The 324,893-nt window shown below is 65.9% G+C and carries 317 protein-coding genes, 2 tRNA genes and 4 pseudogenes (1 of these 323 running past the window's edge); 166 read left to right on the top strand and 157 right to left on the bottom strand.

Translation table 11 applies throughout. The features are described 5' to 3' along the window. The 12 genes from rpmC to OLX23_RS12830 all read left to right on the top strand — a co-directional run. On the top strand, window positions 1-40 hold the final stretch of the coding sequence (gene rpmC, locus OLX23_RS12775; RefSeq protein ID WP_413629842.1) for a 50S ribosomal protein L29. It extends 185 nt beyond the left edge of the window; the window shows 40 of its 225 coding nt (coding positions 186-225); the start codon falls outside the window, past its left edge; it ends in the stop codon at window positions 38-40. A gap of 10 nt (window positions 41-50) precedes the next feature. After that, window positions 51-320 carry a 30S ribosomal protein S17 gene (gene rpsQ / locus OLX23_RS12780; protein WP_264445380.1) on the top strand — a complete coding sequence of 90 codons (270 nt, stop codon included), beginning with the start codon at window positions 51-53 and terminating at the stop codon, window positions 318-320. A gap of 61 nt (window positions 321-381) precedes the next feature. Further along, window positions 382-750, top strand: a complete 369-nt coding sequence (gene rplN, locus OLX23_RS12785; protein WP_217406959.1) for a 50S ribosomal protein L14 — start codon at window positions 382-384, stop codon at window positions 748-750. After that, window positions 750-1,070: a 50S ribosomal protein L24 gene (rplX, locus tag OLX23_RS12790; protein ID WP_264445381.1), complete on the top strand. Its 321-nt coding sequence runs from the start codon at window positions 750-752 to the stop codon at window positions 1,068-1,070. The genes rplN and rplX overlap by 1 nt, the downstream gene beginning before the upstream one ends. Further along, entirely contained in the window at window positions 1,063-1,644 is a 582-nt protein-coding gene (gene rplE / locus OLX23_RS12795) for a 50S ribosomal protein L5 (protein ID WP_264445382.1), read from the top strand. Before rplX ends, rplE begins: the two co-directional genes overlap by 8 nt. Before the next feature lie 29 nt (window positions 1,645-1,673). Then, window positions 1,674-1,979, top strand: coding sequence for a 30S ribosomal protein S14 (rpsN, locus tag OLX23_RS12800; protein WP_264445383.1), 306 nt, complete (start codon window positions 1,674-1,676; stop codon window positions 1,977-1,979). 9 nt (window positions 1,980-1,988) lie between these two features. Continuing rightward, window positions 1,989-2,384, top strand: coding sequence for a 30S ribosomal protein S8 (rpsH, locus tag OLX23_RS12805; protein WP_264445384.1), 396 nt, complete (start codon window positions 1,989-1,991; stop codon window positions 2,382-2,384). Then, window positions 2,384-2,917: a 50S ribosomal protein L6 gene (rplF, locus tag OLX23_RS12810; protein ID WP_264445385.1), complete on the top strand. Its 534-nt coding sequence runs from the start codon at window positions 2,384-2,386 to the stop codon at window positions 2,915-2,917. The genes rpsH and rplF overlap by 1 nt, the downstream gene beginning before the upstream one ends. After that, entirely contained in the window at window positions 2,917-3,267 is a 351-nt protein-coding gene (gene rplR, locus OLX23_RS12815) for a 50S ribosomal protein L18 (protein WP_264445386.1), read from the top strand. Before rplF ends, rplR begins: the two co-directional genes overlap by 1 nt. Window positions 3,268-3,269: 2 nt before the next feature. Further along, window positions 3,270-4,007, top strand: a complete 738-nt coding sequence (rpsE, locus tag OLX23_RS12820; RefSeq protein WP_264445689.1) for a 30S ribosomal protein S5 — start codon at window positions 3,270-3,272, stop codon at window positions 4,005-4,007. Window positions 4,008-4,012: 5 nt separating this feature from the next. Then, window positions 4,013-4,189: a 50S ribosomal protein L30 gene (gene rpmD / locus OLX23_RS12825; protein ID WP_264445387.1), complete on the top strand. Its 177-nt coding sequence runs from the start codon at window positions 4,013-4,015 to the stop codon at window positions 4,187-4,189. A gap of 139 nt (window positions 4,190-4,328) precedes the next feature. Further along, the gene (locus OLX23_RS12830) at window positions 4,329-6,500 is read left to right on the top strand and encodes a putative bifunctional diguanylate cyclase/phosphodiesterase (RefSeq protein ID WP_264445388.1); all 2,172 of its coding nucleotides are present in this window, start codon (window positions 4,329-4,331) and stop codon (window positions 6,498-6,500) included. 6 nt (window positions 6,501-6,506) lie between these two features. On the opposite strand, the gene OLX23_RS12835 is transcribed toward OLX23_RS12830, so the two are convergent. Continuing rightward, on the bottom strand, window positions 6,507-7,973 hold the full coding sequence (locus OLX23_RS12835; protein WP_264445389.1) for a hypothetical protein: 1,467 nt from the start codon (window positions 7,971-7,973) through the stop codon (window positions 6,507-6,509). Window positions 7,974-8,164: 191 nt separating this feature from the next. Here OLX23_RS12835 and OLX23_RS12840 point away from each other — a divergent pair, with 191 nt between their 5' ends. The 11 genes from OLX23_RS12840 (at window position 8,165) to OLX23_RS12890 (ending at window position 19,232) form a co-directional block, all read left to right on the top strand. Further along, on the top strand, window positions 8,165-10,036 hold the full coding sequence (locus OLX23_RS12840) for an FG-GAP-like repeat-containing protein (protein WP_264445390.1): 1,872 nt from the start codon (window positions 8,165-8,167) through the stop codon (window positions 10,034-10,036). 107 nt (window positions 10,037-10,143) lie between these two features. Beyond that, window positions 10,144-10,671: a 50S ribosomal protein L15 gene (gene rplO / locus OLX23_RS12845; protein WP_264445391.1), complete on the top strand. Its 528-nt coding sequence runs from the start codon at window positions 10,144-10,146 to the stop codon at window positions 10,669-10,671. A 144-nt stretch (window positions 10,672-10,815) separates the two neighbouring features. Beyond that, entirely contained in the window at window positions 10,816-12,165 is a 1,350-nt protein-coding gene (gene secY, locus OLX23_RS12850) for a preprotein translocase subunit SecY (protein ID WP_264445392.1), read from the top strand. A 42-nt stretch (window positions 12,166-12,207) separates the two neighbouring features. Further along, window positions 12,208-12,852 (top strand): adenylate kinase, encoded by a 645-nt coding sequence (locus OLX23_RS12855; RefSeq protein ID WP_264445393.1) that lies wholly within the window; start codon window positions 12,208-12,210, stop codon window positions 12,850-12,852. A 25-nt stretch (window positions 12,853-12,877) separates the two neighbouring features. Further along, window positions 12,878-13,486 (top strand): SRPBCC family protein, encoded by a 609-nt coding sequence (locus OLX23_RS12860; protein ID WP_264445394.1) that lies wholly within the window; start codon window positions 12,878-12,880, stop codon window positions 13,484-13,486. Between the two features lie 325 nt (window positions 13,487-13,811). Beyond that, on the top strand, window positions 13,812-14,180 hold the full coding sequence (rpsM, locus tag OLX23_RS12865; protein WP_264445395.1) for a 30S ribosomal protein S13: 369 nt from the start codon (window positions 13,812-13,814) through the stop codon (window positions 14,178-14,180). 77 nt (window positions 14,181-14,257) lie between these two features. Next, window positions 14,258-14,647 carry a 30S ribosomal protein S11 gene (rpsK, locus tag OLX23_RS12870; RefSeq protein WP_007011846.1) on the top strand — a complete coding sequence of 130 codons (390 nt, stop codon included), beginning with the start codon at window positions 14,258-14,260 and terminating at the stop codon, window positions 14,645-14,647. 137 nt (window positions 14,648-14,784) lie between these two features. Then, window positions 14,785-15,855, top strand: a complete 1,071-nt coding sequence (locus tag OLX23_RS12875; protein WP_264445396.1) for a DNA-directed RNA polymerase subunit alpha — start codon at window positions 14,785-14,787, stop codon at window positions 15,853-15,855. Between the two features lie 122 nt (window positions 15,856-15,977). After that, window positions 15,978-16,400, top strand: a complete 423-nt coding sequence (gene rplQ / locus OLX23_RS12880; protein WP_264445397.1) for a 50S ribosomal protein L17 — start codon at window positions 15,978-15,980, stop codon at window positions 16,398-16,400. Between the two features lie 87 nt (window positions 16,401-16,487). Continuing rightward, window positions 16,488-18,632, top strand: coding sequence for a prolyl oligopeptidase family serine peptidase (locus OLX23_RS12885; RefSeq protein WP_413629845.1), 2,145 nt, complete (start codon window positions 16,488-16,490; stop codon window positions 18,630-18,632). Between the two features lie 72 nt (window positions 18,633-18,704). Continuing rightward, a complete protein-coding gene (locus OLX23_RS12890) occupies window positions 18,705-19,232 on the top strand; it encodes a hypothetical protein (protein ID WP_264445398.1) in 528 nt (175 codons plus the stop codon). Here the strand turns inward: OLX23_RS12890 and OLX23_RS12895 are convergent. The 12 genes from OLX23_RS12895 to OLX23_RS12950 form a co-directional block, all read right to left on the bottom strand. Further along, window positions 19,229-19,864, bottom strand: a complete 636-nt coding sequence (locus OLX23_RS12895; protein WP_264445399.1) for a trimeric intracellular cation channel family protein — start codon at window positions 19,862-19,864, stop codon at window positions 19,229-19,231. The genes OLX23_RS12890 and OLX23_RS12895 overlap by 4 nt on opposite strands. A gap of 246 nt (window positions 19,865-20,110) precedes the next feature. Continuing rightward, window positions 20,111-21,517: a dihydrolipoyl dehydrogenase gene (gene lpdA, locus OLX23_RS12900; protein WP_264445400.1), complete on the bottom strand. Its 1,407-nt coding sequence runs from the start codon at window positions 21,515-21,517 to the stop codon at window positions 20,111-20,113. 170 nt (window positions 21,518-21,687) lie between these two features. Further along, entirely contained in the window at window positions 21,688-22,926 is a 1,239-nt protein-coding gene (gene odhB / locus OLX23_RS12905) for a 2-oxoglutarate dehydrogenase complex dihydrolipoyllysine-residue succinyltransferase (RefSeq protein ID WP_264445401.1), read from the bottom strand. A gap of 32 nt (window positions 22,927-22,958) precedes the next feature. Further along, a complete protein-coding gene (locus OLX23_RS12910; RefSeq protein ID WP_264445402.1) occupies window positions 22,959-25,793 on the bottom strand; it encodes a 2-oxoglutarate dehydrogenase E1 component in 2,835 nt (944 codons plus the stop codon). 118 nt (window positions 25,794-25,911) lie between these two features. Then, window positions 25,912-26,802, bottom strand: a complete 891-nt coding sequence (gene sucD / locus OLX23_RS12915) for a succinate--CoA ligase subunit alpha (protein ID WP_264445403.1) — start codon at window positions 26,800-26,802, stop codon at window positions 25,912-25,914. 60 nt (window positions 26,803-26,862) lie between these two features. Further along, window positions 26,863-27,822, bottom strand: coding sequence for a malate dehydrogenase (gene mdh, locus OLX23_RS12920; RefSeq protein ID WP_264445404.1), 960 nt, complete (start codon window positions 27,820-27,822; stop codon window positions 26,863-26,865). A gap of 350 nt (window positions 27,823-28,172) precedes the next feature. Further along, window positions 28,173-30,125 (bottom strand): putative bifunctional diguanylate cyclase/phosphodiesterase, encoded by a 1,953-nt coding sequence (locus OLX23_RS12925; RefSeq protein WP_264445405.1) that lies wholly within the window; start codon window positions 30,123-30,125, stop codon window positions 28,173-28,175. Between the two features lie 123 nt (window positions 30,126-30,248). Further along, window positions 30,249-31,190, bottom strand: a complete 942-nt coding sequence (locus tag OLX23_RS12930; protein ID WP_264445406.1) for a Coq4 family protein — start codon at window positions 31,188-31,190, stop codon at window positions 30,249-30,251. Between the two features lie 86 nt (window positions 31,191-31,276). Continuing rightward, complete coding sequence (locus OLX23_RS12935; protein WP_264445407.1) at window positions 31,277-31,540, bottom strand: hypothetical protein; 264 nt, start codon at window positions 31,538-31,540, stop codon at window positions 31,277-31,279. A gap of 198 nt (window positions 31,541-31,738) precedes the next feature. Next, entirely contained in the window at window positions 31,739-32,902 is a 1,164-nt protein-coding gene (locus tag OLX23_RS12940; RefSeq protein WP_264445408.1) for a cell wall hydrolase, read from the bottom strand. Window positions 32,903-33,119: 217 nt separating this feature from the next. Next, window positions 33,120-33,281, bottom strand: coding sequence for a hypothetical protein (locus OLX23_RS12945; protein ID WP_264445409.1), 162 nt, complete (start codon window positions 33,279-33,281; stop codon window positions 33,120-33,122). A gap of 177 nt (window positions 33,282-33,458) precedes the next feature. Further along, entirely contained in the window at window positions 33,459-34,202 is a 744-nt protein-coding gene (locus OLX23_RS12950; RefSeq protein WP_264445410.1) for a hypothetical protein, read from the bottom strand. Window positions 34,203-34,562: 360 nt separating this feature from the next. Here OLX23_RS12950 and uvrA point away from each other — a divergent pair, with 360 nt between their 5' ends. The 5 genes from uvrA to OLX23_RS12975 all read left to right on the top strand — a co-directional run bounded on the left by uvrA (window position 34,563) and on the right by OLX23_RS12975 (window position 41,349). Next, window positions 34,563-37,487: an excinuclease ABC subunit UvrA gene (uvrA, locus tag OLX23_RS12955; RefSeq protein WP_264445411.1), complete on the top strand. Its 2,925-nt coding sequence runs from the start codon at window positions 34,563-34,565 to the stop codon at window positions 37,485-37,487. A gap of 248 nt (window positions 37,488-37,735) precedes the next feature. Beyond that, window positions 37,736-39,130: a hypothetical protein gene (locus OLX23_RS12960; RefSeq protein ID WP_264445412.1), complete on the top strand. Its 1,395-nt coding sequence runs from the start codon at window positions 37,736-37,738 to the stop codon at window positions 39,128-39,130. Window positions 39,131-39,417: 287 nt separating this feature from the next. Then, window positions 39,418-39,861, top strand: coding sequence for a CHRD domain-containing protein (locus OLX23_RS12965; RefSeq protein WP_264445413.1), 444 nt, complete (start codon window positions 39,418-39,420; stop codon window positions 39,859-39,861). A gap of 290 nt (window positions 39,862-40,151) precedes the next feature. Then, on the top strand, window positions 40,152-40,310 hold the full coding sequence (locus tag OLX23_RS12970) for a hypothetical protein (RefSeq protein ID WP_264445414.1): 159 nt from the start codon (window positions 40,152-40,154) through the stop codon (window positions 40,308-40,310). A gap of 88 nt (window positions 40,311-40,398) precedes the next feature. Next, entirely contained in the window at window positions 40,399-41,349 is a 951-nt protein-coding gene (locus OLX23_RS12975) for a hypothetical protein (RefSeq protein WP_264445415.1), read from the top strand. A gap of 134 nt (window positions 41,350-41,483) precedes the next feature. Here the strand turns inward: OLX23_RS12975 and OLX23_RS12980 are convergent, their stop codons facing one another. Further along, a complete protein-coding gene (locus OLX23_RS12980; protein WP_264445416.1) occupies window positions 41,484-41,903 on the bottom strand; it encodes a nuclear transport factor 2 family protein in 420 nt (139 codons plus the stop codon). 272 nt (window positions 41,904-42,175) lie between these two features. On the opposite strand from OLX23_RS12980, the gene OLX23_RS12985 reads away from it, so the two are divergent. From OLX23_RS12985 to OLX23_RS12995, 3 genes are read left to right on the top strand one after another with little or no spacing between them, the layout of a single operon-like run. Next, window positions 42,176-42,598 carry a limonene-1,2-epoxide hydrolase family protein gene (locus OLX23_RS12985; RefSeq protein WP_264445417.1) on the top strand — a complete coding sequence of 141 codons (423 nt, stop codon included), beginning with the start codon at window positions 42,176-42,178 and terminating at the stop codon, window positions 42,596-42,598. Beyond that, the gene (locus OLX23_RS12990; RefSeq protein WP_264445418.1) at window positions 42,598-42,981 is read left to right on the top strand and encodes a limonene-1,2-epoxide hydrolase family protein; all 384 of its coding nucleotides are present in this window, start codon (window positions 42,598-42,600) and stop codon (window positions 42,979-42,981) included. Before OLX23_RS12985 ends, OLX23_RS12990 begins: the two co-directional genes overlap by 1 nt. A gap of 40 nt (window positions 42,982-43,021) precedes the next feature. Next, entirely contained in the window at window positions 43,022-43,438 is a 417-nt protein-coding gene (locus OLX23_RS12995; protein ID WP_264445419.1) for a CHRD domain-containing protein, read from the top strand. A gap of 935 nt (window positions 43,439-44,373) precedes the next feature. Here the strand turns inward: OLX23_RS12995 and OLX23_RS13000 are convergent. The 11 genes from OLX23_RS13000 to OLX23_RS13050 all read right to left on the bottom strand — a co-directional run bounded on the left by OLX23_RS13000 (window position 44,374) and on the right by OLX23_RS13050 (window position 56,015). After that, a complete protein-coding gene (locus OLX23_RS13000) occupies window positions 44,374-45,588 on the bottom strand; it encodes an argininosuccinate synthase (RefSeq protein WP_264445420.1) in 1,215 nt (404 codons plus the stop codon). A 225-nt stretch (window positions 45,589-45,813) separates the two neighbouring features. Continuing rightward, on the bottom strand, window positions 45,814-47,100 hold the full coding sequence (locus OLX23_RS13005) for a cyclopropane-fatty-acyl-phospholipid synthase family protein (RefSeq protein ID WP_319641315.1): 1,287 nt from the start codon (window positions 47,098-47,100) through the stop codon (window positions 45,814-45,816). Window positions 47,101-47,156: 56 nt separating this feature from the next. Further along, window positions 47,157-48,446, bottom strand: a complete 1,290-nt coding sequence (locus OLX23_RS13010) for an SAM-dependent methyltransferase (protein WP_264445422.1) — start codon at window positions 48,444-48,446, stop codon at window positions 47,157-47,159. Window positions 48,447-48,489: 43 nt separating this feature from the next. Beyond that, on the bottom strand, window positions 48,490-49,239 hold the full coding sequence (locus OLX23_RS13015) for an SDR family oxidoreductase (RefSeq protein ID WP_264445423.1): 750 nt from the start codon (window positions 49,237-49,239) through the stop codon (window positions 48,490-48,492). Between the two features lie 83 nt (window positions 49,240-49,322). After that, a complete protein-coding gene (locus OLX23_RS13020) occupies window positions 49,323-49,691 on the bottom strand; it encodes a glycine zipper 2TM domain-containing protein (RefSeq protein WP_264445424.1) in 369 nt (122 codons plus the stop codon). Window positions 49,692-49,817: 126 nt separating this feature from the next. Next, window positions 49,818-51,119, bottom strand: a complete 1,302-nt coding sequence (gene rlmN, locus OLX23_RS13025; RefSeq protein ID WP_264445425.1) for a 23S rRNA (adenine(2503)-C(2))-methyltransferase RlmN — start codon at window positions 51,117-51,119, stop codon at window positions 49,818-49,820. A gap of 36 nt (window positions 51,120-51,155) precedes the next feature. Then, window positions 51,156-51,572: a hypothetical protein gene (locus OLX23_RS13030; protein ID WP_264445691.1), complete on the bottom strand. Its 417-nt coding sequence runs from the start codon at window positions 51,570-51,572 to the stop codon at window positions 51,156-51,158. A 384-nt stretch (window positions 51,573-51,956) separates the two neighbouring features. Next, window positions 51,957-52,940: a TauD/TfdA dioxygenase family protein gene (locus OLX23_RS13035; RefSeq protein WP_264445426.1), complete on the bottom strand. Its 984-nt coding sequence runs from the start codon at window positions 52,938-52,940 to the stop codon at window positions 51,957-51,959. A 120-nt stretch (window positions 52,941-53,060) separates the two neighbouring features. Beyond that, a complete protein-coding gene (locus OLX23_RS13040) occupies window positions 53,061-53,483 on the bottom strand; it encodes a VOC family protein (RefSeq protein ID WP_264445427.1) in 423 nt (140 codons plus the stop codon). 38 nt (window positions 53,484-53,521) lie between these two features. Further along, window positions 53,522-54,001: a GreA/GreB family elongation factor gene (locus tag OLX23_RS13045; protein ID WP_264445428.1), complete on the bottom strand. Its 480-nt coding sequence runs from the start codon at window positions 53,999-54,001 to the stop codon at window positions 53,522-53,524. A 4-nt stretch (window positions 54,002-54,005) separates the two neighbouring features. Beyond that, window positions 54,006-56,015: a lytic transglycosylase domain-containing protein gene (locus tag OLX23_RS13050; protein ID WP_264445429.1), complete on the bottom strand. Its 2,010-nt coding sequence runs from the start codon at window positions 56,013-56,015 to the stop codon at window positions 54,006-54,008. 113 nt (window positions 56,016-56,128) lie between these two features. On the opposite strand from OLX23_RS13050, the gene dapA reads away from it, so the two are divergent. From dapA to OLX23_RS13080, 6 genes are all read left to right on the top strand, one after another. Beyond that, window positions 56,129-57,010: a 4-hydroxy-tetrahydrodipicolinate synthase gene (gene dapA / locus OLX23_RS13055; protein ID WP_264445430.1), complete on the top strand. Its 882-nt coding sequence runs from the start codon at window positions 56,129-56,131 to the stop codon at window positions 57,008-57,010. A 10-nt stretch (window positions 57,011-57,020) separates the two neighbouring features. Further along, window positions 57,021-57,293 carry a hypothetical protein gene (locus tag OLX23_RS13060; RefSeq protein ID WP_264445431.1) on the top strand — a complete coding sequence of 91 codons (273 nt, stop codon included), beginning with the start codon at window positions 57,021-57,023 and terminating at the stop codon, window positions 57,291-57,293. A 106-nt stretch (window positions 57,294-57,399) separates the two neighbouring features. After that, window positions 57,400-57,816 (top strand): hypothetical protein, encoded by a 417-nt coding sequence (locus OLX23_RS13065; RefSeq protein ID WP_264445432.1) that lies wholly within the window; start codon window positions 57,400-57,402, stop codon window positions 57,814-57,816. Window positions 57,817-57,896: 80 nt separating this feature from the next. Beyond that, window positions 57,897-58,379: an SsrA-binding protein SmpB gene (gene smpB / locus OLX23_RS13070; protein WP_264445433.1), complete on the top strand. Its 483-nt coding sequence runs from the start codon at window positions 57,897-57,899 to the stop codon at window positions 58,377-58,379. 52 nt (window positions 58,380-58,431) lie between these two features. Next, window positions 58,432-59,007 carry a DUF2062 domain-containing protein gene (locus OLX23_RS13075; protein ID WP_264445692.1) on the top strand — a complete coding sequence of 192 codons (576 nt, stop codon included), beginning with the start codon at window positions 58,432-58,434 and terminating at the stop codon, window positions 59,005-59,007. Beyond that, window positions 59,004-61,409, top strand: a complete 2,406-nt coding sequence (locus tag OLX23_RS13080; protein ID WP_264445434.1) for an ATP-binding protein — start codon at window positions 59,004-59,006, stop codon at window positions 61,407-61,409. The genes OLX23_RS13075 and OLX23_RS13080 overlap by 4 nt, the downstream gene beginning before the upstream one ends. 9 nt (window positions 61,410-61,418) lie before the next feature. Here the strand turns inward: OLX23_RS13080 and OLX23_RS13085 are convergent, their stop codons facing one another. Further along, entirely contained in the window at window positions 61,419-61,625 is a 207-nt protein-coding gene (locus OLX23_RS13085) for a hypothetical protein (RefSeq protein ID WP_264445435.1), read from the bottom strand. A gap of 380 nt (window positions 61,626-62,005) precedes the next feature. Here OLX23_RS13085 and recA point away from each other — a divergent pair, with 380 nt between their 5' ends. The 3 genes from recA (at window position 62,006) to OLX23_RS13100 (ending at window position 64,788) form a co-directional block, all read left to right on the top strand. Next, entirely contained in the window at window positions 62,006-63,079 is a 1,074-nt protein-coding gene (gene recA, locus OLX23_RS13090; protein ID WP_264445436.1) for a recombinase RecA, read from the top strand. Between the two features lie 305 nt (window positions 63,080-63,384). Continuing rightward, entirely contained in the window at window positions 63,385-64,380 is a 996-nt protein-coding gene (locus tag OLX23_RS13095; protein WP_264445437.1) for a sensor domain-containing diguanylate cyclase, read from the top strand. 102 nt (window positions 64,381-64,482) lie between these two features. Then, window positions 64,483-64,788: a hypothetical protein gene (locus tag OLX23_RS13100; RefSeq protein WP_264445438.1), complete on the top strand. Its 306-nt coding sequence runs from the start codon at window positions 64,483-64,485 to the stop codon at window positions 64,786-64,788. Between the two features lie 78 nt (window positions 64,789-64,866). Here OLX23_RS13100 and OLX23_RS13105 read toward each other — a convergent pair whose 3' ends face one another. Further along, window positions 64,867-66,948, bottom strand: coding sequence for an elongation factor G (locus tag OLX23_RS13105; protein WP_264445439.1), 2,082 nt, complete (start codon window positions 66,946-66,948; stop codon window positions 64,867-64,869). Window positions 66,949-67,150: 202 nt separating this feature from the next. On the opposite strand from OLX23_RS13105, the gene OLX23_RS13110 reads away from it, so the two are divergent. The 3 genes from OLX23_RS13110 (at window position 67,151) to OLX23_RS13120 (ending at window position 71,370) form a co-directional block, all read left to right on the top strand. Beyond that, window positions 67,151-68,083, top strand: coding sequence for a diacylglycerol/lipid kinase family protein (locus OLX23_RS13110; RefSeq protein WP_264445440.1), 933 nt, complete (start codon window positions 67,151-67,153; stop codon window positions 68,081-68,083). Window positions 68,084-68,263: 180 nt separating this feature from the next. Next, window positions 68,264-70,918, top strand: a complete 2,655-nt coding sequence (gene alaS, locus OLX23_RS13115) for an alanine--tRNA ligase (protein WP_264445441.1) — start codon at window positions 68,264-68,266, stop codon at window positions 70,916-70,918. Beyond that, a complete protein-coding gene (locus OLX23_RS13120; RefSeq protein ID WP_264445442.1) occupies window positions 70,915-71,370 on the top strand; it encodes a hypothetical protein in 456 nt (151 codons plus the stop codon). The genes alaS and OLX23_RS13120 overlap by 4 nt, the downstream gene beginning before the upstream one ends. Window positions 71,371-71,572: 202 nt before the next feature. Here the strand turns inward: OLX23_RS13120 and OLX23_RS13125 are convergent, their stop codons facing one another. Beyond that, on the bottom strand, window positions 71,573-71,737 hold the full coding sequence (locus tag OLX23_RS13125) for a hypothetical protein (protein WP_264445443.1): 165 nt from the start codon (window positions 71,735-71,737) through the stop codon (window positions 71,573-71,575). Between the two features lie 56 nt (window positions 71,738-71,793). Continuing rightward, the gene (locus tag OLX23_RS13130; RefSeq protein ID WP_264445444.1) at window positions 71,794-73,563 is read right to left on the bottom strand and encodes a cation:proton antiporter; all 1,770 of its coding nucleotides are present in this window, start codon (window positions 73,561-73,563) and stop codon (window positions 71,794-71,796) included. Window positions 73,564-73,608: 45 nt separating this feature from the next. Here OLX23_RS13130 and OLX23_RS13135 point away from each other — a divergent pair, with 45 nt between their 5' ends. Next, the gene (locus OLX23_RS13135; RefSeq protein ID WP_264445445.1) at window positions 73,609-74,814 is read left to right on the top strand and encodes an FAD-dependent oxidoreductase; all 1,206 of its coding nucleotides are present in this window, start codon (window positions 73,609-73,611) and stop codon (window positions 74,812-74,814) included. Between the two features lie 154 nt (window positions 74,815-74,968). On the opposite strand, the gene OLX23_RS13140 is transcribed toward OLX23_RS13135, so the two are convergent. Then, window positions 74,969-76,189 (bottom strand): NADP-dependent isocitrate dehydrogenase, encoded by a 1,221-nt coding sequence (locus OLX23_RS13140; protein ID WP_264445693.1) that lies wholly within the window; start codon window positions 76,187-76,189, stop codon window positions 74,969-74,971. A gap of 308 nt (window positions 76,190-76,497) precedes the next feature. On the opposite strand from OLX23_RS13140, the gene OLX23_RS13145 reads away from it, so the two are divergent. After that, window positions 76,498-77,259, top strand: a complete 762-nt coding sequence (locus OLX23_RS13145; RefSeq protein ID WP_264445446.1) for a crotonase/enoyl-CoA hydratase family protein — start codon at window positions 76,498-76,500, stop codon at window positions 77,257-77,259. A 63-nt stretch (window positions 77,260-77,322) separates the two neighbouring features. Here the strand turns inward: OLX23_RS13145 and OLX23_RS13150 are convergent. Together OLX23_RS13150 and cpdR are read right to left on the bottom strand one after the other, a co-directional pair. Then, window positions 77,323-77,397, bottom strand: a tRNA-Val gene (locus OLX23_RS13150). Between the two features lie 131 nt (window positions 77,398-77,528). After that, a complete protein-coding gene (gene cpdR / locus OLX23_RS13155; protein ID WP_264445447.1) occupies window positions 77,529-77,903 on the bottom strand; it encodes a cell cycle two-component system response regulator CpdR in 375 nt (124 codons plus the stop codon). Window positions 77,904-78,111: 208 nt separating this feature from the next. Here cpdR and OLX23_RS13160 point away from each other — a divergent pair, with 208 nt between their 5' ends. Next, window positions 78,112-78,996 carry an N-formylglutamate amidohydrolase gene (locus OLX23_RS13160; RefSeq protein WP_319641316.1) on the top strand — a complete coding sequence of 295 codons (885 nt, stop codon included), beginning with the start codon at window positions 78,112-78,114 and terminating at the stop codon, window positions 78,994-78,996. Between the two features lie 272 nt (window positions 78,997-79,268). Here OLX23_RS13160 and OLX23_RS13165 read toward each other — a convergent pair whose 3' ends face one another. Then, window positions 79,269-80,057 carry a SapC family protein gene (locus OLX23_RS13165; protein ID WP_264445449.1) on the bottom strand — a complete coding sequence of 263 codons (789 nt, stop codon included), beginning with the start codon at window positions 80,055-80,057 and terminating at the stop codon, window positions 79,269-79,271. A 38-nt stretch (window positions 80,058-80,095) separates the two neighbouring features. Beyond that, entirely contained in the window at window positions 80,096-81,541 is a 1,446-nt protein-coding gene (locus OLX23_RS13170) for an FAD-binding oxidoreductase (RefSeq protein ID WP_264445694.1), read from the bottom strand. Between the two features lie 160 nt (window positions 81,542-81,701). On the opposite strand from OLX23_RS13170, the gene OLX23_RS13175 reads away from it, so the two are divergent. The 3 genes from OLX23_RS13175 to OLX23_RS13185 all read left to right on the top strand — a co-directional run bounded on the left by OLX23_RS13175 (window position 81,702) and on the right by OLX23_RS13185 (window position 85,013). Beyond that, on the top strand, window positions 81,702-82,301 hold the full coding sequence (locus tag OLX23_RS13175; protein ID WP_264445450.1) for a hypothetical protein: 600 nt from the start codon (window positions 81,702-81,704) through the stop codon (window positions 82,299-82,301). A 166-nt stretch (window positions 82,302-82,467) separates the two neighbouring features. Further along, complete coding sequence (locus OLX23_RS13180) at window positions 82,468-83,919, top strand: DEAD/DEAH box helicase (RefSeq protein ID WP_264445451.1); 1,452 nt, start codon at window positions 82,468-82,470, stop codon at window positions 83,917-83,919. Between the two features lie 206 nt (window positions 83,920-84,125). After that, entirely contained in the window at window positions 84,126-85,013 is an 888-nt protein-coding gene (locus OLX23_RS13185; protein WP_264445452.1) for a VacJ family lipoprotein, read from the top strand. A gap of 1 nt (window position 85,014) precedes the next feature. On the opposite strand, the gene OLX23_RS13190 is transcribed toward OLX23_RS13185, so the two are convergent. Continuing rightward, entirely contained in the window at window positions 85,015-87,345 is a 2,331-nt protein-coding gene (locus tag OLX23_RS13190) for an ATP-dependent helicase (RefSeq protein ID WP_264445453.1), read from the bottom strand. Between the two features lie 104 nt (window positions 87,346-87,449). Between OLX23_RS13190 and OLX23_RS13195 the strand changes: the two genes are divergently transcribed. Then, window positions 87,450-88,112 (top strand): hypothetical protein, encoded by a 663-nt coding sequence (locus tag OLX23_RS13195; RefSeq protein WP_264445454.1) that lies wholly within the window; start codon window positions 87,450-87,452, stop codon window positions 88,110-88,112. A gap of 88 nt (window positions 88,113-88,200) precedes the next feature. Continuing rightward, on the top strand, window positions 88,201-89,466 hold the full coding sequence (locus OLX23_RS13200) for an MFS transporter (RefSeq protein WP_264445695.1): 1,266 nt from the start codon (window positions 88,201-88,203) through the stop codon (window positions 89,464-89,466). On the opposite strand, the gene rsmD is transcribed toward OLX23_RS13200, so the two are convergent. Continuing rightward, the gene (rsmD, locus tag OLX23_RS13205; RefSeq protein ID WP_264445696.1) at window positions 89,432-89,986 is read right to left on the bottom strand and encodes a 16S rRNA (guanine(966)-N(2))-methyltransferase RsmD; all 555 of its coding nucleotides are present in this window, start codon (window positions 89,984-89,986) and stop codon (window positions 89,432-89,434) included. The two genes, OLX23_RS13200 and rsmD, sit on opposite strands and share 35 nt — an antisense overlap. A gap of 11 nt (window positions 89,987-89,997) precedes the next feature. Then, window positions 89,998-91,167: a pseudouridine synthase gene (locus tag OLX23_RS13210; RefSeq protein WP_264445455.1), complete on the bottom strand. Its 1,170-nt coding sequence runs from the start codon at window positions 91,165-91,167 to the stop codon at window positions 89,998-90,000. 118 nt (window positions 91,168-91,285) lie between these two features. On the opposite strand from OLX23_RS13210, the gene OLX23_RS13215 reads away from it, so the two are divergent. Further along, entirely contained in the window at window positions 91,286-92,215 is a 930-nt protein-coding gene (locus OLX23_RS13215) for a cupin-like domain-containing protein (RefSeq protein WP_264445456.1), read from the top strand. Between the two features lie 77 nt (window positions 92,216-92,292). Then, window positions 92,293-93,618 (top strand): AmpG family muropeptide MFS transporter, encoded by a 1,326-nt coding sequence (locus OLX23_RS13220; protein WP_264445457.1) that lies wholly within the window; start codon window positions 92,293-92,295, stop codon window positions 93,616-93,618. Here the strand turns inward: OLX23_RS13220 and OLX23_RS13225 are convergent. The 3 genes from OLX23_RS13225 to trpB form a co-directional block, all read right to left on the bottom strand. Then, entirely contained in the window at window positions 93,596-94,900 is a 1,305-nt protein-coding gene (locus tag OLX23_RS13225; RefSeq protein WP_264445458.1) for a bifunctional folylpolyglutamate synthase/dihydrofolate synthase, read from the bottom strand. The genes OLX23_RS13220 and OLX23_RS13225 overlap by 23 nt on opposite strands. 157 nt (window positions 94,901-95,057) lie before the next feature. Further along, window positions 95,058-95,852: a tryptophan synthase subunit alpha gene (gene trpA, locus OLX23_RS13230; protein ID WP_264445459.1), complete on the bottom strand. Its 795-nt coding sequence runs from the start codon at window positions 95,850-95,852 to the stop codon at window positions 95,058-95,060. Next, the gene (trpB, locus tag OLX23_RS13235; protein WP_264445460.1) at window positions 95,849-97,093 is read right to left on the bottom strand and encodes a tryptophan synthase subunit beta; all 1,245 of its coding nucleotides are present in this window, start codon (window positions 97,091-97,093) and stop codon (window positions 95,849-95,851) included. Before trpB ends, trpA begins: the two co-directional genes overlap by 4 nt. Before the next feature lie 253 nt (window positions 97,094-97,346). Between trpB and OLX23_RS13240 the strand changes: the two genes are divergently transcribed. Beyond that, on the top strand, window positions 97,347-97,922 hold the full coding sequence (locus tag OLX23_RS13240; RefSeq protein WP_264445461.1) for an outer membrane protein: 576 nt from the start codon (window positions 97,347-97,349) through the stop codon (window positions 97,920-97,922). A gap of 58 nt (window positions 97,923-97,980) precedes the next feature. Here the strand turns inward: OLX23_RS13240 and OLX23_RS13245 are convergent, their stop codons facing one another. The 5 genes from OLX23_RS13245 to purB all read right to left on the bottom strand — a co-directional run bounded on the left by OLX23_RS13245 (window position 97,981) and on the right by purB (window position 102,003). Next, the gene (locus tag OLX23_RS13245) at window positions 97,981-98,622 is read right to left on the bottom strand and encodes a phosphoribosylanthranilate isomerase (RefSeq protein WP_264445462.1); all 642 of its coding nucleotides are present in this window, start codon (window positions 98,620-98,622) and stop codon (window positions 97,981-97,983) included. A gap of 63 nt (window positions 98,623-98,685) precedes the next feature. Then, a complete protein-coding gene (locus OLX23_RS13250) occupies window positions 98,686-99,441 on the bottom strand; it encodes an SIMPL domain-containing protein (protein WP_264445463.1) in 756 nt (251 codons plus the stop codon). A gap of 123 nt (window positions 99,442-99,564) precedes the next feature. After that, on the bottom strand, window positions 99,565-100,242 hold the full coding sequence (gene pyrF / locus OLX23_RS13255; RefSeq protein WP_264445464.1) for an orotidine-5'-phosphate decarboxylase: 678 nt from the start codon (window positions 100,240-100,242) through the stop codon (window positions 99,565-99,567). Window position 100,243: 1 nt separating this feature from the next. After that, window positions 100,244-100,573, bottom strand: a complete 330-nt coding sequence (locus OLX23_RS13260; RefSeq protein WP_264445465.1) for a LapA family protein — start codon at window positions 100,571-100,573, stop codon at window positions 100,244-100,246. 116 nt (window positions 100,574-100,689) lie between these two features. Next, the gene (gene purB, locus OLX23_RS13265) at window positions 100,690-102,003 is read right to left on the bottom strand and encodes an adenylosuccinate lyase (RefSeq protein WP_264445466.1); all 1,314 of its coding nucleotides are present in this window, start codon (window positions 102,001-102,003) and stop codon (window positions 100,690-100,692) included. A 141-nt stretch (window positions 102,004-102,144) separates the two neighbouring features. Between purB and OLX23_RS13270 the strand changes: the two genes are divergently transcribed. Next, on the top strand, window positions 102,145-102,465 hold the full coding sequence (locus OLX23_RS13270; protein WP_264445467.1) for an antibiotic biosynthesis monooxygenase family protein: 321 nt from the start codon (window positions 102,145-102,147) through the stop codon (window positions 102,463-102,465). A gap of 44 nt (window positions 102,466-102,509) precedes the next feature. Here the strand turns inward: OLX23_RS13270 and OLX23_RS13275 are convergent, their stop codons facing one another. Genes OLX23_RS13275 through radC form a run of 3 tightly spaced genes read right to left on the bottom strand, consistent with a single transcriptional unit; the run spans window position 102,510 to window position 105,003 of the window. Continuing rightward, window positions 102,510-103,487: an LLM class flavin-dependent oxidoreductase gene (locus OLX23_RS13275; RefSeq protein ID WP_264445468.1), complete on the bottom strand. Its 978-nt coding sequence runs from the start codon at window positions 103,485-103,487 to the stop codon at window positions 102,510-102,512. Between the two features lie 33 nt (window positions 103,488-103,520). Next, window positions 103,521-104,270, bottom strand: coding sequence for an NRDE family protein (locus OLX23_RS13280; protein ID WP_264445469.1), 750 nt, complete (start codon window positions 104,268-104,270; stop codon window positions 103,521-103,523). 1 nt (window position 104,271) lies between these two features. Continuing rightward, the gene (gene radC, locus OLX23_RS13285; RefSeq protein WP_264445470.1) at window positions 104,272-105,003 is read right to left on the bottom strand and encodes a RadC family protein; all 732 of its coding nucleotides are present in this window, start codon (window positions 105,001-105,003) and stop codon (window positions 104,272-104,274) included. Window positions 105,004-105,053: 50 nt separating this feature from the next. Here radC and OLX23_RS13290 point away from each other — a divergent pair, with 50 nt between their 5' ends. From OLX23_RS13290 to OLX23_RS13300, 3 genes are all read left to right on the top strand, one after another. Beyond that, the gene (locus OLX23_RS13290) at window positions 105,054-108,215 is read left to right on the top strand and encodes a YdbH domain-containing protein (protein WP_264445471.1); all 3,162 of its coding nucleotides are present in this window, start codon (window positions 105,054-105,056) and stop codon (window positions 108,213-108,215) included. A 122-nt stretch (window positions 108,216-108,337) separates the two neighbouring features. After that, window positions 108,338-108,490, top strand: a complete 153-nt coding sequence (locus OLX23_RS13295; RefSeq protein ID WP_264445472.1) for a YnbE family lipoprotein — start codon at window positions 108,338-108,340, stop codon at window positions 108,488-108,490. Further along, on the top strand, window positions 108,490-108,876 hold the full coding sequence (locus OLX23_RS13300) for a YdbL family protein (RefSeq protein WP_264445473.1): 387 nt from the start codon (window positions 108,490-108,492) through the stop codon (window positions 108,874-108,876). The genes OLX23_RS13295 and OLX23_RS13300 overlap by 1 nt, the downstream gene beginning before the upstream one ends. A 183-nt stretch (window positions 108,877-109,059) precedes the next feature. On the opposite strand, the gene OLX23_RS13305 is transcribed toward OLX23_RS13300, so the two are convergent. Beyond that, entirely contained in the window at window positions 109,060-109,593 is a 534-nt protein-coding gene (locus OLX23_RS13305) for a PilZ domain-containing protein (RefSeq protein WP_264445474.1), read from the bottom strand. A 395-nt stretch (window positions 109,594-109,988) separates the two neighbouring features. Between OLX23_RS13305 and OLX23_RS13310 the strand changes: the two genes are divergently transcribed. The 5 genes from OLX23_RS13310 to OLX23_RS13330 all read left to right on the top strand — a co-directional run bounded on the left by OLX23_RS13310 (window position 109,989) and on the right by OLX23_RS13330 (window position 112,627). After that, complete coding sequence (locus tag OLX23_RS13310) at window positions 109,989-110,309, top strand: AtpZ/AtpI family protein (RefSeq protein ID WP_264445475.1); 321 nt, start codon at window positions 109,989-109,991, stop codon at window positions 110,307-110,309. A gap of 54 nt (window positions 110,310-110,363) precedes the next feature. Further along, window positions 110,364-111,149 (top strand): F0F1 ATP synthase subunit A, encoded by a 786-nt coding sequence (locus OLX23_RS13315; RefSeq protein ID WP_264445476.1) that lies wholly within the window; start codon window positions 110,364-110,366, stop codon window positions 111,147-111,149. A 57-nt stretch (window positions 111,150-111,206) separates the two neighbouring features. Beyond that, on the top strand, window positions 111,207-111,434 hold the full coding sequence (locus OLX23_RS13320) for a F0F1 ATP synthase subunit C (protein WP_054122335.1): 228 nt from the start codon (window positions 111,207-111,209) through the stop codon (window positions 111,432-111,434). A 145-nt stretch (window positions 111,435-111,579) separates the two neighbouring features. Then, a complete protein-coding gene (locus OLX23_RS13325; RefSeq protein ID WP_264445477.1) occupies window positions 111,580-112,071 on the top strand; it encodes an ATPase in 492 nt (163 codons plus the stop codon). Then, window positions 112,064-112,627, top strand: coding sequence for a hypothetical protein (locus OLX23_RS13330; protein ID WP_264445478.1), 564 nt, complete (start codon window positions 112,064-112,066; stop codon window positions 112,625-112,627). The genes OLX23_RS13325 and OLX23_RS13330 overlap by 8 nt, the downstream gene beginning before the upstream one ends. A gap of 253 nt (window positions 112,628-112,880) precedes the next feature. Here the strand turns inward: OLX23_RS13330 and OLX23_RS13335 are convergent, their stop codons facing one another. The 4 genes from OLX23_RS13335 to rpsA all read right to left on the bottom strand — a co-directional run bounded on the left by OLX23_RS13335 (window position 112,881) and on the right by rpsA (window position 116,912). Continuing rightward, window positions 112,881-113,846: a hypothetical protein gene (locus OLX23_RS13335; protein ID WP_264445479.1), complete on the bottom strand. Its 966-nt coding sequence runs from the start codon at window positions 113,844-113,846 to the stop codon at window positions 112,881-112,883. 90 nt (window positions 113,847-113,936) lie between these two features. After that, the gene (gene gloB, locus OLX23_RS13340; protein WP_264445480.1) at window positions 113,937-114,710 is read right to left on the bottom strand and encodes a hydroxyacylglutathione hydrolase; all 774 of its coding nucleotides are present in this window, start codon (window positions 114,708-114,710) and stop codon (window positions 113,937-113,939) included. A gap of 11 nt (window positions 114,711-114,721) precedes the next feature. After that, complete coding sequence (locus OLX23_RS13345) at window positions 114,722-115,105, bottom strand: VOC family protein (protein WP_264445481.1); 384 nt, start codon at window positions 115,103-115,105, stop codon at window positions 114,722-114,724. A gap of 100 nt (window positions 115,106-115,205) precedes the next feature. Then, a complete protein-coding gene (rpsA, locus tag OLX23_RS13350; RefSeq protein ID WP_264445482.1) occupies window positions 115,206-116,912 on the bottom strand; it encodes a 30S ribosomal protein S1 in 1,707 nt (568 codons plus the stop codon). 359 nt (window positions 116,913-117,271) lie between these two features. Between rpsA and OLX23_RS13355 the strand changes: the two genes are divergently transcribed. Continuing rightward, the gene (locus tag OLX23_RS13355) at window positions 117,272-118,552 is read left to right on the top strand and encodes an adenylate/guanylate cyclase domain-containing protein (RefSeq protein ID WP_264445483.1); all 1,281 of its coding nucleotides are present in this window, start codon (window positions 117,272-117,274) and stop codon (window positions 118,550-118,552) included. Here the strand turns inward: OLX23_RS13355 and OLX23_RS13360 are convergent. The 4 genes from OLX23_RS13360 to aroA form a co-directional block, all read right to left on the bottom strand. Continuing rightward, window positions 118,549-119,766 carry a GAF domain-containing sensor histidine kinase gene (locus tag OLX23_RS13360; RefSeq protein WP_264445484.1) on the bottom strand — a complete coding sequence of 406 codons (1,218 nt, stop codon included), beginning with the start codon at window positions 119,764-119,766 and terminating at the stop codon, window positions 118,549-118,551. The two genes, OLX23_RS13355 and OLX23_RS13360, sit on opposite strands and share 4 nt — an antisense overlap. A gap of 83 nt (window positions 119,767-119,849) precedes the next feature. Then, window positions 119,850-120,470: a (d)CMP kinase gene (locus OLX23_RS13365; RefSeq protein ID WP_264445485.1), complete on the bottom strand. Its 621-nt coding sequence runs from the start codon at window positions 120,468-120,470 to the stop codon at window positions 119,850-119,852. Continuing rightward, window positions 120,467-120,730 (bottom strand): CBU_0592 family membrane protein, encoded by a 264-nt coding sequence (locus OLX23_RS13370; protein ID WP_413629848.1) that lies wholly within the window; start codon window positions 120,728-120,730, stop codon window positions 120,467-120,469. The genes OLX23_RS13365 and OLX23_RS13370 overlap by 4 nt, the downstream gene beginning before the upstream one ends. Beyond that, the gene (aroA, locus tag OLX23_RS13375) at window positions 120,727-122,061 is read right to left on the bottom strand and encodes a 3-phosphoshikimate 1-carboxyvinyltransferase (protein ID WP_264445698.1); all 1,335 of its coding nucleotides are present in this window, start codon (window positions 122,059-122,061) and stop codon (window positions 120,727-120,729) included. The genes OLX23_RS13370 and aroA overlap by 4 nt, the downstream gene beginning before the upstream one ends. Window positions 122,062-122,261: 200 nt before the next feature. Here aroA and OLX23_RS13380 point away from each other — a divergent pair, with 200 nt between their 5' ends. The 5 genes from OLX23_RS13380 (at window position 122,262) to rimM (ending at window position 125,386) form a co-directional block, all read left to right on the top strand. Beyond that, a complete protein-coding gene (locus tag OLX23_RS13380; RefSeq protein WP_264445486.1) occupies window positions 122,262-122,582 on the top strand; it encodes a TIGR02300 family protein in 321 nt (106 codons plus the stop codon). Between the two features lie 112 nt (window positions 122,583-122,694). Beyond that, window positions 122,695-122,770 (top strand) — tRNA-Ala (locus OLX23_RS13385). Between the two features lie 165 nt (window positions 122,771-122,935). Next, window positions 122,936-124,375 (top strand): signal recognition particle protein, encoded by a 1,440-nt coding sequence (gene ffh / locus OLX23_RS13390; RefSeq protein ID WP_264445487.1) that lies wholly within the window; start codon window positions 122,936-122,938, stop codon window positions 124,373-124,375. 31 nt (window positions 124,376-124,406) lie between these two features. Next, complete coding sequence (gene rpsP / locus OLX23_RS13395) at window positions 124,407-124,871, top strand: 30S ribosomal protein S16 (RefSeq protein ID WP_264445488.1); 465 nt, start codon at window positions 124,407-124,409, stop codon at window positions 124,869-124,871. A gap of 5 nt (window positions 124,872-124,876) precedes the next feature. Beyond that, window positions 124,877-125,386 carry a ribosome maturation factor RimM gene (gene rimM / locus OLX23_RS13400; RefSeq protein WP_264445489.1) on the top strand — a complete coding sequence of 170 codons (510 nt, stop codon included), beginning with the start codon at window positions 124,877-124,879 and terminating at the stop codon, window positions 125,384-125,386. Here rimM and OLX23_RS13405 read toward each other — a convergent pair. Beyond that, the gene (locus tag OLX23_RS13405; protein ID WP_264445490.1) at window positions 125,380-125,547 is read right to left on the bottom strand and encodes a hypothetical protein; all 168 of its coding nucleotides are present in this window, start codon (window positions 125,545-125,547) and stop codon (window positions 125,380-125,382) included. The genes rimM and OLX23_RS13405 overlap by 7 nt on opposite strands. 180 nt (window positions 125,548-125,727) lie before the next feature. Here OLX23_RS13405 and trmD point away from each other — a divergent pair, with 180 nt between their 5' ends. From trmD to OLX23_RS13420, 3 genes are all read left to right on the top strand, one after another. Further along, window positions 125,728-126,474 (top strand): tRNA (guanosine(37)-N1)-methyltransferase TrmD, encoded by a 747-nt coding sequence (trmD, locus tag OLX23_RS13410; protein WP_264445491.1) that lies wholly within the window; start codon window positions 125,728-125,730, stop codon window positions 126,472-126,474. Beyond that, the gene (rplS, locus tag OLX23_RS13415) at window positions 126,471-126,839 is read left to right on the top strand and encodes a 50S ribosomal protein L19 (protein ID WP_264445492.1); all 369 of its coding nucleotides are present in this window, start codon (window positions 126,471-126,473) and stop codon (window positions 126,837-126,839) included. The genes trmD and rplS overlap by 4 nt, the downstream gene beginning before the upstream one ends. A 127-nt stretch (window positions 126,840-126,966) precedes the next feature. Continuing rightward, window positions 126,967-127,992, top strand: a complete 1,026-nt coding sequence (locus tag OLX23_RS13420) for an aspartate-semialdehyde dehydrogenase (RefSeq protein ID WP_264445493.1) — start codon at window positions 126,967-126,969, stop codon at window positions 127,990-127,992. 196 nt (window positions 127,993-128,188) lie between these two features. On the opposite strand, the gene OLX23_RS13425 is transcribed toward OLX23_RS13420, so the two are convergent. Continuing rightward, the gene (locus tag OLX23_RS13425) at window positions 128,189-128,839 is read right to left on the bottom strand and encodes a hypothetical protein (RefSeq protein WP_264445494.1); all 651 of its coding nucleotides are present in this window, start codon (window positions 128,837-128,839) and stop codon (window positions 128,189-128,191) included. Between the two features lie 188 nt (window positions 128,840-129,027). Here OLX23_RS13425 and OLX23_RS13430 point away from each other — a divergent pair, with 188 nt between their 5' ends. From OLX23_RS13430 to OLX23_RS13440, 3 genes are read left to right on the top strand one after another with little or no spacing between them, the layout of a single operon-like run. Beyond that, the gene (locus tag OLX23_RS13430) at window positions 129,028-129,474 is read left to right on the top strand and encodes a GFA family protein (RefSeq protein WP_264445495.1); all 447 of its coding nucleotides are present in this window, start codon (window positions 129,028-129,030) and stop codon (window positions 129,472-129,474) included. Window positions 129,475-129,485: 11 nt separating this feature from the next. Then, window positions 129,486-130,241 carry an alpha/beta fold hydrolase gene (locus OLX23_RS13435; protein ID WP_264445699.1) on the top strand — a complete coding sequence of 252 codons (756 nt, stop codon included), beginning with the start codon at window positions 129,486-129,488 and terminating at the stop codon, window positions 130,239-130,241. 37 nt (window positions 130,242-130,278) lie between these two features. After that, entirely contained in the window at window positions 130,279-132,126 is a 1,848-nt protein-coding gene (locus OLX23_RS13440) for a M2 family metallopeptidase (RefSeq protein ID WP_413629850.1), read from the top strand. Window positions 132,127-132,149: 23 nt separating this feature from the next. Here the strand turns inward: OLX23_RS13440 and OLX23_RS13445 are convergent, their stop codons facing one another. The 6 genes from OLX23_RS13445 to OLX23_RS13470 all read right to left on the bottom strand — a co-directional run bounded on the left by OLX23_RS13445 (window position 132,150) and on the right by OLX23_RS13470 (window position 137,471). After that, window positions 132,150-132,503, bottom strand: a complete 354-nt coding sequence (locus tag OLX23_RS13445) for a DUF3060 domain-containing protein (RefSeq protein WP_264445496.1) — start codon at window positions 132,501-132,503, stop codon at window positions 132,150-132,152. 67 nt (window positions 132,504-132,570) lie between these two features. Next, complete coding sequence (locus tag OLX23_RS13450) at window positions 132,571-132,762, bottom strand: hypothetical protein (RefSeq protein ID WP_264445497.1); 192 nt, start codon at window positions 132,760-132,762, stop codon at window positions 132,571-132,573. Window positions 132,763-132,856: 94 nt separating this feature from the next. Beyond that, window positions 132,857-133,597: an SDR family oxidoreductase gene (locus OLX23_RS13455; RefSeq protein ID WP_264445498.1), complete on the bottom strand. Its 741-nt coding sequence runs from the start codon at window positions 133,595-133,597 to the stop codon at window positions 132,857-132,859. Window positions 133,598-133,616: 19 nt separating this feature from the next. After that, the gene (locus tag OLX23_RS13460; protein ID WP_264445499.1) at window positions 133,617-134,561 is read right to left on the bottom strand and encodes a LysR family transcriptional regulator; all 945 of its coding nucleotides are present in this window, start codon (window positions 134,559-134,561) and stop codon (window positions 133,617-133,619) included. 43 nt (window positions 134,562-134,604) lie between these two features. Beyond that, a complete protein-coding gene (locus OLX23_RS13465) occupies window positions 134,605-136,083 on the bottom strand; it encodes an acyl-CoA reductase (protein ID WP_264445500.1) in 1,479 nt (492 codons plus the stop codon). Continuing rightward, the gene (locus OLX23_RS13470; protein ID WP_264445501.1) at window positions 136,083-137,471 is read right to left on the bottom strand and encodes a hypothetical protein; all 1,389 of its coding nucleotides are present in this window, start codon (window positions 137,469-137,471) and stop codon (window positions 136,083-136,085) included. Before OLX23_RS13470 ends, OLX23_RS13465 begins: the two co-directional genes overlap by 1 nt. A gap of 185 nt (window positions 137,472-137,656) precedes the next feature. Here OLX23_RS13470 and OLX23_RS13475 point away from each other — a divergent pair, with 185 nt between their 5' ends. After that, entirely contained in the window at window positions 137,657-139,825 is a 2,169-nt protein-coding gene (locus tag OLX23_RS13475) for a TonB-dependent siderophore receptor (RefSeq protein ID WP_264445502.1), read from the top strand. A gap of 12 nt (window positions 139,826-139,837) precedes the next feature. Here the strand turns inward: OLX23_RS13475 and OLX23_RS13480 are convergent, their stop codons facing one another. After that, entirely contained in the window at window positions 139,838-141,388 is a 1,551-nt protein-coding gene (locus tag OLX23_RS13480) for an acetolactate synthase large subunit (RefSeq protein ID WP_264445503.1), read from the bottom strand. Window positions 141,389-141,558: 170 nt separating this feature from the next. Here OLX23_RS13480 and OLX23_RS13485 point away from each other — a divergent pair, with 170 nt between their 5' ends. Next, window positions 141,559-141,894, top strand: coding sequence for a hypothetical protein (locus OLX23_RS13485; RefSeq protein ID WP_264445504.1), 336 nt, complete (start codon window positions 141,559-141,561; stop codon window positions 141,892-141,894). A gap of 5 nt (window positions 141,895-141,899) precedes the next feature. On the opposite strand, the gene OLX23_RS13490 is transcribed toward OLX23_RS13485, so the two are convergent. The 6 genes from OLX23_RS13490 to OLX23_RS13515 all read right to left on the bottom strand — a co-directional run bounded on the left by OLX23_RS13490 (window position 141,900) and on the right by OLX23_RS13515 (window position 147,191). Beyond that, the gene (locus OLX23_RS13490; RefSeq protein WP_264445505.1) at window positions 141,900-142,475 is read right to left on the bottom strand and encodes a DUF308 domain-containing protein; all 576 of its coding nucleotides are present in this window, start codon (window positions 142,473-142,475) and stop codon (window positions 141,900-141,902) included. 116 nt (window positions 142,476-142,591) lie between these two features. Then, on the bottom strand, window positions 142,592-143,236 hold the full coding sequence (locus tag OLX23_RS13495) for a DUF1109 domain-containing protein (RefSeq protein WP_264445506.1): 645 nt from the start codon (window positions 143,234-143,236) through the stop codon (window positions 142,592-142,594). Beyond that, window positions 143,226-143,837, bottom strand: coding sequence for a sigma-70 family RNA polymerase sigma factor (locus tag OLX23_RS13500; RefSeq protein WP_319641317.1), 612 nt, complete (start codon window positions 143,835-143,837; stop codon window positions 143,226-143,228). The genes OLX23_RS13495 and OLX23_RS13500 overlap by 11 nt, the downstream gene beginning before the upstream one ends. Before the next feature lie 90 nt (window positions 143,838-143,927). Further along, on the bottom strand, window positions 143,928-144,566 hold the full coding sequence (locus OLX23_RS13505; protein ID WP_264445507.1) for an Isoquinoline 1-oxidoreductase subunit: 639 nt from the start codon (window positions 144,564-144,566) through the stop codon (window positions 143,928-143,930). Beyond that, the gene (locus OLX23_RS13510) at window positions 144,563-146,719 is read right to left on the bottom strand and encodes a xanthine dehydrogenase family protein molybdopterin-binding subunit (RefSeq protein WP_264445508.1); all 2,157 of its coding nucleotides are present in this window, start codon (window positions 146,717-146,719) and stop codon (window positions 144,563-144,565) included. The genes OLX23_RS13505 and OLX23_RS13510 overlap by 4 nt, the downstream gene beginning before the upstream one ends. A 1-nt stretch (window position 146,720) precedes the next feature. Further along, entirely contained in the window at window positions 146,721-147,191 is a 471-nt protein-coding gene (locus OLX23_RS13515) for a (2Fe-2S)-binding protein (RefSeq protein ID WP_264445509.1), read from the bottom strand. 261 nt (window positions 147,192-147,452) lie between these two features. Between OLX23_RS13515 and OLX23_RS13520 the strand changes: the two genes are divergently transcribed. Then, on the top strand, window positions 147,453-148,358 hold the full coding sequence (locus tag OLX23_RS13520; RefSeq protein ID WP_264445510.1) for a LysR family transcriptional regulator: 906 nt from the start codon (window positions 147,453-147,455) through the stop codon (window positions 148,356-148,358). Between the two features lie 45 nt (window positions 148,359-148,403). Here OLX23_RS13520 and OLX23_RS13525 read toward each other — a convergent pair whose 3' ends face one another. The 11 genes from OLX23_RS13525 to OLX23_RS13575 all read right to left on the bottom strand — a co-directional run bounded on the left by OLX23_RS13525 (window position 148,404) and on the right by OLX23_RS13575 (window position 157,662). Further along, window positions 148,404-148,817 carry a putative quinol monooxygenase gene (locus OLX23_RS13525; protein WP_264445511.1) on the bottom strand — a complete coding sequence of 138 codons (414 nt, stop codon included), beginning with the start codon at window positions 148,815-148,817 and terminating at the stop codon, window positions 148,404-148,406. 26 nt (window positions 148,818-148,843) lie between these two features. Then, the gene (locus tag OLX23_RS13530) at window positions 148,844-149,701 is read right to left on the bottom strand and encodes a VOC family protein (RefSeq protein ID WP_264445512.1); all 858 of its coding nucleotides are present in this window, start codon (window positions 149,699-149,701) and stop codon (window positions 148,844-148,846) included. 109 nt (window positions 149,702-149,810) lie between these two features. Further along, entirely contained in the window at window positions 149,811-150,821 is a 1,011-nt protein-coding gene (locus OLX23_RS13535; RefSeq protein WP_264445513.1) for an aldo/keto reductase, read from the bottom strand. A gap of 171 nt (window positions 150,822-150,992) precedes the next feature. Further along, window positions 150,993-152,240 (bottom strand): hypothetical protein, encoded by a 1,248-nt coding sequence (locus tag OLX23_RS13540; protein WP_264445514.1) that lies wholly within the window; start codon window positions 152,238-152,240, stop codon window positions 150,993-150,995. A gap of 13 nt (window positions 152,241-152,253) precedes the next feature. Next, complete coding sequence (locus tag OLX23_RS13545) at window positions 152,254-153,432, bottom strand: sulfotransferase family protein (protein ID WP_264445515.1); 1,179 nt, start codon at window positions 153,430-153,432, stop codon at window positions 152,254-152,256. 13 nt (window positions 153,433-153,445) lie between these two features. After that, a complete protein-coding gene (locus OLX23_RS13550) occupies window positions 153,446-153,922 on the bottom strand; it encodes a nuclear transport factor 2 family protein (protein ID WP_264445516.1) in 477 nt (158 codons plus the stop codon). Between the two features lie 72 nt (window positions 153,923-153,994). Further along, window positions 153,995-155,428, bottom strand: a complete 1,434-nt coding sequence (locus OLX23_RS13555; protein ID WP_264445517.1) for an AMP nucleosidase — start codon at window positions 155,426-155,428, stop codon at window positions 153,995-153,997. A gap of 142 nt (window positions 155,429-155,570) precedes the next feature. Next, window positions 155,571-156,164: a 50S ribosomal protein L9 gene (rplI, locus tag OLX23_RS13560; protein WP_264445518.1), complete on the bottom strand. Its 594-nt coding sequence runs from the start codon at window positions 156,162-156,164 to the stop codon at window positions 155,571-155,573. A 13-nt stretch (window positions 156,165-156,177) separates the two neighbouring features. Next, window positions 156,178-156,402: a 30S ribosomal protein S18 gene (gene rpsR, locus OLX23_RS13565; protein WP_264445519.1), complete on the bottom strand. Its 225-nt coding sequence runs from the start codon at window positions 156,400-156,402 to the stop codon at window positions 156,178-156,180. Between the two features lie 3 nt (window positions 156,403-156,405). Beyond that, window positions 156,406-156,768, bottom strand: a complete 363-nt coding sequence (gene rpsF / locus OLX23_RS13570) for a 30S ribosomal protein S6 (protein WP_264445520.1) — start codon at window positions 156,766-156,768, stop codon at window positions 156,406-156,408. 168 nt (window positions 156,769-156,936) lie between these two features. Further along, a complete protein-coding gene (locus OLX23_RS13575; protein ID WP_264445521.1) occupies window positions 156,937-157,662 on the bottom strand; it encodes a Crp/Fnr family transcriptional regulator in 726 nt (241 codons plus the stop codon). A gap of 176 nt (window positions 157,663-157,838) precedes the next feature. On the opposite strand from OLX23_RS13575, the gene OLX23_RS13580 reads away from it, so the two are divergent. Together OLX23_RS13580 and OLX23_RS13585 are read left to right on the top strand one after the other, a co-directional pair. After that, entirely contained in the window at window positions 157,839-158,792 is a 954-nt protein-coding gene (locus OLX23_RS13580; protein WP_264445522.1) for a DUF808 domain-containing protein, read from the top strand. Between the two features lie 58 nt (window positions 158,793-158,850). After that, window positions 158,851-159,189, top strand: a complete 339-nt coding sequence (locus OLX23_RS13585) for a hypothetical protein (RefSeq protein WP_264445523.1) — start codon at window positions 158,851-158,853, stop codon at window positions 159,187-159,189. A gap of 3 nt (window positions 159,190-159,192) precedes the next feature. Here OLX23_RS13585 and OLX23_RS13590 read toward each other — a convergent pair whose 3' ends face one another. Together OLX23_RS13590 and OLX23_RS13595 are read right to left on the bottom strand one after the other, a co-directional pair. Beyond that, window positions 159,193-160,203: an alpha/beta hydrolase gene (locus OLX23_RS13590; RefSeq protein ID WP_264445524.1), complete on the bottom strand. Its 1,011-nt coding sequence runs from the start codon at window positions 160,201-160,203 to the stop codon at window positions 159,193-159,195. Next, window positions 160,200-161,291 carry an alpha/beta hydrolase gene (locus OLX23_RS13595; RefSeq protein WP_264445525.1) on the bottom strand — a complete coding sequence of 364 codons (1,092 nt, stop codon included), beginning with the start codon at window positions 161,289-161,291 and terminating at the stop codon, window positions 160,200-160,202. The genes OLX23_RS13590 and OLX23_RS13595 overlap by 4 nt, the downstream gene beginning before the upstream one ends. Before the next feature lie 83 nt (window positions 161,292-161,374). On the opposite strand from OLX23_RS13595, the gene OLX23_RS13600 reads away from it, so the two are divergent. Next, window positions 161,375-162,019 (top strand): hypothetical protein, encoded by a 645-nt coding sequence (locus OLX23_RS13600; RefSeq protein WP_264445526.1) that lies wholly within the window; start codon window positions 161,375-161,377, stop codon window positions 162,017-162,019. On the opposite strand, the gene OLX23_RS13605 is transcribed toward OLX23_RS13600, so the two are convergent. Next, window positions 162,011-163,444, bottom strand: coding sequence for a glutamate ligase domain-containing protein (locus OLX23_RS13605; protein WP_264445527.1), 1,434 nt, complete (start codon window positions 163,442-163,444; stop codon window positions 162,011-162,013). The two genes, OLX23_RS13600 and OLX23_RS13605, sit on opposite strands and share 9 nt — an antisense overlap. 86 nt (window positions 163,445-163,530) lie before the next feature. Between OLX23_RS13605 and OLX23_RS13610 the strand changes: the two genes are divergently transcribed. The 4 genes from OLX23_RS13610 to dnaN all read left to right on the top strand — a co-directional run bounded on the left by OLX23_RS13610 (window position 163,531) and on the right by dnaN (window position 167,420). Next, a complete protein-coding gene (locus OLX23_RS13610) occupies window positions 163,531-164,358 on the top strand; it encodes an LD-carboxypeptidase (protein ID WP_264445528.1) in 828 nt (275 codons plus the stop codon). Between the two features lie 60 nt (window positions 164,359-164,418). After that, entirely contained in the window at window positions 164,419-165,354 is a 936-nt protein-coding gene (gene fabD / locus OLX23_RS13615) for an ACP S-malonyltransferase (RefSeq protein ID WP_264445529.1), read from the top strand. A gap of 13 nt (window positions 165,355-165,367) precedes the next feature. Next, window positions 165,368-166,135 (top strand): 3-oxoacyl-[acyl-carrier-protein] reductase, encoded by a 768-nt coding sequence (fabG, locus tag OLX23_RS13620; RefSeq protein ID WP_264445530.1) that lies wholly within the window; start codon window positions 165,368-165,370, stop codon window positions 166,133-166,135. 166 nt (window positions 166,136-166,301) lie between these two features. Next, a complete protein-coding gene (dnaN, locus tag OLX23_RS13625) occupies window positions 166,302-167,420 on the top strand; it encodes a DNA polymerase III subunit beta (protein ID WP_264445531.1) in 1,119 nt (372 codons plus the stop codon). Between the two features lie 238 nt (window positions 167,421-167,658). Here the strand turns inward: dnaN and OLX23_RS13630 are convergent, their stop codons facing one another. Both OLX23_RS13630 and OLX23_RS13635 read right to left on the bottom strand, forming a co-directional pair. Beyond that, the gene (locus OLX23_RS13630) at window positions 167,659-167,955 is read right to left on the bottom strand and encodes a hypothetical protein (RefSeq protein ID WP_264445532.1); all 297 of its coding nucleotides are present in this window, start codon (window positions 167,953-167,955) and stop codon (window positions 167,659-167,661) included. Window positions 167,956-168,123: 168 nt separating this feature from the next. Further along, on the bottom strand, window positions 168,124-169,434 hold the full coding sequence (locus OLX23_RS13635; protein ID WP_264445533.1) for an FAD-dependent oxidoreductase: 1,311 nt from the start codon (window positions 169,432-169,434) through the stop codon (window positions 168,124-168,126). Between the two features lie 194 nt (window positions 169,435-169,628). On the opposite strand from OLX23_RS13635, the gene OLX23_RS13640 reads away from it, so the two are divergent. After that, window positions 169,629-171,839 carry a putative bifunctional diguanylate cyclase/phosphodiesterase gene (locus OLX23_RS13640; RefSeq protein ID WP_264445534.1) on the top strand — a complete coding sequence of 737 codons (2,211 nt, stop codon included), beginning with the start codon at window positions 169,629-169,631 and terminating at the stop codon, window positions 171,837-171,839. 31 nt (window positions 171,840-171,870) lie between these two features. Here OLX23_RS13640 and OLX23_RS13645 read toward each other — a convergent pair whose 3' ends face one another. The 3 genes from OLX23_RS13645 to OLX23_RS13655 all read right to left on the bottom strand — a co-directional run bounded on the left by OLX23_RS13645 (window position 171,871) and on the right by OLX23_RS13655 (window position 173,530). After that, the gene (locus OLX23_RS13645) at window positions 171,871-172,161 is read right to left on the bottom strand and encodes a putative quinol monooxygenase (RefSeq protein ID WP_264445535.1); all 291 of its coding nucleotides are present in this window, start codon (window positions 172,159-172,161) and stop codon (window positions 171,871-171,873) included. Between the two features lie 62 nt (window positions 172,162-172,223). Beyond that, window positions 172,224-172,775 (bottom strand): group III truncated hemoglobin, encoded by a 552-nt coding sequence (locus tag OLX23_RS13650; RefSeq protein WP_264445536.1) that lies wholly within the window; start codon window positions 172,773-172,775, stop codon window positions 172,224-172,226. After that, window positions 172,754-173,530, bottom strand: a complete 777-nt coding sequence (locus OLX23_RS13655; RefSeq protein ID WP_264445537.1) for a class II aldolase/adducin family protein — start codon at window positions 173,528-173,530, stop codon at window positions 172,754-172,756. The genes OLX23_RS13650 and OLX23_RS13655 overlap by 22 nt, the downstream gene beginning before the upstream one ends. A gap of 134 nt (window positions 173,531-173,664) precedes the next feature. Here OLX23_RS13655 and OLX23_RS13660 point away from each other — a divergent pair, with 134 nt between their 5' ends. From OLX23_RS13660 to OLX23_RS13670, 3 genes are read left to right on the top strand one after another with little or no spacing between them, the layout of a single operon-like run. Next, window positions 173,665-174,843 carry a MaoC family dehydratase N-terminal domain-containing protein gene (locus OLX23_RS13660; RefSeq protein WP_264445538.1) on the top strand — a complete coding sequence of 393 codons (1,179 nt, stop codon included), beginning with the start codon at window positions 173,665-173,667 and terminating at the stop codon, window positions 174,841-174,843. Between the two features lie 52 nt (window positions 174,844-174,895). Further along, complete coding sequence (locus OLX23_RS13665; RefSeq protein ID WP_264445539.1) at window positions 174,896-175,402, top strand: nuclear transport factor 2 family protein; 507 nt, start codon at window positions 174,896-174,898, stop codon at window positions 175,400-175,402. Window positions 175,403-175,413: 11 nt separating this feature from the next. Further along, window positions 175,414-175,875 carry a pyridoxamine 5'-phosphate oxidase family protein gene (locus tag OLX23_RS13670; protein ID WP_264445540.1) on the top strand — a complete coding sequence of 154 codons (462 nt, stop codon included), beginning with the start codon at window positions 175,414-175,416 and terminating at the stop codon, window positions 175,873-175,875. A gap of 131 nt (window positions 175,876-176,006) precedes the next feature. On the opposite strand, the gene OLX23_RS13675 is transcribed toward OLX23_RS13670, so the two are convergent. Then, complete coding sequence (locus OLX23_RS13675; protein WP_264445541.1) at window positions 176,007-176,789, bottom strand: enoyl-CoA hydratase-related protein; 783 nt, start codon at window positions 176,787-176,789, stop codon at window positions 176,007-176,009. Between the two features lie 138 nt (window positions 176,790-176,927). On the opposite strand from OLX23_RS13675, the gene OLX23_RS13680 reads away from it, so the two are divergent. The 4 genes from OLX23_RS13680 (at window position 176,928) to OLX23_RS13695 (ending at window position 180,772) form a co-directional block, all read left to right on the top strand. Beyond that, entirely contained in the window at window positions 176,928-178,154 is a 1,227-nt protein-coding gene (locus OLX23_RS13680) for an MFS transporter (protein WP_264445542.1), read from the top strand. An 83-nt stretch (window positions 178,155-178,237) separates the two neighbouring features. Then, window positions 178,238-179,470 (top strand): MFS transporter, encoded by a 1,233-nt coding sequence (locus tag OLX23_RS13685; protein WP_264445543.1) that lies wholly within the window; start codon window positions 178,238-178,240, stop codon window positions 179,468-179,470. Window positions 179,471-179,488: 18 nt separating this feature from the next. After that, complete coding sequence (locus OLX23_RS13690) at window positions 179,489-180,367, top strand: tyrosine-protein phosphatase (RefSeq protein ID WP_264445544.1); 879 nt, start codon at window positions 179,489-179,491, stop codon at window positions 180,365-180,367. A gap of 12 nt (window positions 180,368-180,379) precedes the next feature. After that, complete coding sequence (locus OLX23_RS13695) at window positions 180,380-180,772, top strand: EthD domain-containing protein (RefSeq protein WP_264445545.1); 393 nt, start codon at window positions 180,380-180,382, stop codon at window positions 180,770-180,772. 52 nt (window positions 180,773-180,824) lie between these two features. Here OLX23_RS13695 and OLX23_RS13700 read toward each other — a convergent pair whose 3' ends face one another. After that, window positions 180,825-182,138, bottom strand: coding sequence for a cytochrome P450 (locus OLX23_RS13700; protein ID WP_264445546.1), 1,314 nt, complete (start codon window positions 182,136-182,138; stop codon window positions 180,825-180,827). Between the two features lie 259 nt (window positions 182,139-182,397). Between OLX23_RS13700 and OLX23_RS13705 the strand changes: the two genes are divergently transcribed. Beyond that, window positions 182,398-183,264, top strand: coding sequence for a fumarylacetoacetate hydrolase family protein (locus OLX23_RS13705; protein ID WP_264445547.1), 867 nt, complete (start codon window positions 182,398-182,400; stop codon window positions 183,262-183,264). Between the two features lie 38 nt (window positions 183,265-183,302). Further along, a complete protein-coding gene (locus OLX23_RS13710; RefSeq protein WP_264445548.1) occupies window positions 183,303-184,007 on the top strand; it encodes a methyltransferase domain-containing protein in 705 nt (234 codons plus the stop codon). Here the strand turns inward: OLX23_RS13710 and OLX23_RS13715 are convergent. Then, on the bottom strand, window positions 183,995-184,207 hold the full coding sequence (locus OLX23_RS13715; protein ID WP_264445549.1) for a hypothetical protein: 213 nt from the start codon (window positions 184,205-184,207) through the stop codon (window positions 183,995-183,997). The two genes, OLX23_RS13710 and OLX23_RS13715, sit on opposite strands and share 13 nt — an antisense overlap. A gap of 114 nt (window positions 184,208-184,321) precedes the next feature. Beyond that, the gene (locus OLX23_RS13720; protein WP_264445550.1) at window positions 184,322-185,362 is read right to left on the bottom strand and encodes an acyltransferase family protein; all 1,041 of its coding nucleotides are present in this window, start codon (window positions 185,360-185,362) and stop codon (window positions 184,322-184,324) included. A gap of 454 nt (window positions 185,363-185,816) precedes the next feature. Between OLX23_RS13720 and OLX23_RS13725 the strand changes: the two genes are divergently transcribed. Next, the gene (locus OLX23_RS13725) at window positions 185,817-186,881 is read left to right on the top strand and encodes a helix-turn-helix transcriptional regulator (RefSeq protein ID WP_264445551.1); all 1,065 of its coding nucleotides are present in this window, start codon (window positions 185,817-185,819) and stop codon (window positions 186,879-186,881) included. Window positions 186,882-187,176: 295 nt separating this feature from the next. After that, a complete protein-coding gene (locus OLX23_RS13730; RefSeq protein ID WP_264445552.1) occupies window positions 187,177-196,965 on the top strand; it encodes a beta strand repeat-containing protein in 9,789 nt (3,262 codons plus the stop codon). Window positions 196,966-196,984: 19 nt separating this feature from the next. Here the strand turns inward: OLX23_RS13730 and OLX23_RS13735 are convergent, their stop codons facing one another. From OLX23_RS13735 to OLX23_RS13760, 6 genes are all read right to left on the bottom strand, one after another. Then, window positions 196,985-198,385 carry an efflux transporter outer membrane subunit gene (locus tag OLX23_RS13735; RefSeq protein ID WP_264445553.1) on the bottom strand — a complete coding sequence of 467 codons (1,401 nt, stop codon included), beginning with the start codon at window positions 198,383-198,385 and terminating at the stop codon, window positions 196,985-196,987. Next, a complete protein-coding gene (locus OLX23_RS13740; protein ID WP_264445554.1) occupies window positions 198,378-199,283 on the bottom strand; it encodes an efflux RND transporter periplasmic adaptor subunit in 906 nt (301 codons plus the stop codon). Before OLX23_RS13740 ends, OLX23_RS13735 begins: the two co-directional genes overlap by 8 nt. Next, window positions 199,280-199,495, bottom strand: coding sequence for a DUF1656 domain-containing protein (locus tag OLX23_RS13745; RefSeq protein WP_264445555.1), 216 nt, complete (start codon window positions 199,493-199,495; stop codon window positions 199,280-199,282). The genes OLX23_RS13740 and OLX23_RS13745 overlap by 4 nt, the downstream gene beginning before the upstream one ends. Beyond that, window positions 199,492-201,480: an FUSC family protein gene (locus OLX23_RS13750; protein ID WP_413629860.1), complete on the bottom strand. Its 1,989-nt coding sequence runs from the start codon at window positions 201,478-201,480 to the stop codon at window positions 199,492-199,494. The genes OLX23_RS13745 and OLX23_RS13750 overlap by 4 nt, the downstream gene beginning before the upstream one ends. Window positions 201,481-201,543: 63 nt before the next feature. Beyond that, entirely contained in the window at window positions 201,544-201,972 is a 429-nt protein-coding gene (locus tag OLX23_RS13755; RefSeq protein WP_264445557.1) for a MarR family winged helix-turn-helix transcriptional regulator, read from the bottom strand. Between the two features lie 161 nt (window positions 201,973-202,133). Then, a complete protein-coding gene (locus tag OLX23_RS13760) occupies window positions 202,134-202,337 on the bottom strand; it encodes a hypothetical protein (RefSeq protein WP_264445558.1) in 204 nt (67 codons plus the stop codon). 300 nt (window positions 202,338-202,637) lie between these two features. On the opposite strand from OLX23_RS13760, the gene OLX23_RS13765 reads away from it, so the two are divergent. Continuing rightward, window positions 202,638-205,733 (top strand): EAL domain-containing protein, encoded by a 3,096-nt coding sequence (locus OLX23_RS13765; protein WP_264445559.1) that lies wholly within the window; start codon window positions 202,638-202,640, stop codon window positions 205,731-205,733. A 12-nt stretch (window positions 205,734-205,745) separates the two neighbouring features. Here the strand turns inward: OLX23_RS13765 and OLX23_RS13770 are convergent, their stop codons facing one another. After that, window positions 205,746-206,723, bottom strand: coding sequence for a LysR family transcriptional regulator (locus OLX23_RS13770; RefSeq protein ID WP_264445560.1), 978 nt, complete (start codon window positions 206,721-206,723; stop codon window positions 205,746-205,748). Window positions 206,724-207,010: 287 nt separating this feature from the next. On the opposite strand from OLX23_RS13770, the gene OLX23_RS13775 reads away from it, so the two are divergent. Both OLX23_RS13775 and OLX23_RS13780 read left to right on the top strand, forming a co-directional pair. Further along, on the top strand, window positions 207,011-207,157 hold the full coding sequence (locus OLX23_RS13775; RefSeq protein ID WP_264445561.1) for a hypothetical protein: 147 nt from the start codon (window positions 207,011-207,013) through the stop codon (window positions 207,155-207,157). Between the two features lie 47 nt (window positions 207,158-207,204). Next, complete coding sequence (locus OLX23_RS13780) at window positions 207,205-207,390, top strand: hypothetical protein (RefSeq protein ID WP_264445562.1); 186 nt, start codon at window positions 207,205-207,207, stop codon at window positions 207,388-207,390. Between the two features lie 12 nt (window positions 207,391-207,402). On the opposite strand, the gene OLX23_RS13785 is transcribed toward OLX23_RS13780, so the two are convergent. The 3 genes from OLX23_RS13785 to OLX23_RS13795 form a co-directional block, all read right to left on the bottom strand. Then, on the bottom strand, window positions 207,403-208,755 hold the full coding sequence (locus tag OLX23_RS13785) for a surface lipoprotein assembly modifier (protein ID WP_264445563.1): 1,353 nt from the start codon (window positions 208,753-208,755) through the stop codon (window positions 207,403-207,405). A gap of 61 nt (window positions 208,756-208,816) precedes the next feature. After that, complete coding sequence (locus tag OLX23_RS13790; RefSeq protein WP_264445564.1) at window positions 208,817-209,953, bottom strand: transferrin-binding protein-like solute binding protein; 1,137 nt, start codon at window positions 209,951-209,953, stop codon at window positions 208,817-208,819. 332 nt (window positions 209,954-210,285) lie between these two features. Further along, complete coding sequence (locus OLX23_RS13795) at window positions 210,286-212,418, bottom strand: ATP-binding protein (RefSeq protein WP_264445565.1); 2,133 nt, start codon at window positions 212,416-212,418, stop codon at window positions 210,286-210,288. Between the two features lie 122 nt (window positions 212,419-212,540). Here OLX23_RS13795 and OLX23_RS13800 point away from each other — a divergent pair, with 122 nt between their 5' ends. Then, a complete protein-coding gene (locus tag OLX23_RS13800; RefSeq protein ID WP_264445566.1) occupies window positions 212,541-213,206 on the top strand; it encodes a response regulator in 666 nt (221 codons plus the stop codon). Here the strand turns inward: OLX23_RS13800 and mprF are convergent. The 3 genes from mprF to OLX23_RS13815 all read right to left on the bottom strand — a co-directional run bounded on the left by mprF (window position 213,140) and on the right by OLX23_RS13815 (window position 217,036). Beyond that, window positions 213,140-215,758, bottom strand: a complete 2,619-nt coding sequence (gene mprF, locus OLX23_RS13805; RefSeq protein ID WP_264445567.1) for a bifunctional lysylphosphatidylglycerol flippase/synthetase MprF — start codon at window positions 215,756-215,758, stop codon at window positions 213,140-213,142. The two genes, OLX23_RS13800 and mprF, sit on opposite strands and share 67 nt — an antisense overlap. A gap of 22 nt (window positions 215,759-215,780) precedes the next feature. Then, on the bottom strand, window positions 215,781-216,146 hold the full coding sequence (locus OLX23_RS13810) for a DUF2147 domain-containing protein (RefSeq protein WP_264445568.1): 366 nt from the start codon (window positions 216,144-216,146) through the stop codon (window positions 215,781-215,783). Window positions 216,147-216,217: 71 nt separating this feature from the next. Further along, complete coding sequence (locus OLX23_RS13815) at window positions 216,218-217,036, bottom strand: virulence factor (protein ID WP_264445569.1); 819 nt, start codon at window positions 217,034-217,036, stop codon at window positions 216,218-216,220. A 244-nt stretch (window positions 217,037-217,280) separates the two neighbouring features. Here OLX23_RS13815 and OLX23_RS13820 point away from each other — a divergent pair, with 244 nt between their 5' ends. The 4 genes from OLX23_RS13820 to OLX23_RS13835 all read left to right on the top strand — a co-directional run bounded on the left by OLX23_RS13820 (window position 217,281) and on the right by OLX23_RS13835 (window position 220,064). Then, complete coding sequence (locus tag OLX23_RS13820) at window positions 217,281-217,460, top strand: hypothetical protein (RefSeq protein WP_264445570.1); 180 nt, start codon at window positions 217,281-217,283, stop codon at window positions 217,458-217,460. Window positions 217,461-217,582: 122 nt separating this feature from the next. Continuing rightward, a complete protein-coding gene (locus OLX23_RS13825) occupies window positions 217,583-217,963 on the top strand; it encodes a PDZ domain-containing protein (protein ID WP_264445571.1) in 381 nt (126 codons plus the stop codon). A gap of 23 nt (window positions 217,964-217,986) precedes the next feature. Then, window positions 217,987-218,673, top strand: coding sequence for a response regulator transcription factor (locus OLX23_RS13830; protein ID WP_264445572.1), 687 nt, complete (start codon window positions 217,987-217,989; stop codon window positions 218,671-218,673). Between the two features lie 5 nt (window positions 218,674-218,678). Continuing rightward, on the top strand, window positions 218,679-220,064 hold the full coding sequence (locus OLX23_RS13835; protein WP_264445573.1) for a sensor histidine kinase: 1,386 nt from the start codon (window positions 218,679-218,681) through the stop codon (window positions 220,062-220,064). Window positions 220,065-220,720: 656 nt separating this feature from the next. On the opposite strand, the pseudogene OLX23_RS13840 reads toward OLX23_RS13835, so the two are convergent. Both OLX23_RS13840 and OLX23_RS13845 read right to left on the bottom strand, forming a co-directional pair. Then, window positions 220,721-221,464 (bottom strand): annotated as a pseudogene (locus tag OLX23_RS13840) (nucleotidyl transferase AbiEii/AbiGii toxin family protein); the annotation flags it as partial. Window positions 221,465-221,603: 139 nt separating this feature from the next. Continuing rightward, on the bottom strand, window positions 221,604-222,224 hold the full coding sequence (locus tag OLX23_RS13845) for a type IV toxin-antitoxin system AbiEi family antitoxin domain-containing protein (protein ID WP_264445574.1): 621 nt from the start codon (window positions 222,222-222,224) through the stop codon (window positions 221,604-221,606). Window positions 222,225-222,400: 176 nt separating this feature from the next. Here OLX23_RS13845 and OLX23_RS13850 point away from each other — a divergent pair, with 176 nt between their 5' ends. The 7 genes from OLX23_RS13850 (at window position 222,401) to OLX23_RS13880 (ending at window position 229,578) form a co-directional block, all read left to right on the top strand. Then, window positions 222,401-223,012, top strand: coding sequence for an SOS response-associated peptidase family protein (locus OLX23_RS13850; RefSeq protein WP_264445575.1), 612 nt, complete (start codon window positions 222,401-222,403; stop codon window positions 223,010-223,012). Window positions 223,013-223,329: 317 nt separating this feature from the next. Continuing rightward, window positions 223,330-224,811, top strand: coding sequence for a putative bifunctional diguanylate cyclase/phosphodiesterase (locus tag OLX23_RS13855; protein WP_264445576.1), 1,482 nt, complete (start codon window positions 223,330-223,332; stop codon window positions 224,809-224,811). Beyond that, a complete protein-coding gene (locus OLX23_RS13860; protein ID WP_264445577.1) occupies window positions 224,808-225,545 on the top strand; it encodes a LysM peptidoglycan-binding domain-containing protein in 738 nt (245 codons plus the stop codon). The genes OLX23_RS13855 and OLX23_RS13860 overlap by 4 nt, the downstream gene beginning before the upstream one ends. A 55-nt stretch (window positions 225,546-225,600) precedes the next feature. Next, window positions 225,601-227,298: a serine/threonine-protein kinase gene (locus tag OLX23_RS13865; RefSeq protein WP_264445578.1), complete on the top strand. Its 1,698-nt coding sequence runs from the start codon at window positions 225,601-225,603 to the stop codon at window positions 227,296-227,298. 12 nt (window positions 227,299-227,310) lie between these two features. Continuing rightward, window positions 227,311-228,321, top strand: coding sequence for a type VI secretion system-associated FHA domain protein TagH (gene tagH, locus OLX23_RS13870; RefSeq protein ID WP_264445579.1), 1,011 nt, complete (start codon window positions 227,311-227,313; stop codon window positions 228,319-228,321). Then, complete coding sequence (locus OLX23_RS13875; protein WP_264445580.1) at window positions 228,318-229,145, top strand: PP2C family protein-serine/threonine phosphatase; 828 nt, start codon at window positions 228,318-228,320, stop codon at window positions 229,143-229,145. Before tagH ends, OLX23_RS13875 begins: the two co-directional genes overlap by 4 nt. Further along, window positions 229,138-229,578, top strand: coding sequence for a PilZ domain-containing protein (locus OLX23_RS13880; protein ID WP_264445581.1), 441 nt, complete (start codon window positions 229,138-229,140; stop codon window positions 229,576-229,578). The genes OLX23_RS13875 and OLX23_RS13880 overlap by 8 nt, the downstream gene beginning before the upstream one ends. Before the next feature lie 133 nt (window positions 229,579-229,711). Here OLX23_RS13880 and OLX23_RS13885 read toward each other — a convergent pair whose 3' ends face one another. Then, complete coding sequence (locus OLX23_RS13885) at window positions 229,712-230,014, bottom strand: hypothetical protein (protein WP_264445582.1); 303 nt, start codon at window positions 230,012-230,014, stop codon at window positions 229,712-229,714. 262 nt (window positions 230,015-230,276) lie between these two features. Here OLX23_RS13885 and OLX23_RS13890 point away from each other — a divergent pair, with 262 nt between their 5' ends. The 3 genes from OLX23_RS13890 to OLX23_RS13900 all read left to right on the top strand — a co-directional run bounded on the left by OLX23_RS13890 (window position 230,277) and on the right by OLX23_RS13900 (window position 232,550). Beyond that, window positions 230,277-231,716 (top strand): sensor histidine kinase, encoded by a 1,440-nt coding sequence (locus OLX23_RS13890; RefSeq protein ID WP_264445583.1) that lies wholly within the window; start codon window positions 230,277-230,279, stop codon window positions 231,714-231,716. Between the two features lie 23 nt (window positions 231,717-231,739). After that, window positions 231,740-232,072, top strand: a complete 333-nt coding sequence (locus tag OLX23_RS13895) for a response regulator (protein WP_264445584.1) — start codon at window positions 231,740-231,742, stop codon at window positions 232,070-232,072. A gap of 151 nt (window positions 232,073-232,223) precedes the next feature. Next, entirely contained in the window at window positions 232,224-232,550 is a 327-nt protein-coding gene (locus OLX23_RS13900; protein ID WP_264445585.1) for a hypothetical protein, read from the top strand. 42 nt (window positions 232,551-232,592) lie between these two features. Here the strand turns inward: OLX23_RS13900 and OLX23_RS25810 are convergent, their stop codons facing one another. Continuing rightward, the gene (locus OLX23_RS25810) at window positions 232,593-232,988 is read right to left on the bottom strand and encodes a GFA family protein (RefSeq protein ID WP_413629853.1); all 396 of its coding nucleotides are present in this window, start codon (window positions 232,986-232,988) and stop codon (window positions 232,593-232,595) included. A 532-nt stretch (window positions 232,989-233,520) separates the two neighbouring features. Between OLX23_RS25810 and OLX23_RS13905 the strand changes: the two genes are divergently transcribed. Further along, entirely contained in the window at window positions 233,521-233,802 is a 282-nt protein-coding gene (locus OLX23_RS13905) for a response regulator (RefSeq protein ID WP_264445586.1), read from the top strand. A 24-nt stretch (window positions 233,803-233,826) separates the two neighbouring features. Here the strand turns inward: OLX23_RS13905 and folE are convergent, their stop codons facing one another. Next, window positions 233,827-234,438, bottom strand: coding sequence for a GTP cyclohydrolase I FolE (folE, locus tag OLX23_RS13910; protein ID WP_264445587.1), 612 nt, complete (start codon window positions 234,436-234,438; stop codon window positions 233,827-233,829). A gap of 229 nt (window positions 234,439-234,667) precedes the next feature. Between folE and OLX23_RS13915 the strand changes: the two genes are divergently transcribed. The 8 genes from OLX23_RS13915 to OLX23_RS13955 all read left to right on the top strand — a co-directional run bounded on the left by OLX23_RS13915 (window position 234,668) and on the right by OLX23_RS13955 (window position 240,698). Next, window positions 234,668-235,330, top strand: coding sequence for a murein L,D-transpeptidase catalytic domain family protein (locus tag OLX23_RS13915; protein ID WP_264445588.1), 663 nt, complete (start codon window positions 234,668-234,670; stop codon window positions 235,328-235,330). A gap of 57 nt (window positions 235,331-235,387) precedes the next feature. Then, the gene (locus tag OLX23_RS13920) at window positions 235,388-236,458 is read left to right on the top strand and encodes a L,D-transpeptidase family protein (protein WP_264445589.1); all 1,071 of its coding nucleotides are present in this window, start codon (window positions 235,388-235,390) and stop codon (window positions 236,456-236,458) included. Between the two features lie 54 nt (window positions 236,459-236,512). Continuing rightward, window positions 236,513-236,977 carry a DUF4126 domain-containing protein gene (locus tag OLX23_RS13925; protein WP_264445590.1) on the top strand — a complete coding sequence of 155 codons (465 nt, stop codon included), beginning with the start codon at window positions 236,513-236,515 and terminating at the stop codon, window positions 236,975-236,977. A gap of 372 nt (window positions 236,978-237,349) precedes the next feature. After that, window positions 237,350-237,787, top strand: a complete 438-nt coding sequence (locus OLX23_RS13930) for a pyridoxamine 5'-phosphate oxidase family protein (protein ID WP_264445591.1) — start codon at window positions 237,350-237,352, stop codon at window positions 237,785-237,787. 58 nt (window positions 237,788-237,845) lie between these two features. Continuing rightward, entirely contained in the window at window positions 237,846-238,604 is a 759-nt protein-coding gene (locus tag OLX23_RS13935) for an SDR family oxidoreductase (RefSeq protein WP_264445592.1), read from the top strand. Window positions 238,605-238,709: 105 nt separating this feature from the next. Then, window positions 238,710-239,231, top strand: coding sequence for a CsbD family protein (locus tag OLX23_RS13940; protein WP_264445593.1), 522 nt, complete (start codon window positions 238,710-238,712; stop codon window positions 239,229-239,231). A 64-nt stretch (window positions 239,232-239,295) separates the two neighbouring features. Next, window positions 239,296-239,844 carry a transcriptional regulator gene (locus OLX23_RS13945; protein ID WP_264445594.1) on the top strand — a complete coding sequence of 183 codons (549 nt, stop codon included), beginning with the start codon at window positions 239,296-239,298 and terminating at the stop codon, window positions 239,842-239,844. A gap of 635 nt (window positions 239,845-240,479) precedes the next feature. Then, window positions 240,480-240,698, top strand: a complete 219-nt coding sequence (locus OLX23_RS13955; protein WP_264445595.1) for a hypothetical protein — start codon at window positions 240,480-240,482, stop codon at window positions 240,696-240,698. 97 nt (window positions 240,699-240,795) lie between these two features. On the opposite strand, the gene OLX23_RS13960 is transcribed toward OLX23_RS13955, so the two are convergent. Beyond that, window positions 240,796-241,284, bottom strand: a complete 489-nt coding sequence (locus OLX23_RS13960; RefSeq protein WP_264445596.1) for a GFA family protein — start codon at window positions 241,282-241,284, stop codon at window positions 240,796-240,798. 192 nt (window positions 241,285-241,476) lie between these two features. Then, window positions 241,477-242,130, bottom strand: a complete 654-nt coding sequence (locus tag OLX23_RS13965) for a response regulator transcription factor (protein ID WP_264445597.1) — start codon at window positions 242,128-242,130, stop codon at window positions 241,477-241,479. Between the two features lie 657 nt (window positions 242,131-242,787). On the opposite strand from OLX23_RS13965, the gene OLX23_RS13970 reads away from it, so the two are divergent. Beyond that, the gene (locus tag OLX23_RS13970; RefSeq protein ID WP_264445598.1) at window positions 242,788-243,123 is read left to right on the top strand and encodes a hypothetical protein; all 336 of its coding nucleotides are present in this window, start codon (window positions 242,788-242,790) and stop codon (window positions 243,121-243,123) included. Between the two features lie 188 nt (window positions 243,124-243,311). Continuing rightward, the gene (locus OLX23_RS13975) at window positions 243,312-243,800 is read left to right on the top strand and encodes a response regulator (protein WP_264445599.1); all 489 of its coding nucleotides are present in this window, start codon (window positions 243,312-243,314) and stop codon (window positions 243,798-243,800) included. A 294-nt stretch (window positions 243,801-244,094) separates the two neighbouring features. On the opposite strand, the gene OLX23_RS13980 is transcribed toward OLX23_RS13975, so the two are convergent. The 6 genes from OLX23_RS13980 to OLX23_RS14005 all read right to left on the bottom strand — a co-directional run bounded on the left by OLX23_RS13980 (window position 244,095) and on the right by OLX23_RS14005 (window position 251,147). Next, window positions 244,095-247,358, bottom strand: coding sequence for an error-prone DNA polymerase (locus OLX23_RS13980; protein WP_264445600.1), 3,264 nt, complete (start codon window positions 247,356-247,358; stop codon window positions 244,095-244,097). Continuing rightward, on the bottom strand, window positions 247,358-249,196 hold the full coding sequence (locus tag OLX23_RS13985) for a DUF6504 family protein (RefSeq protein ID WP_319641318.1): 1,839 nt from the start codon (window positions 249,194-249,196) through the stop codon (window positions 247,358-247,360). Before OLX23_RS13985 ends, OLX23_RS13980 begins: the two co-directional genes overlap by 1 nt. Continuing rightward, entirely contained in the window at window positions 249,114-249,908 is a 795-nt protein-coding gene (locus tag OLX23_RS13990) for an ImuA family protein (RefSeq protein ID WP_264445601.1), read from the bottom strand. Before OLX23_RS13990 ends, OLX23_RS13985 begins: the two co-directional genes overlap by 83 nt. Before the next feature lie 202 nt (window positions 249,909-250,110). Then, window positions 250,111-250,305 (bottom strand): DUF6961 family protein, encoded by a 195-nt coding sequence (locus OLX23_RS13995; RefSeq protein WP_264445602.1) that lies wholly within the window; start codon window positions 250,303-250,305, stop codon window positions 250,111-250,113. Further along, entirely contained in the window at window positions 250,302-250,433 is a 132-nt protein-coding gene (locus OLX23_RS14000) for a hypothetical protein (protein ID WP_264445603.1), read from the bottom strand. The genes OLX23_RS13995 and OLX23_RS14000 overlap by 4 nt, the downstream gene beginning before the upstream one ends. Before the next feature lie 84 nt (window positions 250,434-250,517). Then, window positions 250,518-251,147 carry an SOS response-associated peptidase family protein gene (locus OLX23_RS14005; RefSeq protein WP_264445604.1) on the bottom strand — a complete coding sequence of 210 codons (630 nt, stop codon included), beginning with the start codon at window positions 251,145-251,147 and terminating at the stop codon, window positions 250,518-250,520. Between the two features lie 153 nt (window positions 251,148-251,300). On the opposite strand from OLX23_RS14005, the gene OLX23_RS14010 reads away from it, so the two are divergent. From OLX23_RS14010 to OLX23_RS14020, 3 genes are all read left to right on the top strand, one after another. After that, on the top strand, window positions 251,301-251,744 hold the full coding sequence (locus OLX23_RS14010; protein ID WP_264445605.1) for an SOS response-associated peptidase family protein: 444 nt from the start codon (window positions 251,301-251,303) through the stop codon (window positions 251,742-251,744). 61 nt (window positions 251,745-251,805) lie between these two features. After that, window positions 251,806-252,717 (top strand): endonuclease/exonuclease/phosphatase family protein, encoded by a 912-nt coding sequence (locus OLX23_RS14015; protein ID WP_264445606.1) that lies wholly within the window; start codon window positions 251,806-251,808, stop codon window positions 252,715-252,717. A 41-nt stretch (window positions 252,718-252,758) separates the two neighbouring features. Then, entirely contained in the window at window positions 252,759-253,964 is a 1,206-nt protein-coding gene (locus OLX23_RS14020; protein ID WP_264445607.1) for a winged helix-turn-helix domain-containing protein, read from the top strand. A gap of 162 nt (window positions 253,965-254,126) precedes the next feature. Here the strand turns inward: OLX23_RS14020 and OLX23_RS14025 are convergent, their stop codons facing one another. After that, on the bottom strand, window positions 254,127-254,633 hold the full coding sequence (locus tag OLX23_RS14025; protein ID WP_264445608.1) for a TetR/AcrR family transcriptional regulator: 507 nt from the start codon (window positions 254,631-254,633) through the stop codon (window positions 254,127-254,129). A gap of 107 nt (window positions 254,634-254,740) precedes the next feature. Here OLX23_RS14025 and OLX23_RS14030 point away from each other — a divergent pair, with 107 nt between their 5' ends. From OLX23_RS14030 to OLX23_RS14050, 5 genes are all read left to right on the top strand, one after another. Then, a complete protein-coding gene (locus OLX23_RS14030; RefSeq protein ID WP_264445609.1) occupies window positions 254,741-255,895 on the top strand; it encodes a cytochrome P450 in 1,155 nt (384 codons plus the stop codon). Beyond that, a complete protein-coding gene (locus OLX23_RS14035; protein ID WP_264445610.1) occupies window positions 255,895-256,743 on the top strand; it encodes an oxygenase MpaB family protein in 849 nt (282 codons plus the stop codon). Before OLX23_RS14030 ends, OLX23_RS14035 begins: the two co-directional genes overlap by 1 nt. 260 nt (window positions 256,744-257,003) lie before the next feature. Further along, window positions 257,004-257,771, top strand: coding sequence for an SDR family NAD(P)-dependent oxidoreductase (locus OLX23_RS14040; protein WP_264445704.1), 768 nt, complete (start codon window positions 257,004-257,006; stop codon window positions 257,769-257,771). Between the two features lie 3 nt (window positions 257,772-257,774). Further along, window positions 257,775-258,698: a glycosidase gene (locus OLX23_RS14045; RefSeq protein WP_264445611.1), complete on the top strand. Its 924-nt coding sequence runs from the start codon at window positions 257,775-257,777 to the stop codon at window positions 258,696-258,698. Between the two features lie 201 nt (window positions 258,699-258,899). Further along, entirely contained in the window at window positions 258,900-259,994 is a 1,095-nt protein-coding gene (locus OLX23_RS14050) for a GGDEF domain-containing protein (protein ID WP_264445612.1), read from the top strand. A 357-nt stretch (window positions 259,995-260,351) separates the two neighbouring features. On the opposite strand, the gene OLX23_RS14055 is transcribed toward OLX23_RS14050, so the two are convergent. The 3 genes from OLX23_RS14055 to OLX23_RS14065 form a co-directional block, all read right to left on the bottom strand. Then, the gene (locus OLX23_RS14055; RefSeq protein ID WP_264445613.1) at window positions 260,352-260,753 is read right to left on the bottom strand and encodes a hypothetical protein; all 402 of its coding nucleotides are present in this window, start codon (window positions 260,751-260,753) and stop codon (window positions 260,352-260,354) included. Between the two features lie 11 nt (window positions 260,754-260,764). Next, window positions 260,765-261,637: a TIGR02587 family membrane protein gene (locus OLX23_RS14060; protein ID WP_264445614.1), complete on the bottom strand. Its 873-nt coding sequence runs from the start codon at window positions 261,635-261,637 to the stop codon at window positions 260,765-260,767. 104 nt (window positions 261,638-261,741) lie between these two features. After that, window positions 261,742-262,110: a low affinity iron permease family protein gene (locus OLX23_RS14065; RefSeq protein WP_264445615.1), complete on the bottom strand. Its 369-nt coding sequence runs from the start codon at window positions 262,108-262,110 to the stop codon at window positions 261,742-261,744. 161 nt (window positions 262,111-262,271) lie between these two features. Between OLX23_RS14065 and OLX23_RS14070 the strand changes: the two genes are divergently transcribed. Both OLX23_RS14070 and OLX23_RS14075 read left to right on the top strand, forming a co-directional pair. Then, window positions 262,272-262,697 (top strand): DUF2231 domain-containing protein, encoded by a 426-nt coding sequence (locus OLX23_RS14070; protein ID WP_264445616.1) that lies wholly within the window; start codon window positions 262,272-262,274, stop codon window positions 262,695-262,697. Further along, window positions 262,694-264,037, top strand: a complete 1,344-nt coding sequence (locus tag OLX23_RS14075; protein ID WP_264445617.1) for a PQQ-dependent sugar dehydrogenase — start codon at window positions 262,694-262,696, stop codon at window positions 264,035-264,037. The genes OLX23_RS14070 and OLX23_RS14075 overlap by 4 nt, the downstream gene beginning before the upstream one ends. Here OLX23_RS14075 and OLX23_RS14080 read toward each other — a convergent pair. From OLX23_RS14080 to OLX23_RS14095, 4 genes are read right to left on the bottom strand one after another with little or no spacing between them, the layout of a single operon-like run. Next, on the bottom strand, window positions 263,985-264,260 hold the full coding sequence (locus tag OLX23_RS14080; protein WP_264445618.1) for a hypothetical protein: 276 nt from the start codon (window positions 264,258-264,260) through the stop codon (window positions 263,985-263,987). The genes OLX23_RS14075 and OLX23_RS14080 overlap by 53 nt on opposite strands. After that, window positions 264,257-266,779, bottom strand: a complete 2,523-nt coding sequence (locus tag OLX23_RS14085) for a cbb3-type cytochrome c oxidase subunit I (RefSeq protein WP_264445619.1) — start codon at window positions 266,777-266,779, stop codon at window positions 264,257-264,259. The genes OLX23_RS14080 and OLX23_RS14085 overlap by 4 nt, the downstream gene beginning before the upstream one ends. Then, window positions 266,776-267,735, bottom strand: a complete 960-nt coding sequence (gene coxB, locus OLX23_RS14090; RefSeq protein ID WP_264445620.1) for a cytochrome c oxidase subunit II — start codon at window positions 267,733-267,735, stop codon at window positions 266,776-266,778. Before coxB ends, OLX23_RS14085 begins: the two co-directional genes overlap by 4 nt. Further along, window positions 267,725-268,090, bottom strand: coding sequence for a c-type cytochrome (locus OLX23_RS14095; protein WP_264445621.1), 366 nt, complete (start codon window positions 268,088-268,090; stop codon window positions 267,725-267,727). The genes coxB and OLX23_RS14095 overlap by 11 nt, the downstream gene beginning before the upstream one ends. Window positions 268,091-268,146: 56 nt before the next feature. On the opposite strand from OLX23_RS14095, the gene OLX23_RS14100 reads away from it, so the two are divergent. Then, window positions 268,147-268,749, top strand: coding sequence for a c-type cytochrome (locus OLX23_RS14100; protein WP_264445622.1), 603 nt, complete (start codon window positions 268,147-268,149; stop codon window positions 268,747-268,749). On the opposite strand, the gene OLX23_RS14105 is transcribed toward OLX23_RS14100, so the two are convergent. The 4 genes from OLX23_RS14105 to fdhD are packed head-to-tail and all read right to left on the bottom strand — an operon-like array spanning window position 268,694 to window position 273,229. Then, window positions 268,694-269,407 carry a cytochrome b gene (locus OLX23_RS14105; protein ID WP_264445623.1) on the bottom strand — a complete coding sequence of 238 codons (714 nt, stop codon included), beginning with the start codon at window positions 269,405-269,407 and terminating at the stop codon, window positions 268,694-268,696. The genes OLX23_RS14100 and OLX23_RS14105 overlap by 56 nt on opposite strands. Next, window positions 269,404-270,114, bottom strand: coding sequence for a cytochrome c oxidase assembly protein (locus tag OLX23_RS14110; RefSeq protein ID WP_264445624.1), 711 nt, complete (start codon window positions 270,112-270,114; stop codon window positions 269,404-269,406). The genes OLX23_RS14105 and OLX23_RS14110 overlap by 4 nt, the downstream gene beginning before the upstream one ends. After that, a complete protein-coding gene (locus OLX23_RS14115) occupies window positions 270,111-272,396 on the bottom strand; it encodes an FdhF/YdeP family oxidoreductase (protein ID WP_264445625.1) in 2,286 nt (761 codons plus the stop codon). The genes OLX23_RS14110 and OLX23_RS14115 overlap by 4 nt, the downstream gene beginning before the upstream one ends. Further along, window positions 272,393-273,229, bottom strand: a complete 837-nt coding sequence (gene fdhD / locus OLX23_RS14120) for a formate dehydrogenase accessory sulfurtransferase FdhD (RefSeq protein WP_264445626.1) — start codon at window positions 273,227-273,229, stop codon at window positions 272,393-272,395. Before fdhD ends, OLX23_RS14115 begins: the two co-directional genes overlap by 4 nt. A 110-nt stretch (window positions 273,230-273,339) precedes the next feature. Between fdhD and OLX23_RS14125 the strand changes: the two genes are divergently transcribed. Next, window positions 273,340-274,419 (top strand): catalase family protein, encoded by a 1,080-nt coding sequence (locus tag OLX23_RS14125; protein ID WP_264445627.1) that lies wholly within the window; start codon window positions 273,340-273,342, stop codon window positions 274,417-274,419. 63 nt (window positions 274,420-274,482) lie between these two features. Here OLX23_RS14125 and OLX23_RS14130 read toward each other — a convergent pair whose 3' ends face one another. Further along, on the bottom strand, window positions 274,483-274,821 hold the full coding sequence (locus OLX23_RS14130; protein WP_264445628.1) for a hypothetical protein: 339 nt from the start codon (window positions 274,819-274,821) through the stop codon (window positions 274,483-274,485). 169 nt (window positions 274,822-274,990) lie between these two features. Between OLX23_RS14130 and OLX23_RS14135 the strand changes: the two are divergent. After that, a pseudogene (locus OLX23_RS14135) lies at window positions 274,991-275,662 on the top strand (Crp/Fnr family transcriptional regulator); the annotation flags it as partial. A gap of 237 nt (window positions 275,663-275,899) precedes the next feature. On the opposite strand, the gene OLX23_RS14140 reads toward OLX23_RS14135, so the two are convergent. Beyond that, complete coding sequence (locus tag OLX23_RS14140) at window positions 275,900-276,169, bottom strand: DUF2171 domain-containing protein (protein WP_264445705.1); 270 nt, start codon at window positions 276,167-276,169, stop codon at window positions 275,900-275,902. A 95-nt stretch (window positions 276,170-276,264) separates the two neighbouring features. Here OLX23_RS14140 and OLX23_RS14145 point away from each other — a divergent pair, with 95 nt between their 5' ends. The 3 genes from OLX23_RS14145 to OLX23_RS14155 all read left to right on the top strand — a co-directional run bounded on the left by OLX23_RS14145 (window position 276,265) and on the right by OLX23_RS14155 (window position 279,714). Beyond that, window positions 276,265-277,200, top strand: coding sequence for an exonuclease domain-containing protein (locus tag OLX23_RS14145; protein ID WP_413629855.1), 936 nt, complete (start codon window positions 276,265-276,267; stop codon window positions 277,198-277,200). A gap of 395 nt (window positions 277,201-277,595) precedes the next feature. Beyond that, window positions 277,596-278,417: an aspartyl/asparaginyl beta-hydroxylase domain-containing protein gene (locus tag OLX23_RS14150; protein WP_264445629.1), complete on the top strand. Its 822-nt coding sequence runs from the start codon at window positions 277,596-277,598 to the stop codon at window positions 278,415-278,417. A gap of 151 nt (window positions 278,418-278,568) precedes the next feature. Then, window positions 278,569-279,714, top strand: coding sequence for a vWA domain-containing protein (locus OLX23_RS14155; RefSeq protein WP_264445630.1), 1,146 nt, complete (start codon window positions 278,569-278,571; stop codon window positions 279,712-279,714). 198 nt (window positions 279,715-279,912) lie between these two features. Here OLX23_RS14155 and OLX23_RS14160 read toward each other — a convergent pair whose 3' ends face one another. After that, window positions 279,913-281,124: a type II toxin-antitoxin system HipA family toxin gene (locus OLX23_RS14160; protein ID WP_264445631.1), complete on the bottom strand. Its 1,212-nt coding sequence runs from the start codon at window positions 281,122-281,124 to the stop codon at window positions 279,913-279,915. Continuing rightward, a complete protein-coding gene (locus tag OLX23_RS14165; protein WP_264445632.1) occupies window positions 281,121-281,744 on the bottom strand; it encodes a helix-turn-helix domain-containing protein in 624 nt (207 codons plus the stop codon). The genes OLX23_RS14160 and OLX23_RS14165 overlap by 4 nt, the downstream gene beginning before the upstream one ends. A 549-nt stretch (window positions 281,745-282,293) precedes the next feature. On the opposite strand from OLX23_RS14165, the gene OLX23_RS14170 reads away from it, so the two are divergent. Further along, window positions 282,294-282,887 carry a PRC-barrel domain containing protein gene (locus tag OLX23_RS14170; RefSeq protein ID WP_413629856.1) on the top strand — a complete coding sequence of 198 codons (594 nt, stop codon included), beginning with the start codon at window positions 282,294-282,296 and terminating at the stop codon, window positions 282,885-282,887. After that, on the top strand, window positions 282,884-286,003 hold the full coding sequence (locus tag OLX23_RS14175; protein ID WP_264445633.1) for a DEAD/DEAH box helicase: 3,120 nt from the start codon (window positions 282,884-282,886) through the stop codon (window positions 286,001-286,003). Before OLX23_RS14170 ends, OLX23_RS14175 begins: the two co-directional genes overlap by 4 nt. Window positions 286,004-286,074: 71 nt before the next feature. On the opposite strand, the gene OLX23_RS14180 is transcribed toward OLX23_RS14175, so the two are convergent. Beyond that, the gene (locus tag OLX23_RS14180; protein WP_264445634.1) at window positions 286,075-286,725 is read right to left on the bottom strand and encodes an alpha/beta hydrolase; all 651 of its coding nucleotides are present in this window, start codon (window positions 286,723-286,725) and stop codon (window positions 286,075-286,077) included. Window positions 286,726-286,735: 10 nt separating this feature from the next. After that, window positions 286,736-288,208, bottom strand: coding sequence for a protein adenylyltransferase SelO (locus OLX23_RS14185; protein ID WP_264445635.1), 1,473 nt, complete (start codon window positions 288,206-288,208; stop codon window positions 286,736-286,738). 297 nt (window positions 288,209-288,505) lie between these two features. Here OLX23_RS14185 and OLX23_RS14190 point away from each other — a divergent pair, with 297 nt between their 5' ends. The 3 genes from OLX23_RS14190 to OLX23_RS14200 all read left to right on the top strand — a co-directional run bounded on the left by OLX23_RS14190 (window position 288,506) and on the right by OLX23_RS14200 (window position 289,892). Next, the gene (locus tag OLX23_RS14190) at window positions 288,506-288,700 is read left to right on the top strand and encodes a helix-hairpin-helix domain-containing protein (RefSeq protein ID WP_264445636.1); all 195 of its coding nucleotides are present in this window, start codon (window positions 288,506-288,508) and stop codon (window positions 288,698-288,700) included. 130 nt (window positions 288,701-288,830) lie between these two features. Continuing rightward, window positions 288,831-289,055: a DUF3072 domain-containing protein gene (locus OLX23_RS14195; RefSeq protein WP_264445637.1), complete on the top strand. Its 225-nt coding sequence runs from the start codon at window positions 288,831-288,833 to the stop codon at window positions 289,053-289,055. A 6-nt stretch (window positions 289,056-289,061) separates the two neighbouring features. Then, a complete protein-coding gene (locus OLX23_RS14200; RefSeq protein WP_264445638.1) occupies window positions 289,062-289,892 on the top strand; it encodes an oxygenase MpaB family protein in 831 nt (276 codons plus the stop codon). Between the two features lie 77 nt (window positions 289,893-289,969). Here the strand turns inward: OLX23_RS14200 and OLX23_RS14205 are convergent, their stop codons facing one another. The 8 genes and pseudogenes from OLX23_RS14205 to OLX23_RS14235 all read right to left on the bottom strand — a co-directional run bounded on the left by OLX23_RS14205 (window position 289,970) and on the right by OLX23_RS14235 (window position 296,142). Then, entirely contained in the window at window positions 289,970-290,380 is a 411-nt protein-coding gene (locus OLX23_RS14205; protein WP_264445639.1) for a hypothetical protein, read from the bottom strand. Window positions 290,381-290,730: 350 nt separating this feature from the next. Next, window positions 290,731-290,907, bottom strand: coding sequence for an inorganic diphosphatase (locus OLX23_RS25815; RefSeq protein ID WP_413629861.1), 177 nt, complete (start codon window positions 290,905-290,907; stop codon window positions 290,731-290,733). A 93-nt stretch (window positions 290,908-291,000) separates the two neighbouring features. Continuing rightward, window positions 291,001-292,197: a DUF2252 domain-containing protein gene (locus OLX23_RS14210; RefSeq protein ID WP_264445640.1), complete on the bottom strand. Its 1,197-nt coding sequence runs from the start codon at window positions 292,195-292,197 to the stop codon at window positions 291,001-291,003. 486 nt (window positions 292,198-292,683) lie between these two features. Continuing rightward, complete coding sequence (locus tag OLX23_RS14215; protein WP_264445641.1) at window positions 292,684-293,118, bottom strand: MgtC/SapB family protein; 435 nt, start codon at window positions 293,116-293,118, stop codon at window positions 292,684-292,686. 154 nt (window positions 293,119-293,272) lie between these two features. Next, the gene (locus tag OLX23_RS14220; protein ID WP_264445642.1) at window positions 293,273-294,514 is read right to left on the bottom strand and encodes an FAD-dependent monooxygenase; all 1,242 of its coding nucleotides are present in this window, start codon (window positions 294,512-294,514) and stop codon (window positions 293,273-293,275) included. 105 nt (window positions 294,515-294,619) lie between these two features. Beyond that, a pseudogene (locus tag OLX23_RS25755) lies at window positions 294,620-295,036 on the bottom strand (DUF3253 domain-containing protein). Then, a complete protein-coding gene (locus tag OLX23_RS14230) occupies window positions 295,033-295,326 on the bottom strand; it encodes a hypothetical protein (RefSeq protein ID WP_264445643.1) in 294 nt (97 codons plus the stop codon). The pseudogene OLX23_RS25755 and the gene OLX23_RS14230 overlap by 4 nt, the downstream one beginning before the upstream one ends. Window positions 295,327-295,503: 177 nt before the next feature. Then, window positions 295,504-296,142 carry a YbhB/YbcL family Raf kinase inhibitor-like protein gene (locus OLX23_RS14235; RefSeq protein ID WP_264445644.1) on the bottom strand — a complete coding sequence of 213 codons (639 nt, stop codon included), beginning with the start codon at window positions 296,140-296,142 and terminating at the stop codon, window positions 295,504-295,506. Between the two features lie 275 nt (window positions 296,143-296,417). On the opposite strand from OLX23_RS14235, the gene OLX23_RS14240 reads away from it, so the two are divergent. From OLX23_RS14240 to OLX23_RS14250, 3 genes are all read left to right on the top strand, one after another. After that, entirely contained in the window at window positions 296,418-296,708 is a 291-nt protein-coding gene (locus OLX23_RS14240) for a DUF1488 domain-containing protein (protein WP_264445645.1), read from the top strand. A 116-nt stretch (window positions 296,709-296,824) separates the two neighbouring features. Then, window positions 296,825-296,977 (top strand): hypothetical protein, encoded by a 153-nt coding sequence (locus tag OLX23_RS14245; protein WP_264445646.1) that lies wholly within the window; start codon window positions 296,825-296,827, stop codon window positions 296,975-296,977. Between the two features lie 123 nt (window positions 296,978-297,100). After that, complete coding sequence (locus OLX23_RS14250; protein ID WP_264445647.1) at window positions 297,101-297,694, top strand: glutathione binding-like protein; 594 nt, start codon at window positions 297,101-297,103, stop codon at window positions 297,692-297,694. A gap of 199 nt (window positions 297,695-297,893) precedes the next feature. On the opposite strand, the gene OLX23_RS14255 is transcribed toward OLX23_RS14250, so the two are convergent. The 4 genes from OLX23_RS14255 to OLX23_RS14270 all read right to left on the bottom strand — a co-directional run bounded on the left by OLX23_RS14255 (window position 297,894) and on the right by OLX23_RS14270 (window position 299,672). Further along, on the bottom strand, window positions 297,894-298,100 hold the full coding sequence (locus tag OLX23_RS14255; protein WP_264445648.1) for a DUF2945 domain-containing protein: 207 nt from the start codon (window positions 298,098-298,100) through the stop codon (window positions 297,894-297,896). A 15-nt stretch (window positions 298,101-298,115) separates the two neighbouring features. Next, complete coding sequence (locus OLX23_RS14260; RefSeq protein WP_264445649.1) at window positions 298,116-298,967, bottom strand: SDR family oxidoreductase; 852 nt, start codon at window positions 298,965-298,967, stop codon at window positions 298,116-298,118. Window positions 298,968-299,236: 269 nt separating this feature from the next. After that, window positions 299,237-299,500 carry a DksA/TraR family C4-type zinc finger protein gene (locus OLX23_RS14265; RefSeq protein WP_264445650.1) on the bottom strand — a complete coding sequence of 88 codons (264 nt, stop codon included), beginning with the start codon at window positions 299,498-299,500 and terminating at the stop codon, window positions 299,237-299,239. A 1-nt stretch (window position 299,501) separates the two neighbouring features. Then, a complete protein-coding gene (locus tag OLX23_RS14270; RefSeq protein ID WP_264445651.1) occupies window positions 299,502-299,672 on the bottom strand; it encodes a hypothetical protein in 171 nt (56 codons plus the stop codon). 243 nt (window positions 299,673-299,915) lie between these two features. Between OLX23_RS14270 and OLX23_RS14275 the strand changes: the two genes are divergently transcribed. The 6 genes from OLX23_RS14275 to OLX23_RS14300 all read left to right on the top strand — a co-directional run bounded on the left by OLX23_RS14275 (window position 299,916) and on the right by OLX23_RS14300 (window position 304,562). Next, entirely contained in the window at window positions 299,916-300,473 is a 558-nt protein-coding gene (locus OLX23_RS14275) for a hypothetical protein (protein ID WP_264445652.1), read from the top strand. Between the two features lie 268 nt (window positions 300,474-300,741). Continuing rightward, window positions 300,742-301,242, top strand: a complete 501-nt coding sequence (locus OLX23_RS14280; RefSeq protein ID WP_264445653.1) for a hemerythrin domain-containing protein — start codon at window positions 300,742-300,744, stop codon at window positions 301,240-301,242. A gap of 276 nt (window positions 301,243-301,518) precedes the next feature. Next, complete coding sequence (locus OLX23_RS14285; RefSeq protein WP_264445654.1) at window positions 301,519-302,457, top strand: cation diffusion facilitator family transporter; 939 nt, start codon at window positions 301,519-301,521, stop codon at window positions 302,455-302,457. A gap of 383 nt (window positions 302,458-302,840) precedes the next feature. Next, a complete protein-coding gene (locus tag OLX23_RS14290; RefSeq protein ID WP_264445655.1) occupies window positions 302,841-303,143 on the top strand; it encodes a polyhydroxyalkanoic acid system family protein in 303 nt (100 codons plus the stop codon). A 75-nt stretch (window positions 303,144-303,218) separates the two neighbouring features. Next, window positions 303,219-304,094 carry an archaetidylserine decarboxylase gene (gene asd, locus OLX23_RS14295; RefSeq protein WP_264445656.1) on the top strand — a complete coding sequence of 292 codons (876 nt, stop codon included), beginning with the start codon at window positions 303,219-303,221 and terminating at the stop codon, window positions 304,092-304,094. A gap of 147 nt (window positions 304,095-304,241) precedes the next feature. Further along, window positions 304,242-304,562 carry a hypothetical protein gene (locus OLX23_RS14300; RefSeq protein ID WP_264445657.1) on the top strand — a complete coding sequence of 107 codons (321 nt, stop codon included), beginning with the start codon at window positions 304,242-304,244 and terminating at the stop codon, window positions 304,560-304,562. A 273-nt stretch (window positions 304,563-304,835) separates the two neighbouring features. On the opposite strand, the gene OLX23_RS14305 is transcribed toward OLX23_RS14300, so the two are convergent. The 6 genes from OLX23_RS14305 to OLX23_RS14330 form a co-directional block, all read right to left on the bottom strand. Further along, on the bottom strand, window positions 304,836-305,615 hold the full coding sequence (locus tag OLX23_RS14305) for a transglutaminase-like domain-containing protein (protein WP_264445658.1): 780 nt from the start codon (window positions 305,613-305,615) through the stop codon (window positions 304,836-304,838). 148 nt (window positions 305,616-305,763) lie between these two features. Continuing rightward, window positions 305,764-306,510: an HAD-IIB family hydrolase gene (locus tag OLX23_RS14310; protein WP_264445708.1), complete on the bottom strand. Its 747-nt coding sequence runs from the start codon at window positions 306,508-306,510 to the stop codon at window positions 305,764-305,766. A gap of 131 nt (window positions 306,511-306,641) precedes the next feature. Next, window positions 306,642-306,908, bottom strand: coding sequence for a DUF6894 family protein (locus tag OLX23_RS14315; protein WP_264445659.1), 267 nt, complete (start codon window positions 306,906-306,908; stop codon window positions 306,642-306,644). Between the two features lie 101 nt (window positions 306,909-307,009). Further along, complete coding sequence (locus tag OLX23_RS14320; protein WP_264445660.1) at window positions 307,010-307,570, bottom strand: ankyrin repeat domain-containing protein; 561 nt, start codon at window positions 307,568-307,570, stop codon at window positions 307,010-307,012. Beyond that, window positions 307,560-309,776: a catalase gene (locus tag OLX23_RS14325; protein WP_413629857.1), complete on the bottom strand. Its 2,217-nt coding sequence runs from the start codon at window positions 309,774-309,776 to the stop codon at window positions 307,560-307,562. Before OLX23_RS14325 ends, OLX23_RS14320 begins: the two co-directional genes overlap by 11 nt. 1,653 nt (window positions 309,777-311,429) lie before the next feature. Continuing rightward, window positions 311,430-311,603 (bottom strand): hypothetical protein, encoded by a 174-nt coding sequence (locus tag OLX23_RS14330; RefSeq protein ID WP_264445661.1) that lies wholly within the window; start codon window positions 311,601-311,603, stop codon window positions 311,430-311,432. A 442-nt stretch (window positions 311,604-312,045) separates the two neighbouring features. Between OLX23_RS14330 and OLX23_RS14335 the strand changes: the two genes are divergently transcribed. The 10 genes and pseudogenes from OLX23_RS14335 (at window position 312,046) to OLX23_RS14380 (ending at window position 324,512) form a co-directional block, all read left to right on the top strand. Then, a complete protein-coding gene (locus OLX23_RS14335) occupies window positions 312,046-313,689 on the top strand; it encodes an EAL domain-containing protein (protein ID WP_264445662.1) in 1,644 nt (547 codons plus the stop codon). Beyond that, window positions 313,679-314,113: a BLUF domain-containing protein gene (locus OLX23_RS14340; protein ID WP_264445663.1), complete on the top strand. Its 435-nt coding sequence runs from the start codon at window positions 313,679-313,681 to the stop codon at window positions 314,111-314,113. The genes OLX23_RS14335 and OLX23_RS14340 overlap by 11 nt, the downstream gene beginning before the upstream one ends. A gap of 488 nt (window positions 314,114-314,601) precedes the next feature. Continuing rightward, window positions 314,602-315,162: an SRPBCC family protein gene (locus tag OLX23_RS14345; RefSeq protein ID WP_264445664.1), complete on the top strand. Its 561-nt coding sequence runs from the start codon at window positions 314,602-314,604 to the stop codon at window positions 315,160-315,162. Continuing rightward, entirely contained in the window at window positions 315,162-316,352 is a 1,191-nt protein-coding gene (locus OLX23_RS14350) for a zinc-dependent alcohol dehydrogenase (protein WP_264445665.1), read from the top strand. Before OLX23_RS14345 ends, OLX23_RS14350 begins: the two co-directional genes overlap by 1 nt. A 9-nt stretch (window positions 316,353-316,361) precedes the next feature. Beyond that, complete coding sequence (locus OLX23_RS14355; protein WP_264445666.1) at window positions 316,362-317,144, top strand: SDR family NAD(P)-dependent oxidoreductase; 783 nt, start codon at window positions 316,362-316,364, stop codon at window positions 317,142-317,144. Between the two features lie 460 nt (window positions 317,145-317,604). Beyond that, window positions 317,605-318,375 carry an SDR family oxidoreductase gene (locus OLX23_RS14360; RefSeq protein WP_264445667.1) on the top strand — a complete coding sequence of 257 codons (771 nt, stop codon included), beginning with the start codon at window positions 317,605-317,607 and terminating at the stop codon, window positions 318,373-318,375. A 15-nt stretch (window positions 318,376-318,390) separates the two neighbouring features. Beyond that, entirely contained in the window at window positions 318,391-319,092 is a 702-nt protein-coding gene (locus OLX23_RS14365; protein ID WP_264445668.1) for a DUF6766 family protein, read from the top strand. A gap of 698 nt (window positions 319,093-319,790) precedes the next feature. After that, window positions 319,791-321,277: pseudogene (locus OLX23_RS14370) on the top strand (ATPase domain-containing protein). 68 nt (window positions 321,278-321,345) lie between these two features. Then, on the top strand, window positions 321,346-323,787 hold the full coding sequence (locus OLX23_RS14375) for an ATP-binding protein (protein ID WP_264445710.1): 2,442 nt from the start codon (window positions 321,346-321,348) through the stop codon (window positions 323,785-323,787). Between the two features lie 230 nt (window positions 323,788-324,017). Then, a complete protein-coding gene (locus OLX23_RS14380) occupies window positions 324,018-324,512 on the top strand; it encodes a DUF4142 domain-containing protein (RefSeq protein WP_264445669.1) in 495 nt (164 codons plus the stop codon). The last annotated feature ends 381 nt before the right edge of the window (window positions 324,513-324,893 follow it).

Below are 324,893 nucleotides of genomic sequence, written 5' to 3' on the forward strand. Positions count from 1 at the left end.
GACGCTGCAGACTGAGCGTTCTCAGTCGGCCAAGGCGTAAGGAGTTCACGATGCCCAAGCGTATTCTCATCGGGACCGTGGTCTCCGACAAGACCGACAAGACCGTGGTCGTGAAGGTCGAGCGCAAGGTGAAGCACCCGCTCTACGGGAAGATCATCCGTCGCTCGAAGAAGTATCACGCCCACGACGAAGACAATGCCTACAAGGCCGGCGAGACCGTGCGCATCGAGGAAACTCGGCCGCTGTCGAAGCTCAAGACGTGGAAGGTCATCGACCGCGTCCAGGCCGGCAAGGGCACGGCAATCGAAGCCGACGTCTAAGTCAAAATTTTTGGAACTGCCGGACTGGTTCCGGCAAGCCAGTTGAGAAGGAACCGGATCAATGATCCAGATGCAGTCCAATCTCGACGTCGCAGACAACAGCGGCGCAAAGCGCGTCCAGTGCATCAAGGTACTGGGCGGGTCCAAGCGTCGTTTTGCCGGCGTCGGCGACATCATCGTGGTGTCGATCAAGGAAGCCCAGCCGCGCGCTCGCGTGAAGAAGGGCGACGTTCACCGTGCAGTGATCGTGCGCACCCGCAAGGACGTGCGCCGTGCCGACGGTTCGGTGATCCGCTTCGACAGCAATGCTGCCGTGCTGATCAACAAGAACGAAGAGCCCATCGGCACCCGTATCTTCGGCCCCGTGGTCCGCGAACTGCGTGGCCGTGGCTTCATGAAGATCATCTCGCTCGCGCCGGAGGTGCTGTAATGGCCGCCGCTAAGATCAAGAAGGGCGACTCTGTCGTCGTCCGTTCGGGCAAGGACAAGGGCCGTACCGGCACCGTCCTTCAGGTGCTGCCGAAGGACGAAAAGGTGCTCGTTTCGGGCATCAACGTCGCCACGCGCCACCGCAAGCCGACGCAGGGCAACCCGCAGGGCGGCATCGACCGTCGCGAGGCGCCGATACACATCTCGAAGGTGAGCCTGGCCGATCCCAAGGACGGCAAGGCGACCCGCGTCCGTTTCGAAACCAAGGACGGCAAGAAGGTCCGTGTGGCCGTGAAGTCCGGGGAGACGATCGATGGCTGATAAGTACACGCCGCGTCTTCGTACCAAGTACGACGAGCAGATCGCCAAGGCTATGACCGAGAAGTTCGGTTACAAGAACGTCATGGAGATCCCGAAGATCGAGAAGATCACGCTCAACATGGGCGTGGGCGAGGGCACGCAGGACCGCAAGAAGGTCACGACTGCCGTCGAGGAAATGGAAAAGATCGCGGGTCAGAAGCCCGTCGTCACCAAGGCCAAGAAGTCGATTGCCCAGTTCAAGCTGCGCGAAGGCATGGCCATCGGCTGCAAGGTCACGCTGCGTCGTGAGCGCATGTACGAGTTCCTCGATCGTCTGATCACGATCGCGATGCCCCGCATCCGCGACTTCCGTGGCCTGAACCCGAAGAGCTTCGACGGTCGCGGTAACTACGCGATGGGTCTCAAGGAGCAGATCATCTTCCCGGAGATCAGCTACGACCAGATCGAGAAGGTGCGTGGCATGGACATCATCGTCACCACCACCGCGAAGACCGACGAGGAAGCGCGCGAGCTGCTTCGCCTGTTCGGTTTCCCGTTCCCGCTGGATGCTGCTGAACAGCAGCAGGCCGCGTGACCCAGATTTGAAGAAGAGAGCTTAAGTCCATGGCGAAACTGAGTTCCGTGAACAAGAACGAGCGTCGCAAGAAGCTGGTTCAGAAGTATGCTGCGAAGTACGCGGCCCTGAAGGCTACGGCCAACGACGAGTCGCTCGACGATACCGAGCGCCTCATCGCCCGCCTGAAGCTGGCCGAGATTCCGCGTAATGGGAATCCCACCCGCGTGCGCAACCGCTGCGCCACCACCGGCCGCCCGCGCGGCTATTATCGCAAGTTCGGCCTCTGCCGCGTCGAGCTCCGTGATCTTGCCAACAAGGGCATGATCCCGGGCGTGACCAAGTCGAGCTGGTAAGGAATAGCGATGGCACTGACCGATCCCCTGGGTGATATGCTCACCCGCATCCGCAACGGCCAGCGGGCGAAGAAGGACGCAGTCCTTTCGCCGGCGTCGAAGCTGCGTGCGAACGTGCTCGAAGTCCTCCAGCGCGAGGGCTACATCCGCGGCTACAGCGAGGACGCCACCGGCGCCCACCCGCAGCTCCGCATCGAGCTCAAGTATTTCGAAGGCGAGCCGGCGATCAAGCACGTCGCTCGCGTCTCCAAGCCTGGCCGCCGCGTCTACTCGGGTTCCAAGGAACTTCCGGTGATCCGCAACGGTCTGGGCATCACCATCGTCTCGACGCCCCGGGGCGTGCTTTCGGATGCCGAAGCACGCGCTCAGAACGTCGGCGGCGAAGTGCTTGCGGAGGTGTTCTGATGAGCCGCATCGGTAAAGTGCCGGTCACGGTGCCCGCGGGTGTAACCGCGGACATCGCCAACGGCGTCCTCACCGTGAAGGGCCCCAAGGGCACCCTCACGCTCGCCCTGCGCGACGAGATCACCTACGCGGTCGAAGAGGGCAAGATCCTCGTTCGTCCCGCCAACGACACCAAGCAGGCTCGCGCCTTCTGGGGTATGCAGCGCACGCTCGTCAGCAACCTGGTCACCGGTGTGACCGAGGGTTACTCGAAGACGCTGCTGATCACCGGCGTCGGCTACCGTGCCAATGCTCAGGGCAAGAACCTGAAGCTGCAGCTCGGCTACAGCCACGACGTGGATTTCGCGATCCCCGAAGGCATCGAGATCAAGACCCCGGATAACACCACGGTCGAGATCATCGGTATCGACAAGCAGAAGGTCGGCCAGGTTGCGGCCGAGATCCGTCGCTGGCGCAAGCCCGAGCCTTACAAGGGCAAGGGTATCAAGTACCGCGGCGAGTTCATCTTCCGCAAGGAAGGGAAGAAGAAGTAATGGCCAAGCTTTCGCTTTTCGATCGCCGCAAGCGGCGTGTCCGCACCGCCCTCAAGGCTCGCGCCGGTGGGCGTCCCCGTCTGTCCGTGCATCGCTCGGGGCGTCACATGTACGCCCAGATCATCGACGACGTCGAAGGCCGCACCGTGGCTTACGCGTCGACGCTGACCAAGGGCAGCAAGGGCCCCGGCGCCACGACCGAGGCAGCCGCCAAGGTGGGCAAGGAGCTCGCCGAGGCCGCCAAGAAGGCTGGCGTGACCACCGTCGTGTTCGATCGCGGCGGCTTCCTGTTCCATGGCCGCGTCAAGGCGCTGGCTGACGCCGCGCGTGAAGGCGGGCTGGAGTTCTGATGATGGCAGACGAAACCAACACCCCGGAGCAGGATGCTCCGATCGCAGCGGAAGCCACCCAGGGTGGTGAACCGCGCGAAGCTCGCGGTCCCGGTGGCGGCCGTGGCCGTGGCCGTGGCGGCAACGACCGTGGCGGTGAGCGCGGTGGCCGTGGCGGCCGTCGTGACGATCGCCGTGGCGGTCGCGGCGGCGACGAGGAAGGTGGCGAGGAGCTGATCGAAAAGCTCGTCCACATCAACCGCGTCTCCAAGACGGTTAAGGGCGGTAAGCGCTTCGGCTTCGCGGCGCTGGTCGTCGTGGGCGACGGCAAGGGCCGCGTCGGCTTCGGTCATGGCAAGGCGCGCGAAGTGCCGGAAGCCATCACCAAGGCGACTGCCTCGGCCAAGAAGAAGATGGTCCGGGTTCCGCTCAAGGAAGGCCGCACCCTGCACCACGACGGCAAGGGCCGTTTCGGTGCCGGCAAGGTCAACGTCCGCTCGGCTCCGGCCGGTACGGGCATCATCGCGGGCGGCCCGATGCGCGCCGTCTTCGAGAGCCTGGGCGTGGCCGACGTGGTGACCAAGTCGGTCGGTACGTCGAACCCCTACAACATGATCCGCGCCACCTTCGACGCTCTGGTCAACCAGACCTCGCCGAAGTCGGTCGCGCAGCGTCGCGGCAAGAAGGTCGCCGACCTGCTCGGTCGTGGTGGCGCCACCGCGGTGGAGGCTGAAGCCGCCGCCGAAGCGATTACGGAGTAAGCGCGATGGCCAAGATCAAGATCAAGCAGATCGGTTCGCCGATCCGCCGTCCGGCCAATCAGGAGAAGATCCTGATCGGTCTCGGCCTCGGCAAGATGAACAAGGTCGTCGAGATCGAGGACACGCCCGAAGTGCGTGGCGCGATCCGCAAGCTGCCGCACATGGTGGCCGTGGTCGACTGATCGCATCGCCGATTGCGAGAACAACAGGAAGCTCCGACGAAAGTCGGGGCTTTTTGTTTGCCTAACGTTCTGCCCGAAAGGGTGAAATCAGGATTTTGTTAGGCAAGTTTTGTCAGAACCACCGACATGCGAGGCGATCGTGCGGTGTCCTGATAGAGCGGAGAACGAGGCCGATAGGCTTCGTGCGCTGGCCGAGTACGGGCTCAATCCGCAAGCGGGTCTGCCCAGCCTCGATCCCATCGTCGACCTTGCCGCGCGGCTGTTCGATTGCCCGGTGGCGGCGGTGAACATGATCGGCGACGAGCATGTCTTCCTCGCTGCGAACCACGGCATCGGCGAATGCGACCTGCGCCGCGACGTCTCGTTCTGCGCGCATGCGATCAACCAGGACGAGGTCATGGTGGTCGAGGACGCGACGCTCGATCCGCGCTTCCACGACAATCCGATCGTCCTCGCCGGCCTCATTCGCTTCTACGCCGGCGTCGCGCTGCGCTCGCCCTCGGGCCATGCGCTCGGCGCGCTCTGCGTCATTGATGGCAAGCCGCGCGCCGGTTTCACCCAGCGCGACCGGGCCCAGTTGCGCGAGCTCGCAGGTATGGTCTCGGACAAGCTCGAGTTGCGCCGTATCGGCGCTGTGGCCGAACTGAGCCCGAACCGCTTCGAGGCCAGCGCCGCGACCTCGCCCAAGGCGATCCTCTGTTTCGATGAAACCGGTCTGATCAGCACCTGCAACACCGCGGCCTGCCTGATGTTCGATCGCAGCCTGGATCAGATGGTCGGCCAGTCGATCGACGTGCTGATCGAGGCCGGCGACCGCGCGCTCGCCCATTCGGCCATCGCCCGCGTCCGCGGCGGCGGCCTGCCGCTCAACGTCGGCACGCCGATGATCGGCCTGCGCCGCGACGGCACCCAGTTCCCCGGCGAGTTGCACTGGTCGCGCTGGTACGAGGGCGAGGACATGCACTTCGGCGTGATCGTCGAGGACATGACCGAAAAGCGGCGCGAGCACGATGCGCTCTACCACCTGGCCAACTACGACGCGCTGACCGACCTGCCGAACCGGAACCTGCTTCATCGCCGCATGGAAGAGGCCTTGGTCGACGGGCAGGGCGGCTCGGTGATCTTCACCGATCTCGACGGTCTGACCGACATCAACAACACCTTGGGTCACGGCGCCGGCGATCGCGTACTGGCCCTGGCGGCCGAGCAGATACGCGCGGCGCTGCCCGAGACCGCCTTCCTCGCCCGCGTCGGCGATGCCGAGTTCGCGACCTTGCTGACCGATACCGATCCCGCCGCGATCGGCGCGACCGCGCGCGCGATCAATGCCGCTGTCGCGCGGCCGATCCTGGTCGATGGCCACGAGGTTCGCCTGGTCGGCAGCTCGGGCATGGCGATTGCGCCCGAGCACGGCCAGACCGCCGAGGCCTTGATGGGCAGCGCCGAGTTGGCGCTGTTCCATGCCTATAGCACCGGGCGCGGCGCCACCGTGCTCTACATGCCAAGCCTGCGCGCCGAAGCGGTGGCGCGGCGCATGTACGATGCCGAACTCCACCGCGCCTGGGAGCGCAAGGAATTCGTCCTGTTCTATCAGCCGCAGGTGCGGCTCGACGACGGCTCGGTCACCGGGGCCGAGGCGCTGATCCGCTGGCGCCATCCGGTGCGCGGCCTGTTGCCGCCGGCGGCGTTCCTGCCCGCGCTCGAGGCCAGCGTGCTTGCTGCGTCCGTCGGACAGTGGGTGATCGAGACCGCCTGTGCCCAGGCGGCGCTCTGGCGCAGGTCGCACCCGCAGTTCCGCATGAGCGTGAACCTGTCCGCCGCGCAGCTTCGCGAAGGTGATCTGCCGACCAAGGTGGCCGCCGCGCTGTCGGCGCACGGCTTGCCGCCCGAGGCGCTCGAACTCGAAATCACCGAGAACATCATCCTCGATCACCAGGAAACGATGATCGGCCAGCTCGAGCAGCTGCGCGCGCTCGGCGTCGTGCTCTCGTTCGACGATTTCGGCACGGGCTTCGCGTCGCTCAACCTGCTGCGCAATTTTCCGGTGAGTCAGATCAAGATCGACAAGGGCTTCACCCAGCTCATGCAGACCTCGGCCAAGGACCGGGTCATCGTCGTCGGCCTGATCAACATGGCGCACCAGCTCGGCCTCACGGTCGTCGCCGAGGGCATCGAGAACCGCGCCGATGCCGAGTTCCTCGGCGCGCACGGCTGCGAGAAGGGGCAGGGCTATGCCTTCGGCAAGCCGGTCCCGGCGGCGCTATTCGCCGAGTGCTTCTGCCCGCGGGGTGAGGACCTGCGTCGCGCCTGACGCGCGTCAGCGCGTGCAATCCCCCCAGACGATGATCGTGTCGGTGCCCAGGCGCTCGGGCACGCGAATGGCTTTGATCAGCCGGCAGTGCTGGCCGACGTAGGCCAGCACCAGGCGGTGGGTTTCCGCGTTGATCGGCGCATTGCGGATCGGCTCGGCCATGACCACGGCCCCAGGCCGCAGTGCGAGCAGGCGCCGCGTTTCGCCCAGGGTCGAGCGCGGGCTGGTGTCCTTCTCGATGAGATGGCTGAGGTGGGTGGGGAACACCAGCGGCGTGATCAGCGGCTGACCCGTCAGCCGGTAGATCTGCGGTGGACCGTCATAGCTGAGCAGCGGGCCGCGACCGACATGCGCGCGGGTCGTTGCGACGAGATCGGCGATCGCGGCGCGCGACTGGCGCGTATGCGCGAAGTCGAAAGGCTGCGCGAGAATGAACGACAGCACGGCGATCACCACGATCCACAGCCTGCCGCGCAAGGTCAGGTAGGGCGCAGCGGCGACGCAGAGCGGTACCAGCAGCGGCATGCCATAGTGCAGGTAGAAATTGGGCACCGCGCAGAGCCCGACGAAAGCCGCGGCGAGCCAGAGCAGCACGAAGCGCCGCGGCTCGGGCGCGGTCAGTCGCAGCCCGAACCCGGCGATGGCCAGGAACGGCAGCAGCATCGCGGCCATGATGCCGAAGCGGATCAGCGAGGTCAGCGCGTGCGGTGGCTTGGCGAGGTTCGAGGTGACCATCGCGTGCCAGAATTCGGGCCAGTGGCCGCTCGTCGCATAGCCGGTCGCGATCAGCAGCGTGGGCGCCGCGCCGAGCATCGCCCACAGCAGTGCGGTGCGGATCGCCTGGCCCCGCTCCACCGGCGAGCGCCACAGTACCCAGGCGCTGAACAGGCCGAGGAACGCCCCTTCGAACAGCGCGGTCGTCTTGATCGTGATGCCCAGACCGGCGAGCAGCATCGCCGCGGCGACTTCGCCCGACGCGCGACCTTCGCGCAGCGCGGGGAGCGCGCGCAGCACCAGCAACGCGGCAAGGGCGACGAACAGGTTGTAGAACACCGGGCTCTGTCCGCCGAAGCCCTGCAGCGGTGCGAGCCAGAGCAGGTAGCAGGCGCCGGCGAGGAGGCCGCCAAGATTGCGCTCGTCGTCCGGACGCAGCCGCGCGGCGATGGCGCCGATGGTCGCGGCCGTGGCCACGGCGAACAGGGTGGCGACGAGTTGATAGGCCAGCGGCGCGGTCGAGATCGCGGTGATCAGATAGTAGAGCGCGAAAAGGCCGAACGGCTTGCGGTCCCACAGATCGACATAGGGCAGGGCGCCGTGATGCATGGCAATACCGACGGTGTGATAGAACACCTCGTCGCCGTGCAGGTTGGGATCGCCGAAGGTGTCGCAGCGCAGCATCAGCGCAACGAGCAGGAGGATCGCGAAGCGCGCGAGCGGGGAGATCCGATCCGGCCAGATCGATGGGCTTGGCATTGTTGGCGGTTCCCCCTGATGGTCCGTCTTGCCCCAGTCGCTCCGGCCTGAAAAGAGGGCCTGCGACCGCTCGCCCGTTTGAAAATCCCTAGGCGGCGAGTAACTCGGGATTAACCAGAACTTTGCGATAAGTCCTCCCAATCGCCGGGCCTGCGTGCCGGCCGAGTCCCCTCCAAGACCGACAGGATCGCATGGCCACGACGCCCACTGCCGAAGAGCAGCTGCTTCTCGAACAGATCAACCGTTTTCGCGCCAATCCGGCGGCCGAAGCCGACATCCTGATCGGCACTGGTGCGCTGCCGTCGGTGCTGTCGGCGATCAACTATTTCGGCGTGTCGACGACGGCGTTTCGCGCCAGCCTGGCCGCGCTTTCGCCGGCGGCGCCGGTGGCCTGGAACGCCAATCTCGCCAATGCCGCGGCCGGCCACAACCAGGTGATGATCACGGCCGACGAGCAGACCCACCAGGCCGCGGGCGAACTGGGGCTCGGCGCGCGCATCACCGCCGCCGGCTACAACTGGACCTCGCTCGGCGAGAACGTCTACGCTTTCGCCAACGACGTGGTCCACGGTCATGCCGGCTTCATCATCGACTGGGGCTATGACAAAGAGGACTACGACGGCACCACGCTGCTGTCTGACTGGCGCACGCGCGGCGATGGCATTCAGGATCCCGCCGGCCACCTCAATACCCTGATCAACGCCAATTACACCGAAGTCGGCATCTCGGTCGTCGCGGAAACCAATCCGCAGACCTCGGTCGGCCCCAAGCTGATCACCGAGGATTTCGGGCGAGCCTCGGGCTACAAGGCGCAGTTCGTCGGCGTCGTCATCGACGACAAGGACAAGGACGCCTTCTACGATATCGGTGAGGGCCAGGCGAACGTCACGCTGACCTTCGTGCGTCAGGGCGATGGCGCGACCTATACCACGACGACCTGGTCCTCGGGCGGCTTCCAGATCGTCGCGCCCTCGGGCACTTACAACGTCACCGCTTCGGGTGGCGACCTCGTCGCGCCGGTGAGCCTCACCGCGACGATCGGCAGTGCCAACGTTCATCTGACCGTGATCGAGGGCGCTGCCGCTGCGGCGCCCGCAGCCACGTTGCCGATCATCCAGACGCAGCGCGCCGGCGACTACAACGGCGACGGCCGCGACGATATCATCTGGCGCAACGACGCAGGTTTGGTCTCGAACTGGCTCGGCCAGGCTTCGGGTGGCTTCGTCAGCAACGACGCCAAGTCCTTGAGCGCGGTTCCCGTCAGCTGGAAGATCGTCGGCACCGGCGATTTCAACGGCGACGGGCGCGCAGACCTGATCTGGCGTAACGACAGCGGTACGTTCAGCGACTGGCTGGGTCAGGCCAATGGCGGCTTCGTCAGCAACGACGCCGTGGCCATGCGCAATGTCCCGACCAACTGGAAGGTCGTCGGTACCGGTGATTTCAACGGCGACGGCCGCGACGACGTGCTCTGGCGCAACGATTCGGGTCAGTTCAGCGACTGGCTCGGCCAGGCGAACGGCGGCTTCGTCAGCAACGACGCCAATGCGCTGACTACGGTCGCCACCAACTGGCACGTCGTGGGGACGGGCGATTTCAACGGCGATGGCCGCGACGACGTGCTCTGGCGCAACGATTCTGGCCAGTTCAGCGAGTGGCTTGGCCAGGCGAACGGCGGTTTCGTCAACAATGACGCCAAAGCATCGCGCAATGTTCCCACCAGCTGGAAGGTCGCCGGCACCGGTGACTTCAACGGTGACAGTCGCGACGACGTGCTCTGGCGGAACGATAACGGCACGCTGACCAATTGGTTGGGGCAGGCCGACGGGAGTTTCCTGGTGAACGATGCCAAGGCTTCGACCGTGGTGCCCACCAGCTGGCAGGTCGCCGGTACGGGTGATTTTAACGGCGATGGCCGTGACGACGTCCTCTGGCGCAATTCGGCCGGTGCGGTTAGCGACTGGCTCGGTCGTGCCGACGGTAGCTTCGCCAGCAACGATGCCAATGCCATGGCCAGCGTGATGACCAACTGGCAGATCTCGCTGGCGACGCAGTATCTCTGACGCAGCCCGTCGCATGCTCGCGGAAAAGGGGTGACAGGGCGCCCCGCTTCGCCTAAGGGGCCGCCTTTCCAACCAAGCGCGACCAAAGCGAAAGCGAGTGCAGACCTATGACTTTCAAACTCAACGATCTCCGTGACAATGCCGGTGCCCGCAAGGCCCGCATGCGTGTCGGCCGTGGTATCGGCTCGGGCAAGGGCAAGACCGCCGGCCGCGGCCAGAAGGGTGCCAAGGCGCGCTCGGGCGTCAGCGTCAACGGGTTCGAGGGTGGCCAGATGCCGCTCCACATGCGCATCCCGAAGCGCGGCTTCAACAACATCTTCGCGAAGGACTTCGCCGAAGTGAACCTGGGTCTGATCCAGAAGTTCATCGACGCCGGCAAGCTCGACGTGAAGGCCGACATCGACCACGCCGCGCTCAAGGCGGCCGGTCTTGCCCGTGGCGGCAAGGACGGCGTCCGTCTGCTGGGCAAGGGTGAGTTCTCGGCCAAGGCCAACTTCAAGGTCGACGGCGTGTCGAAGGGCGCGCGCGAGGCGGTCGAGAAGGCCGGCGGTTCGGTGACCGTGCCCGAGGCCGGCCCGAGCGAGCACGAGAAGAAGACCGCACGCCGCGAGGCGAACAAGGCCAAGAAGGCCTAAATTATCAGGACAAAGCCGGGCGGGGTTCTTGCATCCCCGCCCGCGCCCTATATGGGCCTTTCCCATATGGACTGAGGATGACCGGCCCCTCGAACTCGCTCGTCGAGATTCGGCCCCGGCGCCCAAAGCAAGGCTAATCCTTAAATGGCATCACGCGCCGACAATATCGCGAGCAACCTGAACCTCGCCAACTTCTCGAAAGCTACCGAGCTCAAGAAGCGCATCTGGTTCACGGTCGGCGCGCTGATCGTCTTCCGTTTCCTGACTTTCGTGCCGCTGCCGGGTATCAACCCCGTGGCGCTGAAGCAGTTCCTGGATCGCAGCGCTGGCGGCATCCTCGACTTCTTCAACATGTTCTCGGGCGGCGCGCTGTCGAACTACAGCCTGATCAGCCTCGGCGTGATGCCCTACATCACCGCCTCGATCGTGGTGCAGCTGGCAGCCTCGCTGCATCCCTCGCTCGCCGCGCTCAAGAAGGAAGGCGATTCGGGGCGCAAGAAGCTCAACCAGTATTCGCGCTACGGCGCCGTGCTGCTCGCGGTCATCCAGGGCTTCGCAATTCTCAAGAACGCCGAAGTCCAGGGCTTCGCGGTCAATCCCGGCACCTTGTTCTACATCGCCGGCCTGATCTCGCTGGTCGGCGGCACGATGTTCCTGCTGTGGATCGGTGAGCAGATCACCTCGCGCGGCATCGGCAACGGCACTTCGCTGATCATCATGGCCGGTATCGTCGCGCAGATGCCGACGGCGATCGCCAACCTGTTCGAAGGCGGTCGCACCGGTTCGGTCAACGGCTTCCTGATCGCCGGCATGCTGCTGCTGCTGGTCTTCATGGTGCTGATGATCTGCTTCATGGAGCGCGCCCAGCGCCGCCTGCTGATCCAGTATCCCAAGCGCGCGACGCAGCGCGGCATGATGCAGGCCGATCGCAGCCACCTGCCGCTCAAGCTCAACACCGCCGGCGTCATTCCGCCGATCTTCGCCAGCTCGCTGCTGCTGCTGCCGCTGACGATCAGCCAGTTCGCCGGTTCGTCGCTGTCGCCCGACACCACCTTCGGTGCGATCGTCCAGCGCGTGAACCAGTACCTGCAGCACGGCCAGCCCATCTACATGGTGCTCTATGCCGCGGGCATCATCTTCTTCAGCTTCTTCTACACCGCCGTGGTCTTCAACCCGGAAGAGACGTCGGAGAACCTCAAGAAGAACGGTGGCTTCATCCCCGGCATCCGTCCGGGCAAGAACACCGAGAAGTATCTCGACTACGTGCTGACCCGCATCACCGTGATCGGCGCTGCCTATCTCACCGTGGTTTGCGTTCTGCCCGAATGGGTGATCGCTCAGACGGGCATGCACTTCCTGGTCGCGGGCGGCACCAGCCTGCTGATCGTGGTCAACGTCACGGTCGACACCATTACCCAGATCCAGTCGCACCTGCTGGCGCACCAGTACGGCGACCTGATCAAGAAGGCCAAACTCAAGGGACGCATGCGCTGATCGGGGCGCCTGCGGGATCGAAAATATAAAAGGGGCGATGACGTGAATATCATCCTGCTGGGACCGCCGGGGGCGGGCAAGGGGACGCAGGCGCAGCGCCTGGTCGAAAGCCGCGGCATGGTTCAGCTCTCGACCGGCGACATGCTGCGCGAGACGCGCAAGGCCGATACGCCGCTGGGCCGCCAGGTCGCCGAAGTCATGGACTCGGGTGCGCTCGTCTCGGACGAGATCGTCTCGGCCATGATCGACGAGAAGCTTGCGAACCTGCCGGCCGAGACCGGCGTGATCTTCGACGGCTATCCGCGCACCGCCGCGCAGGCCCATTCGCTCGACGACATCCTCGCCGGCCGCGGTCGCAAGCTCGACAGCGTGATCGAACTCGACGTCAACGAGGACGCACTGGTCGAGCGCATCACCGGTCGCTACACCTGCGCCACCTGCGGCAAGGGCTATCACGACACGTTCGAGCTGCCGAAGGTCGAGAACACCTGCGACAAGTGCGGTGGCCACGAGTTCAAGCGCCGGCCCGACGACAACGAGGAAACCGTGCGCACGCGCATGGCCGAGTATCGCGCCAAGACCGCGCCGATTCTGCCGATCTACGAAGCGCGCGGCATCGTCACGCGCGTGGACGGCATGGCGCCGATGGACGATGTTACCGGAGCGATCGAGAAGATCCTCGGCTAGCGGCCGGGCAGGGGGAGACGGGACGATGCGTGGTCTGATTGTTGCGCTGCTCTCGGTGACCCCGCTCTCGCTGGCCCTCGCGGTTCCGGCCCAGGCCGAGGTCGTCGCCAAGACCGACGCGGGCTTCGTCTCGCGTCACGTCGCGGAAGTCACGGCCAGTCCCGAAGAGGCCTGGAAGGTGCTTGTCGAGCCCGCCGAGTGGTGGAACGGCGAGCACAGCTTCTCGGGCGATGCCAAGAACCTCTCGCTCGATGCTCGCGCCGGCGGCTGCTTCTGCGAAGTGCTGCCGGGCGAGGGCGAGAAGGGCTGGCTCAATCCGCGCGGCGGCGTCGAGCACATGCGCGTGGTCTTCGTCGACAAGGACAAGGCGCTGCGCATGACCGGTGGGCTCGGCCCGCTCCAGTCGGAGGCGCTGAGCGGTGCGCTCACGATCACGCTCAAGCCCGTCGAGGGCGGGACGCGCCTGACCTGGGAATATGTCGTCGGCGGCTACATGCGCTACAAGCCCGAGCAGATCGTGCCCGCGGTCGACAAGGTGCTCGGCGAGCAGCTCTCGCGCCTGGCCGACAAGCTCGGCCGCAAGGTGTCGAGCGAGGCGCCCAAGCCGCAGCCGGGGATGGAAGCCGGGCGCTGATCCACGCCAATGCAGTGGACAAGTGATGGCTTCGAAGCGGTGTGAAGCCTTCTCGCTTTGACCTCTTCGGGTCGATCCTGTATGGCGGATTCACCAAAAGGCGATCTCGCCGAAAACCCGGCTTTGAGCAGGGGTTTTTGCTCGCGCGGCGTTGACACTCTCGGCGAATCGCCGTAAGCGCGCCCTTCATTCGACAGAAATGGTTGAGTCCGGCAGGCGACTGCATGATGCACGCCGACCGGGCTTTTTGCCTGTGTTTTCCGTGGAATGACGCGTTGAGATAGGGATCGGCGGACCTGCCATCCCTGTGGAGCAGGAGAATTAAGTGGCTCGTATTGCCGGGGTGAACATCCCCACCAACAAGCGCGTGATCATCGCGCTGACCTACATTCACGGTATCGGCTCGTTCAAGGCCCGCCAGATCGTCGACAAGCTGGGCATCGACCATGCGCGTCGCGTCCAGGACCTGAGCGATCAGGAAGTGCTGCACATCCGCGAGGCGATCGACGCCGAACACACCGTGGAAGGCGATCTTCGTCGCGAGACCGCGATGAACATCAAGCGTCTGATGGACCTGGCCTGCTACCGCGGCCTGCGTCACCGCAAGGGCCTGCCGGTCCGCGGCCAGCGCACGCATACCAACGCCCGCACCCGCAAGGGCAAGGCCAAGCCCATCGCCGGCAAGAAGAAGTAAGCTCACTTCGACCAGCTCAGTACGAGCGGATCGAAGCGAACCTCTTTTCCTTCCGAGACACGACAGGATAACCGATCATGGCACGCGAACCCCAGCGCATTAAGCGCCGCGAGCGTAAGAACATCACGAGCGGCATCGCGCACGTGAATGCGAGCTTCAACAACACGATGGTCACCATCACCGACGCCCAGGGCAATGCGATCAGCTGGTCCTCGGCCGGCATGATGGGCTTCAAGGGCAGCCGCAAGTCGACGCCGTACGCCGCTCAGGTGGCTGCGGACGACGCCGGCAAGAAGGCCGCCGAGCACGGCGTCCGCACCCTCGAAGTCGAAGTCAAGGGCCCGGGTTCGGGCCGCGAGAGCGCGCTGCGCGCTCTGCAGGCGGTGGGCTTCACCATTACCTCGATCCGCGACGTGACGCCGATCCCGCACAACGGTGTTCGGCCTTCCAAGCGTCGCCGCGTCTAACCGAATTGTTTGGCGGAGCGCGTCTCCGCCACTTTTCGGATCGGTCGCGGCCCACCACATGGGCCCGCGGCCCTCGTCCGCAAGACAAAACGGGCGCAAGAACAAGCCCTAGGGCTAAAATTCATTAGGGGACACCCATGACTGTCAACATCAAGAACTGGCAGGAACTGAAGAAGCCCAACAACCTCGAAGTGAAGGCGGGCAACGACCCCAAGCGCCGCGCTACCTTCGTCGCCGAGCCTCTCGAGCGCGGCTTCGGTCTGACGTTGGGCAATGCGCTGCGCCGCGTTCTGCTCTCGTCGCTTCAGGGTGCCGCGATCACCTCGATCAAGATCGAGAACGTGCTGCACGAGTTCTCGTCGCTCGCCGGCGTGCGCGAGGACGTGACCGACATCGTCCTCAACGTGAAGCAGATCGCGCTCAAGATGCAGGGCGAAGGCCCGAAGCGTCTGCAGCTCTCGGCCACCGGCCCGGCCGAAGTCACCGCCGGTGACATCGCCGTGACCGGCGACATCGAGGTCATGAACAAGGACCTGGTGATCTGCCACCTCGACGAAGGCGCGACGCTCAACATGGAGCTGACCGCCGACACGGGTAAGGGCTATGTCCCCGCCGTGGGCAACCGCCCGGTCGACGCGCCGATCGGTCTGATCCCGGTCGACTCGCTCTACTCGCCGGTTCGCCAGGTGTCGTACAAGGTCGACAACGCCCGTATCGGTCAGGAGCTGGACTTCGATAAGCTGAACCTCACCGTTGAGACCGACGGCACGGTGACGCCCGAGGACGCCGTGGCCTATGCCGCGCGCATCCTGCAGGACCAGCTCGCGCTGTTCGTCCACTTCGAGGACGTGGCCCCGATCGGCGCTTCGCCGATGATCGGCCTGGCCGCTGGCGGTGGTGCCGCTGCCGCGGACGAGGGCGACACCAACCAGCTCAACCGTTACCTGCTCAAGAAGGTCGACGAGCTCGAGCTGTCGGTGCGTTCGGCCAACTGCCTCAAGAACGACAACATCATCTACATCGGCGACCTGGTCCAGAAGACCGAGGCCGAGATGCTCCGCACGCCGAACTTCGGCCGCAAGTCGCTCAACGAGATCAAGGAAGTCCTGAGCTCGATGGGTCTGCGCCTCGGCATGGACATCCCGGGCTGGCCGCCCGAGAACATCGAGGAAATGGCCAAGAAGCTCGAGCAGGAACTGCTCGGCTGAGGCTGAAAGGTTTCACCCCGGTTTCGGCCGGGGTGGTAAACCGAAGGGTGACGGCAGCGGCCCCAAGCGCTGCCTGGTCTGGGCTACCTCACACGGGCCCCTAACGAACGAAGGAAAGACACATGCGTCACAAGTACGGTCATCGTAAGCTTCAGCGTACCTCGTCGCACCGCGCTGCCCTGCTGCGCAACATGGCGGCGGCGCTGATCAAGCACGAGCAGATCACCACCACCACCGCCAAGGCCCGCGAACTGCGTCCCTACGCCGAGAAGCTGATCACGCTGGCAAAGCGTGGCGGTCTGTCGAACCGCCGTCTGGCCCACGCCCGTCTGCTCGACGACGCGCAGCTGGTGAAGCTGTTCGACGTCCTGGCCGAGCGTTATGCCGGCCGCGACGGTGGCTACACCCGCATCATCAAGGCCGGCTTCCGCCAGTCGGACGCCGCTCCGATCGCGGTGATCGAGCTGGTCGACCGCGACACCTCGGCCAAGGGCCAGGATTCGGGCCCGGTCTACAGCGAAGAAGAAGATTTCGCCGAGGCGTAAGTCTTCCCGGATCCCGATCCGGTCACGAGATTGCAAAGGCGGTCGCGAGTGCTAGGCTCGCGGCCGCTTTTGCTTTTGGAGAAGAGGATGCCCCGGTTCCCGCTCGCGCTGCTCGCAGCAGCGTGGCTGACCTGTTCCTCGCAAGCACCCGCCAAGGACATGACGCCCATCCAGTATCCCGAAACCCGCCGCGGCGACGTCGCCGAGACGCTGTTCGGCGAGACGATCGCCGATCCCTATCGCTGGCTCGAGAACGACGTCCGCAACGATCCCGAGGTCGCCGACTGGGTCGCGCGCGAGAACAAGGTCACCGATGCCTATCTCGAGACCCTGCCGCAGCGCGCCTGGTTCAAGGATCGCATCCGCGGGCTGATGGACTACGAGCGTTTCGGCCTGCCGACCAAGGCCGGCGGGCGTTATTTCTACCTCCGCAATTCGGGGCTGCAGAACCAGGCGCAGCTGTTCGTCCGCCAGGGCCTGCGCGGCAAGCCGCGGCTGCTGCTCGATCCCAATGTCTGGGCCAAGGACGCCGCGACCGCGCTCGACGCGTGGAAGCCGTCCGACGACGGCAAGCTGCTGCTCTACTCCGTCCAGGACGGCGGCAGCGACTGGCGGATCCTGCGCGTGCTCGACGTAAAGACCGGCACGCCGCTGGCCGACGAGATCCGCTGGGCGAAGTTCACCGATCTCGCCTGGGTGGGCGAGGAGGGCTTCCTCTATTCGCGCTTCCCCGAGCCCAAGGACGGCGAAGCCTTCCAGGCGCGCAATTACAATCAGGCGATCTGGTTCCATCGGATCGGCACGCCGCAATCGGCGGACGAACTGGTCTATGCCACGCCCGACCATCCCGAATATGGCCATACCGCGCAGGTGACGCAGGACGGGCGCCTGTTGGTGATCCACAGCCAGATCGGCACCGACGCGCGCTACGAGGTCCACACGATCGATCTCGCGCGCCGCGCCAAGGAGGGCTGGAAGCCCCGGGCGCTGGTCAAAGGCTTCGAGCACGACTGGCGCCTGGTCGACGGCATGGGCCAGGTGCTGTGGTTCGTGACCAACCAGGACGCGCCGCGCTATCGCCTGGTGGCGATCGACCTCGGGCAGCGCGCGCCGCAATGGCGGCAGCTGGTCGCGCAAACCGAAGAGACGCTGCAGCAGGCGACGATCATCGGCAACCAACTGGTGCTGCAGTACCTGAAGGACGCGTCGAGCCTGGCGCTGGTCTATGGCCTCGACGGCAAGTCCGTGCGCTCGATCTCGCTGACGGGCATCGGCACGGCCGCGGGCTTCGGCGGGAAGCCCGGCGATCCCGAGACCTTCTATGCCTTCACCAGCTTCAACCGGCCACAGACGATATATCGGATGAACCTGGCGACGGGCCAGTCGACGCCTTTTGCCAGCCCCGAACTGCAGTTCGATCCGCGCGATTTCACGGTCGAGCAGCGCTTCTACGCCTCGAAGGACGGGACGCGTGTGCCGATGTTCGTCGTCCGCAAGAAGGGCGTGGCCGCCGCGGGCAAGCCCGTGCCGACGATCCTCTACGGCTACGGCGGCTTCGACGTGTCGCTGACCCCCAGCTTCTCGGCGATCCGCATGGCCTGGCTCGAGGCGGGCGGGGCCTTCGCGCTCGCCAACCTGCGCGGCGGCGGCGAGTACGGCCGCGCCTGGCATGACGGCGGCCGGCGCGAGAACAAGCAGAACGTGTTCGACGATTTCATCGCCGCCGGCGAATATCTGATCGCGGAGGGGATCACCCCCAAGGGCGGCCTGGCGATCCAGGGCGGATCGAACGGCGGCCTGCTCGTCGGCGCCGTGGTCAACCAGCGGCCCGATCTCTTCGCTGCTGCCAATGCTGCGGTCGGCGTCATGGACATGCTGCGCTTCGATCGCTTCACCGCCGGCCGCTATTGGGTCGACGACTACGGCTATCCCGATCGCGAGAAGGACTTCCGCGTGCTGCGCGCCTATTCGCCCTATCACAACATCGCCCCCGGCAAGGACTATCCGGCGATGCTGGTGACCACCGCCGATACCGACGACCGCGTCGTGCCCGGCCACAGCTTCAAGTATACCGCGGCCCTGCAGGCGGCGAAGGTCGGCGCCCGGCCGCAGCTGATCCGCGTCGAGACACGCGCCGGCCACGGTTCGGGCAAGCCGACCGACAAGGCGATCGAGGAGGGGGCCGACGTGCTGGCCTTTCTCGCGCAGTGGACGGGCCTCAAGCTGCCCTGAGGCGGTTCAGCCCTGTGAAAGCCGATCTGGGCTAGGGACTCGCAGATTGGGCTATCAGGGGTTTCGCTGGCCATGACGCTTTTCCGTTCCCGTACCGCCGCCGCGCTGGCCGCTGCGGCTGCGCTTTCGCTCTCGGCCACGCCCGCCATGGCGCGGGGCTGGAACCGGCATCACGACCGCGGCGGTCTCGACGCCGGCGACGTGTTCGGCGGCCTGCTGATCATCGGCGGCGTCGCCGCGATCGCCAGCGCCGTGTCGAAGTCGAACAAGGACCGTCAGGCCCGCGATAACGCGAACTATCCTGACCAGGCGCGCTACTACGATCAGTACTACCGCGATGCGCGCGGTGACGAAGCGGCCGACTACGGCCGCGACGACTATCGCGCACCGCCGGCGAGCTCGTGGCGTTCGGGCGTCAGCGTCGACGCCGCGGTCGATGCCTGCGTCGGCGAGGTCGAGCGCGACCGTTCGATCGAAAGCGTCGATTCGGTCAACCGCGAGAGCGAGGGCTGGCGCGTCTCGGGCCGCGTGCGCGACGGCGGCGACTTCTCCTGCTCGGTCGACGGCAGCGGCCGCGTGCGGAACGTCTCGGGCGTCTAATTCTCGCGGATGCGGTTGTAAGCGGGGATCGCCAGCGACCAGTGGATCGAGGCACCGCGCAGGACGAAGCCTGCAACCGCGGACACCGGCCAGACGATCTCGTTGGGTAGCGACAGCAGCGTACCGATCACCGCCAGCGCCGAGCTCAAGGCCGCGGCGGTGACGTAGAGTTCGCGGCGCATCAGGATCGAAGGCTGGCCGGCCAGAACGTCGCGGATGATGCCGCCGACGCAGCCGGTGATGACCCCCATCAGCGCCGCGGTCACCGGCGGCGTGCCATAGCCGAGTGCCTTGACCGTGCCGAGCACGGCATAGGCGCTGAGGCCCACGGCATCGGCCCATTCGAGCAGGCGGCCCTCCCACCAGCGATGCGGTGTCAGCCAGGCGAGCACGGCAACCGCGAGGCAGGTCGGCGCGACGGCCGGGTCGCGGATCCAGAACACGGGTGCGCCGATCAGCAGGTCGCGCACCGAGCCGCCGCCGACGCCGGTGACCAACGCGAAGAAGGCCATGGTCACGAAGTCCTGCCGCAGCCGTGCCGCGAGCAGTGCTCCCGATAGAGCGAAGACGGCGATGCCGGCGAGATCGAGGAACCCGATGATCGCGGGCAGGGCAGGGTCGGACAGCGGCATCGCCTCGCTATAGCGGGCGATACCGGCGCTGTCGCGCCCCGGTCAGCGCTTGAGCGCGTCGCCGATCGAGATCGTGCCGAGCACGACGGCGAAGGTCCCCATGCCGATCAGAACCAGCATCTCGAAATGTGCACCGACGAAACCGAACATAGCAAAGCCTCCCTGACGGAACCGCATCGTCATGCGGTAGGTCGGGGAGGCTTTCCTTGATCGGGATCAAGAACGCGGACTTGGTCCGCGTCGCGATCAAATGTGGATCGGCTTGCCGCGCACGGCCATGGCCGCTTCCTTGATTGCTTCCGAATGGGTCGGGTGCGCGTGGCAGGTATAGGCGATGTCTTCGCTCAGCGCGCCGAATTCCATGGCCTGGGCAGCCTGGGCGATCATCGTGCCGGCGACCGAAGCAATGCACCAGACGCCGAGCACGCGGTCGGTCTTGGCATCGGCGATGACCTTGACGAAGCCGTCGGTCTCGCGGTTGGTCTTGGCGCGGCTGTTGGCGAGCATCGGGAACTTGCCGACCTTGATCTCACCCTTCTCCTTGGCCTGCTCTTCGGTCAGGCCGACGCCGGCGATTTCGGGGAAGGTGTAGACCACGCTCGGGATCACCGCGTGGTTCACGATGCCGATCTGGCCGGCGATGTTCTCGGACACGGCGATGCCCTCGTCTTCGGCCTTGTGCGCGAGCATCGGACCGGGGATGACGTCGCCGATCGCCCAGACGCCGTCGATCTTGGTGCGGAAATCGTGGTCGGTTTCGATCTGGCCGCGCGCATTGGGTGCGAGGCCGATCTTGTCGAGGCCGAGGCCGTCGGTGTTGGGGCGGCGGCCGATCGAGACCAGCACGCAGTCGGCCTCGAGCGCTTCGGCGTCGCCGCCGGCGGCGGGTTCGAGCGTCAGGGTGACCTTCTTGCCCTTGATCGCGGCCTTGGTGACCTTGGTCGAGAGCTTGAGCTCCATGCCCTGCTTCTTGAACAGCTTGCCGGCTTCCTTGCGGACTTCGCCGTCCATGCCGGGGAGCAGCGCGTCGAGGAATTCGACGACGGTGACCTTGGCACCGAGGCGGCGCCAGACCGAGCCGAGTTCGAGCCCGATCACGCCGCCGCCGACCACGACGAGATGGCCGGGGACGCGATCGAGCGCGAGCGCGCCGGTGGAGTCGACGATCAGACCCTTGTCGTTGTCGACCTCGATGCCGGGCAGCGGCGTCACCGAAGAGCCCGTGGCGATGATGACGTTCCTGGCGGTCACGGCCTTGCCCGCGACTTCGACCGTGTGCGCGTCCTGGAAGGTGGCGCGGCCCTTGAGCCAGTCGATCTTGTTCTTCTTGAACAGGTACTCGATGCCGCCGGTCAGTTCCTTGACCGCCGTGGCCTTCTCGGCCTGGAGCGTCGGCAGGTCGAGCTCGACCTTGCCGGTCTTCACGCCGAACTTGGCGAGCGTGCCGTGGGCGGCTTCCTCGAACAGTTCGGAACCGTGGAGCAGCGCCTTCGAGGGGATGCAGCCGACGTTGAGGCAGGTGCCGCCGAGCGTCTCGCGGCTCTCGGCGCAGGCGGTCTTGAGCCCGAGCTGCGCCGCGCGCACCGCGGCGACGTAACCGCCGGGGCCGGCACCGATGACGAGGACGTCGTAGTCGTAGTTCTGGTCAGCCATCATCCGTCCTTCAAACATCCTCCCCAATATGGGGAGGGGGACCGCCGACGTGCAACGTCGGTGGTGGAGGGGGCTCTCGTCCGGGCGCTACCGCGAGAGGAAGTGCCGAGCCGCGCGCCCCCTCCACCACCCTGCGGGTGGTCCCCCTCCCCGTGCCGGGGAGGATGAAATCACAGGTCGATCAGCAGCCGCGTCGGATCCTCGATCGCTTCCTTGATCGTCTTGAGCGCGGTCACCGCTTCGCGGCCGTCGATGATGCGGTGGTCGTACGACAGCGCGATGTACATCATCGGGCGGATGACGATCTCGCCGTTGCGGACGACCGCTCGGTCCTCGATGCGGTGCAGGCCGAGCACGGCCGACTGTGGCGGGTTGATGATCGGGGTCGACATCAGGCCGCCGAACACGCCGCCGTTGGAGATCGTGAAGGTGCCGCCCTTCATGTCGTCCATGGTCAGGGCGCCGTCCTTGGCCTTCTTGCCATATTCGGCGATCGCCTTCTCGATGTCGGCGAAGGACAGCGCGTCGACGTTGCGGACCACCGGCACGACCAGGCCGTTGGGGGCCGAGACCGCGACCGAGAGGTCGACGTAGTCGTGATAGACGATCTCGTCGCCCTGGATCTGGGCGTTGACCGCGGGGATGTCCTTGAGCGCGAGGACCGAGGCCTTGGCGAAGAACGACATGAAGCCGAGCTTCACACCGTGCTTCTTGACGAACAGGTCCTTGTAGCGGTCGCGCGCGGCAATCACTTCGGTCATGTCGACGTCGTTGAACGTGGTCAGTAGCGCTGCGGTGTTCTGCGCGTCCTTGAGGCGCTTGGCGATCGTCTGGCGCAGGCGCGTCATCTTGACGCGTTCCTCGCGGCGCTCGCCCGCGGGGGCGGTCGCTACCGCTGCGGGCGCCGGCGAGGCGGCGGCCGTCGCGGCGGGGGCAGGGGTGGCCTGCTTGGCCTGGGCCGCGGCGACGATGTCTTCCTTGGTCAGGCGGCCGTCCTTGCCGGTGCCGCGCACGGTCGAGGGGTCGATGCCATATTCGAGCACGGCGCGACGCACCGAGGGGGAGAGCGCGGCATCGCCGGCATCTTCGCCCTTGGGCGGCATCGTGTCCGAAGCCGGCGGGATCGCCTTCTCGGCGCGCGGCGCGACCGGGGCGGCGCCGGCGACCGCGGTCGAATCCTCGATCGTCGCGATCAGCGCGCCGACCGAGACGGTATCGCCTTCCTTGGCGATATGCGCGCCCATGACGCCCGCGGCGGGGGCCATGACGTCGATCGCGACCTTGTCGGTTTCGAGGCTGGCGATCGGCTCGTCGAGCACCACGGCTTCGCCGGGCTGCTTGAGCCACTGGCCGATCGTGGCTTCGGAAACCGATTCACCGAGGACGGGGACTTTGACTTCGCTGGACATCGTGGACCTTCCTGAGACCTGTGGGCCTGCGATCACTTCTTGCCGGTGCGGCGGCGGATTTCGGAGCGGACCGAGAGGCCCAGGGCATCGGCGACGAGCGCGCCCTGTTCGTTCTCGTGCCGCTTGGCGAGGCCGGTGGCGGGCGAGGCGCTGGCCGAGCGGCCGGCGTAGCGCGGACGCGCGATCTTGCACTTCGCCGCGGCGAGGGCTTCCTCGATGAACGGCTCGACGAAGGACCAGGCGCCCTGGTTCTTGGGCTCTTCCTGGCACCAGACGACCTCTTCGAGGTTGACCAGCTTCTCGATGCGCGCGGTCAGCGGCTCGCCCGGGAACGGATAGAGCTGCTCGACGCGGACCACCGTGGTGTCCTTGAGCTCGGCGGCGTCACGCGCTTCCATCAGGTCGTAACCGACCTTGCCCGAGCACAGGACGAGCTTCTTGACGTCCTTGTCCGCGGGCGGGGTGCGATCGGCCATCAGGCGGCGGAAGTGGCTGTTGCCGACGAAGTCCTCGAGCTCCGACTTCGCCAGCGGATGCCGCAGCAGCGACTTCGGCGTCATGATCACCAGCGGCTTGCGGAACGAGCGGTGCATCTGGCGGCGCAGAACGTGGAAGTAGTTCGACGGCGTCGTGATGTTGCAGACCTGGATATTGTCCTGCGCGCAGAGCTGCAGGAAGCGTTCCAGGCGTGCCGACGAGTGCTCGGGACCCTGGCCCTCGTAACCGTGCGGCAGCAGCAGGACGAGGCCGTTGGCGCGCAGCCACTTGGCTTCCGCGGCGGCGATGTACTGATCGATGATGATCTGCGCGCCGTTGGCGAAGTCGCCGAACTGCGCTTCCCAGAGCACCAGCGTCTTGGGATCGGTCATCGCATAGCCGTACTCGAAGCCGAGCACGCCATATTCGCTGAGCGGGCTGTCGAGCACCTCGAAGCGGCCGTGCGGCACGGTCGAGAGCGGGACGTACTTGTGCTCGTCGTTCTGGTCGACCCAGACCGCGTGGCGCTGGCTGAAGGTGCCGCGACCCGAGTCCTGGCCCGACAGGCGCACGCCGTAGCCTTCGGAGATCAGGCTGCCGAAGGCGAGCGCTTCACCGGTCGCCCAGTCGAAGCCCTGGCCTTCCTTGAACGCCGTCCGCTTGCCGTCGAGCACGCGGTTCAGCGTCTTGTGGATCGTCAGGTCTTCGGGGACCGTGGTCAAGGTGCGACCGAGGCTCTCGAACAGCTTGTTCTCGATGCCCGTGGGGGCGTTGCGACGCGCACCTTCGGGGTCGTTGGGGCGGTTGAACCCGCTCCAGCGGCCGGCGAACCAGTCGGCCTCGTTGGCCTTGTAGGTCTTGGCCGCCTCGAACTCTTCCTCGAGATTGGCGACGAAGCCGTCGGCATATTCGCCGAGATAGCCGCCTTCGACCACGCCTTCCTCGACCAGCCGCTTGGCATAGATCTCGGACACCGGCGGATGCTGGCGGATCTGCGAATACATCAGCGGCTGCGTGAAGCTGGGCTCGTCACCCTCGTTGTGACCGAAGCGGCGATAGCACCACATGTCGATCACGACGTCCTTGTCGAACTTCTGGCGGAAGTCGACGGCCATCTTGCAGGCGAAGGTCACGGCTTCGGGATCGTCGCCGTTGACGTGGAAGATCGGCGCCTGGACGCCCTTGGCGACGTCCGAGGGGTACGGCGAATTGCGCGCGAACTGCGGGCTCGTCGTGAAGCCGATCTGGTTGTTGATGATGAAGTGCAGGCAGCCGCCGGTAGCGTAGCCACGGATACCCTGGAAGCCCAGGCATTCCCAGACGATGCCCTGGCCGGCGAAGGCGGCGTCGCCGTGCAGCAGCACGGGCAGGACCTGGTCCATTTCCTCGAGGTCGTCGCGCATGGTCAGGGTCGCGCGGACCTTGCCGAGCACGACGGGATCGACCGTCTCGAGGTGCGAGGGGTTGGGCACCAGGCTCATGTGAACCTTGATCCCGTCGAACTCGCGGTCGGTCGAAGTGCCGAGGTGGTACTTGACGTCGCCCGAGCCGCCGACGTCCTCGGGATTGGCGGTGCCGCCCGAGAACTCGTGGAAGATGACCTTGTAGGGCTTGGCCATGACGTTCGCGAGCACGTTGAGGCGGCCGCGGTGGGCCATGCCGACGACGATCTCGCGCACGCCCATCTGGCCGCCGCGCTTGATCACGGCTTCGAGCGCCGGGATCATCGATTCACCGCCGTCGAGGCCGAAGCGCTTGGTGCCGACGTACTTCTTGCCGAGGAACTTCTCGTACTGCTCGCCGCGGACGACGGCCTGGAGGATCGCCTTCTTGCCGAGCACGGTGAAGTCGATCGACTTGTCGGCGCCTTCCATCCGGTCCTGGAGGAAGCGGCGCTCCTCCACGTCCGAGATATGCATGTATTCGAGGCCGACCTTGCCGCAGTAGTTGGTCTGCAGGATGTCGACGACCTCGCGGATCGAGGCCCAGTCCTTGCCGAGGAAACCGCCGAGGAAGATCTTGCGATCGAGCGCGGCGCCGGTGAAGCCGTGATACTCGGGGGTGAGATCGGCGGGCAGTTCGCGCTTCGACAGGCCCAGCGGATCGAGATCCGCCGCGAGGTGACCGCGCACGCGATAGGTGCGGATCAGCATCATCGCGCGGATCGAGTCCATCGCCGCGGCTTCGATCGCGGCATCGTCGAGCGGTGCGGCCGACTTGGCGGTGGCGGCCTTGATCGCCGCCTTCATCACCGTCGGGTCGAGCGCCTGGGTCAGGTCGTCCTCGTCCCCGCCACCGACCAGCGGCCAGTTGCTCTTCTGCCAGGAGGGACCCGGCTGGGGGCCGGAGTCCTGAAAGTCGGGAAGGAAGTCGTGGTTTTCGTTACCCATGGCGCGTAGCCTCACGTGCCCCGGCTTGCGCCGGGGCCTTAGATTTTAGGCGAGGGAGCGCCATGCGACGCTCCGCGAATGTTCCTCCCGAAGTTTCCCCCCGGAAACTATCGGCGACTTATGCCAGTTCCTTCAGCAGACCCGACAGCGTGGTGCCGAGCTCCGAAGGCGAGGGCGAGACGCGGATGCCCGCCTCTTCCATCGCTGCGATCTTGTCCTCGGCGCCGCCCTGGCCGCCCGAGACGATCGCACCGGCGTGGCCCATGCGACGGCCCGGAGGGGCCGTGCGACCAGCGATGAAGCCGACCATGGGCTTCTTGCGGCCGCGCTTGGCTTCGTCCTTGAGGAACTGCGCGGCTTCTTCTTCGGCCGAACCGCCGATTTCGCCGATCATGATGATCGACTTGGTCTCGTCGTCGGCCAGGAACAGTTCGAGGACGTCGATGAAGTTGGTGCCGTTGACCGGGTCGCCGCCGATGCCGACCGCGGTGGTCTGGCCCAGACCCGCGTTGGTCGTCTGGAACACGGCTTCGTAGGTCAGCGTGCCCGAGCGCGAGACCACGCCGACCGAACCCTTCGAGAAGATGTTGCCGGGCATGATGCCGATCTTGCACTCGCCGGGCGTCAGGACGCCGGGGCAGTTCGGGCCGATCAGGCGCGACTTCGAGCCCGAGAGGGCGCGCTTGACGCGGACCATGTCGAGCACCGGGGCGCCCTCGGTGATCGCGACGATCAGCTCGATCTCGGCGTCGATCGCTTCCAGGATCGCGTCGGCGCAGCCCGCGGGCGGCACGTAGATGCAGCTGGCGGTGGCGCCGGTGGCGGCCTTCGCTTCGGCGACGGTGTCGTACTGGGGCAGGCCGATGTGGTCGGTGCCGCCCTTGCCGGGGGTCACGCCCGCAACCATCTGCGTGCCGTAGTCGAGCGCAGCCTGGGTGTGGAAGCTGCCGGTCTTGCCGGTCATGCCCTGGGTGATGACCTTCGTGTTCTTGTCGACGAGAATGGACATTCAGTGCTCCTGGGGAGGAAGTTTCAGGTCCGTGGGGCGAAGTCTATCGCCCCCGGGAAATCAAGCCAGCGAAGGATCGATGCCCTTGCAGGCAGCTACCAGTTCCTTGACGGCATCGATCGACACCTGGAGGCCGGCCTTGCCGGTCTCGTCGAGCGCGATCTCGATCACTTCCTCGGCGCCGCCGGCGCCGATGATGGCGGGCACGCCGACATAGAGGTCATCGATGCCGTACTTGCCCTGGACGCGGACGGCGCAGGGCAGGATGCGCTTCTGGTCGCCCAGGTAGCTCTCGGCCATGGCGATCGCCGAAGCGGCGGGGGCGTAGAAGGCCGAGGTGCCGAGCAGGCCGACGATCTCGCCGCCGCCGACCGCGGTGCGCTTGATGATCGCGTCGATCTTCTCCTGGGTCGTGCGGCCCATCTTGATCAGGTCGGGGATCGGGATGCCCTTGACGGTCGAGTATTCGGCGACGGGGACCATGGTGTCGCCGTGGCCGCCGAGCACGAAGCTCGAGACGTCACGCACCGAGACGGCGAACTCTTCGGCGAGGAAGGTCGAGAAGCGCGCCGAATCGAGCACGCCGGCCATGCCGACGACCTTGTTGTGCGGCAGGCCCGAGAATTCGCGCAGCGCCCAGACCATGGCGTCGAGCGGGTTGGTGATGCAGATGACGAAAGCGTCGGGGGCGTTGGCCTTGATGCCTTCGCCGACCGACTTCATGACCTTGAGGTTGATGCCCAGCAGGTCGTCGCGGCTCATGCCCGGCTTGCGCGGCACACCGGCGGTGACGATGATCACGTCGGCGCCGGCGATGTCCTTGTAATCGTTGGTGCCCTTGACGTTGACGTCGAAGCCTTCGACCGGGCCGCACTGCAGCAGGTCGAGCGCCTTGCCCTGGGGAACGCCCTCGACGATGTCGAACAGGACGACGTCGCCCAGTTCCTTCTGCGCGGCGAGGTGAGCCAGGGTGCCGCCGATGTTGCCGGCACCGATGAGGGCGATCTTCTTGCGAGCCATGATGGGGGAAGTCCTTCAGTCGGGGCGACATGCAGCGGGCATAGGCGCCTGCATGCCCCTCTCGAAGGCAGGCGCCGGAGGTTTCGAGAGGTGCCCTATGCGCGTGTCGTGCGCTTTGCAACCGCTAAAAGGCCGCAAATCGAGGAATTCCGAAGGTTTATCATATAATGGTTCGCAATAGCAATAGATGCTAAGGAAGCCTAGTTTTGGCCGTCGTCTCGCCGTTGCTGGGCACCGGTCCGTCGAGGGTGGTGCCGGCATGGCAACGCGCGTTCAACGGCGCGTCATATGGATCGCCGAGCGTATGTCGCTTGGGGGACAGGGAAGGCCCCGGGGCCGTCGGGTATCGTTCAGGCGCGCTTGCGGATCTTCGCCGCGGTCTTCTCGCGCTCCTTGGCGAGGAGCATGGCCGCGAGATAGTCGGGCACCGGGCGGCTGAAGTAGTAGCCCTGTCCGAGCGTGCAGCCGGCCTCGGAAACGGCGCGGACCTGTTCGATCGTCTCGAGGCCCTCGGCGACGATCTCCATGCCCAGGGTCTGGCCCATGCCCGAGACGGCGCGGATGATCGCGTCGCTCTTCTTGCCTTGGTTGATGCCCGAGATGAAGCTGCGATCGACCTTGATCTTCGAGAACGGATACTTGTTGAGATAGCCGAGCGACGAATAGCCGGTGCCGAAATCGTCGAGCGCGAAGCGGACGCCCGCTTCGGCCAGCTCGTTGATGAAGGTCTCGGTGTTCTGGCTGTGATCGAGCAGCACGGTCTCGGTGATCTCGAGTTCGAGCCGCGAGGGATCGAGGCGGGCTTCGCGCAGCGCCGAGAGGATCGCCATGGCGGCGCCGGGCGCCTTGATCTGCAGCGGTGAGAGGTTGACCGCGATGGTCACGTCCTCGGGCCACTGCGCCGCGGCCTTGGCGGCCTGCGCGGTGATCCAGTTGCCCAGGGTGATGATCGCACCGGTTTCCTCGGCCACCGGGATGAATTCGTCGGGGCGCAGTTCGCCCTTTTCGGGGTGGAACCAGCGGACCAGCGCCTCGAAGCTGCGGATCCGGCCGGATTCGAGATCGATCAGCGGCTGGAAGAAGATCGACAGTTCGTCGCGCTGGAGGGCGAGCCGTAGTTCGCTCTCGATCTCGCGGCGGCGCACCAGGTTGCGCGTCATCGACGGGTCGAAGAAGGTGACCTGCTGGCGACCGTTGACCTTCGAGCGATAGAGCGCGAGGTCGGCGCCCTGCATCAGCGTGTCGAAGTCCTGGCCGTCTTCGGGATAGAGCGCGATGCCCATCGAGGCAGCGATCTCGAGCCGGTCGCCATCGATGCGGATCGGGCGGCCGATCTCTTCCATCATCCGCTTGGCGAGCAGTTCGGTCTGGTTGCGATCGCCGGTTTCGCAGGCGACGATGAATTCGTCGCCGCCGAAGCGGGCGACCGTGGCATTGGCCGGCGCGGCCGCCTTGAGGCGGCTGGCGACTTCGGCGAGCAGTTTGTCGCCGGTCTGGTGGCCGAGCGAGTCGTTGACTTCCTTGAACCGGTCGAGATCCATCCAGAACAGCGCGAAGGTCCGCGTCGGATCGAGCGTGGGCATGCGATCGAGCAGGTGGTGGTTGAGGCCGGCGCGGTTGAGCAGGCCGGTGACCACGTCCGAACGCGCGAGCACCTGCATCTTCTCCGCCAGTCGCGAGCTGGTCTCGGCGGCGGCGATTGAGTTGCGCAGCGATCGATAGACGTTGAGCGCGATCGAGATGACCGAGGGAATGTGCAGCAGCGTCGCGACGCCGAGCAACTGGATCAGCGGTTCGTCGCTGGTAAGCTGCGCCACGCTCAGCGGGGCCAGGACCAGCAGCAGCTGGCCGAGCGCGATGACCGGCCGGCCGGCGTTGCGCGGGGCGATCGCCGTGGCATAGCTGACCGCGAAGGCGACGATCACCATCTGGGCTTCGAACAGGACGTTGTGCGCGGTGGCGAGTGCCGCCAGCGCACCGACCGCACCGGCATAGGCGAAGGCGCCAAGTTCGAAATGCAATTCGAGCGAATGGGCGCTCGCGCGCTTGAAGCGCTTTGCCGCCACGAGAACGATCGTGCGAACCACGGCGATGATGGCCACGCACCAGGCGGTGACCTTCATCGCGAAATCGCCGGTCGCCAAGGCCGCAGCCAGGCAAACGACGCTGCCGCAGATGGCGCCGATGACCAGGCTCAGAGGGTTCGAATAGAGCGAAGCGACCAGAGTCTTGCGGACCTGCTGGTCGATCGAGCTTTTCACCCCGAGGCCGGAAAAGAGAGCGCGGGCACGAAGAATGGGCATTTCCCTGCTAGTTCCGCTCTCGGCGATAACCACAAATGGTTAACAACGACTTAGAAACCGGCACGGCACCTATCGTGCAGATGCGAAGCGGCCTGGGAAGCGTCTGGCAGTAATCTGCCGCGCCTAGTCAGCCTGCTTTGCCATGAACGCGTAGGCATCGATTCCCTCCGCGCGCCAGATATCGTGACATTGCCGATATCGATGGGGCTCGGGGACGTTGAACATCTTTCGCACCGCTTCGAGCGGCATCGCAAACAGCTCCTGGATCGGCTGCTCGACGATCCGCGGGCACTGCTTGCCGTTACGACGCGCCTCGAGCAGCGCGCGGACCAGCGGTGCCTGCGTCTTCATCTTGACCTTCATCATCGTGTTGCCCGCCCAGGCCAGGAACAGGTTCCCGGGGCACGGCCGCTGATCATAGGTAAAGGCGAGCACGCATTGTTCGCCGAGCAGGTCACGGCCGTAGCCGGTCATGATGTGCACGAGATCGTGGAAGTCGCGCAGCCGGTCGATGTACCAGGCGACGCCGTCGCCGAACGCGCGCTGGTCCTTGTCGCGCGCGCTCGTCGCCTCGACCATGCCCGCCGCCGACAGGCCCTCGCGCTCCATGAAATCGCAATAGGCGTGCGCGAAGCTGCCCTTGGGCGTGCGGCGCAAGGCGGCATGATCGTCGAGGAAATCGGGCAGATAGGGCTCGGCCTGGAAAATCGCGCGGCCGCGCTCGGTGGACAGGAAGGCGCTCGCCTCGTCGCTCAGCTTGCGCCACGGCAGCGCATCGACGATCGCGACGATCTGCTCGGTCTGCTCCTTGTCCTTGATCAGGATGCGGAAGTGATGCCAGGCCTTGGCGAAGCGGAACACCGCCTTCGGCCTGTCGGGATGGCAGATCGGGAAGAGGTCGACGCCGCCGGCATGGCTGCGCGTGAGCATGTCGGGCCGCAGCAGGTCGGGGAGCAGTGTCCCGCCTTCGCGGTTGTCGGCGTCACCCAGCAGAAACGGCTGCTCGCCATCCCCGACGGCGACGCCTTGCGCGATCATGTCCGATGACGTGGTGGCCGATCCCATGGGGGGAAACCCTGCACCATGGTTAATTTCGCGTCAATCATCCGAAGGTCGAAGTCGATCGGACTTCGGACCCGGGGCGCGGCCGGTCAGTTGCTCGCTTCGCGGCGAACGCGAACCGCATCGGCCATACGGCGGTCGAGCATGCGGCAGATGCCGAGCCACCAGTGATACTGTTCGCGATCACCGGCGAAGAAGGCGATTTCGGCGTTCTCGCGCGCGGCTTCGGCGGCGCCGAGGCCATGGGCGGCGAAGTGATGGAGCGCGGCGCGCAACATCCGGTCGTCGCTGGGGGTGCGGGCGTTGTCGTTGGCCGCTGGCAGAAGCTCTGCGCGACCCAGGACGTGGTCCACGCAGCTATCCCCGCGACGGGCGGCTGCGAAACGGATGGTCATTACGGCACGAACTCCGGAAAACTCTTGCAGCCGTTCTAGGAGCTTACCGCCTAAGCCTTGGTTTTGGCCTATGGTTGCCAAAGCGTTTGCCATATTGTTCGGGGGCCTGGCGGGGCGAAGCGAGCGCGCGGCGCGACGGGCCGTGAGATCGCGCGATCAGGTGCCCGGCTGGGCGATCCAGCTGCCGCTCTGCTGATATTCGGGAAGCACGCCGGTAGAGCCGGGCAGGTCGCCGCGATAGAGCGCGTCGCCGCCACGGCGCTGGAGTTCCGCCGAATAGATCGGCGTCGGTGCCGCCTTGGTTGCGGCGCTGAGCGTGCCGCCCGGCAGGTAGGCGTTGCTCTGCGCGGCCTTGAGCCCGGCGTCGTAGGCGCGCTGGATCGCGACCGGATCGGGTACTGCCTCGGCCGTCGCCGGCGTCGTCGCGTGCGCATGCGGCGCGGCCACCGGCTCGCCGCCGAGATAGGTGAAGCGGAAGGTCGCAGGCGCGCCGGCCGCACCGCCGAAGCGATAGAACCGGTGCGCGCCGATCGTGCCGAGATAGTTGAGGCTGGGGGCCCAATAGGGATGCACGGCGACCGTATGGTAATGCGTCGCCAGGCCCACCGGCGCATAGACGAAGCCCGACAGCGCCGCGCGGGCGACGTTCTCGGCGCGCTGCCAGAACATGCGGTTGGGCACGCGCGCCAGGGCACCGTCGCAGGTGAACGAGAACTGGCAGCCGGTGCTGCGCTCGGATCCCTGGAAGACGACGCCGCAGACGGTCTTGGGATAGGACGGGTGCGCGACGCGGTTGAGTACGACCTGCGCGACTGCGCGCTGGCCGGCGTCGGGCTCGCTCGCCGCCTCGTAATAGATCGCTGCGGTCAGGCACTGCAGCGCGCGGCTGCGGTCGACGCCGCTGTTGTCGATGCGCATCGCGCGCGCCGCGGGCCCCACGGCCACTTCGGTCGGCGCCGGTTCGGCGTCGGAATGAATACCTTCGCCCAGCGCCCGGGGCGCGGGATCGTTGGCCAGGTAGTAGAAGGCGGCGCCGGGGAAGCTGTCGCCGGGCCGCTCGAAGGGCATCGGCGCGACCTGGGCTTCGCTGCTATCGGCAGCGGCGATGTCGCCGACCCAGCTCGCCGGGCTCCATTCGGGCGGCGCGGCGAAGGCGGGCAGCGCGACTGCGGCCAGCAGGACCAGCGCGCGCCGGCCGTAATGGCGCGGCGCCTTGGTCTTGCGCAGGCTGTGCACCCGCGAACGCCGCAGTCGCGCGGAGAAATCGCGCGGGGCGTAGTCTCCGGTGAGCAGGGTATCGGGGGCGGAAATCGCGGTCATCGGCCTCGCTGTCGCTACGCGCATCCTGCCCGTACCGTGTCGTGCCGCGCTTCGCAGCCGGCGAATCCAGGCCGTACCGAAGCGGCACAGCTCCGCCGCATAGACTTAATAGTTTAAGGAACCGGTCGCGGCGCTCGCCACCGGCGCGCCGACGACAAAAGAAACCCCTCCGCCGCCGGAGCGGGGAGGGGTGCGACCCGACGACCGGTAAGGGTCGTCAGAGATCGGGGAAAAGTCTGGTCTTGTGCGGCTCGCTCGACTCCAGGCCCATCGCCTTGCGCATCTTGCGATGCAGGTCGAACAGCAGGGAGCCGGTGACGAAATCGCCATCGCGGCCGAACGTGCGGCGGCGATAGGGTGCAAGCTTGCCTAGGGACATCGTCTCACTCCTGGTTCGTCGCTGCGACCCCTTCTCGGCGCGGGCGGGGGGTGGGGTGGGGATGCGCCGGAGAAGGGGCCGTCGCTTGTGTAACGTCGGGCCGCGGCAAGGGTTCCGCGGAACCGCACGCCGGGCCTCGGTCAGTCTCAGGAGGTGAACGCCGCGCCGATGATAGGATCAGTTGGCGATCTTGATCCGAATGGAATCGAATAGTCTGTCCGCAGCAGGTTTCCCTGTCGCGGTCGCCGGAAGATTTGCCTTTTCGCTCAGATTGTCATCGGGCTGCGTCGCGCCGCTATCCGTTGCTTGCTCCGCGGTCTTGGTGGAGGTCGGGATCGCTTGAACCTGTCCCGCGTCGATTGCCTTGTTCACCAGTTCGAGGATCGAGCCTGGGGAGCAGATCATTTGATTTTCTCTCAGGTAGAGCACCGCCGTGGTATAGGCGAGATCGTCCTGGGTGAGTTCCATCGCCTTCCCGGCGTGCTCGACCTGTGCGGCGAGCACGAGCCTGCGGACGCTGTCCACGTTCTTGGCGCCGAACAGGTAGCGCTGCTCGTAGATTTCGAAGCCGGCATTGGCCGCTGTGGTGAATAAGGCCAGCGCGGTGAGACCATCGCTGTCGACCTTCTCGCCGTTGTTCGCGAGCAGTACGATGCCGCCGGCCAGGGCCGTAATCGGCGCGAAGGCGTCGCGCCAGACATTGAGCTGGCGCTGCCGGTCGGCCTTGGCCTCGATATAGGCGCCGCAGGCCACGTTGATGAGTTCGAAGCCAGTCCGCATGAAACGGCGCTGGATTTCGGTCGAGGGAGGTCGATCGATGTCGCGGGGGTAGGCGGCTTCCGCTGCCAATTTGAACTGGCTATAAATGCCCGGCGCGGCTGGTGCTCGCGTGATCAGTGGGTCGCCTGCTCGCGACACCACTTGCGGCCGTCCCTGTCCCGCGCATCCCGCTAGCAAAGCTGCCGCGACTGTCAGCGAAATCAAACTCGAGCTTCGTTGCATGTCTGCCCCCTTGGTTGCCCACGGCGAAGACAAAGTGAAATCGCCGGCAAGAAAAAGCCGGTTTGGATCGAAAACCGATCGAATGGCCGGATTGCCGTGGCTAGTCGGTGCATTTCGGATGTTTCGTGCGTCGCTTCCGCCCGACGACCGCCTTGCTCGTTCGGGACAAGCCTGGCCCATTGCATCCCATCAGGCGCGATCCCACATCCGCTCCAAGGGCCGGGGCGGCAGTCGCGCACCACTTGCCTCGATCGAACAAATCTGGAACAAACCGCTCCCATGAGTCTGACCCACATCACCGTGCGCGGCGCGCGCGAGCACAATCTCAAGGGCATCGACGTCTCGCTGCCGCGCGAGAAGCTGATCGTCATCACCGGGCTCTCGGGCTCGGGCAAGTCGAGCCTCGCGTTCGACACGATCTATGCCGAGGGACAGCGCCGCTACGTCGAGAGCCTCAGCGCCTATGCGCGCCAGTTCCTCGAGATGATGCAGAAGCCCGACGTTGAGCATATCGACGGGCTCTCGCCCGCGATCTCGATCGAGCAGAAGACCACGAGCCGCAATCCACGCTCGACCGTGGCGACGGTGACCGAGATCTACGACTATATGCGCCTGCTCTGGGCGCGCGTGGGCGTGCCCTATTCGCCAGCCACGGGCCTGCCGATCGAGGCGCAAACCGTGTCGAACATGGTCGACCGCGTCATGGCGCTGCCCGAGGGAACGCGGCTCTATCTGCTCGCGCCCGTGGTGCGCCAGCGCAAGGGCGAGTACCGCAAGGAACTGCTCGAGTGGCAGAAGGCCGGCTACACGCGCGTGCGCATCGACGGCGAGATGTACGAGATCGACGCGGCGCCTGCGCTCGACAAGAAGTACAAGCATGACATCGAGGTGGTGATCGACCGCCTCGCCGTGCGCGAGGGTATCGAGACGCGGCTGGCCGACAGCTTCGAGCAGGCGCTCAAGCTGGCCGAGGGGCTGGCCTATGTCGATCTGGCCGACGGCGTCGTGCCGGGGCGCGAGGACGAGGCCGGGCAACTCGGCAAGGCGATGAAGGGGGCGGGCCTGCCGCCCAACCGCATCGTCTTCTCCGAAAAGTTCGCCTGCCCGGTTTCGGGCTTCACGCTCGAATCGGTCGAGCCGCGGCTGTTCTCGTTCAACGCGCCGATGGGCGCCTGCCCGGCCTGCGACGGCCTCGGCGAGAAGCTTTTGTTCGATCCGCAGCTCGTCGTCCCGAACGAGGCGCTGACCCTGAAGCAGGGCGCGATCGTGCCCTGGGCCAAGTCGAACCCGCCGAGCCCCTATTACATGCAGGTGCTGTCGAGCCTGGCCAAGGCCTACGGCTTCGACCTGACCACGCCCTGGCAGGACCTGTCGGGCGAAGTGCGGCTGATCATCCTCCACGGCACCGGCGGCAAGAAGGTCCCGCTGACCTTCGTCGACGGCAAGAAGAGCTACACGGTCGACAAGGCCTTCGAAGGCGTGATCGGCAATCTCAACCGCCGCCTGCTGCAGACCGAGAGCGCCTGGATGCGCGAGGAGCTGGGCAAGTACCAGACCGCGCAGCCCTGCGAGACCTGCGACGGCAAGCGCCTCAAGCCCGAAGCGCTGTCGGTCAAGGTCGCGGGCGAGGACATCGCCTATGGCACGCGGCTGTCGGTCGCCGATGCCTACGTCTGGTTCGCCGGGCTCGAAGCGAAGCTCACCCCGACACAGCAGCAGATCGCCAAGGCCATCCTCAAGGAGATCAACGAACGCCTAGGCTTCCTCAACAATGTCGGGCTCGACTACCTGAACCTCGACCGTACTTCGGGTACGCTGTCGGGCGGCGAGAGCCAGCGCATCCGCCTCGCCAGCCAGATCGGCTCGGGCCTGTCGGGCGTGCTCTACGTGCTCGACGAGCCGTCGATCGGCCTGCACCAGCGCGACAACGACCGGCTGCTCGAAACGCTCAAGCGACTGCGCGATCTCGGCAACACGGTGATCGTCGTCGAGCATGACGAGGACGCGATCCGCATGGCCGACCACGTCGTCGACCTTGGCCCCGGCGCCGGCGTCCACGGCGGCGAGATCGTCGCCGAAGGCACGCTCGACGACATCCTGGGCAACCCGAACAGCCTGACCGGCCAGTACCTGACCGGCGCACGGCGGATCGAGGTTCCCGAGAAGCGCCGCAAGGGCAACAAGAAGAAGATCACGGTCGAGGGCGCGCGCGCCAACAACCTCAAGAACGTGACCGCGAGCATCCCGCTCGGCACCTTCTGCTGCGTCACCGGCGTCTCGGGCTCGGGCAAGTCGAGCTTCACGATCGACACGCTCTATGCCGGCGCCGCGCGCACCTTGAACGGCGCGCGTGTGATCGCGGGCGCGCACGACCGCATCACCGGGCTCGAGCACTGCGACAAGGTCATCGAGATCGACCAGTCGCCGATCGGCCGCACCCCGCGCTCGAACCCGGCGACCTACACCGGCGCCTTCACCCAGATCCGCGACTGGTTCGCGGGCCTGCCCGAAAGCCTGGCGCGCGGCTACAAGCCCGGGCGCTTCAGCTTCAACGTCAAGGGCGGCCGCTGCGAGGTCTGCCAGGGTGACGGCCTGATTAAGATCGAGATGCACTTCCTGCCCGACGTCTACGTCACCTGCGAGGAGTGCCACGGCAAGCGCTACAACCGCGAAACCTTGGAAGTGAAGTTCAAGGGCCACTCGATCGCCGACGTGCTCGACATGACGGTCGAGGATGCCGAGGAGTTCTTCAAGGCCGTGCCGCCGATCCGCGACAAGATGGCCATGCTCAACGAGGTGGGGCTGGGCTACGTCAAAGTCGGCCAGCAGGCGACGACCCTATCGGGCGGCGAGGCGCAGCGCGTGAAGCTCGCCAAGGAGCTCAGCCGGCGCTCGACCGGGCAGACGCTCTACATCCTCGACGAGCCGACCACGGGCCTCCACTTCGAGGACGTGCGCAAGCTGCTCGAAGTGCTGCACCGGCTGGTCGACCAGGGCAATTCTGTGGTGGTGATCGAGCACAACCTCGACGTCATCAAGACCGCCGACTGGCTGGTCGACCTCGGCCCAGAGGGCGGCGTGCGCGGCGGCGAGATCGTCGCCGAGGGCACCCCCGAACAGGTCGCGGCCAACCCGCGCTCGTTCACCGGGCACTACCTGGCGCCGCTGCTCGAGCGCGCCAAGGAAAGCGTCGCGGCGGAGTAGAGGCAAGATCCTCCCCGGCACGGGGAGGGGGACCAGCCGCAGGCTGGTGGAGGGGGCTCGCCTCCAACCGCCGGGTTTGCCGACAGCCCCCTCCACCACGCCGCTTCGCGTCGCGGTCCCCCTCCCCGTGCCGGGGAGGATAGTCCTCACTATCCCTCTTGCCTCGCCCACACCGATTGCGCATCCTCGCGGCCGATAACGACGAGCGGATAACCGCAGGCGTTCGCCACCGCAGGGAGAGCATCGCCGTGACCACAAGCCCCATCACCCGCCGTTCCGTGCTCGCCGCACTCGGCGCCACCAGTGCCGCCGGCCTCGCGCCCAATCTCGCCCGTGCCGCCCAGGCCACGCGCCCCTGGCTCGCCACGCCGGCGCAGCTCCAGGCCGAAGCGATCCTGCGCCAACTGCTGCAGGACCCCGCGCTCAAGGCGCTGCAGGCGACGATCCGCGCCAAGCTCGCCGCGAGCCCACGCGCCCAGGCGCTGCCCGACGCCGCGCGGCTGGTCGACTACGCGCTCGCGCAATGGACCAACTCGCTGATCTTCGGCGAGCTCGACAAGGACCTCGCGCGCCCGGCTTTCCTCTGGGGCACCGACGACACACCGCGCGAATGGAACGGCTACAAGCTCGGCGGCGTCGGCACCTCGGGCGATAATCCCGATGCGATATATCGCACTGCGGCGATCGAGGGTGGCGGCCGCTACGAAATCCTTGGCCAGTACCATCCCGACAGCCGCCCGCTGCAGGTGCTGATCGAGATCCACACCTCGGACAAGGCGCGGCCCAGCACGATGATGACGCCGACCGCGCGCGGCGGCACCAAGGCACCCGATCCGCAGGCGCAGTCGCAGATCAACCAGGATGCCTTCGTCGTCGATGCCCAGGGCCGCTTCCGCATCACCCTGGCGAGCGACGCCGGCGCCGGCTGGGCGAGCCCCAACCATCTGGTCATCCCGGCGTCGGGGCCGGTGGCGATCGGCGTGCGCGACATCCTGTCCGACTGGAAGCAGCGCGCCGCGGGGCTGACCGTGCGGCGGCTCGATCCGGTGCCCGAGGCCCCCGCCTTCGGCCTCGGCCAGGTCCGCGAACTCGCGCTGCGCGATCTCGATGGCTATGTCGATTTCTGGTCGAAATTCCCCGACATCTGGTTCGGCGGGCTCGGCCCGAACAAGCACTCGGCGCCGCAGCAGCGCCCGGGCGGCTGGGGCTTCGTCGCCGGGCTCAACTTCCACCTCGCCCCCGACGAGGCGATGCTGGTCACCACCACGACGGGCGGCGCCAGGTACACGGGCTTCCAGCTCAACGACCCCTGGATGATCGCGCCCGATGCGCGCCTGCATCAGGTCAGCCTCAACGGCAGCCAGGTGACACCCAAAGCCGACGGCAGCGTCACCTATGTGATCGCGCCGAAGGACCCGGGCGCGGCCAACTGGCTCGATACGGCAGGGCTGCTCGACGGCATCGGCATCCTGCGCTGGCAGGCCATCCCGGCCGACCTCAAGGGCGACGGCCTGATCCGCGAGGTCAAGGTGATCAAGGCTGGCGAGGTCGCCGCGATTGCCGGCCTGCCCAGGCTCACCCCCGCACAGCGCCGCCGGCAATTGGCGGCACGCAAGCCCGATTACGAGACGCGCGTGCGCTAAGCGCGGGACGGAGCGGAAGAGAAATCCTCCCCGGTACGGGGAGGGGGACCAGCCGCAGGCTGGTGGAGGGGGCTCTCGATCGAGCGCGTCCTCGCCAACCTTGCCTTTGGCCGATAGCCCCCTCCACCACGCCGCTACGCGTCGCGGTCCCCCTCCCCGTGCCGGGGAGGATGAACCGTCCAGAACCCCCGGAACCCAATTCCCACCGCGACGTTAGATCGACAGGCCGGCGCGTTCCCCTGGACCCCACCCCGCAGCGCCGGCCACCTCACGCGCGAAAGACCCCGATGCCCGCACCCTTCGTCCCGCTCGCCGCTGCCGGCGTGCTGCTCGCCGTTCTGGCGTCGCCTGCCATCGCCGCGAGCGACCCGCCCGTCGCCGCGCCGATCGCCGCGCGGCTCAGCGGCGGCGAGGAGGTCCCGCCTGCTGACACCGACGGCACGGGCAGCTTCGCGGGACGGTTCAACGATACGCTCGACCAGCTCTGCTACGTCCTCACCGTCGAGCGCCTGGCCCACCCCACCGCCGCGCATATCCACGCGGGCGCGGCCGGCGAGAACGGCCCGCCGGTGGTGACCCTGCGCGCGCCGACCGCGGGTACGACCGGAGCCTGCGCCACCCTGACCGCCGAACTCGCGATCAAGCTGAGCCAGCATCCCGAGCGCTACTATGTGAACGTCCACGACACGGCCCACCCGAACGGCGCGGTGCGCGGGCAACTGGGGCGATAGCCGGTTAGGGGACAAAAAATACCCCGCGACGGGCGGGGGAAGTCAGGGGTCCCTCTTGAGATTTGTTGGCCGGTGTTCCCGCACCGGCGCGCCGATTTTAGCCAGTTGTGGTCATTTGCGCACATTGAAAAATGCCAATGTGGTGGATGACGGCGCGGAGTGCTTCGGGATAGCCGTGATCCCTAGCGCCTATCGGTCTTGACCGGCGGAGCGGCAAATTTGGTCGCGGGGTTCCGAGAAATGACTGGATGCGAGCTTTCCAAGCTAAACCGGTTCGATATCATGGTTCCATGGGTTGGATTGTCGAAGCCATCGTGAACCTGATCTGGGATGAGTGGATTTATCGAACCTATCAGCGGCATGGCATGGCCTTGGCTATTGTTGCAGCGATTGCACCAATGTTTCTCCTAGCTACTTTGATCGGCTTGGCGATTTTGCTCCTGCTGTAGACCTGAACGCACATGAAGTCGTGGGGTGCGGACTTGCAGGTTTTGGAGAGATGACTGGCGATAGCTGACGCTACGGTGAGAAAGCTATTTGGCAGAGACCGCCCGAATAGCGGACATCCCGCATACGCGCGCTTCGACGGGTGTACAGCGTTTCCTTAAAGGCGCTGCAAGTCTATGTATTCGCGCCATGGACCGGAATGAGATTGTTCAGCGGCGGGAAGCGTTCCGCAGCCTTGCGCGATGCTACGCTGATTGTGCGACCAGATGGCTAGACGATGCTGATGAGCGCTCCGCGATCTACGCAGCTCTGGACCTGCGCTTTGCCCTTGAGGCGCTGGCCTATGATCTAGCCTCTGACTATTTGGAAGAACTGGGCGATCCCGCCGCTCTTGAGTGGCAAGCCCCCAAACTTATCGAGCGCCTGATCGGGATCGATCCCTACGCCGGCAGCACTGTTTACTTAAGTAAGGTGGACCCGGAAACGGGGGAGAAAATCACGGTCGCGTCGGACGTTCGCATGGACCTTAAGAAGCTAAAAATCCGCTATCAGAAGTTAAACTCTGCGCTTCATGCGCCGACGATTGCCAAGGTTGAAAGTGGCAAACCGCGTAGCATGGACAACCTACGCCACGAGTGCCGGAACATTCTCAAAATCGTTGAAAAGGTTTTGGGCTCTCAGATGATGACGGGCGGTGTGATACATCACCAGATGTTCGTAATGAACTGCGCTTGCGGAACCGTTGTCAAGAGGCGAACTGACCCTCTTTTCTTCCATAGAGACGACCCGTCTAAGGGTTCCGCAGCCATTACTGTTCGATGCTGGAAATGCAAAAACTCAGTGCAGATTTCATTGAGTGGCGATAATTACGAAGTTTCACCGAATGTATTTGGTTTCGATTGCCCCCATGAAGGTTGCGGTAAAGAAAATTCTATATGGGAAAAGGACTTGGCGGACGGGTTCGAGATGGATTGCGCGCATTGCGGCAGCAGCATCCTCATGTCCGCAGCCCTCCGTCCAGTGGTAGCCGAAATTCGGTAAACGCCCGTGCTAGACCGTATCGAGGCGAGGTGAGAGAGGTCAAACTCGCGGCAACGGACCACCGACGTTGGTTTTTTCGATGACAGTTCCGGGCTGCCGACTGCAATGGTCGAGTGGCTGCAATGTCCGCGAATTCAGCCCCCCGGAACCAGTGCCGCCTTGATCGTCCCCACCGCCTCGAACACCCGCCGGGCGAACTTCCACCCGTCACTCGTCCGCACCAGCGTGTCGGCGTAGATCCCGCAATATTCGACGCTCTCGTCACGTCCCTTGAGCTTGCCGACCTCGCGGATGCCGGAGCGCGCCGTGGCCGTGTCGCCATTGACCTCGATCAGCGCGGGCGCATTGTGCTGGAGCACCCATTCGAGATCGGCCGAGAGCTGGGCGAGCGCCGCGCGGATCGCATCGTGGCCCGCGAAGCGCAGGCCGAGGTGCGGGATCTCCCAGACGCCATCTTCGGTGAACAGCGCGAGTACCGGGTCCCAGTCGCCGCGGCCGGTCAGCAGCGAATAGGCGGTGATCACCCGCTGCACCTGATAGTCGTCTTCGGGCATGTCGGGTCTCGCTCTCCGGTCTTGCGTTTTCCTACTCATGCCAAATCTGCGAGACCAAGGCTCGCGCGAAATCGCCGGGACCTTTCATGCCGCTGCTTGTCGACAAGTCTCTGATCACACGGGCTTTCCCGGCCATCGGTCGCGACTCTGCGAAAGAATTTCCCATGCGCGACACGCGTGAGCTTCGTGAAGTTCGCGCACCCGCATCGCCCGCTTTACAAGCCCGCGCCGCCGCCGCATTCTCGCCCGCGAGCCGCGGGGGAGAGCGCGCGATGACCACGCCGTCAGTTCTGGCACCGGCCGAGACCGTCACCCGGTTCCTCGCGATGTGGGAGGCGCCCGGCGGGCTCGACCAGTCGGTGCGCGACTATTTCACGGCCACGACTGTCTGGGAGAACGTCGGCCTCGCGCGGACCACGGGCGTCGACGAGGCGATCGCGCTCAACCACCAGCTGATGGACTCGTTCGGTCTGGCGACGATCAAGGTCGACAATCTCGCGGTGGCGACGACGGGCAGCAAGGTGCTGACCGAGCGGATCGACCACATGGTCGCGGCCGACGGCAGGGTGCTGTTCTCGGCGCCGGTCATGGGGATCTTCGAGATCGCCGACGGCAAGATCGCCGCCTGGCGCGACTATTTCGATTCGGCCGGTGCCGCGGCGCTGATGGCCGGTGCGGGGAAGGGCGAGGGCTGATGTCCGAACTCGGCGATCTCGTCACGCGGTTCGTCACGAGCTGGGAACAGCCCGAGAGCTTCCCGGCCATGGTCGACGCCCATTTCACCGACGACACCGTCTGGGACAACCATGGCGTCATCACCACCAAGGGCAAGGCCGAAGCGATCGCCTTCTTCGAGCAGTTCACCGCGGCGACGGGCATGGCGGCGATGAAGATCGACATGCTCGCGGTCGCCGAGACGGGCAACAAGGTCCTGACCGAGCGGATCGACTATATCCTGAACGCCGCGGGCGAGACGGTGATGACCGTGCCGGTGATGGGGATCTTCGAGATCGAGCATGGCAAGATCACCGCCTGGCGCGACTATTTCGACACGATCAAGGGCGCGCCGCCGGCCTGATGCGCGGCATGCCAACCACTTTCCACGAGGGAGACACCCGATGAAGACCCGCCTGCTGTTTGCCCCCCTGCTGATCGCGGCCGCCGCCGCTACCCCGCTCGCCGCCGCCCAGGCCGCGTCGGTCAAGCTGACCTCGACCCTGAGCGGCGCGGGGGCCGATACCGACGGCACCGGCGCTTTCGCCGCCGAGGTCGACGCCGATGCCGGCGACTTCTGCTACACCCTGACCGTCGCCAAGATCGCCAAGCCGACGATGGCTCACGTCCACACGGGTGCGGCCGGGACCAACGGCCCGCCGGTGGTCACGGTCGACGTCACTGGCACGACCGACGAATGCGTGGCGGTCGAGCCCGACGTGCTCAAGGCGATCGTCGCCAATCCGGCCGGCTACTACGTCAACGTCCACACTGCCGACTTCCCCGCCGGCGCGATCCGCGGACAGCTCGCGACGAAGTGAGCTTGGGCGGGGCCTGCCTCCTCGACACGGGGAGGCAGGCCGCGACACGCCAAACAGAAAGGGGCCGGCATTGCTGCCGGCCCCGCTGTCGCCTGCTTCCACCGTCCGCACGGCCCTACTTCCCCCTTTCGGGCGATCCCGGACGATCAGGAGGCTGGCCGCGGTGATGCTTGACCGAGCACCACCGAGTGCGTTTCGCACCCTGACGACATTGCTGCCGCCTGGTAGCTCTGCATCGTGATGCTCGTCGCATCGGGCCCGATCCTGGCACGCGGTCCCGAGGGGCCGCCCGTTCGGATCGTTTGCGCCTGTCGCCCTGGTCGATCTTTCAGCGCCTTTCGGCGTTCCGGATCGGCAAGGCTCCTACCGGCGGTGCCAATGGGCGATATTGGCCGGCGATGGGTCCCGTCAGGCGGTGGTCGGGTGCCGAGACACCGTTCCTCCGCCTGGCGGTTCCAACCCGATCGCTGCGTTCCGTCAGCTCGGCTTCTCCCGCAGGATTGCTCCTGCCGGCGATGCTTCCCTGCCGTGCCGTTCGGTCGGTTCCCGACCCTGCCGAAGCAGGGCTTGCGAACCTCCCTTTCGGGCCGCGGCGATCCGGCCACCCGTCGCGCGCCTCTCGCGGCATCTGCGGTTCGCCAGGCCCTTCGAGAGAAAGAACGAGGCGTGTTTTCCGACGCTGCTGCGGGCATCGCTGCCGTCTCTTCCGGTTCAGAAATTCCTATCTCTTTCAGGGGTTTATTCCTGAGAGTGATGGGCTTTTCGACCCTTCCGATGACTTGAGGCTGCGCTTCATGCCTGAGTCGTGCAAGGCATTTTTGTGACACTTATCCACAGCCCACTGCAAAGGCAGTGGACAGTGCTGGATAACTTTTCGGGGGTGGTTTGGCCGATGCGGCGAGTCAGAAACGCATGTCCCTGACTCGCCGGGCAAATCAGCGGTCGCGCTGCGCCAGCAGGCGCAGGCGAAGTGCGTTGAGCTTGATGAAGCCCGCGGCGTCCTTCTGGTCGTAGGCGCCGGCGTCGTCCTCGAAGGTAACGTGGCGCTCGGAATAGAGGCTGTTGGGCGACTTGCGGCCGACGACCGAGGCGAGGCCCTTGTAGAGCTTGAGGCGGACGGTGCCCGAGACCTTCTCCTGGCTGTGGTCGATCGCCGCCTGGAGCATCTCGCGTTCGGGGGCGAACCAGAAGCCGTTGTAGATGAGCTCGGCATACTTGGGCATGAGCTCGTCCTTGAGGTGCGCGGCGCCGCGGTCGAGCGTGATCTGCTCGATGCCGCGATGAGCGCGGGCGTAGATCTCGCCGCCCGGGGTTTCGTACATGCCGCGGCTCTTCATGCCGACGAAGCGGTTCTCGACGAGGTCGAGGCGGCCGATGCCGTGCTTGCGGCCGAGCTCGTTGAGCGCGGTCAGCAAGGTGGCGGGGCTCATCGCCTCGCCGTTGAGCGCGACGCCGTCACCCTTCTCGAAGTCGATCGTGATATATTCGGGCGCGTCGGGCGCGTCCTCGGGATTGACCGTGCGCGAGTAGACGTAGTCGGGGGTCTCGTCCCACGGATTTTCGAGCACCTTGCCCTCGGACGAGGTGTGCAGGAGGTTCGCGTCGGTCGAGAACGGGCTCTCGCCGCGCTTGTCCTTCGGTACCGGAATCTGGTGCTCTTCGGCGAACTTGATCAGCGCGGTACGGCTGGTCAGGTCCCATTCGCGCCAGGGGGCGATGACCTTGATCGACGGCTCGAGCGCATAGGCCGACAGCTCGAAGCGGACCTGGTCGTTGCCCTTGCCGGTGGCGCCGTGCGCGACCGCGTCGGCGCCGGTTTCCTTGGCGATCTCGATCAGCCGCTTCGAGATCAGCGGGCGCGCGATCGAGGTGCCTAGCAGATAGTCGCCCTCGTAGCGGGCATTGGCGCGCATCATCGGGAAAACGAAGTCGCGGACGAATTCCTCGCGCAGGTCGTCGATGTAGATGTTGCTGTCGGGCAGGCCCATCAGCTTGGCCTTGGCGCGCGCGGGCTCGAGCTCCTCGCCCTGGCCGAGGTCGGCGGTGAAGGTCACGACCTCGCAGCCGTAGGTGACCTGCAGCCACTTCAGGATGACCGAGGTGTCGAGGCCGCCCGAGTAGGCGAGAACGACCTTCTTGATGTCCGACATGGCATTGCGCTCCGAAAGAATTTGCGGCGGCGCCTAACAGGGTGAGCGGGGAGTCGCAAGCGGAGGGCTGGGCCACCCTCATCCAAGCTTCGCTAGCCGCTGCCGCGGCAAGCTGCGCTACCTTCTCCCGCCAGCGGGAGAAGGCGTGCTCTTCTCCTCTCCCGCTGGCGGGAGAGGTGCGAGACTTGCTGAGCGGAGCGAAGCTAGTCGCAGCGGTGAGGGTGGTTACTCCGCCGCCACCTTGAACTTCGGATCGAGATGCCACTCGGGCGTTTCCTCCGATGCCGAGAGCCGCGCCGCCTCGTGGATGATGTAGTCGCGCGTCATCGGCACAGCATCGCGGCGCTTCACCGACTGGATCTGGAAATTGACCATGCCCGCGCCGCGGAATGACTGTTCGGCGCCGACGAGGTAGAACTGCCACATGCGGAAGAAGCGCTCGTCGTAGAGCTCGACGATCTCCTTCTCGTGCAGCTTCACCCGCTTGTACCATTCCTCGAGCGTGTAGGCGTAGTGATAGCGCAGCACCTCGACGTCGGCGACTTCCCAGCGCGTGCGCTCCATCGCGCCGACCATCTCGCTCATCGCGGGCAGGTGATGGCCGGGGAAGATGTACTTGCGCGACCAGGGATCGTCGCCGCCCGGCGCGCCCTTGCGGCCGATCGTGTGGGTTAGCATGATGCCGTCATCGGCGAGCAGTTCGTTGCACTTGGCGAAATACTCGTCGTAGTGCCGCGCGCCGACGTGTTCGAACATGCCGACCGAGCTGATGCGGTCGAACGGGCCCTGGACGTCGCGGTAGTCGATCAGCTGGAACTTGACCTTGTCCGCCACGCCCAGCGCCTCGGCGCGCTCGTTGGCGAACTTGACCTGGTCGGGCGCCAGGCTGACGCCGAGCACTTCGCAGCCGTAGTGCTTGTTGTAGAACAGGCCCATGCCGCCCCAGCCGCAGCCGATGTCGAGCACGCGCAGCGGCCTGGTGTCGGGGCTGCCGTCGGGCTTGGGGCCGAGCCGCAGCTTGGCGGCGATCAGCGCCTTCTTGTCGATCTGCGCACGTTCGAGGCTGTTGCCCGGCTCGCGGTAGAAGGCCATCGAATACTGGCGGTCGACATCGAGGAACAGTTCGTAGAACTCGCGCGTCAGGCCATAGTGGTGGACGACGTTGGCGCTCGCCCTGTCGCGCTTGTTCTGCTCCCACTTGTAGAGCAACTGGTCGAACTTGCGGCGCAGCGCGCCCTTGGGCTTGAGCACGGAACCGCCGCCGAGGCGGTTGGCCTGGCCCATGACGAACAGCACGAAATCGCGGATGTCGTGCGGGGCTTCGATCACGAGGCGGCCCTCGGTATAGGCTTCGCCCGCGCCCATGCGTGGATCCTTGGCGATGTGCATCGCCGCGCCCTTGTCGGTCAGGCGCGCGGCGATCGTCTCGCCGCCCCCCGGTCCGTATTCGTAGACCTTGCCGTCATGGTCCGTGAGAACGAGCCGACCCTCGCGGATCAGCTGGCGGAGCATCTTGTCGAGCAACCACATAGGGCGCGGAGGTTAGCCGCCCGTGCCGCGGTTGCAAGTCATTCGGCGGCCTGTTGCGCGTCCGGCGCGAGATGCCAGGCCGGCGGCGTGTCGCTGGCGCGCAGGCGAGCGCTTTCCTCGTGGATGTAGTCGCGCGTCATCGGGATCGCGTCGCGGCGCTTCACGTACTGGAGCTGCCAGTTGACCATGCCGCCATAGCGGAAGGCCTGCTCGGCGCCGGCGAGGTAGAACTCCCACATGCGATAGAAGCGCTCGTCGTAGAGTGCGGTGATCTCTTCGCGGTGGAGCTGGGTGCGGCGGAACCACTCTTCCAAGGTATGCGAATAGTGGAAGCGCATGGCTTCGACGTCCATGATCTGCCAGCCGGCCTTCTCGCTTTCGACCACCATCTCGGACAGCGCCGGGATATAGCCGCCGGGGAAGATGTATTTGCGCGTCCAGGCGTCGGTGATGCCCGGGCCGTGGGCGCGGCCGCAGCAGTGCGAGAACATGACGCCGTCGGGCTTGAGCAGCTTGAAGGTGTGCTCGTAGAACGCCGGATACTGCGGGGTGCCGACATGTTCGAGCAGGCCGACCGAGGTGATCCGGTCGAACTGGCCCTGGACGTCGCGGTAGTCCATCAGCTCGAACTTCACGCGGTCCGAGACGCCCGCCTCGGCCGCGCGCTGGCGGCAGAACTCGATCTGGTCGGGGGCAAGTGCGACGCCGAGTACGTCGACGTCGTAGTGCTTGTGTAGGTAGAGCGCGAGACCGCCCCAGCCGCAGCCGATGTCGAGCACGGTCTTGCCCGAGCTCGTCGCCTTGTCGAGGTAGAGCTTGGCGGCGATATGCGCCTTCTTGTCGAGCTGGGCCTGTTCCAGGCTGACGTCGGGCGTGCGGTGATAGCCCATCGTGTATTGCCGGTCCTCGTCGAGGAACAGCTCGTAGAGCCGGCGGGTCAGGTTGTAGGTGTGCTCGGCATTGCGGCGCGCAGCGCGCTGGTTGTTGTAGCTGTCGACCTTCGAGGCCAGGCGGAACGCCAACTGGCGCAGCGGGCCCTTGGGGCGGTAATGCGTCTCGTGGTCTTCCTCGGCATTGCGCGCGACGAACAGCACGAGGTCGCGGATGTCGTGCGGCGCTTCGATCAGCATCCGCCCGTCCATATAGGCCTCGCCCGCGCCCATCTGCGGATAGCGCGCGACGTGCATGGCCGCGCCCTTGTCGGTGAAGCGGAGGTGGATCGGGACCTCGCCCTCGGGCCCGTAGACGTATTCACGCCCATCGTGATCGGTGACGACAAGCCGGCCCTTCGTGACCAGCCGGCTCAGGAACTTGTCCAACAACCACATGAAGCGCGAGACTATCGCGGCTTCGCCGCGGCGCAAGCGGCGATTATTCGCGCGCGAGGAACAGCACGTCGCGCGGCTGGGCGAGCAGGTGCTGGCCCGAATCGACGAACAGCGTCTCGCCGCTGGCCAGCCAGCCCTCGGCCAGGAACAGCGCGGCCTGGGCCAGTTCCTGCGGATCGGTCAGGCGCTGCAGCAGGTTCATCCGGCCGCTGGTCAGGTGTTCTTCGGGCGCCTGGTCGAAGCTCGGCAGCATAGCGCCGGGCGCGAGGCCGTAGACGCGGTCGGCCGGATCGGCCTGGGCCATGGCCATCATCCGCACGGTCGATGCGAAGGCGTGCTTGGCCATCGTGTAGGAGAAGAAATCGGGATTGGGATTGGCGATCTTCATGTCGGTGAGATCGATCACGCGGCGTCCCGTCTTGCTGCGGGCCTTGGCGAGAAACACCTGGGCCATGCGCGCCGGGGTCGCGGCGTTGACCGTCACGGCTTCGTGGAAGATCGCCGGGTCGAGGTCCTGCGCGGTGTCGGGGTTGAACACGGCGGCGCTGTTCACCAGCACGCGCCAATCGTCGAGCCGGGAGACCAGCTCTTCGATCAGCGATGCCGAGGCTGCGATGTCGGCGAGGTCACACTGTACGATCTCGGCCGAGGGCAGGGTGGCGGCAAGCGCCTCGGCCTCGTCGTGCGAATCCTTGTGGTGGATGACCACGTGCCAGCCGGCCTGGCCGAAGGTTCTTGCGATGATCGCGCCGATGCGCCGGGCGCCGCCGGTGACGAGGACTGCGGGAAGCATGAAGCCAGCCAAGCACAGGCCAAGGCGTTAGGAAACCGGGAAAATGGCCGCCCCGGCGAAAGTGCGCCGGGGCGGTACTCGTGTCAGCGGCAGCGCAGTCCGCCGCGGTCGATCTCGCGGCCGAGCAGGGCACCGCCGGCACCGCCGAGCAGGGTGCCGAGCATGCGATCGCCGCGGGTGTCGATCGCGCGGCCGAGCAGGGCGCCGGCTGCGGCGCCGACGATCAGGCCGGTCGTGCCGTTGCCGCGCTTGCAGTAGTAGCGGCCATCGTTGCCGCGCCAGACGCGGTCGTTGCGGCCCAGGCGGTGCGGTTCGCGATAACGGCCGTTGCTGTCGTAGAGACCCTGGGCGCGGCGGCCGTGGGCCGGGGCCCAGTGCGGCGGGTCGGCGAAGACCGGCACGGTCGGCAACGCGACGGCGGCGAGCGTCAGGGCGAGAAGGGTCTTACGCATGATCGGTGTCCTCATGTTGTTGTGCTTTGTGCTGGCCCGCGTTCGGGCAGGGCACCTCAACCGAGGATGAACGGATCGTTGTGTGCAGATTTGTACGGTGAGCCGAACTTCGCGCGCGACGAATGGTCAGCCGAGCGCGGCTTCCTTCTCGGCGTAGAGCCGTTCGAGTTCTTCGCGGTCGCGGGTGGCGCGGCTCTTCTTCTCCGCCGCGGTCTTGAGCTGACCGCAGGCGGCATCGATGTCGCGGCCGCGCGGGGTTCGCACCGGGGCGCTGATGCCGGCCTCGAAGACGATCTCCGAGAAGCGCTTGATCCGCTCGGGCGACGAGCACTCGTAGGAAGCGCCGGGCCAGGGGTTGAACGGGATCAGGTTGACCTTGGCGGGCAGCTTGTACTGCTTGATCAGGCGGACGAGCTCGCGTGCGTCGTCGTCGCTGTCGTTCTTGTCCTTGAGCATCACGTATTCGAAGGTGATGCGGCGCGCGTTCGAGGCGCCGGGATAGTCGGCGCAGGCCTGGAGCAGTTCCTCGATGCCGAATTTCTTGTTGATCGGCACGATCTCGTCGCGGACCTCCTTGGTCACCGCGTGGAGCGAGACCGCGAGATTGACGCCGATCTCCTCGCCGGCGCGCGCCATCAGCGGCACGACGCCGCTGGTCGACAAGGTGATGCGGCGCTTCGAGAGCGCCAGGCCTTCGCCGTCCATGACCAGCCGCAGCGCGTCGCGGACGTTGTCGAAATTGTAGAGCGGTTCGCCCATGCCCATCATGACGATGTTGGTCAGCAGGCGGCCGTCGGCGCGGTAGTCGCCGCCGTCCTCGTCTTCCTCGGCGCCGTCATCGGCGGCGAAGGCGAAGTCCATGCGGCCCTTGGGCCACTCGCCGAGCGCGTCGCGCGCGAGCATGACCTGGCCGACGATCTCGCCCGGAGTCAGGTTGCGCACCAGGCGCATCGTGCCGGTATGGCAGAAGCGGCAGTTGAGCGTGCAGCCGACCTGGCTCGACACGCAGAGCGTGCCGCGGTCGGCGTCGGGAATGAACACCATCTCGAAGTCGTGGTTGTCGGCGGTGCGGAGCAGCCACTTGCGCGTGCCGTCGTTCGAGATCTGCGCCTCGACGATCTCGGGGCGGCCGACGATGAAGCGCTCGGTCAGCCAGGGGCGCATGGTCTTGGCGATGTCGGTCATCGCCTCGAAATCGGTGACGCCGCGGTGATAGAGCCAGTGGTAGACCTGCTTGGCGCGCAGCTTGGCGGCCTTGGCGTCGAGCCCGGCTTGCTCGAACAGCGCGGCGATGTCCTTCTTGGGCAGACCGAGCAGGTCCAGGCGGCCGTCCTCGCGCGGGGTGATGTCGCGCGCGACGGGGAGCGGGTCGATGTGCCCGGGGATCTGCATCAGGCCGGTGGCCTGTGAAACGTCAATATCTGTCATGGGAGCGGCGCATATAGCCGCATTCGCGCCGGATTTCTACCTCTGCTGGACGCAGCCGATCGCGGCCGCGTCCATGGCCGTGGCGGCCCCGGCCAGTGGCCAGGTGTTGGAGAAGCCACCGCCCTTGGCGTCGCGCGCCGAAACGGTCATCGCGTTTGCCGAGCGCATGGCGGCGACGATCGCCGCGTCCATCCGGCGGTCAACCGCCCAGGCATCGCCGCCGCCGCCGGTCAGCGCGAAGCGCTCGCGTCCGACCGTCAGCACGATCCGCGCGCCGGGCATGAGCTTGCGCGACAGGCGCAGGTGCACCTGGCCGCGCACCTCGCGCCGGGGCCAGGTGCCGATCGAGGCATAGGGCTGGTAGTCGCGCTGCTTGGTGCTCGGCTCGGCCATGGCGATCGCATAGCAGCGCGGCACCGCCGGATCGCGGAAGGCGCCCCAGGTCGAGAACATGCCCAGGCTGTCGCGGGCGAGCGCGGAGGTGGGGGCGAGCACTAGCGCGCACAAGGTGACAAAGGTGACAAAAGTGACGGGGGTCGCGGAGAGAAAACCGGAGCGCGAAAGGCGGCGGTCGGGTGCCGCGTGCTTTTCGAGAGGGAGGGTTTTTCCGGCCATTTCCCGGCTCTTCGCAGAATCTGTGCGTGTAGGAAAGCTCGGCGCTCGGCTGCGGCCACCCTCATCCAAGCTCCGCTAGCGTCCTGCGGACGCAAGCTGCGCTATCCTTCTCCCGCCGGCGGGAGAAGGCGGCTTCCTCTTCCCCTCTCCCGCTGGCGGGAGAGGGAGCGAGACTTGGCGAACCGCAGGCGAGCCTAGTCGCAGCGGTGAGGGTGGTCGCTCTCAAGCCACCTCGCGGAACACCTCGCCGATCTTCTTGCCGTCCTCGAAATAGCCGTGACCGTAATCGCCCTTGATCGTCGTGCGCAGCGTCTGGCGTTCGTACTGCGCGTCGCAGCCCTCGACCGCGTGGACCATGCGGTGGTTGTCCCAGATCACCAGGTCGGTGGGCTTCCACTCGTGCCAGTAGGCGGCGTTGCCCGTGCCCTGGCGGTTGATCTCGTGGCAGACCGCGTCGTAGACCTTTTCGAACTCCGGGGTCTCGTTGTGCTCGACGCCGACCGACATCCACGGGCCGATGTGCAGCACCTTCTCGCCGGTCTCGCGCGTCCAGACCGCGGGATGCATCGCGCGCGGGAAGATCGCCACTTCCTTGAGCAGTGCGAGCATCGGCGGCGACGTGTCCTCGAAGGCCTTGAAGTTCACGCCGAAGCGCTGCTTGGTCAGCCGCGTGTCGAGCGTGTAGATCACGTTGAGCCCTTCGATCTGCGCAAGCAGGTCCTTGGGGAAGTTCTTGTAGAGCTCGATCCCGTCCATGAAGCCGGTACGGCCGCCCTCGGGCGCGACGATCGGCGAGCGCAGGACGCCCGCATAGTTGAGCTCGTCGTTGTAGCAGTGGTCGAAGTGCCAGGGCGAGAAGCGCGCGAGCACCTGGCCATCGATCTCGACGAGGCCGCCGGCGTCGTTGTTCCCCTTCTTGGGGTCGTAATGCATGTCGATCACGCCCTCGGCCTCGTCGCCGGTCTCGCCGTCGCGCGGAGTCGACTTGGTCGGGTGGTCCTTGAGCGGTCCGAAGATCTTGCTGACCGCGACCTGCATCTTCGCGCTGGGTTCCATGTCCTCGAACACGATCATGCCGCGCTCGACGAAGACCGCGGCGATCCGTTCGCGCACCGCCGGATCGTTTATGATGTCCCAGTTCAGGCCCGCTATCCGCGCGCCGAAGGCATGTTCACTGCTGAGTTCGCTGACCTTGATGTCGGCCATGTTCCAGTCTCCCAACCGGCGTCGTCACGGTTTGCCGCGATCGATCGCATCCGCACGACCTCGTGCTTTTGCACAAGGTGACGAGCAAAACCTAACCCGTCGCGGCGAGCGGGACAATGGTCAGATGCCGAAGGTGACGTGGCCCTCGGCATCGATCGGCCAGGCGGGATTGAAGGCGATCTCCCAGGAATGACCGTCGGGGTCGGCGACATAGCCGCGATAGCCGCCGTGGGGCGGGGCATCGGCCTTGCGCAGCAGGCTGCCGCCGGCCGCGACGAGCCGGTCGATGAGGCTGTCGACCGTCGCCTCGTCAGGCGCGTTGTGCGCGAGGCTGAAGGCGCCGGGGCCGTCGCCGCCGGGCCGGCGCATGTCGTCCTCGAGCTGCGGCCGCAGCCAGGTGCCGAGCATCAGCCCGTTCATCTGGTAGAAGACGACGTCGTCGTTCTCGAACACCGGCTTCCAGCCGAAGCCCTCGACGTAGAACCGCTTCGAACGCGCGAGATCGGCGATGCCGAGCGTTATGACCGAGATCTGCTGCTGCATGTCACGACCAATGCGCGAGCCGTCGGCCCGGTTCCGCTTCAGGGATAAACGATCGCGACGACTTCCCATTCCTTCTCGCCGCCCGGCAGATGAACGCGGCGCAGGTCGCCGATCGCCGCGCCGCGCAGCGCGCGGGCCAGGGGGGCGCTCCAGCCGATCTTGCCGAGGCTCGCGTCCTGCTCGTCGTCGCCGACCAGGGTCAGCACGCGCTCGTTGTCGTCCTCGTCGGCGATCGTCACCGTTGCGCCGAACCAGGCGCGGCCCTTGTCGGCCTGCGCCGAGGGATCGATCACGCGCAGCTTGGCCATGCGCCGGGCGAGGTGTGCGAGCTCGCGGTCGATCTCGCGCATGCGCTTGCGGCCGTAGAGATAGTCGCCGTTCTCCGAGCGGTCGCCATTGCCCGCGGCCCAGCTGACGATCTCGACGATCGCCGGGCGTTCGGTGCCGAGCAGATGATCGTAGCGCGCGCGCAGGCTTGCCATCCCCGCAGGGCTGATCGGAGGTCCGTCGGGCTTCATCGGATCAGCCCGGCGTGCGCTTGCCGATGAAGTGGCTCAGCGGCGCGGCGCCGCTGTAGCGCGCGCGATTGGGGTTCATCGCCTCGTAGACCACGGCGTTTTCGAGCACGCGCTGGACGTAGTTGCGCGTTTCGCTGAGCGGGATCTTCTCGATCCAGTCGATCCAGTCGACGCCGCCCTGGCGCGGATCGCCGTTGCTGCGCAGCCACTTGTTCACATTGCCCGGACCGGCGTTGTAGGCGGCCACCGCGAGCGGATAGGAGCCGCCGAAATAGTCCATCATGCGGCCGAAATAGCCGTCGCCGAGGCGCAGGTTGTAGATCGCGTCGGTCGTGATCGCCGAGGGGCTGTAGGCGAGGCCGATCTTGCCCGCCTGCTCGCGCGCGGTGCCCGGCATCAGCTGCATCAGCCCGGCCGCGCCGGCGTGGCTGATCGCGTTCATCGAGAACTGGCTCTCCTGGCGGCTGATCGCGTGGACCATCGTCCAGTCCGAGCCCGGGGGCGTCGGGATCAGCGGGAAGGAGATCTGGTTGAACTTGTCCATGCCTTCGGAATGGGCGGCCTGGCCGAGGATGACGCCGAGGTCGCGGCGGCCGAGGCTGCTGGCCAGTTCGGCGACGAGGACGTGATCGCTCTCGCTGACCGCCTGGTCGCTGATCTCGCGGAAGAAGCGGACCGTGGTCTTCCAGTCGGCACCGCGTGCGACCTCGCGCACGGCCTGGGTGATCGGCCGGGCCATGAAGGCCTGACGCTCGGCCGGGGCAGGGGTGACCGTCGCGGCGTGCGACAGCGGCGGCACCGGTCGGCCCAGGCGTTCGAGCGCGAGCATGCCGTAGAAGGCCGTGGGGTGCGCGGCGGCCTGTTCGAGATAGCGGTTGGCTTCGGCCGACTGGCCGCTGCGCGAGGCCGCGACACCAGCCCAGTAGAAGCCCTTGGCGCGCGTCTGCGGGGTCTGCGCGGCGGCGCCGTAGCGGTAGAACAGCGGCGCGGCCGAGCCGGGGTTGTTCATCGCCATGGCCTTGGTGCCGCCGAGCCACATCAGCGAGGTGTAGTCGTCGCGGATCTTGTAGGACATGCGGCTGACGTCGGTGCCGGGGGCGAAGGTATCGTCGATCGAGGCGGCGATGCGCACCGCGCTCGCCGAGTCGGCGCCGCGCGCGGACGACAGCAGCTCGGTGATCCACTTCTCGGGCTCGAGCGGCGGGGTCTGCGCCGGCGGGCGCGTCGCCAGCATCTGCACGGCCGAATAGGCATTGCCCGAACGCCGCGCCTGGCGGACGCTGGCATAGATGTAGCCGGCATCGCGCAGCGCGTCGCCGGGCACGGGCAGGCCGAGCTGCCCCGGCGAGGAGCCCTGGTTCAGCGCCAGCCGCGCGTTGAAGCCCGCGCGCGCGGCGGGCGAGACATAGGTCATCTGCCGCGCGGCGGCATTGGCGTCACCCGCCCAGAGCAGCGCGTTCATCCGCGCGTCGTGGTCGGCCTGGGTCAGGCTCTGGCCGAGCAGCGCGAAGATCGCGGCCTCGGACGCGTCGTTCATCACGCCGCCGCGCCAGGCGACGAGTGCGACGCTGCGCGCCTCGGGCCGCTGCAGCGCCGCCAGCGCCAGGGCATAGCGCGCACGCGCGCCGTTGGTCAGCGGCGGGAAGCGGTCGAAGTAGGCCACGAGCCGGCGCAGGTCGGGCGATTCCCGGTCGAGCGCCTTCTCGGCATAGGTGCGCAGCTTGTCCTCGTCGGGCAGGCCCGGATAGGCGAGCAGGTAGCTGGCATAGGTCTCGAAGCCGAGCACGCCGGGCGATCCGGTGAGCTGGCGCCACTGCGCGATCGCCGAGGCCATGCCCGTGCTCGGACCCGCGGCGAGCTGCTGCCGCGCGCGGTCCCATTCGCCCCCATCACGGCTGGCGTCGCGGCTGACGTCACGGTTGGCATCGCGATTGGTGTCCTGGCAGGCCGCGGGCGTCGAAATCGAAGCCAGACCCAGGAGCAGCACAAGAGGAGTCGCACGCATGCTGGACATAGAGGGGCAAGGCTCCTTATCAGGCGCTGAATGAAATAACCCGACCCCGCCGGTCGGCCGGATCTTTTTACGGATCAGGCGGTCGTCATGGGGCAAGTGCAGGTGCAAAGTCCATGTTTTCCGGTTCCATTCCCGCCCTGGTTACACCGTTTCGCGATGGAGCGTTCGACGAGGCGGCGTTCCGCAAGCTGGTCGACTGGCAGATCGAGAACGGTTCGTCGGGCCTGGTCCCCTGCGGCACCACGGGCGAGAACTCGACGCTGTCGAATGCCGAGCATCACCGCGTGATCGAGGTCTGCGTCGAGCAGGCCGCGGGCCGCGTGCCGGTGATCGCCGGTTGCGGCAGCAACGACACGATGAACGCGCTGCTGCACATGAACTTCTCGAAGAAGTGCGGCGCCCAGGCCGCGCTGCTCGTCGCGCCCTATTACAACCGCCCGAGCCAGGAAGGCCTGCTCGCGCACTTCGGCTACCTCGCCGAGCACAGCGACCTGCCGATCGTGCTCTACAACGTGCCCGGCCGCACGGTGACCGATCTCAAGCCCGAGACCGTCTGCGAACTGACGCGTCGCTATCCGGGCCGCTTCGTCGCGATCAAGGATGCCAGCGGCGATCTCAGCCGCGTGACCGATCACCGCATGGGCATCCAGGGCGATTTCGCCCAGCTCTCGGGCGATGACGAACTGGCCCTGCCGTTCAACGCCGCCGGCGGCGTCGGCTGCATCTCGGTCACCGCGAACGTCGCGCCGCGGCTCTGCGCCGATTTCCAGGCGGCCTGCGCCGAGGGCGACCTCAAGAAGGCGCGCGAGCTCAACGACAAGCTCTATCCGCTGCACTACGCGATGTTCGAGGATGCCTCGCCGGGGCCGTGCAAGTACGCGCTGGCCCAGGTCAACGACTGGATCGGTGACGAACTGCGCCTGCCGCTGGTGCGCCCGAACGATGGCGCGAAGGCGGCGGTCGACGCGGCGCTGAAGCACGCCGACCTGCTCTGAGCGCCGCGCCGTGCTGCTGCTGGCCACGTTCGACCTTTCGTCGGCAGATATCGAGGCCTTCGACGCCTACGAGGCCGCCGTGCTGCCCCTGCTGGAGCAGCACGGCGCCGCGCTGAAATACCGCGTGCGGTCGCTCGACAACGTCTTCGAAATCCATCTGCTCGAATTCGCCGACCAGGCGGCCTTCGACGCCTATCGCAACGATCCCGCCCGGCAGCGGCTGCAGCCGCTGTTCGAGCGCAGCGGCGCCGAGGCCGCGCTGACGCCCGTCGTCGGCCTCTGACCGGCGAACAGCCTGTCGGCATTTCGGGTCTGCGTTCGCTGGGCTTGCGGCGCGCGGCGGCTAGTCCGACACTCTCCTGCGAATCACGAGAACGCAGGAGAGAGACATGTCGGGAAACTGGACCACGCAGGCCGAGATCAGCAGCCCGCGCGCGCAGCGGGCGATGGCTTATGGCGACAAGATGGCGGCGATCGTCAATCGCCAGAGCGACGACAGCTGGGATGCGCTGCTGCCGCTGATCGACGCGAACCGCTTCGTGCGTCGTGGCAACGAGCGCACCGAGATGGACTGGCCGAGCTATCGCGCCATGCTCGAGCAGTGGGGCGCGCACAGCCAGAAGTACGAGAAGGACCTGCACCGCGCGAGCGAGGTGGGGAATCTCGTCTATCTCGACCTCGACGAGCGCGCGACCGCGGCCGACGGCTCGGTCAGTTCGCTGCGATCGTTGTCGGTCTACGAGTTCGACGATGCCGATCGCATCGTCGCGGTCGACGTCATCATGGGCTTCCATCAGCCGCAGTGAACGGATGAGACGGGCCAGGGGAGGTCGGAACGAAATCGCGCCTTTTACAAAGCGCGTCCGATCTCTACATCCGCCTCACCATGGCCCGCCCGCATCACGCAGAATTCGACAAGCAGAAGACCGTCGCCGAGAACCGGCGCGCGCGGTTCGACTATTTCATCGAGGACAAGTTCGAGGCGGGCATCATGCTCACCGGCACCGAAGTGAAGAGCCTGCGCTTCGGCGAAGGCTCGATCGCCGAGGCCTATGCGGAGATCCGCGGCGGCGAGGCCTGGCTGGTCAATTCGAACGTACCCGAGTTCAGCCACGGCAATCGGTTCAACCACGAGCCCAAGCGCCCGCGCAAGCTGCTGCTCAACGCGCGCCAGATCGATCGCCTGCACGGGGCGGTCGAGCGCAAGGGTATGACGCTGGTGCCGCTTTCGATCTATTTCAACGGCCGCGGGCGCGCGAAGGTGGAACTGGCCCTGGCCAAGGGCAAGAATGCCGCCGACAAGCGCCAGACGGTCAAGGACCGCGACTGGAAACGTGAGCAGTCGCGGATTATGCGGGATCACGGTTAAGGTTAACGTCAGTTGTCTCTGCGATAGCAGGGGCATGGCCACACACGGAATCATGCAGAACCGATTTGCCTCCTGGTTGCATCGCGCGATGCCCAAGCGCGAAGAGCTCGAAGCCAACCGCTTCGTGGCGCCTTTCGCGCGCCGGCAGGAGCTTTGGCGATTCACCCGCCGCTCGGTGCCGCGCGGTGTCGCCGTCGGGCTGCTGATCGGCATTTTCGCGCTGATTCCCGGGGTGCAGATCGTCGGCGCGGCGCTGATGTGCGTGCCCTGTCGCGGCAACATTCCGATCGCCGCGGCCATGACCTTCCTGTCGAACCCGCTGACGACGCCGCTGATCCTGATCGCCTCGGCCTATATCGGCAACAAGCTGGGCTTCCACGCCGACATCTCGACCCTGATGTCGATGGTCGAGCATAGCGCCGGCCTACGCGAGTGGACTCGCTGGCTGTTGTCCGATGCGGCGCCGGCGCTGCTGATCGGCCTGTTCGTCATTTCGGTGGTCTCGGCCGCGGTCGGCTATCTGATCTCGTCGTTCTTCTGGCGCTGGTGGATCGGCCACAAGCGCCGCACGCGCCAGGAAGGCCTCGCCATGCCGCGGCCGCCACAGCCGGCCGAACTGCTCGAATGATCGGCGACGCTCCCGCACGCAGACCGGCCGACTGGGCCATGGTCGCGGGAGCGCTCGTCCTGAGCCTGCTGCTCATCTGGGCGATCACGCGCGAGCCGCTGGTCGCCGCCGCCTTCGCTGGCGGCCTCGGCGTGCTCGGCGGGCTCGGTTATGTCCTGACGCGTGGCCGCCCGACCGAGGCGCAGGCCGAATTCGCGCTGCCCGACTGGTCGGTGACCGTCGCGGCGATCGAAAATCCCGACATCGCCATCGCCATCATCGATCGCGCGGGCCGGCTCGTCTGCGCCAATGCCCGCTACGAGACCTGGTTCGGCGCCGCTCACGCGCCGCCGCGGCTGCCGGTCGACGAGGCCTCGCTCGAACGCCTCTCGCGCGCTGCGCGTTCGGCCTGGCGCGATGGCCGCGGCGTCACCGACCTGGTCGAGAGCGGCATTGCCGACGGCGGCGTCCATCGCTGGAAGGCCCAGGCCGAACGCACGGGCCGCGGCGACGATTTCCTCGTCTGGCGCTTCGTCCCGATCCTCGCGACCGATCCCGTCGCCGATCTCGTCGAGCATCTCGATGGCAAGCTCGGTCGCGCGCTCGATCGCGCGGGCTTCGCCGCCGCGATCGTCGATCCCGACGGCGTGATCCGTGCCGCCAGCACCGGCTTCGCCACGCGTGCGCTGGGCGACATGCTGGCCTCGCCCGTGGGGCAGGATTTCGTCTCGCTGCTGCAGCAGGAGGACAGCGACCGCATCTCCTGGGCGCGCGAAGGCCGCCGGGGCAATCCGCTGACGCTCTACTACGTTCCGGTCGCCGATCCCGATCTGCCCGGCGAGCCCGATCCCGACACGACCCCGTCGCTGATGCTCGTCGTCGATTCGGGCATTGGCCTCGGCGGTGGCGGGGTCGAGGTCAGCGCCGCGGCGCCGCACCTCGAAGCGCTGCTCGGTCAGTTGCCGCTCGGTCTTGCCATGGCCGATCGCGACGGCCGCCTGCTTTTCGCCAATGCCGCCTTCCTGCGCGCCGCCGGCCGCGAGGGCGAGACGCCGCCGACCTATCCGACCGACCTCGTCGTGCGCGAGGACAAGGGCGCGCTGTCCGATGCGATCCGCCGCTATGGCCAGGGCCCGGCGACGGCTGGCGACATCGCCGTGCGGCTGGCCAGCCAGCCCGACGATCCGGTCTCGCTGAGCCTCGCCGGCGTGCGCGGGCTGGGCGAGGCGGCGGTGCTGCTCGGCCTGACCGACAGCTCGGAAGAGACGCGGCTCAAGCGCCAGGTCGCTCAGGCGACCAAGATGCAGGCCGTGGGCCAGCTCGCCGGCGGCGTCGCGCACGATTTCAACAACGTGCTGACCGCGATCCTCGGCACCTGCGACCTCATGCTGCTGCGCCATACGCCCGGCGATTCGGACTATGACGACATCCAGCAGATCCGTGCGAATTCGAACCGCGCCGCCTCGCTGACGCGCCAGTTGCTCGCCTTCTCGCGCCAGCAGACCCTGCGCCCCGAAGTGCTGCAGCTGCCCGACGTCGTCGCCGAGATATCGCAGATGCTCAAGCGGCTGATCGGCGAGAAGATCCAGTTCACGGTGACCCACGACCGCGATCTCGGATCGGTCCGCGCCGACCCGTCGCAGCTCGGCCAGGTGATCATGAACCTCGTGGTCAACGCGCGCGACGCGATGCCGCGCGGCGGCAATCTCAACCTGATGACCAAGAGCGTCACGGCCTCCGACGTGCGTGGCATGCGCAGCGAGATCGTGCCCGTGGGCGACTATACGGCGCTGATCGTCGAGGATACCGGCTCGGGCATCCCGCCCGAGAACCTCGGCAAGATCTGGGAGCCGTTCTACACGACCAAGGAGCAGGGCAAGGGCACGGGCCTGGGTCTCTCGACCGTCTACGGCATCGTCAAGCAATCGGGCGGCTTCATCTTCGCCGACAGCGAGGTGGGCCGCGGTACGCGCTTCACGATCTACCTGCCCGTCCATCACGGTGCGCCCACCAGCGCGGCCGTGGTCGTCGCGCCGCCGCCCAGCGCCTGGGCCGGTGGCGGCACGATCCTGCTGGTCGAGGACGAGGACACCGTGCGCATGGTCGCCGAGCGGGCGCTGGCGCGGCAGGGCTACAAGATCACCACGGCCTGCGACGGCGAAGAAGGGCTCGAGGCCGTGCAGAGCGGTGGCCAGTTCGATCTCGTCGTCAGCGACGTGGTCATGCCGAGCATGGACGGCCCGGCCATGGCGCGCGAAATCCGCAAGCTGGTGCCCGATCTGCCCGTGCTGTTCATGTCGGGCTATGCCGAGGAGCAACTGCGCCGGCAGATCGACATCGAGAACGTGCACTTCATTCCGAAGCCGTTCTCGGTCCAGCAGATTTCGGACAAGGTCGCGGCGGTGCTGGCCGCGGGGCGCTAGTTCCGCCGATCAGCGGCGGGCTTTGCCGCTGCGCGCGAGCACGATGTCCTGGACGAAGAGGAACAGCTCGAAGCCGCCGATCGCGGCCAGCAGCAGCGGCAGGACCGGCGAGGGCGTGAGACCGAGCGTCAGCGCGCCGAAATAGATCACTGCGATGACGAGGCCGGTCATGGCCGCCCAGACACGCATCAGATCGAAAAGGGGCAGCTGCTTCACGAGACGATCTCCGGGTGCGGACGCAATGTCTTGGCGAAAGGGCTTGCTGCTGCGCGGTGTCCCGGCAGACACCCCTGGGATGCCCCTGTCCGCACGGTCCGCTGCAGCAGCGAGACGCCCCCTATGTGCGGTGGCGGAGCGAGTCCATGCGACCGGGCCCGCGCTTCGACCAAGGTCTAGGGGCTGGTGCGATTTAGCTTTGCCGAGCCCCGGTTTCGCGCTCGGGCGGCTTTGCTCGCTGCTCCCAAGTGGCTGCCAGACAGGCGATTCGTCCGTCTTCGCAGAAAATTCTGTTCCCCTCTTGTTCGGTGAGAACAAACGCGATACATAATGCCTCGGTTGACCTTCCCGGTCGGTGCTCTAGGCAGGAGGACGTGAAAATGGCTGCTCAGCTCAAGCTGATCCAGGAAGGCAAGGAAAAGGACTCCATGGACCGTCAAAAGGCGCTCGAAGCAGCGCTGGCTCAGATCGATCGCGCTTTCGGCAAAGGCTCGGCGATGAAGCTGGGCTCGAAGGAGACGATGAAGGTGGAAGCGATTTCCACCGGTTCGCTCGGGCTCGACATCGCGCTCGGCGTCGGCGGCCTGCCGCGCGGCCGCGTGATCGAGGTCTATGGCCCCGAGAGCTCGGGCAAGACCACCCTGGCGCTTCACGTCATCGCCGAAGCGCAGAAGACCGGCGGCACCGCCGCTTTCGTCGATGCCGAACACGCGCTCGACCCGGTCTATGCCAAGAAGCTCGGCGTCGACATCGACGAGCTGATCGTCTCGCAGCCCGACACCGGCGAGCAGGCGCTCGAGATCGTCGACACCCTGGTGCGTTCGAACGCGATCGACGTGCTCGTGGTCGACTCGGTCGCCGCGCTCGTCCCGCGTGCCGAAATCGAGGGCGAGATGGGCGACAGCCACGTCGGCCTTCAGGCGCGCCTGATGTCGCAGTCGCTGCGCAAGCTCACCGGCTCGATCAGCCGTTCGCGCTGCATGGTGATCTTCATCAACCAGCTGCGCATGAAGATCGGCGTGATGTACGGCAATCCCGAGACCACGACCGGCGGCAATGCGCTCAAGTTCTACGCCTCGGTCCGCCTCGACATCCGCCGCACCGGCCAGATCAAGGATCGCGACGAAATCACCGGCAACGCCACGCGCGTCAAGGTCGTCAAGAACAAGGTCGCGCCGCCGTTCAAGCAGGTCGAGTTCGACATCATGTACGGCGAGGGCATTTCGAAGATCGGCGAGATCCTCGACCTCGGCGTCAAGGCCGGCATCGTCGAGAAGTCGGGCGCCTGGTTCAGCTACGACTCGATCCGCATCGGCCAGGGTCGCGAGAATTCGAAGCAGTATCTCAAGGACAATCCTGAAGTTGCCGACCGTCTGGAAGCCGCGATCCGCGGCAAGACCGACGGTCTTGCGGAGGAAATGATGGCGGGCCCGGACGCGGACGACGACATCTGACCCTTCAAGGAACGTCGCCCGGCTTGCCGGATGCGTTCGAGAAAACGGGACCGGCGCGGGCAGCGAGTGGCCGCGCCGGTTCTTTTCGTTTTGGCTTCGCGGCGCGTGTTCGGCCTGCATCAGGCGCGTGGTCATACCCGTGCCACGGCTTAGACTTTGGTCGAATGCGGTCTCTCGCAGGCGGCGGAGTAAGAAGCCGGTAAGTACGTTTTGTTAAGCCGTGCCCATCGGCATACGGTCAGAAGTGATCGCTGGGGGGCGATGCAACGGACCGGTATGCCGTGGGTGTGGGACGGTGATATCTGATGTCCGATGACAAGCTGAACGACGAAACGGGCCGCATCGCGGCGCTCGCGCGTTACGACATTCTCGACAGCCCGGCCGACGGTGCCTTCGATCGAATCACCGAGCTCGTGCGGGCCGTGCTGGGGGTGCCGATCTGCGCGGTGTCGCTGGTCGATACCGATCGCCAGTGGTTCAAGTCGCATCCCGGCGTCGACGCCTCCGAAACCCCGCGCGAGATCGCCTTCTGCGATCACACGATCCGCGGTCGCGATCCGATGATCGTCTGCGATGCCGCGCAGGACTCGCGCTTCCGCGAAAATCCGCTGGTCACCGGCGAGCTCGGCATTGCCAGCTACGCCGGCGTGCCGCTCGAAACCCCCGACGGCTACAACATCGGCACGCTCTGCGCGATCGACACGCGGCCGCGCGATTTCGATCCGGCGCAGATCGCGATCCTCAAGAGCCTCGCCGCGCTCGTCGTCGATCAGCTCGAACTGCGCAACATGGCCGATCGCGACTCGCTGACCGGTGCGCTGACCCGCCGCGCCTTCGTCGCCGAGGTCGAGCGGAAGATCACGCTGTTCGACCGTGGCCAGCGCCCGGCCGCGCTGGTGATGCTCGACATCGATCACTTCAAGCGCGTCAACGACACCTATGGCCATGCCGTCGGCGACAAGGTCATCCGCGCCGTGGTCCAGGCTTGCCAGGGCACGCGCCGTCCGGCCGATACCCTGGGCCGTCTCGGCGGGGAGGAATTCTGCCTGCTGCTGGCCGAAACCACCGAGGCCGCGGCCATCCAGGCCGCGCAACGCTTCTGCTACGCTCTGCGCCAGCTCGTCATCGACAACGATCCGCCGCTCAGCGTCACCGCGAGTTTCGGCGTCGCGGCGATCGGCGCGGACCGCATGACCAGCGATCTCTGGCTCGCGGCTGCCGATGCCGCGCTCTACGAAGCCAAGCGCAGCGGCCGCAACCGCGTCGCCGTGGCACCGCTGATCGAGACGCGCGCGGCTTGACGTTCACCGGCTGACGGGATCGCTCCGAACCCGAGCCAATCCCGGCGAGAACTGCCGCCAATTCGCCGCAATCCGATGGTCTCCACGCCGTGTGGAGGTCCCATGCCCGCAGATGCCGTACCCGTCCCGATCGAAGCGCCGGCCCCGGTCATCACCGGCCGGTTCAACGTGCTCGGCCCGCCGGTCAAGCCGCGCTGCCCGCCGTCGCCGAGCGGCGAGATCGTCGTCTGCGCCCAGGATAACGAACAGTTCCGCCTGCGCCCGCTGCCCGATCGCTACGAGCAGAAGGACGATCCGCTCGAACTCAAGCTCAGCGAGAACGCCAGCGCCAAGGCCGAGGTCGAGCGTGCCGGCGTCGGCGGCTTCGTCAGCAACCGCATCATGATGAAGATGAAGCTCAAGTTCTAAAGGGTCCGGCGCAAAGGGCCGGGCGCAAAGGGCAGGGCGGGGGAGCGCGATCCCCACACCCTGCCAGGTTACCCGTGTTCAGGCCACCTCGGTCACCCGCGCCTTGACGACGTCGTCGGCGTGCTTGCCCGTCAGTTCCTGCAGATGATCGAAGTCGGCGTTGAAACTCGCCAAGCCCTGGCTCAGCGAGCGCAGTTCGGCATCGAGCCCGTGGAGTGCCGCTTCGGGCAGCAGCGCCTCGACCCGGTCCCACCGCGCCCAGTCGGGATGCGGCGCGAGGCCGAGGATCTGCCCGCGCCGGCTCGACAGCACCGAGCCCACCTTCGAACCCGTGCCGGCGGGCGCGTCGACCGCCACCTTGCAGATCGGCTCGAGCAGGTAGGGCGCCGCCGCGGCCAGGGCTTCGGTCATGGCCATGCGCCCGGCCACGCGGAAGGCGAGCTCGGACGAATCGACCGAGTGGAACGAGCCGTCGACCAGCGTCACCGCGACGTCGACCACGGGGAAGCCCAGCGGCCCTTTCATCATGGCGTCGCGCACGCCCATCTCGACCGCGGGGATGTACTGCTTGGGGATCGCGCCGCCGGTGATCCTGTCATCGAAGCGGAAGCCCTCGCCGGCGGCGAGCGGGCGGATCTCGATCACGCAGTCGCCGTACTGGCCATGCCCGCCCGACTGCTTCTTGTGCCTCCCGCGCTGGCTGGCCGGCTTGCGGATCGATTCGCGATAGGCGATCCGCGGCGCGCGCGTGTCGACCGCGACGCCGTAGCGCCGCTGCAGCCGCCCCAGCACGACCTGGAGATGGTCGTCGTTGACCCCGCGGAGCAGGGTCTCGTGCGTCGCGTCGTCCTGCGACCACTGCAGCGCCGGATCCTCTTCGCAGAGCCGGTGGAGCGCGGTCGAGAGCTTGACGTCGTCCTTGCGGTCGCGCGTGGTGATGGCGATCGCTGCGTTGCGCGCCGGATATTCGACGAGCAGCGCCGAGGTGCAACTCGCCCCCTTGCCGGGCAGCAGCATGCCGCAGCGCGCCGAGTCGACCTTGGCGACGGCGACCACGTCGCCCGCCGCGGCCGCGCTCTGCTTGGCGGTCTTGTCGCCCTGGAGGAAGAACAGCGAGCCCGTGCGCGCCGCCTCGCCGCCGACCGCAAGCTCGTCGCCCTCGTTGATGCCACCGGCCTGCGGGCCGATGACGCGGCCGAGCGCCAGCCGCCCCATGGCGCCGCCGTTGGCGATCTTGAACACGTGCAGCGCGGTACCGCCCTCGATACCGAGCCGCGCGGCGACCGCCTCGGGCCCCGGCGTCTCGTGGCGCAGCAGCTTGAGCAGGCGATGCACGCCGCCGCCGGTCAGCGCCGAGCCGAGCACCACGGGAACGACCTGGTTGCCCGCGGTGTCCGCGGCGAGATCGGCCATGACCTGCGCGGTATCGGGCGTCTCGTCCATGAGCAGCGCTTCGAGCAAGGTGTCATCGAAATCGGCGAGCGTTTCGAGCAGATGCGTGCGCTCTTCCTGTTCGCGCGCGATCATGTCGCCGGGAATGTCGACCCTTTCGGATTCCTTGCCGGGGCGGTAGCGATAGGCGCGCTCGAGCGCGAGATCGACGTAGCCGGTGACGTGATCGCCCTCCCGGATCGGGATCTGCCGCAAGGCCAGCGGCTCGCGGCTCATCGGCTGGAGTTCGCCGATCAGTTCGCGCACGGCGCCGGCGCGCGCGTTCTCGATCTTGTTGACGAACACCGCGTGCGGCACGCCGAGTTCGTCGAGGCGGCGCAGGATCGGCTCGGCCAGCGCCGCGCGTTCGGGGGCGGGGTCGATCACCACCAGCACCATGTCGGCCGATTGCAGTGCGGCGAGGCCGTCGGCCGCGAAACCGGCGCCGCCCGGCATGTCGATCAGCGCGAAGCGATCACCGAGATAGTCGAGATGCATGAGGTTGATCTCGGTCGAGCCGCGCCGCGCGCGCGCTTCGGGACTGGCGTCACCGACCGTGGTGCCGGCCTCGACGCTGCCCTGCCGGTTGATCGCGCCGCTGGCGAACAGCAACGCTTCGGCGAGGCTGGTCTTTCCCGTGCCCGCCGGTCCCACCAGCGCGATCGCGCGGGCTTGGGAGCCGGGAGCACGGGCCGAACTGTTACCGTGCAGGGTACCTTTGGATGTCATGCTGCCCATCGTCGCCTCCTCTCGTGTGAAGGCGCGTCGGCGCATATCTTGCGCTCGATCGCGCAAAGACGGGACGGTGATGCTCTGCCTGTCTGCGGTGAGTCGCAAGCGAAATTTGTTGAATGCGCGGCCCAGGCTTCGTACCTTGGCAGGCTCCGATGCGAGGAACAGAATCGCCTCGCGACGCATTGTGGCGGATGTCATGGCAAGCACGCTCCCAGTGCTGATCAACCGTACCGGCGGAACTGCAGCGGCGCTCGGCGATTCGCTGCGCGCGAAGGTCGAGGAAGCCTTCGCCGCGACCGGCCGCGCGATCGAACTCGAACTCGTCGATGGGGCCGACATGGCCGAGGCGGTGCGCAGCCACCGCGGCAAGCCGCGCGTGGTCGTCGGCGGCGGCGACGGCACCCTGGGCGGTGCCGCGGCGATCCTGGCCAATTCGCCGACCGCGCTGGCGATTCTGCCGCTCGGCACGCGCAACCACCTCGCGCGCCAGCTCGACATCCCGCTCGATCTGACCCAGGCGGCGGCCGTCGCGGTGGATGGGCAGCGCCGCCGCATCGACCTCGGCAGCGCGGGCGACCGGGTCTTCGTTAACAACGCCTCTTTTGGCATTTACACGCGCTTCGTGCGCCAGCGCGATCGCGTTTCCGGCCCCAAGTGGTTCGGCGCGATCCCGGCGACCTGGCACGTGCTGCGCAACATGCGCGCGCAGCATTTCACGCTCGAGATCGACGGGGCCACGCGCGCGATCACCACGCCGCTGCTGTTCGTCGGCAACAACCAGTATTCGATCGAGCCCGGCCAGTTCGGCGAGCGCGAGACGCTCGAAGACGGTCAGCTTTCGGTCTTCGCCGTGGCCGCGCAAGCGCCGCACAACCTGATCGCCTTCGCCGCGCGCGCCGTCGTCGGCCTAGCCCACCCCGAGCGCGACTTCGCCGAATGCGCGAACGCCGCCGAAGTGGTGATCGACGGGCAGGGCTGGATCGAGGGCGCCTTCGACGGTGAGCTCGAATGGCTGCCGCTGCCGCTTACGCTCAAGAGCCTGCCGCGGGCGCTTGGTGTCGTGACACCCAGGGAAAGTGCATCGTCTGACCAGAATCTGTTCAAGATTCACGATTCCCGCACACACTAGTTGTCGTCAGCAAGGCTGACGTGACCGCACCGGCCCGCTCCCCCACCCGGCCACCCATAGGCTACTATCGTAGGGTGGCCGGGTGGGGGAGCGGGCCGGTGCGGCATATCCGCGCAAGCGGATCAGCAAAAAGGCGCTTCCGGCTTGTCGGCCCCGCGCGGCTCGCTTATCGGCGAATTCATGACTTCGACCAACGAAATCCGCCGGTCCTTCCTCGACTATTTCGCGGCCAATGGCCACGAAGCCGTCCAGTCGGCACCGCTCGTGCCGTACAACGACCCGACCTTGATGTTCGTCAACGCGGGCATGGTCCCGTTCAAGAACGTCTTCACGGGCCTCGAAACGCGCGCCGTGCCGCGCGCGGCCTCGTCGCAGAAGTGCGTGCGCGCGGGCGGCAAGCACAACGATCTCGACAATGTCGGCTATACGGCGCGGCATCACACCTTCTTCGAGATGTTGGGGAATTTCTCCTTCGGCGACTACTTCAAGGAACAGGCGATCACCCACGCCTGGACCCTGCTGACGAAGGAATGGGGCCTGCCGGCGGACAAGCTGACGGCGACGGTCTATCACACCGACGACGAGGCCTTCGACCTGTGGAAGAAGATCGCCGGTCTGCCCGAGGAGCGGATCATCCGCATCCCGACCTCGGACAACTTCTGGTCGATGGGCGACACCGGCCCCTGCGGTCCGTGCTCGGAAATCTTCTTCGACCACGGCGATCACATCTGGGGTGGTCCTCCGGGATCGCCCGAAGAGGACGGTGACCGCTTCATCGAGATCTGGAACCTCGTGTTCATGCAGTTCGAGCAGCATGCCGACGGCACGCGCACCGACCTGCCGCGCCCGTCGATCGACACGGGCATGGGTCTCGAACGCGTCGCCGCGGTGCTCCAGGGCGAGCACGACAACTACGACATCGACACCTTCCGCGCGCTGATCGCCGCTTCCGAGAGCCTGACCGGCGTCAAGGCTCAGGGTGAGACCCAGGCCAGCCACCGCGTGATCGCCGATCACCTGCGCTCGACCTCGTTCCTGCTCGCCGATGGCGTGCTGCCGTCGAACGAAGGCCGCGGCTACGTGCTGCGCCGCATCATGCGCCGCGCGATGCGTCATGCGCACCTGCTCGGCGCCAAGGATCCGCTGATGCACCGCCTGGTGCCCGCGCTGGTCGCCGAGATGGGCCAGGCCTATCCCGAACTCGGCCGCGCGCAGCCGCTGATCGAGGAAACGCTCGAGCGCGAGGAAATCCAGTTCCGCCGCACCCTGACCAACGGGCTCAAGCTGCTCGACGAGGCGACCGGTGGCCTGGGCGAGGGCGACAGCCTGCCCGGCGAGACCGCGTTCAAGCTCTACGACACCTACGGCTTCCCTTACGACCTCACCGAGGACGCACTGCGCGCCCGCGGCATCGGCGTCGACAAGGACGGCTTCGATGCGGCCATGGCGCAGCAGAAGGCCGCCGCGCGCGCGGCCTGGAAGGGCTCGGGCCAGGCCGCCGACAGCGAGATCTGGTTCGACGTGGCCGAGCGCGAGGGTGCGACCGAGTTCACCGGCTACACCGCGACCAGCGGCGAGGGCCAGGTCGTCGCGCTGGTCAAGGACGGCAAGGAAGTCGCCAGCGCGAGCGCCGGTGACGAAGTCGTCGTCCTGACCAACCAGACGCCGTTCTACGGCGAGAGCGGCGGCCAGACCGGCGATGCCGGCACGATTTCGACCAATGAGGGGCTGAAGCTCACCGTATCTGATACGGCCAAGCCGCTGGGTCGGCTCCACGCGCACCAGGCCAAGGTCGAGAGCGGTACGATCAAGGTCGGCGACGCGGTCCAGCTCGCGGTTGACGTCGAGCGTCGCGATGCGATCCGCGCGAACCACTCGGCCACGCACCTGCTGCACGCGGCGCTGCGCAACCGCCTGGGCGATCACGTTACGCAGAAGGGCTCGCTGGTCGCGGCCGACCGCCTGCGCTTCGACTTCTCGCACCCCAAGGCGCTGAGCGACGAGGACATCGCCGCGATCGAAGCCGAGGTGAACGCCGAGATCCGCCACAACGAGGCCGTGGTCACGCGGCTGATGACCCCCGACGATGCGATCGAGGCCGGCGCCATGGCGCTGTTCGGCGAGAAGTACGGCGACGAGGTTCGTGTGCTGTCGATGGGCCGCACCGGCGCCGACAGCCGCAACTATTCGGTCGAGCTCTGCGGCGGCACCCACGTCACCGCGACGGGCGACATCGGCGTGTTCCGTATCGTGTCTGAAAGCGCGGTCAGCTCGGGCGTGCGCCGCATCGAGGCGCTGACCGGCGAGGGCGCGCGCCAGTGGCTGGTCGGCCGCGAGCAGGCGCTCAAGGGCGCCGCGAGCCTGCTGCGCACGACGCCGGAAGACGTCGAGGCGCGCGTCGCGGCACTGCTCGACGAACGCCGCAAGCTCGAACGCGATCTGGCCGAGGCCAAGAAGGCGCTGGCGCTCGGTGGTGGCGGCGGTGCCAAGGCTGAGGCAGCCGACGAGGACGTCGGCGGGATCAAGTTCTCGGGCCAGGTCATCGACGGGCTCGACGCCAAGGAACTGCGCGGCCTGCTCGACCAGGAAAAGCAGCGCATGGGCTCGGGCGTGGCCGTGATCATCGCGGTCAACGAAGGCAAGGCGTCGATCGCCGCGGCCGTGACCGAGGACCTGGTGGGCAAGGTCAGCGCGGTCGATCTGGTCAAGGCCGGCGTCGAGGCGCTCGGCGGCAAGGGCGGCGGTGGCCGTCCCGACATGGCCCAGGGCGGCGGTCCCGACGGCAGCAAGGGGGCCGAGGCGCTCGCGGCGGTCAAGGCTGTTCTCGCGGGATGACCCGCAAGGCGTGGTTGCTGCCGGGCCTGGCGCTGCTTTTGGCAGCGCCGGCTTTCGGCGAAACCGCGCCGGCCTGGCCCAGCGGCCTCTACAGCAACGTCACCTCTTCCGAGCAGACCGGCGATCTCGGCGGCCTGGAAGTGCGCTTCTACGAGGAAGCGGGCCGCCACATGGCCGAGCTCGCACTCTGCGAGGGCTGGTGCAACGATGTCCACATCGCTGAAGTCACGCGCGGAGACAAAGGCTTCGTCTTCGGCTTTACCGAGACTTTTACGGGTGCCGAGGGCGATGTTCCCGTGCCGATCCGCTTCGTCGTCTGGCGCGCCGGCAACGAGCTCGCCTATTCGACCTACCAGGGCGGCGAAAAAATCGACTACGAAGGCAAGCCGCAGCGGCTCAAGCGCGCGGCGAAGCCGTTCGGGCTGGCGGTTGCCAAGAGCGGCAAGGAATAGGCGGCAGGGTTACACATGTGTCATCCTGTCACCCGCCAAATTTTCCCTGAAATCGATATTTATCAGGTTCTTGCTGCGGTAAGCGCCGGGTGACACATTTCCAACTCGCGTTGTGTTGATCAACGATTGCAAAGAGCCGACGCGGGGCGCCGGCTCTCTTTATTTCAGACCTCAGCCGTGTAGGACAGCCTGGTCCACCGCTTCACTTGCGCGCGTGGGTTTCCTTCTCGGAGCCGCGCGGCAGGTCCTTGCCCGCCATCTGCGCGTCGGTCTGCTGCGGCGCCTTGATCACGCCCTGATCCTCGCCCGTCTGATGCGCGGGGTTCTTGTCGGTGCGATCGGCGGTGTCTGCGGGATTGTTGGCCATCGGATATCTCCTTCGTGCAGGAGATACGCGCGGGCTGGGCCTCGGGTTGCCGCCGATCAGGCCAGCCGTTCGCTGAGCGTGGTGCTTTTCAGCTTGGGCTTCTCCTCGAGCTCGCCCTCTTCCATGATCTGCGCGCGCAGTTCGTCGCGCTTCTCGTGGATCGAGGCGATCACCGGGCCCATGGCGACGCCGAGGTCGACGAGCACGGCCTCGGACAGTTGCAGCGAGGCTTCGAGCGTTTCGGGCACCGCATGGGTTGCGCCGGCGCGATAGAGCTGCGCGGCGTGGCTGGCATCGCGCGCGCGGCAGATGATCGGCAGGTCGGGGTAGTGGCTGCGCAGCCGCTTGACGATGCGCTGCGCGGCGATCGGCTCGTCCATCGTCAGGATCACGGCGGTCGCATTGTCCGCGCCGAGCCGTTCGAGCGCGTCGGCGCGGCCGGCATCGCCGAAGATCACGCTATAGCCCTTGCGCTGGCCCTCGCGGATCGAGTCCGCATCAGAATCGACCGCGATGTAGGCCTGCTTGTGATTGGCCAGCATGTCGGCGACGAGACGGCCGACGCGGCCGAAGCCGACGACGATCGCGTGACGTTCTGCCACATCGGGCACCTGCTGGATATCGGCATCGACGTCGACCCGGCGCGCCAGGCGCCGGCCGGCGAGCGCGAGCAGCGGCGTGAGGATCATGCCGAGCGCGGTCACCGTCTGCCAGAAGCGCGCGGTCTCGGGCACGATGAGCCCGGCCGAAAGGGCCGCGGTGAGCACGATCAGCGTGGTTTCGGAGGGGCTGGCCATCAGCACGCCGGTCTCGGTCGCCGTGCCCGAACCGGCCCCCATCAGCCGCAGCAGCAGGCCGGTGACGAGCGCCTTGATGATCAACACGCCCGCGGTCGCGAGCAGGATCGTGCCGAGATCGCGCCAGACCGCGGCCAGATCGATGCTCATGCCGATGGTGATCAGGAAGATACCGAGCGCCAGGCCCTGGAACGGCGCGGTGATCGCCTCGACCTCGCCGTGGTATTCGGTCTCGGCGATCAGCAGGCCGGCGATCAGCGCGCCGACGATCGGCGAGAGCCCGACGCCGGCGGTGGCGAGCGCGGCGACGATCACCACCAGCAGGCTCGCGGCGAGGAACACCTCGGGGCTCTTGGTTCGCGCGGCCTGGGCGAAGAGCTGGGGCAGCAGGAAGCGGCCGAAGGCGAGCAGGCCGAGGATGACCAGCAGGCCCAGGGACAAGGTCTGCAGCAGGTTGCCGAGCCCGTCGCTGCCCGCGGTGGGCGCCAGTGCGCCGAGCAGGAAGATGATCGGCACCAGCGCGATGTCCTCGAACAGCAGCATGGCGAGCGCGGCCTTGCCCACGGGGGTGCCGGTATCGACGATGCGCAGCACCAGCGCGGTCGAGGACATGGCGAGCGCCAGCCCCAGCGCCACGGCCCCGGTCGGGCGCCCGCCCATCAGATAGACGACCGCTCCCAGGATCGCGCCGCAGACCAGCAATTCCATCGCGCCGAGCCCGAACACCTGCTTGCGCATCTGCCAGAGGCGGTTGAACGACAGCTCGAGCCCGATCGTGAACAGCAGCAGGATGATGCCGAATTCGGCGAAGGGGCCGAGGCTCTGTGGATCGGTTATGGTGAAATGGATCAGCCAGGGAAAGTCGGGCACATGCGCGCCGAGCCCATAGGGGCCGACGAGCAGGCCGACGACGATGAAGCCGATGATCGGGGTGATGCGGAAGCGTGCGAAAAGCGGGATGACGATGCCCGCGGCCCCCAGGATGACGAGTGCGTCGGATAGAGCGGGGGAATAGAGTTCAACGGACATTGCGGGCACTATGGCCGGCGAAGCCCGATTTGTCACGGAGGCAGCATGGCGGAAGCGGATGTAATCGTCGTCGGCGGCGGCCCCGCGGGGATGATGGCGGGCATGCTGCTCGCGCGGTCGGGCATCTCGACCCTGGTGCTCGAGAAGCACGCCGATTTCTTCCGCGATTTCCGCGGCGACACGGTCCATCCCTCGACGATGGAACTGCTGTCCGAGCTCGGCATGCTCGATCGCTTTCTCGCCCGGCCACACCACCGGATCGACCATGCCGAAATCTCGTGGGAGGGGCAGAGCTTCAAGGTCGCCGACCTGTCGCACCTGCCGACCCCGGCGCCGTTCATCGCGATGATGCCGCAGTGGGACTTCCTCGATTTCCTGCGTGACGAGGCCACCGCCTTTCCCGGTTTCGCGCTGCGCATGGAGGCGCCGGTCACGGGCTTCGTCGAGGAGGACGGGCGGATCGTCGGTGTCACGCTCGCTTCGGGCGAAGTGCTGCGCGCGGGTAAGCTCGTGATCGCCTGTGACGGGCGCGATTCGCTGGTCCGGCAGCAAGGCTTGCTACCGCTCGAAGACCTCGGCGCACCGATCGACGTGTTCTGGTTCGCGGTGCCCAAGCCGGAGCGCGGGAAGGCGGTTCGCGGCTCGATCCGCGGCAATCACATGGTCGTCCAGATCGACCGCGGCGACTATTGGCAATGCGCCTATCTGGTCGCCAAGGGCTCGGCCGAGGCGGTCCGCGCGCGCGGGATCGAGGCCTTCCGCCGCGACGTCCGCGAAACCGCGCCCGAACTGCCCGATCTCGATGGCGCCTTGCCCGATTTCGCGGCGATTAAGCTGCTGTCGGTGTCGCTCGATCGCCTGACCGAATGGCATCGGCCGGGCCTGCTGGCGATCGGCGACGCGGCCCATGCGATGAGCCCGGTGGGCGGGGTGGGGATCAACCTGGCGATCCAGGACGCGGTGGCGACGGCGAACCTGCTCGTCGAGCCGCTGACCACGCCGGGCTTGGCCGATGACGCGTTGCACCGCGTGCAGGAGCGCCGGCTCCTGCCCGTTCGGCTGATCCAGGCCGGACAGAAGGGCGCGCATGAAAGCGTGCTGCATCCGCTGATTTCGGGAAGCGCCGAACAGCACACCGAGCCGCCGGGGTTCCTCAGGCTGCTCAACCGCTTCGCCATGCTCCAGCGCCTGCCCGCGCGCGCGATCGGCTTCGGCTTCCGGCGTGAGCACCTGACCGCGCCGCGGGCTTAGCGGACAACAAAAAACCTCCCCGCGAACGGGGAGGGGGACCGCCGAAGGCGGTGGAGGGGGCTCTCGATCCGGCGCTGTGCCAGCCGAGAGCCCCCTCCGTCAGTCGCTTCGCGCCTGCCACCTCCCCGTGCCGGGGAGGATGAGGCGTGTCAGATCAGCCCCACTTGGCCATTTCGGCGTCGAGGCCCTTCACGATTTCCTCGAAGAAGCCCTCGGTGGTCAGCCAGTTCTGGTCGGGACCGATCAGCAGTGCGAGGTCCTTGGTCATCTTGCCCGCTTCCACGGTCTCGATGCAGACGCGCTCCAGGGTCTCGGCGAACTTCACGACGTCCGGGGTGTCGTCGAACTTGCCGCGGTAGGACAGGCCCTGGGTCCAGGCGAAGATCGAGGCGATCGGGTTGGTCGAGGTCGCCTTGCCCTGCTGGTGCTGGCGGTAGTGACGCGTGACCGTGCCGTGCGCGGCTTCGGCCTCGACGGTCTTGCCGTCGGGCGAGAGCAGGACCGAGGTCATCAGGCCGAGCGAGCCGAAGCCCTGGGCGACGGTGTCCGACTGGACGTCGCCGTCGTAGTTCTTGCAGGCCCAGACGAACTTGCCCGACCACTTGAGCGCCGAGGCGACCATGTCGTCGATCAGGCGGTGCTCGTAGGTGATGCCGGCGGCATCGAACTTGGCCTTGAACTCGGCGTTGAACACCTCTTCGAACAGATCCTTGAAGCGGCCGTCATAGGCCTTCATGATCGTGTTCTTGGTCGACAGGTACAGCGGCCAGCCGAGGTTGAGCGAGTAGTTCATCGAGGCGCGCGCGAAGTCGCGGATCGAATCGTCGAGGTTGTACATCGTCATCGCGACGCCCGAGCTCGGGAAGTCGAACACGGTGAGGTCGATCGACTTGCCGTCCTCGCCGTCGAAGACCATGCGCAGCTTGCCCTTGCCGGGGATCAGCGTGTCGGTGGCGCGATACTGGTCACCGAAGGCGTGACGGCCGATCACGATGGGATCGGTCCAGCCCGGCACCAGGCGCGGGACGTTCGAGATCACGATCGGCTCGCGGAAAACCACGCCGCCGAGGATGTTGCGGATCGTGCCGTTGGGCGACTTCCACATCTTCTTGAGGCTGAATTCCTCGACGCGCTGCTCGTCGGGGGTGATCGTCGCGCACTTGACCGCAACGCCGTACTTCTTGGTGGCTTCGGCCGAATCGATGGTGATCTGGTCGTCGGTCTCGTCGCGCTTCTCGACCGAGAGGTCGTAGTACTTGAGGTCGATATCGAGGTAGGGGAGGATGAGGCGTTCACGGATCCACTGCCAGATGATCCGCGTCATCTCGTCGCCGTCCATTTCGACGATGGGGTTCTTCACCTTGATCTTAGCCATATCGCTCATCACTCCCGGGGATGGAAAACGGGCAGCCTCTGGCACGTCCGTTACCCGCTGGCAAGGGCGGGCCAGGGCACGCGTGGAGGGGCTGCGGTGAGGGTGCCGAGTAGGCAAGACATCGTGGCGACGGTTTGGGCCGGTGCGGCCTTCGGCGCGTGCTTTCCTGCGGGACGCGTAGCGGCTATTCCCGGTCTCGTTCGCAGCCTCGGCCGAGGAGCGTTTCTCTTCCCCAGGACTGTGTAAACCGTGTCAACTTGTTCAGCCTTTCGGGTGGAAGGCTGAACGATGTGGAGAGGAAATTTCAAATGAGCGATGAAGTCCTGGTCAGCGTCGTCGACGGCGTTCTGGAGGTGACGATCAACCGTCCCGAAGCGCGCAATGCCATGTCCAAGGCCGTGGCAGAGGGCATTTCGGCGGCGATGGACCGGCTCGAAGCCGAGAACGACCTGCGCTGCGCGATCCTCACCGGCGCGGGCGGCACTTTCTGTTCGGGCATGGACCTCAAGGGCTTCCTCGCGGGCGAGATGCCGGTCGTGCCTGGACGCGGCTTCGGCGGGCTGACCGACTGGACGCCGAAGAAGCCGGTGATCGCCGCGGTCGACGGTTTTGCGCTGGCGGGCGGCATGGAGCTGGCGCTGGCCTGCGACATGATCGTCGCCAATGCCGGCGCCAAGTTCGGCATTCCCGAAGCGAAGCGCGGCCTCGTTGCGGGCGGGGGCGGAGTCGTCCACCTGCCGCGTCTGCTGCCGCGCCAGCTGGCGATGGAACTGGCGCTGACCGGCGATCCGATCACCGCCCAGCGCGCGCACGAGCTCGGCCTGGTCAACCGCGTGACCGAGGGCCCGGCGATCGAGGCCGCGCGCGAGCTGGCACGCACGATCGCCGAGAACGGCCCGCTGGCGGTCGCGGCATCGAAGGCGATCATCCGCGATTCCTGGCTGTGGGACGTGGCGGAGCTCAACGCGAAGCAGGGACCCTACATCGCCGCCGTGTTCATGTCCGAGGATGCGCGTGAGGGCGCCACGGCCTTCGCGCAGAAGCGCAAGCCGAACTGGCAGGGCAAGTGAGGCGAAAGGACCGGTGAAACGAAAAAGGCGCCGCTTGCGCGGCGCCTTTTCAAGCCTGGAGGATGGTGGGCGTAGCAAGGATTGAACTTGCGACCCCTACGATGTCAACATAGTGCTCTACCACTGAGCTATACGCCCAATCGTCCAGTTCCCAGCCGCCGGAGCTGCTGGGCAGGGGCAGGCCTCTAGCGAGGCCTTTTGATCGATGCAAGCCGCTTTCTTGGCTCTGCGAAAAACTTCTCGACGAGATGCCGGCTCAGATGCCGGGCTCAGATACTGGCCTGGGCCGAGTGGCCGAACACGCGCTGCACTTCGAGAACCAGGTCGCGCAGGTGGAACGGCTTCGACAGCACCTTCGCCTGCGGCGCTTCGCGGCTGGCCTTGAGCGTGACGGCGGCGAAACCGGTGATGAACATCACCTTGGTATCGGGCGAAAGCTCGGCGCAGCGCTGGGCCAGTTCGATCCCGTCCATTTCGGGCATGACGATGTCCGACAGCAGCAGGTCGAAGTGCTCCTGCTCGAGATAGGGCAGGGCTTCGGTACCTCGGCCGACGGCGACAACCTCGTATCCGGCGTTTTCCAGCGCACGCGCGAGATAGACGCGCATGGCTTCCTCATCTTCAGCCAGCAGGATGCGAATCATGTCTTAGGTCCGTAACTAGAGCGGGTGCCACGTCGTCCCGCGGGGTGAAGGGCTATATAGCGCTTCGAGTTAAAATTCTCGCCTGCTTTCGCGACCGGCCGACTTTGACACAGGAGCAACGACGGTCCAGCTTCGCGTCATGGGCAACGAATCGAGCGCGAGCGATTCGCACTGGTCGACAGGTGGACAGATTCCGGGTTCGTCCGGCGTGCACGCGTTCACTCTGTCCGGACCCGAACCTTCGGCCATCCCGGTGCTCATCGCCGTTCCGCATGCGGGACGCTACTATCCGGGATCGCTGCTCGAACGCATGCGCAATCCGGGCTTTGCCGCGCTGCGGCTCGAGGATCGTTACGTAGATCTGCTCGCCGAAAGCGTCGCCGCGGCGACGGGGGCCACCTTGCTGATCGCCAATGCGCCGCGCGCGATGCTCGATCTCAACCGCGCCGCCGACGACATCGACTGGGACATGTTCGGCTGCGGCGCGCGCCCGGACGTCGGCAGCTATACGCCCGGCCGCCGCGCGCGCAGCGGGCTTGGTTTGATTCCCCGCCGTCTCCCTGGCATTGGTGAACTGTGGAAGCGCCGTCACGACGAGCAGGACCTCTCGGCGCGCATCGCCGGGATTCATGCGCCCTACCACGAGAGCCTGGCCGAGGCGCTGGCGGCGCTACGCGACCGCTGGGGTGCGGCGCTGCTGCTCGACATGCATTCGATGCCGCCGCTGGCGCTGCGCGGCGGCCAGGCGCCGCCCGAATTCGTGCTCGGCGATCGCTTCGGTGCAAGCTGTCAGGGCAGCCTCGTCGGTTCGGCCTTCAGCTATTTCGCCGAGATGCGGCGCGGTGCCGCGCATAACCGGCCCTATGCCGGCGGCTACGTGCTCGAACGCCATGCCGCACCGGGCGAAGGGCTGCACGCCCTGCAGCTCGAGATCGACCGCTCTTCCTACCTCGATTCGCGGCTGACCGAACCCGGCAAGGGGTTCGCGGCGATGACGCATCTGCTGATCGGACTGGTGCGCCGTCTCGCCGGCGAGGTTTCGGCGCTGGGGCGGCTGCGCGAGCCGCCGGGCTGGGCCGAGGCCGCCGAGTAAGCTTTCCCGGGAGTTTGGCCCAGATAAGAAAAAACCACCTCGTGCGATGCACGAGGTGGCCAAGGTTCAGGGAGGAGGTGCACGATGTGCACCAATCCCGACAGGCCATGAGGGTAGCGCTGCCGGAACAACTACAAAATAGGCACACGCGCGTTGCGTTGCAAGCCCTGACACACCCCGAACCTTAGCCATTGGTCGAATCCGGATGCGAAAAAGGGCGCGACCGCTGCCGGCCACGCCCTCTTTCCCATTCCGTCGATTCGCCGCGGCGATCAGGCCGGCGTCGCGTCGACCTTGGGCGCTTCGATCGGACCCTTGCCCATCTGGACCTGGCGGCCGAAGATGTCGCGCACGAGATCGAGCGAGAACAGGTGGGCATAGACCAGCGGCAGCAGGCCGCTCTGGTTCCAGCCGCGCAGCACGTCGCCGCGCATTTCGCGCAGCTTGTTTTCGTCGACCATGCGGAAGCCGCGGTAGGTGAAGGGCTGTTCCTGACCGTCGATCTGCAGCGCCAGTTCACCGTCCATCAGTAGGTCGTGCTTCTTGAGCTCGGCGACGAACTGCGCGGTCTTCTGGCCGGCGATCTCGAACTGCTCGCAGAACTGCAGCATGCCCTTGGTCGTCTCGGAGGCTTCCTCGCCGTCGAACAGCGGGGCGCCGTCTTCGAAGTCACCGATGAGGCCGCTGGTGGGATCGAAGCAGAGCGAGAGCTCTTCCGATTCCGGGCTCAGCTTGGCCAGCATGAACGGATAGCGGCGCGCATAGGCGGGCAGGTAGACCGGATCGGTCATCTGGCCTTCGTCGTCGACGAAGACGTTGACGCCCTCGTTCATGCCGAGCAGCGCCAGCGGCACCGGATCGTCGCCGCCCGAGAAGATGATCGGGAAGTGGCGCTGCGCCATCGGGAATTCCTCGACGGTCAGCGGGATCGCGTGCTGGCCGACCAGCCAGGGCGCACGATCGGTGCCGCGGCTGTGCCATCCGGCGTGATCCCCACGATTGAGCGGGGCCAGGTCGTTATAGAACAGGGGCAAAGTCGAATTCTGCGGCGCGCTGGCCATCCAAGGTCTCCCGGAACTGGGCTGAGAAAGCGGCCGCTTTAAGCCGTGGCCGCGGGCGGCGCAAGCGCGACCAGCTTGCCCGGATTGAGTAGGCCGGCGGGATCGAGCGCAGCCTTGATCCGGCGCATCATGGCGAGCGCGACGGGATCGCCGAGCCGGGCGAGTTCGTCGCGCTTGAGCTGGCCGATGCCGTGCTCGGCCGAGATCGAGCCATGCCACTGCGTGACGAGATCGTGGACCTCGCGGCTGATCCGCTTGCCGTCGGCCGCGACCCAGCTCGCGTCTGACCCGGCGGGCGCAATGACGTGGAAGTGGACGTTGCCGTCGCCGAGGTGGCCGAAGGCGATCGCTTCAGTGCCCGGCCAGGCGGCCTCGATCGCGGGTACCACGGTGTCGACGAAATCGGGCATGCGCTCGACCGGGACCGAAATGTCATGCTGCACCGCGGGACCCTTGGCGCGTTCGGCGGGAGCGACCGATTCGCGTAGCAGCCAGAAAGCCTCGGCCTGGGCCTCGCTGGCGGACAGCGCGGCGTCTTCGATGAGGCCGTGCTCGAAGGCGCCTGCCATCATCGCCTCGCAACGTTCGCGCAGGCCGTCGACAGCCGCACGGTCGGCGACGACTTCGATCAGGGCGTGCCAGGCGTGGGGCTCGGCCAGCGGCGCGCGCGAATCGGGAAGATAGGCGAGCACGGCGTCGAGGCAGCCCTGCGGCAGCACTTCGAAGCCTTCGATCGCCTCGCCCGCGGCGTCCTCGCAATGGCGCAGCAGCGCGCGCGCGGCTTGAAGCGACGGGAGACCCGCCCAGATCACCACGCGATCGGCCACGGCCGGAACGAGTCGCAAGGTCGCGCCGGTGACCACGCCGAGCGTGCCTTCCGAGCCGATCAGCAATTGCTTGAGGTCGAAGCCGCGGTTGTCCTTCTTGAGCGGGGTGAGCTGCGAGAACAGGCTGCCATCGGCGAGCACGGCTTCTAGTCCGAGCACCAGCGCGCGCATCGAGCCGTGGCGCAGGACCTGGCTGCCACCGGCATTGGTCGAGATCAGCCCGCCGACCGTCGCCGAGCCCTTGCCGCCCAAGGTCAGCGGGAAGCGCAGGCCCTGTGCCTCGGCCGCTTCGTGCAGGGTCTGCAGGACGACTCCGGCCTGACAGGTGACCTTGCGGCCGTCGACGTCGATCGCCTGAATCGCGTTCATCCGCCGCAGCGAGAGCAGCAGTGCGTGGCCGCTTTCGTCGGGCGTGGCGCCGCCCGACATGCCGCTGTTGCCGCCCTGCGGCACGATCGGCACGCCGTGCGCGGCGCAGAGGCGGACCAGCGCCGAGACCTCGGCGGCGTCGGCAGGCGAGGCCAGGCCCAGCGCCCGGCCAGTGAAGCGGCCGCGCCAGTCGGTGAGCCAGGGGGCCATCAGATCGGCGTCGCGCGTGAAGCCGCGGGGACCCAGCAGGGCGGAAACTTCGGTGAGAAACCTGTCGGACGTGCTCATGGTCGCGGCTATGGCATAGACCTTCGGCGCTTGCATCCTTCACGCGGCACGGGCACGGCCCCCTTGCTCGGCCGTCGCAGTTAAGCGATGGTTCAAATAAGCATCGTATGGGGAGCTGAGGAAATCCGCGCCCTCGCGCCACTCGAATGAACTTTGACCGATGAGCTTCGCCACCGTTCTGCTCACCCCCTTCGTGCTGCTGTTCCCGGCCGCGGGCACGATCGTGGTGTCCGAATGGCACGAGGTTCCGGCCGTCGCGCTCGGAGAGAATCCGCCGGGTTGGCCGGCGCCGGCTCGGCGCCCCGGCGAAGAGGCCCGCGAATGGGTGTTCCGCGAGGTCACCGAGAGCTTTCGCGTGCAATCGCAGAACCAGGTGCGGATCGAGCAGAACATGTCGGTGCGCATCGCGCCGCTGTCGCGACCGATGACCCAGCCGCCGCCGCAGTTCATGCTCGATTTCCCGCGCCGCGAGCTCGCCCCGCGGCTGATCGAGCGCAATATCGGGCGCTGCCTGCCGGTCGCTTCGATTTCGGGCGTGCAGGCCGATGCGGGAAGCCGGCTGATCCTCTATCTGCGCGATCGGCGGATGATCAGCGCCACGCTCGACCGCGCCTGCCGTGCGCGCGATTTCTACTCGGGCTTCTATCTCCAGCGCACGACCGACGGGCAGATCTGCGCCGATCGCGACACCTTGCTTTCGCGCAGCGGCGCCAATTGCAAGCTGACGCGGATTCGCCAGCTCGTTCAGTCTGACGACTGAGCGGGGCCGGGCGCGGCTTCTCTGCAACACCCTCGACACGCGATTTCCTTGACTTTGCGAGGCGATTGCGCATAGGGCGCGCGAGTTTCCGCTTCGGGCGACCGGGTGGGACGGGGCTGGCATCGCTTTGCCGGACCATTGCTTTTTCCGGACATCAGCCAAGCCTATGAAATTCGCCGATCTCGGCCTGTCAGACGAATTGCTGCAATCGGTCACCGCGGCCGGTTACGACGAGCCGACCGCGATCCAGGCGCAGGCCATCCCGCCCGTGCTGATGATGAAGGACATCATCGGCATCGCCCAGACGGGCACCGGCAAGACCGCCAGCTTCGTGCTGCCGATGATCGACATCCTCGCGCATGGCCGCCGCCGCGCGATGATGCCGCGCTCGCTGATCCTCGAGCCGACGCGCGAACTCGCCGCGCAGGTCGCCGAGAACTTCGAGAAGTACGGCAAGAACCACGATCTCAAGATGGCGCTGCTGATCGGCGGCGTGCAGATGGGCGATCAGGTCAAGGCGCTGAACGAAGGCGTCGACGTGCTGATCGCCACGCCGGGCCGCCTGATGGACCTGTTCGAGCGCGGCAAGATCCTGCTGACCGGTTGCGACCTGCTCGTCATCGACGAGGCCGACCGCATGCTCGACATGGGTTTCATCCCCGATATCGAGAACATCTGCACCAAGCTGCCGGCGAACCGTCAGACGCTGCTTTTCTCGGCGACGATGCCGCCGCCGATCAAGAAGCTGGCCGACAAGTTCCTGACCAACCCGAAGTACATCGAGGTTGCACGCCCGGCGACGACCAACACCAACATCGCCCAGCACAAGGTCAAGGTCGCCACCAAGCAGAAGCGCGAAGTGCTGCGCCACCTGCTGCGCACCGACAACGTCAACACCGCGATCATCTTCGCCAACCGCAAGACGACGGTGCGTGAGCTGGCCAAGAGCCTGAAGAGCCACGGCTTTTCCGCCGGCGAGATCCACGGCGACATGGATCAGTCGTCGCGCATCGCCGAGCTCGACCGCTTCAAGGCCGGGACGATCAACATCCTCGTCGCTTCCGACGTCGCCGCACGCGGGCTCGACGTGAAGGGCGTAAGCCACGTCTTCAACTTCGACACGCCCTGGCACCCGGACGACTACGTCCACCGCATCGGCCGCACCGGCCGCGCGGGCGCTTCGGGTCGCGCCTTCACCTTCGTCTCGCCCGAGGATGCCGAGGCGATCGAGAACGTCGAGAAGCTGACCGGCGGCGAAATCCCGCTGTTCACCGTCGAGGGCCAGGGTCAGGGCCAGAGCGAGGATCGCCCGCGCAAGGAAAGCCGTTCGGACGATCGTCCGGCGCGCGGTTCGCGTCGCGGCAAGGCCGAAGCCGCCGAGCCCGAGGCAGCACCGCGTCGTCGCCGCGAGGAAGAGCCGCGCCAGGATCGCGAACGTGGCGAGCGCCGTCGCCCCGAGCGCAACGACGAACGCCGCCCCGAACGCGCGGCACGGCCCGAGCGCGAGGCTCGTCCCGAACGCAGCGAGCGCCCCGTCCGCGACCGGTCCGAGCCGCCGAGCCCTCCGGGCGAGTGGAACGGTCCGATCCCCGGCTTCCTCGGCGTTTCCGCGCTCTAGAGTTGCTCGCGCCTGTCGCTGCCGCCTTTTCCATGGCGGTGGTTCGACAAGGCTTGGACAGCTTTGTCATATTCCCTATGGATCGGCCCGGGGCTCGCGCGCCGCTGGCACTCGCGTGCGGGCGGCGAATCTATGTCGTCGTTCGGGTGGTTCCAGTCTTTGCGCCTTTCCCTTGATTCGTATGGCCATCTTCGCGGGGCCGTCGCGTGAGCATCTCTCTGCTCGCCCTCGCTCTGGCCACCGTCGCGCCCGGTGACACGCCGGCCGAAGCGCCGGCCAGTCCTGCGCCGCCGGTAGAGATCGCGGCCCCCGCCGCCGAACCCGCGCCCGCCGCTCCGGCCGAAGCGCCCACGATCACCGCCAGTGCACCCGCTGACGGTCCCGGCGACATCGTCGTCACCGCGCGCGAGAAGTCGCCGGCCGATCCGCTCGCGGCGCTCAACGCCAAGTCCTACGAGACGATCCAGGCGGTCGACGAGGCCGTCGTCGGCCCGGTGTCGCTGGGCTACAAGAAGGGCATGCCCAAGCCGCTGCGGCTGGGCCTGCGCAATTTCCTGCGCAACCTCGAAGAGCCGGTGATCGCCTTCAACTATCTGCTCCAGCTCAAGCCGGGGCGGGCGGTGAAGTCGGTCGGGCGCTTCGCGATCAACTCGACCGCGGGTGTCGGCGGCCTGATCGACGTGGCCAAGCGCAAGCCGTTCAACCTGCCCTATACGCCCAACGGCTTCGCCAACACCTTCGCCTGCTACGGCATCGGGCCGGGCCCCTATTTCTTCCTGCCGCTGGTGGGGCCGACGACGCTACGCGACCTGATCGGCGTCGGCATGGACCGCGCGGCGCTGCCCGCCGTGGTCGGCAAGCCGCTCGACCAGCCCTATTACGCGATCCCGGCGAACGTGATCGACGCGCTCAACGACCGCATCGACATCGACGAGCAGCTGAAGCAGGTGCGTGCCGAATCGGCCGATCCCTATACCGAGACGCGCGAACTCTACCTGCGCCAGCGCCGCGCGGAGATCGCGGCGATCTGCCCGAAGAAGGGGCAGGCCATCGAGCAGGGCCTGCCGCCGCGCCCGGGCAAGGGGCGCGACTAGCTCAGGCCAGCTTGACGAAGCTGTCGATCACGCGCTTGCGGCCGCCGGTCTCGAAGTCGATCTCGAGCTTGTTGCCTTCCTGCGCGGCGACCGTGCCGTAGCCGAACTTGTCGTGGAACACGCGTGCGCCGATCGCCACGTCGCCGCGGGGCTTCGCGGCGAAGCTGGCCGCCGATCGCGAAGGCTCGGCGAGGCGCTTGGGCGTGGGATCGTACATCTGCGCGGCCGCGCGCTGCCAGCCGGGACCACGCGTGACCGTGCGCGCGGGCTGCGCACGCGCGACGTCGGCGAAGGGATCCGAATGCTCGGACCACTGCGCGCGCCACAGCGAGGCGCCGCCGGTCAGGGTCGTCTCCTGATCGATGTGCGCGTCGGGCAGTTCGGCGATGAAGCGCGAGGGGATCGAACTGGTCCACTGGCCGTAGATGCGACGGTTGGCGGCGTGGAGGATCGTGCAGCGCCGCCGCGCGCGGGTGATCGCGACATAGGCGAGGCGGCGCTCCTCCTCGAGGCTGGCGAGCCCGCCTTCGTCCATCGCCCGCTGCGAGGGGAACACGCCTTCCTCCCAGCCGGGCAGGAAGACGTTGTCGAATTCGAGGCCCTTGGCTGCGTGGATGGTCATGATCGTGACCTTCTCGACGTCGTCGGCCGCGTCGTTGTCCATGACCAGGCTGACGTGTTCGAGGAAGTCGCCGAGCGTCTCGTATTCTTCCATCGCGCGCGCGAGTTCGGCCAGGTTCTCGAGCCGGCCCGCGGCCTCGGCGGTCTTCTCGGCCTGGAGCGCAGCGGTATAGCCCGATTCGTCGAGCAGGGTGCGCGCGAGCTCGGCCGGGCTCAGGCTTTTGGCGAGATCGCGCCAGCGCGCGAAGTCGCGCATCAGCGCGAGCAGGGTGTTGCGCGCGCGCGCGGGCAGTTCGTCGGTATCGGCGATCTCGATCGCGGCGAGCGCCAGCGGCACCCCGCGCAGACGCGCATGGCGGTGCAGCTTCTCGAGCGTCTTGTCGCCGAGCCCGCGCTTTGGGGTATTGTAGATCCGCTCGAAGGCGAGATCGTCCGAAGGCTGGGCGATCACCCGCAGATAGGCGAGCGCGTCGCGGATTTCGGCGCGCTCGTAGAAACGAAAACCGCCGATTATCTTGTAGTTGAGGCCAATGGTTATGAAGCGGTCTTCGATCTCGCGGGTCTGGAACTGCGCGCGCACGAGGATCGCGATGCGGTTGAGCGGCGCGCCTTCGCGTTCGAGCCGTTCGATCTCGTCGCCGACGCGGCGGGCTTCCTCGGGGCCGTCCCAGACGCCGATCACGCGCACCTTGTCGCCGCCGTCCTGCTCGGTCCACAGGGTCTTGCCGAGGCGTTCGCTGTTCTCGCGGATCAGCCCCGAGGCGGCGGCGAGGATATCGGGTGTCGAGCGATAGTTCTGCTCGAGCCGGATCACCTTCGATCCCGGAAAATCCTTTTCGAACCGCAGGATGTTGGCGACTTCTGCGCCACGCCACGAATAGATCGACTGATCGTCGTCGCCGACGACGCAGATGTTGCGGCGGACCTGGGCGATCAGCCGCAGCCACAGGTACTGGACCTGGTTGGTGTCCTGGTACTCGTCGACCATCACGTATTTGAAGCGCTGTTGGTATTGCTCGAGCACGTCGCGATGGTTGCGCAGCACGTTGACCATGTGCAGCAGCAGGTCGCCGAAATCGCAGGCGTTGAGCGCCTTCAGCCGCTCCTGATAGAGCTTGTAGAACTGCTGACCGCGGCCGTTGGCATAGGCTTCGTTCTCGGCGGCATCGAGCTGGTCGGGATTGAGCCCGCGGTTCTTCCAGCGGTCGATCAGCCCGGCGAGCTGGCGCGCGGGCCAGCGCTTCTCGTCGAGATCGTTGGCCTGGATCAGCTGCTTGAGCAGGCGCAGCTGGTCGTCGGTGTCGATGATCGTGAAGTTCGATTGCAGCCCGACAAGCTCGGCATGGCGGCGCAGCATGCGCGCGGCGATCGAATGGAAGGTGCCGAGCCAGGGCATGCCCTCGACCGCGGGGCCGATCAGGTGGCCGACGCGTTCGCGCATCTCGCGCGCGGCCTTGTTGGTGAAGGTGACGCAGAGGATCTCCGAGGGCCAGGCGAGCCGCGATCGGACGAGATGTGCAAGCCTTGCGGTGAGCGCGGCGGTCTTCCCGGTGCCCGCACCGGCCAGCATCAGAACCGGTCCCTCGGTGGTTAGCACGGCCTCGCGCTGCGGCGGATTCAGCCCGCTAAGCAACGGATCTTCGGGGTTTTCCGGTGCGGACGGAAGCGGCGAGGGGAACAGGTCGGACACAGGTGAACAGCTAGGGAACATCGGCCGAGCGCGCAAGGGGTGGCGCAGGGCGGCGAGCCCGCACGCGCGGAACAATCGGTGGGAGGCCGGGTTTCCGAGTCAACCAACCCTACACGGAGAGTGACATGCGTAATCTGTTCCTTGCGAGCGCCGCTGCGCTCGCTCTCGCCGGTGGCGCCACGATGGTGTCGGCCCAGTCCCCCGCCGGAGATCCCGTGGCTGCCCAGGGCGCGATGAGCGCGCAGCAGAAGGCTGCCTATGCGACCTGGCCTGCCGACAAGAAGGCGAGCTACGACAAGTGGCCGGTCGAATATCAGGCCTATTTCTGGAGCCTTTCGGCCAGTCAGCAGACCGGCTGGTTCGCGCTGACCGATGCCCAGCGCAAGCAGGTCTACGACATGCCGCCGGCCAGCCGCGCGCAGGCTTGGGTGTCGATCGAACAGCAGCTTGCGGGCGGTCCGCCGCCTTCGGCTTCGGCCGCGCCGCCGTCGGCTTCGACGATGCCGAGCCCCGATGCCGCGGCTGCGCCGCCGGCCACCGACGATCCGGCTTCGGCGCCGGCGCAGGTCCAGGCCAATCCGGTCGGCTCGGCCCAGGCGGCCGATCCTTCGCCCGATCCGGCGACCGCCAATTCGTCGGTCGCGCCGTCGATGCCGGCCGATCCTAGCTACAACGCCGGCCCCTACAAGGGCGCGCTGACCGCGCCGCCGGCCGACGCTCAGAACAAGGACTATCCGGTCTGCTCGAAGACCGTGCAGGACAGCTGCCGCAACCGCGGCGGCGTTTGATCCCGCTCTAGTCCGATCAGGAAGGGCGCCGGTCTCCGGCGCCCTTTTTGCTTGACGCTGAAGAGGCGAGCGAGGACCGGTGCGCGCCATGCACCCGATCCGCGCCCATCGCCGCATCCTGGCCGCCGCCCTCGTGGGCACCGCGGTCGAGTTCTACGATTTCTACATCTACGCGACCGCGGCGGCGCTGGTCTTCGGGCCGCTGTTCTTTCCGGCCGAATCTGCCGCCGCGCAGACGCTTTTCGCGCTGATGAGCTTCGGCATCGCCTTCGTCGCGCGCCCGGTCGGCGCGGTGGCCTTCGGTCATTTCGGCGATCGCATCGGCCGTAAGTCGACCCTGGTCGCCTCGCTGATGCTGATGGGCGGCTCGACGCTGCTGATCGCCTTCCTGCCGACCTACGCTATGGCCGGCTGGATCGCGCCGGCGCTGCTCTGCGTGCTGCGTTTCGGTCAGGGCTTCGGCCTCGGCGGCGAGTGGGGCGGGGCGGCACTGCTCGCGGTCGAGAACGCGCCCAAGGGCTGGGAGGCGCGCTTCGGCGCGGCGCCGCAGCTCGGCGCACCCGTGGGCTTCCTCGCGGCAAACGGCCTGTTCCTGCTGCTCGGCCTCGGCCTGTCCGACGCGGATTTTGCCGCCTGGGGCTGGCGCGTGCCATTCCTGGCGAGCGCCGTGCTCGTCGGTGTCGGGCTGTGGGTCCGCCTCAAGATCGGCGAGACGCGCGCCTTTCGCGAGGCCGTGGAGCGCGAGGCACCGCCGCCGGTGCCGCTGGCACGGCTGCTTTCGCACCATCTCGGCGCGGTCGTCGCGGGCAGCGCCGGGGTGATCGCCTGCTTCTCGATCTTCTATCTCGCCACGGCCTATGCGCTGGCTCAGGGCACCTCGACGCTCGGCTACAGCCGCGAGACCTTCCTCGCGGTGCAGCTTGCGGCGAACTGCTTCCTCGCCGTCGGCATCGTGCTTGCGGCGATCCACGCCGATCGCGCCTCGCCGCGGCGGGCGCTGCTGATCGGGGCCGTGGCGACCGTCGTCCTCGGGCTGGCCTTTGGGCCGGGGCTCAACGCCGGCTCGCTGTGGCTGGTGTTCGCGACGCTCGCCGCGGCGCTGCTGGTCATGGGCTACGTCTATGGCCCGCTCGGCGCCTGGCTGCCGACCCTGTTCCCGGTGCCCGTGCGCTACAGCGGCATTTCGGTGGCCTTCAACGGCGGCGGCATCATCGGCGGCGCGGTGACGCCGGTGCTCGCGCAGATGCTCGCGGTCGAAGGGCTGGGCGCCCAGGCGGGGCTGCTGCTCTCGGTCGCCGGGCTGGTGACGCTGCTCGGCGTCAGCCTTGCGAAGGTTTGGCCCTCAGCAGCGTGAGCCGCGCCTTGCCGACCTTGCGGTCGGCGACGGCTTCGAGCGAGCGGACCTTGGGCTCCTCGTCGTGCGCGGTCTCGAGGCTGACCCAGGTCGCCTCGCCGATCCAGCCGAGCCGGACCAGCTTGTCGAGCGCGACCGCGCCGGCGCCGCTGTTGTAGGGCGGATCGAGCAGGATCAGGTCGAGCGGCGCCTTGGCCGGGCCCAGCGCCAGGACCGAGGTCGCGCGCACGTCGCACTGCGACTGCGCCTGGAACGCGGCGATGTTCTGGCGCAGCGCGCGGATCGCGGCGGCGTCCTGCTCGACGAAGACCGCGCTGGCGGCCCCGCGCGACAGCGCCTCCAGCCCGAGCGCACCCGAGCCGGCGAAAAGATCGGCGACGGCCAGATCCTCGAACGAGCCGAGCCGGCTGACCAGCATCGAGAACAGCGTCTCACGCGTGCGATCGGCGGTGGGGCGCGTGGTCTCGCCCTGCGGCGCGGCGAGCTTGCGCCCGCGCCATTGGCCCGCGACGATGCGCATGTTTCCGGGCTTCACTTGCGCGGACCTCCCGGCTTGCGGGGGCCCGAATTCCTGGGGCCAGAGCTTCGGGGGCCGGGCTTGCTTGCCCCGTCGCGGCGGGGGCCATCGCGCCGAGGCGCGTCACGACGCGGGGCGGGCCGGGCGGCACTATCGCCCGTGTCACCGGCATTACGGCCCTGGCCCGGCCTGCCGAGACCCTGGCGGTTCGATCGTCCGCCGGGGCGAGACGTTTCGAGGCCCAGCTTCTCGGGATCGGGCTTGCGCGGCAACGGCTTCTTCGCCGCGGGCTTGCGCGGCGCTTCGGACAGCCGCCGCTCGGGCTCGCGAGCCCTCGGGGTGGGCGCGATCCCGCGAACGCGTGCGCGGGCATAGTCGTGCGCGGTCAGCGGCTCCATCGCGGAGGTCCCCGGCGTGCCGATCGACTTGCGGAAGCGCTCGACGTCGACCTGGCGGATTTCGACGGCGGCGCCGCGCGGCAGGTCGAGCAGTTCGAACGGGCCATAAGACGTGCGCAGCAAGCGACTGACTTCGAGGCCGAAATGTTCGAGCACGCGGCGAACTTCGCGGTTCTTGCCTTCGGTCAGGGTCAGCTCGATCCACTGGTTGCGACCGGCGCTGCGCTCCATGTTGGCGTCGATCTTGCCATAGCGCACACCGTCGATCTCGATGCCTTCGATCAGGCTTTCGAGCTGGTCCTGGGTGATCGCGCCGAAGGTACGCGCGCGATAGGTGCGCGGGATGCCCGTGGCGGGCAGTTCCATCGCGCGCTTGAGCTCGCCGTCGTTGGTCAGCAGCAGCAGGCCCTCGGTGTTGAAGTCGAGGCGGCCGACGGGCATCAGCCGCGGCGCGTTCTCGGGCAGGGCATTGCGCAGCGCGGTGTAGATCGTCGGCCGGCCGGCGGGATCGCGCTCGGCGGTGATCAGGCCCGCGGGCTTGTGGAACACGAAAAGTCGCGCGGGTTCGGCGGCCTTCACCGGCTTGCCGTCGACGGTCACGCCTTTGAGATTGGGCAGCACGGTGTTGGCCGTGGTGAGCACCTCCTCGCCGAGCTTCACGCGCCCTTCGGCGATCATCCGCTCGACCTCGCGACGGCTGGCGACGCCAGCGCGGGCGAGCAGTTTGGCGATGCGTTCGCCGGTGCGGGCGCCGGCGCTTTCCGGCGGCGTAGGGGTGGGGGACATGGGCGCGGCTTAGCCGCCGGGCGCCAGCGCGTCAAAATCGCAATCATGCTATCCGATGCGTGCATTTCGGCGCCGTCACACCTCGCATCTGTCGCAATCGCGCGATATGGAGCGCGGCATGAACGATTTCGACAATTTCATGGCCTCTTCGACATCGGACCAGACCTTCACGGTCACGTCGCAGCCGGCTGCCCAGCCTACGCCGACGCGCGCGCCTGCGGCTGCGCCGGGCGACAGCCTGGCGCTGCTGCGGCGCGAGTGGCTGCTCGACGTGATGGAGCGCCAGCGCGGGCTGTCGCCGCATGCCGCGACCCTGCTGACAGCGCAGAACCTTGGCAGCCAGCATTTCCTCGACAACTTCTACGCGCCGAGCCGCCCCGTGCTGATCAAGGGCGCGATGGCCGGCTGGCCGGCGCTGGAAAAGTGGACTCCCGACTATCTGGCCCAGACGCTCGGCGACACGCTGGTCGAGTACCAGGGCGGGCGCGACCTGTCGGAAGATTTCGAGACCGCCAAGGATCGCCACAAGCGCACCGGGCCGTTCAGCGAATTCATCGAGCTGGCGCTGAACGGCGGCAACGACGCCTACATCACCGCCTACAACAGCGACGCCAATGTCGCGGCGCTCGCCCCGCTCGAGGCCGACCTCGGCTTCCTCGATCAGTACCTGACGCGCGATCACGGCATGATGTGGATCGGCGGTGCGGGCACCTTCACGCCGCTGCACTTCGATCTCACCAACAACCTGCTCGCGCAGGTCACGGGCAGCAAGCATATCGTGCTGATCCCGCCGTCGCAGACGCGCCGGCTCGCGCATCGCAACCACGTATTCAGCGATGTCCACGACGTCACCGATCCGTACTGGCTCTCGCAATATCCGCTGGCCCGCGACATCCTGCGCTACGAGCTGGTGCTGGGGCCGGGCGACCTGCTGTTCGTCCCGATCGGCTGGTGGCACCAGGTTCGCTCGCAGAGCTTCTCGACGATGCTGACCTATACCAACTTCCTCTGGCCGAACGTCGGGCACGAGAACTTTCCCGGCAACTAGCTGTGCACGATTGAGCGCCGGCCCCTAGCCTTGGCCGCGAATCGCGCTAACCCTTCGTTTCCAGCGGAGGAGGGCGCATGCAATCGACCACGACCGAAGAGCGGCGTTCGCTCTGGGGGGCGATCAAGCCCTATTTCGAGAAGGAATCGCTGGCGGCGTTCTTCCTCGGCATTTCGTCGGGCTTCCCCTTCGCCATGCTCGGCGCGACCTTGACGACGCGGCTGGCGCAGGACGGCATCGACAAGAAGACGGTCACCGCCTTCACGCTCGCCTTCCTGGTCTACAACCTAAAGGTGTTCTGGGCCTGGATCCTCGATGGCGTGCACCTGCCGCTGATCGGCCGGCTCGGCCAGCGCGTCTCGTGGATGCTGGTCTGCGGTCTGCTGGTGATCGCCGCCGTGGTGAACCTGGCGCTGGTCGATCCCGCCGCCGACATCGGCGCGACGGTGGTCGCGGCTGTCCTGCTCGGCGCCGCGGGTGCGACGTTTGACATCGTCATCGATGCCTACCGCATCGAGACGCTCAAGCCCTACCAGCTCGGCACGGGCTCGGGCATGTCGCAATACGGCTGGCGGATCGGTTCGGCCGGCGCGGGCGCTCTGGCGCTGGTCGTGGCGGCGCGCTGGGGCTGGGCTTCGGCCTATATCGCCTGCGCCGCGCTGGCGATCCCGGCGATGCTCACCGCCCTGCTGATGGGTGAGCCCGAACGCCACCGCGAGCCGACCGCGAAGAAGGGGCTGGGCGAAGTCTGGGCCTCGATCGTCGGGCCCTTCGTCGAGTTCTTCCAGCGCAACGGCGCGGTGCTCGTGCTGCTGTTCGTGCTGGTCCACAAGATCGGCGACACCCTCGCCAACCTGACCTTCCGCCTGCTGTTCGACGATCTCGGCTTCTCGAACGACGAGATCGCGCTGTGGGACGTCGGCGTTGGCTTCTGGGCCTATCTGATCGGCGTGTTCATCGGCGGCGTCGCCTATGCCAAGATGGGGCTCAAGCGTTCGGTGCTGGTGGCGCTGGTACTGATGGCGGTATCGAACCTGAGCTTCGCGGCGCTGGCTGCCGCCGGTCATTCGAACCTCGGCATGGCCCTGGCGATCGGCTTCGAGAACATCGCTTCGGGCTATGGCGGCGTCGTCGTCGTCGCCTACTTCTCGGCGCTCTGCGACCTGCGCTTCACCGCCGCGCAATATGCGCTGATCTCGGCCGGCGCGAGCGTGGTCGGCCGTTTCCTGACGGGCACCACCGCGGGCGGACTGATCGAGGGCATGGGCTATGTGAACTTCTACCTGCTCACGACGGTGCTGGCGCTGCCGGGCATCGTCCTGTTCTGGTGGATGGCGCGCACCGGCCTGGTCGACGCGGCGATGGGCACCGCCGGGGAAGTCAGTCCGGAATCTGGCGATTGAGTCGCAGGACTTCGCCGGCGAGGTAGAGCGAGCCGGCGATCAGCACTTCGCCTTGGGGCGGTAGCGCGGCGAGTGCCGCGGGGACGTCGGCGAAGCTTCCGACCGGCAGCGACGTGAACGGCGCGAAATCTTCGGGCCTGTGCGCGTCGTGACCCGGCGCGGGAACCGCCGAGATCGAGAGCAATTGATCGGCCAGCGGCGAGACGATCGCCGAGGGATCCTTGGTCGTCAGCATGCCGGTGACGAGGTGGAGCGGATACCCCGCGAAATGCCGCGCGATCGCCAGCCCGGCGTCGACGTTGTGCCCGCCGTCGAGCCAGACCTTGCGTCCGGGCACCAGCGCGGTCAGCGGGCCGTCGCCGAGCAATTGCAACCGTGCCGGCCAGCGCGCCGCGCGGATACCCTCGGCCATGGCTTCGGGCGAGACCGTCACCGCATCCTGATGCCGCAGCATGGCCACGGCGAGCGCGACGTTGTCGGCCTGGTGCCTGCCGGCGAGCGCGGGGAGGGGCAGCGACAGTTCACCGCGCGCATCACGATAGGCGATCGTCTCGCCGACCTGCACTGACCAGTCGAGATCGCGCAGCGCGGTACGGGCACCGACCTGCATTGCCACGTCGAGCACGGCCTTGGTGACTTCGGGCGCATAGGCCTGCGTCACCAGCGGCGAACCGGGGCGGGCAATCGAGGCTTTCTCGAAGGCGATGCGGCTCAGCGGTTCCTGCGGCACGCCCGCCTCGGGGCGGAGCAGGAAAGCCTCGTGGTCGATGCCCAAGGTGGCCACGCCGCAAGCGGCGGGGCGTTCGAGGACGTTTGTCGCATCGAAGCGCCCGCCCAGACCGACCTCGATCACGCAGGCGTCGGCCGGATGCTCGGCGAAGGCCAGGAAGGTCGCGGCGGCGGTGACCTCGAAGAAGCTCGGGTTCAGGTCCTCGCTTTGGTCGAGCACCTGCTCGAGCCGTTCCGCCAGTTCCGCGTCCGAGATCAGGCTGCCGGCCAGGCGGATGCGTTCGTTGTAGCGCACCAGATGCGGCTTGGTCGCGGCATGGACCTTGAGGCCCTGCGCTTCGAGCATCGCGCGCAGATAGGCGCAGGTCGATCCCTTGCCGTTGGTTCCAGCGACGTGGAAGGTCGGCGGCAGCCGCTTCTGCGGATCGCCAAGGCGGGACAGAATCTCGCGGATCGTTTCGAGCCCGAAACGCCCCTGCGGCAGGCTCAGCGCGCCGAGCCTGTCGAGTTGCGCCTGGACCGCGGGATCGTCGGAGATCGCGAAGTCTTTCACGCCACATCCTCCCCGGAACGGGGAGGGGGACCGCCCGAAGGGTGGTGGAGGGGGCTATCGTCCAGACGCTGCCATTGCGAGGAGGCGCTTGTTCGAGAACCCCCTCCACCACCAGCTTTGCTGGCGGTCCCCCTCCCCGTACCGGGGAGGATGAGCACTAGCCGCGTGCCCCGTGCACCGCGTCTGCCAGCGCGCGCGTTGCATCGCGCACCGGGCCGGCGGCATCGGCGCCATGCTCGCCGACGATCTCGACCAGGGCCGAGCCGACGACGACGCCGCTGGCCACCTTGGCGATCGCCGCGGCCTGTTCGGGCGTGCGCACGCCGAAGCCCACCGCGACGGGCAGGTCGGTGGCGGCCTTGAGGCGGCTCACCGCCTCCTCGATCGAGCCGAGCGCGGCCTGCTGCTGGCCGGTGATGCCCGCGACCGAGACGTAGTAGAGGAAGCCCGACGAGCCATCGAGCACGGCCGGAAGCCGCGCGGCGTCGGTGGTCGGCGTGGCCAGGCGGATCGGCGAAATGCCGGCGGCGCGCAGCGCTGGGCCGAGCTCGCGGTCCTCCTCGGGCGGGATGTCGACGCAGATCACGCCGTCGACCCCGGCCTTGGCGCACTCGGCGGCGAACCAGTCGGCGCCGCGGATCGTCATCGGGTTGGCATAGCCCATCAGCACCAGCGGTACCTCAGGGTGGCGCGCGCGGAACGCGGTGGCGATGGCCAGGATGTCGGCGGTCTTGGTGCCCGCGGCGAAGGAGCGCAGGTTGGCGCGCTGGATCGCCGGGCCGTCGGCCATCGGATCGGTGAAGGGCATGCCCAGTTCGATCACGTCGGCACCGCCCTCGACCAGCGCGTCGAGGATCGAGGCCGTGGCGTCGGGCGTCGGGTCACCGGCGGTTACGAAAGTGACGAGGGCCGGGCGGCCCTTGGCGAATGCGGCGGAGAGGCGCTGGCTCACAGTTCGACTCCCAGCGCTTCGGCAACGGTGAAGATGTCCTTGTCGCCGCGGCCCGAGACGTTGACCACGAGGATCTGGTCTTCGCCGAGCCGCTGGGTCAGTTCGGGCAGTGCGGCGAGCGCGTGCGAGCTTTCGAGCGCGGGGATGATGCCTTCAAGCTCGCAACAGAGCTGGAACGCCTCGAGCGCCTGCTTGTCGGTGATCGGCACATATTCGACGCGGCCGCTCTCGTGCAGCCAGGAGTGCTCGGGGCCGATGCCCGGATAGTCGAGGCCTGCCGAGATCGAGTGCGCCTCGGTGATCTGACCGTCCTCGTCCTGCAGCAGATAGGTCTTGTTGCCGTGGAGGATGCCCGGCTTGCCGCCCTTGAGGCTGGCTGCGTGCTGGCCGCTCTCGATGCCGTGGCCGGCGGCTTCGATGCCGACCATCGCCACCTGGGCGTCGTCGAGGAACGGGTGGAACAGGCCGATCGCGTTCGATCCGCCGCCGACGGCGGCCACCAGCATGTCTGGCAGGCGGCTTTCGGCCTTCATGATCTGCTCGCGGGTTTCCTTGCCGATGACCGATTGGAAGTCGCGCACCAGCTCGGGATAGGGGTGCGGGCCCGCGGCCGTGCCGATGATGTAGAAGGTGTCGTGGACGTTGGCGACCCAGTCGCGCAGCGCTTCGTTCATCGCGTCCTTGAGCGTCTCGGCGCCCGAGGTGACCGGATGGACCTCGGCCCCCAGCAGCTTCATGCGGAAGACGTTGGGCTTCTGCCGCTCGACGTCCTTGGCGCCCATGAAGATCGTGCAGGGCAGGCCGAAGCGCGCAGCGACCGTCGCCGTGGCGACGCCGTGCTGGCCCGCGCCGGTCTCGGCGATGATCCGCGTTTTGCCCATGCGCATGGCCAGCAGGATCTGGCCGACGCAATTGTTGATCTTGTGCGCGCCCGTGTGATTGAGCTCCTCGCGCTTGAAGTAGATCTTCGGTCCCTTACCAGCGGGCGCCTTGTCGCGATAATGCGCGGTGATCCGCGGCGCGTAATAGAGCGGGCTCGGTCGGCCGACGAAGTGCTCGAGCAGGTCGTCGAACTCCGCGCGGAACGCCGGGTCCTTCTTCGCCGCGTTGTATTCGCGTTCGAGATCCAGGATCAGCGGCATCAGCGTCTCGGCGACGTACCGACCGCCGAATGCGCCGAAGTGACCGCTCTCGTCGGGTTGATTTTTTAGCGAATTCGCTTGGGAAGAAGGGGCGTTCATGATGCCGCGCGTTGGCAGACGGGGGCTCGGAAGTCCAGCCTTTCGGGGATTTGCGCGCTGCCAGGTCTACGAAATATCATAATTGAAGTTCATAAGATTATGTTGCAGAACTGTCACATAAATACGTTTCTGTGACACTTATGAATGCGCAGTTCATTGCGGTGACAGGTCGCGCTCCCTAGCTAGCGGGCCTCCCCTGACACGGGGATGAATGATCCCGCGGTGCGGGACCGAGTGACTTAAGGAGTTGATTATGCGTAAGGTTCTTCTCTCGCTCGCCGCCGCTGGCGCGGTCGCGGCGTCGCCTGCTTTCGCGGCGGCTGAACCTGGTCCCTATGTCGGCGTCGGCGTGACGCACGACAACATCAGCGGCACGCAGGATGCCGAAGGTCTGGGCTTCAACGGCATCGGCGGTACCGTTTTCGCGGGCTACAACCTGCCGCTCGGCGAGAAGGCTTTCGCCGGCGTCGAAGCGAACTTCGACCTGTCGTCGGCCAAGGTCGCCGACGCCACCTCGAGCATCAAGGCGCGCAATGCCTATGGCGCCTCGGCCCGCCTCGGCTACCGCCTGAGCGAAGGCGCCGCGCTTTACGGCCGCGTCGGTTATCAGCGTGGCAGCCTGAAGTTCGACGACGGCCTCGCCACCGAGTTCAAGAGCTCGCGTGACGGTCTGCGCCTCGGCGCCGGCCTCGAAGCCAACGTCGCGGGCAACACCGCGGTTCGCGTCGAGTACAACCACACCAACTACTACCGCGACAAGGACGTCGACCCGGTCAACACCGGTCTGGCCAACAACCAGGCGACCGTCGGCCTCGTCGTCGGCTTCTGATCGAAAGCCACCGAGTCAATCATGAAAGGGGGCGGTCCGGCGACGGGCCGCCCTTTTTCTATGCAGCGCGCACCGCGAGGCAGAAGCTGGCGATCCGGTCGACGTCCTTCACGCCCGGTGCGGTTTCCACGCCCGATGAGGTGTCGACCAGCGGCGCGCCCGTGCGCGCGATGGCTTCGGCGACGTTGTCGGGGTTGAGCCCGCCCGCGAGGCCCCAGGCGACGGGACCCTTCCAATGGGCCGCGAGGCTCCAGTCGAACGAGAGGCCCATGCCGCCGGGCAAGGTGCCCTTGGGCGTCTTGGCGTCGAACAGCACGAGATCGACGGCACCGGCATAGGCCTGCGCGCGCGCGACGTCCTCGGCGCTGGCGACCGATAGCGCTTTCCACACGGGCAGGCCGAAGCGCGCCTTGAGCTGGGCGGCGCGCTCGGGGCTCTCCTGGCCGTGGAGCTGGATTGCGTCGAGCCGGGCGGCGGTCACCGCCTCGGCGATCGCCGCATCGTCGGCATCGACGAAAAGCCCGACGCACGAAATCCGCCCCTCGGCGCGCGCGGCCAGCGCGGCGGCGTCGCGCGGCGCCAGATAGCGCGGCGAGGGCGGGAAGAAGTTGAAGCCGACATGGTCGGCGCGCGCCTTGATCGTCGCCTCGAGCGTGTCGGGCGTGGTCAGGCCGCAGATCTTGATGGCAGTGCGCGACACGGGTCTTCTCCAGCTACGGCCGGCCTTTGGCACAGCCGCGCTGGAGAGAACAGGGTGCGGCGATCAGGGAGCCAGTTCGAACTGGACCGTGACGTTGACGTTGAGCGCGACCTCGCCCGCGGCGATCGGCGCGGGGGCGGCCTGGGCGCGTACCGAATCCATGCGGTACATCACCGGTGAGGGCGGGGAGTAGCCACCGCTCTCGCTGATCGAGACCACGCGCACGACCTTGAGCCCGGCGGCGCGGGCATAGAGCTCGGCGCGCGCGCGCGCGGTCTTCACCGCCTCGGTCCGCGCCTCGTCGAGTGCGGGCTCGGGCTTGTCGAGCATGAAGTTCGGGCCGCTGACCTGGTTGGCGCCGGCCGAGACCAGCGTGTCGATCACCTTGCCGTAGTCGCCCAGCTTGCGCTGGCGCACCGAAACGCTGTTGCTGACCTGGTAGCCGACGATCTCGGGCGTGCGGTTCTCGATCGAGCCGTCGGGCAGGCGGCGCGGCTCGGCATAGACCGGGTTGATCGACAGGTTGCTCGTCTGGATGTCGCGATCGGCGATGCCCGCGCGCTTGAGCGAGGCGATGACGCGGTTCATCGCCGCCGAATTGGTCGACAGCGCCTCGCCCGCGGTCTTGCCCTGGGTGGTCACGCCGGCCTGGAACAGCGCGAGATCGGGCTCGCGTTCGACCTTGCCCTCGGCGCTGACGGTCAGCAGCGTCGATCCCTGCGCGAGCACCGGCACCGGGCTCGCGGCCTGCTGCGCCAAGACCGGCGTAGAAAGCGCCGTCGCGAGTGCGAGCATGGCGGGGAGGGCAAAACGCTTCATCGAAAATCTCCTTCGTGTGCGACGCGCAACGAACCGGTCCGGGTCTGGTTGCGCGAGGGAATCACATGAAGGATATTGTTCAGTTTAGTTGACGCTAAGATGAATAACTCTGCATCCTAGTGATCAGAGCGTTGCCTCGATCGCGCGCGCCGCGGCGAGCGGATCTTCGGCGCGGGTGATCGGGCGGCCGATGACGAGCACCGAGGCACCGCCGTCGCGCGCCTCGCGCGGGGTGACCGCGCGCTTCTGGTCGCCGAGCTTGCCGTCGGCCGGGCGCAGGCCGGGGACGACGAAATAGCCGTCCTTCCATTGCTTGTGCACGGCGGCGACTTCCTGGCCCGAGCAGACGATGCCGTCGAGCCCGGCCGAATGGGCGAGGTCGGCGAGGCGCAGGACCTGGTCGTGGGCGCTGCCCGAGACGCCGGTGCGCGCGAGGTCGTTCTCATCGAGGCTGGTCAGCATGGTCACGGCGACGACCTTGCACCGCTCTCCGGCGGCCGCCTTGGCATCTTCCATCATCGCCCGCCCACCGCTCGCATGGACCGTGACGATCGCCGGTTCGAGGACGTGGATCGACTGCATCGCGCCCGCGACGGTGTTGGGAATGTCGTGCAGCTTGAGGTCGAGGAAGATCGGCAGACCCAGCTTGGCGATCTCGTGCACGCCGTGATGGCCGTGGGCGCAGAAGAATTCGAGGCCGAGCTTCAATCCGCCGATATGGCCGGCAACCTTGCGGGCGAGCGCTTCGGCGGCGTCGAGACGGGGCAGGTCAAGGGCAAGATAGATGGGATTTCGCGACATGTCAGGCGGTCGGTTCCTCGGTGGGCTGCGGGGCGGCCTCGAGCTGGGTCGAGGTGGCGATCGGTGGCGCGATGGTGGTGGCGCGCACCGAGTTTTCGAGTGCGGCGACCCGGCGCTGCCAGCGCCACTTGCCGGCGCGATGGTAGAGCCACATCGGCCCTGCGCCGAGCGCGAAGAACACCAGTGCGATCACGCCGACGGGCCACTGGAAATAGATGTAGCCGCTGGCGAGCGGCCAGATGTTCACCGGCGCGCGTTCCCAATTCATCGCGATGAAGGCGACGAGGACCACGGTGGCCACGATCCAGATCAGGGTGCGGATAAGCTGCACGTCCCGTCTCCTCTTTCCCTCGGACTAACGTGGGATGCTAGCAAGATTGCGCGGTAAGGGAAGGGTTTGGGCGCAATAGTTCCGCCCCGAGCGAACTCGGGGCGGGGTAGGTCAGATCATTCGCCGAACACGCGCGCGAAGATGTGGTCGACGGCCTTGAAGTGGTAGTCGAGGTTGAAGCGCTCCTCGAGATCCTGCGCCGACAGTGCCTTGCTGACCTCCGGATCGGCCTTGAGCAGTTCGAGCAGCGATAGCTGGCCGTCGCTCTCCCAGACCTTCATCGCGTTCTTCTGGACCAGGCGGTACGAATCGTCGCGCGTCAGGCCGGCCTGGGTCAGCGCCAGCAGCACGCGCTGCGAGTGGACCAGGCCGCCCATGCGGTCGAGGTTCTTCTGCATGCGCTCGGGATAGATCACCAGCTTGTCGATGACGCCGGTCAGGCGACCCAGCGCGAAGTCGAGCGTGATCGTCGCGTCGGGGCCGATATAGCGCTCGACCGACGAGTGTGAGATGTCGCGCTCGTGCCACAGCGCCACGTTCTCGAGCGCGGGGGTGACCGCCGAGCGAACGACGCGGGCGAGGCCGGTCAGGTTCTCGGTCAGCACCGGATTGCGCTTGTGCGGCATGGCCGACGAGCCCTTCTGGCCCGGCGAGAAGTATTCCTCGGCCTCGAGCACTTCGGTGCGCTGCAGGTGGCGGACCTCGGTGGCCAGGCGCTCGATCGAGCTGGCGATGACGCCCAGGGTCGCGAAGAACATCGCATGGCGATCGCGCGGGATCACCTGGGTCGAGACCGGCTCGACCGTGAGGCCCAGCTTGTCGGCGACATATTCCTCCACCGACGGATCGATGTTGGCGAAGGTGCCGACCGCGCCCGAGATGGCGCAGGTGGCGATTTCGGCGCGGGCATTGATCAGGCGGGTCTTGCAGCGGCTGAATTCGGCATAGGCCTCGGCCAGCTTCTTGCCGAAGGTGGTCGGCTCGGCGTGGATGCCGTGGCTGCGGCCGATCGTCGGCGTGTACTTGTGCTCATAGGCGCGGCGCTTGATCGCGGCGAGCAGCGCGTCGAGGTCTTCGAGCAGGATATCAGCGGCCTTGGCGAGCTGGACCGACAGAGTCGTGTCAAGCACGTCCGAGCTGGTCATGCCCTGGTGCATGAAGCGCGCCTCGGGGCCGACCTGCTGTGCGACCCAGTCGAGGAAGGCGATGACGTCGTGCTTGGTCACGGCCTCGATCGCGTCGATCGCGGCGACGTCGATCGTCGGATTGGTCGCCCACCAGTCCCAGAGCGCCTTGGCGCCGCTCTCGGGCACGACGCCGAGCTCGCCCAGCTTTTGCGTGGCATGGGCCTCGATCTCGAACCAGATGCGATAGCGCGCTTCGGGCTCCCAGATCGCGGTCATCGCGGGGCGGGCGTAGCGGGGGACCATGTTCGACTCCGATATTGGGGAATGGCTGATTGATCGGGGGCGCTAGGGATGGTGGCCCCGGAAGGCAAGGGGAAGCGCCTGCGGAGCGGTTCGGCTGCTATGGTCAGGCCCGAACGATTCGGATCAGAGGAGACCACGCCCATGTTCATCGCCATGAACCGCTTCCAGGTGATCCGCGGCGAGGAGGCGGCGTTCAAGGACGTCTGGCTCTCGCGCGACAGCCATCTCGACGGCGTGCCCGGCTTCGTCGAATTCCACCTGCTGCGCGGGCCCGAGGCCGAGGACCACACGCTCTACGCCTCGCACACGATCTGGCGCTCGAAGGCCGACTTCGAGGAATGGACGCGCTCGGAAGCCTTCCGCAAGGCGCATGCCGGCGCCGGCGGCAACAAGCCGCTCTACCTCGGCCACCCGCGGTTCGAGGGTTTCGAGGTGATCCAGACCGTGGGGGCGGGCGACTAGGTCGAACCAGCGTCGTCCCCGCTTTCGCGGGGACGAAGTGGAACTCAACGAAACGCTGGCAGCACTTCGGTTTCGAACAGCTTGAGGCTGTCCCAGGCGGCCTGGATCGGCATGCCGCCGCAGAGCGGGTGGAACTGCGCCACGGCCATCGGCGCGGCCTTGAGCTGCGCGACGTATTCCTCTGGCGTGACGATATGATAGAAATTCGCCCCGCGCAGTTCCTCGACGTTGGGGAACGGATCGTAGGGCGTGTCCTCGCCGGCGGCCACGCGCCAGGCGGCATAGGCGTTGGTCTCGTGCAGGAAGGATTCGCCCATCGCCGCCCAGCCGGCGTCGATGTCCTTGGCCAGCGCGGTCACCTGGGCGCTGCCGCCACCCATGCCCGGGCCGGGATCGGTCTTGCCGAGCTTGAGCATCTCGTCGCGGTAGAATTCCCAGAACTTCGCCTCGCTCGGCACGAAGCCATCGGCGATGCGCGCGGCGCGGCGCGCGGCTGGCTCGCTGGCGCCGCCCATGATGACCTTGGGGCCGCCCGGACGGACCGGGGCGGGGGTGACGTGGACCGTGCGGCCGCGATATTCGAAAGGCTCGCCGGCGAAGGCGGCCTTGAGCGTGTTGACCACCTCGGTCACGCGCTTGGGCCGCTCCTTGATCGGCACGTCGAACATGGCGAACTCGCTCGGCGCGTAACCGCCGGCGACGATCAGGTCGACGCGGCCGTTGGTGATGTTGTCGAGCACGCAGAAGTCTTCGGCCAGACGAAGCGGATCGTGGAACGGCGCGATCGTCGCGGCGGTGCTGAAGCGCACGTTCTTGGAGCGCGCGGCCATGGCGGCGATGATCAGCTGCGGGCTGGGAATATAGCCGTCTTCCGAACCGTGATGCTCCGAGACCGAGATCGAGGCGGGAATGCCCAGGCCGTCGGCCCATTCGGCAATGTCCATTGCGGCGGCATAGCGCTCGGCCATGGTCGTGCCGGCAAAGGCCGGATTGCGGAAGTCGAAGCGCATGGAAAGGAACATGGATGGCTCTCCCTCTGGGCCGGCCCTTTCACCCTACCAGGCGAAGGTCAGCGTGGTTTCCCCGGTGCTCTCGCTCGCGGACGAGAAGCGCCGTTCGATGATCGTGCCCCGTCCGTCCCGATCCACCGCGACGACCGTGGAGCAGCGCGTGCCGTAGACGGCGTCGCGGATGAACACGGGCGTTTCGGGCGCCTCGCGCGGCACGTCGGACGGTTCGCGCGGGGGGAGGCCTACATCAGCAAGGTCCTCATTGCGCAGCGCTGAGAACAGCGGTCCGAAATCATCGCCGCTGCGATTGAGCCAATCGAGCAGCGCGCCCTTGAGCTGAAGCGTCTTGGGCCAGGGCTCGTCGAGCTGGCCGTTGGACAGACCGTAGATGCCGTGGGCGAGGTGGGTGCGGATGTCCTCGGGGCGGTTCGAGAGGAAATGCGCCGTATCGCGATTCGCGAAGATCAGGTTGAACGGATTGAAGTCCTGCAGCCGCGCCGTGGCGGGATCGGCATAGGTGCCCTGGCCGGTGAGCAAGTCGGTCACGAGCGCCCCGCGCGAGGCGCGATCAGGCTCGGGCCCGCCGTAGCCGCGCAGGTTGGTGACCAGCGCGAAGCGGCCCGCGGGTGCTACCCCGAGCCAGGTCCCGCCCGACTTGAGATCGCGGCCGGCGAGCATGCCGTTGTCCCAGGGGGCCAGCGGCGCGGCAGGGCGCTCGTGGAATTCGTCGCGGTTGCCCACGGCGACGAGCAGCCACTTGGGATGCGCCTGCCAGGCGAAAGCGGCTACGCACATGTCAAATCAGCCCCTTGGCCTTGAGCGAGACGTGTCCCTCGCGGCCGATGATGACGTGATCGTGGACGACGATGTTGAGCAAGCGGCCGGCCTCGGCGATCTGGTTGGTGATCTGGATGTCGGCGCGGCTCGGCTGGGGCGAGCCCGAGGGGTGGTTGTGCACGAGGATCAGCGCGGTCGCGCCGAGGTCGAGCGCGCGGCGGATCACCTCGCGCGGGTGGATCGCCGCCTCATCGATCGAGCCGTCGCCGACATGGTCGTCCTGGATCAGCATGTTCTGGTGGTTGAGATAGAGCACGCGCACGCGCTCGACCGTCAGGTGTGCCATGTCGATCGTCAGATAGTCGATCAGCGCCTGCCACGATCCGAGCACCGGCTGCTCGCGCACCTGCGCCCGTGCGAGCCGGCGGGCCGAGAGCGCGACGATCTTGAGCGCGGCGGCGCTGGTCTCGCCCATGCCCGGATGCTTGGATAGCGCGGTCGCATCGGCGTTGAGCACGCCGGCGAGGCCGCCGAAGCGCTGGATCAGCGCGCGCGCCAGCGGCTTGACGTCGCGGCGCGGGATCGCGGTCATCAGCAGGTATTCGATGACCTCGTGATCGGCCAGCGCCTCGGCCCCGCCGTCGAGCAGGCGCTTGCGCAGGCGGGCGCGATGCCCCTCGGCGCCATGGGCCGGAGAATCGGCCGCGGGCCGCGGTTCCCGTTCAGGAAAGAGTTCGCTGGTCTCTGCCATGGGTAGGCGATGCATTGCCTTTCCCGGCCGTGCGCGCAAGTGTGGGGCGAATGGCGCAAGCAGACGACGATCAGCCGCCCTCGGACGAGGCACCGGCGCGCCGACGGCGCTGGCCGCTCGTGCTGGCCGGGGCCGTGGGCCTGATCTTCCTGGTCCTGGTGGCGCTGTGGTTCTCGCGCGAGCGCATCGTCGGCAACGTCATCGCCGGTCAGCTCGAAACCTATGGCCTGCCCGCGACCTACAAGATCGAATCGATCGGCCCGCGCCGGCAAGTGCTGCGCGACGTCGTCGTCGGCGATCCCGCGCATCCCGACCTGACGATAGAGCGCGTCGAGACCGAGATCACCGCCCGTTTCGGCGCGCCGATCATCAGCGGCGTTACCCTGGTGCGCCCGCGGCTCTATGGGCGCTATGCCAAAGGCAAGCTGAGCTTCGGCGCGCTCGACAAGGTGCTGTTCGCCGGTGAGAGCAAGGAGCCATTCCGCCTGCCCGACATGGCCCTGACGCTGGTCGATGGTCGCGGGCTGATCGAGAGCGACTATGGTCCGGTCGGTCTCAAGGTCGAAGGGCAGGGCAAGCTGCGCGGCGGTTTTGCGGGTGCCTTTGCGGCAATTGCGCCCAAGCTCGCGATACAGGGCTGCGAGGCCGAGCACGCCTCGCTCTACGGCCAGGTCAAGATCGAGGGCGAGAAGCCTCGCTTCGTCGGACCGCTGCGCCTCGGCAGGCTGGCCTGCCGCGACGGATTGATGCTCGCCGATGCCGGGATCGAACTCGACGCCACGGCCGACAAGCCGCTCGATGGTGTCGAGGGCCAGGCCGGGCTGCGCAGCGGCGCCCTGGCCTATGGCACGACGCGGCTGGCCGATGCCGGCGGCAGCCTGCGCTTCACCTGGCGCAAGCAGGCGCTGACCGCGCGCTACGACGTCAAGGGGCGCGGACTGGCGACGCCGCAGGCCGCCGCGGCGATGCTGGGCACGGCCGGCGTGCTGCGCCAGTCGGCAAGCCGGCTCGAACTCGAAGGCCAGCTTTCGGGCGAGGGGCTGCGGCTGGGGCAGGATCTCGATTCGACCCTGGCCGCGGCGCAGCGCTCATCGGCGGGAACGCTGGCCGCGCCGCTGCTCGGCCAGATGCGCACGGCGCTGCAGCGCGAAGGGCAGGGCAGCCGGCTGGCCGCGAGCTATATCCTGCGCCGTGCGGGGCCGGCGACCAATGTCGTCGTGCCCCAGGCGACATTGCAGGGCGGTAGTGGCGCGACCCTGCTGGCGATCTCGCGCTTCCAGCTGACGGCAGACGGTCGCCCGGCGCCGCGCCTGGCGGGCAATTTTGCCACGGGCGGGGCGGGGCTGCCGCAGATCACCGGACGGCTCGAGCGCCAGCCCGGCGGCCGTCTGGTCACGCGCATGACCATGGCCGAATACCGGTCTGGCGACGCGAAGATCGCGCTGCCGCGGGTGACGCTGGTGCAACTCGCCGACGGTGCGCTGGGCTTTGCCGGCGAGGCGCGGCTTTCGGGGGCCTTACCGGGTGGCCATGCCGAGAATCTCGTGCTGCCGCTCGAGGGCAATTGGCGGGCCGGCACCGGGCTCGCTGCCTGGCGGAACTGCACCGCGCTGCGATTCGATCGGCTGGCCCTGGCCAATCTGACCTTCGAACGCCGCGGCCTGACCTTGTGCCCGCCCGGCGGCGGCGCGATTCTCGCCGTGGGGCCGCAGGGTTTGCGGATCGCCGCGGGGGCGCCGTCGGTCGATCTCGTCGGCAAGCTTGGGGCGAGCCCGATCCGGCTGCGCTCGGGACCGGTCGGCTTCGCCTATCCGGGCATCCTGGCGGCGCGCGCGCTCGATATCGAGCTCGGGCCGACGGCCACGGCCTCGCGCTTCCGAATCGCTAACCTGTCCGCACGGATCGGCCAGGATGTCGCTGGGACTTTCGCCGGGGTCGACGTGCGGCTCGCGGCGGTGCCGCTCGACGTGCTCGACGCGGCCGGACAATGGCGCTTTGTCGGCGGTCGGCTGGCGCTGACCGGTGCGAGCTTCCGGCTCGAGGATCGCCAGCTCGATGACCGTTTCCGCCCGCTGGTCGCGCAGGGCGCCGAACTGACCCTGGCCAACAATGTCATCGACGCCGTCGCGACCTTGCGCGAGCCGGCGAGCAGCCGTGAGGTCGTGCGCACGACGATCCGCCACGATCTCAACTCCGCGCGCGGCCATGCCGATCTCGCGGTGGCGGGCATTCGCTTCGACAACCAACTCCAGCCCGATACGCTGACCGCGCTCGCGCTCGGCGTCATTGCCAATGCCAAGGGCGACGTCCGCGGTCAGGGCCGCATCGACTGGACCGCCGAACGGGTGACCAGCACGGGGGCGTTCACCACCGATTCGCTCGATTTCGCTGCGGCCTTCGGGCCGGTCAAAGGCGCGTCGGGAACGATCCATTTCACCGACCTGCTCGGCATGGTCACCGCGCCCGACCAGCAGATCCGCATCGCCTCGATCAACCCCGGCATCGAGGTCAACGACGGCGTGCTGACCTATGAGATGCGGCCCGACCTGCTTCTCGTCGTCAAAGGTGGGGCCTGGCCCTTCCTCGACGGCACCCTGACCCTGCTGCCGGTCAACATGCGCATGGGCGTGGCAGAGGTACGGCGCTACACCTTGATGATCGAAGGGCTAAACGCCGCGCGCTTTGTCGAACGGATGGAACTGGCCAATCTCTCCGCTACCGGCATTTTTGACGGCACCCTGCCGCTGGTCTTCGACGAGAACGGCGGGCGCATCGACGGCGGCCAGCTCAAGTCGCGCGCGCCGGGCGGCAACGTCTCCTACGTCGGCGCGCTGACCTACAAGGACCTGTCGGCCATGGCGAACTTCGCCTTCGACGCGCTCAAGTCGCTCGACTACCGCGACATGGAGATCGGCATGAACGGCGCGCTCGAGGGCGAGATCATCACGCGCGTGCAGTTCTCGGGCATCCGCCAGGGTTCGGGGACCAAGCGCAACTTCCTGACCGACCGCATCGCCAAGCTGCCGATCCGCTTCAACGTCAACGTGCGCGCGCCGTTCTTCCAGCTCGCCTCGACCTTCCGCTCGTTCTACGACCCCGCCTATGTCCGCGATCCGCGCTCGCTGGGCCTGATGGACGCCAACGGCCGGCCGATCGTGCTGCCCGCTTCACCGCCGAATGTTCAGCCTCCAGAAAGCGCTCCCAAGCCATGATGTGCCCCGGATTGACCAACCAGTTCCAGGCTGCGAGACAGCACGACATGCAGTCGAACGGGCAGGATACAGGGTGGTTCAGCCCGCGCGCGTGGCGAAACACGGGCGTTCTGGCGATGCTGATGGCGGCATCGATGCTTTCGGGATGTATCTCGGTCACCGCACCGGACAAGCCGATCGTCATCGAGCTCAACATCAACATCAAGCAGGAAGTCATCTACCGGCTGTCGCAGGACGCCAAGGATACGATCGAGAGCAATTCGGGGATTTTCTGATGCGTGCTTTCTCTCTCAAGCCTCTGCTGCTCGGTGCGGCGCTGCTCGGCCTGACGACGGGTGCGGCGATCGCGGAACCGCGCGATCCGGCCTATGCCGCGGCGCGCGCGGCGGGCCAGGTGGGCGAGAAGATGGACGGCTATCTCGGCGTCATCGGCGGCGGCAGCCCGGCGCTGCGCGCGATGGTCGACGATCTCAACATCAAGCGCCGCGCGGTCTATTCGCAGAAGGCCCAGGCGCAGCGCGCGACGGTGGAGGAATATGCCTTCACTTCGGGCTGCCTGCTGATCGGCCAGACCGCACCGGGGGAAAAGTATCAGGCGCCCGACGGCTCCTGGCAGACCCGCGGCGGCGGTGCCCCGCAGCGCGATGCGCGCTGTCCGTAAGGCGGTACGTCTTCACACGCTCTACAGACTATTCTCGTCATCCTGACGAAAGTCAGGATCTATTCCGAGCAGCATTGCGATTGTCGGCTGCCATCGCGTCACCACGGCGCGAAGCTCGCGAGCGATCGAAGCCTAGCGTTCAATGGATCCTGACTTTCGTCAGGATGACGGTTTGGACGTAACTCAATTCATTGGCGCGGGGAGCTGGGGCAGTCTCGGCTCTTCCACCGGTGCCAGTTCGAAAGCGGCGATATTGCCGCTGGCCCAGCGCAGGATGCCGCGCTGCTCCTCGTTTGGGCCGTTCATCACCTTGACCGCGAGGCCCGCCTGGAAGCGCGCGTCGGGCTTGCCGCCCGCGGGCTGGGCAGGGCGGGCGTCGCCAGGCCAGCGCCGTCCGTGCAGGAGGTTGAGCGTCGCGGGTGAGGCGACCACGCCGCCTTGCGGCTCGACCGCGTCGAGCAGCGCGTCGCTGTCGACCGGACCGTCGAACACCACGCCGCATTCGCGCCCGCGCACCCAGGCGACCGAACCGCAGAGCATGACCGAGGGCGACAGCGCCACGGTGACCATGTCGTTGAGCTGGAGCGGGACGGTGAGATCGAGCTTCATGCCCGTGTCGGAGAAGTCGCGGCAGCGCGCATAGGCGGCGGCGCCGTCGTGCGCGACCTGCACCACGCGCGGGGCGCGGACCCGGCGTTGTTCGCGACGATCGCTCATGCGTGCGGCAAGCGAAAGACCGTCATTGCACCCGAACCTCGGCGAGGTCATGGCTCGTTCCTCAATCCATCGATCCGCGGAATTGCCGACCGATCTTCCCCGTTTTGCTCCCGGGCGACGGTCACCGCGAAAGGGCCGTCACCCTATTAGACGACAGTCGAATGAAGTTTTTAACGGTTGGTAAACTTTTTTGTTTTCGCCGCTGGCCCGGCACCATCCGTCGCCATGGGTGGCGATCGACCGATTTTCGCGCCTCATCGCCCCGGCGATTCCGCAGTCCCCAGGGGTGCAGCATCACTCGGTTGACTCGTGATACCCCCCCGCCTAAGGGGACGGCGCCCTCGGCGGGCACCCGTTGAGCGTGTCATACGTTCCCTTGGAAAAAGGAGCCTGACATGAGCGACGAGCCGCCCGCACGAGACCCTATCGGCGAGGATGCGCGTATCGACGCGCTCGACCGGCGGCTCCAAGCCGCACGCGAGAGCGAAGATAAACGTAACAAGCCGGTCGCGGGCGCGGAGGCCGATGCGAACTATCGCATGGGCAATCGCGTTCTTGCCGAACTGATCGGGGGGATCGGCGGCGGTGCGTTTCTTGGCTGGGTCATCGACCATTTTGCCGGGACCTCGCCCTGGGGCCTGCTGGTGGTGATGTTCCTCGGAATCATCGTCGCCTTCAGAAACATCATCCGGATTTCCAGCCGGCGTCCCGATTGACCCGAAGAGCGGGCATGAGGGGCGCTGTCGTGCATATGAAGAATGAGGCAAGGCGTGGCCGAAGCGGGTAAAGTCGATCCGATGCACCAGTTCACGATCGAGCCGATGTTCGGCACCGATCACTGGGAAATCGCGGGCTATTCCATTCCCTTCACCAACTCCGCACTGTGGATGGCGATCACGACCGTGGTGCTGTTCCTGTTCGTTTGGGGTGGCATGAAGCGTCAGCTGGTCCCCGGCCGCTGGCAAATGGCGGTCGAATCGATGACCAGCTTCGTCGACAACCTGCTCGCCGCCAACGTCGGTCCGGCCGGCAAGAAGTATGTGCCCTACATCTTCTCGCTGTTCATGTTCATTCTCTTCGCCAACGTCCTCGGCCTGCTGCCGCTGATGCTCGTCGGCGTGCACCCCTTCACCTTCACCAGCCACTTCAGCGCCACCGGCGTGCTCGCCATCATGTCGTTCGCGATCGTCCTGATCGTCGGCTTCTGGCGCCATGGCTTCCACTTCTTCTCGCTGTTCGTGCCGCACGGCACGCCGCTCTGGCTGATCTGGTTGATCCCGGTGATCGAGCTCGTCTCGTTCCTCGTGCGTCCCTTCAGCCTCGCGCTGCGTCTCTTCGTCGCGATGATGGCCGGCCACGTCCTGCTCGAAGTGCTGTCGAGCTTCGTCATCGACAGCATGAACTCGGGCGCGCTGTGGGGCACGGTCGTGGGTCTGCCCAGCTTCCTGCTGATGATCGCCATCTGCGCGCTGGAGATCCTGGTTGCCGGCATCCAGGCCTACGTCTTCGCGCTGCTCACGTCGCTCTATCTGAACGACGCCGAGAACCTGCACTAAGCTTCACTGCAAGTACGTCTTTCAACCCAACGAATTTGAACGAAAAGGAGTTTTCTCATGGAACCTGCAAGCGCAAAGCTGATCGGTGCTGGTCTCGCTGCAATCGGCGCCGGCATGGCCGCCATCGGCGTCGGTAACGTCTTCGGTTCGTTCCTCGAGTCCGCGCTGCGTAACCCCGGCGCTGCCGACGGCCAGCAGGGCCGCCTGTTCATCGGCTTCGCCGCCGCCGAGCTTCTGGGCCTGCTGTCGTTCGTCGTCGCGATGATCCTGATCTTCGTCGCCTAACGAACGCCAACCAAACCCTCGTCATTGCGAGCGTAGCGAAGCAATCCAGGGCCGAGTGAACGACGCTCTGGATTGCCGCGGGGCTCCGCCCCTCGCAATGACGATGGAATTGGGGCGCTGAAGTCCCAAACTGACGGATACCGCCATGCCTCAAATCGCGCAGCTGTCCGAGACCTATGCCAGCCAGATTTTCTGGATGCTGGTCTTCTTCGGGCTCATCTTCTTCGTCATCGGCAAGGGCATGGTCCCCAAGGTGATGGAGACCGTCGCGGTGCGCGACAAGCAGATCGCCGACGACCTCGCCGCTGCCGAAGCCGCGCGCAAGGCGGCCGACGACCAGGAAGAGGCCTGGCGCGTTGCGTCGAACAACCAGCGCGGCGAAGCCCAGGCGCTGATCGCCAAGGCCAAGGCCGAAGCGGCCAAGGCCACCGAAGGTCGCCTAGCTGGCGTCAATGCGGCGATCGACCAGCGTCTGGCCGAAGCCGAACAGCGTATCGCCGGCGCCCGCGCCGGTGCGCTGGAAGAGATCGAGACGGTGGCGAGCGAGGCTGCGGGCGACATCGTCGCGCGTCTGGCCGGCGTGACCGTCGATGCCGCGGCGGCTCGCGTCGCGGTCAAGGAGGCGCTCAATGGCTAATCTGCTGACCCTGCTGTCGGCTGCGGCCGAACACGCTGCTGCGGGTGCCGAGCACGTCGGCGCCCATGCCGAGCCCGTGGCCTTTGGCTTCATCGGCCCGGGCCTCTGGGTCTCGCTGGCGATGTCGGTGCTGATCCTGGTCGCGCTGTTCCTCGGCGTTCCCAAGATGCTGACCTCGGGGCTCGATTCGGGCATCGCCGAGATCAAGAAGCAGCTCGACGAAGCCAAGGCGCTGCGCGCCGAGGCCGAAGCCCTGCGCAAGGAATATGCCGACAAGATCGCCAACGCCGAGAAGGACGCGGCGGCCATGCTCGAGCATGCCAAGCACGAGGCCGAGGCGATCGTCGCCAAGGCCGAGGCCGACACCACCGCGGTGATCGCGCGTCGCGAGAAGATGGCCGAAGACAAGATCGCCGCTGCCGAGCGCGGTGCGATCGCCGAGCTTCGCGCCAAGGCGGCCGATGCCGCCGCGATCGCGGCCAAGGGCCTGATCTCGAAGAACCACGGTGCGGCCGCCGACAAGGCGCTCGTCGACCAGGCGATCGGCGCGATCTGATCGTTCTTCGGCATTGCTGAATTCAGGAGAGCCCTCGCGAAAGCGGGGGCTTTCTTTTGGGGTGAGCTTTTGGCGAGCCACCCTCACCGCTGCGACTAGCTTCACTGCGTTCAGCAAGTCTCGCTGCCTCTCCCGCGAGCGGGAGAGGGTTAGCTCTACCTTCTCCCGCTCGCGGGAGAAGGATACGCAGGCTTGTGAGCCTAGCGAACTAGCAGGAGTTGGATGAGGGTGGCAGCAGCGCCGAAGCCGCTGCTTACTTGGTGCCGATCACCAGCCGGTCGCGATCGTCGAAGCGGATCGCGATGCCGGCGGCACGCAGGGCGTTGAGCGTGACGTAGCCCTGCGCGGCCTGCGAAGTGCCGAGGCGGGTATAGAGCTCGGGGTCGACCGAGGACTCGATCACCGCGAGCAGGTCGGTCAGACGTACCGAGATGTTCTCGTCGTCGCGGATCAACAGCGAGACGCGGCCGGCGGTGACGCCGTTGAGCTTGGTCGCGACGGTCAGCGATACGCTGTCGATGCGCTTGTCGGCATCGTCCGAGGCCGAGGGGCGGTCGTCCGTCGTAACGGGATCGATGGCCGTGGCTCCGACCGGCGTGCGCGCGCCCTTGCGCGAGGGCTGCAGCGCGGCGCTGCGGTCGTTCGCGGAGCTCGCGGTCTGCGCGGCGGCCGGGCCGCGCGTCAGCGAAGCCCAGTCCTCGTCGCCGAGCATCGACATGGCCTGCGGCTTGCCGGCTTCGGTTACCGTGTGGCGCGTCGGCGAATAGGTCGCCATGTCGCGGCCCTTGGCGGCGGCGAGGCGGTCGACCGCGACCTGCGGCGGTGCGATCCGAATGACGGGAGCGATCCGCGAGGTCGTGCCGAGCGGCGCGGCCTGGACCTTGGGCGCGGCCACGGCGAGCGGAGCCGGTGCGGGCGCCGCGGTCGAAGGCGCGGCGGGCGCCGTGACCGCGGTGTCGGGATCGAGCGGCAGCGCTGCGAGCTTGGGCGCGGCGATCTCGTGCCGGACGGCGGCCACGGCGAAGGTCGGCTTGGGCATCGTCAGGCGCAGCGTGTCGGTCTGGACCGCGGGCACCTTGGCCGGTGCGGCCGCGAGCGGCGTGGGCTGGTAGGTCAGCGGTTGGGCGACGGCGGTCACGGCGGCACCCACCGCGAGCGCGGTGACGAGCGCCGGCCCGAACGAGGTTACGCCCGTGCGCTTGGTGGCCTGGCTTTGCATGAATCGACTCCCGCCCATGAAGCGTAAGGCCTAGCCGTCCCACGTCGCCAGCGAAAGCGACATTGCGGCGGATCGCCCCGCGTGCGGGGGCTAGAAGCTGTCCTTGGCGGCGCGCAGCGCGGCGAAGGTCGCGACCGGGTCGCCGATCGCGGCGCCGCGATCGGTCCAGCGCGCCTGCAGATCGCGATCGTCGGCGCGCAGGAACGGATTGGCGGCGAGTTCGCGGGCGAGGTTGGTCGGTACCGTCGGAATGCCCTTGGCGCGGCAGGCCTCGATCTTCTCGGCATAGCGCTGCAGCCGCTCGTTCTCGGGGTCGGCGTGGAGCGCGAAGCGCGCGTTCGACTGGGTATATTCGTGCGCGCAGTAGATCAGCGTCTCGGGCGGCAGCGCCTTGAGCCGCAGCAGGCTGGCCCAGAACTGCGGCGCCGTGCCCTCGAACATACGGCCGCAGCCGAGCGCGAACAGCGAATCGCCGACAAAAGCCAGGCCCGCGCCGGGAACGTGATAGGCGACGTGCCCATTGGTATGGCCGCCGACGTCGATGACCTTCGCGTCCCAGGTGCCGATCGAGACGATGTCTCCCTGCTTCACCGTGCGGTCGATGCCCTCGATCTTCTCGGCCTCGGCGGCGGGGGCGACGATCTTGCAGCCCGTCGCGGCCTTGATCGCGGCATTGCCGCCGGCGTGGTCGGGATGCCAGTGGGTGTTCCAGATCTGGCTGATCTGCCAGCCCTTGCGCGCGGCCTCGCGCAGATAGGCCTGGGCATCGGGCGTATCGATGCAGGCCGTCTCCTCGCTCTCCGGATCGTGGAGCAGGAACCCGTAATTGTCGGACAGGCAGGCGAACTGGTGGACTTCGAGCACGGTGAAATGTCCTAGGGGAGGTTGAGTTGCCAGCTTACGCCGAAGCGATCGGCGATCCAGGTGAACAGCCGGCTGAAACCATAGTTGTCGACCGGCATCATCACGCCGCCGCCTTCGCCGAGCAGTTCGGCCAGTCGGCGCAGGTGCGCCTCGTCGTCGCAGTCGACGAAAAACGACGTGGCGGGTGTGAAGGTGAAGGCGTGGACCGGCGGGCTGTCGAACAGCCGCCATTCGCTGCCGCCCAGACGGATGCGCGCGGCGGCGATCTGGCCGGCCTGAGGGCCTTCGGCATGCTCCTGCAGCTCTAGGACTTCCAGTTCGGGGAAGGCCTGGCGCCAGAGCGCTAGCGCGGGCTTGGCGTCACCCTGGAACATCAGGAACGGTACGGCCTGCATGGTGGCTCCTCTCGCGCCCGATATAGGCAGCACCGCCCCAAAGCAAAAGCCCGCCCGGATCGCTCCGGACGGGCCTTTGTTTGGCTTGGGCCGCTAAGGCTTAGCTGCGGTTCTTCAGCGCTTCGCCGAGGATGTCGCCGAGCGAGGCACCCGAATCCGACGAACCGTACTGTTCCACCGCTTCCTTCTCTTCGGCGAGCTGACGCGCCTTGATCGAGAAGTTCGGCTTCTTCGAACGATCGAAACCGGTGACCATGGCATCGACCTTCTGGCCGACCTGGAAACGGTCCGAACGCTGCTCGTCGCGGTCGCGGCCGAGGTCCGAGCGCTTAATGAAGCCGGTGGCGCCATCTTCGCCGGCCTGGACTTCCAGGCCGCCGTCGCGGACCTCGAGGACGGTCACGGTGACGACGTCGTTGCGCTTCAGCGAACCCGACGAAGCGGCGCCAGCAACGCTGGGCGCGCCCTTCTCGAGCTGCTTCATGCCGAGGCTGATGCGCTCCTTCTCGACATCGACGTCGAGAACGACGGCCGAAACCTGCTCGCCCTTGCGGTGCAGCGCCAGCGCGTCTTCACCCGAGATGCCCCAGGCGATGTCCGACATGTGAACCATGCCGTCGACGTCGCCATCGAGGCCGATGAACAGGCCGAATTCGGTGGCGTTCTTGACTTCGCCCTCGACGACCGAACCGACCGGGTGCTTCTCGGCGAAGCCTTCCCAGGGGTTCTGCTGCGCCTGCTTGAGGCCCAGGCTGATGCGGCGCTTGTCGCTGTCGACCTCGAGCACCAGAACGTCGACTTCCTGCGAGGTCGAGACGATCTTGCCGGGGTGGACGTTCTTCTTGGTCCAGGACATTTCCGAAACGTGGACCAGGCCTTCGATGCCCGGCTCCAGCTCCACGAAGGCGCCGTATTCGGTGATGTTGGTGACGGTGCCGCGCAGCTTGGCGCCGACCGGGTACTTGGCGGCGACGCCTTCCCACGGATCGCTCTCGAGCTGCTTCATGCCGAGCGAGATGCGCTGCGTGTCCTGGTTGATGCGGACGATCTGGACCTTGACGGTGTCACCGATGTTGATGACTTCCGAGGGATGGTTGACGCGCTTGTAGCTCATGTCGGTGACATGGAGCAGGCCGTCGATGCCGCCCAGGTCGACGAAGGCACCGTAGTCGGTGATGTTCTTGACGACGCCGTCGATGATCTGGCCTTCGACCAGGTTCTGGATCAGGCCCGAACGCTGCTCGGCGCGGGTTTCCTCGAGGACGGCGCGACGCGACACGACGATGTTGCCGCGGCGACGATCCATCTTGAGGATCTGGAAGGGCTGGGGAACGTCCATCAGCGGCTGCACGTCGCGAACCGGACGGATGTCGACCTGCGAGCCGGGCAGGAAGGCCACGGCGCCGTCGAGGTCGACGGTGAAGCCGCCCTTGACGCGGCCGAAGATCACGCCTTCGACGCGCTTGCCTTCGCCGAACTCGCTCTCGAGCTTGTCCCAGGCGGCTTCGCGGCGGGCGCGGTCGCGGCTGAGCATCGCTTCGCCTTCGGCGTTCTCGACGCGGTCGACGTAAACTTCGACTTCGTCACCGACCGAGAGACCGTGCGGCTGGCCGGCCATGGCGAATTCGCGCAGGGCGACGCGGCCTTCGCTCTTGAGACCGACGTCGATGACGGCCTTGTCGTTTTCGATTGCGGTGACGGTACCCTTGACCACGCGGCCTTCGAAGCCGCCGCCGCCGGCGCCGCCGAGCGATTCGTCAAGGAGCGCGGCGAAATCGTCGCGCGAGGGATTTGCCGTAGTGGCCATTCAGTGGTTCCTTACGTCTGTTTCCGGCCAGGCGGTTGTTTCCGCCGGTCTTTCTCCGCTGCCGCACCATGCGGCGAACGGGCCAAAAGGGCCGAACCGCCCGCCAGGCCGAGTGCCGTGACGGGCATTCGCGAGCGCTCGCCCGGCTCGTCCCCCGTGAAAACGGAAAGGGCGCGAAGAAAGCTCTTCACGCCGGGAAAGCATGGCGAATGCCGTTGAACGGGCGGGCGCTTAGGCCAATGCGCGCGTGAAGGCAAGGAAAATGGGGCTTTCGGCCGGCCTGCGTGCAGAACTGAACGCAGACGAAACCCGGCGGTAAGGCTTTGCTGCTAGTCACGCGGCGACAGGCGGGGAAGATCATGCAGCCGATGCACAAGGGCAGGTTCGCCGATCCGGCGGTCGAGGCGCGGTTCCAGGAAGCGGGCCGGCGTTATCGCGTGCCTTTCGTGCGCGGTTACGGCGTGCTCTTCATGGTCATCGCGCTGGCCTATACCGTGGTCAATCCGCTGCTGCTCGATCATGCCGCCAATGCCCAGGTCGCGGTCTGGCTCGGCCTGACCGTCCTCGTCGCCGGCGGCTATGTCGGCGCGACCTTCTGGCAGGGCTATGTGCGCCAGCCCGTGATCGATTTCGCCGCGCTGTTGGTGATCCTGCTGCTCGTCGCGCAGGTCAACCAGACGCTCTACGAATTCCTCGCGCGATCCGATGCCAATCTCCACGCGGTGACGACGATCAACCGCCTGGCCGTGACGGCCTTCGCCGCCGTGGCCCTGGCCGGACGACCGCGGCTGTTTCTGATCTGGCTGGGCTGCGATTTCCTCGAATGGATGGGCCAGACCGTCTATGACGGCACCTTCACCGCAGAGCTGATCTACGCGCTGCTGAGCTTCGTCAGCGGCCGCGCGGTGACCTTCGCGATCAACCTGGCGATCACCGCCTCGAGCCGCTGGGCCTATGCCCTGGCCGATGCCTTCGAGACCGAGCGCAATCGCAACGAGGCGCTGGTCCACAACATGCTGCCGCCGGCGGCGGTCGAGCGGATCCGTGACGGGCGCATGGTCGCCGACGCCTATGCCGACGTCAGCGTGATCTTCATCGACATGGTCGGTTTCTCCAAGCTCGCGAAACGCGTGTCGCCCGGCCACCTGGTCGAGCTGCTCAACGGCTTCTTCAACCATGCCGACCGCTGCGCGGCCGAGCACGGGGTGGAGAAGGTCAAGACGATCGGCGACGCCTATCTCGCGATCGCCGGCGGCAACGTGTCCTGCGGCAACAGCGCCGATGCGGCGATCGCCTTCGCGCGCGCCGTTCTCGAAGGCGTCGACGATCTCGTCCGTGCCGCGGGTGTCGAGGTGGGCTTGCGCGTCGGCATCCACAGCGGTCCGGTGGTCGGCGGCGTGATCGGCGCGACGCGTATGGCCTATGACTATTGGGGCGAGACGATGAACATCGCCGCGCGGATCGAGAGCACCGCACCGGTCAACGGCATCGCCATTTCCGAAAGCACCTGGCTCCGCGCCCGCGAGCGCGCGGCCTTCGGCGCCCCGCATGTCGAGATGCTCAAGGGCGTGGGCGAGACCTGCGTCTATCACGCCGGCCCGGCTGCTCCACCGCCGGTCGAGCTCGGCGCCGCGGCCTAGCTCCTGGCGGGCAAGGGCAGGGCGATCTCGAAGGTCGCGCCCTGGGAGACCGCTTCGTCCAGGCGGATCGAACCGCCGAGCTGGGTGACGATGCCTTTGGTGATCGCGAGGCCCAGACCCGTGCCTGCGACCTGCACGTCGTCGCGCGGGCGCGTCGCCTGCGAGAACCGGTCGAACAGCCGCGAGCGGAAATCCTTGGGAATGCCGGGGCCGGCGTCGCTGACTCGGATCCGCGCCTGGGCGCCATCGACGGTCAGGCTTACTTGCACGGTCGAGCCGGCGGGCGAGAACTTCGCCGCGTTCGAGAGCAGGTTGGTCACGGCCTGCGACAGGCGCATGGCATCGGTCTCAGTCGTCACCGGTGCCCGCGGGACGTCGAGCGCGAAAGTGACCGCCGTGCGCGCGGCGAAAGGCGCGTTCTCCTCGACCACGGTCCGCAGCAACTCGCAAAGATCGACCGTCGCGAGCGTGATCGACAGGCGGCCCTGTTCTAGGCGGTCCATGTCGAGCAGGTCGTTGACCAGCGCGGTCAGGCGCTCGGCATTGCGCGCGGCGACGTCGATCAGCGGCACCGCCGGCTTCGGCAGTTCACCGACGGACCCGCCTTTGAGCAGCGCCAGCGAACCCGCGATCGCGGTGACGGGCGTGCGCAGTTCGTGGCTGATGTTCGAGACCAGTTCTTCCTTGAGCCGGATCACCGTCTGCAGATCGACCTTGGCGCGGACCGCGTCGGCCTCGGCGATCGAACTGAAGCCGACGGCAATGGGGCCGACGAGCAGGTGCGCGATCAGCATGTCCTCCTCGTCGTAGGCGTGCGGTTCGCTGGCATGGTACTTGAGCACGCCGACGGTCTGGCCGTTGTGCGGGATCGGCACGACGATCATCGAGCGCAGGCCCACGCGGTCGCAGGCGGCGCGGTTGACGCGGCCGTCCTGGTGCGAGTCCAGGCAATGCTGCGGCTCGCCGGTGAGGATCGAAAGGCCCGAGAGACTGGCGTTGAGCGGCAGGCGCAGTCCCAACTGCCCGGCCGAGGTGCCGCTGGCGGCGGCATAGGTCAGCTGGTCGCCATCGCGCAGCTCGACGACGATACCGTTCGACTGGGGCATGACCGAACGCTCGTTGACGATCGCCTGCATCACGGTCGTCAGATCGCCGCGGGCATCGCTGATCGCCTGCTGAATGGTGATCAGGCCACGGAAACGTTCGATGTCCATCGGCGCGATTCTGCGGCCAACGCGCGAAAGCGCCAAGCGGGAAAATGGTCTTTTTTGGAGGCAACCCCGGGATGGGGTGGGGATCAGCCTCTGCGGGCCTCTACCAGAGCGATAGCGGCAGCGATGGCCGCGTCGCGCGTGAGCTCGGAGGTGTCGAGCGTAGCGGCATCGACCGCGGCGCGCAGCGGGGCTTCCTTGCGGTTGCGGTCGCGTTCGTCGCGCGCGGCGAGATCGGCGGCGATCTCGTCGAGCTGGGTCTCGCGGCCCGAGGCGATCATCTCGAGATGGCGTCGCTTGGCGCGGGCCGCGACCGAGGCCGTGACGAAGAGCTTGGCCTGGGCCTCGGGCGCGATCACCGTGCCGATGTCGCGGCCGTCGAGCACGGCGCCGCCGGCCTGGGTGGCGAAGGCGCGCTGCCGCGCGAATAGCGCCTGGCGCACGCCATGGTGGATCGAGACGCGGCTGGCGAGCCCGCCCGTGGCTTCCGAGCGCAGTTCGGGATCGTCGAGCAGGCTGGTGGGGAACTCGCAGGCGGCGAGCGCGTCGGCTGCATCGTCGGGATTGCCGAGGTTGAGCTCCACCTGTCGCCCGACCGCGCGGTAGAGCAGGCCGGTGTCGAGATGCGGCAGCCCGTAATGCGCGGCCAGCGCCTTGGCGATCGTGCCCTTGCCCGAGGCCGTGGGCCCGTCGACTGCGATGATCATGTGCGCTTGCTCCGCGCGGCCTTGATGAGGCCCCAGATGGCGATCGCGGCCCAGAAGAATTCGAGCACCAGCGAGGCCGGGTTGAGATTGACCAGCAGCGACACAGTCAGCAGCGCCGCACCGGCCAGGTTGACGCCATGCTGGATGAACGGGTTGGGCGCCTCCCGGCCCGTGACATAGGCATAGGCGAATATGATGCAGGCCATGCCGGCAAAGCCGCAGACGTTCGCGACGAGGGGCGTGAGCAGCGGCGTGCTCAAGCGGTGCAACCGTCGAGCAGCGCCTCGAAGGCCGGGAAGGAGGTGGCGATCGGGCGCACGTCGTCGACTTCGACCCCGCCCTTGCTGGCAAGGCCCGCGACGGCCATCGACATGGCGATGCGGTGATCGAGATGGGTGGCGATCGCCGCCTTGTTGCCGCCGGCCAGCGCCTCGCCGCCGGTGCCGTCGATGATCAGGCCGTCCTCGCTCTCCTGCACCCGCGCGCCGACGGCGGTCAGCGCCGTGGCCATGACTGCGAGGCGATCCGATTCCTTGACGCGAAGCTCGTCGAGCCCGGTCGTGGTCGTGCGCCCTTCGGCCAGCGCCGCAGCGACGAAGAACACGGGGAATTCGTCAACCATCGACGGCACCACGGCGGGATCGACTTCGATGCCCTTGAGTAGAGAATGTTTGACCAGCAGATCGGCGACGGGTTCGCCGCCGACTTCGCGCGCGTTCTGTTCGGTGATGTCGCCGCCCATCTGGCGCAGCACGTCGATCAGCCCGGCGCGCGTGGCGTTGAGGCCGACGTTCTCGATCACCAGTTCGCTGCCCGGCACGATCAGCGCGGCGACGATGAAGAAGGCGGCCGACGAGGGGTCGCCGGGAACCTCGATGCGCTGCGGTTGCAGTTCGGCTTCACCGCGGATGCGAATCGTGCGCGTGCCGTCGCTGTCGACCTCGACGGTCAGCTCGGCGCCGAAGCCCTTGAGCATGCGTTCGGAGTGGTCGCGCGTCGGCACGGGCTCGATCACCGTGGTGATCCCCGGCGTGTTGAGCCCGGCCAGCAGCACCGCGCTCTTCACCTGGGCCGAGGCGACGGGCAGGCGGTATTCGATCGGCACGGCCGGCGAAGCGCCGCGCAGCATCAGCGGCAGGCGTTCGCCGGGGCTGGTGGTGAATTCGGCGCCCATCAAGGACAGCGGATCGGTCACGCGCTTCATCGGCCGCTTCGACAGGCTGGCGTCGCCGACGAAGCAGGCCGTGATCGGGTGCGAGGCGACGAGGCCCATCAGCAGCCGCGTCGAGGTGCCGCTGTTGCCCATGTCGAGCGCGGTCTCGGGCTGGAGCAGCGCGCCGACGCCGACGCCGTGGACCAGCCATTCGCTCCCTGAGCCATCTTTGGCTCCGATGCGCTGGATGTCGGCACCCATCGCGCGCATCGCCGCGGCCGTGGCCAGCACGTCCTCGCCCTCGAGCAGCCCGGTGACGCGGCTTTCGCCGACGGCCAGCGCCGAGAGCATCAGCGAGCGGTGGCTGATCGACTTGTCGCCGGGCACCCGGATGCGGCCCTTGAGCGGGCCGGCGGCCGCGAATCGACGGGGGCGCATGGCGGAGGGATCGGCAGCGGTCACGGTGGAGCCTTGTTAACGCGAGAGGTAAAATCGCGCGGCTTTTGACAGCGCCCATCTGCTATGGCAAGGCGCGCGCCCTATGAGTTTTCGGGCGCTTGATTTGGGTGCTCATAGTTCCCATCAACGTCACTGTTTTTCGGCTCGCCGCTCCGGCCGGGCCAATACGAGGAATTTGCATGGTCAAGGCTGAATGGGGCGCCAAGCACGGCTGCCCGAAATGCGGCACCCGCTTCTACGATCTCGGCAAGGACGATCCCGTCACTTGCATCGAGTGCGGCTATGCGTGGAACCCCGAGCCGGTTCTCAAGTCGAAGCAGCCGATCCCCTATGAACAGCTCCAGAAGGAAAAGGTCGCCGAGACGGCGGACAACGACCTGGCGGACGATGATGATCTGGACATCGACGACGACGGCGATTCGCCCGACAACGACGTCGACCTCGGCGGTGACGACGATCTGGGCGTCGGTGTCAGCGACGACGACGGCGACGAACATTAATTTGTAAAAATACCCCCTTGCCAAGCTGGGAAGCCCCCACTAGAGGGCGGCCTCCCAGCCACGGCGGGGGCGACGGACACTCTCCCAGAGTGATCGTCGGATGAATGGAAATGGGGCCTTAGCTCAGCTGGGAGAGCGCCTGCATGGCATGCAGGAGGTCAGCGGTTCGATCCCGCTAGGCTCCACCATTCCCAAGACTCTTTAGTGAGATTTGGTTCGGGCCGGGCGACGGTCCGGTTCGATCCAAATCTCACTATTTCCGGTTCCGCCAGGGATCGGACGGTGATCATTTACACGCTGGTCGGCGAGGTTTCGCCCACCGGCGTTTTTCGCGTTGTGGAGTAATCGTCCTTATGTTCGATACCCTGTCAGACCGGCTCGGCGGCGTATTCGACAAGCTACGCGGTCGCGGCGCGCTGAAGGAACAGGACGTTCGCGATGCCATGCGCGAAGTGCGCATCGCGCTGCTCGAGGCCGACGTCGCGCTGCCCGTCGTCCGCCGCTTCGTCGACAAGGTGACCGAGCAGGCCGTTGGCCAGTCGGTGCTCAAGTCGGTCACGCCCGGCCAGCAGGTCGTCAAGATCGTCAATGACGCGCTCGTCGAGATGCTCGGCGGCGAACAGACCCCGGGCCTCGAGCTCGATCACGTTCCGCCCGTCGTCATCCTCATGGTCGGCCTCCAGGGCTCGGGCAAGACGACCACCACCGCCAAGCTCGCCAAGCTGCTCAAGGAGAAGCAGGGCAAGAAGGCGATGATGGCTTCGCTCGACGTCAACCGCCCGGCCGCGCAGGAGCAGCTCGCGGTGCTCGGTGAGCAGGTCGGCGTCGCCACCCTGCCGATCATCTCCGGCCAGCAGCCGGTCGACATCGCCACGCGCGCGCTGCAGTCGGCCAAGCTCCAGGCGGTCGACGTGCTGCTGCTCGACACCGCGGGCCGTCTCCACGTCGACGACCAGCTTATGGCCGAGATGAAGGCGGTCGCCGCCATCTCGAGCCCCAAGGAAACCCTGCTCGTCGTCGATTCGCTGACCGGCCAGGACGCGGTCAACGTCGCGCAGAGCTTCGCGGGCCAGGTCGACCTGACCGGCGTGATCCTGACCCGTATGGACGGCGATGCCCGTGGCGGTGCGGCGCTGTCGATGCGCGCGGTCACCGGCAAGCCGATCAAGTACGCGGGCACGGGCGAAAAGCTCGACGCGATCGAGCCGTTCCATCCTTCGCGCGTCGCCGGCCGCATCCTCGGCATGGGCGACATCGTCTCGATCGTCGAAAAGGCGGCCGCGACGATCCAGGAGGAAGAGGCCGAGCGCATGGCCGCGCGCATGGCCAAGGGTCAGTTCGACATGAACGACCTGCGCATGCAGCTCAAGCAGATGCAGAACATGGGCGGCCTCGGCGCGCTCGCGGGCATGATGCCGGGCATGAAGAAGGCCAAGGCGGCGATGCAGGCTTCGGGCATGGACGACCGCGTGCTGCTGCGCATGGATGCGATCATCGGCTCGATGACGCCCAAGGAGCGCACCAAGCCCGAGCTGCTCAACGCCAAGCGCAAGATCCGGATCGCCAACGGTTCGGGCGTGCAGGTTCAGGACGTCAACAAGCTGCTCAAGATGCACCAGGAAATGGAGCGCGCGATGAAGCAGATCAAGAAGATGGGCGGCATCAAGGGCCTCGGCGCGCTGTTCGGCAAGGGCGGCCTCGGCGCGGCCATGCCGGGTCTCGGCGGCGGTGCCGGCGGGCTTCCCGGCCTTGGCGGTGGCGCTCCCGATCTCTCGAATTTTCTGAAAAAGTAAGTTTCAAGTATCTGATAGAAAGGTAAATCCTATGTCCGTTTCCATTCGTCTGTCGCGTGGCGGTTCCAAGAAGCGCCCCTACTACAAGATCGTCGTCGCCAACAGCCGCGCCCCGCGCGACGGCAAGTACCTCGAGCAGGTCGGCACCTACAATCCGCTGCTCGCCAAGGACGACGAGAACCGCGTGCGTCTGGTCGAAGATCGCGTGAAGTACTGGCTCGGCGTCGGCGGTCAGCCGACCGACCGCGTCGCGCGCATGCTCGACAAGGCCGGCATCCAGGAGCGCGCCGCCACCGTGAACCCGAAGAAGGGTGAGCCGGGCCAGAAGGCCAAGGATCGCGCCGAAGAGAAGGCCGAGAAGCTGCGTGAGGCCGAAGAGGCTGCCGCTGCTGCCGCCGCCGCTCCCGCGGTGGAAGAGGCTCCGGCCGCTGAAGAAGCTGCTCCCGCTGAGGCTCCGGCCGAAGAGGCTGCTGCCGAAGAGCAGACCGAGGGCTGAACCCCTTGTCGGATCGTCCCGTCACGCTCGCTGCCATAACCGGTGCGCATGGTGTGACGGGCGAGGTCCGTCTCAAGCTGTTCGGAGAAGGCGTGGCGGCGCTCAAGCGCTACCGCGCCTTCAACGATTCCAGGCTCACGGTGAAAAGCCTCAAGGATGACGGCAAGGGCGGCGCCATCGCCCGTTTCGCCGAAGTGCCGGACCGTACCGCCGCCGAGAAGCTGCGCGGCACCGCGCTCACCGTTTCGCGTGCGGAACTGCCGGAATTGGCCGAGGGCGAATATTACCACGCCGATCTGCTGGGTCTGCCCGCGGTCTCGACCACCGGCGAAGTGCTCGGCACCTGTATCGCGGTCGAAAATTTCGGCGCCGGCGATGTGATCGAGATCGAGCGTCCGGCGGGCGAGGACGGCAAGCGCGGCAAGCGTTTCATGGTGCCGATGCGGGCCGAAGCCGTGCCCGAATGGAGCGCCGAGCGAGGCCTCGTCATCGAGGCCGCCTACGTCGATCAGTAGGCCTTGCGATCGCTACCGCGCGACGCATTCCATGGCGCGGACCACTGCTGGCGATGCAGCGCTTCGAAAGGCAGCATGATCGTGCGAAGCCAGGACATGTCCGCCGTGGCCCGCGCGGTCGGTTCGGTTGCATACAAGCAAGGCTGATAGGACTGGGTCATGTCGGTTCCCCGTGGTCTTTTCCTGATGCATGATCAGGTAGGGGCAGGGGTAAGCCGGGTCCAACAAAACGGCGCGCTGAAATCATCAGCCTGACTTTTGTTTTTGGTTTCTGTTCCGTGCTTTTTCGTACGGGATCGACAAGCTGGGCGTAGACCATCGCCGATGATAGAGACCCTTGCATGACCTTCGCCGCCACCGTTCTCACGCTCTATCCCGAGATGTTCCCCGGCCCGCTCGGCGTCAGCCTGGCCGGGCGTGCGCGCGAGCAGGGGAAGTGGACGCTCGATGCCGTGCAGATCCGGGACTTCGCGATCGACAAGCACCGCACGGTGGACGACACCCCCGCCGGCGGCGGCGCGGGGATGGTGCTGCGCGTCGACGTGCTTTCGGCCGCGGTCGACCATGCTCTCGCGAACAATCCCGCGGCCCCGGTCATCGCCATGACCCCGCGCGGTAAGCCGCTGACGCAGGAGCGTGTGCGCGAACTCGCCGAAGGTCCGGGCGTGACGATTCTCTGCGGTCGGTTCGAGGGATTCGATGAGCGGATCTTCGCCGGGCGACCGGTCGAGGAGGTGTCGATCGGCGACATCGTCCTGTCGGGCGGCGAATGCGCCGCGCTGATGCTTCTCGACGCTTGCATTCGGCTGCTTCCCGGCGTAATGGGCGCGCCTTCCAGCGGGTCCGAAGAGTCGTTCGAGAACGGCCTCCTCGAGTATCCGCACTATACCCGACCCGTCGAATGGGAAGGGCGCACGATCCCCGAAGTGCTGCGATCGGGGGATCATGCGAAAATCGCGGCCTGGCGGAAACACCAGGCGGAAGTCGATACACGGTTACGCAGGCCGGACCTTTGGGAGCGCCATACGGGTGCTCGGGTTCAGTCTGCCTCTGGCGCGCGGCGTGAAAATAAGGACCAGGGTCAATGAACCTGATTCAGCAGATCGAAGCCGAGGAAATCGCCAAGGCTGCCAAGGATATCCCGACCTTCCGCCCGGGCGACACCGTCCGCGTCGGCGTGCGCGTCGTCGAAGGCGAGCGCACCCGCGTTCAGGCCTACGAAGGCGTCTGCATCGCTCGCGCGAACAAGGGCATCGGTTCGAACTTCACCGTTCGCAAGATGTCGTTCGGCGAGGGCGTCGAGCGCGTCTTCCCGCTCTATTCGCCGAACATCGACAGCATCACCGTCGTCCGCAAGGGCGTCGTGCGTCGTGCGAAGCTCTATTACCTGCGTGGCCGCACCGGCAAGCGCGCTCGCATCGCCGAGCGTCGCGACGTCAAGGTCGAGGCGTAAGCCACGGCCGACTGAGCCTCTCAGTCAGCGTACAGATCGAGAAGGCCGGCTCCCGCATACGGAGACCGGCCTTTTCCTTGTCCGGCCCGTTCCTATCTAGGGCCCTCTTGCTTCAGGGAATACCATCATGGGTTATCGGGTAGTGGTCGTCGGCGCGACGGGCAACGTCGGGCGCGAAATGCTGAACATCCTCGCCGAGCGCGAATTCCCCTGCGACGAGATCGCCGCGGCCGCCTCGTCGCGTTCGACCGGCGACGAGCTCGAGTACGGCGACACCGGCCGCATGATCAAGGTCAAGAACCTCGAGCATTTCGACTTCACCGGCTGGGACATCGCGCTGTTCGCCGCGGGCTCGGAACCGACCAAGATCCACGCCCCGCGCGCGGCCGCCGCCGGCTGCGTGGTGATCGACAATTCGTCGCTCTACCGCATGGACCCCGACGTGCCGCTGATCGTGCCCGAGGTGAACCCCGAGGCGATCGACGGCTACAAGGCCAAGAACATCATCGCCAACCCCAACTGCTCGACCGCGCAGATGGTCGTCGCGCTCAAGCCGCTGCACGATGCCGCCAAGATCAAGCGCGTCGTCGTCTCGACCTATCAGTCAACCTCGGGCTCGGGCAAGGCGGGCATGGACGAACTGTTCGAGCAGAGCCGCGCGATCTTCGTCGGCGATCCGGTCGAACCGAAGAAGTACACCAAGCAGATCGCCTTCAACGTGATCCCGCACATCGACAGCTTCCTCGACGACGGTTTCACCAAAGAAGAGTGGAAGATGGTCGTCGAGACCAAGAAGATCCTCGATCCCAAGATCAAGGTCGTCGCCACCTGCGTGCGCGTGCCGGTCTTCGTCGGCCATTCCGAAGCGATCAACATCGAGTTCGAGGACGAGATCTCGGCCGAGCAGGCGCAGGACATCCTGCGCGAGGCGCCGGGCGTGATGCTCGTCGATAAGCGCGAGGACGGCGGCTACGTCACGCCGATCGAATGCGTCGGCGACGGTGCGACCTACGTGTCGCGCGTGCGCGAGGATCCGACGGTCGACAACGGCCTGGCGCTGTGGTGCGTCGCCGACAACCTGCGCAAGGGCGCTGCGCTCAACGCCGTGCAGATCGCTGAACTGCTCGGTCGCCGGCATCTCAAGAAGGGCTGATTAGAGCCGGAGACAAGCCCACCGCCGCTCACCCTGGCCTTGTCGAAGGGTGCTGACGCGACCGCCGTGCATGGTGCTTCGACAAGCTCAGCACGAGCGGGTTTGGGAATTCTCCCGGGGGGCCTACCAAAAACGAAATCGGGCCCGCTCCTCCTGGGGGGCGGGCCCGATCCATTTGGTGAGCTAGGCTGTCGCCTTAGTTCACCGCCTGCTTGATCGTCGTCGTGGTGGTCGTCGTCGCCGGTGCGGGGGCCGGGGCGCGACGCGCGGTGGTCGTCGTGGTCTTGCGCGTTACCGTGCGCGCGGCGCGGCGCGGTGCGGGTGCCTGGGTGGTGACCGTGGTCTCGACCTGCTGGTTCTGCTGGGCGATCAGCGCCGAGCGCGCGGCATTGGCGTCGGCGGCCGAATTGGCCGCCTGCTGCTGCGCCATGTCGGCCCGGGCGCTGGCATGCGCGGCCTGTTCCTGCGCGGCCGCGGCCTGCTGCTGGGCGACCGAGACGTCGGCGTCGCGCGCGGCATTGGCATCGGCGACGGCCATGTCCTTGCGGCGCTGCAGCTCGCCGATCGTCGCATCGGCGAGCGCAGAGGCGTGGATCGCCTCGTCGATCGAGGTCGACTTGTTGCCCGCGTTCAGGCTTTCCTTGGCGCGGGCGAGTTCGGCCCGGGCCTCGGCATGACGCGCCGGCAGTTCGGTGGCCGAGCCCATCTGCTCGGCGGTGGTGATCTTGGCTTCGGCGGCGGCGATGGCCTGGCGCGCGCGGTCGGCCTTGCCGGCATAGGCCGGCGATACGGTCAGCGCGAGGGCGGTGGCGGCCATCAGCGGCGCGATCAGAGTCTTGCGAAACATGGCATTCTCCTCGGAATAAGGCACGGGCGCTAGGCCTCGAATGCCCCCTGGCCGATCAACCGTTTGCCGCACGCGCTGTTCCGGGCCGTTCAACGTCTCGTCGCAGCCCTCGCTTCGGTTCGACCCGGGTTCATCGCGCGGCAAGCTTGGCGATTGCCGCCGGGTGGCGCAGGTCCTAGGCAAGGCGCATGAGCAAGACCCTGACCGGCGGCTGCCAGTGCGGCCGCATCCGCTACAGCGTCGCCCTCGAAAACGACGAGGCCTATCTCTGTCATTGCCGCATGTGCCAGCGCGCGACCGGTGGTTTCGCCGCGGCTTTCGCCCAAGTGCCGCTCGCCGGCCTGACCTGGGAGCGCGAGCCCGACTGGTACCAGAGCTCGCCGATCGCGCACCGGCCGTTCTGCTCGGCCTGCGGCACGCCGCTCGGCTTTGCCTTCCTCGAGGGCGACGACAAGATGGACCTGACCGTGGGCAGTTTCGACGATCCCTCGGGCTTCGCGCCGATCCTGCACTCGGGTTCCGAGAGTCTTCACGAGGCCTGGCTGGACATCAAGGATCTGCCACGTCTTTACAGCAAGGACATCGAAAGCGTCGCCAGCCGCTGGAAGGCGGCAGGCCTGGAGGTACCCGAGTGAGCGAACCCAAAGTGCACGACCAGCGTGTGGAATTTGTCGAAAGCGTCGGTGGCGCCAGGCTCGCCGTGCATCGGATCGGGGCAGGGCGGCCGGTGCTGCTGCTCCACGGCCTGTTCTCGAGTGCCTTGGTCAACTGGATCAAGTTCGGCCACGCCGCCAAGCTCGCCGAGGCCGGTTTCGAGGCGATCATGCCCGACCTGCGCGCGCATGGGCAGAGCGATGCGCCGCACGATCCCGCGGCCTACCCGTCCGACGTGCTGGTGCAGGATGCGCTTAAGGTGGTCGAAGCACTCGGCCTGACCGACTTCGACCTTTGCGGCTTCTCGCTCGGCTCGCGCACCTCGGTGCGGGCGGTGCTGGCGGGCCTCGAGCCGCGCCGGCTGGTGCTCGGCGGCATGGGGCTCGAAGGGCTCGACCAGTGGGAGCGGCGCAGCGGCTTCTTCATCGGCGCGATCGACCGCTTCGACGAGATCAAGCGCGGCGATCCCGAATATGTCGCGCAGCAGTTCATGAAGTCGCAGAAGGTCGATCGCATCGCGACGCGGCTGCTGCTCCAGTCGGTCGACGACACCCGCGCCGAGCAATTGCGCGAGATCACCATGCCGACCCTCGTGGTCTGCGGTGCCGAGGACCAGGACAACGGCTCCGCCCCCGCGCTGACCGAGGCACTGCCCCAAGGCACCTATGTCGAGGTGCCGGGCACGCACATGTCCTCGGTGACCAAGCCCGAACTCGGCGATGCGATAGTGCGCTTCCTGTCGGCGTGACTTCGCGCTAGTTCTGCTGACATAACAGAAAGCAGAAATGAGGTCTGCCACTATGCTCAAGTTCGTTTCGACCGCGGCGCTGACCCTGGCGCTCGCGGCTTCTCCGGCTTTCGCGCAGGACAAGCCCGCCGCACCGGCGCCCCAGCAAGCCGGGCCGCAGACGCCGCAGACCTTCGTCAAGGAGGCCGAGGCGGCCTACGGCAAGGCGCTGATCGAAGGCGCACAGGCCGATTGGGTCTATGCGACCTACATCAACCAGGACACCGAAGCCCTGACCGCGCGCGCGGGTGCCAAGCTGACCGAACTGCAGGTGGCGAATGCCATCCAGGCGGCGAAGTTCGCGAGCGCCAAGGGCCTCGACTACGACACGACGCGCAAGCTCGATCGCATGCGCACCCTGATCGTGCTGCCCGCGCCGACGCGGCCCGGCGCGGCCGAGGAACTGGCGACACTCGGCGCGCGGCTCCAGGGTATCTACGGCAAGGGCCGCGGCACCCTGAACGGCAAGCCGATCAACGGATCGGACATCGAGGCGGCCATGGGTACGAGCCGTAACCCCGATGAACTCAAGGAGATGTGGACGAGCTGGCACGACAATGTCGGCAAGCCGATGGCGGGCGACTATGCCAAGCTCGTCGATCTGGCCAACCAGGGTGCCAAGGAACTCGGCTATGCCGATACCGGCGCGCTCTGGCGCTCGAACTACGACATGACGCCCGAGGCCTTCGCCGCGCTCACCGAGAAGCTGTGGAACGAGGTCAAGCCGCTCTACGAACAGCTCCACTGCTACACCCGCACCAAGCTCAACGAGCGCTACGGCGACGCCGTCCAGGCCAAGACCGGGCCGATCCGCGCTGACCTGCTAGGCAACATGTGGGCGCAGGAATGGGGCAACATCTACGACGTGGTCGCCCCGGCGGGCGCCGGCGACATCGGCTACGACACGACCAAGCTGCTCGAAGCCAAGGGCTATGACGCGAACAAGATGGTCAAGGCGGGCGAGGGCTTCTTCTCCTCGCTGGGCTTCGCGCCGCTACCCGAGACCTTCTGGCAGCGTTCGCAGTTCACCAAGCCCGCCGACCGCGAGGTGATCTGCCACGCCTCGGCCTGGGACATCGACAATGTCGACGACCTGCGCATCAAGATGTGCATCAAGGTCAACGGCGACGATTTCACCACGATCCACCACGAACTCGGCCACAACTATTACCAGCGCGCCTACAACAAGCAGCCCGCGCTCTATCTCGATGGTGCCAACGACGGCTTCCACGAGGCGATCGGCGATACCGTCGCGCTGTCGATCACGCCCGAATATCTGGTGCAGATCGGCCTGCTCGACCGCTCGCAGGTGCCCAGCGCCGACAAGGACATCGGCCTGTTGCTGCGCCAGGGCATGGACAAGGTCGCCTTCCTGCCGTTCGGCCTGCTGATCGATCGCTGGCGCTGGCAGGCTTTCTCGGGTCAGATCAAGCCCGCCGACTACCAGAAGGCCTGGACCGACATGCGGCTCCAGTACCAGGGCATCGTCCCGCCGTCGGATCGGCCGGCCGATGCCTTCGATCCGGGCGCCAAGTACCATATCCCGGCCTCGACGCCCTATACGCGCTACTTCCTCGCGCGGATCCTACAGTTCCAGTTCTACGAGGCGGCGTGCAAGCAGGCCGGCTGGCGCGGGCCGCTGCACCGCTGTTCGTTCTATGGCAACAAGCAGGTCGGCGATCGCCTCAACGCGATGCTGACGATGGGCGCCTCGAAGCCCTGGCCCGATGCGCTCCAGGCCTTCACCGGCAGCCGCGAGATCAGCGGCAAGCCGATGATCCGCTACTTCGCGCCGCTGACCAAGTGGCTGCAGGAGCAGAACCGCGGCAAGACCTGCGGCTGGTGATCACCGTCTCGGCGGCGCGGGGGCTAACGCCCTCGCGCTGCCGATATGCGATTGCCCGCACCGCTGACGCGCAGCTGCGGCTTGCTGCCATCGGGCGTAGTCCAGGTCACGCGGTTGCTCGCGCCCTCGATGTGGATCACGCCCTTGGACGCAAGCTCGACGTGAACCTCGTTGTCGGCCCCTTCGATCACGACCTGGCTGCAACGGCCGGTCACGGTCATGACATTGCTGGCGCCTTCGATCCGGGCGACACCGCCGTCACAATCAAGCTCGGCATGCTCGCCGGCGCCCTCGAACTGGGCTTGCGCGGCGGCAGGAATGGTTGTGGTGAGCGCAAAGCCGGCCAGGCAGAGATAGGCGAATTTGCCGAAGGTCATCGAAGTCCTCTCCTTGATCGGAGAAGAGGCTAGGGCGTTTTGGCGGGCGCCGGAATGACGCGCTCGCTCATCCCGTCGCGAACGTGGGCCGGCGTGACGGCTTGAGCTTCCAGCCATCGCAGGAGGGCTCGCCACAGCGGCACGGGTTGACCCGGAACGAGCGGCTACCCAGCCGCAGCAGGCCATCGGCAATGCTGAAATTGTCGATGCCGAGCGAGCGAATGTAGGCGCTCAGCGATTCTCGTTCGTTTGCGTCCATGGCGATAGGATCGCCAAAAAATTGTGCAGTGCAACATTGGGCGCGCCGTCGTGTTCGACGTTCGCGATCAGCCGATGGAATCGCCAACGTCGGGTCAGGTGTTGGCGGCGCCGTTGGCGAGGATTTGCGCGCCCGAGACCCAGCTCGCTTCGGGCGAGGCGAGGAAGGCGATGACCGCGGCGATCTCGCCCGCCTTGCCGATCCGCTTGAAGGGAGAAGCATTCTCGAAGAAGGCGCGATGCGCGCTCGAATTGTCCATCATGCCCGGGCTGGTGGCGCCGGGGATGACCGTGTTCACGGTAATGCCGCGTGCGCCGAGTTCGCGGGCCCAGCTTTCGGTGAAGCTCTCGACCGCGCGTTTCGCTGCCGAATAGAGCCCATCGCCGGCCATGGGATACTTGGCCAGGCTGGAGCTGAAGTTGATGATCCGCCCGTTGTCGCGCAGCCGCGAGGCCGCTTCGCTGGCGACGTAGAGCGGCCCCAGCATGTTGACCCCGACGATGGTCTCGACCTGGGCATCCTTCAGGTCCGCCAGCTTGCCGCCGCCGCTGATGCCCGCGTTGTTGACGACGATGTCGAGGTGCCCCGGCATGCGATCGATCGCGCGAAACAGGTCGGCCACTTCGGCGCGCTTCGCGATGTCCGCGCGATAGGCGAAGGCGGTGCCGCCGCGGGCCTCGATCTCGGCGACGGTATCGTCGGCACCGGCCTTGCTGCTCGCGTAGTGGACGATGATCGTCGCGCCGTCGTCGGCCAGCCGCAGCGCGATCTCGCGGCCTATGCCGCGGCCGGAGCCGGTCACGAGTGCGACTTTGTCCGAGAGAGGTTTTTCCATGTGACGTTCCGTTCTGGTTTCAGCGCAAAGCGGCTTCAGGGTCTGCTTCCCAAGCGCCTTTTGCGATCAGCGAGGCCATGATCTTGACCGTGAGATCTTCGATCCGGGCCGATGCGTGGGTGACGACCTGGGCGGGATTGCGCACGAGGCTCAGCGTTCGCCTGAGCTCGCCGTTGCCGAGGCGCGCAAAGCTCAGCCGGCCGTCGAACAGCTCGTCGCGGACGGCGGGCTTCGACAGGATCGTATAGCCGTGGCCGTTGGCGACGAGTTCGGCGATCGTCGCCACGGCGTCGATCTCGTGCTTCACGCGATATGTGAAGCCGTGGCGCTGGGCCTCTCCATCGAGGAACTTGCGCAAGCCGTGCGGCTGACCCAGCGTGACCAAGGGATAGTCCTGCAGATCGGCGAGCGAGACCGTCGCAACACTCTGCTGGCCGCTGGCGAAGCGCCCGGCCGGGCCGATCAGGAACATCTCCTCGGTCGCAAGGCGCCGCGTCGACAGATGCCGGATCGGCCCGAGGTCATAAAGGATGCCCAGGTCTACCCGGGCATCGTCGAGCCAGCCGCGGATCTGCCCCGTGGTGGCTTCGACCAGACGTACCTCGGTATTCGGTGCATGCTGGATCACCGCTTCGACCAGCTCCACGCCGAGCAGCCGATTCATCGAATAGGGCATCGCGATGATCGCCTGACCGCTGGCGGCGGCATTGGTTGCCTGGACGTCCTCCAGCGCCTGGTCGATGCCGCGCAGGATATGCCGCGCATGCTCCTGGAAGATGCGCCCCGCCTCGGTCACCGTAACGCCGCGCGCGGTGCGGTTGAACAGTTGGAAGCCGACTTCGTCCTCAAGCCGCAGGAGCTGCTGGCTCAGCGAGGGCTGCGCAATGCCGAGCGATTCCGCCGCCCGGCTGATCGAGCACAGGTCGGCGGTTCTCAGAAAGCTTCTGAGATGGCGGGTGTCCAAGGCTCTCGATCTCCCACTCTCGATCTTGGGTATCGCCAGGCTTCTACTCGGCGGCGACGCTCAGCGCCATTTCATGCGATGCGGGGCGCATGTCCACAACCCAGCGCACGTTGCGGCGCATGGGTTCGATACCGTCGTGCGGCGAGCCCGGCGGCATGTGGTGCGAGTTGGCATAGACCGTCATCGGATCGCCGCCTTCGAGCGCGACCAGGCGCTGGACGCCGGCGAGGGCGAAGGCATCGCGCAGGCCTTCGCGCCGGCTTTCGGGGAACAGGCCGACCGTCTGGGTGGTGTCGTCGCACCATTTGAGCACGTCGGTGAGGTCGTCGACCGGGACGATGTTGACCACGCGGTTGTTGAGCTTGTCGAAGAACTCGACGCGGTCGTTGAACTTCGAGACGACGAAGCCACCGTTCAACGTGTCGCCCTCGACGTGATAGAAATCGTCCTCGAGCGCGACGGCTTCCATCTCGGCCTCGAGCTCGCGGTTGCGTTCGACGAAGGGGATCGAAAGCAGCGGCGGCAGCTTGGCATAGGCCGCGACCATCTTGCGACCGAGTTCGACGACCTGCGCGATGCTGTCCTCGTCGGTATCGCTCTCGACGTAGACGATCCGCGTGTTGGCGCAGGCGGTCTGGTTGTAGAAGCCGGCGAGCGTGGCGAGGCCCACCGCCGCCTCGTCCATCGCCGCTTCGCTGGCGAAGACTTCGCGGCCGACCATCGACATCGAATACTTGGGATTGAGCGCGGTCAGGTCGATGCCGGGGCTCAGGAACTTCTGGATATGCTTGACCGAGCTCATGCCGCCCCAGGCCGTGATCTTGTCGATGCGGCTGGTGCGGATGATCTGCGAATCCATGAATTCGTCGCCACCCTTCCAATAGGCGACGGCGATGTGCCGGGTCAGCGGATGATCGGGGGCGAGCTCGATCAGGGTGCGGGCGATGGCATTGGCGGTCAGCGGGTCGTTCGACGGCGCCTTGATCAGGATGTCCGACTTGGTCAGTCCCGCGCGGACCACGGTGAGTGCGGCGACCACGGGCACGTTGCCCGCGGTGATGTGCAACTGCCGCGTGCCGACCGCGCGGATCGAGATGCAGTCGTAGGTGCCGCCGCTCGGCACCCAGCCGTCGATATAGTCGAGGCCGATGGTCTTATCGACGAGCGCGGTCATGCCCGCGGGATCGAACATGTGCGGCAGCGCGTCGTAGACGCCGCGCAGGATCGGTTCAGCGAGGCCGCCGGCCTTGAGCGCGAGCTCGAAGCTTTCCTGGAGCAGCGGATTGCCGTCGAGCGTCAGGCGCTTGCCGAGTTCGGCCAGCAGATCGACGATCTGCGCGATCGGCGCGTCGTGGAGATCGCGCATCTTCGCCGTGTCGCCGAGGACGAGATCGTGGACGTGCCGGTGCGGATCGGCCTGGCGGAAGGCCGCGCCGCCGCGGCCCTTGAACTCGACCGCGTGGTCGCCGGGCATGATGATCTTGCCGCGGGCGATGATCGGGATGTCCAGAACCTGGCCCATCATGCCTCTCCCGCAACGAATTCCATGAACTCGTTATAGGCCTGCTGCGAACCCGCGCAGGTGATCTTGTCGTCGCCGCCTTCGTTCTCGGCGAAGCGGCGGATCGTCTTGCCGACGCGCGGGCTGTCCCAGCCGCAATCGCATTTGCCGTCGTAGTGGACGGTGACCTCGTCACCCGAGGTGAAGCCGCCCCAGTAGGACTGCGGCACCAGGTCGACGAGCACGAGGCGGCCCTTCTGCGCGCCCTCGCGCGGTAGCGCCTCGCCCTCGGGACCCATCAGCAGGGGCACCGAATAGGGCGGCAGGTGGAAGAAGCCGGCTTCGCAGAGCGGCGCGTTGCCGATGCATTCGGAGAAGCCGTACTGGTTGCCCATGCGGTCGACGCCGAAGAACAGCTTGATCTGGTCTTCCCAGTCGTCGGGCGCGTCCTTGTAGCCTTTCATGCCGCCGCCGCCCATGATGACCGAGCCCGGCGCGAAGTCACATTTCACGCCGCGGTCGAGCCCGGCGCGGGCAACGCGGTACATGTCGGCGAAAGTGCCGCCGATCTTCACCCGCTGGCCGCGGTACTTCTCGATCATGCCAGTGAACCAGGCGTCGAGATCGCCGTCGCGCGAGCGACCCTGCATGAGCATCTGCTGGCGCTGTTCGAGCAGCGCCGGATCGAGCCCGAGGCTGGCGACCTCGCCCTTGTCCTCGGCCGACTGCAACCGGCCCGAGAGCGCCATGAGATCGGCCGGAATGTGGGTATCGTAGAGCGTGTGGTAGTTTTCCGCGCCCCCCGCCATCTCCATGTTGAACAGGCTCATCATCTTGAGCATCGTCTGGTAGCCGCCGCGATAGCCCGGGAAGAAGGTCGGCAGCTTGGTGGTCCAGGAATCGACCCCGCTGGCGGCCTGGTTGACGTTGAAGAAGTGGAACTTCCACGGGCCGAACTCGTCGTAGCTTCGCGGCACGAAGGAGAGCTTGCCCGTGGTGCCGCTCGAATAGGTGACCAGCATGCCATAGGCCTCGAGCCGTCCCAGCCATTCCTCGATGGTCCTGAGCCCGGTCAGGTCGACCCGGGTCAGATCGTGCGCGGTCAGCTTGTCGAGCCAGCCCGTCAGCTTGGCGAAGTCGCGGTTCTCGATGATCTGGATCGGATAGTTCTTGAGCACGCGGTGATCGAAGCAGACCGGGAGCAGATCCTCGATCCGGTCGATCGTCTCCACGCCCTGGCGGTCGGCCAGCTTCTTCAGCGCCGGGATCCGATCGCGCAGCCGGCGAAAGGCGATACGTGCGGCTTCGAGCTGCAGCTTCTCGCGCTCCTCGCGCGGGATCGCCATGAGATCGTCCCAGGACCGATAGGTCCAGGCGGCGGCATTGTCGGGCAGCAGGCTGATGGCCATCGCGGTTTCCTCTCTCGCGTTATGGCGACGGGATACCGCGGCCGCAGAGACGCGAGAAAGCTGCAATCCGTCTCGGAGCTAGAGGGAAAACCTATCGCTGGGGTGAGGTGTTGGCAATATTGCTATTGAGAATCGTTTGCGAATCGATCCGAGCGTGGCTAAGGGGCGCCGCACGGAGGGCATCTATGACATTTTCGCTATTGGTTTTGGCGGCCGTTGCGGCCGGTGCGGATACGACCGACGATCAGGCGCGCGACACGATCGTCGTGAACGGCAACCGGGACGAGACGAGCGAAGGGACGGACAGCTACACCGTCTCGTCGATGCGCACGGCCACCCGCCTGCCTCTGTCGATCCGCGAGACCCCGCAGTCGGTGACCGTGATCACGCGCCAGCATCTCGACGACCTGCAGATGACCAATATCACCGACGTCGCGCGGCTGACGCCGGGCCTGTTCCTCAACGTCAGCAACGGGCCGGGGCGCCCCGCCTTCAACGCGCGCGGGTTCGACATCGACAACGTGATGTATGACGGCATTCCGAGCCGCTATCAGGGCTACGTGGTCGGTCTGCAGACCAACCTGGCGATCCTCGACCGGGTCGAGGTCGTGCGTGGGGCCACCGGTCTCATCACCGGCAGCGGCAATCCGTCGGCTGCGATCAACATGGTCCGCAAGCGGCCGCAGCGCAGCTTCGCGTTGGGGCTGACCGCCGCGGCGGGATCCTGGGAAAATTACCGCGGCGAGATCGACCTCGGCGGCCCGCTGACCGCCGACGGCTCGCTGCGCGCCCGCGCCGTGGGCAGCTATCAGGACAGTTCCAGCTTCCGCGATGGCGAGGTGATCCAGCGCGGCATCGGCTATGGCATCGTCGAATACGACGTCAGTCCGGCGACGATGCTGATGGCGGGCGTCAGCTATCAGGACGATTTCTACAACAGCTTCTGGGGCGGCTTGCCGCTGAGCGCCACGGGCCAGCACCTCGACCTACCGCGCTCGACGCGCCCGTCGAGCGACTGGGAAGGCAAGACGCAGAAGGCGACCACGGCTTTCGGCGAGGTCCGGCAGACCTTGGGCAAATGGCAGCTGCGGCTGGCGGCGATGAAGACCTGGCAGGATGCGATCTTCTCGGGCAGCTATATCTACCGTCGCGACACAGACCTGTCGCTGACCCAATCGATCTACCAGGCCAGCTACGACGAGGGCCAGAGCGGCCTCGACGGCTATCTGGGCGGGCCGGTCACAGTGTTCGGCCGCGCGCACGATCTGGTGTTCGGCGGCAGCCGCCGCGAGACGCGGACGCGCACGCAGAACTATTCGCCCAGCGGCGTGATCGCGCCGCCTTACGTCATCGCCGACATGGCGCAGTTCGATCCGGCCGCCCTGCCGCGCCCGAACTTCCAGCCGACCACGGCGAGCACCAATATCATCACCCAGTACGGCGCCTATGCTTCGGCCCGGCTCAATCCGGCCGATCCGCTCAAGATCATCCTCGGCGGCCGGCTCGACTGGTATCGCTACGATAACGTCGGCACGGTCACCGGCGACTATCGCGTCAAGGCGAACAAGACGGTCTATGCGGGCGTCCTGCTCGATCTCGACCGCAATCACACGTTCTACGCGAGCTATACCGATATCTTCCAGCCGCAGTCGGCCAAGGGCTTCGCGCCGGACACCGGTTCGCAAGCGATCCTCGCACCGATCAAGGGCAAGAACTACGAGATCGGCCTCAAGGGCGAATATCTCGACGGTCGGCTCAACGCCACGCTCTCGCTGTTCCGCGTCGACCAGACCAACCGCGCGATCGTGCCCGTCGACCAGACCGGTTGCCCGACGTTCCCGGCCGCCTCGTGCTCGGTTCCTGCCGGTCTCGTGCGCAGCCAGGGCTTCGATGCCGAACTCCAGGGCGAACTCGCACCCGGGCTCCAGGTCTCGCTCGGCTACAGCCACGTCCGCATCCGCTATCTCGAGGGCGTGAGCCCGACCGACAAGACCGACAAGTTCGATACCGACTATCCCGAGCACATCGTCAAGCTGTCCTCGACCTATGCCCTGCCAGGGCGGCTCAAGGGGCTCAAGCTCGGCGGCTCGCTCTACTGGCAGAGCGGCATCTACAACGAGAACCTTGGCAGCAACTTCAAGAACATCGCCTTCCGGGTCGAGCAGGGTTCCTATGTCGTCGTCGATCTGATGGCGAGCTATGCGATCAACCCGCATCTCGATCTGCAGCTCAACGTCGGCAATCTGTTCGATCGGATCTATTACCGCGGCGTCGGCTACGACATTCGCTGGGGTTCGACCGACGCCTATGGCGAGCCGCGCAACGTCATGGCGACGATCCGCTACCGGCTCTGAGCAATCCCGGCCTTACAGGCGCACCTCGATCAGTAGCGGCCCGACCTCGCGGGCCGAGTTGATCATGGCCTGGGTAAAGTCCTCGGCGGTCTCGACCGCGACGGAGGGTACGCCCATCGCCTTGGCCATGGCCTGCCAGTCGATCCGCGGATTGTCGATGTCGATCATCGACAGCGCCTGCGGGCCGGGTGCGGGGCCTGCGCCCATGTTCGCATATTCGGCCTTGAGGATCGCGTAGCTGTTGTTGGCGAACACGATCGTGGTGATCGGCAGGCCTTCGCGCGCCTGGGTCCACAGCGCCTGGATCGTGTACATGGCGCTGCCGTCGCCGACCATGCAGAAGGTCCGGCGATCGGGGCAGGCGAGCGCCGCACCTGTCGCGACGGGCGGGCTGTAGCCGATCGAGCCGCCCATGTTGTTGATCATGTCGTGCGGTCGTGCCCCCAAGGTATGGCCCATCGTCTCGCGCCCGGTGGTGAGCGACTCGTCGACGACGATCGCGTTCTCGGGGATCGCGTGGGCCAAGGCGTGGGCGATCGACAGAGGGGCGAGTGCGCCGCTGGGCGCGGCGGTCTCGATGCGCTGCTGGACGAGCGGCGCGGTGCCGGTGGCGCCGAGCACATCGAGCAGTATCTCGAAGGCGAGCGCGCTGTCCTCTTCGGCTTCGACCAGCGGATGGACCAGGGCATCGGGGTTCTTCAGCAGGCTCGGCTGGTCGGGATAGGAGAAGAAGGCGACGGGCTCGCTCGTCTCGACCGTGATCAGGTGCTTGATGTCCTTGAGGAAGGCCAAGGCCGGCGCGACCGAGTAAGGAATGCGCTCGAGCGGTGTGCGCCCGGCGCCGCGCTCGATCCGCGCGGTGAAGAACTGCGAGCCGAGGCGAGCGCCGGTCGCCGCTGCTACCTGGCCGGCCAGCGCCAGTGCTCGGCCGCGCGTCGCCTTGTTGGCGAGGATGATCATGGCGGGCTCGCCCGAGCGCAGCACCCTGGCGACATGCTCGATCCGCGCGGCATCGGGCGCGCGGCGCAGCGGCGCGGCCTTGGCTGGAGTGATCGGCCTGGTGCCGGCGTCCTGCCACGAGGTGTCACCCGGCAGGATCAGGGTGGCGATCTTGCCCGGATGCTCGGAAGCGGCGGCCACGGCGGCGGCGGCGTCCCAGGCGATCGTCGCGGCGCTGTCGGCCCGGCGCAGCCAGTGGCTCAGCGGCCGCGCGAGCCCGTCGATGTCGGACTTGAGCGGCGGATCGTAGCGCAGGTGCGCGGTCGAATGCTCGCCGACGACGTTGACCATGCCCGAGCTCGCGCGGCGGGCGTTGTGGATGTTGGCGAGGCCGTTGGCGAGGCCGGGGCCGAGGTGGAGCAGGGTCGAGGCCGGCTTGTCCTTCATCCGGTACCAGCCGTCGGCCGCGCCGGTGCAGACGCCTTCGAACAGGCAGAGCACGGGCTTGATCCGCGGGTTTTCGAGCGCGGCGAGGAAATGCATTTCCGACGTGCCGGGGTTGGCGAAGCAGACCTCCACACCTTGCTCGGTCAAGCTCTCGACGAGGCTTTCGGCGCCGTTCATGGCCGAGGCTCCGTCCGCGGCTCGCTTCTGGCGATGGCTGTCCGTTCTGTTCGACGCAACGTGACCATGTTCGACTCTCCGTCGGTCATCTTCGCGCGCCTTACGCCAATCCGCCAGCCCGTATCGGGGCCGGCTTGGCAAGCGTGGTCCTGCCGCTGTAGGGGGGCGGCATGGCCCGCAAGAACCGTGATCCCTATGGCGACCTCAACCGCGACGCGGAAGAAGAGGCGCCGCCGCCCGTGCCCTGCTGGCTGTGCGGTCGGCCCACGGGCAGCACCATCGTCTGGCACCATCCCGTGCCCAAGAGCCGGGGCGGGCGCGACGTGGTGCCGATGCACCCGATCTGCCAGCAGACCTTGATCGCCAATTTCACCAATTCCGAACTGCAGCGCCACGGCATGGACGTCGAGGGGCTGCTGCTCAATCCGGCCGTGCGCAAGTTCGTCGACTGGGTGGCGAACAAGGATCCCGATTTCACTGCGCCGCAGGCGAAGAAGCAGCGCTGATCGTCTCAGGCGGGATTCGAATGCCGCAGATCGCTGACGATCAGCGAGATCGTGGAAACGAGGAAATAGAACGCGCCGAAGGCTGCGTAGGGCGCCACGTCGACCGCGCCGGGATGGGCAGTGGCATTGCCCGCCAGCTTGACGAAGGCGCCGCCCGCCAAGGTCGACTGCGCGCCGCTGAGGATCATCGGCCATTGCGCGCTGGCGCCGCGCCAGCGGCGTACCGCGGTCGCAAGCTGGAGCAGGCCCGAGAGCGTGGCCCAGCCGCCGATGACGCCGATCGCGGCGTGCGGATCGGTGGGGGCGAAAAGGCCGACTGCCAGCGCAACGGCGGCACTGGTCGCCATATTCCCGGTCTGTGTGGGATTGGCGCGCAAACCGCCGCTGCGCTTCGCGTCGTAGAAGTTCGCGAGGCTGTCCCAGGTCGGATAGATTGCGAGCAGCACGCTGCCGAAGCCGGGCAGCGATCGGCCGAGCGTGAAGGCGAGTGCGACCCATGCGAACGAGAAGAGCGCGCGCACGGCGTAGTAGCGCTTCAGCCAGCTCCGATCGGACTGCGAGCGCGTGGTGTCCTGATTCATGGTGTCGTGCTTTCGATTGGCCTCGTGAACGCGCGTCCCTTCGGTCCCGGAAGCCGGGACGGACGGCGCCACGAGGCGGGGAGGAAGAGATCGCCGCCTTTGGGGCGGCGCTTCGGCTACAGGCGGAAGCCTTTGGGAAGCAGCCACCGCGCCATGACGGCGACCATCGTGCAGCCGACGCAGTACCAGGTGGCGACGTAGAGCGGGTCGTTGACCGGGCAGCAGAACGCGAAGACCAAGGCGCCCCAGGTTCCTGCGGCCAGCCCGATGGACCAGGCGCTCGTGCGCGGACGCGTCGGCGCCCCGCGGCGCATGAGGAGGGCCAGCATCGCCAGCATCGGCAGCGCGAGTACGGCGATGCACAGGCTGCAGAGCAGGCCGTTCGCGGGCGACAGCCGCTGCAGGATGGTCTGGCCGTCGCCGCCGGCCATCGGATCGATCAGCGCGCCCGCGATTATGGTCAGACCGACGAGAACGGCGACATAGGCGAGATCGCGGCGCGGCTGGGCCGTGGGCGACAAGGACCTGATCGCGACCGCGCCGCTGGCGAGGGCGAGCAGCGCCAGCCCGCCGAGCTTCCACAGCATGTAGGGCGAGCCGATCATCGCTCCCATATCGTCGCGCATCGCGCCGAGGCCCAGGAACAGTCCGAGTTCGACGGCCGCCAGCATGAGCACCAGCGCGGCTTCGCGTGCGACGCTGCGACGCCGGACGGGATCGAGATTGGTCACCAGGCCGGCGATCAGGGCGTCATGCGACATCGTCTTGGTTCTCTATGAGGGTGGCCAGGCGCGCGAGGCCGCGATGGATGTTCACCTTGACCGCGGCGGGTGACTGGCCGGTCTCGCGCGATGCTTCGTCGATGCTGTACCCTTGCAGCTTGACCAGCCTGATGACCTGCGCCTGCGCGGGGCGCAGTTGCTCGATGAGACCGGCGAGTACCGAAGCGCTGGTCACCGCAGTTTCGTGGCCCGTAACGGCCAGATCCTCGGGCAGGGTGTCGCTCGGTCTGCGCTCGATCGCACGGAGCTGATCGATCCATTTGCGCCGCGCGATCGCCGCGAGCCAGGGGCCGAAGGCGTGGCGGGGATCGAACGTGTGCCGCCGTCGGTGGATCGCGAGCAGCGTTTCCTGGACGGCGTCGTCGACCTCGGCATGGGGCAGGCGACGTCCGAAGTAACGCTCCAGCCAGGCGGAAATCTCGCTCAGGAGCCGGCGATAGGCGCCGCCATTGCCGTCTTGCGCAGAGGCCATGAGCCCGGCCCACGCGTCGCGTGGCGCGGGCGCCGGTGATTGGCTGCGTTCGACCGCCTCGGTTTGCGACCGGAATGTCGCCAATATCGCCTGCGGTCGAAGTTGCATGACACCATATTCGGCGAGAAACCGGATTCGGTTACAGCGCGGTGCGATTATTTTTCCAAGGCTTTGCGATGCGTGTGTCGACGCGTGCGATCAGGCTCGGGGACAGTGCGCACCGGTCTTGACCCAGGCCTCGATGAGAGCGCCGAAACCCGCCTGCGTGCCAGGCGCCTTGCTGCGGCCTTCTCCGGGCTCCCAGGCCCAGCCGACCAGATGATCGGTGTTCATGTGCGTGACGATTTGCGCGAGGCTGCGCGATCCGTTGCGCTTGGGATCCTTCAGCTGTTCGCAGATTTGCGGCAGCGTCAGCCCTTGCCAAGCCATTTCGATCGGCGCGAGTTGCCAGTGCGCATTGCCGGGCACGCTGGCGATGCCGGCGGCGAAAGTCCGGCTGTTGTCGGCGCCGTGGCAGGTGGCGCAGGGCAGTCCCTTGGGGCCGTGGTTGCCGTCGCTCGAAACCATGAACGGTACGTGCGGTCGCATCGCGTCGCCTTGCGTCGGCGTGCGCGTGGCCGGATGGCAGTTCAGGCAGCGTGGGCTCTGGATCACCTTGCCCGCCTCGGCGAAGATCGCCGCCGAGCGTTCCGCCTGGTCACGGATGGTGCCGAAGCTGGCCACGCTGCGCAGCGGCCTGGCCGGATCGCCCGGGGCGGGTGCCGTCGCCGACCATGTCGCGCTGGCTGCGGTGACCAGAACGGCGGCGCAGAGCGCGAGGTGCGAGGGCTTGGTCATACGCGCTCCACCATCGATGCGGGCAGCGGCAGTTGATGCAGCGGCTTGCCGGTGGCGGCGAAGACGGCGTTGGCGATCGCCGGCGCGACGATGGCGGTGCCAGGCTCGCCGACGCCGCCGGGATCGTTGCCGTTCTCGATGATGATCACGTCGATCTTCGGCGTGTTGACCATGCGCACCACCGGCTGGTCGTGGAAATTGGATTCGACGACACGGCCATCGGCGATGGTGATGTTCGAATAGAGCGCGGCGGTCAGTCCGAACAGCAGGCCGCCCTCGATCTGCTGGCGTACTACGTTGGGATTGACCGCGATGCCGCAGTCGATGACCGCAGTCATGCGCTCGACCTTGAGCTTGCCGCCGTCCATCCGGACCTGCGCGACGAGGCCCATGTGGCTCCCGAAGCCCGACTGGATCGCCACGCCGCGCGTCGTACCGGCGGGCAGGGGCTTGCCCCAGCCCGTTTCCTGGGCGAGCCGATCGAGCAGCACGGCGATCCGCGACTTGGGCGGCAGCAGGCGGCGGCGGTATTCGACCGGGTCCACACCGGCCTTGGCGGCCAGTTGGTCCATCACCGTTTCGACCACGAAGCCGTTGCGCGTTTCGCCGACGCCGCGCCAGTTGCCGACCAGCAGGCCGTCGGGCGGATCGTTGCGCACGTAGTCGACCATGAGGTTGGGGAATGCGTAGGGCCCGGTCGCGGCATTGGTCGCGTCGACGTCGACGCCGTCCTTCCACAGCAGCGAGGGCAGGAACCAGAGCATGATCGCCGGCGCGACGATCCGGTGATCGAAGGCCAGGGGATTGCCCTTGGCGTCGAGCGCCACGCGCACGCGGCTGTGGTTGTGATAGCGATAGGCGTCCTGCCGCGTGTCTTCCTCACGGCTCCAGACCACCTTGACCGGCGCCTTGACCTGGCGGGCGATGAGCGCCGCCTGGACGATCCATTCGGACTGCAGCCTTCGCCCGAAGCCGCCGCCGATCAGGTAGGAATTCACTTTCACCCGATCTTCGTCGAGCCCGAGTGCCTTGGCCACGTCGATCCGCGCGCGGCCGGGAACCTGGCTGCCGACCCAGATCTCGCAGGCACCATCACGCACTTCGACCGTGCAGTTGAGCGGTTCCATCGCGGCATGGGCCAGCATCGGCATGCGATAGTCGGCCTCGAAGGTGCTGGCCGCGCCGGCGAAGGCCTTGGCGACGTCACCCTTCGTCGCGGCGGTCACGCCCTTGCGATCGAGCGCGGCATCGGCCTGCTTGACGAGGGCCTCGGTCGACAGGTCGGTCAGCCCGCCGTCCCAGTGGGGCTCGAGCATGGCGAGGCCCTTGCGCGCGGCGCCGGTATGGCGACCGACCACGGCGACGGCATTGGCCAGCCGCACGACCTGGGTGACGCCGGCCACGGCCAGCGCGGGCTTGTCGTCGACCGCGCCAAGCTTACCGCCGATCACCGGGCTGGCCTGGACCGCGGCATAGACCATCCCTGGCCGTCGCACGTCGAGCCCGAACACCGCCGAGCCATCGACTTTCGCGGCGCTGTCGACACGCGGGGCTGCGGTGCCGATCACCTTGAAGCCGCCGGTCTTGACCGGAGGATCGGCGGGGACGGGGACCGAGGCGGCCGCTTGCGCCAGCTCGGAGTAAGCCAGGCTCCGCTTGCTCGCGGCATGGTGGACGCGGCCATCGGCGACGGTGCAGGTGGCTGCGCCGACGCCCCATCGGCGGGCGGCGGCCTCTACCAGCATGATCCGGGCTGCGGCTGCGGCCTTGCGGATCGGCATCCATGATCCGGCCAGGCTCGCCGAACCGCCGGTAATCTGCTCGCCGAGGACGGGATGGGCGTAGAGCTTGTTGTCGCCCGGCGCGAGTACGGTCTTGATCGCTGCCGGCGCCACCGCCAGTTCCTCGGCCGCGAGCATCGCGATCGAGGTCATCGCGCCTTGCCCCATCTCGGCGTAGGGCACGGTCGCGGTGATCGTGCCGTCGCCGCCGATCGCCAGGAACGCGTTGGGCCGGAACGTGGCTTCGGCGGCCATTGCGGTGCGTGGCGCCAGCAGCGGGAAGCCCAGGGTCAGGCCGCCGGTGCCGGCGAGGCAGACCGCGAGGAAGCGGCGCCGGTCAGTGGTCATGGCGGCGTTGGTCGGAGCCTTCATGTCACGCCACCCGCTGCTTGGCCGCGGCGTGGATTGCCGCGCGGATCCGCGGATAGGTGCCGCAGCGGCAGATATTGCCCGTCATGGCTCGGTCGATCGCGGCATCGTCGGGCGCGGGATCGGCCGTGAGCAGTGCTGTGGCCTGCATGATCTGACCCGCCTGGCAGTAGCCGCACTGGACCACTTCCACCTTGAGCCAAGCATCCTGGACGGCCTTGCCGACGGGCGTCTTGCCGACCCCCTCGATGGTGAGGACTTCCGCCTCGCCGACGGCCGAGATCGGCGTGACGCAGGATCGTCGCGGCAAGCCATCGACGTGAACCGTGCAGGCGCCGCACAAGGCGACGCCGCAGCCGAACTTGGTGCCGGTCAGGCCGACCAGATCGCGCAGCGCCCACAGGAGCGGCGTGTCGGGTTCGGCGTCGACGTCGTGGATTTCGCCATTAACTTTCAGCTTCACGGCATTCCCCATGAACTGGTTAAAATCAGCGAAAGACAGGATCGCCTCAAGATTGCGATTCGTTCAAGTATTATTGTGGGATTTCGATCGATGATGATCGATGTTTCTTTCGAACGGAGCTTATCTATATTCGGATGTATATAGTATAGGTTGGCCGTGACGATGTGGCGGTGGTGCGGGTGATCTGATCGCTGGGGTCACAGATTGCGCGACTTTACTGCGCCGGCGCGCTAGCCTTTGCGGCAATCTCCGAAAACGGATCACAGGTGGGGCATGGACAATCGCGCCGGCGAGATGATGGTGTTCGTTCGCGTGGTCGAGACCGGCAGCTTTTCCGAGGCGGCGCGGAACCTGCTGATGACGCCTTCGACCGTGTCGAAGCTGATTGCGCGGCTCGAAGCGCGGCTCGGCGTGCGGCTGATCGAGCGGTCGACGCGCCGACTGGCGCTGACCGGTGAAGAGCAGTTCTACTACGAGCGCAGCCAGGCGCTGCTGGGCCAGCTTGACGAGACCGAGCAGCAGATCGCCCAAGGCGGTGCCGAAGCCGAGGGCCTCGTCCGCGTGACGTCCTCGGTGACTTTCGGCACGGCGGCGTTGGAGCCGATCCTGCCGGACTTTCTCGAAGCCTATCCGCGGATCGTGGTCGATCTCTCGCTGTCGGACGATGTCGTGGATCTTTACCTCGATCGCACCGACGTCGCGATCCGCGTGGGCAAGCTCCAGGATTCGAACCTGATGGCGCGCAAGATCGGCGAGACGCGGCGGCGCATCGCGGCCGCGCCGGCCTATCTCAAGCGTCACGGCGTGCCGCTGACGCCCGAGGACCTGGTCGCGCACAACTGTCTGGGGTTCAACTTCCGCCGCGCCAACCCGGTCTGGCCGATGCGCGAGGGCGGGCGCATCGTCGAGCGGATGTTGAGCGGTTCGCTGCTCGTCAACAATGGCGATACCCTGCGCCGCATGGCGATCGCCGGTGTCGGTGTGATCCGACTGGCCGACTATCATCTGCGCGGCCCCATCGCGCGCGGCGAACTCGTTGAGATTTTGGCCGACAGCGACATCGGCGAGACCGACGACGTGCACGCGCTGTTCCGCGGAAGCCAGTTCCTGCCGGCGCGGGTCCGGGCCTTCCTCGATTTCGCGGTGCCGCGGATGCAGCGTTTCCTGGCGGAGGGGTGAGAGAAAAGGGCCGGGACGCGTGGTTCGCCCCGGCCGTTCAGCGCGCTACCGCGGGCCATGCCCGAGGACTTCCATCCGCATGACCTGAACCCCGCCCTCGGCGAGCTGGGGCAGTTTGGCGAACCAGTCCTTGACGTAGGGCATGGCGTTGTGTGCCTCGAAGTCCGCCAGGCTGGCAAAGACCTCGTAGAAGACGAAATGGCCGGGCGCTGCGCGATCTTCCTGGAGGAAGTAGACGAGGTTCTTGGGATCGCTGCGGACCAGTGCCACCAGCGGCAGCGTGGCCTGGCGCAGTTCGGCTTCCTTGCCGGGCTTGGCGCGGACCTCTGCGACGATCGAATAGGCGCCCGCGGGTATCTGGGCGTAGCGGATCCCCTCGGCTTCGCGAGCCGTGGCGGAGGCGAGCGGCGTGGCGGCCACGAGTGCGGCGATCGCCAGGGTTTTCAGCATGTCGGGCATGGTCCGTCTCCTTTCCCTTCGCACGATCATCGCGCACCGGTCAGCGCGCGCTGGCGGGCGGCGAGGGTGTTGGCGAAGCGCTGCTTGACCGGGCCGATCGCCTTGACGAATTCGAGCTGTTCGCCCTCGGGGCCCTTGCAGTAGATCAGCTCCCAGCCGTCCGAGGGGGCGACGGTCACCTTGTTGGTGTTGGCGCTCTGCGGCGCGGCCTTGCGCTCCGCTTCGCTGTTGACGCGGATGATGCGGTTCGCCCGCACCTGGGTCATGCCGCGGCGCGCGGATTCGGCCTCGAGGTCGGTGATGAACTTGTTGAAGTCGACGTCGTCGCGGACGTGGAAGCAGATGTGCATCATGCGCGGGAAGGCCGGGCTCATGTGCTGGACCGGCTCGGCGAAGGCCTTGGGCCCGCCCATCGGCTGGTCGGCATTGCGGTATTGCAGCAGCTCGATCACGACGTTGTCGAACTGGATGAAGCGGACGTCGAGCCGCTGGGCGCCGCCGCGCAGGTCGGGAACGCCGATCGTGCGCGGATTGACGCCGAGTTCGTTGGCCTGGATGTCCTGATCGGCCAGCAGCGTGTTGTGGACCGTGTCGCCCTGGAAATCGCCATGGCGGAAGACTTCGGTGCCGCCGAGGACCTCGGTGTAGAACTCGTAGGCGCGCTCCATGTTCTGCACGGTCAGGCCGAAGTGCTGGACGCCCTGCAGCCGGGCGCCGAGCGCGCCGCTGTTGCGCGCCTCCGGCGAAAGACCGTCGATGCCGCCGGTCGGGGCGGGGGCGGCGAGGGCCGTGCCGGCGGTGGCGGCAGCAACGGCGGCTCCGGCACCCATCAGCAGGTCGCGGCGGCCGAGGTTCGTCAGATGATCGGTAGCGTGGTCGGACATGATCGGTCTCCTTTCCTTGCGATCGAGATGCGCCGATCGCGGGCGCGTGGACCCTTCCGGCAGAAGCGGGGGCTCCTGCCGGTGGGGTATTCGGGGACAATGCCGGGCCTCAGTCGGCGGTCGGCAGGGGGGCGTCGGGATGGACGAGCCCGGCCGCGCGCAGATCGCGCCAGAAGCCGCCGGGAATGATTTCTTCGAGCGCCGCGCGATCCTCGGCGATGCGGCCCGGTCGGCTGGCGCCGGGGATGACGGCCGCGACGGCGGGATTGGCCAGGGCGAACTGCAGCCCGGCGGCCTTCATGCTGATCCCGTGGCGATCGGCGAGCGCGTTGATCCGCGCCACCTTGTCGAGAATGGCCGGGGTTGCGGGCGCATATTCGAAGTTTGGCCCGCCGACGAGCGCGCCCGAGCTGTAGGGCCCGCCGACGACGATCCCGAGGCCGCGTTCGGCGACCAGCGGCATGACCCGCTGCAGCGCGCGATCGTGGTCGAGCAAGGTGTAGCGGCCGGCGAGCAGGAAAGCGTCGGGGCGCGGCTCGTCGAGTTCGAGCAGCAGTTCGATCGGTTCAACCCGGTTGACGCCGAGGCCCCAGGCCTTGATCACGCCTTCGTCGCGCATCCGGTCGAGCGCGCGGAACGCGCCTTTGCGTGCGCTCTCGAAGACGCTGAGCCATTCGTCGCCGTAAAAGTCCTGCGCAACGTCGTGGACGAAGGCCACGTCGATGTGATCGGTGCCGAGCCGCTTGAGGCTGTCCTCGATCGAGCGGTAGGTGGCGTCTTCGGAATAGTCGTTGACGACCTTGTTGGGGCGGCCGTGGGCGAAGACCCCGCCCTTGTCGCCGTTGTCGCGGGCGCCGTCTTCGATCTCGTCGAGCACGACGCGGCCGACCTTGGTGCTGATCACGTATTCGTCGCGGGGCTTGCCGGCGAGGGCGGCGCCCATGCGGATCTCGGCAAGGCCGGCGCCGTAGAACGGCGCATTGTCGAAATAGCGGATGCCGTCGTTCCAGGCGGCTTCGACCGTCGCGCGCGCTTCCGCTTCGGGAATGTCGCGGAACATGTTGCCGAGCGGCGCGGCGCCGAAGCCGAGCTTGCTGGGGAGGATGTCCTTGAGTGCCATGGCTGCTAACCTTTCGTTCCATCCCGGACGGGGTGTCCGGCGTCGAACTCTGGAATAGGTCACCCTTGGGCGGGGCAGTAGGTAGGCGGTGATCTCAGAACTTTTGAGCCCGGTTCACAAATAGGCCGTGCCCAAACCAGGCTTCTGTCCGCGGCATGGCGGAAGGCCTGACTAGTCTTCGGCGAACCTGCGGACAAAACCCGTCCGGCGCAAGGCGATCTGCTCGGCGCGGCTTGCGGTGTCGATCCGCACCACGCCGTCGGGCAGTTCGCGCTCGATCTCGTCGAACCTCACCTGCCGGACGTTCATCCACGGATCGGGATTGTCCGTGTCGCGGCGGAAGGCCTGCCAGCGCTGGCCGAAGATCACGCGCTCGAGCCCGCCCGTGTCGATCCAGTTGTGCACGCCGGGATCGCGATGGGCGATGACGAAGGTGAAGTCGCCGTCTTCGTCCGCGGCCATCTGCCGCATGTTGAAGCTCGACGTCCGGTTCCAGTAGTCGATCGACATGTGGAAGGCGTCGGTCAGCATCAGGTTGCGGAATTGCGCGCCGGCGGCGTTTGAGCGGACGATCAGCGCATCGCCGTCGCCGAGTTGCAGATTGCCCTTGGTCCCGGCCTGCGTCGCCATGCCGCCGAAGGCGGCCGAGGACATCGGCGGGCGAATGTCGTTCGGCGGCTGCCCGGCGCCCGACTGCGTGCAGTAATAGCTGTAATAGACGTTATCGAGCGCGATCCGCGCGCAATGCTGCGCCATCGCGTCTTCGCTCTTCGCGCCATGGCCGGGGTCGAGCCTGGTCACTGTCAGCGCATTAGCGCTTTGCGTGTTCCAGTCTCCCAGGGCGTCGCGGACCATGATGAAATCCGCGCCGGGCTTCGTCTGGATGTGGTTGGGCCGGCCCGCGGCCGGGGTGTCGTCGACTGTGATCACGAAACTGCCGTCGTGGTCGAATTCCATGTCCAGGCTGTCGAGCAGGGCCTGCGTCACCGGTGAGGCGGTGTTGTCCGCCATCAGCGAATAGTTGACCGTCGGCGGCTCGGCGCAGGTCGGGCGTCCCCGAATCTCGTAGCGGCCGCCATGGGCGATCGGGATCGTGCGATAGATGAAGTCGGGGCTGTCGCCGGCCCAGCGGGACCCGGGTACGTCGCGACCGAACCAGCGATGCGCCGGCGCCATGAAGCGCGCGACTTCGGGATTGTTCGGATCGCCGTTGGCCGCGCGGAAGGCATGGTGGAACATGTATTCGTCGATCATGTTGTCGAAGCGATCGGCCTGATCGCGCGCCGGCCAGCCGGCAACGTTCTTCCACAGCATGGTGACCACACCGCGCACGCGCTGCAGGTCCGAGCGCGCGAGCAGCGCCATGGCGCGGTCTTCGATCCGGCGCTGGGCTTCGGTCGCAAGCGGGTTCGTCACCATCGCCAGGGTCCTTTCAGGCCAGCTCGAAACGCTGGGTATAGTCGCCGAACAGGTCCTCGACCCAGGCGCGGTCGAGCCCGAAGGCCTCGTAGCTGTAGGGATAGCGACCGAACCGGTCGGCGGCATTCTCGGGATCGGCCAGCCAAGCCTGCACGCGCGCTGCGAATTCCGGTGTCACGGGCTCGCCGTAGCGCTCGTAGACCTTGCGGACGGCCGCCAGCGGATCGCGCGCGACTTCGCGGAACGACAGGTGAAGGATCCGCGGATCGTCGATCATGTCGCTGGCGATCAGCCGGTCGAAGGCCGCCTTCATCCCCTCGACATGGCTGCGCGCCTGGCTCGACCAGTCGCCGGGATAGCCGCGGATCGCGTCATAGGTGATCGCGCGGATCGCGACGTTCGAGGCATAGATCTCGCCCAGCGGCCGGTGCGCCCAGACGCAGAGCGCGTCGGGATAGACTTCGAACAGCGCGTCGAGATGCATCTGTGCCGAAGGTCCTTTGCAGGCCCAACGCGTCTTGCCCGTGTTCCATTGCAGATGCTGCAGCATCTGCTTGTGGAAGCGGAAGACCTCGACCTGGTTCTCGGTCGGCACGACGAGGCCGGGCTCGAGCGTCGGCACGCGGTAGAAGTGGAAAGGGTAGGCACCGTGCAGGTCCAGGCTGAACAGCTCCTCGTCCTCGATCAGCCCGTAGGCGCCCTTGTCGACGTAGGGATGCGTGAGCTTGTGCGAGGGGCAGAAGTCCATCCAGGCTTCGACCCGCCGCCGCGAATGGGCGATGCGCTCGCTGGCGATCGGTCCGAGGCCCGGCGGCGGCGAGGGCGAATGCATGTGCCACGATTGCGGGCTCAGCACCGCCGGATCCTCGGCGAGCAACGAGTGAAGCATCGTCGTGCCCGAACGGGCGAAACCGATGATGAAGATCGGTCGCTCGATCGTCTCCTCGGCAATCGCCGGATAGCGCTGGCGGTCGAGCGAGACGCGCAGGCGATTGGTCAGGACGGCGCGGAACTGGTCGCGCATCGCCCAGACCTGATCGGGCGAATAGGGACCGCGTTCGTTGATCCAGTCCACCAGCCGCGCGAGCCGCGCCACCAGCGCCGGTTCAGCGAGCCCATAGGCGCCGCTCTCGCGTTCGGCGAGCGTAAGGATCTCGTCGGCGTCGAGGTTATCCCGCAGATGACCGCCCATGCCGCTCCCCTTTCTAGCGCCAGGCATCGGCGGCAGGCGTCAGCCCGCGCAAATGGCCCGTGCCGTCCTTGCCGGCGATCAGCGCCGGCTGCGGACAATCGGTCTCGATGCGCAGATAGGACAGCGCCATGGTCTTGATGTACCAGCGGCCGTCACGCTTGACGTAGGTCTCCAGGTAGTGGCCCCAGCCGTGGTTCTGCTTGCCGTCTTCCCAGATATTGTAGTCCTCGAGCACCCAGACGCCGGTGGCGCTATCGGGGCCGGTCAGGTCGATCTCGGGCATGTGGCCGTGGTGGACGCTCTGGACGATCGTCAGGCCACTGGCATAGGCGCGGAAATCGGTGCGGCCTTCGTACTTGCCGCCACCCGCGAGGCTGAGATCGACCACGCAGTCTTCGGCGAAGACGCCCGCGTAAGTGTCCCAGTCCTTGCTGTCGAGCGAGCGGAAATAGCGCGCCTTCAGCTTCTTGATCTCCTCGACGTCGTCCATCGGCTCTCTCCTTTTTGCGATTCTGTGTCGCATAGGGAGAGGCTAACGGACGACGCGGGAGCAGCGCAAGGCTTAGCGGAACGGCGGCTCGTTGAACGCGCGCAGCTTGCGCGAGTGCAGGCGGGCGCCTTCCTGGCGGAGCAGGTCGCAGGCGATCACGCCGATCTTGAGATGCGCGGCGATCGCCTCCTCGTAGAAGCGGTTGGCCTGGCCGGGCAGCTTGATCTCGCCATGGAGCGGCTTGTCCGAGACGCAGAGCAGGGTGCCGTAGGGCACGCGGAAGCGATAGCCCTGGGCGGCGATCGTCGCGCTCTCCATGTCGATCGCGACCGCGCGCGACTGGCTGAAGCGGTGCGCCGAATGGGTGTAGCGCAGCTCCCAGTTGCGATCGTCGGTGGTGACGACCGTGCCCGTGCGCATGCGCTTCTTGAGATCGGCGCCGCCGGTGCCGCTGACGATCTCGGCGGCCTTGGCGAGCGCGACCTGGACCTCGGCGATCGCGGGCAGCGGAATCTCGGGCGGCAGAACCGGATCGAGCACATGGTCGTCGCGCAGATAGGCGTGGGCCAGCACGTAGTCGCCGATGCGCTGGGTGTCGCGCAGGCCGCCACAGTGGCCGATCATCAGCCAGGCCTCGGGGCGGAGCACGGCCAGGTGGTCGCAGATCGTCTTGGCGTTCGACGGGCCGACGCCGATGTTGACCAGGCTGATGCCCTCGCGGCCCGGTGCGATCAGGTGATAGGCGGGCATCTGGTGGCGCCGCCAGGCGGTGTCGCTCATCCGCTCGCGGGCGTTTTCGGTCGGCTTGTCGAGATAGAGCCCGCCGGCGCCCGAGAGTGCGGTGAACTCGTCCTTGCCGAGCTGCTGGCCGGCCCAGTCGACGAATTCGTCGACGTAGCGATGATAGTTGGTGAACAGGATGTAGCGCTGGAAGTGCTCGGCCGGGGTGCCCGTGTAATGGGCGAGGCGTGCCAGGCTGAAATCGGTGCGCAGCCCGTCGAACAGCGACAGCGGGATCGGCGCGCCGGGCATGTTGACCTCGATCCCGTCGGCCAGTTCGTCGCCGATGTGGGCGAGGTCGGTCGAGGGGAAGTGCAGTGCGAGCTCGTTGGGGCTGACGCTCCCGAGGCCCGAGCTGGCGTCGATCACGTAAGGGAAGGGGATTTCCTGGTTCGAGGGACCGACTTCGACGCGAATGTCGTAGTCGGCGGCGAGCAGGCCGAGCTGTTCGCCCAGGTAGTCGGCGAAAAGCGAGGGACGGGTGACCGTCGCGGCATAGGTGCCGCCGTGGCCGAGGCGGCCGAAGGCGCGCGTCACATCGGGGCGGTGCTCGCGGCCGGCGTAGTGGACGCGCAGCTCGGGATAGCACCAGGCGTTGTCGCGGCGGCGTTCGGGCGGGGGCAGGGTGCCCTGGCCGGCATAGGCGGCGACGTCGGCGCGGAGCGTCTCGACGGCGGTTTCATAGATCGTGGTGAGTTGGGCGATGATCTCTTCGGGTGATGTCATCGCCTTCTTGTATCGCGCGACTGTGGCAAAGCAAAGATGGTTCTATCCTCCCTGTGCCCGGGAGGATGAAGCGGGCACGGCGCCAACAAAAAAGCCGCCGTCCCGGAGGACGACGGCCTTTTTGTGCGAAACGCTACGAAGCTCAGGCTTCGGTGGCGTCCTCGGCCGATTCCTCGACCGCGATTTCGCCGGGCTCGGCGTTCGGATCGAAAGCTTCGGTGAAGCCCGAAACTTCCTGTTCGAACATCGCGGCCATGACGTCGACGCCCTGGGCCTGCAGGTCGGCTTCGTCGGGCGAACGCGCGACGTTGACCTTGACCTGGACCGAGACTTCGGGGTGCAGCTGAACGCGAACGTCGAACACGCCGATGGTCTTGATCGGGCGCTCGAGCACGATCATCGCCTTGGTGACGTTGGCGCCCTGTTCGTTGAGGCCCTCGACGATGTCGCGGACCGAAACCGAACCATAGAGCTGGCCCGAGTTCGACGAGGCGCGGATGAGCACGATGCTCATGCCCTCGACCGAGGTGCCGGCCTTCTCGGCCTCGCCGCGGCGAGCAGCGTTGTCGGCTTCGATCTTCGCGCGGTTGGCTTCGAAGACCTTGAGGTTCGCCGCGTTCGAGCGGAGAGCCTTCTTGTTCGGCAGCAGGTAGTTGCGCGCGTAGCCGTCCTTGACGGTCACGACGTCGCCGATGCTGCCCAGCTTCTCGATGCGCTCGAGGAGGATGATCTGCATGGTCTTTCCTCCCTTACTTCACGAGATACGGCAGAAGGCCGATCTGGCGCGCACGCTTGATGGCCTGGCCCAGCTCACGCTGCTTCTTGGCCGAAACCGCGGTGATGCGGCTCGGGACGATCTTGCCACGCTCGGACATGAAGCCTTGGAGCAGGCGCACGTCCTTGTAGTCGATGGCGGGGGCGTTCTTGCCCGAGAACGGGCAGGACTTGCGGCGACGGAAAAATGCACGTGCCATGGATTATGCCTCCTCGCGGTCGCGGCGACGGCTACGCTCGCGGTCCGACTTGCGCATCTGGACCGAGGGGCCTTCCTCGAGAGCGTCGACACGGACCGACATGTAGCGGATCACGTCTTCGTTGATCTGCGTCTGGCGCTCGAGCTCGGCGATGACGCCGGCCGGAGCCTCGATGTTCAGCAGAACGAAGTGCGCCTTGCGGTTGCGCTTGATCTTGTAGGCGAGATTCTTGAGGCCCCAGGTTTCGGTCTTGACGACCTTGCCCTGGTTCGACTCGATGATCTCGGTAGCGGTGGCGGCCAGCGCATCGACCTGCGCCTGGCTCAGATCCTGGCGTGCCAGGAACACGTGCTCGTAAAGCGGCACGGCGGCTTCCTTATATCTGTCTAACCGATCGCTGGCTGATCCGCGGGATTGCGGGGCCCCTCCGGCTTTCTTCGTTTCCCCGCGCCTTCGACAAGCTCAGGATGAGCGGGGAAGCGGCGGCCCTTAGCGATTCTGTGGGGAAAAGCAAGCGCGGCTTGCGGCTGGGGCCTAGTCTGCCGACAGGCCGGCTCGCTGCGCCACGCCGACGTCGCCGGCCGCCGCGCGGACGATCTCGGCCAGTTCGGCGACGTCGTTGATCCGCAGCTCGCGACCCTGTTGGACGGCGATGCCCTGCTTCTGCAGGTATTGCAGCTCGCGCGTCACCGCCTCGCGGTGGGTGCCGATGCGCGCGGCGAGCTGGGCGTGAGTGGGGGCAGAGGTCACGATCGCCTCGTTGTTGGCGACACCCGCGTCGAGGCTCAAGCGCAGCAGCTCGCAGTGCAGGCGGTTGCGCACCGCCAGCGCGTTCAGTTCGAAGATGCGCTCGGTCTGCAGGCGGATGCGGCCGACCAGACGGCGGGCCAGCCAGTCGGCATGGGCCGGTGTGCCCAGCGCGACGCGGCGAAAGGTTTCGGCCGAGATGCAGGCGAGCGCGCAGGTACCCGTGGCGGTGACGGTGGCCGAGCGCGGCTGCTCGTCGATCGCGGCGAATTCGCCGAACAGCTCCCCTGGGCCGAGATCGGCAAGGCTGATTTCGCGGCCGTTGAGCGAATAGAGTTCGACGCGCAGGCTGCCCTCGAGCACGACGAAGACGTCGGTGGTGCGATCCTGATGGCCGATGACGATCTGGCCCGGGCGCAGGGTCACCAGCCGCGCGTGCGGTTCGAGCTCGACGCCGAGCGTCTCGGGCAGGAGCCGCGAGAGAGCCTGCAACTGGCTGTTCGGTTTGACCATCGTGCCCCCCAGTGAAGTCGCGCGGGAGACTATGGCCTTGCGATGACCACGTCCAGCGGCCAGGCGTCGACCGGGCATCGCCTGTCTTGCCCGGCGTTCTGGCGCTCGGACTTGCGCAAGCCGGCTCGGCCCGGCACACCCGCGCTTCCTTCCCGTTAGATGAAAGCTCGATCTGCATGCCTTCCGGCCTTGTCGCCCTGCTCGACGACGTTTCCGTTATCGCCAAGGCCGCGGCCGCATCGCTCGACGACGTCGGCGTGGCGGCGGCCAAGGCCGGTTCGAAGGCCGCGGGCGTGGTGATCGACGACGCCGCGGTAACGCCGTCCTACGTCACCAACTTCACGCCTGATCGCGAACTGCCGATCATCGCCAAGATCGCCAAGGGATCGCTGTTCAACAAGCTGGTGATCCTGTTGCCGGCGGCGCTGGTGCTCAGCGAATTCCTGCCTGCGGCGATCACCCCGATCCTGATGCTCGGCGGCCTGTTCCTGAGCTTCGAGGGCGCCGAGAAGATGATGGAGAAGTTGGGCGGCGCCAAGCATGGCGAGACGCTCGAGGATCCGATCGAGGACGTCGCCGAGTTCGAGCGTCAGCGCACTTCGGGCGCGATCCGCACCGACCTGATCCTCTCGGCCGAGATCATGGCCATCGCGCTCGGCGAAGTCGCTGAGACGCCGCTGCTCGAGCGCGCCGTCGTGCTCGCGATCGTCGGCGTGATCATCACCGTCGCGGTCTATGGAGCGGTCGCCTTTATCGTGAAGATGGACGACATCGGACTGGCCCTGGCCAAGCGCAGTGACGCCCTGTCGAAGCAGGTCGGCCGCTTCCTGCTCTGGTCCATGCCGCATGTCATGTCGCTGCTGTCTTCGGTGGGTACCGTGGCGATGCTGTGGGTCGGCGGGCAGATCGTCGTGCATGGCCTGCACGTGCTCGGCCTGCATGGCCCGTCGGACGTGATCCACGGCGCCGAACATGCCGTGGCCGAGGCGACCGGTGCTTTGGGCGGCCTGTTCGGCTGGCTGGTCAACGCCGGGCTCTCGGCCGTGGTCGGCCTCGTGCTCGGTTCGATCGTCGCGGCAGGCGTTCACCTGCTGCAGAAGCTCGGCGTGCTCAAGTCGGTCAGCGCCTGAGGCGCCCCGTAGAGAAATAGGGCCAAGGCAAAACGGGTCGTTAAAGGAAGGGAATGCGATGGGTGCGAATATCGTTCACCGCCTCGGCGGATTGCTGTGCCTTGCGATTGCCGCGGGCTTCGGCTGGTTCCTGATCTGGCAGCCGCTGCAGCAGGCCGAAGCACATGTGCCGACCGTCGAATACAGCCTCAAGGCCTTCGTCCTCGTACCATTCGCCGCGGTCTTCGGCCTGTTCTTCCTGCTCGTCGGCAATTCGGTGCCCTACCGCAACGTCGAGAAGCAGAACCTGACCCCGGCGGGCTGGATCCTCTTCGCGATCGCTGCGGCGGTGAGCGGACTGGCCTTCTGGTACTTCAAGACGCGCTTCGCCGAACTCGGCTACATGGACGGCGTCTGACGCTTACCTCAGGTTCTCGCGCAGGAAGTCGATGATCGCCTGATTGGCGTCCTGGGCTTCGGGGAGCTGGAACTGGTAGTGGTAGCAGTGCCCCATCGCCTCGCCGACGATCAGGGTCGAGCGGACGCCGGCCTTAAGCAGCGCCGAATTGGTGACGATCGCCGGGCTCATGTCCATCGCCCGCGTGCCGGTGATGATCAGCGTCGGCGGGAACTGGGCCATGACATCGGGGTGGAGCGCGGGCGAAATGCTCGGGTCTGTCATGTCCCAGCCGGCGAAATAGCCGTTGGTCATGTCGGCCTCTGGCTCGCCGGGCTTGGGCGGCGGGGGAAACGATCCGTCGATGTAGCCGGCGATATAGGCGGAATCGCCAGCGTTGAAGCGCGCCGCGCCCGCGCCGAAGATGCCCAGCGCCGCCGGCTGCGGCAGGCCGTGCGCGGGGAGCCATGCGCCCATCTGGCCGGTCAGCGCGCCGCCGGCCGAGCCGCCATAGATCGCGATCCGCTCGGCAGGATAGGTGTCGAGCAGTGCGGCATAGACCGCGGCAACGTCCTCGGCTCCGGCCGGATGCCGATGCTCGGGCGCCATGCGATAGTTGACCGAGATCACCTTGTAGCCGCCGAGCACCGCGATCGGCGGCGATTCGATGAAGGCGCAGCTCGGCCAGCCCATGGTGAAGGCGCCGCCGTGCAGGTTGATCAGCACGCGATCGGGATCGAACGGCCGGTCCTTCGGCGTGAACACCTTGACCGGCACGCCGGCGATCGTGTCGTCGATCACCTCGACCGGGAAAGCCGCGAGCACGCCTTCGACCTTGGGCGCGAGCATGGCTTCCATCCCGGCGCGCACCGTGGCGATGTCCAGTGCGGGGCCGGGAAGGTTTATCGGCATCTTGGCGCGCATTGCCTGCGCGGCCTGCGCCTCGGGGCTCGAGAAGGCCGAGGCGGGCAGGGCGAAGGCGGGAACCGCGACCGTGCCGTCCTCGGCAAAGGCGGGACGGGCGGCGTCGCTCACTTGAGGTTCTCCTGGAAGAAGCGGACGATCACGTCATAGGCGTCGCGCGCCTCGGGCAGGTTCGACTGGTAGATGTAGCAATGGCCCATGCCTTCGCCGACGATCAGGGTCGACCGCACCTTGGCCTTGAGCAGCTGGCTGTTGGTGTAGATCGCCGGGGTCATGTCCATCGCGCGGCCGCCGGTGATGAGCAGGGTCGGCGGGAACTTGGCGAGCACGTCGGGATGCAGCGCCGGCGAGATCACCGAATCGCGCATGTCCGCGCCGCTGAAATAGCCGCGCGTGATGTCCATCGGCTGGGCCGGCGGTAGCGGCGGGGCGGGGAACGAGCCGTCGGTATGGCCCGTGACGTAGGCGGAATCGCCGGCGCCGAAGCGTACCGCGCCGGCACCGAAGATGCCGATCGCAGCGAACTGCGGCAGGCCGTGTTGCGGCATCCAGGCAGCCGCCTGGGCGGTCAGCGCGCCGCCGGCCGAGCAGCCGTAGAGGCCGATGTGCTGGGGCTTGTAGGTCTTGAGCAGCTCGCGATAGACCTTCTCGACGTCTTCGACCGCGGCGGGATGCTTGGCTTCGGGGCCCATGCGGTAGTTGACCGTGACCACCTTCCAGGCGCCGAGCGACGAGATCGGGATCGATTCGAGCATGGCGCAGGCGTCTGCGCACATCGTGAAGCCGCCGCCGTGGACGTTGATCAGCACGCGCTCGCGATCGAACGGCTTGTCCTTGGGGGTGACCACGCGCGTCGGCACGCCGGCGATCGTCTGGTCGGCCACGTCGACCGGATAGCGTTCGCGCATCGCGCCGACGCCGCGGCCCATCATCGCCTCGACCCCGGCGCGCGCCTTGGCGATGTCGAGTTCGGGGCCGATGGGCGGCGGTGGCATCGCTGCGCGCATCTTCTGCAGCGCCAGCGCCTCGGGGCTGAGGAAAGGCGAGGGCGGGAGCTTGAAGGCAGGGACGTTGACCGTGCCGTCGGCGTCGAACGTGGGCCGCGCTGGCGCCGCCGGCTTGTCCTGCGCCACGGCCATGCTGGCGGCAGCCACGGCAGCGAGCGCCGTCATGCCGAGAATCGAACGCACCTTGCCCATACATACCTCCCATTTTGTGATCTTGCGGAAAGGCTCGCATCGGGTGATTGCAGAGTCAAGTCACATGACTTAAATGGATCGCCATGGCGAAGAGCGAACGCAGCCTGGCGGCGGCCGAGCGGCTGGTCGAGACCGCGGAAAGACTGATCGGCGAGCTTGGGCTCGACCGGGCCTCGGCGCGCGAAATCAGCCGCGCGGCGGGGCAGAAGAACAATTACGCGGTGCAATATCACTTCGGTGACTTCGTCGGGCTGATCCAGGCGATCCGCGCGCGGCGCCTGCCAGATCTCGAACGACATCGTGCCGAACTGCTCGCGGCGGTACGCGCGCAAGGGCGCGAGGGTGACCTGCGGGCGCTGACCGAAGTGCTCTATCTGCCGCTGATCGAACTGCGCGGGGCCGACGGCGAACGCCGGTTCGCACGGTTCGTGCTCGCCATGCTGAGCTCGCCCGACATCGAGCGCTTCGGCGAGGGCCTGGTCGAGGCGATGCCCGTCGGCAGCGAAGTGCTCGAACTGATCCAGGCCGCACGCCCTGACCTGCCGATGGCGCTGATCCACGAACGCCAGCGACTGATCGCGATCCTGGTTCTGACCAGCGTGTTCAACCGGCGCCCGCCCTACGATGCGCCGGCGAACGACGGGGCCGCGATCGAGAACGCGCTCGCCATGGCCGCCGCGGCGCTGGCCGCGCCGGTCGGGCCGAGCCTGGCCGCGGTGCTAGGCTAGCCGCGCGAGCAGGTCCTTGGCGAAGGCGGTCAAGGTGTCGTCGCGCGCGCCCATGACGACGATACGGTCGCCGGACTTGGCGATCGCGACGATGCGATCGGCGCAGGCTTCGCGTTCGGGCACGTATTCCGCCTCAACACCATTGGGCCCGCCGGCCTCACGGATCAGCCGGACGATCCGCTCGCTGCCCTCGCTGCGATCGACCGTGCCGCCGAAATAGACGGGATCGCAGAGGATCGTCAGGTCGTCGGCGCCGAGCTTGCGTGCGAAGACTTCGGCGAGTTCGTGACCCATCTGGCGCAAGGGACCGTAGCCGTGCGGCTGGAAGAAGGCGATCACGCGGCCCGGATGGGCCTTGAGCGTGTCGAGCGTGGCCGAGACCTTGTCGGGATTGTGGCCGAAGTCGTCGATTACTGTCACGCCCGAGGGCGACGTGCCGACGATGTCGAAACGGCGGGCGAGGCCCTCGAACGAAGCCAGTGCGGCGACGGCTTCCCCCACGGGCACGCCCGCGGCATGGCTCGCGGCGATGGCGGCCATCGCATTGGCCAGGTTGTGGCGGCCCGGCACCTTGAGCGTGAGCGGATAGGTGGTGTCGTTGCGTGTATCGACGACCACGGCGCTGATCGCGATCGGCGTTTCCTCGATCGAACCCGACACCACGGTCAGATCCGCCGCCGGGTTGCGCACGGCGAAGGTCAGCGGGGCCTTGCGCGCCCGGATGGCGAGTTCGCTGCCTTCCCAATCGTCGAAGTTGATCACCGCGGTTTCGGCAGTGGCGAGGAAATCGCCGAACAGGTCGCGCAGTTCTTCCAGGCTCTTGTGATCCAGGCTGACGTTGAGCAGCACCGCCACCTTGGGCCGATAGAGCGCGATCGAGCCGTCGCTCTCGTCAACCTCGGACACGAAGACGTTGCCGGCTCCGACCCGCGCGCTGGCGAAAGGCGCGTCGGCGGTGGCAAAATTCTTCATCACCGCGCCGTTCATGATCGTCGGGTTGCGGCCGGTATCGGTCAGGATCCAGCCGGTCATGCCGGTCACGGTCGACTTGCCGCTGGTGCCGCCGATGGCCACGCCGGTCTCGGCCTGGTTGAACAGCGTGGCCAGCAGTTCGGCACGGCTCATCCGCGGGCAGCCGAGTTCCCGGGCGCGCACGACCTCGGGCACGGTGTCTTCGACCGCGGCCGAGGCGACCAGCGTTTGCTCTGCCGAGACGATGCCGTTGCCGTCCTGCGGGACGAGGCCGAAGCCGAGGCTTTCGAGCCAGGCGAACTTCTCCGGCGTACGGCCCTGATCGCGGCTTCGGTCGGAACCCGCGACCTCGGCGCCCTGGCCGCGCAGGATCAGCGCCAGCGGCAACATGCCCGAGCCGCCGATGCCGCAGAAGAACCAGGGGTGCGAGGTGAGCGAAGCGGTGTCAGTCATCGTCGGCCTCGGTAGCCTGTGTGTGGTGCCGATTACAATCGTCGTCCCGGCTTCCGCAGCGATGACGATATGGTTACACCCTGCCTATGCCTCGCGTTGCCGTTTGTGCCCCCTCGACCCCGATGACCCGCGCCGATACGGCGATCGTCACCGCGCTGGCCGAGGCCGAGTTTCCCGAGGTCGAGCTGCATTTCCATCCGCAGTGCTTCGAATCCGAGGGCCATTTCGCCGGCTCCGACGCGGTGCGCCTGGCGGCGCTGCTCGAATGCGCCAACGATCCGGCCTTCGACGCAGTCTGGTTCGCGCGCGGCGGCTATGGCGCCTGCCGGATCGCCGAGGATGCGATCGCCGGGCTCGATCATGCCGCGCAGGACAAGCAGTACCTCGGCTATTCGGATGCGGGCTACCTGCTCGGCGGCCTGTACCGCGCTCGGATCGGCCGACCCGTCCACGCACCGATGCCCAACGACATTCGCCGCGAGGGCGGCGAGGCGGCGGTGCGGCGCAGCCTAGGCTGGCTGATGGCGGGGGAGGAGGGGGGCGAACCCTCGCTCGACCATCACCCGACCGTCGCCTTCAATCTTATGACCCTGGCCATGCTCTGCGGCACGCGGTTGATGCCGGGGCTCGCCAACCACGTCGTCATGCTCGAGGAGGTCAGCGAGCATCTCTATGCGGTGGACCGGCTGTTCTTCCACCTGACCGCGCACCTCGGCGGCGTCGCCGGTCTGCGGCTCGGACGGATCAGCGACGTGCCCGAGAACGACCGGCCTTTCGGCAGCGATGCCGAGGCGATCGCGCGCGACTGGTGCGCGCGTCATTCGATCCCCTTCCTCGGCGCGGCCGACATCGGCCACGACGCTTCTAACAAGATTGTACCGTTCGGACTTGCGGGGCGCGGGCAAGGGCAATAGTCCGCCGCGCCACGAATCGCGATGTTTCGCGGTTTTGTCACACTCTAGGAGAGGCCTGCCATGCGTGCCTTCGTATTTCCCGGTCAGGGCAGCCAGAAAGTCGGCATGGGTGCCGAACTCGCCGAAGCCAGCGCCGCCGCGCGCGAGGTCTTCGAGGAAGTCGACGACGCGCTCGGCCAGAAGCTCTCGGCGATCATGCGCGAAGGGCCCGAGGACCAGCTGACGCTGACCGAGAACGCCCAGCCGGCGATCATGGCTAATGCCATCGCGGTGCTGCGCGTGCTCGAGAAGGAAGGCGGCATCAGCCTTGCGGACAAGGCGGACTTCGTTGCCGGCCATAGCCTGGGCGAGTACACCGCGCTCTGCGCCGCGGGTGCTTTCTGCCTCGCCGACACGGCGCGCCTGCTCAAGCTGCGCGGTCAGGCGATGCAGGCGGCGGTGCCCGTCGGCGTGGGCGCCATGGCGGCGCTGCTCGGCGCTGACATCGACAAGGCGCAGGCGCTGGCCGATGCGGCGGCGGAAGGCGAGGTCTGCACCGTCGCCAACGACAACGATCCCGGCCAGGTCGTGCTCTCGGGCCACAAGGGCGCGATCGAGCGCGCCATCGCTCTGGTCAAGGAACACGGCATTAAGCGCGGTATGGCGCTGCCCGTTTCGGCGCCGTTCCACTGCCCGCTGATGCAGCCCGCGGCCGATGCCATGGCCGCGGCGCTCGACAAGACCCCGCCGGGCATGCTGCGCCTGCCGCTGTTCGCCAACGTCACCGCCGCGATCGTCAGCGATCCCGCCGAGGTCCGCCGTCTGCTCGTCGAGCAGGTCACCGGCCGCGTCCGTTGGCGCGAGAGCGCGATTGCCATGCAAGCGGCTGGCGTCGAGCGTTTCGTCGAACTCGGCGGCAAGGTCCTCGGCCCGATGATCTCGCGCACCGTGCAGGACGTGACGGTGACCAGCGTTGTCACTATGGCGGACATCGAAGCGCTGGCTAAGGACCTCTAAGATGGAAAACCGCATGTTCGACCTCCGCGGCATGACCGCCCTCGTCACCGGCGCCTCGGGCGGTATCGGTTCCGCCATTGCCCGCGCGCTCGCCAACCAAGGCGCGCGTCTCGCCGTCTCGGGCTCGAACGCGACCAAGCTGCGCGCCTTCCGCGACGAGCTCGACGAACATACGCCGCAGCACCTGCAGGAAGTCGATCACGTCGCCATCACCTGCGACCTGTCGAACCCCGAGGACGTCGAGAAGCTGGTTCCGGCCGCGCTCGATTCGCTCGGCAAGATCGACATTCTGGTCAATAATGCCGGCATCACGCGCGACAATCTGGCGATGCGGATGAAGGACGAAGAGTGGGATGCGGTGATCCGCATCAACCTCGAGGCTGCCTTCCGCCTGATGCGCGCGGCGACCAAGCCGATGATGAAGGCGCGCTTCGGTCGCATCATCACGATCACCTCGGTGGTCGGCGCCACGGGCAATCCTGGCCAGATGAACTATGCGGCGGCCAAGGGCGGGCTCACCGCCATGTCGAAGAGCCTGGCGCAGGAAATCGCCAGCCGCGGCGTGACCGTGAACTGCGTCGCCCCGGGCTTCATTCGCACGGCGATGACCGACGTCCTGCCCGACGCGCAGAAGGACGCGCTCAACGGTCGCATCCCGATGGGCCGCATGGGCGAGGGCGAGGAGATCGGCGCGGCCGTGGCCTATCTCGCGAGCCGCGAGGCCGGCTACGTCACCGGTCAGACGCTGCACGTGAATGGCGGCATGGCGATGTTCAGCTGAGGCAAGTGACCGGGCGGTGACTGATTTCGGGGCAATTATCCCCAGAATCGCGCCGTCCGAACGCCTTCGCGCTTGCCGCATACGGCCCCGGCGCTAAGGAATATGGTCCGAATTCATCGTCGGCTGCCGACTCCGGCCGCCGGTCGAAGGGGGACATGAGACCGTCATGAAGGCCACTATCGAACGCGCGACGCTGCTGCGCTGTCTGTCCCACGTGCAGTCGGTGGTCGAACGCCGCAACACGATCCCGATCCTGTCGAACGTGCTGATCGACGCCGAAGCCGGCGGTTCGCTGCGGCTGATGGCGACCGACCTCGATCTTCAGGTGGTCGAGACGATGAGCGCGGTCTCGGTCGAGGCGCCCGGGGCGATCACCGTATCTGCGCACCTGCTGTTCGACATCGCGCGCAAGCTGCCCGACGGCAGCCAGGTCAGCCTCGAGACCGCCGACAACCGCATGACGGTCAAGGCCGGCCGCAGCCGCTTCTCGCTGCCGACCCTGCCGCGCGACGACTTCCCGGTCATCGTCGAGGGCGAGCTGCCGACGAGCTTCGAGCTGCCCGCCGCCAAGCTGGCCGAACTGATCGACCGCACGCGATTCGCGATCTCGACCGAAGAGACGCGCTACTACCTCAACGGCATCTTCATCCACGTCTCGGACGACGAGCTCAAGGCCGCGGCCACCGACGGCCACCGCCTCGCGCGCTTTACCTTGCCCAAGCCCGATGGCGCCGACGGCATGCCCGACGTGATCGTGCCGCGTAAGTGCGTGGCCGAGCTGCGCAAGCTGCTCGAAGAAGCGCTGGATACCAATGTCCAGGTCGATCTCTCGGCTTCGAAGGTGCGCTTCACCCTGGGTGGCGAGAACGGCGTGGTGCTGACCAGCAAGCTGATCGACGGCACCTTCCCGGACTACACGCGTGTGATCCCGACCGGGAACGACAAGCTGCTCCGTCTCGATCCCAAGAGCTTCTACGAAGGCGTCGATCGCGTCGCGACGATCGCCACCGAGAAGACCCGCGCGGTCAAGATGGCGCTCGACAATGATCGCGTGACGCTGTCGGTGACTTCGCCCGACAACGGCACCGCCGCCGAAGAACTGCCGGCTGACTACGGTGCGGCGGGCTTCGAGATCGGCTTCAACGCCGGCTACCTCAAGGACATCCTCGGCCAGATCGAGGGCGATACGGTCGAACTGCACCTCGCCGATGCCGGTGCGCCGACCCTGATCCGTCAGAACGACAAGAGCCCCGCGCTCTACGTCCTGATGCCGATGCGGGTTTGATCAGACCTCCTTTCGCTTTCTGAAGAGAGTTTTTGTCCCCGCGACTCGACCGAGTCGCGGGGACATGTCTTGCGGGCTGCGAAGACGCGTGAGACAAGCCGATGCGCCTCGACGATAGGGCGAGATTGCTTGCTGAACCTCAGACAACGAACTGTTAATCCTGCAGAAATACGGGACGGGCGGAGCCGTTTGACGGGGCGGGCCGACCCACATGTGGCTGCTTCGCCCGATTTTATCTCTAGCTTGAAGGGGCTTCAGAAGGAGAACCCCCAATGCGAAAGATCATGATCGCTTCGATTGCCGCCCTCAGTCTCACGGCGGTTCCCGCATTTGCCCAGGCAGCGGGTTCGGCGGCGACTCCCAGCGATCCGGCCGCGAGCACGGCCGATCCGAGCGCCCAGTCGACCACCGCTGATCCCAGCGCATCGAGCGCGGACGACAGCGCGGGCAAGACCCGCAAGCATCGTCGCAGCAAGGACTCGGCGGCCAGCCCGAATGCGGCGGCACCCGATAGCTCGAGCAGCAGCGACAGCACCGCGGGCGCTCCGCCGGCAGCCTCGCCGCCGTCGAGCGATCCGGCTGCCCCGAGCAGCCCTTCGGCCAGCACGCCGACCCAATAAGTTACCGGTCGCTGATGGGAAGGGCGGACGAAAGTCCGCCCTTTTCGTTTGTCCGCTCGTTAGGCCCCGCTCGTCTGGCGAGGTCAGGATCTGGCGGCGTCGATCATGTCCTGGACGGCCACGAACTTCTCGCGCGGCGCCCCATCGCGCGCGCGCGCGACTTCGGCCTCGTCGATCTTGTGCCAGTCGTCGAAGGTTACCACCGCTAGCGTGCGTTCGCTGGCGATGCGGTCGAAGCCTTCGCCACCGGGTTTGGCTGCGCCGTCGCCGACATCCTCGGCAATCTTCTCAATCACCGCGAAGCCGTCGGGCCGGTTGGTGCCGATCGTCCCCGTGGGGCCGCGGCGGGCCCAGCCTACGCAATAGAGGCCTGGCCGGATGCGGCCTTCCTCGTTGGCGAAGCGGCCGTTCTTCTCGTCGAACGGCACGTCGGGGATCGGCGATGTCTGGTAGCCGATGCAGACCACCACGAGCTCGGCGGGAACGGTATAGATCTCGCCCGTGCCCACGGCCTTGCCGCCCTCGAGCCGCGTGCGCTCGATTTCGACACCGCTAACTTTGCCATCGGCACCGAGCAGGGCTTTGGGCGCAGCGTAGAAATCGAACTCGACGTCGATCGACTTGCCCTCTCGATCCGCCGCCGGGATCTCGGTGAAGCCGCGCAGCAGGGCAACCGACTTGCGCTGGCCGGGATCGAGCGCGGCGTCTTCTTCGACGGGCGGCAGGTCGGCCGGATCGACGTGCGGATTGGCGCGTTCGAGATGGCCGAGTTCGCCGAGCTCCTTGGGGGTCATCGCAATCTGGTGCGGGCCGCGGCGGCCGAGCACGGTAATCTTGCGCACCTGCGAATGATCGAGCTGATCGAGCGCGTGGTTGACGATGTCGCTGCCATGGAATTCGGCGCGGGTCTTGGCGAGGATCCGCACGACGTCGAGCGCGACGTTGCCGTTGCCGATCACGACCGCGTTCTGTCCCGAGACGTCGGGATCGAGTTCGGCGAACTGCGGATGGCCGTTGTACCAGCCGACGAAGGCGGCGCTGCCGTGGACCCCGCGCAGGTCTTCGCCAGGGATCCCGGTCTTCTTATCGTGCGGCGCGCCTGTGGCGAGCACGACCGCGTCGTAGAGTTCCTGCAGTTCGGCGATCGTCACGTCGCGGCCGACCATGACGTTGCCGACGAAGCGCACGTTGTTCGACAGCGAGGTCGCCTCGTAGCGGCGCGAAACGCCTTTGATCGACTGGTGATCGGGCGCCACGCCGAAGCGGATCAGGCCATATGGTACCGGCAGCGAGTCGAAGATGTCGACGCGGACCTCGTCGCCCCACTGCTTCTGTGCTGCTTCCGCGGTGTAATAGCCCGCCGGTCCCGAGCCGATGATCGCAATCTGCCGCACCGAGCCGTCTCCCCAAATTTCGTTTCGTCAGACCCGGTCGTTGCCGGGCTCGGAGCAAGCTTGCAGCACTTGTCGGCACGAGGGAAGGGGCTTGCACTTTGGTCGAACCACGGGACGATTCCGTATCGAGGTTAGCCGTTCCTAAACTATTGGATCCGTAAGACGACACCTCGCGGGAAACGGGGTCATTCGTCTTGGCTGCTTTGGGAAAACTCGGCCTGTCCAGACTGCGCAGCGGCGCAGCAGCCGGTGAGGCTCGTGCGGGCCGAAGCGATCAGCAGGCCCTGCAGATCCTGCGCGACTACGAACAGTCGGGTCTCGGCTGGTTCTGGTCGACTGATGCCGGCGGCCGGATCGACTATATCTCCGATTCCGTCGCTCAGCGTCTCGGCAAGACCAGCGAGGAGTTGATCGGGCAGCCGTTCTCGGGCCTGTTCCACCTCGAGACGACGAAGAACGACCGGGTAGAGCGTTCGCTTCCGGTCCTTCTCGGCAAGCGCAAGACCTTCGTCGATTTCACGGCCCCGGCGGCGGCGGTCGGCGATGATCTGTGGTGGTCGATCTCGGGCCGCCCGCATCATGATGCCCAGGGCAATTTCATCGGCTTCCGCGGCAATGGCGCCGACGTCACCGAGCAGCGCCGCAGCCAGCATGACGCCGAGAAGCTGGCGATGTACGATTCGCTGACCGGGCTGTCGAACCGCCTGCGCATGTCGAACCAGCTCGAGAACACGCTCGCCGCGTTCAAGCAGGCCAAGCGCTCCTGCGCGGTGATGATGCTCGATCTCGACCGCTTCAAGCAGGTCAACGATACGCTCGGCCACCCGGCCGGCGACGAACTGCTCAAGCAGGTGGCGGAACGTCTCGGCCGCGTCGTCGAATACGGTTGCGAGCTCGGCCGTCTCGGCGGCGACGAGTTCGAGGTGATCCTGCCCGATCTCGACGATCGCGGCCGGCTGGGCGAGATCGCCAAGAAGATCATCGACATCGTCTCGCAGCCCTATTCGCTCGAAGGCGCGCGCTGCGTCATCGGCGTATCGGTGGGCATCGCCATCGCGCCCTACGACGGCGTGACCAGCGAGGAGCTGATCCGCAACGTCGATCTGGCGCTCTATGCCGCCAAGGGCGGTGGCCGCGGCCAGTTCCGCTTCTATTCGACCGACCTCCACAACGAGGCCGAGACCCGCCGCCGTATCGAAGAAGACCTGCGCGATGCGCTGGTCGAGAACCAGATCAGCCTGTCCTATCAGCCGCTCGTCGATGCGCAGACCAATGCGGTCGTGGCGATGGAAGCGGTGATGCGCTGGACCCATCCCGAGCTCGGCCCGATCAGCCCCGCGCTGTTCATTCCTGTGGCCGAGGAAAGCAACCAGATCGGGCAACTCGGCGAATGGGCGCTGCGCCGCGCCTGCACCGAAGCAGCGCAGTGGCCGGGCAACGTCAAGGTCTCGGTCAATGTCTCGCCCGCGCAGTTCGCCAATGCCAACCTGCCGGTGCTCGTCACCCAGGCGCTGGCCAATTCGGGGCTCGCGCCCGAGCTGCTCGAGCTCGAGCTGACCGAGTCGATCTTCCTCAACGATCGCGATGCGACCGATGACATGTTCGCCGCGCTCAAGGCGATCGGCGTGCGGCTGGCGCTCGACGATTTCGGCACCGGCTATTCGTCGCTCGGCTATCTGCGCAAGGCGCCGTTCGACAAGATCAAGATCGACCAGAGCTTCATCCGCGGCGTCACCGAGCCCGGCAGTCGCAACGTCGCGATCATCAAGGCGATCGTCAGCCTGGCCGAAGCGCTCGACATGGATACGACCGCCGAAGGCATCGAGGCGCACGACGAGCTCGATCTGATGCGCGACCTCAAGGTCGGCCAGATCCAGGGCTATATCTATTCGAAGCCGATCCCCGGCGACGACGTGCTCGCGGCGATGGGCAGCGGCCAGTGGATCATCCGGCCCGACGGCCCCAGCAACGCCCGCTCGGACCGCAAGACCGTGTTCCGCAAGATCGGCCTGATCCACGAGGATCACCGCTACGACGCGACGATGCGCAACATGTCGAGCACCGGCTGCATGATCGAGGGCCTGCTCGAAGTGCCGGTCGGTACCGACTTCGTCGTCGATTTCGGCGAGGGACAGCTCGCGGTGGCGACCGTGCGGCGTTCGCGCGGGACCATGCAGGGGCTCGAATTCGAGCAGACCCTCGTCGACGACGGTGCGGGCGGGCTCGTCACCCGCAACCGCATCTCGCCTTATATGCTGGCTTCGGCAGGCATGCCGCTCAGCGCCTTGCCCCCCGGGCAATACCCGCTCGGCCCGCAGTCCGCCGCGGGCGGCAACTTCTCGATGCCGCGCTTTGCCAACGTCAACGAGGCCGCGCGCCGAACCCTGGCGCGCGAGCAGGGATAACCAGATCCATCAAGGGTTTGAGCGCGTAGGCTCAGTCCAGGCTAAAGTGCTGCATCGAACCGCCGCCGCCGAACCAGGGGCTGGCGATCTCGATGAACTTGGCAAAGCCGGGGCTCGACTTGGCCGCGGCATGGGCTTCGGCCGAATCCCATTCGACGAGGAAGGCGACGGTGCCCGGGTTCTCGACGCCGGGCAGGACCTTGACCGAGCGGCAACCCGGTGCGGAAAGCAGCGCGTCGCTGCCGCCGCCGTTGCGCATCGCATTGATCAGGCCCGCGGCGTCGTCGTCCTTGGCTTGCAGCGTCGCGATTTCGAGATCCATTTCCATCCTCTCCTGAACAGGTGTTCAGTCGCTTGTGGCAGGCGTCCGGGATCCGCGCAAGGTCAGACGTAGGGCAGGTCGGCGCCCGCCTTCAAGCCGCCCACGCCGCGCTCGCGCGTGGCGATGCCGGTGAGCAGGCTCTCGGCGATCATCCGCGCCCGCGTACCGACCAGCCGCGTCGCCGCCGGATGAGTCTCGAGATCGCGCAGGGTCGTGTAGAACAGTTCGAGCCACTGTGCGAAATGATGCGCTGCGAGGCCGGGCATGGCGAGGTGCTTGGCCATCGGATTGCCCGAGAATTCGCCGCTGTTGTGCAGGACCGAGCGCCAGAAGGTCTTCATCCGGTCGAGATGCAGATCCCAGTCGGCGATCCGTTCGGCGAAGATCGGGCCGAGCAGGGCATCGGCACGAATGCGGCCATAGAAGCCGTCGACCAGCCGCGAGACATAGTCCGCGTCGATGCCGATCGCTTCGGCTTCGGCGCGCTTGCGCGCGCGGGCAGCGGCTGCGTGGGCTTGAACTTCGGCGGGGGTGGGGTTCGGATTGTCGTGATGCGAATGGCGGGCCATGCGCGCGATATAGGCATGCGCCGCTAGATGTCGAAACCCGGACATTCCCTTAGGGCCTTGCGTAGCATCGCCGGCCAGAACTGCGTCTCGGCGAAAGTTTCGACCCATTCGCCGCTCATCATTGCGCCCTGTTTGGTGATCACCGCCTCGCTCGGGAGTTGGAGCGGGCGTCCCATCGACAGGGTGCGCACCTGTGCAGTGCAGGCCCATTCGAGCATGTAGAGCCGGGTGAAGGCCGCGCCGATTGAGCGGCCCAGGGTCAGGGTGCCGTGGTTGCGCAGGATCATCAGGTGCTTGCCGCCGATGTCCGCGGCCAGCCTCTCGCGCTCGTCCTCGGCCGAGGCGATGCCTTCGAACTCGTGATAGGCCACGTCGTGCCAGACGTTGAGCGCGTTCTGGCTCAGCGGCAACAGGCCTTCGGCGAGTGCCGAAACCGCGACGCCGTCGCGCGTGTGCAGGTGCATGACGCTGTTGGCGTCGGGTCGCGCGGTGAGCAGGCCGGCGTGGATGTTGAAGCCCGCCGGATTGGTCGGAAAGTCGCAGGGCTCGACGAGATTGCCGTCGAGATCGAGCCGCATCAGGCTCGACGCGGTGATCTCGTCGAACATCAGCCCGAAGGGATTGAGCAGGAAGGTGCCGTCGGGCAGTCGCATCGACAAGTGGGTGGCGACATGATCGTCCCAGCCGAACAGCGCGACGAGGCGATAGGCGGCGGCAAGCTCGCAACGCATCCGCCAGACGTGATCGCCACTCGGCTTGTCGCCAGCGGCAATGGGTGCGTTCCGGGCTGCGGTGGCCATGTTCCTCTCCTATAAGCTGCGCCGGATTTCAGGGCCGCGCTTATTGCCGATGGGCCTGCATGAACTGCCGCGCAGTTTGGCACGCCGCATGGAAGACGCCAAGCTCGCGAACGATTTGGGAGGAAGGATAGTCCATGGCCGAGGGTAGCGTTACGCTGGATACGAGCGACGTCGACAAGTGGATCGGCAAGCCGATCGTCTTCGCGGAGATGTGGGATCCCTGCAACGCGACCGACATCCGGCGTTGGGTCCAGGCGATGGACTATGCGAACCCGCTGCACTGGGACCAGAACTTCGCGGCGAACAGCAAGTTCGGCGGCATCGTCGCGCCGCAGAGCTTCACCGTCGCGATGGACTATGGCCACGGCTGCCACCCGTCTTGCGTGGGCAAGATCCCCGGTTCGCACCTGATCTTCGCGGGCGAGGAATGGTGGTTCTACGGCAACCCGATCCGCCCCGGCGACAAGCTCACGCAGGAGCGCACCTTCGCCGGCTACAAGGTCACCGACACCGCCTTCGCCGGTCCGACGATGTTCGCCGACGGTGACACGGTCCACCGCAACCAGCACGGCGCGCTCGTCGCCAAGGAACGCGCGACCTCGATCCGCTACCTCGTGGAAGAGGCGGCCAAGCGGAAGGTCTACGACAAGGGCAACGTCCCGCCCAAGCTCTGGACGAAGAGCGAGCTCGAGGAAGTCGAGCGCGTGCGCCTGGCCTGGATCCTGTCGAACCGCGACGGCGTCTCGCCGCGCTATGCCGACGTCAAGGTCGGCGACAAGCTGCCGCGCCGCGTGATCGGTCCGCACAGCCGCGTGACCTTCGCGCTCGAATGCCGTGCGCATCGCCAGAATATCTGGGGCACCTGGCGCTGGAACGTGCCCGAGGGCGCGGTCGACCCGGCCAAGGAAGACGCCGGCTTCGCCGCGAACATGACTTACGATCACGAGGCGCGGAAGATCGATCCGCGCGAGGGTGACGGGCTTCACGCCGGCCCCTCGTCCGGTCATATCAACGCCGACAAGGGCGAGCAGGTCGGCATGGGCGGGGTCTATGGCTACGGTTCGTCGATGAACGCCTGGCACCTCGACACGATCGCCTACTGGGCCGGCCACGACGGCTATATCTGGCACTCGGTCACCCAGTTCCGCAGCCCCGCCTTCGAGGGCGACGTGACCTATGTCGACGGCGAGGTCATCGAGAAGATCGACCGCTCGCCTTATGGCGGCCCGATGGTCAAGGTGCAGACCAAGATGACCACGCAGACCGGCGACACGATCCTCAAGGGGACGGCCGAAGTCAGCCTGCCGGTGTGATAGACCCCGCCGTCCCCCGCGCGAGCGGGGACGGCGATACGGGAGAAAAGCGATGGCCGATCGCGAGGACATCGTCGAACAGATCAACCTCTATGGCCTGGCCATGGATACCCAGCGCTGGGACCTGTTCGACCGTATCTTCACCGAGGACTGCGACGCCGACTACGGCGCGACCTCGCACTGGACCGACCGCGCGCAGTTCAAGGCAGATTTCGGCTCGTTCCACGAACTGTTCGACGCGACCCAGCACATGATGATCAACCACCTGGTCCAGGTCGACGGCGATCGCGCGTCGTCGCACACCTACGGGTCCTGGCGGCTGATCCGTCATGCCGCGGGTGATCCGCCGGTCTGGGACGGCACCGGCTACTACGACGACCAATGGGTGCGGACTGCCGAGGGCTGGCGCATCGCCAAGCGCGTATGCCGCGTCGTCTACTGGACGGGCAATCCGCGCGTGCAGACGCCGATGGAGGAGATCGAGTTCCAGCTTGACCTCGTCTCGCTGCGCGACGAGGGGCGCGAGGGACGCCTGAACTTCCTGAAGGCGATTAGCTAGGGCGGATTCCCATGGCCAAGATGCGCGACGCGATCCGGATGAACGAGGCCGGGATCGCGGCCTTGGTCGACGAGTGCAAGAGCCTGCAGGTCGCAACGCTCGACCAGGATGGCGCGCCGCATCTGACCACCGTCTGGTTCGCGCGCGAAGGGGAGGCCTGGCTGTTCGAGACCTATGGCAAGTCGCAGAAGGTGGTGAACCTGCGCCGTAATCCGCGCGTGGCGCTGCTGATCGAACAGGGCACCGAATACAGCGAGTTGCGCGGCGTATCGATCAAGGGGCGTGCGACGATCATCGACGACGGCGCAGAGCTGCTGCGGCTGATGAAGCTGCTCGTCGCGCGCAACCACAAGGGGCTCGACGACAGCGAGGTCGCGGTGATCGCGGAGTCGATGGCCGAGAAGCGCGTGGTCGTCTCGGTCGTGCCCGATACGGTAATGAGCTGGGATCACCGCAAGCTGGGGCTCGGTTGATCCTCCCCTGAAAGGGGAGGGGGACCGCGCGCGAAGCGCGTGGTGGAGGGGTGTCCTGCTATCGAGAGGGCGACACCCCTCCGTCATTCACTGCGTGAATGCCACCTCCCCTTGCAGGGGAGGATCTGAAGCTAGCGTCCCGTCCATTCGGGCTTGCGCTTCTCGGCGAAGGCCCTGGGGCCTTCGACCGCATCGTCCGAAGCGCGCCAGCGGCGGAACGACGGGTGCTCGGTCTGTCCTTCCAGGGCATCGGCCAGGGTGGGCTGGTCGAGACTCCATAGGGCCAGTTCCTTGCTCAGCCGTACCGCCAGCGGCGCGTTGGCGACGATCGCCGCGCAGATCTCGGCGACCTTGGCATCGACGTCCGCGGCCGCAACCAGTTCGCTGACGAAGCCCATGGCCTTGCCCTCGGCCGCGCCGATGTTGCGGCCCGTCAGCAACGGTCCCATCGCCTGCTTGATCCCGACCTGCCGGACCAGCCGGTGGACGCCGCCGCCGATCGCGATCAGGCCGACCTTGGGTTCGGGCAGGCCGAAGATCGCCTTGTCCGAAGCCACGATCATGTCGCAGGCCAGCGCCAGTTCGAAGCCGCCGCCGAGGCAGATGCCGTTCACCGCGGCGATCACCGGCTTGGTCAGGTTGTAGCGCTGGGCTAGGCCGGCATAGCCGGTCTTGGGATAGGGCGCGCCGCCCTCGGCCTGGAACGCGGCGAGATCGCTGCCCGCGCAGAACGCTCGCTCGCCCGCGCCCTTGACGACGCAGACGTGGAGCGCCTCGTCGGCGGCGAAGCGGTCGAACGCGACTTCGAGCAGACCGTGCATCTCGGGCAGCAGCGCGTTGAGCTTGTCGGGGCGGTTGAGCGTGATCGTGAACACGCCGGCATCGGCTTGGGTGAGGATCAGGTCGCTGGCCACGTCTTCGGTCTCCCAGGCTGTTCCCGCGCTATCGGGCAAACGCGCGCTCTCGACAACGCCGCGTTCTTGCCTGACACAGTGCGACGACAAGGCCCCGAATGCGGCTGAACGACAAAGAAAACACCGGGGGAGAGCCGCGTGAGCTATCTGGGGGAACTGCGCGACAACGCGAAACCGCTGCTTGCGGCCAGTCTCGGCTGCGGCACCAGCCTGTCGCTGTTCGCCTATACGAGCAGCGTCTTCGCGCCGCACCTCGTCAAGGAGTTCGGCTGGAGCCGCGCGCAGTTCGCGCTGATCGGGCTGACCATGCTGACCACGGTCTTCATCCTTCCCTTCGTCGGCCGCTTCACCGACAGGCTCGGCGTGCGTCGCGTCGCCATGTTGGGCACGGTGCTCGTGCCGCTGTGCTTCGTCGGCTATGCGCTGCAATGGGGCAATTTCTACTACTTCATGGCCTGTTCGGTCGTGGTCATGGCCGTTGGCAGCACGACCGGGCCGCTCGTCTATTCGCGCCTGATCGCCGAGAACTTCGTCCAGGCGCAGGGCCTGGCGCTGACGATCCTCAACTGCGTTCCCGCGGCGCTGGCGATGGTCGTCGTGCCCGCGCTCAACTGGGGCATCATCGAATTCGGCTGGCGCGCCTGCTATCTGGCGATGGGCATGGTCTCGCTGGTCGGCGGGGTGAGCGCGCTGATGCTGATCCGGCCCTCGCGCAAGCTCGACGCCGTGCCGGTGGTGCCCCTGGCACCGAAGCCGGACGCGACGCCGGGTTCTGCGCGCGAGGACTACGGCGTGATCCTGCGCAGCCGGACCTTCTGGATCATCGTCGTCGCCATGTTCCTGTGCATGCTGCACACGCCGCTCCACGCCTCGCAGATGAACATCATGCTGCTCGACAACGGCATCACCACGCAGGAGGCGGCGACCATGGTGTCGATCTACGCCTTCGGCACCCTGCTGGGCCGGATCGTCTGCGGGCTGGCGCTCGATCGCTATTCGACGCCGATTGTCACGGCTCTGTCGATGGGCATTCCCGCGATCGGCCTGTTCCTGCTCGGCACCGACTGGAACACCCTGCCGGTGATCGGCTTCTCGATGTTCCTCGTCGGCCTGTCGGTGGGTGCCGAGGTCGACATCATGGCCTTCCTCGTGTCGCGCTATTTCAACATCCGCATCTACAATTCGACCTTGGGCCTCGTGCACTGCGTGACCTTCCTGACCGCGGGCCTTGGGGCGGGGGCGATCAGCCTGACCCTGAAGCTGACCGACAGCTTCTCGCCGTTCCTCTACTTCGTCTCGGCAACGATCACGGTCGGCGGCTTCCTCTTCCTGCTGCTGCCGCGCGGGCGAGAGAAGGTCGGCTGAGCACCCTCGACAAGCACCAATTCCGCCGACAAGATGTTCGCAACGAGCCCCAGCATGCGGCCGAACGACAATGGGAGAGCCGCTTGAGCTATCTGGGCGAACTGCGCCGGAACGTCCGGCCGCTGGTGGCGGCGAGCCTGGGCGTGGGAACCAGCCTGCCCTTGTTCGCCTATACCAATTCGATCTTCGCGCCGCACCTGATCAAGGCCTTCGGCTGGAGCCGGGCCGAGTTCGCGCTGATCGGGCTGACCATGCTGATCATGCTGCCGTTCCTGCCGATCATCGGCCGCTGGACCGACCGCTTCGGCGTGCGCCGCGTGGCGCTGATCGGCTCGCTGCTGATCATGCCGGGCTTCATTGGCTACAGCCTGATGGGCGGCAATCTCTATGTCTACTTCGCGCTGTTCACCTTCGTGCTGATCATCGGTTCGATGACCGGCACCCTGGTCTACACACGCGTCGTCGCGGAGAGTTTTACGCAGGCGCGCGGCTTGGCTCTGACGATCGTCAACTGTGCGCCCGCCGCCTTCGCGGCGCCGCTGCTGCCGCTGCTCAACATGCTGATCGAGGACATCGGCTGGCGGATGTCTTACGTCCTGCTCGGCGCACTGTGCTGCATCTGTGGGCTGATTGCTGTGGCGCTGGTGCCCAAGACCTCGGGGCAAATCGTCGATCCCAATGCCTCGTCCGAAACGGTCGCATCACCGGTCGAAGCGACCACGCGCGACGACTATCGCATCATCCTCGCGGCGCCGCTGTTCTGGTTGATCCTGATCGCGACCTTCCTCTGCCTGCTGCAGACGCAACTGCATTCCTCGCAAATGAATCTCATGCTGATCGACCAGGGGCTCACGACGCAGACCGCGGCGAACGTCGCCTCGATCTACGTGCTGGGCACGCTCATCGGTCGCGTCGCCTGCGGTCTGGCGCTCGACCGCTTTTCGACGCCGCTGGTGACGTTCTTCTCGATGATCATCCCGGCTGTCGGTTTCGCCATACTCGGCACCTCGTTCGATGCCTTCACGGTCATAGCCGTCGCCATGTTCCTGGTCGGGCTCTCGGTCGGTGCCGAGACCGACATCATGCCCTTCATCGTCGCGCGCTATTTCAAGATGCGAATCTACAACACGACGCTCGGCCTGCACATGATCGCCGCGTTCCTCGCCTCGGCCGCCGGCGCGCTCGGCGTCAGCTATACGCTGGCGCGATATGACAGCTTCGAACCGTTCCTCTTCGTCATCGCCGGGTCTATCGTCGTCGGCAGCACCTTGTTCCTGTTGATGCCGAAGGCTCGCGACTATCCCAAAATCGGTTGAATCCCAAAGGACCTACCCATGCTGCGTACTGCTCTCGCTCTCTCGCTCCTCGCGCTGACCGCTCCGGCCTTTGCCGAGACCGCGGCCCCCGTCGCTGCGCATGCGCACGATCATGCCCAGGCGTCGGCGGCCACCACTTACGACAGCCGCTTCGTCTTCCTCGAGGGGACGCGCAATTTCCGCGATCTCGGCGGAATGCACACCGCCGACGGCAAGACCGTGAAGAGCGGCCTGTTCTTCCGCTCGGGACCGCTGGGCAGCCTCAGCGACAAGGGCAAGGCGGATTTCGCCAAGCTCCATGTCGCGCGCATCGTCGACCTGCGCACGACGATGGAGCGCAAGAGCGACACCTATAGCCAGCAGGCCGCATTCGGCGACGTCTACTGGACCCGCGACTATGCCATGTCGATGGGCGACATGGGCTCGCTGTTCTCGGATCCCAGCAAGCTAACCGGCGAGAACATGCGGACCATGATGACCATGGCCTATCGCAAGATGCCTAAGGAGCAGGTGCCCGCCTATCGTGAACTCTTCGCCAGCCTCGTCGCCGGTACGGGGCCGGTGGTGGTCAACTGCACCGCGGGCAAGGATCGCACGGGCATTGCCACGGCGCTGGTGCTGACCGCGCTGGGCGTACCTTACGAGACGGTGAAGCAGGACTTCCTGCTGAGCAACGGCGCGCCCGGCATGAACACGCTGAGCGCCTCGATCTCGCCAATGCTGTCGCGGCTGCCCGCCGACGTCACCGCGCCGCTGATCGGTGTCGACGGTGCCTATCTTGACGCCGCCTTCGACCAGCTGCGCAAGGACTATGGTTCGATCGAGGGCTTCCTCGATCGCGAACTCCAGGTCGGTCCCGAGCAGATTGGCCGTCTGCGCGCGCGCATGCTGCGCTGAGGGGGCGGGGCGATGGCCGACAAGACCTACTGGAAGATCCTGCTGCTGATGAAGCGCAAGCCGGGCATCAGCATGGCAGAATTCCGCGACTACTACGAGAACAACCACGTCCCGCTCTGCGCGCCTTACATGTCGGGCATCGCGCGCTACGTCCGCCGCTATCTCGAGCCGCAGCCGCACGCCGAAAGCGGCACCAACGATGAACTGCCCTACGACGTGGTGACCGAGATGTGGTTCGACAACGAGGCCGGCTTCCGGGGTACGCTCGACTACATCACCACGACGGTGATGCCCGATCAGGTCGTGGAGGACGAGCTCAAGTTCTTCCACCGGCCGACCATGCGCATCGCCACGGTGGTCGAATGCGAATCGACGATGTCGCCCGAAGGCACGCCGATTGTCTGACCGAGCCCGCCCCGATCAGACGATCGGGGCGAGTTTCCGCCACACTGGCCGATCAGCCGATCGGGTCGAACTTCAGGTGCAGGCTCTTGAGCGCGCGCAGGATGTAGGTCGGCTCGTAGTCGAAGCGGCGGTTGCCCTCGGGGCCGTGGAATTCCTCGTCGAGCCGGATGTTGCCCATCCGCGCGAGCAGCCGCTCGATCGACACGGTCACTTCCTTGCGCGCGAGCGGTGCGCCGATGCAGGTGTGCGCGCCGCGGCCGAAGGCGAGGTGCTCCTTGGCCTTGGGGCGGTTCATGTCGAAGGCGTGCGGGTTATCGAAGCGCTTGGGATCGCGGTTCGCCGCCATGTGCGAGAGCAGCAGGGTCGTGCCCGCCTTGATCTCGACCCCGCCGACCGTCGTGGTCTTAACGCAGAGCCGGCCGCCGCTCTTTACCGAGCCCTCGAAACGCAACAGCTCTTCGAGGAAGGCGCCGATGCGCTTGGAATCGGCGCGCAGCTCTTCCTGGATGTCGGGGCGCTCGGCGAGGATGCGGAAGCCGTTCGAGAGCAGGCGGTTGGTCGTGTCCTGGCCCGCGCCGAACAGGAAGGCGCCGAGGCTGGTGACGTCGACCAGCGAGGGCAGCGAGCCGTCGGGGAACTTGGCCAGCGCGACTTCGGTCAGGATCTCGCCGCTGTCGTCGCTGCCCAGCAGCTGGCGCAGCTGCTTGATGCCCGGCTTGTTGAGCAGGCGGCGCTTGGTCATGTAGCCGAAGATGTGCTTGCCGATCTTGGCGAAGCCGCTGTTGGCCATGTCGACCTCGCCGCCGACTTCGGCGGGGATCGCGTTCTCCAGGTACTTGCGGAACAGTGGCCGATCCTTGTGCGGCACGCCGAGCAGGTCGGCGATGACCAGGGTCGCATAGGGACCGCCGTACTGCGCGACGAGATCGACCTTACCGTCGCCTGCAAATTCGGCGATCATCGTGTCGGCGGTTGAGCGCAGGCTCGGTTCGAGCGCCTTGAGCCGGCTCGGCGTGAACAGCATGGCCAGGATCGAGCGCAGGTCGGCATGGCGCTTGCCGTCCTCGGTGACGACCTGGTCCGAATAGGCGATCTTGCTGCGCGCGGCGCGGACCTCGGCGGTGATGTCGTCGCCCTGGGGCTTGAACGGCAAGTCGGGAATCGGCCCGTTGACCGCGTTGACGCTCGAGAAGTGCTCGGCGTCGAGCATGACCTGGATCGTCTCCTCGTAGCCGGTTACCGCGACGACATTGCGATAGGGCAGGCGTTGAACGGGATTTTGCTCGCGCAGGAAGTCGAAATAGGAGTGCGGATCCTCGACCAGCGAAGTGTCGGTGTAGAAATCGACGTCGGTGTAGTCGCGCATGGTATCTCCCCTCGGTCCGTTGCCGGACGCCTGTCTGGACGATGTCTGCGCCAAAGCCGAGAGCCTGTCAAATTTTGTGATACTGAGTGGATCATAAAATTCTAACTGACAGCCAGAGGGCAAGGCTATGGCTAAAGCCCGCAGCCCATCCACGCCTACCTGCCGAGCGTCCGATAATCGACACCGCCGCTGGCGTCGTGGGCGAGGGCGCTGTTATGCCTCGCGGCAATCGGGACAGGATAGCCAAGGACATAATCACATGAAGATCTGCCGCTTCACCTTGAAGGCCGACGGAGCCGCCACGCCGCGCCTGGGCATCGTCGAGGACGACGGTATCCATGACGTGACCAAGGTCACCGAAATGCTGCCACCGCTGCGCTGGCCCGTGCCTCTGGGCGATCAGGTGATCGCCAATCTCGCCGACCTGCGCCCGCGCATGGAAGAACTGTCCAAGAGCGAGCCGGCGATCGCGCTCGACGCGGTGAACCTGCTCTCGCCCGTCGCCAACCCGCCCAAATTCGTCTGCGGCGCGGGCAACTGGAAGCATATGGGCGCGCCTTTCGGCATGATCGGCTTCATGGGCAAGGTCGCGACCGCGCTGGCCGGCCCGAGCGAGGGCCTGCAGATTCGCTGGCCCGATCGCACCACGGTGCACGAGCCCGAGCTGGCCTTCGTCATCGGCAAGACGATCGACCGCCCCGTCAGCGTCGACGAGGCGCTGGACTATGTCGCCGGCTATGCCTGCGCCTTCGATTCGACGCTCAAGCCCGAGCGCGAGGACTGGGCTTTCTGCAAGTCGTTCGACACCTATGGCATCATCGGTCCCTGGCTGGTCACCGCCGACGAGATCCCGAACCCGTCCGAGCTTGGCTACAAGTTCTGGATCGACGACGACCTGCGCGGCGAGCGCAGCTTCGCTGATCTGACCGGCAGCCCGGCCGAGATGATCGCCTTCGCCTCGACCCAGATGACGCTTTACCCAGGCGACATCTTCATGTCGGGCGCGGCCGACGTCGGCCCGGTCCTGCCGGGCGAGACGATGACGATCGAGATCCCGCGCGTCGGCAGGATGTCGGTCAAGGCCTCGATCTCGGAGCATGCGCGCAGCAAGCCCTGGGGCGCCTGATCCGCTTCGCGGCGGCGGTGGATCGGCTATAAGGCAGCATGGCCGATCTCTCGATCCGCAGCCGGCAGGAAGAGCAGATGGACGCGCCGGACCTCGATCCGGCGGTCTATGCCCGCGTGCTTCACGATCTCGCGCGGGTGAACCGCTGGACCTTCACCGCCTGGCCCGCCTTGGCCTTCCTTGCGCGCGCGGCCGGCGAGCAGAGGCGCTTTCGCCTGCTCGACGTTGGCTTCGGCGATGGCGACGTGCTGCGCGCGATCCATCGCTGGGCGGAAAGGCGCGAGATCGCGGTCGATCTCGTCGGCGTCGATCTCAACGCGAACAGCCTGGCCGCGGCACGCGCGGCGACGCCGTCGGACATGGCGATCGACTATCGCGTGGGCGACTATCGCGACCAGGCCGGCCCGTTCGATTTCATCATCTCGAGCCAGGTCTCTCATCACATGACCGACGGGCAACTCCAGGCTTTCATCCGCCACATGGAAGATCAGGCGCGTCAGGGTTGGCTGATCTGCGACCTTCATCGCCACGGCTTCGCCTATTGGGGCTATCCGCTGCTCGCACGGCTGCTGCGCGTCCATCGCATCGTGCGCGAGGATGGCCGCCTATCGATCGCGCGGTCGTTCCGGCCGGATGAGTGGCGAGCAATCCTCGATGAGGCGGGCGTGGCGTCCGAGGCTGTGCGAATCCGCCGCCGCTTCGCCTTCCGGCTAGCGGTCGAGCGGCTGTGTCAGGCGCGGTAGGCGGTGCGTGCCGGTTGACGCTGTTTGATCAGCCCCATGACGAAGGAGCCGCCGAAGACCCCGCTCAGTGCATAGGGTAGGTCCGCGATCGCGACGAGGCCGGCGAGCCAGGCGATCAGGCCGATCCCACCGAGGATCGCGACGAGCGTGACGGCGCATTGCAGCGCGGTGAGCGCACGGTGCGCGAACGGCGGTGACATGGCTCCTGCTCCCTTGCGATTCCAAGGAAGCGAGAATGCCAGAATCGGGCTGCTTGGCAAAGGGGCGGGCGGCCACCGTCCCAAACTGCGACGGTGTCGGGGGCGCGCGTTGCCTCAGGCGGTTGCGGGCTTCGGTTCGGCGGTTTGCCAACGGGGAAGGTCGAACATCCAGCCAAAGCCGCATCGCTGCATCGCCTCGCCGAGGATGAGCGATGCAGGGACGATCAGCAGCGTCGCGGTGAGTGGATAGAGCATGCAGGCCAGCCAACTGTCGAGCAGTGCCGGGTCGGCATTGTAACGCACGGCATGACTGAGCAGCGCCTGCAGCGGGAAGTGCAGCAGGTAGATGTGGAGCGTGCGCTGGCCGAGCCAGCGTGCCGGCTGGGCCAAGCCCCGGCAATGCTTGGCGATCACACCCGCCAGTTGCAGCGAGAAGGCAGCCGCCATGAGATCGACGGGCAGGAGATAGCGGTCGATCGCGGCGCTCAGGGTGCCGGCGCCAAGAAAGAAGATACCGCTCACGACCAGAAGGCGCGGGGTCGCCGCCGCGGAATAGGCCAGCAGATTGTCGCGCAGGCGAACGCCGACGATGAAAAATACCAGGCATCGGGCAAGCTTGTGCACGTTCGCGCCCGTCGATTGCTCGATGAAGGAGCCGCCGATCGAAATCAGAGCGCAGATCAGCAGCAGCCAGCGCAGGTCATGTCTGCGCGTCACCGTGGCGATGCAATAGAACCCTGCCAGTGCCAGCAGGTACCAGGCCGGCGATGCGACCAGCAATACGCGCGCCATGCGATCTGCGAGGCTGAGGGAAATAGTCTCGCTGTCGGGATGGAGGGGGATCAGGAATACGAATATCGTCCCCCACAGAAAATACAGATAGGCCGGCTTTATCAGGTATTTTCGGATGGTATCGGAATCCCGGTTCATAATGGATTGCGATGAAAGCATTCCTGATACGAGAAATAGCATGGGAAGGCGGATCGGCCGGAGGAACATGTTTATTGCGTGCCACGCAGCAATGGCATCGTCATCGCGCGACCAGCCGGACGCGCTGATATGATCTTCCATGTGCAGGAGAACAACGAGGATGATGCAGATGCATTTGGCCACATCGGCCCAAATGATCGCCTCCCCGCGCAAACTATTCTGCATGATGCCTCCTCGCTAGGTATATCCCGAGGAGGCAGTTAACTCCGCATTACTTTTGTGGTCAGTTGTGCACGCAGGTCGTGCCGAACCTGCTCCAGAGTGGAGCTATCGTGCCTTACCCGACCGCGCTGTGGCCGCAACATCGGTCCGGGATTACAAAGGCTTATAGATGAACGGGGCGCAACTTGTGCCTGTGGCAATTGCGCTCGTGCTGCACGCCCGGCCTCGTTGCCATCGCGATCGGCGCCTTCGCCGATCCGCTTTTTCCGGCACCGCACTACTCTGTCTACGAAGAGCGAAAGCATGCTCGGGTGACCGTGGCCGGCGAGGGGATCGATCACTACGGCGGATCGCCTCAGATGGCCTTCGCCTGTGCCATTTCGGGTGCGAATACAAAGATGTACACAGCAATGCGCTTGTAGCATAGTCGGCGGTGTTACGGCCATTGGGGGATGGCATGCACGCTGACACGATTGCCGACATCTACGAAGCCGGGGCCTTTCCCGATCGCTGGCTCACGGTACTCGAAAACATCGCCAAGATCGTCGGCGCGCAGGGCGGCAACTTCATTCTCAACAATGGTACGGGTATTTCCGTCATTTCTTCGCCGTCGGTGTTCGAGGTCTCGCGGGACTTCGATCGCGAGGGCTGGAACCGCGACAACAGTCGCGTGCGCCGGCTGCTCGCCCGCGCCGACTATCCCGGGTTCCTGACCGACAGCGATACGCATTCGGCCGAGGAAATGCGGCAGATGCCGATGTACACCGAGTTCCTGATACCGCGGGGCGCCGATGCCGGCGCGGCGACGATCGTCCAGGGGGCTCAGGACGACGTCGTCGCGATCGCCTTCGAGGCTTTCGGCAGCCACGCCGCTTCGCGTGCCGCGGTGCCGCTGCTCGATTCCTATCGTCCGCATCTCGCGAGGGCTGCTGCGCTGAGCAGCCAGGTCGCGCAAGCGCGTGCGACCACGCTGTCCGAGGTGTTCTCGGCGCTCGGTGCCTCGGTCGCGGTGCTCGACGCGCAAGGGCGCGTGCTCTCCGCCACGCCGCTCTTCGCCGACGCCTTCGACGATCTGTTGCAGGATTCGAAGCACCGGCTGCGCATCGTCGAGCCGCGTAGCGACGAGCGCCTTGCCCTCGCGCTGGCGGAAATGCGAACGGTCCGTCAGGGCGTATCGATCCCGGTACGCGGACAGGGCGGTGAGGGGCGGGCGATCCTGCATCTGGTCCCCGCGTTGCGCGACGCGCGCGATCTGTTCAGCAACATTTGGACCATCGCCGTGCTGGCGAAGCCCGGGAACCGTCTGCTGCCCACCAGCGACATCATCGCCGCACTGTTCGATCTCACCCCGACCGAGGCCCGTGTGGCGCGATCGATCGCGCACGGCACGCGGCCCAAGGAGGTCGCGCGCGCGGCCAACGTCTCGGTCGAAACCGTGCGCAGCCAGCTCAAGCGGATATTCCAGAAGACGCAGACCGAGCATCAGTCGGCGCTGGCGATCCTTTTGAAGGACTTGTCCTGACCCGGGACGCCATGCTGGTTTCGGTCCCTAATTTCGCGCTGCAACCCAAATGGGTGATGACCGGAAATCCCGCCATATCTAGTGGTTAGCGACGGGTTCGCCACAAAATGCAGCGGAATAGCGCAGTCGCCGTCGATCGGCAGCTCCAAGCCGGGTCTGGACCACCCGGCTTGTGAGCCGGCCGACCCGCGCCGGTCGCCATCCCTGCCGAAAACAATCTCACAGCAGGCCGCACGGGCAAGGTGCGGACAAAGCAAGGGCAAATCGCGCGGCGCGCGACAAGGGGGAATTGCGCATGATCGACGGCACTCCGGGCGACGATATCCTGAACGGCACTTCGGGCAACGACGTCATCAACGGGCTCGCGGGCAAAGACACGATCAACGGCGGCGGTGGCCAGGACCAGATCGACGGTGGCGCCGGCAACGACACTATCGTGCTCGACACGGCGGGGGTCGCAGGCAGTTCGTTCAACGGCGGCGCAGACATGGATACGCTAGAGCTGCACAATATTGCGGGAGTGACGCCAGTTGGCACCACGCTGTTTCCCGCTGGTATCGCTACGACCAGCTACAACCTGATCGGCAGCGTCACGCTGACCTCGATCGAGCGCGTGGATTTCGCCTCGCAGGCGAGTACGGGGCTCAACCTGCTGCTCGGCTATGGCGGGCAGACGCTGTTCAACAACCAGGCAGTGCCCTTCCCCAACCAGGTCGGTGGCGGGCTGTCGGCAACCGCCGAGCTCGTCGGCGGGGCAGGCACCGACGTGCTCCAGCTCGTCGCTTCTGGCGTCGCCAGCGGGGTGCCCATCGCCGGTGGCAACGGCGCGGTGTCGACGGGCAGCTACGCCTTCACGGCGCCGAGCTTCACCTACACCAACTGGTCGACGACCGACCGCGCCTATCGCGCCAGCGACAGGGTGGTGATCTCGGTGGCCGGCACCCCAAGCTCGGTGACGCTCAACGGCTCTGCGCATGTCGGTGTCCAAGTGCTCGCTTCGGGCAGCGGCAACGATACCGTCAACGGCTCGGACGACATGGACTTTATCGGCGGCGGCGGTGGTGTCGACCAGCTATATGGCAATGGCGGCGACGACACGCTGGCAGCGACGAATGTGATCCCCAACGACGCCAACGGCGTCGCAGGCAGCGAGACCGGGCTGACCTTCGCAGGCAGCCTGTTCGATGGCGGCGCCGGAACGGACTTCCTGGCGATAGGCGGCAACGTCAACTTCCAAGGCACGCTGGTGTCGATCGAAGGCCTCTACCTGCAGCCGGCCTTCACCAGCACCCTGGCCAACAACGTCTCGCAATTGCCGACGGTGCTGACGGTCGGCGGCGGCACCATGGCGGGGCTGCCGACCAATCTCATCCTCGACGGGCAGGGACAGATCGTGGTCGATCTTGCTCCCGGGGAGGGCTTCGACGGTGCCGGCTACGTCTTCGAAGCGGGATCGGACGTCAGCTTCACTATCAACGGCAGCGCCAGCGGCGAACAGATCCGGGGCACGGCGCGCAACGACACCCTTCTGGGTGGTGGTGGATCCGATACCCTGATCGGCGGGGCCGGAAACGACACGATCGACGGCGGTGCGGGTGGAGGGGATCGCGATGCGGCCGTGTTCTTCCTGCCGGCCGGACCCAACGGCACTCTGCAATTCGCGGAAGGGCAGAACGGCAAGATTCTGGTCAATCTGGTGAGTGGCGGTACGGTCGATGCCAACGGCATCACCACCGGCGGCACGGTCGTCGAGGAATTGTTCGAAGTCACGCCGAACGGCCTTGGCGCGGCAACGGTCATCGGGCGCAACTCGGCGGCCTATCTCGGTACCGATACCGTGACCAACATCGATAATCTGGTGTTCCAGATTCAAGACCAGAAGGCGGTGGTTCTTTTCGCCACCCCCCTTGCCGTGCCGACCGGGCCGAATTCCGTAGTCGTAGGCTCATTCATTGGCGAGACGATCAATCTCGCAAACTACACCGGACAGGGGATCAAGGTCGCCGCTGGCAATTTCGGCAACGACACGCTGATCGGCACGGGCGAAGACAACGGCCTTTACGGCGGCGCCGGTGACGACATTCTCCAGGGCAACGGCGGCAACGACACGCTCAACGGCGGCGGCGGCAAGGACCAGCTCGACGGCGGGCCGGGCGAAGACACGCTGATCATCGACAATCCGGTGGTCGCGGGCAGCGTCTTCAACGGCGGCGACGGCTACGACACGCTTGAGCTGCACGCCGGGGCGATGGCGCCCGCGCCCAGCGGTGGCCCGACAATCCAACTGCCCTCTGGCGCGATCTCGAATGTCGAGCGGATCGCTTTCGCCTCGCAGACCGGCGAGGCCTTGCGCGCGGTCGTCCTCGCGCAGCAACTCGGCAGCGTGACCAACGTCGCCGGTGGCGCTGGCTCCGATAGCTTGATCGTCGTCGCGCCCCAGGGTGGTGGCACCTTCTCGCTGAAGCCGCTGGTCCTCGAGAGCTGGAGCGCGGACGATTCCGTTGTCGTGGTCACGGGCGGCGACAATCTCGACTATACGCTCAACGTCGGAGATCACCCGGGCACCTACTACGTCATCGGCGGCGGCGGGAACGACCATCTCAACGGTGGTGATGGCAAGGATATTCTCAACGGCAACGTCGGCAACGACACGATCTTCGCGGGCGACGGCAACGACACGCTGAACGGTGGGGACGGCGACGACTACCTGGTCGGCGGTGCGGGTGACGATGCGATTGATGGCGGGACCGGCTCGGACATTGCGTCCTTCATCATTCCCGGCAGTGTCGCGGGCACCCTGAGCCTCGTCGCCGGCGGTCCCGGCGAGTTCTTCATCAAGCTCACGCCGCCCGGCGGAACGGCCCAGGACATTTTCCGCATTACCAGCACGGGCAATGGGGCCACGGTCCAAGGGCTCGGCGCCGCGGAAGAAGGCTTCGGCACCGATACGATCACCAATGTCGAGCAACTGCATTTCCTGATCGACCAGGGTGGCGGCCAGATACCGCCCGACAAGATCGTCGTGCTCAATCTCGCGCCGTTCGTCCCCGCGGTGGTAAACAACGTCGCGTATGTCAGCGGCTCGATCGGCAACGACACGATCAACCTGGCCGCGCTCTATCCGGGGGCGGGGACGAGCGTGGAGCTCAACGCCAACGGCGACACCGGCGACGACGTCATCACCGGCCACGAAGGCCGGAACAACCTGTCGGGTGATGCCGGCAACGACACGCTGAACGGTGCGGGCGGAGACGACTATATCCGCGGCGGGGCCGGCAACGACACGATCGACGGCGGCACAGGCACCGACGTCGCAGCCTTCGTCATGCCCAAGGGGCTCGCGGGCACTCTGAGCCTGGTTCAGGACACGCCGAGCCAGTTCACGGTGAAGTTGACCAATGGTGGAAGCAACGAGGATGTGTTCCGCATCACGGTGAACGGGCTCGGCGCGGCGACGGTGCAGGGCCTCAATTCCCAGGCCAGCTTCGGCACCGACACGCTGGCCAATATCGAGCAGATCCACGTCTACATCGAACACTACCCGGACCCGCTGCCGAACGACAAGATCGTCACGCTGGCGATCGGCCAGGGCGTTGTCGGCGGTAACGATCCCTTCGTGCAGGGCTCGATCCTCGACGACAACGTCAACCTCGGCGCATATCCGAACCTTCACCTGGCCCGCGGCAATTCGGGCAATGACACCATTTTCGGCACCCCCGATGCCGACCAACTGTTCGGTGATCTCGGCAACGATTACCTGAGCGGCGGCGGCGGCAACGATACGATCGACGGCGGGCCGGGTTCGGACATCGCCTCCTTCGTCATCCCCCGCGATACGACAGGCAGCTTGAGCCTCGTTCAGGACGCCACGCCGGGCCTGTTCTTCGTGCGCCTGATCCAGGCGAACGGCAGCTTCGAGGATCTGTTCCGCGTCACCGTGACCGGGACCGGCGCGGCGACGGTGCAGGGGCTCGGCAGCATGGCCGGGCTCGGCACGGACACCGTGACGAGCATCGAGCAGCTCCATTTCCTCGTCGAGCACTATCCGCAAGACGTACCGCCCGAGCAGTTCCTCGGCCTCAACCTCGCGCCTTTTGTGCCGGCCGTGGCCGATGGCCGCGCAACCGTCAGCGGCTCGATCACCAACGATGTGATCGACCTTGGCACGCTCTATCCCGGCGCGTCGACGAGTGTGGAACTCAACGCCAACGGCAACACCGGCGATGACACCATCACGGGCAATGCCGGGCGCAATTTCCTGTGGGGCGATGCGGGTAACGACACGCTCAACGGCGGCGATGGCGACGACTACCTGACTGGCGGCGAAGGCAACGACGTGATCAACGGCGGCAGTGGGAGCGCAGACGTCGCCGCCTTCGTCATCCCGCGCGGCACCACGGGAAGTCTGTCCCTGGTCGCGATCGCGCCGGGCGAGTTCCGCGCGCGGCTGACGCAGACCGACGCAAGCTACGAAGACCTTTTCAGCATCACCGTGGGCGGCAATGGCGCGGCCCAGGTGACGGGCCTCAACCGCATGGCGAGCCTCGGCACCGATACGGTCAACGCGGTCGAGCAACTGCATTTCCTCGTCGAGCACTACCCCGCCGAAATCCCCGCAAATCAGATCCTCGTACTCGATCTGGCCCCGCGGGTGGGGGCCGTGGCGAACAACAGCGCCAATGTCAGCGGGTCGCTGGCCAACGATACGATCGACCTGGCCGCGCTTTATCCGGGTGTCGACGCCTCGGTGAACATCAGCGCCAACGGCGGCGAGGGCAATGACACGATCACCGGCAATGCCGGTGCCAACTTCCTCTCGGGTGAGGCTGGCAACGACGTGCTCAACGGCGGCGGCGGGTCGGATACCCTGGTCGGCGGCGCAGGCAACGACACGCTCGACGGCGGGGCCGGCGGCAACGACCGTGACCGGGCGCTGTTCGTCCTGCCTTCGAACACCGATGGCGCTCTGCAGTTTGCCGAAGGACAGAACGGCAAGGTGCTGGTCAACCGCGTGACCGGCGGGACGATCGATGCCAATGGCCTGGTCACCGGCGGCACCTTTGCCGAGACGCTGTTCGAGATTACCCCAGGCGGCTCCGGCGCCGCGGTCGTGACCGCGCTCGGTTCGGCCGCCTTCCTGGGCACCGATACCGTCACCAATATCGACGACCTGAGCTTCCAGATCCCGAACAGGCAGACGATCGCGGTCCAGCTCACGCCGCTGACGGTGACGACCGGCACGCCCCTCGTGCTCGGAACCATCCTCAACGACACGATCGACTTGGCCGCCTATCCGACGATTAACGTCCTGGCGGGCAGTTTCGGCAACGACACGCTGTTCGGTCGCGACGATGCCAACACGCTGAGCGGCGGCGCGGGCAACGATACCCTGATCGGTAATGGCGGTGACGATCAGCTCTTCGGCGGCGACGGTGCCGACATCCTGATCGGCGGCGGCGGCAACGATACGATCGACGGCGGGGCGAACGGCGGCGATCGCGATCGCGCGCTGTTCGTGATGCCGGACACGACCGAGGGCGCCTTCCAGTTCGCCGAAGGCACCGACGGCAAGATCCTAGTCAATCGCATCGTCGGCGGCACGTTCAGCAACGGTACGGTGACCGGTGGCACTTTTGCCGAAACCGTGTTCGAGATCACCCCGACCGGCGTCGGCGCGGCGACCGTCACCGGGCTCGGTTCGGCGGCCTTCCTTGGCACCGACACGATCACCAATGTCGAGGATTTGGTGTTCCAGATCCTCGGCCGCCAGAACGAGAGCATCGCGATGTTCGCGACTCCCTACGCCGTGCCCGGCTCGAACCAGCCGGTGGTCGGCTCGTTCCTGGGAGATACGATCAACCTGGCCGACTATTCGGGCTATGCGGTGGCCGCGGGCAATTTCGGCAATGACACCCTGATCGGCACCGATGCCGTCAATACGCTCTACGGCGGCGCGGGCAACGACACGCTGATCGGCAATGGCGGTAACGATTCTCTGTTCGGCGGCGATGGCAACGACATCCTGAACGGCGGTGCCGGCGACGACAGCATCGACGGCGGGGCCGGCACCTCCGACCAGGCGCAGTTCGTGCTGCCGGCCGACACGCCGGGCACGCTGACACTCGTCCAGGGTGCGGACGGCAAGGTGCTCGTCAACCGCCTGGTCGGCGGGACTTTCGCCGAGACGGTGTTCGAGGTCACTCCGACCGATGCCGGATCGGCTTCGGCCACGGTCAAAGGCCTCGGTTCGGCGGCCTTCCTCGGCACCGACACGGTCACCAGCATCGACAGTCTCTCGTTCCAGATCTCGGGTCAGTCGCCCAGCCTGGTGTTCTTGACGCGCGGGATCATAACCCCGTCGAACCCTGCGGTGGCGGGGACGATCTTCGACGACGTGATCGATCTTGCCGACTATGCCGGGGTCAACAACGCCACGGGTAACTTCGGCAACGACACGCTGATCGGTACCTCCGCCGAAAACACCCTATACGGCGGCACGGGCAACGATGTGCTGCTGGGCAAGGGCGGCAACGACACGCTCTACGGTGGTGACGGCAACGACACCCTGAACGGCAACGACGGAGCGAACCGCCTGTTCGGCGAGGCCGGCAACGACACGCTGATCGTCGATGCGCCGGTCCTGGCGAACAGCGAGTTCAACGGCGGCGACGGCACCGACACGATCGAACTGCACAACTTGGACAACGTGCCGACCGGCTATTACCTCTCGGTCGGCGTGCCGACCTCGAACCTCGAGCTGCGTTCGGCGACCCTGACCTCGATCGAGCGGCTCGACTTCCGCTCGACCACGGGCACGGCGATCAGCGCGCAGCTGTTCTTCGGTGGCAGCCTGGTGGTCAACGGCAATTCGGTCCCGTTCCCCAACCAGATCGGTGCAGGCCTGTCGGCGACGGCGGAACTGGTCGGCGGTGCGGGCCGCGACGGGCTGGTGCTGATCGCCCAGACCGAGGCGGGTAAGGACTACACCTTCACCGCGCCCAGCTTCACCTATACTAACTGGTCGACCGCGACGCGTGCCTATCTCGAAAGCGACCGCGTCTTCGTGATCGCGGCCGGCAGCGGCAATGTCACGCTCAACGCTTCGGCGCATGACGGCGTGCAGCACCTGAGCACCGGCGCGGGCAACGACACGATCAACGGCACCGACGGCATGGAATACATCGCCGCGGGCGGCGGCGGCACCGATCAGCTCTATGGCAAGGGCGGCAACGATACCCTGGCGATCGCCAATGTCGTGATGAACGATGCCAATGGCGTATCGAGCGGAACCGAAACGACGTTGACCGGCGCCGGTACGCTGTTCGACGGCGGTGATGGCACCGACTTCCTGTCGGTCGGCGGCAACGTCAACTTCCAGGGCACCTTGGTCTCGATCGAGGGTATCCACCTCAGCGCGGCCTTCACCACGAACCAGCCCAATGCCGGTTCGCAACTGCCCAGCGTGCTGACGATCAGCGGTGCGACCATGGCCGGCCTGCCCAGCAATCTGCTACTCGACGGTACGGGCCGCATCGTCGTCAATCTCGCGACGGGCGGCAACTTCAACGGTGCCGGCTATGTCTTCGAGAACGGATCGAACGTCGCCTTCACCGTCAACGGCGGTTCTGGCGACAATACGATCGTCGGCACCTCCGGCAACGACACGCTCAACGGCGGCGACGGGCGCGACCGGTTGACGCCGGGCGCGGGCACCAACGTGGTCGACGGCGGCGACAGCGTCGACACGGTGGTATTCGCGGGCAACAGCTCGACCTTCAGCGTCATGGCCAACGGCGGCACCTTGCAGATCGGCACGACCACGGTCAGCAACGTCGAGCTCTACGAGTTCAGCGACGGCACCTTCTTCTGGGATGGTGCGGCTTTCGTATCGGCGAAGAACGAAGGTCTCGTGGCCGACGGCTACATCGCCGGCGCGACGGTCTACATCGACGCTAACAAGAACAACCAGCTCGACGCGAACGAGCCTTTCACCACCACCGACAGCAAGGGCGACTTCGTCCTCAACAGCCACGTCCAGGGTCCGCTGCGCGCCTTCGGCGGCACCAACCTCGATACCAACAAGCCGAATACGGTCCAGTTCTCGGCGCCCGAAGGGGCGACCGTGGTCAATCCGCTGACATCGGTGATCCAGACGCTCATCGAGACCACCGCCAACAGCGGTACGCCCGAGACGGCGAGCACCGCTACCCAGAAGACGCTCCAGGCTTTCGGCCTCGACCCCAGCATCAACCCGCTCAGTCTCGATCTTATCGATGCCGCCGGTGGTGCCGGCGCGGCGGGTCAGGCTGCGCTGAACGCTCAGAAGGTGGCGGCTGCGATCGCCGAGGTGCTCGGTTCGGTCGCCGGCGTCGGTGGCGACACGGCCGGTGCCGCGGCGGCCCTGGCGACGGCCGCCAAGGACGCGGCGACCAACAACACCCCCGTCAGCCTGACCGACAGCAGTGTGCTTACCACGGTGCTGGCCGCCGGCCTGCCGTCAGTCTCGACCCAGGAGATCGCCCAACTCGTCACCGAGACGAAGACCGTGACCCAGGCGATCGACGCGGCGACCAGCGTCGCAGCCGTGTCGACCGCGCAGAGCAACAATAATCCGGTCCTCGTCGGCGAGACCTTCAGCATTGCCGCGAACGCGCATTGGACGGGGACCGCGACCTCGCTCCTCGCCAACGATTCCGATCCTGACAACGATGCGCTGACGCTCTCATTCGTGACCAAGGCCAGCAACGGCACGGTCGCGCTCAACAACGGGCAGATCGTGTTCACGCCGACGTCCGGTTTCTCCGGCGCCGCGGGCTTCGACTATGCGGTGTCGGATGGCAAGGGAGGCAACGCCCTGGCGCACGTCACGATCAACGTCGCTGCGCCGCCCACACCGACTCCCACGCCCACGCCGAGCGCGAACAAGGCACCGGTCTTCGCCAATCCGACGATCTTCGCCGCTGCCATCGCGGGCAAGCCGGTGTCGATCGGACTATCGGCAACCGATCCGAACGGCGACGTGGTGAGCTATAGTGCGACGATCGGCGGCAAGGGCGCCGTCTCGATCTCGGGCAGCACGCTGACCTACACGCCCGACGCTGCGGCATCGGGCACGGACAGCATCACGATCACCGCGTCGGACGGCAAGGGCGGTACCGCCGTCCAGACGGTCAGCGTCGCGGTCAGTGCCGCCAGCGTCACGCCACCGGTTCCGGGGGCGCCGCAGACCGGGTTCTATCTGCCCAGCGGCGGCCATACGGTGCTGGTCTCGGGCAATGTCCAGGTGTTCGGTGGCCAGGGTCAGGAAGCCGTCGTGCTCTCGGCCGGGGTCACCGGGGTGACGCTCGATCAGAACGTCGACCGGGTCTATCTGAGCGGCCCGGCCAGCGCCTATCAGTTCCAGCAGACCGGCAACCAAATCAACGTCTTCAGCGGCGGTGAGCTGGTGTTCAAGACCGCGGTGCAGGGCGATGCCGACGGTACCCAGATCGTCTTCGCCAATGGCACGGCCTCGGTGCTCGTGAGCAACGGTGCGATGAGCGTCGGCGGGGTGGCCGTGCCGACGACGGCCGCGGGTTCGCTAGTGCCGGCCCTGACGGCAGCCGAGCCTGCACCCACGGGCGACAGCGCGGCCCAGGTCTTCCTCGCGCAGAACGGCGAGGTCACCGCGGCGACCAGCGGCACCAAGGTCTACGGCACGGGCGGCGGCGAGACTCTCGTCATCCTGCCCGGCGCCACGGGCATCGTCGGCGACCAGGGCGTCGATGCGGTGCGCCTGTCGGAGGCGATCGGCGCCTACAAGTTCCAGCAGACGGGTAACTTGATCAACGTTTACAACGCGCAGGGCGACGTTCGCCTGCTGAGCCTGCCGGTCCAGGGCGATGCCGATGGCACGCAGTTCTCGTTCGCCGGGCAGAGCTTTGGCGTGACGATCAAGAACGGCGTAATCCAGGTGGGAACTCAGGCGATCGGTTCGACGACGCCGGGCGCGGTCGCGTCGTCCAGCGCGGCGCTGTCGCTAGAACTCGATCTGGCGGGCGCGGCGATCGATCATGGCGCCTCGGCCTTCGTCAGCTTCGGCTGACTAAGGCGGGGCTTGGGGCTTACTCCCAGCCGCCGCCGAGGCTGAGGAAGACCGCGACCTGATCGTCGACGAGCTGCGCTCGCGCCGTCGCGCTGGCCAGTTCGGCGCCGGCGTAGCTACGCTGCGCGTCGAGCAGCGCGAGGAAGTCGCCGCGGCCGAAGCGGAACAGCTTGCCGGCTTGCTGGGCCGAGCGCGCGGCGCTGGCACTGGCGCGCGCGAGGGCTTCGGCGCGCTGGGCGTCGCGGCGATAAGTCTCGAGCGCGGTCTCGGTCTGGCGCAGGGCCTCGATCACGCTGCCGTCGAAGCCCGCGAGGTCGGCCTGGACCTGGGCGTCGGCCTGGGCGATCCGCGCCTTGACCACGGGGCGGTTGGGGAACGACCAGCTCAGCAGCGGCCCGAGGCTGAACCCGAACGAGGTGCCGCCACCGAGATCGCTGAGCGGGCCGGATAGGCCGACCGAGCCGCCGATCGAGACCTGCGGATAGAGCTCGGCCATGGCCACGCCGACGCGCGCAGTATCGCCGGCGAGGCGGCGTTCTGCCTGGCGGATGTCGGGCCGCCGCCGGATCAGCGCGGCGCCGTCGCCGGTGGGCAGCGGGTGGCGCAGCGCGGGCAGACTGGCGCAGTTGGCGACGGCCGCGGGGTAGTCGGCCGGCGCGCGGCCCAGCAAGGTCGCGAGCAGGTAGAGCGCCGACTGGCGCTGTCCCTCGATCCCCGGCAGGGCGGCGGCGCTGGTCTCGGCCGCGGTCTCGGCGCGGCTGACGTCGAAGGCCGTGCCGCGCCCGCCGCGCGCGAGGCGCCGCGTCGCCAACGCTGTGTCGCGCTGCAGCGCGACGACCTTGCGGTTGACGCCGAGCAGATAGTTCGCTGCGCAGACCTGGGCATAGGCGCGCGCCGTGGCCGCGGCGACGCCGACGCGTACGAAGTCGCGCGCCGCGACGCTGGTCTCGACGTCGGCGCGGCTGGCCTCGATCGCGCGGCCGATGCGGCCGTTGAGATCGAGCGGATAGGCCGCGACCAGGCCGAAGTCGTAGCCCAGCGTGCCCGGCAGGCTTCGCCCCGTTCCCGAAGGCCGCGCGAGGCTGGCGCCGCCATCGATCGTGGTCGACACGGTCCGCCCGGCTTCGGCCTCGCGCAACACGGCCTCGGCCCGCGCGAGGTTGGCCTGGGCGACGCGCAGGTCGGTGTTGGCGGCGAGCGCCTGCTCGACCAGTCCGTCGAGCGCGGGATCGTCGTAGAGCCGCCACCAGCGATCGGGCAGCGGCGCGGTCGGATCGAAAGCCGGCCCTGCCGCCGAAGCGAAAGCCCCGGTCGCAGTCGGGGCGGTCGCCATCGATTGCGCTGGCGGCGCATAGTCGGGCCCGGCCGTGGCGCAGGCCGACAGCGCAAGCGCAAGCACCGGGGCCAGCACCTTACGCATGACGGCAGGTCCCCGCGGCCTTGTCGTCCCAGCGCGCCGGCTCGACCGTGACCGTCGCGGTGCGGCCGGCGATCAGCCGCGTGTCGGCGGGGACGTGGTCGAGTTTCACGCGCACGGGAATGCGCTGCGCCAGCCGCACCCAGGAGAAGGTCGGGTCGACCGTGGGCAGGAGGTTGCCGCTGTCGCTGCGCGTCGGGTCGTTGATGCCGTAGGCGATCGAATCGACATGGCCCGAGAGGTCGCTGGCCTCACCCATCAGCCGCACCTGGACGCGCGCGCCCTGGCAGATCATCGGCAGCTTGGTCTCCTCGAAATAGCCTTCGATGCGCAGTGAATCGCGATCGATCAGCGCCATCGCCTGCTGCCCCGCAGCGACGAAATCGCCGGGATGGAGATCGAGGTTGGTAACCACGCCGTTGACCGAGGCGTGGACCCGCGTGCGCTTGAGGTTTAGCGCGGCCGCGTCGCGCAGGCTCAAGGCCTGGGCCAGCGCCGCCTGGGCCGTGGCTACCCCGGCGACATTCTGTTCGTGCGCCTCGGTCGCGACGAGATCGCCGAGCGCGAGATCGCGGTTGGCGGTGCGGCGCGCCTGGCCCAGGGTCGCCTGGGCGCTTGCGACCTGCGCGTTCGCCTGCTGGAGCGCCAGCGCATAGCGCGGCGTGTCGATGACGAAGAGCAGGTCGCCCGCCTTGACCGGCTGGTTGTCGTGTACCGCGACTGAGGTGATCAGCCCGCCGATATCGGGCGTCACCCGCACCACATCGGCGCGCACGCGGCCATCGCGCGTCCACGGGCTGCGCTCGTAGTGGTTCCACATCCACACCGCGACGACCAGGGCGGCGATCACGATGACGATGGTGGCGGCGCTGCGGGTCAAGGTGGCGGTCAGCTTGTTCATAGGTGGTATCCCAGGAGCGGAACGATCCAGGCGAGCAGGCCGAGCGTCAGCACGAACAGGCTGAGATCGACGAGCGCGCGGTAGGCGACGAAGCGATAGAGGCCGAACATGCCGATCAGGCGCGTCAGCAGGAACGACAGCGCCATGGCGGCGAGCGCGAGCACGAGCAGTGTCGGCACGAAGACGCCGCCGAGCGAGACTTCCCCGGTCATGCCACTGCCCTCCGGTAGCCAGGGGCTTCGGGGAACAGGTTGCGGCGCAGGCTGACGAGGCCGAGCGTCGCGTCGCGGCGCACGGCTGGCGCGGGGTTGGTGGTGAAGGCGCCGATCGCCGCGTCGATATCCGCGAGCAGCGTCGGGCCGGCCGGCACGGGCGCGTCGGGATCTAGCCCGCGATAGTAGTCGCCGACGCCGGCGAGCACGCCGTTCAGCGGCGCGCCCTGGTCGGCCGGCAGGTCGAAGCGGAGCTGGCGCAGCTCGCCGATCGCGACGCCGGTGCGCAGGTCGCGCAAGGCGTCATAGAGCGGCTGGCCGGTCTCCTGGCCGACCGCGGCGAGCCGCGGCGCGAGCAGGCCGATGCGGTCGAGCATGCGGTTGATCCAGCCGCGCAGGTCGGGCGGGGCCATCAGGTTGGCGCGCGCGGCGATGTCGGCCCAGCCGGAGCGGACGGTCCTGCGGATCGCACCCCTTGCCCCGGCCGACTGCAGCAGCCCGACCATGACGATCGAGAACCAGATGCCGATGAGCTGCGCCAGCGAGCCGTTTGCGAAGCCCACGAACTCGTTGACGTAGCGCTCGGACAGCAGCGCCGGGCTGCCCATGCCCATCATCGCGGGCAAGGCGATGCCACCATAGCGCGGCGAGGCCATCAGCGCGCCGCCTGCGAGCAGGACTGGCGCGAAAGCCGCGGCGAGCATCGGGAAACCGTCGAGCCTCGGCAGGATCGCGAAGCCGTAGACGGCGCCGATCAGCGAGGCGATCAGCGTGCCCAGCATGAACATCTTGAGCGGTGCCACCGGGTTGTCGGCGGCGGAGAACAGCGCGAGGAACACGCCTGCGAGCATCACCGCCGTGCTGCCATCGGCCCAGCCGCTCCCGATCCACAGCGCGCAGCCGGCAAGCACGGTGACGAAGGCGCCGAAGGCTGCGCGCGCCGCGCCGGCATAGTCGCGGTGAAGCTCGCGGTTGCGCCGTCCTTCGAGCAGTTCGGCGACTCTCGGCGTCACCGGCTGGCGGCTGTGGCTGATCATCTGGTCGCGCAGGTCGCGGCAGTCGCGATGGACTGCAATCAAGGTCGCGAGCCGCGCGAGGAAGCTCAGCCGCAGCATGCCGCGCCAGTCGGTGCGCGGGTCGGCGGCGGGTTCGAGCGCCGTGCAGCGGTCGATCAGCGCCGCGGCGGTCGCGGCGCGCTCGGCGCGGTCCTCGGGGATCGCCGCGAGCCAGCGGCGCGCATCGATCACGAGCGCTGCCACCTGCCGGCGCACGCGCCCGCCCTCCTGCCGGAAGGTCTCGAGCCGGTCCTGCGTCGCCGCGCCCAGTGGCAGCAGCAGGGAGAGCTGGTCCTGCATCGCGCGGACCGTGCGCACGCGCGGCGCCTGGCGCGAGATGTCGAAGGGCAGGTGGATCGAGAGCTGGTGCAGCTCGGTGACGTCCTGTGCCAGGCGGCGGCGCTCGGCCGCCAGTTCGGGCACGGGCTCCATGGCGATGGCGTCGCGCGACCAGCGTTCGGCATCGGCCAGGATGCCGTCGATCCGCGCCAACAGCAGCCCGGTGATCGAGCCGGGGAAGATCACGCCGTGGACCAGCGCGCTGCACAGGATGCCGATCGAAATCTCCTGCACGCGCAGCGAGGCGACGGTGAAGATCTCGCCCGGTGCCTCGACGCTGGGCAGGCCGATGATGCAGGCGCTGTAGCCCGCGAGCACGAACATGTAGGAGCGCGGCGTGCGGTCGAGCAGCGAGACGAAGACGCAGAGCCCCAGCCAGCTCGCGATGGCCAGGGCCAGCAGCTCGGGCGCGTTGACCAGGGTCGGAACCATGACCACCGCCGCGACCGCCCCGACGAAAGTGCCAACGAGGCGGAATACGGCTTTGGAGATGACCGCGCCGGCCAGCGGCTGCGCGACGATGAAGGCCGTCAAGAAGGCCCAATAGGGACGTTCGAGCCCGATGCTGAAGGCGACGTAGAGCGCGAGCATCGCCGCGGCGAAGCACTTGAGCGCGAAGATCGCCGCCGGCAGGCCGAAGCGCTCAGCCACGGGTCATGACCGCTGATCGGCTATCCGCGCGGACAGCCGGTCGACCACGCGGAGCAAGGTCTCGATCTCGTCGTCGGGAATGTCCTCGAACAGCTCGACGCGCAGCGCGGCGAGGCGCGTCTCGATCTTGGCGAGGAGCTCGGCACCCTTGCCGGTGATCGAGAGGCGGTTCGAGCGCTTGTCCTCGGTATCGCGCAGCCGCTCGACCAGCCCGACTTGCGCGAGCTGGTCGAGCACGCGGACGGTGGAGGGCTGGCTGATGCCGATCTCCTGCGCGAGGTCGGTCTGGCGGGCGTCGGGGCCGAGCCGGTCGAGGTAGATCAGGCACCAGGCCATCGAGTTGGACACGCGGAATTCTGCCAGGGTGGCATCGGCCAGCTGGCGCCAGCCACGCGTCACGATCGGCAGCTTCTGCGCCACTTCCTTCTTCATGCGGGAGCGAGTCATTTAAGTTAGATAGCTAACTAATTAAATTTCGCAAGACGCATGTGCAAGAGAGCCGGGCCGGCAGTCCGGCTCGGATTCGATCTTCGTCAGGTTGGTTTTTGCCTCAGGCTAGAGCGCGGGCTGGGCATCCTCCGGCACCGCGCCGCTTACCAAGCGCGGGGGATGGAACCGATCTTCTTGGCGGTTTCCGCCTCGATTTCGTTGAGCTGGGCCTGGGTGAGGACGCCCGACGTCATCAACAGGCGCATCAGTTCGTCGGTAAGCGCAGCAAGGAAATGGAGTTCCGCGCGCTCGGCATTGCGTTCGGAGGCATCTGTATCGTCGGGCTGTTGACCTGGCGGCGCGGACATCTTGCACTCCTGTGATGGAAACCGCGAAGCTATTCCAATCCGAGTGGCTTTAGCCAGAGTTCAATTCACTCGTTATCGGATCTTTCCTTCGGGCGGGCACACAATATGCGGCGATCGCGGTTCCATGGTGGTGGCTATCATCGCGACCGATCGCCCCACGCGACGGGAATTCCTGAATCCCAAGAAAATGTCGCGGCGATTCCACCTCGGGCTGCGCAGGCGGGTAGCGATAGGAGCCATTAACCCAATTCGCGTATCGACGTTAGTAGTACGAACGCGGGGTTCCGGGAGAATAGGGCGGTGGATCTAGGCACGGGGGGTGAAAATACCTTCTGGCACGGAAGCGAGGAGGTCGCTGGCGTCGCCGCGGTCGGCCGTGCTGCCGGCATGCCGCCGCTGGGCACGGCACCGTTCCTGTCCTTCGCGTTGGCCTCGGCGGGCGTCGGTACCTGGCAACTCGATACGGCCAGCGGCCTGTTGTCGATGGATGCGACCGCTAGCAGCCTGCTCGGCTTCGACCCGGTACCCTATTCGGGCAACACTGCCTTCGACTGGGTGGTCGAGGAGGATCGCGAGCATATCTGGCAAAGCGCAAGCCAGGCGATGGCCCAGGGTGTTCCGCATGAGGTCGAATTCCGCGTGCGGATGCCCGACGGGTCGCTGCGCTGGCTCTACAGCCTGTCGCGCCACGCCGTCGGCGAAGGGCAGGAAGGCCGCTATCTCGGCGGCATCGTCTACGACATCAGCCAGCGCAAGCGTGACCAGACCGCGCTGCGCGAACGCGAGAGGCACCAGCGCGCGATCGTCGCGAGCCTGCCCGGGGTCGCCTATCGCTGTTCGCTCGAACCCCCTTGGCCGATGGCCTTCATCGGCGGCGCGGTCGAGCAATTGACCGGCTACTCCGCCGAAGCCTTCCTTGATGGCGGGCGCGACTGGATGACCGTGGTCCATCCCGAGGACGTTGCGGACCTCACCAAGGCCGTGGCGGTAGCGATCGATGACCAGCTTCCGTTCGAGCTCAAGTACCGCATCGTCCGCGGCGACGGCGAGGTCCGCTGGGTCCACGAGCGCGGGCGTGCAGTCTATTCGCCCGAGGGCGCGCCACTCTATCTCGACGGCTTCATCCGCGACGTGCACGAGCAGGCGCTTGCCGAGACCAAGCTCCGTGATACCGAGGAACGCTACCGCCTGGTCAGCGAAGCGGCGATGGAGGTCATCTGGGATCTCGATCTCGCGACACAGGAAATGACCTTCAACGAGGCGATCACTGCGGTCCTGCGGCATCGCCCCGAGGACGTGCGACACACCGCGCAGTGGTGGCGCGACCAGGTCCATCCCGAGGACTACGAACGCGTTTCCAAGGCCATGGGCGATCTCGTGACCGGCGGCGACGGCCGTTATGTCGGCGAGCATCGCTTCCGCCGCGGCGACGGCACCTATGCGGACATCTACACGCGCTGTCAGGTCATGCGCGATTCCGCGGGGCGGCCCATCCGCCTGGTGGGATCGCTGATGGATCTCAGCGAGCTCAAGCTGTCCGATGCGGCGCTGCGCGAAAGCGAAGCGATCAGCCGCAGCATCGTCGATGCCAGCATCGACTGCGTTATGCTGCTCGCGCTCGACGGCACGCTCCAGTTCATGAACCGGTCAGGCGTCAGCGGCATGGAAGTGTCCGACGTTTCGGTGCTCTACGACCGGCCGTGGGAAGCGCTGTGGCCGACGCAGAGCCGCTCGGTCGTGCGCAAGGCGCTGGCCAAGGCGCGCGGCGGCGGCGTCGGCCGCTTCACCGCAGCGGGTAGCACGGCTTCGGGCAAGACGCGCTGGGGCGAGGTCGTGATCTCGCCCGTGCTCGGTAAGGACGGCGTGCCGGTCAAGCTCGTGGCGATCTCGCGCGACATCACCGATCGGCGCGAGGCCGAGGACCGCCTGCGCTGGAGCGCCACGCGCGATCCGCTAACGCAATTGCCCAACCGCTCGCTGTTCCAGCGGACGCTCAACGAGGCCGTCGGGCAGGCACGCGAAAGCGCGGGCCGGATCGGCCTGCTGGTGCTCGATCTCGATCACTTCAAGCAGGTCAACGACACGCTCGGTCACGATGCCGGCGATGCGCTGCTGCAGACCGTGGCCACGCGGCTCGAGGCGTTCTGCGCGAATGTGCCGGGCGAAACTGCGCTCGCGGCGCGTTTGGGCGGTGACGAGTTCGCGGTGATCTTCGACGACATTGCCGATGTCGGCGAACTCGACGCACGCGCGACCGCGCTGCTCGACGAACTGCGCGAGCCGGTGACCCACGCCGGCCGCGTGCTCGATTGCCAGGCGACGATCGGTGCCGCGCTGTTCCCCGACCACGGCGAGCAGCCGGAGGACCTGCTCAAGAGCGCCGACATCGCGCTCTACGCTGCCAAGTCGGCCCGGCGTGGCCGCGCGATGACATTCCAGCCCGAGCATCGCGCTGAACTGCAGGAGCGCCTGTCGATGGTCGGCCTCGCACGCAATGCGCTGCGGGAAGATCGGATCATGCCGTTCTACCAGCCCAAGGTTCGGCTCGACGATCTTTCGGTATACGGTTTCGAAGCCCTGCTGCGCTGGCGCCACGACAGCCGCGGCATCCAGTTGCCCGGTACGATCAGCGCGGCCTTCGAGGATCTCGAACTTGCCGCGGCGATCAGCGACAGCATCGTCGATCGGGTCATCCTCGACATGCGCGACTGGCTCGATCGCGGGGTTTCCTTCGGGCACGTCGCGGTCAATGCGGCCGCAGCGGAATTCCGCAGCGATGGCTTCGCGGAGAGCGTGCTCGAACGCCTCGAACGCGCGGGCGTACCGGCACACCACTTCCATCTCGAAGTCACCGAAACCGTGTTCCTCGGCCGCGGATCGGACTTCGTGCAGCGCGCGCTGAAGATGCTCAGCGATGCGGGTGTCAGCATCGCGCTCGACGATTTCGGCACGGGCTATGCTTCGTTGCGCCATCTCAAGCAGTTCCCGGTCGACGTGATCAAGATCGACCGCAGTTTCGTGCAGAACATGGAGACCGACGCCGACGACGCGGCGATCATCGAGGCCGTGCTCAACCTTGCCAAAAGCCTGAAGATCGAGGTCGTGGCCGAAGGCATCGAGACCGCGTCGCAGGCCCTCGCGCTGCAGCGGCTGAATTGCCAGTTCGGCCAGGGCTTCCTGTTCTCGCAGGCGGTCGCGGCGAATCACGTTCCGGCGATGATTTCGGCCATGGCGCAATCGGAGATCGCCGCCGTGCTCGCGGCGGCCGGTGGTGCCAGGTGGATCGGCCCGATGCGGTCGCGCGCCTTCGTTGCCCCACGCGGCGAGCGGCCGTGGAACGATCTCATGCCGAAGCGGCTATCCGGTTCCAACGGCTCGCTTGGCCCGCTCGGCTAGACCGCGCGGCGATCAGTCCTTTGCGATCGGCTTGGCGAAAGGGATCGACAGGATCGAAAAGTCGAACACCCACTCGGCGGGCCAGGTGCCCGATGTGACGGCATCGTACCATTCCTCGATCACCACACGCTCGACCGCGTTGTAGATGGCGCGCGGCAAGCGCCAGTCGGGTCTGACGGCCCAGAGCACGGGCTGCGTCAGGCGCGGTTCGATCACGGGGATGCCGGCCAGGTCGCCGCGTACGGTTTCCTGGCGGAACGCGCGTTCGGGCAGGATCGTGAAGGCCGCGCCGTCGGCGACGAGCCGCTTGGTCAGTTCGATCGAATCCACTTCCATGACCGGCGCGATCTTGATGCCTGCGGCTTCCGCCGCGCGTTCGAGATTGATGCGCAGGCCCGAAGGGCCCGAGGGCAAAATCAGCGGAATGTCTTCGAGACGTCGCACCGTCACCGCACGCTCTGCGAGCAGGGGCGAGGTCGGCGCGCCGACGAGCATCAGCGGTTCGGCCAGCACCTGCGCGCGCGACACGCGCTGTTCGGGGATGACCGAGACCAGCACGGCCGTGTCGATCAGCCGTCGTGACAGGTCGAGGGCGAGTTTGCTCGAATCCTGCTCGACGATCCGCAAGGCGATGTTCGGCAGTTCGCTGCGCAACCGCGCGATCACGCGCTGGCCGAACAGTTCGGATATCGATGGCGGCATGCCGATCGTCAGCGAGGCCTTGATCTGCGTCGAATAGGATCGCGCGCTGCGCAAGGCGGTCTCGATTTCGCTCAGCGGCAGTTCGAGCGCATCCTTGAGAAACTGCCCGGTGTCGGTCAGCCGCAGACCGCGCGGCGAGCGCTCGAAGAGCTGCGCGCCGATGTCTGCCTCGAGCAACTGGATCTGCCGCGTCAGCGCGGGCTGGGCAATGCCGTAGGACTGCGCCGCACGACTGATCGAGCCTTCGGCGGCGGTGCCGAGGAAGTAGCGGAGACGGCGCAGGTTCACCCATGCATCATATCCATTCGGATATATCGGCTCCAGTCATATCGTTTCGGAGTTATGGCCAGATGGTCGCGAGGCTTCGGTTGCCGCGGTTCCACGTCGGGGCACCGTTTGACGCAGAACCGCGACCCTAGCAGGCTAAGCCCTTGTTGTTGAACGCGGTCTGGGCATCTCGTTGTGTGGGCTTCAGAAAACAAGCCACCAAATCCGCCGATCGGCGCGTTTGATCTGTTTGCCGGGAGCCTCTGCGCGGGTGGGCAGTTTCCTTCGCAAACGAAAGGACGATTCCCATGCTCAAGCTTCTCACCCTCGGCGCCCTGGGCTATGCTGCCTACCGCTATTTCGAGCAACGCAAGGCCGGTGTCGGCGAAGTCCGACTGGCGGGCGGCCCGCTGAGCAAGCATGCTGCGGTCCAGTCTTCTCCCGACCTGGCCTGATGCGGTTGCGCCCCGCCATCGTGCGGGGTGGGAGCGAGGCCGAGCCGATGTCGGAAGCCCAGCGGCAGTTCTACATGGAGCAGGCGCAGCTTTGTGAGCGAGCCGCTGCGGAAGAGGAGGACGCGGCGAAGATCCGCGAACTGCTCGAACGGCGCGATAGCTGGCTGACACTCGCCAAGTTGATCGCGCCGCCGCGGCGCTTCAAGTGGGCCTCGAGTGACGGCGGCGAATAGCGGGCTGGGCGGCTAGAAGGCCGAGGTCACGCCGAATTCGGCTGCGACGCGGCGATAGTCGTAGATCTCGACAGGCGAGACGTTGCGTTCCCAGCGCAGGCGGACCAGCGGCGCGAACGAGCCGACCTGTAGCGTGCGCAAAGTGGCGGCCAGGCTGGCGGTGTAGCGGTCTTCGGCGCGCCGTCGAGGAAACAGCGACAGGCGCTTGTCGGCTTCGAGCCGGCTGTAGCCGGCGCTGGCGACCAGGGTCGTGCGGCCGATCTCGCGGAACAGATAGGCCGACACGCCGGCAGTGACGTTCGAGTAGCCGGGATCGCGCGCGGCTTCGCGCGTAGCCTGAATCTGCAGGCCCGCGCCGAACTTCGGCGTCAGCGCGCGGTCTAGCGCGGCCGAAAGCGAGAAGCTGCGCGAATCCTGCAGGTCGTTGAACTTGTTGTCGATCCGCGCGACCGCACCCTCGGTGCGCAGTTGCGAGCGCTTGCCCGTGGGATGCTGCCAGGTGGCACTGGCGCTCCAGGCGGTGGAGAACGGCTGCTGACCGTACCAGCGCCAGACGGGACCGACTGACAGCGCGACGCGATCGGTACCGATGGAATATTCGGGGCCGAACTGGGTGCTGACGATGATGTCGTTGAAAGCCGCGTCGCGATAGAGATTGCCGCTGGCTGACAGCCGCGCCAGCAGGTCGGTGCGTGCGCCGATGCGCTGGCGATAGTAGGCCTGACCGCGCAGGTTGAGGCCGAGGCCCGAGCGCGCCTTGGCATTCTCGTTGATCGCGAAGTTGCCGATCACCGTGCCCAGCGAGTCCGATCGTGTGGCGCGGTTGATGTTGCTGTCGGGGGCCAGCGCGATCTCGATCGAGCCGCCGAACGGCTTCCGCGAGCTCAGCGCATGTGCGTAGAAGCGCACGATCTGTTCGACCTCGGGCGGCAACCCCGCAGCTGAGGCGGCGCGGAATTCGCGTTCGGCCGCGCGCAGGTTGCCGAGCTTGGCGTGCATCCGCGCGAGTTCGAGCCGCACGCTGGCAAGGTCGGGCTTCTCGTCGAGGATGCGGCGAAATTCGATCGCAGCCTCGCGATACTTGCGCTGGCCGTCGGCCAGCATCCGCCCCAGGCGAAAGCGCGCTTCGGTGCGGATCTCGACGTCGCGGTGCGTGGCGAGCGCGCGATAGGCGGCTTCGGCGGCGGCGAAATCGCCCGTGTCGCGCGCCTGGTCGGCGAAGTCGAAAAGTTCTGCGGGGGACAGGCCGACCACCGGACCCTGCACGGGCGGTGCGGGTTCGTCGGCCAGGGCCGCGGATATGGGAAGCAGCAATGCGCCGGCCAGGCAGCAGGCGCTCAGCGCGCGAAGCACGGTATCGGTCACCTTGGACGGAGTTCGGATGAAAGCTTGGGCGGGCGATCCGAAGACCGCCCGCCTGCCACCATCAGGGTTGCTTGAAGCCGATCGCGACGCCGGTGATGTCGATCGTCGACGTGTTGATGAAGAAGGTGAAGCCGGTCTCTTCCGCCGCGGGTCCGAAGAACGCGCCATGGAAGTCGCCACCCTGCGTGAAGGTGCCGCTGTAGTTCGGGCTGCCGCTCGTGATCGAGCCCGAGCCGTTGAAGTTGCCGAAGTCCTTCGTCTTGTTGCCGACGTAGTCGTAGCCGATCAGGTTCATCAGCAGATTGATGTTGCCTGAGCCGAAGTTGACCGAGAGGTTGCCCGTCGATTCCCCCTTGAGGAAGTCGTAGGCGGTACCTGCGAAGCCCGAGGCCTCGAAGCCGTTGGCGCCGATGCCGCCGTCGAGCTTGTAGGTCGCGGTGCCCGTGGTCGGCATCGTCTGCGTGCGGTTGCCCCAGAGCTGCCACTGCAACTCGTTGCGCGTCGAGATGCCGCTGCCGCTGAGCACGTTCCAGATCGAGATGGTCATGTAGGACATCTTGATGCCCTGGTAGGTGCCCGGACCGACGATCGAGATCGTGTGCTTGCGGCCGGCTTCCTCCTTTTCGTAGGCGGTTCCGGCCGTCTTGCCGAAGATCCCGCCCGAACCGTCGAACGTGCCCGTGGTGTTGATGTTCGACGGGGCCATCGTGATGCTGAGCCCGTCGCTGCGCTTGAACGTGTAGCTGTCGCTGGCGGCGTTGTAGTCGATCGTCGTGCCGGCGCCGAAGCGCTCGGCCTTCTGTTCGCCATAGATCGTCGTGCCGCCCGAGACGAACTGCGCGGTCGCGGCGCTGTAGCTCGTGTTGGCGGTCGCCCCCAGCCGCACAGCGGCCGAGCCCGAGGCCACCGGAGTCGGGGTAGGGGTCGGCGTTGGCGTGGGCGTCGGAGTGGGCGTTGGGGTAGGCGTCGGCGTCGGAGTTGGAGTTGGAGTTGGAGTTGGAGTTGGAGTTGGAGTTGGAGTTGGAGTTGGAGTTGGAGTGGGGGTCGGAGTTGGCGTCGGGGTCGGAGTAGGCGTCGGCGTGGGAGCCGGAGTCGGCGCCGGAGTGGGTGTCGGTGTGGAGTTGAGGCCGTCGTTGTTGCAGGCACCCAGCGCCACGGTCATGGCGATTATCGACGCTCTGAGCGAGCCACTGTTCATGATGTCATTCCCCTGTTGAACTGCGAAGGGACGCGCATGGCGCGTCCCGCTACGAAGTCCGGCGACCCGCAGGTGCCGGCCCGTCGCTGCGCCCGTTCAGCGACGATCGCGAAAGGGAAGCCCGGGTCGTCACCGCATGGGTGACGTGGCGTCGTAAGGCTGTCTCAGGGGGCGCGTCGCTCGCGATGATCGCGGCGAGCCATGCCCATGCCCCTGTGATCTGCCCTTTGCCCCCGCGGTCCGATCCGCTCGCCGGTCCGTTCACCGACGCGGGCACAGATTCACCATCCGCACGCGTTTCGTCACCCCGCGTTCAGGGGGGCTGAGGACAATTAAGTGCCTGCGGGGACGGGCAATTGCACGTGCAGGCGCGAGACGAAGCCGTCTTCGGGTGCCAGCCACGACAGGTCGCCACCAGCGACGGTCGCGCGGTCGCGGATGTTGACGAGCCCGGCGCCGCTGGCCGGGCCGTGCGGGTCGAAACCCTTGCCGTCGTCTTCGATCACCAGCGACAGTTCGCCGCTATCGAGCGTGATCGCGATCCGCAGCACGCTGCACTCGGCATGCTTGATCGCATTGCTGACTGTTTCGCGCACGATCGAGCGGACCGTGTGCAGCCGCGCGGCGTCGAGCGAGACCGCGGCCGAGGGCGATTGCCAGTCGAGACGAATACCCTTGGCCTCGAGCCGCTCGGCGGTCTCGCGACGGATCTGGACCAGTGCCTCGCCGATCGGCAGGTCCTGCTGGCCGGTGCCGTTGATGATGCCGCGCAGGTCCGCCAGGGTATCGCGGATCAGGCTGTCCTTGCGCTCCGAACGCGGGCTGTGCAGCGCGTCGAGCAGGGTCGCGCCGACGTGGTCGTGGATGTCCTGCGCGATCCGCTTGCGCTCGGTCGCTGCGCCCGCGTCGAAGGCGCCGCGGTTGCGCACGAGATGGTCGAACATGGCCGCGAGGTCGCTGGCCGTATCGGCATCGGCGCGGTTGAACAGGTGGCGTCCGCGCTGGGCATTGGCCAGCCGCAGCGCCGGCACGTCGCCGGCCGCGGGAACGATCAGGACCAGGCCGTCTTCGGCGATCTGCGCCTCGGCCTGGTCCGGGTCGCCGTCGGCCAGGTCGATCTCGAGCGGATCGTAGATGCTCTCGAGCAGCCGGGCCCAGGCCTCGCCGCGGGCTTCGGTGCCATCCTGGAAGGCCGCGTCGGCAAGCCGCTGGAACCGGCCGCGGGTGTCGATCGGCCGACGAATGACGAAGCGTCCCCAGAGCAGGCCGCGCAAGGGCAGCCAGACCAGGCCGCAGACCAGCAGCGCCAGGCCGATCGACAGCCCCGGCGACAGATGCAGGACCAGCAGGAACAGCATGTCGAGCAGCACCAGCATGACCAGCGACAGCATCCAGGTCATCGTCCGCGCCCACCATTCGCCGAGGTCGAACAGGCGGTAGCGGATGATGCCGAAGGCGAGGCCGGCATAGACCGGCACGAACAGCAGGAAGCCGAAGGCCTGCATCTTCGAGGTGTCGATGCCGAACATCTGCGGCACGAAGATCAGCGCCGCGAAAGCCGAACAGCCGACCAGCCACGACAGCAGGAACCACTGCAGCGCGGCGCGCGCGACGGGATCGAAGCGCGTGCCGCGCCATTGCACGGCGGCGAGGACGAATGTGGCGATCAGGCCGACGAAGACGAGCGCGCGGCGGGCGAAGACCATCGAATCGAACAGGCCGACCTGTTGCGCCGCGAACCAGCCGACGAACAAAGCCACCACTGCGCGGCCGATCCAGGCCGGCGCGATCGCGCGCGGATAGTAGAGCATCAGCGCGACCAGCGCGGCGATGAAGACGCTGCCGCCCAGGAAGTTCATGTCGCTGAAAAAGCGGAAGGGCGCGGAAGCCATCGCCAGCTCGCGCGTGCCGTAGACTGCCGAGAAAGGCGAGAACACGAGTGTGCTCGCGCCGCTGAGCAGCAGGTAGCGCGCGCTGCGCTGCTCGCGGCGGAAGACCCAGATCGAGCCGGCGATCAGCCAGGCGACGAGGCCGACGAACAGCGCAACCCAGAAGTCGGCGGGTAGATTGCCGATCGGCCGCTGGGGGAGGGGCGTGACCGTCCAGGCCTCGCCCTGGGCACCGTAGAGCGTCACGCGCGGTGCGCGCTCGATCGCCGCCAGCGCGTCCTGCCGGGCGAGGAAGGCCTCGTAGTCGGCATAGCGCGGCAGGTTGCCGTCGGGTTCGATCAGCAGGTCACCGGCAACGAGCTCCATCTGCGTGACCCCGTCGCCGATCGCGGCAATGGGAGTGCCGAGAGGGACCGCGCGCGATGGCCCCTGGACTTGGGCCGCGACGGTCGCGCCACGCTCATCGACGGCGAACTTGATCCCGAGCCAGGGCAGCGAGATCGCATAGTAGATCATCGCGCAGGCGCAGAGCAGCCCGATCGCGACCACGCCGATCATGCGGTCGCCTGGCGTCAATCTCCGTATCACCCGCACCCCCATGCGTGTTCCTGCCCACCTGCGAGGCTAACCCGAAAACCCCGGGGAGGAACCCCCCAAATCGGGGATGTTCAATATCTTGTCTGTGCTAATCTGGCGCGATGGGGGAACAGATCGACGCGCGGCTCTGCTTGCTGGTCGAGGATCAGGCGGCGACGCGTGCCTGGCTGACAGAGGCCATCGAGCAGGCCTTCGATCCGGTCACCGTGGTCGAGCAGATGACGGTCAAGGGGGCGCTGCAGTGGCTCCACGCTCCCGAGCGCCAGAGCGCGGCACCCTGGCTGGCGATCGTCGATCTCGGCCTGCCCGATGGGCGCGGTATCGAGATCGTCCGCGCGGTGCATGAGGCCATGCCGGCGACGCAGTGCATCGTCGCGACCATCTACGGCGACGACGCACATCTGATCGAGGCGATCACGGCGGGTGCGCAGGGCTATATCCTCAAGGAAGAGAACCGCGACCAGATCGTCGCGACGCTCAAGCGGATTGAACGCGGCGAGCCGCCGCTGTCCCCCTCGATCGCCCTGCGTATCCTTGCGCTGTTCCGCGCGCCGCCGGCGCCGAGTGCGAATGCTGCGGGGCTCAGCGCACGCGAGACCGAAACCTTGGCGCTGATCGCGCGTGGTTTGACCGTGGCCGAGGCGGCAGCAAAGCTCGGCCTTACGACCAACACCGTCGCCGGCTACGTCAAGCTGATCTATCAGAAGCTCGGCATATCGAGCCGGGCCGAGGCCACACGCGAAGCGGTGCGGCGCGGACTGGTCTGACGCCGGCGCGGCCGCGCAGCGCTCAATCTGCCGCCGCCCACCAGGGTCTGGAGATCGATCAATGCGCGTGCCAGTCCGAGGCCGTGCGGCGCGGCGATGTAGCGCGGGGACCAGACGGGGCCGAACTTCTCCTTGTAGGCGCGCAGCCCCGCGAAGCGGTAGAATGCGCCCGCGTGCCGGTAGATCAGCCCGCCGACCCGTGCCCAGATCGGCGCCAGCCGGCGCGCCTCGATTCCGGAAAGCGGCGCCAGGCCGAGGTTGAACCAGCGGAAACCCTGCTCCTTGCCCCACTTCATCAGTTGGACGAACAGGTAATCCATGGTGCCATAGGGCATGGTTTCGGCGTGGCGCATCAGGTCGACCGAAAGCTCCTCGCGATCGCTGGTCGCCCAGATGTTGGCGAAAGCGACGATGCGCCCCGCCTGACGCACCACGGCGCAGTCGAAGCGCGCGATGTAGTCGGGATCGAAGCGCCCGACCGAAAAGGCCTTTTCGCTCTGACCCTTGATCGCCAGCCAGCCGTCGGACAGCGCGCGCAATTCGTCCATCAGCAGCGGAACCTCGGCTGCGGCGACGATGGCGAAGCTGCCGCCCTCGCGCTCGGCACGCCGCTCGGCGTGGCGCAGGTCGCGCATCGCCGCGCCTTCGAGCGTGAAGCCGGGCAGCGCAACCCGGGCTTCCTCGCCGTACTTCAGCAGCTGCAGGCCGAGGTCGACGGCGATAGGCATGGCCTCGATGCCGATCTGGTAGAGCAGCAGGCGTCCTTGGGCCTGGTCCGCCATCTCGCGGATCCGCCAAAGGAGGTCGGCCCATTCGGCCTTCGGGCCGAGGGGATCGCCCATGACGATCCAGCTCTGCCCCTGGACCTGGTACATCAAGACCGCCTCGCCCGAAGGCGACCGCAGGAAGCGCTTGTCGCCGGTCAGTGCCAGCAGCGCCTCGCTGCGCGGACTGCGCGCGATCGCGGCGGCGCTGGCGCCCATATCCATGTCCGCCGGCGAGGCATGCGGCCGGGCATGGCCGAACAGCCAGGTCGCGCCGAAGCAGACGAGCATGACGGCCACGCCAAAGGTTGCGCGCAGGAAGCGCGAGGCATCGCCGTTCCAGGCGAATTCCCACCAGAGGTTGCTCTGATAGTCGACGTGGCGATAGGCGAAGAAGCCGATCCAGACGGTCAGGGCGAGGCATATCGCGACCGCGGCGATCGGTCCGGGTCGGCGCAGCGCCGCGGACAGCACGGTGTGCCTGTAGAAGGCCGGCCGCGCCATCTGCAGCACCCCCGCCATGACGAGCAGGATCGCCGCTTCCTCGTAGTCGAAGCCCTTGGCCAGCGAGAAGCCCGCGCCGGCGAGCAGGAGCGCGCGGGTCAGGATGAAGGCGGCGTCGACGCGGCGAAACAGCGCGGGTGCCAGCAGCAGCAAGCCGGTCCCGGCTAGGCTCGCGGCGATGTGCGAGGCTTCGACGAAGGGCAGGGGTAGCACATGCCGCAGCGCATGCAGCCGAGCGGGTATCGCAGGCAGCGAGCCCGAGATCAGCAGCACGCCGCCGCCGAGGAAGGCCATTGTCGCAAGGAAAGCGGGCGAGATGCCGCGAAGGACCATCTGCACCGCGTTCAGCGGCGCGCGCAGGCGACGGCGTTCGTGGAGGCCGAGCAGAATCACCGCGATGGCCAGCGGCAGTAGATAGTAGACCACGCGATAGAGGATCAGTGCGGCCAGCAGCGAGGCCGGGTCGGCTCCCGGTAGCGCTGCGACCATGACCGCCTCGAATACGCCGATCCCGCCGGGCAGGTGCGAAAGCAGCGCGACGATCATGGCCAGTGCATAGCCGAGGAAGAAGGCCGGAAACTGGTCGGGCGTGGCGCTGCCGACCAGCACGTAGAGCGCGGCGCTGGCAGCGGCGAGATCGAGCGCGGCGAGCAGCGGCTGTGCCGCGGCCTGGCGCGCGCTGGGGCGGGGGAAGCTCCAATGCCAGAGCGCGATCGTGCCGCGGCCGCGGCCGATCCAGACGATTGCGGCAAGGATCAGGCCGAGCAGCACCGCGCCGAGCGAACGCTGGATCATCGGATCGAGCGTCCAGCCCGCCAGCGTGAGCGTCGTCGGGTGGAGCAGCAGCGCGGCTGCGGCCATCGTGACGACGCCGCTCCAGAAGGTCACGCTGGCGACGGCGATCACGCGCACGATGTCGGTCGGACCGAGCCCCGCCGCGGTGTAGATGCGGTAACGTGCCGAGCCGCCGGTCAGCAGCGCGAAGCCGAGGTTGTGGCTGAGCGTGTAGGACGTGAGCGACGCCAGCGCGGCGGTGCGATAGGGCAGGGGCCGGCCGATGATGCGCAGCGCGAGCACGTCGTAGAGCGTCAGCAGGCCATAGCTGATCGCCGTGAAGCCGATCGCCGCCGCGATCTGCCGGCCGGTGAGCCCGGCAAGCGCGTGACGGACCTCTGCGAGATGCACGTCTTGAACAAGTCCGTGCAACGCGGCCACCGTCAGCAAGCCCACGGCGAGTACCGCGAGCAGTTCGAGCGATCGGCGATGCCGGATCAGCAAGCCCATCTCGTTCCTTCCGTCGCGGTGCTCACACGCGATGCCATTCCTGCGACCTGCAGATCAGGCCGCCGAGAATGCAGCCGCTGATCTTGAGGTCGTTGATACCGTGCTGCTCGATGGTCGAGGCAAAGGTCCGGCCCATGTCGGGCACGTAGACCTGACCGCGATAGAGGCCGCGGCCTGCGGTGCGATAGCCGCGCAGCAGTTCGGTGCCGACGAGGCGCCCGGTGCCGCCGTCGCGGGCATCGGTTTCGGCTTGCGGCGCCGCCCAGACCACCCAGCCGCAGAGCTGGCCGGCGGCGCTGTCGCTGCAAGGGCCGGTCTGGACCTTCACCGAGCCATGCGGATTGACCCAGGTGCCGATCGCTTCGGTTGCCACCGTCGGGGTTTGCACCCGCGTGGGTCCTGCCTGTCCTGCCGTCGAAAACAGCGCGGCCGTTGTGGCGAGCGCCAGAAATGCCCGGGTCATTGCGATCCTCCAGTCGGGTTCGCTGCCGCCTGTGTCGCGAGGAGGCTTTCGCCGAGATGGCCCGTTCGCGAACTTTTGGTAATGTCGGCTGCCTTCGCCGTTTCCACGATCTGGCGACGGAGTGCCGCGTAGAGCGCATCGGCGTCCCAGTGCAGCGGATGGCCGCCGGGTAGCGCGACGCGCTTGACGTTGGCCTGGTCCAGATGTGGACAGAGGCTATCGCTCTCTTCACGGCCGTAGATGCAGATCACGGGCACCCAGGTCAGCTGCCGCGCGGTCGGCAGGGCGGCGGCGTCGGGCGCAGCCCAGTTGAACAGTTCGGCCGGCGAGGCGCGGAAGATCACGCTGTCGCCGGGGACGACGAGCGCGACCGTCTGGATGCGGCGGCGCAGGTCGTCGGGCAGGCCGGTGGCGCCGACGTGCAACATGTCGGCGCCGAACGACTGGCCGATCAGGATTGCGCGATCGGCGTGGGCGAAGGCGAGGCCGCGCCGGATTGCCTGCGCGATGAAGGCGCGGATCTCGGCCGGGCTATGTTCGCGCCGAAACTCCGCAAGCGAACTGACGCCGAGCACGGGCACGCCCTCGGCCGCGAGCCGGGCGGCGATCTTGGGGCCCATGCCGACGCGGAAGCCCATGTCGCCCGAGAACAGCACGGCGACCGTATGCGGCGGCGCGAGAGCGGTGGCGGATTTCGCCGCGGGTACCTCGAAATAGACCTGATCACCGAAATAGCCGATGTGGCCGAGCCAGCCGGTGAAAGCGGCCAGCACGGCGGCGGCGATAGCGAGGCTGGTTCTTCCTTTTTGCGTCATGGCCGAACGATCCTACAGGCTTGTCGCGGCGATCGCACATGACCGATCGTTCATCTTGTCGCTTCTCGGGAAAGTCGAGTTTTTGTATTATTAACAGGTATTTAGATCGGGTCATTGGTGGTCGGATGGCCGGCGGATGACCAATCGTTAAGTTGAACACGACGGCTGTTTCGACGACTTTCGAGGACAGCGGCACGATGCCAATTTCGGTCGGATCCGCCGCTGACACATCGAAGGAATCGTCATGAACAAGAAGACGCTGATGCTCATCGCCGCGCTGACCCTGGGCGGTGCCGCTTCCGCCAATGCCGCGACGCCGGCGCCCGCCGCTCCGGCCAAGGCCCCCGCCGCCCATACCCACGCCGCCCCGGTCCATCACGCCGCCACCGCGGCCGCCAAGCCGAAGGCCAGCAAGCACAGCTGATCCCGTTCCTACACCGTTTGCGGGGGCATCCCCTTGTGCGCCCGCAAACGGTTCCAGTCGTGCGAGGAAGGATGCGCGGTACCAGAGGACCCTTTCGCCGACCCCGGCGCCAACGCCCGAGCTTGACCCCTTGGCTCGTGCTGTTCCTCTCCCCCATTGCCGCGCTGTTCCTGCTTCTCTCGCACGCTGGAAGCCTTTGGCTCGATCGCGGCGCTGCCCATCCCAAGGGCGCCGCGATCTTGCCGGGGCTCACCGTAGAAGCCGCTTCATCCCTGCGCGGCCCGCTCGTCATCACCAGCATTCGCTCGAACAGCCCGGCTACGGGGCGCGGCCTGGCCGTGGGCGATGCCGTTGTGGCGATCGACGGTGAGCCCATCTTCTCGCTGGATCAGGCGCGGCACAGCCTGCAAAAGGGAGCTGTCGGTCAGAAGGACAAGTCCGGCACTGTCGCACTGCGGGTCCTCCACGGCCGCGAATTCCGCGACGTTCGCTTGGCCTTCTGATCGAGGCCGCTAGGGAGACGGGCATGGGTCACAAGCTGCTGGTGGTCGAGGACGACGCGGCCACCGCGACCTACATCGCCAAGGGCATGACCGAGGAAGGCTTCTCGGTAGACCATGCCGACAACGGCCGTGACGGCCTGTTCCTGGCGACCGACGGTGCCTATGACGCGATCGTCCTCGATCGCATGCTGCCGGGCATGGACGGCATGGCCGTTCTCGCCGCCCTGCGCGCCGCCGGCATCGAGACGCCGGTCATCATCCTCTCAGCGCTCGGCACGCCCGACGATCGCGTTGCGGGTCTCACCGCGGGGTCGGACGACTATTTGATCAAGCCCTTCGCCTTCGCCGAGCTGCTGGCGCGCGTGCGCCTGCTTCTGCGCAAGCGCGGGCCGGGACCGGCAGTCATCACCACGCTGTCTTGCGGCGATCTCGACATGGACCTGCTCTCGCGCAAGGTCCGTCGCGGCGGCAAGCCGATCGAACTGCAGCCGCGCGAATTCCGCCTGCTCGAATACCTGCTGCGCCACGTCGATCAGGTCGTCACGCGGACCATGTTGCTCGAAGGCGTGTGGGACTATCATTTCGATCCCGGTACCAACGTGATCGACGTCCATATCAGCCGCCTGCGGCGCAAGATCGATGACGGCGCGGACCATCCGTTGCTCCACACCGTGCGCGGGGCCGGCTATCGTCTTGGCGCTTCGGCCTGACGATCGTGCGCTGGGGCATCCCGATCCGATCGATCACTGCGCGTATCGTCCTGCTCGCTTTCGCGCTGCAGTTCACCGTTACCGGCGGCGTGCTGCTGTTCGTCCAGCAAGCGAGCCAGCGCGCGCTCGCGGCCGAGCAGAGGGAGAGTGTCGGCGAACTGCGTGACGAACTCGCTGCCGCCTGGCGCACGGGCGGGGGCGCCGAGCTGCGCGAACTCATTGAGGATCGGCTCGAAGCGACCCACGGCGCGGTCGCGGTGATCCTCTACGCCCGCGCCGACGGCACGCCGATCGCCGGCAATCTCGCCGCCTGGCCGACGGTGATCGCGCCGACCACGTCCTGGCGCACGATCGACCTCTATCGCACCGGCAGCGATCGGCCCGAGCGCATGGGCGTGACCGCTATCCGCCTGGCCGATGGCAGCCGCCTGCTGACCGGCCACGTCATCGAGGCCAACCTGCTGATCGCGCGGGTCAATCGCGAGGCCATGCTCGCCGCGCTCGCCGCCAGTCTGATCATGGCGCTGCTCGGCGCGCTGATCATCGGTCGTGCGCTGTCGCGCCGGATCGAGACGATTGCCGCCACCGCCCATGCCGTGGGCGAGGGCGCGCTGGCGACGCGCGTGGAGACGAGCGGCAGCGGCGACGCCTTCGACCTGCTCGGCCATTCGATCAACGCCATGCTCGATCGGATCGAGGCGCTGGTCTCGCAACTGCGGCTGATCACCGACGGCCTGGCCCACGATCTGCGCTCGCCGGTCACGCGGATGAAGTCGCTGATCGAAAGGGCCATCGTCGATACCCGTGATCCTGACGCGCTGGCATCGCTCGAGCGTGTCGCGCAGGAAGCGGAGACCCTGCTGGCGATGCTCTCGACCGCGCTGCAGATCAGCCGCGCGGAAGCCGGGATTGGCCGCGAACGGTTCACTTCGGTCAATCTCGCGAGCCTGCTTGAAGACCTCGCCGAGATCTATGGCCCGCTGGCCGAGGACGAGGGTTTCGTGCTTGCCGCGGAAGCGCCGGCGGGCCTGCAGGTGATGCTGCACCGCGAGTTCGTCAGCCAGGCGCTGGGCAATCTGATCGAAAATGCGCTCAAATATGCCACGGGCGGTACCCGGATCGTCCTGACAGCGCGGGAGAGTCGCGGCACCCTGTTGCTCGAGGTGACCGACGACGGTCCGGGTATCGCGCCCGACCAGCGCGAAGAAGCGCTGACGCGCTTCGGCAGGCTCGATCCCGCGCGTCATGTGCCCGGTTCGGGCCTGGGGCTCAGCCTAGTGAGCGCCGTCGCCCATCTCCACGGCGGTACGGTCGAACTCGCGGACAACCGTCCCGGCCTGGCGGTGACGATGTCGCTTTGCGATCTGCCGCGACCGACGCGACCGGCATAGTCGTTGCAGCCCTTGCGTGCTGAACGAATCGTACAGTCGATCAGTTAGATAGGGCGTGCATGTCACTCGGCACGTCGACCGAATTTCGGGCCGTGAATGGCTAGTCCTCGGGTGTGCGAACCTTTGACCTTGCCCGCAGTCGGGCGACGGTTGGCGGCACTTGGAAAGCCGGGAATCCTGGTTCGGCAAGGCAAGCCGAATGCGCCGTAGCAGGCCGTCTCCTCAATCGTCGGATCAATCGAGGAAGTTCCGCTAGGTTCCTGAAATACGAGCCTAATGACGGCGAGCTGCTGGCTGGGGCGGCAGGATTCGAACCTGCGAATGCCGGTACCAAAATCCGATATATCGCAAATTCGTGCCGCTTCAAGCAACCAGAACCCACGGAAATCCGTAGGTTTTCTGACCATACAGCTGCGCTGAAGCGGGGACAACAAAAATCCTGGCAGAAATCCTGACAGCAATTCCGATGGTCGAGGGTCAGAATTCGCCGGACTTTCGGGCAACCTCACTCCGCGAATTCGGCGATGAACTGACATCGATTGACCCGCGTGAAAGCCGTTGAGCAGGTTGTGTTGGGAGCACCGAATAGGGCTCGCTTCAGTGATGCTCGCCGCTCCACACGTTCGAGCGCGATGGAGGTGGGTGCGACGTGTCGATCAGAGCATCGGATCAGGTTTAGTCAGGCGCCTGTTCAGCAGTCTTTCGCATGACGGTCCGACTAGTTCCCACGCCGCATTGACGACCGATTCTAGGTCCAGGTCTTCGAGTTCGAGCGCAGCGGCGTAGGCTCGCCATTGCTGCTGTTTGGCTTCGTCCTCGATCATGTCTGCCGACAACCCAGGCGGCCTCGCGGCCGGGATTGGGGTTCCGCGCCGATCGAATGTCGCCTGGATTGCCGCGTCGAGCTCTTCAGGAGCGATAGCGAGGTTTCGGGGGATAGCCCAAAGATCGTAGTAGTCCTTCATGCGGCCATTGAGGACGCCGAGTGCGACCATTGCTTGGAACTTCTCGGCAATCACGGTTGCCGGCGGGTATGACCTGATATGAGGCGCCGGAAAGTCAAGAAGAGTGGGATAGTCGAGCTGATGTGTGGCATCCGCCAAGGCATCGCCGAAGCCGATGTCGATCGTCACTGCAATCCGCGTGCGTTCCAGGTAGGCTGCGGTCTTGAGCCTCACGCCGCCGTATTCCATTTCGTCGCGGATCGCCGTCGAAGCTAGTGCGTCGACGTCGAAAACTAGGCCGTCGTCCCCCTCGATCAGCATGATCTCGCGAAAGTCGGCGATCAGCCTGGCGGGATTGGCATCGCCATATCCCAGAAAATCGGCGTCCCGCGTGACCCGGTTGTCGTCGTCGATCCACACCGTGACAAGCATTCCGCCTTTGAGCACGAAACGCTCACGATGTTCCGAGACTCATAGACGATATAGCAGGCGCTCGAGTGCGAAGCGGACCAACAGCACGTCAAATGCGCGACCTTCCCGGCGCGAAATGTTTAGTAGGCGGTCTTTGACGGACTTGGCGAGGTTGGTGGGTAGATTAGCCATTAGCGGTTAGCGCCTCTAGATAGGGGCGCATGATCTTCCACGCGCCACCTGCTTTGGCGCCTTCGGCGATCGCACTCGGTGTTGCCTTTCGCTGTTCGATTGCTGCGCGCAGCCCTTCGATGGCGACCGATCGATCCATCAGCTTGGGGTTACGGAACGCGTCAGCCAGCGTTTTTGGGATCGAATAGATGGGCACGTCGATGCCGGCGATCGCATGATGCTCGATGCCTTCACGTAGATAGCGATCGGTGAAGCGCACGATCCGCAGCGGTGGATAGGATTGCACCGGTGACCAGTCGCTCGGACCGATTGCCATCCAGATTTTGCGTGGCATCTGATCGGTCAGGCCATGAAAGGCCAGAGCGGAGGTCAGTGCTATAACGCCTTTGGGGACGCGCGTCGCGGCCGCGGCGAGGATCTGATACTCGTCGATGTCCGCGTCGCGGCGCTGATAGAGGCCGCGTGAAATCCGTTCGAGTTCGCCGTCCTCGACCGCGCGCGCAATCGTCTGGGGCCCTATACCAACTGAGCGTAGTTCGCTCGCTCGCATCATCGTTTGCCCGGCGAACAGATCGAGAAGCTTGCTGCGTTGCGAGACCGACTCTGGGGGCATGTGACAAAACCTCTGGTGAATTGCGTTTTTATCAGAGGTTTTGTCACAAGTCATCCGGAGGCTGGAATATTCCTATGGCGTCCGCCGAACAGGCAGTGAGCGGCCAGATCGATCATCCATGCATGATATTCCAAACTAAGTTACAAGGCGCAGGTAGACGAGCGATGGGAGGCTGCGTGGTTGCGCTCTATCGATGCCGGACCTCGCTCCGCGAAGTCGCCGAACTTTTCTCAGCCGTCATCCCTCCATCAGCAGATTGGCACGCCGAGGTCTGGCCAGGGCAAACTGGCCTTGTGATAGTCAAGCAGGAGGGGCACCGGCTCGCCCTGCCCATGACCTGGGGATTGCCGGCTGGAACCGTTTCTTCTCCTGCTCCGGGGCGTTCGGCGACGACGATTTGGTTTCGTGAGCTTTGGCCGCGCTTTCAGGCTTTGCTAGCACCAGAGCATCGCTGCGTGATCGTGATCGAGGCATTCGCAAAGCCCGACAGGCACGAGGGGCGAGCCACGCGCACCTGGTTCGGCTCCGACGACATCCCGTTGCTCGGCTGGCCAGGAATTTGGCGCAACGGTCCGCAAGGACCCGGTTTCAGTGGCTTCCTCGTCGCTCCAGGTGAGATCGTCGATCCGCATGACAGCATGCCTGCTCTGCTCGCGCCGGGCGACGCAGCGAATTGGCTCGATAAGGAACTCGTCGAGGCTTCCTTTTTGGTGAGGAGAAAGCCCTCGGTCGAGGGGATGTACCGGGATCCGACGGAGGAGCCGTGGGTGACACCAAGATCACGATGAACTTCCCGCCGCCCGATTGGGGGAAATTCGGATCATGCCGTCGGCGCGACAGCCGTAGCACCCCCGCGCTAGGTCCACATGCGAGATAGGCGATAGCACGGCTGGGGACGGGCAATTTCGGGCTCCATCCTGGCTCTGCTCGGTCCGTCGCATCCGCTTGGCGAATTAACTTACAGTTGAGTGTTTTCAGTTAGATCGCTCATATGGGAGGACAATTTCCGAGCTTTCGGCCTGGAGCCGACAGCGTCGCTAGACGACGCTCGGTTGCGTGTTTCCGCCACGCGCATGTCTTTTCCTGGCGGGGGCGGACATAGCTCATGGGCTGGGGTCGCCGTCCAACTCGCAACGATAGTGCAAACTGGCACGCCATCGCCGATCGCCTCGATCTGATTTCGGGCGTGGTCACCGATGGCGCGCCGCAAAAACGTGTCGAAGCCTCTGTCGCCCTGCTCGAGCGCGGAGCCGACAGGGCCGGCGATCGGTCGGTTCAACGCCATTCGGCGACTGGGATGCCGACCCGCGAGCCCCTGCTTCAACAGATGCGACAGGACGGCAGCGGCGTCCTCGCGATCGTGCGCTTCCTCGATTTCGATAGGCTCTGCGCCTTCGATCCGGCGCTCGGCGATCTGCTTCTACAGTCCGTTGCCGAGCGTCTTAGGGCCATGCTGCCCCCGCAGCGGCTGCTCGCTCATGTCGATAGGGGACATCTTGCGATCTGGTTCGGTGCCGGGGCTACCCAATCCCTGGCGGCGAACGAGATGGAAGCCATCGAATATGCTCTCGGGCAATCGCTCCAGATCGGCGAGCGTGAGATCCTGCCCAGCGTCCACAGCCAGATCGCCGCCGTCTCGGGTGAAGATGCGGAAACGGCTCTTGCGCGAGCCCTGGCGCAGCTCACGGTTTCCGCCAGCGGCATCGGCCAGCCGAGTGCGACGCAGGCCGCACCCTGCCTGGACCGCGAAGACTTCGCGCTCGAACAGGATCTTCGCTTGGCAATGGCGCGCGGAGAATTGCGCCTTTGCTACCAGCCGCTGGTCGATGCGGCCAAGGCGCGGGTCTGCGGCGCAGAGGCGCTGATGCGGTGGCAACATCCCCAGCGCGGCGCAGTATCGCCCTCGATCTTCGTCCCCGTCATGGAAGCGACCGGGCTCGCGCACGAGTTCGGGCTCTGGGCGCTCAACACCGCCGTTCGCGAAGTCCGCGACTGGGAGGTCAACGGGCTCGGCGACCTTCGCGTCGCGGTCAACGTCTCTGGTCGCCAGCTCGAACGAGACGATTTCTCGCGGCTCGTCCAGCGCACCCTGCAGCGCCATGCCCTCGCGCCGAGCGCACTCGAGATCGAGCTGACCGAGGGCGTCGCGATGGTCGACTGCGAGAGGGCGGGGCGTCTATTCTCGGACGTGCGGGCCATGGGCGTGTCCATCGCCATCGACGACTTCGGCACGGGCTATTCGAGCCTCAGCACGCTCCGCAAGCTCGCATTCGACAAGATCAAGATCGATCGCGAGTTCGTGACCGAGGTCGATCGTCGTCGTGATAGCCAGGCCATCTGCCAGAGCATCATCGCCCTGGCGCGCGGATTGGGTATCCGCGTTCTTGCCGAAGGCGTCGAGCGGCCAGAGGAGTTCGCCTGGCTGCGATCGCGTGGCTGCACTCTGTACCAGGGCTACTATTTCTCGCCCCCCCTCGAGGCGAGCGCTTTCGCCGCCTTTGTCGAGGACGTTCAAGGGCTGCGTGCGAAGCTCGCCACAGACGCACGTTCGCTCCAGCAAAGCATCTCGAAAAGGCTCTCCGCATGATAATCCAGGCACATCGTCTGCGCATCGGCGCCGTGCTTGCGCTCAGCATACTGGCGGCCGCGTGCTCGAATGCGCCGCATCCTCGGTCCGTCGCCTCGCCGCCTGTATCAACCGATCGCGGCGAGATCGAAGCAATCGCGACCCTTCTCGATCAAGGCGAAACGCGTAAGGCAAAGAAGCGTCTGGCGGCAGCACTAAAGCGTGAGCCTGGCAACGCGAGTCTCATGCTTCTGCGCGATTCGATGGAACTCGATCCAATCACCCTGCTCGGACCCAACAGCTTTTCCTATTCCGTCCAGCAGGGCGATAGCATTGCCAGCCTCGCTCAACGGTTCCTCGGCAACCGGCTCAAATCGCATCAGCTGGCGCGCTACAACGGTATTCCAGGTCCCGCAGTCCTGGCTCCAGGGCAGGTCCTCAGAATTCCGGGGCAGGATCCTCGCGCAGAACCCGTGCGGCGGCCCGAAAGGCGCGCAGATCCGCAACCAGCGGTCGTTCGTCCCAAGCCGAGCTCTCCCGCGCGGCCGGCTGCGACCGCGCCTGCCGCCGCGGCAAATGCTGCAGCAGCACGCCAGGCGCGCTCCGCGGGCCTTGCCGCTCTCAACGAAGGTAATCCCGCAAGGGCCGTTGGTCTCCTCTCCCGTGCGGCCTCGCTCGATCCCGGCAATGCCGCGATCGCGAGGGATTTAGCCCGGGCGAGGCGGATTCAAGCAACGGTCAAGGCTCGCCAATGATCATTCTCTTCCTGCAGGCCCGGAGCTCGTGGCCGTCCACTGAGGATACTCCCTCATGATCAAGCTCGCGCGCTACCGCGTCGACATGAAAATCGGCGAAGGCGCCATGGCTGACGTCTATCGCGGTTTCGACGAGAGCATCGGCCGGGCCGTTGCGATCAAGGTCCTGAAAGAGGAACTCGCGCGAGACCCCGAAATCAGCGCCCGCTTCCTGCGCGAGGCGCGAGCGGCAGGGGCGCTCAATCATCCAAACATCGCCACCATCTACGATGTCGGGATCGCGGATGGCGTGAGCTATATCGCGATGGAGCTCGTCGAAGGCATGCCCCTCGACGCCGTCTTGCAGACGCAAGGACGACTGCCCTACGAGCGCGTTCTGGCGCTTGGGCAGCAACTCGCATCGGCGCTCGGCTATGCGCACCGCGCCGGTATCGTTCATCGCGACCTGAAACCTTCGAATATCCTGCTCACCGCCGACGGCCGCAGCGCTAAGCTCCTGGACTTCGGTGTTGCGAGGATCGAGTGCGAGAACGCGCAAGACGCCGATCTCGGGCGCACGCAATTCGGCCAGATGATGGGGACGCCGCGCTACATGAGCCCCGAGCAGGCGCTCGGAAATCCGGTCGATCACCGTTCGGACCTGTTCTCGCTCGGCGTGGTTCTCTACGAGCTCATCACCGGCAAGGTCGCATTCCCAGGCAGCACCCTGGCGACGCTGGCGATCAAGATCGCACAGGAACAAGTCGAGCCGATCGAACGCTCGGCCGCCGATTGTCCGCGCGGCATGAGCTTCATCATCGACAAGCTACTGGCCAAGAAGCCCGAGCATCGCTTTCAGACGGCCGAAGCACTCGGCGAAGCGCTGGCGCGCGAGATCGCCGCACAAGGCGAGCAGGCGCCCGTCCGGCGCGGCCTGCCACTGCGGCTGAAGCTATTGCTCTTGATGGCGTCCGTAACCGCTTTCGCATTGGCAGGAAGCGTGTTCACCGTCCTCGATCGGCAGGAGCACACGCTCCAGCGCATAGCGGTCGCCGCCGGCACGTCGATCTCCGATTTCGTCACGCGCAACAGCGCCGTGATGTTCGCGGACAATGCCGGGCTCGCTCCCGAGGAACAGGATTGGACCACGCTGCAAGCCTACGTGGCGAGCGCGTCCAAGGATCCTGAAATCAGCAGCATGGTCGTCGTCGACAACACAGGCACAGTCCGTGCGGCAAGCGACAGTAAATTGATCGGGAAGTCCTATAGCGCGCCGCTTGGCGAAAGCGCGATGGCTGGTCTTGTGAATGGGAGCGGACGCGATGCCGCGACACCGCGCGTCACGCTGGTCCCCGATCGCGGAAAAGGCGGCGGGCTCCGATTCGTCCGCCCCGTCCACTATGCGGGCGCCGATTTCGGCGCGGTGGACATCGTCATGAAACGGGGCGCGCTCGACAAGGCGATCGCCGACACGCGTGACATGCTGGTGCTCCTGTCATTGATCGTGATCGGCGTTGTCGCGGCGATCGGCTATCTGAGCGGAGCAATGGTCACGCGGCCCCTGACGCGACTGACCAAGGCGCTGCGCGAGGCTCCTGATTGCGGGTTCGCGCTGCGAATTTCACACCGGCGCCGGGATGAATTCGCCGCCGCGTTCGATAGTTTCAACACGGCCGCCACGGTCATCGAGCAACAGCTTTCAGAGAGCGCTTCCGCCGCGGAGGCCGATCTCGCCCTGACCCGCATCGCCCCTCTGACCCGACAAGTCGCCTAGGAGGGCTCCGGGATGTACAAGTTGCAGCTCTTCGCGGCTTCCGATTCCACCACGGTGATCGATGCGAGGCTGTTCGCGGAAGGCACGATGACGATCGGCCGAGACCCGCGCGCGAACTGGTCGATCAACGATCCCGAATGTGCGCTCTCGCGGTGGCACTGTGAGCTCTTTGCTCGTCCCGAAGGTCTCGTCGTCCGGGCGATGGGGGCCAACGGCGTCTTTTTCGGCGGTGGCGGCGAGCGTCTTCCCGAAGGGGACGAGACGGTTCTTCCGCTGCCATGCGAGCTGGAACTCGGAAGCTTCCGCCTCTCCGCCAGTCTCGCGTCGTTCGGAGCGAGCGAGGTAAATCCCAATCTCACCATGGTCCTGACCCCGCCGGTCGGCGCATCCACCGATGTCCCCTCGGATTGGGAAGACGCCATGCTCGTGCCCGAAATGGCACGAGGTTCGCTGCTCGAGGCATTCTGTCAGGGGGCCGGCCTCGATTCCTCGCTTCTTTCCGAAGAAGAGCCTGAGGAAATCATGCGCCGCGCGGGTGCCATCTACCGGCAGATGGTGCTGGGTATCGGTGATCTCATGGTCGAGCGCGCCCGTGCGCGCGGCCACTACGATATGAGCCGCACGACAATCGGAGGAAGAGGAAACAACCCGTTCAAATGGGCGCCGACGCAGCGGCTCGCGCTCGACCTTCTCCTTACGGGGCCTTCGAGCTTTCTCTCGGGGCCGGCTGCCGTTCAGGCTTCCTTCCGTGACATCAAGCGTCATCTCGTGGCGAGTTTCGCGGGACTGAAAGGGGCGCTGCGAACGGCCATCGACACTTTCTCTCCTGGCGAGATCGAAAGCGCGGCTCCCGAGAAGGGATATTTCCTCAAGCACAGGTCGGTTGGCCAGATGGACGAAGTGCGGCGCCGTCACGACGACCTCAGGGCGCAGCTCGACGAAGGGCTGCAGGGCTCGCTCGATAGCGCTTTCGTGAGAGCCTACGATGCGGCCGAAGGCGATCTGCGGGAGGGGCAGGCTTGATCGGCCTCGGTCTCTTGCGGCGATGGAGCCGCGGGCCGACTCCGGTCGCTTCGGCCATACCCCAGGCGGTCGGTCGGACACATGTCGGTAAGGTTCGCGAGATCAACGAAGACCGGTTTCTCGTGCGTTCCGAGCGCGGTCTTTGGGCTGTCGCCGACGGGATGGGCGGGCATTGCGCCGGCGGACAGGCGGCCGACATCGCGATCGATGAACTTCGCGCGCTGGCGGATGACGAGCGACCCTTGTCGGACCCTGCTGTCCGCGCCGCACTCGAGCGTGCCAATCAGCGTATCCGCCGCGAACTTTCGAGGCGGCGCTCCGTATCGGGAACGACGGTTGTCGTCGCTTGGCTCGAGGGGCTACGTCTTTCGGTGTTCTGGGCGGGTGATAGCCGGGCTTACCTTTTCTCCGGGGAGGGTGCCCGCTGTCTGACCCGTGACCACAGCGTGGTGCAGGAGCTCCTCGATGCCGGCGAAATCGACGCGGAGCAGGCCGGGCGCCATCCTCATGCCAATCTCGTTACGCGCGCTCTCGGGGCGGATGATCGTCTCGTGCTCGACAAGGTCGATCTCGATCTCGTGATAGGAGACCGTTTCATCCTCTGCTCGGATGGAATCTCGCGCTCACTCGACCACTCGGTCACGCCTGGGGGTATTCCCGTTGCACAGTTCGCCGATAGTCTGCTTGCAGATGCCCTGCAGCGCGATGGCAGCGACAACGCAACGCTCGTTGCGATCGAGGTCGGGTCGGGAAGGGATCTTAGCCAGGAGGATGAACTGAACCGACGCGAAGGCGAGCGCGGGAGGAAGTTGCGTCATGACTGAGGAAGCGCACAGACCCTCTCCAATTTCGCGGACGAGCGTTGACAACGCTGCGGATCGACGTACCTCGGAACGGTTTCCACTCCTGATCGACAGCCGCTGCACGATCGGTGGCGGGCGAACAGCCGATGTCTGGCTCATCGACATCTCCAGAACGGGCTGCCAGGTTTTCAACTATCCCGGGCCGTTCAGTCCTGGCGCCGGTGTGATCGTATTCGATCGCCATGGCGAAGGTGTGGCTGGAAATGTCGCCTGGGTTTCGGGCACGAAGGCAGGCGTGAAATTCGAGATCGTGCTCTCCGACGAGAACTTCGCCCGAATCCAGGAACGCCCTCCGTCCGCTCCCTCCGCAACCGAGGACCTTGATCCGATGGTCGACCAGTTCGGCCGTGTTCTTGCGCCTCTTTCCTCAAGAGCTTATCGCCGCGCCTCGTGATCGCGGTAGTCAGCTGACCGACTGTCTACGAGGATGCTGCGCCCCCTAGTTTCCCGCAATCTATGCTTGTGGCCAGGAATGCGATCTAGATGCGAGCTGATCATTGCCGAGTTGCTCGCCAGGGCAGGCGCGGTCAGCCGCCTTGTCCGGTATGGCGTAGGCCTACGCCCGTAATGCGATGGTAGCCCCAGCCACAACTTTCGACTTGGCCCTTGGCATAGAGTGAATTGCTACGCGAGCGCGACAGAGCGTTGTTGACGCGCTGTTCCCAGAGGGCCTCGGATTGGCGTTCTCCGACCTCCCGGTCTGCCGCCGTCAGCGGTAGCAAGGATTTGAGTTTTCGCTTGAGTTCGGCATTCTTCCAAACGGCACCGTTACTCATGAGGTCCAGGATTGCGCGCTGAATGTCGATCTCGCGGGTCTTCGCGTCGTCCATTCGGATCTGTTGTCCTTTCTCCTGAGGTGCGCATCCACGCCCTTCAGGCCATCCTCGGTCAACCGCTCGCGGCGGCCTTAGTCTTGCTCGAACGACGCTAAGCGGCGGGTTGTTCCGACGGCGAGCTATAAGAGCTTCGAGCCTGAACTTGCGCCTACGGCGGGCGGCGTTACCATGGACCTGCTCGCCGCGAGCCAAAGCAAACTCTTGAAAAAGCGAACCTCTGCGAGCGGTCCAGCATTCTTGCGAGCGAGATGTCTCCGTGCCGATCGATTTCCAGTCTCTCATGGCGTCGTCTCCCAACGCTTACGTCCTGCTCGATAGGGAACTCAGGATCGTCTGGATGAACGAGGCCTACCTCGCCGCGACCATGCGCACGCGTGAGGACATCACGGGCCGGCGCATGTTCGATGCCTTCCCGAGCGATCCTGCATCCGAAAGCCACCGTCTCCTTGACGGATCGCTACAGCGCGTCGTCGAAAGCGGCCAGATCGATGAGATCGCGCTGATCCGCTACGACATCGTCACACCGCTCGGCGAAATGGAAACGCGTTTCTGGAGCGCGACGCACACGCCCCTCGTCGACGGGGCCGGGCGCACGACACATGTTCTGCAGCACACCGTCGACGTCACGGAGCTCGAGGACCTGCGGGCGCTGCGCGACGAGATGGGTATCGTCGAGCGCGCGAGCGCAGTCCAGGCGCGCAATCTCGATCTAGCCGCCGAGAGCGAGCAGATGCGTCTTCTCTTCGAGCAGACGCCTGGCTTCCTCGCTGTACTCGTTGGCCCACAGCACGAGTTTCGCATCGCCAACGACGCCTATGCGAGATTGGTCGGCCAGCGCGACGTCATCGGAAAATCCGTCGCACAAGCCTTGCCCGAGATCGTCGGGCAGGGATTTGTTGCCCTCCTCGACGAGGTGCGGGAAACCGGCCGCCCTTACATCGGCAAGGCCGAACGAGTCCGCCTCGACAACGATAGCGAAGGGCAGGGCGAAGCGCGCTTCCTCGATTTCATCTACCAGCCGATCTTCGATGATGGCGGCGCCGTCACCGGGGTCCTGGTGCAAGGTCACGACGTCACGGATCAGGTCGAGGCACGCGACCAGCAGAGCCTGCTGATCAACGAGCTCAATCACCGGGTGAAGAATACGCTCGCGGTGATCCAGGGCCTCGCCTCGCAGTCCTTTCGCGACGTTCCGGGCTCCGGAGCGGCCCGGGCCAGCTTCGATCAAAGGCTCCATGCGCTCGCCGCGGCCCATGGAATTCTGACCGAACAGAACTGGAAGGCCGCGCGTCTCGTCGACACGGTTCGATCTTCGATCGAGGCGACGGTAGGCTCGGACATAGTGCGTGTCGCGATGTCGGGGCCCGATATCGAACTCGCGCCGCAGGCGGCGATATCCACGGCGATGCTGATCCATGAGCTGGCGACGAATGCGCGCAAATACGGCGCGCTGTCGGGAAGAGACGGGAGCGTTGCGATCGACTGGACGCTCGAGCGACAGTCCGATCATTGCCTGTTGACGATCGACTGGAAAGAGACCGGCGGTCCTCCCGTGACTACGCCTAATCGGCGCGGTTTCGGAACGCGGTTGATCGAGCGCGGCATTTCGACAAGCCTCGGAAGCAATGTCACGATGGACTTCGCGCGCACGGGCCTCCACTGCGCGATCCGCGTGCGGCTGCCGCTTTCCGACTGATGGCTCTCGCGGGACGCACGATCATGGTTCTGGAGGACGAGGCCATAGTTGGCCTTGCTCTCGAGGACATGCTGGCAGAAGCGGGTGCGCTTACGCTCTACGCCGAAACGCTGTCGATTGCGCAGGACCTGATTACGGCCCAACGGTTCGACGCAGCCATCCTCGATATCAACGTCCATGGTGAGCGAAGCTACCCGGTCGCGGCGGAACTGCGCCGCAGAGGTCTGCCATTCATATTCGCGACGGGCTATGGCGACGCCCTGCATGATACGGCGTTCGAAGGCGTTCCCACCGTGACCAAGCCTTACACCTTCGCCGAAATCGCAAGGGCGCTCGCGGCGATCGGCATCGACTGAGCACCACCGGTGCCGGGCGTTGAGGCGATGGCAAGGCCGCCCGGGCTCCGGCCACCGCCGACGCACCTTGCCCTCTTTGACCTGGGCACTGGCGAGGTCAGTCTCCGACACCCATCTGTCTTGGCGGGGGCGTGAAAGCGCAGGAAGGTCGATGACCCAGGTTCTTGATATCGAAGCACGGATTTCCGCACTCGAACTCGTCGTACTCACACATATCCTGCAGTCCGGCCTGCCGGACGCGGCCTATGATCCCAAGGCATTCGCGGCCGCGAGGCGCGAGGCGTGGGCATCGATCGGGACCGCCATGTGCGATGGATGCACGAGCGACAGCGATGATCACCGCTACACGCGTGCCTATGGTACCGCGCTGGGCAGGCTCGGCGACCTGCTCCAGACCCTTGCGGAGCCGGTGCAGGAAGCGATGAGCGAGATCGCAGCTGAGAACGGGGAAACGGCTCAGGATCTCGAGCGAGAATGACGCTGCTCGGCTGCCGTCCGCCGGTGCTGCTAGGCAGCGAGGTCAGTCCTCGCTACGCCCAGTCGTAGTTCGGTCGTGGTCGAAACCACGAAGCGGACCGAAATCGGGTAGCCAGGTTGCGCGGCGGACGGTCCAACATTCGTATGTGGGAACGTACCGATCAGGATCGTCGAGCGAGCCCAGGTACACCTCTACCTCGTCTTCGTGCCTGGCGAAAACCGATGATCCGCATCGACTGCAGAAATGCCGTCCGCGGTAGTCCTTCGTCTCGCCGCTGATCTCGACCGCCGACTCCGGGAAAATGGCCGCAGCGTAGAACGTCGCGCCATGGTGCTTGCGGCAGTCGAGACAATGGCAGATCCCCACGCGGTAGGGTTCTGCGGTGATGGCCAACTTGACCGAGCCGCACAGGCAGGCAGCGCGCCCTCGCAGGGTCATGGGCGCTTGCGCCCCTTGCGGGCGCGCGCCGGGCTATTGGATCGACCGCGCGATGCTCTCGGTGTGGAGAGAGTTTCGAAGGCCCTCGCAGAAACCAAGGCGATTGCGATCCAGGCCGCCCCGTTGCGCTCCGTAATGCGCAGGTAGTCGCCGGGCCAAAAAGGCGATCCTGCTGATGCCTTTGCAAGATCGCTGAGGTTTCCCCGCGCGGCGACGTGTGCCGCCCGGACCGCGACCAGCACGGATCGCTGAAAGCTATCGATCGCGTCAGACCTGTCAGGGGGCATCGTCTCCTCCCGAATTCGATTGCGCCGAGGTTGCGGTGTCAGAGGTTGAATCCAGGGATTGAAATGCGAGGGGAGCCCCGTCGGTTCCACTCGGCGGGCAGTCGATATGCATCCACGCGCAGGAGGATTTAGGTTTCCGCCGCGCCGGCTGTGCCGCAGGTCTCAATCGTGCGTTGATGCCGCGGGCACGGGCGCGTTTCGCGGTCCCGCTGGAAGGGCAGTCGAGCATGTCAGTCATCCGAACTATGCTCGTCGACGACGAGGAGGACATCCGCTATATCGTCAAGATCGCGCTGGAAAGCAGCGATGCCTTCGACATCACCGCTTTCGCGAGCGGGGCCAATGCGCTCGAGCATCTGGCTCGAAAACCAAATCTCTACGATCTCGCGCTCATCAATTTCAGACTGCCGGGCATGCACGGGATCGACTTCCTCCGTCAGGCACGGCGCATGGCCGGATATGAGCGTCTGCCGGCAATCATAATCTCCGCGGCCCGAGAACGAGCTTCGTCCACACTGACCGCCTAAAACCGCCGAAGAGACCTGTCTCGCTTAATATCCCATCAGGCTCATCACCTCCTTACGGCTGCGATGATCCTCGAGAAACACGCCCATCAGGCGGCTGGTGATCATGCCAACCCCTGGCGTGCGCACGCCGCGGCCAGTCATGCAGCCGTGCTGGGCTTCGATCACGACGGCGACGCCTTGCGGCTTCAGATGATCCCAGATGCACTGGGCCACCTCGGCCGTCAGACGCTCCTGGATTTGCAGGCGCCGCGCGAAACCATGCAATACGCGGGCGAGCTTGGATATGCCGACGACGTGCTGGTTCGGCAGGTAGGCGATCGCCGCCTTGCCGATGATCGGTGCCATGTGGTGCTCGCAGTGCGACTGAAACGGGATGTCCTTGAGCAGCACGATCTCCTCGTAGCCACCGACTTCGTGGAACACACGCGCGAGGTGGACCGACGGGTCCTCCTGGTAACCCTCGCAGTATTCCCGCCAGGCCCGGGCGACTCTCGCGGGCGTGTCGATGAGGCCCTCGCGGGCTGGATCGTCGCCAGCCCAGCGGATCAGCGTGCGGATCGCTTCCTGGATTTCGTCCGGCACGGGGATCTTGGCGTTCGGCGTTGAGGCGAGGTCGCTGCTTTCGGATTTCGCCATCTCGATCGTCTCCCATCAAAACTCGTTCACGAGTTTTTCAAGTCGCGGGAGAGGCTGCAGTTCCATGGTTGAAAGCGTTGCGCGTGGGCGAGGCGCGCATGGGCGGATCTCTGCTGCGGGCAGCGCCGCAAGCGCCGCTCCGGGCTGAATTCGCGGCAAGGCGGGGCGCGGGTGATGACGCTGCGGACGAAAGTCCCACATGTACTCGATGGCTGATCCATCGAACCTCATGAGCAGGCGCCGCCTGGTCGCACTCGGCGGTGCTGCAGCCGCAACGGGCGCGGCTGCCCTGATGCAGAAATCCAGCGCCATGTTCACCGCGCCGCGCCAGACTGCCGAGCGCGCGGTCGCGACGAAAGCAGTCGCGGCACGTCCGATCGGCGCGCTCGATCCGCAGCTTCTGCGCAGGGCGCTAGGGGCGCTCGACCGGCACTCCAGCGCCGTCAGACGACGCGACCGGCTCGCGATCGTCGATTTCACCGCGCCTTCCTCGGAGCGACGGCTGCACCTCGTCGATCTCGCGGCCGGCAAGAGCTCGGGCTACCTCGTTGCCCATGGTTCGGGATCGGATCCCGATCACACCGGTTTCCTGCAGAACTTTTCCAACCGGATCGATTCCAACGCTTCCAGCGAAGGCGCCTTCGTCACGGCAGACTACTACGTCGGCAAGCATGGCCGGTCGCAGCGTCTTCTCGGTCTCGATGAGACCAATTGCAACGCGCTGACGCGGTCGATCGTCGTTCACGGCGCGTGGTACGCCAATGCCGACATGATCCCGGCGCATGGCAAGCTGGGACGCAGTCAGGGGTGTTTTGCCGTCGGCGAGCGAGAGCTTTCGAGAGTGTTCGATTTCCTGGGCGAGGAGCGGATGATCTACGCCGCCAAGGCCTAGCGCGGAACAGTCTGCCAAGCGCGCGCGTTCCTCGACTTCCCGACGAGGAGCCCTCTCTTGAAGATCCGCTTGATTGCCGTTGCCGCCCTCCTTCCCCTGGCCGCCTGCGGTCAGTCCTCGCACCGGCAGGAGGACGCTCAACCATCGCAGCCCGCCACGTCCGCCCTATCACCGGCGATGAGCTTCGAAGACGTCCCCGACCAACCCAACGCGCCGGCGATCCCCGCGCAACTGACATGGGAAGTGAATCTCGATCGTCTTGGTTTTTCGTCCGGCGTCCTCGACGGCAAGGCGACCCGCTTCGATGAAATGGCCCTTCGCGGCTTCCAGGCTGCGCGTGGGCTTCCCCAGACCGGGCGTCTCGATGCCGCGAGCCAAGCTGCTATCGAAGCCGGGGCGATCCCGGCCTTTCGCAGCGTCCGGATACCGGAGGGCTTCGCGAAAGGTCCGTTCGTCCCGGATCTCCCGAACGAAACCGCCAAACAGGCCGGCCGACCGTTTCTGGGCTATCGCAACCTGATGGAGGCACTCGCCGAGCGTTTCCATACGACACCCGAGACGATCGTCGCGCTTAATGGCCCCCAGGCCCGGATCGGCGCCGGCGCGGTCTTGCGCGTCCCGAACGTTCCGGAAGCCGATGCGAATGCGCCCGGATTGGAGGAGCGCGGCTGGAACGTGACGCTCGGCGCGCTCGGCGTCGCTGCAAATCAGCCCGAAGCCGAGAAGCTCGTCGTCTCGAAATCTGAAGGCCTGCTTCGCGCCTATGATGGTGCCGGCAAGCTGATCGCACAGTTCCCGGTCACAACCGGCAGCGAGCACGATCCGCTGCCGATCGGATCCTGGAAAGTGCTTGGCGTCAGTCGCAACCCCGACTTTCATTACAATCCCAAGCTGTTCTGGGATGTCGCCGACAGCAAGCCCGATCAGCTGCTCAAGCCTGGGCCCAACGGACCGGTCGGCGTTGTCTGGATCGACCTCTCCAAGGAGCACTACGGCATCCATGGCACCAACGAGCCGGCCTCGATCGGTCGGACCGAGAGCCATGGCTGCGTGCGCCTGACGAACTGGGATGCGGCGCGTCTCGCGCAAATGGTCAAGTCGGGCGTCGCCGTCGAATTCGAGCGATGAACTCGGTCGCGGCTACAAATTTTGAACCCGGTCGCCGAACACGGAGAGACTGGCATGATCCGATCGTTTCTCATTGGCCTCGTCGCAGGCCAGCGTGGCATCACCCCCCTGGCAGCCGTCGCCACGGCGACCCGCAGTGGCGAAATTCCCGTTGTGCTGCCGCTCCAGGGACTTCTTCGCAATCCCGTGATCGCCGCCGGCACGGCAGCGCTCGCGGCCGCGGAGATGGCCGGCGACAAGATGAAGACGGCTCCCGACCGCATCGTCCCGATCGGTCTGCTCGTTCGAAGCATCACGTCGGCCTATGCCGGCGCCGCCCTCGCGCCGCGCGGCCGGCGCGGCCTCGGCGCTGCCGTCGCCGTCGGAACCGCGCTCGCCTCGTCCTACGTCGGTTGGCGGCTGCGCTGCGCGGCTATGCGCCGCTACGGCCAAACGGCGACCGGCTTCGTCGAGGATGCCGCCGTGCTTGCGGGCGGGCTCGCGGTGGCTAGTCCGAGGGCGATCACCGGCAGGGCATGACCCGGCATCGGTGGGGCCCGAGGCCGTCCATCGCCGAGCATTCATGATCATAGTTCGATCGCTGGACTGTTCTACGAGCCGGCTCGCGAGCGTGCGCCTAGCGCAAAGCAAATGGGCGACCAGCCACTTTGAAAATCAGTCTGCGGCCAGTTCGCCTCCTGCCGCTCGTCGCCCGATGCAAGCTGCCCGGGCGAGAAGCGCGTGTCGATTTTCGATCTGCACGAGATGGAGATCTCCGACTGAGACGGTCCCGCGATCGGTTTGTCCCCTGGGCGTGACCCGAGCGGCGCAATTCGTCTCATTCACCCGGCCGCCTCGCGACCATCGGGCGCATTCGTGCGTTCATGAGGCAAGGCATTCGAGGAGACCCCCATGGGCATGACGGTCAAGCAACTGTCGGAAAAGATGAAGGATATCGATTTCGCGATGCTCGCCACGCAAACTGGCGGAGGTGCGATCGCGTCGCGGCCCATGAGCAACAATCGCGAGGTCGAATACGACGGTGATGCCTGGTTCTTCACCGAGGAGCGAAGCCTCATGGCCAGCGATATTGAGGCCAATCCCGAGGTCAATCTCAGCTACCAGGGAAAGAGCGGCCTGCTCGGCATGCGTCCGCTGTTCATTGCCATCGAAGGCCGCGCCGTGCTCGTGCGCGACAAGGCTCAATATGCCGAGCATTGGACCAAGGGGCTCGAGCGCTGGTGGCCGGAGGGCATCGACACGCCCGGGCTCGTGCTCATCAAGGTCAGCGGGCAGCGCGCGCACTATTGGGATGGCGAAGACGAGGGTGAACTCTTGCTCGGACAGTAGCCGAGCCCTCCGGCAGAGGAATATCGATCCCAGTAACTAATCCCAGGAAAGGCGCGGCATGACCGACACGGCAGACGCACATACCCATCAGCCCGGCCTGCGCGGACGCAAAGCGATCATCACCGGGGGAACGACCGGGATCGGTCGCGCGATCGCGGTACTCCTTGCCAGTGAAGGCGTCGAAGTCTTCGTTTGCGGACGAAACGAAGATCACCTCGCGGACGCCCTTGCCCGCATCGGCGAGGTCGGGACAGGGCATGGCATGAGTGTCGATCTCGCCGAGCGCGAAGGTCTCGAGGCGTTCTTCGCGGAAGCTGCCAAACGGCTAGGTAATCCTGACATCGTCGTCATCAACGCCGCCGTGCCGGCACAGTCGCTCACGAAAATGACGGCGCATGAGATGCGCTATGCGATCGACGTCGATTTCACGGCCTACCTCCTCAGTGCGCATGCGGCGGCAGACCTTTTGGGCGACAAGGGCGACATCGTCCTGATCGGTTCGATGTCGGCCCACGTGCTGGGCCCAGGATCGACGGTCTATGCCGGCATGAAGGCAGGCATCGCCGGCTTTTCCGAGGCGCTGCGGCGGGAACTGGGTCCACAGGGGATCAAGGTGAGCCTCGTCGAACCGGGAAAGACCGGTGCCGATTTCCAGTACCCGGATATTCCAGCTGAGAAGCAGCGGCAGATGATCGAGGAAGAGACGATGCTTCGAGCGGAGGACATCGCGGTCGGTGTTCACTATCTGCTGACGCAGCCGCGCCGCACCGTCGTCCAGCAACTGACCATTTCTCCGAGATGCCAGGCCAAGGAATGACGAAATCGGCGGCGCGTGGCCGAGGTCTCGCATGCGCGCCGGAAAACGAGGCGCCCGTATGGCCCTTTGGATTGGGGCAATGCGAGCTCAGACTGGAGAGCGCAAATGACCGATGTCAAAGGATGGATCGAGGGGGCCGCCGACGAAGCCTTGGGCATCGTCAAACGCGCCGTCGGCGAGCTGACCGCGCGGCCGGACCTGGTTCTCGAAGGTGAACGACAGCAGGCGCGGGGTCATGCCGAAATCGCGGCATCTCGCGGCGAGGAGCAGCATCGTAATGTCGGCTGGAAGCTCGACCGAAGCGAACGCGAAGTTCTGCTGTTGCGACTGCCTCCAAGCTATCCGGAAGTCGTCGCCGACCATGTGACCCTTACTGCCGGGGCACCCGCCGAGCACGGGCTGCCGGCAGATGTTGCCGCTCGGATCGTCGGCATGGCCGACGACGGTGGCGGTGTCCAAGCCATGGTTGTCGCGATCGACGGGACGACCGTTCGACCGGATGGGGGGACATACCACATCACCTGGTCGCTCGCGCCCGGGCGCCGCGCGTCGGAAAGTAACGACGTTCTTGCATGGACCGTTATTCCCGAACCGATCGAAATCTGCATTCGTCCGGCCCGGTTCTGAAAGGGGATAAGGCGCGTTCCGCGGACTATTGCGAACATTACACCGCGCGAGGCGTTCTTGCCGCATGCTCGCCTTTCTCGACTTCGAAGCCTCGTCGCTCGGTGATCGAAGCTATCCTATCGAGATCGCCTGGGTGTTCGCGGACGGCACGTTCGAATCCTACCTCATACGGCCGGCGGCAGCTTGGACCGACTGGAGCCCTGTCTCGCAAGCCATTCATGGTATCGGACGCGAGGTGCTTCTCCGCGAAGGGGAGGCTCATGGGCGTGTGGCGGCCAGAACGATCGAAGCTCTCGCCGGGCACGACCTCGTGGCTAGCGCGCCGAGCTGGGACGGCAAATGGTTGAGCGCACTCCTGCGCGCCGCCGGCTATCCGCGGCGCGTGCTTCAGCTCCGTCGGAGCGCCGATGCCCTTCGCGAGGCAGCCGCGGATATTCTGCGACCCAGATTTTCGGGATCGGGGCTGGAAGTGGCGATCAACCAAGCATTAGCTGCGGCTGAGGCGCCGTTCCCGCCTGCCCATCGGGCGCTCGCCGATGCACATGCTGAGCGCCAGCGCTGGATTTCCGTTCGCCTCGCGGCCGAACGTATCGCCCAAACCTGCCTCACGTGAGCGCGTCCGGCGATCGAGGCGATGTCTGCCCCGTAACGCCCGATGGCCGCTATTTCGTCGTGCGCGGGCGCCTTTGGCGCAGGTCAGATCCCGCGCTCGGAATGGACCGCCGCCGCGAGCTCGTGAAAGCGCTGATGTCAGCGAGGCGGGAGGTGGGCGCGGCGGCTCGTCGTGGCGATCGCGCCGCCGAAGCTTTGGCGCGTAAGGCCGTCGACCGTTGCAAGCGTGCGCTCGGCGAACGAGGCCCCGTCTGGTGGAGAGACGGCTCTCCCGATTACACGCGCAAGATGGTGCGAAACTCGCCCTATGCCGACTGGTTCGAAGCGCTCTCCTGACGCCAGCGTTACCCACACGTCTCTCAAACTTCGATCCACACGGGGGCAAGTTCGCTCGTATTGGCCCGCCCTCGTTGAGCATTTATCCGACCATCAGCCAGTCGAGAGCGCAGAAACGGGCTCTGCTGAAGATTACCCATCGTGAACCCGGCATTCTGCACGAAAGGTCTCGGAAATAATTCCAGAGCGCTTGGAGGCTCTTGCGCAAAGCATCCGTAAAATCGTTCGGGCAATCTGATGATCCCGCGATCAAGGGAACCTGTTGTCTCACAGTCGCTTGTGGTGGCGAAGGAGCGATCGATGCACACGGAAAAACGCGGTACCGAAATACATCTCAACAAGGTCGAGGCGCGTGCTGGATCGCGTAATAAGACCAATCGCAATGCGCTAATTGCCGGCTTGCTACTCGTCGTCGCCGCTTTCGTGGTCGTAGTCGGGTCCGGCTACCTGGAAACGGATCGTACGGGTGCAGACCAAGTGAATTCGGATGAAGCTGGCTCCAAGGCGAGCACACCCTAAGCACGTTCCGCCTCGCCGGGAATGGATTCCCGGCGAGGCGAGGACATCCGAAGGAACACGCACTTGCGGAGGCGCCACGCGCAGCAGGTGATATCAATCAGTCGATCCAGAGACCTCGGGTTCGATGCCATTCCTCGAGGGTCTCGTCCGGGTATTCGTCGAACCGCTGGTCGTCCGGCCCGAAATCCGGTTCGACCCAGGGCGCTTTCGAGCCAAGCATCATGTGGACGAGCGAGGGCGGGCGGGGCAGTTCGCCGTCGATAGCCGACGCGAATGGATGGAAGAGATCGGGATAGTCCGGGCTGAAAACCCACAGCGCGCTCGCGCATGCGCCGCAAAAGTGACGTTCGGCCTCGCTGATGCGGCAGTTTCCATCCACATTGCCGAGTGCGGCACGAAATACCGTGGTGGTGCCTACAACCTCTAGCGTCCGCTTCTGTGCATGAAGGTTTATCGCGTAGCCACCGCCGCCCGCGGTCTTGCGGCATATCGAACAGTAGCATCGCATGAAGGGGACTGGCGCGTGGCTAGACGCGGAGAAGCGCACGCCGCCGCAGTGACACGATCCACTCAATTTCAACGGCATGGCTCTATCCCCTTCGATCCGAGGAACGGCCCAGGCGTAGCGCGAGTTCCGCTGGTCCCGGCATCGGCCGCGGAGCGGCAGCGGCGGACTAGCAGCTTTTGCCGGGCAATGCGCTCCGCAGGCCTAGGCGGGTTGCGATCTGCTGACTGCTGGGCCGCGATCCGTCATTCCAGACGTGCCGCGCGCCAAGGGTCACTGAAGTGGTGAAATATGCATAGTGGCAAGATCGCCGGAATCGTCGTTCGAAGCGGCAGGCTCGAATTTGGGAAGCGACGCCTCTATCGCCCATCGAATGGCTTCGGCGCTGTGCTTCGCACCGGTCTTTGCCAAGAGGTTGGCGCGGTGGAGTTCGACGGTGCGCGGGCTGATGTTGAGCTGTTCGCCGATCATCCGGTTGCTCAGTCCCTGAGACATCCCCGCGAGAATTTCGCGCTCGCGGCGCGAGAGACGTTCGATCCGTGCCATCGCCTGGATCTGACGGGCACCCGCCGTCATGCCAGTGTGCGACCGCGTGGCAGAATCGCGCAGGACTTTGATCAAGGTCTCGCCGCAGCCCGGCCAGGCCGCATATCCAACGGCGCCTTCGAGCACGGCATCGACGATACGCGAAGGTTCGGGGGCGTCGGAGTAGGCGACAATCGCCTGCCAGGCGTGCCGCGCGCTGATGGCTTCGACCAGAGCCGAGATCACACCGGTTTCGTCGTGAACCAGGATCGTGCCCGATCTCGGCCAGGCTGCAAGGAACTCCTCAATGGTTTCGAATGGTTCGGCATGAATGCCGAGGTTGTTGAGGTAGTACGTGATCGATGCGCGGCGCCGGGTGTCGGCGTCGATGATCCAGACCATTTCTTGCGTTGTAGGCGAGGGTTCCTAATCCGCAGCACAGATTGTCGGGAGATCCGCATCTCCTCGCCTCGCGCCATCACCGATTTATGGTTAGCACGAGGTGAATTGCACATGGTAGAAATACCTGGTTCGGATGCCGCAGGCGGCCCGTGTTCCAATGCGAGCCTGGCTCTTCGCAGCGGACGAGTGGATGGGCCAGACCTTCGAAACGGGGCTCCGGGGCGTGGAATGATTTTCGCCTAAGGCTTGCCAACTCGTCTGGTATCCGGTGCAATGCCTGTCGTCGCCTGTAGGGTCACGACTATGATGTGGGGCATACCCTTCGCGCTCGCCGGGCTTGGCGCATTTTTTTGCGTGGCCGCCTTGTTGAGCAGGCGAATGAATATGCTGGCGAGGATACTCTGCTTGGTCGCGGCCTTCGTGTTTTTCGCAGGTGTTTTCTTGGTTTGATCGGTCGGAGACTTTGCGTGGCGGACGAGAGATCGCTCGCGGCCGGCAGCAGGAAAAGCGGGCGCTCGGCAAGATCGCCGGTTCAGCGGTAACCATCCATCATTAGGGCTACAGACCTTGGTCTCTGCAGTCTTCTGAGCTTGCTTGGTGCTCTTACCTGATGGACCCTGGCGAGTTGGCGTGCGTTTATCCGGCGAAGGAGTCGTCATGCCGCACGCCAGCAACATCGTTTACTGCGATGGCCCCGATTGTCCGCACGCCTTCGACATGGTCGGGCTGCAGCCGCGGAACGGTGCGCTCGATGCCCTCTGTCCACGCTGCCACGGCCACGGAGGATGGAACGCCCAGATCGATCTCGTCACATTCCGCTGCCGCCGTGCGATCTGCGACCGCTGCAATGGGGCCGGGTGGGTCGAGACGGGCGATGATCCCGTGGCCGTGCCCGACATCGAGATGGGGCCCGGCGGAAATCCGCGATGGGTCCTGCGCTACGTTTCCAAGGAAGAGGCCGAGGCTATCGATCCCGGACCGCTGTCGGGTTAGTGGCTGCTCCTGAAAGCATCGACAGTCAGCTTGGGCGCATGGCGAGAAGCGTGAGCGCCACATCAAACGCATCGCCTTTTTCGGTTGGCCGCTGTCTTGGGGCAAGTCCCGTCGAGCCGTTCAGTGACAGGGGCCGGCAGCATCCCGCAGTAAGGTCTCGTTGACGCCTAGTGGACGATGCTCGCGCGATGATCAGCCCTGCCTCGCACGACCAAGGGCGGCCCTGCGCCGCTCGGATTCTCATCGTCGAAGACGATCTCCTGAATGGGTTCCTGATGGAGGAAGCGTTGCAGCTGGCCGGGTACGAGGTGCTCGGGCCTGCGAGAACTGTTTCGCGTGCCATGGCTCTGCTCGAAAGCTGCGTAGTCGATGCTGCAATCCTCGATCTCCAGATCGAGGACGAGACTTCGCTCGCGGTTGCACGGCGGCTCGATGACCTCGGCATTCCCTGGGCGATAACCACGGGACACGCGCGATCGGCGATTCCCGCGGAGTGCGATCATGTGCGCGTGTTGACGAAACCGTTCTCGATCAAGGAGTTGCTGGATGTGGCGTCCGATGCGCTAAGGCATCCGCTCGCCGCCCGGTCTGACGGGCTGCGTGGAGAGAATGGTGTCAATCAGGGGATGCGGCTGCGCGCAAGCGAGGGACTCCTTGTTTCGTCCGATCGCGCGTGATTTCTGCAGCCTGCTCGAATTCGGCCTTCGCCCCATGGGTACGGACGTCCATCAGCAAAGCGTCGGCGCGGCCCCCATCCGGCGAGCCCGTCTTACGGCTTTTGCCCTTGATGTCGGACTTTGGAAACAAGAGAACGCCTCGGCCGAAACCGAGGCGTCCCTCTAATATCAGAACTGGGAGAAGGAGTGGGGCGGACCCAAGGAGAGAGCGTCCGAGCCACACGACGGGCTCTAGGTGAACATGGTTAACGATTTGCTTCGATGTTCCCGAAGATCGACGTGAAGCCGCTGGCCTTAGCGAAAATCGTGGCTCTTGATCGGAATAATTGGCGTGACGGCGGGTTCGTTGCCGAACGGCGCTGACGCGAGCGTCCGTCCCCGCGGCGGCCAGGTGGGGTCGCGGGGGTCGGGGGCGCCCCCGTTCTTTGCTCCGTCGCCGCGGCTGGGTTGAACGCAGAAATCCGTGCTGCCCACGCCGCGGAGCATCTCGTCGTGCTCGACGATCCGGTCGCAGATGACGTGGATCACCTCGCCTTCCTTCTGCAGCCTTCCACGCATCGCGATCATCGACGACGACATGACCTGGCGGCGGTAGATCTCGAACTTCTTGGGCCATAGGATGCCTTGGGCTACACCTGTCTCGTCCTCGATCGTGACGAACAGCACGCCCTTGGCCGAGCCGGGCCTTTGCCGGACCAGGATGACGCCGGCGACCTCGACGTTTCGGCCGTCGGGAATCCCGGCGAGATCCGCGCAGCGCACGATGTTCATCGCGCCGAGCTGACCGCGCAGGAAACTCACCGGATGGCCGCGCAAGGACAGCTGAAGCGAGCGGTAGTCCTCGACCACCTCGCGACCAGCGGTCAGCGGCTGCAGTTCCACGCAGGGCTCCAGACCCTCGGGACTGAACCGAGCCTCGCGCGCGTCCGCGGCGGCGAACAGGGGGAGGGGGGATTCTCCCAGACCCCGCACCTTCCAGAGCCCTTGCCGACGGTCGTGCGCGAGCACGTGGAAAGCGTCCGCTTCGGCGAGGCGCTCGATCGCCGCGCGCGGCACGCCGGCGCGGCGCCAGACTTCCTCGACGCTGTCGAAGGCCGTGTCGCCGCGCGCGCCCACGATCGCGGCGCCGTGAAGGTTGGCGAGCCCGCGCACCTGCCGCAGGCCCAGCCGGACCGCGGCATAGCGGCCGCTGCCGCGTTCGAGCGTGCAGTCCCATCGGCTGTGGTTGATCGAAACCGGCCGGACTTCGACGCCGTGCAAGCGCGCATCGCGCACGATCTGTGCGGGCGCATAGAAGCCCATCGGCTGGGCGTTGAGCAGGGCCGCGCAGAAGACGTCGGGATGATGGTGCTTCATCCAGCAGCTCGCATAGGCGATCTTGGCGAAGGACGCCGCATGGCTCTCGGGAAAGCCGTAGGAACCGAAACCCTCGATCTGCTTGAAGGTCCGCTCGGCGAAGTCCTTGGGATAGCCGCGCGCGACCATGCCATTCACGAGCTTGTCGTAGAAGTGGCTGACGCCGCCCGTCAGCTTGAAGGTCGCCATTGCGCGGCGCAGTTGATCGGCCTCGGCCGGCGTGAAGCCCGCGCCGACGATCGCGACCTTCATCGCCTGCTCCTGAAAGAGCGGCACGCCGAGGGTCTTCTCGAGCACGGCGCGTAGCTCGGGCTTGGGGTAGTCTGGTTTCTCCTTCCCCTCACGCCGGCGCAGGTAGGGATGGACCATGTCGCCCTGGATCGGGCCGGGCCGGACGATCGCGACCTCGATCACCAGGTCGTAGAAGCGTGCGGGCTTCATGCGCGGGAGCATCGACATCTGCGCGCGGCTCTCGATCTGGAACGTGCCGAGCGTGTCGGCCTTCTGGATCATCGCGTAGACGCCGGGATCGTCGTCCTGGAGATCCGCCATCGTGACGCGGATGCCTTTCTCCTGCTCAAGCAGAACGAAAGCCCGGTTCATGCAGCCGAGCATGCCGAGCCCGAGCACGTCGACCTTCATGAACTTGAGGGCGTCGATGTCATCCTTGTCCCATTCGATGATCTGGCGGTCCTCCATGCGCGCGGCCTCGATCGGCACGAGATCGTCGAGCCGGTCCTGGGTCAGGACGAAGCCGCCGGGGTGCTGCGACAGATGCCGCGGTGTGCCGATGAGCTGCTGGGCGAGGTCGAGTGTCAGGCGCAGGCGGTGGTCGTCCGCATTGAGGTTGAGGCTCTCGATCTGTTCGTCGGCGATGCCTTCCATCGACCAGCCCCAGACGAGCCCGGTCAACATCTTGGTGAGATCGCGCGGCAACCCAAGCGCCTTGCCGACCTCGGCGACGGCGCCGCGCGTCCGATAACGCGTAACGACCGCGGTCAGCGCCGAGCGGTCGCGGCCGTAGGTGTCGTAGATCCACTGGATGATCTCCTCGCGCCGCTCGTGCTCGAAATCGACGTCGATGTCGGGCGGCTCCTTGCGCTCGCCCGAGACGAACCGCTCGAACAGAAGTTCGTGCTGGATCGGATCGATCGAGGTAATGCCGAGCATGTAGCAGACGCAGGAATTCGCGGCCGAGCCACGCCCCTGGCACAGGATGCCGCGCCGCCGGCTCTCGGCGACGATAGCGTTGACGGTCAGGAAATAGGGGGCATAGCCGAGCCGGTCGATCAGCCGCAGCTCGTGGTCGATCTGGCTGCGGTAGGCGGCGGGAATGTCGCTACCGAACTTCCGGGCGGCGGCGTCTTCGGTGAGAGCGGCGAGCGCCTGCTGGGCCGTGCGTCCGGCCATCACCTCCTCGTAGGGGTACTGGTATTGAATCTCGCCGAGATCGAACCGGCACCGTGCGGCAATGTCCGCGCTCGCCTGGATCGCGTCGGGAAACGCCGCGAACCGGCGCGCCATCTCCTCGGGCGACTTGAGATTGCGGTCCATGAACCGTTCGCGCCGGAAGCCCAGCGCATCGATCGTCGTCTTCTCGCGGATCGCGGTGACGACGTCCTGGAGCGGGCGCCGCTCGGGCGCATGGTAGAGCACGTCGCCGGTCGCGACGCTGCGCAGCCCGGCGCTGCGCGCCATGGCGTCGAGCGCGTGCAGCCGCGCGAGATCGTCGGGCCGGCGCCGGAAGGCGAGGGCGAGATAGCCGCGCGCGCCGAACAGGTCGGCGAGGTCGCCGAGCTGCGCGGTGAGAGCTTCAGTGGGCATGTCGGGGAGGAGGATGGCGATCAGTCCCTCGGCATGAGCCGCGAGATCGCGCCATTCGAGAATGCAGTGCCCCTTGCCGCCGCGCGCCTTGCCCAACGACAACAGCCGCGTCAGCCGCGACCAGGCCGCGCGGTCGGTGGGATAGAGCAGCAGCGCGCGGCCGTCGCCAAGATCGATGCGCGCGCCGGCGATCATCCGCACGCCGGTGGCCTTCTGTCCGTCCCAGCCGCGGACGACGCCCGCGACCGTGTTCCAGTCGGAAAGGCCGAGGCACTCGTGACCCAGGCGCTGCGCGGCAGCAAAAAGCTCTTCGGGCGAGGAGGCGCCGCGCAGGAACGAGAAGTGGCTGGTCACCTGGAGTTCGACATAAGTCGCCATCAGCCGAACAGCCCTTGCAGGAACCAGCTGAGATCGCCCGTCGGCGCATCGACGCCGTCACCGCGGCGGAAGATCCAGAAACGTTCGCCGCCGGCCGCCTCGACGCGAAAATAGTCGCGTACCGCCCACATCTCGCGGGCACTGCGCCACCATTCGCCGTGGACGCGCTCGGGACCGTCGCCCGCGACGATCTCGTAAGTCCGGCGGCGCCAGGTGAAGCGTCTCGGAGGATGATCGGGCAAGAGCGCGAGGACGCCCGACAACGGCTCGGGGCGCCGCAGCAGGCGAACCGGGCGCTGCCATTGCGGCCAACCGGCGGGTTTGGCCAAGGGACCCACACGGGCCACCGCGCGTTCGGGAACGTCGCTCTCGATCGCCTGAACGCGAAACAGGGCATCCTCCCCGACGCGGCCCGCGAGTTGGTCGACGAGCGGCGCGATGTCGGGGCTGCGGCAATCGCCTGCGAAAGCCGCGGCGAGCTCTTCGGGTTCGAGCGCCTCGACGCGCGGCGCGGCGAGCACGAAGCTTTCGATCCCGAGGCCGGGCTCGATGCGGTCTATCCGCATCGCCAGCATCCGCTTGAGATGAGCGGCATCCCGGGTGGCGCGTGCCGTGCCGAGCGCCAGACGCTGCTCGTCGTTGTCGACGCGCGCGCAGCTGAGCGCGAGCGCGCGGACCCCGAGCCCGCGCGCCTGAAGCCCAGCGACCAGATCGTCGACGAGATCACCGATCACCTGCATGATGGCCTCGGGTGTCGCGATGGGCTCGAGCAGGCGGCGTTCGGCGCGCGGCCGATCGAAGGGCACGACCGGCACGATGGGCTCGGCGGCGAGACCGCGGGCCTGGTCGAGCCGCCGGACGGCTTCCATGCCGAGCCGTCTGGCGAGCGGGCCGCGCGGGATCGGATAGAGATCGCCGATCCGCGCGAAACCGAAGCGGGCGGCCGCCGTCAAGGCTTCCTCGCCAAGGCGCAGCGCGGCGAGCGGCAGATCGGCGATGGCCTGGGGCTCCGTGCCGGGCCGGAGGAGGGCGATGGCCGATCCGCCGTAGCGGGCGAGGGCATAGGCCGCGCCAGGCGTACCCGCGATCGCGATCGCCGCGCTGAAGCCCAGCCGCGCGAAAAAACGCAGCAGGCGCCGGCAGAAGCTCTCCTCGCCCCCGAACAGATGCGCGGCGCCTGTTAGATCGAGCCAGATGCCGTCGCCGATGTCGCGGGTCGTGGTGATGCTCGCGTTCGGTGTCCAATGGCAGACGGCGTGGAGCGCGAGCCGATCGAGCAGCGCGCGGTCCGCTTGCGGTTCGGCATCGCGTACCTCGAGGTCGGAGACGAGCGCACGGGCGTGGGCGGCGGCCATGCCGGGGCGCAGCCCGAGACTCAGCGCCAGCGGGCAAGCCGAGGTCACGAGGTCGTGCTGACCGGCACGCTCGACGAGGACCATCGGCCGGCCCGGTGCAGCGCGCACCATCGCGGTGATGTCCTGCGCGCCGCCGGGGGCGGGACCTGGCGCCCCATCGTCGGGTCTCATGGCCTTGAACGGGTGGTCCGCGGGCTCGCTGCGGCGGCCCATCTCGCGCATCGTCGGGCGCTGATGAGCCGGAAGCGCATCGATCGCGTCCTGCCGGTTCTTGCTGCCGCCTAGCAGGCCGTCGCGCGCCCAGCGCGCGCCGGGGCGCCAGCCGCCGCCGCGCGGCACCGAGCAGGCGCCAGGATCGTCATCGATGGCGGCGAGCGGCGCCTTGGCCGCAATGTCGGGCTCAAGCGGCCCGGCTGGTCGCTCCGACCCGCGCAGCCGCTCGATCGCGAGCTGCGGCAGGTAGAGCGAGGCGACCCGTGTCATCGCAGGCCTCGAGTTCGAGGGAAAAAGGATTGCCGTTGCGCTGGCGGACCAGCTCGACGAGCCAGCGCCCGCGGCCGATGCCCGCTGTCGTGAGCCGCGCCGAGGGGCGCGTGCCGATGCGCCAGCGCGTCATGGCCGAAGAGGGAGCATCGAGCGGGCAGCGCCCGCCCGCGCGGTGGCGGCGATAGAGCAGGACCGGAGCCGCGCTGTCCTGCGCCGCGAGCTGCAATCGCCGCGTGGCGGTGCGGTCGGCGCTCTTCACTTCGGCTATGACGCAGGCGAGCGACCCGTCGCGCAGGCCGTCCTCGGCCATGGCGAGGACATCGCTGTCCTTGGCGCCTTGCGCGTAGAGTATGAGATCGGGGGCGAGCCCCGCCTGTTCTAGGCCCGGCGCATAGAGGTCGAATTGCGTGAGCGCCCAGAGCACCGTCGCGCTCCGAGAGCGGGCGTGGGGCCCGGTCGCGAGCGCGGCGAGGCGCGCGGCGATGCCCGCAGCAAACAGCGTTGCTGCCGCATCGTCGCTGAGGGCTGCGGAGGCAGCTGCAATCTCGTGAAGGCCTCGCCGGTCGATGCCACCGGCGGCCAACCGCTCATCCATGGCGGCAAGGTCGAATGGCAGGACGGCGGAAGGCGCGGTTGCTACCTGCGCTATCTGCTGACGCAGCGCGGCAAGATCGACCGCGCTGGGCCGATGGGGAAGGGAAATGGTCATAGGGATAGCGACTCAAATGTTCCTATAATGTTCCATCTTGCGCTGGACGCCGTCAACCCACCTTTGAACGCACCACCGCGACCGGCGGAATCCAGCGGTCGGCGGATTGCTGCGGCCGCTTGGCATGGGACACGCTGCTGGCCATGACCGGGATATCCGCTCCCGAGCGGGGCGGCCGGCATCGATGGCGCGGCCTGTCGTGCTAGTTGACGGGCGTGGAGGGGGCCTGCTCGAGCATCTCGATGCGCTCGAGGATGGCGCGCCACACCCTTGCGCCCTCGAAGGCACCTTCGGCCAGCAGCGCGTCGGCGCGCATCGACGCGAACAGAAAGGCCGATGTCCCGTGCTGTCGTTCAACTTCGAGCGCGCAGACCCACAGGTGCTCCTCGTCGGTCACGACCAGGAAAGGAGGCCCTGCAGGATCCAGGCGCCCACCAGGAAGGCATGGGCCCAGGCATCGATGACGTTCCAGCGCTCGGCCCGCTCGATTTCAGCCTCTTCCTCGGGGGTGTACCAGTCCTTCATGGCGGACGAGATTACTATGCGCCCGCGCAATGCGCGAGCGCAGTTGCATCCGAAACTGTGGCTCCTCGACTGCGGGCGGGAGCGTCAGAGCAGCAGGCTGCCTTGATCGGGCGCCGATCCCGGCGGCGGCCAGACCTGTTGCGAGATCAGGCTCCCCGCGGGCAGGTGTCGCAGGACCTCATGTGCGGGGACATCGACATCGAGCCAGTCGGCCCATCGGTCGCGCGTCAGCGGGATGATCTGGCGATCATGGTAGGGACGGATGTCCGGACCGGCATCCATCGTCAGCAGGCTGAATGCCTCGCCGTCTTCGTAGGCGCGCCAGACGCCGGCCATGCAGAACCAGTCGTGGCCCTCGAGCGTGAACAACCATTTGTCGAGACGTTTCTGCTTGGGGATCGCGGGATCGGTCGTCTCGTAGAACCCGTCGCAAAGGACCAGGCAGCGGTTCGACGCGAAGTCGCGTCCGTCCGATCGGAAGTTGAAGACGGGCGCGCCGCGGGGGCCGGGCCAGGACCATCGCCGATTGACCAGTTCGCCGCTGCCGCGCTCGCCGACGATCCCCTTCACGATCGGCGCCACGTCGGTGATCAGGATATCCTCGCGCGCCGCGACGTTGGGCTTTCCCTCGGGCAGCCTGATCTTGATCTTGAGGTCGTCGAAATCCTCCATGATAGAGGCGATGTCGACCTCCAGGCGGTAGTCGTTGCACATGGAAACCTCATTCCTCCGCAGCTTGCAAGCGGTCTTAGTTCTCTTTATGTTCTGTCTGTGGACTCGAAGCCAACCCCGTTCGATATCGATGCCCCGCTTGGCGACGCGCGCGCGATCATCCGCCGCAATCCCGACGATCTCTCGGAAGTGGAGATGATCGAAGCAAGCTGGGGTTCCAATCCGCGTTTCACGGGCGGCATCGAGTACCGGTTCATTCGCGCGGAAGGAAAGACATTTCCGAGCGCGCGTTGCCTGATCCCTTGCTCGGAATTCCACATGCGCGCCGCGGGCGGCAAGCGCTACCGGGTTACGCTAGACAGCGGCAACTTCTTCTACCTCGCCGGCGTATGGGAGCCGGCCATGGCCGACTGGCCAGTCTGCTACCGCGTCATCACCGTCTACGCGAATTCCGATATATCGGACTATCAGGAGCGGCACGGCGCGATCATCCATCGCCGCCAGGTCATGCAGTGGCTCGACGCTACGGTGCCGGAGACGGAATTGCTCGCGATCCAGCCTGCGCACACCTTCTTCGTCGAGGAGATGAAAGGCGCGCGCGCAGGCAAGCCCGGCGCTCAGCGCCGCCTTGCGCTCTGATGTCGGCGAACTGCGGCCGGCAGCGATTGAACCCGCCGCCGGGTCCGGTCAGAAGGCGCCCATGAAATCCCGATTGCGCGCCGCGCCGCTCGCCCTTATCCTGTTGCTCGCCGCCTGCGCAGCGCCGCATACGCCGTCACGCGATGCGCGTGCGTCAAACGCAGCGGCGCTGAGGCTCGCGAGCTGGAATCTCGAATTCCTCGCCGAAAAGGACGGGACGGGATGCGAACCGCGCACGGCGGCCGACTACGCGGCGATGCGCCGGATCGCAAACGACCTTGATGCCGATGTCGTCGCCTTCCAGGAAGCCGAGAGCCCTATGGCCGCGGCGCGGGTGTTCGATCCTGCCCGCTATGTGATCGTCATGGAGAACCGCGCAGGCAATCCGACCGGGACCTGCGGCGGCAGGCATCCCGAGCAACCGTTTATTCGTCAGGCGGTCGGCTTCGCCATCCGCAAGGGTATCGCCTTCGATCGCAATCCCGACGTGACGAGCCTGCAGACAGGCGATCCGCAGCTTCGCTCGGGTGTCGACGTGACGATCCGCCCGCGCGGGCGCGGCGCGATCAGGCTCCTCGGCGTCCATCTCAAATCCGGCTGTTTCACCGGCGCCGAGGCCAAGGCTTGCCCGGTGCTCCTGGGTCAGATCCCCGCGCTCGAGGCCTGGATCGACGCGGCAGCGAACGGTGCGCAACGCTTCGCGGTCATGGGCGACTGGAACCGCCGCCTGGCGCTTGCGCGCGACGCGGTGTGGAGCGAGATCGACGATGGCGTTCCGGCCAATGCCGATCTGCGCCTCGCCGACGAAGGCGTCCCGCCGGCCTGCGATCCGCGGTTCGACAGCTTCATCGACCATATCGTCCTCGACAAGCGCGCGGGCCGCGACATGCATTCGTATTCGGAGGTTCGCTACGCCGAGGGCGAAAAGCATTACTCGGATCACTGCCCCGTCGTGGTGACGCTGGGTGGCTGATCGAACGATTTCTGTCCGCACGACGATCGTTATCGAGCCAGGTGCTGGCCGCGCGGAGGGGACATGAGCGCATGCCGCCCATGACCATCGAACGGATCGGGCTGCCGCTGGCGCGGCGCATGGCGCTGGCGGCGCAAGGATTCGGACGCAAGCTGCCGGACAAGCCCGGCTCGGCCGATCTGATGCGCGCTCTGGCAAAGATCCAGCTCCATCAGATCGACAGCGTCAACGTCCTGTCCCGCGCGCATTATCTGCCGGCTTTCTCGCGTCTCGGCGCTTACGACCGGGCGGATCTGGACAACCTCGCATGGGGCCCCAGGCGCAAGCGGCGTTTGTTCGAATATTGGGCCCATGAAGCCTCGCTGCTGCCGGTCGAACTTCAGCCGCTTCTGCGGTGGCGCATGGCCGCGGCCGATCGCGGCGAGACGGGCTGGGGGCGCATGCGCCTCTATGCGACCGAACGGCGCGCCGAGGCCATGGCGCTGCTCGATCGTATTCGCATCGACGGTCCGCTCGCGGCATCCGACTTCGAGAGCCACAAGGGGCAGTCGGGCTGGTGGGAATGGAGCGACACCAAGCGCGCGCTCGAGTGGCTCTTCTGGGCGGGTCACATCACCACCGCGACGCGGCGGGGCAGTTTCGAGCGCGTCTACGACCTGACCGAGCGGGTCATTCCCGCGCACATTCTGAGCGAGGAGACCCCGGGCGAGGCGCAGGCTTGCCTTGCCCTCATCGAGCGCGCGGCCAAGGCACATGGTATCGCGACAGCTGCAGACCTTCGGGACTATTTTCGGCTGTCTCCCGAACAGGCGAGGACCGCGATCGCGGGCCTCGTCGAGGAGGGGGTGTTGATTCCGGTCAACGTGCCGGGATGGCGCGATACATGGATCCACCGCGATGCCCGCCGGCCGCGTACGATCAAGGGGCAGGCCTTGCTGGCCCCCTTCGATCCGCTGATCTGGTCAAGGGACCGTGTTCAGAGGTTGTTCGGCTTCCACTATCGCATCGAAATCTACGTGCCGGCCGAGAAGCGCAAGCACGGCTACTATGTCCTGCCGTTCCTGCTCGGCGATCGGCTGGTCGCGCGCGTCGATCTCAAGGCCGATCGCCAAGCGTCGCGTCTGCTGGTCCAGACTTGTCATTTCGAGCCGGACGCGCCGCGTGATGCTGCGGAGGCGCTTCGAGCCGAACTGGGCTTGCTCGCGCGATGGTTGGGACTTGGCGGCGAAGACTATTGTCTGCGCTGACTTTGCTCGCCCCCGATCGGGAGATCACGATGGACTGCTTGCGCTAGGGAGCAGGATTTCCCCGTCGCTTTTGCGGGCAGGGTAAAGGTCAACCAATCGGGTTCGCCGATTCCGATCGGGACGGCTGTTTGACAGGCAAAAAGCGCCTCGACCGGGGCTCGCTCACGAAGCCGTGCTGATCCTCGCGATGATCAGGCGGTCGACAAGGTCTGCGACCCTTGCCAAGTCCAGAAGCGGCTCCTCGCGCAGCCACCAATCGAGCAGTTCGATAGTGCCTACGATCGCGAAGCGTATGGCGAGCCGTCGCGGCAACCACTCCGGAGACAGGTCGGGAAGATCGGCCATGCGGTCGAACAGGTGGCGCACCAACATGCCGCGCGTGGCGTCGCCGGCGCCGGTCAGAAGCGCGATGTATGTCGAACGTTCGGCATCGATGGCTTGTACGAGTTCGCGCGCCGCAGCCTGCGTGCCGCCGGAAATCAGCGCCGGTATCATCTGCTCGACCAGTTCGTCGGCAAGATGGGCTACCGTGTCCACCAGCAGGTCGCGCGGATCGGCGTAGTGGCGGAAATAGGTGGCATAGCCCACGCCGGCGCGATCGGCGATCATGGCGCCCGTGACAGCCTCAAAGGGCATGTCCGCCAGAAGTTCGAGCAGCGCCTGCCGCATTGCCGCTCGTGATCGCACGACCCTCGCGTCTTGTCGCTCGCCTACCCTTGACACTTTTGCCTTCGATCCAATTTATGATAAGTAACTTATCAAAAGTGGAGTCGAAGATGGACGCCATCGTTTCGCAAGTCGAGCGCCAAAAGGGTGAAAAACCCCGAAGCAAATCGTTAGATGGCACGCGCGGCGGTCCCGTGCGAACGGTGCTGCCAGTCCGCGGTTACGACGCCGTTCGGCGCGTGCTGCGCGATCCGGGCCTGCGGCAGGCGGGCTTCAAGGCGGATCTGGTCGAGCGGGCTGGTCGGACGGTGCGTCCGCCGATTCTGTTTCTTTCTGGCGAGGCCCATCGGCGCCAGCGGGCCGCAACCGCGCGCTTCTTCACACCGCGCGCGGTCAAGGAGCGGCACCGGCCGGTGATCGAGGAATGCTGCGACCGGCTGATCGATCAACTGCAGCGCCGCGGTCATGCCCGGCTCGACACCATGGCGCTGGACCTCGCGGTGAGCGTCGCTGCCGGCATCGTCGGGCTGACCGACAGCGACAAGCGCGGCATGATCAGGCGATTGGACGCTTTCTTCTCGCCGGCGCTGGCGATGCGTCACGATCCTATATCCGGCGTGATCGCGACCGTGCTCGGGCAATTGCGCATGTTCCATTTCCATATCCGCGACGTCCGTCCCGCCATTGCGGCGCGCCGGCAACAGCCGCGCGAGGATGTGATCTCGCATCTGCTTTCCGAAGGATATTCTGACCGGGATATCCTCGTCGAATGCTTCACCTACGGTGCGGCCGGCATGGTCACGACGCGTGAATTCGTGACGATGGCGGGATGGCACCTGCTCGAGAATGCCGAATTGCGCGGCCGATTCCTGACGACGGACCGGGCCGGCCGCCTCGCTATGCTCGAGGAAATCTTGCGCCTGGAGCCGGTCGTCGGCACGCTTTATCGCCGCGCGAAGGGCGGCGAGCCACCGCTTGCGCTCGACATTCGCTCCGCCAATGCCGATCCCGAAGCGATGGGCGACGATCCGGAGCATCTCGATCCCGACAGGCTGCGTAGCGATCGCGTGGGCGGAGCCGGCCTTGCCTTCGGCGATGGCGAGCATCGTTGCCCTGGCGCGGGCGTGGCCCTGAACGAGGCCGAGGCCTTCCTCGATCGTCTGCTGCGGGTACCGGGCCTGCGGTTGGTGCGCGCGCCAAAGCTCGGCTGGAATTCCCTCGTCACCGGCTATGAACTTCGTGACTGCCGTATCGAGATCGTCTGATGCTCCGCGTGTTGAACGAACTCATGCGCCCGCCGTCGGGCATAACGGCCGATTTTACGAAACCGATCGGCGAGCCGTCGCTTGCACCGGCCGATGGCGTCTCGTGGCGGATCTTTGCCAACCCCGTCACGGTGTTCATCGGCGGCGTGGCCGCAGTGCTCCTCGAACTGGCCGAGCCGTCGGTTCGCTCGGGCGTTTGGGACAACAGCAGTTTCCGCAGAGATCCATTGGGCCGGCTGCGCCGCACGGGCTTTGCCGCAATGACCACGGTCTACGGACCCCGCGGCGAGGCAGAACGGATGATCGCGCGCGTGGTGGCGATGCACGCTGGGGTTCGCGGTACCACGGCCGACGGGCTGCCCTATAGCGCGAACGATCCCCGGCTTCTGAACTGGGTCCAGGCAACGGCCATATTCGGGTTCACCGAGGCTTATAGCGCCTATGCCTCCAAGCTCACGCCGGCCGAAAAATCCGCGGTCTTTGCCGAAGGGCAGGCGGCCGCGAAACTCTACGGCGCGGTGGGTGCGCCCGGCTCGTGGCCTGCGTGGGAACGGCTGCTGACCGCGACCGCGCCGACGCTCGAAGGTTCGGACATACTTTCTGAATTCCGGGGTGTAATGTCCGATGCAGCCATCCTGCCAGCCCCGTTGAAAGGGTTGCAGCGGCTGTTGGTGCGCGCGGCGGTCGAGATCGTGCCCGAGCCGGTCAGGAGCCTTCCGCAGTTGGAGGGGGCGGGCTTAAGAGCCGGCGAGCGTCTCCAGGTTCGTGCGATCGCCGCGATTGCAGGTTTCCTCCGGTTCTCGAGCCTTCCCGCCGCGCAAGCGGCGCGGCGTATGCGCGCAGGCTAGAGCTTGGCGATATGGCCGGCCAAGCCGGCAGCCAACCGTTCTCCCGCTATCTCGATCACGGCCGCCCGTTCACTTGGGCTGCCAGGAAGCGCAACGGCCTTGGTGCCCCGGGACATCGCGCAAATATCCTCGCCTCAGATGATGAGGAGGAGGATCCCTCCGGCCACGCGGGCTTACCTCCGCGAGTCCTGGGCGCGGAGCCCACATTACGGTGTTTTCATGAAACAGGCGAAGACGCGGCACGTTTGCCTGTCATGGATATGGCTTCGACATGTGCTGTGGTCACCGGCGGAGAATCGGGCATCGGTAAGGCTTGCGCTCTGGCGCTCGGCCGAGCCCAAGTCTCGGTCGCGCTGACCTGGTTTCACGACGAAGGCGCCGCCGCGGCGGTGGTCGCGGAGATCGCGGCGGCGGGCGGTAAGGCGATCGCGCAGCAGGCCGATGTCGGGAGCGAAGCCGACGTCGAGACGCTGTTCGCTGCGGCAGAGGCGGTGCTCGGTCCCGTGCGGCTGCTCGTCAATTCCGCAGGACTCAATATGACGGGCACGTCCATCCAGGACATGAGCCTCGCCCAGTTCGACCGCGTCCTGCACGCCGATCTCCATGGTCCGTTTCTCACCTGCCGGCGGCTTGTCCGCGGTCTCGAGGGACACGAGGGCGGCGCCCGTATCGTCAACATCTCGTCGATCCACGAGCGCGCGCCTCGCGCCGGGGGCGCCGACTACGATAGCGCCAAGGGCGGCCTGGCACAGCTCACCGCCACGCTGGCGCTCGAGCTCGCGCCGCGCGGCATCGCGGTGAATGCCGTTGCGCCCGGGATGATCCTGACACCGATGAACCAGTCGGCGCTCGACGATCCGGACGAACTCGCGCGTAAGTCGGCTGCAATCCCCTGGGGACGTGCAGGGCGGCCCGAAGAAGTGGCGGACCTCGTTCTCTATCTGCTCTCGCCCGCGGCCGACTACATCACTGGCGCGACGGTGGTGATCGACGGCGCGCTATCGCTTACCGTCGCACAAGGAGCCTGATGCGTGCAGATCGACTACGTCGTGGAGAAGCTGGAAGTCGTGAAGCTCGACATCGCGCGCGCGGACGGACTGCTCGCTCGGCATGATCTGATGAGCCCCTATGTCTGGGAAGAGCAGGGTCGGCGGCACCTGCTGGTACGCGTACTCGACAACCCGCTCGGGCCGGACGATCCGACCGGTGTGATATACGCCGGCACTTCCGAAGACGGCCTGCATTTCACGATGCACGAGCAACCGGCGATCGCTCCGGGACCGGAAGCGTCGGACCTCGGCGGTGTCGAGGATCCTACTGTGGTAACCGCGCGCGAAGGGGCACTGCTCGTCTTCTACACCGGGGTCGACGCGGCTCGTGCGCAAGGCTCGCTGCTCGTCGCCAAAGGCCCGGGCCTCGATCACCTGCGCAAGCAGAAAGTGCTGCTCAAAGCGCCCGAAGGTGCGGGCAACATCAAGGAAGCGACAGTGGCTCAAGGTGCCGACGGACGCTGGCGTCTGTTCTACGAATATGCCCGGGAGTTTGACGGACAAGGAGCCTCGCGCATCGGCCTTGCGCTTGCCGATGGTCCTGAGGGGCCTTGGGAGTCGGTCACCGATCCCTTCACCATCCGCGCAAGGGCGTGGGACAACTGGCACCTGTCGACGGGGCCTATCGTCGCACGTCCGGGGCAGCCGCCCGTGATGTTCTATAATGGTGCGACGGCCGACGCGCGCTGGCGGATCGGCTGGATCGCCTTCGACGAGAATTATTCCCGCGTGGTCGATCGCTGCGTGGAGCCCATGCTGGTTCCGCCGCCCCCTAAGGAGCGCGCGGGGACCGACATAGCTTTCGCTGCGTCGTGCCTGGACGACGGCGAGACCATTTTGCTCTACTTCTCGCTCGAAGACCGCGTCCTGCGACGAGCACATGTCCGGCGGTACGACCGGAGCTGAAGGGGATCCACAGCGGAGCGCGAGCGACGTCGGGCAGGGCCGCCGCCCGCTATTTGCCGCTCGCAATTCGCAACCGTTCATCGCTGTCGGCGAAGGAGCATTCCAAAGGGGCCGGGGCACGAGTGCCAACAACGGACCCCGCGGCTCAGGCAATCTTAACTCGCGTCTGGAAAAGGATTCTCTCGTCAGTTCGAGATCCATATGACCCTTCCCGATATCGAAACCCTTCGCATCTGCAGCGTGCTGAATGCTCTGGCCTGCGGTTCGATCTTCTTCATCCTGTGGATCTGCCGGCGAGCCGAGATCCACCTTGCATACTGGGCGGCGAGCTCCTTCCTGTACTGCGCCACGCTGCTCGGGCTCGCCTGGATCGGCCATGCTGGGCTTGCCGGAAGCAGCGTGCTTTTCGCGTTGCTCGCGATCAGCAACCTGATCCCGATCCTCGGCTTGCGCCGTTTCGAAGGGCGACCGCAGTTCGAGAGCTGGATGGTCTTGCCGGTCGCCTTTGCTGTTGCGGGACACGCGGTGACGGCGCTTCTCGTCGATGCGGGTCTGCTCGCGGCGCGGTATGGAGAAGCGGGCGATGCGTTGGGCCTTGCCGGGGCGATGCTGACGAGCGGCCTCGTCATGTTGAACGGTCCCGCGCGGGGTCAGCGCATCGCCGGCTTTGCCATGCTCGGATATCTGCCGGGTTTCGCGATCGTGATGCTGACGCCCATCCTGGGTGACTATCAGGCTCCCATTGCCATGGTGCCCATGCTTGCGGACATGCTGCTTTTGCCCGTGCTCAACGTTGGCCTTCTCGCCATTCCGCTCGACCGCGCGCAGGAAAACCTCCGGCAGGCGGCCCTGCGCGATCCGCTGACCGGCGCCTGGAACCGCGCCGGGCTCGACGAGCAGAAGGCGCTGCTATGGCGTCCGGAGGCCGGGGTGATCGCGATCGACGTCGATCATTTCAAGTCGGTCAACGACCGGCAGGGCCATGCTGCCGGTGACGCCGTGCTCGTCGAGATTGCGCAGGCCGCGATGAAGGTTTGTGGCGCGCTTGGCGGCGCGCTCGCGCGCGTCGGGGGAGACGAGTTCGTGATCCTGCTTCCCAGAGCCCAGGACCTTCGCCCCGCGGCCGCTACGTTGATGGCACGGGTCGAGCCTGCCCAGACCCAATCGACCTGGTCGCTCAGCATGGGACTCGGGACGATCAAGCGCGACGAGGCCGATTTTCAAGGCGCCCTGCGCCGGGCGGACGAGGCCCTCTACGATGCGAAGGCGAAAGGACGTAACCGGCTCGCGGCCTAGTGCGCATGAGGAAAATGGGATCGGGCTATCAAGAGCGGGGGCATCGCGGCGAAACTAGAAGCTCTGCTCAATTGAAGGCGGTAAGGGGCGATCGCCCTCAAGGCTTTCCCTTCGGCGCGTCGCCAGTCGTTGGCGGGCGATCGGCAAGGCCGCGAATAGGCAACCTATCTGGTTTGCCGAGGGAGCGACGAAAAAAGGCATTGCAGTCTCGGCTCTGAGTTCTCTTGCCTTTCCTCGTCGGCAAACGCGATCCGGATGTGGATTATTCGAGCCGGATTTCTTTTGGCGCAAGCTGCTCTGCTTACGACGTCGATCCGGGCGATGGCGTGGATGCGCAGTCTCGCCGTTGCCACCGCTTCAGGGGACTTGATAGCCGAGCGGCCTCATGCGAACGATCAGTCCAGCCGGATCGTGCTCGAAGTAGAGCCCGCCCTCGGCGCGGCCGTTTCCGGGGACGTAGTCGACGAGCGCGGAACTGGTCTCGACGACACGATCACCATCGAGGAGCCGGCCTTCGATCTGGACCTCGGCAGCATCCCCGCCCGCGACATTGACCGCCTTGAAGAGCATGACGTAGCCCGTCGCCGTCCTCGTTATCCGGCCGGGCTCGATGCTGACCACCGCAGGGGCGCTCGAAGGTCGGGTCAGGGCATCGCGGCCCACGATGACGAGCAGGGCGATCAGGAAGACCAGGCCGATGCCGCCGGCTATCCATTCCAGAACCGGGGTCTTCGCGGCGATTTTACGGGATCCAGCCAAGTCGCTTCTCCTCAGACCACCAGCCGTGCGATCGCCGCTCCGACCGAAGCCGGAAAACCGAGCACGACCATATTGGCGGCAACGACGTCGAGGGCCGCGCCGTCGATGCGCCCGAAAGTCCACAGGACGTAAAGGCTGACGAGCATCGCGATCCCGTAGCCGGGGCAGGTGAAGGCCCAGAACACGCGTCCCGTGCCATAGCCCTCGGGAGCTTCCTCCCGTCCCGCCAGACCCACGGTGTAGACGAGCGCATGGAGCGCGATCAGCGAGATCAGAATGAGGGCGAGGGTATGCCAGGCGGTCATCTTGAGCCCGATGAGCACGACCTCCTCGGTTGGCGCGACGTTGAAGGCGAGAAACAGGGCGCCGGCCATCATGAGGAAAAGCTGCCCGGCGTAGCCCGCCGAACGGGCTTCCTCTTCCTCGCGCTTTTCGCCTTCGCCATCGCCGAGCTGCTTGCGCGCGAGCATCGCACCAAAGCTCGCCGGCACGGATTGGACTGCGATCATACCGGCAATTTCATGCAGCGGGCTGTCCTTGGAGATCAGCCCGAGGACCGTGAGTGCCAGGGCAGAGACGGTGATCCCCACGGCATAGGCGCCGAGCGCGTCGAGAACATCCTCGGCGAGGGTTTCGGTCGGCTCGAAGCCGCCGAAGCGGGACAGTACGACGAGGACCGCAAAATTCGAAAGGATGAAGGCGAGGAGCCGAAAGGGATGGATGGCGAAACCCAGCGTCCACATTTCCATCGTCATCAGCAGCGGCAGTCCGAAGATGATGGCGCCGGCAAAAGCCCGCGCCAGTCCCTTCGCATAGACCTCGTTGGAGTTCGCGGGGGCATCGCGATCGGCCCGGCCATGTTCGGCAGTGCGCGCTTGAGTCATGCTGTGATCGCCATAGTCGTTGTCACTCCGGCCAAACGCGCGGCATGCCGTCGATGTGCCCAGAGATTTGCCAAGCAATTCAGCAAGCCTTGGTCCTTTCCTCTTTAGATGCCCTCGGGTTTTTCCTGAACCATGGCGAGGAGGCGCTGCGCGACCCGTTCGATGTCCTTGCTCGACAGGTTCTCCAGATCGACGAATGCCGATGCCTCGCCTCCCGCGTCGGCCAGCACTGCGTCGAGCTTCAATTGCAGGACACGCGAATCCCGGTTCTGCGAGTTCTGGATCAGGAACACCATCAGGGTGGGGACGATCGAACACGCCGTGTTGATGGTAAGCTGCCAGGAATCCGAGAAGCGAAACACCGGCCCCAGGGCCAACCACGCGGCCACGATGACCAACGTGCCGAGGAAGGCCCAGGGCGAGCCCGCGGCGTCGGCCGCATGCTTGGCAAAGCGATGAAATGTTTCGATCATGATGCCTCCATGTCGGCACCTGATCGCTTGGCGCCGCCGTCGGTTCCCGCGCGAGTGTCGGTTCCGAGCGAACCGTGGCCGCGCCAGCCACCGCTTCTTGGGGCAGCCGCAACTTCGGCCTGCGCGGATCGTTAGGTGGGGACGTCCCAAGGAGCTCCCGAATGGTCGCCGAGCGACTCCACCACCCGATCCACCCGCTTCACGGCATCGTCCTCGGCGCCTTGCCGACGCTGTTCGGCGCGGCCTTTCTGGCCGATGTCACCTACCTGCGAACGGCCCAGATTCAGTGGTCGAACTTCGCGCAGTGGGCGATCGCGGGCGGTCTGATCGTCGGCGCGCTCGCCTTGATTCCGGCGGGCTTCACACTGCTGCGACATATCGTCGGCGCCCGCGCGCGTCCGCTGCTCTATCTCGCGCTGCTGGCCGGCCTGTGGATCGTCGCTTTCGTCAATATGCTGCTGCACAGCCGCGACGGCTGGTATTCGGTGACGATTACGGGAGCGGTCCTGTCGTTCGCCACGACGGTCCTGGCGATCGCCGCGGCCTGGGTCGGCTATTCCGGATTTGCCCGGCGAGGAGAGGCATGATGCGCCGCGGATGGATTGCCGGGGCTGCGATGGTGCCGCTCGTCGTCCTGCTCGCCGCCTGCGGCAGCAAGAGCGAGACTGCGCAATACGGTTCCGACCCGCGTCTTCCCGCGCGCGAAACCGGGCTGCTACCGACGATCGCCGTCGCCGGGCCGACGGGATGGGACGGCCAGAAACCGACGGTTCCTGCGGGCTTTCGCGTCGAGGCGATCGCGACGGGACTGAAGATGCCGCGTCAGATGCTCGTCCTGCCCAACGGTGACATCCTCGTCGCCGAGGGTGCGGGCAAGTCCGCGCCGGCGCTGCGGCCCAAGGATATCGTCGCGGGCTTCATCAAGGCGCGCGGCAAGAGCAAGGTCGAAGGCGGGAACCGCATCACGCTGCTGCGCGATGCCGACGGAGACGGTCGCTACGAACTACGCACGACCTTCATCTCGGGCCTCAATGCGCCCTATGGCCTGGCTTTCTTCAACGGCTCGCTTTTCGTCGCAAACCAGGATGCGCTGCTGCGCTTTGCCTATGTCGAGGGCCAGACGCAGATCACCACGCCGGGCGCCAAAGTCGCGGATCTGCCTGCCCAGATCAACCACCACTGGACCAAGTCGCTCGCGCTCAGTCCCGACGGTGCCAAGGCCTATGTGGGCATCGGTTCGAACAGCAACATTACCGAGCGGGGCATGGCGGCCGAGCTCGACCGCGCGATGGTCTGGGAGATCGATACGGCCACGGGCGCGCATCGCCCCTTCGCGACGGGTCTGCGCAATCCGAGCGCGCTGGCGATCGACCCGGGCAGTGGGCAGCTCTGGGCGGCGGTGAACGAACGCGACGAGCTGGGGCCGGACCTCGTGCCCGACTATGTGACCGCGGTACGACCGGGCGCCTTCTATGGCTGGCCCTACAGTTACTGGGGGCAGCACGTGGACCCTCGCGTCCATCCCGGCGATCCCAAGAAGGTCGCCGCGGCACTGCGTCCGGACTACAGCCTGGGCTCGCACGTCGCGCCGCTCGGCCTGGCCTTCGCGGCGCCGGCTCTGGGGGCGAACTTCGCGCAGGGCCTCTTCGTCGGCGAGCACGGCAGCTGGAACCGCAAGGCCTTGAGCGGCTACAAGGTGGTCTTCGTGCCGCTGGCGGGTGGCAAGCCGAGCGGAGCGCCGGTCGACTTCCTGTCCGGATTCCTCGATGCCGATGGCAAGGCCCGCGGCCGGCCCGTCGGCGTGACGGTCGACCCGCGCGGCGCGGTGATCGTCGCCGACGATCTGTCGCAGACGGTATGGCGCGTGACCCCGCTCAGCCCGCCATCAGCGCCGGCAGCGCTTGCCAAGCCACCGCCAGCAGGCTGAGGCCAGCCCCAGCGCCGGCCACCGAGCGGCGCCAGGCGGCAAAGGGATCGTCGCGGCGCAGGCGGGAAATGATCCGTAGAAACCAGACGTCCGCGCCAAGGCAGACCAGGGTGAGCGCGGCGACCGCCGCGCGATGGGGCGCGATCTCGGCGATCGCGTAGAGCCCGAAGAAATGCAGCGCCCAGACGAGCATCCCGCCCAGCAGGATCAGCCAGGTTCTCATGCGCCTATCGCGCGGGCGAAAAGCGTGCCGACCAGGCCTTGCGCGCCGGCATAGCCGACGAACAGGCAGGTCAGATCCAGCGTGTTGTTGCGGGTCTGGCTGACCAAGTTCTTCACCGCGCGCCAACCGAGATAGCCGGCCATCAGCACGGCGATCGCGCCGACCATCGCCTGCAGGCAGAGGATGGCGTTGACCGCGGCGCTCTGGCCGCTCGTATCGGGCGGCAGGAGCGCGAGCCACGCGCGCGCATCGAGCCAGGTCAGCAAGAGCGCAGCCACGGCAGCGAGGATCACGGGGATCGTCGCCCAGCTGTTGCCCCTGCGATGGAGCCGCCGCGTCGCCCAGGCCGCGAAAACGACGCCGACATAGCCCGCCGCGATCGCCAGGCCCTCGGTCAGGGGCAGCGGCTTGGTCCAGAAGCCCGGCTGGTTACCCCAGAGGAAGGCGAGGCTGAACAGCGCCATGGCGAAGATCATGCCCATCACGATCATGAGGATCACCATCGCCCACCAGCCATGGCTAGCGGGCCCGGTGACATAGGTCGGCACGCGGATGCCCGCGCCGATGTCGACGTCGCCCTGGTCGACGGGCTGGTCGGTGTCCCACAGCCAGCGCAGGACCGCGATCGTCGCCAGGGCGCCGCTGACCCAGGCAAAGGTGTAAGCCTGCACGGTGAGGGCGAGAAAGAAGCCCGCCGTCAGGATCGCCGCCGCGAAAGGCCAGGGCGAGGGGCCGGGCATGATCTGCAGATACTGCGGCTCGGCGAGAAGCGGGCTGGTGACGATCGTCTCGCGCCGGCCGGTCGCCGAATTGGGCAGGAAGTAGCGCCCCTCTTCGACATCGTCCGAAAGACCAGGATCGTCCCACAGCGGCTCGCGGCTTTTCACTACGGGGATCGAGCGCGTCGAGTACAGTTCGGTGGGCAGCCATTCGAGCGTGCCCGCACCATAGGTGTTGCCGGCATTGCCGCCGCCCGGCGCAAGGCGGAAGCGGCGGCCCATGTCGATGAGGAACAGCGCGATGCCGAGCGCCAGCATGAAGGCACCTATCGTCGAGATCAGGTTGGGCAGGTCCCATCCGGTGCCCGGCAGGTAGGTGTAGATGCGCCGCGGCATGCCCATGAGCCCGGCGAGATGCATTGGCATGAAGGCGACATTCATGCCGACGAACATCAGGCCGAAGACCCATTTGCCGAGCCGCTCCGACAGTGCCGTGCGGCTGACCATCGGTGTCCAGTAGTACATCGCGGCGAACAGCGGGAAGACCATGCCGCCGATCAGCACGTAGTGGAGATGGGCGACGATGAAATAGGTGTCGTGCACCTGCCAGTCGAAGGGCACGAGCGCGACCATGACGCCGGTCAGCCCGCCGGTGACGAAGATTACGACGCTTCCCATCGCGAAGAGCCCGGGCGTGTTGAACCGCGGCTTGCCGATAGCGAAAGTCGCGATCCACGAGAAGACCTGGATGCCCGCGGGAACGGAGACCGCCATCGAGGCCGCGGAGAAGAACCCCGCGGTCATCGGCGGCAGTCCCGTCGCGAACATGTGGTGGGCCCAGACGCCGAAGCTGATGAAGCCCGTGGCGACCATGGCGAGGACGATCAGCCGGTAACCGACAAGTTCGGTCCGGGCGATCGTCGGCACGATCATGCTCATCATGCCCGCGGCCGGCAGGAAGATGATGTAAACCTCGGGGTGGCCGAAGAACCAGAACAGGTGCTGCCACAGTAGCGGATCGCCGCCGCGGGTCGCATCGAAGAACGGCCAGTTGAAGGCGCGCTCGATCTCGAGCAGCAGCGTCGCGAGGATCACGCTCGGGAAGGCGATGACGATCATGACCGCGAAGACCAGCATGGCCCAGGCGAAGATCGGCATCTTGTCGAGGCTCATCCCCGGCGCGCGCGTGCGCAGCACGCCGACGATGATCTCGATCGCGCCGGCGATTGCGCTGATCTCGATGAAGCCGATGCCGAGCAGCCAAAAGTCGGTGTTGATGCCCGGCGAATAGGACTTGGAGGTCAGCGGCGGATACATGAACCAGCCGCCGTCGGGGGCGAGCCCGACGAACAGCGAGGCGAAGAAGGCGAGGCCGCCCACGGCGTAGGCCCAGAAGGCGTAGGCGGACAGGCGCGGAAAGGGCAGGTCGCGCGCGGCGAGCATCTGCGGCAGCAGCAGCACGCCCGCAGCCTCGACCATCGGCACGGCGAAGAGAAACATCATCACCGTGCCATGCATGGTGAAGACCTGGTTGTAGGTCGCCTGCGGCAGCACCTCCATCAGCGGCGCGGCAAGCTGGACGCGCATGACCAGCGCGAGCAAGCCGGCGAGCAGGAAGAACAGGAAGGCCGTGGCGAGGTAGTAGATGCCGACGTAGTTGTTGTTGACGACGGTCAGGTATTCCCAGCCTTTGGGCGCGCACCAGATGCGCTTGAGCTGTGCTTCCTCGTGCCTCGGCCGCTCGCCCTTCGTCGGAAAACGATCGTAGAGCGCGGGATCGAAGCCCGTTTCAGACCTCACTTGAGGCTTTCCATATAGGCAGCCAGTGCGGCGAGATCCTCGGGCGCGAGCTGCTTGTAGCCCGGCATCCGGTTGCCGGGCTTGAGCGTCTGGCTGTCAGCGATCCAGCCCATCAGCGTCCCGCGATTGTTGGGTAGGATGCCCGCGCCCAGGGTGCGGCGCGAACCGACGTGGCTGAGATCGGGGCCGGCAAGGCCGTTGGCCTCGGTGCCCGCGATCGTGTGGCAGGCTGCGCAGCCGCTCGTTCGGAAAAGTTCGGCGCCCCGCTGCGCTTCGGGTGGGGGCGGCGCACGCCGGCCCGCTTGCCAGCGGGCGAAGGTCTCGGGGGTGTGGGCGACGACGGCGAAACCCATCAGCGCATGCGGGCCGCCGCAATATTCGGCGCATTGGCCGCCGTAGGTGCCCGGCCTGTCCGCCTGGATGCGCAGGAGGTTGGTGCGGCCGGGGATCATGTCCATTTTGCCGGCGAGGTTCGGGACCCAGAACGAGTGGATCACGTCGGCCGAGGCGAGCTCGAGCAGCACGCTCTTTCCAACCGGGATGTGCAGCTCATTGGCATCGCGGATCACCGTGCGACCCGCCGCGTCGAGATAGGCGACGCGCCACCACCACATCTCGCCGGTGATGCGCACGCGCATTTCGTCTGCACGCGGGCCGGTCGCCTGGAGATCGCCGGTCAGTCGCAGGCCCCAGATCAGCAGCGCTGTCAGCACCACTCCGGGAAAGGCGACGCCGCCAATCCAGATCGCGCGGTCGCCCCCGAGCCGGCGCCGCAACGACGGCTTGCCCCAGAGCGCCACGGCGAGGGCCGCGAGGACGACGATCAGCACTATCGTCCCGCCGATCAGCAGCGCCCAGGTGAGCAAGACCACGGGCTGGGCAAAGGGGCCGCCCGCGTCGAGCACCGGCGGCGGCCAGCCGCTCAAGACCGAAGTCAGGCCGGCTTCAACGCGCATGTGCGGACTGCGGGGCGGAGTGCAGGAAGGCAGCGATGTCCGCGGCGTCTCGCGCGCTCATCGGCTGGCGCGGCATGGCCGTGCCCGCCGGATCAAGCAGGAATTCGGCGAGACGGTCGGGGCGGTTCGCCTGGCGGCCGGCGATCGAGGCGCGATTGCGAAAGTTCGCCAGCGAAGGCCCGCTCGTGCCGGCGGGCCAGATACCCGGGATGACGTGGCAGGCGCCGCAGCCGAGCCGCTCGGCTGCGACACGTCCGCGCGCGACGGCTTCGGTGCCAGCCGGATTGGGGGCCAGGCCGACGTTCTCGCAACCGGCCAGCAGCAATGCCGCAATCAAGGCGATACGCACCCCCATTCGTCTGTCGTGCCTCCGATCGTGGAACCGCCCGGCGTCGCAACTGTTCCGATGGCGTGCCGAAGTCCGCGCCCTTTCTCTATCTGGCTGCGATCCTGGCCACGATCCTGGAAGGCTGCGCCGATCCCGGCGGCGGAAATCCGGCCTTCACCGCCAGCGGCGAGGTCATCGCGCTCGGCGGCGGCGACGGCGGTCCGACCCATGCCTGCGCGTCGTGTCATGGTCTCAAAGGCGAAGGCGACGGCAGGCTGGTCCCGCGACTTGCCGGGCTCGACGCCGGCTATCTCCATCGCCAGCTAGACGACTACGCCAACGGCCGCCGCGAGCACGCCGAGATGCGCGCGATCGTCCGCCGGCTGGGCATGGAGGACCGGGCCAAGGTCTCGGCCTATTATGCCGCACTGCCCGTCACGGCTGCCGCGCTACCCCGGGTGTCGCCGCTCTATGCGGCGCGATGCGCGCAGTGCCACGGCCCGGCCGGTGAGGGCCGGGGGGCCGGCAATCCGCCGCTCGCCGGGCAGCCCGCTGACTATGTCGAAGCGCAGCTGCTCGCCTGGCGCGCGGGCAAGCGGCGCGGCGATGGGATGGGCGAGATGCTCGCCGTCAGCCGCGCGCTGGCGCCGGAGCAGGTGCGCCAGCTGGCAGATCTGCATCGGTAGGGCCGGCATCAGGAAGACCGGCATCGTGTAGACCGGGCCGAGGCGTGCGAGACTGCTCTTCGTCGTCTTCGAGCACCGGCAGCATCCCGATGAGCGTGTCGTGCTTGTCCCAGAAGTGATGTTTCAGCGCGGCGCCGACATGCAGCGGCACCATGACGAGCAGGCACAGCACGAGCAGCGCGTGAACGCCCTCCGCCCAGTCGAGCACAGCCCACTGGACCGCGATCGGGACGTCGTGAAACGGCATAAGTGGCCAAGGCAAGCCCAGCAGTTCGAGCCGCGGCGCGCCATCCAGCGCCGACCACATCGCCCAACCGGTCAGCGGCAGACCGAAGAAGCAGATGTAGAACAGCCCATGCGTCAGATAGGCGAGCTGGGTCTGCCAACCGAGCCGATCGGCATCGTTGATCGGTCCCGGCACGATGATCCGCCAGACGAGGCGCATGCCGGCGAGCACCAGCATGGCGAGGCCGATCTGAGAATGAACCGCATAGGCATCGAGCTTGTCGCCGCCGACGGGCAGACGGCTCATCCGCCAGCCCCAATAGATCTGAAACAGGATCAGCGCCGCCATCAGCCAGTGGAACGCGATGCCGACCGGCGAGTAGCGGCCCTCGGCGGCATGGCGCGCAGCCCATCGGCGGACGGCCTCGATCACGCCCGAGCCGTCCGTACCGCGCCGCCCAGGATCCCGCCCGCGACCTTGAGCGCGGCGGCAAGATAGAGCGCGCCGCCCACCACCCACATGATCAACCCGGCGAGCTGCTGGTCGGCGAGCGGCGACAGGCCCCAGCCCTGCGTCGTCGTCAGATGCCAGGCGTAGAGCGGCGTCGTCGTGAAAGTGAGGAGCGCACCGAGCAGGCCCATCTGGACCATCGTCGCGAGCAGGCTGGCGACCGCCAGCGGCGGCGCGGCGGCGCGAACCGCGCGCCAGAACATCAGCGCCGAGCCGAGCAGCGTCGCCTGCATGAGCCAATAGACCATGTCGCTCGCGAGCGCCTCGCCATAGATCGGCGGCGCATGCCAGAGCCAAAAGGCCAGGGCATGGGCCGCCGCCCATCGCGCCACCGATCCGGGCGCTCGCGGGAGAGCCATGGCCAGTAGCGGTGCCACCACGCCCGTCAGGATCACGTGATGGGCCACGCGCATCGCGAAGAGCGCGGAACTGAGCGCGCAGAGCGGAGAGACGAAGAGCAGCGCGAGGATCGCGATGCCGGTCGACCAGGGCGTCATGCGCGCGCCCAGCGCCCGACCAGCCCAGAACGCCCCGAGCAGGCCCGCGATCACGAAAGGATCGAGATTCCAGTGATCCCACAGCTCGACCGGCAGCGGCGGGGCGCCGCAATAGGGTAGCGGCGAGCTCACCCGCGCACGATCCGGACGGGGACCGACTTGGCCGCCGGGACGTGGCTTTCCTCGGCGTGATGCTCGACCGGGATGAGGACGTTCGCCTCGGGATAGTAAGCGCCGAGACAGCCGCGCGGAATGTCGTAAGGGGTCACGACCAGCCCCGCGCGCCGCCGCCGCACGCCGTCGCCGGCATCGCTTTCCAGCGCGACGAGGTCGCCTTGCGCCAAGTCTTCGGCCAGCATGTCCGCGACGTTCATGAACAGCACGTCGCGCGTGCCTTTCACGCCGCGGAAGCGGTCGTGATAGCCGTAGATCGTGGTGTTGAACTGGTCGTTCGACCGCAGCGTGATCAGGCGGAAGCGCTTGTCGGCATCCTCGAAGCCGGTGGCGCTCAGCGACTTCGGCGCGAAGAATTCCGCCTTGCCGCTCTCTGTCAGCCAGATCCGTTCGGCGGCCTTGTTGCCCTTCCAGAATCCGCCCGGGGTGAAGAGCCGCTCGTTGTAGTCCGTGAAGATCTCGGGATAGGTTTCCTCGATCGCGTCGCGGATCAGGCCGTAGTCGGCGGTCCAGGCGTCCCAATCGACCTTGGGATTGGCGGGCAGCAGCCTCTTGGCGAGCGCCGCGACGATCGCCGGTTCCGACAATAGGTGCTCGCTGGCGGGCGCGATCTTGCCGCGTGAGCCATGGATGCAGCTCGTCGAATCCTCGACCGACACTGCCTGCGGTCCGCTGGCCTGCACGTCGCGCTCGATCCGCCCGAGGCAGGGCAGAAGGTAGGTAAACTTGCCGGGAAACAGGTGGTTGCGGTTCAGCTTGGTGGCGATCTGCACCGATACCTCGAGGCTTGGCCAAGCCTTCTCCATCGCCGCCGTCTCGGGCACGGCACGCAGGAAATTGCCTCCCAGCGCGACGAAGGCACGAACCGATCCGTCGATCACGCCGCGGCAGGCACCGACCGTGTCGAGCCCTTTCTCGCGCGGGGCGGTGAAGCCGTATTGCTTCTCCAGTCTCTCGACCGGGACGAGCTCGGTCTTCTCGGTGATGCCGACCGTGCGCTGGCCCTGGACGTTGGAATGACCGCGCACGGGCATGGGCCCCGCGCCCTGTTTGCCGATGTTGCCGCGCAGCAGCAGCAGATTCATCACCATGCGGACGTTGTCGACGCCCTTCACGTGCTGGGTGAGGCCCATGCCGTAGATCGCCATGACGGCCTTGGCCTCGGCATAGACCCCTGCGGCCTCCTCGATTGCAGAGCGCGGCAGGCCGGATTCGTGCTCGATCGCGTCCCAGTCGGTCGCACGGACGCGGGCGGCGAAGTCCTCGAAACCCTTGGTGTGCTGGTCGATGAAATCGTGGTCGAGCACCGCGGGATCGCCGGCCGCGGCGGCATTGTCGTCCCATTCGATGAGGAACTTCGCGATGCCCGTGATCGCGGCGATGTCGCCGCCGGCCTTGAGCTGGTGGTACTGGGTCGAGATGTTGGTCTCGGCGAGCGTCGTCATTTCGATCGGGTTCTGCGGATCGGTGAAGCGTTCGAGGCCGCGCTCGCGCAGCGGATTGAACGTCACGATCTCGACCCCGCGCTTGCGGCAGCTGCGTAGGTTGTGGAGCATCCGCGGCGCGTTCGAGCCGGTGTTGTGGCCGAAGAAGAACAGCGCGTCGGCGTGATCGAAATCCTCGAGCCGGGTCGTCCCCACCGGCACGCCGATAGCCGCCTTGAGACCGATTGAGGTCGATTCGTGACACATGTTCGAGCTGTCGGGCAGGTTCTGGTTTCCGAACATGCGCGCCATCAGGCCATACATGTACGAGGCCTCGAGGCTGGTCCGGCCCGACGAATAGAAGGCGACGGCCTTGGGCGGGATCGGCCGCAGCGCTTCGGCAATCGCCTCGAAGGCCTCGTCCCAGGAGACGGCCTCGTACTTGTCGGTCCGGGCGTCATAGCGCAGCGGATGGGTCAGGCGGCCGTGCTGCTCGAGCTCGTAGTCGCTCCAGCCGCGCAGTTCGGTGAGGGTATGATCCTCGAAGAAGGCGGGGGTGGTGCGCAAGGTGGTCAGCTCCCAAGCCGTCGCCTTTGCGCCTTCCTCGCAGAATTCGGCAGGATGCGCGTCCGCCGGCTTGGGCCAGGCACAGCTCACGCACGCGAAGCCATCGGTCTTGTTCTGCCGCGCGAGCTGCGCCAGCGCCGCGAGGCCGAGCCGCTCGCGCGGCAGGATGTCGGCGAGCGAGCGCACCGAGCCCCAGCCGCCGGCGGGACCGCCGAACGGCTTGACGCGGCCCTTGCGCGGCGCGGTCATGCCGGGAGTGCCGGCGAGAGCAGCGAGTCCGGCCGCGCGAGCACCCGCAGATCGAGCCCGGCCTCGCGAGCCCGCGCCAGTGCGAGGCTGGTCGGCGCGGAGATCGTCACGAGCATCGGGCACTGGCTGAGCACGGCCTTCTCGACGAGTTCGTAGGAACAGCGCGACGAGAGCAGGGCAAATCCGCCGTCCCAGTCGAGCCCCTGGCGCATCATCGCGCCGATCAGCTTGTCGAAGGCGTTGTGCCGGCCGACGTCCTCGCGGACCAGGCGGATATGGCCCGCGGCGTCGCAGAGCGCAGCGGCATGGACGCCGCCGGTCATGCGATTGAGCGGCTGATGGTCGGACAAAGCGCCGAGTGCGCGGAACACCGCGAGGCTCGAGGCGTCCGAAGTCGCGGTCAGGTGGGGCAGGGCGCGCATCGCCTGCTCGAGGTTTTCGACGCCGCACAGACCGCAGCTGCTGTCCGAGGTGCGATGGCGCACGCGATCGGTCAGCCGCTCGGCGACGGCGGCATCGACGGTGATCCGGACGATATAGCCGGCTTCCAGCCGGTAGCAGTCGGTCGCGAGGATCTGCCGTGCCGTGGCGGCCAGGCGTTCGGCGCGCAGGAAACCGTAGATCAGGTCTTCGAGGTCGAGCGGCGTTGCCATCAGGACGGCATAGCCGAACCCGTTTATCTCGATCGCGACGGGAAATTCCTGCGCGACGTCGCGATCGAGCCCGGCACGGTCGGTCGAGGAACTGATGCGCTCGAAGGCGATCGGCAGGTGGCCGGGGACCGCGGCGAGCGGATCGCCGGTTGCCGGCGCGAACGAATGGGCTTGTTCCATTCTCGTTGAACGGGCCGTGGCGACCTTTGTTTCTTTGCAGGACCTGCGGAACCTGCCTGCAGGCTCACCGCTTGTCCTTGGAAACGCTGCCGTTTTGCCGGAGACCCGAGATGCCCATTTTGCCGCCCGTGCCTTACACGCCCGATGTCGAGACCTATCGCGATGACGAGCGGGAAACGGTCGACCAGCTCAACGCGGCCTTCGACGAGATCCTGACCAGAACGCACGAGGACTACGGCCACGCCGTCCGCGCCGTGCATGCCAAGGCCCATGCGATCCTAGAGGGCACCTTCGTCGTCGAGCCCAGACTTGCACCCGAGCTGGCTCAGGGGCTTTTCGCCCGTCCCGGCACGCATGCCGCCTTCGTGCGGATCTCGACCAATCCCGGCGACATTCTCGACGACGCCATCGCCCTGCCGCGGGGGTTGGCGCTTAAGGTGGCCGACGTGGACGGCGCCCGGCTGCCCGGCGCTGAAGGAACGGCGCAGGATTTCGTGATGATCAACAGCCCGATCTTCCTCGTGCCGACCGCCAAGAAGTTCGCCGGCAATCTCGCGCTGCTGGCCAAGACGACCGACAAGGCCGAAGGTGCCAAGGTCGCCTTGTCCAAAGTGCTCCAGGCGGTGAACGGGGCCCTCGGCCTCGTCGGTCTCGACAGTCCGAAGCTGGGCAGTCTGGGCGGTGCGCCGCAGGTCGACCCGCTCGGCGAGACCTATTTCAGCGTCACGCCGTTCCGGCACGGGGACTACATCGCTAAGTACCGCCTGCGGCCTGTCAGCGAGGCCCTGACCGCGCGTACCGGCGAGACGATCGACACAACGGATCGCCCCGATGCGATCCGCGAGGATCTGCGCCAGGAAATGGCGGTCATCGACGGCGAATGGGCCTTCGAGGTCCAGCTCTGCCGCGACCTCGACAAGCAGCCGGTCGAGGATCCAACTGTCGAATGGCAAGAAGACGACGCGCCCTTCGTCCGGGTCGCGACACTGCACTTGCCGCGCCAGGATAGCTGGGAAGCAGGCGCTCTCCAACGCATCGACGAGGAGATGCGGTTCAGCGTCTGGACGGGGATCGCCGATCATCAGCCGCTGGGCGACATCAACCGCGCGCGAAAGGACACTTATCGCCACTCCGCGGAGTTCCGCGAAGGGGCGAACCGCTGTCCGATCCACGAGCCTTCACCAGTTTGATCTCTCGCTGGGATTGCCAGGTCCTGTCGTGCTGACGCTGAGACAGGCAAAAGAGATCGCCGGTCAGCTCTCGGGCGGTTCGTCTTCAGGCGGTGGCACGACTTTCGCGCGGGCAATCAGGGCTTGAGCCTCCTCGAGGGAAATCCCGTGCTTTTGCGCGAGCGCCTCGGCGCTGTAGCGAAGGGGATTATCGGGGGATTGGGGCGGCGTGCCGGTCATAAGGAGGATGATCGAGGCTTGAGGGGCTTGTGCAATAACCTGGATTAAGAAACCGCGCGACCAATTCATCCGATATGACCACCCTTCGATCACGAGACTGCTTAGTGGAAGGGACTGCAGTCGCCACTCAAGTCCGACTTGGCTTGGGGAATATTGCCGCCGATCGGTTGCCAGCGACAACATGCGAGCCGAGCTACCCTGCCGACAAGGTCAAGACAGATCTTGCCTTAACTTATGTTATGGGCGCCGAATTGATCCCTGTTATCGTGATCTGATCGCCAGAAGAGTGCCTGCAGGCTCCGGTGACTGAGAGATGTTACGCGCTCCCGCTTGCAAAAATGGGAGCCGGCATATGCCGCATGCGTGCGACCTTCACCGATTTCTCGATCGCCTCCTTCTGAGGTCGGTGCTCACGGCCGCGGAGCAGGGAGCGATCCTTAATCTGCGCTGCCACTCCGCCGAAGTGGTGGCCAATCAAGATTTTGTGGCGCTCGGCGAACGGGTGGATCACGCTAGCCTGATCGTCTCGGGTCTCGTCGGACGCTTCGACCAGAGCCCCGATGGCTCTCGGCAGGTTACTGCCATTCATGTGCCCGGGGATATGGCCAACCTTCATTCGGTGGTCCAGCCGCAGTCGACATCTGCTTTGCAGGCGCTCTCGGCCGGTACCGTTCTGCGCATCCCTCATGCGGCGATAAGGGAGGCCACGGCGCGGTTCCCTGCCCTGGCCGAGGTCCTTTGGCGCGACTGCATGATCGATGCGACCGTGCTCTCGCAATGGGTCTTCAACGTGGGACGCCGCGACGCGCTGGCACGCATCGCCCATCTGCTGTGCGAAATGTCGACGCGGCTCGGGGCCTTGGTCGAGCGCAACCGTTTCACCTTCCCCTTTCGCGTAACGCAGACGAACCTGGCGAATGCGACGGGCCTCACCGTCGTGCACGTCAACCGGATCGTTCGTTCGCTCCGCACGCGCGGACTTGTCGACGTGCGAAGACACGAGGTGGAAGTGCTGGACTGGAATGGTCTGGTCGAGGCTGGGGAATTCGATGCCGACTATCTGCAGCTCGATATCCGCCCCGAGGAAAGGCTGCGCATCGTACCGGTGAACTATACCACCGAACGCGGATTATTTGGATCTGTCCGGAGGTTTCGCTTCGGTGCGTCAGCATTCGTGTGGCAATCGCCGAATAAGGGCAGAGCGCCAGTATTCTCTCGGCCGGTGATGGCGGCGGGCACCCCCCGCCGCCATCCCGTGCCTTCAGTCGGGGTTCTTGTCGGCGAGGGCGCCGCCATCTTCCTCTTCCTCGAACAGCAGCGCGGAGGCGGAGGTCGCGGAAAGGCGAACCTGATTTCCTTCGATCGAGGCGATCAGACCCTGCGACAGATAGTGATGATGGTCGCCGTGGGAACCGCTGTCGGCCTTGGTCATCTTGATCCGGTCGCCTTCGACCTTGTCCACGGTGCCGAGGTGGACCCCGTCGGCGCCGATGATTTCCATATGTTCGTTGATTTGGGTGAGATCGACCATTTCAAGTCTCCTTTGACCCTGACCCAACGCATGGATCGAGCGTCGGGATGCACGGAAAGGCGAAGACGATGTCGATGCGCCCCAGGCCTTGACCCATGATGTTGCTGCCGGCCGCGCACGGACATGATATGTTCCGGCCGATGTCTGTTCCCTCAGTACCGATCGCATGCTCGCCGCCCCGTTCGGACGCTCTCGATGTCGATTTCGTCGTGGTCGACGTGGAGACGTCATGCTCGCGCGTCAGCAGCATTTGCCAGATCGGGATCGTCGGCTTCAAGGACGGGCAAGAGGCTTTCGGCTACGAGACCCTGATCGACCCCTGCGACGAATTCTCGAGCTTCAACACGCGGATCCACGGGATTTGCGCCGATCATGTGGCGGGCAAGCCGACGTTCTTCGATGTCCATGGGCTCGTCGATGGTCACCTGTCGGGCCGCATCACGGTCGCGCACTCTTCCTTCGACAAAGGAGCGCTCGCAGCCGCCTGTCGGGTGCACGACCGACTGCCGATCGAGACGAAGTGGCTCGACAGCGTGCGCGTCGCAAAACGGGCATGGCCGCAGCTGCCCAGTCACCGGCTCAATGTGCTCAGTCGATTTCTCGGCGTGAAGCACAAGCATCACGATGCCCTCAGCGATGCGCGTGCGGCCGGCATGGTCATCGTACGTGCCATCGACCACACGGGTATCGCGCTTGCCGACTGGCTGAAACCCACGAACCAGCGCGGCGGCCCGGCTCCCAAGGCGGCTGCCGAAGGTCCGCTCAGGGGCGAGCGCATAGCAATCCTCGGGGCACCGCGCGACGGTGCCCTCGCGCAATGGCTCGCCGCGGCCGGAGGGCGCGTTCTTGCCGCTGTGGGCTCGAGCTCGACCATGCTCGTCGTCAGCGCGGATCAGCCCTACGGCCGGTTCTACCACGCGAGCCCGGCCTATCGGCGCGCGGCCGAATTGCGCGAGAGCGGTTGCGCAATCGAGATCGTGCTGGAGAGCGAACTCAGGGAGCGGATTGGTCTTGCCACCGCCGATGCCTGAAAGAGGCTTTTGGAGAAGTGCTTCCTCGAGGAATGGTTCGGGAGGCGAAGTTCTCCCGACATTGCCGGGTGGCACCACGAAAACCTGGGATCTGAGGCGGACTGACCGCAACTGCCGTAGGAGCCCCGGCACGAGAAGATCGTACGGCAGGCCCTGCGTTTTAGGACGCAGACATCGTCTTGCTTAGGCCGCCGGCGGCAAGCCATCGTGACGCGCGCGTGAATGATCCCGGCTAACGCTCGCGTCCTCGTCCGACCGGGGCATGGAGAGGCCGGGGATCATGCAAATCGTTGCCGAGTTACGGCGTTCGACGAGCCCAAGGAACCTGGATTGCAGTCTCGCAACTTCAGCCGTACTCCAGCGTTTTCCTTGGCATGATGTCCCGCGGGAAGCGCATGTCGAACCAGCTGGAAGCGACCGATTTCCCCTCGTCCTCACCGCGAGGTCGAGTACGACCTCGCGAAGACGGTCCGCGAGGTCAGGCCTCGGAGCAGGGCGAGCGATATGATCGGCAGCGTCTGCCGCTCGCCATGCGACTTGCGCGCAAGCTACGATTTCCGGTGAATCGCTTTCTGGCGAGCCAGTCGCGCGTCGGGACCGCGCCGTTCTTCGAGCCCTCGGACATTCCGGGCATTCGCGCGCTGAGCGAGAACTGGGAGGCCATCCGCGACGAGGCCGCCGCCGTATTGGCGGATCGCGCCCGTGTTCCGGCTCTCGGCAAGGTGTCTCCCGACCATCGCGGGATCGCACCGACCTCGTCATGGAAGAGCTTCTTTTTCACGGGCTACGGCTATCAGGCGAAAGCCAACAGGGCGCGCTGTCCGAAGACCGCAGCGCTCCTCGATAGCATACCCGATCTCGTGGTCGGCTTCTATTCGATCTTCGAGCCGGGAACGCACGTGAAGGCTCACAAAGGTGTGACGTCGGGTCTTATCAATATCCATCTTCCGCTGTCGGTACCGGCGCGCGATCTCGGCCGTTGCGAGCTGCGGGTCGAGCAGGATTATCGCTCCTGGACCCCCGGCCATCTTCTCGTCTTTGACGAAACCTACGAGCACGAGGCCTGGAACCAGACCAGCGAGCCGCGACTGGTTCTGCTGATTCAAGTCCTGCGGCCGATGCACCTGCCCGGCCGCATGATCGGACGGTTCTTTCTCTGGTGCATCAAGCGCACCTCCTTCGTGCAGGACATTCGCCGAAACATCGGCGCCGAGTAGAGGATGAGCTCGAATTTCGAGCGGCGCGAGCATCGATTTGCGCCAGCTGAGCGCCTCGCCACGATGCCGATGCTGCCGGGCTCGAGCCGACAATCGCGCCTTCACCCGGCTAGCCGTTCTGGCCGTTGGATTTGATGGAGACAGGCTTCTCATGGACATCACGTGTCGCTGGCTTTCCGGTTTCCTCGCATTGGCCCTCTGCGGATGTGGCAGCAGCTCGAAGGAAGAAGCCCAAGACGACCCGTCGACGGGTCTGAACGGCGCGAGCGCGGCTGATGTTGCAAAGGCGCGCGCCTATCTTGTTCAGTTCACCGCGGAGAATCCGGATCGCTGCTTCGCGGATTTCGGACTGGATGACGTACAATTGCAAGCACGGGAGAGCGATGGATCCGGGCCAGGAACGCCGCCGGTTCGCGTGGTCGTCGCGATAGACGGCTCCGGTTCAATGGCGGGTCGGATCGGTGGGCAGACCAAGATCGATCTCGCTCGCGACGCCGCCACGCGCTTCCTTGATGGGCTACCCCCGACGGTAGAGGCATCGCTGCTGGTCTTCGGACAGCAGGGCGACAACAGCGAAGCAGGCAAGGCCAGGTCATGCGCGGGCGTCGATCTTCTTTCCCCGATGTCGAACGATCGCGCGCGGCTTGGTGCCGCCGTCTCCCAGGTTCGGGCGGTAGGCTGGACCCCGCTGGCCGCGGGGCTCGCTAAGGCAGAGGCATTGCTAGCCCGCTCGTCCACGCGCGGAGAGCAGGTCATCTATGTCGTGTCTGATGGCGAGGAAACCTGCGGCGGCGATCCCGTCGCGACTGCGCGGCGGATCAATAGCGGCAACACTCTTGCGATAGTCAACATCATCGGCTTCGGTTTGCCATCGCGTGAAGCCGCGGCGCTGAAGGCCGTGTCCGATGCGGGCGGCGGCAGTTTCGTGAACGTCAACAGCCGCGCCGATTATGACCAGACGTTTGCGCAAGTGCGCGAAGCCAATCGCCAAGCTGCAAATGCCGTGCGCCATAGCAACACGATCGCGAGTAACGCCGTGCGGACGTCGAACGCGCTCAGCAGCGCCGCGGTCTGCGTCAGCAACATCATAAGCGCCGAAAGCGTTCGGATGAGCAATGACCTGTCCGCCCGTGCGGTCAAAGGCGAGGCCCTGCCGTTCGATCGCATCGCCCAGGCTCTTTTAAAGAAGCGGCACGATGCAATGGAGCTTCGTCTGAAGCTTTATCGTTCGCGGCTCCAGGGCAACGAGCTCGAGGTGCGAAGGACAATCGATGCTGAGGCGAAGGCAGTTCGATAGGAGACGTGCGGTCTACCTGGCTGACGCCGGTTCGACTTCATCTATCGCTTCGGGTCTCGTCGATATCGATCGCATTTCCGGGGAGCACGCCGGGTTCGCATGGCAGATTACGCCTGCCGTCGGCAAATGGACCGCTAGCCGGAAAACTCGCCACGGCGTTTCCGATTTTGGTCGGATGGGCCCGGGCACGGTTCTGGATCAGACTTTGAGACTGGCTCGGTGCTTGTCGATCGCGGCCGCGACGGAGCTGGGAAATGGCAAATGGGTCTTTTCTTCGTTCCAGGCCTGGTCGAAGCGCTCGACCGTTTCACGGGCGGTCTTCACGACGAGGTGCGAGGGAACACGCGCCTTGTCCGCGACCTTTTCGAGTTCCTCGTAGGTGAATGAACTCCAGTCCTTCGAGCGCCGCAGCTTCAAGGCGAGCAGATCGTTCGGGATATAGGGAACGGTGGACAGCATGTCGTGTGTGGGCGCCAAGAGCGCGCTTCGGCGGTCGGGATAGATCAGCGACCAGTTCTTCAGGTGCATGTCGCCATTGCCGATAAGGACCGAGTAGGTGAGGCGGCGGACGAATTCCACGATGCTGGCCTCGTCGGTTTCGATCGCGAGGATCGCAAGGATCCGCCAGAAGCTGGCGTTCTCGTATTTGTCGCTTGCGTAGACGTTGAACACCTGGGCGAAGTCTTCGATGTGAATGGGGCCGTCGGGGCCGCGATCGAACCGGCGGATGGCGTAGGCCTTGTCGCCATGGACCTTGATGCCGACGGGCAGCCCGGTCAGGTTGTCGATCGGGACAAGATCGAGTTCTGGCACGTCCATGCCGATTTTTGCCGCCAGGCTCATCGCGGCGAATTCCGCTTCCGGCACGTTCGGATGGCTGGGCGATGGAAGCTTGACGATCCAGTCCCCGCCTACGCCGGACATGGGAATGGCAAGGCCGCCTTCCTTGCCCTTGTTTCGCAAGGCCGAGAATTTGAGCTGCACGCCCGCCAGGGAGAACCGCAGCGCCGGAGGCTTGTTTTGCGATGGGGCGAAGGCTTCCGCGATTTCCCCGGAGAGGCTGTCGTCTGTCGGCACGGCCATCACTGCTCCAGGCAGGTCCTGTCCCAGCTGGAGGAGAAGGGGATAGTCGCGAACCTTCTTCGTGCCGGCCTGACGAGCAAGGTAATCGCGTAGCGTGCCTTCGGGCAGCAAGTTGGAGAAGAATGGTTCGACCACAGTCTGCCGTGGTCGTGGCAGGTTCAATATCTCGCCGGAAGCGCCCTTGTAGCTGAGCGAAAGGGTCGGCCGCGTGCCGTCCTCTAGGTAGCTTTCATCGAATGTGAAGATGCTCTTGTCGCCTTCAAGGCGAGCGATCGCACCGATCCTGCGACCGTGCAGCAGAATGTCTAGGGCGACGGGTTCGATCATTCGGCTTCGTCTTCCTCGTCCAGGCGGTAGGCCGGGCGATCATGTTCGGCCGGTGTGGCCGCCGCGTGCATCTGTGCGTTTCGGAACCGGAGAAGGGCCTTGGTGGCCTCTTCGACTTGGCGGGCGACAATATCCGATGCGGCGCTGTCAGTTAGCTCGTCTTGATCCAGTAGCAGCTTTATCCGCATGGCGGGCTTGAGGGCGCCTTCGAGCGCCTTGAGCTGAACTGCGTTGAATTGCAGTCTCGCGATTTCCTCGGCGATATCCTTGAACTGGTGGATCTTCAGGAGCTTGGGATAATTCTCGAGGATCCTGTCGATCGTCGGTTGCAGCTGTTTTAGTGTCGCAAGAGCCCGGCTCGTTTCGAGGGCCGTGCCTTGCGCGCGTATGGCGCCGCGGATCGCGGGCAGGGCATTGCGAGGCACGAGTTGAACTTCGAGATCGAGGGCGCGCGCGAGTTCGACGAGGCTGGAAATCTGCAGATCGACAGCGCCGTTCTCGATTTTCGAAATGTGGCTCTGCGGTATGCCGACCCGCTCGCCTAGTCCCTTCTGGGTCAAAGCCTTTCGGTGTCGAGCCATTTTGAGGCTGGCAGCAATTTCGTCCAATCCAGCAGTCATTTATATGTCATCACATATTTTGGGATAGGATTATATGCAATGGCATATCGATCTCCGTTTTAGCACGCAGCATAAATATATCAAGCTATATAATTTAAGAAAGATATATATAAAAATATATTTTTCAGTGATAGTCGGGTAGCCGCTGGAGATCAGTTCCCCACTGGAGGCTCTGTCATGGGGGGCGATACGAGTGGCCCGGCAGTCGGAGCCCACCTAGCGCCGCCTGATCGGGACTACCTCCATTCGTCACGACATCCCCGCGACATCGCCGCGCGATCGGGGCCACTCAATGCCCTGCAACAAGCGCCCAAGCCATTGCACGGTGTCGGCATGGCGCGCTGCGGCGAAAACTGCTCGCGTGATCCGCTCGATTTCCACTTCGGTTGGGTGAACTGGGAACGCTCGATCGCACCAGCGGTTAGCCGATACCGAAGGCAGAAACGGCGAGACCGGAGGATGCGTCCTATCCGGTCTGGTCCAGCCCGACGGACATCTTTTTGATCACCGGGTCCCCGGGGGCGATCGCATCTTTTGAAGGAAAACGACTTGGCGGAAATCGCGGGCTGGATAGCGCCGATCGCGACCATGATCGCAGCCATGATGACGGCAGCCAACCTCGGCGCGCGCGTAACCGGCTGGGGCTTCGTCGTCTTCACCGTCGGTTCCGTCGGCTGGTCGATCGTCGGCCTGACCTCGGATCAGACAAACCTTGTGGCCACGAACGGCTTTCTGACGATGGTCAATGCCGTGGGAATCTGGCGATGGCTGGGCCGCCAGCGCGCCTACGAGGACGGCGCCGCATCGGCCACGGCCGCAAGCCGCCGTTCGCACACGCCGACCCTGCTCACGGCCAGCGGTTTTGCGGGCATGCCGGTGTACGACAGCGGCGGCGATCTCGTCGGACGGACTGGCGATGCTTTGATGGCCTGCGCGAGCGCGGAGGTTTCGTATGTCGTCATAGCGTCTGGCGGTATCGGCGGCATCGACGAGCGTCTGCGCGCGGTGGCGCGCGCCGATCTGCGCTTTGGCTGCGATCGGCTCGACCTTGCGATGACCGCAGACACCTTTGTCCGACTTCCAGAGCTGATCCCTGAAGACTGGCCGATTGAAGTCCTTCCTGCGCGCCAGGTGCTCGCGTGACCGAAACCAACCTTGCCGCCCTCGCTTTCAGGATCGCCAGGGAACTCACGGAGCGCACGGTCGTCCAACTCTGCGACGACGAACAGCAAGCCCAGGCCCTCGCCGCCGCAGTGGAAGCCCTTGCTTGCTATGCGCCCGTGATCTTCCTGCCATCGAGCGATGCACTCCCGGGCGACGTCGCTCCCGCCTCGCCTGGCAACATCGGCCGGCGAACCGCAGCCTTGCGCAAGCTGCGCGGTCACGCGGCCGCGAGGCCCGATGAACCAATCGCCTGTATCCTCAGCGGCGAGGCCGCGGCGCAGCGATACGCCGATCCCGCCGACTACGACAGCGCCCCGCCTGTTATCTCGGTCGGCGAGAAAATCGAGGCAGAGCCGTTTGCGACGATGCTCGCGCAGATCGGCTATTTTGCCGATGACCGCGTCGATGAACCCGGCGAAGTTGCGGTCCGCGGCGACGTCATCGACATCTTTCCCGCGGACACCGACCATCCCGCAAGGCTCGAGATCGTCGACGGCCGGATTTCGGCGATCCGCTCCTACGATCCGGTCAGCCAGCGCAGCCTCGAGGATCTCGACACGCTCGAAATCGGTCGGGCGGCGGAGCCTGCGCCGAGCCGTCATGTGAGCATTCTCGCACATATCGCCGCCGGGGCGATAGGCATGACACCCCGGGCCGATGGGCGCCGCCGCCGCTTCATTGCCCTGGCACAGGACGCGGCGGAACGGTCGGGCCGGGCGCCGGAGGCGATCGACGAGGCACTCTGGCAGGTCGCGCTCGAAGGCTGGCAGTCGATCGTCTGGGATGAGGCCGAGGCACCTATTCCGCGGTTCGTCGAGCAGCGCGCGCCCTTGGCCGCCTGCGCGAAATTCCTGGCCCCCTTGCGCGAGGGGGGGCGGAAACTGCTGTTGGTCGGCAGCGTCCGGGATCTGCGCTTCGTGCGGCCGCGTCTGGAGCGGCGTCTCGGCATCGATTTTGAGCCTTGCGGCGGCTGGCAGGATGTCGTGGCCTTGCCCCAAGGCGTGGCGGCAAGCCTGGAAATGCCGGTCGACCGCGGCTTCGTCGATGACGATACGATCGTCCTTGCTGCCGGCGATCTGCTCGGCAGCCGTGCGATCCTGGGCTCGGTGCCCGAGCCGCTTTCGGGAATTGCCAAGGACGGCGAGACGATGCGCATCGGCGACGTCGTCGTTCACGAGGATCATGGCGTCGCCGTGATCGCCGGCTTGGAAGCTTCGCCAGGTGACCAAGGCGAAGAAATGATCGTCCTGGAGCACGCCGGCGGAAATCGCCGCCTCGTCGCTCTTCATGAGGCCAGCCGTCTCTGGCGTTACGGCGCTGATCCAGAAGCCGTGACCCTCGACCGGCTGGACGGACGGACCTGGCAAGCCCGCCGGGCCGCGATCGACGAGGCCGTTGCCGAAAGCGCGGCGGCGCTCAAGGCGATGGCCGACGAGCGTCATAGTCTGATCGCGCCGGTCATCGACCCGGACCCCGCGACCTACGAACGCTTCGTCGCCGGCTTCGCCTTCAACGAGACCGCCGACCAGGCCCGCGCGATCGCGGCGGTCCGTGACGACCTCGCTTCCGGAAAGCCGATGGACCGGCTCGTCATCGGCGACGTCGGCTACGGCAAGACCGAAGTCGCCTTGCGCGCAGCCGCGCTCGCCGCGCTCGCAGGCTTTCAGGTCATCGTCGCAGCTCCGACGACCGTGCTCGTGCGCCAGCACGTCGAGACTTTCGAGCGCCGTTTCAAAGACACGGGCATCGTCGTGGCCGGCCTGTCGCGGCTCACCTCCGCCACCGAGAGGAAGCGGATCAGGTCGGCTCTTGCCGAAGGGACGATAAGCATCGTGATCGGAACCGGAGCGGTCATGGCGAAGTCGGTTTCCTATGCGCGTCTGGGCCTCGTCGTGATCGACGAGGAGCAGCGTTTCGGCGCTGCCGACAAGGCGCGCCTGCGCGGCGACGGCTCTATCCATTTGCTGACTTTGAGCGCGACGCCGATCCCGCGCACTTTGCAGATGGCGCTCGTCGGACTTCAGACGATGTCGACGATCACCACACCGCCGGCCCGCCGCCAGCCGATCCGTACGAGCGTCGATCGCTTCGACGATGCCCGGGTTCGGACCGCGCTCGAACGAGAAAAGGCGAGGGGTGGGCAGAGCTTCGTCGTCGTGCCGCGCATCGAGGACATGGCAAAGCTCGGCGATCGCCTGCGCCGCCTCGCGCCCGGTCTCGAAATCGTCGAGGCCCATGGCAAGCGCCCGGCCGCCGAGGTTGATGCCGTCATGGTCGATTTCGCCGAGGGGATCGGTGATGTCCTGCTGGCGACCAACATCATCGAGGCAGGTCTCGACATCCCTCGCGCCAATACGATGATCGTCTGGCGCGCCGATCGTTTCGGGCTCGCCCAGCTTCACCAGCTGCGCGGGCGCGTGGGGAGAGGCAATCGACGCGGACAAGTCTACCTTCTCACCGACGATAAGGGCGAGATCGCCGAGCGCACGCTCAAGCGTCTGCGCACGCTCGCGGCCTTCGATCAGCTCGGCGCGGGATTTCTGATTAGCGCGCAAGACCTCGACATGCGGGGCGCGGGAGATCTCGTCGGTGAGACGCAGGCCGGCCATATGACGCTGATCGGCGTCGATCTTTATCAGCATCTCCTGGAAAACGCGCTGCGCCGGACTCGCGGAGAATCAGTCGAGGAATGGGAGCCCGAACTGCGTATCGGAATGGCAGGCGCATTCCCGGAGAGCTGGATCCCCGAACCTGACATGCGATTGGGTCTTTATGGTCGGCTTTCGCGCCTGACCGAGGCCGCAGAGCTAGATGGGTTCGAGGACGAGCTCGTCGATCGCTTCGGTCCGCTGCCCCAGACCGCGGAGCACCTTCTCTCGCGCGCTCGACTGGCGATCCTCGCCCGCTCGGCCGGGGTCGAGCGGATCGATGCCGGACCGGCCGGGATCGCGCTCACCCTGCGTGCGGGGACGGCGCCGCTACCTGACGCGCTCGGGCTCGTCGAACGCGACGGGCGCTGGATTCTGAAGGAACGCCTTGAAGAGGAGGAGCGCGGCAAGCGTGTCGCCGAGGTGCTCGAGCACTTGCTCGCTTGAATGCCGGCGCGGTGGGGCGCCGCGAAGTCCTGCACCTGGATCAGCTCTTTGCCCGGCGCGCCTTGAGCGGGCTATAGGCCCAGCGCTCGCGCGACGAATTCGCCGCCAAGCCGCAGGCCCGCAGGATCGACGATATGACCGGTATTCTGCGATATGTGCGTGCGCACTTCGATATCGAGGTGTTTGAGAACGCGCTCGGCATCATGCAGCGCGGCCACGGGTACCACCGGGTCCTGGGCACCATGCACGAGCAGCACCGGCGGTTTCGAGACGAGTGCGTGCTGAAGTTGCGGGGCGCCCGTCAGCATGCCCGAGTATCCCACGAGGCAGGCGGCTGCCTTCGGGCGACGCAGCCCGACATGGAGCGCCATCATTGCACCCTGACTGAATCCGACAATTGCAAGATCGGCCTCGCCGAGTCCGTACTGCTCGAGCTTGCGATCAATGAAGCTGTCGATTGCCGGCGCCGCGGATGCGGCTCCTCGAGCGAGCGCCGCAGGCGAGATGTCCGCAAGCGGCCACCACTGGTATCCTGTCCCCATTGCGCAGGCCTGCGGCGCATGAGGCGCGAGAAATAGCGCATCGGGCATGCTTTGTTGCCAAGCCGGTGCAAGCGCCACCATGTCGCGCCCGTTCGACCCGAAACCATGGAGCAGAAGCACGATCTGCCCGGGCTTTGCCCCCGACTTCGGCTGAAGGCTCGCGCCATTGACGATCTTCAAAGGCAGTACCTCACGTTCCGCAAAAAGTGGCGCGCACGCGCTCGTGCTCGCCCGGCGGTGTCTCGTAGGCGGCAAAGGCCACCCGAGCATCGAACGGGCGGGCCAACACTTCGCGTAGTTCCTCGAATGGTGCGAAATCACCCTGCTCAGCCGCCTGGATCACGGCCTCGATACGGTGGTTGCGGGGGATGTAGGCAGGGTTCACGCTGTCCATGCCGCTCTTTATCGCGCCCGAGGCACGGCCATCCTGTGCAAGCCGCGCCCGCCACGCGCCGAGCGCTTGGTCGGCCTCGGTCGGGTCGATAAACAATTCGCGGACCCGCTCCTCGTGCGGCGCGGGCTCCACGGCATCGGAGAGTCGGCGGAAGAAGAGCGTGAAATCGACGCGGTTGCGTTGCATGGCCGCGAGCATGTCGCGAACCAGCTCGACGTCGCCGTCGCGTCTGTCGAGAAGCCCGAGCTTGCGGATCATGCCTTCGCCGTGAGCTTTCTCGAAGATGGGCTGGAATTCGGCGAGCACCACTTCGGCGATAGCGATGGCCTCGTCTGTGTCATCCGCCAAGAGCGGCAGTAGTGTCTCGGCAAGGCGGGCCAGGTCCCACAGGGCGATCCGCGGCTGGTTGCCGAAAGCATAGCGCCCATGCTGGTCGATCGAGCTGAAGACGGTCGCGGGATCATAGGCGTCGAGGAAGGCGCAGGGCCCGTAGTCGATCGTCTCGCCCGCGATCGACATGTTGTCCGTATTCATCACGCCGTGGATGAAACCGACCAGCATCCACCGCGCGATGAGATCCGCCTGGGCGGCGACGATGGCTCGCAACAAAGCCCTGTAGGGCTGGTCGGCTTCCGCCGCCTCGGGATAGTGCCGGGCGATCACATGATCGGCGAGTATTCGAACGCCCTCGTTATCCTGCCTTGCGGCAAAGAACTGGAACGTGCCGACGCGAATATGGCTGGCGGCGACCCTAACGAGCACGGCACCGGGCAGCGCTCGCTCACGCTGGACCTTTCCGCCCGTCAGGCTCGCGGCGAGCGAGCGAGTTGTCGGGACGCCGAGCGCCGCCATCGCCTCGCTTACGAGATATTCGCGCAGGACGGGACCGAGCGCGGCCAGGCCGTCGCCGCGCCGGGAGAAGGGGGTGCGCCCCGAACCCTTGAGCTGGATATCGCGGCGCCGCCCCTGGCGGTCGATTATCTCGCCGAGCAGAATGGCGCGGCCGTCGCCGAGCTGGGGCACGAAGTTTCCGAACTGATGTCCCGCATAGGCGGTTGCGATCGGTTCCGAACCGCTCGCGATCACGCGGCCTGACACAAAGTCGAGCCCTTCCGCTCCAGCGAGCCACCCGGGATCGAAGCCGAGTTCGCCCGCCAGGTCGCCGTTGACGGCAATAAGCGTGGGTGCATCGGCTATTGCGGGATCGACCCGGGCAAAGAAGCGGTCGGGAAGGCGGGCGTAAGTGTTGTCGAAATCAAGTGTGGTCACGTCGAACCTTTTCTTCCACGCCCAGCGTGAGGCGCAGCGGTGTCGCGCAGTCGGTTCTTGCCGCGCGCGCTGGAAATCTCCCGCCATCCACGATCGCGTCGGGTTCGCCAGGAACCCTCTGCGGTGCCTGGGAATTTTGTTTGGACATGGAAGTTTGAGCGCATGCCGCATGTAGATAGGAACGCCGCCGCTTTGGCGCCAGCCGCAAACAAACCTTGACGCCAGTAAGCGAGGGGGCGTTCTCGGGCGCGACAGGCCGGCTGGCGACCATCGTAACGATGAGGGAGGGCCAGAACCGTGTCCGACGAACCAACCATCAACATCAATACGGCAAGCGCCGCGGAATTGAACGCCGTTTCCTGCTTACAGGGACACGGATTTGAGATCGTGCGCTACCGCGAGGAGCGAGGATCCTTCACTTCGCTGCGTCAGCTCGATGAGGTTCCTGGCCTTTCCGGCAAGGTCGACGTGGCTGCTCCGTTGACCGTCTGAAATCATCATCGATCCGGATCAGAACGCAAGAGCGCAGCGGCAGAACATGAGCCCAATTCTGCGCCGGCGGAACCTGGCGAGCGTCCTGGCGTTAGTTGGAACGAACGGTGAACTTTGAGGAAGTGTTCTCATGACCGATACGCTGCGCAACCCCAAGCTCGAAGATCATCCGGGGTCGAACACCGAGAAGGATCCAGACGCCTGGGTCTCGGGTGACGATCCCATGACTGGCGCCCAAGCCTCCTATCTCGCCACCCTGTCCGAGGAGGCCGGCGCCGACATGCCCGCGGGCGATCTCAGCAAGGCCGAGGCGTCGAAGCGGATCGACGAACTCAAGGCCAAGCTCGATCTCTGACCTCCCGTGATCACGGAGATCGCGAGGCGGGCCATCGCATCGAAGGTGCGCAGCGCTTTCAATGATACCGCGAGTGGTGACAAGCCTGTCCAGCGACGTCCCGGCGGCCTCTTCGGGCCGAGATCGGTGGCCTGGCGGGTTCATGGCGACGTCACGACCATGATGGTGGGCGGGATCGCCGCCCTGCTTCTGCAGATGCTGCATCCCGCCGTGCTCGCAGGCGTTTGGGACCACTCCAACGTCCGACGCGACATGCACGGCCGCCTGCGCCGCACGGCTCGGTTCATAGCTCTCACCACGTATGGCCACCGCAGCGAGGCCCTTGGCGCAATAGAGCGCGTCCGTCGCATCCACGAAAACGTGCGAGGGCTTTTGCCGGATGGCACCGCTTATTCGGCGGCCGATCCCGAACTCCTGACCTGGGTTCACCTCACTGAGACGCTCTCCTTTCTCGACGCGTGGATCCGCTACGCTGAGCCCGCGATGAGCAGGGAAGACCAGGACCGCTATTTTGCCGAAGTGGCCGTCGTCGCCGAGGCGCTAGGCGCGGGCATCGTGCCAAGAACACGCGCTGATACGATGAAGGCGATACGGACGATGCGCCCAAGGCTGCGAGCCGACGCGCGTACGCGCGAAATGGCCGCGTTCGTGCTGGACCGTTCGGCCACGCGAACGTTCGAGAGTGCCCCTTTGGACCTGATGCAGCGGGCCGCGGTCGATCTCTTGCCCGGCTGGGCCCGGCGGCAGCATGGGCTATCGTCTTCGGGGTTCGCCCGGCCAATGGTCGCTGGCGGTACATTGGTCCTTGCCCGGACCCTGCGCTGGGCCTTACGCTAGTCTTGCGATTTCGACTGCAGACGCTGCCTCGCAATCCGGGGGAAGCCCACGGTTTCTCGCGGCGGCGCTTCCAAATCCTATCGGGTCGCTGCGCGGCGATAGGGCACGAATTTTCGTAACGACAGGAAGCCAGTGGGAGCGCGGGTGGCCTGGTCGACGGTCCTGATGATGTCGAGGCGGCAATACTGGTTGCCCACGACATTGGAGACGAGAATATCGCCGCGATCGAGGTCGCGGGCGTTTGTTGGGCGGTTCACGTAGATCGTGCTGCCACTGCCGTAGACGATGGCGGTACGAGCGATGATGCGCTGATCGCGGGAAGCCGAGAGGCTGATGCAATCGACGGGTTCGCCCGCGACCCGCCCCGCGATCGCCTTTGCCAGCTGCTGCTCACCCGTCAGCCGCGGCCGTGCCGCATCGGCGCTGGCACTGATTGCCAAGGCAGAAAGCATGACCAGGGCTATGAGGGGAACCTTAGATGCCTTCATGATGTCTCCCGAAGCGGACAAGAGAGGCAAAAGGGTCGGGAGCCTGGGCAATATCACTCGTGTCATCTTCAACGAATGCACGCGCTACGCCCTTCGTTCCCAACGCTTCGCAGCCAACGCTCCGCTTTATCGATGAGGGCGGATGCGCGCTGCGGGCCGCCAATCGATTTTTACTTCGAAACGTCGATCCTTGAAGCGCCTTGTAGGCACTGACGAAGCGGCCGAGCTCCTTCGCAAAGGCGGGGCCGAGATCGTCGATGGCCTCTGCCTCAGCGAAGGGCCGAGACCGACCTTGGCAATGATGCGGTCATTGCACACGGCATTGCGGGCCCCGGTCTGGTCGGCTTCAGTTACGCGTATCGTGACGGGACAGTCACCGGCAGATCCTCTTCAGCGAGGACCAGCACATCGATCGGTTCGCGATCCTCGCCGATCGTCGAGGGCACGAAGCCAAACGCCAAGGGAAGCCCAATCAGCTCGGAAGCACCCCGGCAAGCTTGAACAGCCGCGGTCCGCGGATCCCAAATCGAATTTGAACTGCCGGCCTTTGGTCGTCTCGATCACCGTGCGGCAGGTGATGGCGGTCGTATCCAAGGTATACGGTATCTCGACAAAATCGTTCACGACGCTGTCGCCAGGGCATAGCGGCGGCAATGTTCGAGATAGCCTGCCTCGTGGGTCGCGGTGAGATCGACGACGCTGTTCCACAACCATGATGGGGCCTCGATCTCGCTCGCCGAGCGTGCGGCCAGCTCGCGGCGCCAGGTGCGCCGTTCCGCGGCGCCCATTTGCCGGGCATGGGCCACACCCACGACATAAGCGAGATACCGGGCGGCCTTGGTCGCCTCAGAGCGCGAGAACTGGTCGATCTCCAGCTTGAGATCCTGGGGCATGAGCTCGCGCATGACCACCGGCTTGCCGAGGAGCCGCACGGCCAACATGCGCTCGCCAAGGTTCGGGGCAAGCGCGCGGGCTCCAGCCACGACCCGTTGCGCATTGTCCTGCGGCATGGCGGCGGAGCTTGCCGCAGGGGCGGCGGGGTCGACGGCCTCCTTGAGGTCGATCAGCGCGTATTGCGCGGGGACTTTCTTCGAACCGCCGATGCCCAGGAGCACTGCGAAGCGCAGACTACCCAGAGAGCTGCAGCCCTTCATCCAATATGCGGCGTCGATCAGGCGTACGCGATTGTCGGTCTCGCGCCCATTGAGCGATAGTATCGCGCCTTGAACGGCGTCCTGCTCGAACAGCGCGCCCAGCTCGTCGTGCTCGTCCTGCTCAAGAGCCCAGAACTTCTTGCCCAAAGGCAGTCTGGGCTCGACATCTGTCAGCCGTTCCGCCGCGAGATGGCGCCAGCGCCGTCCCAGCGCTCGCCGCCTAACCGCGCGCACCGTATTCGGCTCGGGGGTATCGTCCTCGTCGCCCAGCGCGAGCGCATGGTCGTATCCCTCGACCATCTGCTCGATCATCCGAGCGGTCGTGACCCCGGGCAGGTCCGAGCCGCGCGCGGCACTGGCCAAGGAGAGGCCGAGGCGTATCAAGTCATGCACGGGATTTCCGACGACGGTCTGGTCGAGATCGCGGATCTGGACTTCGACCTGGCCTTGTGCATCGGCCACCGGCCCCAGATTTCCCAAGTGGCAATCGCCGCAGATCCAGACCGGTGGGCCAACGGGAAGCTCGGCGGCCGAGCGCGAGCTGGCGAGCCATTCGTAGAACTTGATCGTGTTTCCCCGCACGTAGGCGTGGGTCGATCGTGCCATCTTCAGCGATTTTATCCGCTCGAGAACGGTCGCGCGGTCTTCGAGGATTTGCGGCATCGTGGTTCCGTTTGTTGCTGCTTTGTGAAACGCACGATCGAGCCATTGGGTCATTCGGGGGCCGCGATTTCCCGCAAGTGGCTCTCGATGTAGCGCCGACCCGCGCCCTTTCTCATGTCAGCTTGCGGGCAAAGCGCCGATCGCGCGCCGAGATTGGGAAGGCGCGACACCTTGGCCAGCTGGATGCGCGAAGGGCCGCCCCCTCGCGGGAGCGGCCCTTCCATTGTCGTGCTTCACGCGGGAAAGCTCAGACGAGCAAGACCCCCGCGGTGGAGGTCGTGCTCAGCAGTTCCGCCGCATGGCGCATGAGACAATGAGACATCAGACCACCTCCTTTCCGTTGTTGAACGATATCGTCGATATGGGGCGGCAGTGCGGAACTTCAATTGCTCAAGATACTGGCGTGAAAAGAAAATTCTGTTCGGTGCTTGTCCGGTCTAGTCCGCGGACGGCGGCGCATGGACAGATCGGCGGGTTCGATCCCGTCTAATCACCGGGCGCCTCCGAACCCGTGAATTTCTTCAGCGGCTTGAGCAGCCATAAGGTGAGTACGGTCGTCGCGCTCAGCATGATCGCGACGTCGAAGGATTCGACGCCTGCTGCGACCCCGATCGCTCCCGTGACCCAAAGGCTCGCCGCCGTTGCCGTGCCCCGAACGGAATCCTTGAGGCGCAGGATCGCACCGCCGCCGATGAACCCCATACCCGTGATGAGCCCCTCGATGATGCGGGCCATCGCTTCCGCGTCGTCCTTCGTCAGCCTCTCGGTCGCCTGGATCAGCCCGCACGTCGCCAGAGCGACGAGCGGGAAGGTGCGGATACCCGCGCTGCGCTCCTCTTTTTCCCGGTTCCATCCAATCGGGAGAGCGAGAACGTAGGCCGCCGCGAGCGCGAGGAGGTGATGGGTGAATTCGAAGCTCATGGCGATCAGAACCCGCTGCGGCAGCCTTGGCTCCGTCCAGATCCTGATCCCGCCTTAAAGACATACGGTATGCTTCGACGGGGGGCCGTCTTCTTCGCGCAATACCTGGCCATGCGCGGCGATACCTGAGCCACGGGGATGCCATGGGCGATGCCTAGAGACGTGCGATGGGCGGCTGCGCGATCGTTTCGACTTCGCCGCGCCTTTCCAGCGCGCCATATATCGAGAGATCGGGTTCCTTCGGGGGCCGCGCGAAAATCTTGGTCGCCGCATCCCGAAGCGCTGGCTGGCTGGCCAGCTTCAGCACACCGTGGAGCAGATGGAGACCCAGCTTGCTATGCGGGTTCATCATCCGGGGCACGATCTTGGGGATGCCCTGCGCTTCCTCGACCATCGGACGCATCGCCGCTTCGTAGGCCCCGAGGGCGGCGGCGGGATCGGCATTCCGTTCGATCTCGCCTGCCAGGACATAGGCTCCGGTGAGGGCGAGGGTCGCGCCGATGCCGCCAAGCGGCGTCACGCACCAGGCTGCATCGCCGGTCAGAACCACGCGCTTGTCGACCCAGCGGGGCATGCGGACTTGCCGCAGGACGTCGAAGTAGAAGTCGTCTGTCGTCTCCATCGCCGAGAGCATGCGCGAGGCTTGCCAGCCGGCGTCCCGAAACTGCTCGCGCAGCCAAGCCTTCTGGCGATCGGCGTCCCAGTCCTGCTCGCCGCTTGGCGACTTCTGCAGCGAGAGCATGGCTCTTGTCGTGCCGTGCCGGTCGGGACGCAGTGATATGCTCCGGCCGTGCGTGGCATGATACCAGCGCCACAGCCGATCGTCATCGTCACTGCGCGGGATGGTGAAGTAGGCCATCGTCAGATCCATCCAACGCGGATCGTTCTCGCCAGGAAAGACGATCTTGCGTGTGGCCGATCCGACCCCTTCGGCGACCACGAGCAGATCGAAATGATCAGAGGCCCCCGACTGGAACGAGACGGTTACGCCGTCCTCTGCTTGCTGGACTTGGCGCACCTGATCTCCGAAGCGGTAGGTCGCCCGTTCGCGGGTCGCGTCGTAAAGCAGGCTCGCCAAATCCCCCCGCAGGATCTCGAGCTCAGCCGTCGGCCCGTCACCCGACAGGTCCGAGGACAGGAATTGGGCGACTATCTCGCCGTCCTCGCCGATCCAGGCGGTGCCTTCCTCGCCCGTACCTTGCGCAAGCGCAGCCTGTTCGAGACCCATCGCTTGCAGCACCTCGCGGCCCACGCCGCGCACGTCGATGTTCTGGCCGCCTTCGCGAAACGAGGGCGAGCGCTCGACAACGGTGACGGCGTGTCCGCTGCGTGCGAGCCAATAAGCGGCGGCATTGCCAGCGATGCTTGCGCCGGTGACGAGAATTTTGAAGGGCACGACTGATCACTCCGGTTCGTGGGGGATGTGCGCCGCGCCAATCCTGAATAGTCCGCGGCCATGTCCCTGGACAGAACACCCTCCGCCGAGGCGCGGGCGATGGCATCAGGCGTCGCTGCCAAGTCTATCTTCCTCGATGTAGCCTGCGCCCTCCCTGGCCTTCCCCTGGATGGTCACGGTCGTGTTCTGGAAATGGGGCGAAACCGATGCGACACGACGTGAATCGCGCGAGGCGGATGCAAGCTCCAGGCCTTGGGCAATTCGATAAGGGCCTGAGCGCTTTTCGAGAGGCTCGCCTTTCCAGCTGAGTTGCACTGCGCCGCATTGCAGCAGGCCATCGACCGCAGCGTGGACGGCCGGCATGGCCTTGCGCCATTCCACGCTCGCGCCGTTTCACGCCAGCGCCCGGGCCACTTCGCTCGGACAGATCGTCGCACCCGCGGCGCGGCGGGCCAGCATGGTGAGGGTGAGCTTGCGCGCTTTGGCTTCATCTGCGCCGGGCGCCTCATGCAATGTCCTCACAGCCCGATCTCAACGAGAGCAGAGGCCAGCTCCGGATCCATCGGACCCGAATGCCTGCCTGATCGCTCGGCGGTGTTCTTGCCTTTGGCCCTGAGGGATAGGCGGTTGAGTGCAGTCCTTATCCGCTGCTGCGCGACTTGCAGCGTCTTGAGGCGAACTTCGCGCGTTGCATTGGTGCGCCGTGATCGGCTCTGGCCGACCAGCGCCGCCCACTTGGCTTCCTCGGCCGCGAGCACGGCCAGGGCCAGTCGTAGTCCATCGCGGCGTCCATGATCATAGTCCTGCGGCATCGATCGACCTCATGGCTGCGACGTTCGCTGCGCCAGGCTCGTCTTGAGGCGGCCCGCCGGTCGGTCGAGGGATGGCACGGGTGCGTGCGAACCGCTGGGGCAGCGTCAAGGCCTCCATCGCCCAGACTGTTGAGCCGAACATCGGAACGTACGGGGACCCGTGACCCGGCATCTGATTCAAGCGCTTGCCGGTCGGGCGAGGGCGCCGACCTTGCCTTCGGACGAGGGCTCGCCGCGCGAATATGTGCCGACGAGAAGTCCCGCCGCCAAGACGCGCCCCTCGATCGCGCGCATGAATTCGCCGCGGCCAGGATTTCCCAGCACGTCAACACGTTCGGACAAAGCGAAGAGCTGGAACACGTAGTCATGCGCCCCATGGCCCGGCGGCGGATCGGGCGGCAGCCAGCCTTCGACCATGTAGCTGTTGCGTCCCACGTTGCTGCCATCGCCGCGCATCTCGCCTTCGGGACCATCGGCGACGATCGCGCCTTCGGCGATGCCCGGGCTGCCGGGCGGGAGGTTCAGGATCAGCGCGTGGACGAGCGGGCTCGGCAAAGGTGCGTCGGCATCCTCGACCAGCAGCGCAAGGTTGACCGCAGCATCCGGCACGCCGCGCCAGGCGAGGGGCGGGGATCGACCCTCGCCGTCGGCCGTAAAGCGGACCGGCAGGCGCCCGCCGCTCGTGAAGGCCGTGCTGGACAGTTCGAGCGTCAGTTCGCCCGGAGCGATGTTCTCCTGAACGATGGCAAGTTTGCCATGGCCGGCGCGGACCGTCTTGAGCAGGGCGCCGAGCCAGCGCGGCAGGTGTTCTAACATGCGACGATCTCCTCGTGGGCACTCTCACAATCCGCCAGCACGCGCTTGGCTCCCGATCCCGGACAAGGGTTGTCGTCCGAAGCAGACGGCGTTGGCTCTTGCGCAGCTCCTGCCGGGGCGTTGCCCTTCATGACTCTAACCCCCGGTCGCCGACGAGAGCGGCTCACAAAAAAGAGCGCCACTAGAAACGTCGACGCCAGAAACCTCGGTGGGGTCCCATTCGTTGGGCCGGAAGACATGTCCGAGGCTCAGGCCCGATGACCGGAGAAAATAAAATGGAAGCGCAGCTGAACTTCGAGGCCGGAAAACGATTTTGGTCCAGCGAGCGGGAAGCCGTGAACTTCTTCGCGCGCCACGACGGCATCGAGCTCGAGTTCATCGTCGCGAGGGACGCGCTTCTTGCGGTCGGCAACCTGACCGCGGCGCTCAACGAGGAATCGGCACTCCTCACTTTCGACAATTACGAGGACCGTTTCCTCGCCGCAGCGACGCGTGTCTGGAGGGCGGGCGGGGACAGCAAACCCACCTACTTCATCAATGCCGAAGACCTTAGTGCAGGCGCCTGAGTTTGAGCGGGCTGGCAGCATCTCGCGCCGCACCAATCGAAGCGCCAACGGGCGTGGCGGCCCGCGCACCAATCCCGACGGGACCTTGCGTACATAACGGAGCAGGAGAGTTTCGCATGGCCGAAAGCAAAGACCGGATCGACCATACCTCTGGTCACCAAACGGGAGAGGACCGGGGCGCCATCGAGCGACCGCAGCAGGCCGATGCGACCATGTCGGAAAAAGATCTCGCCCGTGGTTCCCAAAAGGCAAGCCATGCGCGCAAGTGAGCGCTCGACATTCGTGCCGGCGCGCCCGGCATCCAGGTTGATCAGCGCTCCGCCTAGGCCGCCTGCTTGGTAGCACCGGCAGTCCGGCGCGGCGCCAGGATCACCGAAGTGAGGTTATCTGTGATGAAACTCTATTTCTCGCCCGGCGCATGCAGCCTCGCCGACCACATCGCGCTTCTGGAAAGCGGTCTCGATTTCGAAACAGAGAGGGTCGACCTCAAGACCAAGAAAACGCAGAGCGGCGGCGACTACAACGCCGTCAATCCCAAAGGCTACGTGCCGGCTCTAGGGCTCGAGCCAGAGGGCGTCCTCACCGAGAACATCGCGATCCTCAGCTATATCGCTGAGAAGGCTGGCACCCTAATGCCAACCGATGGCCTCGGCCGATTTCGTGCGCTCGAGGCTCTCGCCTATATTTCCACCGAGCTTCACAAGAACTTCGCGCCCTTCTTCAAGTCCGGCGCCGACGACGCGCAGAAGGAGGAGGGCAAGAAGACGCTGACCCGCCGCTTCGCGCTTCTGGAAGAACAGCTCGAGGGACGCGACTTCCTCCTCGGCAATGAGCTGTCGGTCGCCGACTGCTATCTCTTCGTCATGTTGTTCTGGGCCAAGGAAAAGATCGGGCTCGACCTGCCGCTCCGGCTTTCAGCACTCTTCGAGCGAATGAAGAAGCGCGGAGCCGTTAGCCAAGCCCTGGCGGATGAGGGCCTCGCATAGGCTTGCGCCGCGCCAGACGCGGCGGCGAGCCAATCCTCTCCCCGACCCGACAGCGACGCCCCGACAGCGAGGCCCCGACAGCGAGGCCCTGACAGCTTCGCCGATCAAAGCGCATGGCGATCGCTCTGGCGGCTAGGCGCGCTGCGACAGGCGTGCCAGCATCGATAATCGTCGATGTCAATCGACGACGGCTACGGGGTCAGCGTTTCCTCAACGCGCCAGGCTTATGTGCGGCGCGCTTGCCGTCATCTGTCTCGACCAGATATTCGGGATTGTCGTCGGATGCTGCGACCTTGTGACCCTTGATTTCGGTCGGTTGGGTGAGCTTCCACAAGACCTTCCCCTTGGCCACTCCGCCATGGCTCTTCCAAGTGACCCCAGTCCCGGGCTTTAGAGCTTTCGTCATCGTGGCCTCGCTTGCTCAACCGTTGATCACGGTGCCGCCGTTGGGATGAAGCACCTGTCCGGACATGTAGCTCGCGTCCTCGCAAGCCAGGAACAGGAACGCGGGTGCGACCTCGTTGGGCTGGCCCGGCCGCCCCATGGGCGTCTTCTCGCCAAAATGCGCGAGTTTCTCCTTGCTGGCGCCGCCGCAGGGATTGAGCGGTGTCCAGATGGGCCCGGGCGCCACGGCATTGACGCGGATTCCCTCGCTGACGAGGTTTTCCGACAGCGAACGGGTGAATGCGGTAATGGCGCCCTTGGTCGAGCTATAGTCGAGCAGCTCCTTGCTGCCCTGGTACATGGTAACGCTGGTGCAGTTTATGATGGCGGCGCCCGATTGCAGGTGCGGACGCGCGGCCTGCACCATGTAGAACATGCCGAAGATGTTTGTCTGGAACGTGCGCGCCAGCTGTTCCTCGCTGATATCGGTGATGTCCTTGTCGGGATGTTGCTCCCCGGCATTGTTGACGAGGATATCGAGCTTGCCGAAGGCGTCTATCGTCTTGGCGACGGCAGCCTCGCACTCCAGTTTGATGCCGACGTCGGCCCTGATGGTGATCGCGCGGCGACCCTCGGCCTCGACGATACGCTTCGTATCGGCGGCATCGTCATCTTCGAGCAGATACACGATCGCGATGTCCGCGCCTTCGCGGGCGTAAAGCGCGGCGATGGCCCTGCCAATGCCGCTGTCACCGCCTGTGACGATTGCGACCTTGCCTTCGAGGCGGCCCGAGCCCGGATAGCGAGGCTGCCATTCGGGCTTCGGTTCCAGCTTGCTCTCGTGACCCGGTAGGTCATCCTCGTGGATCATTTCGGCGGTATCGGTCATCGCGGGTCTCCTCGCTGAGGAAACGCATCGATGCCGCGATAAGTTCGCCATGCGATCATTTTACGAGGACCACGGCCGTCGCGGCCCCCTCACGGTTGCCCACGCGGGGCAATCACGGCGCCCTGGACGCCCCCGGGGCAACGCCGCTTCGGCTGTCGCCAAAACCGCATCGTCACTGGATCGAGGGGCGCCTTCATCGCGCCTCTCGAACTGATGGATCATGATGAGCCGATAGCGAGACGTCCCCGGTTCGTCATCGCGGAGCGGTTTCAACGAAGCTGGCTGTCCTTGCTGCCTCGCCGGTTGATCGTCGAATGGGATACGGCCTTGTCGCGCTCAGCCTGGCACGTGACGCAGGTCCTCACACCGGGGAGAGCGGCGCGGCGACGGTTCGGGATAGGTTCGCCGCAATCTTCGCAATGCTCGGTACCCTCGCCTGCGGGCATTCTCGCTCGTGCCCCAAGGACAGCGTCCTTGATCGTGTCCTCGATCTGGTCCTGCACCGCGCCGTCCCGCGACCATCCGCCCGCCACCTCAGTCGCCCTTGTCGCCCTGGTTGCGGGGTTTGCTGGTACCGGAATGACGCCGGGCATCTTGCGAAAGCGACTTCGAGACGTCGTCGCTTTCGCTGAATTGGCCCTGGTCGTCTCGACGAACATAGCGCTTGTCGGTGCCGGTATCGATGAGTTCACGCTCGCGGCTCATGCCGATTCTCCTAACTGGACATGAGGAAAACCGGAGGACGTTTCGAAAAGTTCCGCTTGATCGACCGGCAGTGTCATCGAGCCGCTTGCACGCGTTGTGGCCCCGGCACATTTCTCCTACGAGATCGTTCGATCCCCATCGTGATTATAGATATTCCCCTTGGTCTCCTGACATCGCCCGAGCGGGGCTGCGGCCCATCCGGGGCCGCCTTCGTCGTCGGCGATACGGGACCCGGCTAGTTCGATGCCTGCGCAGCGCAAACTCAAAGTGTTTCGCACGTCGATCGGCTTCCACGATGCCTATGTGGCAGCGCCAAGCCGAAAGGCGGCGCTCGCGGCCTGGGGGGCCGCAACCGAACTGTTTGCGATCGGGTCGGCCGAGCAGGTGATCGATACCAAGCTGATGCAGGTCGCCCTGGATCACCCCGGGGAGATCGTCAGGCAAAGTCGAGGTTCGGCAGCCCAGCATATGGAGGCCGCAGAGCTGATCCGCGGCCCGAAGGGACGGAGAAGTGGGAAGGGCGATACGTTACCCAAGATTTCGAAGCCGCGGCCGCAGCGCTCGCTTCGTCGTCGCCCCGATAGCGGGAAACTGGACGAGGCTGAGGCCGCGCTCGATGCGTTCGAGTGTAGCGCAGATACCGAGCGCCGCGCCTTGCGCGAACGCGAGCAGGCCTTGGCAAAAGAGAAATCGCGCCTCGAGCAACGTCTGACGAGAACGCGTGATCGCCTTGAGCAACAAGTCGAGAAGGCGCGCTCGCAACACGAGCGGGCATTGGCGCGATGGCGGGCGGCGATTTGAGCCGGCAGCACATTCCCAGTCTCTACCCAGCCAGCTCCACCGGCTTCGCTACAAAGACTGGTGCCATCGCCCGTTTTGCGTCGCGAGCCGCCGATCGGGTCCGGCCACACCATCGACGACGCCCAAGCCGATATCGCAAAATGTGCTGAGCCTCTCTTGTCGTCGCCATCGGGCCCCGAAGCCGGGAACCAAGTCCCCGGCATGCGCTTCATTCATCAATGACAACGGTTCGCCCACTTTGGGCGGGTCCCTTGGATGGAGATTACCCATGGCCGAATTCACCGACGCCATTGCATTGCTCAAGGCCGATCACCGCAAGGTGGAAGAGCTCTTCGAACAGTTCGAGAAAGCCCGCGATGACAACCGCAAGCAGGTCCTAGCGACGCAGATTTGCAATGAGCTGAAGGTTCACACCGCGATCGAGGAGGAAATCTTCTATCCGGCCTTCAAGGGCAAGATCGAGGATGACACACTCGCTGAAGCCTATGTGGAACACGACGGCGCCAAGGTGCTGATCAACGACATCATGGCCGGCTCGGCAAACGACGAGTTCTACGAAGCCAAGGTCAAGGTGCTTTCGGAGGAGATCAGGCACCATGTTCACGAAGAAGAGATGCCATCCGAGGGGATGTTCGCTCAGTGTCGGCGAACGGACGTGGACCTCGTCGCGCTCCGCGACCAGATGGCGGCCCGCAAAGAGGAACTGATGCAACAAGCGGAAAGCGGAGCGCTTCCGGCCGCCGAACTGCGCGTCCTGCATATGGTCTGAACCAAGTCGAATGAGCGCGCCGCCGGCCGTGAGGCGGGCAGCGCGGTCACGAAGAGAGCAGTTGTGCGCCAGCTATGTCCCTCACGAGACCGGGGGAATGGCATGGTATGATGCATGGCCTGGTGCCTGAAACAGCGCGATTACGGATAGCGCGCGCTGAGGTGAATCGGACGCCTGGCACCGCCCGGTCGAAGAGACACGCGCCGGGAAAAGCAAAGCCTGAACGATGGTGGGATGGCAGCCGGAACTTCCAATCCATAGAACGGTTGCTGCGGGGTGACCCGGCGCGAGCACTTCAAGAAAAACATCGTCCTTTACGGCGCGCTCGCGGCCAATCTCGGAATCGCGGCCGCCAAGTTCTTTGCAGCGGCGATCACCGGATCGTCATCTATGCTTACCGAAGGCGTCCATTCGCTGGTCGACAGCGGCAATCAGGTCCTGTTGCTCTACGGACAGAAGCGCGCCGCGCGCCCACCTGATCGTCTTCACCCGTTCGGCTACGGCCGGGAGCTTTACTTCTGGGCTTTCGTTGTTGCCATCCTCATATTCGCCGTCGGCGCGGGCGTGTCGGTCTACGAGGGGATCGCGCACATCCGCGAGCCGGAGCCGTTGCGCGATCCGACGATCAACTATGTCGTCCTGGGCTTCGCATTTATGCTCGAGGGTACGGCCTGGACCATCGCGGTGCGGGAATTCAACACGAAGCGACACGGGACGCGTTGGTGGGCCTCGGTCCGGCAATCGAAGGATCCCGCGGGCTTCATCGTACTTTTCGAAGACAGCGCTGCGATGCTCGGTCTCGTCGTTGCCGCCGTGGGCGTATGGGCCAGCCATCATTATGGTGACCCCAGCATCGATGGCATAGCCTCGGTCCTGATCGGGACCGTCCTGGCGGCGGTGGCACTTCTTCTTGCCCGGGAAGCCAAAGGGCTGATCATCGGCGAGGCCGCCGATCCTCGTTTGATAGACAGCATTCGCGAAGCGATCGCCAAGCGACCCGAGATCACTGCCGTCAACCACGTCCGAACGATCCACACCGCACCGGAATCGGTGTTCGTCGCTATCAGCGCCGATTTCCGAGACGATCTGCCCATGGGAGAAGCAGAACGTCTGATCGAGGCCATGGAGGCCGACCTCAAAGCGATTTCAAGCGTGGTCTCATCGGTTTATATTCGGCCCGAGAAGCGGCAGGACGCGGTTCTGGATCTTCCATGAAACGCAGATGAGTGGGGCGTGAGGTGCTCGCTCTCTTTGCCAAGATGGGGCGGGTCGGCGGCCGGGACCTGACAACGACCATTCGTGATGATCTTGCCTAGTCCGAAGCCTTGATCGGCGGAAATCCCCCCGCCACTTCGGTGGGCGTAGCGAGGGGACCTTTTATGCCCTTGACCCGGGTCGCTAACGGCCAAGGACCGGAAGCCCTCAGCAGTTATCGCCCGTAACACCTATGGACCTGCGGCAAGATGCCCGTCGCGATCGATGGATCGAGGGAGATCGTGGCTGCACCCGATGAGAGCGGATCAAGCTGGGCGCGAACAGCCCAGCGCTGAACAGTCCAGCGCTACGGCACCAGTGCTTCAGCTGCGCGTTGCTCTGGCATGACTGATCCCATCACAATCGACATACCGCACAAGCTGGGCCGGGCGGGCGCTCGTGCCAGACTTGAAGGCGGGATCGGCCAAATTGCCTCCGCAATACCGGGCGGGGCGATGAAATCCCATCGCTGGCAGGACGATACTCTCGTTTTCGAGCTGGAGGCGCTGGGGCAGAAAGTCCAGGCGGAACTCGAAGTCCTCGATGATCGGATCCACGCCGTGGTTATCCTACCGGCCGTGGCGTCGCTGTTCGCATCGACGATCCGAAACACGTTGTCGCAAGTGGGCACGCGTTTACTCAGATGACGATGCCTTGCTTATCGATACGTCTTCCTGGCGCCTTGCGGTCTGTGAACCTGCATATCGAGCAATCCCGCTGACATGTCCGAACGTCTGGCTATCTTCCTACAGCATGTCTGGCCCAAGCGCCGGCTGACCGCACTGGCGGGCTGCATCGCCGGCGCGCGCGGCGGCGCCGCCACGACGGGCCTCATTCGATGGTTCGTGAGACGATACGGCGTCGATATGACCGAGGCAGCCCAAGCCGATGTGGCGCAATACGCAACGTTCAACGCGTTCTTTAGCCGCGCCCTGAAGCCGGGCCTGCGGCCCATCGCGCGCGCCGATTTCGTTTGCCCCGTCGACGGCGCGATCAGCCAGTTCGGCGGGATCGATGACCATGAAATCCTGCAAGCCAAAGGCCATCGTTTCACGACGCAGGATCTGTTGGGCGGTGATGGTGAACTTGCCGAGCAGTTCCGGCACGGCTCCTTCGCGAACCTCTACCTTTCCCCGCGAGACTATCACCGCTTGCACATGCCATGCGACGGCGTGCTCGAGCGCATGATCTACGTCCCGGGATCCCTATTTTCGGTCAACCCCGTGACCGCGCGCGGCGTCCCCAATCTCTTTGCGCGCAACGAGAGGGTGATTTGCCTTTTCGCATCGCCCGAGCACGGCCCGTTCGCCTGTGTGCTGGTGGGGGCCACGATCGTCGGCAGCATCGCCACGACCTGGCACGGCATAGTCAATGGAAAGCGTCATGGGCAGACCACGGAGTGGCGCTATCACGACAGACCTGTGAACTTGCGCCAAGGCGAGGAGATGGGACGTTTCCTGCTGGGATCGACAATCGTCATGCTGTTCCACCGTGATGCTATCGTCTTCAACTCTGATTGGACGCCCGAGCGTCCTGTCCGGCTCGGCGAACGCATGGGTGATCGGCCGGCGGCAGAACCCACAGTGCTCAATCGCTGAACGACTGCGACCAGCGACGAGCCGTCGGATACTGCTGCGATCCTGCCGCTGTGCGGCGGCCATCTTCACTTACGTTCAGGTGAAGGCACCTCTGGTCCAGCTCGCGCGTTGCTCCAACGACAGAGTGCAAAATCATGAGGTGATCAGATGAGGGGCAGAGAACGCATTGCCGATGCGGTTGCGGGGCAAACGGGGCGCCAGCGCCGCAAGGCCTTCGTAAGATCGCTCGAAGAAACCGCTGCGCGGGCGGTTGTGACGGCGAGTGTGACGTTTGCCGTGGGGTGGGTGCTGAAGCGGATGTTCGAGAAGTCCGTCAGCGAGGCGGCGAAAGAGGGTGCAAAGGATGGCGTCGACGAGAAGGTCGCCAAAACCGGCGCCGTGCCCGATGTCGGCACCGCTACGGCTTCCACTGCACCCGCTCAGCCGACTGGGAGCAACGGGTCCGCAAACGCCACCACCTCCGGCTGAGCTCAAGAGAGGCGGCGGCCGAACCTGCTGGACCGGCCGCCGGCGATCTCGTCATACCTGGGTCCGCATGGGCTGAGATCGAGCGCACGCTCGTCCTTCCCGTTTCAGTAGCGCGCGCTAGACCGCGTGATCTTCGAGGTGGCTTGGCGGGGGTGGCTGGAAATCGCGGGCCTCAGTCGCTGGCGCCGCCATCCTGCAAATGTCGCTTTACTGATCTGGAGCCTAGAAAAGATGCAATGGGCTCGCCCGTGGTGGCAGCAGGGCGACAAGCTGTCAGAGCACCTCGGTCACACGCACGCTTTGCGCCAAATACTGGGCCTCGCCGAAAGCGGTCAAAAAGGCCACATCGGCAGCGTCGCGGCCAATGCCAATCTTGACCATTGCGCTTTCCATGGCCATGCCCGTCGCATCGATCATATGCCATTCGCCGCCGACGAAAACTTCCGCGACGGCATGGAAGTCGGGCGGGTCGACACCTAGCGCGTAAACGCTGGCGATCCGGGCCGGAATTCCTGCGGCCCGTGCGAACGTGATCAGCAGATGGGCATAATCCCGGCAAACGCCCTGACGGGTAATAAACGTATCGGCAGCCGTGGTGTCGCTGTTGCTCGATCCCGGCACATAACGCAGATGTCGCTGAATCCAGTCGCGCATCGCGAGCACCTGGGAGCCGCCCTCAACCGAGCCGAAAGTCGCCTCGATAAAATCGCCGAAACGATCAGAGGGACAATAGCGGGAGGGTAGCATGTATTGGACTGTTTCACCTGGCAGCAGATGGGGCTGCACCTTCGCGAGCGTCGCGCAATCGGTCAGGATCCGATTGATTGCCACCCTCGCTTCGTATCTGACCCGCAGCTGGCTATCGACGCGGAGCCAAATGCGCTCGCCTATTCCGTCGTGCGAGGCCACCCGGGCGAAATGGTCGCACGGGGGCAGATCCAAGGTTCCCAGCTCCACGGACTGTTCCGGAATATGCGCGGCCTCGAACTGGAGGAGCACGTCGGTAGGACGCGCGAAGCGGTAGTCGAAGTGGACATCGATCTGGAGTTTCATGCTCGCCAAACTCACGGGTGCGCGGCCAGTGGCCATGAGGATCGAAATAATTCCGAAGTCTGAGGGATCGTGTCGGTTCGCCCTTGCGGCGGGACTGCTCGTAGCCGTCCAGACTGGCGGCCTTCCAGCTCTATTGGCGGAAGGGTTTCTAGCGATTGCAGGCGACGATCGCGGCGATCACCGAAAGCGTCTCGTTGGGATCCCGGACCATCACCGTGTCGAGGCCGAGCGTCTTTGCCGGGTAATCGTTGCCGCCGGGGAAGATGGCGTCACCGATGAACATCATCGCGTCTAGACTTATCCCGCTTTCGTCCCTGAGCCGCTTGAGCCCATAGGCCTTGTCGACACCTTCGCGGGTTATGTCGATCGACGTCGCACCGCCCATATTGATGGACAGGCCCGGAAGCCGTCGACGAAGATCGGCTTGGATAATCTTGCGTTTCGAAAAATCGGGATCCCAGGTTTCCTTAGCCTCGATAGGCGCCTGCTGTCCAAGCGCCGAGAAGGTGATCTGGCTTCCGCGATCCTCGATGCGCTCGCCCCAGGTCCGTTCCGGGACGAAGCCCGTTGCAGCCAAGGCCTCGTCGAAGGCTCGAAATATCCGGGCCTTCTGCTCTTCGTCGAACAGCTCGGCGTAGACCGTCCGCCAGGCCCCGTCCTGGTAGACGAAAAGCTTGGTGCCGGTCGTCGGCATCAGCCACAACCTGGAAAGATCGGCTCGCGCGGGCAACCGCGAGGCGACTTGCTTTTCGAACTGCGGCCAGTCGCCGCCCGATATGACTGCGACCTGCGCGACGCTCAATAGGTCGGCGAGGGCCTCGCCCATGTTTTCCTTTAGAGGCTGCTTGCTCTCGGCGAGCGTGCCATCGAGATCGAAAGCAACGAGTTCCTTCAAATTGGCCTCCGGTAGTGCGTGATCCATGTCGGGCTGGGCAACCATGAATCGGCTTCACGTTTCTTCACGGCCGCAGGATATGGTCGTGATAGTCTGACAATAGATGCGCGGCATGACGCGAGCGCGAAAGCTCAGATCAGGCGAGGCTTGCGCTCGATTTTCTCGGACACGATGACGGCATCAGAAAAGTAAACCGTGGCGACGTGTCGATGTTCGGCATTCTCGATTTCTATGAAAGATGCGGGGTAAAGCATGCCGCCTTTGACTTCTTCGGCGCTAATACCGCGCAGGGCCTGGACCGCGGATGCCCGCGCCGCCGCCAGATCGCTGAATTCATGTCCGCCCTCGTCCTCGATGTATCCGACGCCATTGCACAAATGCAGGAAATATATGGTCATAGCGCGACAACCACGTCAGACCCCCGCCGGTTCCTGCGATGACGACCCTGTTCGAAGATAGACCTCGGCGCCCAAAGCGAAAACGGGATTTCACCCACCTGTCAGACCTTGCCAAAAGAGGCACGATCGAGCCGGGCGACCATCACGTCGTTTCCTTGGGCCTCGGCCACCGAACGGGCACTGTTACCGGCAATGTCTCGGCTTGAAGCATCCGCGCCATGCATCAGGAGTTGGTCGACGATCGCGCTACGTCCAAAAAGCGCCGCCATCATGAGCGCTGTCTGACCGGCATGATTGGTCCTGTTCGGCTCGGCACCCGCCGCGAGGAGGCGTGCGGCTATGCCCCCATGCCCCTTGAAGGCGACTCCCATCAAGGCCGTGTTTCCGCGCGCGGCGTCGGGGCGATCGACCTGCGCCCCTGTCGCCAGTAGCATTGCCGTCGCATGTTCATGTCCATGATAGCTCGCGAGGATGAGCGGTGTGTAGCCGGCGCGGTCGCGGGCATCGATGTCCGCGCCTGCGCGCAAAAGAGCAGGGAGGACATCGACACGGCCGAGCCGCGCGGCGTCGAACAACAAATCCTGGATGCGCTGCGCGGAAGGCAACGGCGCGAGTGCAGGATCGTCGTTCGCCGGCGGCTGGATAAGCCTCTCACAAAGCATCGAGGTCGACCTCCAGCTCACGGGGCCAGAAACGCAGGGCCGCGATCGTCTCGACGAATTGCGCGGCGTCCTTGACAGAAGCGAGCGGCAAACAGGCATCGTCGAGCTTGTCGGCAATGCCGCCGGCCGCAAAGATCGGTTCGGCCTGCGGGGTGAGGCCGATGTACTTGCAGTGCGCAAAGGCGTCGCGAACAAAGTCTTGCGCCGCGGCGTCGCCCGCCATTAGCTCGGCTCCGGCGTCAGAGACGATAAGCGCCACGGCGTCGAACAATACCGAAGGACCACCGTCGATCTTATGCTTGGCGGCGATCTTCGTGCCGTCGGATAAGGTTACGCCGCCGATCTTGGGGGCGACGATCTCATATGTAGCGCCGACCTTGCCGATCTCCTTCAAGAGACTCGCCAGTAGCTCAGCGTCGGCCCCGTCGCTGAGCAGGATGCCCAGTTTTCGGCCCGCGAAAGTCGCGGGGCCGTTCTTGACGATCGAAAGCGCGTCTGATGGCGCGAGACTGTCGATGGGGGGACGCGCTGCCTGGGCCGGCGCCGGCAGGTCGGGAAGACCCAACCCGGCTGCCACGGTATCGGCGAGCCCGGCGTCGATATGGATGAGATGCGAGACCATGCGCGCGCGAATATCCGGCCGCTCGACCTTGCTCAGTTCGAAGGTGAGTGCATCGGCGATATGCTTCTGCTCGATCGGTGTCTGGCTGATGAAGAACTGCCGGGCCTGACTATAATGATCGGCAAAGCTCTCAGGCCTTAGGCGGAGTTTGGCGCCGTCTGGCTCGGCGGCGAAGCTCGTGAAACCTCGTGCCGGATCCTCGCGCGGACCGCCGATCGTCGCGCCCCAGCTGTTGGGCTCGTAGTTTACGCGGCCCCGGGGATTGGTCATCGCCATGTGTCCGTCCTGCTGGAAATGGGCGACTGGACACTTCGGCGCGTTGATCGGGATGTGCGCGAAATTCGGGCTGCCGAGACGCTTGAGCTGCGTATCTAGGTAGGAGAAATTGCGACCCTGAAGCAGCGGGTCGTTCGTGAAATCGATACCGGGGGGGACGTTCTGCGTGCAGAAGGCAACCTGCTCGGTTTCCGCGAAAAAGTTATCGACGACGCGGTCGAGCACAAGCCTGCCGACAAAACGGACAGGCAGGATTTCCTCGGGAATGATCTTGGTCGGATCAAGGACATCGAAGTCGAACTTGTCGGCGAAATCCTGATCGAACAGTTGAAGCCCGAGTTCCCACTCGGGAAAGTCGCCGCCATTGATCGCATCCCACAGGTCGCGGCGATGGAAGTCGGGATCGGCGCCATTGATCTTCACGGCCTCGTTCCAGACGACGGACTGGAGCCCCTGCTTGGGCTTCCAGTGGAACTTTACGAAAGTCGACTTCCCCTTGGCGTCGACGAGCCGGAACGTGTGGACGCCGAAGCCTTCCATCGTGCGATAAGATCGCGGTATCGCTCGGTCCGACATAGTCCACATAACCATGTGCATGGCTTCAGGGCTAAGGCTTATGAAATCCCAAAAGTTGTCGTGCGCGGTCTGAGCCTGCGGAAACATGCGGTCGGGCTCGGGCTTCGCCGCATGAATGAGATCGGGAAATTTGATCGCATCCTGGATGAAAAACACCGGGATGTTGTTGCCGACGAGGTCCCAATTTCCCTCTTTGGTATAGAGTTTGACCGCAAAGCCGCGCACGTCACGGGCCAGATCAAACGATCCCTTCGATCCAGCCACCGTGGAGAACCGAACGAAAGCAGGCGTGCGCTCGCCGACGCGCTGAAAAATGTCGGCGCGGGTAACATCGGCCAGACTCTCGGTGAGCTCGAAGAAGCCGTGGGCGCCGTAACCGCGTGCATGAACGACGCGCTCGGGGATGCGCTCATGATCGAAATGGAAGATCTTCTCCCGAAAGTGGAAGTCCTCGATCAACGTCGGTCCCCGGTCACCTTGCTTGAGCGTGTTCTGATCGTCGGCGACGGGCACACCCTGCTGTGTCGTAAGAACGGCAACATCGCCTTCAGCGGTCTGGTGAGTCTCGCCGCCACGCCCCTGGGGCTCGGCGTAGGCATCCCTCAAAGGCGCATCGGGCGGCACTGGCGATGCCTTCTGCGGCGATTCTCCAGGCATCGCCGTGCCGGAAGTGCGATCGGTCGGCGCCTTGGAGTTCGATGTCTTCGGGCTGGGGGAGGGCTTCTTGGCCATGGTGCTTCCTTGGGATGGGAGATCAGCTTGATCACGTGTCTCGATCGCGCATCGCAAGTCGCGCCGCGAACATCGTCTCGAACGCGAGACCACCCTGCAAGTTGCACCGATAGGAAGAGAAATTTCTAACTTAATCTATGTTAATCAGATATTTGACAGACGCAGGCGATCGACTCTGATAAGAGAAGGCGGCTTGGAGCGACGCTTCCAGTCAGGCTCGGCTAGTTATGTTCGGACTGGCGTATTCTACCAGTGACTGGGCATTGGGTACCCGAGCGAAGACCGCTGGATTACAACCTATGTGACATGGGCGGTTCAAAGGCGGCAGATGGTGGGATACGGGCGGCGACCAGATCGCGTCTTCGAGCGCTTAGGGCTCGACGATCGGTCGCACTTCGCTGAGCGGAGGCAGGAAGCTATGACAGCGGCGCTGAGAAATGGCCGTCACATAGCTGGCGGAACCAGTGGCCGATCGTCAGGCCAAATGGCACTCGCTCTCGGCTTTGCGAGGGGCAATTTCAGGTGTTGCTGTTGCCCAGCGGCTTCGCACGCTTGGGATCGGCCCCGCTTTCGCCTTGCCCCTCAGTGTTCATGCCCGGTTCCAGGCGCTCGCGTTCGAGATCCGGGTCGAAAGTGTCGTCACGAGAACCACTCAAACTTGGGTTGCGAGCCCCGCCTGGTAACGATCTCTTGCGATCCCGGTCCCGCGCGCGTGACCGATCTCCCGGTACTGAGTCGTTTTCTGACATTTCTGAATCTCCTTTGCGAGGCAACCGGCCCGGATGCGCAATGGTTCCAGTCGCGCCGCGCGGTGACGGCAGTCTTTCTGCGAAGCGCTGGCCAAGTCAGCCTGGATCGCTGCCGGCAAGGCGCCACGTCAGCCGTCAAAGCGCAGCCGCAATTCGAGAGAATCAGCTGGGTTACCGGACCAGGGAATCTTCCAGAATCCAGCAGCCAGTGTTCACGCAGGTTAATGCGCGCAGCAGCGCAATGTGATCTACAGCTTTCATCGTCGTGGAGACCGTGATGCCGACCCAATTAGAGCTCAACCTGATCTGGCGCCGCGCACGGGCTCAAATGGGGCTCGCGACGAAAGGTGAGTGGGCCGCCTCCGACCTTGGAGACCTTCATCTCCTGCGCCACGTCAAAAGTCCCTATCCGACATGGCAGCGGGCGGCTCCGAAGGGACCTTGGATCTTGCAGGGGCCATCGCAGGAAAAGGTCTAGAAACTCAAGAAAGCGCGATTTCGCGGGCCGCATTGCATGACCTTGCGCCGGTTGCGGCCACGGATCGGTTGCAGATATCGCTTCGACGAGGGGGGCTCAATTTTCTCCAGGCCTTGGGGCCCCACTATGGCGACTGGCAGCGGGCATTTGCACGCCAGTGAACCTTCGCATCGCCGTAGATTGGCGGTTCATCGCGAGCGCCGGGCCGACAGGCTGGCGCCGACAGGAGGCCGCTTACTTCACAGAATCAGAATGACCTCAGCGGGCACTAGGGGGCGGAGCGTCGGGCGAAACGAGGGCGGACATCTTGCGAGACAACGCGAAGTGTCACGCCGATCGGGGCTGCCAGAGGTTATGTTGTTTAGGAGTGCTAGCCGGTCTTCGGAGGCTTGCGGGTTGCCGAATTTGGGTTTCCTCCGGGGGTCACTACTTGGTCCCCGAGCTGCCCGGAACCGTGGTAACCGATTTCGGATTGACCGCCTTGCCAATCGGATCGGGCACCCCGCTCTTCCTTGCCCGTATGAGGGTTGGGATAAGCGCCGCCGGCACTCTGACCATCACCGCGGGGTTGGTTCGTTCCATCATGTCGCCCTTGGCCACTATCACTCTTTGGCATCGCCTGGGTGGGCAAGGCGCCGGGCTTCGAACTGTCGCCGGCGCCGATTTCGGCATGATCACGACCGTCATCGCCGTCTGTCTTCTCCGATCTTTTCATGGCTTTCCTTTCGCGCCTCGCACCCGGACCGATAACTTCATTTCATCGCCGGAGTTTCGCAGGTTGAGCTGCGCAGGGCGCTAGTCACGACGGTTGCATGCGTGGAGGCACCCCGCCGCATGAGCGACGGGGCTGGCGATGAATTCGTGCAACCCCGGAAGTAATTGCCGGCTCGCCACCGTGACCTGGCTTGCTCGGGGCTTCCGAAAGCTGGCGCGGCAGGGGAAAACTAGGATATTTGCCCAGAGCGCTAGGGCAACCAGTTCCACCACCGTTTCCAAAGCCCGCTTCACGGTTTGTTGGCGAATGTAACCTATTCATTTTCTGATGATTCCCGCTGCCTCCAGACAGAGCCTATCCCGCGTAAACGAAAGCGAGGCGCTCGCCTTTCTCGCCGCACCTGTCTTGCTAGTGGATGCAGATGGGCAGGTGGTGTCTGCGAACGCGCAGGCATGTGAAATGCTCGGGTGTTCCCCCGAACCGACTACAAGCCTTCCTCAGCTGCTGACGGTGAGCGGCGTCGCGCAGCACATCGAATTGCCGAAGTCGCAAGCCTCTGTCGGGCGATCCATGCTCCGGTTGAGCGATGGCCGCTCCGTTGCCGCCATGGTCCGAGCACTACCGAGCGGCGGATGGGTCGTCGCGCTCTACGACCTTGGCGCAATCATGTCGGAGGACGATCGGCAATCCAGCGATCCGGTTACCTCTCTTCTTAACCGCGAGGCTTTCAAGCGCGAACTCGCGCGGGCGCTCACCGCCAAGCAGTCCTTCGTGCTATTTGCCATCGGGCTCGAACGATTCCGGCAGATCAATGACGCGCTCGGCGCGGGCGTCGGAGACGCTCTTCTTCGCAAGGTGGGAGACCGGTTGCATAGCCTCGTCTCCACCGAGGACGTGATCGGTCGCCTCGGATATGACGAATTCGGCCTGATACGCCGCGGTATCGCTAGCAACGATGACATCGAAATCGAGGGGAAGCGGATCGTCGAACTTATCGCTCGCGCCTATGCGGTCGAAGGGCATATCCTCAATATCAGTGCGAGCGTTGGCATCGCGCGGCCCGCCGGCCAACCCGGAGAGGATGGCCTTATGGGCCATGCAAACCTCGCACTGATCGAGGCACGAGCAGAGGGCATTGGAACGTGCCGCCTGTTCGTGGCGGCGATGGCGGACAGGCTTCAGGAACGACGCCGGATCGAGCTGGGCCTGCGCCGCGCGATGGCGCTCAAGCAATTGGAATTGCATTACCAACCACAGATCCACCTGCGCTCAGGCGAGGTGGTGAGCTTCGAGGCGCTACTGCGCTGGCGGCGCGAGGATGGCTCGTTCATTTCGCCGGCCGACTTCGTGCCGATCGCCGAGGAGACGGGACTGATCGTTCCCATCGGCGATTGGGTGATACGAACCGCTTGCTATGCCGCGGCACGATGGCCGCTGCCGGCGATCGTCGCTGTAAATCTCTCCGCCCAGCAGTTCCGCGGCGAGGGTCTGGTGAATACGGTGGTTTCCGCTCTGGCGAATTCGGGCCTTGATCCTGCAAGGCTCGAACTGGAAATAACGGAAAGCGCACTTCTCGACGACACCGCTGCCGTTGTGGGAACCTTGCAAAGCTTGCGCGCGCTCGGTGTCGGCATCGCGATGGATGATTTTGGAACTGGCTATTCTTCGCTGAGTTACCTTCAGAAGTTTCCATTCGACAAAATCAAGATCGACCAATCGTTTGTCCGCCAAATGAATGGCAATGCTGAGGCCAAGGCTATCGTAAGCACGATTGCCTCGCTCGGAGCGACCCTTGGAATGAAGATCACGGCAGAGGGCGTGGAAACACAGGACCAGCTCGCGGAAATCCGTGAGCGCGGCTGCGACTATGTTCAGGGTTTTCTGACGGGTCGGCCGATGACCGCTGAAGCGGCGTGCAAACTCCTGGTCGACGCGACCCTAGAGGACATGAGGATCAATCGTGGAACTTAGCCTCGCGCGGCTCGTCTACTACAGCCGCAACCGCATCGCAGGGGATGCCCTGCCCGAGATCGATGCAATCCTTGCGTCGAGCCGCCGCAATAATGCCGGCGCCGGTGTCACAGGCGCGCTCCTGTTCAACATGGGCTGCTTTGGGCAGATCCTCGAAGGGCCCCGGCGTGCGGTCGAGGCGACTTTCGAGCGGATCCAGCGTGACGAGCGGCATGGCGAGGTTTCCCTGCTGGACTTCCAGGGCATCGACGAGCGAGCTTTCTCGAACTGGTCCATGGCCTTCGTCGGCAGCTCCAAGCTCGACGAGGATCGCTTCGCCGATATCGCGGGGCAGAGTGGTTTCGACCCCTCGCGGATGTCGGCCGATAGCCTTTTCGAGATCCTCCACAGCCTCGCGCTGGAAGAAGAGAGACGCTCCGATTAAGTTATTTAGATGACAGGCGGGACAGAGTGATCGCGATCACAATGACGGGGCCGGTCTTGCCTTAGGGTTGCTGGAGACTTGGTGCGGCATCGCATGCGAGCCTTGGAGGGCGTGAGGCGCCAGGCAGCACTCGGCCGTAAAGGAAAACGCGATATTGCGGGATTGCGGGTAACGTCGTCACTTTTGGCGCTCGCCCATTTGAAAAGAGTTTCTTGCCGCTTCGAGAACCCATCGGCACCTTTTAAGGTCACTCTGGTGACATGCGCCTGAATTCGAGCTTGAAGTGTAAATTAAGCGCCCGAGATGCTGGCGAAAGAACTTGGTTTGGCAAGCTCGCGGTACATTCGTCGGAGCCTTGCATCGTTCTGTCGCAAGCTGAAGTGGTTAGCGGAATTTTCGCACCGCCCATGCCAATGTTGCGGGGGGCAAGGGGAACTTTGACGTCCCGGTAGGGTTCGATGAGCATATCCCCGAAAAGGAACTCATCCATGACGAGCGAAACGACTCTGGCCCCAGGCCAGCGCGACGACGCGCCTGTAACCACATCGAAGTCGGTCCATTCCGATCGTGCGCTTCTGGCCGAAGCGATCACCATCAATCGCCCGGCGCAGGAGCTATACGCCTTCTGGCGTGATCCTGCGAACCTCGCGCCGATCATGGAGAACATTCAGGCCATCGAAAAGCTCGATGATCGGCGTTCTCGCTGGACGGTCAAGGCGCCTGCCGGGCGCGAGGTGACATGGGACTCCGTCATCACCGAGGATGTCCCCGGCGAGGCGATCACTTGGCAATCCGCCCCCGATGCCGATGTCGCCAACAGCGGTCGTATCGAGTTCCGCGAGGTAGCCGGTCGCGGCACCGTGGTACGAGCGACCATAGCCTACGATCCGCCGGCTGGCGCCCTGGGCCAGCTCATCGCCAAGCTTTTCCAGCGCGAGCCTCGCATCCAGACGCGGCGCGATCTCAAGCGCTTCAAGCAGCTCATGGAAACCGGCGAGGTCGCCACGGCTGCGCGCACCCGAAAGCAGCTCGAGGAGGAACAGGCCTGATGCGCGCGCTCACCTGGCACGGCAAGCATGACGTCCGCGTCGACACCGTCGACGATCCCGAAATCATCAATCCGCGCGACGCGATCATCAAGATCACCGCGACGGCGATCTGCGGATCCGACCTCCATCTTTACGATGGTTACATCCCGACGATGCAGGCCGGCGACATCCTTGGCCACGAATTCATGGGAGAGGTGGTCGAGACCGGCCCCAAGAGCACCCTCCGCAAGGGCCAGAAGGTCGTCGTCCCATTCACTATTTCCTGCGGGTCCTGCTATCATTGCGGCAAGCACCAATATTCGGCTTGCGACAACGGCAACCCCGCCGACAACCAGGATATCGGCCGCGAACTCTACGGCCAACCCATGTCGGGGTTGTTCGGCTACAGCCACATGACCGGCGGTTATGCGGGGGGCCAGGCCGAATACGTTCGCGTGCCCTTCAGCGACGTCGGCCCGATCGTCGTTCCCGATCATATCGAGGATGAGAAAGTCCTGTTCCTATCGGACATTCTGCCCACGGGATGGATGGCCGCCGAGAACGCGCAGATCGAACCCGGCGATACCGTCGCGGTCTGGGGCTGCGGCCCCGTTGGTCTGTTCGCAGTGCAGTCTGCCTTCCTCATGGGCGCCGAGCGCGTGATCGCGATCGACCATTTTCCGCACCGGCTCGAGTTGGCGCGCAAGTTTGGCGCTGAAGCGATCAACTTCGAGGAGACGAAGACCTATGAGGCGCTGATGGAGATGACTGGCGGGATCGGTCCCGACGCGGTGATCGACGCGGTAGGTCTCGAAGCCCACGGCTTTTTCGTCGATAACGTCATCGACCAGATCAAAGCGTCGATGTTTCTCGGCACCGACCGCACTCATTCGATCCGTCAGGCGATACTCGCTTGCCGCAAGGGCGGCCGGGTCTCGATGCCTGCGGTCTACGGCGGCTTCGTCGACAAGTTCCCGTTGGGGGCCTTCATGGAGAAGGGCCTGACCTTGAAGACCGGGCAGACCCATGTCCAGCATTACATGCCGGGGCTGCTCAATGCGATCGTCGAGGAGAAGATCGACACCACCTTCCTCATTTCGCACCGCATGGCGCTCGAGGACGCGCCCAAGGGCTACAAGATGTTCCACGACAACCAGAACGAAGTGACCAAGGTCGTGCTGAAGCCCGACTTTGCAATCGCCGCAGAATAGGACCTGGCCATGGCAGACAAATTCGCAATCATCACGGGTGCCTCGACCGGGATCGGCGCCGAGCTCGCAAAGCTCGCCGCGGCGGACGGCTACGACCTGCTTGTTGTCGCCGACACGCCCTTTGTAGATGCCTCGGCGGGCCTGCAGGGGCAGGACACCACGGTAAATGCACTTGAAGTCGATCTTGCGACCTTCGAAGGCGTCGACCAGCTCCTGGATGCGGCCGGCGGCCGGCCGGTCGACCTGCTCTGCGCCAATGCCGGACACGGGCTTGGCCATGCATTTCTCGAGCAAGATCCGACTGCTTGGCGCCACGTGATCGACACCAACGTGACCGGAACTCTCTACCTGCTCCAAAAAGTGCTGGCAGAGATGGTCTCGCGCAATGCGGGCAAAATACTGGTGACGGGTTCGATCGCGGGCTTCATCCCAGGGACGTTCAACGCGGTCTACAACGGCACCAAGGCCTTCGTGGACAACTTCACCGACGCCCTGCGCAATGAAATCAAAGCAAGCGATGGGGTCACACTCACCACGCTCATGCCAGGACCGGTCGAAACCGAATTTTTCGCACGGGGCAATATGATGGATACGCAGGTCGGTCAGGATCCTCACAAATCCGATCCCGCAGATGTGGCAAAGGATGGCTACGAAGCGGTGATGGCCGGCAAGTCCTCGATCGTCTCGGGCTGGAAGAACAAGATTCAGCAGGCCGTTGCCAATGTGACGCCGGCCTCGGTTCTTGCCGAGCAGCACCGCAAGATGGCGGAGCCAGGTTCAGCGCAAGGGTGATGCTGCTTGCCGCGGTTATACCATCGGCTTCGCTGGATACCGCCGGCTATGCGGGCACCCATGGCGTCATGGAGCTGCTTAGTAGGCGCCTGGTGTAACGCTTTTTCGTCTTAGGCATTGCGATGTCGGCGTAATGGTGAGTTGAACGGCCAAGGTCGCCGACTTGCGCAGGCACGAGTTGGATGCTTGGGCTGGCGAAGTTTTTTCAAGGCAGTCCCGATTTCTACGCCGGCCATCTGCGATTCCCGTCGGCCCCGACGAGAAGTTCCGGATTTTGCCTTTCAGCGCGGCCCTCATGCTTTGAGGGAAGGTCCAGGAAGCGTTCCCTCCCTGGTTGCCTGCGACGAAGAAATCGCTTTCGACCGGTGCGGTTGCCAACTCGTCCCTAAGTTTCGTCGAGGCCGGAACGAACGCGCTTAGGGGTGGTTGTCGGGACGAGCGAGAGAAGCAGGAGAGGACCATGGCCGAAGCCGATCCGCGCAACATATCCGATGCCCATACCCTGCAGCCCGATCTCGCCGGGCGCAAGGCCATCATAACTGGCGGCACCACGGGTATAGGCCGAGCGATCACCATCCTTCTCGCCAGCTACGGTGTCAAAGTATTCACTTGCGGCCGGACGGAAGAACATCTGCAGGATGCACTGGAACGTATTCGCGAGGTTGGTGAAGGCGACGGTATCACCGTCGACCTGGCGAAGGCGGACGAGATCGACCGGTTCTTCGAGGCAGCCGATCGCTACTTGGGAGGCCTGGATATTGCCGTGATCAATGCGGCCGTTCCGGCTGAAGCCTTGGCCGAGACCTCCGAAAGAGAAACCCGCTATCAGCTCGAAGCCGACTTCACCTCTTATCTGATCTCGGCGCAGAAAGCGGCGAAGCGTATGAAGGCGGGCAGCGACGTTCTCATCATCGGCTCGATGTCGGCAGTGTCCCAGAAGGGCGGCAATTCGATCTACGTAGCGGCCAAACGCGGCATCGAAGGCTTCGCCACATCGCTGCGACAGGAACTGGCGGAGCACGACATAAAGGTCGGTCTGATCGAGCCAGGTTTTACCGGCGCCGATTTTCAGTATCCTGATTTTCCCCCCGAGAGGCAGCGGGAGTTGATCCGCGCGAACAAGATGCTGCGCGCCGAGGACATAGCGGTCGCGGCGCACTTCATGCTTACACAGCCTCGGCGTACCGCCGTCTCGCTGATGCGGGTGGAAACGCGGCTCGAGCATCCCTGACCAGAGCGCCCCGCAATGACCGAAAGAAACAGGCCAACGAGATTTCGCTACACCGGCCTCGCACGGGCTTTCAAGGCGAATGGCCTGACGATCGTGCTGCTTCTGCTTTTTGCAGTTAGCATCGGGGGACAGTTGATCGCCGGCTGGCGCGTCACGCTCGAGGACCAGCTTCGCCATGGTGCGCCGACGATTGGCTTGGCGGCCTATGCCGCTAGCCCCGAATTTGTCGCTGCCGTTTTCGAGAACTGGGAGAGCGAGTTCCTCCAGATGTCCACTTACGTGGTGCTCACGGCCATGCTCTTCCAACGCGGCTCGGCGGAATCGAAAGATCCGGACAGTCCGCCCCGTGATGAGGATATCGTGCGTCAGGCGCTTCAGCCAGACGCGCCTCGGATCCTGCGAAAGGGGCGGTTCTGGCGAGCGCTTTACGCCCGCTCCTTGGGCCTTGCGCTGGCGGGATTGTTCGCGGTGTCTTTCGCGATCCATTGGCTTGCCAGCGCGCGCGCGGCCGGCCAGGAAGCGCTGGAACATGGTGAGGCGGCGCCGACGGCGCTCTCCTATCTTGCCGACCCGCAACTATGGTTTGAATCGTTCCAGAACTGGCAGAGCGAATTCCTGTCGACTGCGGTGCTGGTCGTCTTTTCGATATTCTTGCGACAGAAGGAATCACCGGAATCGAAGGCCGTTGCAGCGCCGCACCACGAGACCGGCTCATGATCTCGCAATCGGCGACGAAAGGCACAGAGCACCGTTCCACACCGCCCGCTTGGTCTTCGCGGGCAGAATCTGGTCCGGAGGGGACCGGTACAGGGGGGGGCACGGACCTGCAGCGATGAAGCGCCGGCACGTCCCTATGTCCTGGCGCTGCGTGAGGCGTTGCGCGGCAAGAAATGAAAAGAATGGGGCGGCTCGAATGCCGCGACCATCGAACTGGCGGCAGCCACCGACTCGCTCTGGGCGGTGATCCGCCGCGATAGGCAGGGCGGGACTGGCCCACTCCTCCGCCATATTCTATGGATCATTGGTCCGGTGAACATTGTCCGACGATCGCCAAAGGCGATGCGGCTCACCAGCAGCAGCGACCTTGTTGCGGCGCCTGCGTGTCAACTCTGCTCGTTTCTCGCGCGCCGTTTGCGTAAGCGAACTCGCGTTCCATCGCTGGGATGGAACGGTTAGTTTGTTGACAGGTTTCGCTTCGCGATGATGGACCCGCGCGCGACGGATCTGTCTACTCGCCGGCGGTAGCACAGCGTCGTTTCGCCGGTGCGGCAGACAGCCGATGCGCTGGCTGGTGCCCCGTCGTCCATTCGCCAGTGCGCCTGATTGCGCTCGCCGCGCCGAAGTCTATGGTACGGCGCAATTTCTCGACAAGCCGAAGCGCCTGGCTCGGCTCGCTGCACCGAAGAGGTGACTGAATGAGTGCAGAAACAGACATGGCAAATACCGGCATCGCTGGACTGGATGACGTTCTTACCGGTGGCCTGGCACGGGGCCGCGTCTTCCTGCTTGAAGGCAATCCCGGCACGGGCAAGACGACTGTCGCGATCCAGTTCTTGCTCGCTGGTGCGGCGGCCGAAGAGAAGACCCTCTATATCACCCTTTCTGAGACTGAGGAGGAATTGCGCGAAAGCGCGCGCTCGCACGGCTGGTCGCTGTCCGGTATCGATATCTTCGAGCTCATTCCACCGGAGAACCTTCTCGACGAAAAGCAGCAGCAAAGCCTGCTCTACTCTTCGGATCTCGAGCTTGGCGAGACCACTCGGCGGATTTTCGAGGCCTTCGAAACTCACGCGCCCGATCGCGTCGTGCTCGACAGTCTCTCGGAAATCCGGCTGCTTGCGCAAGCTCGCTGCGCTACCGACGCCAGATCCTGGCGCTCAAACACTATTTCGCCAAGCAGCATGTCACTGTCCTGATGCTCGATGACATGACCACCGAGCTCAACGACAAGACGGTCCACAGTGTCGCGCACGGGGTGATCGCGCTTGAAGAACTCTCGCGCGATTATGGGCCCGAACGCCGCAGACTGCGCGTGGTGAAGTTCCGCGGCCGCCGGTTCCGCGGGGGCTACCACGACTTCACGATCGACACCGGCGGTATTCGCGTCTTTCCCCGGCTCGTCTCCGCCGAGCACTACAAGTCCGTTCCGCGCAGCAATCTCACCACCGCAACGCCAGAACTCGACGAACTGTTGGGGGGCGGCATCGAAAGTGGGTCTAGCGTGCTCATCCTCGGGCCCACTGGCACCGGTAAGTCACTCCTCGCGCTGACTTTCATCTCGCGCGCCATCGAACGCGGCGAGAAGGCGGCGATGTTCGTCTTTGACGAGGAACTGGGCCTGCTGGTGCAACGCGCCAAACCGCTCGGCGTCGACCTTCAATCCATGGTAAGCCAAGATCAGCTCATTCTCGAGCAGGTCGATGCGGCAGAGCTTACCCCTGGTGAATTTTCCGATCGGGTGCGGCGTTGTGTCGAGGAAAACGGCGTGCAGACCGTGGTCATCGACAGCCTCAACGGTTTTCAAGCCGCGATGCCCGAAGAGAACGCGTTGATCCTGCACATGCGAGAGCTCCTGCAATATCTCAATCGTCAGGGCGCGACGACCTTCCTCACGGTTGCGCAACACGGTCTCGTCGGCGATATGAAGACGCCTGTTGACGTGACCTACCTCGCGGACACGGTAATCCTGCTGCGCTATTTCGAGGCGGCCGGCCGTGTCCGCCGAGCCATTTCGGTGGTCAAAAAACGGACCGGTCCCCACGAGGACACGATCCGCGAATACCGCATCGACAGCTCTGGTATCAGCCTCGGTTCGCCTCTCGTCGAATTCCAGGGGGTTCTTGCGGGCGTTCCGATCCTCTCTGGCGGCAGCGCCCATCTCATGGAAGAAACCAATCTTTGAAGGATAGCTGGTCTGAACGCGCGCTCCTGCTCGCCCCGACGGGACGCGACGCGGCGGTCGCGGCAGCGATGCTGCGCGATACGCACATCGAAAGCTCGACGTGTCTCGACGTTGCCGCCTTGGTGGAGCAACTCGAACTTGGGGCGGGCTTTGCGATCGTCGCGGAAGAGGCTATCGCTTTCGCTGATTTGCGCTCTCTCAGGGACTGGCTCGAGCAGCAAAGGGAATGGTCCGATTTTCCCTTCATTCTGCTGACGCGGAGCGGGGGCGGCCTTGAACGAAATCCGACGGCGGCACGCCATTTGGAGACCCTGGGCAACGTCACATTCCTCGAGCGCCCTTTTCATCCCACGACGCTCGTCAGCCTCGCGCAGGCGGCACTGCGCGGACGTCGACGGCAATATGACGCGAGGGCCCGGCTTGACACGCTGAACGAGAGCGAAGCCCGGCTGCGCTTCCTCGGCGCGCTGGACGATCGGCTGTTTGTCGCAATGAGCGCATCCGATGCCATGCGGGTGGCAACGCAGATGCTTGGCGAGAAGCTCGGCGCCTCTCGCTGCGCTTATGCCGACGTCGACCGGGACACGAACCGCTTCTCGATCCGTGCCGACTATTGCGCGGCAGGGGTGTCCTCTTCGGAAGGGGCATACACCCTCGACCTTTTCGGTTCGCGAGCGGCGAGCGAAATGCGAAACGGTCAAACGTTGGTCGTCCGCGACGTCGGCCGCGAACTGGGGGACGGCGACGGCAAGGAGATGTTTCAGTCGATCGGGATCGAGGCTATCATCTGCTGTCCTTTGATCAAGGATGAGCGGCTGACCGCGATGATGGCTGTCCATCAGGACCGTGCGCGCGACTGGTCTGCAAAGGAAGTGGCTCTCGTTCGCGACGTCGTCGAACGATGCTGGGCTCACGTCGAACGTGTCGGTGCCGAAGCGCGGCTGCGCGAAAGCGAAGAGCGACTGCGGCTTGCTGTCGACAATGCGGAAGTCGGTTTCTGGGATGTTGACGAGATCAACGGCAAGCTGATCTGGCCCGCGCGAACGAAGGCAATGTTTGGCATTTCGCCCGACCGTCCTGTCACCATGGACGACTTTTACGGGGGCCTTCATCCCGATGATCACACTGCCACGGCGAAAGCCTATCTGGCCGCGGCGGACCCAGAAGTGCGCGCGCTTTACGATGTCGAGTATCGGACCATCGGGAAAGAGGACGGTGTCGAGCGGTGGATCTCGGCGAAAGGCCGCGGGATGTTCGATGATTCGGGGCGCTGCGTTCGCGTTGCCGGAACCGCGCTCGACATCACCGCGCGCAAGAAAGCGGAAGAGGCACTTCGCGATCTAAACAGCTCGCTCGAGGCCCGGATCGCCGAAGCGGTCGCCGAGCGGGAGGCAGTCCAGGATGCCTTGCGCCAGAGCCAGAAGATGGAGGCCATGGGGCAGCTTACCGGCGGAGTAGCCCACGATTTCAACAATCTATTGACGCCCATCGTCGGCTCGCTCGACCTGCTACAGCGCCGCGGCGTCGGCGGAGAGCGCGAACAGCGGCTTATCGCGGGCGCCGTGCAATCGGCCGAGCGCGCAAAAGTCCTCGTTCAACGTCTTCTCGCATTCGCTCGCCGCCAGCCGCTGCAGACCATCTCAGTCGATATTGCCGGTTTGGTCGCCGGCATGGTGGACCTGATCGAAAGCACCACCGGCCCCAACATCACCGTCCTCGTCGAGGCGGGCACAGGCCTTCCTTGGGCAAAGGCGGATCCCAACCAGTTGGAAATGGCGCTGCTGAACCTTGCGGTCAACGCGCGCGATGCCATGCCGCTGGGTGGCACCCTGAAGATAGCGGTTTCCGCCGATTTTGTTGACGAGGGCCATAGCTCGGGGCTGGTGCCGGACAGCTATGTCCGGCTTTCAGTGGCAGATACGGGCCAGGGCATGAACGAAGAGACGCTTGCGCGCGCGATCGAACCCTTTTTTTCCACCAAGGGCGTCGGGCAGGGCACGGGCCTGGGATTATCAATGGTCCATGGTCTCGCTGCCCAGCTGGGGGGCGCGCTCTCCATCGAAAGCCGTCCGGGCGAGGGCACGAGGGTAGATTTGTGGCTTCCTTTGGGGAGGGAGGCGATCGAACGCACTGCGTCCTCTCCACAGGTCGACCTCAAGGAAGGGCGTCGGGGGCTCGCGCTCGTCGTCGATGACGAACCTTTGGTGCGCATGAGCACGGTCGATATGCTCGATGACCTGGGCTATTCTGTGGTCGAAGCCGAGCGAGCGGAGGAAGCCATCGAGATTCTCGATGTGGGCGGCGACTTCGCACTCGTGGTCACCGACCATATGATGCCCGGGATGACCGGGACGGAGCTCGCCCGCCATATCCACCGGGTAAGACCGGGACTGCCTGTCCTGCTGATTTCGGGCTATGCCGATACTGAGGGCGTAGCCTCAGATATCCCAAGGCTCGCCAAACCCTTTCGCAAGGACGAACTGGCAGCAACTCTGACGACGCTGATGTAAGTGTGGCAAAGCGAAGGCCCTTGTCGAAAAGCACCCGTCGGCGCATTTGATCTTGGGATCGGCAGGCTGAATTCGGAAGCTTAGGAATGAGCTTGAGCTCAGGCGGCGATGATGAAAACGCTACCGGGGCTGCGGCAGGGATCGAGTCCCTTGCGGAAAGATGTGCCTGGGGCGGAACGGTCGGGGACCACAGAAGTTCAAGAAGCGCGGGGCATCTGAAGGATCTGATTATGCCCAAAATTTTGCCTGCAGTGTTCGCGCTTTCCGTCCTCGGCTCTTCCGCGGCCATGGCTACCGCGACCAGCCCCGCTGACTACGTCGCCAAGGCAGGCTCTGGCGATCTTTACGAGCGCCAGTCCAGCGAATTGGTCCTGCAATCGACCAAGGATCCGGCCGTACGCGATTTCGCTGAAAAGATGGTGGCCGACCATGCCAAGAGCACGGCCGACGTCACCGCCGCAGCGCGCCAAGCGGGACTGCAGCCGTCACCGCCGTCACTCGATGCCGAGCAGTCGCTGATGATCGCGGAATTACGCGCGGCGAAAGACAAGGCTCGGGATTCGGCCTATCTGAGGCAGCAGAGGACGGCACATCAAAAGGCGCTCGAACTCCATCGCAGTTATGCCGTCGAAGGAACGTCTGCACCGCTTAAGGCAGTAGCGACAGCCATTGTGCCTATCGTGGAACAGCACCAGCAACACCTCGAACGACACGTCCACATGTGAGGCGACGCGACGGACCGCTAGCCGAGATGGCTTCCGGTCCGTGCAGGCAATAGATCGGGCACGCGTGTCGATCAGAACGCGAGCTCGAGTGTCCGCCACCGGCAAGGCGCGCCAAAGTAGGGCGCAGGCGTGCGGAATTCTCTACTGCCTCCAAAAAAAACGAGCTGACGCCTCCCTGGCGCCTGGCCGGTTGAAGGCGCACCTTTGTACGGCGGAGCGATGTTTGATTGCGATCAAAGCAGCCGACCATTGTCATAGTGAACCGCCCCGGGATTGTCGGAGGCCCTAACTCCTGAGAGGAAGGGTCTACGATGAGCAAGACGACGAACAAGTTTGCACCGGAGGTTCGTGAGCGGGCAGTCCGCATGGTGCTGGATCACG

Source organism: Novosphingobium sp. JCM 18896, from assembly GCF_025938095.1.
In the GTDB taxonomy this organism is placed as follows: Bacteria; Pseudomonadota; Alphaproteobacteria; order Sphingomonadales; family Sphingomonadaceae; genus Novosphingobium.

What these genes read in the sequence shown, in the direction of transcription:
- OLX23_RS13330 (WP_264445478.1), top strand. Translation starts at nt 112,064, where the DNA reads ATGGCTAATCTGCTGACCCTGCTGTCGGCTGCGGCCGAACACGCTGCT.
- OLX23_RS13200 (WP_264445695.1), top strand. Translation starts at nt 88,201, where the DNA reads ATGCACCCGATCCGCGCCCATCGCCGCATCCTGGCCGCCGCCCTCGTG.
- OLX23_RS13900 (WP_264445585.1), top strand. Translation starts at nt 232,224, where the DNA reads ATGACCCAGGTTCTTGATATCGAAGCACGGATTTCCGCACTCGAACTC.
- OLX23_RS14280 (WP_264445653.1), top strand. Translation starts at nt 300,742, where the DNA reads ATGGCCGAATTCACCGACGCCATTGCATTGCTCAAGGCCGATCACCGC.
- OLX23_RS14240 (WP_264445645.1), top strand. Translation starts at nt 296,418, where the DNA reads ATGGAAGCGCAGCTGAACTTCGAGGCCGGAAAACGATTTTGGTCCAGC.
- OLX23_RS14260 (WP_264445649.1), bottom strand. Translation starts at nt 298,967, where the DNA reads ATGACCGATACCGCCGAAATGATCCACGAGGATGACCTACCGGGTCAC.
- OLX23_RS13125 (WP_264445443.1), bottom strand. Translation starts at nt 71,737, where the DNA reads ATGGCCAACAATCCCGCAGACACCGCCGATCGCACCGACAAGAACCCC.
- OLX23_RS13050 (WP_264445429.1), bottom strand. Translation starts at nt 56,015, where the DNA reads ATGTCCAGCATGCGTGCGACTCCTCTTGTGCTGCTCCTGGGTCTGGCT.
- OLX23_RS13945 (WP_264445594.1), top strand. Translation starts at nt 239,296, where the DNA reads ATGCTCGCCTTTCTCGACTTCGAAGCCTCGTCGCTCGGTGATCGAAGC.
- OLX23_RS14375 (WP_264445710.1), top strand. Translation starts at nt 321,346, where the DNA reads ATGCTGCGCGATACGCACATCGAAAGCTCGACGTGTCTCGACGTTGCC.
- OLX23_RS13925 (WP_264445590.1), top strand. Translation starts at nt 236,513, where the DNA reads ATGATCCGATCGTTTCTCATTGGCCTCGTCGCAGGCCAGCGTGGCATC.
- pyrF (WP_264445464.1), bottom strand. Translation starts at nt 100,242, where the DNA reads ATGTCGCGAAATCCCATCTATCTTGCCCTTGACCTGCCCCGTCTCGAC.
- OLX23_RS14130 (WP_264445628.1), bottom strand. Translation starts at nt 274,821, where the DNA reads ATGTTGTCGCTGGCAACCGATCGGCGGCAATATTCCCCAAGCCAAGTC.
- OLX23_RS12970 (WP_264445414.1), top strand. Translation starts at nt 40,152, where the DNA reads ATGGGTTGGATTGTCGAAGCCATCGTGAACCTGATCTGGGATGAGTGG.
- rplQ (WP_264445397.1), top strand. Translation starts at nt 15,978, where the DNA reads ATGCGTCACAAGTACGGTCATCGTAAGCTTCAGCGTACCTCGTCGCAC.
- OLX23_RS13240 (WP_264445461.1), top strand. Translation starts at nt 97,347, where the DNA reads ATGCGTAAGGTTCTTCTCTCGCTCGCCGCCGCTGGCGCGGTCGCGGCG.
- OLX23_RS13855 (WP_264445576.1), top strand. Translation starts at nt 223,330, where the DNA reads ATGGGCTGGGGTCGCCGTCCAACTCGCAACGATAGTGCAAACTGGCAC.
- OLX23_RS12910 (WP_264445402.1), bottom strand. Translation starts at nt 25,793, where the DNA reads ATGGGTAACGAAAACCACGACTTCCTTCCCGACTTTCAGGACTCCGGC.
- OLX23_RS13915 (WP_264445588.1), top strand. Translation starts at nt 234,668, where the DNA reads ATGAGCAGGCGCCGCCTGGTCGCACTCGGCGGTGCTGCAGCCGCAACG.
- OLX23_RS13335 (WP_264445479.1), bottom strand. Translation starts at nt 113,846, where the DNA reads ATGCAAAGCCAGGCCACCAAGCGCACGGGCGTAACCTCGTTCGGGCCG.
- OLX23_RS13295 (WP_264445472.1), top strand. Translation starts at nt 108,338, where the DNA reads ATGGCGGCATCGATGCTTTCGGGATGTATCTCGGTCACCGCACCGGAC.
- OLX23_RS13535 (WP_264445513.1), bottom strand. Translation starts at nt 150,821, where the DNA reads ATGGCACTCAAGGACATCCTCCCCAGCAAGCTCGGCTTCGGCGCCGCG.
- OLX23_RS13270 (WP_264445467.1), top strand. Translation starts at nt 102,145, where the DNA reads ATGTTCATCGCCATGAACCGCTTCCAGGTGATCCGCGGCGAGGAGGCG.
- purB (WP_264445466.1), bottom strand. Translation starts at nt 102,003, where the DNA reads ATGGTCCCCCGCTACGCCCGCCCCGCGATGACCGCGATCTGGGAGCCC.
- OLX23_RS14015 (WP_264445606.1), top strand. Translation starts at nt 251,806, where the DNA reads ATGAAATCCCGATTGCGCGCCGCGCCGCTCGCCCTTATCCTGTTGCTC.
- OLX23_RS13290 (WP_264445471.1), top strand. Translation starts at nt 105,054, where the DNA reads ATGGCGCAAGCAGACGACGATCAGCCGCCCTCGGACGAGGCACCGGCG.
- OLX23_RS13280 (WP_264445469.1), bottom strand. Translation starts at nt 104,270, where the DNA reads ATGTGCGTAGCCGCTTTCGCCTGGCAGGCGCATCCCAAGTGGCTGCTC.
- OLX23_RS13310 (WP_264445475.1), top strand. Translation starts at nt 109,989, where the DNA reads ATGAGCGACGAGCCGCCCGCACGAGACCCTATCGGCGAGGATGCGCGT.
- OLX23_RS14115 (WP_264445625.1), bottom strand. Translation starts at nt 272,396, where the DNA reads ATGACCGCGCCGCGCAAGGGCCGCGTCAAGCCGTTCGGCGGTCCCGCC.
- OLX23_RS14165 (WP_264445632.1), bottom strand. Translation starts at nt 281,744, where the DNA reads ATGACTGCTGGATTGGACGAAATTGCTGCCAGCCTCAAAATGGCTCGA.
- rpmD (WP_264445387.1), top strand. Translation starts at nt 4,013, where the DNA reads ATGGCCAAGATCAAGATCAAGCAGATCGGTTCGCCGATCCGCCGTCCG.
- OLX23_RS13865 (WP_264445578.1), top strand. Translation starts at nt 225,601, where the DNA reads ATGATCAAGCTCGCGCGCTACCGCGTCGACATGAAAATCGGCGAAGGC.
- OLX23_RS13320 (WP_054122335.1), top strand. Translation starts at nt 111,207, where the DNA reads ATGGAACCTGCAAGCGCAAAGCTGATCGGTGCTGGTCTCGCTGCAATC.
- OLX23_RS13500 (WP_319641317.1), bottom strand. Translation starts at nt 143,837, where the DNA reads ATGCAACTTCGACCGCAGGCGATATTGGCGACATTCCGGTCGCAAACC.
- OLX23_RS12840 (WP_264445390.1), top strand. Translation starts at nt 8,165, where the DNA reads ATGGCCACGACGCCCACTGCCGAAGAGCAGCTGCTTCTCGAACAGATC.
- OLX23_RS13845 (WP_264445574.1), bottom strand. Translation starts at nt 222,224, where the DNA reads ATGCCCCCAGAGTCGGTCTCGCAACGCAGCAAGCTTCTCGATCTGTTC.
- OLX23_RS13930 (WP_264445591.1), top strand. Translation starts at nt 237,350, where the DNA reads ATGGGCATGACGGTCAAGCAACTGTCGGAAAAGATGAAGGATATCGAT.
- OLX23_RS14270 (WP_264445651.1), bottom strand. Translation starts at nt 299,672, where the DNA reads ATGAGCCGCGAGCGTGAACTCATCGATACCGGCACCGACAAGCGCTAT.
- OLX23_RS14010 (WP_264445605.1), top strand. Translation starts at nt 251,301, where the DNA reads ATGATCGAAGCAAGCTGGGGTTCCAATCCGCGTTTCACGGGCGGCATC.
- OLX23_RS13480 (WP_264445503.1), bottom strand. Translation starts at nt 141,388, where the DNA reads ATGAACGGCGCCGAAAGCCTCGTCGAGAGCTTGACCGAGCAAGGTGTG.
- OLX23_RS14000 (WP_264445603.1), bottom strand. Translation starts at nt 250,433, where the DNA reads ATGAAGGACTGGTACACCCCCGAGGAAGAGGCTGAAATCGAGCGGGCC.
- OLX23_RS13545 (WP_264445515.1), bottom strand. Translation starts at nt 153,432, where the DNA reads ATGGGCGGTCATCTGCGGGATAACCTCGACGCCGACGAGATCCTTACG.
- OLX23_RS13095 (WP_264445437.1), top strand. Translation starts at nt 63,385, where the DNA reads ATGTCCGATGACAAGCTGAACGACGAAACGGGCCGCATCGCGGCGCTC.
- OLX23_RS13885 (WP_264445582.1), bottom strand. Translation starts at nt 230,014, where the DNA reads ATGGACGACGCGAAGACCCGCGAGATCGACATTCAGCGCGCAATCCTG.
- OLX23_RS13430 (WP_264445495.1), top strand. Translation starts at nt 129,028, where the DNA reads ATGAGCAAGACCCTGACCGGCGGCTGCCAGTGCGGCCGCATCCGCTAC.
- OLX23_RS13660 (WP_264445538.1), top strand. Translation starts at nt 173,665, where the DNA reads ATGGCCGAGGGTAGCGTTACGCTGGATACGAGCGACGTCGACAAGTGG.
- OLX23_RS13515 (WP_264445509.1), bottom strand. Translation starts at nt 147,191, where the DNA reads ATGGGGAATGCCGTGAAGCTGAAAGTTAATGGCGAAATCCACGACGTC.
- OLX23_RS13550 (WP_264445516.1), bottom strand. Translation starts at nt 153,922, where the DNA reads ATGGACGACGTCGAGGAGATCAAGAAGCTGAAGGCGCGCTATTTCCGC.
- OLX23_RS13645 (WP_264445535.1), bottom strand. Translation starts at nt 172,161, where the DNA reads ATGGATCTCGAAATCGCGACGCTGCAAGCCAAGGACGACGACGCCGCG.
- OLX23_RS14335 (WP_264445662.1), top strand. Translation starts at nt 312,046, where the DNA reads ATGATTCCCGCTGCCTCCAGACAGAGCCTATCCCGCGTAAACGAAAGC.
- OLX23_RS13145 (WP_264445446.1), top strand. Translation starts at nt 76,498, where the DNA reads ATGAGCGATGAAGTCCTGGTCAGCGTCGTCGACGGCGTTCTGGAGGTG.
- OLX23_RS13470 (WP_264445501.1), bottom strand. Translation starts at nt 137,471, where the DNA reads ATGGCCATCAGCCTGCTGCCCGACAATGCCGCCGCCTGGACCTATCGG.
- rpsA (WP_264445482.1), bottom strand. Translation starts at nt 116,912, where the DNA reads ATGGCCACTACGGCAAATCCCTCGCGCGACGATTTCGCCGCGCTCCTT.
- OLX23_RS13800 (WP_264445566.1), top strand. Translation starts at nt 212,541, where the DNA reads ATGGGGGAACAGATCGACGCGCGGCTCTGCTTGCTGGTCGAGGATCAG.
- OLX23_RS13935 (WP_264445592.1), top strand. Translation starts at nt 237,846, where the DNA reads ATGACCGACACGGCAGACGCACATACCCATCAGCCCGGCCTGCGCGGA.
- OLX23_RS13985 (WP_319641318.1), bottom strand. Translation starts at nt 249,196, where the DNA reads ATGACACGGGTCGCCTCGCTCTACCTGCCGCAGCTCGCGATCGAGCGG.
- OLX23_RS14125 (WP_264445627.1), top strand. Translation starts at nt 273,340, where the DNA reads ATGCCCATTTTGCCGCCCGTGCCTTACACGCCCGATGTCGAGACCTAT.
- lpdA (WP_264445400.1), bottom strand. Translation starts at nt 21,517, where the DNA reads ATGGCTGACCAGAACTACGACTACGACGTCCTCGTCATCGGTGCCGGC.
- OLX23_RS14230 (WP_264445643.1), bottom strand. Translation starts at nt 295,326, where the DNA reads ATGCCGCAGGACTATGATCATGGACGCCGCGATGGACTACGACTGGCC.
- OLX23_RS13820 (WP_264445570.1), top strand. Translation starts at nt 217,281, where the DNA reads ATGAACAAGAAGACGCTGATGCTCATCGCCGCGCTGACCCTGGGCGGT.
- OLX23_RS14235 (WP_264445644.1), bottom strand. Translation starts at nt 296,142, where the DNA reads ATGTTAGAACACCTGCCGCGCTGGCTCGGCGCCCTGCTCAAGACGGTC.
- mdh (WP_264445404.1), bottom strand. Translation starts at nt 27,822, where the DNA reads ATGGCTCGCAAGAAGATCGCCCTCATCGGTGCCGGCAACATCGGCGGC.
- OLX23_RS13715 (WP_264445549.1), bottom strand. Translation starts at nt 184,207, where the DNA reads ATGTCACCGCCGTTCGCGCACCGTGCGCTCACCGCGCTGCAATGCGCC.
- OLX23_RS14025 (WP_264445608.1), bottom strand. Translation starts at nt 254,633, where the DNA reads ATGCGGCAGGCGCTGCTCGAACTTCTGGCGGACATGCCCTTTGAGGCT.
- OLX23_RS13170 (WP_264445694.1), bottom strand. Translation starts at nt 81,541, where the DNA reads ATGAGCACGTCCGACAGGTTTCTCACCGAAGTTTCCGCCCTGCTGGGT.
- OLX23_RS13165 (WP_264445449.1), bottom strand. Translation starts at nt 80,057, where the DNA reads ATGGCCAGCGCGCCGCAGAATTCGACTTTGCCCCTGTTCTATAACGAC.
- OLX23_RS13980 (WP_264445600.1), bottom strand. Translation starts at nt 247,358, where the DNA reads ATGGCGACTTATGTCGAACTCCAGGTGACCAGCCACTTCTCGTTCCTG.
- rplR (WP_264445386.1), top strand. Translation starts at nt 2,917, where the DNA reads ATGGCCAAGCTTTCGCTTTTCGATCGCCGCAAGCGGCGTGTCCGCACC.
- OLX23_RS14005 (WP_264445604.1), bottom strand. Translation starts at nt 251,147, where the DNA reads ATGTGCAACGACTACCGCCTGGAGGTCGACATCGCCTCTATCATGGAG.
- OLX23_RS13690 (WP_264445544.1), top strand. Translation starts at nt 179,489, where the DNA reads ATGCTGCGTACTGCTCTCGCTCTCTCGCTCCTCGCGCTGACCGCTCCG.
- OLX23_RS13880 (WP_264445581.1), top strand. Translation starts at nt 229,138, where the DNA reads ATGACTGAGGAAGCGCACAGACCCTCTCCAATTTCGCGGACGAGCGTT.
- OLX23_RS14315 (WP_264445659.1), bottom strand. Translation starts at nt 306,908, where the DNA reads ATGACCATATATTTCCTGCATTTGTGCAATGGCGTCGGATACATCGAG.
- rpsN (WP_264445383.1), top strand. Translation starts at nt 1,674, where the DNA reads ATGGCGAAACTGAGTTCCGTGAACAAGAACGAGCGTCGCAAGAAGCTG.
- folE (WP_264445587.1), bottom strand. Translation starts at nt 234,438, where the DNA reads ATGGCGAAATCCGAAAGCAGCGACCTCGCCTCAACGCCGAACGCCAAG.
- OLX23_RS14275 (WP_264445652.1), top strand. Translation starts at nt 299,916, where the DNA reads ATGCCTGCGCAGCGCAAACTCAAAGTGTTTCGCACGTCGATCGGCTTC.
- rlmN (WP_264445425.1), bottom strand. Translation starts at nt 51,119, where the DNA reads ATGACAGATATTGACGTTTCACAGGCCACCGGCCTGATGCAGATCCCC.
- OLX23_RS13300 (WP_264445473.1), top strand. Translation starts at nt 108,490, where the DNA reads ATGCGTGCTTTCTCTCTCAAGCCTCTGCTGCTCGGTGCGGCGCTGCTC.
- OLX23_RS13505 (WP_264445507.1), bottom strand. Translation starts at nt 144,566, where the DNA reads ATGACCAAGCCCTCGCACCTCGCGCTCTGCGCCGCCGTTCTGGTCACC.
- dnaN (WP_264445531.1), top strand. Translation starts at nt 166,302, where the DNA reads ATGAAGGCCACTATCGAACGCGCGACGCTGCTGCGCTGTCTGTCCCAC.
- rpsP (WP_264445488.1), top strand. Translation starts at nt 124,407, where the DNA reads ATGTCCGTTTCCATTCGTCTGTCGCGTGGCGGTTCCAAGAAGCGCCCC.
- OLX23_RS13355 (WP_264445483.1), top strand. Translation starts at nt 117,272, where the DNA reads ATGCAGCCGATGCACAAGGGCAGGTTCGCCGATCCGGCGGTCGAGGCG.
- OLX23_RS14050 (WP_264445612.1), top strand. Translation starts at nt 258,900, where the DNA reads ATGACCCTTCCCGATATCGAAACCCTTCGCATCTGCAGCGTGCTGAAT.
- OLX23_RS13140 (WP_264445693.1), bottom strand. Translation starts at nt 76,189, where the DNA reads ATGGCTAAGATCAAGGTGAAGAACCCCATCGTCGAAATGGACGGCGAC.
- tagH (WP_264445579.1), top strand. Translation starts at nt 227,311, where the DNA reads ATGTACAAGTTGCAGCTCTTCGCGGCTTCCGATTCCACCACGGTGATC.
- OLX23_RS13665 (WP_264445539.1), top strand. Translation starts at nt 174,896, where the DNA reads ATGGCCGATCGCGAGGACATCGTCGAACAGATCAACCTCTATGGCCTG.
- rplE (WP_264445382.1), top strand. Translation starts at nt 1,063, where the DNA reads ATGGCTGATAAGTACACGCCGCGTCTTCGTACCAAGTACGACGAGCAG.
- OLX23_RS14355 (WP_264445666.1), top strand. Translation starts at nt 316,362, where the DNA reads ATGGCAGACAAATTCGCAATCATCACGGGTGCCTCGACCGGGATCGGC.
- OLX23_RS13405 (WP_264445490.1), bottom strand. Translation starts at nt 125,547, where the DNA reads ATGACCCAGTCCTATCAGCCTTGCTTGTATGCAACCGAACCGACCGCG.
- OLX23_RS12860 (WP_264445394.1), top strand. Translation starts at nt 12,878, where the DNA reads ATGCGTGGTCTGATTGTTGCGCTGCTCTCGGTGACCCCGCTCTCGCTG.
- OLX23_RS13250 (WP_264445463.1), bottom strand. Translation starts at nt 99,441, where the DNA reads ATGAAGCGTTTTGCCCTCCCCGCCATGCTCGCACTCGCGACGGCGCTT.
- OLX23_RS13210 (WP_264445455.1), bottom strand. Translation starts at nt 91,167, where the DNA reads ATGTCCCCCACCCCTACGCCGCCGGAAAGCGCCGGCGCCCGCACCGGC.
- coxB (WP_264445620.1), bottom strand. Translation starts at nt 267,735, where the DNA reads ATGCGCGTTGAAGCCGGCCTGACTTCGGTCTTGAGCGGCTGGCCGCCG.
- OLX23_RS13000 (WP_264445420.1), bottom strand. Translation starts at nt 45,588, where the DNA reads ATGTCGGACATCAAGAAGGTCGTTCTCGCCTACTCGGGCGGCCTCGAC.
- OLX23_RS13080 (WP_264445434.1), top strand. Translation starts at nt 59,004, where the DNA reads ATGATCGGCGACGCTCCCGCACGCAGACCGGCCGACTGGGCCATGGTC.
- OLX23_RS13100 (WP_264445438.1), top strand. Translation starts at nt 64,483, where the DNA reads ATGCCCGCAGATGCCGTACCCGTCCCGATCGAAGCGCCGGCCCCGGTC.
- OLX23_RS14145 (WP_413629855.1), top strand. Translation starts at nt 276,265, where the DNA reads ATGATGTTGCTGCCGGCCGCGCACGGACATGATATGTTCCGGCCGATG.
- OLX23_RS12890 (WP_264445398.1), top strand. Translation starts at nt 18,705, where the DNA reads ATGACGCTTTTCCGTTCCCGTACCGCCGCCGCGCTGGCCGCTGCGGCT.
- OLX23_RS12990 (WP_264445418.1), top strand. Translation starts at nt 42,598, where the DNA reads ATGTCCGAACTCGGCGATCTCGTCACGCGGTTCGTCACGAGCTGGGAA.
- OLX23_RS14075 (WP_264445617.1), top strand. Translation starts at nt 262,694, where the DNA reads ATGATGCGCCGCGGATGGATTGCCGGGGCTGCGATGGTGCCGCTCGTC.
- OLX23_RS13955 (WP_264445595.1), top strand. Translation starts at nt 240,480, where the DNA reads ATGCACACGGAAAAACGCGGTACCGAAATACATCTCAACAAGGTCGAG.
- OLX23_RS13650 (WP_264445536.1), bottom strand. Translation starts at nt 172,775, where the DNA reads ATGTCCGGGTTTCGACATCTAGCGGCGCATGCCTATATCGCGCGCATG.
- OLX23_RS13585 (WP_264445523.1), top strand. Translation starts at nt 158,851, where the DNA reads ATGGGTGCGAATATCGTTCACCGCCTCGGCGGATTGCTGTGCCTTGCG.
- OLX23_RS13725 (WP_264445551.1), top strand. Translation starts at nt 185,817, where the DNA reads ATGCACGCTGACACGATTGCCGACATCTACGAAGCCGGGGCCTTTCCC.
- OLX23_RS13525 (WP_264445511.1), bottom strand. Translation starts at nt 148,817, where the DNA reads ATGCCCGACATGCTGAAAACCCTGGCGATCGCCGCACTCGTGGCCGCC.
- OLX23_RS13655 (WP_264445537.1), bottom strand. Translation starts at nt 173,530, where the DNA reads ATGGCCACCGCAGCCCGGAACGCACCCATTGCCGCTGGCGACAAGCCG.
- OLX23_RS12940 (WP_264445408.1), bottom strand. Translation starts at nt 32,902, where the DNA reads ATGACCGCGATTTCCGCCCCCGATACCCTGCTCACCGGAGACTACGCC.
- OLX23_RS13215 (WP_264445456.1), top strand. Translation starts at nt 91,286, where the DNA reads ATGAACGATTTCGACAATTTCATGGCCTCTTCGACATCGGACCAGACC.
- OLX23_RS13045 (WP_264445428.1), bottom strand. Translation starts at nt 54,001, where the DNA reads ATGAAGCCCGACGGACCTCCGATCAGCCCTGCGGGGATGGCAAGCCTG.
- OLX23_RS12945 (WP_264445409.1), bottom strand. Translation starts at nt 33,281, where the DNA reads ATGTCCCTAGGCAAGCTTGCACCCTATCGCCGCCGCACGTTCGGCCGC.
- OLX23_RS12925 (WP_264445405.1), bottom strand. Translation starts at nt 30,125, where the DNA reads ATGCCCATTCTTCGTGCCCGCGCTCTCTTTTCCGGCCTCGGGGTGAAA.
- OLX23_RS14195 (WP_264445637.1), top strand. Translation starts at nt 288,831, where the DNA reads ATGACCGATACGCTGCGCAACCCCAAGCTCGAAGATCATCCGGGGTCG.
- OLX23_RS12885 (WP_413629845.1), top strand. Translation starts at nt 16,488, where the DNA reads ATGCCCCGGTTCCCGCTCGCGCTGCTCGCAGCAGCGTGGCTGACCTGT.
- OLX23_RS13720 (WP_264445550.1), bottom strand. Translation starts at nt 185,362, where the DNA reads ATGCAGAATAGTTTGCGCGGGGAGGCGATCATTTGGGCCGATGTGGCC.
- aroA (WP_264445698.1), bottom strand. Translation starts at nt 122,061, where the DNA reads ATGCGCCCCCGTCGATTCGCGGCCGCCGGCCCGCTCAAGGGCCGCATC.
- cpdR (WP_264445447.1), bottom strand. Translation starts at nt 77,903, where the DNA reads ATGATTCGCATCCTGCTGGCTGAAGATGAGGAAGCCATGCGCGTCTAT.
- OLX23_RS13520 (WP_264445510.1), top strand. Translation starts at nt 147,453, where the DNA reads ATGGACAATCGCGCCGGCGAGATGATGGTGTTCGTTCGCGTGGTCGAG.
- OLX23_RS14255 (WP_264445648.1), bottom strand. Translation starts at nt 298,100, where the DNA reads ATGACGAAAGCTCTAAAGCCCGGGACTGGGGTCACTTGGAAGAGCCAT.
- OLX23_RS13445 (WP_264445496.1), bottom strand. Translation starts at nt 132,503, where the DNA reads ATGACCTTCGGCAAATTCGCCTATCTCTGCCTGGCCGGCTTTGCGCTC.
- OLX23_RS14380 (WP_264445669.1), top strand. Translation starts at nt 324,018, where the DNA reads ATGCCCAAAATTTTGCCTGCAGTGTTCGCGCTTTCCGTCCTCGGCTCT.
- rplF (WP_264445385.1), top strand. Translation starts at nt 2,384, where the DNA reads ATGAGCCGCATCGGTAAAGTGCCGGTCACGGTGCCCGCGGGTGTAACC.
- OLX23_RS13750 (WP_413629860.1), bottom strand. Translation starts at nt 201,480, where the DNA reads ATGCTCGCGCTCTACGTCGCCTTCAGCATCGGGCTCGAACGTCCCTAT.
- dapA (WP_264445430.1), top strand. Translation starts at nt 56,129, where the DNA reads ATGTTTTCCGGTTCCATTCCCGCCCTGGTTACACCGTTTCGCGATGGA.
- OLX23_RS13360 (WP_264445484.1), bottom strand. Translation starts at nt 119,766, where the DNA reads ATGGACATCGAACGTTTCCGTGGCCTGATCACCATTCAGCAGGCGATC.
- rpsE (WP_264445689.1), top strand. Translation starts at nt 3,270, where the DNA reads ATGGCAGACGAAACCAACACCCCGGAGCAGGATGCTCCGATCGCAGCG.
- OLX23_RS13540 (WP_264445514.1), bottom strand. Translation starts at nt 152,240, where the DNA reads ATGGTGACGAACCCGCTTGCGACCGAAGCCCAGCGCCGGATCGAAGAC.
- OLX23_RS13510 (WP_264445508.1), bottom strand. Translation starts at nt 146,719, where the DNA reads ATGAAGGCTCCGACCAACGCCGCCATGACCACTGACCGGCGCCGCTTC.
- OLX23_RS13195 (WP_264445454.1), top strand. Translation starts at nt 87,450, where the DNA reads ATGCGTAATCTGTTCCTTGCGAGCGCCGCTGCGCTCGCTCTCGCCGGT.
- rplO (WP_264445391.1), top strand. Translation starts at nt 10,144, where the DNA reads ATGACTTTCAAACTCAACGATCTCCGTGACAATGCCGGTGCCCGCAAG.
- sucD (WP_264445403.1), bottom strand. Translation starts at nt 26,802, where the DNA reads ATGTCCATTCTCGTCGACAAGAACACGAAGGTCATCACCCAGGGCATG.
- OLX23_RS13610 (WP_264445528.1), top strand. Translation starts at nt 163,531, where the DNA reads ATGCCTCGCGTTGCCGTTTGTGCCCCCTCGACCCCGATGACCCGCGCC.
- OLX23_RS13595 (WP_264445525.1), bottom strand. Translation starts at nt 161,291, where the DNA reads ATGGGCAAGGTGCGTTCGATTCTCGGCATGACGGCGCTCGCTGCCGTG.
- OLX23_RS13580 (WP_264445522.1), top strand. Translation starts at nt 157,839, where the DNA reads ATGCCTTCCGGCCTTGTCGCCCTGCTCGACGACGTTTCCGTTATCGCC.
- OLX23_RS13730 (WP_264445552.1), top strand. Translation starts at nt 187,177, where the DNA reads ATGATCGACGGCACTCCGGGCGACGATATCCTGAACGGCACTTCGGGC.
- OLX23_RS14150 (WP_264445629.1), top strand. Translation starts at nt 277,596, where the DNA reads ATGTCGAACCAGCTGGAAGCGACCGATTTCCCCTCGTCCTCACCGCGA.
- mprF (WP_264445567.1), bottom strand. Translation starts at nt 215,758, where the DNA reads ATGGGCTTGCTGATCCGGCATCGCCGATCGCTCGAACTGCTCGCGGTA.
- OLX23_RS12980 (WP_264445416.1), bottom strand. Translation starts at nt 41,903, where the DNA reads ATGCCCGAAGACGACTATCAGGTGCAGCGGGTGATCACCGCCTATTCG.
- OLX23_RS14215 (WP_264445641.1), bottom strand. Translation starts at nt 293,118, where the DNA reads ATGAGCTTCGAATTCACCCATCACCTCCTCGCGCTCGCGGCGGCCTAC.
- OLX23_RS14320 (WP_264445660.1), bottom strand. Translation starts at nt 307,570, where the DNA reads ATGCTTTGTGAGAGGCTTATCCAGCCGCCGGCGAACGACGATCCTGCA.
- OLX23_RS13345 (WP_264445481.1), bottom strand. Translation starts at nt 115,105, where the DNA reads ATGCAGGCCGTACCGTTCCTGATGTTCCAGGGTGACGCCAAGCCCGCG.
- OLX23_RS13455 (WP_264445498.1), bottom strand. Translation starts at nt 133,597, where the DNA reads ATGGAAAAACCTCTCTCGGACAAAGTCGCACTCGTGACCGGCTCCGGC.
- OLX23_RS14245 (WP_264445646.1), top strand. Translation starts at nt 296,825, where the DNA reads ATGGCCGAAAGCAAAGACCGGATCGACCATACCTCTGGTCACCAAACG.
- OLX23_RS13775 (WP_264445561.1), top strand. Translation starts at nt 207,011, where the DNA reads ATGCTCAAGCTTCTCACCCTCGGCGCCCTGGGCTATGCTGCCTACCGC.
- OLX23_RS13015 (WP_264445423.1), bottom strand. Translation starts at nt 49,239, where the DNA reads ATGCTTCCCGCAGTCCTCGTCACCGGCGGCGCCCGGCGCATCGGCGCG.
- rplN (WP_217406959.1), top strand. Translation starts at nt 382, where the DNA reads ATGATCCAGATGCAGTCCAATCTCGACGTCGCAGACAACAGCGGCGCA.
- OLX23_RS13700 (WP_264445546.1), bottom strand. Translation starts at nt 182,138, where the DNA reads ATGCGCGACTACACCGACGTCGATTTCTACACCGACACTTCGCTGGTC.
- OLX23_RS14300 (WP_264445657.1), top strand. Translation starts at nt 304,242, where the DNA reads ATGAGGGGCAGAGAACGCATTGCCGATGCGGTTGCGGGGCAAACGGGG.
- OLX23_RS13575 (WP_264445521.1), bottom strand. Translation starts at nt 157,662, where the DNA reads ATGGTCAAACCGAACAGCCAGTTGCAGGCTCTCTCGCGGCTCCTGCCC.
- radC (WP_264445470.1), bottom strand. Translation starts at nt 105,003, where the DNA reads ATGGCAGAGACCAGCGAACTCTTTCCTGAACGGGAACCGCGGCCCGCG.
- rpsK (WP_007011846.1), top strand. Translation starts at nt 14,258, where the DNA reads ATGGCACGCGAACCCCAGCGCATTAAGCGCCGCGAGCGTAAGAACATC.
- OLX23_RS13960 (WP_264445596.1), bottom strand. Translation starts at nt 241,284, where the DNA reads ATGCCGTTGAAATTGAGTGGATCGTGTCACTGCGGCGGCGTGCGCTTC.
- OLX23_RS13325 (WP_264445477.1), top strand. Translation starts at nt 111,580, where the DNA reads ATGCCTCAAATCGCGCAGCTGTCCGAGACCTATGCCAGCCAGATTTTC.
- OLX23_RS13175 (WP_264445450.1), top strand. Translation starts at nt 81,702, where the DNA reads ATGAGCTTCGCCACCGTTCTGCTCACCCCCTTCGTGCTGCTGTTCCCG.
- OLX23_RS13815 (WP_264445569.1), bottom strand. Translation starts at nt 217,036, where the DNA reads ATGACGCAAAAAGGAAGAACCAGCCTCGCTATCGCCGCCGCCGTGCTG.
- OLX23_RS13465 (WP_264445500.1), bottom strand. Translation starts at nt 136,083, where the DNA reads ATGGGCCAGGTTCTGGACATCCCGATCATCGCCCGCGGCAAGATCATC.
- OLX23_RS14140 (WP_264445705.1), bottom strand. Translation starts at nt 276,169, where the DNA reads ATGGTCGATCTCACCCAAATCAACGAACATATGGAAATCATCGGCGCC.
- trpB (WP_264445460.1), bottom strand. Translation starts at nt 97,093, where the DNA reads ATGAACGCCCCTTCTTCCCAAGCGAATTCGCTAAAAAATCAACCCGAC.
- OLX23_RS14070 (WP_264445616.1), top strand. Translation starts at nt 262,272, where the DNA reads ATGGTCGCCGAGCGACTCCACCACCCGATCCACCCGCTTCACGGCATC.
- trmD (WP_264445491.1), top strand. Translation starts at nt 125,728, where the DNA reads ATGACCTTCGCCGCCACCGTTCTCACGCTCTATCCCGAGATGTTCCCC.
- rsmD (WP_264445696.1), bottom strand. Translation starts at nt 89,986, where the DNA reads ATGCGCATCGTCGCGGGCCAATGGCGCGGGCGCAAGCTCGCCGCGCCG.
- OLX23_RS13975 (WP_264445599.1), top strand. Translation starts at nt 243,312, where the DNA reads ATGATCAGCCCTGCCTCGCACGACCAAGGGCGGCCCTGCGCCGCTCGG.
- OLX23_RS13475 (WP_264445502.1), top strand. Translation starts at nt 137,657, where the DNA reads ATGACATTTTCGCTATTGGTTTTGGCGGCCGTTGCGGCCGGTGCGGAT.
- OLX23_RS14365 (WP_264445668.1), top strand. Translation starts at nt 318,391, where the DNA reads ATGACCGAAAGAAACAGGCCAACGAGATTTCGCTACACCGGCCTCGCA.
- secY (WP_264445392.1), top strand. Translation starts at nt 10,816, where the DNA reads ATGGCATCACGCGCCGACAATATCGCGAGCAACCTGAACCTCGCCAAC.
- OLX23_RS13035 (WP_264445426.1), bottom strand. Translation starts at nt 52,940, where the DNA reads ATGGCCGACATCAAGGTCAGCGAACTCAGCAGTGAACATGCCTTCGGC.
- OLX23_RS13030 (WP_264445691.1), bottom strand. Translation starts at nt 51,572, where the DNA reads ATGTTCTCGACCTGGGGCGCCTTCCGCGATCCGGCGGTGCCGCGCTGC.
- OLX23_RS13695 (WP_264445545.1), top strand. Translation starts at nt 180,380, where the DNA reads ATGGCCGACAAGACCTACTGGAAGATCCTGCTGCTGATGAAGCGCAAG.
- OLX23_RS13380 (WP_264445486.1), top strand. Translation starts at nt 122,262, where the DNA reads ATGGTCAAGGCTGAATGGGGCGCCAAGCACGGCTGCCCGAAATGCGGC.
- OLX23_RS13135 (WP_264445445.1), top strand. Translation starts at nt 73,609, where the DNA reads ATGGCGGAAGCGGATGTAATCGTCGTCGGCGGCGGCCCCGCGGGGATG.
- fdhD (WP_264445626.1), bottom strand. Translation starts at nt 273,229, where the DNA reads ATGGAACAAGCCCATTCGTTCGCGCCGGCAACCGGCGATCCGCTCGCC.
- OLX23_RS13120 (WP_264445442.1), top strand. Translation starts at nt 70,915, where the DNA reads ATGACCCGCAAGGCGTGGTTGCTGCCGGGCCTGGCGCTGCTTTTGGCA.
- OLX23_RS13495 (WP_264445506.1), bottom strand. Translation starts at nt 143,236, where the DNA reads ATGTCGCATGACGCCCTGATCGCCGGCCTGGTGACCAATCTCGATCCC.
- OLX23_RS12930 (WP_264445406.1), bottom strand. Translation starts at nt 31,190, where the DNA reads ATGGGATCGGCCACCACGTCATCGGACATGATCGCGCAAGGCGTCGCC.
- OLX23_RS14065 (WP_264445615.1), bottom strand. Translation starts at nt 262,110, where the DNA reads ATGATCGAAACATTTCATCGCTTTGCCAAGCATGCGGCCGACGCCGCG.
- rplX (WP_264445381.1), top strand. Translation starts at nt 750, where the DNA reads ATGGCCGCCGCTAAGATCAAGAAGGGCGACTCTGTCGTCGTCCGTTCG.
- OLX23_RS13755 (WP_264445557.1), bottom strand. Translation starts at nt 201,972, where the DNA reads ATGAAGAAGGAAGTGGCGCAGAAGCTGCCGATCGTGACGCGTGGCTGG.
- OLX23_RS13020 (WP_264445424.1), bottom strand. Translation starts at nt 49,691, where the DNA reads ATGCGTAAGACCCTTCTCGCCCTGACGCTCGCCGCCGTCGCGTTGCCG.
- OLX23_RS14345 (WP_264445664.1), top strand. Translation starts at nt 314,602, where the DNA reads ATGACGAGCGAAACGACTCTGGCCCCAGGCCAGCGCGACGACGCGCCT.
- OLX23_RS14250 (WP_264445647.1), top strand. Translation starts at nt 297,101, where the DNA reads ATGAAACTCTATTTCTCGCCCGGCGCATGCAGCCTCGCCGACCACATC.
- OLX23_RS12895 (WP_264445399.1), bottom strand. Translation starts at nt 19,864, where the DNA reads ATGCCGCTGTCCGACCCTGCCCTGCCCGCGATCATCGGGTTCCTCGAT.
- OLX23_RS14360 (WP_264445667.1), top strand. Translation starts at nt 317,605, where the DNA reads ATGGCCGAAGCCGATCCGCGCAACATATCCGATGCCCATACCCTGCAG.
- OLX23_RS14040 (WP_264445704.1), top strand. Translation starts at nt 257,004, where the DNA reads ATGGCTTCGACATGTGCTGTGGTCACCGGCGGAGAATCGGGCATCGGT.
- OLX23_RS13990 (WP_264445601.1), bottom strand. Translation starts at nt 249,908, where the DNA reads ATGACCATTTCCCTTCCCCATCGGCCCAGCGCGGTCGATCTTGCCGCG.
- OLX23_RS13065 (WP_264445432.1), top strand. Translation starts at nt 57,400, where the DNA reads ATGTCGGGAAACTGGACCACGCAGGCCGAGATCAGCAGCCCGCGCGCG.
- OLX23_RS14030 (WP_264445609.1), top strand. Translation starts at nt 254,741, where the DNA reads ATGGACGCCATCGTTTCGCAAGTCGAGCGCCAAAAGGGTGAAAAACCC.
- smpB (WP_264445433.1), top strand. Translation starts at nt 57,897, where the DNA reads ATGGCCCGCCCGCATCACGCAGAATTCGACAAGCAGAAGACCGTCGCC.
- OLX23_RS13970 (WP_264445598.1), top strand. Translation starts at nt 242,788, where the DNA reads ATGCCGCACGCCAGCAACATCGTTTACTGCGATGGCCCCGATTGTCCG.
- OLX23_RS13670 (WP_264445540.1), top strand. Translation starts at nt 175,414, where the DNA reads ATGGCCAAGATGCGCGACGCGATCCGGATGAACGAGGCCGGGATCGCG.
- OLX23_RS13005 (WP_319641315.1), bottom strand. Translation starts at nt 47,100, where the DNA reads ATGCTCCGCCAGCTGATCCGCGAGGGTCGGCTCGTTCTCACGGACCAT.
- alaS (WP_264445441.1), top strand. Translation starts at nt 68,264, where the DNA reads ATGACTTCGACCAACGAAATCCGCCGGTCCTTCCTCGACTATTTCGCG.
- OLX23_RS14035 (WP_264445610.1), top strand. Translation starts at nt 255,895, where the DNA reads ATGCTCCGCGTGTTGAACGAACTCATGCGCCCGCCGTCGGGCATAACG.
- OLX23_RS13275 (WP_264445468.1), bottom strand. Translation starts at nt 103,487, where the DNA reads ATGTTCCTTTCCATGCGCTTCGACTTCCGCAATCCGGCCTTTGCCGGC.
- OLX23_RS25810 (WP_413629853.1), bottom strand. Translation starts at nt 232,988, where the DNA reads ATGACCCTGCGAGGGCGCGCTGCCTGCCTGTGCGGCTCGGTCAAGTTG.
- OLX23_RS14350 (WP_264445665.1), top strand. Translation starts at nt 315,162, where the DNA reads ATGCGCGCGCTCACCTGGCACGGCAAGCATGACGTCCGCGTCGACACC.
- rpsR (WP_264445519.1), bottom strand. Translation starts at nt 156,402, where the DNA reads ATGGCACGTGCATTTTTCCGTCGCCGCAAGTCCTGCCCGTTCTCGGGC.
- OLX23_RS13830 (WP_264445572.1), top strand. Translation starts at nt 217,987, where the DNA reads ATGGGTCACAAGCTGCTGGTGGTCGAGGACGACGCGGCCACCGCGACC.
- rplS (WP_264445492.1), top strand. Translation starts at nt 126,471, where the DNA reads ATGAACCTGATTCAGCAGATCGAAGCCGAGGAAATCGCCAAGGCTGCC.
- OLX23_RS12995 (WP_264445419.1), top strand. Translation starts at nt 43,022, where the DNA reads ATGAAGACCCGCCTGCTGTTTGCCCCCCTGCTGATCGCGGCCGCCGCC.
- odhB (WP_264445401.1), bottom strand. Translation starts at nt 22,926, where the DNA reads ATGTCCAGCGAAGTCAAAGTCCCCGTCCTCGGTGAATCGGTTTCCGAA.
- OLX23_RS13105 (WP_264445439.1), bottom strand. Translation starts at nt 66,948, where the DNA reads ATGACATCCAAAGGTACCCTGCACGGTAACAGTTCGGCCCGTGCTCCC.
- OLX23_RS12835 (WP_264445389.1), bottom strand. Translation starts at nt 7,973, where the DNA reads ATGCCAAGCCCATCGATCTGGCCGGATCGGATCTCCCCGCTCGCGCGC.
- OLX23_RS13075 (WP_264445692.1), top strand. Translation starts at nt 58,432, where the DNA reads ATGCAGAACCGATTTGCCTCCTGGTTGCATCGCGCGATGCCCAAGCGC.
- fabD (WP_264445529.1), top strand. Translation starts at nt 164,419, where the DNA reads ATGCGTGCCTTCGTATTTCCCGGTCAGGGCAGCCAGAAAGTCGGCATG.
- OLX23_RS14290 (WP_264445655.1), top strand. Translation starts at nt 302,841, where the DNA reads ATGACTGATCCCATCACAATCGACATACCGCACAAGCTGGGCCGGGCG.
- OLX23_RS13110 (WP_264445440.1), top strand. Translation starts at nt 67,151, where the DNA reads ATGGCAAGCACGCTCCCAGTGCTGATCAACCGTACCGGCGGAACTGCA.
- OLX23_RS13530 (WP_264445512.1), bottom strand. Translation starts at nt 149,701, where the DNA reads ATGTCCGACCACGCTACCGATCATCTGACGAACCTCGGCCGCCGCGAC.
- OLX23_RS14060 (WP_264445614.1), bottom strand. Translation starts at nt 261,637, where the DNA reads ATGACTCAAGCGCGCACTGCCGAACATGGCCGGGCCGATCGCGATGCC.
- OLX23_RS13905 (WP_264445586.1), top strand. Translation starts at nt 233,521, where the DNA reads ATGCTCGTCGACGACGAGGAGGACATCCGCTATATCGTCAAGATCGCG.
- OLX23_RS14095 (WP_264445621.1), bottom strand. Translation starts at nt 268,090, where the DNA reads ATGGGGGTGCGTATCGCCTTGATTGCGGCATTGCTGCTGGCCGGTTGC.
- OLX23_RS13010 (WP_264445422.1), bottom strand. Translation starts at nt 48,446, where the DNA reads ATGTGGTTGTTGGACAAGTTCCTGAGCCGGCTGGTCACGAAGGGCCGG.
- OLX23_RS13220 (WP_264445457.1), top strand. Translation starts at nt 92,293, where the DNA reads ATGCAATCGACCACGACCGAAGAGCGGCGTTCGCTCTGGGGGGCGATC.
- OLX23_RS12965 (WP_264445413.1), top strand. Translation starts at nt 39,418, where the DNA reads ATGCCCGCACCCTTCGTCCCGCTCGCCGCTGCCGGCGTGCTGCTCGCC.
- rpsH (WP_264445384.1), top strand. Translation starts at nt 1,989, where the DNA reads ATGGCACTGACCGATCCCCTGGGTGATATGCTCACCCGCATCCGCAAC.
- OLX23_RS13760 (WP_264445558.1), bottom strand. Translation starts at nt 202,337, where the DNA reads ATGTCCGCGCCGCCAGGTCAACAGCCCGACGATACAGATGCCTCCGAA.
- asd (WP_264445656.1), top strand. Translation starts at nt 303,219, where the DNA reads ATGTCCGAACGTCTGGCTATCTTCCTACAGCATGTCTGGCCCAAGCGC.
- OLX23_RS13485 (WP_264445504.1), top strand. Translation starts at nt 141,559, where the DNA reads ATGGCCCGCAAGAACCGTGATCCCTATGGCGACCTCAACCGCGACGCG.
- OLX23_RS13420 (WP_264445493.1), top strand. Translation starts at nt 126,967, where the DNA reads ATGGGTTATCGGGTAGTGGTCGTCGGCGCGACGGGCAACGTCGGGCGC.
- OLX23_RS13710 (WP_264445548.1), top strand. Translation starts at nt 183,303, where the DNA reads ATGGCCGATCTCTCGATCCGCAGCCGGCAGGAAGAGCAGATGGACGCG.
- OLX23_RS14205 (WP_264445639.1), bottom strand. Translation starts at nt 290,380, where the DNA reads ATGAAGGCATCTAAGGTTCCCCTCATAGCCCTGGTCATGCTTTCTGCC.
- OLX23_RS13940 (WP_264445593.1), top strand. Translation starts at nt 238,710, where the DNA reads ATGACCGATGTCAAAGGATGGATCGAGGGGGCCGCCGACGAAGCCTTG.
- recA (WP_264445436.1), top strand. Translation starts at nt 62,006, where the DNA reads ATGGCTGCTCAGCTCAAGCTGATCCAGGAAGGCAAGGAAAAGGACTCC.
- OLX23_RS14160 (WP_264445631.1), bottom strand. Translation starts at nt 281,124, where the DNA reads ATGATCGAACCCGTCGCCCTAGACATTCTGCTGCACGGTCGCAGGATC.
- OLX23_RS13450 (WP_264445497.1), bottom strand. Translation starts at nt 132,762, where the DNA reads ATGGACGCAAACGAACGAGAATCGCTGAGCGCCTACATTCGCTCGCTC.
- OLX23_RS14155 (WP_264445630.1), top strand. Translation starts at nt 278,569, where the DNA reads ATGGACATCACGTGTCGCTGGCTTTCCGGTTTCCTCGCATTGGCCCTC.
- OLX23_RS12875 (WP_264445396.1), top strand. Translation starts at nt 14,785, where the DNA reads ATGACTGTCAACATCAAGAACTGGCAGGAACTGAAGAAGCCCAACAAC.
- OLX23_RS14080 (WP_264445618.1), bottom strand. Translation starts at nt 264,260, where the DNA reads ATGAGAACCTGGCTGATCCTGCTGGGCGGGATGCTCGTCTGGGCGCTG.
- OLX23_RS13780 (WP_264445562.1), top strand. Translation starts at nt 207,205, where the DNA reads ATGTCGGAAGCCCAGCGGCAGTTCTACATGGAGCAGGCGCAGCTTTGT.
- rplI (WP_264445518.1), bottom strand. Translation starts at nt 156,164, where the DNA reads ATGCAGATCATCCTCCTCGAGCGCATCGAGAAGCTGGGCAGCATCGGC.
- OLX23_RS13740 (WP_264445554.1), bottom strand. Translation starts at nt 199,283, where the DNA reads ATGAACAAGCTGACCGCCACCTTGACCCGCAGCGCCGCCACCATCGTC.
- OLX23_RS13425 (WP_264445494.1), bottom strand. Translation starts at nt 128,839, where the DNA reads ATGTTTCGCAAGACTCTGATCGCGCCGCTGATGGCCGCCACCGCCCTC.
- OLX23_RS13790 (WP_264445564.1), bottom strand. Translation starts at nt 209,953, where the DNA reads ATGAACAGTGGCTCGCTCAGAGCGTCGATAATCGCCATGACCGTGGCG.
- OLX23_RS13860 (WP_264445577.1), top strand. Translation starts at nt 224,808, where the DNA reads ATGATAATCCAGGCACATCGTCTGCGCATCGGCGCCGTGCTTGCGCTC.
- OLX23_RS13490 (WP_264445505.1), bottom strand. Translation starts at nt 142,475, where the DNA reads ATGAATCAGGACACCACGCGCTCGCAGTCCGATCGGAGCTGGCTGAAG.
- OLX23_RS13440 (WP_413629850.1), top strand. Translation starts at nt 130,279, where the DNA reads ATGAGGTCTGCCACTATGCTCAAGTTCGTTTCGACCGCGGCGCTGACC.
- OLX23_RS13130 (WP_264445444.1), bottom strand. Translation starts at nt 73,563, where the DNA reads ATGTCCGTTGAACTCTATTCCCCCGCTCTATCCGACGCACTCGTCATC.
- OLX23_RS13895 (WP_264445584.1), top strand. Translation starts at nt 231,740, where the DNA reads ATGGTTCTGGAGGACGAGGCCATAGTTGGCCTTGCTCTCGAGGACATG.
- OLX23_RS14325 (WP_413629857.1), bottom strand. Translation starts at nt 309,776, where the DNA reads ATGGCCAAGAAGCCCTCCCCCAGCCCGAAGACATCGAACTCCAAGGCG.
- OLX23_RS13305 (WP_264445474.1), bottom strand. Translation starts at nt 109,593, where the DNA reads ATGAGCGATCGTCGCGAACAACGCCGGGTCCGCGCCCCGCGCGTGGTG.
- OLX23_RS14305 (WP_264445658.1), bottom strand. Translation starts at nt 305,615, where the DNA reads ATGAAACTCCAGATCGATGTCCACTTCGACTACCGCTTCGCGCGTCCT.
- OLX23_RS13965 (WP_264445597.1), bottom strand. Translation starts at nt 242,130, where the DNA reads ATGGTCTGGATCATCGACGCCGACACCCGGCGCCGCGCATCGATCACG.
- OLX23_RS13600 (WP_264445526.1), top strand. Translation starts at nt 161,375, where the DNA reads ATGGCGAAGAGCGAACGCAGCCTGGCGGCGGCCGAGCGGCTGGTCGAG.
- OLX23_RS13745 (WP_264445555.1), bottom strand. Translation starts at nt 199,495, where the DNA reads ATGACCGGGGAAGTCTCGCTCGGCGGCGTCTTCGTGCCGACACTGCTC.
- OLX23_RS13180 (WP_264445451.1), top strand. Translation starts at nt 82,468, where the DNA reads ATGAAATTCGCCGATCTCGGCCTGTCAGACGAATTGCTGCAATCGGTC.
- ffh (WP_264445487.1), top strand. Translation starts at nt 122,936, where the DNA reads ATGTTCGATACCCTGTCAGACCGGCTCGGCGGCGTATTCGACAAGCTA.
- OLX23_RS13605 (WP_264445527.1), bottom strand. Translation starts at nt 163,444, where the DNA reads ATGACTGACACCGCTTCGCTCACCTCGCACCCCTGGTTCTTCTGCGGC.
- OLX23_RS14210 (WP_264445640.1), bottom strand. Translation starts at nt 292,197, where the DNA reads ATGCCGCAAATCCTCGAAGACCGCGCGACCGTTCTCGAGCGGATAAAA.
- OLX23_RS13705 (WP_264445547.1), top strand. Translation starts at nt 182,398, where the DNA reads ATGAAGATCTGCCGCTTCACCTTGAAGGCCGACGGAGCCGCCACGCCG.
- uvrA (WP_264445411.1), top strand. Translation starts at nt 34,563, where the DNA reads ATGAGTCTGACCCACATCACCGTGCGCGGCGCGCGCGAGCACAATCTC.
- OLX23_RS13040 (WP_264445427.1), bottom strand. Translation starts at nt 53,483, where the DNA reads ATGCAGCAGCAGATCTCGGTCATAACGCTCGGCATCGCCGATCTCGCG.
- OLX23_RS13735 (WP_264445553.1), bottom strand. Translation starts at nt 198,385, where the DNA reads ATGCGTAAGGTGCTGGCCCCGGTGCTTGCGCTTGCGCTGTCGGCCTGC.
- rpsQ (WP_264445380.1), top strand. Translation starts at nt 51, where the DNA reads ATGCCCAAGCGTATTCTCATCGGGACCGTGGTCTCCGACAAGACCGAC.
- OLX23_RS12985 (WP_264445417.1), top strand. Translation starts at nt 42,176, where the DNA reads ATGACCACGCCGTCAGTTCTGGCACCGGCCGAGACCGTCACCCGGTTC.
- OLX23_RS13555 (WP_264445517.1), bottom strand. Translation starts at nt 155,428, where the DNA reads ATGACATCACCCGAAGAGATCATCGCCCAACTCACCACGATCTATGAA.
- OLX23_RS13365 (WP_264445485.1), bottom strand. Translation starts at nt 120,470, where the DNA reads ATGATCATCGCAGTCGACGGGCCCACGGCCTCGGGCAAGGGCACGATC.
- fabG (WP_264445530.1), top strand. Translation starts at nt 165,368, where the DNA reads ATGTTCGACCTCCGCGGCATGACCGCCCTCGTCACCGGCGCCTCGGGC.
- OLX23_RS13190 (WP_264445453.1), bottom strand. Translation starts at nt 87,345, where the DNA reads ATGTTCCCTAGCTGTTCACCTGTGTCCGACCTGTTCCCCTCGCCGCTT.